420 protein-coding genes, 7 tRNA genes and 8 pseudogenes (2 of these 435 cut by a window edge) are annotated in these 458193 nt (G+C 72.7%); 181 read left to right on the forward strand and 254 right to left on the reverse strand.

The annotated features are described in order from the left end of the window. From O7602_RS21225 to truB, 5 genes are all read right to left on the reverse strand, one after another. Window positions 1-146, reverse strand: partial view of a pitrilysin family protein gene (locus O7602_RS21225; RefSeq protein ID WP_281584375.1) — the 5' end (the start) only. 1180 nt of this gene lie to the left of the window's left edge; 146 of the gene's 1326 nt are visible here — the first part of the coding sequence; the start codon lies at window positions 144-146; the stop codon falls past the left edge of the window. A 120-nt stretch (window positions 147-266) separates the two neighbouring features. Further along, window positions 267-2615 (reverse strand): polyribonucleotide nucleotidyltransferase, encoded by a 2349-nt coding sequence (locus tag O7602_RS21230; RefSeq protein ID WP_281584376.1) that lies wholly within the window; start codon window positions 2613-2615, stop codon window positions 267-269. A 217-nt stretch (window positions 2616-2832) separates the two neighbouring features. After that, on the reverse strand, window positions 2833-3102 hold the full coding sequence (gene rpsO, locus O7602_RS21235; protein WP_281584377.1) for a 30S ribosomal protein S15: 270 nt from the start codon (window positions 3100-3102) through the stop codon (window positions 2833-2835). 173 nt (window positions 3103-3275) lie between these two features. After that, the gene (locus O7602_RS21240; RefSeq protein WP_281584378.1) at window positions 3276-4202 is read right to left on the reverse strand and encodes a bifunctional riboflavin kinase/FAD synthetase; all 927 of its coding nucleotides are present in this window, start codon (window positions 4200-4202) and stop codon (window positions 3276-3278) included. A gap of 57 nt (window positions 4203-4259) precedes the next feature. Next, window positions 4260-5144, reverse strand: a complete 885-nt coding sequence (gene truB, locus O7602_RS21245) for a tRNA pseudouridine(55) synthase TruB (RefSeq protein ID WP_281584379.1) — start codon at window positions 5142-5144, stop codon at window positions 4260-4262. Window positions 5145-5254: 110 nt separating this feature from the next. Between truB and O7602_RS21250 the strand changes: the two genes are divergently transcribed. Both O7602_RS21250 and O7602_RS21255 read left to right on the forward strand, forming a co-directional pair. Next, the gene (locus tag O7602_RS21250; protein WP_281584380.1) at window positions 5255-5569 is read left to right on the forward strand and encodes a hypothetical protein; all 315 of its coding nucleotides are present in this window, start codon (window positions 5255-5257) and stop codon (window positions 5567-5569) included. 40 nt (window positions 5570-5609) lie between these two features. After that, the gene (locus O7602_RS21255) at window positions 5610-6545 is read left to right on the forward strand and encodes a hypothetical protein (RefSeq protein WP_281584381.1); all 936 of its coding nucleotides are present in this window, start codon (window positions 5610-5612) and stop codon (window positions 6543-6545) included. A 4-nt stretch (window positions 6546-6549) separates the two neighbouring features. Here the strand turns inward: O7602_RS21255 and O7602_RS21260 are convergent, their stop codons facing one another. The 14 genes and pseudogenes from O7602_RS21260 to rimP all read right to left on the reverse strand — a co-directional run bounded on the left by O7602_RS21260 (window position 6550) and on the right by rimP (window position 19799). Then, window positions 6550-7872: an MATE family efflux transporter gene (locus O7602_RS21260; RefSeq protein ID WP_281584382.1), complete on the reverse strand. Its 1323-nt coding sequence runs from the start codon at window positions 7870-7872 to the stop codon at window positions 6550-6552. A gap of 146 nt (window positions 7873-8018) precedes the next feature. Next, window positions 8019-8543 carry an adenylate kinase gene (locus tag O7602_RS21265; RefSeq protein ID WP_281584383.1) on the reverse strand — a complete coding sequence of 175 codons (525 nt, stop codon included), beginning with the start codon at window positions 8541-8543 and terminating at the stop codon, window positions 8019-8021. Window positions 8544-9232: 689 nt separating this feature from the next. After that, window positions 9233-9442 carry a DUF6186 family protein gene (locus O7602_RS21270; RefSeq protein ID WP_281590445.1) on the reverse strand — a complete coding sequence of 70 codons (210 nt, stop codon included), beginning with the start codon at window positions 9440-9442 and terminating at the stop codon, window positions 9233-9235. Then, the gene (locus O7602_RS21275; protein ID WP_281584384.1) at window positions 9442-9849 is read right to left on the reverse strand and encodes a hypothetical protein; all 408 of its coding nucleotides are present in this window, start codon (window positions 9847-9849) and stop codon (window positions 9442-9444) included. Before O7602_RS21275 ends, O7602_RS21270 begins: the two co-directional genes overlap by 1 nt. A gap of 116 nt (window positions 9850-9965) precedes the next feature. Further along, window positions 9966-10529: a hypothetical protein gene (locus O7602_RS21280; protein WP_281584385.1), complete on the reverse strand. Its 564-nt coding sequence runs from the start codon at window positions 10527-10529 to the stop codon at window positions 9966-9968. 817 nt (window positions 10530-11346) lie between these two features. Further along, window positions 11347-12396 carry a bifunctional oligoribonuclease/PAP phosphatase NrnA gene (locus tag O7602_RS21285; RefSeq protein ID WP_281584386.1) on the reverse strand — a complete coding sequence of 350 codons (1050 nt, stop codon included), beginning with the start codon at window positions 12394-12396 and terminating at the stop codon, window positions 11347-11349. Window positions 12397-12527: 131 nt separating this feature from the next. Then, window positions 12528-13022, reverse strand: coding sequence for a 30S ribosome-binding factor RbfA (rbfA, locus tag O7602_RS21290; RefSeq protein ID WP_281584387.1), 495 nt, complete (start codon window positions 13020-13022; stop codon window positions 12528-12530). A 174-nt stretch (window positions 13023-13196) separates the two neighbouring features. Further along, window positions 13197-13490 carry a DUF503 domain-containing protein gene (locus tag O7602_RS21295; RefSeq protein ID WP_281584388.1) on the reverse strand — a complete coding sequence of 98 codons (294 nt, stop codon included), beginning with the start codon at window positions 13488-13490 and terminating at the stop codon, window positions 13197-13199. A 41-nt stretch (window positions 13491-13531) separates the two neighbouring features. After that, window positions 13532-14575, reverse strand: a complete 1044-nt coding sequence (locus tag O7602_RS21300; RefSeq protein WP_281584389.1) for an SAM-dependent methyltransferase — start codon at window positions 14573-14575, stop codon at window positions 13532-13534. Window positions 14576-14658: 83 nt separating this feature from the next. Further along, a complete protein-coding gene (gene infB, locus O7602_RS21305; RefSeq protein ID WP_348651338.1) occupies window positions 14659-16920 on the reverse strand; it encodes a translation initiation factor IF-2 in 2262 nt (753 codons plus the stop codon). Beyond that, a pseudogene (locus O7602_RS31030) lies at window positions 16897-17652 on the reverse strand (translation initiation factor IF-2 N-terminal domain-containing protein); the annotation flags it as partial. The pseudogene O7602_RS31030 and the gene infB, both read right to left, overlap by 24 nt. Window positions 17653-17745: 93 nt before the next feature. Then, window positions 17746-18081, reverse strand: a complete 336-nt coding sequence (locus O7602_RS21310) for a YlxR family protein (RefSeq protein WP_281584391.1) — start codon at window positions 18079-18081, stop codon at window positions 17746-17748. Window positions 18082-18096: 15 nt separating this feature from the next. Then, entirely contained in the window at window positions 18097-19140 is a 1044-nt protein-coding gene (nusA, locus tag O7602_RS21315; RefSeq protein WP_281584392.1) for a transcription termination factor NusA, read from the reverse strand. Beyond that, on the reverse strand, window positions 19137-19799 hold the full coding sequence (rimP, locus tag O7602_RS21320; protein WP_281584393.1) for a ribosome maturation factor RimP: 663 nt from the start codon (window positions 19797-19799) through the stop codon (window positions 19137-19139). Before rimP ends, nusA begins: the two co-directional genes overlap by 4 nt. A gap of 264 nt (window positions 19800-20063) precedes the next feature. Between rimP and O7602_RS21325 the strand changes: the two genes are divergently transcribed. The 6 genes from O7602_RS21325 to O7602_RS21350 all read left to right on the forward strand — a co-directional run bounded on the left by O7602_RS21325 (window position 20064) and on the right by O7602_RS21350 (window position 25770). After that, on the forward strand, window positions 20064-20576 hold the full coding sequence (locus tag O7602_RS21325) for a hypothetical protein (protein ID WP_281590446.1): 513 nt from the start codon (window positions 20064-20066) through the stop codon (window positions 20574-20576). Window positions 20577-20743: 167 nt separating this feature from the next. Further along, the gene (locus O7602_RS21330; protein WP_281590448.1) at window positions 20744-21172 is read left to right on the forward strand and encodes a ferritin-like domain-containing protein; all 429 of its coding nucleotides are present in this window, start codon (window positions 20744-20746) and stop codon (window positions 21170-21172) included. Window positions 21173-21241: 69 nt separating this feature from the next. Then, entirely contained in the window at window positions 21242-21823 is a 582-nt protein-coding gene (locus tag O7602_RS21335) for a PadR family transcriptional regulator (protein WP_281584394.1), read from the forward strand. A gap of 22 nt (window positions 21824-21845) precedes the next feature. Further along, a complete protein-coding gene (locus O7602_RS21340; protein ID WP_281584395.1) occupies window positions 21846-22568 on the forward strand; it encodes an ABC transporter ATP-binding protein in 723 nt (240 codons plus the stop codon). Continuing rightward, window positions 22565-25246 carry an ABC transporter permease gene (locus tag O7602_RS21345; protein WP_281584396.1) on the forward strand — a complete coding sequence of 894 codons (2682 nt, stop codon included), beginning with the start codon at window positions 22565-22567 and terminating at the stop codon, window positions 25244-25246. The genes O7602_RS21340 and O7602_RS21345 overlap by 4 nt, the downstream gene beginning before the upstream one ends. A 56-nt stretch (window positions 25247-25302) precedes the next feature. Beyond that, on the forward strand, window positions 25303-25770 hold the full coding sequence (locus O7602_RS21350) for a nitroreductase family deazaflavin-dependent oxidoreductase (RefSeq protein WP_281584397.1): 468 nt from the start codon (window positions 25303-25305) through the stop codon (window positions 25768-25770). Between the two features lie 97 nt (window positions 25771-25867). Here O7602_RS21350 and O7602_RS21355 read toward each other — a convergent pair whose 3' ends face one another. Both O7602_RS21355 and map read right to left on the reverse strand, forming a co-directional pair. After that, window positions 25868-26584, reverse strand: coding sequence for a VIT1/CCC1 transporter family protein (locus O7602_RS21355; protein ID WP_281584398.1), 717 nt, complete (start codon window positions 26582-26584; stop codon window positions 25868-25870). Then, complete coding sequence (map, locus tag O7602_RS21360; protein ID WP_281584399.1) at window positions 26581-27438, reverse strand: type I methionyl aminopeptidase; 858 nt, start codon at window positions 27436-27438, stop codon at window positions 26581-26583. The genes O7602_RS21355 and map overlap by 4 nt, the downstream gene beginning before the upstream one ends. A gap of 95 nt (window positions 27439-27533) precedes the next feature. On the opposite strand from map, the gene O7602_RS21365 reads away from it, so the two are divergent. From O7602_RS21365 to O7602_RS21375, 3 genes are all read left to right on the forward strand, one after another. Continuing rightward, on the forward strand, window positions 27534-27848 hold the full coding sequence (locus O7602_RS21365) for an STAS domain-containing protein (protein WP_281584400.1): 315 nt from the start codon (window positions 27534-27536) through the stop codon (window positions 27846-27848). 82 nt (window positions 27849-27930) lie between these two features. Next, window positions 27931-28323, forward strand: a complete 393-nt coding sequence (locus tag O7602_RS21370) for a type II toxin-antitoxin system RelE/ParE family toxin (RefSeq protein ID WP_281584401.1) — start codon at window positions 27931-27933, stop codon at window positions 28321-28323. Next, window positions 28323-28637, forward strand: a complete 315-nt coding sequence (locus tag O7602_RS21375) for a helix-turn-helix transcriptional regulator (protein ID WP_281584402.1) — start codon at window positions 28323-28325, stop codon at window positions 28635-28637. Before O7602_RS21370 ends, O7602_RS21375 begins: the two co-directional genes overlap by 1 nt. 32 nt (window positions 28638-28669) lie before the next feature. Here the strand turns inward: O7602_RS21375 and O7602_RS21380 are convergent, their stop codons facing one another. From O7602_RS21380 to O7602_RS21395, 4 genes are all read right to left on the reverse strand, one after another. Further along, a complete protein-coding gene (locus tag O7602_RS21380; protein ID WP_281584403.1) occupies window positions 28670-32326 on the reverse strand; it encodes a SpoIIE family protein phosphatase in 3657 nt (1218 codons plus the stop codon). A gap of 216 nt (window positions 32327-32542) precedes the next feature. After that, a complete protein-coding gene (locus O7602_RS21385) occupies window positions 32543-33310 on the reverse strand; it encodes a 3-oxoacyl-ACP reductase (RefSeq protein WP_281584404.1) in 768 nt (255 codons plus the stop codon). Window positions 33311-33315: 5 nt separating this feature from the next. Continuing rightward, window positions 33316-34671 (reverse strand): aldehyde dehydrogenase family protein, encoded by a 1356-nt coding sequence (locus O7602_RS21390; RefSeq protein WP_281584405.1) that lies wholly within the window; start codon window positions 34669-34671, stop codon window positions 33316-33318. Between the two features lie 31 nt (window positions 34672-34702). Further along, the gene (locus tag O7602_RS21395; RefSeq protein ID WP_281584406.1) at window positions 34703-36067 is read right to left on the reverse strand and encodes a glutamine synthetase family protein; all 1365 of its coding nucleotides are present in this window, start codon (window positions 36065-36067) and stop codon (window positions 34703-34705) included. A gap of 87 nt (window positions 36068-36154) precedes the next feature. Here O7602_RS21395 and O7602_RS21400 point away from each other — a divergent pair, with 87 nt between their 5' ends. After that, a complete protein-coding gene (locus O7602_RS21400; protein ID WP_281584407.1) occupies window positions 36155-37333 on the forward strand; it encodes a PQQ-dependent sugar dehydrogenase in 1179 nt (392 codons plus the stop codon). A 33-nt stretch (window positions 37334-37366) separates the two neighbouring features. Here the strand turns inward: O7602_RS21400 and O7602_RS21405 are convergent, their stop codons facing one another. Further along, window positions 37367-37621, reverse strand: a complete 255-nt coding sequence (locus tag O7602_RS21405) for a flavin reductase (protein WP_281584408.1) — start codon at window positions 37619-37621, stop codon at window positions 37367-37369. Between O7602_RS21405 and O7602_RS31035 the strand changes: the two genes are divergently transcribed. Genes O7602_RS31035 through O7602_RS21415 form a run of 3 tightly spaced genes read left to right on the forward strand, consistent with a single transcriptional unit; the run spans window position 37608 to window position 38385 of the window. Beyond that, on the forward strand, window positions 37608-37910 hold the full coding sequence (locus tag O7602_RS31035) for a DUF5753 domain-containing protein (RefSeq protein ID WP_348651292.1): 303 nt from the start codon (window positions 37608-37610) through the stop codon (window positions 37908-37910). The genes O7602_RS21405 and O7602_RS31035 overlap by 14 nt on opposite strands. 20 nt (window positions 37911-37930) lie before the next feature. Continuing rightward, entirely contained in the window at window positions 37931-38200 is a 270-nt protein-coding gene (locus O7602_RS31040) for a Scr1 family TA system antitoxin-like transcriptional regulator (protein ID WP_348651293.1), read from the forward strand. Further along, window positions 38191-38385, forward strand: a complete 195-nt coding sequence (locus O7602_RS21415; RefSeq protein ID WP_281584409.1) for a DUF397 domain-containing protein — start codon at window positions 38191-38193, stop codon at window positions 38383-38385. Before O7602_RS31040 ends, O7602_RS21415 begins: the two co-directional genes overlap by 10 nt. Window positions 38386-38784: 399 nt before the next feature. On the opposite strand, the gene O7602_RS21420 is transcribed toward O7602_RS21415, so the two are convergent. The 6 genes from O7602_RS21420 to pcaF form a co-directional block, all read right to left on the reverse strand. Next, window positions 38785-39888, reverse strand: a complete 1104-nt coding sequence (locus O7602_RS21420; protein WP_281583749.1) for an IS30 family transposase — start codon at window positions 39886-39888, stop codon at window positions 38785-38787. Between the two features lie 104 nt (window positions 39889-39992). Next, a complete protein-coding gene (locus O7602_RS21425; RefSeq protein WP_281584410.1) occupies window positions 39993-41555 on the reverse strand; it encodes an amino acid permease in 1563 nt (520 codons plus the stop codon). A gap of 379 nt (window positions 41556-41934) precedes the next feature. After that, on the reverse strand, window positions 41935-42435 hold the full coding sequence (locus tag O7602_RS21430; RefSeq protein WP_281584411.1) for a DUF456 domain-containing protein: 501 nt from the start codon (window positions 42433-42435) through the stop codon (window positions 41935-41937). A gap of 91 nt (window positions 42436-42526) precedes the next feature. After that, a complete protein-coding gene (locus O7602_RS21435; protein ID WP_281584412.1) occupies window positions 42527-44677 on the reverse strand; it encodes an EAL domain-containing protein in 2151 nt (716 codons plus the stop codon). 6 nt (window positions 44678-44683) lie between these two features. Further along, on the reverse strand, window positions 44684-45502 hold the full coding sequence (locus O7602_RS21440) for an SAM-dependent methyltransferase (protein WP_281584413.1): 819 nt from the start codon (window positions 45500-45502) through the stop codon (window positions 44684-44686). A gap of 114 nt (window positions 45503-45616) precedes the next feature. Further along, window positions 45617-46822 (reverse strand): 3-oxoadipyl-CoA thiolase, encoded by a 1206-nt coding sequence (gene pcaF / locus O7602_RS21445; RefSeq protein WP_281584414.1) that lies wholly within the window; start codon window positions 46820-46822, stop codon window positions 45617-45619. A gap of 144 nt (window positions 46823-46966) precedes the next feature. Here pcaF and O7602_RS21450 point away from each other — a divergent pair, with 144 nt between their 5' ends. From O7602_RS21450 to O7602_RS21465, 4 genes are all read left to right on the forward strand, one after another. Then, entirely contained in the window at window positions 46967-47932 is a 966-nt protein-coding gene (locus O7602_RS21450) for a glutathione S-transferase C-terminal domain-containing protein (RefSeq protein WP_281584415.1), read from the forward strand. Next, a complete protein-coding gene (locus O7602_RS21455; RefSeq protein WP_281584416.1) occupies window positions 47925-48557 on the forward strand; it encodes a DUF998 domain-containing protein in 633 nt (210 codons plus the stop codon). The genes O7602_RS21450 and O7602_RS21455 overlap by 8 nt, the downstream gene beginning before the upstream one ends. A 259-nt stretch (window positions 48558-48816) precedes the next feature. Next, window positions 48817-50097 (forward strand): dicarboxylate/amino acid:cation symporter, encoded by a 1281-nt coding sequence (locus O7602_RS21460; RefSeq protein WP_281590450.1) that lies wholly within the window; start codon window positions 48817-48819, stop codon window positions 50095-50097. A gap of 13 nt (window positions 50098-50110) precedes the next feature. After that, the gene (locus tag O7602_RS21465) at window positions 50111-51178 is read left to right on the forward strand and encodes an NADH:flavin oxidoreductase/NADH oxidase (protein WP_281584417.1); all 1068 of its coding nucleotides are present in this window, start codon (window positions 50111-50113) and stop codon (window positions 51176-51178) included. 98 nt (window positions 51179-51276) lie between these two features. Here O7602_RS21465 and O7602_RS21470 read toward each other — a convergent pair whose 3' ends face one another. Beyond that, the gene (locus tag O7602_RS21470; RefSeq protein WP_281584418.1) at window positions 51277-54768 is read right to left on the reverse strand and encodes an ABC transporter ATP-binding protein; all 3492 of its coding nucleotides are present in this window, start codon (window positions 54766-54768) and stop codon (window positions 51277-51279) included. Window positions 54769-54903: 135 nt separating this feature from the next. After that, complete coding sequence (locus O7602_RS21475; RefSeq protein ID WP_281584419.1) at window positions 54904-55743, reverse strand: DUF4081 domain-containing GNAT family N-acetyltransferase; 840 nt, start codon at window positions 55741-55743, stop codon at window positions 54904-54906. Between the two features lie 138 nt (window positions 55744-55881). Here O7602_RS21475 and O7602_RS21480 point away from each other — a divergent pair, with 138 nt between their 5' ends. Continuing rightward, window positions 55882-56466, forward strand: a complete 585-nt coding sequence (locus tag O7602_RS21480; RefSeq protein ID WP_281584420.1) for a PadR family transcriptional regulator — start codon at window positions 55882-55884, stop codon at window positions 56464-56466. A 59-nt stretch (window positions 56467-56525) separates the two neighbouring features. On the opposite strand, the gene ispG is transcribed toward O7602_RS21480, so the two are convergent. From ispG to O7602_RS21520, 8 genes and pseudogenes are all read right to left on the reverse strand, one after another. Further along, window positions 56526-57698 (reverse strand): flavodoxin-dependent (E)-4-hydroxy-3-methylbut-2-enyl-diphosphate synthase, encoded by a 1173-nt coding sequence (gene ispG / locus O7602_RS21485; protein WP_281584421.1) that lies wholly within the window; start codon window positions 57696-57698, stop codon window positions 56526-56528. 9 nt (window positions 57699-57707) lie between these two features. Then, window positions 57708-58955, reverse strand: a complete 1248-nt coding sequence (locus O7602_RS21490) for a site-2 protease family protein (RefSeq protein ID WP_281584422.1) — start codon at window positions 58953-58955, stop codon at window positions 57708-57710. Continuing rightward, window positions 58952-60166 (reverse strand): 1-deoxy-D-xylulose-5-phosphate reductoisomerase, encoded by a 1215-nt coding sequence (dxr, locus tag O7602_RS21495; RefSeq protein ID WP_281584423.1) that lies wholly within the window; start codon window positions 60164-60166, stop codon window positions 58952-58954. The genes O7602_RS21490 and dxr overlap by 4 nt, the downstream gene beginning before the upstream one ends. A 156-nt stretch (window positions 60167-60322) precedes the next feature. After that, entirely contained in the window at window positions 60323-60955 is a 633-nt protein-coding gene (locus O7602_RS21500; protein ID WP_281584424.1) for a Uma2 family endonuclease, read from the reverse strand. Between the two features lie 116 nt (window positions 60956-61071). Continuing rightward, window positions 61072-61251: pseudogene (locus O7602_RS21505) on the reverse strand (DUF397 domain-containing protein); the annotation flags it as partial. After that, a complete protein-coding gene (locus tag O7602_RS21510; RefSeq protein ID WP_281584425.1) occupies window positions 61242-61634 on the reverse strand; it encodes a DUF5753 domain-containing protein in 393 nt (130 codons plus the stop codon). The pseudogene O7602_RS21505 and the gene O7602_RS21510, both read right to left, overlap by 10 nt. 148 nt (window positions 61635-61782) lie before the next feature. Next, a complete protein-coding gene (locus tag O7602_RS21515) occupies window positions 61783-63018 on the reverse strand; it encodes a PP2C family protein-serine/threonine phosphatase (RefSeq protein ID WP_281584426.1) in 1236 nt (411 codons plus the stop codon). Between the two features lie 51 nt (window positions 63019-63069). Continuing rightward, window positions 63070-63615, reverse strand: coding sequence for a GNAT family N-acetyltransferase (locus O7602_RS21520; RefSeq protein ID WP_281584427.1), 546 nt, complete (start codon window positions 63613-63615; stop codon window positions 63070-63072). Between the two features lie 51 nt (window positions 63616-63666). Here O7602_RS21520 and O7602_RS21525 point away from each other — a divergent pair, with 51 nt between their 5' ends. Then, window positions 63667-64509 carry a YhjD/YihY/BrkB family envelope integrity protein gene (locus O7602_RS21525; protein WP_281584428.1) on the forward strand — a complete coding sequence of 281 codons (843 nt, stop codon included), beginning with the start codon at window positions 63667-63669 and terminating at the stop codon, window positions 64507-64509. 7 nt (window positions 64510-64516) lie between these two features. Here the strand turns inward: O7602_RS21525 and O7602_RS21530 are convergent, their stop codons facing one another. Together O7602_RS21530 and O7602_RS21535 are read right to left on the reverse strand one after the other, a co-directional pair. Continuing rightward, complete coding sequence (locus tag O7602_RS21530) at window positions 64517-65683, reverse strand: alkaline phosphatase PhoX (protein ID WP_281584429.1); 1167 nt, start codon at window positions 65681-65683, stop codon at window positions 64517-64519. Window positions 65684-65777: 94 nt separating this feature from the next. Next, window positions 65778-66194 carry a 50S ribosomal protein L7/L12 gene (locus O7602_RS21535; protein WP_281584430.1) on the reverse strand — a complete coding sequence of 139 codons (417 nt, stop codon included), beginning with the start codon at window positions 66192-66194 and terminating at the stop codon, window positions 65778-65780. Between the two features lie 68 nt (window positions 66195-66262). Between O7602_RS21535 and O7602_RS21540 the strand changes: the two genes are divergently transcribed. Continuing rightward, entirely contained in the window at window positions 66263-67858 is a 1596-nt protein-coding gene (locus O7602_RS21540; protein WP_281584431.1) for an NAD(P)/FAD-dependent oxidoreductase, read from the forward strand. A gap of 53 nt (window positions 67859-67911) precedes the next feature. On the opposite strand, the gene O7602_RS21545 is transcribed toward O7602_RS21540, so the two are convergent. After that, window positions 67912-68547 (reverse strand): TMEM175 family protein, encoded by a 636-nt coding sequence (locus O7602_RS21545; RefSeq protein ID WP_281590453.1) that lies wholly within the window; start codon window positions 68545-68547, stop codon window positions 67912-67914. A gap of 108 nt (window positions 68548-68655) precedes the next feature. After that, window positions 68656-70236 carry a Rieske 2Fe-2S domain-containing protein gene (locus O7602_RS21550; protein ID WP_281584432.1) on the reverse strand — a complete coding sequence of 527 codons (1581 nt, stop codon included), beginning with the start codon at window positions 70234-70236 and terminating at the stop codon, window positions 68656-68658. A gap of 192 nt (window positions 70237-70428) precedes the next feature. On the opposite strand from O7602_RS21550, the gene O7602_RS21555 reads away from it, so the two are divergent. Continuing rightward, complete coding sequence (locus tag O7602_RS21555; protein WP_281584433.1) at window positions 70429-70653, forward strand: DUF2631 domain-containing protein; 225 nt, start codon at window positions 70429-70431, stop codon at window positions 70651-70653. A gap of 70 nt (window positions 70654-70723) precedes the next feature. Here O7602_RS21555 and O7602_RS21560 read toward each other — a convergent pair whose 3' ends face one another. The 8 genes from O7602_RS21560 to O7602_RS21595 all read right to left on the reverse strand — a co-directional run bounded on the left by O7602_RS21560 (window position 70724) and on the right by O7602_RS21595 (window position 79508). Next, a complete protein-coding gene (locus O7602_RS21560; protein WP_281584434.1) occupies window positions 70724-71914 on the reverse strand; it encodes a DivIVA domain-containing protein in 1191 nt (396 codons plus the stop codon). 22 nt (window positions 71915-71936) lie between these two features. Beyond that, window positions 71937-73082, reverse strand: coding sequence for a 23S rRNA (adenine(2503)-C(2))-methyltransferase RlmN (rlmN, locus tag O7602_RS21565; protein WP_281584435.1), 1146 nt, complete (start codon window positions 73080-73082; stop codon window positions 71937-71939). Between the two features lie 104 nt (window positions 73083-73186). Next, entirely contained in the window at window positions 73187-74473 is a 1287-nt protein-coding gene (locus tag O7602_RS21570) for a phosphatidate cytidylyltransferase (RefSeq protein ID WP_281584436.1), read from the reverse strand. A 259-nt stretch (window positions 74474-74732) separates the two neighbouring features. Further along, a complete protein-coding gene (gene frr / locus O7602_RS21575; protein ID WP_281584437.1) occupies window positions 74733-75290 on the reverse strand; it encodes a ribosome recycling factor in 558 nt (185 codons plus the stop codon). Between the two features lie 85 nt (window positions 75291-75375). Beyond that, entirely contained in the window at window positions 75376-76143 is a 768-nt protein-coding gene (gene pyrH, locus O7602_RS21580) for a UMP kinase (protein ID WP_036345766.1), read from the reverse strand. A gap of 156 nt (window positions 76144-76299) precedes the next feature. Then, the gene (tsf, locus tag O7602_RS21585) at window positions 76300-77127 is read right to left on the reverse strand and encodes a translation elongation factor Ts (protein WP_281584438.1); all 828 of its coding nucleotides are present in this window, start codon (window positions 77125-77127) and stop codon (window positions 76300-76302) included. 131 nt (window positions 77128-77258) lie between these two features. Then, window positions 77259-78176: a 30S ribosomal protein S2 gene (rpsB, locus tag O7602_RS21590; protein WP_281584439.1), complete on the reverse strand. Its 918-nt coding sequence runs from the start codon at window positions 78174-78176 to the stop codon at window positions 77259-77261. A gap of 327 nt (window positions 78177-78503) precedes the next feature. Beyond that, on the reverse strand, window positions 78504-79508 hold the full coding sequence (locus O7602_RS21595; protein ID WP_281584440.1) for a hypothetical protein: 1005 nt from the start codon (window positions 79506-79508) through the stop codon (window positions 78504-78506). Window positions 79509-79736: 228 nt separating this feature from the next. Between O7602_RS21595 and O7602_RS21600 the strand changes: the two genes are divergently transcribed. From O7602_RS21600 to O7602_RS21610, 3 genes are read left to right on the forward strand one after another with little or no spacing between them, the layout of a single operon-like run. Continuing rightward, entirely contained in the window at window positions 79737-80096 is a 360-nt protein-coding gene (locus tag O7602_RS21600) for a YraN family protein (protein ID WP_281584441.1), read from the forward strand. Window position 80097: 1 nt separating this feature from the next. After that, window positions 80098-81618 (forward strand): YifB family Mg chelatase-like AAA ATPase, encoded by a 1521-nt coding sequence (locus O7602_RS21605; protein ID WP_281584442.1) that lies wholly within the window; start codon window positions 80098-80100, stop codon window positions 81616-81618. Next, on the forward strand, window positions 81615-82892 hold the full coding sequence (locus O7602_RS21610) for a DNA-processing protein DprA (RefSeq protein ID WP_281584443.1): 1278 nt from the start codon (window positions 81615-81617) through the stop codon (window positions 82890-82892). Before O7602_RS21605 ends, O7602_RS21610 begins: the two co-directional genes overlap by 4 nt. A gap of 14 nt (window positions 82893-82906) precedes the next feature. Here O7602_RS21610 and O7602_RS21615 read toward each other — a convergent pair whose 3' ends face one another. Beyond that, window positions 82907-83248, reverse strand: coding sequence for a hypothetical protein (locus O7602_RS21615; RefSeq protein WP_281584444.1), 342 nt, complete (start codon window positions 83246-83248; stop codon window positions 82907-82909). Window positions 83249-83813: 565 nt separating this feature from the next. Here O7602_RS21615 and O7602_RS21620 point away from each other — a divergent pair. Together O7602_RS21620 and O7602_RS21625 are read left to right on the forward strand one after the other, a co-directional pair. After that, entirely contained in the window at window positions 83814-84830 is a 1017-nt protein-coding gene (locus tag O7602_RS21620; RefSeq protein WP_281584445.1) for a tyrosine recombinase XerC, read from the forward strand. A 44-nt stretch (window positions 84831-84874) separates the two neighbouring features. Continuing rightward, complete coding sequence (locus O7602_RS21625; protein WP_281584446.1) at window positions 84875-86056, forward strand: aminotransferase class V-fold PLP-dependent enzyme; 1182 nt, start codon at window positions 84875-84877, stop codon at window positions 86054-86056. A gap of 18 nt (window positions 86057-86074) precedes the next feature. Here the strand turns inward: O7602_RS21625 and O7602_RS21630 are convergent, their stop codons facing one another. Further along, a complete protein-coding gene (locus tag O7602_RS21630; RefSeq protein ID WP_281584447.1) occupies window positions 86075-86809 on the reverse strand; it encodes a peptidoglycan DD-metalloendopeptidase family protein in 735 nt (244 codons plus the stop codon). Window positions 86810-86941: 132 nt separating this feature from the next. Between O7602_RS21630 and O7602_RS21635 the strand changes: the two genes are divergently transcribed. Then, a complete protein-coding gene (locus O7602_RS21635; RefSeq protein WP_281584448.1) occupies window positions 86942-87592 on the forward strand; it encodes a class I SAM-dependent methyltransferase in 651 nt (216 codons plus the stop codon). Continuing rightward, window positions 87589-88695, forward strand: a complete 1107-nt coding sequence (locus tag O7602_RS21640; protein WP_281584449.1) for a sulfite oxidase — start codon at window positions 87589-87591, stop codon at window positions 88693-88695. Before O7602_RS21635 ends, O7602_RS21640 begins: the two co-directional genes overlap by 4 nt. Window positions 88696-88754: 59 nt before the next feature. Here the strand turns inward: O7602_RS21640 and O7602_RS21645 are convergent, their stop codons facing one another. From O7602_RS21645 to proS, 12 genes are all read right to left on the reverse strand, one after another. Next, a complete protein-coding gene (locus O7602_RS21645) occupies window positions 88755-89078 on the reverse strand; it encodes a DUF2469 domain-containing protein (RefSeq protein ID WP_007075222.1) in 324 nt (107 codons plus the stop codon). After that, the gene (locus tag O7602_RS21650; protein WP_281584450.1) at window positions 89075-89923 is read right to left on the reverse strand and encodes a ribonuclease HII; all 849 of its coding nucleotides are present in this window, start codon (window positions 89921-89923) and stop codon (window positions 89075-89077) included. The genes O7602_RS21645 and O7602_RS21650 overlap by 4 nt, the downstream gene beginning before the upstream one ends. Continuing rightward, window positions 89917-90384 (reverse strand): NUDIX domain-containing protein, encoded by a 468-nt coding sequence (locus O7602_RS21655; protein ID WP_281584451.1) that lies wholly within the window; start codon window positions 90382-90384, stop codon window positions 89917-89919. The genes O7602_RS21650 and O7602_RS21655 overlap by 7 nt, the downstream gene beginning before the upstream one ends. 37 nt (window positions 90385-90421) lie before the next feature. Next, window positions 90422-91054 (reverse strand): signal peptidase I, encoded by a 633-nt coding sequence (lepB, locus tag O7602_RS21660; protein ID WP_281584452.1) that lies wholly within the window; start codon window positions 91052-91054, stop codon window positions 90422-90424. Further along, on the reverse strand, window positions 91051-91932 hold the full coding sequence (gene lepB / locus O7602_RS21665) for a signal peptidase I (protein ID WP_281584453.1): 882 nt from the start codon (window positions 91930-91932) through the stop codon (window positions 91051-91053). The genes lepB (O7602_RS21660) and lepB (O7602_RS21665) overlap by 4 nt, the downstream gene beginning before the upstream one ends. A 171-nt stretch (window positions 91933-92103) precedes the next feature. Then, window positions 92104-92463 (reverse strand): 50S ribosomal protein L19, encoded by a 360-nt coding sequence (gene rplS / locus O7602_RS21670; protein WP_091064199.1) that lies wholly within the window; start codon window positions 92461-92463, stop codon window positions 92104-92106. A gap of 143 nt (window positions 92464-92606) precedes the next feature. Then, the gene (trmD, locus tag O7602_RS21675; RefSeq protein ID WP_281584454.1) at window positions 92607-93395 is read right to left on the reverse strand and encodes a tRNA (guanosine(37)-N1)-methyltransferase TrmD; all 789 of its coding nucleotides are present in this window, start codon (window positions 93393-93395) and stop codon (window positions 92607-92609) included. Window positions 93396-93408: 13 nt separating this feature from the next. Further along, entirely contained in the window at window positions 93409-93948 is a 540-nt protein-coding gene (gene rimM / locus O7602_RS21680) for a ribosome maturation factor RimM (protein ID WP_281584455.1), read from the reverse strand. After that, window positions 93948-94208: an RNA-binding protein gene (locus O7602_RS21685; RefSeq protein ID WP_176308690.1), complete on the reverse strand. Its 261-nt coding sequence runs from the start codon at window positions 94206-94208 to the stop codon at window positions 93948-93950. Before O7602_RS21685 ends, rimM begins: the two co-directional genes overlap by 1 nt. After that, the gene (gene rpsP / locus O7602_RS21690; RefSeq protein ID WP_281584456.1) at window positions 94183-94659 is read right to left on the reverse strand and encodes a 30S ribosomal protein S16; all 477 of its coding nucleotides are present in this window, start codon (window positions 94657-94659) and stop codon (window positions 94183-94185) included. The genes O7602_RS21685 and rpsP overlap by 26 nt, the downstream gene beginning before the upstream one ends. A 242-nt stretch (window positions 94660-94901) precedes the next feature. Then, complete coding sequence (locus O7602_RS21695) at window positions 94902-95549, reverse strand: DUF402 domain-containing protein (protein ID WP_281584457.1); 648 nt, start codon at window positions 95547-95549, stop codon at window positions 94902-94904. A 75-nt stretch (window positions 95550-95624) separates the two neighbouring features. Then, the gene (gene proS, locus O7602_RS21700) at window positions 95625-97031 is read right to left on the reverse strand and encodes a proline--tRNA ligase (protein WP_281584458.1); all 1407 of its coding nucleotides are present in this window, start codon (window positions 97029-97031) and stop codon (window positions 95625-95627) included. A 91-nt stretch (window positions 97032-97122) separates the two neighbouring features. On the opposite strand from proS, the gene O7602_RS21705 reads away from it, so the two are divergent. Further along, window positions 97123-97698, forward strand: coding sequence for a TetR family transcriptional regulator (locus O7602_RS21705; protein WP_281584459.1), 576 nt, complete (start codon window positions 97123-97125; stop codon window positions 97696-97698). A gap of 6 nt (window positions 97699-97704) precedes the next feature. Here O7602_RS21705 and O7602_RS21710 read toward each other — a convergent pair whose 3' ends face one another. From O7602_RS21710 to ftsY, 10 genes are all read right to left on the reverse strand, one after another. Then, the gene (locus O7602_RS21710; protein ID WP_281584460.1) at window positions 97705-98784 is read right to left on the reverse strand and encodes an amidohydrolase family protein; all 1080 of its coding nucleotides are present in this window, start codon (window positions 98782-98784) and stop codon (window positions 97705-97707) included. Window positions 98785-98802: 18 nt separating this feature from the next. After that, on the reverse strand, window positions 98803-99384 hold the full coding sequence (locus O7602_RS21715) for a Uma2 family endonuclease (protein WP_281584461.1): 582 nt from the start codon (window positions 99382-99384) through the stop codon (window positions 98803-98805). Between the two features lie 70 nt (window positions 99385-99454). Further along, window positions 99455-101008 carry a signal recognition particle protein gene (gene ffh / locus O7602_RS21720; protein ID WP_281584462.1) on the reverse strand — a complete coding sequence of 518 codons (1554 nt, stop codon included), beginning with the start codon at window positions 101006-101008 and terminating at the stop codon, window positions 99455-99457. A 108-nt stretch (window positions 101009-101116) separates the two neighbouring features. Next, a complete protein-coding gene (locus O7602_RS21725) occupies window positions 101117-101773 on the reverse strand; it encodes a response regulator transcription factor (RefSeq protein ID WP_281584463.1) in 657 nt (218 codons plus the stop codon). Next, window positions 101770-102903: a sensor histidine kinase gene (locus tag O7602_RS21730; RefSeq protein ID WP_281584464.1), complete on the reverse strand. Its 1134-nt coding sequence runs from the start codon at window positions 102901-102903 to the stop codon at window positions 101770-101772. The genes O7602_RS21725 and O7602_RS21730 overlap by 4 nt, the downstream gene beginning before the upstream one ends. Window positions 102904-103091: 188 nt before the next feature. Beyond that, complete coding sequence (locus O7602_RS21735) at window positions 103092-105467, reverse strand: [protein-PII] uridylyltransferase (RefSeq protein ID WP_281584465.1); 2376 nt, start codon at window positions 105465-105467, stop codon at window positions 103092-103094. Between the two features lie 26 nt (window positions 105468-105493). Then, on the reverse strand, window positions 105494-105832 hold the full coding sequence (locus O7602_RS21740; RefSeq protein ID WP_174537509.1) for a P-II family nitrogen regulator: 339 nt from the start codon (window positions 105830-105832) through the stop codon (window positions 105494-105496). 25 nt (window positions 105833-105857) lie between these two features. After that, window positions 105858-107156, reverse strand: coding sequence for an ammonium transporter (locus O7602_RS21745; RefSeq protein ID WP_281590457.1), 1299 nt, complete (start codon window positions 107154-107156; stop codon window positions 105858-105860). Between the two features lie 226 nt (window positions 107157-107382). Next, a complete protein-coding gene (locus O7602_RS21750; protein WP_281584466.1) occupies window positions 107383-108246 on the reverse strand; it encodes an aminoglycoside phosphotransferase family protein in 864 nt (287 codons plus the stop codon). An 8-nt stretch (window positions 108247-108254) separates the two neighbouring features. Continuing rightward, window positions 108255-109436, reverse strand: coding sequence for a signal recognition particle-docking protein FtsY (gene ftsY, locus O7602_RS21755; protein ID WP_281584467.1), 1182 nt, complete (start codon window positions 109434-109436; stop codon window positions 108255-108257). Between the two features lie 148 nt (window positions 109437-109584). Here ftsY and O7602_RS21760 point away from each other — a divergent pair, with 148 nt between their 5' ends. The 8 genes from O7602_RS21760 to O7602_RS21795 all read left to right on the forward strand — a co-directional run bounded on the left by O7602_RS21760 (window position 109585) and on the right by O7602_RS21795 (window position 119011). Further along, window positions 109585-111297 (forward strand): alkaline phosphatase D family protein, encoded by a 1713-nt coding sequence (locus O7602_RS21760; protein WP_281584468.1) that lies wholly within the window; start codon window positions 109585-109587, stop codon window positions 111295-111297. Between the two features lie 13 nt (window positions 111298-111310). Then, window positions 111311-111736: a MarR family transcriptional regulator gene (locus tag O7602_RS21765; protein ID WP_281584469.1), complete on the forward strand. Its 426-nt coding sequence runs from the start codon at window positions 111311-111313 to the stop codon at window positions 111734-111736. A 113-nt stretch (window positions 111737-111849) separates the two neighbouring features. Further along, window positions 111850-113469 (forward strand): MDR family MFS transporter, encoded by a 1620-nt coding sequence (locus tag O7602_RS21770; RefSeq protein ID WP_281584470.1) that lies wholly within the window; start codon window positions 111850-111852, stop codon window positions 113467-113469. Window positions 113470-113473: 4 nt separating this feature from the next. Continuing rightward, a complete protein-coding gene (locus O7602_RS21775) occupies window positions 113474-113962 on the forward strand; it encodes a universal stress protein (RefSeq protein ID WP_281584471.1) in 489 nt (162 codons plus the stop codon). Between the two features lie 68 nt (window positions 113963-114030). Continuing rightward, window positions 114031-114561, forward strand: a complete 531-nt coding sequence (locus O7602_RS21780) for a DinB family protein (RefSeq protein ID WP_281584472.1) — start codon at window positions 114031-114033, stop codon at window positions 114559-114561. 120 nt (window positions 114562-114681) lie between these two features. After that, window positions 114682-115065, forward strand: a complete 384-nt coding sequence (locus O7602_RS21785; RefSeq protein ID WP_281584473.1) for a hypothetical protein — start codon at window positions 114682-114684, stop codon at window positions 115063-115065. Beyond that, a complete protein-coding gene (locus O7602_RS21790) occupies window positions 115062-117620 on the forward strand; it encodes a caspase family protein (RefSeq protein WP_281584474.1) in 2559 nt (852 codons plus the stop codon). The genes O7602_RS21785 and O7602_RS21790 overlap by 4 nt, the downstream gene beginning before the upstream one ends. Then, window positions 117620-119011 (forward strand): extracellular solute-binding protein, encoded by a 1392-nt coding sequence (locus O7602_RS21795; protein ID WP_281584475.1) that lies wholly within the window; start codon window positions 117620-117622, stop codon window positions 119009-119011. Before O7602_RS21790 ends, O7602_RS21795 begins: the two co-directional genes overlap by 1 nt. 15 nt (window positions 119012-119026) lie before the next feature. Here O7602_RS21795 and O7602_RS21800 read toward each other — a convergent pair whose 3' ends face one another. From O7602_RS21800 to O7602_RS21810, 3 genes are all read right to left on the reverse strand, one after another. Beyond that, complete coding sequence (locus O7602_RS21800; protein ID WP_281584476.1) at window positions 119027-119647, reverse strand: HAD-IA family hydrolase; 621 nt, start codon at window positions 119645-119647, stop codon at window positions 119027-119029. Beyond that, window positions 119644-123243 carry a chromosome segregation protein SMC gene (gene smc, locus O7602_RS21805; RefSeq protein WP_281584477.1) on the reverse strand — a complete coding sequence of 1200 codons (3600 nt, stop codon included), beginning with the start codon at window positions 123241-123243 and terminating at the stop codon, window positions 119644-119646. Before smc ends, O7602_RS21800 begins: the two co-directional genes overlap by 4 nt. Before the next feature lie 300 nt (window positions 123244-123543). Further along, window positions 123544-123738, reverse strand: a complete 195-nt coding sequence (locus O7602_RS21810) for a hypothetical protein (protein ID WP_107156252.1) — start codon at window positions 123736-123738, stop codon at window positions 123544-123546. A gap of 359 nt (window positions 123739-124097) precedes the next feature. Here O7602_RS21810 and O7602_RS21815 point away from each other — a divergent pair, with 359 nt between their 5' ends. Then, entirely contained in the window at window positions 124098-125441 is a 1344-nt protein-coding gene (locus tag O7602_RS21815) for a CAP domain-containing protein (protein WP_281584478.1), read from the forward strand. A gap of 78 nt (window positions 125442-125519) precedes the next feature. Continuing rightward, window positions 125520-126392 carry an endo alpha-1,4 polygalactosaminidase gene (locus O7602_RS21820; RefSeq protein ID WP_281584479.1) on the forward strand — a complete coding sequence of 291 codons (873 nt, stop codon included), beginning with the start codon at window positions 125520-125522 and terminating at the stop codon, window positions 126390-126392. A 43-nt stretch (window positions 126393-126435) separates the two neighbouring features. Here O7602_RS21820 and O7602_RS21825 read toward each other — a convergent pair whose 3' ends face one another. The 9 genes from O7602_RS21825 to rsmD all read right to left on the reverse strand — a co-directional run bounded on the left by O7602_RS21825 (window position 126436) and on the right by rsmD (window position 134234). Beyond that, the gene (locus O7602_RS21825) at window positions 126436-128661 is read right to left on the reverse strand and encodes an MMPL family transporter (protein WP_281584480.1); all 2226 of its coding nucleotides are present in this window, start codon (window positions 128659-128661) and stop codon (window positions 126436-126438) included. A 235-nt stretch (window positions 128662-128896) separates the two neighbouring features. After that, complete coding sequence (gene mutM / locus O7602_RS21830) at window positions 128897-129754, reverse strand: bifunctional DNA-formamidopyrimidine glycosylase/DNA-(apurinic or apyrimidinic site) lyase (RefSeq protein ID WP_281584481.1); 858 nt, start codon at window positions 129752-129754, stop codon at window positions 128897-128899. After that, window positions 129747-130595: a ribonuclease III gene (rnc, locus tag O7602_RS21835; protein WP_281584482.1), complete on the reverse strand. Its 849-nt coding sequence runs from the start codon at window positions 130593-130595 to the stop codon at window positions 129747-129749. The genes mutM and rnc overlap by 8 nt, the downstream gene beginning before the upstream one ends. Beyond that, window positions 130592-131587 (reverse strand): phosphate acyltransferase PlsX, encoded by a 996-nt coding sequence (locus tag O7602_RS21840; protein ID WP_281584483.1) that lies wholly within the window; start codon window positions 131585-131587, stop codon window positions 130592-130594. The genes rnc and O7602_RS21840 overlap by 4 nt, the downstream gene beginning before the upstream one ends. 96 nt (window positions 131588-131683) lie before the next feature. Further along, window positions 131684-131857, reverse strand: coding sequence for a 50S ribosomal protein L32 (gene rpmF, locus O7602_RS21845; protein ID WP_089156974.1), 174 nt, complete (start codon window positions 131855-131857; stop codon window positions 131684-131686). 5 nt (window positions 131858-131862) lie between these two features. Next, complete coding sequence (locus tag O7602_RS21850; protein ID WP_281584484.1) at window positions 131863-132426, reverse strand: YceD family protein; 564 nt, start codon at window positions 132424-132426, stop codon at window positions 131863-131865. A gap of 127 nt (window positions 132427-132553) precedes the next feature. Next, entirely contained in the window at window positions 132554-133051 is a 498-nt protein-coding gene (locus O7602_RS21855) for a hypothetical protein (RefSeq protein WP_281584485.1), read from the reverse strand. A gap of 146 nt (window positions 133052-133197) precedes the next feature. Further along, the gene (gene coaD, locus O7602_RS21860; protein WP_281584486.1) at window positions 133198-133674 is read right to left on the reverse strand and encodes a pantetheine-phosphate adenylyltransferase; all 477 of its coding nucleotides are present in this window, start codon (window positions 133672-133674) and stop codon (window positions 133198-133200) included. Beyond that, the gene (gene rsmD, locus O7602_RS21865) at window positions 133671-134234 is read right to left on the reverse strand and encodes a 16S rRNA (guanine(966)-N(2))-methyltransferase RsmD (RefSeq protein ID WP_281584487.1); all 564 of its coding nucleotides are present in this window, start codon (window positions 134232-134234) and stop codon (window positions 133671-133673) included. The genes coaD and rsmD overlap by 4 nt, the downstream gene beginning before the upstream one ends. Window positions 134235-134483: 249 nt before the next feature. Here rsmD and O7602_RS21870 point away from each other — a divergent pair, with 249 nt between their 5' ends. Next, window positions 134484-135419, forward strand: coding sequence for a cell wall anchor protein (locus O7602_RS21870; RefSeq protein WP_281584488.1), 936 nt, complete (start codon window positions 134484-134486; stop codon window positions 135417-135419). Window positions 135420-135563: 144 nt separating this feature from the next. On the opposite strand, the gene recG is transcribed toward O7602_RS21870, so the two are convergent. Both recG and O7602_RS21880 read right to left on the reverse strand, forming a co-directional pair. Next, window positions 135564-137765, reverse strand: a complete 2202-nt coding sequence (gene recG / locus O7602_RS21875; RefSeq protein WP_281584489.1) for an ATP-dependent DNA helicase RecG — start codon at window positions 137763-137765, stop codon at window positions 135564-135566. Next, window positions 137762-139360 (reverse strand): DAK2 domain-containing protein, encoded by a 1599-nt coding sequence (locus O7602_RS21880; protein WP_281584490.1) that lies wholly within the window; start codon window positions 139358-139360, stop codon window positions 137762-137764. Before O7602_RS21880 ends, recG begins: the two co-directional genes overlap by 4 nt. Window positions 139361-139514: 154 nt before the next feature. Here O7602_RS21880 and rpmB point away from each other — a divergent pair, with 154 nt between their 5' ends. Next, window positions 139515-139706 (forward strand): 50S ribosomal protein L28, encoded by a 192-nt coding sequence (gene rpmB, locus O7602_RS21885; protein ID WP_106316350.1) that lies wholly within the window; start codon window positions 139515-139517, stop codon window positions 139704-139706. 210 nt (window positions 139707-139916) lie between these two features. Beyond that, window positions 139917-141173 carry an ATP-grasp domain-containing protein gene (locus tag O7602_RS21890; RefSeq protein WP_281584491.1) on the forward strand — a complete coding sequence of 419 codons (1257 nt, stop codon included), beginning with the start codon at window positions 139917-139919 and terminating at the stop codon, window positions 141171-141173. Window positions 141174-141207: 34 nt separating this feature from the next. Here the strand turns inward: O7602_RS21890 and O7602_RS21895 are convergent, their stop codons facing one another. Together O7602_RS21895 and O7602_RS21900 are read right to left on the reverse strand one after the other, a co-directional pair. Then, window positions 141208-141675, reverse strand: a complete 468-nt coding sequence (locus O7602_RS21895) for a GNAT family N-acetyltransferase (protein WP_281584492.1) — start codon at window positions 141673-141675, stop codon at window positions 141208-141210. Window positions 141676-141846: 171 nt separating this feature from the next. Next, window positions 141847-142794 carry a thiamine-phosphate kinase gene (locus O7602_RS21900; protein ID WP_281584493.1) on the reverse strand — a complete coding sequence of 316 codons (948 nt, stop codon included), beginning with the start codon at window positions 142792-142794 and terminating at the stop codon, window positions 141847-141849. Between the two features lie 166 nt (window positions 142795-142960). Here O7602_RS21900 and O7602_RS21905 point away from each other — a divergent pair, with 166 nt between their 5' ends. Both O7602_RS21905 and O7602_RS21910 read left to right on the forward strand, forming a co-directional pair. Then, entirely contained in the window at window positions 142961-143194 is a 234-nt protein-coding gene (locus O7602_RS21905) for an Lrp/AsnC ligand binding domain-containing protein (protein WP_013284547.1), read from the forward strand. Next, a complete protein-coding gene (locus tag O7602_RS21910; RefSeq protein WP_281584494.1) occupies window positions 143195-143830 on the forward strand; it encodes a DUF3515 family protein in 636 nt (211 codons plus the stop codon). A gap of 15 nt (window positions 143831-143845) precedes the next feature. Here O7602_RS21910 and O7602_RS21915 read toward each other — a convergent pair whose 3' ends face one another. Further along, a complete protein-coding gene (locus O7602_RS21915) occupies window positions 143846-144949 on the reverse strand; it encodes a D-alanine--D-alanine ligase family protein (RefSeq protein ID WP_281584495.1) in 1104 nt (367 codons plus the stop codon). Between the two features lie 254 nt (window positions 144950-145203). Next, on the reverse strand, window positions 145204-145434 hold the full coding sequence (locus O7602_RS21920; protein ID WP_281584496.1) for a hypothetical protein: 231 nt from the start codon (window positions 145432-145434) through the stop codon (window positions 145204-145206). A 277-nt stretch (window positions 145435-145711) separates the two neighbouring features. Between O7602_RS21920 and O7602_RS21925 the strand changes: the two genes are divergently transcribed. Further along, a complete protein-coding gene (locus O7602_RS21925) occupies window positions 145712-146557 on the forward strand; it encodes a helix-turn-helix transcriptional regulator (RefSeq protein ID WP_281584497.1) in 846 nt (281 codons plus the stop codon). 4 nt (window positions 146558-146561) lie between these two features. Next, window positions 146562-146765 carry a DUF397 domain-containing protein gene (locus O7602_RS21930; protein ID WP_281584498.1) on the forward strand — a complete coding sequence of 68 codons (204 nt, stop codon included), beginning with the start codon at window positions 146562-146564 and terminating at the stop codon, window positions 146763-146765. Between the two features lie 95 nt (window positions 146766-146860). Here O7602_RS21930 and O7602_RS21935 read toward each other — a convergent pair whose 3' ends face one another. From O7602_RS21935 to O7602_RS21955, 5 genes are all read right to left on the reverse strand, one after another. Beyond that, the gene (locus O7602_RS21935; RefSeq protein WP_281584499.1) at window positions 146861-147895 is read right to left on the reverse strand and encodes an ROK family protein; all 1035 of its coding nucleotides are present in this window, start codon (window positions 147893-147895) and stop codon (window positions 146861-146863) included. 67 nt (window positions 147896-147962) lie between these two features. Beyond that, window positions 147963-148754 (reverse strand): putative protein N(5)-glutamine methyltransferase, encoded by a 792-nt coding sequence (locus O7602_RS21940; RefSeq protein ID WP_281584500.1) that lies wholly within the window; start codon window positions 148752-148754, stop codon window positions 147963-147965. A gap of 172 nt (window positions 148755-148926) precedes the next feature. Continuing rightward, entirely contained in the window at window positions 148927-150045 is a 1119-nt protein-coding gene (locus O7602_RS21945; RefSeq protein ID WP_281584501.1) for a cystathionine gamma-lyase, read from the reverse strand. Continuing rightward, a complete protein-coding gene (locus O7602_RS21950; RefSeq protein ID WP_281584502.1) occupies window positions 150042-151049 on the reverse strand; it encodes an NAD(P)H-dependent glycerol-3-phosphate dehydrogenase in 1008 nt (335 codons plus the stop codon). Before O7602_RS21950 ends, O7602_RS21945 begins: the two co-directional genes overlap by 4 nt. Beyond that, window positions 151046-151771 (reverse strand): lysophospholipid acyltransferase family protein, encoded by a 726-nt coding sequence (locus tag O7602_RS21955; RefSeq protein ID WP_281584503.1) that lies wholly within the window; start codon window positions 151769-151771, stop codon window positions 151046-151048. Before O7602_RS21955 ends, O7602_RS21950 begins: the two co-directional genes overlap by 4 nt. 96 nt (window positions 151772-151867) lie before the next feature. On the opposite strand from O7602_RS21955, the pseudogene cofC reads away from it, so the two are divergent. The 4 genes and pseudogenes from cofC to O7602_RS21975 all read left to right on the forward strand — a co-directional run. Further along, window positions 151868-152476 (forward strand): annotated as a pseudogene (gene cofC / locus O7602_RS21960) (2-phospho-L-lactate guanylyltransferase); the annotation flags it as partial. 39 nt (window positions 152477-152515) lie between these two features. Further along, on the forward strand, window positions 152516-152713 hold the full coding sequence (locus O7602_RS21965) for a cold-shock protein (protein WP_281590460.1): 198 nt from the start codon (window positions 152516-152518) through the stop codon (window positions 152711-152713). 54 nt (window positions 152714-152767) lie between these two features. Further along, a complete protein-coding gene (locus O7602_RS21970) occupies window positions 152768-155062 on the forward strand; it encodes an RNA degradosome polyphosphate kinase (RefSeq protein WP_281584504.1) in 2295 nt (764 codons plus the stop codon). A 27-nt stretch (window positions 155063-155089) separates the two neighbouring features. Further along, window positions 155090-155971 carry an NUDIX hydrolase gene (locus tag O7602_RS21975; protein ID WP_281584505.1) on the forward strand — a complete coding sequence of 294 codons (882 nt, stop codon included), beginning with the start codon at window positions 155090-155092 and terminating at the stop codon, window positions 155969-155971. 75 nt (window positions 155972-156046) lie between these two features. On the opposite strand, the gene O7602_RS21980 is transcribed toward O7602_RS21975, so the two are convergent. From O7602_RS21980 to leuC, 4 genes are all read right to left on the reverse strand, one after another. Then, complete coding sequence (locus O7602_RS21980) at window positions 156047-157969, reverse strand: endonuclease/exonuclease/phosphatase family protein (RefSeq protein ID WP_281584506.1); 1923 nt, start codon at window positions 157967-157969, stop codon at window positions 156047-156049. A 133-nt stretch (window positions 157970-158102) separates the two neighbouring features. Then, window positions 158103-158747 carry an HU family DNA-binding protein gene (locus tag O7602_RS21985; protein WP_348651339.1) on the reverse strand — a complete coding sequence of 215 codons (645 nt, stop codon included), beginning with the start codon at window positions 158745-158747 and terminating at the stop codon, window positions 158103-158105. Between the two features lie 159 nt (window positions 158748-158906). Beyond that, complete coding sequence (gene leuD / locus O7602_RS21990; protein ID WP_281584507.1) at window positions 158907-159494, reverse strand: 3-isopropylmalate dehydratase small subunit; 588 nt, start codon at window positions 159492-159494, stop codon at window positions 158907-158909. Between the two features lie 13 nt (window positions 159495-159507). Further along, a complete protein-coding gene (leuC, locus tag O7602_RS21995) occupies window positions 159508-160950 on the reverse strand; it encodes a 3-isopropylmalate dehydratase large subunit (protein ID WP_281584508.1) in 1443 nt (480 codons plus the stop codon). 49 nt (window positions 160951-160999) lie between these two features. On the opposite strand from leuC, the gene O7602_RS22000 reads away from it, so the two are divergent. Then, complete coding sequence (locus tag O7602_RS22000; protein ID WP_281584509.1) at window positions 161000-161686, forward strand: IclR family transcriptional regulator; 687 nt, start codon at window positions 161000-161002, stop codon at window positions 161684-161686. 186 nt (window positions 161687-161872) lie between these two features. Here O7602_RS22000 and O7602_RS22005 read toward each other — a convergent pair. The 4 genes from O7602_RS22005 to O7602_RS22020 form a co-directional block, all read right to left on the reverse strand. Continuing rightward, window positions 161873-161945: transfer RNA gene (locus O7602_RS22005), tRNA-Glu, on the reverse strand. Between the two features lie 148 nt (window positions 161946-162093). Further along, window positions 162094-162166: transfer RNA gene (locus O7602_RS22010), tRNA-Glu, on the reverse strand. A 74-nt stretch (window positions 162167-162240) separates the two neighbouring features. Beyond that, a tRNA-Gln gene (locus O7602_RS22015) sits at window positions 162241-162312 on the reverse strand. Window positions 162313-162420: 108 nt separating this feature from the next. Further along, window positions 162421-163224 carry a fumarylacetoacetate hydrolase family protein gene (locus tag O7602_RS22020; RefSeq protein ID WP_281584510.1) on the reverse strand — a complete coding sequence of 268 codons (804 nt, stop codon included), beginning with the start codon at window positions 163222-163224 and terminating at the stop codon, window positions 162421-162423. Between the two features lie 212 nt (window positions 163225-163436). Here O7602_RS22020 and O7602_RS22025 point away from each other — a divergent pair, with 212 nt between their 5' ends. Together O7602_RS22025 and O7602_RS22030 are read left to right on the forward strand one after the other, a co-directional pair. Beyond that, the gene (locus tag O7602_RS22025; RefSeq protein ID WP_348651294.1) at window positions 163437-164888 is read left to right on the forward strand and encodes a hypothetical protein; all 1452 of its coding nucleotides are present in this window, start codon (window positions 163437-163439) and stop codon (window positions 164886-164888) included. A 34-nt stretch (window positions 164889-164922) separates the two neighbouring features. Beyond that, window positions 164923-165801 (forward strand): 3-methyladenine DNA glycosylase, encoded by an 879-nt coding sequence (locus O7602_RS22030; RefSeq protein ID WP_281584512.1) that lies wholly within the window; start codon window positions 164923-164925, stop codon window positions 165799-165801. 73 nt (window positions 165802-165874) lie between these two features. On the opposite strand, the gene O7602_RS22035 is transcribed toward O7602_RS22030, so the two are convergent. The 8 genes from O7602_RS22035 to O7602_RS22070 form a co-directional block, all read right to left on the reverse strand. Then, a complete protein-coding gene (locus tag O7602_RS22035; protein ID WP_281584513.1) occupies window positions 165875-167032 on the reverse strand; it encodes a cellulose binding domain-containing protein in 1158 nt (385 codons plus the stop codon). Between the two features lie 141 nt (window positions 167033-167173). After that, window positions 167174-167599 (reverse strand): alternative ribosome rescue aminoacyl-tRNA hydrolase ArfB, encoded by a 426-nt coding sequence (gene arfB, locus O7602_RS22040; protein WP_281584514.1) that lies wholly within the window; start codon window positions 167597-167599, stop codon window positions 167174-167176. A 9-nt stretch (window positions 167600-167608) separates the two neighbouring features. Next, complete coding sequence (locus O7602_RS22045) at window positions 167609-167899, reverse strand: hypothetical protein (RefSeq protein ID WP_281584515.1); 291 nt, start codon at window positions 167897-167899, stop codon at window positions 167609-167611. An 88-nt stretch (window positions 167900-167987) separates the two neighbouring features. Next, a complete protein-coding gene (locus O7602_RS22050; RefSeq protein ID WP_281584516.1) occupies window positions 167988-168848 on the reverse strand; it encodes a trypsin-like peptidase domain-containing protein in 861 nt (286 codons plus the stop codon). A 45-nt stretch (window positions 168849-168893) separates the two neighbouring features. Beyond that, window positions 168894-169853 (reverse strand): VWA domain-containing protein, encoded by a 960-nt coding sequence (locus tag O7602_RS22055; RefSeq protein WP_281584517.1) that lies wholly within the window; start codon window positions 169851-169853, stop codon window positions 168894-168896. Then, window positions 169850-171001: a DUF58 domain-containing protein gene (locus O7602_RS22060; RefSeq protein ID WP_281584518.1), complete on the reverse strand. Its 1152-nt coding sequence runs from the start codon at window positions 170999-171001 to the stop codon at window positions 169850-169852. The genes O7602_RS22055 and O7602_RS22060 overlap by 4 nt, the downstream gene beginning before the upstream one ends. After that, entirely contained in the window at window positions 170998-172047 is a 1050-nt protein-coding gene (locus tag O7602_RS22065; protein ID WP_281584519.1) for a MoxR family ATPase, read from the reverse strand. The genes O7602_RS22060 and O7602_RS22065 overlap by 4 nt, the downstream gene beginning before the upstream one ends. Window positions 172048-172239: 192 nt before the next feature. Next, entirely contained in the window at window positions 172240-172761 is a 522-nt protein-coding gene (locus O7602_RS22070; RefSeq protein ID WP_281584520.1) for a hypothetical protein, read from the reverse strand. Between the two features lie 336 nt (window positions 172762-173097). Between O7602_RS22070 and O7602_RS22075 the strand changes: the two genes are divergently transcribed. After that, window positions 173098-174033 (forward strand): endonuclease/exonuclease/phosphatase family protein, encoded by a 936-nt coding sequence (locus O7602_RS22075; RefSeq protein ID WP_281590464.1) that lies wholly within the window; start codon window positions 173098-173100, stop codon window positions 174031-174033. 12 nt (window positions 174034-174045) lie between these two features. Here the strand turns inward: O7602_RS22075 and cimA are convergent, their stop codons facing one another. Next, window positions 174046-175662, reverse strand: coding sequence for a citramalate synthase (gene cimA, locus O7602_RS22080; RefSeq protein ID WP_281584521.1), 1617 nt, complete (start codon window positions 175660-175662; stop codon window positions 174046-174048). A gap of 278 nt (window positions 175663-175940) precedes the next feature. Here cimA and O7602_RS22085 point away from each other — a divergent pair, with 278 nt between their 5' ends. Beyond that, complete coding sequence (locus O7602_RS22085) at window positions 175941-176405, forward strand: PRC-barrel domain containing protein (RefSeq protein ID WP_281584522.1); 465 nt, start codon at window positions 175941-175943, stop codon at window positions 176403-176405. Window positions 176406-176469: 64 nt separating this feature from the next. Beyond that, window positions 176470-177201 (forward strand): tyrosine-protein phosphatase, encoded by a 732-nt coding sequence (locus tag O7602_RS22090; protein ID WP_281584523.1) that lies wholly within the window; start codon window positions 176470-176472, stop codon window positions 177199-177201. A gap of 49 nt (window positions 177202-177250) precedes the next feature. Here O7602_RS22090 and O7602_RS22095 read toward each other — a convergent pair whose 3' ends face one another. Next, a complete protein-coding gene (locus tag O7602_RS22095; RefSeq protein ID WP_281584524.1) occupies window positions 177251-178348 on the reverse strand; it encodes a branched-chain amino acid aminotransferase in 1098 nt (365 codons plus the stop codon). 191 nt (window positions 178349-178539) lie between these two features. Further along, complete coding sequence (locus tag O7602_RS22100; RefSeq protein ID WP_281584525.1) at window positions 178540-179571, reverse strand: 3-isopropylmalate dehydrogenase; 1032 nt, start codon at window positions 179569-179571, stop codon at window positions 178540-178542. A gap of 218 nt (window positions 179572-179789) precedes the next feature. Between O7602_RS22100 and O7602_RS22105 the strand changes: the two genes are divergently transcribed. Next, window positions 179790-180662 carry an FAD:protein FMN transferase gene (locus tag O7602_RS22105; protein WP_281584526.1) on the forward strand — a complete coding sequence of 291 codons (873 nt, stop codon included), beginning with the start codon at window positions 179790-179792 and terminating at the stop codon, window positions 180660-180662. A gap of 335 nt (window positions 180663-180997) precedes the next feature. Next, window positions 180998-181354, forward strand: coding sequence for a hypothetical protein (locus tag O7602_RS22110; protein ID WP_281584527.1), 357 nt, complete (start codon window positions 180998-181000; stop codon window positions 181352-181354). A gap of 61 nt (window positions 181355-181415) precedes the next feature. On the opposite strand, the gene serA is transcribed toward O7602_RS22110, so the two are convergent. The 5 genes from serA to O7602_RS22135 form a co-directional block, all read right to left on the reverse strand. Further along, window positions 181416-183014 (reverse strand): phosphoglycerate dehydrogenase, encoded by a 1599-nt coding sequence (gene serA, locus O7602_RS22115; protein ID WP_281584528.1) that lies wholly within the window; start codon window positions 183012-183014, stop codon window positions 181416-181418. Between the two features lie 276 nt (window positions 183015-183290). Beyond that, window positions 183291-184304 carry a ketol-acid reductoisomerase gene (gene ilvC, locus O7602_RS22120; RefSeq protein WP_281584529.1) on the reverse strand — a complete coding sequence of 338 codons (1014 nt, stop codon included), beginning with the start codon at window positions 184302-184304 and terminating at the stop codon, window positions 183291-183293. A 58-nt stretch (window positions 184305-184362) separates the two neighbouring features. Next, a complete protein-coding gene (gene ilvN, locus O7602_RS22125; RefSeq protein WP_281584530.1) occupies window positions 184363-184878 on the reverse strand; it encodes an acetolactate synthase small subunit in 516 nt (171 codons plus the stop codon). After that, the gene (locus O7602_RS22130; protein WP_281584531.1) at window positions 184878-186800 is read right to left on the reverse strand and encodes an acetolactate synthase large subunit; all 1923 of its coding nucleotides are present in this window, start codon (window positions 186798-186800) and stop codon (window positions 184878-184880) included. Before O7602_RS22130 ends, ilvN begins: the two co-directional genes overlap by 1 nt. 179 nt (window positions 186801-186979) lie before the next feature. After that, window positions 186980-189415 (reverse strand): bifunctional diguanylate cyclase/phosphodiesterase, encoded by a 2436-nt coding sequence (locus O7602_RS22135; protein ID WP_281584532.1) that lies wholly within the window; start codon window positions 189413-189415, stop codon window positions 186980-186982. A 111-nt stretch (window positions 189416-189526) separates the two neighbouring features. Here O7602_RS22135 and ilvD point away from each other — a divergent pair, with 111 nt between their 5' ends. Continuing rightward, on the forward strand, window positions 189527-191374 hold the full coding sequence (ilvD, locus tag O7602_RS22140) for a dihydroxy-acid dehydratase (protein WP_281584533.1): 1848 nt from the start codon (window positions 189527-189529) through the stop codon (window positions 191372-191374). Between the two features lie 94 nt (window positions 191375-191468). Beyond that, complete coding sequence (locus O7602_RS22145) at window positions 191469-192182, forward strand: hypothetical protein (protein ID WP_281584534.1); 714 nt, start codon at window positions 191469-191471, stop codon at window positions 192180-192182. 21 nt (window positions 192183-192203) lie between these two features. On the opposite strand, the gene O7602_RS22150 is transcribed toward O7602_RS22145, so the two are convergent. The 3 genes and pseudogenes from O7602_RS22150 to O7602_RS22160 all read right to left on the reverse strand — a co-directional run bounded on the left by O7602_RS22150 (window position 192204) and on the right by O7602_RS22160 (window position 195632). Then, window positions 192204-193949, reverse strand: a complete 1746-nt coding sequence (locus O7602_RS22150) for a hypothetical protein (RefSeq protein WP_281584535.1) — start codon at window positions 193947-193949, stop codon at window positions 192204-192206. Next, window positions 193946-194185: pseudogene (locus O7602_RS22155) on the reverse strand (hypothetical protein); the annotation flags it as partial. The pseudogene O7602_RS22155 and the gene O7602_RS22150, both read right to left, overlap by 4 nt. 286 nt (window positions 194186-194471) lie before the next feature. Continuing rightward, window positions 194472-195632: an ISAs1 family transposase gene (locus O7602_RS22160; RefSeq protein ID WP_281584537.1), complete on the reverse strand. Its 1161-nt coding sequence runs from the start codon at window positions 195630-195632 to the stop codon at window positions 194472-194474. A gap of 175 nt (window positions 195633-195807) precedes the next feature. Between O7602_RS22160 and O7602_RS22165 the strand changes: the two genes are divergently transcribed. From O7602_RS22165 to O7602_RS22175, 3 genes are all read left to right on the forward strand, one after another. Continuing rightward, window positions 195808-196611: a helix-turn-helix transcriptional regulator gene (locus O7602_RS22165; RefSeq protein ID WP_281584538.1), complete on the forward strand. Its 804-nt coding sequence runs from the start codon at window positions 195808-195810 to the stop codon at window positions 196609-196611. Next, window positions 196604-196798, forward strand: a complete 195-nt coding sequence (locus tag O7602_RS22170; RefSeq protein ID WP_281584539.1) for a DUF397 domain-containing protein — start codon at window positions 196604-196606, stop codon at window positions 196796-196798. Before O7602_RS22165 ends, O7602_RS22170 begins: the two co-directional genes overlap by 8 nt. Before the next feature lie 360 nt (window positions 196799-197158). Further along, a complete protein-coding gene (locus O7602_RS22175) occupies window positions 197159-198541 on the forward strand; it encodes a stress response protein (RefSeq protein ID WP_281584540.1) in 1383 nt (460 codons plus the stop codon). Window positions 198542-198586: 45 nt separating this feature from the next. On the opposite strand, the gene O7602_RS22180 is transcribed toward O7602_RS22175, so the two are convergent. Then, on the reverse strand, window positions 198587-199300 hold the full coding sequence (locus O7602_RS22180) for a trypsin-like serine protease (RefSeq protein ID WP_281584541.1): 714 nt from the start codon (window positions 199298-199300) through the stop codon (window positions 198587-198589). A 282-nt stretch (window positions 199301-199582) separates the two neighbouring features. Here O7602_RS22180 and O7602_RS22185 point away from each other — a divergent pair, with 282 nt between their 5' ends. Continuing rightward, window positions 199583-200467, forward strand: a complete 885-nt coding sequence (locus O7602_RS22185; RefSeq protein ID WP_281584542.1) for an inositol monophosphatase family protein — start codon at window positions 199583-199585, stop codon at window positions 200465-200467. Beyond that, window positions 200413-201696: a hypothetical protein gene (locus tag O7602_RS22190; RefSeq protein WP_281584543.1), complete on the forward strand. Its 1284-nt coding sequence runs from the start codon at window positions 200413-200415 to the stop codon at window positions 201694-201696. Before O7602_RS22185 ends, O7602_RS22190 begins: the two co-directional genes overlap by 55 nt. Before the next feature lie 57 nt (window positions 201697-201753). On the opposite strand, the gene O7602_RS22195 is transcribed toward O7602_RS22190, so the two are convergent. From O7602_RS22195 to O7602_RS22210, 4 genes are all read right to left on the reverse strand, one after another. Further along, window positions 201754-204198, reverse strand: a complete 2445-nt coding sequence (locus O7602_RS22195; protein ID WP_281584544.1) for a glycoside hydrolase family 2 protein — start codon at window positions 204196-204198, stop codon at window positions 201754-201756. After that, window positions 204195-205055 carry a carbohydrate ABC transporter permease gene (locus O7602_RS22200; protein ID WP_281584545.1) on the reverse strand — a complete coding sequence of 287 codons (861 nt, stop codon included), beginning with the start codon at window positions 205053-205055 and terminating at the stop codon, window positions 204195-204197. The genes O7602_RS22195 and O7602_RS22200 overlap by 4 nt, the downstream gene beginning before the upstream one ends. After that, the gene (locus O7602_RS22205) at window positions 205052-206059 is read right to left on the reverse strand and encodes a sugar ABC transporter permease (RefSeq protein ID WP_281584546.1); all 1008 of its coding nucleotides are present in this window, start codon (window positions 206057-206059) and stop codon (window positions 205052-205054) included. Before O7602_RS22205 ends, O7602_RS22200 begins: the two co-directional genes overlap by 4 nt. A gap of 78 nt (window positions 206060-206137) precedes the next feature. After that, entirely contained in the window at window positions 206138-207421 is a 1284-nt protein-coding gene (locus O7602_RS22210) for an extracellular solute-binding protein (RefSeq protein ID WP_281584547.1), read from the reverse strand. Between the two features lie 257 nt (window positions 207422-207678). On the opposite strand from O7602_RS22210, the gene O7602_RS22215 reads away from it, so the two are divergent. Then, window positions 207679-208698 carry a LacI family DNA-binding transcriptional regulator gene (locus tag O7602_RS22215; protein WP_281584548.1) on the forward strand — a complete coding sequence of 340 codons (1020 nt, stop codon included), beginning with the start codon at window positions 207679-207681 and terminating at the stop codon, window positions 208696-208698. A 71-nt stretch (window positions 208699-208769) separates the two neighbouring features. On the opposite strand, the gene O7602_RS22220 is transcribed toward O7602_RS22215, so the two are convergent. Then, window positions 208770-211043 carry a GGDEF domain-containing phosphodiesterase gene (locus O7602_RS22220; protein WP_281590466.1) on the reverse strand — a complete coding sequence of 758 codons (2274 nt, stop codon included), beginning with the start codon at window positions 211041-211043 and terminating at the stop codon, window positions 208770-208772. A 235-nt stretch (window positions 211044-211278) separates the two neighbouring features. Between O7602_RS22220 and O7602_RS22225 the strand changes: the two genes are divergently transcribed. Further along, entirely contained in the window at window positions 211279-211665 is a 387-nt protein-coding gene (locus O7602_RS22225) for a PH domain-containing protein (RefSeq protein ID WP_281584549.1), read from the forward strand. Here O7602_RS22225 and O7602_RS22230 read toward each other — a convergent pair. Continuing rightward, entirely contained in the window at window positions 211659-212585 is a 927-nt protein-coding gene (locus O7602_RS22230) for a 2-hydroxyacid dehydrogenase (RefSeq protein ID WP_281584550.1), read from the reverse strand. The genes O7602_RS22225 and O7602_RS22230 overlap by 7 nt on opposite strands. 143 nt (window positions 212586-212728) lie before the next feature. Between O7602_RS22230 and O7602_RS22235 the strand changes: the two genes are divergently transcribed. From O7602_RS22235 to O7602_RS22245, 3 genes are all read left to right on the forward strand, one after another. Continuing rightward, window positions 212729-214534, forward strand: a complete 1806-nt coding sequence (locus O7602_RS22235; protein ID WP_281584551.1) for a SpoIIE family protein phosphatase — start codon at window positions 212729-212731, stop codon at window positions 214532-214534. Between the two features lie 102 nt (window positions 214535-214636). After that, window positions 214637-215812, forward strand: a complete 1176-nt coding sequence (locus O7602_RS22240; protein WP_281584552.1) for a PQQ-dependent sugar dehydrogenase — start codon at window positions 214637-214639, stop codon at window positions 215810-215812. Between the two features lie 53 nt (window positions 215813-215865). Next, window positions 215866-217491 carry a metallophosphoesterase gene (locus O7602_RS22245; protein ID WP_281584553.1) on the forward strand — a complete coding sequence of 542 codons (1626 nt, stop codon included), beginning with the start codon at window positions 215866-215868 and terminating at the stop codon, window positions 217489-217491. A 557-nt stretch (window positions 217492-218048) separates the two neighbouring features. Here O7602_RS22245 and O7602_RS22250 read toward each other — a convergent pair. The 6 genes from O7602_RS22250 to ligA all read right to left on the reverse strand — a co-directional run bounded on the left by O7602_RS22250 (window position 218049) and on the right by ligA (window position 228877). Beyond that, window positions 218049-220397 (reverse strand): pyruvate dehydrogenase, encoded by a 2349-nt coding sequence (locus O7602_RS22250; protein WP_281584554.1) that lies wholly within the window; start codon window positions 220395-220397, stop codon window positions 218049-218051. Between the two features lie 105 nt (window positions 220398-220502). Then, the gene (gene gatB / locus O7602_RS22255) at window positions 220503-221999 is read right to left on the reverse strand and encodes an Asp-tRNA(Asn)/Glu-tRNA(Gln) amidotransferase subunit GatB (RefSeq protein WP_281584555.1); all 1497 of its coding nucleotides are present in this window, start codon (window positions 221997-221999) and stop codon (window positions 220503-220505) included. 11 nt (window positions 222000-222010) lie between these two features. Continuing rightward, window positions 222011-223486, reverse strand: a complete 1476-nt coding sequence (gene gatA, locus O7602_RS22260; RefSeq protein WP_281584556.1) for an Asp-tRNA(Asn)/Glu-tRNA(Gln) amidotransferase subunit GatA — start codon at window positions 223484-223486, stop codon at window positions 222011-222013. Beyond that, window positions 223483-223788, reverse strand: coding sequence for an Asp-tRNA(Asn)/Glu-tRNA(Gln) amidotransferase subunit GatC (gatC, locus tag O7602_RS22265; protein ID WP_091063838.1), 306 nt, complete (start codon window positions 223786-223788; stop codon window positions 223483-223485). Before gatC ends, gatA begins: the two co-directional genes overlap by 4 nt. Window positions 223789-223895: 107 nt before the next feature. Continuing rightward, window positions 223896-226601 carry an EAL domain-containing protein gene (locus tag O7602_RS22270; protein WP_281584557.1) on the reverse strand — a complete coding sequence of 902 codons (2706 nt, stop codon included), beginning with the start codon at window positions 226599-226601 and terminating at the stop codon, window positions 223896-223898. 140 nt (window positions 226602-226741) lie between these two features. After that, window positions 226742-228877 (reverse strand): NAD-dependent DNA ligase LigA, encoded by a 2136-nt coding sequence (ligA, locus tag O7602_RS22275; RefSeq protein ID WP_281584558.1) that lies wholly within the window; start codon window positions 228875-228877, stop codon window positions 226742-226744. A gap of 210 nt (window positions 228878-229087) precedes the next feature. On the opposite strand from ligA, the gene O7602_RS22280 reads away from it, so the two are divergent. Next, window positions 229088-229666 (forward strand): type II toxin-antitoxin system PemK/MazF family toxin, encoded by a 579-nt coding sequence (locus tag O7602_RS22280; protein ID WP_281584559.1) that lies wholly within the window; start codon window positions 229088-229090, stop codon window positions 229664-229666. Window positions 229667-229696: 30 nt separating this feature from the next. On the opposite strand, the gene O7602_RS22285 is transcribed toward O7602_RS22280, so the two are convergent. From O7602_RS22285 to O7602_RS22315, 7 genes are all read right to left on the reverse strand, one after another. After that, window positions 229697-230707: an ADP-ribosylglycohydrolase family protein gene (locus O7602_RS22285; RefSeq protein WP_281590468.1), complete on the reverse strand. Its 1011-nt coding sequence runs from the start codon at window positions 230705-230707 to the stop codon at window positions 229697-229699. 29 nt (window positions 230708-230736) lie between these two features. After that, window positions 230737-231105: a VOC family protein gene (locus tag O7602_RS22290; RefSeq protein WP_281584560.1), complete on the reverse strand. Its 369-nt coding sequence runs from the start codon at window positions 231103-231105 to the stop codon at window positions 230737-230739. A gap of 38 nt (window positions 231106-231143) precedes the next feature. Further along, window positions 231144-232148: a methionine synthase gene (locus O7602_RS22295; RefSeq protein ID WP_281584561.1), complete on the reverse strand. Its 1005-nt coding sequence runs from the start codon at window positions 232146-232148 to the stop codon at window positions 231144-231146. 542 nt (window positions 232149-232690) lie between these two features. Beyond that, on the reverse strand, window positions 232691-233767 hold the full coding sequence (gene mnmA, locus O7602_RS22300; protein ID WP_281584562.1) for a tRNA 2-thiouridine(34) synthase MnmA: 1077 nt from the start codon (window positions 233765-233767) through the stop codon (window positions 232691-232693). A 37-nt stretch (window positions 233768-233804) separates the two neighbouring features. Beyond that, window positions 233805-234980 carry a cysteine desulfurase family protein gene (locus O7602_RS22305; RefSeq protein ID WP_281584563.1) on the reverse strand — a complete coding sequence of 392 codons (1176 nt, stop codon included), beginning with the start codon at window positions 234978-234980 and terminating at the stop codon, window positions 233805-233807. Between the two features lie 86 nt (window positions 234981-235066). Next, entirely contained in the window at window positions 235067-235738 is a 672-nt protein-coding gene (locus O7602_RS22310) for a class F sortase (protein WP_281584564.1), read from the reverse strand. After that, entirely contained in the window at window positions 235735-236565 is an 831-nt protein-coding gene (locus O7602_RS22315; RefSeq protein ID WP_281584565.1) for a DUF4397 domain-containing protein, read from the reverse strand. Before O7602_RS22315 ends, O7602_RS22310 begins: the two co-directional genes overlap by 4 nt. A gap of 240 nt (window positions 236566-236805) precedes the next feature. On the opposite strand from O7602_RS22315, the gene O7602_RS22320 reads away from it, so the two are divergent. Further along, on the forward strand, window positions 236806-237411 hold the full coding sequence (locus O7602_RS22320) for a sigma-70 family RNA polymerase sigma factor (RefSeq protein WP_281584566.1): 606 nt from the start codon (window positions 236806-236808) through the stop codon (window positions 237409-237411). After that, window positions 237365-238123, forward strand: a complete 759-nt coding sequence (locus O7602_RS22325) for an anti-sigma factor (protein ID WP_281584567.1) — start codon at window positions 237365-237367, stop codon at window positions 238121-238123. Before O7602_RS22320 ends, O7602_RS22325 begins: the two co-directional genes overlap by 47 nt. A gap of 104 nt (window positions 238124-238227) precedes the next feature. Here O7602_RS22325 and O7602_RS22330 read toward each other — a convergent pair whose 3' ends face one another. The 4 genes from O7602_RS22330 to O7602_RS22345 form a co-directional block, all read right to left on the reverse strand. After that, window positions 238228-239187: an electron transfer flavoprotein subunit alpha/FixB family protein gene (locus O7602_RS22330; RefSeq protein WP_281584568.1), complete on the reverse strand. Its 960-nt coding sequence runs from the start codon at window positions 239185-239187 to the stop codon at window positions 238228-238230. A gap of 11 nt (window positions 239188-239198) precedes the next feature. Further along, entirely contained in the window at window positions 239199-239978 is a 780-nt protein-coding gene (locus O7602_RS22335) for an electron transfer flavoprotein subunit beta/FixA family protein (RefSeq protein ID WP_281584569.1), read from the reverse strand. 189 nt (window positions 239979-240167) lie between these two features. Further along, window positions 240168-240572 (reverse strand): hypothetical protein, encoded by a 405-nt coding sequence (locus O7602_RS22340; protein ID WP_281584570.1) that lies wholly within the window; start codon window positions 240570-240572, stop codon window positions 240168-240170. Between the two features lie 2 nt (window positions 240573-240574). After that, window positions 240575-241372, reverse strand: a complete 798-nt coding sequence (locus tag O7602_RS22345; protein ID WP_281584571.1) for a GNAT family N-acetyltransferase — start codon at window positions 241370-241372, stop codon at window positions 240575-240577. A 41-nt stretch (window positions 241373-241413) separates the two neighbouring features. Between O7602_RS22345 and O7602_RS22350 the strand changes: the two genes are divergently transcribed. From O7602_RS22350 to O7602_RS22360, 3 genes are read left to right on the forward strand one after another with little or no spacing between them, the layout of a single operon-like run. Continuing rightward, window positions 241414-241809, forward strand: a complete 396-nt coding sequence (locus O7602_RS22350) for a DUF202 domain-containing protein (RefSeq protein WP_281584572.1) — start codon at window positions 241414-241416, stop codon at window positions 241807-241809. After that, a complete protein-coding gene (locus O7602_RS22355; RefSeq protein WP_281584573.1) occupies window positions 241806-242108 on the forward strand; it encodes a DUF202 domain-containing protein in 303 nt (100 codons plus the stop codon). The genes O7602_RS22350 and O7602_RS22355 overlap by 4 nt, the downstream gene beginning before the upstream one ends. 26 nt (window positions 242109-242134) lie before the next feature. Then, a complete protein-coding gene (locus O7602_RS22360; RefSeq protein ID WP_281584574.1) occupies window positions 242135-242527 on the forward strand; it encodes a PLD nuclease N-terminal domain-containing protein in 393 nt (130 codons plus the stop codon). A gap of 52 nt (window positions 242528-242579) precedes the next feature. Here the strand turns inward: O7602_RS22360 and O7602_RS22365 are convergent, their stop codons facing one another. Continuing rightward, window positions 242580-244202 carry an acetolactate synthase gene (locus tag O7602_RS22365; protein ID WP_281584575.1) on the reverse strand — a complete coding sequence of 541 codons (1623 nt, stop codon included), beginning with the start codon at window positions 244200-244202 and terminating at the stop codon, window positions 242580-242582. Window positions 244203-244274: 72 nt separating this feature from the next. Further along, window positions 244275-245048 (reverse strand): enoyl-CoA hydratase-related protein, encoded by a 774-nt coding sequence (locus O7602_RS22370; protein WP_281584576.1) that lies wholly within the window; start codon window positions 245046-245048, stop codon window positions 244275-244277. A gap of 96 nt (window positions 245049-245144) precedes the next feature. Here O7602_RS22370 and O7602_RS22375 point away from each other — a divergent pair, with 96 nt between their 5' ends. Then, window positions 245145-245663 (forward strand): DUF6232 family protein, encoded by a 519-nt coding sequence (locus tag O7602_RS22375; RefSeq protein WP_281584577.1) that lies wholly within the window; start codon window positions 245145-245147, stop codon window positions 245661-245663. Here O7602_RS22375 and O7602_RS22380 read toward each other — a convergent pair. Beyond that, entirely contained in the window at window positions 245609-246013 is a 405-nt protein-coding gene (locus tag O7602_RS22380) for a nuclear transport factor 2 family protein (protein WP_281584578.1), read from the reverse strand. The genes O7602_RS22375 and O7602_RS22380 overlap by 55 nt on opposite strands. A 241-nt stretch (window positions 246014-246254) precedes the next feature. Between O7602_RS22380 and O7602_RS22385 the strand changes: the two genes are divergently transcribed. The 3 genes from O7602_RS22385 to O7602_RS22395 are packed head-to-tail and all read left to right on the forward strand — an operon-like array spanning window position 246255 to window position 247921. Then, window positions 246255-246737 (forward strand): DUF6232 family protein, encoded by a 483-nt coding sequence (locus O7602_RS22385; protein ID WP_281584579.1) that lies wholly within the window; start codon window positions 246255-246257, stop codon window positions 246735-246737. Then, window positions 246734-247105, forward strand: a complete 372-nt coding sequence (locus tag O7602_RS22390; protein ID WP_281584580.1) for a hypothetical protein — start codon at window positions 246734-246736, stop codon at window positions 247103-247105. The genes O7602_RS22385 and O7602_RS22390 overlap by 4 nt, the downstream gene beginning before the upstream one ends. A gap of 57 nt (window positions 247106-247162) precedes the next feature. Further along, entirely contained in the window at window positions 247163-247921 is a 759-nt protein-coding gene (locus tag O7602_RS22395) for a hypothetical protein (RefSeq protein ID WP_281584581.1), read from the forward strand. 99 nt (window positions 247922-248020) lie between these two features. Here the strand turns inward: O7602_RS22395 and O7602_RS22400 are convergent, their stop codons facing one another. Together O7602_RS22400 and O7602_RS22405 are read right to left on the reverse strand one after the other, a co-directional pair. Next, the gene (locus O7602_RS22400; protein WP_281584582.1) at window positions 248021-248917 is read right to left on the reverse strand and encodes a ribokinase; all 897 of its coding nucleotides are present in this window, start codon (window positions 248915-248917) and stop codon (window positions 248021-248023) included. Between the two features lie 7 nt (window positions 248918-248924). After that, window positions 248925-249869 carry an ABC transporter ATP-binding protein gene (locus O7602_RS22405; protein WP_281584583.1) on the reverse strand — a complete coding sequence of 315 codons (945 nt, stop codon included), beginning with the start codon at window positions 249867-249869 and terminating at the stop codon, window positions 248925-248927. Between the two features lie 27 nt (window positions 249870-249896). Between O7602_RS22405 and O7602_RS22410 the strand changes: the two genes are divergently transcribed. Next, a complete protein-coding gene (locus tag O7602_RS22410; protein WP_281584584.1) occupies window positions 249897-250901 on the forward strand; it encodes an ATP-binding cassette domain-containing protein in 1005 nt (334 codons plus the stop codon). Beyond that, entirely contained in the window at window positions 250898-251908 is a 1011-nt protein-coding gene (locus O7602_RS22415; protein ID WP_281584585.1) for an ABC transporter permease subunit, read from the forward strand. Before O7602_RS22410 ends, O7602_RS22415 begins: the two co-directional genes overlap by 4 nt. A gap of 52 nt (window positions 251909-251960) precedes the next feature. On the opposite strand, the gene O7602_RS22420 is transcribed toward O7602_RS22415, so the two are convergent. Then, on the reverse strand, window positions 251961-253166 hold the full coding sequence (locus tag O7602_RS22420; protein WP_281584586.1) for an ROK family transcriptional regulator: 1206 nt from the start codon (window positions 253164-253166) through the stop codon (window positions 251961-251963). Between the two features lie 123 nt (window positions 253167-253289). Here O7602_RS22420 and O7602_RS22425 point away from each other — a divergent pair, with 123 nt between their 5' ends. Then, window positions 253290-254744, forward strand: a complete 1455-nt coding sequence (locus O7602_RS22425) for a glycoside hydrolase family 3 N-terminal domain-containing protein (RefSeq protein ID WP_281584587.1) — start codon at window positions 253290-253292, stop codon at window positions 254742-254744. A 185-nt stretch (window positions 254745-254929) separates the two neighbouring features. Here the strand turns inward: O7602_RS22425 and O7602_RS22430 are convergent, their stop codons facing one another. Continuing rightward, complete coding sequence (locus O7602_RS22430; protein WP_281584588.1) at window positions 254930-255595, reverse strand: GNAT family N-acetyltransferase; 666 nt, start codon at window positions 255593-255595, stop codon at window positions 254930-254932. A 118-nt stretch (window positions 255596-255713) separates the two neighbouring features. Here O7602_RS22430 and O7602_RS22435 point away from each other — a divergent pair, with 118 nt between their 5' ends. From O7602_RS22435 to O7602_RS22455, 5 genes are all read left to right on the forward strand, one after another. Continuing rightward, window positions 255714-256409 carry a response regulator transcription factor gene (locus O7602_RS22435; RefSeq protein ID WP_281584589.1) on the forward strand — a complete coding sequence of 232 codons (696 nt, stop codon included), beginning with the start codon at window positions 255714-255716 and terminating at the stop codon, window positions 256407-256409. Next, entirely contained in the window at window positions 256402-257424 is a 1023-nt protein-coding gene (locus tag O7602_RS22440) for a HAMP domain-containing sensor histidine kinase (RefSeq protein ID WP_281584590.1), read from the forward strand. The genes O7602_RS22435 and O7602_RS22440 overlap by 8 nt, the downstream gene beginning before the upstream one ends. Before the next feature lie 84 nt (window positions 257425-257508). Then, window positions 257509-257694 carry a DNA repair protein gene (locus tag O7602_RS22445; protein ID WP_281584591.1) on the forward strand — a complete coding sequence of 62 codons (186 nt, stop codon included), beginning with the start codon at window positions 257509-257511 and terminating at the stop codon, window positions 257692-257694. An 18-nt stretch (window positions 257695-257712) separates the two neighbouring features. Beyond that, window positions 257713-257916: a hypothetical protein gene (locus tag O7602_RS22450; RefSeq protein WP_281584592.1), complete on the forward strand. Its 204-nt coding sequence runs from the start codon at window positions 257713-257715 to the stop codon at window positions 257914-257916. Between the two features lie 110 nt (window positions 257917-258026). Then, the gene (locus O7602_RS22455; RefSeq protein WP_281584593.1) at window positions 258027-258545 is read left to right on the forward strand and encodes a hypothetical protein; all 519 of its coding nucleotides are present in this window, start codon (window positions 258027-258029) and stop codon (window positions 258543-258545) included. A 48-nt stretch (window positions 258546-258593) separates the two neighbouring features. Here O7602_RS22455 and O7602_RS22460 read toward each other — a convergent pair whose 3' ends face one another. The 4 genes from O7602_RS22460 to O7602_RS22475 all read right to left on the reverse strand — a co-directional run bounded on the left by O7602_RS22460 (window position 258594) and on the right by O7602_RS22475 (window position 263863). Continuing rightward, the gene (locus O7602_RS22460; RefSeq protein ID WP_281584594.1) at window positions 258594-259331 is read right to left on the reverse strand and encodes a Clp protease N-terminal domain-containing protein; all 738 of its coding nucleotides are present in this window, start codon (window positions 259329-259331) and stop codon (window positions 258594-258596) included. 9 nt (window positions 259332-259340) lie between these two features. Next, window positions 259341-259934, reverse strand: a complete 594-nt coding sequence (locus tag O7602_RS22465) for a hypothetical protein (protein WP_281584595.1) — start codon at window positions 259932-259934, stop codon at window positions 259341-259343. 87 nt (window positions 259935-260021) lie between these two features. Beyond that, window positions 260022-262382, reverse strand: a complete 2361-nt coding sequence (locus tag O7602_RS22470; protein WP_281584596.1) for a ricin-type beta-trefoil lectin domain protein — start codon at window positions 262380-262382, stop codon at window positions 260022-260024. Window positions 262383-262507: 125 nt separating this feature from the next. After that, complete coding sequence (locus O7602_RS22475; RefSeq protein ID WP_281584597.1) at window positions 262508-263863, reverse strand: ricin-type beta-trefoil lectin domain protein; 1356 nt, start codon at window positions 263861-263863, stop codon at window positions 262508-262510. A gap of 405 nt (window positions 263864-264268) precedes the next feature. On the opposite strand from O7602_RS22475, the gene O7602_RS22480 reads away from it, so the two are divergent. Then, a complete protein-coding gene (locus O7602_RS22480; RefSeq protein WP_281584598.1) occupies window positions 264269-265954 on the forward strand; it encodes a cation:proton antiporter in 1686 nt (561 codons plus the stop codon). On the opposite strand, the gene O7602_RS22485 is transcribed toward O7602_RS22480, so the two are convergent. After that, window positions 265918-266523, reverse strand: a complete 606-nt coding sequence (locus O7602_RS22485) for a TetR/AcrR family transcriptional regulator (protein WP_281584599.1) — start codon at window positions 266521-266523, stop codon at window positions 265918-265920. The genes O7602_RS22480 and O7602_RS22485 overlap by 37 nt on opposite strands. Before the next feature lie 60 nt (window positions 266524-266583). Here O7602_RS22485 and O7602_RS22490 point away from each other — a divergent pair, with 60 nt between their 5' ends. The 4 genes from O7602_RS22490 to O7602_RS22505 all read left to right on the forward strand — a co-directional run bounded on the left by O7602_RS22490 (window position 266584) and on the right by O7602_RS22505 (window position 268815). Beyond that, a complete protein-coding gene (locus tag O7602_RS22490; RefSeq protein ID WP_281584600.1) occupies window positions 266584-267324 on the forward strand; it encodes an SDR family oxidoreductase in 741 nt (246 codons plus the stop codon). A gap of 96 nt (window positions 267325-267420) precedes the next feature. Further along, window positions 267421-267780 (forward strand): metalloregulator ArsR/SmtB family transcription factor, encoded by a 360-nt coding sequence (locus O7602_RS22495; RefSeq protein WP_281584601.1) that lies wholly within the window; start codon window positions 267421-267423, stop codon window positions 267778-267780. Beyond that, the gene (locus O7602_RS22500; RefSeq protein ID WP_281584602.1) at window positions 267777-268259 is read left to right on the forward strand and encodes an SRPBCC family protein; all 483 of its coding nucleotides are present in this window, start codon (window positions 267777-267779) and stop codon (window positions 268257-268259) included. The genes O7602_RS22495 and O7602_RS22500 overlap by 4 nt, the downstream gene beginning before the upstream one ends. Next, the gene (locus O7602_RS22505) at window positions 268246-268815 is read left to right on the forward strand and encodes a TIGR03086 family metal-binding protein (RefSeq protein ID WP_281584603.1); all 570 of its coding nucleotides are present in this window, start codon (window positions 268246-268248) and stop codon (window positions 268813-268815) included. Before O7602_RS22500 ends, O7602_RS22505 begins: the two co-directional genes overlap by 14 nt. An 82-nt stretch (window positions 268816-268897) precedes the next feature. Here the strand turns inward: O7602_RS22505 and O7602_RS22510 are convergent, their stop codons facing one another. Together O7602_RS22510 and O7602_RS22515 are read right to left on the reverse strand one after the other, a co-directional pair. After that, the gene (locus O7602_RS22510) at window positions 268898-269401 is read right to left on the reverse strand and encodes a hypothetical protein (protein WP_281584604.1); all 504 of its coding nucleotides are present in this window, start codon (window positions 269399-269401) and stop codon (window positions 268898-268900) included. 44 nt (window positions 269402-269445) lie between these two features. Next, window positions 269446-270546: an XRE family transcriptional regulator gene (locus tag O7602_RS22515; RefSeq protein ID WP_281584605.1), complete on the reverse strand. Its 1101-nt coding sequence runs from the start codon at window positions 270544-270546 to the stop codon at window positions 269446-269448. A 1350-nt stretch (window positions 270547-271896) separates the two neighbouring features. Between O7602_RS22515 and O7602_RS22520 the strand changes: the two genes are divergently transcribed. Beyond that, a complete protein-coding gene (locus O7602_RS22520; RefSeq protein ID WP_281584606.1) occupies window positions 271897-272394 on the forward strand; it encodes an NUDIX hydrolase in 498 nt (165 codons plus the stop codon). Between the two features lie 179 nt (window positions 272395-272573). Here O7602_RS22520 and murA read toward each other — a convergent pair. The 7 genes and pseudogenes from murA to amcA all read right to left on the reverse strand — a co-directional run bounded on the left by murA (window position 272574) and on the right by amcA (window position 277571). After that, window positions 272574-273845: pseudogene (murA, locus tag O7602_RS22525) on the reverse strand (UDP-N-acetylglucosamine 1-carboxyvinyltransferase). Window positions 273846-273917: 72 nt separating this feature from the next. Beyond that, window positions 273918-274535, reverse strand: a complete 618-nt coding sequence (locus tag O7602_RS22530) for an acyltransferase (protein ID WP_281584607.1) — start codon at window positions 274533-274535, stop codon at window positions 273918-273920. Continuing rightward, the gene (locus O7602_RS22535; RefSeq protein WP_281584608.1) at window positions 274532-274783 is read right to left on the reverse strand and encodes an acyl carrier protein; all 252 of its coding nucleotides are present in this window, start codon (window positions 274781-274783) and stop codon (window positions 274532-274534) included. The genes O7602_RS22530 and O7602_RS22535 overlap by 4 nt, the downstream gene beginning before the upstream one ends. Continuing rightward, entirely contained in the window at window positions 274780-276192 is a 1413-nt protein-coding gene (locus tag O7602_RS22540; protein ID WP_281584609.1) for an FAD-dependent oxidoreductase, read from the reverse strand. The genes O7602_RS22535 and O7602_RS22540 overlap by 4 nt, the downstream gene beginning before the upstream one ends. Window position 276193: 1 nt before the next feature. Then, the gene (locus O7602_RS22545) at window positions 276194-277057 is read right to left on the reverse strand and encodes a methyltransferase domain-containing protein (protein ID WP_281584610.1); all 864 of its coding nucleotides are present in this window, start codon (window positions 277055-277057) and stop codon (window positions 276194-276196) included. Next, window positions 277054-277404 (reverse strand): hypothetical protein, encoded by a 351-nt coding sequence (locus O7602_RS22550; RefSeq protein WP_281584611.1) that lies wholly within the window; start codon window positions 277402-277404, stop codon window positions 277054-277056. The genes O7602_RS22545 and O7602_RS22550 overlap by 4 nt, the downstream gene beginning before the upstream one ends. Beyond that, window positions 277401-277571 (reverse strand): multiple cyclophane-containing RiPP AmcA, encoded by a 171-nt coding sequence (amcA, locus tag O7602_RS31045; RefSeq protein ID WP_348651295.1) that lies wholly within the window; start codon window positions 277569-277571, stop codon window positions 277401-277403. Before amcA ends, O7602_RS22550 begins: the two co-directional genes overlap by 4 nt. Window positions 277572-277944: 373 nt before the next feature. Between amcA and O7602_RS22555 the strand changes: the two genes are divergently transcribed. After that, entirely contained in the window at window positions 277945-279171 is a 1227-nt protein-coding gene (locus O7602_RS22555; protein WP_348651340.1) for a helix-turn-helix transcriptional regulator, read from the forward strand. A 6-nt stretch (window positions 279172-279177) separates the two neighbouring features. Here O7602_RS22555 and O7602_RS22560 read toward each other — a convergent pair whose 3' ends face one another. The 4 genes from O7602_RS22560 to O7602_RS22575 form a co-directional block, all read right to left on the reverse strand. Next, the gene (locus O7602_RS22560) at window positions 279178-279852 is read right to left on the reverse strand and encodes a YdcF family protein (RefSeq protein WP_281584613.1); all 675 of its coding nucleotides are present in this window, start codon (window positions 279850-279852) and stop codon (window positions 279178-279180) included. Between the two features lie 22 nt (window positions 279853-279874). Further along, window positions 279875-280081 (reverse strand): hypothetical protein, encoded by a 207-nt coding sequence (locus O7602_RS22565; RefSeq protein ID WP_281584614.1) that lies wholly within the window; start codon window positions 280079-280081, stop codon window positions 279875-279877. 256 nt (window positions 280082-280337) lie between these two features. Next, window positions 280338-280413, reverse strand: a tRNA-Lys gene (locus O7602_RS22570). A gap of 62 nt (window positions 280414-280475) precedes the next feature. Beyond that, complete coding sequence (locus tag O7602_RS22575) at window positions 280476-283541, reverse strand: VWD domain-containing protein (protein WP_281584615.1); 3066 nt, start codon at window positions 283539-283541, stop codon at window positions 280476-280478. A 547-nt stretch (window positions 283542-284088) separates the two neighbouring features. On the opposite strand from O7602_RS22575, the gene O7602_RS22580 reads away from it, so the two are divergent. The 3 genes from O7602_RS22580 (at window position 284089) to O7602_RS22590 (ending at window position 288580) form a co-directional block, all read left to right on the forward strand. Further along, window positions 284089-285171 carry a polysaccharide deacetylase family protein gene (locus tag O7602_RS22580; RefSeq protein WP_281584616.1) on the forward strand — a complete coding sequence of 361 codons (1083 nt, stop codon included), beginning with the start codon at window positions 284089-284091 and terminating at the stop codon, window positions 285169-285171. Window positions 285172-285205: 34 nt separating this feature from the next. Next, entirely contained in the window at window positions 285206-286756 is a 1551-nt protein-coding gene (locus O7602_RS22585; protein ID WP_281584617.1) for a cellulose binding domain-containing protein, read from the forward strand. A gap of 108 nt (window positions 286757-286864) precedes the next feature. Then, window positions 286865-288580 carry a cellulose binding domain-containing protein gene (locus O7602_RS22590; RefSeq protein WP_281584618.1) on the forward strand — a complete coding sequence of 572 codons (1716 nt, stop codon included), beginning with the start codon at window positions 286865-286867 and terminating at the stop codon, window positions 288578-288580. A 112-nt stretch (window positions 288581-288692) separates the two neighbouring features. On the opposite strand, the gene O7602_RS22595 is transcribed toward O7602_RS22590, so the two are convergent. The 4 genes from O7602_RS22595 to O7602_RS22610 all read right to left on the reverse strand — a co-directional run bounded on the left by O7602_RS22595 (window position 288693) and on the right by O7602_RS22610 (window position 292491). Next, entirely contained in the window at window positions 288693-290348 is a 1656-nt protein-coding gene (locus O7602_RS22595) for a glycoside hydrolase family 44 protein (protein WP_281584619.1), read from the reverse strand. Between the two features lie 112 nt (window positions 290349-290460). Continuing rightward, window positions 290461-290613, reverse strand: coding sequence for a hypothetical protein (locus O7602_RS22600; protein ID WP_281590643.1), 153 nt, complete (start codon window positions 290611-290613; stop codon window positions 290461-290463). Window positions 290614-290720: 107 nt separating this feature from the next. Then, entirely contained in the window at window positions 290721-292325 is a 1605-nt protein-coding gene (locus O7602_RS22605) for a DUF885 domain-containing protein (protein WP_281584620.1), read from the reverse strand. Between the two features lie 90 nt (window positions 292326-292415). After that, window positions 292416-292491: transfer RNA gene (locus O7602_RS22610), tRNA-Lys, on the reverse strand. 187 nt (window positions 292492-292678) lie between these two features. Here O7602_RS22610 and O7602_RS22615 point away from each other — a divergent pair. After that, window positions 292679-293953 (forward strand): Ig-like domain-containing protein, encoded by a 1275-nt coding sequence (locus tag O7602_RS22615; RefSeq protein ID WP_281584621.1) that lies wholly within the window; start codon window positions 292679-292681, stop codon window positions 293951-293953. A 188-nt stretch (window positions 293954-294141) separates the two neighbouring features. Beyond that, a complete protein-coding gene (locus O7602_RS22620) occupies window positions 294142-295413 on the forward strand; it encodes an Ig-like domain-containing protein (RefSeq protein WP_281584622.1) in 1272 nt (423 codons plus the stop codon). Between the two features lie 58 nt (window positions 295414-295471). On the opposite strand, the gene O7602_RS22625 is transcribed toward O7602_RS22620, so the two are convergent. Together O7602_RS22625 and orn are read right to left on the reverse strand one after the other, a co-directional pair. After that, window positions 295472-295547, reverse strand: a tRNA-His gene (locus tag O7602_RS22625). 91 nt (window positions 295548-295638) lie between these two features. Beyond that, a complete protein-coding gene (gene orn, locus O7602_RS22630; protein WP_245716419.1) occupies window positions 295639-296196 on the reverse strand; it encodes an oligoribonuclease in 558 nt (185 codons plus the stop codon). 106 nt (window positions 296197-296302) lie between these two features. Between orn and O7602_RS22635 the strand changes: the two genes are divergently transcribed. Further along, complete coding sequence (locus O7602_RS22635; protein ID WP_281584623.1) at window positions 296303-297574, forward strand: glycosyltransferase family 87 protein; 1272 nt, start codon at window positions 296303-296305, stop codon at window positions 297572-297574. A gap of 134 nt (window positions 297575-297708) precedes the next feature. On the opposite strand, the pseudogene O7602_RS22640 reads toward O7602_RS22635, so the two are convergent. The 3 genes and pseudogenes from O7602_RS22640 to O7602_RS22650 form a co-directional block, all read right to left on the reverse strand. Next, window positions 297709-298053, reverse strand: a pseudogene (locus O7602_RS22640) (hypothetical protein); the annotation flags it as partial. 145 nt (window positions 298054-298198) lie between these two features. Then, the gene (locus O7602_RS22645; protein WP_281584624.1) at window positions 298199-298930 is read right to left on the reverse strand and encodes a YcnI family protein; all 732 of its coding nucleotides are present in this window, start codon (window positions 298928-298930) and stop codon (window positions 298199-298201) included. 16 nt (window positions 298931-298946) lie between these two features. Next, window positions 298947-300623, reverse strand: a complete 1677-nt coding sequence (locus O7602_RS22650) for a copper resistance protein CopC (RefSeq protein WP_281584625.1) — start codon at window positions 300621-300623, stop codon at window positions 298947-298949. 212 nt (window positions 300624-300835) lie between these two features. On the opposite strand from O7602_RS22650, the gene O7602_RS22655 reads away from it, so the two are divergent. From O7602_RS22655 to O7602_RS22670, 4 genes are read left to right on the forward strand one after another with little or no spacing between them, the layout of a single operon-like run. Further along, window positions 300836-301423 (forward strand): sigma-70 family RNA polymerase sigma factor, encoded by a 588-nt coding sequence (locus O7602_RS22655; RefSeq protein ID WP_281584626.1) that lies wholly within the window; start codon window positions 300836-300838, stop codon window positions 301421-301423. A gap of 30 nt (window positions 301424-301453) precedes the next feature. Then, window positions 301454-301981, forward strand: coding sequence for a MauE/DoxX family redox-associated membrane protein (locus tag O7602_RS22660; protein ID WP_281584627.1), 528 nt, complete (start codon window positions 301454-301456; stop codon window positions 301979-301981). Next, the gene (locus tag O7602_RS22665; protein ID WP_281584628.1) at window positions 301968-302684 is read left to right on the forward strand and encodes a thioredoxin domain-containing protein; all 717 of its coding nucleotides are present in this window, start codon (window positions 301968-301970) and stop codon (window positions 302682-302684) included. Before O7602_RS22660 ends, O7602_RS22665 begins: the two co-directional genes overlap by 14 nt. Then, complete coding sequence (locus tag O7602_RS22670; RefSeq protein WP_281584629.1) at window positions 302681-303787, forward strand: hypothetical protein; 1107 nt, start codon at window positions 302681-302683, stop codon at window positions 303785-303787. The genes O7602_RS22665 and O7602_RS22670 overlap by 4 nt, the downstream gene beginning before the upstream one ends. Here the strand turns inward: O7602_RS22670 and O7602_RS22675 are convergent. From O7602_RS22675 to O7602_RS22690, 4 genes are read right to left on the reverse strand one after another with little or no spacing between them, the layout of a single operon-like run. Beyond that, entirely contained in the window at window positions 303760-304521 is a 762-nt protein-coding gene (locus O7602_RS22675; protein WP_281584630.1) for an ABC transporter ATP-binding protein, read from the reverse strand. The two genes, O7602_RS22670 and O7602_RS22675, sit on opposite strands and share 28 nt — an antisense overlap. Next, window positions 304518-305288, reverse strand: coding sequence for a cobalt ECF transporter T component CbiQ (gene cbiQ / locus O7602_RS22680; protein WP_281584631.1), 771 nt, complete (start codon window positions 305286-305288; stop codon window positions 304518-304520). The genes O7602_RS22675 and cbiQ overlap by 4 nt, the downstream gene beginning before the upstream one ends. Before the next feature lie 15 nt (window positions 305289-305303). Continuing rightward, entirely contained in the window at window positions 305304-305774 is a 471-nt protein-coding gene (locus O7602_RS22685; RefSeq protein ID WP_281584632.1) for a PDGLE domain-containing protein, read from the reverse strand. Next, window positions 305771-306493, reverse strand: a complete 723-nt coding sequence (locus tag O7602_RS22690) for an energy-coupling factor ABC transporter permease (RefSeq protein WP_281584633.1) — start codon at window positions 306491-306493, stop codon at window positions 305771-305773. Before O7602_RS22690 ends, O7602_RS22685 begins: the two co-directional genes overlap by 4 nt. 124 nt (window positions 306494-306617) lie before the next feature. Here O7602_RS22690 and bcp point away from each other — a divergent pair, with 124 nt between their 5' ends. The 4 genes from bcp (at window position 306618) to O7602_RS22710 (ending at window position 308355) form a co-directional block, all read left to right on the forward strand. Continuing rightward, window positions 306618-307088, forward strand: coding sequence for a thioredoxin-dependent thiol peroxidase (gene bcp, locus O7602_RS22695; protein WP_281584634.1), 471 nt, complete (start codon window positions 306618-306620; stop codon window positions 307086-307088). Window positions 307089-307119: 31 nt separating this feature from the next. After that, a complete protein-coding gene (locus O7602_RS22700; RefSeq protein ID WP_281584635.1) occupies window positions 307120-307647 on the forward strand; it encodes an HNH endonuclease in 528 nt (175 codons plus the stop codon). A gap of 13 nt (window positions 307648-307660) precedes the next feature. Next, window positions 307661-307747 (forward strand) — tRNA-Leu (locus O7602_RS22705). 65 nt (window positions 307748-307812) lie between these two features. Beyond that, window positions 307813-308355, forward strand: coding sequence for a GNAT family N-acetyltransferase (locus O7602_RS22710; RefSeq protein ID WP_281584636.1), 543 nt, complete (start codon window positions 307813-307815; stop codon window positions 308353-308355). A gap of 203 nt (window positions 308356-308558) precedes the next feature. Here the strand turns inward: O7602_RS22710 and O7602_RS22715 are convergent, their stop codons facing one another. Further along, window positions 308559-309548 carry an expansin EXLX1 family cellulose-binding protein gene (locus tag O7602_RS22715; protein WP_281584637.1) on the reverse strand — a complete coding sequence of 330 codons (990 nt, stop codon included), beginning with the start codon at window positions 309546-309548 and terminating at the stop codon, window positions 308559-308561. A gap of 126 nt (window positions 309549-309674) precedes the next feature. Here O7602_RS22715 and O7602_RS22720 point away from each other — a divergent pair, with 126 nt between their 5' ends. Beyond that, window positions 309675-310742 carry an LCP family protein gene (locus O7602_RS22720; RefSeq protein WP_281584638.1) on the forward strand — a complete coding sequence of 356 codons (1068 nt, stop codon included), beginning with the start codon at window positions 309675-309677 and terminating at the stop codon, window positions 310740-310742. Between the two features lie 25 nt (window positions 310743-310767). Continuing rightward, window positions 310768-312213 carry a sugar transferase gene (locus O7602_RS22725; protein ID WP_281584639.1) on the forward strand — a complete coding sequence of 482 codons (1446 nt, stop codon included), beginning with the start codon at window positions 310768-310770 and terminating at the stop codon, window positions 312211-312213. Here the strand turns inward: O7602_RS22725 and rfbD are convergent. Beyond that, on the reverse strand, window positions 312182-313027 hold the full coding sequence (gene rfbD, locus O7602_RS22730) for a dTDP-4-dehydrorhamnose reductase (protein ID WP_281590471.1): 846 nt from the start codon (window positions 313025-313027) through the stop codon (window positions 312182-312184). The genes O7602_RS22725 and rfbD overlap by 32 nt on opposite strands. 65 nt (window positions 313028-313092) lie before the next feature. Between rfbD and rfbA the strand changes: the two genes are divergently transcribed. Continuing rightward, window positions 313093-313980: a glucose-1-phosphate thymidylyltransferase RfbA gene (rfbA, locus tag O7602_RS22735; protein WP_281584640.1), complete on the forward strand. Its 888-nt coding sequence runs from the start codon at window positions 313093-313095 to the stop codon at window positions 313978-313980. Further along, complete coding sequence (locus O7602_RS22740) at window positions 313977-314585, forward strand: dTDP-4-dehydrorhamnose 3,5-epimerase family protein (RefSeq protein WP_281584641.1); 609 nt, start codon at window positions 313977-313979, stop codon at window positions 314583-314585. Before rfbA ends, O7602_RS22740 begins: the two co-directional genes overlap by 4 nt. On the opposite strand, the gene O7602_RS22745 is transcribed toward O7602_RS22740, so the two are convergent. Next, a complete protein-coding gene (locus tag O7602_RS22745; protein WP_281584642.1) occupies window positions 314531-315301 on the reverse strand; it encodes a lipopolysaccharide biosynthesis protein in 771 nt (256 codons plus the stop codon). The two genes, O7602_RS22740 and O7602_RS22745, sit on opposite strands and share 55 nt — an antisense overlap. A gap of 108 nt (window positions 315302-315409) precedes the next feature. Between O7602_RS22745 and O7602_RS22750 the strand changes: the two genes are divergently transcribed. From O7602_RS22750 to O7602_RS22780, 7 genes are read left to right on the forward strand one after another with little or no spacing between them, the layout of a single operon-like run. Next, complete coding sequence (locus O7602_RS22750; protein ID WP_281584643.1) at window positions 315410-316597, forward strand: hypothetical protein; 1188 nt, start codon at window positions 315410-315412, stop codon at window positions 316595-316597. Between the two features lie 2 nt (window positions 316598-316599). After that, on the forward strand, window positions 316600-317448 hold the full coding sequence (locus O7602_RS22755) for a glycosyltransferase family 2 protein (protein WP_281584644.1): 849 nt from the start codon (window positions 316600-316602) through the stop codon (window positions 317446-317448). Further along, on the forward strand, window positions 317445-318539 hold the full coding sequence (locus tag O7602_RS22760; RefSeq protein ID WP_281584645.1) for a glycosyltransferase family 4 protein: 1095 nt from the start codon (window positions 317445-317447) through the stop codon (window positions 318537-318539). The genes O7602_RS22755 and O7602_RS22760 overlap by 4 nt, the downstream gene beginning before the upstream one ends. Then, window positions 318526-319884, forward strand: coding sequence for a hypothetical protein (locus tag O7602_RS22765; RefSeq protein WP_281584646.1), 1359 nt, complete (start codon window positions 318526-318528; stop codon window positions 319882-319884). The genes O7602_RS22760 and O7602_RS22765 overlap by 14 nt, the downstream gene beginning before the upstream one ends. Then, on the forward strand, window positions 319881-320810 hold the full coding sequence (locus O7602_RS22770) for a glycosyltransferase (RefSeq protein WP_281584647.1): 930 nt from the start codon (window positions 319881-319883) through the stop codon (window positions 320808-320810). Before O7602_RS22765 ends, O7602_RS22770 begins: the two co-directional genes overlap by 4 nt. Continuing rightward, on the forward strand, window positions 320807-321640 hold the full coding sequence (locus tag O7602_RS22775) for a glycosyltransferase (protein ID WP_281584648.1): 834 nt from the start codon (window positions 320807-320809) through the stop codon (window positions 321638-321640). The genes O7602_RS22770 and O7602_RS22775 overlap by 4 nt, the downstream gene beginning before the upstream one ends. Window positions 321641-321670: 30 nt before the next feature. After that, window positions 321671-323362, forward strand: coding sequence for a hypothetical protein (locus O7602_RS22780; RefSeq protein ID WP_281584649.1), 1692 nt, complete (start codon window positions 321671-321673; stop codon window positions 323360-323362). Between the two features lie 32 nt (window positions 323363-323394). Here the strand turns inward: O7602_RS22780 and O7602_RS22785 are convergent, their stop codons facing one another. The 4 genes from O7602_RS22785 to O7602_RS22800 all read right to left on the reverse strand — a co-directional run bounded on the left by O7602_RS22785 (window position 323395) and on the right by O7602_RS22800 (window position 330015). Then, on the reverse strand, window positions 323395-324576 hold the full coding sequence (locus tag O7602_RS22785; protein ID WP_281584650.1) for a hypothetical protein: 1182 nt from the start codon (window positions 324574-324576) through the stop codon (window positions 323395-323397). Between the two features lie 72 nt (window positions 324577-324648). Next, window positions 324649-325125: a hypothetical protein gene (locus O7602_RS22790; protein WP_281584651.1), complete on the reverse strand. Its 477-nt coding sequence runs from the start codon at window positions 325123-325125 to the stop codon at window positions 324649-324651. A 29-nt stretch (window positions 325126-325154) separates the two neighbouring features. Next, complete coding sequence (locus O7602_RS22795; protein WP_281584652.1) at window positions 325155-329330, reverse strand: polymorphic toxin-type HINT domain-containing protein; 4176 nt, start codon at window positions 329328-329330, stop codon at window positions 325155-325157. A 190-nt stretch (window positions 329331-329520) separates the two neighbouring features. Continuing rightward, complete coding sequence (locus O7602_RS22800; protein WP_281584653.1) at window positions 329521-330015, reverse strand: hypothetical protein; 495 nt, start codon at window positions 330013-330015, stop codon at window positions 329521-329523. Window positions 330016-330626: 611 nt separating this feature from the next. On the opposite strand from O7602_RS22800, the gene O7602_RS22805 reads away from it, so the two are divergent. Genes O7602_RS22805 through hutH form a run of 6 tightly spaced genes read left to right on the forward strand, consistent with a single transcriptional unit; the run spans window position 330627 to window position 338440 of the window. Then, entirely contained in the window at window positions 330627-331475 is an 849-nt protein-coding gene (locus O7602_RS22805) for a MurR/RpiR family transcriptional regulator (protein ID WP_281584654.1), read from the forward strand. 12 nt (window positions 331476-331487) lie between these two features. Beyond that, window positions 331488-333167 (forward strand): urocanate hydratase, encoded by a 1680-nt coding sequence (gene hutU / locus O7602_RS22810; RefSeq protein WP_281584655.1) that lies wholly within the window; start codon window positions 331488-331490, stop codon window positions 333165-333167. A gap of 11 nt (window positions 333168-333178) precedes the next feature. Beyond that, window positions 333179-334399 (forward strand): allantoate amidohydrolase, encoded by a 1221-nt coding sequence (locus O7602_RS22815; RefSeq protein WP_281584656.1) that lies wholly within the window; start codon window positions 333179-333181, stop codon window positions 334397-334399. After that, window positions 334396-335742, forward strand: a complete 1347-nt coding sequence (locus O7602_RS22820) for a formimidoylglutamate deiminase (protein WP_281590473.1) — start codon at window positions 334396-334398, stop codon at window positions 335740-335742. Before O7602_RS22815 ends, O7602_RS22820 begins: the two co-directional genes overlap by 4 nt. Then, the gene (gene hutI, locus O7602_RS22825) at window positions 335742-336905 is read left to right on the forward strand and encodes an imidazolonepropionase (protein ID WP_281590475.1); all 1164 of its coding nucleotides are present in this window, start codon (window positions 335742-335744) and stop codon (window positions 336903-336905) included. The genes O7602_RS22820 and hutI overlap by 1 nt, the downstream gene beginning before the upstream one ends. Beyond that, window positions 336902-338440 carry a histidine ammonia-lyase gene (gene hutH, locus O7602_RS22830; protein WP_281584657.1) on the forward strand — a complete coding sequence of 513 codons (1539 nt, stop codon included), beginning with the start codon at window positions 336902-336904 and terminating at the stop codon, window positions 338438-338440. Before hutI ends, hutH begins: the two co-directional genes overlap by 4 nt. Window positions 338441-338556: 116 nt before the next feature. Here the strand turns inward: hutH and rdgB are convergent, their stop codons facing one another. The 9 genes from rdgB to O7602_RS22875 form a co-directional block, all read right to left on the reverse strand. Next, window positions 338557-339180, reverse strand: a complete 624-nt coding sequence (gene rdgB, locus O7602_RS22835; RefSeq protein WP_281584658.1) for an RdgB/HAM1 family non-canonical purine NTP pyrophosphatase — start codon at window positions 339178-339180, stop codon at window positions 338557-338559. Continuing rightward, window positions 339177-339905 (reverse strand): ribonuclease PH, encoded by a 729-nt coding sequence (gene rph / locus O7602_RS22840; protein WP_281584659.1) that lies wholly within the window; start codon window positions 339903-339905, stop codon window positions 339177-339179. The genes rdgB and rph overlap by 4 nt, the downstream gene beginning before the upstream one ends. A 66-nt stretch (window positions 339906-339971) precedes the next feature. After that, window positions 339972-340718, reverse strand: coding sequence for an MBL fold metallo-hydrolase (locus O7602_RS22845; protein WP_281584660.1), 747 nt, complete (start codon window positions 340716-340718; stop codon window positions 339972-339974). Between the two features lie 227 nt (window positions 340719-340945). Next, window positions 340946-341911 carry a pyridoxal-phosphate dependent enzyme gene (locus O7602_RS22850; protein ID WP_281584661.1) on the reverse strand — a complete coding sequence of 322 codons (966 nt, stop codon included), beginning with the start codon at window positions 341909-341911 and terminating at the stop codon, window positions 340946-340948. Between the two features lie 12 nt (window positions 341912-341923). Beyond that, a complete protein-coding gene (locus O7602_RS22855; RefSeq protein ID WP_281584662.1) occupies window positions 341924-342298 on the reverse strand; it encodes a MoaD/ThiS family protein in 375 nt (124 codons plus the stop codon). 68 nt (window positions 342299-342366) lie between these two features. Beyond that, window positions 342367-342855, reverse strand: coding sequence for a M67 family metallopeptidase (locus O7602_RS22860; protein WP_281584663.1), 489 nt, complete (start codon window positions 342853-342855; stop codon window positions 342367-342369). Between the two features lie 55 nt (window positions 342856-342910). Continuing rightward, entirely contained in the window at window positions 342911-343414 is a 504-nt protein-coding gene (locus O7602_RS22865; protein WP_281584664.1) for a DUF2017 domain-containing protein, read from the reverse strand. Continuing rightward, complete coding sequence (gene clpS / locus O7602_RS22870) at window positions 343411-343701, reverse strand: ATP-dependent Clp protease adapter ClpS (RefSeq protein ID WP_281584665.1); 291 nt, start codon at window positions 343699-343701, stop codon at window positions 343411-343413. Before clpS ends, O7602_RS22865 begins: the two co-directional genes overlap by 4 nt. Window positions 343702-343816: 115 nt before the next feature. After that, window positions 343817-345367: a hypothetical protein gene (locus tag O7602_RS22875; protein WP_281584666.1), complete on the reverse strand. Its 1551-nt coding sequence runs from the start codon at window positions 345365-345367 to the stop codon at window positions 343817-343819. A 193-nt stretch (window positions 345368-345560) separates the two neighbouring features. On the opposite strand from O7602_RS22875, the gene O7602_RS22880 reads away from it, so the two are divergent. The 5 genes from O7602_RS22880 to O7602_RS22900 all read left to right on the forward strand — a co-directional run bounded on the left by O7602_RS22880 (window position 345561) and on the right by O7602_RS22900 (window position 352302). Further along, window positions 345561-348233 carry a LuxR family transcriptional regulator gene (locus O7602_RS22880; protein ID WP_281584667.1) on the forward strand — a complete coding sequence of 891 codons (2673 nt, stop codon included), beginning with the start codon at window positions 345561-345563 and terminating at the stop codon, window positions 348231-348233. A gap of 16 nt (window positions 348234-348249) precedes the next feature. After that, complete coding sequence (locus O7602_RS22885; RefSeq protein WP_281584668.1) at window positions 348250-349536, forward strand: nicotinate phosphoribosyltransferase; 1287 nt, start codon at window positions 348250-348252, stop codon at window positions 349534-349536. Window positions 349537-349551: 15 nt separating this feature from the next. Continuing rightward, a complete protein-coding gene (locus O7602_RS22890; protein WP_281584669.1) occupies window positions 349552-350133 on the forward strand; it encodes an isochorismatase family protein in 582 nt (193 codons plus the stop codon). Between the two features lie 68 nt (window positions 350134-350201). Continuing rightward, window positions 350202-351410, forward strand: a complete 1209-nt coding sequence (locus O7602_RS22895) for an MFS transporter (protein WP_281590477.1) — start codon at window positions 350202-350204, stop codon at window positions 351408-351410. Window positions 351411-351540: 130 nt separating this feature from the next. Next, window positions 351541-352302: an alpha/beta hydrolase gene (locus tag O7602_RS22900; RefSeq protein WP_281584670.1), complete on the forward strand. Its 762-nt coding sequence runs from the start codon at window positions 351541-351543 to the stop codon at window positions 352300-352302. Window positions 352303-352637: 335 nt separating this feature from the next. On the opposite strand, the gene ctaD is transcribed toward O7602_RS22900, so the two are convergent. Together ctaD and O7602_RS22910 are read right to left on the reverse strand one after the other, a co-directional pair. Beyond that, window positions 352638-354395 carry a cytochrome c oxidase subunit I gene (gene ctaD, locus O7602_RS22905; RefSeq protein ID WP_281584671.1) on the reverse strand — a complete coding sequence of 586 codons (1758 nt, stop codon included), beginning with the start codon at window positions 354393-354395 and terminating at the stop codon, window positions 352638-352640. Window positions 354396-354523: 128 nt separating this feature from the next. Next, a complete protein-coding gene (locus O7602_RS22910; RefSeq protein WP_281584672.1) occupies window positions 354524-355630 on the reverse strand; it encodes an FAD-dependent monooxygenase in 1107 nt (368 codons plus the stop codon). 246 nt (window positions 355631-355876) lie between these two features. Here O7602_RS22910 and O7602_RS22915 point away from each other — a divergent pair, with 246 nt between their 5' ends. Continuing rightward, window positions 355877-357007 (forward strand): cellulose binding domain-containing protein, encoded by a 1131-nt coding sequence (locus O7602_RS22915; RefSeq protein WP_281584673.1) that lies wholly within the window; start codon window positions 355877-355879, stop codon window positions 357005-357007. Between the two features lie 56 nt (window positions 357008-357063). Here O7602_RS22915 and O7602_RS22920 read toward each other — a convergent pair whose 3' ends face one another. Next, the gene (locus O7602_RS22920) at window positions 357064-357846 is read right to left on the reverse strand and encodes an aldo/keto reductase (protein ID WP_281584674.1); all 783 of its coding nucleotides are present in this window, start codon (window positions 357844-357846) and stop codon (window positions 357064-357066) included. A gap of 70 nt (window positions 357847-357916) precedes the next feature. Between O7602_RS22920 and O7602_RS22925 the strand changes: the two genes are divergently transcribed. Further along, entirely contained in the window at window positions 357917-358951 is a 1035-nt protein-coding gene (locus O7602_RS22925) for a DNA polymerase ligase N-terminal domain-containing protein (protein ID WP_281584675.1), read from the forward strand. Window positions 358952-358959: 8 nt separating this feature from the next. Then, the gene (locus O7602_RS22930; protein ID WP_281584676.1) at window positions 358960-360153 is read left to right on the forward strand and encodes a threonine synthase; all 1194 of its coding nucleotides are present in this window, start codon (window positions 358960-358962) and stop codon (window positions 360151-360153) included. A 30-nt stretch (window positions 360154-360183) separates the two neighbouring features. Here O7602_RS22930 and O7602_RS22935 read toward each other — a convergent pair whose 3' ends face one another. The 3 genes from O7602_RS22935 to O7602_RS22945 all read right to left on the reverse strand — a co-directional run bounded on the left by O7602_RS22935 (window position 360184) and on the right by O7602_RS22945 (window position 361861). After that, window positions 360184-360576, reverse strand: a complete 393-nt coding sequence (locus tag O7602_RS22935; RefSeq protein ID WP_281584677.1) for a cupin domain-containing protein — start codon at window positions 360574-360576, stop codon at window positions 360184-360186. 247 nt (window positions 360577-360823) lie between these two features. Continuing rightward, a complete protein-coding gene (locus O7602_RS22940; RefSeq protein ID WP_281584678.1) occupies window positions 360824-361228 on the reverse strand; it encodes a hypothetical protein in 405 nt (134 codons plus the stop codon). Between the two features lie 165 nt (window positions 361229-361393). Beyond that, entirely contained in the window at window positions 361394-361861 is a 468-nt protein-coding gene (locus O7602_RS22945; RefSeq protein ID WP_281584679.1) for a septum formation initiator, read from the reverse strand. 103 nt (window positions 361862-361964) lie between these two features. On the opposite strand from O7602_RS22945, the gene O7602_RS22950 reads away from it, so the two are divergent. The 3 genes from O7602_RS22950 (at window position 361965) to O7602_RS22960 (ending at window position 365237) form a co-directional block, all read left to right on the forward strand. After that, window positions 361965-362657, forward strand: coding sequence for a response regulator transcription factor (locus O7602_RS22950; protein WP_281584680.1), 693 nt, complete (start codon window positions 361965-361967; stop codon window positions 362655-362657). Then, window positions 362654-363931: a HAMP domain-containing sensor histidine kinase gene (locus O7602_RS22955; protein ID WP_281584681.1), complete on the forward strand. Its 1278-nt coding sequence runs from the start codon at window positions 362654-362656 to the stop codon at window positions 363929-363931. Before O7602_RS22950 ends, O7602_RS22955 begins: the two co-directional genes overlap by 4 nt. 622 nt (window positions 363932-364553) lie before the next feature. Beyond that, window positions 364554-365237, forward strand: a complete 684-nt coding sequence (locus tag O7602_RS22960; RefSeq protein ID WP_281584682.1) for a PepSY domain-containing protein — start codon at window positions 364554-364556, stop codon at window positions 365235-365237. A gap of 69 nt (window positions 365238-365306) precedes the next feature. Here O7602_RS22960 and O7602_RS22965 read toward each other — a convergent pair whose 3' ends face one another. Beyond that, window positions 365307-366671, reverse strand: a complete 1365-nt coding sequence (locus O7602_RS22965; RefSeq protein ID WP_281584683.1) for a cellulose binding domain-containing protein — start codon at window positions 366669-366671, stop codon at window positions 365307-365309. A 182-nt stretch (window positions 366672-366853) separates the two neighbouring features. Here O7602_RS22965 and O7602_RS22970 point away from each other — a divergent pair, with 182 nt between their 5' ends. Beyond that, window positions 366854-367954, forward strand: a complete 1101-nt coding sequence (locus O7602_RS22970) for a hypothetical protein (protein WP_281584684.1) — start codon at window positions 366854-366856, stop codon at window positions 367952-367954. Window position 367955: 1 nt separating this feature from the next. On the opposite strand, the gene O7602_RS22975 is transcribed toward O7602_RS22970, so the two are convergent. After that, window positions 367956-368237 (reverse strand): iron-sulfur cluster biosynthesis family protein, encoded by a 282-nt coding sequence (locus O7602_RS22975; protein ID WP_281584685.1) that lies wholly within the window; start codon window positions 368235-368237, stop codon window positions 367956-367958. A gap of 241 nt (window positions 368238-368478) precedes the next feature. On the opposite strand from O7602_RS22975, the gene O7602_RS22980 reads away from it, so the two are divergent. Beyond that, entirely contained in the window at window positions 368479-369195 is a 717-nt protein-coding gene (locus O7602_RS22980; RefSeq protein WP_281584686.1) for an aquaporin, read from the forward strand. Between the two features lie 17 nt (window positions 369196-369212). On the opposite strand, the gene O7602_RS22985 is transcribed toward O7602_RS22980, so the two are convergent. The 4 genes from O7602_RS22985 to O7602_RS23000 form a co-directional block, all read right to left on the reverse strand. Next, window positions 369213-369524, reverse strand: coding sequence for a hypothetical protein (locus O7602_RS22985; protein WP_281584687.1), 312 nt, complete (start codon window positions 369522-369524; stop codon window positions 369213-369215). Between the two features lie 106 nt (window positions 369525-369630). After that, window positions 369631-370506, reverse strand: a complete 876-nt coding sequence (locus tag O7602_RS22990) for a hypothetical protein (RefSeq protein ID WP_281584688.1) — start codon at window positions 370504-370506, stop codon at window positions 369631-369633. Window positions 370507-370649: 143 nt separating this feature from the next. After that, complete coding sequence (locus O7602_RS22995; protein WP_281584689.1) at window positions 370650-372176, reverse strand: hypothetical protein; 1527 nt, start codon at window positions 372174-372176, stop codon at window positions 370650-370652. Between the two features lie 303 nt (window positions 372177-372479). Next, window positions 372480-373073, reverse strand: coding sequence for a pentapeptide repeat-containing protein (locus tag O7602_RS23000; protein WP_281584690.1), 594 nt, complete (start codon window positions 373071-373073; stop codon window positions 372480-372482). Between the two features lie 65 nt (window positions 373074-373138). Here O7602_RS23000 and O7602_RS23005 point away from each other — a divergent pair, with 65 nt between their 5' ends. Both O7602_RS23005 and O7602_RS23010 read left to right on the forward strand, forming a co-directional pair. Then, a complete protein-coding gene (locus O7602_RS23005; RefSeq protein ID WP_281584691.1) occupies window positions 373139-374371 on the forward strand; it encodes a serine hydrolase domain-containing protein in 1233 nt (410 codons plus the stop codon). Window positions 374372-374434: 63 nt separating this feature from the next. Beyond that, window positions 374435-375076 carry an NAD(P)H-binding protein gene (locus O7602_RS23010; protein ID WP_281584692.1) on the forward strand — a complete coding sequence of 214 codons (642 nt, stop codon included), beginning with the start codon at window positions 374435-374437 and terminating at the stop codon, window positions 375074-375076. Here the strand turns inward: O7602_RS23010 and O7602_RS23015 are convergent, their stop codons facing one another. Both O7602_RS23015 and O7602_RS23020 read right to left on the reverse strand, forming a co-directional pair. Next, on the reverse strand, window positions 375077-375541 hold the full coding sequence (locus O7602_RS23015; protein ID WP_281584693.1) for a PPOX class F420-dependent oxidoreductase: 465 nt from the start codon (window positions 375539-375541) through the stop codon (window positions 375077-375079). A 31-nt stretch (window positions 375542-375572) separates the two neighbouring features. Beyond that, on the reverse strand, window positions 375573-376214 hold the full coding sequence (locus O7602_RS23020) for a hypothetical protein (RefSeq protein ID WP_281584694.1): 642 nt from the start codon (window positions 376212-376214) through the stop codon (window positions 375573-375575). Between the two features lie 170 nt (window positions 376215-376384). On the opposite strand from O7602_RS23020, the gene O7602_RS23025 reads away from it, so the two are divergent. Next, window positions 376385-377161: a D-Ala-D-Ala carboxypeptidase family metallohydrolase gene (locus O7602_RS23025; protein ID WP_281584695.1), complete on the forward strand. Its 777-nt coding sequence runs from the start codon at window positions 376385-376387 to the stop codon at window positions 377159-377161. Between the two features lie 73 nt (window positions 377162-377234). Here O7602_RS23025 and O7602_RS23030 read toward each other — a convergent pair whose 3' ends face one another. The 3 genes from O7602_RS23030 to O7602_RS23040 all read right to left on the reverse strand — a co-directional run bounded on the left by O7602_RS23030 (window position 377235) and on the right by O7602_RS23040 (window position 380114). Next, window positions 377235-377858 (reverse strand): hypothetical protein, encoded by a 624-nt coding sequence (locus O7602_RS23030; RefSeq protein ID WP_281584696.1) that lies wholly within the window; start codon window positions 377856-377858, stop codon window positions 377235-377237. A 352-nt stretch (window positions 377859-378210) separates the two neighbouring features. Next, complete coding sequence (locus O7602_RS23035; RefSeq protein WP_281584697.1) at window positions 378211-378879, reverse strand: response regulator transcription factor; 669 nt, start codon at window positions 378877-378879, stop codon at window positions 378211-378213. Next, window positions 378876-380114: a histidine kinase gene (locus O7602_RS23040; RefSeq protein WP_281584698.1), complete on the reverse strand. Its 1239-nt coding sequence runs from the start codon at window positions 380112-380114 to the stop codon at window positions 378876-378878. The genes O7602_RS23035 and O7602_RS23040 overlap by 4 nt, the downstream gene beginning before the upstream one ends. 133 nt (window positions 380115-380247) lie before the next feature. On the opposite strand from O7602_RS23040, the gene O7602_RS23045 reads away from it, so the two are divergent. Next, window positions 380248-381147 carry an ATP-binding cassette domain-containing protein gene (locus tag O7602_RS23045; protein ID WP_281584699.1) on the forward strand — a complete coding sequence of 300 codons (900 nt, stop codon included), beginning with the start codon at window positions 380248-380250 and terminating at the stop codon, window positions 381145-381147. Continuing rightward, complete coding sequence (locus O7602_RS23050) at window positions 381144-381938, forward strand: ABC transporter permease (RefSeq protein ID WP_281584700.1); 795 nt, start codon at window positions 381144-381146, stop codon at window positions 381936-381938. Before O7602_RS23045 ends, O7602_RS23050 begins: the two co-directional genes overlap by 4 nt. Before the next feature lie 13 nt (window positions 381939-381951). On the opposite strand, the gene O7602_RS23055 is transcribed toward O7602_RS23050, so the two are convergent. Next, window positions 381952-383412, reverse strand: coding sequence for a serine hydrolase domain-containing protein (locus O7602_RS23055; RefSeq protein WP_281584701.1), 1461 nt, complete (start codon window positions 383410-383412; stop codon window positions 381952-381954). A gap of 32 nt (window positions 383413-383444) precedes the next feature. Then, window positions 383445-383957: a helix-turn-helix domain-containing protein gene (locus O7602_RS23060; RefSeq protein WP_281584702.1), complete on the reverse strand. Its 513-nt coding sequence runs from the start codon at window positions 383955-383957 to the stop codon at window positions 383445-383447. 193 nt (window positions 383958-384150) lie between these two features. Between O7602_RS23060 and O7602_RS23065 the strand changes: the two genes are divergently transcribed. From O7602_RS23065 to O7602_RS23080, 4 genes are read left to right on the forward strand one after another with little or no spacing between them, the layout of a single operon-like run. Further along, on the forward strand, window positions 384151-385029 hold the full coding sequence (locus O7602_RS23065; RefSeq protein ID WP_281584703.1) for a CDP-alcohol phosphatidyltransferase family protein: 879 nt from the start codon (window positions 384151-384153) through the stop codon (window positions 385027-385029). Then, entirely contained in the window at window positions 385026-386747 is a 1722-nt protein-coding gene (locus O7602_RS23070; protein WP_281584704.1) for a sulfatase, read from the forward strand. The genes O7602_RS23065 and O7602_RS23070 overlap by 4 nt, the downstream gene beginning before the upstream one ends. Before the next feature lie 7 nt (window positions 386748-386754). Then, complete coding sequence (locus O7602_RS23075) at window positions 386755-387516, forward strand: FkbM family methyltransferase (protein WP_281584705.1); 762 nt, start codon at window positions 386755-386757, stop codon at window positions 387514-387516. A gap of 15 nt (window positions 387517-387531) precedes the next feature. Next, on the forward strand, window positions 387532-388071 hold the full coding sequence (locus O7602_RS23080; RefSeq protein ID WP_281584706.1) for a DUF1697 domain-containing protein: 540 nt from the start codon (window positions 387532-387534) through the stop codon (window positions 388069-388071). Between the two features lie 7 nt (window positions 388072-388078). Here the strand turns inward: O7602_RS23080 and O7602_RS23085 are convergent, their stop codons facing one another. Continuing rightward, entirely contained in the window at window positions 388079-389074 is a 996-nt protein-coding gene (locus O7602_RS23085; RefSeq protein WP_281584707.1) for an MBL fold metallo-hydrolase, read from the reverse strand. 154 nt (window positions 389075-389228) lie between these two features. Continuing rightward, window positions 389229-390107 carry a serine hydrolase gene (locus O7602_RS23090; protein WP_281584708.1) on the reverse strand — a complete coding sequence of 293 codons (879 nt, stop codon included), beginning with the start codon at window positions 390105-390107 and terminating at the stop codon, window positions 389229-389231. A 38-nt stretch (window positions 390108-390145) separates the two neighbouring features. Here O7602_RS23090 and O7602_RS23095 point away from each other — a divergent pair, with 38 nt between their 5' ends. The 5 genes from O7602_RS23095 (at window position 390146) to O7602_RS23115 (ending at window position 395526) form a co-directional block, all read left to right on the forward strand. Further along, window positions 390146-391123, forward strand: a complete 978-nt coding sequence (locus tag O7602_RS23095) for a LysR substrate-binding domain-containing protein (RefSeq protein WP_281584709.1) — start codon at window positions 390146-390148, stop codon at window positions 391121-391123. Between the two features lie 39 nt (window positions 391124-391162). Beyond that, window positions 391163-392326, forward strand: a complete 1164-nt coding sequence (locus tag O7602_RS23100) for an endonuclease (protein WP_281584710.1) — start codon at window positions 391163-391165, stop codon at window positions 392324-392326. A gap of 119 nt (window positions 392327-392445) precedes the next feature. Next, window positions 392446-393297, forward strand: coding sequence for an aldo/keto reductase (locus tag O7602_RS23105; protein ID WP_281590478.1), 852 nt, complete (start codon window positions 392446-392448; stop codon window positions 393295-393297). Window positions 393298-393512: 215 nt separating this feature from the next. Further along, entirely contained in the window at window positions 393513-394484 is a 972-nt protein-coding gene (locus O7602_RS23110; protein WP_281590480.1) for a DUF5937 family protein, read from the forward strand. Window positions 394485-394542: 58 nt separating this feature from the next. Next, window positions 394543-395526, forward strand: a complete 984-nt coding sequence (locus tag O7602_RS23115; RefSeq protein ID WP_281584711.1) for an aldo/keto reductase — start codon at window positions 394543-394545, stop codon at window positions 395524-395526. Window positions 395527-395615: 89 nt separating this feature from the next. Here the strand turns inward: O7602_RS23115 and O7602_RS31050 are convergent. Beyond that, window positions 395616-395693, reverse strand: a pseudogene (locus tag O7602_RS31050) (hypothetical protein); the annotation flags it as partial. A gap of 193 nt (window positions 395694-395886) precedes the next feature. Between O7602_RS31050 and O7602_RS23120 the strand changes: the two are divergent. Genes O7602_RS23120 through O7602_RS23130 form a run of 3 tightly spaced genes read left to right on the forward strand, consistent with a single transcriptional unit; the run spans window position 395887 to window position 398334 of the window. Next, on the forward strand, window positions 395887-396441 hold the full coding sequence (locus O7602_RS23120) for an NAD(P)H-dependent oxidoreductase (protein WP_281584712.1): 555 nt from the start codon (window positions 395887-395889) through the stop codon (window positions 396439-396441). A gap of 28 nt (window positions 396442-396469) precedes the next feature. Further along, window positions 396470-397483, forward strand: coding sequence for an ATP-binding cassette domain-containing protein (locus tag O7602_RS23125; protein ID WP_281584713.1), 1014 nt, complete (start codon window positions 396470-396472; stop codon window positions 397481-397483). Beyond that, window positions 397480-398334 (forward strand): ABC transporter permease, encoded by an 855-nt coding sequence (locus O7602_RS23130; RefSeq protein WP_281584714.1) that lies wholly within the window; start codon window positions 397480-397482, stop codon window positions 398332-398334. The genes O7602_RS23125 and O7602_RS23130 overlap by 4 nt, the downstream gene beginning before the upstream one ends. A gap of 289 nt (window positions 398335-398623) precedes the next feature. Here O7602_RS23130 and O7602_RS23135 read toward each other — a convergent pair whose 3' ends face one another. The 6 genes from O7602_RS23135 to O7602_RS23160 form a co-directional block, all read right to left on the reverse strand. Then, a complete protein-coding gene (locus O7602_RS23135) occupies window positions 398624-401953 on the reverse strand; it encodes an AAA family ATPase (protein WP_281584715.1) in 3330 nt (1109 codons plus the stop codon). Window positions 401954-402013: 60 nt separating this feature from the next. Beyond that, window positions 402014-402217: a hypothetical protein gene (locus O7602_RS23140; RefSeq protein ID WP_281584716.1), complete on the reverse strand. Its 204-nt coding sequence runs from the start codon at window positions 402215-402217 to the stop codon at window positions 402014-402016. 51 nt (window positions 402218-402268) lie between these two features. Continuing rightward, window positions 402269-402679, reverse strand: coding sequence for a hypothetical protein (locus tag O7602_RS23145; protein ID WP_281584717.1), 411 nt, complete (start codon window positions 402677-402679; stop codon window positions 402269-402271). Then, window positions 402676-402936 (reverse strand): hypothetical protein, encoded by a 261-nt coding sequence (locus O7602_RS23150; protein WP_281584718.1) that lies wholly within the window; start codon window positions 402934-402936, stop codon window positions 402676-402678. The genes O7602_RS23145 and O7602_RS23150 overlap by 4 nt, the downstream gene beginning before the upstream one ends. A gap of 14 nt (window positions 402937-402950) precedes the next feature. Beyond that, complete coding sequence (locus O7602_RS23155; protein ID WP_281584719.1) at window positions 402951-403664, reverse strand: hypothetical protein; 714 nt, start codon at window positions 403662-403664, stop codon at window positions 402951-402953. Between the two features lie 219 nt (window positions 403665-403883). Beyond that, complete coding sequence (locus O7602_RS23160) at window positions 403884-404723, reverse strand: helix-turn-helix transcriptional regulator (protein WP_281584720.1); 840 nt, start codon at window positions 404721-404723, stop codon at window positions 403884-403886. Window positions 404724-404822: 99 nt separating this feature from the next. Here O7602_RS23160 and O7602_RS23165 point away from each other — a divergent pair, with 99 nt between their 5' ends. Both O7602_RS23165 and O7602_RS23170 read left to right on the forward strand, forming a co-directional pair. Then, complete coding sequence (locus tag O7602_RS23165; RefSeq protein WP_281584721.1) at window positions 404823-405590, forward strand: SDR family NAD(P)-dependent oxidoreductase; 768 nt, start codon at window positions 404823-404825, stop codon at window positions 405588-405590. 135 nt (window positions 405591-405725) lie between these two features. After that, a complete protein-coding gene (locus O7602_RS23170) occupies window positions 405726-406292 on the forward strand; it encodes a snapalysin family zinc-dependent metalloprotease (protein WP_281584722.1) in 567 nt (188 codons plus the stop codon). Between the two features lie 27 nt (window positions 406293-406319). Here the strand turns inward: O7602_RS23170 and O7602_RS23175 are convergent, their stop codons facing one another. From O7602_RS23175 to O7602_RS23195, 5 genes are all read right to left on the reverse strand, one after another. Then, entirely contained in the window at window positions 406320-407273 is a 954-nt protein-coding gene (locus tag O7602_RS23175) for a hypothetical protein (protein ID WP_281584723.1), read from the reverse strand. Further along, window positions 407270-408616 carry a hypothetical protein gene (locus O7602_RS23180; RefSeq protein WP_281584724.1) on the reverse strand — a complete coding sequence of 449 codons (1347 nt, stop codon included), beginning with the start codon at window positions 408614-408616 and terminating at the stop codon, window positions 407270-407272. The genes O7602_RS23175 and O7602_RS23180 overlap by 4 nt, the downstream gene beginning before the upstream one ends. Further along, window positions 408613-408921, reverse strand: a complete 309-nt coding sequence (locus O7602_RS23185; RefSeq protein ID WP_281584725.1) for a DUF6403 family protein — start codon at window positions 408919-408921, stop codon at window positions 408613-408615. The genes O7602_RS23180 and O7602_RS23185 overlap by 4 nt, the downstream gene beginning before the upstream one ends. 56 nt (window positions 408922-408977) lie before the next feature. Beyond that, on the reverse strand, window positions 408978-409184 hold the full coding sequence (locus O7602_RS23190; RefSeq protein ID WP_281584726.1) for a hypothetical protein: 207 nt from the start codon (window positions 409182-409184) through the stop codon (window positions 408978-408980). Window positions 409185-409288: 104 nt separating this feature from the next. Next, window positions 409289-410551 (reverse strand): AAA family ATPase, encoded by a 1263-nt coding sequence (locus O7602_RS23195; protein ID WP_281584727.1) that lies wholly within the window; start codon window positions 410549-410551, stop codon window positions 409289-409291. A 91-nt stretch (window positions 410552-410642) separates the two neighbouring features. On the opposite strand from O7602_RS23195, the gene O7602_RS23200 reads away from it, so the two are divergent. From O7602_RS23200 to dbpB (O7602_RS23235), 8 genes are all read left to right on the forward strand, one after another. Next, window positions 410643-411170 (forward strand): flavoprotein, encoded by a 528-nt coding sequence (locus O7602_RS23200; RefSeq protein ID WP_281584728.1) that lies wholly within the window; start codon window positions 410643-410645, stop codon window positions 411168-411170. 159 nt (window positions 411171-411329) lie between these two features. After that, window positions 411330-412031, forward strand: a complete 702-nt coding sequence (queC, locus tag O7602_RS23205; protein WP_281584729.1) for a 7-cyano-7-deazaguanine synthase QueC — start codon at window positions 411330-411332, stop codon at window positions 412029-412031. Next, window positions 412028-412675, forward strand: a complete 648-nt coding sequence (gene queE, locus O7602_RS23210) for a 7-carboxy-7-deazaguanine synthase (RefSeq protein WP_281584730.1) — start codon at window positions 412028-412030, stop codon at window positions 412673-412675. Before queC ends, queE begins: the two co-directional genes overlap by 4 nt. After that, the gene (gene queD / locus O7602_RS23215) at window positions 412675-413034 is read left to right on the forward strand and encodes a 6-carboxytetrahydropterin synthase QueD (protein ID WP_281584731.1); all 360 of its coding nucleotides are present in this window, start codon (window positions 412675-412677) and stop codon (window positions 413032-413034) included. The genes queE and queD overlap by 1 nt, the downstream gene beginning before the upstream one ends. Beyond that, complete coding sequence (locus O7602_RS23220; RefSeq protein WP_281584732.1) at window positions 413031-414035, forward strand: hypothetical protein; 1005 nt, start codon at window positions 413031-413033, stop codon at window positions 414033-414035. The genes queD and O7602_RS23220 overlap by 4 nt, the downstream gene beginning before the upstream one ends. Then, window positions 414035-415177, forward strand: a complete 1143-nt coding sequence (gene dbpB / locus O7602_RS23225) for a DGQHR domain-containing protein DpdB (protein ID WP_281584733.1) — start codon at window positions 414035-414037, stop codon at window positions 415175-415177. Before O7602_RS23220 ends, dbpB (O7602_RS23225) begins: the two co-directional genes overlap by 1 nt. Then, window positions 415174-416415, forward strand: coding sequence for a tRNA-guanine transglycosylase DpdA (gene dpdA / locus O7602_RS23230; protein WP_281584734.1), 1242 nt, complete (start codon window positions 415174-415176; stop codon window positions 416413-416415). The genes dbpB (O7602_RS23225) and dpdA overlap by 4 nt, the downstream gene beginning before the upstream one ends. Next, window positions 416399-417598 (forward strand): DGQHR domain-containing protein DpdB, encoded by a 1200-nt coding sequence (dbpB, locus tag O7602_RS23235; RefSeq protein WP_281584735.1) that lies wholly within the window; start codon window positions 416399-416401, stop codon window positions 417596-417598. Before dpdA ends, dbpB (O7602_RS23235) begins: the two co-directional genes overlap by 17 nt. 110 nt (window positions 417599-417708) lie before the next feature. Here dbpB (O7602_RS23235) and dpdD read toward each other — a convergent pair whose 3' ends face one another. From dpdD to dpdE, 8 genes are read right to left on the reverse strand one after another with little or no spacing between them, the layout of a single operon-like run. Further along, window positions 417709-419736 (reverse strand): protein DpdD, encoded by a 2028-nt coding sequence (gene dpdD / locus O7602_RS23240; protein WP_281584736.1) that lies wholly within the window; start codon window positions 419734-419736, stop codon window positions 417709-417711. A 7-nt stretch (window positions 419737-419743) separates the two neighbouring features. Beyond that, window positions 419744-420262 (reverse strand): phospholipase D-like domain-containing protein DpdK, encoded by a 519-nt coding sequence (gene dpdK / locus O7602_RS23245; RefSeq protein WP_281584737.1) that lies wholly within the window; start codon window positions 420260-420262, stop codon window positions 419744-419746. After that, complete coding sequence (dpdJ, locus tag O7602_RS23250) at window positions 420259-424680, reverse strand: protein DpdJ (protein ID WP_281584738.1); 4422 nt, start codon at window positions 424678-424680, stop codon at window positions 420259-420261. The genes dpdK and dpdJ overlap by 4 nt, the downstream gene beginning before the upstream one ends. Then, window positions 424677-425348 (reverse strand): hypothetical protein, encoded by a 672-nt coding sequence (locus tag O7602_RS23255; RefSeq protein ID WP_281584739.1) that lies wholly within the window; start codon window positions 425346-425348, stop codon window positions 424677-424679. The genes dpdJ and O7602_RS23255 overlap by 4 nt, the downstream gene beginning before the upstream one ends. After that, window positions 425341-428457 (reverse strand): protein DpdH, encoded by a 3117-nt coding sequence (dpdH, locus tag O7602_RS23260; protein ID WP_281584740.1) that lies wholly within the window; start codon window positions 428455-428457, stop codon window positions 425341-425343. The genes O7602_RS23255 and dpdH overlap by 8 nt, the downstream gene beginning before the upstream one ends. Further along, a complete protein-coding gene (gene dpdG / locus O7602_RS23265; RefSeq protein WP_281584741.1) occupies window positions 428450-429352 on the reverse strand; it encodes a protein DpdG in 903 nt (300 codons plus the stop codon). Before dpdG ends, dpdH begins: the two co-directional genes overlap by 8 nt. Then, a complete protein-coding gene (dpdF, locus tag O7602_RS23270) occupies window positions 429346-431970 on the reverse strand; it encodes a protein DpdF (protein ID WP_281584742.1) in 2625 nt (874 codons plus the stop codon). Before dpdF ends, dpdG begins: the two co-directional genes overlap by 7 nt. Continuing rightward, on the reverse strand, window positions 431882-435472 hold the full coding sequence (gene dpdE, locus O7602_RS23275; protein WP_348651296.1) for a protein DpdE: 3591 nt from the start codon (window positions 435470-435472) through the stop codon (window positions 431882-431884). The genes dpdF and dpdE overlap by 89 nt, the downstream gene beginning before the upstream one ends. A gap of 512 nt (window positions 435473-435984) precedes the next feature. Here dpdE and O7602_RS23285 point away from each other — a divergent pair. Together O7602_RS23285 and O7602_RS23290 are read left to right on the forward strand one after the other, a co-directional pair. Beyond that, complete coding sequence (locus O7602_RS23285; protein ID WP_281583622.1) at window positions 435985-436827, forward strand: IS5 family transposase; 843 nt, start codon at window positions 435985-435987, stop codon at window positions 436825-436827. Further along, a complete protein-coding gene (locus tag O7602_RS23290; RefSeq protein ID WP_281583623.1) occupies window positions 436824-437243 on the forward strand; it encodes a hypothetical protein in 420 nt (139 codons plus the stop codon). Before O7602_RS23285 ends, O7602_RS23290 begins: the two co-directional genes overlap by 4 nt. A 65-nt stretch (window positions 437244-437308) precedes the next feature. Here O7602_RS23290 and O7602_RS23295 read toward each other — a convergent pair. Both O7602_RS23295 and O7602_RS23300 read right to left on the reverse strand, forming a co-directional pair. Beyond that, window positions 437309-438112, reverse strand: a pseudogene (locus tag O7602_RS23295) (IS5 family transposase); the annotation flags it as partial. 351 nt (window positions 438113-438463) lie between these two features. After that, window positions 438464-439399: an S-4TM family putative pore-forming effector gene (locus O7602_RS23300; protein WP_281584744.1), complete on the reverse strand. Its 936-nt coding sequence runs from the start codon at window positions 439397-439399 to the stop codon at window positions 438464-438466. Between the two features lie 151 nt (window positions 439400-439550). On the opposite strand from O7602_RS23300, the gene O7602_RS23305 reads away from it, so the two are divergent. Beyond that, a complete protein-coding gene (locus tag O7602_RS23305; protein ID WP_281584745.1) occupies window positions 439551-441758 on the forward strand; it encodes a hypothetical protein in 2208 nt (735 codons plus the stop codon). On the opposite strand, the gene O7602_RS23310 is transcribed toward O7602_RS23305, so the two are convergent. Both O7602_RS23310 and O7602_RS23315 read right to left on the reverse strand, forming a co-directional pair. After that, on the reverse strand, window positions 441742-442236 hold the full coding sequence (locus tag O7602_RS23310) for a hypothetical protein (RefSeq protein ID WP_281584746.1): 495 nt from the start codon (window positions 442234-442236) through the stop codon (window positions 441742-441744). The two genes, O7602_RS23305 and O7602_RS23310, sit on opposite strands and share 17 nt — an antisense overlap. Before the next feature lie 202 nt (window positions 442237-442438). Beyond that, a complete protein-coding gene (locus tag O7602_RS23315; RefSeq protein ID WP_281584747.1) occupies window positions 442439-443485 on the reverse strand; it encodes an FAD-binding oxidoreductase in 1047 nt (348 codons plus the stop codon). 424 nt (window positions 443486-443909) lie between these two features. On the opposite strand from O7602_RS23315, the gene O7602_RS23320 reads away from it, so the two are divergent. After that, on the forward strand, window positions 443910-444662 hold the full coding sequence (locus O7602_RS23320) for a helix-turn-helix transcriptional regulator (RefSeq protein ID WP_281584748.1): 753 nt from the start codon (window positions 443910-443912) through the stop codon (window positions 444660-444662). Here the strand turns inward: O7602_RS23320 and O7602_RS23325 are convergent. Next, window positions 444589-445200 (reverse strand): hypothetical protein, encoded by a 612-nt coding sequence (locus tag O7602_RS23325; RefSeq protein WP_281584749.1) that lies wholly within the window; start codon window positions 445198-445200, stop codon window positions 444589-444591. The genes O7602_RS23320 and O7602_RS23325 overlap by 74 nt on opposite strands. Before the next feature lie 29 nt (window positions 445201-445229). On the opposite strand from O7602_RS23325, the gene O7602_RS23330 reads away from it, so the two are divergent. From O7602_RS23330 to tmk, 8 genes are all read left to right on the forward strand, one after another. Beyond that, window positions 445230-446129 carry an aminoglycoside phosphotransferase family protein gene (locus tag O7602_RS23330; protein ID WP_281584750.1) on the forward strand — a complete coding sequence of 300 codons (900 nt, stop codon included), beginning with the start codon at window positions 445230-445232 and terminating at the stop codon, window positions 446127-446129. Between the two features lie 253 nt (window positions 446130-446382). Further along, window positions 446383-447225, forward strand: a complete 843-nt coding sequence (locus O7602_RS23335; RefSeq protein ID WP_281583622.1) for an IS5 family transposase — start codon at window positions 446383-446385, stop codon at window positions 447223-447225. Beyond that, complete coding sequence (locus tag O7602_RS23340; protein ID WP_281583623.1) at window positions 447222-447641, forward strand: hypothetical protein; 420 nt, start codon at window positions 447222-447224, stop codon at window positions 447639-447641. Before O7602_RS23335 ends, O7602_RS23340 begins: the two co-directional genes overlap by 4 nt. A gap of 263 nt (window positions 447642-447904) precedes the next feature. Beyond that, window positions 447905-448717 carry a hypothetical protein gene (locus O7602_RS23345; protein WP_281584751.1) on the forward strand — a complete coding sequence of 271 codons (813 nt, stop codon included), beginning with the start codon at window positions 447905-447907 and terminating at the stop codon, window positions 448715-448717. A gap of 146 nt (window positions 448718-448863) precedes the next feature. Next, entirely contained in the window at window positions 448864-451938 is a 3075-nt protein-coding gene (locus O7602_RS23350) for a DEAD/DEAH box helicase (RefSeq protein WP_281584752.1), read from the forward strand. A gap of 145 nt (window positions 451939-452083) precedes the next feature. After that, window positions 452084-452827, forward strand: a complete 744-nt coding sequence (locus O7602_RS23355) for a hypothetical protein (RefSeq protein WP_281584753.1) — start codon at window positions 452084-452086, stop codon at window positions 452825-452827. Beyond that, complete coding sequence (locus O7602_RS23360; RefSeq protein ID WP_281584754.1) at window positions 452760-454274, forward strand: radical SAM protein; 1515 nt, start codon at window positions 452760-452762, stop codon at window positions 454272-454274. Before O7602_RS23355 ends, O7602_RS23360 begins: the two co-directional genes overlap by 68 nt. Continuing rightward, window positions 454271-454930, forward strand: coding sequence for a dTMP kinase (tmk, locus tag O7602_RS23365; protein ID WP_281584755.1), 660 nt, complete (start codon window positions 454271-454273; stop codon window positions 454928-454930). Before O7602_RS23360 ends, tmk begins: the two co-directional genes overlap by 4 nt. Here tmk and O7602_RS23370 read toward each other — a convergent pair. Next, a complete protein-coding gene (locus tag O7602_RS23370; protein ID WP_281584756.1) occupies window positions 454888-455445 on the reverse strand; it encodes a CYTH domain-containing protein in 558 nt (185 codons plus the stop codon). The two genes, tmk and O7602_RS23370, sit on opposite strands and share 43 nt — an antisense overlap. A gap of 261 nt (window positions 455446-455706) precedes the next feature. Between O7602_RS23370 and O7602_RS23375 the strand changes: the two genes are divergently transcribed. Next, window positions 455707-456534, forward strand: coding sequence for an LLM class flavin-dependent oxidoreductase (locus O7602_RS23375; protein ID WP_281584757.1), 828 nt, complete (start codon window positions 455707-455709; stop codon window positions 456532-456534). Between the two features lie 52 nt (window positions 456535-456586). On the opposite strand, the gene O7602_RS23380 is transcribed toward O7602_RS23375, so the two are convergent. After that, window positions 456587-458193: the 3' portion of an MMPL family transporter gene (locus O7602_RS23380; RefSeq protein ID WP_281584758.1), read on the reverse strand. Its footprint extends 574 nt past the window's final position; the window shows 1607 of its 2181 coding nt (coding positions 575-2181); its start codon lies beyond the right edge, outside the window; the stop codon is at window positions 456587-456589.

Consider the following 458193-nt stretch of genomic DNA (forward strand, 5'->3'; position numbering starts at 1 on the left):
ATGCCGAACGAGACGCTGCGCATCGCTGGGATCGCCTCGGTGAGCACCCGCAGGCCGCTGGGGAGCACGGTGCGGCGGACGGTGCCGCCGAGCGGGTCGTCGCTGAGGGTGCGGGTGACCGCCCGTGCCGGGGAGGACGAACTCACGACTTACCTGCTCTCCGTGCCGCGAAGGGGTGGATGACGAACGGCTCCAGCCCGCCGAGCGCGGCCTGGAGCCGTGTGCCGGCCCGGGCGACGGGTACGTCGCCCGGGCCGGTCGGTCGATCAGCTGTGCCGGGTCCGGCGACGCGGGCGGTCGCCGCCCTCGCCACCCTCCGGGCGGCGCTCGCCACCGCGGTCACCGCCGCGGTCGCCCCGGTCACGCGGACCACGGTCGCCACCGCGACCGGCCGGACGCTCGCCGCCGGCGGCCTCACCGGCGGCCGGCGCCTCGGCGCCCTCCGGGCGGACCTTGTCCAGGTAGATCTTGCCGCGCGCGTCGACGTCGGCGATCTCGACCTCGACCTTGTCGCCGACGTTGAGGAAGTCCTCGACCTTGTCGACCCGCTTGCCGTCGCCCACCTTGGAGATGTGCAGCAGGCCGTCGCGGCCCGGGAGCAGCGAGATGAAGGCGCCGAACGCGGCGGTCTTCACCACGGTGCCGAGGAACCGGTCGCCGACCTTCGGCAGCGTCGGGTTGGCGATGCCGTTGATCCGCTCGACCGCGGCCTGCGCGGACGGGCCGTTCGTCGCGCCGACGTAGATGGTGCCGTCGTCCTCGATGGAGATCTCGGCGCCGGTCTCGTCCTGGATCGCGTTGATGGTCTGACCCTTCGGGCCGATCACCATGCCGATCTTGTCGACCGGGATCTTGACGGTGGTCACCCGCGGCGCGTAGTCGCTCATCGCGGCCGGGGCCTCGATCGCCGACTGCATCACGTCGAGGATGGTCTGCCGGGCCTCGTGCGCCTGCTGGAGCGCGGCGGCAAGCACGTCCGACGGGATGCCGTCCAGCTTGGTGTCGAGCTGGAGCGCGGTGACGAACTCCCGGGTGCCGGCGACCTTGAAGTCCATGTCACCGAACGCGTCCTCGGCGCCGAGGATGTCGGTGAGCGTGACGTATTGCGTCTTGCCGTCGACCTCGTCGGAGATGAGGCCCATGGCGATGCCGGCGACCGGCGCCTTCAGCGGCACGCCGGCCGAGAGCAGGCCCAGCGTCGAGGCGCAGACCGAACCCATCGAGGTGGAGCCGTTGGAGCCGAGCGCCTCGGAGACCTGCCGGATGGCGTACGGGAACTCCTCGCGCGACGGCAGCACCGGGATCAGCGCCCGCTCGGCGAGCGCGCCGTGGCCGATCTCGCGCCGCTTCGGCGAGCCGACCCGGCCGGTCTCACCGGTGGAGTACGGCGGGAAGTTGTAGTTGTGCATGTAGCGCTTGCGGTTCTCCGGGGACAGCGTGTCCACCATCTGCTCCATGCGCAGCATGTTCAGCGTGGTGACGCCCAGGATCTGGGTCTCGCCGCGCTCGAACAGCGCCGAGCCGTGCACCCGCGGCAGCACGCCGACCTCGGCGGTCAGCGGACGGATGTCGCGCGGGCCGCGGCCGTCGATACGGACCTGCTCGCGCAGCACCCGGTTGCGCACCTCGGACTTGGTGAGCGAACGGAACGCGGCGGACAGCTCCTTCTCGCGGCCCTCGAAGCGGCCGGTCAGCTCCTCGGCGACCTTGGCCTTGATCCGGTCCAGGGCCTCCTCGCGGTCGGCCTTGCCGGCGATCTTGAGCGCCTCGGTGACGTCGGCGCGGGCCACGTCGGCCACCGCGTCGTACGCGTCGTCGGAGTAGTCCAGGAAGATCGGGAACTCGGCGACCGGCTTGGCGGCCACCTCGGCCAGCTCGCTCTGCGCCCGGCACAGCTCGCGGATGGCCGGCTTGGCGGCCTCCAGGCCGCTGGCCACGATCTCCTCGGTCGGCGCGGTGGCGCCGCCGGAGATCAGGGTCACCGCGTTCGGGGTGGCCTCGGCCTCGACCATCATGATCGCGACCTCGCCGTCGGCCAGGGTGCGGCCGGCCACGACCATGTCGAAGGTGGCCCGGGCCAGCTCTTCCAGGGTCGGGAAGGCGACCCACTGGCCGTCCACGTGCGCGACCCGGGTCGCCCCGATCGGGCCGGAGAACGGCAGGCCGGAGAGCTTGGTCGACATCGAGGCGGCGTTGATGGCCACCACGTCGTACGGGTGCAGCGGGTCGAGCGCGAGGATGGTCTCGACGACCTGGACCTCGTTGCGCAGGCCCTTGACGAACGACGGGCGCAGCGGCCGGTCGATCAGCCGGCAGGTGAGGATGGCGTCCTCGCTGGGCCGGCCCTCGCGGCGGAAGAACGAGCCGGGGATCCGGCCCGCGGCGTACATCCGCTCCTCGACGTCGACGGTCAGCGGGAAGAAGTCGAACGACTCGCGTGGCTGCTTCCCGGCCGTGGTGGCGGAGAGGACGACCGTCTCGCCGAGCTGGGCGACGACGGAGCCGGCGGCCTGCCGGGCCAGCCGGCCGGTGGAGAAGGTGATCTCACGGGTGCCGAAGGACCCGTTGTCGATCACGGCGGTGCGGGATTCGGTGCCGAGGTTGGTCTCGGTCATGTGCTGTGGTGCTCCTTCGCGTCGTCGGCCGACGACACGGGAACTGCTCAGGCGGCCGGTCTTCGATCGAAGCGCCCGGGGGCCGGCTCGTCTGCCGGGGTTCCCGGGGGCCACTACCGGAGACCGGTGCTGACCGGCTCCCTCTCGGGTCGTCGCGGCCGGGTTTCTCGGTGGTACCGGAACGGGGGAGCAGCCGAGCGGCCACTCCCCCGTCAGGTCATCGACGCAGGCCGAGCCGCTCGATGAGCGACCGGTAGCGGTTGATGTCCTTCTTCTGGACGTAGTTGAGCAGCCGCCGGCGCCGGCCGACCAGCAGCAGCAGCCCACGGCGGCTGTGGTGGTCGTGCTTGTGCACCTTCAGGTGCTCGGTGAGCTCGGCGATCCGCTTGGTCAGGACCGCGACCTGCACCTCCGGCGAACCGGTGTCGCCGTCGGCGGTCGCGTACTCCTGGCGGATCTTGGCTTTGGCTTCCTGGTCGAGCGCCATGTTCTCCCTGTTTCGTGGGTGGTTCGATGAGGTCCGTCGGAGCGGTCGTGGTGACCGGTGCGACGGACCGGTTCCTCGCACCCGCGGCGTCGTGCAGGCACGCGAGGCCCCCGTCGGTCAGCCGACGTCACCCGTCAGCCTACCAGCCCCGGCCCGGGGCGGCCGGCGCGCGGTCAGGACACCGCCCGGCGGGTACGCTCCACGTCCTCGGCGATCTGGGCGACAAGCGGCTCGATCGCATCGTACGTCAGTTGCCCACGCAGGTGTGCCACGAAGTCCAGGGCCAGCCGCTCGCCGTACAGGTCACCGGTGAAGTCCAGCGCGTACGCCTCGACCCGGCGCTCCCGCCCGGAGAACGTCGGGTTCGTGCCGATCGACACCGCCGCGGCGAGGGGGTCGCCGCCCCGGCGCACCAGCCGGGCCGCGTACACGCCGTCGGCGGGCACCGCCGCGTACCTGTGGGTCAACAGGTTGGCGGTGGGGTAACCCAGCTCACGCCCGCGCTGGTCGCCGCGGACCACCACGCCCTCGACCCGGTGCGGTCGGCCGAGCGCCGCCGCCGCCGCCCGCACGTCACCCGCGTCGACGCAGGACCGGATGTACGTGGACGAGAAGACGGTGCCCGCCTCGGCGACCAGCGGGGCGCCCTCCACGCCGAAGCCGAACGTGCGGCCCAGGCGCTCCAGCAGCGCCACGTCACCGGCCGCCCGGTGCCCGAACCGGAAGTTGTCGCCGACCACCACGAGCGCGGCGTGCAGGTGCTCGACCAGGATGTCGTGCACGAACGCCTCGGCCGGCAGCCGAGAGAACTCGGCGGTGAACGGCACCACGCAGAGCACGTCCACGCCGAGCGCCTCGATCAGCTCCGCCTTGCGGGCCGGCTCGGTGAGCACCGCCGGGTGCGAGCCGGGGCGTACCACCTCGGCCGGGTGCGGGTCGAACGTCACCACCACCGACCGGACGCCCAACTCCCGGGCGCGGGCCACGGCGTGGCCGATGGTGGCCTGGTGCCCCTGGTGCACCCCGTCGAAGACGCCGATGGTGACCACCGAGCGCCCCCAACCGCCGGGCGTCGCCTCGTACCCCCGCCACCGCTGCATGCCGCTCCTCCCCTGTCCGCCCGCCCGGTCCCGGCCGGGGCCCTGCCGCCCGCGCCGTCAGGCCGGGGCCAGGACGATCTCCGCGCGGGCCCGCCCGTCCCGCTCGCTGACGATAGCGATCAGCCCGCCCGCCGGCCCGAATACCGCGTACGGCCCGGCGATGCCGGCCGGGTCCAGCGGCCCACCGTGGGAGAGCGTGCGCGCCTCCTCGACGGTGGCGTCCCGACGCGGGAAGAACCGCTGCGCGGCGGCGTCGAGCGGCAGGTTCACCAGCTCCGGCGCGCGCTCCTCCAACTGCGCCAGGGTGGCCGCCTCGGCCAGGTCGAAGCCGCCGACGGCGGTGCGGCGCAGCGCGGTGAGGTGGCCGCCGACCCCGAGCGCCAGGCCCGCGTCCCGGGCGACGGCCCGGATGTACGTCCCGGACGAGCAGGTCACGTCCACGTCCACGTCCACCACGTCCGGTGTGTCCCGGCGGATCGCCCGCACGTCCAGCTTGGCGATGGTGACCCGGCGGGCGGGCAACTCGACGCTCTCCCCGTCCCGGACCCGCTTGTACGCCCGCTCGCCGTTGATCTTGATGGCGCTGACCGCGCTGGGCACCTGGTCGATCTCGCCGGTGAGCGCCGCCAGCGCGGCGCGTACCGCGTCGTCGGTGACCATGCCGGCCGGCGTGCTCGCGACCACGTCACCCTCGGCGTCGTCGGTGACCGTGGCCTGCCCCAGCCGGATCGTCGCCGCGTAGCTCTTGCCGGCGCCGATCACGTAGGTGAGCAGCCGGGTCGCCCGACCCACCCCGATCACCAGCACGCCGGTGGCCATCGGGTCCAGCGTGCCGCCGTGCCCCACCCGGCGGGTCCGGGCCAGCCGCCGGATGCGGGCCACCACGTCGTGCGACGTCATGCCGCCGGGCTTGTCGACCACGATCAGACCGTCTGCGCTCACGACCGCCAAGCCTGCCAGACGGCGACGATCAGCCCGGCCGGGGGATACCGTCCCGCTCACCCGAGGTGCCAAGATCGACCGCCCTCGTCGCGCCTGACCGGAAAGTCCCGATGACCTCGTCGCCGAATCCCACCCCTCCCGCCGAGCCGCACCGCGCCCGGGTGGACCTGCCCGACTGGATGCGCAACCCGGAGCCGGCCCGCCGTACGCCCGGTCGCCGCCTTTCCGACCTCGTCGACGGCGTACCGGCGCTGGCCGCCGTCCGGCAACGGTTCTGGGCATGGCAGGGCCGGTCGCGGTTCAGCGAACGACACCCGGCGGCCTCGGCAATCCTGTCCTTCGTGTTCGTCGCGGTGACCGCCACGCTGCTGGTCGGCGGCGCGTCATACCTCTTCTGGCGGATCACGCACCCCGGGGTGCGATGATCATGCCCTCCCCCGACCCGTCAGCCACCAGGACCGCCAGATGAACGAGCACGGGACCACGCCGGCCGAGCCGGACCCGCACCTGGTCGCCACCCGCGGCGACGGGGTACGACTGCCGAGTTGGATGACCGGCGAGGACGCGGCCACCCCGCTGACCCGCGGTGAGCGGTTCCGGCTGCGGTGGCGACGACAGCGCGGCAAGCGCCACGTCGCGCTCGTGGCGGTGCTCGCGCTGGCACTGATCGGCGGGACGGTCGTCCTCGGTCGCGTCACCGTCGACCGGATCCGGGCCGGCACGGCCGCCACGTCGTCCTCCCTCAGCCCGTCGCCGCCGCCGATCAGCCAGGTCGGCGAACCACGCGACCTGTTCGCCGGGACCGTCGGCGCGGACTTCGCGGTGGGCGAGGCCGGGATCGTCCTGCCCCGGGCGACCGCGCAGGGACCGTTCACCGCCCGCGAGGTCGGCGCCGCCCTGTCCCGGGTCCGCGCGGCGCTCGTGCAGGCCCGGCTCGACCTCAGCATGATCGTGGGCGACCCGGAGCCGTTCCTCGCGCTGCTGGCGCCGGCAACCCGGGACCGACTCCGCCCGGACTTCGACGGTGCGGCCTTCCTCAACTACGCCACGCGGTCCGACTCGCGCCAACACCCGGAGGAGACCCGAGTCCGGGGCGACATGCGCTACCGGGCCACCACCGCCGAGGACGGCACCCCCGTCCTGGAGATCACCACCGAATACGTCTGGATGTACGCGTACGACGTGGCCCGAACCGCGCCGGGTCGGGCCGGCCTGGCCACGATCCGGGACCGGGTGGTCTGGTTCGTCCCCCGGCCGGACGGACTGCCGGCGGCCCGGCGCGGCCTCTGGCTCGTCTCGGCGGAAGCCGCCACGAACAACGTCGACTGCGCCCGACTGGCCGAGGGGTTCTTCGTGGTCCAGTCGTGGGTCGGCGGGTCGGGCTCGTTCCAGCCCTGCTGAGGCGTCAGCGCACCGCGCCGACCACCGCCCACCCGCCGGAACGCAGCCGCAGCAGCAGGGCGACCAGCCGGAGCACCACGAACAGCGTCAGCCCGGCCCAGATCCCGCCCAGCCCGAGGTCGAGGCCGTAGGCCAGCCAGATCGCCGGCAGGAACCCGCCGAACGCCGCCACGATGGTCAGGTTGCGCAGGTAGCGCACGTCACCGGCGCCGATCAGCACCCCGTCGAGGGCGAACACCACGCCGCCGATCGGCTGGAGCGCCGCGAGCCAGGGCCACGCCACCATGGCCTGCTCGCGTACCTGCGGATCGGAGCTGAACCAACCCGGCACCAGGCCGACGCCGGCGGCGATCAGCACCGCGAACGCCACGCCGCACAGCCCGCCGAGCACCGCGACGCGGCGGGCGAGGAAGCGCGCGCCGGGCGCGTCACCCGCGCCGAGCGCGGCCCCGACCAGCGACTGCGCGGCGATCGCGAGGGCGTCCAGCACCAGCGTGGTGAAGAACCAGAGTTGTACGGCGATCTGGTGCGCGCCGACCGCGGCGGCGCCGAACCGGGCCGCGACGGCGGTCGCGGACAGGAAGCTCGCCTGGAACGCCACGCCCCGGACCAGCAGGTCGCGGCCGAGCACCAACTGCTGGACGATCACCCGGGGCTGGGGCCGCAGCGAGACCCGCTCGCGCACCAGCGCCGCCGCGAAGAGGCAGCCGGAGAGCGTCTGCGCGACCGCGTTCGCCACCGCCGAGCCGACCAGGCCCAGCCCGGCCGGATAGACCAGCAGCGGGCAGAGCAGCGCGGAGAGCAGGTTGGGGGCGAGCACGAACAGCAGCGGCCGGCGGGTGTCCTGGATCCCCCGCAACCACCCGTTGCCGGCGGCGGCGAGCAGCAGGCCGGGCGCGCCGAGCACCGCGATCCGCAGCCATCCGGCGGCGGCGTCGGCCACCTCGCCGGAGCCGCCGACGAGGGTACGCGCCAGCGCGCCCCCGCCGATCGCCATGGCGACCGCCACCAGCACGCCGGCGGTCAGCGCCAGCCAGGACGCCTGAACGCCCTCGGCAACCGCGGCGGCCCGGTCCCCCGCACCGAACCGGCGGGCGGACCGTCCCGTGGTGCCGTACGCGACGACCGCGCCGATCCAGGCGATCAACGTCATGACCGTGCCGCCGATCGCGAGCGCGGCGAGCGGCACCCGACCGAGGTGGCCGACCACCGCGGTGTCGACGAGCACGTAGACCGGCTCGGCGGCCAGCACCACCAGGGCGGGCAGTGCGAGCGCGGCGATCCGCCGGGGCGAGGCGGCGGTGGCGGGGGCGGTGGTCGTGCTCATCGCCGCCGATCCTGGCACGACTTCGGTAAGGCACGCAAGCCTCATGGCTGCTTACTCACATGCTCGGTACTGCTTGCTCAGGTCGCTCGGTGCTGCTTGCTCAGGTCACTCGGTGCTGCTTGCTCAGGTCACTCGGTGCTGCTTGCTCAGGTCACTCGGTGCTGCTTGCTCAGGTCACTCAGGAAGCGCGCGACGTCGTGCCGGCCGCGCAGGCGGTGGAACGGCAGGGCGGGGGCGCACTCGGCGACTGCCGCCAGCACCCGGGGACGGGAGTCGCGCGGGTAGCGCCAGATGTACCGCAGAAAGTCGAGATCGACCCGCTCCCGGCAGCCGTCGGGAAGATCGGGCCGGGGCGCGGCACGGCGGGCCCAGCGGCGGCGCAGCACCCGGGTCAGGCATCGCCACCGGGGCGGGTCGCAGAGCACCAGCAGGTCGGCACGGGGCAGCCGGAGATCGAGGGTGCTGGCATAGTTGCCGTCCATCACCCAGGCCGGACGGGCGGCCAGCGCGGCCACCTCGGCGCGGAAGTCGGCAGGTTGCGGCGCGGTCCAGCCGGGCCGCCAGTAGTGCCGGTCGAGATAAATCAGGGGAAGGTCGAGCCGCCGGGCCAGCGCAGCGGCGAGCGTGCTCTTGCCGGCACCGGAGCTTCCGACGACCAGGATGCGGCGCACCGGACGACGGTAACGTCGTCGCCCCTCGTCGGACGGCCGACCCGACGGCGGCGCTGCACCGACGGCGGCGCTGCACCGACGGTGGCGCTGCGGACGTCGCCGCTCGGCCGGAGGTGATCTCGGCCCTTCGCCTACGACGATCCGGTTGCTGCTCAGCCTTGGCGTGGGCTCCGGTGACCCGTGCGGCGGTGACGTCGGCACGTGGTCGGGCGACGCGGTGCGGCGCCGGGACCAGCCGGCGTCACCGCCGGACGGCCTGCGTCACTGACGAGTGTCCATCGACGTCTGCAGCGCACGGCGCATCTGCTCGCGCGCCTCGTCGGTGGTGGTCTCGGTCTGCGGCTTGCGCTTGCTGGGCATGTGAGTGTCCTTCCAGGGTGCGGACCGCCGAGGCACGGCGGCCCTACGGGCGCCCGACGTTCCGGCTCGTCGCGACAACCGTCGCGCCACGACCGGGAGTCGTCGGCCTGCTGAGCGCCCGGCAGCGGTCCGGGATCACCGGAGCGGCTCGCCTGGCAGCGTGAGCCCGGGTCGGTCTGACCCTGGAGGGAGGGGACGCCGGGTGTGGCACCACCGCCCGTGACCAGCGCCGCGAAGCGCCGGCCTCTCACCCAAATTAACGTTCACTTTCCAGATACTGCCCACTGTTCCCGCGATGCGGACAGGACAAACCGTCGCCCGGAGACGTCTCAGCGGGCCAGGAAGTGCCAGCCCAGCCACCACCAGAAGCCGAACAGACCGATCCGGCCCACCGGCACCGGGCCCACCTCGTATCGCATGACGAAGGCGCAGACGTCGGCCAGGGACGGGATCCGGGAATCCTCCCGGCGCGCGGCCCACTCGACGACCGCGAACAGCAGCAGCGCGGTCAGGAACCCCCCGATGGCAAGCGCGCGCATCATCGGCGGACCAGTCCCCAGAACGCGGCCAGCCAGGTGAACCAGGCCGCCGAGCGGACCAGATGGTCCTCCAGCAGCGGGTCGGCGAGCCGGGAGAACGTCGGAAAGTCATCGCCCACGGACAGCACGAAGGTCGCTCCCTCGAAGACCCCGAAGACGGTGACCGGCAGCAGCCACCACAGCGCCGCCGACGGCAGCCGGCGCGGTGCCGGCCGCCGGGGCACCCGGTTGTTCAGGCCGACCCAGATCAGCCCTCCGCCGGTGCCGAGAATGTAGAGGTTCGCCGCGGTCGAGAACGACGGCAGCTGACCACCGACCAGAGAGAGGCAGATCAACACCGGTACGGAGACGACGGGGCGATCCCAGACCCGGGGTGCCTCGACAGTGAGCTCGCGGGAGTGATCCATCACCCGATTGTCCCCACCGTGACGTAAGGCGGGAAGACCGGCACGCCTCGTGATTGCCCCGAAACGCCGAAGGCCGGCACCTCCGTTGGTCGGAGGTGCCGGCCTTCGTGTGTGTGTCAGCTGTTCCAGTGCTTGGTGACGAGGTCGGTGGCCTGGTTCTCCCACTGGGCGTAGGCGTCGGGGTAGGCGCTCACCTGGACGGTCTGGGCGGCCTCGGTCAGGGGCATGTCCTGCCAGCCGTCGACCTGCTTCAAGCCCTTGAGGAAGGCCAGGGTGGAGTATTCGGGGTCGGTGATCTGTTCCGGGCTGCCCCAACCGCTCGACGGGCGTTGCTGGAACAGGCCGAGGGAGTCGTGGTCGTTGGTGTCGCCGAGGTGGCCCAGGTTCTCCAGCTTGGATTCCTGGAGGCTGGTGGCGATGGAGATGACCGCCGCCCGCTCGGGCAGGCCCGCCTTCTTCGTCGCGGCGATGATCGCCTTGACGTTGGCGGTCTGCTCGCCGTTGAGCGTGATCGTCGACTGCTTGCCCTCGGCCTGCGCCACGGCCGCGGCGGCGGCGGGCTTGGCGGCGGTGGTGTGGGTGGGGGTGTCGGCGTGAGCGGCGATCGGGCCGGCGAACACACCACCGGTGAACGCCAGACCAGCGACACCGAGGACGCTCTTGCGCAGGATCGTGTTCATCAGGGGGCTCCATTCCGGGGGTCGACACCACGCGCCGAAGGGGGGTGGTCGGCGCGCGGGCGAGCACCGTCAGGCGCTCAAAGTTTTCGGGGGGATCCGGCGTGGTCCGCGGGGCAGGGGCCGCACCGCGGGGGCCGGGAGGATGTGTAACGACCGGCTGCCCACCGTCATTCCCGGGGGCGGGGTCGGCCGCGCGGTGAACGGGTGCGCTGGCCTTCCTCGGTCGTTCACCGGGTTACAACGCCCCCACCCCGGCGACGATTCCGCCGTCAGAGTGCCACCCACCACCCCCGAACCGGACACCCCACCCACCCGGCCGCACACGGCGACCGGATTCCCGCACGCCCCTCAACACCCCCAGGCCCACCACGGCAACGCCACGGGTGCCTCAACGCGCCCGAGACGGCCACAACGTTCCACCCGCGCTCCGCCCCGGGCCACGACTGGAACGCCATGGGTGCCTCAACGTGCCCGAGAGGGCCATAGCGTTCCACCCGCGCGCCGTTCAGGCGACGACTGGAACGCTATGGACGTCTCAGCACGCCCGAGACGGCCATATCGTTCCACCCACGCGCCGCCCGGGCCACGACTGGAGCGCCACGGGTACATCAGCGCGTCGAAGATGGCCAAGTGCGTCAACGCGCCGCAGACATGCTTGACGCTCCCCCGCGCTCCACCTCAGTCCAGGACTGGGACATGTGTACATCAACGCACCGCAGACAGCCGTGACGTCCACGCGCGGCCACCGAGATCAACTCGGAACGATCGGAGATCTTGGTACAAAAGCGTCCCCAGAGGGCCAATTCGTACCAAGATCTCAGGAGTTCGAGGGGAGGACGTTCAGAGGGAGGGCGTCGCGGATGCTCGCGACCACCTCGTCGAGCGGACCACGCCCGGTGAAGCCGGCGGCGAACCGGTGCCCGCCGCCGCCCAGCCCGACCGCGACGCGGCTGACGTCCACCGCGCCCTTGCTGCGCAGCGAGACCGCCCACTCGGCCTCCCCGGACTGCTTGACCACACAACTCACGTCCGCTTCGGCGGTGCAGCGGACCGAGTCGATGAGCGCTTCCAGCACGTACGCCGGTTGGTCGTGGCGGGTGAGGTCGGCGCGGGTGGCGTACGTCCAGACCAGGCCGTGCCCGGCGGCGGCTGCCGGTTCGAGCGTGGCCCGGCCGAGCACCTCGCCGAAGAGCCGGACCGCGCCGAACGGGCGGGTGTCGAAGACGCGGCGGGAGATGTCTCCCGGCCGGATGCCGGTGGCCAGCAGGCGCGCGGCCATCTCGTGCACGGCCGGGGTGGTCGCCTCGAACCGGAACGAGCCGGTGTCGGTGGTCAGCGCGACGTAGAGGCCGGTCGCCATCGCCGCGTCGAGCGTCACCCCGAGGCGGTCCAGCAGTCCCAGCGCGACCACCGAGGTGGCCGCGGCGTGCGGATCCACCAGGTTGATGCCGCCGAAGCCGGCGTTCGAGGCGTGGTGGTCCAGCACCAGCGACGTGCCGGCCGTGGCGAGCCGGTCGGCCAGGTCACCCAGCCGGGACTCGCTCGCCGCGTCGAAACAGACCACCAGGTCCGGTTCCGGGTACGCGTCGTCCGGCGGCACCAGCAGCTCGACGCCGGGCAGCCAGCGGAACGGCTCCGGTACGCCCGGCGGGCCGGGGAAGGTCGCCTGGAGGTGGCGGACCCCGAGTCGGCTCAGGCCGAGCGCGAAGCCGAGCATGCTGCCGAGCGCGTCCCCGTCCGGGTTGACGTGGCAGATCAGCAGCACCCGCGCGTCGGCGGGCAGCCCGCGTACCGCCGCTACGGCCGCCGCCCACTCGGCGTCGGTGGGACCGCCGCCAACCGCGGCACCCCCGGCCGCCGTCGACACGCCACCGCCTGCCGCGCCAACACCGCCTGCGCCAACGCCGGCCGTCGACACGGCACCGCCGGCCGCGCCACCGGCCACCGTTGACACGCCGGCCACGGTGGCGACCGGTGCGCCGTCACCGGTGGGCGCGGTCACCGTCGATCGCCGCCGCGCTCGTCGTCCGTCGACGACTGCGACGACTCGTCCGTCGACTCGTCGACGTCGGCGTCCTCCTCCACCCGGTACGGCTGGGCGTCGCCCGCGTACGCGGCCTTGGCGGCGAGCCGCTGCACCTCGGCGTCGGCCGAGCGGGCGGCCGTGAGCAGGTCGTCGATGTGCTTGACCTGGTTCTGCACGTCGTCGAGGACGAACGTCAGGGTCGGCGAGTGCCGCAGCCCGAGCGCCTTGCCGACGGTGCTGCGCAGCATGCCCTTGGCGCTCTCCAGCGCGGCGGCGGTGCTCGCCTGGGCCGCCGCGTCGCCGAGCACGGTGTAGAAGACGGTGGCGTCGCGCAGGTCGGCGGTGATCCGGGCGTCGGTAATCGTGATCATGCCGAGCCGGGGGTCCTTGATCTGGCTCCGCACCACCGACGCGACGAGTTCACGGACGCGCTCCGCGTGCCGGCGTACCTTGGCCGGATCCGACATGTCCCACCTCCACGATCACTGTTCCCACCACCCGGCGCGACTGACGCCGCGGTCGGGAAGCCGCCGGCCGGGAGGACGACGCCGGGCCCGACCGCCCAACGTCCGAGAACATTACCCGCGCCCCGCCGGGCACCGCGCGGCACCGCCGGGGTGCCGCGCGACGCGCCGACGCCGTCAGTCGTCCGCGCCGTGCAGGCGACGGCGTACCGACAGCAGTTCGGTCTCCGGGCGGGCGGCGACCAGCCGCTCGCAGGAGTCGAGCACCTCGCGGACGTGGGCCGGTTCGGCGGCCACCACCGCCACCCCGATCTCGGCCCGGCCGTGCAGGTCGAGCGCGCCGACCTCGGCGGCGGAGACCTCGAACTTGCGCAGCGCGGCGACGATCGGCCGGACGTAGGACCGCTTGGCCTTCAGGGACCGGGAGTCACTCGGGAGCAACAGGTCGAACAGCGCGGTTCCGGTATACACGGCGAGTAACGGTACGCGGCTGGCGGACCCGCGGCACGCGATTAAGGCGCGACCGCGACCAGCACGTCCCGCTCGATGGCCTGGTCGACCCGGTGGGACAGGTCACGCCATCCGGGCCCGTCGACCACGCGCAGGCCGGCAGCGGTGAGCGCCGCCTCCGCCTCCGCCCGCGGCGTGACGTGGGTGTTCCAGGACAACCCCAACGCGCCGCCCGGCCGCAGCAGCTCCCGCCACACCGGTACGGCGGCGGTCAGCAGGTCCAGCGGGCTGCGGGACAGGCCCTGGTCGCTGCGGCTGCCGTGGGCCACCCCGTACGGCGCGTCGGTGACGATCACGTCGGCGCAGCGGGGGCGGAGCACCTCGCGGGCCCGGGTGGTGTCGGTGTGCAGAACGGTGACCCGCTGGGTGACGCCGGCCCGGTGCTCGTCGCGGGAGGGTGCGAGCACCGCTTCGAAACGGCGGGCGACCAGCTTGCGGTCCCGGCGTACCGGCACCGTCTCCGTGGTGTGCTTGAGGCGCTTGCGACGCAGCCAGGTACGCAGGAACGCCGCGTACGCGTCCACGTCCTTGCCGTCGCGCTCGATGCCGATGCCGTGGTGGCCGTACATGAGCGCCTGGTTGAGGGTGGTGCCCCGGCCGCAGAGCGGGTCCAGCACCACGAGTTGCCCGTCGAGCATCCGCGGCGCGGCGGCCGAGGCGAGCAGCGTGACGTTGAGCAGCAGCCGGGTGAACTGCTCGTTGGTCTTGCCGGCGTACTTGGGGATGGTGACGAGGTCCGAGTCGTACCGGGCCAGCGGGTGCAGCGGCACCGGCCGGAGCAGGTCGTCGCCGACCCGCTCGAAGAGCGCGTACGCCGCCGACAGGTTCGCCAGGTGGGCCAGGTCCCGGGCGCCGAGGCCGGGCTCGGGCGCGGTGAACGTCAGGTACTCCACCCCGACGATCCGGGTGACCTCGGCGTCGGCCGGCGTCACGTCGAGCACGCCCGAACCGGCGAACACGGCCAGTTCGGCGCGGGCCAACCGGGCCGCCGCGTCGGCGTAGACGCGGTTGGCGGAGGGGGCGAGGAGCAGCGCGTACCCGATCACGCGGAAATTGTCGCAGCCTGCGGAAACGGCGACGGCCGGGACCCGAAGGCCCCGGCCGTCGACCGGTCGTGCACACCGCTCGCTCAGGCGCGCGGCTTCTCACGCATCTCGAAGGTTTCGATGACGTCGCCGACCTGGACGTTGTTGTAACCGCCGAGCGTCAGACCGCACTCGAAGCCCTCGCGGACCTCGGTCGCGTCGTCCTTGAACCGCTTCAGGGAGCTGATCGTGAGGTTGTCCGCCACGACCGCCCCGTCCCGCAGCAGCCGCGCCTTGGCGTTGCGGCGGATGAGGCCGGACCGGACGATACAGCCGGAGATGTTGCCGATCTTGGACGAGCGGAAGACGTCGCGGATCTCCGCGGTGCCCAGCTCGACCTCCTCGTACTCCGGCTTGAGCAGACCCTTGAGCGCGGCGTCGATCTCCTCGATGGCCTGGTAGATGACCGTGTAGTACCGGATCTCCACGCCCTCGCGGTCGGCGATCTCGCGGACCTTGTTGGCGGCCCGCACGTTGAAGCCGATGATCGTGACCGCCTCGGACGAGGCGCTCGCGAGCATGACGTCGCTCTCGGTGATCGCACCCACGCCCCGGTGGATGATCCGAAGCTGGACCTCCTCCGGGATGTCGAGGTTGAACAGCGCGTCCTCGAGCGCCTCCACGGAACCGGAGACGTCGCCCTTGAGCACCAGGTTGAGCGAGGTCTTCTCGCCCTCCTTGAGCTGCTCCATGAGCGTCTCGAGGGTGGCCCGGCCACGGGAGTTGGCGAACGACGCCGCCCGCCGCCGTGCCTGCCGCTGCTCGGCGATCTGCCGCACGGTGCGGTCGTCCTCGGCGGCCAGGAAGGTGTCACCCGCACCCGGCACCGTGGTCAGACCGAGCACCATGACCGGACGTGCCGGCCCGGCCGTGTCGACCGGCTTGCCGTTCTCGTCCAGCATCGCCCGGACCCGGCCGTGCGCCCCACCGGCGACGATGGAGTCACCGGCCCGGAGCGTGCCCTTCTGCACCAGCACGGTCGCCACCGCGCCACGGCCCTTGTCCAGGTGCGCCTCGATGGCCACACCCTGCGCCGGCCCGTCGATCGGAGCGGTCAGCTCCAGCGACGCGTCGGCGGTCAGCAGGACGGCTTCGAGAAGCTCGTCGATGCCGATGCCGGGCTTCGCCGCCACGTTGACGAACATGGTGTCGCCGCCGTACTCCTCGGCGACCAGGCCGTACTCGGTCAACTGCTGGCGGACCTTGTCCGGGTTCGCGTCCGGCTTGTCGACCTTGTTGACCGCGACCACGATCGGCACGTCCGCCGCCTTGGCGTGGTTGAGCGCCTCGATGGTCTGCGGCATCACGCCGTCGTCCGCCGCCACCACCAGGATCACGATGTCCGTCACCTGGGCACCACGGGCACGCATGGCGGTGAACGCCTCGTGACCCGGGGTGTCGATGAAGGTCACCGCGCGGTCCTCGCCCTCGTGCGGGACGTGGACCTGGTAGGCGCCGATGTGCTGGGTGATGCCACCCGCCTCGCCGGCCACGACGTTCGCCTTGCGGATCGCGTCGAGCAGCTTGGTCTTACCGTGGTCGACGTGACCCATGACGGTCACCACCGGCGCACGGCTGACCAGGCGGTCCGCCGCGACCTCGGCGTCGAGGTCGATGTTGAACTGCGCGAGCAGCTCGCGGTCCTCGTCCTCCGGGCTGACGATCTGCACGTCGAAGCCGAGGTGCTCACCCAGCAGCAGCAGGGTCTCGTCGGAGCACGACTGGGTCGCGGTCACCATCTCGCCCAGGTTGAACATCTCCTGGACCAGCGAACCCGGGTTGGCGTTGATCTTGTCGGCGAAGTCCGACAGCGAGGCGCCACGGGACAGCCGGACGACCTGACCCTGACCGCGGGGAGCACCCGAGGACATGGTCGGGGCCGACAGGTTGTCGAACTCCTGTCTGCGCTGCTTCTTGGACTTGCGGCCACGGGTCGGCCGGCCACCCGGACGCCCGAAGGCACCCGCCGCGCCGCCGCCTCGGCCACGACCACCGCCACCGGGACGGCCACCGCCGCCACCCGGACGGAAACCACCGCCGGGAGCGCCGCCACCGCCACCGGGACCGCCACGGTAACCACCGCCGCCACCGCCGCCGGGACCGCCGCGGTAGCCACCGCCGCCGCCACCACCGCCGGGACCGCCGCGGTAACCACCGCCGCCGCCACCGGGACGACCGGCGCCGCCACCGGGACCACCACGACCGCCACCGGGGCCGCCGGGGCGACCCGTGGTCGGGCGCTGGCTCGGCATGGACGCCGGGCTGGGCCGCGGCGGCATGGAGGCGGGGCTGGGCCGCGGCGGCATGCCGGCCGGGCTGGGACGGGGACCGCCCCCACCGGCGGCCGGAGGCCGCTGCTGCCCACCCTGGATGCCGAACGGGTTGTTGCCGGCGCCACGGGCCGGCGGACGACCGCCGGGTCGGGCGCCCGGACCCTGGCCCTGGCCGGGACCGCTGGGCCGCGCGGCCGGGGAACCCGGACGCGGGGGCATGGCGTTCGGGCCGGGACGCGGGCCGGGACGGGGACCGCCCTCGGCCGGAGGCTCCCGGCGAACGGTCTCGCGCTGCTGCTGGCGGGCGGCCTGGGCGGCCTTGACCGCGGCCTCCTGCTCAGCCTTCAGCGCGGCGGCACGCGCTTCCGCCGCCGCCACTTCGATGTCGTGCGCGCTCGCCGGCTTGGCGACCGGGGTCGCCGGCTGCGGCGGGCCGGGGACCGGGCCCTTGGGCTTCGGTCCAGGGGTCGGCGCGGCCGGTCGCCGGGGCGGCATCGGTCGGGCCGAGACCCGGGGTGCGCCCGGGGTCGGGGTGGGCGTCGGGGTCGGTGCCGGGCCGCTGGGGGCGGCTGTCGGCGGGGCGGCGGGCGCCGGCGAACCGGCGGACGCCACGAACGCGCTCCGCAGCCGTCGGGCGACAGGCGCCTCGACGGTGCTGGACGCGGACTTCACGAACTCGCCCATCTCCTTGAGCTTGGCGAGAACGGTCTTGCTTTCGACCCCGAGCTCCTTGGCAAGCTCGTGTACGCGGGCCTTTCCTGCCACTGCACTCCTCACTCCGAGGTCGTGCGGGCAGCACCCGCAGCGACCTCACTCGTGCACTTGAAGCCTGGTCATTTCTGCGACTTCATCGTGTGCTCATGTCGGTCGTCCTACCTTGCTAGCGACCCTCGACCGGTCGGGTTGACCGGTCGTCGGGGGTTGCGCGTCGACGTGCTCGGCAAGCGCGCCGTGGTCGGGGACCCCGGCGACGCGCAGCGCCCGCCCGAAGGCTCGGCGCCGCACCGCCTGCGCGAAGCAGGCCGGATGGGGGTGCATGTTCGCTCCCCGACCCGGCAGTCTGCGGGTCGGATCGGGCCGGAGACTGGTCTGACCAGCCTCTTCACCGACCGCGACGACCCGCAACAACTCGCTGGCCGGCGCTCGTTTCCGGCAGCCCACACAGGTGCGCTCCGGCAGCGCGCGTCGTGCCACTGAGAAAGTCTACCCCTAGCTGCTCGAGATCGCGCCGCCCGGCTCCGGCACGTGATCAGCTCCGCCCCGTCCGCCGGTGCCCGCCTGCTCCGCGTCGGAGCGGATGTCGATCCGCCAACCGGTCAACCGGGCCGCGAGGCGGGCGTTCTGCCCTTCCCGGCCGATCGCGAGCGAGAGCTGGAAATCCGGGACGGTTACCCGGGCGGCGCGGCTCGCCAGGTCGACCACCTCGACCCGCAGCGCCTTGGCCGGCGAGAGCGCGTTGCCGACGAAGGTGGCCGGGTCGTCCGACCAGTCGATGATGTCGATCTTCTCGCCGTGCAGCTCGCTCATCACCGCGCGCACCCGCTGCCCCATCGGGCCGATGCAGGCGCCCTTGGCGTTCACACCGGACGCGGTGGACCGCACCGCGATCTTGGTGCGGTGACCTGCCTCACGGGCGATCGCGCCGATCTCCACCGTGCCGTCGGCGATCTCCGGCACCTCCAGCGCGAAGAGCTTCTTCACCAGCGCCGGGTGCGACCGGGACAGCGTGATCTGCGGGCCACGCATGCCCTTGGCGACGTGCACGACCACGCAGCGGATCCGCTCGCCGTGCTCGTAGCGCTCGCCGGGGACCTGCTCGGACTGGGGCAGGACACCCTCCAGCTTGCCCAGGTCGACGCTGACGATGCCCTTCTCCCGACGGGTCTCGTGCGCCTGCACCACACCGGTGACCAGGTCGCCGTCCCGGCCGACGTACTCGCCGAAGTGCACCTCGTCGGTGGCCTCCCGCAGCCGCTGGAGGATCACCTGCTTGGCGGTCATGGCGGCGATCCGGCCGAAGTCGTGCGGCGTGTCGTCCCACTCCCGGGTCACCGAGCCGTCGTCGTCCAGCTCCTGGGCGTAGACCGAGGCGGCTCCGCTCTTGCGGTCGATCTCCACCCGGGCGTGCGACTCGGCACCGTCGGTGTGCCGGTAGGCGGTCAGCAACGCGGTCTCGATCGCCGCGAGGATCGTGTCGAACGGGATCTCCCGCTCGCGCTCCAGGGCGCGCAGCGCCGCGAGGTCGATGTTCACCTCTCCTCGTCCTCCAGATCTTCGTCGTCGTCGGTGTCGTCGTCGGTGTCGTCACCGAGATCGGCGTCGGCCAGATCGTCCAGGCGGGAGAACTCCACCTGGACCCGGCCGGGCCCGAGCTCGGGGTAGGGGTGGGTGGCGGGGCCGGCGTCGGTCTCCAGCACCACCCGCTCGTCGTCGGCGGCCGTGACCCGGCCGGTGAGCTGCCGGTCCCCGGCGTCGCCGCGCGCGGTCACCTTGACCAGCCGGCCGACGTTGCGCCGCCAGTGCCGGGGCAGGGTGAGCGGACGGTCCACGCCGGGCGAGCTGACCTCGAGTTGGTACTCACCGGCGACGATGTCCCCGCCGCTCTCCTCGGCCGCGTCAAGCGCCGCGGAGACCGCCCGGGACACGTCCGCGACGGCGTCCAGCCGGATCCCGCCGTCCGCGTCCACGATCACCCGGACCACGTGCCGGCGCCCGGCCCGGGAGACGGAGAGGTCCTCCAGGTCGTAGCCGGCGGCGCTGACCACTGGCTCGATCACCTCGCGCAGGCGGGCCCGGCGAGCGGCGAGGTCGCCGCGCGGTGCGCCGCCGCGGTCCGCGCCGCGTGCGCCCTCGGACCGGCGGGGCCGCCCGGCGGGGCCCGACGGCCGGGTGGCACGGCCACGCTGCGTCATCTCGGCGCACCTCTCTGCTGTTACCCCGGCCCGTCGGACCGGGTTGTCCCGGGCCGGCCGCGGCGGTCGACCCGCCATGCCGGCACGCCACCGGGGCGTTCGCGCCCGGTGGCTGCGCAGAGCGTAACGCTTGGGCGCGGCGGCGGACCGGGCGGCGCACCGAGGACCCTGCCCCACACGGCGGCGGCGATGGTGTTGACTTGTCCGGTGGGGATCGGCAGAACACCATCCAACCAGGGCAGAGCCGGGCATTCCCGGCGCGCTCTGCTGCGCGCCGGTGGGCTCGTGGCGCTGGGCGGCGCGACCGCGCCGCTGACCGGTTGTGATCTTTTCGACCGGGACGACGAGCCGTCGCCGCCGGACGCGCTGGAGCCGCTGGTGGCCGAGGCGCTCGCGCTGGAGGCGCGACACCGGGCCGCCGCCACCGCCACCCCGGCGTTGGCCGAGCGGCTCACCCCAATCGCCGACGCGCACCTGGCGCACGCGCAGGAGTTGCGCCGGGTGATCGGGCGGCCGGCGCCGTCCGGCCCGCCGTCGACCGCCCCGTCGACCGCCCCGTCGGGCACGCCGTCGGCCACCCCGCCCGGCCCGCCGCTGGCCACCCCGCCCGGCCCGCCGGGCAGCGAGCCCGACGCCGTGCTCGCCGAGCTGCGCCGGGCCGAACAGCAGGGCCGGACGAACGCCGCCAAGGCGTGTGCTGGCGCGCCGCCCGAGCGGGCCGCGCTGCTCGGCTCGATAGCCGCGGCGCGGGCCACCCACGTCGAGGTGCTGGCATGAGCGAACGCACCGAGCGAAGCGAGGGCCGTGAGCGCATGCCCAACCGATACAGCATGAGCGAACGCACCGAGCGAAGCGAGGGCCGTGAGCGCATGCCCAACCGGCACAGCATGAGCGAACGCACCGAGCGAAGCGAGGGCCGTGACCGCATGCCCAGCTCGTACCGCATGAACCCGGCCCAGGCCCTCGCCGACGCGCTCGCCGCCGAATACGCGGCGATCTGGGCGTACGGGGTGATCGGCGTGCACCTGACCGGCGCGGCCCGCACGGCTGCCCGCGCCGCCGAGGCGGCCCACCGGTCCCGCCGGGACGCGCTGCTCCTGCAACTCGCCGAGGGGCCCGGGCAGGTGCCCGCGGATCAGGCCGGCTACGCGCTGCCCTATCCGGTGACCGACCGGACGACGGCGCTGCGGCTGGCGGTGGAGCTTGAGGAGCGGACCGCCGGCCACTGGCGGGCCGCGCTGCCGCACACGACGGGTGCCGACCGGAACACGGCGCTCGCCGCGCTCACCGACTGCGCGCTGCGGGCGACCCGTTGGCGGCGTACGGCCGGGGTGAACCCGGTCACCGTCCCGTTCCCGGGCCGGCCGGCCTGAGCGCGCTCCCGGTCACCGGGCGCAGCCCCTCGGTTGCGGCCCGCATACCAGGTATGCATACTCCAGGTCATGTCCATCCGCCACGGCCTGCTCGCCCTGCTCGAACGCGGCCAGATGTACGGCTATCAGCTGCGCGCCGCGTTCGAGGAGTCGACCGGGTCGACCTGGCCGCTCAACATCGGGCAGGTTTACACGACGCTGGCCCGGCTGGAACGCGACGGCCTGGTCCGCCCGCTGCCGGAGAACGAGAGCGGGCAGCGGCCGTACGAGATCACCGACGCCGGGCGGGCGGACCTGGCGCTCTGGTTCGCGACCCCGATCAGCCGCGCCGACCGGCCCCGGGACGAGCTGTCGATCAAGCTGGCACTGGCCCTGACCACGCCCGGGGTGGACGTCCGGGCGGTGGTGCAGACGCAGCGCGCCGCCACCATGCGCGCGCTCCAGGAGTTCACCCGCTTGAAGTACGCGAGCGACAAGCCGGAGGATCTGCCCTGGCGGTTGGTGCTGGACGCGATGATCTTCCAGGCTGAGGCCGAGGTGCGCTGGCTCGACCACTGCGAGACCAGCCTGGTCCGCCACCGTCCGACGCCGGGCCGACCGGTCCCCCACCCCGAGGCGGTGGACCGGGCCGGTGACGAGGCCCGCCGGTGACACGAACGGGAGGCCGACGGAGATGAGCGGGGTGCTGGAACTACGCCAGGTGCACCGCATGCACGGCGCCGGCGAGGCCGCGGTGCACGCGCTGCGTGGCGTGAGCCTCACCGTGACGGCCGGCGAGCTGGTGGCGGTGATGGGGCCCTCCGGTTCCGGCAAGTCGACGCTGCTGGCCCTGGCCGGCGGGCTGGACCGGCCGACCGGCGGCGAGGTGCTGGTCGAGGGTGAGGCGTTGGGCGGGCTGCCGGCCCGCGAGCTGGCCCGGTTGCGCCGCCGCCGCATCGGCTACGTCTTCCAGGACCTCAACCTGCTCGGCAGCCTGACCGCCGTGGAGAACGTGGCGCTGCCCCTGGAGTTGGACGGCGCCGGGGTGCGGGCGGCCCGCCGGCTTGCGCTCGCCGCGTTGCGTGAGGTGGACGTCGCCGGCCAGGCCGACCGTTTCCCCGACCAGATGTCCGGCGGCCAGCAGCAGCGGGTGGCGATCGCCCGGGCCCTGGTCGGCGAGCGCCGGCTGGTCCTCGCCGACGAGCCGACCGGTGCGCTCGACTCGCAGGCCGGCGAGGCGGTGCTGCACCTGCTGCGCCGCCGGGTGGACGACGGGGCCGCCGGGGTGCTTGTCACCCACGAGGCCCGGCACGCCGGCTGGGCGGACCGGGTGGTCTTCCTGCGCGACGGCGTGCTTGTCGACTCGACCGCCCCGCTGATCGGCATCGAGCACCTGCTCAGCGGCAGCGACCGGTGATCTCGGGCCGGCTCGCCGAGGCCCGCGGGTCGTGGCGTACCGCGCTGCGGATCGCCCGCCGGGAGGCCCGCCGGTCCCGGCGGCGCACCCTGCTGGTGCTGGTGATGATCGCGCTGCCGGTGCTCGGGCTCAGCTTCGCCGCCGTGAGCTACGACATGGCCGACCTGACCCGGGCGGAGCGGCTCGACCGCCGGCTCGGCGCGGCCGACGCGGAGCTGCAATGGACCAACCTGACCCCGGTGACGCAGGACGCGTGGGGCGAGAACTCCTGGCCGACCGAGGGCGACCCGACGCCCCGGACCCGCCCGGTCGCCGCCGACGAACTGCGGGCGCTTCTGCCCGCCGGCAGTCACGTCACCCGGATCCGGTGGTGGATGCCGTTCGAGACCCGGATCGGCCGCCGGACGGTGTCGATGGAGGCGCGCGCCCTCGACCTGACCGACCGGCTCGCCCGGCCGCTGGCCACGGTGCGCGAGGGTCGGGTGCCGGTCCGCCCGGACGAGATCGCGGTCAGTCCGGCCGCGCTACGTCGACTGGACACCCGCCTCGGGGCGCCGGTCCGCACCACCGACGGCACGCCGTACCGGGTGGTCGGGGTGCTTGAATTTCCGGACTACCTGGGCGAGGTGGTGACGTTCGCCGGCGTCGCGCCGGACAGTCCGTCCACCTACGACAGTTGGCTTGTGGACGTGCCGGGAACGGTGGATGCGGCGCTCGCCGACCGCCTGAACGCGCAGGGCATCCAGGTGTCCGCCCGGCACCCGCTGCCCGGCCGGCAGGGTGTCGCCGACGGCATGACGATGCCGGGCGTCGAGGAGACCGGGGTCTCGGTGCTGGTCGGCGGGTTGGGCCTGCTGGAGGTGGTGCTGCTTGTCGGCCCGGCCTTCGCGGTCGGCGTCCGCCGCCGGCGGCGGGACCTCGCGCTCGTCGCGGTGGCCGGCGGGGACGCCGCCCACCTGCGCCGGATCGTGCTCGCCGACGGGGTGGTGCTCGGCGCGGGCGGGGCCGTGCTCGGGCTGCTGCTCGGCGTCGGGACCGCGTTCGCCGGCCGGCCGCTCGTCGAGCAGTACCTGCTGCACCAGCGCCTCGGCGCGTACCGCGTCTTTCCCGCCGCGCTGGCCGCGATCGCCGCGGTCGCGGTGCTGGCGGGGGTGTTGGCCGCGCTCGCGCCGGCCTGGACCGCGGCCCGGCAGGACGTGGTGGCCGGCCTGGCCGGCCGGCGCGAGGCGACCCCGCCGCGCCCCCGCTGGCTGTTGCTCGGGGCGCTGCTCACCGTCGCCGGCACCGCCCTGGCCGCGTTCGCCGCCACCCTGTCCTCGCCGACCGGGGTGCTGGCCGGCGTCGTCCTCGGCGAGTTGGGCCTGGTCTTCTGCACTCCGACCCTTGTCGGGATGCTCGCCCGGGCCGGCCGCCTGCTGCCGCTGACGCCCCGGCTCGCGCTGCGCGACGCCAGCCGCAACCGGTCGTCGGCCGCGCCGGCCATCTCAGCCGTGATGGCGGCGGTCGCCGGCAGCGTCGCGCTCGGCGTCTACCTGGCCAGCGACGACGCCCGGGACCGGGCGCTCTGGCAACCCGGCCTGCCGCCGGGACACGTGCTGCTCCAGCTCAACGACCGCGAGGCCGGCCCGCCGCCACCGGCGGCCGGCACGGTCACCGAACGGGTCCGTGCGGTGCTGCCGGACGCCACCGTGACGGCCATCGCCACACCCGAGTGCGCCCGGCCGGCGGGAGTCGACGACTACTGCGTCGCGCTGGCGGTTCGCCCGCCCGCGGAGCGCTGCCCGTACGGGCCGTTCGAGTCCGGGCCGTCCTCGGCCCGCGACGATCCACGCTGTGTCCGACCGGACCGGGAGCCGAACGACGTCTTCGTGCCGGTCCTGGTGGACGACGGCGCCGCGCTGCCCGCGCTCACCGACGCCCCGGCCGACGAGGTGGCGGCGGCGCGCCGGACGCTGGCCGCGGGCGGCGTCGTGGTCACCGACCCGCGGCAGGTGGAGAACGGACGGGTCCGGGTGGAGGTGAACCACGACGCCGGCACCCCGACGACGGCCCGCCTGCTGCCCGGGTACGCGCTGCGCGGCGGCCTCCCGGTGGACCGGCTGGTGCTCTCCCCCGCCGCCGCGGAGGCGCTCGGCCTGGTCGCCGTGCCGGTCGGGTATCTGGTGGACACCACCGGCCCACCCACCGACGGGCAACGCGAGCGCCTGACCGACGAGCTGTCCGACCTCGCGCCGATGTTCCTGCAGGTGTCGACCGCCGACCCGCCGTCCAACAAGCGTTCGCTGCTGCTCCTGCTGGCCGGCGCCTCCGGGGTGATCACGCTGGGGGCCGCCGCGGTCGCCACCGGCCTGGCCGCCGCCGAGGGCCGCCGGGACCTGTCCACGCTCGCGGCGGTCGGCGCCGATCCCCGGGTACGCCGGTTGCTGTCGCTCTGCCAGGCCGGCGTGATCGCGGTGCTCGGCTCGGCGCTCGGCATCCTGGCCGGGCTCGGCTCGGCAGTCGTGATCCTGGCCGCGATCAACAGACGGTACGCGGACTCCTGGCCGGTGCAGCCCCCGTACCCGGTGACGGTGCCCGGTCTCACCATGGCCGTGCTGGTGCTGGTGCCGCTGATGGCGATGCTCGGCGCGGCCCTGATCACCCGCTCCCGCCTGCCCGTCGAGCGCCGCCTCGACTGACAGGCCGACCGGATTCCGGGGGTGACGGGGCCCGGCGGGAGCGGCACACTGGGCGGGTGTCCGCTCTGGTATCCCTCACCCGCCGCCTCGGTCACCAGCAGTGGTTCGCCACCACCATGCGCGTGCTCGTCCCCGCCGACCGGCTGATCGGCCGGATGACGAAGGGTCGGGTGGTCGCGTTCGGCCTGGTGCCCACGCTGGTGCTCACTTCCACCGGCCGCCGCTCCGGCAAGCCCCGCAGCAATCCCCTGCTCTACGTCCCCGACGGCGACGCCTACGTGGTGATCGGCTCGAACTGGGGGCAGCGGCACCACCCGTCGTGGACGTTCAACCTGCTGGCCCAGCCGGCCGCCGAGGTGGACGTCAGGGGGCGCCGGATCCCGGTGCGCGCCGAGCAGGTCGTCGGCGCGGACCGCGACCGCCTGTTCGACCGCCTGGTGCAGGAGTGGCCGGCCTACCGCACGTACGTCCAACGGGCCGCCGGCCGTGAGATCAAGGTCTTCCGCCTGACCCCGACCCCCTGATCCCGCCCAAGATCCGCGCAGATTCACGGAAAGCGTGGTCATTCCGCGTCCCGTACGCACTCTTTCCGTGAATCAGCGGGCGAGGGGGTGGGGGCGGTCAGCTCAGGGTGCCGCCTACGCCGATCAGGGCGCCGATCAGGTATGTCGCGCCGGCGGCCAGCGCGCCGAGCAGCAACTGCCGCAGGCCGCTCGTCAACCAGGACCGGTAGGTGAAGCGGGCCACGACCGCCCCGGCGACGAAGAGTCCCACCCCGCCGACGCCGAGCGCCAGCCACAGGCTGGTGAAGCCGAGCAGGTAGGACATCAGTGGCACCAGGGCGCCGATCGAGAAGCAGACGAACGACGAGATCGCCGCCGCCCAGGGGCTGGGCTGGTCGTCCGGGTCGACGCCCAACTCCTCCCGGACGTGGACGCGCAGCGCCTCCTCCGGGTTGCGCCGGACCGCCTCGGCGACCTGGGTGGCCAGGTCGCGGGGCAGGCCGCGGGCGACCCAGGCGTCGGCCAGCTCGCGGGCCTCCGCCTCCGGGTGCCGTTCCAGCTCGCGCCGCTCCTTGGCGACCTCGGCGGCGACCTGCTCGTTTGCCGAGCGGACGCTCGTGTACTCGCCCAGGCCCATCGAGATGGCGCCGGCCACCAGGCCGGCCGTGCCGGTCAGCACGATGCTGTGCGGGGACACCCCGCCGCCGCCGACGCCGGCGATCAGGGCGATGTTGGTGACCAGCCCGTCCATCGCGCCGAAGACCGCCGGCCGCAGCCAGCCGCCGGACACGTCCGCGTGGTGCGCTTCGCGCAGCGCCGCCGGGGTCTCGGTCACGGCAGGGTCAGGATCTCGTAGCCACCGTCGGTCACGACGATGGTGTGCTCGAACTGCGCCGTCCACTTCCGGTCCTTGGTGACCACGGTCCAGCCGTCGTCCCACATGTCGTACTGGTGGGTGCCGATGGTGATCATCGGCTCGATGGTGAACGTCATGCCGGGTTCCATCACGTCGGTGGGGCGCGGGCTGTCGTAGTGCGGCACGTAGAGGCCGCTGTGGAACGCCTCCCCGATGCCGTGGCCGGTGAAGTCGCGGACCACGCCGTAGCCGAACCGCTTGGCGTACGACTCGATCACCCGGCCGATGACGTTGATCTGCCGGCCGGGGGCGACCGCCTTGATGCCGCGCATCATCGCCGTGTGGGTCCGCTCGACGAGCAACCGCGCCTCCTCGCCCACCTCGCCCACGCAGAAGGTGGCGTCCGTGTCGCCGTGCACCCCGTCGAGGTACGCGGTGACATCGACGTTGATGATGTCGCCGTCGCGCAGCTCGGTCGAGTCCGGGATGCCGTGGCAGATCACCTCGTTGACGCTGGTGCAGCAGGACTTGGGGAAGCCCCGGTAGCCGAGCGTCGACGGGTAGGCGCCGTGGTCGCAGAGGAACTCGTGCACCACCCGGTCGATCTCGTCGGTGGTCACCCCCGGTTTGCAGTGCTCGCCGGCGAGCTGGGTGGCCCGGGCCGCGAGCCGGCCGGCCACCCGCATCTTCTCGATCGTCTCCGGGGTCTGCACGTGCGAGCCACGCCACTCCTGCGGGCGCTTCTTGCCCACGTACTCCGGGCGCGGAATGTGGGCGGGGACCGCCCGCCACGGGGAGAGCGTGCCTGGGGTCAGCGGCGCACGGACGGTCATGCCGCAAGCCTATCGCCGGACCCCGCGGTGACCCCCGCCACGGCCCTCCCGGGCAGGTTGTTGCCGGGGCGCAAGCACTGTGCCATTGTTGCTGCGTGGATCAAGGGGGCGCACCGCCCGTCTTCTCGGTGACGGCGGAGGGCGACGGGGACCGGCTTCGCGTCCTGGTGACCGGCGAGGTCGACATGGCGACCGCCGACACCATGTTCCAGACCGCGCTGCGCGAGCCCGCCAACCAGCTCACGCTCGACCTGCGGGCAGTCACGTTCTTCGACTCGGCCGCCATCCACGCGGTGGTCCGGCTCTCCCAGCGGTTCCCGGCCGCGCTCACCGTGCTGCCGTCCCGGCAGGTCCGACGGGTGCTGGAGATCTCCGGCCTGGGCGAGCAGGGCTGGCTCGCCGACAGCTAGCCGGTAGGAATCGGGCTCAGACGCCGAGGCCGGCTGCGGTTCGCATGCCACCCAAAGGTATAGGCCGAGCTATAGTTGGCCTATGCCTCACGGCCCCGCCCGTCGTTGGGCGATCAGAACCACAGGCGACGTGCGCGACTGGTTGCGTTCGCTTCGTCAGACCGATCCGGCGACCTACCGGTCGGTCAACGTAGCGATCGACATGCTCGCGGAGACCGGTCCGGGCCTGGGGCGTCCGTTGGTGGACACGCTCAGGGGGTCGAGCATCGGAAATCTCAAGGAGCTGCGACCGAGATCTGGGCGGGACGTCGCCATTCGGGTTCTGTTCGTCTTTGATCCCTGGTCGCAGGCGGTGCTGTTGGTGGCTGGCAACAAGGCTGGCGACTGGTCTCGATGGTACGAGGAAGCGATCCCGGTCGCCGAGGTCGCGTACGAGGGCTGGCTCGCCTTTGAGAGGAAGCGGAGGGAGGGCTGATGAGCGACTTCCATGATTGGGACGACATCCGTGCCGAGTTGCACGACGGGGACGACGACGCGCTCGATGTGGAGCGCGCCCGCACCGAGGCGTGGGTCAGCGCGTTCCACCTGGCCGAGGAGCGTAAGCGTCTCGGGCTCACCCAGCGGGAGGTTGCCGCATTGATGGGGGTCACGCCCGGCCGGGTCAGCCAGATCGAGAACGGCGACTTGGAGGCCAACGAGGTTGCGACCCTGGGCCGGTACGCGCGAGCGCTGGGCGCCCGCATGCGGATCATCTTTGACTACGGCAGCGATCTACGTCAGATCGCCTGATCCTTCCCGTTCGCGTGGGGACACGTCGTGGACTACCCGTCCGTCAACCGGCGGCGCAGGGTCAACTCGGTGCCGTCGGAAGTGCGGGTCACGCTCATCTCCCCGAGCGCCTGGATCAGCGCCAGCCCACGGCCGCGGAACGCCGACCCGCTCGACTCCCGCCACCGGCCGCTGTCCCGGACCGTGGCGGTCACCACGCGGTCGGCGATGGTGACCTCGACGTCGATGACCGGATCGACCGGGTCGACCGGATGCTCGATCGCGTTCGCCGCGGCCTCGGAGACCGCCACCGTGAGGTCGAACAGGTCGGTCTCGCCGACCTCGTGGGCGACGAGGAAGTCCTCCAACCGCTTGCGCAGCACGCTGAGCCGGGTCGGGTCGGCCGGCAGCCGCAACGCGAAGCGGTTCAGCTCGGCCGCCTCCAGCGCGAGCACCGCCACGTCGTCGTGCCGGGGCCGCCCGGCGACCCGTTCCACCACCGCGTCCACCAGGTCGGCGACGTGCGCGCCGCGTGCGGTCGCGTCGACCCGCAACTGGTCGAGCCCGACGTCGATGCCACCCTCCCGGTCCTCGATCAGGCCGTCGGTGTAGAGCAGCAGCCGGCCGCCGGGGGCGAGTTCACCGTCGACGGTCGGGTAGGTGACGCCGGGGATCGCCCCGATCGGCGGCCCGAGGGCCCGATCGTGCAGGAAGGCCACGTCCTCTCCTCGGATCAGCAGGGGCGACGGATGACCCGCGCTGGCGTACCGGAGCTCGCCGGTGCGTGGGCAGAAACGGAGGCAGACCACGGTGGCGAAGGAGCCGCCGCCGGTGGAGTGGACCAGCCGGTTGAGCCGGGTCAGCGCCTCCCCCGGGTCGTAGCCCTCCAGGACGTACGCCCGCAGCGCGTTGCGGAGCTGCCCCATCGCGGCGGCGGCCCGCACGCCCTTGCCGACCACGTCGCCGATGACAAGCACCAGGTCGTCCTCGGGGGTGCCCATCACGTCGTACCAGTCGCCGCCGACCTCGACCTCGGCGCTGCCGGGCAGGTAGCGGCTGGCCACCACCGCGCCGGGCAACTGCGGCAGGGTACGCGGCAGCAGGCTGTGCTGGAGCGTGGTGGCGATCCGGTGCTCGGCCTCGTAGAGCTGGGCGTTCTCCAGCCGTACCCCGACCAGCCGGGCCAGCTCGGTGAGCGCCGTGCCCTCGGCGCCGCCGCCCTCGCGACGCCACACCCGCAACTCGCCGAGCCGCTCACCGGTGGTGCCGGTGAGCGGCAGCACCACGGACGGCTCGGCGGGCAGGTCCTCGCCGGTGTCCTCCTCGTGCCGGGCGCCGGTGGCGACGACGAGCACCCGGCCCGCCTCGGCCAGGCCGAGCGCGTGCCGCGCGGCCACCCGCACCACCTCGGCGGTGGACCGGGCGGTGTTGACCGCCACCGCGGCGTCGGCGAGTGACCGCAGCCGGCGGACGATCTGCCCGCGGAGCTGGCCCAGTTCCACGTTGGCCCGGACCCGGGCGATCAGTTCCTGGCTGGAGAACGGCTTGGTGAGGTAGTCGTCCGCGCCGGCCGAGAGACCGGCGACCTCCTCCGCGGCGCCGGCCCGGGCGGAGAGCAGCACGATCGGCACGCCCCGGGTGAGCGGGTTGGCGCGCAGCGCGGCGACCAGCCCGAAGCCGTCCATCCGGGGCATCATCACGTCGGTCAGCACCAGGTCGAACGAGGTGTCCACGGCCAGCCGCAGCGCCTCCACGCCGTCCGGCACGGCCACCACCTGGTACGCCGGGGAGAGCAGCCGGCTGACGTGCTCGCGCAGGTCGGGGTTGTCGTCGGCGACCAGGATCCGGCCGGCGCCCCCGGACGTGCCGGACGGCGCGGGCAGCCCGGTGGGCCGGGCCACCTCGTCGGTCCAGAGCGCCGTCTCGGCGACGTGGAGCCGGGCCTGCTCCGGCTCGCCCAGCGGCGCCGTGGCGAGCGCGGACACCCGTTCGGCGGGCAGGTGCGCGTAGCCGAACGGCACCGTCACGGTGAACGTGGTGCCGCCCTCGACGACGCTGCGCGCGGTCACCGTGCCGCCGTGCATCTCGACCAGCTCCCGCACCAGCGCGAGCCCGATCCCGGTGCCCTCGTAGGTGCGGGAACGGGCGCCTGCGACCCGGTGGAACCGTTCGAAGACCTGCGGCAGTTCCTCCGGCGCGATGCCGACCCCGGTGTCGGTCACCTCCAGCACGGCGGCCCCGTCGGCGGCGCGTACCCGGACCCGGATCTCGCCGTCGAAGGTGAACTTCACCGCGTTCGACACCAGGTTGAGGACGATCTTCTCCCACATGTCCCGGTCGACGTAGACCGGCGCGGGCAGCGGCGGGCAGTCGACCACCAGGCGCAGCCCGGCCCGGTCGGTGGCCGAACGGAACGTGCTCGCCAGCCGCGCGGTGTAGTCGGCCAGGTCGGTGGGCTGGTAGCGGGCGGCCAGCCGGCCGGACTCCAGCCGGGAGAAGTCGAGCACGGTGTTGACCAGCTTGAGCAGGCGCAGCCCGTTACGGTGCATGACGGTCAGCCGCTCGATGTAGCGGTCGGGCAGCTCGCGGTCGGCGAGAATGTCCTCGATCGGCCCGAGGACAAGCGTGAGCGGGGTGCGGAACTCGTGGCTGACGTTGGCGAAGAAGTTGGTCTTGGCGCGGTCCAGCGCGGCCAGCTCGGCGGCGCGGGCGCGTTCCTGGTCGTACGCCCGCTGCTTGCCCACGGCGCGGGAGACCTGCGCGGCGACCAGGTCGACGAAGTCCCGGTAGTCGTCGCCGAACGGCAACCGGCGGGACACCCCGAGCAGGAGCGCGCCGGCCGGCTCGTGGGTGGCGGTCAGCGGCAGCAGCAGCGCCTGGTCGGCGGCGTCCGGCGGCACCGCGCCGGGCAGGTCGGCGGTGGCGATCCAGCGCGGCGCGGTCAGCGGCTCGCCGGCGGGCGGGCCGGGCCAGCCGGCGACCACGGCCGGGTCGACGCCGGAGCAGCCGGCCAGCGCCGGGGCGCCGTCGGCGTCGACGAGCCACATCGCGCTGAACGGCACGTCGGCGCGGTGCGCGTCGAGCACCCGGGCCACCGCCCGGCCCAGTTCGAGCGTGCTCGGCACGTCGCCCAGCTCGTTGCCCAGCTCGGCCAGGGTCCGCAGCCGGCGCTCGCCGAGCACCCGGCCGGTGGTCTCGTTGACGAAGCAGAAGATCCCGTTGACGGTGCCGTCGGCCTCGCGGATCGGGTCGTACGAGACGTCGAAGTAGACGTCCTCCAGGAAGCCGTGGCGGTTGAGCACGAACGGGTGGTTCTCGCCGCGGTAGGGCACGCCGGAGCCGCGTACGCCGTCCAGCAGCGGGCCGAGGACGTCCCAGGTCTCCGGCCAGTGCAGCCGGGCGGACTGCCCGATGACGGCCGGGTGCTTCGCACCGATGGTGGGCCGGTAGGCGTCGTTGTAGAAGGCCAGGTGCTCCTCGCCCCAGAACACCACCATCTGGGCGCGGGACGCCAGCATGGTGCTCAACGCGTGGCAGAGCGCGGCGGGCCAGTTGTCAGGAGTGCCGAGGCGGGTGGCGGACCAGTCGAAACCGCGCAGCAGCCCGCCCATCTCGCCGCCGGCGGCGAACGCGGCGGTCAGCAACGGTGGGAGTGCCTCGCCGGCCACCGGGGATGAACCGAAATCCCCGCCCCCCTGGGCCGAGCCCATGCAGCCTCCCGCTCCGGCCAAGTTCACGACGGCCGGCGCGTCCACGCCGACCGTCCCCGCCTACTACCCCGACGGAGGAGCAACGTAACGCACACGAGCCGACGGGCGCTGGTTACCTCCGGCTCATCCTGTCGTAACCGGCGGGCAGGGGCGAGCCGGGCCGGGCCGCAGGTCGGCCGACTGTGACATGGCCGACATCACGGCCCGGCCGCCGGCTCACAGCGGCGTCACGTACGCGCCGGTGATGCCGCCGTCGACGACGAACTGCGCGGCGGTCATGAACGAGGCGTCGTCGCTCGCGAGGAACGCCACCGCGGCGGCGATCTCGGTCGGGTCGCCGAACCGGCCCATCGGCACGTGCACCAGCCGGCGGGCGGCCCGCTCCGGGTCCTCGGCGAACAGCTCCAGCAGCAGCGGGGTGGCGACCGGGCCGGGGCAGAGCGCGTTGACCCGGATGCCTTCGCGGGCGAACTGCACGCCCAGCTCCCGGGTCATCGCCAGCACCCCGCCCTTGCTCGCCGTGTACGCGATCTGCGACGTGGCCGCGCCCATCAGCGCCACGAACGACGCGGTGTTGATGATCGAGCCCTTGCCCTGCCGCCGCATGTGCGGGATGACGTGCTTGCAGCACAGGTAGACGCTCGTGGTGTTGACCCGCAGCACCCGCTCCCAGGCGTCCAGCCCGGTCTCCAGGATCGAGTCGTCGTCCGGCGGGGAGATGCCGGCGTTGTGGAACGACACGTCCACCCGGCCGTGCCGGTCCACCACGCCGTCGAAGAGGTCACGGACCGCCGTCTCGTCGGCCACGTCGGCGGCGACGAACTCCCCGCCCACCTCCTGCGCCGCCCGGGTGCCGGCGTCGGCGTCGATGTCCACGCAGACCACCCGCGCCCCCTCGGCGGCGAAGCGCCGCACGGTGGCCAGCCCGATGCCGCTGCCCGCGCCGGTCACCACGGCCACCCGGTCCTGAAGCCGTCCCTGCACTGTGATCACTCCTCGGTGCCGATGAACACGTTCTTGACGTCGGTGAAGGCGTGCAGCGCGTCCGGACCCAACTCCCGGCCGAGGCCGGAGCGTTTCATCCCGCCGAACGGGGTCCAGTAGCGCACCGAGGAGTGCGAGTTGACGCTGAGGTTGCCCGCCTCGACCGCCCGTGCCACCCGGACCGCCCGGCCCACGTCCCGGGTCCAGATCGAGCCGGAGAGCCCGTACTCGGTGTCGTTCGCCAGCCGGATCGCGTCCGCCTCGTCGTCGAACGGGAGCACCGAGACGACCGGGCCGAAGATCTCCTCCCGCCAGTGCCGGTCCGCCGGCGATTCGGCGAGCAGCACCGTCGGGGCGTACCAGAAGCCGGGGCCGTCGGGCCGGGAGCCGGTGTACGCGACGGGCGCGCCGTCGACGTACCCGGCGACCCGGTCCCGGTGCGCTGCGGAGATCAGCGGGCCCATCTCGGCGGTCTCCCGGGCCGGGTCCTCCACCCGGAACGCCCGCACCGCCGGTTCGAGCAGTTCCAGGAAGCGGTCGTACACCTGGCGCTGGACCAGGATCCGGGAGCGGGCGCAGCAGTCCTGGCCGGCGTTGTCGAAGACCGCGGACGGCGCGCTGGCCGCCGCCTTTTCCAGGTCGGCGTCGGCGAAGACGACGTTCGCCGACTTGCCGCCCAACTCCAGCGTCACCCGTTTCACCTGCCCGGCGGCGCCGGCCATGATCCGGGTGCCGACCTCGGTGGAGCCGGTGAAGCAGATCTTGCGGACCGCCGGGTGGGTGACGAACCGCTCGCCGACCACGCTGCCCGGCCCGGGCAGCACGGTGAACACGCCCTCCGGCAGCCCGGCGTCCCGGGCCAGCTCGGCCAGGCGCAGCGCGGTGAGCGGGGTCAGCTCGGCCGGTTTGAGCACCACCGTGTTGCCGGCGGCGAGCGCCGGGGCGAGACCCCAGCCGGCGATCGGCATCGGGAAGTTCCACGGCACGATCACGCCGACCACGCCAAGCGGCTCGTGGAACGTGACGTCGAGCCCGCCGGGCACCGGGATCTGGTGCCCGGTCAGCCGCTCCGGCGCGCCCGCGTAGTAGTCGAGCACGTCCCGGACGTTGCCGGCCTCCCAGCGCGCGTTGCCGATGGTGTGGCCGGCGTTGCGCACCTCAAGCAGCGCCAGCTCCTCCCGGTGCGCGTCCACCTCGGCCGCGAACCGCCGCAGCAGGCGGGCCCGGTCGCCCGGCGCCACCGCCCGCCACCGCTCGAACGCGGCTGCGGCCCGCCCGATCGCCGCGTCCACGTCCGCCACCGACGCGGACGGCACCTCCCCCAGCGACTCCCCGCTGACCGGCGAGATCACCTCACCCACGCGCTTCCCCTCCCACCGCCGGTTGGACAGCTCAGAGCCGCTCGAAGCCCCGGACCAACTCCCAGTCGGTGACCGCGGCGTCGAAGGCGGACAGCTCGACCTTCGCGTTGTTGGCGTAGTGCGCCACCACCTCGTCCCCGAACGCCTCCGGGGCGACCGTCGAGCCCTGCCACAGGTCGAGCGCGTCGCGCAGGGTCGCCGGAACGCGCTCGGCGGCCGGGTCGTCGTACGCGTTGCCGGTGCACTCGTCCGGCAGCTCCAACTCGTGTTCGATGCCGTGCACCGCGCCGGCCACCAGCGCGGCGATGGCCAGGTACGGGTTGACGTCCGCGCCGGGCACCCGGTTCTCCACCCGCATCCCCTGCCCGTGCCCGACCAGCCGCAGCGCGCAGGTGCGGTTGTCGGTGCCCCAGCGCAGCGCGGTCGGCGCGAACGAGCCCGGCTGGTAGCGCTTGTAGGAGTTGATGTTCGGCGCGAACATCAGGCTGAACTCGCGCATCGTGGCGAGCAACCCGGCCAGCACCCGCTGCCCGGTCACGCTCAGGTGCGCCGGCCCGTCGCCGAGCATCGCCGACTCCCCCGCGGCGTCCCGCAGCGAGAAGTGGATGTGGCAGGAGTTGCCCTCCCGCGCGTTCGGCTTCGCCATGAACGTGATCGCCATGCCCTCCTGGGCGGCGATCTCCTTCGCCCCGTTCTTGTAGATCACGTGGTGGTCGGCGCAGGCCACCGCCTCGTCGTAGCGGAAGGCGATCTCGTGCTGGCCGAGGTTGCACTCGCCCTTCGCGCTCTCCGGCGTCAACCCGGCGCCGGCCATCTCGGTGCGGATGCGGCGCAGCAGCGGCTCCACCCGGGCGGTGCCGAGCAGCGAGTAGTCGACGTTGTACTGGTTGGCCGGCGTCAGGTCGCGGTAGCCGCGCCGCCACGCCTCCTCGTACGAGTCGCGGTAGAGCACGAACTCCAGCTCGGTGCCGGCGTACGCGGTCAGCCCGTGCGCGGCCAGCCGGTCGAGCTGCCGGCGCAGGATCTGCCGGGGCGAGGCGACCACCGGGCTGGAGCCGTCCAGCCACTCCAGGTCGGCCAGCACCATCGCGGAGCCCGGCTGCCACGGCGTCCGGCGCAGCGTGTCCAGGTCGGGGCGCATGGCGAAGTCACCGTAGCCGCGTTCCCAGCTCGACATCGCGTACCCGTCCACGGTGTTCATGTCCACGTCCACGGCGAGCAGGTAGTTGCAGCCCTCGCTGCCGTTGGCCACCACCTGGTCGAGGAAGAACGGCGCGTGGATCCGTTTGCCCTGGAGGCGGCCCTGCATGTCGGTGAGGGCGAGCACCACCGTGTCGATCTCGCCCTCGGCGACGGCGACCCGCAACTGCTCCAGCGAGAACGGCGTTCTACTCATCAGGGGCCTCCATGACCAAGGTCTACTGGCAAACCGGATCACCGTCAATGCCCCGGTGGGACCGGGGGTGAAACTCCAGGAGGACACATGCGTGGTCGGATCGTCGCGGCCGTCGTCGCCGTCCTCGCGCTCGGGCTGGGCGCCACCGACGCCCGCGCCGACCGGCAGCCCACCGCCGCCCCGGACCACCCGGCCGCCGCGCCGCAACCGCAGCCGGACCTGGTCGACCTGCGCCCGGCCGGCTTCGCCCGGCACACCGCCCGACCGCCGACGGTCGGCTACGACCTGACCGACCCGCAGGTGGTCGCCACCGGGCTGGAGGTGCCGTGGGGGCTGGACTTCCTGCCCGACGGCAGCGCCCTGGTCGCCCAGCGGGACCGGGGCACCATCCTGCGGGTACGCCCCGGGCGCCCGGCCCGGCAGGTGGCCCGCCTCGCCGACGTGGTCGCCGGCGGCGAGGCGGGCCTGCTCGGGCTCGCGGTCTCCCCCACCTACCGCCGCGACGCGCTGGTGTACGCCGCCTACACGACCGCCACCGACATCCGTGTCGTCCGGTTCCGGCTGGCCGCGACGCCCGTCCCGCAGGTGCTGCTCAGCGGCATCCCCCGGGCCACCTTCCACGACGGCGGGCGGATCGCGTTCGGCCCCGACGGGCTGCTCTACGTCGGCGTCGGCGACGCCGGGGTGAGCGCCCGCGCGCAGGACCTGACCAGCCGCAACGGCAAGATCCTGCGGATCCGGCCGGACGGCGGGACGCCCGCCGACAACCCGTTCCCCGGCTCCCCGGTCTACAGCTACGGCCACCGCAACGTGCAGGGCCTCGCCTGGGACCGGCACGGCCGGCTGTTCGCCACCGAGTTCGGGCAGAACACCTGGGACGAGGTGAACCGGATCGTGCCCGGCGGCAACTACGGCTGGCCGATCGTCGAGGGCGTCGCCGGCGACCCACGCTTCCGCGACCCGGTCGTCGTGTGGACGCCCGCGCAGGCGTCACCGAGCGGCGCCGCGTTCGCCCGGGGCACGCTCTACGTGGCCGCGCTGCGCGGCACCCGGCTCTGGACGGTGCCGGTGGACGCCACCGGCGCGGTCGGCGTACCGGTGGCGGAGCTGGTCGGGACGTACGGCCGCCTGCGTACCGTCGAGGTCGCCCCGGACGGCGCGCTCTGGGTGACCACGAGCAACCGCGAGCCGCGCGGCGTCCCGCCGGCGGCCGACGACGACCGCATCCTCCGCTTCCCGCTCACCCACCGCCAGCCCCCACCCTGACCCCTGGGGTACGCGGAACGACGCCGGCCGGCGTCAGCCACGCGCCCGCGCCCAGGCCAGGAAGCGGTGGTGCAGATCCGGCACGTGGCCCGGATTCAGCCGGGCGAGGTGTTCCGCCGCCTCGGCCATCAGGGTGCCCAGGTGGAGCAGCAGCGCCGTGCGGTCGTCCCGGTACTCGACGAGCAGCGCCAGCCGCGCCGGCTGGCAGGGCCACTCCGCGGCGCAGTTGCGGCACCGCCACAGCGACGAGGTACTGAACTCCGGTGGACTCCTGGTGGCCCTGCTCAAGATGGCCGAACGGGACGGTCTGCCGTCATGGCTCAGGCCGTGGCTGGAAGCCGAGCGCAACGCGCGACAGTTGCGGTGCTTCCATCCGACGCTCATCCCGGCGCTGTTGCAAACGGAGAACTACGCCCGAGCGGTGATCCGTTGCGACGATCTGCTGAGCGAAGCCGAGGTGGAGCGCCGAGTGACGGCCCGGATGGATCGACAGGACGTCCTGCGGCAGGAGAATCCGCCCCAACTCGTGGTCGTGTTCGACGAAGGAGTGCTGCACCGAGCTTCCGGGGCCTGCTGACGCAGCAGATCGAGCACCTGGTGGCGTGCGCGGAGCGGCCCCACGTCAGCATCCACGTGCTCCCACTGCACGTCGGTCTGCACATCGGGTTGTCCGGTCCGTTCACCCTGGCCCGAGGCGGGGAGGGCGGCTGGGTCGCCAGCATGGAGTGTCAGCTCACCACGAGCGTGATCGACGGCGATGCAGAGGTGGCTACTCTTCTGTCGAGGTGGGAGATGATCCGGAGCGAAGCGTTGTCCCGCCGGCAGTCGCTCGAACTCCTGAAAGAGGTAGTCACGTCATGGACCTGAGCGACGCGACCTGGCGTAAGGCGACCCGCAGCGGCAACACCGACTGCGTGGAGGTCGCCGACAATCTGCCGGGCGTGGTGCTGGTGCGTGACTCCAAGGATCGCGAGGCCGGCACCCTCCACGTCTCCCCAGCCTCGTGGCGCGCGTTCGTCGGCGTGGCCGGGCACCTGGGCCCCGCCACCTGACCCACTGACCCGCTGGTCGCCGGCCCACTGGCCCACTGGCCCACTGGCCCACTGATCCACACCATTTCGCCGAAGTGGCGTCCGCCGCCACACGGGTGGAACACCACGGGTGTCTCAGGCCCGTTTCACACCCATAACGTTCCACCCACCGCCGCGCAGCCCACCGACTGGAACGCCAAAGTGTCTCAACCCCGCTCCGCCACCATGACCTACCACCGCTCCGGCGGATCGGGCGTGTGATCAAGGAGTTTGCGTCATCGCGGAATTCGAATGTCGACGCAAACTCCTTGATCACGCCCGGGAGGGCACCCCCGAGGACCGCCCAAGGGCCGGGCTGGGGCGTGATCATGAAGTTAGCGTCCCTTTGAAGATGGCGGGGTCAAGGGGTGAGTGCAATCGTTAGGGTGCGATGAGTTGTGCGAGGCGTTGGGCTGGTGTGTTCCAGTTCAGGGTTTCGCGGGGTCGGGTGTTGAGTTCGTGGGCGATGTCGTCGAGCCCGTTCTGGTCGATGGTGCGGAAGTCGTAGCTGCTTTTGGGGAAGTACTGGCGGAGGAGGCCGTTGGTGTTCTCGTTGGTGCCGCGTTGCCAGGGGCTGTGGGGGTCGCAGAAGTAGACCGGGCAGCCGGTGGCGATGGTGAAGTGCGGGTGGGTGGCCATTTCGGTGCCCTGGTCCCAGGTCAGGGAGCGGCGTAGGTGCGCGGGCATGCGGGTGGCCAGGTCGGTGAGGACGCCGATGACGGCTTCGCTGTCGCGGCCCTGGGGCAGGGCGCCGAGCATCACGTAGCGGGTGGCTCGTTCCACCAGGGTCACGATCGCTGAGGCGCCGGCCTTGCCGATGACCAGGTCACCTTCCCAGTGCCCGGGCACTGCCCGGTCGGTGGCCTCGGCCGGCCGGTTGCTGATGTGCAGGTCCCCGATCCAGGGCCGCCGGCTGCGGGCGGCGCCCGCGGCACGCGACTGCCGGCGCCGCTGGGTGCGTCCCGACCGTAGCGCCACCTGCCGGGTCAACTCGGCTCGCAGGCCGCCCCGCGACTGCACGTAGATCGCCTGGTAGATCGTCTCGTGGGACACCTGCAACTCCGGCCGGTCGGCGAACGTGGCCCGCAACCACGCGGCGATCTGTTTCGGAGACCACCTCCGGGCCAGTTTCCCCGCCACCACCCGCCGCAGCCGCGTACCCACCGCAAGCTTGCCCTGCTGCGGCCGACGCCTGGCCGCGTCAGCCCGCCGCTGCGCCCACTGCGCCTGATACCCCCACCGATACGGGCGACGAGCCCGCCCAGGCGGCAACGACCGCCCGAGCGGATTCTTCGTCCCGTGCCGCGCACTGTGGTGACGCGCCACCTCCCGCGACACCGTGCACACCGGCACCCCGAGCAGCCCCGCGATCTGCGAGATCGTCCTCCCCGAACCCCACAGATGCTCCAACACCTGCCGATGCCCGAACGTCAACACACCCGGCCTCGCCACCAGCACCTCCAGCCCAACCAAGATCAGTTGCACTGAAGCTTAGAAACTGCCGATCCACAACCGCCGTCAACTTCATGATCGACGCGGAGGACCTAGCGCGGAGGACCTAACGCGGAGGACCTAACGCGGAGGACCGGTCAGGAGGGTGGGGTGGGGGTCTGCTCCTCGACCGTGCGGCGGGGGCCGGTGAACCACTTGCGGGCCGAGGCGTACCACCAGATCGCCACGCCGAGCAGCACGCCGCCGATCGCCAGCGGCGCATAGTTGACCGCCGTCCAACTGAAGTCGGCGTTGCCGGGCACGCCGGCCGGGACGATCGGCAGCACGAAGTAGACCGCGATGATCGCGATCTCCACCACCGCGATCCAGCCGAGCAGCCGGTAGCGGCGGCCGAGCGTCCACGGGCCCGGGACGAACCGGTCGCCCATCCGCAGCCGCAGGAAGATCGGGATGATGAAGGACAGGTAGAGCCCGATCACCGCCACCGACACCACCGCGTAGAACGCGACCGGGATGCCACCGCGCTGGTAGAGCGCGGGCAGCGTGAGCAGCAGCCCGGCCAGCGTGGCGCCGATGATGGCGTTGACCGGCGTACCGTTGCGGTTGACCTTGGACCAGAGTCGCCAGCCGGGCACCGCCCGGTCCCGACTGAACGCGTACGCCATCCGCGACATCGAGGTCACGCAGCTCATCCCGCAGAAGAACTGCCCGATGGTGGAGATGATGATGACCGTCTTGAAGAAGAACGGGGTCAGCGCCGTGGAGAAGATCGCCCCGGAGAAGCCGCCGGCCTCGTTGATCGCGTCCACGTCGGTGGCGGCGAAGAGGAACGCGAGCAGCAGGATCCAGCCGCCCACGGCGGAATAGAAGATCGACCGCCACAGCCCCTGCGCGGCGGCCTTGGACGCGCCCCGGGTCTCCTCGGAGACGTGCGCGCAGGCGTCGAAGCCGGTGATCGTGTACTGCGTCAGCAGGAAGCCCAGCGGCAGCACGTAGAACCAGAACGTCAGCCCGCCGGTGTCACCGTCGCCGAAGCCGGAGTTGTTGAACCGCTCGGTGAACACGAAACGGAAACTCTGGTGGTCGTCCGGGACCAGGACCAGGATCAGCACCACCACGGCCGCGCCGGCCACGTGCCACCAGACCGAGACGTTCTGGAGTACGTCGATGACGTGGTGCCCGTAGATGTTGATCAGGCCGTGCAGGGCGAGGATCACCACGAACAGCCCGAACGTCTGGTGCCCGGTGCCGGCCCAGCCGTCGAAGAGCGCCGACAACGTCAGGTTGAGGAACGTGGCGCAGCCGTAGTCGACCGACGCGGTCACCGCGACCAACCCGATCAGGTTGAGCCACCCGGTGAACCAGCCGTGCACCGGCCGCCCCATCGTCGCCGCCCACCAGTAGATCCCGCCGGCGGTCGGGTAGGCGGACACCAACTCGGCCAGGCAGAACCCGATGATCAGGATGAACATCGAGATCAGCGGCCAGCCCCAGGACACGGCGACCGGGCCGCCGTTGTTCCACGCCTGGCCGAACGTGGTGAAGCAGCCGGCCAGGATCGAGATGATGGAGAACGAGATGGCGAAGTTGGAGAAGCCGCTCCACTTGCGGCGCAGCTCCTGCCGGTAGCCGAGTTCGGCGAGTCGTCGGGCGTCGTCGTCCATCGGCTGTTCGGCGGTCGGCGCGGGCGTCGTGGCCACTGCACACCTCCTCGAGGGTGGGTCCCCGTACGAGTGCTCGCAGTTTGCGCCCAGCCGATCAAGACGGTCAATACCGCCCGGGTTAAATGCGTTGTCGGGCCGGGCGGTCGGGGGCATCCTTGGAGGCGTGACCAGGCCCGACCCGACGGGCCGGCACCGGGCGCTCGGCAACGCCCGGTCCGCGGCGACGCGCGGCGTCCACCTCTCTCTCACTGATGTACGGCGTTCCGCCGTACCCCCGGACGCCCGCGTCGCCGCACCCTCAGGCCGGGCCGGCCCGCCGGCACCCACCCGAGCGCCGGCACCGCAGCCGTGCCGAGCGCGAGCGCCGGCCGGTCTGTGGCCTCCCCACCGGGGGGAGCCGGGCGCGCGGGGTGCCTCAGGCGAACAGCAGCCCCGCCACCCAGAGCGCGGCGACGACCACGCCGGCCATGAACTCGACGAGCATGGACAGCCCGGCCGCCTTGAGCGCCTGCACGGTCGCCGGCCAGGCCAGCCGGTTGCTGCCCAGTCGCAGCAGCTCCGCGCCCCAGATCCCGGCGACGAAGCCGATCGGCAGCCCGATCACCGGGATGACGAAGAAGCCGATCACGCCGAGCAGCGCGCCGGCCAGCAGCGACCGGGTGGGCACGCCGGTCCGTTTGAGGTTTCGGCCCGGCCAGAGGTACTTGACCACGGTGCCACCGGCGGCGACCACGGTGGCGGCGGCGAGCACCGCCCAGCGGCCCGGACCGGCGTCGCCGAACAACGCCCAGACCAGTACCCCGCCCCAGCACAGCGGCAGCGCGGGCAGGCCGGGCACCACCACTCCGGCCAGCCCGGCCAGGATCGCCAGCGCGGCGACCAGTGACACCACCGCCTGCGAATCGCTCAAACTCACGTGTTCTCTCTTTCCCCTGGGGGGTGCTGCGCAACCGAGGTGTTAAGCGGGGGCCCCTCCTATACCGGAGGCGTTAAGCGGGGGCCCCTCCTTAACCCGCAAGGCGGGTGCGGATGTCGTCGGCGAGCATCGGGGCGCCGAACAGGAGGCCCTGGCCGGTGTCGCAGCGCAACGCCCGCAGCCGCTCCGCCTGCGCCTCGGTCTCCACCGCCTCGGCCGTCACCGACAACTCCAGCGCGTGCGCCAACCGGACCAGCGCGTCGACGATCCGCTCGTCGCGGTGGTCGGCGACCGCGTCCGCGCCGTCGTCCCGAATCCCCTCGACGAACGGGCCGGCCAGCTTCACACAGTGGATCGGCAGTCGGCGCAGGTACGCCAGGTTCGAGTAGCCGGTGCCGAAGTCGTCGATGGCCAGCCGCAGCCCGAGGTCGGCGAGTTGGTGCAGGGCGCGCAGCGGCTCGCCCGCGCTGCCCATCACCGCGCTCTCGGTCAACTCCAACTGGAGCAGCTCGGCCGGGAGCCCGGTGTGCTGCAACGCCTCGGCCACCGTCTCCACGATGGCCGGGTCGTCGGCCTGTCGGGCGGCCAGGTTGACGCTCACCACGGGTGTGGTGTCCGGATAGGACCGCCGCCACGACTCGGTGTCCCGGCACGCCTGGCGCAGCACCCAGGCGCCCAGCCGGACGATCAGGCCGGTCTCCTCGGCCAGCCCGATGAACCGGTCCGGCCCGAGCAGCCCCAGCTCCGGGTGCTGCCAGCGGACCAACGCCTCCACCGCCACCATGGTGCCGTCGAGCAACGACACGATCGGCTGGTAGTGCAGCACGAACTCGCCCCGGTCCAGGGCGGCCGGCAGGTTGGCGGCCAACGCGGACCGGGCGATGTCGGCGGCGCTACGCTCCGGGTCGTACACCGCCCACCGGCCCCGGCCCTCCGCCTTGGCCCAGTAGAGGGTGGTGTCGGCGGCCTTCATCAGCTCGCCGGCGTTGGTCTCCGCCGCCGGGCAGTCCACGATGCCGATGCTTGCCGAGACGGCGAGCTGCTGGTCGGCGACCTGCACCGGGGCGGAGACCGCGGCCAAAGCCAGCTCGGCCACCTCCACCGCGTCGTCGAGGCCGCCGCCGGAGTCGACGAGGATGACGAACTCGTCGCCGCCCATCCGGGCGACCAGGTGACCGCGCCCGGACACGCAGTCCCGCAACCGCCGGGCGACCACCTGGAGCAGCCGGTCGCCCAGGTCGTGGCCGAGGCTGTCGTTGACCGCCTTGAACCCGTCCAGGTCGATGAAGCAGAGCCCGACGCGCTGTTCCGGCCCGGCCGCGTCGAAGACGTCGCCGAGCTTCTCGAAGAACAGCGTCCGGTTGGGCAGGCCGGTGAGCGGGTCGTGCAGCGCCTGGAAACGCAGCCGCTGCTGGAGCTCGTACCGCTCGGTGATGTCCTCGATCATGGCGACGGTGAACCGGGGGCGGCCGTCGTCGTACCGGATCAGCGAGACGGCCAGGTCGGTCCAGACCACGCTGCCGTCCTTGCGGTAGTAGCGCTTCTCCACCCGGGCGCTGTCCCGCTTGCCCTCGATCAGCTCCTGGTAGAGCTCCCACATGCCGGCCGCGTCGTCGGCGTAGGCGAGCGCGGACACGTTCATCCGCCGCATCTCCGCGACGGTGTAGCCGAGCATGTCCGCGAAGGCCTGGTTGACCTCGATGATCTGCCCGTCCACGCCGGCGATGCCGATGCCGATGGCGGCGCCGGTGAAGACCGCCCGGAAGCGCGCCTCGCTGTCCCGCAGCGCCTGCTCGACGGTGTCCCGGGCCTGCCAGGCCGAACGGGCGATCCGCTCCTGCTGGCTGAACACCCGGTCGCGCAGCGCCCGGGCGAACCCGGCGGCGAACGCGCCCTGCAACGCCGCGATCCGCTCCCGCAGCTCGGGCACGTCCTCCCGGGCCGGCAGCGCCCAGGGCAGCAGCCGGTCACCGAGTGCCTGCACCGACCAGTCGAGCACGCCGGGCTCGGTGAGGTGCGCCTCCACCAGGGCACGCCCCACCTCCTGGGCCGGTCGGGCGGAGAAGGTGGGTGCGAGCAGCGCGCCGGCCAAGCGCTCGGTGAGCGACACCAGCAGGCGCTCGGTCTCGGCCGCGCTCATCGGCACGAAGCCGATCCGCCGCACCGCCCGGGCCCACTCGGCGGCGTACGCGGCGGCGCCGGGCCGGCTGAAGTCACCCCCGTCAGGCTCCGGGGCGCGCACGTCGGCTCACCCGGCGGCGCGGTCGTGCCGGGCGACGCCGCCGAACGCCCCGAACCGCTCCGGGTGCTCGTCGACGTCGGACGGCGAGTCGGGCCGCCACAGCGGCATGTGCACCACCCCCGGTTCGAGGATCGTCCAGTCGCCGAAGAAGCCGGTGACCTCGGCCCGCGAACGCAGGGTGATCTCGGTGGCGGTCCGCGCCGACAGCCGCTGCGCGTCGAGCATCTCCTGCGGCTGGTCCTCGAAGGTGGAGTGGGAGATGACCAGGTAGCTGCCCTCGGCGGCGACGGACCGCAGGGTGGCCAGGACATCCGCCGGCCGGTCGGCGTCCGGGACGAAGTGCACCACCCCGGCGAGCAGGATGCCCACCGGCCGGTCGAAGTCGATCAATCCGCTGGCCCGCGCCTGGTCCAGGATCAGCTTCGGCTCGCGCAGGTCGGCCAGGATCGCGGTGGCCCGCTCGTTGCCGGCCAGCAACTCGCGGCTGTGCGCCACCGCCACCGGGTCGATGTCGACGTAGACGATCCGGGCCTGCGGGTTCGCGGCCTGGGCGACCTCGTGCACGTTGCCGACGGTGGGGATGCCCGAGCCGATGTCGAGGAACTGGTCGATGCCGGCGTCGAGCAGCACCCGGACGGCCCGGCGCAGGAACTCCCGCCCGGCGCGCATGGTGGCCGCCAGGTTCGGGGTCATCGACGCGATCTGCTCGGCCAACTGCCGGTCGATCTCGAAGTTGTGCGCACCGCCGAGGAAGTAGTCGTAGACCCGGGCGGCGCTCGGCCGGGTCAGGTCGATCTCGGCGGGAAGTCCGTCCGGCGTCTGCATCGCTCGGTCCCCCAGGTCGTCGCCGCCGTGAGGCGGATCATGTGGTCCAGCCCACTCTATGCGCGCCGGACCGGGTACGGGAGATCCACTTGCGGCGATGTCACAGGCCGACCGTCAGGCGGCCGACTCCAGCAGCAGCGAGATGCCCTGTCCCACGCCGACGCACATGGTCGCGAGCGCCCGTCGCCCGCCCCGGCGGCGCAGCTCAAGCGCGGCGGTCAACGCCAGCCGGGCGCCGCTGGCGCCGAGCGGGTGGCCCAGCGCGATCGCCCCGCCGTTCGGGTTGACGTGCTCGGCGTCCTCCGGCAGGCCCAGCTCCCGCAGCACCGCCACGGACTGCGCGGCGAACGCCTCGTTCAGCTCGACCACGTCGACGTCGGCGAGCGTGAGGTCGTGCCGGTCGAGCAGCTTCCGGGTCGCCGGCACCGGCCCGATCCCCATGATCCGTGGCGGTACGCCCACTGCCGCCGCGCCGCGTACCCGGGCCAGCGGGGTGAGGCCGTAGCGGTCGACGGCGGCCCCGGAGGCGACCAGGAGCGCGACCGCGCCGTCGTTGACCCCGGAAGAGTTGCCGGCGGTCACCGTCCCGCCGTCGCGGAACGGGGTGGGCAGCGCGGCCAGCTTCGCGAGCGTCGTCTCCCGGGGATGCTCGTCGACCTCGACGAGCTTCGTCTCCCGCTTGCCGGCCGGCACGGTGACGCCGACGATCTCCTCGGCCAGCCGGCCGTCGGCCTGCGCCTTCGCGGTCCGCTGCTGCGAGCGGTACGCGTAGCCGTCCTGCGCCGCCCGGTCCACGCCGAACTCGGCGGCCACGTTCTCCGCCGTCTCCGGCATCGAGTCGATGCCCCAACCGCGCTTCATCAGCGGGTTCACCAGCCGCCAGCCGATCGTGGTGTCGTAGACCTCGGCGGTGCGGGCGAACGCCGTGGTCGCCTTCGGCATGACGAACGGCGCGCGGCTCATGCTCTCCACGCCGCCGGCCACCACCAGGTCGGCGTCGCCGGCCACGATCGCGCGGGCGGCGGAGGCGAGCGCGTCCAGGCCGGACCCGCAGAGCCGGTTGACGGTGCTGCCCGGCACCTCCTCCGGCAGCCCGCCCAGCAGGGCCGCCATCCGGGCCACGTTGCGGTTGTCCTCGCCGGCCTGGTTGGCGCAGCCGAGGATCACGTCGTCGGTGCGGGCCCAGTCGACCGACGGGTGTCGCGTCACCAGCTCGCGGACGACGTGCGCGGCCAGGTCGTCGGGGCGGACCCCGGCGAGGGCGCCGGCGTACCTGCCGAACGGGGTGCGGACTCCGGCAACGAGGTAGGCCACGGTCATCGCGGGCACGTCCTTCGGGGGTGGGAAGGGGTCGGTCGGCGGTCGCCCACCGGGTCACGCCGGGCGCCACGGCGCCAGGATATCCGCGCCCGGAGCGGCCAGGGGCGTCAGGATATCCGCGCCCGGAGCGGATAGGTTGGCGGCATGGTCGGGGCCCAGTTCAGCGCAGAGACAAGCGGCGGCGGTTCGTTCGTCCGCCAGCCCAACCGCTTCACCGGGCGGGTCACCCCGCACTCCACCTCGCCGGCGGGCGGCGGGCCGGACGAGCAGGGCCGCTGGCCGTTGGAGGCGGGCCGCTACCGGCTGATCTGGTGCCGGGCCTGCCCGTGGGCGCACCGGGCGCGGATCGTGCGCGGCCTGCTCGGCCTGGACGAGGTGATCTCGCTGGGCACGGTGGACCCGATCCGGGACGAGCGGGGCTGGCGGTTCGCGCTCGACCCGGACGGCTTCGACCCGGTGCTGGGCGTCGGCTTCCTCTCCGAGGCGTACCTGGCCACCGACCCGGACTACACCGGCCGGGTGACCGTGCCGGCGCTCGTCGACACGCTCACCGGGCGGGTGGTCACCAACGACTACCCGCAGCTCACGCTCGACCTCTCCACCGAGTGGCGGCGGTTCCACGCCCCGGACGCGCCGGACCTCTACCCGGTGGCGCTGCGCCCGGAGATGGACGCGCTGATGGCGGAGATCCACACCGACGTCAACAACGGCGTCTACCGGTGCGGCTTCGCCACCTCCCAGGAGGCGTACGACGAGGCGTACACCGCGCTCTTCGCCCGGCTGGACGCGTTGTCGGAGCGCCTCGCCGGGCGGCGCTACCTGATGGGGGACACGATCACCGAGGCGGACGTGCGCCTGTTCACCACGCTTGTCCGCTTCGACGTGGCCTACCACGGCCACTTCAAGTGCAACCGGCAGAAGCTGACCGAGATGCCGGTGCTCTGGGCGTACGCCCGGGACCTGTTCCAGACCCCGGGCTTCGGCGAGACGGTGGACTTCGACCACATCAAGCGGCACTACTACGCCACCCACGACATGATCAACCCGACCCGGATCGTGCCGCTCGGTCCGGACCTGGCCGGTTGGACCACGCCGCACGGGCGTGACTGACCGGGCCGCGCGCCGGGCCGCCGCCCTCGGCGCGGCCGGCTGCGTGGTCGCCGGGGCGCTCGCGGTGACGGTCGCCGTCGTCGCCGGTCCGGGTCCGGGCCCGACCGGGTACGTCAGCGAGGCCGGGGTCACCGATAGCGGGTACGCCGGGGCGTACCGGATCGGGATCTTCACGCTGGCGGCGGCGCTGCTGCTGCTCGCCGGGGCGCTGCCCCCGGCGGCGCGCACGGCGTCCGTGCTGCTCGGCGCCGGCGCGGTCGCCACGGCGCTCTCCGGCACGGTGACGTGCAGCGCCGGCTGCCCGCTACCACCGTTCGAGGCCGCCACGGTGGCCGACCTGGTGCACGGCGGGGCGAGCATCGCGGCGACCGCCGCCGTGGTGTTCGCGATGCTGGCGCTGGTGTGCCGCCCCGCGGTGGGCGTGGCGCTGCGGCGGGTCGCCGCGATCGGCGCGGCGCTGGCGTTGCCGCTGTCCGGCGCGGTCGGGCTGGCCATGCTGCTCGTCGGCCGGGGCGCGCTCGTGGGTGTGCTGGAGCGCGTGCTGCTCACCGCAACCGCCGCGTGGGCGCTGGCCACCGCCGTGGTGCTGGTAAGGCGGGGGCCCCGCTTAACGCCTGGGCGATAGGCGGGGGCCCCGCTTAACAGACGGGTGTTAAAAGGGGCCCCCGCCTTACCAGCGGGGTGTAAGGGGTGTCACGGGGAACGGTCCTTCCGGTGTGGGGGCGGCGGGAGTAGCGTGTGCCGGCGATGACCAATGTCTGGTGCCTCACCGAGCGCCTGTACGTCGACCTTCGACGGCAGGCAAGTGGCGTCTGTCCGGCATAGCTCCGCCCCGACGCCCACTTCCCTCTCCAGACCTTGGACCCGTCCTCATGGCTTCCGCCCTGCGCAAATTTCCCTTCTCCGTGCAGATTCTGCTCGGCCTCGTACTCGGCGTGGCGCTCGGTTTCCTCGCCCGCGCCAACGACCTCGCCTGGCTGACCAGCACCCTCGACACCGTCGGCGGCCTCTTCGTCCAGCTCCTGAAGCTGGCTGTGCCGCCGCTTGTCTTCACCGCCATCGTGGTGAGCGTGGTCAGCCTGCGTGGCGTGGCCAACGCCGCCCGGCTGGCGCTCAAGACGCTGCTCTGGTTCGGCATCACCGCGCTGACCGCGGTGACCATCGGCATCGGCCTCGGCCTGCTCACCGACCCCGGTCGCGGCGTCAACCTGGACCCGGCCGGCGCCAACGCGCCGAAGACCACCGGCTCCTGGATCGACTTCCTCACCGGCATCGTGCCCACCAACCCGATCGGCGCGTTCGTCGAGGGCAACGTCCTGCAGATCGTCTTCCTCGCCCTCGTCGTGGGCGCCGCCGCGCTGCTCGTCGGCGAGCCCGCCGAACCGTTCGTGCAGCTCAACCGCGCGGTACTGACGATCGTGCAGAAGGCGCTGTGGTGGGTGATCCGGCTCGCCCCGATCGGCACCCTGGGCCTGATCGGCAACGCCGTCGCCTCGTACGGCTGGGATCTGCTGGCCCCGCTCGCCAAGTTCACCACCGCCGTCTACGTGGGCTGCGCCCTGGTGATGTTCGTGGTCTACCCGGTGCTGCTGGTGGCCGCCGGCCGGCTCAACCCGCTGCGTTTCTTCGCCGGCGCCTGGCCCGCCATCGAGCTGGCGTTCGTGTCCCGCTCCTCGGTCGGCACCATGCCGGTGACCCAGCGTTCGGTCGAGCGCCTCGGCGTCCCCCGGGAGTACGCCTCCTTCGCGGTGCCGTTCGGCGCCACCACGAAGATGGACGGCTGCGCCGCGATCTACCCGGCGCTCGCCGCGATCTTCGTGGCGCAGGTGTTCGGCGTGCACCTGGGGGTGACCGACTACCTGCTGATCGCGTTCGTCTCCGTGGTCGGCTCGGCCGCCACCGCCGGCCTGACCGGCGCGATCGTGATGCTCACGCTGACCCTGAGCACGCTGGGCCTGCCGCTGGCCGGCGCCGGCCTGCTGCTGGCGATCGACCCGATCCTGGACATGATGCGTACCGCCACGAACGTGACCGGACAGGCCGTGGTGCCGACCATCGTGGCCGCCCGGGAGGGCACACTCGACCGGGCCGCGTACGACTCGGCCGGCAAGCGCGACCTGATCGAACCGGTCGAGCACGAGCGGCTCGCCCCCGTACCCGCCTGACAGTGAGGATCCGATGAGCGCCCTGTTCACCCCGCTCGCCCTGCGCGGCGTCACCCTGCCCAACCGGATCGCGCTGGCACCGATGTGCCAGTACAGTGCCGGGCCCGACGGGCTGCCCACCGACTGGCACCGCGTACACCTCGGCTCCCGGGCCGTGGGCGGGGCCGGGCTGGTGCTCAGCGAGGCGACCGCGGTGGTGCCCGAGGGGCGGATCAGCCCGCAGGACGTCGGGCTCTGGTCCGGCGCGCACGTCGACGCCTGGCGGCCGGTCACCGCGTTCGTCGCCGGTCAGGGCGCGGTCCCGGCCGTGCAGCTCGCGCACGCCGGGTTCAAGGCGTCGACGTACCGGCCGTGGGCGGAGCGGCGCGGTGGCGTGCCGGACGCCGACGGCGGGTGGACACCTGTCGGCCCGGGCGGCGACCCGTTCGTGCCCGACTACCGCACCCCGGTCGCGCTCGACGAGGCCGGCATCGCCGCGGTGGTGGACGCGTTCGCCACCGCCGCCGCGCGGGCGCTCGACGCCGGCTTCGCCGCGGTGGAGATCCACGCGGCACACGGCTACCTGCTGCACGAGTTCCTGTCCCAGCTCACCAACCGACGCGCGGACGGTTACGGCGGGGACCGGGCCGGCCGGATGCGGCTCACCCTGGAGGTGGCCCGGGCGGTCCGCGCCGCGGTCGGCGAGGCGGTGCCGGTGCTGACCCGGATCTCCGCGACCGACTGGACGGACGGCGGCTGGACGGTGGAGGACAGCGTGGTGCTCGCCGGTGAGTTGGCGGCGGCCGGCGTGGACCTGGTCGACGCCTCCTCCGGCGGCGCGGCTGCCCGGGCGACCATCCCGGTCGGCCCCGGCTACCAGGTGCCGTTGGCCGCCCGGATCCGCCGCGACGCGGGCGTGCCGACCGGCGCGGTGGGCCTGATCGTGGAGCCCGAGCAGGCCGAGCAGATCGTCGCCGGCGGCGAGGCGGACCTGGTGCTGCTGGGCCGCGAGCTGCTCCGCGACCCGTACTGGCCGCGCCGCGCCGCCGCGAAGCTCGGCGCCACCCCCGCCTGGCCCGACCCGTACGCCCGGGCGTTCTGACCCGCCCCGCCCGGCGCTTCGGGGATCATGAAGTTGGCGGCCTGCGCCGCCCGTTTTGTCTCCGCCAACTTCATGATCACGGAGACGCCGAGTGGATGTCAGCCGGCCAGGTGGTTCCAGCGCGGCTCCAGGTCGGACCAGGTGCCCTGGTCGGCGACCACGCCGTCGACGAGCACCACCACGTGGTCCGCGCGGACCAGCGCGGCCCGCTTCGCGGTCGAGCCCACCACCGTCACCCCGTGCTCGCGCAGCGCCGACCACAACGCCAGCTCCGTGGTGACGTCCAGCGCCGAGGACACGTCGTCGGCGACGAGCAGTTCGGTACGCGGGGCGAGCGCCCGGGCCAGCGCCAGCCGCTGGAGCTGGCCACCGGAGAGCCGGGTGCCCTTGTGCCCGATGAGCAGCCCCAGCCCGCCCCCGGCGGCGGCCAGGTCGTGGTCGAGCTGGGCGGTGGTGACCGCGCCGGCGGCGTCCACCGGGTGGCCGAGCGCGATGTTCTCCGCCACCGTGCCGGAGAGCACCCGGGGTAGCTGGCCGACGTAGCCGACCTGGTTCGGGCGCAGGAACATCTCCGGCTCGGTGACCGGCTCGCCGTTCCACCGCAGCGCGCCGACGTGGTGCACGATGCCGGCGAGCGCGCGCAGCAGCGACGACTTGCCGGCGCCGACCGGCCCGACCACGAGCACCAGCTGCCCGCGCTCGACCACCAGGTCGACGTCGCGGACGGCGAGCGTGCCGTCGGAGTGCAGCGCGCCGAAGCCGGCCAGTTCCAGCCGGCGCAGTGGGTGCCGGGGCGGCGGCTCGGGCGCCGGGGCGGTGCCGGCGGCCAGGTCGAGCCCGGGCACCGGCGCCGAGTAGGTGCTCATCCCGGTCATCGACACGGTCCGCCGGGTCCACACCCGCGCCGACGGGTACTGCGAGACGAGCGCCGCGGTGGTCCACGCGAACCAGCGGGCCGCGCCGAGGGTGGAGACCGCGACCAGGGTGGCGCCGGCGGAGAGCCCGCCGGTCAGGTAGAGCGCCCACGCCCCGATCGGCAGCAGTCCGCTCGCGATCGACGGGGTGGACCGGGCCCACACCTGCATGGCGATCTCCCGCCGCTGCCGCTCGCTGCGCACCACGTCCAGCCCGTGCAGGTGGTCCAGCACCGGACGGGTGGCGCCGGCCAGCTTCACGGTGCGGGCGGCGGAGAGCGCCGAGACCAGCGCGGTGGCGAACGCGGCGCGCGCCTTCACCGTGCCGGCGGCGGTGCGCTCCAGGCGGGGCCCGAACAGCGTCGCCGCGAGGCCGGAGACCACCATCGTGCCGACGAAGAACAACGCCGGTACGAAGCTGCCCGTCACGAGCGTCATGGTGAGCACGATGGCGAGCGAGATGAACTGGTCCATCAGGTTGTCGGCGAGTTGCACCACGCGGTCGGTGTCGCCGCCCTGCGCCACCACCTCGGCCGGGGTGTGCCCGCTGACCCGGCGCGCGCCGGTCTGCCCGTGCACCAGGCGGGCGCTGATCCGCAGCATCTGCCGGATCCACCAGTGCGGGAACCACACGTTCGTCAGATAGGGCAGCGGGAGCACCACGAGCAGCGCGGCGGCGATGCCCAGCGCCGGCAGCCACGGGTCGCCCCCGCCGACCAGGTCGGCCCAGAGCCAGGGCAGCACCGCCCCGTCCAGCCCGAGCAGCGTCATCACGACGAACAGGGCGACCGCCGCCAGGCCGTACCGGGGATCGTTGAAGCCCAGCCGGAGGATCTCCCGCATGGTCCGGGCGGGCGGCGTGGGTGGTCCCGGCGGCGGTTCGGCGCGCGGCACCGCGACGCGGCGCGGCGCGGCAGCCGGCTCGACCGGCTCGACCGGCTCGTCGGCCCAGCCGGGCGCGTCGAGCAGTTCCACGCCGCCGCTCCGCGCGCCGGTCCCCGCGTACGCCCCGGCGTGGCTGGTGGCGAGCAGTTCGGCGAAGTGGGTGGACTCGCGCAGCGGGCCGGCCTCCCGCACCGCGCCGTCGGCCATCACCACCACCTCGTCGCAGCGGCGCACCGAGGAGAGCCGGTGCGCGATGACGATGCCGATCCGGTCGGTGAGCAGCCGCTCGGTGGCGCGCCGGACCCGGTTCTCGGTGACCGGGTCGAGCCGCGCGGTGGCCTCGTCGAGGATCACCACGTGCGGGTCCCGGACCAGGATCCGGGCGAACGCGACAAGTTGCTCCTGCCCGGCGGAGAGCGTGTGGCCGCCGTCGCCGAGCCGGGTGTGCACGCCGTCGGGCAGCTCGGCGATCCACCGGGCGAGACCCAGCTCGGCCAACGCCCGCTCGGCCGCGTCGAGCAGCTCCGGGTCGAACAGCGCGACGTTCTCGGCGAGCGTGCCGGCGAGGATCTCGGTGCGCTGCGGCACCACGGCGATCCACCGGCGCAGCTCCTCGACGTCCAGGTCGACGAGGTCCGTGTCGCCCAGGAAGACGGTGCGGGGCGGCACGTCCACCGCCCGGGTGAGCACCTTCGCGAGCGTCGACTTGCCCGACCCGGTGCGCCCGACGAGCGCGTAGGAACGGCCACGGGCGAAGTGGAGTCGCACGTCGCGCAGCGCCGGGCCGCGTTCGTCCCCGGTGGCCGGGTAGCGGAAGGTGAGCCCGCGCACGGTCAGGTCGCCGGCGGCGGGGGCGACCCCGCCGACCGGTTCCTGCCGCGCGCCGGCGAGCAGTTGCACCCGGGCCCACGCGCCGAACGCCTGTTGCAGGTGCGGCACCCAGCGGGCGATGTGCTCGACGGTCGCGCCGAACGCGATCGCGAGCAACCAGACGGCGGTCAGCCGGGCGGCGTCCACCCGGCCGGTCGCCAGCGCCCACGCGCCGGCCAGGACCACGCCGGCGATGCCGACCCGGACGCCGCCGCTGGCGAGCGCGGTGACCCGGCCGGAGAGCCGGAACACCCGGTCCCCGCGGGCGATCACCGCCGCCGCCCGGCGGGCGTAGAGACGCAGCACGTACGGCCGGGCGAGGCTGGTACGCACGTCGTCCTGGCCGTGCACCGCCTCCTCCATCACGGCCGCGAGGTCGGACCAGGCTTCCTCCTCGGCCATCCGGGCCGGGGCGATCCGGGCGGTGGGCCGGCGTAGCACGGCCGCGAGCAGCGTGGTGAGCAGCACCATCCCGACGCCGGCCGGCCACCAGACGACGAGCGCGCTGACCGTCGCGAGCACACAGACGGCGATGCCCTGCGCCAGCCGTACGCCGGTGTTCCGCATCTCGGCGGCGACCTGATAGACGTCGTTGTCGATCCGGTCGAGCAGCTCGCCCACCGGGGTGGTCTCCAGGGCGGGCAGGTCCTGGCCGAGCGCGACCCGGCAGAGCCGGCGGCGTACGTCGGCGGACCAGTCGGCGGTCAGCCGGGCCATGATCAGCCCGATCAGCAGGTCGGTGACGACGGCGGCGACGAGCGCCACGGCGAGCACGACGAACCAGCCGGACGAGCGGTGCACGAGCACCGGCCCGGCCAGCGCGGAGGCGGCGGCCTGGCCACCGGCGCCCACCACGATCAGCAGCAGGACGGCCGCCATCCGCCGGGGTGCGGTGGTCCAGAGGTCACGGAGCAGGCGCATGTAACAGTCCTCCGGACTCGGATCGGTGGGGGCGGTGCCTCCAGCCTCACCGTCCGGCCGCGCCGGCTCAACCGAATTACCCGCCGACGGGCCCGGGGCGAACGCGAGCAGCACCGGCCCGGCCGGTTCGACGCCTCAGAACAGCACGGTGGCGAGCGTGCCGACCGGGCGGAAGCCGCAGCGCTCGTAGACCCGGCGGGCGGGCAGGTTGAAGTCGTTGACGTAGAGGCTGACCGTGGGCGCGACCCGGGCCAGCGCGTCGGTGACCACCGCGGCCATGGCCGCCGCCGCGAGGCCCCGGCCCCGCCACTCGGGCGCCACCCAGACGCCCTGCACCTGGGCGGTGCGCCGGGTCACCACGGCCAGCTCCGCCTTGAAGACCACCCGGCCGTCGACGAACCGCGCGTAGGCCCGGCCGGCGCGCACCAGCTCGGTCACCCGCCGCCGGTAGCCGCGACCGCCGTCGTCGGCCAGCGGCGAGACCCCGACCTCCTCGGTGTACATCGCCACCGCCGCCGGGAAGAGCCGGTCGACCTCACTGCCACGGACCCGACGCACCTGCGGGTCGGGCGCCACCGGCGGCGGGGCGTCCGTGGCCAGCAGCGGCTGGTTCGGGCGTACGTCCCGAGCCGGCCCCCAGTGATCGGAGAGGCGGTCCCAGAGCCCGAGCACCGCGTCGGCGCGGCCCACGATCGAGGAACAGAGCCGCTCCTCGGCGCTCAACTGTTCGGCGAACGCGGCCACCGCCGACTCCGAGGCGAGCACCGGGGTCAGGTTGCCGCCCAGCCAGCAGATCGACTCCAGGTGGCGTCGGGCGCCGTAGCCGAGGATCCGCGCCTCGGCCCGCCACCAGGCCAGGCCGCGCGCCGCCACCCGCTCGGCGACCTGCGCGCCGGCGTACGGGTCGAGGTCGAGCAGCCGCTCGACCGAGCGGCGCTCGGACTCCCCCAGTTGGCGTACCGGCATCGTGAGCACGGTTACCAGCCTGCCAGACGCACCCGGTGGCGCGGGGGCCGACCGGACACCCGGACGATTCGGCCCGCCGTCTTGTCGCCGATGCGTTGCCGATATATCGTTGATGCATCAGCGACACTCCAACAGAAGGAGAGCCCGATGGGTTTCCACCGACGGATGCACGCCATGCACGACGAGATGCGCCGCCACGGCGGTTTCGGCTTCCCGCCCGTACCCCCGCCGCCGCCGTTCCCGCCCGGTCCGCACGGGCACGGACGTGGCCGGGGTGGTCGCGGGCGCGGCCGGCGACCGAACGTCCGCGGCGCGGTGCTGGCCCTGCTCACCGAGCGGGCGATGCACGGCTACGAAATGATCCAGGAGATCGACTCCCGCACCGGCGGGGCCTGGCGGCCCAGCCCCGGCTCGATCTACCCCACCCTGCAACTGCTGGAGGACGAGGGCGTCATCGCGACCGCCCCCGACTCCGACGGCGGGCGCAAGCGGTTCGCCCTCACCGACCAGGGGCAGGCCGAGGCGGCCGAGGCGGCGCAGGCCCCGCCCTGGGGCGAGTTCGCCGAGCAGACGGTCAACAGTTGGCACGACATCCGGGACGCCGGGGCGCAGGCGATGAACGCGCTACGGCAGGTGATGACGACCGGCACCGACGACCAGCGCGCCCGCGCCGCCCAGGTGCTCGACGAGACCCGGCGCAAGCTCTACGCCATCCTCGCCGAATCCGAGTGACCCCGGCGGGTACGGGAAAGGGCGGCCCCCAGCCGGGGGCCGCCCTTCCCACGTCGGACTCAGTGCACGGTGACCGTGGCGCCGGGCACCAGGTCGCGCAGCTCCTCGGGGATCTCGGCACCCATCTCGTCGGCGATCCGCAGCGCCTCCTCGATGAGCGTCTCCACGATCTGCCCCTCGGGCACGGTCTTGACGACCTGGCCCTTGACGAAGATCTGGCCCTTGCCGTTGCCGGACGCGACACCCAGGTCGGCCTCGCGGGCCTCGCCCGGACCGTTCACCACGCAGCCCATGACCGCGACGCGCAACGGCACCGGCAGCCCCTCCAGGCCGGCGGTGACCTCCTCGGCCAGCTTGTAGACGTCGACCTGGGCCCGCCCGCAGGACGGGCAGGAGACGATCTCCAGGCCGCGCTCGCGCAGGCCCAGCGACTCCAGGATCGCGTTGCCGACCTTGATCTCCTCCACCGGCGGGGCGGAGAGCGAGACGCGGATCGTGTCGCCGATCCCCTCGGCGAGCAGCGCGCCGAACGCCACCGCCGACTTGATGGTGCCCTGGAACGCCGGGCCAGCCTCGGTGACGCCCAGGTGCAGCGGGTAGTCGCACTGCTCGGCGAGCTGCCGGTAGGCGCGGATCATCACCACCGGGTCGTTGTGCTTGACCGAGATCTTGATGTCCCGGAAGCCGTGCTCCTCGAACAGCGAGCACTCCCAGAGCGCCGACTCGACGAGCGCCTCGGCGGTGGCCCGGCCGTACTTGGCCAGGAGGCGCTTGTCCAGCGAGCCGGCGTTCACGCCGATCCGGATCGGCACGCCCGCGTCGCCGGCCGCCCGGGCGATCTCCCGGACCTTGTCGTCGAACTGCCGGATGTTGCCCGGGTTGACCCGCACCGCGGCGCAGCCGGCGTCGATCGCGGCGAAGACGTACTTGGGCTGGAAGTGGATGTCGGCGATCACCGGGATCTGTGACTTCTTCGCGATCGCGGGCAGCGCCTCGACGTCGTCCTGCGACGGCACGGCGACCCGGACGATCTGGCAGCCGGACGCGGTCAGCTCGGCGATCTGCTGAAGCGTGGCGTTGACGTCGGCGGTGAGGGTGGTGGTCATGGACTGCACCGAGACCGGTGCGCCGCCACCGACCGGCACCGAGCCGACCATGATCTGGCGGCTGGCCCGGCGCGGGGCCAGCGGCGGCGGCGGTACGGGGGGCATACCGAGACTGACAGCGGTCACTTCAGGCACTCACCTTGAGAAGAGCGTGATCGGGTTGACCACGTCCGCGGTGACGGTGAGCAGCGTGAACACGCCACCGACCAGAATCACCGCGTACGTGAGGGGCATGAGCTTGAGATAGTCGACGCGGCCCGGGTCGGTGCGGCCGATCCGGGCGTACAGCCAGGACCGGACGCGCTCGAACCAGGCGATGGCGATGTGACCGCCGTCCAGCGGGAGCAGCGGCAGCAGGTTGAACACGCCGATGAAGAAGTTCAGCGACACGAAGAGCATGAAGAACACCAGCCAGGCGTTGTTCTCCACGGCCTCGCCGCCGAGCCGGCTGGCGCCGACCACGCTGATCGGGGTGTCCATGTCCCGCTCGCCGCCGGTGATCGCGTTCCACAGCGCCGGCACCTTCTGCGGGATGCGCTGCATGGCGTGCGCCGTCTGCACCGCCATGTTGCCGGTGAAGTCGGCGGTGGCGCCGAACGCGGCGACCGGGCCGTATTCGACCCGGGTCGGGGTGCTGGGCTGGAGGAGCACGCCGAGCGCGGAGACCGCCGAGGCCGTGCCCTTCGGGTCGTCGAGCGGCGCGCGCTGCACCGAGGCCAGGTCGACGGTGGCGGTGCCCTGGGTGCCGTCGCGCAGGTAGGTGACGGTGGCCGTGCCGGGCGTGGTGGCGCGGACCACGTCGAGCATGTCGCCCCAGGTCGAGATCGGGCGGCCGTTGACCGAGGTGACCCGGTCGCCGTCGGCGAGCTGGGCCTTGCTGGCCGGGCTGGCCGGGTCGCCGGCCTGGCAGGCGCGGTTGACGTTTTCCACCACCACGCAGGGGGCGAGCGCGATCACCGCCGGTTCGGCCCGGAGCTGCTCCTCGTTGGTGGGGAACTTCGGGTTGGGCAGGCCGGCGGTCACCGCGATGAACCAGAGCGCGATGAGCGCGATGGCGAAGTGCATCGCGGAACCGGCGGACATCACGATCGTCCGCTTCCACACCGGGTAGCGCCACATGGCGCGCTTCTCGTCCCCCGGCTCGACGTCGTCGTCCTGCGGGGTCATACCGACGATCTTGCAGAAACCGCCGAGCGGGATGCCCTTGACGCCGTACTCCGTCTCGCCCCGCCGGAACGACCACAGCGTGGGGCCGAAGCCGACGAAGTAGCGGGTGACCTTCATCCCGAACGCCTTGGCGGTCACCATGTGACCCGCCTCGTGCAGGCTCACCGAGATGAGGATCGCCAGGGCGAACAGCACCACCCCGAGCAGATAGCTCATCGAGCTCCTTCCACCGACCCGACGATGATCTCCTGGGCGTGCGCCCGTGCCCACGACTCGGCGGTGAGCACGTCCTCGACGGTACCTGGTTCGTCGAAGTCGGGAGCGTCCTCCAGCACCCGCCGGAGGGTGTCGACGATGCCGAGGAACGGCAGCCGACCGGCGACGAACGCGGCCACGCACTCCTCGTTCGCCGCGTTGTAGATCGCCGGGCGGCAGCGCCCCGCCGCGCCGGCGGCCTTCGCCAGCGCCACCGCCGGGAAGGCGGTGTCGTCGAGCGGGGCGAACTCCCAGGTGTGCGCCGTGGTCCAGTCGACCGCGCCGGCCGCGTCGGGCACCCGGTCCGGCCAGCCGATACCGAGCGCGATGGGCAGCCGCATGTCCGGCGGGCTGGCCTGGGCGATGGTGGATCCGTCGACGAACTCGACCATCGAGTGGATCACCGACTGCGGATGGACGGTCACCTCGATGTCGGCGTACGGCACGTCGAACAGCTCGTGCGCCTCGATCACCTCAAGCGCCTTGTTGACCATCGTGGCGGAGTTGATGGTGACGACCGGGCCCATGTTCCAGGTCGGGTGCGCCAGCGCCTGTTCCGGTGTGACCTCGGTCAACTCCTCGCGCCGCCGGCCCCGGAAGGGGCCGCCGCTGGCGGTGACGATCAGCCGGCGGACCTCCGGTCGGCTGCCGGCGCGCAGGCACTGCGCCAGCGCCGAGTGCTCAGAATCAACAGGAACGATCTGCCCCGGTCGCGTCATCGCGGCCTTGACCAGCGGGCCGCCGGCCACCAGCGACTCCTTGTTGGCAAGCGCGAGGGTACGACCGGCGCGCAGCGCGGCGAGCGTCGGCGGCAGGCCCCGCGAGCCGACCACGCCGTTGAGCACCACGTCGCACGGCCACTGCGCCAGCTCGGTCATGGCGTCCGGCCCGGCCACGATCCTGGGCAGTTTGAAGTCGCCGGTGGCCCAGCCCCGCCGGCTCGCCTCGGCGTAGAACGCGAGCTGGAGGTCCTGCGCGGCGGAGGCCCGGGCCACCCCGACCGCGCCCACACCCAGCTCCAGCGCCTGCGCGGCGAGCAGCTCCACGTTGCCGCCGCCGGCGCCGAGCGCGACCACCCGGAACCGGTCCGGGTTGCGCCTGACGATGTCGATGGCCTGGGTGCCGATGGAGCCGGTCGAGCCGAGCAGCACGAGGTCTCGGGGAGTGGTCACGCGCCCATTGTTCCCCAGCGCGTCAGCCGACCCGCCCCGACCCTTGATCGACTCCACTTCGCCGAGGTGGCGCACTCCGAGCGCCTCCGACCCCGCCACCTCGCCGAACCGGTGTGAATCATGGTCACCCGGACCGCTCGGGCGCTTCCCGACGCCTCACCGCGCTTGGTCCGATGCCTCCTCACCCAGGAGATCGCCGGGATCGACCGTGAACTCGAACGGTTGCCGCATCACGAAGGCAGTGCCCGCCGCCGCGGCGGCCAGCGGTCGGTAATCGCCGTCAACGAGTTCGAACAGAGCGATTGTGGGCACGCGGTTCCGCAGGTCGACCCGGAGGAAGTACGGCACGCCGACGGCGGCATACTCCCGCGGCCGGTCGATCACGTCCTTACGCCGGTTACCCGGTGAAACGATCTCACCGAGCAGAACCGCGTGGCGGATGTCCATCGTCGTTCGTCCACCCCCGGGCACGTTGAGGATGACGATATCGGGAATGAAGAGATCCTTGCCCGACACGACGTTGCTCTCCAGATAGAGCCAGAGCTTGGCACGTCGGGCGGCCTGTTTCAGCAGGTAGGCCAAATCCAGTTCGGCGTCCTGGTGGTCATAGCCGGCATGTGGTGTCACGATCACGCTTCCGCTCAGGACCTCGACCTTCGGGCCGTTGGTCTCCGGTAGGAGATCGAGAGCGAGCTGCGCGGTCCACGGCTCGTCGTGCCAGCGGAGCACGTCGAACGACGGCTCGGCGGGCTGCGGTGCCGGCTCGGGCGCGAATGCGGCCTGGGCCATCGGGCTCACCCCCTCGGCAGGTAATCGTGCTATCGCCCACCCTAGCGGCGCTGCCCCGCTTCGCCCGGCTCGCACACGTTGTCCGTCGCGGCCAACCCCATGCCCACCCGGAGGGCGGGGAAGCGGCGGAGGAAGGCCGTCCAGGCGGCCGGGTGGAACCTGAGCAGCGGGCCGTGGCGGTCGGTGCTGTCCCGCACGCCCACGACGTGCGGCAGGTTGGTGGCCACCTCGACGCAGGTGGAGCCGCCGTTGTCGCTGCGGGTGGAGGTGCGCCAGAGCGCGCCGGTCAGGTCCATGACTTCGCCAACTCCCGGATCAGCTTCCGGGAGGCCCGCCGGGGCAACGCCTCCCCCCGCAGGCTCTCCCATCTGCGGCGAAGATTATCCACGTCGTCCGGCCGGTCGGTGACGTGCGCCCGAAGCGCATTGTCCAGGTGGGCCACCTCGCCGCCGTCCGGCGTGCGGGCCAAGATGAACGGACCGGCCAGGCCGGCATGCATGCCGGCGTCGGCGGGAACGACGTGCACGGTGACGTTCGGCTGCTCGGTCACCCGCAGCAGGTGCTCGAACTGCTCCACCATCACCGCCGGCTCCCCCACCGCCCGCCGCAGCACCGCCTCGTCGACCACCGCCACCACCTCCGGCGGCGACTCCCGGCCCAGCACCGCCTGCCGTTCCATCCGGGAGGTGAGCCGCTGCTACGCCGGGAGTACGCGCACGACCGCGCAGGCCTGGCGATCTATCTCTGCGTGCTGATGCACGACGCGATCGCCGACGCCCTGGGGCTGAGGTCGGGCGAGATCGACCAAGCCGAGTATTTCGCCCGGTTCATCGGCTGGACCCGACCGTGGCCGACGTGAGGCGCTCCAGGTGCCGCAACGGCAGGTGCGGCGGCTGCCACTCCAGGAACAGGGCGGTGGCGTCGTCTTCGAGCTCGTCCCGCTGGTGGGTGAGGACGGCGCGGACCAGCCGACGCATCGTCTCCGGGCTGGGCAGCTGGTCGTTGAGGGCACGCTCGACGAAGTCGACGAGCCGGTCCAGCCCGAACCGCTCCCCGTCGGCGCCGCGCGCGTCGGTGATGCCGTCGGTGTAAGCGAGGACCCGGTCGCCCGGGTGCAGCGCCTCCTCGTGCACCCGCGGACGGCGGTGCGCCGACAGGTTGCCCAGGCCGAGCGGCAGCGCGGTCGGACCCGGCAGCACCCGGACGGCCTTGCCGTCGCGCAGCAGCATGGCACCCGGGTGGCCGGCGTTGATGATCCGGAGCCTGCCGGTACGCCGGTCGAGCTCGCCGAGCAGCGCGGTCGCGAACGTGTGTGGGTGTTCGGCGCGCACCCACCTGTCGATGCTGACCGCCGTGTCGACCAGGTCGAGGCCGGTACGCCTGGCGTTGCGGTACGCGCTGACCACGAGCGAGGCCAACGCGCTCGCCTTGATGCCGTGCCCGCAGGTGTCGAAGAGCGCGACGCTCAGCACGTCACCGTTGAGCGCGTAGTCGAAGACGTCCCCGCCGACGTCGTAGCACGGTTCGAGGATGGCGGTGATCACCAGGTCGTCGGTCGCGAAGGTCAGCGGCGGCAGCAGTCCCCACACGACCTCGGCGGCGACCTGCATCGGGAGGCGGCGGCGGATCCGTTCCACGATGTCGCCGTAGTGCTGGCGGTTCACCAGGATCTGGGCGACGTTCACCGCCACCTCCCAGGACGGCCGGTCCAGCGCCGGGTCGCCGGCGCGCGGCGACACGATCTCCAGCACGCCCAGCCGTTCGCACCCGAGCAGCAGGGGCACCCAGAGCCGGTCCGGGTGGTCGGGAGCGCGCTGCACGCGAAGACTTGTGTACGCGCGACCGGCCAGGGTCGTCTCGATCGACAGCTCGCTCCGGGGCGATCCGGCGTCGGGCAGGGGCACGAGGGCGGACTGCGGGTAGTCGGCCAGGTAGATCACGATCTCGGTGGCGCCGACGGCTGGCGCGGCCTGGCTCACCAGGAACGACAGCTCGTCCGGCCCGCCCCGGGGCGCGTGGAGCTGCAGCCAACGCGCCACGTCGCCGCCGTCGACCACACCCACCTCCCCCTGTCCCCACCACCGTAGGGACGCCGACGGCAAACCGCCAACGGGCTAGACGGGGCGGTTCAGGACGAACGTCTCCAGCTCGGCCCCGCCGTACCAGTCGGTGCGCACGCCGACGTGGGTCATCCCGAGCCGCCGGGCCACCGCCACCGACGGCTCGTTGCCGGCCATCACCACCGCGTGGACCCGGGCCGTTCCGGCGGCGAACTCCCGCGCCAGCACCGCCCGGGCCGCCTCGGTGGCGTAGCCGTGGCCCTGGGCGTCGGGGTGCAGGTGCCAGCCGACCTCCAGGTCGTCGGTCGGGGTGACGCCGTCGCGACCGGGCAACGGCTTGAGCAGGACGCTGCCGGCCGCGCCGCCCGCCGCGCGCGGCTCGATCGCCCACAGCCCCCACCGACCGTCGTACGGGGCGTTGCGCTCCCGCCACGAGCGCACCCGCTCCACCGCCTGGCCCGGGTCGGTCAGCAACCCCCGGCCGCCGCCCAGCCAGCGCATCACCTCCTCGCGGGAGTAGATGTCGTAGACCACGGCGAGGTCGTCGGGTGACTCGGTCCAGTCCCGGACCACGAGCCGCGCGGTCGAGGCGATCATCATGACGCCGGATCGTAATGCGTGGCCGGTCACCGCACGGGGAACGAGGGGGCGATGGGCGACGGGTGGCAACGGGCGAAACGGATCACCTCGGCGGCGTTCCGGCCGGTCCGGGGCCGGGACCTGTCGCTGCACGCCGCCGCGATCACGTTCTACGGGGCGATCGCGGTGGTGCCGGTGGCGCTGCTCGCGATCTGGCTCACCGGGCTGCTCGCCGGCGCCGACCGGGTACGCCGGCTGACCTCGTACGCCATCGAGACGCTGCCCACCGAGATCGGCGCGCACCGGGCGGTGGCCGCGCTCGTCGAAGCCGGGTTGGGGCTGACCCCGCTGCTGGCCCTGGCGTCGCTGCTGCCGGCCTCCCTCTACGGCGAGGGGCTGCGCCGGGCGTTCGTCTCGGTGGCCGAGCCGCGCGGCGAGTCCGGCGCGCTCGTCGGCTGGCGCGGCCGGCTGCTGCTGCTGCCGCTGCTCGCGCCCGCCCCCGCGCTGCTGCTGTCGATCCTGATGGCGCTGCCGCTGACCACCCGGCTGGTGCGCCAGGGCGGTTGGATCGGCGCGCTCGGCGTGGTGCTGTCGTTCCTGGCGGTGTGGCTGGTGCTCACGCCGGTGCTGGTGTGGGTGTTCCGGGTGGTCGGCCCGGCCTCCCCGGACTGGCTCGCCACGCTGGGCATGGGCTCGTTCACCGCCGCGAACCTCTCCGGCTTCCTGCACGGCTTCGTGCTGTTCGCCTCGCTGCCGCTGAACCTGGGCGTGCCGTTCGGCGGGTTCGACGAGATCGGCGCCGGGGTGGCGGTGCTGCTCTGGCTCTACCTGTTCCACGTGATCGTGCTGGCCGGATATTCGGCCACGCTGGCGTTGGGCCGGTGGCGGGCCGCCCACCTGGCGGCCCGCCCCTGACCGAGGGTCAGCGCCGGAACGGGCCGCGCACCTCGTAGGTGATGCCGCCGCTGCCGGCCTTGGCCCCGCTGGTGCCGCGCTGCGAGGAGAAGTAGAGCCGGCTGCCGTCGGGCGAGAACGCCGGCCCGGTGATCTCCGAGCTCGCCTGCCCGAGGAGCCGGGCGAACGGCGTCACCACACCGGCCGGCGTGATCATGTTGATCTCCATGTCGCCGCCGTCCTCCGCCACGTACAGGTCGCCGCCCGCGCTGCCGGTGATGTTGTCCACCCCGGTCAGCGGCGCCGCGCCGGTCTCCACCAGCGAGTCGTCGTACGCCAGATCCAGTCGCTGCGCCACCGCGTCGTACGCCCACACCCGGTTGTCGCCCTTGGTGGTGAACCAGCAGGTGTCGTCCGCGTACCAGCAGCCCTCCCCGCCGTCGAACGACTGCGCGTCGCGCACCTGGCGGCGCGTCGGCACCGGGAAGCCGTCCCGGTCCGGCACGTCCTGCCAGGTGACCGGCCCGGTCACCTGGCCGTCCCGGGCGCAGAGCACCTGGAGCCGACCGGTGCGCAGGTCGCCCCACCTGTCCGGGAGGTAGCGGTAGAAGCAGCCGTCCGGCTCGTCCTCGGTCAGGTAGACCACCTGCCGGCCCGGGTCGCAGGCCGCCGCCTCGTGCTTGAACCGCCCCATCCGGGTCCGCTCCTCACCGGACCGGCCGCCGCCCGGCCACGTCTCGAAGACCCGGCCCAACGGCACCTCCTCGCAGGAGAGCCACGTCCCCCACGGGGTGGCCCCGCCCGCGCAGTTGCTGTTGGTGTCGCTGAGGATCCGGTACGCGGCGGCGACCGACCCGTCGGCCGCGAACCGCAGCGCCGAAGCGCCGCCGACAAGCGGGACCTCCGAGTTGGAGACGTAGATCCAGCCGTCGCCGGCCGGGAAACACGCGCCGCCGTCCGGCGCCGGGTGCCAGACGTACGAGGTGCCGGGGACGCGCTGGCCGGACCGGGCGACCACCCGACCGGTGAAGCCGGCGGGCACCTGGAGGCCGTTGGCGTCGGCGGCCAGCAGGTCGCCGTAGGGGCCGGGGCCGGGTTGGGCGGGGGTGGCCGGGGCCGCCGCGGCCCAGAGACTGCCGGCGAAGGCGGTGCCGCCGGCCACGGTGACGGCGCGCAGGACGGTACGACGATCCATCGGTTGACCTCCCGGGGTGGCGGTTGGCTCTGCGCCGACCGTAGCGCCGCGTCGGCATCGACCGCTGCCTCTGCCCGGTGAACGCGGGGTGACGTCAGAGCCGGTCCACGTACCGCTTCGCCTCGGCCAGCGACCAGCTCGTGTGCTCGCGTACCAGCTTGACGGCGTGGATCTTCTTCCCGGCGCGGACGAGCCGGGTCGCCTCGGCGCGCACCTCACCGTCCGGGTCGGCCGGACCGGCGGGCACGACCGGCAGCGTGCCGCCCGCCCGCAGCGCGTCGACCGCCTGCTTCGCCTCCAGCAGCGGCAGCCCGGTCTGCTGGCGGAGCAGCTTGACCGCCTCCACCGTCCGTCCCTCGCGGGCCAGCCGGAGCACCTCGGCCTGCCCGCCGCCGGTGGCCGGATCCGGGGCGACCAGGTCCCGGGGACGGCCGGTGGCACGCCGGAACACGAACACGAGCAGGAGCACGGCGAGCACGGCCAGGAGCGCGAACTGGACACCCTCGGGCATGCGCGCCACGGTAGCGTCCCGCCGCGAACCCTCCCGCCGGGGTCGGCCCGGCAGTAGGCTCCGGTCCCATGAACGACGGGAGTGAGCTGCCGTCCCGCGCCGACGTCGTGGTGGTCGGCTCCGGGCACAACGGTCTGGTCTCGGCCGTCCTGCTGGCCCGCGCCGGCCTCGACGTGCTGGTGCTGGAGGCCGCCGGGGTGATCGGCGGGGCCACCCGCACCGAGAACCCGTTCCCGCTGGTGCCCGGGCTGCGCCACTCCACCGGGTCGTACCTGCTCGGGCTGATGCCGCCGGAACTGCTCGCCACGCTCGACGTGACCATTCCGGTGCTCCGGCGCGACCCGCACTACTTCCTGCCCACGCCCGGCGGGCCCGGCTCGCCGTACCTCCTCTTCGGCCGCGACACCGCCGCCACCCGGCGGCAGCTCACCGACATGTTCTCGGCGGCGGACGTGGCCGCCGACGACGCGCTCCAGGCCGAACTGGCCCAGCTCCGCGACGACCTGGGGCCGGCCTGGCTGGCCGAGCCGCTGCCGGTCGAGGAGACCGCCGAACGCTACGTCCGGCCGGCGCTGCGGCAGGTCTTCGTCGACCTGGTCCGTGGCTCGGTCGCCGACTACCTGGCCCGCTTCGACTTCCGCTCCGAGCTGCTGGTCAGCATGTACGCGGTGACCGACGGCCTGTCCGGGCTCAACGCCGGGCCGGACGACCCGGGCACCGGGCACAACTTCCTGGTGCACAACATGTGCCGGCTACCGGGCGCGGGCGGCACCTGGATGATCGCCGAGGGCGGCATGGGCACGGTGTCGCGTACCTTCGCCGACGCCGCCCGGGCCGCCGGCGCCCGCATCGTCACCGGCGCCCCGGTCACCGCGATCACGCTCGACGGCGGCGCCGCCTCCGGCGTGGTGCTCGCCGACGGCCGGGAGGTGGCGACGCCCGTGGTGCTCGGGGCGTGCGACCCGTACCGGCTGATGGGGCTGCTGCCCGACGGCGCGCTCCCGGCGGAGTTGGGCGCGCGGATGGCGGCGGTCCGCCGGCCCGGCACCACGCTCAAGCTCAACCTGGCGCTCACCGGGCTGCCGCGCTTCTCCTGCCTGCCGGCCGACGCGCCCAGCCCGTTCGGCTCCACCATCCACCTGCTCCCCGGCTCCGACTCGCTGGTCGGCGGTGGCGGCGCGTCGCCGATGGCGGCGCTGCGCGGGATGTGGGCCGACGTGCGGGCCGGGCGGCTGCCGGACGAGCCGACCATCGAGTGGTACCTGCACACCACCGTCGACCCGTCGCTGCGAGACGACGCCGGGCACCACTCGTCGGCGCTGTTCGTCCAGTCGGTCCCCTACGAGCTGGCCGGCACGACCTGGGACGCGGCGCTGCCCGGCTACGTCGAGAAGCTGGTCGCGATCTGCGAGCGGTACGCGCCGGGCGCCGGCGACCTGATCGCGGACGCGGTGCCGCTGCCCCCGCCCGGCATCGAGGCCCACTTCGGCATCACCGGCGGGCACATCCACCACGTCGACAACACGGCGTCGTTCACCGACCGGATGCCGTACGCCACAGGCGTTCCCGGCGTCTACGCCGGCAGCGCCGGCTGCCACCCGGCCGGCAGCGTGATCGGCGCCGCCGGCCACAACGCCGCCCGCCGCATCCTCGCCGACATGTAAGGCGGGGGCCCCGCTTAACGCCTGCGGTATAGGCGGGGCCCCCGCTTAACACCTCACGGCGAGGCGGCCTCCTGGCCGGCGCGCGGGAGGTCACCCGGACCCCGGATCACGTAGAGGCCGACGAGCAGCAGGTACGCCAGCAGGCTGAGGATCGGGTCGACGAACACCACCGCGAACGCCACCAGGTAGAGCAGCGGGCCGAGCCGGAACCGGCGGGCCACCGCCCGGGCCAGCCGCGGGTCGAGATCCGGGTGCAGGAGCCCCCGCCTGCGCGCCCACCACCAGCTCAGGTTGAAGAAGAACGCCTCACCGAGCACCGTGCCGACGTAGAGCGCGGCGGTCAACCGCTGTTCGCCGGCCGTGCCGCGCAGGTAGTCCGCCAGCAGGTTCGCGGTGAACGGGATGGCCGCCACGAACATCAACAACAGCAGATTGAACACCAGCAGCATCTGGTCCACCCGGCAGACGTAACGCCACATGTTGTGGTGGGTCAACCAGACCTGACCGACCACCGCAAACGTGATCACGTACGCCAGGTAGGCCCGCCACTCGTGCCCGAGCGCGGCCGGCAGCCCCTTGTCGTCCGGGGCGTCCGGACCGAACTGGAGCAGCTCGACCGCCATCAGCGTGAGCACGATGGCGATCACCGCGTCACTGAACGCCTCCACCCGGGAGGCGTCCCGCGCCATCTCGCTCCCGCGCCCGAACCGGTACTCCGGCTCCCTGTCCGCCCCCGTCACGCCGCCCCCTCACCAGGAGATCGTCGCGCGTCGGGGACGGACGGCGGGGCGAAAGCGTCAGATGATCGCGTCCCCGGCCGGCGCCGGGGTCTCCGCGTCGGCCCGGTGGGCGCGGACCTTGTGCCCGACGCTGGTCAGGCAACGGCCGCTGGGCAGGTCGAACTTCCAGCCGTGCAACTGGCAGGTGAGCTGGTCGCCGTCGACGATGCCGAACCGGCTCAGGTCCGCCTTCAGGTGCGGGCAGCGCCGCTGCACCACCCAGCCGTCGAGCGTGATGTCCTCGGCGTCGACCGCCCGCTCGTGCTCGTCGTACCAGCCCTCGGCGTACTGGAGACGCTCCTCGGAGAGGCACTTGAAGAAGGCGTAGACGAACTCGTTGTACTGGCCGATCCGGGCCGCGGAGAACCGGCAGGACAGGAAGAGCGAGTTGACCCAGTCCACCTCGCCGATGTGCAGCAGGTGCTCGACAAGCGCCCGCTCGGTGCGGAAGCGGTAGCGGACCTTCTCGTCCGCGTACGGCCGGACCTCCTGGCCGGGGAAGTCCACCACGATCGACTCGACGTCGTCCCCGTCGTAGCCCACCAGGTCGAAGCGGACCGGACCGCCGACACCCTTGGCCAGGTAGATCGACTCGTCGAGCAGCGGCTCGATCCGCCGCTTCATCTCGCCCAGCACGTCGATCTCGGGGTGCCGCCAGGACGCCTTCTCCGCCTCGATGACCTGACGCTTGCGTGCCCGCATCTCCTCCAGGTGGGCGACCTTGTTCGCGAAGAACTCCTCGACCGGCTGCGGGTGGGTGGTGGTGGCGCCGGACGCGGTGACCTCCGCGACGCTGCCGGGCAGCAGCACGATGCCGTTGGTGCCGCCGACCTTCGCGTACTCGGCCAGGAAGACCGACTGGTCGGGGAAGATGTTGCCCTCGTCGCCGAAGATGTCGTTGAACTGCCACAGCTCGTCGTCGAGGAAGCACGGCGGGCCGGCGATCGGGAAGACGTTGTCGGCCTTCAGGTCGTCGATGTAGCGCCAGGTGCGGTCGAACTGCCGGTCCCGCTTCTGCTTGCCGAACGCGGTCTTCGCCGACTGCGGCAGCTCATAGACCATCGGATACCAGATCGCGCCGGAGAACTGGAGCATATGCGCGTGCACATGGCCCAACTCGGCGAAGGCGGTCAGGTCGGTGGGGCGGGCGTCGTTCTGGTTGAGCAGCCGGACACCGTCGTACTCGACCCAGAGCGACGAGTCGCCGATCGGGCCGTCGGTCGGGCTGGTCAACGCCTGGATCATGATCTTCAGCCCGCCGGGCAGCTCCACGACCTGCTCGTTCGGGGCCTTGAGGAACTTCGTGAAGCCCAACGCCCGCAGCTCGTCCTCCATCTCGGAGGTGGGGAACTCGGGCAGCAGCACGGTGGCGTCCTTGGAGATCACGTCGCGCAGGTGCTTGGCGTCGAAGTGGTCCCGGTGCAGGTGCGACACGTACAGGTAGTCGACCTGGCCCAGCGTCGCCCAGTCGAGCTGCGAGTTGTCCGGGAAGGGGAACCACGAGGCGAAGTAGGCGGGGTTGACCCACGGGTCGCACAGGATGCTGCCCGCGGGCGTGTCGATCCGCATGCTGGCGTGGCCCGTACCGGTCACTCGCACCGTAGTCCCCCTCGAAAAAGGCATCAGGCGTACGCCACGACGCTACCGGAGACAGTGTGGTCGCCGTTCCGCGACGCCCGTAGCGGTCGCCCTCGCGGGTCATCCGTGTCCCGTCCGGCCGGACCCTGCGCCGGGCCGATCACGGGGCGTGCCAGACTAACCGGAGATCCGATCGCGAGGGAAGGACCGACAGTGGCAGGAGACGAGCCGGTAACCGCGCCAGATCAGCACAGGCCCGGGCACCGCAGGTCCGGGCGGATCGGCGCGGTGGTGTCGGCGGTGGCCCTGGTGTTGATGGCGCTCTGCGGCACCGAGGAAGGCCGGGTGGAGGACATCTGGCTATTCGGGATCGCCGCGCTGCTGCTCGCCATCGTCATCGGCGACGCGGTGCTGCGCCGCAACGGCCTGCGGTCCTGACACCCGCCGCCGGCGGTACGCGGAAGGGCCCGTCCCCCGGGGGGCGGGCCCTTCGCCGTCGGCACCGGGCTCAACGACCCAGCAGGATGTCCTGTACGTCCTTGAGCGCGGCGTCGACCTCCGCCTCGAAGTAGCCGCCGGGCACCAGCCCGAACCGCAGCGTGTCGAGGTCCTTCGGGTTCACCGGCATCGCGTTGCGCCCCTGCATGCCGCCGAGCAGCGTCTCGAAGAACCGGTCGACCTGGTCCGGGTCGTACCCGCTGCCGAACCGGCGGACCTGGAAGCTGCGCCGGATCTGGTCGACCCGGTAGAGGTCGCTGCCGGGCGGGCCGGCCATCGGCGGACCCACCATCGGCGGGCCGGCGGCCGGCGGACCGACAAGCGGCGGACCCGTCATCGAGGGGCCACCGCCGTAGCCGGAGTCCGGCGGGCCGTAGCCCGGATCCGGCGGGCCGTAGCCCTGCTGCGGCAGCGCCGGCGGACCGGCCGGGCCGCGTCCGCGCAGCTCACGCAGGTCACGCTCGGGCATCCGGATCTCCGCGGTCATGTCGGCGCGACCGTGTCGGCCCGCTTCGAAGCCGTCGAACCTGTCACTCGGGCCGCCGTACGCACCCTGGCCGGGCTCCGGGCCGTACCCTCCCGGGCCCTGGTCCGGCGGACCGTAGCCACCGTGGCCGGGGTCCTGGCCGTACCCGCTCGGGCCGGGCGGCAGGCCACGCGGCGGCGGGCCGCCGTGGCCCATCGGCGCGCCCGGCGGCGGACCCATCGGACCCGGACCGGCCGGGCCACGCGGCGCGTCGTAGCCGCCGCGCGGGTTGTCGTAGCCACCGGCGAACGCGCCGGTCGGCTCGTCGTAGCGGTTGCCGTAGCGGTCGGCGGGCGGACCGGCCTGCGCCGGCATCTGCCGCGGCGGCATCGGCGGCTGCGACACCGGGGACAGGCCACGATCGTCGCGCATCGGCGGGCCGAGCCGGTCGGCCATCCGGGGATCGACGCCCCGCCCGCCGGGAGCGCCAGCGCGTTCCTCCAGCTCGGCGAGCTGCCGCTCGACCCGGTCGAGGTGCAGGTCGACCTGCCACTCGTCGTAGCCGTTGAACCGGACCCGGAAGACGACGTCGTGGACCTCCTGGGAGGCGACGGGCGCGCCCACCGGCTGGCCGTCGAGGGTCGCCTCGACCCGGTCCAGGAAGGCGTCCACCTCGTCGACCTTGTATCCCCGGCGGAGTGCCTTACGCCGGAAACGCTGACCCTGACTCGCCACTATGTCTCCTGGTCTCGTACCGCTACGCGGTTGCCGCGCGTGGGTCGCTGTCCATGTCCTCGGCGGCGGCGAGCTGCCCACACGCTCCGTCGATCTCGCGACCTCGGGTGTCCCGCACCGTGGTGGACACCCCGGCGTCGCGCAACCGCCGGACGAACTCCCGCTCGACCGGCTTCGGGCTGGCGTCCCAGCGGCTGCCCGGAGTCGGGTTGAGCGGGATCAGGTTCACGTGGGCCAACTTGCCGGCCAGCAGCCGCCCGAGCAGATCGGCCCTCCACGGCTGGTCGTTCACGTCCTTGATCATCGCGTACTCGATGGACACGCGACGCCCCGTCGTGGCCGCGTAGCCCCACGCCGCGTCCAGCACCTCGGACACCTTCCAGCGCTGGTTGACCGGGACGAGTTCGTCGCGCAGCCCATCATCGGGGGCGTGCAGCGACAACGCAAGGGTCACCGAGAGGTCTTCGCTGGCCAGTCGGCGGATGGCCGGGACCAGCCCGACCGTGGAAACGGTGATGTGCCGCTGGGACAGGCCGAGGCCCTCCGGCGCCGGCGACACCAGCCGGCGGATCGCCGCCACCACCCGCGAGTAGTTGGCAAGCGGCTCGCCCATGCCCATGAACACCACGTGCGACAGCCGCGGCGGCGAACCGGCGACCGCGCCGGAGGCGGCCACCCCGGCCAGGTAGACCGCCTGGTCGACGATCTCCGCGGTGGAGAGGTTGCGGGTCAGCCCGGCCTGGCCGGTGGCGCAGAACGGGCAGGCCATCCCGCAGCCGGCCTGGCTGGAGATGCAGACGGTGACCCGGTCCGGGTAGCCCATCAGCACGCTCTCCACGAGCGAGCCGTCGTGCAGCCGCCAGAGCGCCTTGCGGGTCGCGCCGTCGTCGCAGGCCTGCTCGCGCACCGGCGTGAGCAGGGTGGGCAGCAGCGTGCCGGCCAGCCGTTCCCGGGTCGCCGCCGGCAGGTCGGTCATCCGCTCCGGGTCGCGGACCAGCCGGCCGAAGTAGTGGTTCGAGACCTGCTTGGCGCGGAACGCGGGCTCGCCCAGCTCGGTGACGAGCGCCTGCCGGCCCGACAGGTCCAGGTCGGCGAGGTGGCGGGGAGGCATCGTGGGCCGGCGGCCACGGGCGTCGGGGTCTACGGAGATCAGCGGGAGGCTCGTCATGACGGGTCCAGTCTGACACGCGCCGCGCCGCACGCACCCGTCCGTGGGTCCCGAATCGTGACCGACCGGCCATTCCGCCCGGGGGCGCCGAGGTGATCCATCCCTCAACCCACCACCGGCACGAAGACCGCGAGCAGCAGGTACGCCGTCGGCACCGCGAACAGGATCGAGTCGAGCCGATCCATCAAGCCGCCGTGACCCGGCAGCAGGTTGCTCATGTCCTTGACGCCCAGATCCCGCTTGATCATCGACTCGCCGAGGTCGCCGAGCACCGCCGCGCAGGAGATCGCCACCCCGAACAGCGCGCCCCACCACGGCGCCACCTCGAACAGCAGCCACAACAGCAATGCGCTGCCCGCCGCGGCGGCGGTCACCGAGCCGGCGAAGCCCTCCCAGGACTTCTTCGGGCTGATCCTCGGGGCCATCGGATGCTTACCGAAGGCCACCCCGGCGGCGTACCCGCCGGTGTCGGAGAGCACCACTGCCACAAGCGTGACGAGCACCCGCAGGTGACCGTCGTCGGGCGCGGCGGCGAGCAGGGCGGCGAAGCCGGCGAGAAAGGGCACGTAGACGGTGATCAGCGTGGCCGCGGTCAGGTCACGCTGGTAGTTGCCGGGCCCGTCGCCCAGCCGCCAGATCATCGTGCCCAGCACGGTGACCAGCAGCCCGAGACAGAGCGCGTCCGGGCCGGCGAACCAGGCCAGCCCGATCATGATCACCCCGCCGGCCACGAGCGGCACCAGCGGCGGATGGGCGCCGCTGCGCCGCACCGCCCGGGCCATCTCCCAGATGCCGATGGCCACGGCGGCGACGAGCACGGCGAGGAACCCCGGCAGGAAGAAGAAGAGCGGCACCACGATCGCCGCGCCGAGACCCACCCCGACGCCGATCGCCGCCGGCAGGTTGCGCCCCGCCTTCGACGCCCGGGGCGCGGCCGTCGGGGGACGCTCCGCGCTCGCCCGCCGACGGCCCTTCGACCGGCGACCGGCCGGCGGCTCGGGCGTGGGCTCGTCGCGTACCACCGGAAGGTGCTCGGTCGGCTCGTCCCGCACCGGGGCGATCTGCGCGGTCGGATACTCGTCGTCGGGCCGCGGGCCGGGACCGCCGGGCCCCGGCCCGACCGGCCGACCACGCTCCGCGGCCGGAGGTCCGTCGTACGGCCGCGGCCCGTCGCGGCGCGGCGAACCGTTCGGGTACGGCGGGGCGTACGCCTCCCGGTCGACGGGCGGCGCGAACGCGTCCGGGCCAGCGGGCGGGGCGTACCCGTCCGGGCCGGGCGCGGGACGCCGCCACGGGCCGGGCTCCAGGTCGGTCTCCGGCCAGGGCAGAGCGGGGGCCGGGCGGTCCCAGCCTCGCGGCTCGGCGCTGCCGTAGGGGTCGGGGTGGGACATCACGCACCGGCAGAGGGTACGAAAGCCACCACATGACGCAAGACCAAGACCATCCCCTACCGGCGTGAGACTTCCTGTTTGACCGACCGACGGCCGGGCGATTCCCGCCGTTCACCCCGTAGTGGTCGGGTATCGTGCCGAGCCTACTGCACCCGGAACGCGCCGAGGGTCGACGCCGTCCGGGCACGACGACGGCACCGGGCCGCCGCCCGGGTCGCGGACGGCGGCGACGCGGTGCCGTGACGGGTACGCGGGCCGCTCAGACCTCGAGCAGCTCGCTCTCCTTGTGCTTGACCATCTCGTCCACGGTGGCGACGAAGCGCTGGGTCAGGTCGTCCAGGTCCTTCTCCGCGCGCCGGCCCTCGTCCTCGCCGACCTCGCCGTCCTTGACCAGGCGGTCCAGCTCTTCCTTGCCCTTGCGACGGATGTTGCGGACGGCGACCTTGGCCTCCTCGCCCTTCTGCCGGGCGATCTTGATCATGTCCCGCCGCCGCTCCTCGGTCATCTGCGGCAGCACGATGCGCAACTGGGTGCCCTCGTTGTTCGGGTTGACCCCGAGGTCCGAGTCGCGGATCGCCTTCTCCATCGCGGCCAACTGCGAGTTGTCGTACGGCTTGATGATCACCATGCGCGGCTCGGGCACCGCGATGGACGCCATCTGCGGCAGCGGGGTCGGGCTGCCGTAGTAGTCGATGGCGATCCGGGAGAACATGGCGGCGTTGGCGCGACCGGTGCGGATCCCGCCGAATTCCTCCCTGGCGTGCTCGATGGCACGCTCCATCTTCTCCTCCGCCTCGAGGAGGGTGTCGTCGATCACCGGTCTCCTCGCCTCCTTCTGTCGCTCGTCGTTGGGCTGTGCTGTGGGGCTGTGGCAGAGGACCGCTGCCGGTCCGGCGGACCGCTCAGGCGGTGATCAGCGTGCCGATCTTCTCACCGCCGACGGCCCGGACGATGGTGTCGTCGCCCTGGGCGCCGAAGACCAGCATCGGCAGGCCGTTCTCCATGCAGAGGCTGAACGCGGCGGCGTCGGCCACCCGCAGGTTACGGCGCAGCACCTCGGAGAAGGTGATCGAGTCGAGCTTGCTCGCCGTCGGGTCGATCCGTGGGTCGGCGGTGTAGACCGCGTCCACGCCGTTCTTGCTCATCAGCACCACGTCCGCGCGGATCTCCAGCGCGCGCTGGGCGGCCACCGTGTCGGTGGAGAAGTAGGGCATCCCGGCGCCGGCGCCGAAGATCACCACGCGGCCCTTCTCCAGGTGCCGGATCGCGCGCAACGGGATGTACGGCTCGGCGACCTGGGCCATGGTGATCGCGCTCTGCACCCGGGTCTCGATGCCCTCCTTCTCCAGGAAGTCCTGGAGCGCGAGGCAGTTCATCACGGTGCCCAGCATGCCCATGTAGTCGGCGCGGGCCCGGTCCATGCCCCGCTTCTGCAACTCGGCGCCACGGAAGAAGTTGCCGCCACCGACCACCACGGAGACCTGTACCCCACGGCGGACCACGGTGGCGATCTGCCGGGCGATGCCCTGCACGACGTCCGGGTCGACGCCGATCGCGCCGCCGCCGAAGACCTCACCGGAAAGCTTCAGCACCACCCGACGGGACCGACCGGGCGGCGGGGCGGTCGGGTCATCCGCCGCCAGGCTCCGGTCACTCACAACCTGCGTCATCCGCCCCGCCCCTTCTCCCCGCGCATCGCGCGGGCATCGCGTACCTGCCCTTGCCGACCCTATGCGACGAGGAGGCCGCGGTGCCTGTCGCGTACACCGGCGGCCTCCTCGTCGACGTTCTCCGTGCGCCCGGGCTCACCGGCCGGGCGCGGCGGCTCAGGCCTGACCGACCTCGAACCGCACGAAGCGGGTCACCTCGATGCCGGCCTCGGCCAGCACCTGCTTGACGGTCTTCTTGTTGTCGGCCACGGCCGCCTGCTCCAGCAGGACGAAGTCCTTGAAGAAGGCGTTGACCCGACCCTCGACGATCTTCGGCAGCGCCGCCGCGGGCTTGTTCTCCTCGCGGGCGGTCTGCTCGGCGATGCGCCGCTCGGACTCGACCGTCTCGGCGGGCACCTCGTCGCGGGTGAGGTACTTCGGCCGCATGGCGGCGATCTGCATGGCCACGCCGCGCGCGTCGGCGTCGGCCGCCTCGTCGGTCTTTCCGGCGTACTGCACCAGCACGCCGACCGCCGGGGGCAGGTCCTGGCTCTTGCGGTGCAGGTAGACCGCGGTGGTGCCGTCGAGCTTGGCGAAGCGGTTGAGCACCAGCTTCTCGCCGATCTTGGCGGACTGCTCCTGGATCAGGTCGGCCACGCTCTTGCCGTCGAGGGTGCTGGCGAGCAGCTCCTCGGCGTTGGCGGCGCCGCTGGTCACGCCGTGCTCGACGAGCTGCTGGGCCAGCGAGATGAAGGCGTCGTTCTTGGCGACGAAGTCGGTCTCGCAGTTGAGCTCGAGGAGCGCCTGGCCGGAGTGGGCGACGAGACCGTTGGCGGCGGTGCGGCCGGCCCGCTTGCCGACGTCCTTGGCGCCCTTGACGCGCAGGATCTCGACGGCCTTGTCGAAGTCGCCCTCGGCCTCGGTCAGCGCCTTCTTGGAGTCCATCATGCCGGCGCCGGTGAGGTCGCGGAGCTTCTTGACGTCCGCGGCGGTGAAGTTGGACATGACTCTCTCTTCGGTGTCTGTGACTACTGCGGTGGGTTGGTCAAGCTGCCGGTTACCCGGAACCGGGCCGGTGTGCCCCGGTGTGTCCGCCGTGTCCCGCCGCCCTGCGACGGCGGGACACGGCGCTGCGATCACTCGGCGGCGGCGGTCGCCGGCTGCTCGTCGGCCTTCTTCGGCTCCTCGGCGGCGGCCGGCTGCTCGGCAGCGGCGGGCTGCGCGGCGGCGGTCGGCTGCGCGGCGGCGGGCTGCTCGTCGGCCTTCTTCGGCTCCTCCAGCAGCTCGCGCTCCCACTCGGCCAGCGGCTCGTCGGCGCCGACCTGACCCGCCTCGGGCTTCTCGTCGCCGCCCCGGCCACGGCCGGAGCGGGCGATCAGACCGTCGGCCACGGCCGCGGCGACGACCTTGGTCAGCAACTCGGCCGACCGGATGGCGTCGTCGTTGCCCGGGATCGGGAAGTCGACCTCGTCCGGGTCGCAGTTGGTGTCGAGCACCGCGATCACTGGGATGCCCAGCTTGCGGGCCTCGTCGACGGCGATGTGCTCCTTCTTGGTGTCGACGATCCAGACCGCGGCCGGGAGCTTCTGCATGTCCCGCAGGCCACCCAGGGTGCGGGTCAGCTTGATCTTCTCGCGGGAGAGCTGGAGGGTCTCCTTCTTGGTGTAACCGGCGGCGGTGCCGCTCAGGTCACCGAGGGCCTCAAGCTCCTTCATCCGCTGGAGCCGCTTGTACACGGTCTGGAAGTTGGTCAGCATGCCACCGAGCCAGCGGTGGTTGACGTACGGCTGGCCGACCCGGGTCGCCTGCTCGGCGATGGCCTCCTGGGCCTGCTTCTTGGTGCCGACGAACAGGATGCTGCCGCCGCCCGCGACGGTGGAGCGGATGAACTCGTACGCCTTCTCGATGTAGTCGAGGGTCTGGCGCAGGTCGATGATGTAGATACCGTTGCGCTCGGTGAAGATGAAACGCTTCATCTTCGGGTTCCAGCGCCGGGTCTGGTGCCCGAAGTGCACACCGCTCTCCAGCAGCTGACGCATGGTCACGACGGCCATGGTGGCTAACTCCTACTGTGTCCCTGGTTGTCCGTCCAGCCGGCGGCCGGACGCCTGGCGCCCGGTCGTCGGCCAGGGTGGGCCCGGGTGAAGAACCGGGACCAGGGAGGCCGCCGCCCCACGGGAAGACCGTGGAGAGGGCGCGCGAGGTCGACCGCGCGAGGCGGTCGCCAGTTGTCGAGTGTACGCGCTCTCCCCGCACCCCGGCCCCGGGGTGCGGAGCCCGCCGGGCGGGCTTGATCCACTCCAGCTCGGCGAGGTGGCGGCATCACGGCGGCCCGGATACCACCACCTCGGCGTACCGGCGTGGATCTTGGGGCGGCGCGGTCAGCGCGCGGCGAGCGCGGCAGCGACGAAGAGCACCAGACCGACGGTCAGGTACGCGGTCGGCGGGCGGAGCCAGCCGCGGCTGCCGTCGGCGAGCGCCAGCCCACCGGTACGCAGGCCGTACAGCCCGGCGCCGAAGATCGGCAGCCCGACCACCAGGAACGTGCCCACCACGACGTGCGACGTCGACACCGGGTCCCCGACCAGCCCGTGCAGCAACACCCGCACCGCCGGCACCTCCAGCACCAGCACCAGGACCGCCAGCAGCACGGCCAGCGCCGGACGCCGGGTCCGGTAGACGCCGTCACCGGGCGGCGGGGTGTCCGTCCGGGGCACCACCGCCGGCATCGGGCCGGTCGGCATCTCCAGCGGATTCACCGGCGCGGCCGGATCCGCCGCAGCGGTCGGACGCTCCCCCACCCGCAACGCGGTGGCCGCGCCGGGATCCGTCCGGCCGCCGACCGAGATCTGCGTCCCGCCCGTCGTGGTGGGCTCCGCCGACCGGCCGGTGTCCACGATCGGATAGCCGCCCAGCGGGCCGGGACGGGCCGGATCGGTGTTGCCGGCCAGCCCGTCCGCGCCGCGCGCCCCGAGCCCGTACGGGTCGGCGCCCCCGCCACGGGCGGCCTGGATCGGGTCGGCCAGCGGGTTCGTCGCCCCGCGCGACGCCGTGCCGAGCGCGTCCACGCCGCTGCGGGACAGCGGATCCTCACCGCCGGTCGAGCCGGCCGCCTCCCGGGCCGCCCGGCGACCCGCGCGGCCGGGCAGTTCACCGGAGACCTCCGGGTCGTCCGGGCGCTGCGACCGCCAACCGCTGGTGTCGTCGACGAGCGGATCGGCAGCGGAGTACCCCCCGTAGCGGCTCTCGCCGGTGCGCTGCTCCGGGGTGCGGTAGTCGTCGTCGCGGTAGCGCGGCTCCCCCGCGGCGCGCCAGTCCGACTCGTACCCGCGGTCGCTCCACCGCGGTTCCTGCTGGTCCTCGGGGTAGCTGCGTCGTCCGTCCACGACCGGCACGGTATGCGACCGCCACCAGCCGCGCCATTCGGGCTGGCCGAGGCGTCGCCGCAGCTCATCCCCGCTGCGACCGGTCGCCATGCCACCACGGGGAGTGACCGCGCGGCTTACCTAGCAGAAGTGGCGGGAGATCGTGAGCCCGTCCACAAGCCACCCTCGTCCACAGGCCGGCGGCACGATGCACCCGCCCGGGTGCCCGCCGGTCGCATCCTGGCCGGCATGACGAACCGGAACCAGGCCGTCGGCGCCTACGGCGAGCGGTGCGCGCTGCGACACCTGATCGAGACCGGCCTGCGCCCGGTCGCCCGCAACTGGCGCTGCCCCGACGGAGAGATCGACATCATCGCCTGGGAGGGCGAGGTGCTCGCCATCTGCGAGGTCAAGACCCGCCGCACCGAGCAGTTCGGCTCCCCCGCCGAGGCCGTGGTCCGGGCCAAGGCCCGCCGGCTGCGCGGCCTGGCCGCCCGCTGGCTCGCCGAGACCGGCACCACCGCCGACGAGGTCCGCTTCGACGTGCTCTCCGTACGGCTGCCGGCCGCCGGCCACGCCCGGGTCGAGCACCTCCGGGGCGCGTTCTGACATGGGCTACGCCAAGGTGCTCAGCGTCGGCCTGGCCGGCGTGGCCGGGCACGTGGTCGAGGTCGAGGCCGACCTCGCCCCGGGCCTGCCCGCCGTGCTCATCTCCGGCCTGCCCGACACCGCGCTGCACGAGGCCCGCGACCGGGTCCGCGCCGCCATCGTCAACTCCGGCCAGAAATGGCCCAACCGCCGGATCACCCTCAACCTGCTCCCCGCCACCCTGCCCAAGTACGGTTCCGCGTTCGACCTGGCCCTCGCCGTGGCGGTTCTCGCCGGCTCCGGCGAGTTGCCGCCGGTCGCCCTCGACGCCACGGTCATCCTCGGCGAACTCGGCCTCGACGGCGCGGTCCGTCCGGTCCGCGGCACCCTGCCGATGGTCGCCGCCGCCGCCCGGGCCGGATACCCGCGCGTCGTGGTGCCCGCCGGCAACGCCGCCGAGGCCGCCGTCATCCCCGGCGTACGGGTGCACGCGGTCGACACCCTGCACCGGCTCGTCGCCCACGTCCGCGACGGCACCCCCCTGCTGACCCCGCCCGAGCCGGCCCCGGTCGCCGTCCCGCCCGGTCCCGACCTCCTCGACGTCGCCGGGCAGCCGCTCGGGCGACGAGCCATCGAGATCGCCGCCGCCGGCGGTCACCACCTCGCCCTGCTCGGCCCGCCCGGCGCCGGCAAGACGATGCTCGCCGAGCGGTTGCCGTCGATCCTGCCGGAGCTGGACGACGAGGCGGCCCTGGAAGTGACCGCGTTGCACTCGATCGCCGGGCTGCTGCCACCCGGGGGTGGGCTGCTGCGCCGCCCTCCGTTCCAGGCGCCGCACCACACCGCCACCGTGCCGGCGCTTGTCGGCGGCGGCTCCGGGCTGGCCCGGCCCGGCGCGGTGTCGCTGGCCCACCGGGGCGTGCTCTTCCTCGACGAAGCCCCCGAATACCGCAAGGGCGCGCTGGAGGCGTTGCGCCAGCCGTTGGAGAGCGGAGTGGTCCGCGTCGCCCGCACCCGGGGCGCGACGGAATACCCGGCCCGTACGCAACTGGTGCTGGCGGCCAACCCCTGTCCCTGCGCGAAGCCGTCCGGGGACACCGACTGCGAGTGCACCCCGCTGGCCAGGCGACGCTACCTGGGGCGGCTGTCCGGTCCGCTGCTCGACCGGGTCGACGTGCAGGTCCGACTGCCACCCGTACGCGCGGCGGAGCTGCTGCGGACGGACGCGCCGCACGAGTCGTCGGCCGCCGTGGCCGCCCGGGTGGTCGAGGCCCGCCGCGCCGCGGCCGACCGCTGGACGCCCACCGGGCACCGGGTGAACGCCGACGTCCCCGGCCCCCACCTGCGCCGCCCGCCGTGGCACCTGCCGGCGCGGGTCACCCGGGAGCTGCGCCGCCGCCTGGACACCGGCTCGTTGTCGGCGCGCGGATACGACCGGGTCCTCCGGGTCTCGTGGACCATCGCCGACCTCGACGGGCGGGACCGACCGGACGAGCACGACATCGCCGAGGCCATCCAATTGAGGACGGGAGAGGGCACATGAACGAGGGCGACGACCGCAGACTGGCCCGGATCGCGTTGACCTGGCTCGCCGAGCCGGGCACCCGCTCGGTGCACGACCTGGTCAAGCGGCACGGCCCGGTGGCCGCGCTCGACCTGCTGCTGTCCGGTGACGCGCCGGACCGGCTGCTCCGGGCGGCCGTGGCGGTCCGGACGGCGGCCGGCGACGCCCACGCGGTCGCGGCGGAGGCGCTGGCGCGCGCCGAACGGATCGGGGCGCGGTTGGTCACCCCGGAGGACGACGAGTGGCCGACGCGGGTCGCCGACCTCCGCAAGCTGCGGCTGCCCGAGGCCACCCGTCGGGTCGATGTGGAGACCGACCCGCCGCTCTGTCTCTGGGTACGCGGCGGCTGGCCGCTCGGCGAGACGCTGGAGCGTTCGGTGGCCGTGGTCGGCGCCCGGGCGGCCACCCCCTACGGCTCGCACGTCGCCACGGAGCTGGGTTACGGGCTCGCGGATCGGGAGTGGACGGTGGTGTCCGGCGGGGCGTTCGGCATCGACTCGGCGGCGCACCGCGGGGCGTTGACCGCCGGCGGGCGTACCGTCGCCGTGCTCGCCTGCGGGCTGGACCGCCCGTACCCGATGGGCAACGCCGCGCTGTTCGACCGGATCGCCGAGACCGGCCTGCTGGTGAGCGAATGGATGCCGGGCGCGGAGCCGCTACGTCCACGGTTCCTCATCCGCAACCGGGTCATCGCCGCGGCGACCCTGGGCACGGTGCTTGTCGAGGCTGCCGCCCGCAGCGGCGCCACCCAGACCCTCAACCGGGCGCTCGGTCTCGAGCGTCCGGCGATGGTGGTGCCGGGGCCGGTCACCTCCGCCCTGTCGGTGGGCGGGCACCAGGTGCTCCGCGAGAAACCCGAAACCCGGCTGGTCGCCAACGTGGCGCACGTCCTGGAGGAGGTGGGCCGGATCGGGTACGACCTGGCACCGCTCGCGCGGGCCCCGCAACGGCCCCGGGACCAGCTCGACGATGACGCCGCCCAGGTGCTGGAGGCGATGCCCCGCCGTCGGACGATCGATCTGGAGCACATCGCGGCGCGGGCCGGGGTGGACCTGCGCACCGCGATGCGCAAGCTGTCCATGCTGGAGGAGTTGGCCCTGGTGGTACGCCGCGACGACGGCTACGCGCTGGCGCCGACCGACGACGCCCACGGCGCTCGCCGGCCGTCCGACGCGCGGCACGACACGACCCCGCCGACCGACGCCTCGGCACCGCCGATCGACAACCGGCGTGACGCCGGGGCCGACCGGTGAGCGCACCGGTGGGGTCAGTCGCCTTCGAACCGCAGCTCGACGTCGCGGCCCTCCAGGCACCGGTGCGCGAGCCGGGCCAGCCGGCGGATCTGGTCGACCTCGCGCGGCGCCCGGGCCGCCTCCAGCAGGCAGCGCAGCTCGGTGAGCAGGTGCGGCACCTGCCCGGCGTCCACGGTCAGCTCACCAAGCGGCTCGACGCGGTCCAGCAGCGGCGTACGCCCGCCGCCCCGGACCCGCGTGAGCAGGTCGAGCAGCACGTCCTGCCGGTCCGCCACGACCTCGATCGACACGTACGACGGCCCTCGGCGGCCCGCCCCGGCCCGCACCCGCCGGTAGAGGACGGCATCCACTCCCACGCCCGGTCCCTCCTCGCACCGGCGTCACCGTCGCGGCGACGCCCTGCCCGGCCAAGCCAGCCCGATCTGACCGGCACCGACCGCTTCGCCACACGAGTTTCCCCTGTCCAGAGCCCTCGGGCCACCCCTCGTTCGGCGTGGGTGGTTGTCTTCCGGATTGGGGTGCGTTTGTTGTCGCCCAGGCAGCAACAAACGCACCCAGACGGCTAAATTCGACGGCGGTCGGCTGACGCTGGCGACCGACGGCGGTGGCCAGCGACGGCGGCGGCCAGCGACGGCGGCGGCCAGCGACGGCGGTGGGCAGTGACGGCGGCCGGCGGCGGGCAGGGGGCGGTCGCGGGGCACCGCGATCGAGCCGCCGGATTTTGCCGGCGACACCGCGACTCGCGTGCGACACCATCTGGCCGCCCGGTGCCGAGGGCGGGGCCATCGCGCTGTTTGACGAGCGTGGGCCGGTCGTCCCGGGGCGGGGGCGGGCTCCGCCCGTAGTCTGGACCGGTGTTCGACCACAGCACCCGACTCCGTCGGCGCGACCACACGCGCCGGGTACGGGCGGAGACCCCAGATGGGTGAGCGGCGGCGTGGCACGCAGGTCGCGCACCAGGAGTTGCCGACGCCGATGCGCGAGGCGGTGGACGACTTCGCCGACCACCTGTCCCGGGTGCGCAACCGCTCGGCGCACACCGTCCGGGCGTACGTCACGGACCTCGTCTCCCTGCTGGACCACGCGGTGCGGATGGGCTGCACGGAGCTGGCCGGGTTGGATCTCGCGGTGCTGCGTAGCTGGCTGGCCAAGCAGCGGACCATGGGGACCGCCCGGACGACCCTGGCCCGGCGCGCCGCCGCCGCCCGCACCTTCAGTGCCTGGGCGCACCGGGCCGGGCTCCTTCCGGCCGACGTCGCCGCGCCGCTGGCCAGCCCTCGGGCGCGCCGGGAACTGCCCACCGTCCTACGCGCCGACCAGGCCGCCGCGCTGATGGACGCCCCGGCGCTCGGCGCCGCCGCCCGGACGCCCGACCTCGCCACCACGGCGCGCGCCGACACGACAACGGACGCCGACACGACGACTGACGTAGCCGCGGTCCTGTTACGGGATCGGCTGCTGCTCGAACTGCTCTACGGCACCGGGGTCCGGATCAGCGAGGCGTGCGGCCTGAATGTCGCGGACGTCGACCAGGGTCGCCGGGTGGTACGCGTGCTGGGCAAGGGCGGGCGGGAGCGCGCGGTGCCGTACGGGGTGCCGGCGCAGCGGGCGCTGGACGTGTGGCTGGGCGCGGGCCGGCCCGCTCTGGTGACGCCGGGCTCGGGCGGCGCGTTGCTGCTCGGCACCCGGGGTGGACGGCTCAACCCGACCACCGCGCGGCGGATCGTGGCCGGCTGGGCCGACGCGGCCGGGGTGCCGCGGGTGACCCCGCACGGGCTGCGCCACTCGGCCGCCACCCACCTGCTCGAAGGCGGCGCGGACCTGCGCGCCGTGCAGGAGCTGCTCGGGCACTCGTCGCTTGCGAGCACCCAGATCTACACGCACGTCTCGGTCGAGCGGCTGCGGGCGGCCTACCGGCAGGCGCATCCGCGGGCCTGACCGAAGCGGCGAGGCGATGATCCACGGCGGGCTAGGATCGACGGATGACGGTGCCGCAGCCGCCCGAGCCGATTCCCGGGGCTCGGCTGCTCTTCTCCCTCGATCCGTCCGTCAGCCATCTCAACCACGGCTCGTTCGGCGCCGTGCCGATCGCCGTGCAGCGCGCCCAGCAGCGCCTGCGCGACGAGATGGAGGCCAATCCGCTGCGGTTCTTCAGCGCGGGCCTGGTCGACCGGATCACCCACGCCCGGCGGCACCTGGCCACCTTCCTCGGCGCCGACCCGGACGGCACCGCCCTGATCGGCAACGTCACCGCCGGCGCGGCCGTGGTGTTGCAGTCGCTCGCGCTGCGGTCTGGTGACGAGGTGCTGACCACCGACCACGGGTACGGTGCGGTCGCCCTGTCGGTGGCGCGGGAGTGCGAACGGACCGGGGCGGTGTCCCGGACCCTGCCGGTGCCGCTGACCGCCACCGACGAGGAGGTCATCGAGATCGTCCGGGCGGGGTTGCGCCCCGGGCGGACCCGGCTGCTGATCGTCGACCAGCTCACCTCGCCGACCGCCCGGCTGTTTCCGGCGGCGGCGCTCGCCGCGGTGGCACGGGAGCGGGGCGTGCCGGTGCTTGTGGACGCGGCGCACGCGCCCGGCATGTTGCCGGCCACGGTGGCGTCGGTCGGCGCCGACTTCTGGGTCGGCAACCTGCACAAGTGGGCGTACGCGCCGCGCGGCACCGCCGCGCTCGTGGTGGCGGAGCCGTGGCGGGAACGGATCCAGCCGCTCGTCGTCTCGTGGGAGCAGGGCAGCGGGTTCCCCACTCGGGTGGAGTGGCAGGCCACCCTCGACTACACCGGTTGGCTGGCCGCCCCGGTCGGCCTGTTCACGCTGCGTAGCCTCGGTGTGGACCGGGTCCGGGCGCACAACGCGGCGCTTGCCGCGTACGGGCAGCGGGTCGTCGGGGACGCGCTGGGGGTGGCGCCGGAGCGGCTGCTCGCGCCCGGCGGACCGGCGGTCGCCATGCGGCTCGTGCCGTTGCCGCCGGGCATCGCGACGACGCTGGACGCCGCCCGGGCGTTGCGGGCCGAGATCGCGGCCCGACTCGGCGCGGAGGTGTCGGTCGCCGGTTGGAACGGGCGCGGCTATCTGCGGCTGTGCGGCCAGGTCTACAACACCGCCGAGGAGTACGACCGGCTGGCGGTGCGCCTGCCCGCGTTGCTCGCCCGACGCTGAGCGGCCCGGGGTGCCGGTTCAGGGACCGGCCGGTCCCAGTGGGAGCAGGCGGATCCGACCCAGCCCGAGCAGGCTGAGCGGGTCCAGGTAGTCGTCGCCGCGCCGCAGCCCCCAGTGCAGGCATGCCACGGCGGGGCAGCCGGGGTGCCTGGTGAGCAGCTCGCCGATCGGGGTGCCGGCGTCGACCCGGTCACCGGCAGCGAGCCGGGGTCGGACCGGTTCGTAGGTGGTCCGCAGCCCGTCGCCGTGCCCGACGGTGACCACCGGCCGTCCGGCCACCGGGCCGGCGAAGAGGACCGTCCCGGCGCCCGCGGCGCGCACCTCGGCGCCGGGCTCGGCCACCAGGTCGACACCTCGATGCCCGGGCAGCCACGGCTCCGGTGGTGGGTCGAACCGCCGGGCCGGTCGGGGCGTGCCGGGCAGCGGCCACCGGAACCGCGTCCCGCTTCCCGCCTCGGACGGCTGGGCCGCATCCGGCACCGGGCGGCCCACCGACGGCGACGACGCCAAGGCCGGCACCGACCCTACGGCCGACGACGACGCCACGGCCCGCGGCGACAGTGCAGGCAGCGACGACGCGGACGGCGGCCACGTTACGGACGGCGGCGACGTTACGGGCAGCAGCGACGACGCGGGCAGCGCGGGCGCCGGACCCGCGGACAGCACCGAACCGGCCGGGGGCGAGACGGCTTCGGCGGGCACGCCCGGCACGAGGAGCAGGAGCAGCAGGGCCGGCCCGGTCGGGAACGTCATGCCGCGCACTCTGCCCGCCAGGCCCGACGCGAGGCGACCGGCCGGGATCGACGCTGTGGACAGACACCGGGTTGTGGACGGCCCCCGAAATCGGGGCGGATCTGCTACGGCCGGTCCGCCTATGCTGGCCGCGTGACGAAGGACTGGCTCGCCTGGCACCGCGACTACGACCAGCCCGACTCCGCGTTGTCCCGGCGGCTCGACGAGGTGCGGCAGCGGATCGTCGAGGCGCTTGACGCGGCGCCGCCCGGCCCGCTGCGCGCGGTCAGCCTCTGCGCCGGGCAGGGCCGCGACCTGATCCCGGTGCTCGCCGCCCATCCGCGCGGCGGCGACGTGACCGCCCGGCTGGTCGAGCTGGATCCGCGCAACACCGAGCTGGCCCGCCGGGCGGTCGCGGAGGCGGGGCTGACCGGCGTGGAGGTGGTGACCGGCGACGCGGCGGTGACCGACGGGTACGCCGACCTGGCGCCGGCGGATCTGGTGCTGGTCTGCGGCGTGTTCGGCAACATCGACGACGACGACATCCGCTCGACGGTGCGGCACTGCGCGTCGCTCTGCGCCACCGGTGGCACGGTGCTGTGGACCCGGCACCGGCGGGCGCCGGACCTGGTGCCCGCCATCTGCGCCTGGTTCGCCGAGGAGGGCTTCGTCCCGGTGGCGGTGAGCAGCCCGGCCGACGGCGTGGGCGTCGGCGCGCACCGGTTCACCGGCACGCCCCGACCGCTGGCGCCGGGCGCGCGGATGTTCGAGTTCGTGGGCTACGACGAGTTGGAGCGGCGATGACCACCGTGGACGATGTCAGCCGGCCCGGCCGGGTCGCCGGGCCGGACGAGGCGATCAGCGCCGAGGAGCTTCAGCTCGCCGCGCGCAACCACGGCATCCCGCTGGAGGCGTTGCGCTACGACGTGACCCCGGCGGGTCTGCACTACCTGCTCATCCACTACGACATCCCGGACGTCGACGACGGCGCGTACACGCTCACCGTGTCCGGGGCGGTGGAGCGCCCGGTCCGGCTGGATCTGGCGGCGCTGCGGGCGCGTCCCCGGGTCACCCACCAGGTCACGCTTGAGTGCGCCGGCAACGGACGGGCGTTGCTGCACCCGCGCCCGGTCAGCCAGCCCTGGCTGGTGGAGGCGGTGGGTAACGCCGAGTGGACGGGCACCCCGCTGGCCCCGCTGCTGCGGGACGCCGGCCTGTCCGCGGACGCGGTGGACGTGGTCTTCACCGGCACCGACCACGGGGTGGAGCGCGGCGTCGAGCAGGACTACCAGCGGGCGTTGCCGGTGGCCGACGCGCTGCGCGCGGAGGTGCTGCTGGCGTACGAGATGAACGGCGCTCCGCTGCTGCCGCAGCACGGCGCCCCGCTGCGGCTGATCGTGCCGGGCTGGTACGGCATGGCGCATGTCAAGTGGCTGCGCGACATCCGGGTGACGACCGCGCCGTTCGAGGGTTACCAGAACGCGGTGGCCTACCGGCTGCGGGCCGACGCCGACGACCCGGGCGTGCCGGTGACCCGGATCGAGCCGCGCGCGCTTGTGCGTCCGCCCGGCTTTCCCGACTTCATGTCCCGCACCCGGGTGGTGCGGGCGGGCCGGTGCACGGTGGACGGTCGGGCCTGGTCGGGGCACGGGCCGGTGACGTCGGTGCAGGTGACGTTCGACGGCGGCGACACGTGGGTGGCGGCGTGCCTGGACGAGCCCACCGGTGGTGGGTGGGCGTGGCGCCGGTGGTCGGTGGACTGGGCGGCGACGCCGGGGCGCCATGTGCTGGGGGCCCGGGCGACGGACGCCTCGGGGCGGACGCAGCCGGTGGAGCAGCCGTGGAACCGGGGCGGGTTCGCGAACAACCTGGTGCAGCGCGTCACGGTGGTGGTGCCGGCGGACTGAGCCGCGCTCAGCCGCCGCGGCCGGCAGCCCTGCTCGACCGCCGAAACCGGCAGCCGTGCTCAGCCGCCGAAGCCGGAATCTGCGGGAAGCGAGATGTCGGGCTTTTCGAGTTCTTCCACATTGACGTCTTTGAACGTCATTACTCGGACGTTCTTGACGAACCGGGCAGGACGGTACATGTCCCACACCCAGGCGTCATGCATCTCGACCTCGAAGTAGACCTCGCCGTCGGAGTTGCGGACGTGCAGGTCCACCTGGTTGGCCAGGTAGAAACGGCGCTCGGTCTCCACCACGTAGGAGAACTGGCGGACAATGTCGCGGTACTCCCGGTAGAGCTGCAGCTCCATCTCGGTCTCGTACTTCTCGAGATCTTCCGCGCTCATCGCACTCCGCCTTCCATGACCACATCTTCCCCCACCGACACCGGAGGTCGCGGCTGCTCGCCCAACGCCACGCCGACGGTACCCCCTGACGGGCCGGAGTGCTCCATCGGCTCGTCCGGACGCTCGGCGGACGCCCCGGCCGCCGCCGCGCCGGGCTCCGGTGAGGCCGGTCGACGGGCGCGGGGAGGCCGCCCATCCCGCCCGGAGACGGCCGCCACGTTCACGTACGAGAAGCGGTGTTCCCGGCACGGCCCCAGCTCGCGCAGCGCGGCGCTGTGCTCGGCGGTGATGTAGCCCTTGTGCTCGGCGAAGCCGTAGCCGGGGAACCGCCCGTCCAGGTCCACCATGATCCGGTCCCGGGTGACCTTGGCGAGCACGCTCGCCGCCGCGACGCAGGCGGCCACCCGGTCGCCCTTCCAGACCGCCAGCCCCGGCACGTCGAGCCCGTCGACGCCGAAACCGTCGGTCAACACGTAGTCCGGGCGGGTGGCAAGCGAGGCGAGCGCCCGGCGCATCGCGGCGAGGTTGCACACGTGCAGCCCGCGGGCGTCGACCTCCTCGGCCGGAATGATCACCACGGCGTACGCCAGGGCCCGCGCCACCACCTCCTGGTAGACCCGTTCCCGGGCCGCCGGGGTGAGCAGCTTCGAGTCGGCCAGCTCGTCGATCTCACCGCGTCGCCCCTCGGGCAGCACCGCGGCGGCGGCCACCAACGGCCCCGCGCACGCTCCCCGGCCGGCCTCGTCGGCGCCCGCCACGTGCCGGAAGCCCCGTCGTTGCAGGGCCCGCTCCAACGCGTAGAGCCCGCCGTCGCGGCGCACCACCGTGCGCGGCGGGGTCAGCATCCGTCACTCCCGGCCAGCACGCGACCGAGCCGGTCGGGCAGGTCGGTCGGGTAGTAACGCTCGGCGGTGGCGGCCAATTCGGCCACCGCCCACCAGCGGTGCCCGTGCACGCTGGCCCGCTCGATCTCGTCGAAGCCTGCGGTGTCGACCTCCCACCCGGGCACCCGGACGAGGTAGAACTCCTGCTCCTGGCGGTACCACACGCCGTCGAACGGGAAATCGATCGTCTCGGACCAGACCGGCGCGCCCAGTTCGGCCGGGGCCAGTCGCAGGCCGGTCTCCTCGGCCAGCTCACGCGCCGCGCCTTCGGCCGGGGACTCCCCCGGGTGGAGCCCGCCGCCGGGGGTGAACCGGTAGCGGTGCCCCGGTCGGCCCGGATCGCTGCCGTCGAACAGCAGCACCCGCTCGGACGCGTCGACGAGCAGCACCCGGGCGGCGCGACGTGGGGTGTGGACGGTCACCGCACCAGCCTGCCAGACGCCGGGGACCGCTGCCGACTCAGGGATTGGGGATCCCGTCGAACTGCTCGGGCACGGTGAGCCAGGTGGCCCGGTCGAACGGCCAGAAGATGGTGAAGGCCCGCCCGACGACCTCACCCTCCGGGATGGTCGCCTCGGTGATGTCCTCGCCGGACTGCTGCCAGTGCTCCAGCGAGTCGCCGGACGCCTCCCGGTGGTCGCCCATCACCCACAGCCGACCCTCCGGCACCGTGATGTCGAAGTCCTGGTCGGCCACCTTGTTTCCGGGGTAGACGAACGGTTCGTCGATCGGCTTGCCGTTGATGATCAGCCGTTCCTGCCCACCGGCGCGGTCGCAGCAGACCACGTGGTCGCCGCCGATACCGATCACCCGCTTGATGAAGTCCTCGCCGTCGGGGTTGCCGCTCCACTCGGTGGGCGCCTTGAAGACGATCACCTCGCCGCGGTGCGGCGAACGGAAGTCGTAGACCAACTTGTTGACCAGCACCCGATCGTCGATCTTGAGGGTGTTCTCCATGGACGGCGACGGGATGAAGAAGGTCTGCAGCACGAAGGCGCGAACCAGCACTGCGACCAGGATCGCCACACCGAGGAGGATGGGCAGCTCCTTCCAGAAGGAGCTGCGCGGCTTTTCGGTCTGCTCGTCAATCACGGGAGGAGCCTACGTCCCCGGGTACGGCGCAGTCGCCCCGAACCCGCGAGAACGGTGAGCGTGGCCGTGACCGGAATGATCAGCACGACTCCGCCCACCGGGTCGGGGTCGGCCGGGGCCGGACGGTCCGCCGCGGCCTCCGGGCGGGGCAGGCCCGCGAAGGTCTCCGGTACGGGAAGACTGGTCCACCGCTGCGACGGCCACACGATCATGAAGGCCCGGCCGATGACGTTGTCGATCGGCACCGGACCCTGACACCGGGCGTCCTGCGACACCAGCCGATGGTCGCCCATCACGAAGATCTGCCCCGGCGGCACCACCACCTCGGTGAACTGCCGGGAGCGGCACTCCTTCGGGTTGGGCGGAAGGTCGACCGGGGAGTCCTCGGAGACGTACGCCTGCTCCTCCAGCGGCACGCCGTTGACCACGACCCGGCCGTCGTCGCAGCACCAGACCTTGTCGCCGGGCACTCCGATGACGCGCTTGATGAAGTCCTTCTCGCCGGGGCGGCTGACGCCGATCAGATCACCGAGGGTGCGCCCGATCCTGCCGGTGAGGTTCGTCGGCGGGGCCGGCGCCTCCTGAGCGACCCAGCGGTCGGTGCCCCGGAACACCACGACCTCGCCCCGGATCGGGTCACGCATGTCGTAGACGACCTTGTTGACCAACACGCGGTCGCCGATGAGCAGCGTGTTCTCCATCGACCCGGAGGGAATGAAGAACGCCTGGAGCAGGAACGTGCGGATCAGCACCGCCAGGCAGAACGCCACGATCAGCAGCAGCGGCAACTCCTGCCAGAGCGGCATCTGCCGGCGGGAGCGCCGGGGCCGCCGGCGCCAGGGATCGACGGTGCCGTCCTCGTCAAGCATCTGCACCATGCCACTCTCCGGTCCGCGGAAACGACACTACCGCCCGGGAGTCTCCTCGCGGAGACCCCACGGGCGGCAGTGGACCGCTTCGCGCCGTCCGGCTGCGCCCGTACCGACCAGGGTAATGCGATCCGGTCGATACGACATCCGCGCAGCTCGGGCGGCGTGGCGAACGCTGGGTCAGTTCGCCGGCTGCTTCTCCCGCAGCTCCTTGATCTTGGCCTTCTTGCCACGCAGCTCGCGCAGGTAGTAGAGCTTGGCGCGCCGCACGTCACCACGGGTCACGATCTCGATGCGGTCGATGCCGGGGCTGTTCAGCGGGTAGGTCCGCTCCACGCCGACGCCGAAGCTGATCTTGCGGACCGAGAAGGTCTCGCGCAGGCCGTCGCCCTGGCGACGGATCACGACGCCCTGGAAGATCTGGACCCGGGACCGGCTGCCCTCGACGACCCGCGCGTGCACCTTGACGGTGTCACCGGCGCGGAAGTCGGGCAGGTCGGCGCGCTTCGACTGGGCGTCAAGGGCGTCCAGGATGTTCATCGCGGTGTCCTCGTGAGGCTCACGGCGCATCGTCAGTCGATGCGCGAACGGGTGATTCTGACCCCCAGGTGGTGGCCGGTGACACCGGCCCCGGTCGAGGGTCCTCGCAGCCGCCCACGGCGTGGACGGATGCGGCGACCCCTCTACTCTGCCACACGCTCCGGAGGCACCGGAAACCCACCCCGGTCCAGGGCCGCCCGGTCCCGCCCGTCCAGGCTCTCCGACGGCAGCGCATCGACCATGTCGGGGCGCCGGGCCGCCGTACGCCGCAGCGCCTCGTCGCGCCGCCAGCGGGCGATCCGGGCATGGTCGCCGGAGCGGAGCACCTCGGGCACGTCGAGCCCGCGCCAGGTCGCCGGCTTGGTGTAGAGCGGGGCCTCCAGCAACCCGTGCGCGTGCGACTCCTCGTCCAGCGAGCCGGCATTGCCGAGCACCCCGGGCAGCAGCCGGGTGACCGCCTCCAGGATGACAAGCACGGCCACCTCGCCGCCGAAGAGCACGTAGTCCCCGAGCGAGACCTCGGTCACCCGCATCCGGGTCGCCGCGTGGTCGAGCACCCGCTGGTCGATGCCCTCGTACCGGCCGCAGGCGAAGAGCAGGTGCGACTCCGCCGCCAACTCGTACGCCATGGCCTGGGTGAACGGGACACCGGCCGGCGACGGCACGAGCAGCCGGGGCAGCGTGTGCCCGTCCGGACTCAGCTCGTCGGGGGCCAGCGCGTCGAGCGCCTCACCCCACGGCTCCGGCCGCATGACCATGCCCGGACCACCCCCGTAGGGCGTGTCGTCGACCGTGCGGTGCACGTCGTGGGTCCAGCTCCGCAGATCGTGTACGGCCAGCCGCAGCGTGCCGTTGGCGCGGGCCTTGCCGACGAGCGACAGGTCGAACGGGGCGAAGTAGTCCGGGAAGATCGACACGATGTCGACGCGCATGCGGTTGCTCCAGCTACAGGTCGAGCAGACCGCCGGGCGGGTCGACGACGACGCGACCGCCGGCGAGATCCACCTCGGGCACGATCGCCTTGACGAACGGGATGAGCGCGGTGCGCCCCTCGGGACGCCGCACCACAAGCAGGTCGGAGGCGGGTGCGTGGTCGATGCGGTCCACCTCGCCGAGCCGCTCACCGTCCGGGGTGACCACCGCGAGCCCGACCAGTTGGTGGTCGTGGAACTCCTCCGGGTCCTCCGGCGCGTCGACGTCGGCGCTGTCCACGCCGACAAGCGTGTTGCGCAGCGCCTCGGCCACGTCCCGGCCCGCCACGCCGGCGAACGCGACGAGCAGGCGGCCCTGGTGCCAGCGCGCCGACTCCACGGTCAGCTCCGGCGGCACCCGCCAGGCGCCCGGCTCGGCCGGAACCGCCCCCGGCTCGGTGACCAGCACCGAACCGGGGGCGAAGCGGGCTTCGGGCTCATCGGTCCGCACCTCCACGGTGACCTCACCGCGGATGCCGTGCGGCTTACCGATCCGACCGACGACGAGAAGCATCAGTACGAGTCGACGATGTCGACGCGTACCCCACGCCCACCGATGGAGCCGATCACCTGGCGCAGCGCCTTGGCGGTCCGGCCGGACCGCCCGATCACCGTGCCGAGATCCTCCGGGTGCACGCGGACCTCGAGCCGCTTGCCCCGACGGGAATCGACCATCCGCACCCGGACGTCGTCCGGGTGGTCGACGATGCCCTTGACCAGGTGCTCCAGGGCGGGACGCAGCGGCATGTCAGGCCTGCTCACCGGACTCGGCACCGGTCTGCTCCGCGGCCTTCGGCGCCTCGGTCTTCGGCGCCTCGGCCTCCGCCTTCGGGGCCTCCGCCTTGGCGGCCTTCTTGGCCGGCTTGGCCGGGGTCTCCGCCACACCGGCGGCGGCCTTCGCCTCGGCCTCGTACGCCGCCTTGCGGTCGGCCCGCTCCGCGGCGACCTTCAGCGGCGGCGGCGCCGGCAGGCCCTTGAACTTCTGCCAGTCACCGGTCAGCTCCAGCAGGCGCTGCACGGCCTCGCTCGGCTGAGCGCCGACGGACAGCCAGTACTGGACCCGCTCCGACCTGACCTCGATCACCGAAGGGTCCTCCTTCGGCTGGTACACACCGACGAACTCGATCGCGCGACCGTCACGCTTGGTGCGCGAGTCGGCGACGACGATGCGGTACTGCGGGTTGCGGATCTTGCCCATCCGCAGGAGCCGGATCTTTACGGCCACAGTTGTTTCGCTCCTGTTGCGATCTCACCGGCCCGTACGGGCGGTGTGGCGGGTGAGCGCCGACCGGCACAGTGGGGTTTGGGCCGGAGACTGCTCGGTGAACTGGCGACGCGCCCGGGTTAGAGGGCGCCGGACGCGCGCCGGATACCAGCGGACCATTCTGCCAGATCCGCGCCGGAACGCTCACACCGGACCCGGCGCGTACGCCCCGGGCGGGCCGGACGGTGACGAAGGACACGTGTTCAGCGCACCGGCGGGCGGTCCCAGCCGGGCGGCATGTCGTCCGGAATGTTCCAGTCCGCCGGTGGCGTGAAGTCACGCCACGTCCCGTCGAACGGGAACGCGCCCGCCTCGGCGAGCCGGATCACCCGCTCCCCCTCGGCGCGTACCGCCTTCTCGTCGGTCACCCAGTAGTGCTCCGGGAAGCCGAGCCGCTCGGCGAACTCGTCCTCGTCCTTCCACTCCCAGGTCAGGTCCGGGTGCACCACCACGTCGAGGTCCTGGTCCACGATGTCGACGCCGGCCACCGCGCCGTCGTCCCAGCGGACACCGGGCTCCTCCAGGTTGACGTACCAGTTCTGGAACCGGCCCCGCTCGTCGGTGAACCACCACACCGAGTGGGCGGCGCCCGTGGGCAGGAACTTCAGCACCGACGGCCCGTTCCACGTGTCGCGCTTCAGCGCGTACGACGAGGTGATCCACTCGGTGAACGGCACCGCCCGCATGCCCAGCCCGGCGGCGGTCACCTCGTACGCCACCGGCGCGTTCCGCGCCACCCAGAGCAGCAGCCCGCGATCGTCGTCGGAGACCACGCGGGCCGCCCGGACCCACCCGATCCGCCCATGCCGCACGTTGCGGTGCAGGACCAGCCGGCCGGGTTCGAAGCGCACGCTCACCATCCCTCACTTGTTAAGCGGGGGCCCCGCCTCTACCTCAGGCGTTAACCGGGGGCCCCGCCTTGCATCTCAGTAGGCGCGGGCGAGGATGGCCACGAGGTCGGGCTCGTCCTCGGTGTCCGGCACCGAGCCGTCGGCGCGCAGCAGGCAACGGACCGTCACGCCCTGCGCGTTCGCCTCGGCCTCACCTGGCACACCGACCGCCGACCAGGGCACCATCGCCCAGCCGGTGGCGGTCGCCTCGATCGCCTCGGCAAGCGTCGACACCTCGACGGTGCGGGACCGGCGGAAGTCGAGCGCCTGGTCGTGCAACGCCCGCTGGTCGGCGTCGAGCGCGGCAAGCACCGCGCCGACCACGTCGGCCACCGGCGTGGGGGCCTTCGAGCCGTCCGTACGCCGGACCACCACCGCGTTGCCGGCGGCCAGATCGCGGGGGCCGATCTCGACGCGTACCGGGTAGCCGCGCAGCTCGGCGTCGACGGCGCGGCGGCCGAACGCGGTGTCGGTCCGGTCGTCCAGCGCGACCCGGACACCCGCGTCGCGCAGCGCGTCGCGGACCTTGGCCGCCGCCTCACCCACGCCGTCCCCGTCCTTCACGATCATGACGTACGCCTGGACCGGCGCCAGCTTCGGCGGCACCCGCAGCCCGTTGTCGTCGCCGTGGCACATGATCAGCCCGCCCAGCATCCGGGTCGACGTGCCCCACGAGGTGGTCCAGGCGTGCTCCCGGCCACCCTCGGCCGAGGAGTAGCTGATGTCGAACGCCTTGGCGAAGTTCTGGCCCAGCTCGTGACTGGTGCCCAGCTGGAGCGCCTTGCCGTCGCCCATCATGCCCTCGCACGTGTACGTGGCGGTGGCGCCGGCGAAACGCTCCCGGGCGGTCTTCAGCCCCACCACGACCGGGATGCCGAGCACGTTGACCATCAGGTCCTCGTACGCCTCGTGCAGGATCCGCCGCGCGTACGCGCGCGCGTCGTCCCGGGTGGCGTGCGCGGTGTGCCCCTCCTGCCAGAGGAACTCGCTGGTACGCAGGAAGATCCGCGGGCGCAGCTCCCAGCGGACCACGTTCGCCCACTGGTTGAGCAGCAGCGGCAGGTCCCGGTACGAGTCGACCCACTTGGCCATGAACTCGCCGATCACCGTCTCGCTCGTGGGGCGGACCACCACCGGCTCGGCGAGCTGCTTGCCACCACCGTGGGTGACCACGGCCAGCTCCGGCGAGAAGCCCTCGACGTGCTCGGCCTCCCGCTTGAGGTAGCTCTCCGGGATGAACAGCGGGAAGTACGCGTTCTCCGCGCCGGCCGCCTTGATCCGGGCGTCCATCTCGGCCTGCATCCGCTCCCAGATGGCGTAGCCGGCCGGTCGGATGACCATGGTGCCCCGAACCGGGCCGTTGTCGGCCAGCTTCGCCTTGGCGATCAGGTCCTGGTACCAGCGGGGAAAGTCCTCCGCACGGGGAGTGAGCACGCGTGCCATGACCGCACATCCTATGCGCCGCGCGCGCCGCCGCTGCGCCGGGGAGCCGACCCCCGCCGTGTCGCGCCGGCGGCCGTAGACTTCGACGGCGATGGGTGAGGCACGGGACGCGATCGTCGAGGCCGCCCGGGCACAGGCCGTGGCCGGTGGCTGGGACGGCGTCCGGATGGGCGCGGTGGCCGAGACGGCCGGGGTGAGCCGGCAGACGGTCTACAACGAGTTCGGCACCAAGGCGGGCCTGGCCGAGGCGCTCGCCCGGCACGAGGTGGACCGGTTCGTCGGCGAGGTCCGGGCCGCGCTCGACGAGCACGGCGCCGACGTCCGTGCCGCCGCGTACGCGGCGATCGGCCGCACGCTCGCCTCGGCCGCCGACAATCCGCTGATCAAGGCGATCCTGACCAGCGCGCGGGGCGGTTCGGACGAGCTGCTGCCCTATCTGACCACCCGGTCCGAGTTGGTGCTCGCCGAGTCGACCGGGGCGCTGCTGGAGTGGGCGGGTCGGCACCTGCCGGAGGCCGACCCGGCGGCCCTGGCGTTCGCCGCGGACAGCATCGTCCGACTGGTGGTGAGCCACATCGTGCTGCCGTCAGCCCCGGTAGACGACACCGCCGCCCACCTGGCCGACCTGGCCGTGCACCTCTTCCTCGCTGCCACCGCGGCACGCTGAGGCCGGTCAGCGGATCACCTGGCCGCGCAGGATGATGCGGGTGGGTGCGGTGATCACGCGCAGGTCGCGGCGTGGGTCCTCGGGATAGACCACCAGGTCGGCGAGGCCGCCCTCGACCAGGCCGGGAAAGCCGAGCCACTCCCGGGCCCGCCAGGAGGCGGCGGCCAGCACGTCCTCAGCGGACATCCCGGCCCGCTCGTGCAGCAGCAGCATCTCCTGGGCCGCGAGCCCGTGGTCGATGCCGCCGCCCGCGTCGGTGCCGACGTAGATCGGCACGCCCGCCTCGTGGGCGGCGCGCACCACGTCGGGGAAGCGGTCCCGCAGGGCGATCATGTGGTCGGCGTACCCGGGGAACTTGTCCCGGGCCTGGTCCGCGATGTGGCCGAAGGTCCGGATGTTGATCATGGTGGGGACCAGCGCGGTGCCCTGCCGGGCCATCAGGTCGATCAGGTCGAGGCTCAGGCCGGTGCCGTGCTCCACCGAGTCCACCCCGGCCCGGACCATCGTCGCCACCGCCGACTCGGAGAACGTGTGCACCGCGGCGCGCACCCCGGCGGCGTGCGCGGCGGCGACCGCCGCGGTCATGGTGTCGGCGTCCCAGGCCGGCGCGAGGTCGCCCACCCCCCGGTCGATCCAGTCGCCGACCAGCTTGACCCAGCCGTTGCCGGCGGCGGCCTGCGCCGCCACGGTCGCGGCCACCTCGGCCGCGCCGACCTCCACGCCGATGTCGCGCAGGTAGCGCTTGGGCGGCGCGACGTGCCGGCCGGCGCGGGCCAGTCGCGGCAGTCCCGGCTCGTCCTCCAACTCGGGGTACGGGTACGGCGAGCCGGCGTCCCGGATGGCCAGCACGCCGGCGTCCCGGTCGATCCGGGCCAGCTCCCGGGCCTGGTCGAGCGAGGTGATCGGGGCGCCGCCACGGGCGATGCCGATGTGGCAGTGCGCGTCGGTCAGGCCGGGCAGCACGAACCCGCCGTCGGCCACCGTCTCGGCCCCCGGCACCGGGTCGAAGGTGACCCGGTCGCCGACCAGCCAGGCGTCCCGGACCTCGTCGTCGGGAAGGAACACACCGCGCACATGCAGAGCCATGTGCACAGTCCTACCCGATCACTCGTCCGCGCCGGCCAGCAGGTCGTTGCGGCGCGCGGTCAGGGCCGGCAGGTCGACGGAGACCTTCCACGGCCGCTCGGTGACGAACAGGTCCTCGGTGTGGGTCACCTGCTCGTACTCGCGGGCGACGCCGCCGAGCGTGTATTCGGTGAGCGCGATCCGCTCCTGCTGCGGGTCCACCACCCAGTAGGAGGCGACCCCGGCGCGGGCGTAGACCTTCGCCTTGTCGTAGAGGTCGCGGAAGTGCGACGTCGGGGAGACGACCTCCACCGCGAGCAGCGTGTCCTCGATCGGGACCGGTGAGCGGCCGGCGTGCTTGCGCCGGATCACCACCACGTCCGGCCGCGGCTCGTTGCGGCGGTCGACCCGCATGGACAGGTCGATGGTCACCAGAAACTCCGGCGGGCAGTTGACCTCGAGCGCGAGCAGGAGACGGACACACAGGTCCTGGTGCAGGGCAGTGGGGGACGGCACGATCAACCTTCCGTTGATCAGTTCGTACGGAAGGTCCTTCGGCAGGTCGCCGAGGTCGTCGACCGTCCACTCGTGCCGCTCCGGCAGGATCGGGGCCGCGGTCATTGACATCTCCTTCCAGGGGGACGACATCACCCTACGAAATTTTGACGTCGCCCACCGTCACCGACACGCGTCAGCGCGGGCCCTTGTCGCCGCCCTTGCCGAGCTTGTTGAAGTCGATCTTCGGCAGCTTGAAGCCCGGGGGCAGGCCCTGGCCGCCGGCCAGGTCGCCCGGGTCCAGGCCCGGCGGGAGCTGCGGCATGCCGCCGGGGAAGCCGCCCGCCGCGCCCGCCCCGGTACGCGGCCGGTTGCCGCCCTTCGTGCCCTTGCGCTTGTTCTTCGGCGACTTGGTCGCCTTGCGCCGGCCGCCGCCGGGCAGGCCCATCATGCCGCCCATCTGCTTCATCATCTTCTGCGCGTCGGCGAAACGGTTGAGCAGTTGATTGACGTCCATCACGGTGACGCCGGAACCGTTGGCGATGCGGGCCCGCCGCGACCCGTTGATGATTTTGGGGTTGGTGCGCTCGGTCGGGGTCATCGACCTGATGATCGCGGTGACCCGGTCGAAGTGCTTGTCGTCAAGCTCGGCGATCTGGTCCTTCATCTGCCCCATGCCGGGCATCATGGCCAGCACGTTGGCGATCGGGCCCATCCGCCGGACCGCGATGAGCTGATCGAGGAAGTCCTCAAGCGTGAAGGTCTCCCCGCCCATCAGCTTGGCGGTCATCTTCTCCTTCTGATCGGAGTCGAAGGCCGCCTCGGCCTGCTCGATCAGCGTGAGGACGTCGCCCATGCCGAGGATCCGGCTGGCCATCCGGTCGGGGTGGAAGACGTCGAAGTCCTCAAGCTTCTCGCCCGTGGACGCGAACAGGATCGGCTGGCCGGTGACCTCACGGACCGACAGCGCGGCGCCACCGCGGGCGTCACCGTCGAGCTTGGAGAGGACCACGCCGGTGATGCCGACGCCGTCGCGGAACGCCTCGGCGGTGCGGACCGCGTCCTGGCCGACCATCGCGTCGATGACGAAGATGACCTCGTCGGGCTGGACCGCGTCGCGGATGTTCGCGGCCTGCTGCATCATCTCGGCGTCGATGCCGAGCCGGCCGGCGGTGTCCACGATGACGATGTCGCGGGCGGCCCGGCGGGCGTGCTCGATCGAGTCGCGGGCGACCTGCACCGGGTCGCCGACGCCGTTGCCGGGCGCCGGGGCGTACACCTCGACCCCGGCCCGGCCACCGAGCACCTGGAGCTGCCCGACGGCGTTGGGACGCTGGAGGTCGGCGGCGACAAGCAGCGGCTGGTGCCCCTGCCCCTTGAGGAAGCGGGCCAGCTTGCCGGCGAGGGTCGTCTTGCCGGAACCCTGGAGGCCGGCCAGCATGATCACCGTTGGCGGGTTCTTGGCGAACTGGAGCCGCCGGCCCTCGCCACCGAGGACGTTGATCAGCTCCTCGTTGACGATCTTGACGATCTGCTGGGCCGGGTTGAGCGCCTGGGAGACCTCGGACCCGCGGGCCCGCTCCTTCACCGCCGCGATGAAGCCCTTGACCACCGGCAGGGCGACGTCGGCCTCCAGCAGCGCCATCCGGATCTCGCGCGCGGTGGCGTCGATGTCGGCGTCGGTGAGCCGGCCCTTGCCACGGAGCTTGGTGAAGATCCCGGACAGGCGGTCACTCAAGGTGTCAAACACGCGAACATCCCGTTTGTCGTCATCGGCGGGCACAGCGGCCGGGCCGGCTGTCCAGCCCACCGTTAGGGTAGCCCGCCGCCTCCCGCCCCGCTCCGACCCGGCCGGCTGTCAGGAGCCGACCAGCCCCGACTGGTACGCGAAGACCACCAGCTGGGCCCGGTCCCGCGCGCCCAGCTTGACCATGGCCCGGCTGACGTGGGTACGCGCGGTCGCCGGACTGACCACCAGCCGGTCGGCGATCTCGGCGTTGCTCAGCCCCTCCCCGACCAGCGCCACCACCTCCCGTTCCCGGTCGGTGAGCGCGCCGAGCCGGGGATGCGGGCGCGGCACCCGGGCCGGCCGGGTGGCGAACTCCCGGACCACCCGGCGGGTCACCGACGGGGACAGCAGCGCCTCCCCCTCGGCGACCAGGCGGATCGCCCGCAACAGCTCGACCGGGCGGGTGTCCTTGGTGAGGAAGCCGCTCGCCCCGTGCCGGAGCGCGTCGAAGACGTACTCGTCCAGCTCGAACGTGGTCAGCACCACCACCCGGGTGCCGGCCAGCGCCGGGTCGCCGACGATGCGGCGGGTGGCCTCGATGCCGTCCACGCCGGGCATCCGCACGTCCATCAGGACCACGTCCGGGCGTTCCCGGCGGGCCGCCGCCACGGCGGCCAGCCCGTCGGCGGCCTCCCCGACGACGGTCAGGTCGTCCTCGCTGTCCACGAGCGCCCGCAGCCCGATCCGGACCAGGTCCTGGTCGTCGGCGAGCAGCACCCGGATCATGTGGCCTCCCCCGTGGGCAGCGTGGCGTACACCCGGAAGCCGGCGGGCGGGGCCGGCCCAGCGGTGAACGTACCGCCGAGCGCGGTGACCCGCTCGCGCATGCCGGCAAGCCCGGAGCCGGTGGGCCGGTCCGGGCGGGCAACCGGGCCGCGACCGGTGTCGGTGACCTCCACGGTCAGCTCGCCCGGCGCGTACCCGACGCGGACCGTGGCGGTGGCCGGCCCGGCGTGCCGCAGCACGTTGGTCAGCGCCTCCTGCGCCACCCGGTACGCGGCCAGGTCCACCGCCACCGGCAGCGGGCGCGGCGCCCCGGTCGTCTCGACGGTGACCGGCACCCCGGCGCCGGCCAGCCGCTCGCGCAACTGCGGGAGCTGGCCCAGGCCCGGCACCGGCGCGCGCTCGTCGGCGGGCTCCTCGCGGCGGACCACGGTCAGCGTGACCCGCAGCTCGTCCAACGCCTCCTTGCTGGTCCGGCTGATCGCGGTGAGCGCCACCTCGGCCTGCTCGGGCCGGCGGGCCAGCAGGTGCAGCGCCACCTCGGCCTGAAGGTGGATCGCGGCGAGCCCGTGACCCACCACGTCGTGCACCTCCCGGGCCACCCGCAGCCGCTCCGCGTCGGCCAGCCGCCGGGCCTCGTCGGTCCGGCTCCGGGCGGCGGCCTCCCGACTCAGCCGCACGGTGACCCCGACCGCGAACGGCACCACCACCCAGGCGGCCACCGGCATGAGACCGACCGGGCCGGGCGGACGCACACCGACGAGGACGTACGCCAGCAGCGCCGCCAGCACGACCGCGCCGGCCACCGCCGCGACCCGCACCGGCCGGTGCGCGGCCACCGTGTAGACCGCGACGAGGAACGCCAGCAGGATCGGACCGTACGGCTGGCCGAGCATCAGGTACGCGGTGGTCACGGCGGCGACCACGGCCAGGGTGGGCAGCGGCCACCGCCGGCGCACCGTCACCGCGAGCGCCGCCACCACGACCGGCGGGTAGGCAGCGGGACCGGCGTGCACGCCCTGGTTCTCCCCGGCCGGCGCGGTGCCGGCCAGCCCGATCGCCAGCAGGGCCAGGCCGAGCAGTCCGTCGAGGAGCCACCGCTGCCGGTCACCGCGCCCGCGATCCACGTCCACGCCCCCGTCCCGGCCCGACCGTCCCGCCGCGTCCACCCTGGCAGGTTCACGCCCGAGGATCCCGCCGCCGGGCCGCCGGCGCGTCGGCCCGGCGGCGGTTCCCGGGGTACGTCAGCGGGCGTACCGCATGCCGTGGATGTTAAGCGGGGGCCCCGCCTCTACCGGAGGCGTTAAGCGGGGGCCCCGCCTTACACGGCGGCGAGGACGGCGGCCTCGACGCGGGCGCGTTGCTCGTCGGGGGGCCAGCCGCCGATGAGGTAGAACGCGTCGACGACGTCCCCGCCCAGGGTGGAGATCCGGGCGGCGCGCACCTGGGCGCCGGCCTCGTCGAGCGCGCACGCGACCCGGTACAGCAGGCCGGCCGCGTCGGCGGCGCGCAACTCCAGCAGCACCGCGTCGGTGGCCGCCTCGCGGTGCCAGACGACGCGGGGCGCGGCGCCCCGGCTCCGGGCCGCGAGCGCCCGGCCGCGCAGCCGCTGGATGACCGAGACGTCGCCGGCGACCGCGCGGCGCAGGTCGGCGCTGAGCGCGATCGGGTCCGGGGCCAGCCCGTAGCGCGGCTGCACCCGGCACTCGACCAGGGCCCGCCCGTCCACCGTGGCGGCATCCGCGGAGATCACCTCCAGCCGGTGCAGCGCCAGGCAACCGGCCACCGTGGCGAGCAGGCCACGCCGGTCGGCGGCGGCCACCGACACCCGGTCCTCCCCCAGGTGTACGACCGGCAGCGGCCCGGCGACGAGCGCCGGGTCGGGGGCCGGCGGGGCGGGCACCACGCCGGTGTCGAGCGTGGTGCGCACCCGGGACACCAGCTCGGCGACCAGCCGGCCCTTCCAACCCGACCAGGCGGCCGGGCCGGTGGCGGCGGCGTCCGCCCGGACCAGGGCGTGCAGCAGTTCCAGGGTGGTGGTGTCGCCGACCCGTTCGGCGACACCGGCGATCGTCTTCGGATCGGACAGGTCCCGCCGGGTGGCCACGTCGGGCAGCAGCAGGTGCAGCCGGACCAGCGCGCCGATCAGCGCCACCTCGGCCGGCGGCAGCCCGATCCGGGCGGCCACCGCCTCGGCCAGCGGGGCCCCGACGGTCGAGTGGTCCCCGGGCAGTCCCTTGCCGATGTCGTGCAGGAACGCGCCGAGCAGCAGCAGGTCCGGTCGCTCCACGTCCCGGGTGTGCCGGCTCGCCTCGTACGCGGTCTGCACCAGGTGCCGGTCCAGGGTGAACCGGTGCACCGGGTTGTGCTGGGGCAGGCTGCGCAGTCGGGTCCACTCGGGCAGCCAGCCGTCGATCAGCCCGTACCTGTCGCAGGTCTCCCAAGCCGGCACCAGACCGGGACCGGCGCCGAGCAGGGTGATCAGCGCGGCCCGGGCGGCCGGCGGCCAGGGCGCGGGCAGCGGCGGACAGTAGGCGGCCAGCCACTCGCAGGTGGCGCGCGCGATGGGCAGTCGGGTGGTGGCCGCCGCGGCGGCGACCCGCAGGGACAGGCTCGGGTCGGGTCGGGCCCCGATCGCGGTCCGGGCGAGCACCAGCTCGCCGTCCTGCTCGACGACGTCGCGGGCGACCGGGCGACGCAGCGGCCGGCCGGGGGCGGCGCGGTGCCGGCCGGAGCGGATCCGGTCGGCGGCCCGCCAGGCGTCGTCGAGGGCGTGGCGGACCGTACGCGCGTCCCCGGCCACCAGTCGCAGCAGCGCGTCCCCCTCGGCCGGCGGGGCGGCGTCGCCGGGGCCGGCCCCGTTGCTGCCCGGCCCGGCGTCGGGCACGGCGGCGTCGGCCACGGCGCCGTCGGCCACGGCGCCGTTGGGCACGGCGAGCGGGGGTTGTCGCAGCCCGAGCAGGGCGGCCACGCCGTCGCGTTCCTGGGCGACCAGGCGGTCGACCCGGCGGCCGACCTGCTGGTGCAGGGCGTCGCGGGTGTCCAGCAGGCGCCGGTGCGCGGCGTGGACGGCCGGCCGGAGCGCGTCCGTGACGCCGGCGGTGGCGATGGCCCGCAGGATGCCGACGTCGCGCAGCCCGCCGGCGGCCTCCTTGAGGTCGCCCTCCAGCAGGAAGGCCAGTTCGCCGTGGGCCTCCCAGCGGGCCGTGGTGATCTCGCGGAGCCCGGGTAGCTGGCGGATCGCGGTGCGCCGCCAGTGGTCGGTGGCGGTGCGGGCGAGTTGGTCGGTCAGGGCCGGGTCGCCGGCCACGTGCCGCGCGTCGAGCAGGCCCAGCGCGACCTTCACGTCGTCCTGGGCCACCGACAGCGCCTCGGCGACGGTCCGCACCGAGTGGTCGAGCCGCAGCCCGGCGTCCCAGATCGGATACCAGAGCGCGGCGGCCAACTCGTCGATGCCGGGCACTCCGGCGTGCAGCAGCACCAGGTCGAGGTCGCCGTAGGGGGCGCACTCGCGGCGGCCCAGCCCGCCCACCGCGACGAGCGCCACACCGGCCCGGCCCGGGAAGATCCGACGCAGCCAGGCGTCGAGCGCGTCGGCCCGGGCGGACCGGGCCGCCTGACCGACGCCTCCGGGGACGCCGACGACCTCGTTGACCGCGGACACGCCGCCCCCACCGGGGCCGGTTGCCGTGGTCAACGAGGTCACGTCGGCGGGTTCCGTGCTCAGAGGGCGTCGAGCCCGCGCTCGCCGGTGCGTACCCGGACGACCTCCTCGACGCCCGTCACCCAGACCTTGCCGTCGCCGATCTTGCCGGTCCGGGCGGCGCCGACGATCGCGTCGACAATCTTGTCCACGTCGATCTCATCGGTGAGCACCTCGACCCGGATCTTGGGCAGGAACTCCACCGTGTACTCGGCACCCCGATAGACCTCGGTGTGCCCCTTCTGCCGGCCGTAGCCCTGAACCTCGCTGACGGTCAGCCCGGCCACGCCGAGCGCGTGCAGGGCCTCCTTCACCGCGTCCAGCTGGTACGGCTTGATGACCGCGGTCACCAGCTTCATGTCCAACCCCTCCATCCCTGGAACGTTAACCGGCGACCTTCTCGCTGACCGGCGCGGACTCGTCCGCCTCGTCGGCGGACTCCGAGGTCGGCCTGGTGCCGCCGAGCCCGGCCATGGCGAACGCGCCACCGGCGCTGCTGCCCGTGGTGGGCGACAGGTCGTAGCCGCTCTCCGCGTGCTCCGCGACGTCGATGCCCTCCACCTCGGCCTCGGCGGAGACCCGGAAGCCGATCGTCTTGTCGATCACGAAGCCGAGGGCGTACGCGATCACGAAGGAGTAGACGGTCACGATCAGCGCGCCCAGGAACTGCTTGCCGAGCAGCGAGGCGTTGCCGCCGACGAGCAGGCCGTCGGAGGTCACCAGCTCGCTCACCGAGGCGGTGCCGAACAGGCCGATCCAGAGACAGCCGATCCAGCCACCGACGAAGTGCACGCCGACCACGTCGAGCGAGTCGTCGTAGCCGAGCCGGTACTTCAGCCCGACCGCGACGGCGCAGACCGCGCCGGCCACCAGACCCAGCAGCACCGAGGCGGCGGGGGTGATGAACGCACAGGCCGGGGTGATCGCGACCAGACCGGCGACCGCGCCGGACGAGGCGCCCACCAGGGTCGGCTTACGGTCCCGCAGCCACTCCACCACGATCCAGCCGAGGAGCGCGCCGGCGGTGGCGACCTGGGTGTTGACGAAGGCCAACGCGGTGACCCCGTCGGCGGTCAACTCCGAGCCGGCGTTGAAGCCGAACCAGCCGAACCAGAGCAGACCGGCGCCGAGGGCGACCATCGGGACGTTGTGCGGCTTCATGCTCTCCCGTGGCCAGCCGACCCGCCGGCCGAGCACGAGCACCAGCGCCAGCGCGGCGGCGCCCGCGTTGATGTGCACCGCGGTCCCACCGGCGAAGTCCAGCGCGCCGATGTCGCCGCCGATCAGCCCACCGCCCCAGACCATGTGGGCGACCGGGAAGTAGACCAGGGTGGCCCAGCCGAAGGCGAACAGCAGCCAGCCGGCGAACTTCGCCCGGTCGGACAGCGCCCCGCTGATCAGGGCCACGGTGATGACGGCGAACATCATCTGGAAGGTGATGAAGACGTAGAGCGGGATACCGGTCTCGCCCCACATGTCGCTCTCGCCGACGAACGTCTTGGTGCCCAGGTATTGGCCCAGGTCACCCCAGAACTTGCCGCCCTCGCCGAAGGCGACGGTGAAACCGTAGAACAACCACAGGATGCTGATGAGCCCGATGGACGAGAAGCTCATCATCATCATGTTCAGAACGCCCTTGGACCGGTTCAGGCCGCCGTAGAACAGCGCGAGACCGGGGGTCATGAGCAGCACGAGCGCAGTTGAAACAAGCAGCCAGGCAGTGTTCCCGGTATCGATCTCCACGCTGCCTCCTCTCGGTGTCGTATTCCTCCCTCCGACTGAGTCCTGGCAGCATCGCCCGTCAGCCGGTTGCGCGGAAGCTTGGTCGGCCGCTGTTTCCGGCACCGACACCGCTCGATTTCCGACACGTGACGGGTTGTTTCCGGCGTGTGAAGAACGTGGATCTTGCTCAGCGCAGCGCGTGCTCGAGGTGGTGACGTTCGTAGTCGAGCAGGCGCAGGTCCCGGATCGGCCGGCGGAGGTGGCCCTTGTGCACGATCCGGACGAACGCCGGCTCACCCGCGGCGGCCATCCGCCGGATGCCCTCGACGTGGTCGACGATGCGCTTGCGGATGGTGCGGATGAGCCGGTGCCGGTCCCGCGGGATCAACCCGTACGCGTCGGCGAACAGGCGCAGCCGGCGCGGCCGGTCGGGGTGTTTCCAACCGAGCGTGATCGAGTCCCGGTCCGAGAAGATCGGCACCCAGGTCCACGCCGCGTACGCCACGTCGTAGATCCGGGCGCCGGGCGAGGCGAGGTCGAAGTCGATCAGCCCGAGCGTGCCGTCGGGCCGCCAGATCACGTTGTGCGGCGCGGCGTCGTGGTGGCAGATGACCTCGGTGTCCGGCGGGGGCGGCCCGAACGAGCGCCAGACCGCGCCGGGCGGCGGCGTGAAACCGTACTGGGCGTCGTGGAACATCCGCAGCATGGTGGCCACGGTGACCAGGGCTTCGTCGGTCACCCAGTGCGGGGCCAACGGGTATTCCCCGCACTCCCCTTCCAGGTAGGACAGGACCTCCCGGTTGCGCTCGTCCATGCCGAGCGCGCGCGGGGCGCCGGTGAAGCCGACGTATTCCAGGTGGCGCAGCAGGGCGTGCACCGAGGGCGTCCACGGGCCGGCGTTGCGCCGGACCGTGTCGCCCACCCGCACCACGGTGCTGACGTTCCCGCCGTGCAGCGGGATCTCCTGCGAAGTCACGTACGGTCTCCCGAGGCGCGGCGCCGGGTGGTCGGGGTCGCGCCACCCCGCGTAGGCGCGATCGTCGTTCGTCACGGGAGAGGCTACGCGTCCCGGCCGAGCGGCTCGGTGCCGAGCAGCGCGTCGACGAACTGCGCCGGGTCGAACGGGGCCAGGTCGTCCTTCCCCTCCCCGAGGCCGACCAGCTTCACCGGGATGCCGAGCTTGCGCTGCACGGCGATCACGATGCCGCCCTTGGCCGTCCCGTCGAGCTTGGTCAACACCACGCCGGTGACGTTGACCGCCTCGGTGAAGACCCGCGCCTGCTCCAGCCCGTTCTGGCCGGTGGTGGCGTCGAGGATCAGCAGCGTCTCGTCGATCGGGCCGTGCTTCTCCACCACCCGCTTGACCTTGCCCAGCTCGTCCATCAGGCCGACCTTGTTCTGGAGCCGGCCGGCGGTGTCGATGAGCACGGTGTCGACGCCGGTGTCGATGCCGCGCCGGACCGCGTCGAACGCGACGCTTGCCGGGTCGGCGGCCTCCGGCCCGCGGACCGTCTCCGCGCCCACCCGGCCGCCCCACGTCTCCAGTTGGTCGGCGGCGGCGGCCCGGAACGTGTCGGCCGCGCCGAGCAGCACGCTCCGGCCGTCCGCGACCAGCACCCGGGCGATCTTGCCGCAGGTGGTGGTCTTGCCGGCGCCGTTGACGCCGACCACGAGCACCACGGCCGGGACGCCGTCGGTCGGGGTGGTCCGCAGCGACCGGTCCAGGCTCGGGTCGAGCGCGTTGACCAGCTCGGTGGCGAGCAGCGTCCGCAGCTCGTCGCCGGTGCGGGTGCCGAGCACCCGGGTCCGCTCGCGCAGCCGGTCGACGATCTCCCGGGTGGAGTCGATGCCGACGTCGGCGGTGATCAGGCTGTCCTCGATCTCCTCCCAGGTGTCCTCGTCGAGCCGGTCCCGGCTGAGCAGGCCGAGCAGGCCCTTGCCGAAGGCGTTCTGGGAGCGGGACAGCCGGGAGCGCAGCCGGACCAGGCGGCCGGCGGTGGGCTCGGGCACCTCCAGCGGGGGCGCCTCGACCGGCGGCGCCTCGACCACCACGCCGGTGCTCAGGTCCGCCTCCGGGGCCTCCACCGGCGGGCCGGCCAGATCCTCCTCGGTGCGGGTGTCGACCTCCGTGCGCGGCAGCGGCGGCTGCGGGCGCCGGCGCAGCCGGGGCACCACGAGGCTCAGGCCGCCGATGATGAGCACGCCGAGCAGGGCGAGAGCGACGAGGAGGTATTCCTTCATGCCCGAAATCCTGTCAGATGCCGGCGACGGCGTCCCACTCACCGCCTCGGCACGCGAACAACCTGCGGGTACGCTCGCTGCTGGACGGCGCGCCGCAACCGCCGGCCGGGTAGGAAGTGACCGAAACGATCTTGTCGGAGGTAGCCTCGTGCCCGGTTCCCGCCTGCTCATCGGCCCGCTGCTGCGTCGGGTCGTCGACACGCGGGCGACGATCTGGGTGGAGACGAGCGCGCCCGCGGTGGTCACCGTCCGCACGGCCGACGGCGCGGGCGGCAGCGCGCCCACCTTCTCCGCGTACGACCACCACTACGCGCTCGTGGTGGTGACCGGGCTCACCCCGGACGCCGCCACCCGGTACGAGGTGCTGATCGACGACGAGGTGGCCTGGCCACTGCCGGACAGCGACTTCCCGCCCAGCGTGATCCGCACCCGCGCGGCCGACGACGCCGACCAGCCGGTGAGCCTGGTCTTCGGCTCCTGCCGGGAGACCACCCAGCACTCCACCGCGCGCAAGCTGCCGCCGGACGCGCTCGACGCGTACGCCCGGCGGGTGATGGCCGCGCCCGAGGAGGTCGCGCTGCCCGACCTGCTGGTGCTGCTCGGCGACCAGGTCTACGCCGACGAGACCTCGCCGACGGTGCGCAAGCTGCTCAAGCGGCGCCGCCGGCGGCCGAAGGACGCCCCGGCGACCCAGGTGGTGAGCTTCGACGAATACACGAAGCTCTACCTGGAGTCCTGGCGCGACCCGGAGATCCGCTGGCTGCTCTCCACCGTGCCGAGCGTGATGATCTTCGACGACCACGAGGTCATCGACGACTGGAACACCTCACAGTCGTGGCGGGCGGACATGCGCGAGCAGCCGTGGTGGGCCGAGCGGATCCGCAGCGGCCTCGCCTCCTACTGGGTCTACCAGCACCTGGGCAACCTGAGCCCGGACGAGATCGCCGCCGACCCGGTGTACGCGAAGGTGACGGCCGCCGAGGACGCCACCGGCGTGCTGCACGAGTTCGGTGAGCGGGTGGACACCGAGGCCGACCTGGCGCACGACACCGAGCGCTGGCGGGCCGTGCAGTACCAGTGGAGCTACGCGCTGGACCTGGGGCGGACCCGCCTGGTCATGCTGGACAACCGGTCCAGCCGGGTGCTGCTGCCGGGCCACCGGGCGATGCTGCCGCCGGGCGAGTGGTCCTGGTTCCTGGACCAGGCGCACGGCGCCTACGACCACCTGGTGGTGGGCACCTCGTTGCCGTGGCTGCTGCCGCCGGGCATCCACCACGTGGAGGCGTGGAACGAGCGCCTGGCCGACTCCGACCGGCCCTGGGTGGCTCGGCTGGCCGAGCGGATGCGCCGCGCCTGGGACCTGGAGCACTGGGCGGCGTTCACCCGTTCCTTCGACGCGCTCGGCGACGTGTTCGCCCGGCTGGGCAGCGGCGGCGCGGCGCGCACCGGCGCCCGGGTGGGCGCCGGGCCGGCGTACCCGCGCCCGGCGTCGATCAGCGTGCTCTCCGGCGACGTGCACCACTCGTACGTGGCCCGGGCCCGGTTCGCCGACCGGGGCGTCCGCACGCCCGTGCACCAGCTCACCTGCTCGCCGATCCACAACCAGGTGCCGGCCGCGATGCGTCCGCTGATGACGCTCGGCTGGAACCCGGGTCCGGCCGGCGCGACGCGGGCGCTGGCCCGGTCGGCCGGGGTACGCCGGCCGCTGGTGCGGTGGCGGAAGCTGGCCGGTCCCTACTTCGGCAACGCGGTGGCCACGCTCACCCACCGGGGCCGGTCGGCCGCCGTGGTGATCGAGGGCACCACCAGCGGGGGCGAGCTGCGGCCGGTGGCGCGCCAGCGGCTCACCGACGGGGAATGACTATCCTCTGAGCGTGGACGAGCCGCTGCGCGCCGTGGAAGACGAACTGACCGCGCTGTTGCGTCGCGGCCGGGCGCTGTCCTGGGAGATCGCCCGCGAGGTCCACCCGAACCTGGAGCCGAACGCGTACGGGCTGCTGCTGTGGCTGCGCCGCTCCGGGCAGATCCGCCTCACCGACCTGGCGGTGAAGCTGGGCATCGGCAAGGGCACGCTGAGCCGGCAGATCGGCGGCCTGGAGGCGCTGGGCCTGGTCCGGCGCGACCCGGACCCGACCGACCGGCGGGCCGCCCAGCTCAGCCTCACCGAGGAGGGCACCCGGCGGTTCGACGGGGCGCGGGCGGCCCGGCTGGGCCAGATCCGGCGTTCGCTCGAAGACTGGCCGAAACAGGACGTGGCGGACTTCGCCCGGCTGATGCACCGGTTCAACGAGACGTTCTGACCTGCGCCGCCGGGGAATAGGACGCGCACCACTCGCGGTTGTTGCTTTGGGCAACCAAACCATACGGTTGCCCAAGGCAACGCTCCACCTTCCCCCTTCGGAGGCACTCCACGATGACCCAGGCGACCGCGCCCACCCGGGCGACCGCCGTCGACATGTCCCACCGGCAGATCCTGGAGGCGCTCTCCGGCCTGCTGCTGGGCATGTTCGTCGCGATCCTCTCCTCCACGGTCGTCTCGAACGCGCTGCCGCGGATCATCACCGACCTGCACGGCACCCAGTCCGCGTACACCTGGGTCGTCACCTCGACCCTGCTGGCGACCACCGCGACCACCCCGATCTGGGGCAAGCTCGCGGACCTGACCAGCAAGAAGATCCTGGTCCAGCTCGCCCTGGTGGTCTTCGTGCTGGGCTCGGTGCTGGCCGGGCAGGCCCAGACGACGGGCGAGCTGATCGCCTGCCGGGTGGTGCAGGGCGTCGGCGCGGGCGGCCTCACCGCCCTCGCCCAGGTGATCATGGCGACGATGATCGTTCCGCGCGAGCGCGGCCGGTACAGCGGCTACCTCGGCGCGGTGATGGCCGTCGGCACCATCGGCGGCCCGCTGATCGGCGGCGTGATCGTGGACACCGACTGGCTCGGCTGGCGCTGGTGCTTCTACGTCGGCGTGCCGTTCGCCGTGCTCGCCCTGATCGTGCTCCAGCGGACGCTGCACCTGCCCGTGGTCAAGCGCAAGGTGACCATCGACTGGTGGGGCGCCACCCTGATCACCGCCGCCGTCTCGGTGCTGCTCATCTGGATCACCCTGGCCGGCGACAAGTACGACTGGATCTCCTGGACCAGCGCGGCCATGGTGACCGGCGCGATCCTGCTCGGGGCGCTCGCCGTCCGGGTCGAGCAGCGGGCCACCGAGCCGATGATCCCGCCGCGGCTGTTCCGCAACCGCACCATCACACTCGCCGTGCTCGCCAGCATCGCGGTCGGCGTCGGCATGTTCGGCGCCTCCGTCTTCCTCGGGCAGTACTTCCAGATCAGCCGCGGCGAGAGCCCGACCATGGCCGGCCTGATGACGCTGCCGATGATCGGCGGCCTGCTCGTCGCCTCCACCGTGGTCGGCCGCATCATCACCAGCACCGGCCGGTGGAAGCGTTGGCTGGTGACCGGCTCGACGCTGCTCACCGCCGGCTTCGCGCTGATGGGCAGCATGCGCCAGGACACCCCGTACTGGCGGCTCGCGATCTTCATGGCGCTCATCGGCCTCGGCCTCGGCATGACCATGCAGAACCTGGTGCTGGCCGTGCAGAACACCGTCGGCACGCACGAGCTCGGCGCGGCCAGCTCGGTCGTGGCCTTCTTCCGCAGCCTCGGCGGCGCGGTCGGCGTGAGCGCGCTCGGCGCGCTGCTCGGCCACCGGGTGACCGGCTACCTGGCCGACGGACTGAGCCGGCTGGGCGTACCGGCGGCCGGCTCGGGTGGCGGCGGCGCGCTGCCGGACGTGCACGCGCTGCCCGCGCCGATCCGCGCCGTGGTGGAGTCCGCGTACGGGCACGGCGCCGGTGACATCTTCCTGGCCGCCGCCCCGTTCGGGCTGCTCGCCCTGATCGCCGTGGTGCTGATCCGGGAGGTGCCGCTGCGCCGCACCAACCGCGACCCGGTCTCCGCCGAGGTCGAGCGGGAGTCGACAGTCGCCGCCGGCAACGACGCGGTGGTGATCCGGACCGGACGGCGGGACTGAGACGATGGACGCGCCGGAGCGTGAGCGGTACGGCCCGCAGGCCCGGCCGTTGCCGTTCGAGCGGGGCACCGACGGGCCCCGGGTGGTGCTCGTCGGCGTGGACGGCACCCGCACCTCGCTGCGGGCCGCCGCCTACGCCGCCGGGCTGGCCCGCCGGCAGGGCTCCGGACTGGTGGTGGTGTTCGTCAGCTCGCCGCCCCCGTACAGCGGGATCATGTCCGGCGTGGTGGCCGGCGCGGTGCAGCAGACCCACGACGAGCTGGCCGACGAGCTGCGGGCCGAGTGCCGGCGCGGGGCCGAGGAGCTGGACCTGCCGGTGACGTTCCTGTGCCGGCGCGGCGACGCGTACGCCGAGCTGTGCCGGGCCGCCGACGAGCACCGGGCCGACCTGGTGGTGGTCGGCTCCTCCGAGCAGGCCGGTCACAAGCTGGTCGGCTCGGTCGCCACCCGCCTGGTCCGCACCGGCCGCTGGCCGGTCGTCGTCGTCCCCTGAGGGTGTAAGGAGGGGGCCCCGGTTAACGCATAGCGTTGTACCGGGGCCCCCGCTTAACATCCGGCACCATGACCTGGACCGCACCCGACGTTGACCGCCGCCACGAACCCTTCATCGCCGACGAGCGCGCCATGCTGCAAGGGTGGCTGGACACCCACCGCGACACGCTGCGGCACAAGTGTGCCGGGCTGACCGCCGAGCAACTGCGCACCCGCAGCGTGGAGCCGTCCGGGCTGACCCTGCTCGGGCTGGTGCGGCACATGGCCGACGTGGAGCGCTGGTGGTTCCGCGTCCGCGCGGCCGGCCAGGAGCTGCCCGACATGTACGACTACGACAAGGACCCGGACGCCGACCTCAACGACATCGCCGACGCCGACCCGGCCCAGGCGTTCGCCACCCTGGTCGAGGAGATCGAGGCGGCCGACCGGGCAGTGGCCGACCTTCCGCTTGAGCACACGTTCCCGCACACCCGGCGCGACGGAGGCACCCGTGAGATCAGCCTGCGCTGGGTCTACGTGCACATGATCGAGGAGTACGCCCGGCACAACGGCCACGCCGACCTGATCCGGGAACGCATCGACGGCGTCACCGGCTCCTGATCCGCCCCACCTGACCCGCCGGCGGCCGGGGTGTGACCACGGACCGCCAGGTCGGCGCGTACCCACCACTGTGCACGCAAGGTCACCGCCGGTTGGCGGGCGGCTGATAATCTTCGATTAATGGACACAGTGGTGAGTCGGTTCGTCACCTTCGACGACGACAACGACTCGACCGAGGAAGCCACCCGCCGCCTGCACCGGGAGTTGCACCAGCTCGACGGCGTCAGTTCGGTCCACCCGGCGACGTCGACCGCGGTCGCGCCGGACGGCGCCCGGGGCGGCGAACTCGTCGAGCTGGGCACGCTGCTCGCCGCCCTGACCGCCCAGGCGGACCTCGTCGTCGAAGTGCTCCGTGTCGTCGGGGACTGGCAGCGGCGGCGCGGTCGCGGCCGGGTCGAGGTGCGCATCGGCGACAACGAGCTGGTCCTGGAGAACGCCACCCCCGACGAGCAGCGCCGGCTGATCGCGGCGTTCATCGACCGGGTGTTCCCACCGGAACGATGAGACGCGCGCTGATCATCGCGAACGAGGCGTACACGGATCCTCACTTCGCTTCCCTCCCCGGCGCCGTGGCGGACGCGGACTCCCTCCGCGAGGTGCTGGAGAACGCGGCCATCGGCGCCTTCGACGACGTTCGCGTGTCACGTAACCGCACCGTCCACGACATCGGCCGGGCCGTCGCCGTCTTCTTCCACAAAGCCAAGCCCGACGACCTGCTGCTCCTGCACGTCTCGGCGCACGGGCTGAAGGACGCCCGCGGTGACCTGTTCTTCGCCGCACGCGACTCGGAACACGACAGCCACCTGATCCGGGCGACCGCGTTGTCGGCCGCCGACATCCGGCACCAGATGGCGGACAGCCGGGCGAAGCAGATCGTCGTGCTGCTCGACTGCTGCTACAGCGGCGCCTTCGCCCACGACGCACGCGCCCGGGGCGCACGCGCCACCGACCTGACCGTGCCGTTTCAGGCGCGCGGCCACGTGGTGATCACTGCCTGCGCGGGCACCGAGCTCAGCTTCGAGCGGGACGGGCAGGGCGTGTTCACCCGGGCGGTGGTCGAGGGGCTGCGCACCGGCCGGGCCGACCGCAACGGCGACGGGGTCATCGACACCGACGAACTGCACCAGTACGTCACCGACCGGGTCGCTGAGGCGCGCACCCGGCAGCGGCCCACGCTCTCGGTCTACCGGAAGGAGGGGGTGATCCGGGTGGCGTGGGCGGGTCGGGTGCCGCCGCCCCCACCGCCGGGCCGCCGACCCGGGCTGCTCGCACGCCTGGCCGCCGTGGTGACGGGCCGCCGCGGCTCGCTGCCACGCCGGCTCGTGGTGCCGGCCCTCGCGCTCTGGGCGCTCCTCTGCGGCGCCGTCGGCCACGCCGGCCCGGTCGGGGCCGCCGAAGCCGGCTGCTTCCAACCGCCGATGGTACGGGTGGCCACCTCGGCCACGAGCCTCGATTCCTACCGTGAGGTGGCGGACGCGTTCGAGCAGTGGTCGGCACGGCAGCACCGGGGCTGCCCGCTGGCCCGGCTCTACCTCTATCCCGCGGCGGCCGACGACGTGCGGGCCGGCGTCGGCGCCAACTGGACCCCGCCCGGCCAGCCGGGTCACTCCTACCTTGAGGACGTCGGGCCGCACCCGGACCTGTGGCTGCCGGAATCGAAGAACGACGTGGACCGGCTGGGTCAGGTCGATGCGAACCTGATCGAGGACACCGACGAGATCGCCGCGTCGCCGGTGGTGCTCGGCGTACCGCAGGCTCAGGTCGCTGCCGGTGGCGCCGTCGACGGCGATCGCCGGATGGGTAGAACCTGGTCGGAGCTGTTCCACCGCTTCGCCGGTGGCAGCGGCGTGGTACGCGGAGATCCGGCCGTGTCGGCACCCGCCCGCCTGGCCACCCACGCGCTCTACGGCGGTGAGCGGAAGCTGGCGTCCCCGTCGGCGGCCCGGCAGGACGTCGAACTGTGGGTGGACCGGGCGCTGGACTCCGGCGCGTACCCGATCGGTGACGACCTGGCCGTGCTCTGCCGGCAGCGAATCCGGGCGGTGGCCGCCCCGGTCGCCACCGCGGGGGTCGACGCACCGGCCGTGATCCTCACCGAGCAGGATCTGGTGCGCTACAACCAGGGCCGGCCGTTGGGCGCCGGTTGCCCGGCCCAGCAGACGCCGCCGGCGCCCGAACGGTTGCAGGCGTTCTATCCGTCCGACTCACACGTGCTCTTCCGCACGGTCACCCGGCTCCACTGGCCGGACGCGGTGCAGAGCCCCGCCGTCCGGGCCGGGGCGTCGAGCTTCGCCCGGTGGCTGTCCGACGAGGAGGAGGGCCAACAGGCGCTGCTCCGGGTCGGCCTGCGTCCGCTGGGCGTGTCCGCCAACACGCCCCTGGACCGCACCCACGGCGCGATGTTCGACTGGCCCTTCGGCAAGGTTCGGGACCTGAGCGAGCTCAACGCCGGCGAGCAGGACCGGGTGCGGGAGGTCTACCGGCGCGCGCACCGGCCGGGGCGAGTGCTTGTCGCGCTGGACGCGTCCGGCTCGATGCGCGAGCCGAGCGAGGACCGACGCCGCAGCCGGTTCCGGGTGGCCGTGGACGGGGTCGAACGGTCGCTGGAGCGGGTCGGCGAACGGGACGAGTTCGGCCTCCTGACCTTCTCCACCGTGGCCGCCAACGCCCGGCAGATCGTGCCGATCGGTCCGAAGAAGGCTGCGGGCGCCGGCAGCCTGGGTGCCGAGGTCGCGCGGATCCGGCCCGCCGGCGACACCCCGCTGCACCGGGCCATCCAGCAGGGTGCGGCCCAACTCCGGGACGGCGGCGGCGAGGCGTTGCGCGCGCTCGTGGTGGTCACCGACGGCAGGGACACCAGCGGACAGCGAGCGCCCACCCTGGCGGAACTCTCCGGCGTGCGGCTCTACGTCCTCGCGGTGGCGGACGCGACCTGCGCCCGCTCGCCGCTCGACCGCCTCGCGCAGGGCACCGGCGGGGACTGCTACGACACCCGGACCGACCGCCTCGACGCGACGCTTGACGGGTTGTTCATCGCGCTGTGGAAGGGAGTGGACTGATGCCACGGACGCCGAGCACCGGCTCGACGCCACGGAACGACCGGCGACGCTGGTGGTGGGCGTTCGGGCTCGGGTTGATGAGCGGCGCGCTGGTGGCCGCGCTGACGTCCGTCCTGGTCTGGCGGGTCGCCGGGCCCAGGAGCCCGGAGCCGGGTGACCTGCTGATCCTCACCGGTCGAGACGACAGCGAGGGCCAGCAGCGGCAGTTCCTCATCGACCTCTGGAACACGGCGAACCCCGGCAACCAGGCCAAGATGATCTCCCTGTCCGAGACGGCGGACGCCCAGTACGCCGAGATGGTCAACCGTGGCGAGAAGAACGGGAAGGACGACGGCACGGAAATCGACGTGTTCAATCTCGACGTCACCTGGACCGCGGCGTTCGCCGAGAAGGACCTCCTGCGCCCGATCGACGAGGGCGGGCTGGCCGACCGGCCGGACGAGGTGTTCCTCAAGCAGCCGCTGCGCACCTGCCGCTACCGGGACCGGCTGTGGGCGTTGCCGTTCAACACCGACGCCGGGCTGCTCTACTACCGCAAGGACCTCGGGCTGAAACCCCCGTTCGACTGGCCGGAGATCGAGGCCGAGTCGGCCCGGCTGCTCCCGAGGACGCCCGGGCTCACCGCCGGCTACGCCGGCCAGCTCGGCGACTACGAGGGGTTGACCGTCAACGCGTTGGAGGCCCTCTGGGCGCACGGCGGCGACCTGCGCGTCGACGACCAGGGGAACGCCTCGATCGACCCCAAGCGGCTGGCCGCCGCGCTGAAGCCGCTCACCCCGTCCGACGCCGGGCCGTCCGTGGCGTTCGGCGAGGAGCGCGGGCAGCAGACCGAGGAACAGAGCCGGCAGACGTTCGCGGACGGGCATGTCGCGTTCATGCGCAACTGGCCGGTCGCGTACCGCAGGTTGACAGGTGACGACGCGACGTCGGGACCGTCGCCGGCCGCCTCGAAGGACACGACGGCGATGACGGAGGCGGCGAAGAAGGTCGGCGTCGCGGCCCTGCCCGGGCCGAGCGTGCTGGGTGGCCAGAACCTGGCGATCGCCCGGCAGACCGGACAGCCCCGGGCGGCCCAGTTGCTGATCGAATATCTCACCGGGGAGCAGAGCCAGCGGACGCTCTTCGAGAAGGGCGGCTTCGCCGCGACCCGGGCCGTCGTCTACGAGGACGTGGACATCCAGAACGAGTACCCGTACCTTCCGCTGTTGCTGGAAGCGATCAAGACCGCCCGGCTCCGGCCGGTCTCGCCGCAGTACGTCAACTTCAGCCGGGTGCTGCGCGGCTATGTCGGAACGGTGCTCGACGGGAAAGGCAGCCTCCCGGACGACCTGGCCCAACGACTCACCGACGCCCTGCACGGCAAAACGCCGCCCAGCCCCGCCCCGGACTGAGGCGCGGCCACCGGCTCAGTACGCCAGCGCGGCCCGCAGATAGCGCAGGTCGGCCGGCCCGCTCCACCGGTGTGCGGAGAGGCCGGCGACGCGGGCGCCGGCCACCGCGCGGTCCTCGTCGTCGACGAAGAGCACCCGGGCCGGCGGGGTGTCGAGCGCCGCGCAGGCGACCTGGAAGTATTCCTTCGCCGGCTTGTGCACGCCGACGGCGGAGGAGTTGACCACCACGTCCAGCTCGTCGGTCAGGCCCAGCCCGGCCAGGTCGGCGTCGAGCAGGTCGGTGGCGTTGGTGCCCAGCCCGACCCGGATGCCGGCGGCCCGCGCCTCACGGACGAACGCGAGCACGTCCGGGTCGACCTCGCCGCGGTAGCGCTGCCACTGGTCGACCGCGGCGCGGGCCCGGGCCGGGTCGCCGACCGACGGGGTCAGCGCGTCGGCCACGCTCGCCATCCACGCGGCGTGGCTCATCTGCCCGACGAGCACCGGCTGGAGCAGCCCCCAGGACATCGCGATCTCACCGAGGACGCCCTCGGTCAACCCGTACTCCCGCTCGACGCCGGCGGCCACCGCCGGGTCCCAGCGGCGCAGCACGCCGTCGAAGTCCACCAGGAGCGCCGTGGCGCGTTCCCGACTCACTCGTCTGTCTCCTGCCCGTCGTCCTCGGCCCGGTTGAGCCGCTGGCTGATCACCTGCGTGACGCCGCTGCGCATGGTCACGCCGTAGAGCGCGTCGGCGATCTCCATGGTCCGCTTCTGGTGCGTGATCACGATCAGCTGGCTCTTCTCCCGCAACTGTGCCAGCAGGGTGATCAGGCGGCCCAGGTTCACGTCGTCGAGCGCCGCCTCCACCTCGTCCATGATGTAGAACGGGCTGGGCCGGGCGCGGAAGATCGCCACCAGCATGGCCACCGCGGTCAGCGACCGCTCGCCGCCGGAGAGCAGCGAGAGCCGCTTGATCTTCTTGCCCGGCGGCCGGGCCTCGACCTCGACGCCTGTGGTGAGCAGGTCCTCCGGTTCGGTGAGCACGAGCCGGCCCTCCCCGCCGGGAAAGAGCACGGTGAAGACCTGCTCGAACTCCCGCGCCGTGTCCTCGAACGCGCTGGCGAAGACCTCCAGGATCCGCTCGTCCACGTCCTTGACCACGGTGAGCAGGTCCCGCCGGGTGGCCTTCAGGTCTTCCAACTGCTCGGAGAGGAACTTGAAGCGCTCCTCAAGCGCGGCGAACTCCTCGAGCGCGAGCGGGTTCACCTTGCCGAGCAGGGCCAGCTCCCGCTCCGCCTTGGCGGCCCGCTTCTCCTGCACCGGCCGTTCGTAGCGGACCGGCTCGGGCACCGGACGGCCGTCGGACTCGGCGAGCGCGACGTCCGCGTCGGTGGGCGGGACGAGCTGGTCCGGGCCGTACTCGGCGACGAGCGTGGCCACGTCCAGGCCGAAGTCCTCGGCGGCCTTGGCCTCCAACTGCTCGATGCGCAGCCGCTGCTCGGCGCGGGCCACCTCGTCCCGGTGGACCTGGCTGGTGAGCCGTTCCAGCTCGGCGGCGAGTCGCTTGGCCGCGCCGCGTACCTCGGACAGCTCGGCCTCGCGGGCGGCGCGCTCGCGGGCCACCGCGTCGCGGTGCTCCTCGGCCCGGGCGATCGAGACGGTGAGCCGGGTGAGCGCCTCCCGGGCGCCGCCGACCACGGCGCGCGCGATCTGGGCGCCGCGGGTGCGGGCCGCGCGCCGGGCCGCCGCGCGTTCCCGCGCGGCCCGCTCCGCGGTCGCCTGCCGGGCCAGCGAGTCGGCCCGGCCGGCGATCGACGCCACCCGTTCCTCGGCGGTACGCACCGCGAGCCGGACCTCCATCTCGTTCTGCCGGGCCGGCGGCACCATGGCGGCGAGCTGGTCGCGTTCCTCGGTGGACGGTTCGGCGTCGATCGGGGTGACCTCGGCCAGCCGCAGCCGTTCCTCCAACTCGGCGAGCGCCTCCAGGTCACGGGCCCGGGCCGCCTCGGCGCGGGCCCGGGACTCGCCGAGCCGGTCGGTCTCCGCCCGGGCCGACCGGGCCGCCGCGCCCAGTTCGGCGAGGCGGCGGGCGGCGGCGTTGCGGTGGCTCTCGGCCTCCCGCTTGGCGGCGGCGGCGTGCTGCACCGCCTCCTTGGCACTCGTCACCTCGGCCCGTGCCTCGGCCAGTTGCTCGCGCAGCTCGGCGGCGGCGTGCTCGGCGGTGGCCCGGTTGGTCCGGGCCTCCTCGACCGCGGCCTGCACCTCGATGAAGCTGGGCGCCCTGGTCGATCCGCCGGCCGCCGCGTACGCACCGACCACGTCACCGTCCGGGGTGACGGCGCGCAGTTCCGGGTTCACGGCGACCAGCTCGGCCGCGGCGGCGAGATCGTCGACGAGCGCCACGTCGCGCAGCGCGCGGTGCACGGCGGGACGGATATCGGCGGCGCACTCCACCAGGTCCGGCGCCCACCGGGCGCTCTCCGGCAGCTTCGGTCGCAGCGCGTCGGCGGAACCGTCCATGCCCGGCCCGGCGGGGCTGCCGACAAGCAGCCCGGCCCGCCCGGCATCGGTGATCTTGAGCAGTCGCATCGCCTCGACCGCCTCGTCCACGCCGGTGACCGCCACCGCGTCGGCGAGCCCGCCCAACGCGGCGGCGAGTGCCGCCTCGTCGCCGGGGGCGACGGTGAGCAGACCGGCGAGGCTGCCGAGCAGGCCGGGCACCTGGTCGGCGCGGGACAGCAGCGCGCCCGCGCCGTCCTTGCGGCGCAGGCCCATGGCGAGCGCCTCCTCGCGGGCCTTCCAGGTGGCGGCGTCCTTCTCGGCGGCGCGCTCGCCGTCGGTCAGGCTGCGTACCGCCGCCTGGGCCTGCTCGTGCACGGCCACCGCCTCGGCGTGCCGGGCGTCCAGGTCGGCGTTGTCCCGGTCGGCCTCGGTGGACTGCTCGGCCACCGCGTCCAGGTCGGCCTGCGCCTTGTCGGCGCGACCGAGTGCGTCGGTGTGCGCGGCGGCGAGCCGTTCGATCTCCTCGCCCGCGCTCGTGGTGCGGGCCCGGGCGGAGTTGACCTGGCCGGTCAGCCGGGCCAGCCCTTCGCGCCGGTCGGCGATGGCCTTGGCGGCCGTCACCAGCTCCCGCTCCGCGGCGGCGAGCTGCCGTTCCAGCTCCTGCCGGTGCTCGACCGCCTCGGCGAGCCGGACCTGGTCCTCGGTGAGCGCGGCGCGCAGTTCCTCCTCCTGCTCGCGGACCCGCCGCGACTCCGCCTCCAACTGCTCGGGGTCACGGCCGGGGCGTTCGTCGTCGCCGGTGGCGCTGAGGTGGCGCAGCCGCTCGCGGGCGAGCTGCTCGATGGAGCGGAACCGTTCCTGCAACGCGGAGAGGCGGTACCAGGTGTCCTGCGCCGCCGCGAGCAGCGGCGCGTCCTCGGCCAGGGCCGCCTCCAACTCGCCGAGGCGACCCTGGTCCTCGCCGTGCTCACCTTCGATCTGCTCGCGCCGGTCGCGCAGCGCGGTCTCGTCGGCGATCTCCTTGTCCAACGTGGTCCGCAGCGTGTGCAGGTCGTCGGCGAGCAGCCGGAGCCGGGCGTCGCGCAGGTTGGCCTGGATGGCGGCGGCGCGCCGGGCCACCTCGGCCTGCCGGCCCAGCGGCTTGAGCTGGCGGCGCAGCTCGGCGGTCAGGTCGGTGAGGCGATTGAGGTTGACCTGCATCGCGTCGAGTTTCCGCAGCGCCTTCTCCTTGCGCTTGCGGTGCTTCAGGACGCCCGCCGCCTCCTCGATGAACGACCGCCGGTCCTCCGGCTTGGCGTGCAGCATGCCGTCGAGCCGGCCCTGCCCGACGATGATGTGCATCTCCCGGCCGATGCCCGAGTCGGAGAGCAGCTCTTGGATGTCGAGCAGGCGGCAGGAGTCGCCGTTGATCTCGTACTCGCTCTCGCCGGAGCGGAACATCCGGCGGGTGATGGAGACCTCGGTGTACTCGATCGGCAGCGCGCCGTCGGTGTTGTCGATGGTGAGGGTGACCTCGGCCCGGCCCAGCGGCGCCCGCCCGGCGGTGCCGGCGAAGATGACGTCCTCCATCTTGCCGCCGCGCAGCGCCTTGGCGCCCTGCTCGCCGAGCACCCAGGCGATGGCGTCGACGACGTTCGACTTGCCGGAGCCGTTCGGGCCCACCACGCAGGTGATCCCGGGCTCCAGCTTCAGCGTCGTGGCGGAGGCGAAGGACTTGAAGCCCTTGACCGTCAGGCTCTTGAGATGCACCTTCTCGATCCTCGTCCGGTGGCCGCCGTACCGTCGCCGGCTGCGCGGACCTGGTGAACCCGCAGACTAACCCGGGACCGGGACCCCGGCGGCACGCGACCCACCCGGCCTGCGTCGCGCACCGCCGCCGTCGCTTGCCGAAATCGCAAGATCACAATTCCGGGCGCAATTCCCGGGGCCGCCGACAAGATCGATAATTGCGGTCGGCGGCAGAACGGGTACGCACATGGCTGCGCGCCGGCACTGAAGTGTCGGCGCGCTTTTCGGTGTGGTGCGATTCAGTTTTCCGGCGACCGGAACTCAGGTCAGCGCGGGCTCGGCGAGACGGAGGAGGTCGTCGGCCTCCGCCGCTGCCGCCGCGAGCCGATCGTTCTCGGCGCGCAGACGCGTGATCTCGAACTCCAGTGCCTGAACCCTGGCACGCAGTCGGGTGACCTCGTCGAGCAGACGCCGGTCGGACGCTGCACCTACGTGGCCGTAGAGGGCCTTCGCCATGCTGAACTCCTCGATATGCGCTGCCGGAAAGGCCGGCCAACGCGCGCCCATGATGTTCGCGGCTGCCATTCCCGGGATATCAGGGCGTGGCTGGGCGCGACTGGCGACACCTACATATTGAGCCGAACCCCCCTCGTTCGTCAAGTTGACGCAGGCCGTAGATCATCTCCACGTCGGCCGGGCCACTCGTCGGGGGGCTGCCACAAGGGCACGGACACGCTCTGTCCGGACGCCTTCACTGTACGCCCGGGATTACCCGATCACCTCACCCTTCCGTCTGCTTCGCCTTAACTCTTTCTTAGCCACGTTGCCGCAGCTTCGACCGCGCCCGTAGCGTCACCCGGGCTTACCACCGACCCGTGGAGGGGACAGGCGTGTACCGCTGGACCGACCCGATCGACCCGGACGACGCCTCCCGGCGCCCCGAGCCGTCCCCGACCGACAACGGTCCGGCGTGGCCCACCGGCCGGCCCGAGCCGCAGTCGTCGTACCTCTTCGGGGACGAGCCGGCCCACCCGCCCGCTCCCCGGCCCGGCCGGTACGGCGACACCGGCGGACACGGCGACACCGGTCGGTACGCCGACACCGGCGGGTACGGCTACGGCCCGGCGCCCGACGCCCGCCCGACCGAAGCGTGGCCGGACCACGACCGGACCGCCGCGTGGCCGGGACACGGCCACCCGCAGTCGGGGTACGACGCCGCGCAGACCGGATACGACGCCGCGCAGCCGGGGTACGACGCCGCGCAGGCCGGATACGGCCACGCCCAGCCCGGATACGGCGCCGGGCAACCGGCGTACGGCCACCCGGCGCCGTTCGAGCCGGTCGGCGCCGGGCAGCCGGGGCGGGACCGCTGGAACGGCGAGGAGCAGCCGACCGGCGGCTGGGACCGGCCCGAGGCAGCCTGGCAGCCGGCGACCGACGTCCCCGTCGACGACAGCCGGCACCGCCAGAAGCGGAGGCTGTCCCGTCCGCTCGTGATCGGCGGGGCCGCCGCCGTGGCGACCCTCGCGGTGAGCCTGGGAGTGGGTGCCGTGCTGCTGCCCGGTGGCGACGGTCCGGCCGAACGCACCGCCGCCGACGCGCCGCTGGCCGTCGCCCCGGACGGACCGGAGCAGACCGGGAGCGCGCCCCCCGCCGACGCGCTCGTCCCCGAATCGGCCAGCCCGTCGGCCGTGCCGACCACCGTCAAGCCGAAGCCGAGCCCGACGAAGAAGATCGCGCCGAAGCCGAGCCGGACCACCGCCCCGTCGCGGCAGCGCGAGCGGGACAGCACGCCGAGCAGCACCGCCGCGCGGACCACCTCCTCCTCGGGCGGGCTCAGCGCCGAGCTTCAGCAGGTCGTCGACCTGGTGAACCAGGAGCGGGCCAAGGCCGGATGCAAGGCGCTGAGCGTCGACACCAAGCTGACGCTCGCCGCCCAGCGGCACAGCCAGGACCAGGCCGACCACAAGAAGATGACGCACGACGGCAGCGACGGCAGCAACGTCGGCCAGCGGCTCGACCGGGTCGGTTACGCCTGGCGGGCGTACGGCGAGAACGTCGCCTGGAACCAGCAGAGCCCGGCCTCGGTGATGGACGCCTGGATGAACTCCGAGGGGCACCGGGCCAACATCCTGAACTGCGGTTTCACCCAGATCGGGGTGGGCGTGGCGCGCAGCAACGGGCCGTACTGGACGCAGGACTTCGGCACGCCCCGCTGACCGGCGCGTCGTGACCGGGCCGGCGCTCGTTGACCGGTCGGGGGCGGCGTCGGGCCGCCCGCGTCCGGGGAGCGGTCGATGCGGATCCGGCCGGCGTACGCCGTGCCGCGTTCCCGGCCGGCCCGCGTCCGCCGACGCGGGCCGCGCCGGGGCGTGGCGCTGGCGTTGACCGCGCTGCTCGTCGCCCCGATGCCCGCCTGCGGAAAGCAGGTCACCGTGCCGCCCGGTGCGCCCACCTCTTGGCCGACCGCGTTGTCGACCCGCTGGAAGTGGCAGTGGCAGCTCACCGGTCCGGTGGACGTCGCGGTCGACGCCGACGTCTTCCTGCTCGATCCGGTCCGGACCACCTCCGCAGAGACCGCCTCGCTCCGCGCCCGCGGCCGTCGGCTGGTCTGTCTCGTCCGGGCCGGCACGTCCGCGACCGGCGACCCCGATGCCGCCCGTTTCCCGGCCGCGGTGCGCGGCGCGGCGGTGCCGGGCCGACCGGGGAGCCGGTGGCTCGACGTCCGGCGCTGGGACTTGCTGGCGCCGGTGCTTGCCGACCGGTTCCGGCTCTGCCGGGGCAAGGGCTTCGGCGCGGCGGCGTTGTCCGACGTGGACGGCTATCGGTACCGCTCCGGCTTCCCGCTGGGCTTCGACGAGCAACTGTTGTTCAACCGCCGGCTGGCCGGGCTGGCCCGGCAGTTCGACCTCTCCCCCGGCCTGGTCGACGACGTGGCGCAGGTGGCCGCGCTGGCTCCCGACTTCGACTTCGGGGTCAACCAGGAGTGCGTACGCCGCCGCGTGTGCGCGAAGCTGCTGCCGTTCGCCGACGCCCACAAGCCGGTCTTCCACGTCGAGTACGCGGGCGAGCCGGCCGCGTTCTGCGTCACCACGGTCGGCTACGGCTTCGCCTCGATCCGCAAGGACCGGCGGCTGGACGCCTGGCGGGAACCCTGCCCGCTGCCGTGAGGCCGGGTGGGGGCCGGACCGCCGACGGCCCGGCCCCCCACGGTCAGGGGACGGCGACCAGCTCCGGCGCCGGGGCGGGGGGCGGCTCGGGCGGCGGGGTGGTCGAGCGGCGGCGCAGGAAGCGCGGCGCCCACCAGTTCGCGTCGCCGAGCAGGGTCATCACCGAGGGCAGCACCACCGCCCGGATGATCGTGGCGTCCAGCAGGATCGCCGCCGCCAGGCCGATGCCGAGCTGCTTGAAGTCGATCATGCTGAGCGTGGCGAAGATCGAGAAGACCCCGACCATCACGATGGCCGCGCTCGTGACCACGCCGGCCGAGGACGTGATGCCGTACGCCACCGCGTCCCGGTTGGGCACGCCCCGGTCGACCGCCTCGCGGATCCGGCTGACCACGAAGACGTGGTAGTCCATGGAGAGCCCGAACAGCACCACGAACAGGAACAGCGGCAGCCAGGCGACGATCGCGTCCATCGAGGTGAACCCGAGCAGCCCCTCCGCCCAGTGGCTCTGGAACACCAGCACCAGCAGCCCGTACGCGGCGCCGGCGGAGAGCAGGTTCAGCAGGATCGAGGTGAGCGCCACCACCACCGACCGGAACGTCCACGCCATCACCAGGAACGTCAACGCCAGCACGAACGCCGCGACCACCGGCAGCTTCGCCCAGATGTGGTCGGCGTAGTCCTCGCTGGCGGCCACCCCGCCGCCGACCGCGTACTCCACGCCCGGGATGCTCCCGAGCGCGGCCGGGACCAGGTCGTCGCGCAGTTCGTGCAGGGACCGGGACGCCTCGTCCGAGCGGCTGGCGTACGGGGTGGCCATCTCCAGCACCGACACCCGCCGGTCGTCCGACACCTGGATCTCCGGGCCGTCCCCCTCGGCCGGCGCGAAGAGCGGGTCGGCGGCGGCCCGGCCGGCCAGGCCGGTGAGCGCGGCCCGCACCCGGTCGGCCTGGTCGGCGGGGGCCCGCACGGCCACCGTGTGGCTGGTGCCACCGTTGCTCGGGAAGGCCGCGGCGAGCCGGTCGTACGCCTGCATGGCCGCCGTGGTGCGCGGCACGTCCTCGGTGCCGGGGAACTTGAGCTTCATGCCGAGCGCGGGCGCGGCCAGGGCGAGCAGCAGCCCGACCGAGATCACCAGGGTGGCCACCGGAGCGCGCAGCGCGGGCCGGAGCACGGCCGGCCAGAACCGGGGGCGGGCGGGCTGCCCGGGCCGGCCGCCGCGCGCGGCGGTGAGCCGCCACAGCAACGGCACCCGGGGCCGGTCGACCCAGCGGCCCAGCTTCGCCAGCAACGCCGGCAGTACGGTCAGCGAGCCGATCACCGCCACCGCGACCACCAGGATCGAGCCGACGGCGAGCGACGAGAAGATCGCGTCCTGGGCGAGCAGCAGACCGCCCATCGAGATGATCACGGCGGTGCCGGAGACCACCACGGCGTGCCCGGAGGTCTCCGCCGCGATCTCCACCGCATCCAGGCCGGACCGGCCCTTGGCCCGTTCCTCACGCTCACGCCGCACGTAGAACAGCGAGTAGTCCACGCCGACCGCCATGCCGATCAGCAGGATGACGCTTGCCGTGGTGTCGGTGGCCGGCACCAGGTGTGAGGCGAGCGTGGAGAGGCCCATCGCGGCGGCCACCGAGGAGAGCGCGAGGAGCACCGGCACGCCGGCGGCGATCAGCGCCCCGAACGCGATGATCAGGATCGCGAGCGTCACCGGCAGGCTGAGCAGCTCGGCCCGCTTGAAGTCGTTGCCGAGGGTCTCGTCGAGCGCCTTGTCGATGGACGGGCCTCCGACCTCCTCCACCCGCAGCTCGGGGTGGGCCTGCTGCACCGTCGCGGTGGCGTCCCGCAGCGGCTGCACCCGGTCCGCGGCGGTCTCCGGGTCGCCGGACATGGTGATCGGCAGCAACAGCGCGGTCCCGTCCCGCGACGACACCGGCGTACCCACCGAGGCCACGCCCTCGACCTGCCGCAACCGATCCGCCGCGTCCTGCGCGACGGCCTTCGCGGCGGCCGGGTCGAGCGTCCCCGACCGGGCGGTGATCAGCACGTTCTCGGTGGCCTGGTGGTGGAAGTCGCCACTGTCGACGATCAGCTCGGCCCGCCCGAACTCACCGATCGCCTGGTCCGCGTTGCTGGCCTCCCTCAGCCCGGCGGCGCTGCCGCCGACGAAGCACACCGCGACGAACACCACCCACAGCGCGATGGCCCGCCAGGGATGCTCCGCACTCCACCGCGCCAACCGCACGGTCACCGGTCGCCTGCCCATATCCGGGGTCCCCCTTCAGCCGTCGGCCCCGTGCCGACGCTGGAGACGCTAGGCATCCGGCGGGGGCCGGACATCGGGGAACGGCCCCGGCTCGTCCCCGATAGGGCTGGCCCTACCGGGCGGCCGGAACCGGCCGCACCGATCACCGGAAAAAGGGCGATTCAGGGTACGTTCCGGCGCGCCGCCGGGGACCGGACGGCGCAGCACACCGGCGCAACCCCGAGGCGGCTCGGGGTCATCCCCGGAGGGCGCCCCGGGGACGCGGCTGGCAGCGCGGGCAACTGTAGGAGGAACGGTTCATGAACGCCTCGCGCCGGATCGGGGCGCCGCAGCGCGGGCAGGGCTCCCCCTCCCGGCCGTACGCGTTGAGCGACCGGTCGAAGTAGCCGCTCTCGCCGTTGACGTTGACGTACAGCTCGTCGAAGCTGGTGCCGCCCTGCTTGATCGCCTCGCCGAGCACGTCCCGCACGTGGCCGAGCAGGCGCAGCGCCGCCGGGCGGGTCAACCCGTCGGCCGGCCGTACGCCGTGCAGCTTCGCCCGCCACAGCGCCTCGTCGGCGTAGATGTTGCCCACCCCGGAGATCAACGTCTGGTCGAGCAGCGCACGTTTGATCTCGGTGCGCTTGCGGCGCAGCGCGGCCACGAACGCCTCGTCGTAGAACTCCGGGTCCATCGGGTCCCGGGCGATGTGCGCGATCTCGACCGGCAGATCCGCCCCGCCCGCGGAGACCGACAGCCCGCCGAACGTGCGCTGGTCCACGAAACGCAGCTCCGGCCCGTCGTCGGCGAACCGGAACCGGACCCGCAGATGCAGCTCGTCGGCCGCGCCGACCGGTTGGAGCAGCAGCTGGCCGGACATGCCCAGGTGGCCGATCACCGCATCCCCGCTGTCCAGCGGCAGCCACAGGTACTTGCCCCGGCGGCGTACGTCCGTGATCGTCCGACCGGCGAGCACGTCGGCGAAGTGCGCGCCGCCCGGCGCGTGCCGGCGTACCGCCCGGGGGTGGCGCACCTCGACGGCGGTGATCCGCCGGTCGACGACCCACTGGGCCAGTCCCTGCCGGACGGTCTCCACCTCGGGCAGCTCAGGCACGGCCGGCGCCCGCCTCCGCGTCCTCCGGAGCCGCCGCGTCCGGAGCGGTCACGTCCGGAGCGGTCACGTCCGGAGCGGTCGCCGCCGGATCCTCCGGCGCGGTCCCGGCCTCGGCCCGCGCGGCGGCCTCCGCCTGCTCGGTGAGCATCCGCCACGCCGACTCGGCGGCCCGCTGCTCGGCCTCCTTCTTGCTGCGCCCCTCCGCGCCGCCATAGCGGTTACCGGCCACCACGACCCAGGCGGTGAACGTCTTGAGGTGGTCCGGCCCGGTGCCCTCGATCCGGTATTCCGGCACGCCCAGCCCCAGCGCGGCGGTCAACTCCTGGAGGCTGGTCTTCCAGTCCAGCGCCGCGCCCCGGCCCGCCGACTCCGCCATCAGCGGGTCGAAGAGCCGGTGGATCACGATGGCGGCGGTGTCCAGGCCGTACTGGAGGTAGATGGCACCGAGCAGCGCCTCCAGCGTGTCGGCGAGGATGCTCGCCTTGTCCCGCCCGCCGGTGGCCTCCTCGCCCTTGCCCAGCAGCAGGTACGCGCCGAGCCCGTCCGGGCCCAGGCCGCGCGCCACGTCCGCGAGCGCGCGCATGTTGACCACGCTGGCCCGCAGCTTCGCCAACTGTCCCTCGGGCAGGTCCGGGTGGTTGTGGAAGAGCGCGGTGGTGATCACCACGCCGAGGACCGAGTCGCCCAGGAACTCCAGCCGCTCGTTCGTGGGCAGGCCCCCGTTCTCGTACGCGTACGAACGGTGGGTGAGCGCGCGCTCCAGCAGCTCCGGGTCGAGCGACACCCCGAACGCCGTCTCCAGGTGGCCGACGGGAGCACGCCGCCGCTTCTCGTTGGTCATGGTGCTACCTCGGTGTCGTTGCGGTCAGGTGCGGGATCGTGCGGGATCTCGGCGAGCAGCGCGCGGACGGTGCCGGCGGCGTCGCGACGCCAGAGGTGGGCGGCGAGCGCGATACCCGAGGCGACGTCCTCCGGGCCGGCCGCGCCGTGGCACACCACCACGGTGCCGGCCACCCCGAGCAGGGCCGCCGCGCGCGGCACACCGCCGTTCGCCGGGGGCCCGCCGGCCATCGCGTACGCGCCCTCGATCGCCTTCAACAGGACGTTTCCGGTGAACCCGTCGGTCACCACCACGTCGGCGCGGGCGCCCAGGGAGATGTCGTACCCCTCGACCAGGCCGACATAGCGTCCCCCGCAGGGCAGCGGCACGGCGGCCAGCGCGGGGTCGGCGGCACGGCGCAACCGGTCGCCCTTGCCCGCCTCGTGGCCGACGGAGAGCAGCCCCACCCGGGGCGCGGTGACGGCGTGCGCCACGGCCGCGTAGGCGGCGCCGAGGACGGCGTGCCGGGCCAGCGTGGCGGGGCCGGGTTCGAGCGTGCCACCGACGTCCAGCAGCACCACCGGGCCCGCGACGGCGGGCAGCGTGGCGACGAGAGCGGGTCGGCGTATCCCGGGCCAGCGACCGAGGCCGAGCGCGGCGGCGGTGACGGTGGCGCCGGTCGAGCCGGCGGAGACCACGGCGTCGGCGAGCCCGTCGTGGACCGCCTGCACCGCCGTGCGTACCGTGCTCTCGCCGCGTGCGGCGGTCGGGTCGTCGGCCATGCCGACGGCGGCCCGCACCGGGCGGACCGTGACCCGGGCGCGTTGCGCCGAGTCGAGCACGCCGATCAGCCCGTCGGCGACCTCGGTCGGGCCGACGAGCAGCAGGCGCAGGTCAGGGTCGGTGCGCACCGCCCGCAGAGCGCCGTCAACCACGACGGCGGGAGCATCGTCCCCGCCGAGGAGGTCGACGGCGATCCGCGCGGTGCCCGGCTCCGACGGCCCGCCGGTCACGGAACGACCGGCGGCGGAGGGAGCCGGGGCACCGGGCTTCAGCCGTGGTGCGCGCGCCACCCGAGAAGTGGTCGGGGGCGTCACTCGGCGTCCAGGTCAGACCTCGAGGACCTGGCGGCCGTTGTACGTGCCGCAGACGGAGCAGGCGGCGTGCGGCAGCTTCGGCGACTTGCACTGCGGGCAGGCAACGGTCGCCACCACCGAGGCCTTCCAGTTCGCCCGGCGGGCGCGGGTGTTGCTGCGCGACATCTTGCGCTTGGGGACGGCCACGGTTCCTACTCCTCTGTACGGGTCAGTTGCGACAGGCCCGCCCAACGCGGGTCGATCTGCTGGTGACTGTGGTCGGCGGGCAGATCGTCCCAGTGCACCCCACACTCGGGGCACAGTCCTGGGCAGTCCTGCCGGCAGAGCGGGTTGGTCGGCAGCGCGAGCACCACCGCGTCCCGCACCGCCGGCTCCAGGTCGATCAGATCGCCCTGCATCCGGCCCACCTCGTCCTCGTCGGTCGTCTCGTCCGTGGTGCTGTCCTCGTACGCGTACAGCTCCTGGACGTTCACGGCCACCGAGTCGTCGATCTCGCGCAGGCAACGGCCGCACTCGCCCTTGACGGGACCGGTGACGGTCCCGGAGACGAGCACGCCCTCGGACACCGACTGCAACCTCAGGTCGAGGTCGAGGTCCGCGCCCTCCGGCACGCCGATCAACTCCACGCCGAGGTCCGCCGGTGCCGTCACGACCCGCCGGAGCTCACGCAACGCGCCAGGGCGACGCGGCAGGTCCCTCGTGTCGAGGACCAGCGGCGCCCTGGGGTCGAGTTGGCGAGGCGAATGTTTGGGCATAGTCAGACTCCGGCCGGTGAGAGGCCGACAAAAAAGGTTACCTGGGAGACGGGCGGACCGTCGAACCGGGGGCACACCCGCCCTGCTCCGGCGGCAGCCGGCTGTCGGCGACCGGCCCGCGCGCCGCTCAGAAGGGTAGCGGGCGGTCGGCCTCGTCCCCACCGAAGGTGCCGATCTCGCGCAGCGCGTGCATCTTGTCGCGGCCACGCTCTATCGAGGCCAACGCCCGGGTGAGGAACTGCTCGAAATTGGCGAGCGCGGTGTCGACGTAGTCGTCGACCTCCTCGCGGAGGCGCTGTGCCTCGGCCCGCGCCTCGCCGATGATCCGGGCACCCTCGTGCTCGGCCGAGACGGTGATCTCGTTCACCGACACCAGCCGGGCGTGTTCCGCCTCACCCTCGCTGATGATCCGGTCGGCCTCGCGTTTGCCGGCCTCCATGATCTTGTCCCGCTCCTCCAGCAACGCGGCGGCCCGGCGCAGGTCGGCGGGGAGCTCGGCGCGCATCTCGTCGAGCGCGGCGATCATCTCGCCACGGTCGACCATGCAGTTGTTGCGCGACATCGGGACGGAGCGGGCCTGCTCCACCATGGCGATCAGTTCGTCGATGCGATCGAGCGGGTCCACCGGTACCTCACTCCTGTCCTCGTCGGCCGCCCTCCATGATGCGGCCTGCGCCCGGTTTCGGCGCTGCACACATCATGTCGCGCGCCGACCACTCCCGTCCCACCCGCCCCCGGCCGGCGCGTCGCCGCCCTTCGCGCGCTCGCGGGTCAGGGGCGCAGCCGGGCCACGAGTTGCTCACGGACCAGGTCCGGCACGTGGGCGGAGATGTCGCCGCCCCACTTGGCCACGTCCTTGACCAGGCTGGAGGAGAGGAACGAGTAGAGCGGGTTGGTCGGCATGAAGAGCGTCTCCACCCCGGCCAGGCCGACGTTCATCTGGGCCATCTGCAACTCGTAGTCGAAGTCGCTGACCGCACGCAGGCCCTTGATCAGCACGCTCGCCTGCTGGTCGCGGCAGAAGTCGACGAGCAGGCCGCGGAACGACTCCACCCGGACGTTGTCGTACGAGGCGGTCACCTCGCGGAGCATCTTGATCCGCTCCTCGACGGTGAACAACCCCTGCTTCGACTGGTTGACCAGCACTCCGACGATCACCTCGTCGAACAGCCGGCTGGCCCGGCCGACGATGTCGAGGTGACCGTTGGTTACCGGGTCGAACGAGCCCGGGCAGACCGCGCGTCTCATGATCGGCGACCGTACCAAAGGGTGGTCTCGCCGTAGCGGCGACTGCGCTCCGGAGTGATGCCCTCCACCCAGCCGACCGGGCCGGTGCGCCGGGACCGTTCCACGATCACGAGCGCGTCCGGCGCGAGCCAGCCGCCGTCGACGAGCGCGGCGAGAACCGCGGTGAGCTCCGCGTCCGGCGCCGCGTACGGCGGATCGGCGAAGACCACGTCGTACGCCCCACCGTCCGGCCCGGCCGCGAGCACCCCGGCCACCTTGCCGGTGACCAGGCGGGCGGCCGGAGCGGCCCGCAGCGCGGCGATGTTCTCCCGGATCACCCGGGCGGCCCGGGCGTCCGACTCGACCAGCAGCACGTGCGCCGCGCCCCGGGACAGCGCCTCCAGACCGACCGCGCCGGAGCCGGCGTACAGGTCGGCGAAGCGCGCCCCGTCCAGGTCTAGATCGGCCTGTACGGCGCTGAACAGCGCCTCCCGCACCCGATCCGAGGTCGGCCGGGTGCCGGCGCCGGGCGGCGCGGCGATCCGCCGCCCGCCGAGCGTGCCGGCCACGATCCGGGTCACCGGTGGTTCCTGCGCATCCCCCGACGCTACGCGACGCCGGGAACGGGCGGGTCGACCACCCGGAGCAACGAACTGTGACCCGGCGTACATCAATGATCTCAGATTTATAACGGACCCTTTACGACCCGTCGATCGCGGTAACGCCCGCCGTGTCGATCTCGCTAGGGTCTGCCCCGGTTGCCGTGCGGACGCGCGATTTCGGCCCGTCCGCCGCCACCCCCTCCCATCCTCCCCTCCTCAGGAGAAGACGTGAACCGTCTCCACCTTCGGCGTGCCGCCGCCCTCACCGCCGGCGCGCTGATCGGCCTCGCGGGTGTGGCCACCGTCGCCGCCCCGGCCGCGGCCCACCACCCCGAGCCGTCCGGCAGCTACTGCGCCACCAAGGACGGCAAGGTCACCGTCACCTGGTCGGTGATCAGCAGCGAGCGCGACATCTCCGGCAAGATCACCAAGCTCGAGTCCACCGTGCCCGGCGAGATCACCGGCGACCTGGCCGTGGGCGCGGAGCTGAAGAAGCAGGGCGACGGGCCCCTGACCGGCACCCAGACCCACACCTTCGCCGGCGCCATCCCCGAGCTGAAGCTGACCGTGGGCGCGCACTGGGACCGGGGCCGCCAGTCCCACGACGGTGAGCGCACCGTCGTGGCCCGGCCCAGCCGCAAGTGCGAGGTGGTGGAGAGCCCGTCGCCGTCGCCGTCGGCGGCCTCGCCGTCGCCCAGCGTGTCGCCGTCACCGGAGTCGCCCGAGCCCACCCCGACGCCGTCCGCCTCCGTGCCGCCGAGCCCGTCCACCCCGGCCGAGCCGGCGGAGCCGATCTTCAAGCTGGACCAGGACTGCGACTCGATGACCTTCATCGTGGAGAACCCGGCGGAGGGGGCGCCCTTCACCGCCACGCTCACCACCGAGAAGGGCGTCACCAAGAAGCTCGTCTCCGAGCCGGGCAAGACCGCCTCGGTCGAGTTCGACGCCCACAAGGGCCTCAAGGTCACCGTGCGGTACGACGTGGCCGAGGACGCCGAGACCATCCCGTACACCCAGCCGGAGGACTGCTCCGGCCAGGGTGGCGGCCTGCCCGTGACCGGCCCGGCCGCGGGCGCCATCGCCGGTGGCGCCACGCTGCTGCTGGCCGCCGGCGCCGTGCTGTACGTGGTGGCCCGCCGCCGCCGGATCAGCTTCACCGCCTGATCCACCGGTTCCGCCCGCGGGGGCGCGTCGACCACCCGGTCGGCGCGCCCCCGCCGCTTGATCCACGCCAGTACGCCGAGGTGGCGGGATCACACCACGCGGGATACCCCCACCTCGCCGAGCTGGTGTGGATCAGGCTGGCAGTCAGCCCTTCTCCAGGTATTCGGCGCGCTCGGAGTCGACGAGCGCGGCGACCGACGCCGCCAACGCCGGGTGCCGGGCCAGCTCCGGGTCCTCCCCGACCAGGGTGATCGCCTCGGCCCGGGCGTCCCGGATCAGGTCGGTGTCCCGTCGCAGCGACAGCAGCCGCAGGTGCGAGCGCCGGCCGGACTGGGTCGCGCCCAGCACGTCCCCCTCGCGACGCTGCTCCAGGTCGAGCTCCGCCAGCTTGAACCCGTCGGTGGTGGAGGCCACCGCGTCCAGCCGCTCCCGGGCCGACGAACCCTCGGCCGCCTCGGTGACGAGCAGGCAGAGGCCGGCAGCCGAACCACGGCCCACCCGCCCACGCAACTGGTGCAGCTGGGACACGCCGAACCGGTCCGCGTCCAGCACGATCATCACGGTCGCGTTCGGCACGTTGACACCCACCTCGACCACCGTGGTCGCGACAAGCACGTCCAGGTCGCCGGCGGCGTACGCGCGCATCACCGCGTCCTTCTCGTCGGCCGGCAGCCGACCGTGCAGCACCCCGATCCGCAGCCCGTGCAGCGGCCCCTCGGCGAGCAGCGGCGCCACCTCGGTCACCGCCAGCGGCGGGCGTCGACCGTTGTCGTCCTCCCGCGGCGGCTCCTCGTCGGAGACCGGACCCTCACCGATCCGGGGACACACCACGTACGCCTGGTGGCCCTTGGCGACCTCCTCGCGCAACCGGCGCCAGGCCCGGTCGAGGAAGGCCGGCTTCTCGGCGGCCGGAACCACGTGCGAGGCGATCGGCGAACGGCCCTGCGGCAACTGGGACAGGGTGGACGTCTCCAGGTCGCCGTAGACGGTCATGGCGACCGTACGCGGGATCGGGGTGGCGGTCATCACCAGCACGTGCGGCGGCTGGTCGGCCTTGGCGCGCAGCGCGTCCCGCTGCTCCACGCCGAACCGGTGCTGCTCGTCCACCACCACCAGGCCCAGGTCGGCGAAGTCGACCCCCTCGTAGAGCAGGGCGTGCGTGCCGAGCACGATGCCGGCCCGGCCCTCCGCCACCTCGGCCAGGGCCCGCCGCCGGGCCGCCGCGCCGAGCGAACCGGTGACCAGCTCCACCCGGGTGGCGTCGTCGGCGGCGCCCAGCTCACCGGCCCGGCCGAGCGGGCCGAGCAGGTCGAGGATGCCCCGGTGGTGCTGGGCGGCGAGCACCTCGGTCGGGGCGAGCAGCGCGGCCTGACCGCCCGCGTCGACCACCTGGAGCATGGCGCGCAACGCCACCACCGTCTTGCCGGAACCCACCTCGCCCTGCAACAACCGGTGCATCGGGTGCGCGGTGGCCAGGTCGGCGGCGATCTCCCGCCCGACCGTCTGCTGGCCGGAGGTCAACTCGTACGGCAGCCGCGCGTCGAACGCGTCGAGCAGGCCGCCCGCCCTCGCCGGCCGGGACCGCGCCGGCCACGCCGCCGCCCGGTGCTTACGCTGCACCAGGGTGAGCTGCACGGCGAACGCCTCGTCCCACTTGAGCCGGCGGCGGGCCCGGTAGAGCGCCTCCTTGCTGGACGGCCGGTGAATCTCCCGCAACGCGACGTCGATGCCGGCCAGGTTGCGGGTGGCCCGCACGGTGGCCGGCAACGGGTCGTCCGGCGGGGTGAACGTGTCGAGCACCACCCGTACGCAGCGGGCGATCACCCACGTCGGCACCGCGGCGGCGGCCGGGTAGACCGGGATCAGCGCGCCGGCGAACTCCTCGACCTCCTCGTTGGCCGCCGCCTCGCCGTCGCCACCCTCACCGAGCAGGACGTATTCCGGGCCGTTGAGCTGCCGCTTGCCCCGGAACTCGGTCACCTTGCCGGCGAACAGCCCCCACCGGCCCGGACGCAGCTCCCGCTCCCGCCACGCCTGGTTGCCGAAGAAGGTGCAGGTGAGCATGCCGCCGGAGCCGTCGCCGACGGTGACCTCCAGCAGGTTGCCGCGCCGCTGGCGCATCGGGCGGACCGCGGTGCGCTGCACCTGCGCCAGCACGGTGACCTGCTCCCCCACGTCAAGCGAGCGGATGTCGGTGTGCTCACCGCGCTCGTCGTAGCGGCGCGGGAAGTGGTAGATCAGGTCGCCGGCGGTGTGCAGGTCGAGGTGGGCGGCGAGCGCCTTGGCGGTCTTCTCCCCGACCAGCTTCTTCAACGGCGTGTCCACCGTGGCCGGTTCGCTCGTCATTCGACCCCCAGCAGGAGCGGATAGTGCGGCTGGCCGCCCTCGTACGCCTGCACCTCCACGAACGGCCAGGAGCGCTCGACATGGGCGCGGACGCGGTCGGCCAGCCCGGCCGGGGCGTCCGCCCCGCAGAGCAGCGTGACCAGCTCGCCGCCGCCGCCGAGCATCCGGTCGACCACCGCGGTGCAGGTGTCGGTCAGATCCTGCCCGATCAGGTGCACCTCGCCCTCCACCAGGGCCAGCACGTCGCCCGGCCGGCACGGGCCGGCGACGGTGAGCGCCTCCCGGGCGGCGTGGCAGACCTCGGCGTAACGGCAGGCGCCGGCGGCCTCCGCCATCGCGATCACGTCGTCCTCGAAGCGTCGCTCCGGGTCGCGCACCGCCAGCGCCGCGAGGGCCTGCACCGGGGAACGGGTGGGCACCACGCTGACCTTCACGCCGAGGCCGTGTGCCTCCTTCGCCGCCGCGCTCGCCACCGACTGCGTGTTCGGGTCGTTGGGCAGCACCACCACCCGGGCCGCGCCGGTGGCGCGGATCGCGTCGAGCAGCTCGCCGGTGGACGGGTTGGCCGGCACCACCACGGCGCCCTCGGCGGCGAACAACCCGGCGATGCCCGCGCCGGTCGCCACCACCACGGCGGCCCGGCCGTCGGGCCGCACCACCGCCGGCGCCGGGGCGGTCCGGTCGGCGAAGCGGGTCACGCCGATCCGGTGCGGCCGGCCGGCGACCACGCCCGCCTCGACGGCGGCGCCGACGTCGTTGACGTGCACGTGCACGTTCCAGGTGCCGGAGCCGTCGCCGACGACCACCAGGGAGTCACCGAGCGCGGACAATTCGGCGCGCAGCCGCGCCACCGCCTCGTCGGTGGCGTCGAGCAGGTATTGCACCTCGTAGGCGTACCCCTCGGAGCCGGTCTCCCGCGCGGCCGTCCCGGGCCGGCGGAGCGGGGGCGGCGCGGGCGCCGGGCTCTCCCCGGTGACCGTCTCGACAAGCGCGTCGAGCAGCAGGCAGAGCCCGCGCCCGCCGGCGTCGACCACGCCGGCGCGGGCCAGCTCGGGCAGTTGCTCCGGGGTGCGGGCCAGCGCCCGGGCCGCCGCGACGGCCGCCGCGCGGGCCACCGCGGGCAGGTCGTCGCTCTGCGCCCGCTGGGCCGCGTCGGCCGCCGCGGCGACCACGCTGAGCAGTGTGCCCTCGACCGGCCGGGCGACCGCGGCGTAGGCGGCGGTGGTGGCGGCGGCCAACGCCCCGGCGAGCTGGCGGCCCCGGACCGCGGGCGCGGGTGCCAGCGCGTCGGCGAGGCCGCGAAGGATCTGCGAGAGGATCACCCCGGAGTTGCCCCGCGCGCCGAGCAGCGCGCCCTGGGCCATCAGCCGCAGCGCGTGCCCGTGCGGGGTGTGCCCGCCGTCGGGGAGCGTCTCCAGGTCCATGGCGAGGGCCTGCTGGGCCGAGGTGAGCGTGAGCACCAGGTTGGTGCCGGTGTCGCCGTCCGGCACCGGGTAGACGTTGAGGTCGTCGATCTCGCCCTGGTGCCGCTGGAGGGCGGCCAGCCCGCTCGTGCACCAGCGGCGCACCGCGGCGGCGTCGAGGGTGTCCAGCACGTCGGGAAGCCTACTGGCGCGCACCGACACGCGCCCGGTCCGGCGCGCTCGGGGGCGGGTTGGCCGGGGCCACCCGGCATCGGGTAACCTGGCCAGGTTGTCCGTGCAGCGCCTGCCGGCGACCTCATGAACGTATCAATCCCAGGAGTATCCCGTGGCTAGCGTGTGCGACGTCTGTGGCAAGGGGCCGGGCTTCGGCCACAACGTGCCCTGGTCCAAGAAGAAGACCAACCGCCGCTGGAACCCGAACATCCAGTCGGTGCGCACCCCGGCCGGTGGCGGCACCACCAAGAAGCTTCAGGTCTGCACCTCGTGCATCAAGGCCGGCAAGGTCGTCCGCGCCTGACCCGGCGCGCGGGTCACGATCACGACCCGCCCCCCGTGACATCGCCAGAAGCCGCCCGGGTGACCCCGGGCGGCTTCTGGCTGTCGTCCCGCGCCGTCCGACCCGCGACGACGGCTGACCAACCGTACGGCGACCCGCTGGTCCGGGCCGGTTAGGGTGCTGCTGCGCCGGCCGCCCGGTTCTGGCGCGAGCCGTGGGGAGGAACGACCGGTGGACCTCGATCTGGGTCGCGAGCAACTGGTGGTGGTCGGCGCGTCGCTCGGTTCGCTGCGGTGGTTCGACGAGGAACTGCCGGCCGGCAGCGTGGTGCTGGTCGAGGAACCGGACGTGATCCGCCGCCGCGACCTGGCCCGGTTCGCCGAAGACCTGCCCCTGGTCGGCCGGTTGGTGGCGGTGGAATACCAGACCGGCCTGGACGTCGACGCCCTGCTCGCCCGGGAGCCCGGCCTGGCCGGCGCCCGGCTGGTCCTGCCCGGCCTGGAGTACGCGGTGGGCGCCACCGCCCGGCTGGCCGACCGGCTCGGCCTACCCGGCGCCGGGGTGGCCGCCGCGGACGTCTTCTCCGACAAGCACCGGATGCGGCTGCTGGCCGACGAGATCGGCCTGGCGAACCCCGCCTACGAGCTGGTCGACGACCCGGCGCGGGCGGCCCGGTTCGCCCACGCGCACGACGGCCGGTGCGTACTCAAGCCCACCCGCCGCTCGGGCAGCCTCGGCGTGCAGCTGATCACCGACCCGGGCGAGTTGCCGGACCGCTGGGCGGCGAGCGCCGACCCGCCGGCGCCCACCGAGGCCACCGACCGGGGGCTGCCCACCGGCGTGCTTGTCGAGGAACTGCTTGTCGGCTCCGAACACAGCGTCGAGCTGCTGGTCGCCGACGGGGACGTGCTCTTCGCCAACGTGACCGACAAGCGGATCGCCGGCGGCCGGCACCCGGTGGAGACCGGCCACACCGTGCCGTCCGCGCTACCCCCGTCCGACCACGACGCGCTGCGGGCGGCGGCGACCCGCCTCGCCACGGCGGCCGGCTTCCGCAGCGGCATGCTGCACAGCGAGTGGATCCTGGTCGACGGCGTGCCCACGCTCGTCGAGTGCGCCGCCCGGATGCCCGGCGACATGATCACCGCGCTCATCTCGATCGCCTACGAGCGGGACGTCATCGAGGCGTACCTGCGGGTGCTGCGCGGCGAGCGGCCGGCGCTGCCGACCCGGCCGACCGGCGCGGCGGCGATCGAGTTCCTCGTCGCCCCACCCGGCCGGGTGACCGCGGTGGACGGCCGGCGCGACGCGCTGCGGGTGCCGGGCGTGCTCGACGTGCGGGTCGACACGAAAGTCGGGCAGACCGTCCCCGAGATGCGCTCCTCGGCGCACCGCAGCGGGCACCTGATGGCCTGGGGCGCGACGCCGGACGAGGCGGCGGTCGCCGCCCGCCGGGCCGCCGGAGAGATTCGCATCACCGTCGGCTGACGCCGGTCGCGGGCCGTCAGCCGGTCGCGGGCCCTCAGAGGGTACGGCCGAACGACAGGCAACCCGGCTCGTCCTGGTAGAAACCGAAGTTCGGGATCCGCTCGTAGCCGGACGAGGTGTACATGGCGATCGCCTCGGGCTGCCGGTCGCCGCACTCCAGCACGATCCGCTTGCGGCCGGAGTCGCGGGCGGACCGCTCGACCGCCGCGAGCACCGACCGGGCCACCCCCCGGCCCCGGGCGGCGGGCGCGGTGTACATCCGCTTCAGCTCGGCCGTCTCCCCGTCCGCGCCGTGGCTGCGCCAGCCGCCGCAGCCCACCGGCCGCCCGTCGACGTAGGCGACGAGGAAGGCGCCCACCGGCGCGACGAACTCCGCCGGCTCGACGGGCGTGTCGTCGCCGCTGCCACCGTACCGCTCACCCAGGTCCGCAAGCGCCGCCCGGATCAACGCCTGCGACTCGGGCGCGTCGAAGGGTCGCTCCCGGATCTCGATCTCACTCACGTTGCCAGGCTACGACCGGTTCCGGCACCCGTCCGGCCCCGGCCGCCGAGGTCGGACGCAGATCACTACGCTCGTTCCGCTCTGCGGCCGAGCCGGTCATTCCGCTCTGCGGCCGAGCCGGTCATTCCGCTCTGCGGCCGAGCCGGTCATTCCGCTCTGCGGCCGAGCTGGTCATTCCGCTCTGCGGAAGTGCTCCCAGCCGCGCGGGCCGTCGTACCCGGCGCCGTCGACGGTGACGCCGACGCCTGCGCCCACCCGCCCGACCGGGCGCCAGCCCGCCGGCAACGCCGTACCCACCGGGAACGTCGCGGCCAGGGCGTGGTCGTCGCCACCGCCCAGGATCCAGGAGTACGGGTCGACGCCGAGCGCCTGCGCCGCGTCGCGCATCTGCCGGGGCACCTCGAACGCGTCCCGGCTCAGGTCGATCGCGACCCCGCTGGCCGCCGCCACGTGCCCGAGGTCGGCGAGCAGCCCGTCCGACACGTCGATCATGGCGGTGGCGCCGGCGTCGGCGGCGGCCGGCCCGGCGGCGTACGGCACCTCCGGGCGGCGGAACGCCTCGACCAGCAGCCGGGGCGTGCGGAAGCCCCGGGACAGCACCGTGTAGCCGGCCGCCGCCCAGCCGGTACGCCCGGCGAGCGCCACCACGTCGCCCGGCCGCGCCCCGGAACGGACCACCGGTGGACGGCCGGCCAGGTCCCCGAGAGCGGTCACCGCGATGGTGAGCGTCGGGCTCGCCGACATGTCCCCGCCGACCACGCTCGCGCCGACCAGACCCGCCTCCGCGCCCAGCCCGTCGGCCAGTTCCTCGGCCCACGCCGGGTCCAGCTCGGCCGGCATGCAGAGCGCCACCAGCAGCGCGGTCGGGGTGGCGCCCATGGCGGCGATGTCGGCGAGGTTGGCCGCCGCCGCCCGATGCCCCACGTCCCGCGCGCCCGACCAGTCCCGCCGGAAGTGCCGGCCCTCCACCAACACGTCGGTGGAGGCGACCACCCGCCGGTCCGGTGCCGCCACCAGCGCGGCGTCGTCCCCGGGGCCGAGCAGGCAGCTCTCCCCGTACGACAACCGGGCGGTGACCCGGTCGATCAGCCCGAACTCTCCGACACCCGCGACTGTCATGCCGTCCCTCGTCCCGCTCCGTCATCCCGCACGACCCACCCCTGTCCCCGCACCGACGTGTGCCCGCTCACCGCGCTCACCAGGCGACCGATAGGGATCACGCCCGCTCGGTACGGTAGTTTCACCCTTCGGGCCGCCCCAGGCGGCGACGGACGGAGGTCGAGTCGTGGTACAGGCGTACATCCTCATCCAGACCGAGGTCGGTCGGGCCCGTGACGTGGCCGGTCTGATCGCGGACCTGGCCGGCGTGGTGCGGGTCGACGCCGTCACCGGGCCCTACGACGTGGTCGTGCTCACCGAGGCGAACACGGTCGACGAGCTGGGCAAACTCATCGTCAGCAAGGTGCAGATGGTGCCCGGCATCACCCGCACCCTCACGTGTTCGGTGGTGCGGCTGTAAGTGGAAGAGACGGAAACCAACCCGCGCCGGGACCACGGCACCCGCCGCGCCGCGCTCTGGGCCACCCTGGTGGCGGTGCCGGTGACCGTGGCGGTGGCCGGCTTCACGTTCGCCAAGCTCGCCCCGGAGTCCCCGGACGCCGCGTCGAGCGCGTCGGCCAGCCCCCGGGTGCAGTCGAGCGCGCCCGTCGAGATGCCCGCCCCGGCGCTGGCCCAACGCCCGGCCGTCCTCTGCCGCGCGCTGGTGTCGCAGTTGCCCGACACCGTGCGTGAGCTGGGGCAGCGCCCGGTGACTGCGGGCCCGGAGCAGAACGCGGCGTACGGCGACCCGGCGCTCACCGTGGCCTGCGGTGGCACCGCGCCGGTCAAGCCCTGCCCGTCGCCCACGGCCGGCGGCGACCTGCCCGCCGGTTGCTTCCCGGACACCGACGAGGTGTGGACCGTCAACAAGGTCTGCTGGCACCCGGTGCAGGAGGCCGACGCCACGGTGCTGACCGCCGTCGATCGGGAGACCCCGGTCCAGGTGCGGGTGCCGAAGACCTACGATCAGCCGTTGCAGTGGGTGGCCCCGATCTCCGACGCGATCGTCAGCGCGGTGCCCTCGGCGAAGACGGCCCCCTCGGGCTGCTCCGCCTGACGCCCGCGCCGGCCGTCAGCGGCCGGCGCGGCGGTGCAGGGCGGTCCGGATGAGGCGGTTGACGAGCTTCGGGTATTCCAGCCCGCTCGCCGCCCACATGCGCGGGAACATCGACGTCGGAGTGAAGCCCGGCATCGTGTTGATCTCGTTGAGAAAGACCTCCAGCTCCGGGGTGACGAAGAAGTCGACCCGGGCCAGGCCGGAGCAGTCGAGCGCGGTGAAGGCCCGGGCGGCGTAGTCGCGCACCTGCCGGGTCACCGCCTCGGGCAGGTCCGCCGGGACGTCGTACTCGGTCACCTCGTCGGCGAAGATGTACTTGGCCTCGAAGTCGTACCAGTCGCGGTCGCCGATCATCCGCACCTCGGCGAGCACCGAGGACTCGGGCGCGCCGCCGGCCTCGCCCTCCAGCACGCCGCACTCGATCTCGCGGCCCACCACGGCGCCCTCGACGAGCACCTTGCTGTCGATCTCCCGGGCGGTGGCGAGCGCGGCGTCGAGGTGCGCCCAGTCGTCGACCTTGGTGATGCCGAACGAGGAGCCGGCCCGGGACGGTTTGACGAAGACCGGCAGCCCGAGACGCGCCTTGTCCTCCTCGCTCAGCGACATCCCGGCGCGCAGCACCGCGTACGGGCCGACCGGGATGCCCTCGGCGGCGCAGAGCTTCTTGGTGAACTCCTTGTCCATGGCCGCCGCCGATGCGAACACGTTCGCCCCGACGTAGGGGATGTCCGCCATCTCCAGCATGCCCTGGATCGTGCCGTCCTCGCCGTACGCGCCGTGCAGCACCGGGAAGACCACGTCCACGTCGCCCAGGGCCACCGGGCCCTGGGCCGGGTCGAGCACCATCAGGCCGCCGACGGCCGGGTCGGCGCGCAGCACGAGTTCGGCGCCGGAGCCGGCGGTGATCTCGGGCAGGCTGCGGTCGGCGATGGCGAGCCGGGCCGGGTCGCCGTCGGCGAGCACCCACTGGCCCTTCCGGGTGATGCCGACCGGGACGACCTCGAACTCGTCCGGGTCGAGGGCGGCCAGCACGCTGCCGGCGCTGACGCAGGAGATGCCGTGCTCGGGGCTGCGGCCGCCGAAGACGATCGCCACACGGGTCTTGCCTGGGGTGGTCATGGTCACCTCATCGGTCGCGGCTGCGGCTGGCCGTGCTCGCCGGTGGCGCTCACCCGGTTGACCTTACTGTGCGTCGTCGAAGCCGGTGGCCGATACCCGGCGAGACGCGGCGGCACGTGGCAAACGGTCAAGAGCCCTTATACGGGGAGTAACGGTGCGAACCAGCGCGGGCGGCCGGTGGCGGGACCTGCCACCGGCCGCCCGGCTCTCCCCGACCCTGTCGCCGCGTTTTCCAGGGTCGGGCCCGGTGTGGTTCAGATGGACGGGTACCGGGGCCGGCGACCGACCGCGATGACCTTGACCCGTTGCCGGCCGGCCCGCACCATGCCCAGCGCCATGAACGCGCCGGCGATCCGGTCGGCCGCCTCCCGGCTGCTCGCGCCCACGACCTGCCGGCGGCGCTCCGGACTGTTGCGTTCGTCGCGCGCGTGACCGTTCGTCGGACGCACGTCGGTGAGGACCACGAGGAACCGGGTCGGTGTCATGTCCGGCCACCTCCGTCCCCCGAGCGGCGGGCCGTCACCGTCATCGCGAATCCCTTCCCGTCTCGGCGGACCGGTACGGGCACGCGACGATCGGGTCGTGGGGGAGTAAAACCCGATCGTCGCGCGCCCCATCCCCTCCGGTCGCTCACCACCACCGTCGCCACGACAACCGGTGGTGAGGACGCCATCACAGATTGACAGTTGGACAGCCGTGAATGCAACTCTCATCGGCTTTCTCTCATGCCCGTTTTCCCATCGGATGTGCGACCATCGATGCATGGCGCCGAAGACCGCCCGGGCCCGACGGCTCGGCATCCTCCTGCGGACCCACCGTGAGACCGCCGGCCTCACCCTGGAAACCGCAGCCAACGAGATCAACAGCACCCGGAGCACGCTGTCCCGCTACGAGAACGCACAGACACTGGTCAGCCCGGCCACCGTGCGCGCGTTACTCACCTGCTACGGCGTGGAGCCCGACGAGATCGCCGCGGCCGTGCAACTGGCCAAGGACGCCCGCCAGCCCGGCTGGTGGGTCTCCTACTCGTACCTGCTGGACCGGCGCACCATCGACTTCATCGCACTGGAAGCCGAGGCCACCGGCATCGCGAACTTCGAGCCGTCGGTGGTGCCGGGCCTGCTGCAGACCGCCGACTACATCCGCGGGGTGATGCGCGGCGGCCCCCACACGCTCAGCGACGAGCAGGTGGAACAACGCGTCCAGCTACGGCTGGACCGCCAGCAGCGGATCTCCGGCGAGGACCCACCGATCCTCGACGCCATCATCGACGAGGGCGCGTTGCTGCGCCCGGTCGGCAGCCACCAGGTGATGGCCGACCAGCTCCACCACCTGCTGAAGATGACCGAGCTGCCGAACATCACCGTCCAGGTGATCCCGCTGGCCGCCGGGTACCACCGGGGCACCCGGGGATCGCTGCACATCCTGGAGTTCGCCGACCCCGAGGACCCGATCATCGCCTCGGTGGAGACCGTCGCCGGGCAGATGATCCTCGACCGGCCGGGCGACCTGCGTACCTGCACCAAGATCATGGAGCACCTGCGGACCGTGGCGCTGAGCCCGGCGGCCAGTCGGGACCAGCTCCTCCGTCTGCTGAACGAGAGGTGACCGCATGAACGACACCAACCGCCCTCACCCCCCGGCGCCGGCCGGCTGGCGCAAGAGCAGCCACAGCGGCGACGAGGGCGCCTGCGTCGAGATGGCGCCGTGGCCCGGATCGGTCGCGGTTCGCGACTCCAAGGACCCGGCCGGCCCGGTGCTGGTGTTCCCACCAACCGCCTGGACCGCCTTCACCGCCGCGCCCCCACGCCCCTGACCGCGCCGGCCGACGCGCTCGGCGGGCACGGCGCGCTCGACGCGCTCGACGCGCTCGGCGCGTGTTAAGCGGGGCCCCCGCCTCTACCAAAGGCGTTAAGCGGGGGCCCCGCCTTTCATCCGGTCGAGGGCGGCGATGGCGACGCCACGGGCGCCGGCCATGTCGCGGTCGGGGACCAGGGCGAAGGTGGCGAGCGCGCGCTGCTCGTCGCGGAGCACGGTGTGCTCCGCGACGGTGGCGAGGAACCAGTCGCGGAACTCCGGCGCCGCCTCCACCACGCCCCCGCCGACGAAGTACGCGTGCGGGTCGGTGAAGTTGGCCGCGATGGTGAACAACCGCCCCAGCGCCCGGGCCTGCTGGCCGAACACCTGGCGGGCCAGCGGGTCGCCCCGCTCGCCGTGGTCGCGCAGCAGCTTCGCGGCCCGTGCGGGGTCCTCCGCGGCCAGCGGATGGTCGGGATACCGGGCCAGCCAGTAGGACAACAGGTTGCGCCGGATGGCGGTGAGCGAGGCGACGCTCTCCGCGTCACCGGCGAAGCCGCAGGCACAGACCGGCACCGGCTGCCCCGGTTCGAGCAGCCCGTCCAGCGGGATGTGCACGTGCCCGAACTCCCCCGCCATGCCGGCCGCGCCGCCGACCACCCGACCGCTCTCCACCACGCCCCCACCCAGGCCGGTGCCGACGATCGCGGACACCGACGAGCGTGCCTTCGCGTCCGCGCCGAAGTGCACGTGGTGGGCGTAGAGGGCGGCGGCGTTGCCGTCGTTGGCGTACACCACCGGCAGGCCGAGCCGCCGCTCCAACGCGCCGCGCACGTCGTAGCCCCGCCAGGCCGGCTGGGCGAAGTTCGTCGACCCGCGCGAGGAGATCACCCCGGTGGCGCTCGCCGGGCCGGGCGTGTCCAGGCCGACCGCGCGCACCAGCTCCCGGGGCACCCCGGTGTGTGCGAGCACGCCGTCGAACGCCCGCGCGAGGGCCTCGATCGCCGCCTCCGGGCCGGCGCCGACCTCGCTCGGGATCTCCAGCAGCCCGTCCACCAGGAACCGGCCGTCGACCGTCAGCACGGTGGCGTTGTTGCTCGTGCCGCCGTTGTCCAGCCCCACCACCACCGGCACCTCTGCGCTGCCCACCGCCGCCACCTCCCCGCCGAGCCTGACCTGAGGTTAGTTCCCGGCGGGTCCACCCGCCACGCGGAGATCAGCCGGGACGGCGCGCGGTCACGGCGGTGGCCTCCCGCTCCTCGTCGCGCACCACTGTCGGATCGAGCCCGGCGACGCGGAGCACCGCGCAGAGCGTCGGGGCCTGCTCGACGCTCACCTCGACCGCCAGGTGCCCGCCCGGGGCCAGCCACTCGGCCGCGCCGGCGGCCACCCGACGCAGCACCGCCAGCCCGTCCGCGCCGCCGTCGAGCGCCACCGGGGCCTCGTGCAGCCGCGCCTCGGCCGGCAGCGTCGCCACCGCGCCGCTCGGCACGTACGGGGCGTTCGCCACCACCAGGTCCAGCCGGCCCCGCCGGTCGGCGGGCACCGCGTCGAACAGGTCGCCCTGGTAGACCGGCACGCCCAGCGGGTCGAGGTTGCGCCGGGCGCAGGCCACCGCCACCGGGTCGATGTCGGCGGCGGCCAGCCAGCGGGGCGCCAGCCGCTCGTGCAGCACCAGCGCGGCGGCGCCGGAGCCGCAGCACAGGTCGAGCACCGCCGGCGCCGGCCCGGCGACCGCCACCGCCGCGTCGACGAGCAGCGCGGTACGCCCGCGCGGGACGAAGACGCCGGGGTGGACGACGACCCGCCGCCCGCAGAACTCGGCCCACCCGAGCAGGTGCTCCAACGGCAGGCCGGCGACGCGGCGGTCGACGAGGAAGGTCAGTGCCCGCGCCGAGTCGGCGGCGGCGATCAGCAGGTCCGCCTCGTCCTCGGCGAAGACGCAACCGGCGGCGCGCAGCCGGCGGACGAGGGCGGGACGGTCGGGAGTGAACACGGTGGATGCCATGGCAAGCCTTTCGGGGAACGCTCGACGGCGCCCCCGGCGTCGCCTCAGCCCCGGGGCGACACGGACTCGGAGGGAGCGCCGGTCCTCTGCTTGTGGATCGGACTCACCTCCTCGCGTCGGGGCCGCACGGGCCGTGGCTGCCCGTCACGATAGCGGAGCGCGCGGCCCGGCGTCAGCCCGTGGCGGCGTCGAGCGCCGCGGCCACGTCGGCGACCAGGTCGACGCTGTCCTCGATGCCGCAGGAGAGCCGCACGAAACCGGGCGGGGTGTCGTCGCCCCACTGGGCCCGCCGGTCGGCCGTGGTGTGCAGCCCGCCGAAGGAGGTGGCGGCGGCCACCAGGCGGGACGCGTCGAGGAAGCGGGCCACCCGGTCGGCGTCGCCCAGGTCGAAGGAGAGCACGCCGGGCATCCGCCGCATCTGCGCCGACGCCACCGGGTACGCCGGGTCCGCCGGCCGCCCCGGCCAGCGCAGGCCGGTGACGTCCGGTCGGCCGGCGAGCAACCCGGCCAGGGCCTCGGCGTTGGCGCTCTGCCGGGCCAGCCGCAGGTCGACGGTGGCCAGCGACCGGTGGGCCAGCCAGCAGTCGAACGCGCCGGGCACCCCGCCGGTGGTGGTCCGCCAGGCGGTCACCGCGTCGCGCAGCGCGACCTCGCGCGTCGCCACGTAGCCGAGCAGCAGGTCGGAGTGGCCGGTGAGCGCCTTCGTGCCGGACGCGACCACCACGTCCGCGCCGAGGTCCAGCGGACGCTGGCCGAGCGGCGTCGCGGTGGTGTTGTCGACCGCCAGCAGCGCGCCCGCGGCGTGTGCCGCGGTGGCCAGCGCCGGCACGTCGGCGACGTCGAGCCCGGGGTTCGCCGGCGTCTCCAGCAACACCAGCCGGACGCCGTCGAACGACGGGTACGGCCCGGCGGTCGGCACGAAGCCGACGCGCACCCCGACGCGCTCCAGCGTGTCGGTGGCGAACGCCCGCACCGGGAAGTAGCCGTCGGCGGGGAGCAACACGGTGTCACCGGGGCGCAGCACGGTCAGCAGCAGCCCGGTGATGGCCGCCTGGCCGCTGGCGAAGACCCGGCAGTCGCCGCCCTCCAACTCGCCGATCGCCGCCTCCAGGAGCCGGCGGGTCGGGTTGTCCGGCCGCCCGTACCCGTCGGGGGCCGCCGCCGGCCCGCGCCACGGGTCCAGGTGGTAGGGCGCGGCGAAGACCGGGCCGGGCAGGAACGGCCGGCCGGGCGCGGGCTCGGGCAGCCCGGCGTGCACGCTGCGGGTGCCGTCTCCCCAGTCGGCACTCACTCGTACGACTCCGGCTTGGCGGTGCGGCTCATCAGCGCGTCCACGGCCAGGCGCGGGTCCATCCCCTCGTGGCAGATCCGCTCGATCTGCTCGGTGATCGGCATCTCCACCCCGTGCGCCCGGGCCAGGTCCCGGATGGCCAGGCAGCTCTTCACGCCCTCGGCGGTCTGCCTGGTGGCCGCCTGAGCCTGCTCCAGCGTCTCGCCCCGGCCCAGGTGCTCGCCGAAGGTGCGGTTGCGGGCCAGCGGCGAGGAGCAGGAGGCGACCAGGTCGCCCATGCCGGCCAGCCCGGCGAAGGTGATCGGGTCGGCGCCGAGCGCCACGCCCAGGCGGGCGGTCTCGGCCAGGCCGCGGGTCATCAGCATGGCCCGGGTGTTGTCGCCGAAGCCCATCGCGGTGGCGATGCCGTACGACAGCGCGATCACGTTCTTCACCGCCCCGCCCAGCTCGCAGCCGATCACGTCGTCGTTGGTGTACGGGCGGAGGTAGGGCGTCCGGATCGACGCCTGGACCAGCGCCGTACGCCGGCTGTCGGTGCCGGCGACCACGGTGGCGGCCGGCTGCTCGGCGGCGATCTCCGGGGCCAGGTTCGGTCCGGAGACGACGACCACGCGGTCGGCCGGCACCCCGGCCGTCTCCACGATCACCTGACTCATCCGCTTGGTGGTGCCCAGCTCGATGCCCTTCATCAGGGACACGAGCGTGGCGTCGGGCGCCAGGTGGGGCGTCCACTCGGCGAGGTTGCCGCGCAGCGTCTGCGACGGCACCGAGAGCACCACCACCTCGGCGCCCTCGATCGCCTCGGCGGCGTCGCCGGTGGCGGTGACCCGCTCGGGCAGGCGCACGTCCGGCAGGTACTCCGGGTTGTGCCGCCCGGTCCGGATCGCCTCCGCCACCGCGGCGCGGCGGGCCAGCACGGTCACGTCCCGCCCGGCGTCGGCGAGGATCTTGGCGAACGCGGTCCCCCAGGACCCCGCGCCGAGCACCGCGACGTGCCCGCTCATTCGGCGACCTCCGGCGTGCCGGTGCGGGCCGGCCGCTGCCAGAGCGGCGGTGGTGTGCCGCCGCGGATCTCCGCGACCAGATCCCGGATCCGCAGCATGATGGTGTCCGTCATCTCCTCCAGGATCGCCCGGGTCGGCGTGGCGCCGGCCCACCGGCCCAGGTCGACAGGCGGCCCGGCGACCACCGTCACCGGGGTACGCGGGCGCAGCCCGATCCGGGCCGTGCGGGGGTCGAACATCCGCTCCGGTCCGACCATGGCCACCGGGATCACCGGGGCGCCGGTGGCCAGCGCCAGCCGGGCCGCGCCGGTCTTGCCCTTCATCGGCCACAGGTCCGGCTCCCGGGTGGTGGTGCCCTCCGGGTAGATCACCACGGCGCCTCCCTCGTCCAGCGCGGCGATCAGCTTGTCCAGCGACTTGACCGCCTCGACGCTGCCCCGCTCGACCGGGATCTGCTTGCACCGGTGCAGGATCCAGCCGACCACCGGCACCCGGAACACGCTTGCCTTGCCGAGGAACTGCGGCCAGCGCCCGGCGTCGTGGATGAAGTGCGCGGAGACCAGCGGGTCGGCGTGCGAGATGTGGTTGGGCACGATGATGATGCCGCCGTCGCGCCGCAGGTGCTCCATGCCCCGCCAGGTGCGCCGGGTCCAGACGGTCAACACCGGCTTCACCAGCACCACGGCGAACCGTTGCCAGAATCCCAGCCTCCGCGGTGCCACCCTGCCTCCTCGTTCCGCCCCACGCGCCCCGGGAGAGAATCATGCCTGCTCGCCCCCGGTCCGGCCAGTGCGGGTGCCACCGCCCCCGCTGGCAGGATGGTCACCGTGCCTGAGCCGAGCTGGACCGTGGTGATGCCGGTGAAGCGCCTCGGGGCGGCGAAGAGCCGCCTGCGGGGCGCGCTGCCCGGCGTACCCCATGAGGAACTGGCGCTGGCCCTAGCGGCCGACACGGTCGGCGCGGCGCTCGCGTGTCCGGTGGTCGGTCGGGTGCTCGTGGTCACCGACGACCCGCGGGTGACCGCGGCGGTGACCGCGGCGGGCGCCCGGGTCGCGACTGACCCGGCGGCCGGGCTCAACGCGGCCTTCCGGCACGGCGCGGAGGTGGCCGGGCCGCGCGCCGCGGTGGCCGGCGTCACCGCGGACCTGCCCGCGCTGCGCCCGGCCGAGCTGGCCGCGGCGCTGCGCGCGGCCGAGGGGGTACGCGGGTTCGCGGCCGACGCCCCGGGCGACGGCACCGTGTTGCTGGCCGCGCCGGCCGGGGTGCCGCTGGCGCCCCGGTTCGGGCCCGGATCGGCTGCCGCGCACGCGGCGAGCGGGGCGCTGCCGCTGGTCGGCGACTGGCCCAGCCTGCGCCGGGACGTGGACACCGCGGCCGACCTGGCCACCGCCGTCGGGCTCGGGGTGGGTCCGCGCACGGGCGCGCTGCTGGCCCGGCGTGACGTCCCGGTCCGGTACGGTGCTGGCATGCAGGGCACGGTGGCCACCTTCGACGCGTCGACCCGCAGCGGGGTGCTGCTGCTCGACGACGGGACCGAGCTGGCCTTCCCGGCCCGCGCCTTCGACGCCTCCGGGCTGCGCCTGCTGCGGCTCGGGCAGCGGGTGCGGGTGGAGCGGGACGCCGCCGGCGAGATCATCCGGGTGACCCTGCCGACAATGGCCTGACCGACCTGGCCGGAGTTCATTTTCTGTTCACCCTCGTCAGGGAATCATGAAGAGGTGAGCACCCCTCGCGAGCCCGCCGACCCACCGCCGCCCCTCCTCGACCCCGACGCGCCCCGCAACGGCCGCCCGACGCGCGGCCCGGACGGGCGATTCCGGCCCACCCGCCCGCCCGAGGAACGCCTCGACGCCGACCCGGACGCCGCCGGCGCCAGCGGGCTGGACGATCCCCTCGACCCGGTCGAGGGGCCCGGCCCGGTCGCCGGCCCGGACGACGAACCACCGCCCGCGGAGCCACTGCCGGAGGACCGCTTCCTCAACCGGGAGCTGTCCTGGCTCGACTTCAACGCGCGGGTGCTGGCGCTCGCCGAGGACCTCCGGACGCCGCTGCTGGAGCGGGCCAAGTTCCTGGCCATCTTCGCCGGCAACCTGGACGAGTTCTACATGGTCCGGGTGGCCGGGCTGAAGCGACGGCTCTCCGCCGGCCTGCCGGTGCGCGGCGGCGACCGGCTGCCGCTGCGCACCCAGCTCGAACTGATCACCGAGAAGGCGGCCGACCTGGTCACCCGGCACGCCGCCTGCTTCGTCGACGACGTGCTGCCCAAGCTCGCCGAGGAAGACGTGCGCATCCTGCGCTGGAGCGACCTGGACGACGCCGAGCGGGAGCGGCTGCGCACCTGGTTCCGGGAGCACATCTTCCCGGTGCTCACCCCGCTCGCGGTCGACCCGGCGCACCCCTTCCCTTACATCTCCGGCCGGTCGCTGAACCTGGCCGTCTCGGTACGCGACCCGGACGGCGGCTCGGAGTTGTTCGCCCGGGTCAAGGTGCCGAACAACGTGCCCCGGTTCGTCCGGGTCGCCCGGGACCGGCCCGGCGTCCGGTTCCTGCCCGTGGAGGACCTCATCTCGGTCCACCTCGGCCAACTCTTCTCCGGCATGCAGGTGGTCGAGTGCCACCTGTTCCGGGTCACCCGCAACGCCGAGGTGGAGGTCGACGAGGACCGCGACGAGGACCTGCTCCAGGCCCTCGAACGGGAGCTGGCCCGGCGCCGGTTCGGCCCGCCGGTGCGGCTGGAGGTGGCCGCCTCCATCTCCGACCACATGCTTGAGCTGCTCGTCCGCGAGCTGGACGTGGACGACCAGGACGTGCTGCGGGTCCGCGGCCTGCTCGACCTCTCCGCGCTCTGGCAGGTGTACGGCGAGGCCGACCGCCCCGACCTGAAGGACCGGCCGTTCGTGCCGGCCACCCACCCCCGCCTCACCGAGGGCGAGGTGCCACGCAGCGTCTTCGCCACCCTGCGCGACGGCGACGTGCTCGTGCACCACCCCTACCACTCGTTCGCGACGAGCGTGCAACGCTTCGTCGAGCAGGCCGCGGGCGACCCGAACGTGCTCGCCATCAAGCAGACGCTCTACCGCACCAGCGGCGACTCCCCGATCGTGGACGCGCTCGTCGACGCCGCCGCCGCCGGCAAGCAGGTGGTGGTGCTCGTCGAGTTGAAGGCACGCTTCGACGAGGTCGCCAACATCGGATGGGCGCGCACACTGGAGCGGGCCGGCTGCCACGTGGTCTACGGCCTGGTGGGTCTGAAGACGCACTGCAAGACCGCGCTCGTGGTGCGGCAGGAGGGCAACCAGATCCGGCGCTACTGCCACATCGGCACCGGCAACTACCACCCGAAGACGGCCCGGCTCTACGAGGACTTCGGGATGCTCACCGCCGACCCGGAGATCGGGGCCGACCTGACCGACCTGTTCAACGTGCTCACCGGCTACAGCCGGCAGACCGCCTTCCGGCGACTGCTGGTCGCGCCGCAGGGCATCCGCAGCGGCCTGATCGAACGGATCGACCGGGAGATCGAACACGTCCGGCTGGGCATGCCGGGTCTGGTGCAGTTCAAGGTGAACGCGCTCGTCGACGAGGAGATCACCGACGCGCTCTACCGGGCGTCCCGGGCCGGGGTGCACGTGGACCTGCTGATCCGGGGCATGTGCACGCTCCGTCCGGGCGTGCCGGGGCTGTCGGAGAACATCCGGGTCCGTTCCATCCTCGGACGGTTCCTGGAACACTCGCGCATCTTCCGATTCGGCAACAGCGGCGACGCGGAGTTCTGGATGGGCTCGGCCGACCTGATGCACCGCAACCTGGACCGCCGGGTGGAGGCGCTGGTGCAGGTGAGCGACCCGGTGGCCCGGGCCGAACTGGACCACGTGCTCACCGCCGCGTTCGACCCGGAGGTGGACGCGTTCGAACTGGCCCCGGACGGCACCTGGCGCCGACGTACCGGCGACGAGCCGCTCACCCACCTCCAGGACCTGCTGCTGCGCCGCGTCGGCGGCCGGGCGGACTGAGCGGGTCGGGCGGCATACGGTGATCCGATGAGCGATGACGAGCCGGTGCGGATCCGGGCGGCGGGCGGGGTCGTCTGGCGCCCGGGTCCCACCGGCGTCGAGATCTGCCTGGTGCACCGGCCCCGGTACGGCGACTGGTCGCTGCCGAAGGGCAAGTTGGACGCCGGCGAGCACCCGCTTGTGGCCGCCGTGCGGGAGGTGGCCGAGGAGACCGACGTCCGGGCGGTGCCGCAGGTGCGGCTGCCCACGGTCCGCTACCGCAGCGAGGGCCGCGCCAAGGCGGTCGACTGGTGGTCGATGCGGGCCGTCGGCAGCGGTGGCTTCCAGCCCGACACCGAGGTGGACGAGGTGGCCTGGTTCCCGGTCGACGCCGCGGCCCGCCGGGTCAGCTACCCGCACGACGCCGAGGTGATCGGCGCGTTCGCGGCGCTGCCGCCGGTCACCGCGACGGTGCTGCTGGTCCGGCACGCGCACGCCGGCAGGCGGGGCACCTGGTCCGGTCCGGACGACGGCCGGCCGCTCGATGCCGAGGGCTGGGCGCAGGCCCGGGCCCTGGTCCCGCTGGTGGCCCTGGTCCGCCCGGCGCGCCTGCTCTCCGCGTCGGCCCGCCGGTGCGTGCAGACGCTGGATCCGGCGGCGGCCCGGCTGGACCTGCCGATCGAGGTCTGCGGCGACCTGGACGAGCCGAAGCCGGGCCAGCAGGCCGCGGAGTGCGCGCTTGCCGCCGCCGCGCGGCTGGCCGCGTTGGCCGACGCCGCCGAGTCGGTGGCGGTGTGCAGCCAGGGCAAGGTGATTCCGGGCGCGCTGGAACGGCTCACCGGCCGCGCCGACGACTTCACCACCGCCAAGGGCGGCGGCTGGCTGCTCGCGTTCACCGGCGACCGCCTCCTCACCCCCGACCGGTTGTAAGGCGGGGGCCCCGCTTAACGCATTCGGTATAGGCGGGGCCCCCGCTTAACCCCGCCGGTTAAGCGGGGCCCCCGCCTAACGCGCAGGCGGGCCGGGCAGCGCCACCGTGACCCGGACCGGGAGGTGGTCGCTGGCCTCGGTGCGCGGGGCGCCCGCCTCGCCGGTCGTCAGGCCCGGCGAGACGAAGACGTGGTCGATCTGGGTGCGCGGCTCGTCCGCCGGGCTGGTCCACAGCGGCCGGGCCGCGGCCAGCGCGTCCGCCAGGCCGGCGCGGGTGAACTCGGCGAACGCCGCATCGTCCGGCTCGGTGTTCAGGTCGCCGCCGAGCACCAGCGGCCGGCCGGCCGCGTACCCGCGGGCGAACGCGGCCACCTCCCGGGCCTGCTCCACCGGGTCCCGACCGGGTGGCGGTTGCAGGTGGGTGGCGACCACGGCCAGCTCGCGACCGCCGAGGTCGAGCGTGACGCCGAGGGCCTGCGCGCCGGTCGGTGCGCCGTGCCCGGCCAGCGCGCGGCTCCGGGCGGAGCGCGCCGGAAAGCGGCTGAGCACCGCGTCGCCCCAGAGCGGGTCGGCGGCGGGCGCGAAGACGTACGGCATCCGCAGCAGGGCCGCCAACAGCGCCAGCGTGTCGTGGCCGCCGTTGAGCCACCAGCCCCGGTCGACCTCGCTGAGCAGCACCACGTCCGCCCCGCGCAGCACCCGGGCCACCGCGTCGAGGTCCAACCGGCCGTCCAGGCCGAAACCCATCCGGATGTTGTACGCGGCCACCCGGATCACGGCCGGTGGGCTCACCGGTCGCGGCGCGGGTGGCGGCGGGCGATGGAACAGCGGCCCGAACGCGGTCAGCAGCACCAGCGCGAAGGTGCTCCACCGCCGGGCCGGCTCGGACAGCGCCACCGGCGACCAGGGCGGCCCGGCCAGCGCCACCAGAACGACGAGGACCGCCGTGACGATCGGTACCCACCCGTTGGGGTACCCCAGGTCGTAGGCGGCGTAGTAGACCACCGTGGCCACCGCGAAGACCACCATCCCGACGGCCGCCGCGCGACCGCGCCGCTGCGCCGCCCGCGCTCCCGTGACCTGGTCGCCGGCCCCGGCCGCGTCGGTGAGCGCCAGGCAGCCCCCGAGTCCGGCGGCGGTGAGCAGGTACGCCGGCACGAGCCGCCCGGCCGCGAACAGCACCGCCCCGGCGAACACGGCGACCGGCCAGAGCACCCGCGCCAGCCGGGCAGGTGGCCGGTACAGGGCGGCCAGCAGGAACAGCGCGACTGCGAACGCGCCGAGCGGCGCGGCGCCGCCAGGCGCGTGGGACAGGCCGGGAAAGCCGGACGAGCCGGTGCCCGAGGCGGCGGCCCATACCGCCGGGGCGAGCGCGATCTGGTTGGCCAGCAACAGCGCCGGACCGCACAGCAACCACGCCCGACGCCCGTCCGTCGACGGCGGCGGTGCCGGGTCGGACCCGGACGACGCCGATGTCCCGGGCCGTTGCCACGACCCCAGCGCGGTGGCGGCCAGGAACGACAGCACCAGCAGGCAGCTCAGGGTCCAGCCGCTCGTCCCGCCGCGCCAGATCAGATCCTCGGTGCCGAGCAGGGCGTGCCCGGTTGCCTGTCCGGCCAGGCCGAGCGCCAGCCCGGGAACCGGCCGGTCCACAAGCGCCGCGGTGGCGGCGAGCCAGACCAGGCCGGCGAGCAGCCCGACACACGCGAGCCAGAGCTGCGCCGCGCCGCCCGGTCCGGCGGTCAGCGCCAGCCGGGCGGCGGCGAGCACGCCGGCCGCGGCGAGGCCGACCGGGCGGGCGCCGAGCCGGCGTACGAGGGTGGGCGCGGCCAGGGCGAGCACGAACCAGCCGAGCGCGAAGGCGCCCAACATCTCGGCGGGAGTTTCGGCGGCCCGGCCGAAGAGGGTGATGACCGACGGGAGCCAGACCCGCAGCACGTCCAGCAGAACCGCGACGCCCAGGGCGAGCGTGAGGGTGGAGAGGTGACGGTGCCGCACGGGCGCCTCTTCTCGTGACCGGCGGGGGTTTCGGCACGGCGATTCTGCGGGCCGGTGCGGCGGCCGGTCAACGCGTACCCACGCACGAGGGCGCCCACCGCGAACGGTGGGCGCCCTCGGGTGGGCCGTCCGGTCAGCGTCGGCTGGCGGCCTTCTTGGCCGGCGCCTTCTTCGCCGCCGTGGTCTTCTTGGCGGTTGCGGACTTCGCCGCGGTCGTCTTCTTGGCCGCGGTCGTCTTCTTCGCCGCGGTCGTCTTCTTCGCCGCGGTCGTCTTCTTGGCCGTGGCGGACTTCGCCGCGGTCGTCTTCTTCGCCGCCGCGGCCGTCTTGGTCGCGGCGGTCTTCTTGGCCGGCGCGGCCTTCTTGCTCGCGGTGGTCTTGGTGGCCTTCGCCGCCGTGGTCTTCTTGGCGGCCCCGGTGGTCTTCGCCGCCGTGGTCTTCTTCGCCGCCGTGGTCTTGGCGGCTCCGGTGGTCTTCTTCGCGGCGCTGGTGTCCTTCGGAACCTTGCCGCTGGCCACCATCTCCTTGAAGCCCGCACCCGCCCGGAAGGTCGGGACGGAGGTCTTCTTGACCTTCACCGCCTCGCCGGTCCGCGGGTTGCGAGCTGTTCGGGCCCCCCGAACGCGCTTCTCGAACGCTCCGAAACCGGTGATCGCCACCTTCTCGCCCTTGGTGACCGCCGCCTGGACCTCAGCGAGAACCGCGTCGAGCGCGGCCGTCGCCGTTTTCCGGTCCCCCAGGCGAACGGCGAGCGCCTCGATGAGCTCGGCCTTGTTCACGACTTCCTCCCGATTGTGCAACTGACTCGACGCGAGCCATTCTGCGCGCACCGTATGCCCTGTGCTGCCTGGACACAAACATTCGGTGGAAAAAACCCCTTGTGTCGCAACGGATTCGCCCCCACCGGCGGGCCGGTGGGGGCGAAATGGGGTCCGCGGTCAGGCGATCGAGGGCAGGAACGCCGGTCGGGTGGCCTCGTACGCGCCGATCTCCGCCTCGTGGCGGAGGGTGAGTCCAATGTCGTCCAAGCCCTCCATCAGACGCCACCGGCTGTGGTCGTCGAGCGGGAAGGTCCAGGTGGCGTCACCGGCGTGGACCTCGCGGGCGGTGAGGTCGACCGTGATGGGAGTGGTCGGTTCGGACTCCACCAGATCCCACAATTCCTCGACAGCTTTCAATTCCAGCTCCACCGGAAGGAGACCTTCCTTCAGGGCGTTGCCCCGGAAGATGTCACCGAAGCGGGGCGAGATCACCGCCCGGAAGCCCCAGTCCCGCAGCGCCCAGACGGCGTGCTCGCGGGACGAGCCGGTGCCGAACTCGGGACCGGCGACGAGAATCGACGCTCCCGAATAGGCGGGGTTGTTGAGCACGAATGACGGGTCCTCCCGCCACGCGTTGAAGAGCCCGTCGGCGAAACCCGTCCGGGTCACCCGCTTGAGGTACACCGCAGGGATGATCTGATCGGTGTCCACGTTGGACCGGCGCAGTGGCACGGCGGTGCCGGTGTGTGCGGTGAACTTGTCCATCTCGGCTGCCCTTCTACAGGTCGGCGGGGGCGGCCAGCCGGCCGACCACGGCGGTGGCGGCGGCGACCGGCGGGGACACCAGATGGGTACGCCCGCCCCGGCCCTGGCGGCCCTCGAAGTTTCGGTTGGAGGTCGAGGCCGAGCGCTCACCCGGCTTCAGCGTGTCGGGGTTCATGCCGAGGCACATCGAGCAGCCGGCGAACCGCCACTCGGCGCCCGCGTCGGTGAACACCTGGTCCAGCCCTTCGATCTCGGCCGCCTCCCGGACCGCGGCGGAGCCGGGGACCACGAGCATGCGTACGCCGTCGGCGACCCGGCGACCGCGCAGCACGTCGGCGGCGGCCCGCAGGTCCTCCAGCCGCCCGTTGGTGCAGGAGCCGACGAAGACCACGTCCACGGCGAGGTCACGCAGCGGCGTGCCCGGGGTGAGGTCCATGTATTCCAGCGCCCGGCGGGCGGCGACCCGCTCCGGCTCGGTGAGGAACTCCTCCGGGTCCGGCACGGTCGCGCCCAGCGGCACGCCCTGACCGGGGTTGGTGCCCCAGGTGACGAACGGGGTGATCCGACTCGCGTCCAGCGTGACCTCGGTGTCGAACGTCGCCCCCTCGTCGGTGGGCAGCGTCCGCCAGTGTTCGAGCGCCGCGTCCCAGTCGGCGCCCTGGGGCGCGTTGGGCCGCCCCTTCAGGTACGCGAACGTGGTCTCGTCCGGCGCGATCATGCCGGCCTTGGCGCCCCACTCGATGGACATGTTGGCGATCGTCATCCGCCCCTCCATGGAGAGGTCGCGGATCGCCTCACCCCGGTACTCGACGATGTGGCCGCGCCCGCCGCCGGTGCCCACCTGCGCGATCAGCGCGAGCACCAGGTCCTTGGCGGTGACGCCGGGCGCCAGCTCGCCGACGACGTTGACCGCCATGGTCTTCGGCCGGGCCTGCGGCAGCGTCTGGGTGGCGAGCACGTGCTCGACCTCGCTGGTGCCGATGCCGAACGCGAGCGCGCCGAACGCGCCGTGGGTGGCGGTGTGCGAGTCGCCGCAGACGATCGTCATGCCCGGCTGGGTGAGACCGAGCTGCGGGCCGATGACGTGCACGATTCCCTGGTTCTCGTCGCCCAGCGGGTGCAGCCGTACGCCGAACTCGGCGCAGTTGCGGCGCAGCGTCTCGATCTGGGTGCGGGAGGTGGGGTCCGCGATCGTGAGCAGGTCGCCGCGTCGGGCGCGGAACGCCGGGTCGTCGTACCCGGTCGGGGTGTTGTGGTCCTCGGTCGCGATCGTCAGGTCGGTCCGGCGGACGCCGCGGCCGGCCAGGCGCAGGCCGTCGAACGCCTGCGGGCTGGTGACCTCGTGCAGCAGGTGCAGGTCGATGAAGAGCAGGTCCGGCTCGCCGTCGGCGGCGCGGACCACGTGTGCGTCCCAGACCTTCTCGGCCAGGGTCCTCGGTTGAGTGACTCCCACCATCTGGACATCCTAAATTCTGGGAGGTAAATTTCGGCTTGTGGGACACAGTATGAGCGGTGTCGGCGTTCTCGACAAGGCGGTGGTCATCCTGGCCGCCTGTGTCGACGGCGCCAGCCTGGCCGAACTCGTTGAACGCACCAAGCTGCCCCGAGCCACCGCACACCGGTTGGCGCAGGCGCTGGAGATCCACCGGATGCTTGTCCGGGACACGCAGGGCCGATGGCGCCCGGGCCCACGCCTGGGCGAGCTGGCCAACGCGGCGCCGGACGTGCTGCTCACCGCGGCCGAGCCCCTGCTCTCCGCGCTGCGCGACGCCACCGGGGAGAGCGCCCAGCTCTACCTGCGCCGCGCCGACGAGCGCATCTGCGTGGCCGCCGCCGAGCGTGCCAGCGGCCTGCGGGACACCGTGCCCGTCGGCTCGGTGCTGCCGATGACGGCGGGTTCGGCGGCGCAGATCCTGCTCGCCTGGGAGCCACCGGAGGCGGTCATGCCGCTGCTCCCCCGGTCCAAGTTCACCGGCCGCACCCTCGCCGAGGTGCGCCGGCGCGGCTGGGCCCAGAGCGTGGCCGAGCGGGAGGCCGGTGTGGCGAGCGTCTCGGCCCCGATCCGGGACCGGACGGGCCGGGTGATCGCCGCGGTCAGCATCTCGGGCCCGATCGAGCGCCTCGGCCGCCGCCCCGGCGAACGCCACGCCATGGCCGTGGTCCGAGCCGGCCAACGCCTCTCCGGCCTCTGACCCGCCCACACCCCGCCCCACCCCCGCCTTCTCCCGCGTTGATCATGTAGTTGGCGGCAGTCAGGGAGATCAAAAATGCCGCCAACTTCATGATCAACACGGCGGGGGGCGGGGCCCGGGGGGGGGTGGGGAGAGCGGGGGAGGCGGACGGCCCGCCTCGCGGAGCGAGACGGGCCGTCCGATACGTAGCCCCGACCGGATTCGAACCGGCGCTACCGCCTTGAGAGGGCGGCGTCCTGGGCCACTAGACGACGGGGCCAGGCACTTTTCCTGCTTCACCAACCCTCGCGGGCGGTGCGGCAGTAGTCTAGCGGCACCAGGTTCAGCGCCGCCGTGGGGGGTCACCCCCGGCACCACGGACAAACAGAACAGCCCGCCCCGGAAAACGGGACGGGCTGACGGTGCTGTAGCCCCGACCGGATTCGAACCGGCGCTACCGCCTTGAGAGGGCGGCGTCCTGGGCCACTAGACGACGGGGCCAGAACTTTCGTGCACTCCGGCAGCGGCAACTGCCAGAATCCAGCGGCCGGGATCCTCACGAACCCGCGGCTGCGCTGGGGTACCAGGACTCGAACCTAGACTAACTGAACCAGAATCAGTCGGGCTGCCAATTACCCCATACCCCATTGGCCCCTTGCGGCGCCGGGAGTGAACTTTACCCTTCCCGTGCCGACAGGCCAAATCCAACCTCCCGAACCGCACCTGAGCTGCGAAAACGGGGCCATCGGACCGGATCAGGCGACCGGAACCACCGGGTTGCTGAGCTCCCCGATCCCCTCGATCCGCACCGTCACCGTATCCCCCTCGGTGAGCGGGCTAACCCCCGCCGGCGTGCCGGTGAGGACCACGTCGCCGGGAAGCAGCGTCATCACGTGAGAGATGTACGACACCAGGCCGGGCACGTCGAAGACCATGTCCTTGGTGCGGCCGAGCTGGCGTACCTCCATCTCCTCCGGGTTGCGACCCACCTCGCAGCGCACCTCCAGGTCACGGACGTCCAACCCGGTGGTGATCCACGGCCCGATCGGGCAGAACGAGTCGAAGCCCTTGGCCCGGGTCCACTGCCCGTCCGAGCGCTGGAGATCCCGCGCGGTCACGTCGTTGGCGCAGGTGTAACCGAAGATGGCCCGCTCGGCGGCGGCCCGGTCGGCGCGGCGCGCGCCGGGAGCGCCGATCACCACGGCGAGCTCCGCCTCGTGCTCGACCTGCTTCGAGAAGATCGGCAACCGGATCGCGTCCCGCGGGCCGATCACCGACGTGGACGGCTTGAGGAAGAGCAGCGGCTCCTTCGGCACCTCGCTGCCGTGCTCGGCGGCGTGCTCGGCATAGTTGCGGCCGACACACACCACCTTGCTGGGCAGGATCGGCGAGAGCAGCCGTACGTCGGAGAGCGCCCAGCGGGCGCCGGAGAACTGGATCTGCCCGAACGGGTGGCCCTCGATCTCGGCGATGGTCAGGCCCTGCGGCCCGGCCTCCATCTCGCCCTCGACGACCCCGAACGACATTCCCTTGGCATGAGCGAAACGAGCGATACGCACCCGGCCAATCTATCCCCGCCCGGCGGGCCGGCCGTCGGACACCGGCGGGTGACGCCCGGCACGATCGGAAAAGGGCGCGAGGGTACGCCGGATCCCGCCGGCCCGGGCGGGAATGGCGGCTTCGTACCCGCCCGGCAGGCCCCGGCCCATAGCTTCGGGACCGGAGGTTCGTTGGTATGCCTGCATCGAGACGACACCACAGGACCCTGGCAGTGCTGGTGAACTGCCTCGGCGTCATCGCCGCCGTGCCGGCGCTGACCCCGGCGGCGCTCCGGGCGACCGCCGCGCCCGTCCCGTCGGCTCCACCACCGGCCGTGGTGGCCGCACCCGCCCGGCCCGCCGCGGCGGCCACCCCGATCCCGACCGGCGTGCCGGCGGTGCCCCCGGCGGTGCCGACCACCGGCCCGGCGCCGGTGCAACCGTCGATGCCGCCGGTGAGCGTGGCCGTCGGCGCGGCCGGCACCCCGGCGCCGGGTTACCGGATCGAGGTCCGCAACGCCGGTACGGGCATGGTCGAGACGATGGTCCGGCAGGAGATGCCGGGCGGCGCCCGGGCAACCACGGTTACCGGCGGCGGGCGGGCCACCGGCACGGGCGGGGTGAGCGGCGGCGGCGCGATCGTCTGGCGACTGCGGCTGCCGGCGCGGAGCACCACCACGCTGCACACCGCGCTGGCGGTGACCGGTCCGGACACCGCGGTCACGGCTCCCGCCTGCGTCTACGGCACCGACGGCACCCGCCCGTACGACTGCGCCACGGCGACCTGGGTGGGCGCGGCCACGGCACCGACCGCGCCACAAGCGGCGGCCCCGGCCTGGCGCCGCCCGCCGGTGCTGCTGGCCGCGCTCACCGCGTTGCTGGTGCTGGCCGGCGGGGCGATCTGGTGGGCGGTCCGGCGACGCCGGCAGCGCACCGGCCCGGCGACGGCCACCGCCGCCACGTCCGGCGCAGGCCCGACCGGCGCAGGCCCGACCGGCGCAGGCCCGACCGGCGCAGGCCCGACCGGCGCAGGCCCGACCGGCGCAGGCCCGACCGGCCCGACCGGCGCGGTCGGTGCCCGGGGCGGTCCGGCCGACCGGGGCACCGTCTACCCGCGCCCGGCGCTTCCCACGCCCGCGTCCCGCCGCCGTCGGCCGCCGGTCTGGGTGGCGGTGGGCCTGGCGGCGGCGGTGCTGGCCGGCGTGGTGGGCGCGGCGGCGTGGAGCGCCACGCAGCGGGTCTCGGCGATGGACACCACCAAACAGCCGACGAGCGGCGCGTGGGTGGGCAGCAGCGTCACCGGGACGATGGGCGTGTCGCTGCGGGAGACCGCGTTCGAGTTCACCGTCTACCGGATGAGCTGCGGCACGGGTGTCGTGCCGACCGCTCCGGGCGGTGGGCGGCCCTGCCTGGCCACGGTGGGCGTGCGCAACGTCACGTCCGAGCAGCAGACGTGGCACGGGCAGTTGCAGCGCGCGTACCTGCCGAGCGGCAACTGGGTGGCCGCCGACGAGGACGCCACCCGGGTCGCGAACCTGGGCCGGGACGTGTTCGCCCAACCGGTGGCCGCCGGCCGGCGGGTGCTGCTGCCGCTCGTGTTCACCGTGCCCGGGACGCAACCGCCGAAGCAGTTGGAGCTGCGTAGCGGCGTGTTCTCCGCCGGTGTGCGGGTGGACGTGGACTGATCGGGGGCCGGGCGGCGGTGCGTACCCTGGGTTCGTGACCGCCGCCCTCGCCCCCGCCGTGCTCGACGCGGCCGACTGGCGGGCCCGCCGGCGCGACCACGAGCGGCGGGCGGACGCCTGGCTGGCGCCGCACCTGGCCCGCCGCCGCACCGGCGGACGGCACCCGGTGGAGGACTTCCTCTTCACCTACTACTCGCACCGCCCGGCCCAGCTCCGCCGCTGGCATCCGGGCGCGGGCGTGACGCTGCGCGACGCCGACCCGGCGGAGTTCGGCCCGGACTACACCGCCGGCGCCGCCGGGCTCACCCTCGACACCGATCGGGTACGCGCACGTCGCGCCGAGTCGATCGGCTGGATCCGTACGCTGCTGGCCGCCACCGCCGGCCGGCCGGCGCAGTTCGGCTGCTTCGGCATGCACGAGTGGGCGATGGTCTACCGGCAGAACCAGGAGCAGGTGCGGCACAACGCCTGGCCGCTGCGGCTGGGTCCGGAGGCGACCGCGGCGGTGGTCGAGGAGCGGGGCGTCCGGTGCAGCCACTTCGACGCGTTCCGCTTCTTCACCGCGCCGGCCCGGCCGCTCAACGTGCTCCAGCCGACCCGGGAGCGCCAGCACGAGTTGGAGCAGCCGGGCTGTCTGCACGCCAATATGGACCTCTACAAGTGGTCGTACAAGCTCTCCCCGCTGGTGCCGTCGGAGCTGGTGGCGGACGCGTTCGCGCTGGCCCGGGAGATCCGGACCCTGGACATGCGGGCGAGCCCCTACGATCTGGCCGACCTGGGCCACCCGCCGGTGCGGGTGGAGACGCCGGAGGGCCGGGCCGAGTACGCCACCGCCCAGCGCGGGTTCGCCGAGCGGGCCGCCGTGTTGCGGGCCCGCCTGCTGGCCGCGCTGGACCGGTCCGATCAGACCTGACGCCCGTCCGGCCGGACGCGCCGAGACCGAGCCGGCCGACCCCGCCGAGGCGGAGCCGGCCGGACGCGCGCGGTCAGCCGAGGGTGCAGACCGGCGTCGGCGGCGGGTTGGGGACCGCGCCGGTGGCCAGGAAGCCGAACGTCGCCTCGGCGCCCGGGGCGAGCGCGCCGTTGTAGCTCGCGCTGCGGGCGACCACCGCCGCCCCGGCCTGCGCCACCTGGGCGTTCCATGCCTGGTTGAGCTGCTGGTCGCCGGGGAACGAAAAGCGGACCACCCAGGACGGGATCGCCACCCCGCCGGTGTTGCGGACGGTCACCTCGGCCTGGAAGCCGCCCGGCCACTGCCCCACGGTGCGCCAGGTGGCCGTGCAGCCGCCCATGGTGCGGGTCGGGGACGGGTAGTCGGTCGGGTGCGGTGGGCCGGTCGGGCTCCAGGTCGGTGACGGGGTGAGCGTGGGCGACGGGCTGTCGGTCGGGTTCGGCGGACCGGTGGGCGTCGGGCTCGGCCGGCGCAGCGCGGCGGTCAGCGCCGGATACCACCTGTCGGACATCTTCTGGTCACCGGCGGCGTTGGGGTGCACCCCGTCGTACGTGTCGGTGGCGGTGCTGAAGCCGGTCCACTGGTCCACCACCACGATCGGCGAGGCGGCGGTGGTCTTCCCCGCCGCCCAGCCGTCGATGGCGGCGTTGAGCGCGACGGTCCGCTGCCCGCACTCGGCGCAGCTCGCCGGGTTCATCGGGATGATCTTTGCGACCAGCACGGTGGTGGCCGGGTTGGCGGCCCGCATCTGGTCCACCAACTTCGAGTACGCGGCCAGGATCGTGCTCGGCGCGATGTTGCTCCACACGTCGTTGGTGCCGAGGTGCATCAGCACCACGTCCGGGTGGGTGGCGGCGAGCCAGCCGGGCAGCAGGTTCTGGTTGGCGATGTTCGTCGCCAGGTAGCCGCCGTGGCCCTCGTTGTCGCCGTCGTAGGGCGTGCCGCAGCCCTGCGGGCCGAGCGTGCCGACGAAGTCGACGTCGGTGTAGCCGGTGGACTGGAGGCGGTTCCAGAGCACGGCGCGCCAGCAGCCGGGCGATCCGGTGATGGAGTCGCCGAGCGGCATGACACGGATCGGGGCGACGGCCGCGGCGGCCGGCACGGTGGCAGAGGTGAGGGCGAGGCCGAGGCCGAGGACGGGCAGCAGCGCGGCGAGCGCGGTCAGCGCGGCGCGCAGGCGGTTTCGGGACATGCGGTGGGGACTCCTGTCACGTGACGGATCAACGGTGACGGCCCTGACGCTCCCGTACGCATTGAAGCGCTTCGACGCCCGCGACTCAACCCTCCGGGCGGCCCCGATGTCGGGTCCACTCGGGCGCGAGGATCGACACGGTCAGTCGCCGTCCACCCGGCGGTCACGCTTGCGCTGGGACTGGCGCTTCTTCTCAGCGAGGCGGCGCTCCTTGGCGCCCCGGGACGGTCGGGTCGGCCGGCGTGCCTTCGGCGGCGGGGCGACCGCCTCGCGCAGCAGCGCGGCCATCCGCTCCCGGGCCGCCTCCCGGTTGGCCAGTTGCGCGCGGTGCTCGCTCGCGGCCACCGTCAGCACGCCGTCGACGAGCCGGCCGGCGAGCCGGCCCAGGGCCCGTTCCCGCAGCGCCTCCGGCACGCTCGGCGAGCCGGCCAGGTCGAAGCTCAGCTCCACCCGCGAGTCGGTGGTGTTGACGCCCTGCCCGCCCGGCCCGGAGGACCGGGAGAACCGCTCCCGCAGCTCGGCGGCCGGCACCACGAGCCGGTCGGTCACCCGCAGTCCGTCGTCCACGCCCCGAGGCTAGCGTCCCGGACGGTGACTCGTGGTGGCGGTCGGGGTGGGACTGGCCCGTTCCTCGCCGGAGCCGGACGCCGCGTACGCGGCGGCGCCGACCAGCAGCAGGGCGATCACGGCGGCCTTGACGGCCACGCCCCGGATCGCGGCCCACGCGTTGCGCCGCGCGCCCGGCACGCTGGTCCGGACCGTCTGATAGTCCTTCCAGCCACGCTTGGCGCGGGCGTACGACGCGCCGACTCCGGCGCCGATGACCAGGCCCACCAGCAGGAGGGCCGCGATGACAGCTTGCTCCACCTCCGCCAGTATCCATACTCAGCGTAATATTTCCATGGTCCGATGCTCCCAGGCCGGATATCCGACAGTTCCGGCTTGTCGGCGCAGGTCAGCCGCCCCGGCCGATGATGGTGTCGGCGGTGTGCTGCACCTGGTCGATCGGGATGGCGAAGCCGATGCCGATCGAGCCGGTCCCGTCGATGGTGGCGATGGCGGTGTTCACCCCGACCACCTCACCGCGCGCGTTCACCAGCGGCCCGCCGGAGTTGCCCGGGTTGATGGGGGCGTCGGTCTGCACCGCGGTGTGCCTGCCGTTGCCGATCCGGACCTGCCGGTTGAGCGCGCTGACGATGCCGGCGGTGACCGTGCCGGAGAGCCCCAGCGGGGAACCGACCGCGAGCACCGGCTCACCCACCCGGGTCGCGTTCGCCTTGGCCAGCGGCAGCGGTGGCAGCCCGGCCGACGCGGGCACCTTGAGCACCGCCAGGTCACTGTCCGGCGCCCGGCCCACCACCTCGGCGGTGAACCGCCGCCCGTCCGAGGTCTCCACCGTGACCGGGCCGGAGCCGCCCCGGGCCAGGATGTGGTCGTTGGTGACGATGTGCTGCTCGTTGTCGATGGCGAAGCCGGAACCGGACGCCCCCGCGCCGGACCGTCCCCCGACCGTCACCGAGACCACCCCCGGCACCGTCTTTCCGGCGGCGGTGACCAGCTCGGCCGGCACCGGCGCGGCGGCCGCCGCCGACGGGCCCGGCGCGCCCCGGTCGGCCGCCCAGGTGCCGGCCGCCGCGCCGGAGACGGTGGAGAGCGCCACCACCGCCGCCACGCTGAGCAACCGGCCGCGCCAGCTCGGTCGTCCCGCCGGCCCGCCCGATCCGGGTACGTCGGACCAGCCGCGCCCGTCCGGGCCCAGCTCGGGCGAGACGAACCACGGGCCGCGCGGCTCGCCGAGTCCGGTCTGCACTGCCATGCCTGGCTCCTCAGTTGTCGTGGGTCGTCCGCCCCGGGTGTGCGGTCAGGGCAGTCGGGAGAACCACCGCAGCGATCCGGCGGCGGCGCCCATGGCCAGGACCAGCCCGAAGCCGATGAAGCGGGCTGAGATGTCCTGCCGTTGCGTGCGGTAGCCGACCGAGGTGCCGATGTCCTCGTAGACGTCCTTCAGCTCGCGGCTCGTCGACGCCTCGTGGAAGCCGCCGCCGGTCGCCTCCGCGACCGCCTTGAGCGTCTGCCCGTCCACCGGCACCTGGATCGCCCGGCCACCCCGGTCCACCGATCCGCCGGGCGTGCCGAACGAGATGGTGTGCACCGGGACCTTCGCCGCCACCGCCTGGTCGGCTGCCTCCATCGGGTCCGCCCCGGAGGTGTTCGCGCCGTCCGACAGGATGATGATCCGGGCCGGCGGCGGATTCTTCGCGGCCGAGGCGTCCAGGCTCTTCACCGCGCCCAGCGAGGTGCTGATCGCCTCGCCGATGGCGGTGCCCTGCACGCCGGTGATCCCCTCGGCGAGCCGCTCGATCCCCTCGTGCAGGGCCTCGCGGTCGGTGCTCGGCGGCACCAGCACCGCGGCGCTGCCGGCGAACGCCACCAGGCCCACGTTGAACTCGTCCGGCAACCCGTCGACGAACTTCCGGCCGGCTTCCTTGGCGGCGGTCAGCCGGTCCGGGTCCACGTCGCTCGCGAGCATCGAGGTGGAGACGTCCACCGCGACCATCACGGTGGCCCGTTCCCGGGGCACCCGCACCTCCGCTTCGGGCCGGGCGAATCCGACCACGAGCAGCGCCAGCATGGCCAGGAAGAGTCCCGCCGGGACGTGCCGCCGCCACGCCGGCCGGCGCGGCGCCACCCGGTCCAGCAGGCGCAGGTTGGTGAAGCGGACCGCGTACCGGCTCTGCCGGCGCTGGAGCACCAGGTAGCCGGCGACGAGCGCGGCGACCGCGAGCAGCAGCCAGAGGCGGGCGGGCGACTGCCAGCTCACGCGGCACCTCCACGGGCGGCGGCCGGCACGGTGGCCAGCCGGCGCTGCTCGTGCACGTGCCGGACGACGTCCGCGCACCAGTCCCGGTCGGTGCGCAGCGCCAGGTGGGTCGCGCCGGCCCGCCGCAGGGTACGGCGCACCTGGTCGCGCTGGGCGGCGGCGGCCCGCGCGTACCGCTCGCGCAGCGCCGGGTCACCGGTCCACACCTCGCGGTGGCGCCCGCTCTCCGGGTCGACCAGGGTGATCAGCCCCACGTCGGGCAGCTCCAGCTCGCGCGGGTCGGTCACCTCCACGGCGAGCACCTGGTGCCGCGCTCCCAGCCGGCGCAACGCGACCGCCCAGGGCGGCGCCGCGTCCGGGTCGTCGGGCAGCTCGTCGAGGAAGTCGGAGACGACCACCACCAGCCCCCGCCGGGTGGCCACCCGCTGGAGCCCGGCCAGGCCGTCGGCCAGGCCCGGGGCCGCGGTCCCGCCACGGTCGCCGGCCCGGCCCGTTGCGCCCGGCTCCGGCCGATCGCCGGTACGCGGGGCGCCGAGCAACGCACGGAGCAGGCCGAGCAGATGGGTACGCCCGCTGCGGGCCGGGAACCGGCGCAGCCCGTCCGGGGTGAGCACCTGGGCGCCGAGCCGGTTGCCCACTCCGGCGGTGAGGAAGCCGACGCAGGCCACCGCCGCCACCGCCAGTTCCCGCTTGTCCAGGGTGGACGTGCCGTACTCCATGCTCGGGCTGGCGTCGACGAGCAGCCAGGTGGTCAGCTCCCGGTCGGCGTCGACCTCCCGCACGTGCGGGACCGTGGTCCGGGCGGTGACCGCCCAGTCCATCCGGCGTACCTCGTCCTCGCCGGGGCGGTATTCGCGGCTGCCCGCCGCCTCGCTGCCGGGCCCGGGCAGCAGGCCCCGGTAGCGGCCGTGCAGCAGGCCGTCGAGCCGCCGGGTCACCGTCAGCTCCAACCGGCGCAGCCGCTCGTCGGGGGCGAGGTCGGCGAGCCGCGGATCGGCGCCGCCGAGGTCGTCGCGGCGGGCGCCGGCCGAACTGGGGACGGCTCCGGCGTACGCGGCCGGATCGGGCCGGGTGGACGCGACCGAGCCGGGCCGGGCGGGCCCGACCGGATCGGGCCGGGCGGGCGTGGGGACGGCCCGGCGGGTCATGCCGCCGCCAGGTCCGGCGTCGACGCCGCAGGCCCGGTCACCAGCCGGGGCGGGGGCACGGCCTCGACCAGGCGGCGCACCACCTCCTCGCCGGAGACGCCGTCGGCCACCGCGTCGAAGGAGAGCACCAGCCGATGGGCCAGCACGTCCACCGCCAGTTCCCGGATGTCCTCCGGCAGCACGTAGTCCCGTCCGCGGATCAGCGCCTGCGCGCGGGCGGCGGCCACCAGGCCGAGCGTGGCCCGGGGACTGGCCCCGTACGCCAGCAGCGGCGCGACGTCGGGCAGGCCGAAGCGTCTCGGGTCGCGGGTGGCGAGGATGAGGCGGACCACGTACTCGGCGAGCGCGTGGTGGACGAAGACGTCGGCGGCGCGGCGTTGGAGTTCGCGCAGCCGGGCCGGGTCGAGCACCGGCCGCGCGGTGGGGCGCTCGGCGCTCATCCGGTAGAGGATGGCCAGTTCGTCGGCGTCGCTCGGGTAGTCGACCACGACCTTCATCAGGAACCGGTCGCGTTGCGCCTCGGGCAGCTGGTAGACGCCCTCCGACTCGATCGGGTTCTGGGTGGCCAGCACCAGGAACGGGTCGGGCACGGGCCAGCTCCGCCCGGCGATGGAGACCTGCCGTTCGGCCATCGCCTCCAGCAGCGCCGACTGCACCTTGGCCGGGGCCCGGTTGATCTCGTCGGCGAGCACCAGGTTCGCCATGATCGGCCCCAGCTCCACGTCGAACGCCTCGGTGGACGCCCGGTAGATCCGGGTGCCGACGATGTCCGACGGGACCAGGTCGGGGGTGAACTGGATCCGGGAGAACGTGCCGCCGACGACTGTGGCGAGCGTCTGCGCGGCAAGCGTCTTGGCCACCCCCGGTACGCCCTCCAGCAGACAGTGGCCGTCGGCGATCAGGGCGGTGAGCAGGCGGTCGACGAGTCGATCCTGCCCGACGATCACGCGTTTGACCTCGAAGAGGGTCTGGTCCAGCTCGACGCCGCTCGCGTCCGCATCGACCGGGCTGGGCACGCTGGCCAGGGTGTCCGAGATGTCCGTCACGGTGCTTGCTTCCCGTGCCGGACCGGGAACAAACGTCGGATTATCGGCCCCACTGCCACCCGGGGCAGGCCGGACCGGGAGAAGTTCCCCGACCGGGCGGCAACGACGCGAACCGGGGAGGCGCGGGCCGGACCGGGACGGAACACGACACCGACCCCCACCGTGGCGGGGGTCGGTGCGCGGCGGAGCGGATCAGCTCGTGACCACGATGTGGAAGCCTCGCGGCGAGGGCGAACCCCCGGAGGTGCGGGTCTGCACGAAGACCGCGTTCGGGGTCAGCAGGCGCGGCGCCACGGAGATCTCACCGGCGGGCGGGACGTTCGCCGAGTCGTTGGTGCCGATCGTCGCCACGTACGCCTTGTGGCTCACGTCGTAGTCGAGCAGCACCTGGTACTGCCCCGGCCACACGCCCGGCCCGAGCGGGAACCGGAACGAGGACACCACGTTGCCGGAGTGCTGCAACAGCGTCCCGGTGGACGACACCACCGCCCAGGCGACCTGGCCGGAGGCCGGCGGCGCCAGGGTGGCCCGCATGGCGGTCCGGGCAGCCTGCTTCTCGGCGGCGCTGACCGTCGGCTGCTGCCCGGCCGCCCGGGCCGCCTGGCCCGCCCTCGACTCGGGCTGGGCGGCGACCGCGATCCCGCCGCCGGCCACGGTAAGGGCCAGCGCAGCAAGCGCCACCACCGTCGCCTTGCGTTTGAAGAATGTAGCCATGACAGATCCCCCTCGGTTGACCGTGGCGATACGGCGGATGCGCGAAATTGCGGATCATCGGGTATCCGAATTCCGGTCGCACCGCTGCTGAGCTGGTATTACACGGCAAGTTGAGATGGCTCAACCAGGTGGAACCTAACACCGGAAAATGGGGCGGTCAATAGTGGATATCGCGTGTCCAGCACCCGTAAAAAACTCGACATAAATTGCGAGTGAGTAGCGCTCGACCATTCACGAAATTGGTTCACGGGCATCGCCCGCGGGCCCTTCGTCGGTAGCCTCACCGTCGTGTTCACGCGTGATGATTCCCCGCGCCGGGGTGGCCGGTGGGCGACGGTGGCCTGCTGGTCGACGGTCGTGCCGGTGGCCGCCTGGGCGGTGCTGCGGCTGGCCGGGCTGGAGCGTGGCCCGCTGGTGCTGACGACCGCGTTCACGCCGTACGTCGCCGCCGTGGCGCCGGTCGCGGCGGTGCTGGCGCTCGCGCTGCGACGCCGCGCGCCCGCGGTGGTCGCGGCGCTTGCCGCGCTGGCGCTCGTCGGCGTGGTGGCGCCGCGGGCGGTCGCCGACGACCGGCCGCCGGCCGACGGCCCGACGCTGCGGCTGCTCACCGCGAACCTGCGGCTGGGCTCGGCCGACCCGGCGGCGCTCGTGGCGCTGGTCCGCGCGCAGCGGGTGGACGTGCTCACCGTGCAGGAACTCACCCCGCAGCTCGCCGCTGACCTGGACCGGCTCGGCCTGGCCACCCTGCTGCCGCACCGGTCGTTGAGCCCGGAGGTGGGCTCCACCGGCTCCGGCCTGTACGCCCGCCATCCGCTGCGTGACCCCGGTCACCGGCGTCACCGGCGATGGTTCCTCACCCAGGCGTACGCGACCGTGACGGTGCCGGGAGCGCCGCCCCTGCGGGTGGAGTCGGCGCACCCGGGCGCGCCGTACACCCTGGACGCGGTGCCGAAGTGGTGGACCGACCAGCGCGCCCAGCCGCCGGCCACCCCGACCGCCGGGCTCAGCGTGCTGGCCGGCGACTTCAACGCCACGCTCGACCACGCCACGATGCGCCGTCTGATCGCGACCGGCTACACCGACGCCGCCGACGCGGTCGGGGCCGGGCTCGCCGGCACCTGGGGCCCGTACGGCGGGGATCCGATCCCGCCGGTCACCATCGACCACGTGCTCGTCGACAGGCGCATCGCGGTCCTTGCCGTCGGCACCCGGCCGGTGCCCGGCAGCGACCACCGGGCGCTGCTGGCCGAGCTGCGCCTGCCGGCGGCGTGAGGGCGACGGGTGTTAAGCGGGGCCCCTTCCTCTACCGGAGGCGTTAAGCGGGGCCCCCGCCTTACTGAGGCCGTAGGTGAGCGCGTCGACGAGCGCGTGCCAGCTCGCCTCCACCACGTTGGGGTGCACGCCGACCGTGGTCCAGTCCCGGCCGACGCCGGCGGTCTCCACAAGCACCCGGGTCACCGCGCCGGTGCCGTGGCTGCCCTCCAGGATGCGCACCTTGTAGTCGGCCAGCTCGAACTCGCGCAGCTCCGGGTAGTGCCGGGACAGCCCGACCCGCAGCGCCTCGTCGAGCGCGTTGACCGGGCCGTTGCCCTCGGCGGTGGCGATCACCCGCTCGCCGCGTACCCGGATCTTGACGGTCGCCTCGGAGACCACCGCGCCGTCCTCGCGGTGCTCGACAAGCACCCGGTACGACTCCAGCGCGAACGGCCGGGCCGGCGCGGCGTCCGGCAGCTCCGAGCGGACCAGCAGCTCGAACGAGGCGTCGGCGGCCTCGAACGACCAGCCGCCGGCCTCCAGCTCCTTGACCCGCCCGGTGACCCGGGACAGGGCGTCCGGATGGGCGGCCAGGTCCAGCCCGAGCTCGCGACTCTTGAGCTCGATGCTGGCCCGGCCGGCCATCTCGGTCACCAGGATCCGCATGTCGTTGCCCACCACCGACGGGTCCACGTGGTTGTAGAGCAACGGGTCGACCTTGATCGCGCTGGCGTGCAGCCCCGCCTTGTGGGCGAAGGCGGCGGCCCCGACGTAGGCCTGGTGGGTGTCGGGGGCGATGTTGGCGATCTCGGCGATGGCGTGCGAGACCCGCACCATCTGTTCCAGGCAGCCCTCCGGTAGGACGGGCATGCCGAGCTTGAGCTGGAGGTTCGCGACGATCGCGAAGATGTCGGCGTTGCCGGGGCGCTCGCCGTACCCGTTCGCGGTGCCCTGCACGTGCCGCACGCCGGCCTCGACCGCGGCGATGGTGTTGGCCACCGCGCAGGCGGTGTCGTTCTGGGCGTGCATGCCGAGCCGCTCCGGCGCGACCCCGGTCCGCCCGACCAGGTCGGCGATCACGGCGGTGACCTGGGAGGGCAGCATGCCGCCGTTGGTGTCGCAGAGCACGAACCGCTCGGCGCCGGCAGCCAGCGCGGCCTCCGCCACGGCGGCGGTGTAGCCCGGGTCGTGCCGGAAGCCGTCGAAGGTGTGCTCGCCGTCGACGAAGACGCGCCGTCCCTGCGACACCAGGTAGGCCACGGTGTCCCGCACCATCGCGAGGTTCTCCTCGGCGGTGGTGCGCAGCGCCCGCTCGACGTGCCGCAGGTCCGCCTTGGCGACGAGCGCCACCGCCGGGGTCTGCGCGTCGAGCAGCCCACGCACCTGCGGGTCGTCCTCGACCGCCAGGCCGGCCTTGCGGGTGGCGCCGAACGCGACCAGGATCGCGTGCCGCAGCTTCAGCTCGGTGCGCGCCCGGTGGAAGAACTCGGTGTCCTTGGGCACCGCGCCCGGCCAACCGCCCTCGATGAAGCCGACCCCGAGGTCGTCGAGCAGGCGGGCCACCGCCAGCTTGTCGACCACCGAGTAGCTGAGCCCTTCGCGCTGGGCGCCGTCGCGCAGCGTCGTGTCGTACACCTGGAAGGTCATCGGAGTCCTCTTCTCGTGCCTGGGGAGAGCAACAAAAAGACCCCCCGCGAATGCGGGAGGTCGGCGCGCTCGGCGAGGGGAAAGGCCGGCGCGCTAGCTGCTAATGATCAGGACGGAGCTGGTCACGATCGGTACTCTGCCACCTCCGCCGGGTTTTGGGAGTCGTAATCCACATTCCGGGACGCCACCTCCGGGTTGGCGCCCGGGCCGGATGGGTAACCCCGGTCGGAGGACAGCGTCACAGGGACGGCCACCGCCGTCGGGACGGGAGTGGGCAGATGGAGAGACTGGACCCGCACGCCACGCACGCCGGCACCGAACCGGTCGTCGACGACGGTCGCGGCGCGGTCGCCGGCGGCGCGCCGGGCGGCGCGTTCGACCCGTGGCGCTACCGGGACGAAGCCGGGGTGGCAAGCGCGGACCTGACCGGTTACAAGGTCGAGGCCACCGACGGCGGCATCGGCAAGATCGACCGCGCCAGCCACGACGTCGACGACAGCTACCTGGTCGTCGACACCGGCCCATGGATCTTCGGCCGGAAGGTCATGCTGCCGGCCGGCACCGTGAGCCACGTCGACCACGACGAGCGGAAGGTCTTCGTCGACCGGGACAAGGACCAGATCAAGGCCGCCCCGGAGTACGACGAGGCCGACCACGCCGACCCGACCTACCGGGACAAGCTCGGCGGCTACTACGGCGAGAACCACTCCGCGCTGCCACCGGACGGCCCGCCCCGGACCTGATCCGGCACCGGCCCCGGCCGGCGGCGGCACACCGATGCCGCCGCCGGCCGTTACCGTGTCAGGGATGGAGGCACCGGAGAATCCCTTCCCCGCGTTGTTCAACTTCCGCGACGTCGGCGGCTACCGCACCCGTGACGGGCGCACCGTCCGGCGCCGTCGGCTCTACCGTTCCGACTCCCTGCACCGCATCGACTCCAGCGACCGGGCGGCGTTCACCGCGCTCGGCATCCGTACGGTCATCGACCTGCGCCGCCCCACCGAGGTCGAGCGCGACGGCCGGGTGCCGGCCTACGACGGGCTCACCTACCGGCACATCCACCCCGAGCACGAGGACTGGGCCGCCCGGCGCTACGAGTCCTCCGGCGTCAGCCTGGCCCGCTACCTCGCCGACCGGTACGCCGACCTGGCCCGCACCGGCACCGCGGGGCTGGCCGAGGCGGTCGGCCTGATCGCCGACAGCGCCAACGCCCCGGTGGTGGTGCACTGCGTCGCCGGCAAGGACCGCACCGGCATCGTCTGCGCGCTCACGCTCGCCGTGCTCGGCGTGCCGGACGCCGACATCGTCGCCGACTACGCGCTGAGCACCGCGGCGTCCGAGCGGTTCGGCGCCTGGGTGCGGGCCACCCTGCCGGACGCGGAGGAGCCACCACCGCCGTTCCTGGCCTCCCCCGCCGAGGCGATGGAGCTGTTCCTCGCCGAGCTGCGCGCCAGCCACGGCTCGGTGGAGGGCTACCTGGCCCACGCCGGCGTCACCGACGAGCAGCTCCGGGCCCTCCCGACCCACCTGCTGGAGTGACCGTCAGGCCGGCGTCGCCCGGGGGCGGCGCCGGCCACGGATGCGGCCGTCAGAGCACCCGGGTGACCCAGCCGTGACGGTCCTCGGCGCGGCCACGCTGGATGTCGACGAGCTGCTGCCGCAACGCCATCGTGATGCGGCCCGGCTCGCCGCCGCCGACGAGGAACTCGCCGTCCGGGAAGCGCACGCCACCGATCGGGGTGATGACCGCGGCGGTGCCGCAGGCGAAGACCTCACGCAGCCGCCCGCTCGCCGCGTCCGCCTGCCAGTCGGCGAAGGAGACGGGCCGTTCGTGCACCGCGTGCCCGGCCTCGGCGGCCAGGGTCAGGACGGCGTCGCGGGTGATGCCCGGCAGGATCGTGCCGCCCAGCGGCGGCGTGACCAGGCTGCCGTCGTCGTAGACGAAGAAGACGTTCATGCCGCCCAGTTCGTCGACGTACCGCTGCTCCACCGCGTCCAGGAAGACCACCTGGTCGCACCCGGCCTCGATCGCCTCGGCCTGGGCCGCCAGCGAGGCGGCGTAGTTGCCGCCGCACTTGGCCGCGCCGGTGCCGCCGGGCGCCGCCCGGGTGTAGTCCGGCGAGACCCAGACCGTCACCGGCTTCACCCCGCCGGCGAAGTAGGCCCCGGCCGGCGACGCGATGACGCAGTAGAGGTATTCGTTGGCCGGGCGCACCCCGAGGAAGACCTCGCTGGCGAACATGAACGGCCGCAGGTAGAGGCTGGCGTCTTCGTCCTCCGGGATCCACTCCTGGTCGATCTCGACCAGCCGGCGCAGCGACTCCACGAACGTCGCGGGCGGTAGCTCCGGCATGGCCAGCCGCCGGGCGGACGCGACGAAGCGGGCCGCGTTGGCCTCCGGGCGGAACATGGTGACCGCCCCGTCGCCGGTCCGGTACGCCTTCAGGCCCTCGAAGATCTCCTGCGCATAGTGCAGCACCGCGGCGGCCGGGTCCATCGGGATCGGCGCGCGCGCCTCGACCCGGGCGTCGTACCAGCCCTTGCCCTCGGCGTAGCGGGCGGTGACCATGTGGTCGGTGAACACCCGGCCGAAACCGGGGTTCGCCAGCAGGGCGGCCCGGTCGGCGGCGGATACCGAAGCGGAATTCGGACGGATCTCGAAATCGAGCTTGTCACCACCGCTCATCGCGCTGACCTCCCTGCGGGTCCCACGGCGCGCGGGATCGCACGCCGACGTCACTGGTGCCAGAAACTTACCCCGAACGGTCGTTCAGCGGATAGCTCCGCCCCCGCACATCGACGATGCCAATTGGAAGGAGCTGGCCCCGGAGACGGGTCTGGCGGCCCGGATCCGGGCCGCCAGGAGGATCGGCCCGGTCAGGCTACGGCGTGACCGGCGAGCCGGTCGCCGACCTCCTCGGTGCGCAGTGGCGCCCCGGGAGTGCGCCCGGCAAGCTCGGCGGCGACCGCCGCGGTGACCCGCGCGGCGGCGTCGGCGTGCCCGAGCTGGTCGAGCAGCAGCGCGGCGGAGAGCACGGCGGCCACCGGGTCGGCGACGCCCTTGCCGGCGATGTCCGGCGCGGAGCCGTGCACCGGCTCGAACATCGACGGGTAACGCCCCTCCGGGTTGATGCAGCCGCTGGCGGCCAGCCCGATGCCGCCGGTCACCGCCGCCGCGATGTCGGTGAGGATGTCACCGAAGAGGTTGTCGGTCACCACCACGTCGTAGCGGGACGGGTTGGTGACCAGGAACATCGCCGCGGCGTCGACGTGCTGGTATTCGGTGGTCACGTCCGGGTGCTCGGCGGCCACCGCGGCGAACGCGCGGGACCACAGCGAGCCGGCGTGGGTGAGCACGTTGGTCTTGTGCACGAGCGTCACCTTGCGCCGCTCCCGGCGGCCGGCGCGCGCGAACGCGTCCCGGATCACCCGCTCGACGCCGTGCCGGGTGTTCAGGCTCTCCTCGGTGGCCACCTCCGCCGGGGTGTCCCGGTGCAGGCTGCCGCCGGCGCCCGCGTACAGCCCCTCGGTGCCCTCGCGGACCACCACGAGGTCGACCTCGCCGGGCTTGACGGCGGCCAGCGGGCCGGTCACGCCGGGCCAGAGCCGGGACGGGCGGAGGTTGACGTACTGGTCGAAGGCGAAGCGGAGCTTGAGCAGCAGACCGCGCTCCAGCACGCCCGGCGGCACGGTCGGGTCGCCGACCGCGCCGAGCAGGATGGCGTCGTGGCCGGCCAGCTCGTCGAGGACGGTGTCCGGCAGCACCTCGCCGGTGCGGTGCCAGCGCGCCGCGCCCAGGTCGTACTCGGTGGCCTCGATGCCGGGGAGCACCGCGTCGAGGACCTTGCGGGCCTGCCCGACCACCTCGGGACCGATGCCGTCACCGGCCACCACCGCGATGCGTGCCACCTGGCGCTCCTCACCTCGTCGTTCTGCGCAACGGTACGTCGCTGTCCCGCCTCCCGGTACGAATCGTCCAACATCCGGGACATGCGATGCACAGCATGCTCCCAGCCGGCATTCATGACGCGGTCATCTCCACTGCTTAGGGTCAGGTCACCGGGTCGACGGGCGCCCGGGACCGGCATCGCCGCGACGTGGCGGCGGCCAGCGAGGGGGCGGGTGTCATGCGGATCGACCAGCGGCGGGCACACTGGGCGGACGAGCAACCCCGGGCCCGCTGGGTCGACCAGTCCGCGTTCCGCCAGCCCCGGCCCGACCTACGCCTCGGCGCCCGCAGCCACCGGGTGGAGCGCGACGGCGCCGCCCCCTACGACCGGATCAGCGTCCGCCACACCGTCAGCACCTCCACCGCGGAATACACGTTGCTGCTCAACGCGCCCGACTGGTTCGGCCACCGGGGCGTCGGCGAGGCGCTCCGGGACGCCGTGGCCGAACTGCGCGCCATCGACCTCACCTACGGCCCCAACCAGCCGGACAGTCTGGTGTCCCGGCTGCGCCGCGACGAGATCAGCCCCGACTCGTACCCGCCGCTGGCCGACCTGGTAGACCGCTGCGCCGCGATGCGGGCGGCCACCGACGGGTGGTTCGACGCCTGGGCGGTGCCGGGCGGCTTCGACCCCGGCGGCCTGCTCGGCGGCTGGGCGGTGGAGCGGGCCGCGGCCCGGTTGCGCGCCGCCGGCATCCACGACTACGCCGTGCTCACCGGCGCCGACCTGACCGTACGCGGCCACGCCGCACACGGCGGCCCGTGGCGGGTCGCGGTGCACCACCCGACCGACGCGCGCCGGGCGCCGCTGGTGCTGGAGATGACCGCCGGCGCGGTCGGCACCTCCGGCGTCACCGGTCGGCGCGGGCACGTCGTCGACCCGCACACCGGCGAACCGACCGACCGGCTGGTGGCCGCCACCGTGGTCGGCCCCGACCTGGCGGTCGCCGACGCCTACGCCACCGCCCTCTACGCCGCCGGCCCGGCCGGGCTGGCCTGGTTCCGCGACGGTTCGGACTACCGGGCGCTCTTCGCGCACCACCGCCGCTGACCCGTCGCCGAACGCCCCGCGCTCGCATCCGGGACGTCGGCCGCGATCGGCCCCCGCGGTCTCGGCAACGACCGTGGGGGCCGGTCAGCGACGAATGCGCGTGGCTCGCGCAATCGAGGGGTGCGGGCCGACCGGCCGCACGCCCGACCGCGCCACCCGAAGACGGGCCGGAAAAACGACTCAGCCATGCACCGCACCGGTACGGTAGCGAATCGACGCAACTCGACGCAAGAGTCTCCACACCGGACCCCCGGTGTCGTGTCGACAATCAGCAGGTGAATCCCCGGGGCGGGGCAGAAGTGACGTGCGCGGCCCGGGATGGCACGCTGTCCGCCGTGAGTTTCGATCTGAGCGTGTGGGCCCTGCCGGACGGGGCGACACCGGAACAGGTACGGGCGGCGGTGCGGCAGTGCCGCGACGGGTGGCACAGCGAGCAGCACCCCGACCCGCGGGTGGTCGGCTTCTACCGGGCCATCACGGCGCGCTACCCCGACCGTCCGGCCCGCCCGGACACCCCGTGGGAGGTGGCGCCGCTGCACGCGACGGCCGACCACGTCGAGATGAACCTGCACCCGACGTGCCCGGACCAGGTCCTGCTGGACATCGAGCGGCTGGCCGGCGAGCACGACCTGATGCTCTTCGACGCACAGGACGGCTCGGTCTACCCGCCACCGGCCCGCGTCCGTTCCTGACCCTCCGGAAGGGACGAAGGGCCCGGCCGCACCGGCCGGGCCCCGATCAGTCCTGTTCGGACTACTCGTCGCGCAGGTCCGCCGCGCTGGCCGCGACCGCGCCGATCGAGTCGGCCGCGGAGGTGAGCAGGTCCGCGCCGAGCGCCTGGTCGACGGTCAGCGTCATCAGCGTCTCACCGCCGGCCTCCCGCCGGGCCACCTGCATCGCGGCGATGTTGACGCCGGCCTCGCCGAGCAGCGTGCCGACCGTGCCGACCACACCGGGCCGGTCGACGTAACGCAGGAAGACCAGGATGCCCTCCGCGCCGATCTCCACGTCGAAACCGTCCACCTCGGTCAGCTTCAGCACGTCGCGGGCGCCGGAGTGGGTCACCGTGCCGGAAACCCCGACGGTACGGCCGTCCGGCAGCGCGCCGCGCACGGTCACCAGGTTCGGGTGGTCGGCGGTCTCGGCCGGCGTGGCGAGCGTGACCTCGACGCCCCGCTCGGCAGCCAGGTGCGGCGCGTTGACGTAGGTGACCTGCTCCTCCACCACGGAGCTGAACAATCCCTTGGTGGCGGCGAGCTTGAGCACCGACACGTCGTGGGTGGCGATCTCGCCGCGCACCTCGACGGTGACGCTCGCGGCCACCCCGCCGGCCAGGGCGGTGAAGGCCCGGCCCAGCTTCTCCGCAAGCGGCAGCAGCGGCCGGACGTCCTCGGCGACGACGCCACCGGCCTGCACGTTCACCGCGTCCGGCACGAACTCGCCCTGCAACGCGAGCTTGACGCTCTTCGCCACCGCCAGGCCGGCCTTGTCCTGCGCCTCGTTCGTGGAGGCGCCCAGGTGCGGGGTGGCCACCACGTTGTCGAACCCGAACAGCGGCGAGGAGGTGCAGGGCTCCTTGGCGTACACGTCGATGCCGGCGCCGGCGACCCGGCCCTCGGCGATCGCGTCCGCGAGCGCCTGCTCGTCGACCAGCCCACCCCGGGCGGCGTTGACGATCCGGACGCCCGGCTTGACGATCGCCAGCTCCTTCTCGCCGATCAGGCCCACCGTCTCCGGCGTCTTCGGCAGGTGGATCGAGATGAAGTCGCTCTCCCGCAGCAGCTCCTCCAGACCGACCAGGCGCACCCCGAGCTGCGCGGCCCGGGCCGGCTGGATGTACGGGTCGTACGCGATCAGCCGGGTGCCGAACGCGGCGATGCGGGACGCGAACAGCACGCCGATGCGGCCCAGGCCGACCACGCCGACGGTCTTGCCCTGAAGCTCCACGCCGGTGTACTTCGACCGCTTCCACTCGCCGGCCTTCAGCGCGGCGCTGGCGCTCGCGGTGTTGCGGGCCACCGCGAGCAGCAGCGCGACGGCCTGCTCGGCGGCGGAGACGATGTTGGAGGTGGGCGCGTTCACCACCATGACGCCCCGGGCGGTGGCGGCGGGCACCTCGACGTTGTCCAGGCCGACGCCGGCCCGGGCCACCACCTTCAGCCGAGGCGCCGCGGCGACCGCCTCGGCGTCGATCTGGGTGGCGCTGCGTACGATCACCGCGTCCGCCTCGGCGAGGGCGGAGAGCAGGGCCGGGCGGTCGGTGCCGTCCACGTGGCGCACGTCGAAGTCGTGCGCGAGCACCTCGATGGCGGCGGGGGCGAGTTCTTCGGCGATCAGTACGACAGGATTCATCGGTCCTCGTAGACGCTCGGAGTCGGTTGGCCCGGGGCGTCGGGACGCCGCGCTGCGCCCTGCGCCGATCCGTGCCATGGCCGTCGGGTGCCGCGCGAGGGCACCACACCAAGGATGGTAGGGCGCGGCCCGCCCTCCGGGTCCCGGACCGTGGGGTGAGTGCCCTCACACAGCCCCGTCGCACGCCCGACATCCGCCGTTAACGTGCGCACGCGGCGGCCCGCGGCCCGACGCCGGGGAGAGCGTCGGGTCGCGGGCCGCGCGGTGGGTGTCGGGTCAGGCGGTCTCGGTGAGCGGACGGTCCACCCAGCTCATCATGGCGCGCAGCTTCTGCCCGGTCTCCTCGATCGGGTGCGCCGCGCCCTCGGCCCGCCACTTGGCGAAGTTGGGCCGGCCGGCCTCGTCCTCGGCCACCCACTCGCGGGCGAACTCGCCGGACTGGATCTCGCCGAGGATCTTGCGCATCTCCTCCTTGACCCGGGCGTCGACGACGCGGGGGCCACGGGACAGGTCGCCGTACTCGGCGGTGTCGGAGATGCTGTAGCGCATCCGGGCGATGCCGCCCTCGTACATGAGGTCGACGATGAGCTTCAGCTCGTGCAGGCACTCGAAGTAGGCCACCTCGGGCGCGTAGCCGGCCTCGGTGAGCACCTCGAAGCCGGTCTGCACGAGCGCCGCCGCGCCGCCGCAGAGCACCGCCTGCTCGCCGAAGAGGTCGGTCTCGGTCTCCTCGGTGAACGTGGTGCGGATCGCGCCGGCCCGGGTGCCGCCGATCGCCTTGGCGTACGCCAGGGCCAGGCCGAACGCGTTGCCGCTGGCGTCCTGCTCGACGGCGACCAGGCAGGGCACGCCCTTGCCGTCGACGTACTGGCGGCGGACCAGGTGACCCGGGCCCTTCGGGGCGACCATCGCCACGTCCACCTCGGCCGGCGGCTTGATCAGGCCGTACCGGATGTTGAAGCCGTGGCCGAAGAAGATCGCCTTGCCGGGCGCCAGGTTCGGCGCGATGGCCTCGGTGTAGAGGCCACGCTGGGCGGTGTCCGGCGCCAGAATCATGATCACGTCGGCCTCGGCCGCCGCCTCGGCCGGGGTGAGCACCCGCAGGCCCTGCTCCTCCGCCTTCGGCCGGCTCTTCGAGCCGGCGGGCAGGCCGATCACCACGTCGACGCCGGAGTCGCGGAGCGACAGCGCGTGCGCGTGGCCCTGGCTGCCGTACCCGATCACGGCGACCTTGCGGCCCTGGATCAGGCCCAGGTCGGCGTCGTCGTCGTAGTAAACCTCAACGCTCATTGACTTCCCTTTCCTACGGCGGTGCCCGTCGGCCCGTCGAAAAACTGGTGGGTACGGATCAGGCGGCGCGCAGCGCCGGGCCGGCGGTGATGGCGCGGGAGCCACGCCCGATGGCCACCGTGCCCGACTGGACCATCTCCTTGATGCCGAACGGCTCCAGGTCACGCAGCAGCGCGTCGAGCTTGTCCGGTGTGCCGGTGGCCTCGACGGTGAGTGTGTCCGGCGCGACGTCGACCACCCGGGCGCGGAACAGGCTCACCGTCTCCAGCACCTGGGCGCGGGCGCTGCGGTCCGCGCGGACCTTGACCAGCAGCAGCTCCCGGGCCACCGACACCTGCGGGTCCAGCTCCACGATCTTGAGCACGTTGACCAGCTTGTTGAGCTGCTTGGTCACCTGCTCCAGCGGCGAGGACTCGGCGTTGACCACGATGGTGATCCGGGAGACGTCGGGGTGCTCGGTCTCGCCCACGGCGAGGCTGTCGATGTTGAACCCGCGCCGGGAGAACAACCCGGAGACCCGGGCCAGGACACCCGGCTTGTTCTCCACCAGCACGGAGAGCGTGTGCAAGGTCATTAGATATCGTCCTCGTCGAAGGCCGGGCGGACACCCCGGGCGAACATGATCTCGTCGTTGCTGGTGCCGGCGGCCACCATCGGCCACACCATCGCGTCCTTGCCGACCACGAAGTCGATGACCACGGGCGCGTCGTTGATCGCCATGGCCGCCTCGATGGTCTTGTCCACGTCGGCGGCGTTCTCGCAGCGCAGCCCCACGCAGCCGAGCGCCTCGGCGAGCTTGACGAAATCGGGGATGCGGTGCTTGTGCGTGCCCAGCTCGGTGTTGGAGTAGCGCTCCCCGTAGAACAGGGTCTGCCACTGCCGGACCATGCCCAGGTTGCCGTTGTTGATCACGGCGACCTTGATCGGGATGCCCTCCAGCGCGCAGGTGGCCAACTCCTGGTTGGTCATCTGGAAGCAGCCGTCACCGTCGACCGCCCACACCGTGGTGTCCGGCCGGCCCACCTTGGCGCCCATCGCCGCCGGCACGGCGTAGCCCATCGTGCCCAGGCCACCGGAGTTGAGCCAGGTGTTCGGCTTCTCGTACGAGATGAACTGGCTGGCCCACATCTGGTGCTGCCCGACGCCGGCGACGTAGACCGCGTCCGGGCCGGCGATCTCGCCCAGCCGCTTGATCACGTACTGCGGGGAGAGCGTGCCGTCGGCCGGCTCCTCGAAGCCGAGCGGGTAACGCTCGCGCAGGTCGTCGAGTTGGGTCCACCAGTCGGCCAGGTCGACCGCGGGGTGGGCGGCCCGCTCGGCGACGACCGCCGCGATCAACTCGTCGATCACGTGCCGCGCGTCGCCCACGATCGGCACGTCGGCGTGCCGGTTCTTGCCGATCTCGGCCGGATCGATGTCGGCGTGCACCACTGTCGCGTCCGGCGCGAACGAGTCCAGCTTGCCGGTCACCCGGTCGTCGAAGCGGGCGCCGAGCGCCACGATCAGGTCGGCCTTCTGGAGGCCGTAGACCGCGGCGACGGTGCCGTGCATGCCGGGCATGCCCAGGTGCTGGCGGTGCGAGTCGGGGAACGCGCCGAGCGCCATCAGCGTGGTCACCACCGGGATCCCGGTCAGCTCGGCCAGCCGGCGCAGCCCCTCGGTGGCCCCGGCCTTGAGCACGCCGCCGCCGACGTACAGCACCGGGCGACGGGCCGCGGCCATCAGCCGGGCCGCCTCCCGGATCTGCTTGCCGTGCGGGTGCAGGGTGGGCCGGTAACCGGGCAGGTCGAGCGTGGGCGGCCAGGAGAAGGTGGCCTCCGCCTGGAGGACGTCCTTGGGGATGTCGACGAGCACCGGGCCGGGCCGGCCGGTCGAGGCCAGGTGGAACGCCTCGGCCAGCACCCGGGGGACCTCGTCGGCGGTCTGCACCAGGAAGTTGTGCTTGGTGATCGGCAGCGTGATGCCCTGGATGTCGGCCTCCTGGAAGGCGTCCGTGCCGATCGACGGCCGGGCCACCTGACCGGTGATCGCCACCATCGGCACCGAGTCCATGTAGGCGTCGGCGATCGGGGTGACCAGGTTCGTCGCGCCCGGGCCGGAGGTGGCGATGCACACGCCGACCCGGCCGGTGGCCTGCGCGTAGCCGGTGGCCGCGTGCCCCGCGCCCTGCTCGTGGCGGACCAGGATGTGCCGCACCGTGGAGTCGTAGAGCGGGTCGTACGCCGGCAGGATCGCGCCACCGGGGATGCCGAAGACCACGTCGACGCCGAGCGCCTCCAGCGACCGCACGAGCGAGCCGGCGCCGGAGACCTGCGCGGTGGCGGGCTGCCGGACGGGCGCGGCGGCGGTGTCCGCGCCGGCCGGGACGGCCCGGTTTCCGGCCGGGGCGGCGCCCGGGCGGGGGGCGGGAGCGTGTTCGGGGTCGCCGGCCGCGCCGGCGCCCGGGCGGGCTCGTCGGGCGGAGTGGGCGAGGGTCTCTGGCGTGGGTCTCGTCATGGCGGTTCAGGCCTTCGGCTGTGAGTGGGTGACGCGGTTGTCAGGATGGGACGCGGGCGTCCCGGCGATGGTCCGACGGCAACAAAAAAGCCCACGTGCAGATGCACGGGGCCAGCGCACTCTCAGTGGGAGAGTGCGCTCAGGTAAGTACTCGCAGCGACCGGTTCGACGACATGTGGCTAAGCCTGACGCATCTCACGCGATGAGTCAACTGATCCCACATTCTGGTTTGCCGAGGTGGGTGCCTCAGCCGCCGGCGCCCCCTCCGCACCCGGCGCCACCTGCGGCGACGCCTCCATCTGCGGGCGCGGAGCGGGCGGATTGTTCCGCAGCCTGGGCAGCAGCGGCGACGGGGCGCGCACCGGTGGGGGCGACGGCGGCGGCCGGACCGCGGCGGGCCGGTTGCCGGGCGCGGTGGCCGCCTCCAGCATCGCCTCCAGGTGCTCGGCCGGCACCCCCCAGCCGAAGAGCGCGCCCTGACCGAACCGGCAGCCGGCGGCCACCACCGCGGCCAGCTCCGCCGGGTTCGTCACCCCCTCGGCGATCACCTCCAGGCCGAGCTGGTGACCGAGGCGCATGACGATGTCGACCATCGGGGCGAAGGCCGGCCCCTCGCGACCGACCGGCCGGACCGGCTCGTGCTCGGCGACCAGGCTGTGGTCGATCTTCAGGATGTCGATCGGCAGCCGCCGCAGCTGCCCGAGCGAGGAGTAGCCGGCGCCGAAGTCGTCGAGCGCGATCCGTACGCCGGTCAGCCGCAACGCGGTGAGCCGCCGGATCAGCTCGTCCAAGTCGGTGGCGACCGCGTGCTCGGTGACCTCCAGCACCAGCCGCTGCGGCGGTACGTGATGCACGCGCAGCGCGTCGGCGACCTGGACCACGTATTCCGGGGCGTGCAGCTCGCGCGGCGAGACGTTCACCGACACCCACACGTCGTGCCCGTCGGCCAGCCAGCGGGAGAGCTGATAGCAGGCCTGGTGCAACACCCAGGCGCCGAGCTTGGCGATCATCCCGCACTCCTCGGCGAGCGGGATGAACTCGTCCGGCCGAACGTTGCCCAGCTCCGGGTGGTGCCAGCGGAGCAGCGCCTCGGCACCGACCGGCCGGACCGAGGGCAGCGAGGCCACCGGCTGGAAGACCAGCCGCAGCTCGTTCCGCTCGATCGCGCCACGCAGCTCGTGCTCCAACCGGGTGCGCCGGCTGAGCAACTGGTCGTACGTCGCGTCGTACCGCTCGATCCGGTTCTTGCCGCGCTGCTTCGCGTAGCGCAGTGCCAGGTCCGCGTTGCGCAGCAGCAGCTCGACGTCGTGGTCACCGGGGCTGCCGGCCACCCCGATGCTGACCGAGAGGAAGACCGGCCCGTCCGCCTGCTCGTACGGTCGGCCGAGCACCCCGAGCAGCCGCTCGGCCACCGGCCCCGGCTCGGCCGAGCCGTGCATCAGCACCGCGAACTCGTCGCCGCCGAGCCGGGCGGCCAGGTCACCCGGGCGCAGGTTGCCGCGCAGCCGCCGGCCCACCTCGGCCAGCACCGCGTCACCCACGTCGTGCCCGCGCATGTCGTTGACGTTCTTGAAGCCGTCCAGGTCGAGCCCGAGCAGCACGCACGGCACGCCGGTCTCGGCGCACCGGTGCAGGGCACGCAGCAGCCCGCGCCGGTTGGCCAGGCCGGTGAGCGGGTCGGTGTGCGCCAGCTCACGGAAGTGCGCCTCCCGCTCGGCCAGCCGGACGGCGTAGCCGCGGACGTCGTTGAGGGCCAGATACTGCCGGGCCACGAGCGCGAACCCCTCGGCGCTGCCCGCCACGATGCCGAACCCGTCGAACCGGCCGCCCTGGGTGAGGTGGTACATCGCGGAGGCGGCCATGGCGAACATCGGCACGAAGGCGTACTCGCCGTCGCGACGGATCAGGTCGACGTCGAACCGCGTCGCATCGGCGTGGCGCCCGGCGACGGCGACCGCCAGCAGACCGGCGGCGGCCACCGCGGCGCCGGCCGCCAGCATGCCCGGGCCGCCCTGGCAGAGCCCGGCCGACACGCCCAGTCCGCCGAGGGTCACCGCGATCGCCCCCGCGCCGAGCAGGGCCAGCCAGCCGCGCGGCGGGGCCGCCCGGAGCACCAGGATCACCGTCAGCCCGACGGTGAGCGCCGCGCTGACGGTGGCCAGCAGGATGGGCAGGCAGGCGACCGGCGCCGCCGCGCCGAGCAGTCGGGTCGGCGCGCTGACGGCCACCCAACCGACGAACCAGAGCGCGGTGGCCATGATCACGCCGTCGAGCAGCAGTCGGGCGGTGGCGGCCCGGGTCGCCGCCGCGCCGGGCAGCCGGAGCAGGGCGGCCCCGAGGCCGAGCCCGGCCAGCGTGGTCGAGACCGACACAAGCGTCGCCCAGCCCGTACGCTGCCCCTGCCGGTGCGCCCAGTGGTCGCCGGCGGCGAGCAGGCCGCCGAGGCCGAGGAGCAGGCCGAGCAGGGCGGCCGCACCGGCGACGGCGAGCAGCAGGTGGGCCTGCCGGCGGGGGCAGCCGCGGCGTCGGGCCGACACGGCGAGCATCGCGACGGCGCCGGCCGCGGCGAGAGCGCTCAACGACGCGACGGTGACCATCCCCGGGGACGACTGCACACGTGCAACTGTGCCGGATTCGCGCCTCCCGTGGGGCACCGGGTGTGCAACTGTTGGGACACGGGACGCGCGGGTGGGAACGGGCGGCCCGGCGGTGTCAGACTGGTACCCATGCCTGAGCTGCGGTCGAGGACATCCACCCATGGTCGGACGATGGCCGGCGCCCGGGCCCTCTGGCGGGCCACCGGGATGACCGACGACGACTTCGGCAAGCCGATCGTCGCCATCGCGAACAGTTTCACCCAGTTCGTACCCGGTCATGTCCATCTCAAGGACCTCGGCGGCCTGGTCGCCGACGCGGTGGCCGACGCCGGCGGCGTGGGTCGGGAGTTCAACACGATCGCCGTCGACGACGGCATCGCCATGGGCCACGGCGGCATGCTCTACTCGCTGCCCAGCCGGGAGCTGATCGCCGACGCGGTGGAATACATGGTCAACGCGCACTGCGCGGACGCCCTGGTCTGCATCTCCAACTGCGACAAGATCACCCCGGGGATGCTGCTCGCCGCGCTGCGGCTGAACATCCCGACCGTCTTCGTCTCCGGCGGCCCGATGGAGGCCGGCAAGACGGTGGCCGTCGAGGGCGTCGTCCACTCCAAGATCGACCTGATCGACGCCATGATCGCCTCCTCCAACGAGGCGGTCACCGACGACCAGCTCGGCGAGATCGAACGCTCGGCCTGCCCGACCTGCGGCTCCTGCTCCGGCATGTTCACCGCCAACTCGATGAACTGCCTGACCGAGGCGATCGGCCTGGCGCTGCCCGGCAACGGGTCGACGCTCGCCACCCACGCCGCGCGCCGGTCGCTCTTCGTCGAGGCCGGCCGCACCGCCGTCGAGATCGCCAAGCGCTGGTACGACCAGGACGACGCCTCCGTGCTGCCCCGCTCGATCGCCGGGCGACCGGCGTTCGAGAACGCGGTCGCGCTCGACGTCGCCATGGGCGGCTCGACGAACACCGTGCTGCACCTGCTCGCCGCCGCCCGCGAGGCGGAGCTGGACTTCGACGTGGCCGACATCGACGCCATCTCCCGGCGGGTGCCGTGCCTGGCCAAGGTCGCCCCCAACTCGCCCGACTACCACATGGAGGACGTGCACCGGGCCGGCGGCATCCCGGCCATCCTCGGCGAGATGGACCGCGCCGGCCTGCTCCACCGCGACGTGCGCGCCGTGCACTCCCCCAACCTCCAGCAGTGGCTTGCCGACTGGGACGTCCGGGGCGGCTCGGCCACCCCCGAGGCGGTCGAGCTGTTCCACGCCGCGCCCGGCGGGGTGCGCACCACCGAGCCGTTCTCCACCACCAACCGCTGGTCGTCGCTTGATACCGACGCCGCCGGCGGCTGCATCCGGGACCGCGAACACGCCTACAGCGCCGACGGCGGGCTGGCCATCCTGCACGGCAACCTGGCGCCGGACGGCTGCGTGGTGAAGACCGCCGGCGTGCCCGAGGAATGCCTGACCTTCCGCGGGCCGGCGAAGGTCTTCGAGTCGCAGGACGACGCGGTGACCGCCATCCTGGCCAAGGAGATCGTCGCCGGGGACGTCGTGGTGATCCGTTACGAGGGCCCCAAGGGCGGCCCCGGCATGCAGGAGATGCTCTACCCCACCTCGTTCCTCAAGGGTCGCGGGTTGGGGCGGTCCTGCGCACTGCTCACCGACGGCCGGTTCTCCGGCGGCACCTCCGGCCTGTCCATCGGACACGCCTCCCCCGAGGCCGCCTCCGGCGGGCTGATCGCCCTCGTGTGCGACGGCGACGAGATCGTCATCGACATCCCGGCCCGCTCCATCGAGCTGAACGTGCCCGCCGACGAGTTGGAGGCGCGCCGGGTCGCCGAGGAGAAGCGCGACCGCCCCTACACCCCCACGGACCGGCAGCGCCCGGTGTCGGCCGCGCTGCGCGCGTACGCCTCGATGGCCACCTCAGCCAGCGACGGCGCCTACCGCCGCGTCCCGGAGTAGGTGTAAGGAGGGGCCCCCGCTTAACGCCTGCGGTATAGGCGGGGGCCCCGCTTAACACCCGCCGCCGGTAGGGTCCGGCGACGTGGAGACGACGGTGAGTTACGCACGACTGATCCGACCGGCGATCGACCGGGTCTACGTGGGCGCCCGGTGGGCGGCCCGCCCCCGGATGGAGGCGTTCTACGCCGAGCGCGGCTGCGACCTCGGCGCTGAGAACAGCTTCTTCTCCGGGGTACTGGCCCGGCCGATGCCGGCCGAGGCGCTCGCCGACGGCCTGGTCTACACCTCCGGCAGCATGGAAAAAGAGCTGAAGCAGGGCATCTTCGTCCGCGACGACGAGGGCGCCTGGCACCTGACCGAGCTGGGCCGGGAGTTGACGCTGTTCGCGCAGCGGGCCACCGGCGAGGCCGCCGAGGAGCTGTGGGGGGCGCTGCTGCCCGGCGTACTGCCCGGCCTGACCATCGTGCCGCGGCTCGCGGACCTGGTCGGCCGGGTGCTGGCGCACGGTCAGGCCACCGGCGGGCCGGCGTTCCGGGCCATGTCCCCGCCGTACGAGCCGGCGGGCGCCTCCCCCGCGCTGCTGCTGGTGACGCGGCTGGGCTCGCTGCGGCACCATCGTGCCGACGCGCACCGGGCCGCGTGGCGGGCCGCCGACCTGACCGCCGACGAGATCCGCGCGCTGCCCGACGGGCCGGTGCGCGCGGCGGTCGAGGCCGACACCGACCGCCGCGACGAGCCGGCGTACGCGGTACTCACCGACGCCGAGCGGTGGGAGTTGCTGGCCGGCCTGGCCGCCCTGCCCAACTGAGTTGCGCCCTGCCCAACTGAGTTAATAGGGGCCCCCGCCTATACCGAATGCGTTAAGCGGGGCCCCCTCCTTACCACCGTCGTGGCGGTGCACGGTGTGGCCGGCGCGGGTGAGGCGCAGGGTCACCGCCCGGCCGGCGTGCTGGGCGGCGAGCCGGAGCAACGCGGACACCGGGTCGGCGGCCGGCTCGCACGCCGGCCAGCCGGGCACCGGCAGCGACTCGTCCGGGTCGGGCGGCACCATCTCGCCCAGGTCGTCGGCCAGGTGGGTGAGGCAGTCGTCGAGCGCCGAGGCAAGGCTGGGCCGGGTGGGCAGGTCGTCCGGGTGCACCGGGGCGTCACGTGGTCGCACCTCCACCGACCACCACCGGCCGTCCGGGCGCAGCGGGTCCCCGGCGTGCTGCCGCAGGTCGAGCACCCCGACGTGCAACGCCAGGTCCAGGCCACGCACAAGCCGGATAACGTCAACCAGGGGCGGCACCTCCGGACGGGCGGCCGTGACGACGAGCCGGCCGACCCCGATCCGGCGCACGTACTCACCCACCGGGTCGGCCCCGACCCACGGCAGGCTAACGTATCCGTCGCGCAGGTCGCGGTCGATCATGTGACCGCCGTCCGCCTCCGCCAGGTCCTCCGGACGTACGCCGAAGACACGCGCCCACTCCCCGAGCCGGTAGCGCTCGGGTAGCCGCACCACCGGCCGGCCGTCCGGCGTGGTGGCCACCGGGCGGGCGACCTCCAGGGCGCCACTTCGCCAGGTCAGGTGCACCACCCGGTGCCGCAAGTCGGTGACGGTGACGAGCACCGCCGGGCGGCTCCGACCGCGGGCCGACCCGCCGAGCGGGGACGGGACGCCCGACGCCCCGACTCCCGACCGGCCGAGGCGGGACGGGTCGGGCGGCTCGGTGACCCGGCGCAGAGGCGTCCGGTCGCGCGCCGTCGATCGGCCGGGTGGGCCGGCGTACCGCAGGCCGCTGTGCCACCAACCACCGTCCCGCCACACCGCCTGGGCGCCGGGCCGCCCATCGGTCAGCTCGGCGACGACGCGGCGCGCGACCTCGCCGACCGGCCCGGGTGACGCCGGGATCGCCGGTGTCACCGCCGAGCCGGAGCGTCGGGGCCCGGGTTCGAGCAGCCCGGCCGGCGCGGTGAGCCCTCGATCGGTGAGGCCGGCCAGGGCCGCCCGCGCGTCGGTGCGGAGCAGCGCGGCCGTCAGGTCGGCGCTGCCCTCCACCGGCCCGGTGCGGACGGGTGAGCCAGGTGCCTCGTAGCGGACCGTCCACACGTGACGGTCGCCCTGCCGGCGGACGGTCACCACGAGGTCGAGCAGGAGCAGGTCGGCCAGGTGGCAGAGCTGGGCGAGCCGGACTCCGGGGTCCACCGGGCACGGGGCGGTGGACCCACCCACCCAGAGCCGCCACGGCCGGCGGGCCGCGTCGGCGAGGGCCACCGCCGCCAGGGCGTACCGGTCCGTGGCAGGCAGTTCGGGCCGCCAGGCCGCCGGCAGGCGTACCCGCAGCGGCTCGGGATCGAGCACGACGGCGACGGCGGACGCGAGATCGCGTACCCGAGGAGTCAGGTCGACCACCGCGTCGCCGGCCGCATTCGCGCGGGGGTCGAGGTCGGCGGGCGTCACCAGGTGGGAGGCGACCGCGCCGGTATCCCGGTTGGCGACGGTGAGCAGGAGCTGTGCGCGGCGGCGACCCCGCCGGCGGCAGCGCGGGCAGCCCACGCCTCCGCACGCCGGGCAGACGACCACGTCGCTCACCGCGGCGGCCTCGGCGCGCAGGGCCCGTCGTGGTCGACCCGACGGGCGCACCGCCGGCGGTCGGGCAGCGGCAGGTCGCAGAAGACCCGATGGCGTACGCCCTGCGCGTCCTCGAAGCTGACGGTGACCTCACCGGCGTCCACCTCGGACAGGAAGCTCACCGAGCGGGCCAGCGTGCCGGCGAAGTGCCGGGCGGCGGACAGGTCGGCAGCGGTGAAGGGCAGGTGCGCCACGAAACGCTCACCCATGGGATTCCCAGAATAGGTACACGAGAACACCACTCCCATTTCCGATTTTCGCTAGGACAGAGCTTTCGCGCTGGTCATCCTCTGGCGTTATTGGCATTGGCGCAACGCTCTGCGGCCCCGATTCTTGACTTATTTCTGCATAACGGATATGCATTCCGGAGCGGGTATTCCGGGTGTTGCAAAATGGGACGGAGGCGCGGGCGTTGGCCGAGGACATGGGTTCCACGGTGCCGCGACGACAGCTCGGCCGGGCGCCAGGGCTCCGGCAAAGTCGTCAGGTGATGCCGAGTAGTGCCAGTGGTCGGGTGCTGTCGCGGGCGTGGTGTCGGTTGGCGGCGGCGATGTTGGTGACGCCGGTCAGGCGTAGGGCGCCGATGGCGGCGTTGCGGAGGGCGGCCATGACTTCGGGTCCGGTGCCGGTGCGGATCTGGGAGCGGTCTTCGTCGTAGGTGACGTCGCGGATCCAGTGGACCTTGTTCTCGATTGACCAGTGCCCGCGGGTCCACGCTGCCAGTTGTGTTGGTTTCGCCTGGTGGACGCGGAGGTCGGTGATGGCGTAGACGGTTTCGGTGGTGAAGCGTTTCGGCTGGTCCAGGCGGCGTCTGCGGCGGCGGATCTGGATGGCTTGGGCGGCGTGTGGGAGGTCGATGCCGGTGGAGACGCTCAGGATCTTGCAGCTGCGGATCTCGCGGCGGCCGTGTCCGCGGTCGGTGTCGCGGGTGGCGTCCGGGACTGCCCGCCAGGGCAGTGCGGTGAGCTGGGCGTGCAGGTGGGGTTGGTTGCCTTTGACGGTCAGGATCCAGTGGGCGCCGCGTTCGGCGAGGTAGGTGACGTGCTCGCGTTGGCAGTGCAGGGCATCGGCGGTGATCACGGTGTCGCGGAGGTCGGCGAGTTGGTCGAGCAGCGGCGCGAAGCGGGTGATCTCGTTGGTCTTGCCGTCGACGTCGATGCTGGCAAGGACCACACCGGTGCTCTGGTCGCAGGCGGTCATCACATGCCGGGCCGGGGTGTTGGGGGTGCGGGAGCCGCGCAGGGCCTTGCCGTCGACGGCGATCGCCTGTGGGGTCGTCGCGGTGCTGCGGTCGGCGAGCCAGACGCCGATTGCCGTGGTCAGTAGCTGGGGGTCCATGGCCTGCAACAGCCGGCGGATCATCGCCTCCGATGGGCGCCGGTCGGCCGTCATGCCCAGGGCGAGAGCCGTCTCGGCCGGCACGTCGGCGATCCACTCAGCGATCGCGGCGTACGAGCGGTAGCCAGCGACCACGGCGCACACCGCTGCGGTGACCACGACGGTCAGCCGGTGCCGGACACCTCGCCGGGCCCGTGGATCAGGTAGACCAGCGAGCGCTTCGGGAAGCCCACCAGCGGTTTCCGGCACGGTCAGAGCCGGTGCATGGGACAAGGACGAGATCAGCGATGATGGCAGCGCGGGCATGACTCACTTCGGGGATCAGCATGGCGTAGGAACCTTGATGATCTTCCGAACAGGTCATGCCCGTCTTGCTGCCACCAACAGCGGCGCTTCTACTCCAAGCCCCACAAGTCAGACACCGTCACGACTTTGCCGGGGCCCTGGCCGGGCGCTGCGGCAGTTGCGCACCGAGGCCGGGGTGACGCTCGACGCGGCGGCCGAGGCGCTGGAGTGCAGCCGGCAGAAGGTGTGGCGGATCGAGAGCGGCCTCGGGTCGGCGCGTGGGGTGGATGTGCGGGCGATGTGCCAGCTCTACGACGCGAACGCGGAACTGACCGGCGCACTCGCCGCCCTGGCCAGCGAGACGAAGGCGAAAGGTTGGTGGCACGCCTACGGCGACGCCATCCCGGACTGGTTCGAGCTGTACGTGAGCCTGGAACAGTCCGCCAACCGGATACGACGGTACGACGAGGCGCTTGTCCCGGGCCTGTTGCAGACTCGCGCATACGCTTTCTCGGTATACCAGCACCGCAGCGAGGTAACTGAGGAAGAGCGGGAACGGCTCGTAGAGGTCAGGTTGCAGCGGCAGACCCTCCTTACCAGGCGGCTACCGCCCGCGCCGAAGATGGATGTCGTGGTTTCCGAGGCTGCGCTGCTCCGCGTGGTCGGCGACCGGGAGACGATGGCTGAACAACTCCGCCACCTGCTCACAGTCAGCGAACGGCCCAACGTCCGCATCAGGGTTCTGCCGCTCTCTGCGGGCCTGCATCGGGGCGTCGAGGCAGGCACGTTCGTCATGCTGGAATTTCCGCCCGGGACTCGGGCCACGCCTGAACCACCAGTGATCTACAGCGAGTCATGGACCGGCGCGCTATATCTGGACCGTCCGGAAGAGTTCGCCGCCTACGAGAACATCTGGGCGGGGCTCGGTCAGCTCGTCCTCGATGAAGGACAATCGAGGCAACTGATCAACAAGATCATCGGGGAGGTCCACCATGGCTGATCTGACCGGAGCCCAGTGGCGCAAGAGCACACGCAGCGGCAGCAACGGCGGCGACTGTGTCGAGGTCGCCGACAACCTGCCCGGCGTGGTCGCCGTACGCGACAGCAAGAACCCGGCAGGGCCGGTCCTCACCTTCACCCCCGCCGCCTGGACCACCTTCACCGCCCAGACCAGACGCACCCGCTGACACCCAGCCGGTCAGTGGAACGCCATGGGTCTCTCCGGCCCCGTTCGACACCCACACCGTTCCACTCACCGCGCTCAGCCCGGCTGAGTGGAACGCTATGGGCGTGTGTCAGCGCCCGTTTGACGCCCATGGCGTTCCACTCACGGCGCGGGAAGCGCAGTCAACTAACGGACGGAAGCGCCCGTAAGGGCCGAACCGTGGACACGGACCGCTCCATCCGGCAGTCCGAGCCGGCCCGGGCGGATCGTCCGGCACCCGACCGGTCAACTCTTTCCGTGCGTACGCGCCAACGGTCACGCCGCTTTCCGGGCCGGCCCGCGAGTAACTTCTCGTACCACCGCCTTCACGAGGAGTCATCGCATGTCCGAGGAGACCTGGCTCGCCGCCCGCCTGATCCCCACCTCCGGTATCAACGGCGCGGAGGAGCAGGAACGCCGGGCGACCTCCGCACTGTTGGCGGTGATGAGCGCGGTCCGGGAGTTCGGGCGGATCCTGACCCAGTCCCTCGGCGCACCGGCCGGCACGGTGCAGACGTTCATCGAGGTGCCGTTCAAACTCGGCAACCAGCAGCTCTTCCCGGACGGCCTCGTCCGCGTCACGCGGGGTCAGCGGCAGTGGACCGCGCTGGTCGAGGTGAAGACCGGCAGCAACGCGCTGAAGTCGGAGCAACTGGAGGCGTACCTGGACATCGCCCGGGAGCAGGGCTTCGACGCCCTCATCACGATCTCCAACGAGATCGCCCCCGTTCCGGGCCAGCATCCGACCACTATCGACCGCCGGAAGCTGCGCAAGGTCGCGCTCTTCCACCTGCCCTGGACGGAGATCCTGACCCAGGCGGTGATCCAGAAGGAGTACCGCGGCGTCGCCGACCCGGACCAGGCATGGGTCCTGGGTGAGCTGATCCGATACCTGGAGCACCCCCGTTCGGGTGCGCTGGAGTTCAGCGACATGGGGCCGGCCTGGGTCCCCGTACGCGATGGGGTGTCGGCGGGAACGCTGCGGGCCGGCGACGGCGGCGCGGCGGAGGTGGCCGGCCGATTCGACGCCCTGATCCGCTACGCCTGCCTGCGCCTCGGCCGGCAGTTGGGCACCGACGTCACGCCCGCGCTGAGCCGCCGTGACCTCGCCGATCCGGCGGTACGCACCCAGTCGCTCGTCAACCAACTCGTCACCACGGGCACGCTGACCGGCAGCATCCGGATTCCGGGCGCGGTCGGCCACCTTCACGTCACCGCCGATCTGCGGGCCGGGCAGATCGTCTGCCACGTCGACGTGGACGCTCCCCGCACCGGCCGACCGACCACGAGGGTGAACTGGCTCATCCGCCAACTGAAGGACGCGCCGGAGACGGTACGGATCGAGGCGTTCGTCATGCACGCCCGGGGCGGTGGCGCCACGGATCTCCTGCGGCAGGTCCGCGCCGAGCCCACCACGCTGGTCACCGATCCCGCCCGTGAGCTGCGGGCATTCCGGGTTGCGCAGAGCACGGCGGCGGGAACCAAGCGGGGCAGCGGGCGGGGTGCCTTCATCGATTCGATGTTGCACGCGATCGACGACTTCTACGAGCAGATCATCCAGAACCTGAAGCCGTGGATGCCCGCACCGCCACGCCTTCGCACGCCGGACGACGTCACGCCCGTGCAGCCGGTCGCCGCCAGCCTCGTCTCCACCGCCATCTCATCCCAGGACAGCCCGGAACTCGACACCTCGTCGGGGGCGGGTGACAACCAACCGAGGCCGTGACCCCGCCGCGCCTCCCGCCCGAACGGGCGCGGGAGGCGCGGGTGGTCAGCCCACTCCCGGGATGCCCGTCAAACCCTCGATCCACCCGGCGACCACCGACGTCTGGATGGCATAGCCGTAGGAATAGTCCGGCGCGTACGAGTAGTAGATCCCATAGACGCGGTCGCCCGCCCAAACGCCCGCGCCCGAGTCTCCCTTCACCGGAATGCCGTCGATGGGAATCAGCCGCATGTGGTCCACGGCGGACCCGTCCACCGACAGGGAACAGACCCGGAGCGACGGAGTTGGCGCCGACGAGGGCACGGATGGTTGATCCTGACCCCAGCCCCGCACCGCGACGGTGATGCCGGTCTTCAGGAGCGAGTTGGCGTTGTACTTCGCGATGAGGTTCACGTTGCGCACGGACCACCGCAGATGCAGCACCGCGACGTCGTACTTGTCGTTGGGCGCCCAGCCGATGACCGGGACCCCCTCGCCGTACTTCGGCCTGCGGTCACCGGTCCAGATCTGGAACCTGTCGGGGTCTTCGCCGTCGAAGCAGTGCTTGGCGGTGAGCACCCAACGCTGACCGATAAGCGTTCCGGTGCACTTGTATCTCGCTCCGGAGTCGGCCCAGATGTTGACCTGGCCGCGGAGCACCCCGCTGGTGGTGCCACCGAATATGGCAGACGCCGGGGTCGAGCCGGCGAACACCAGCGCGACCGCGAGGCCGGCCGCCGCAACGGCTACGACACCTGAACGGATCAAGCGCTCGATCATGAACAAGGTTCTCCCGTCCAGCCATTGGTATTGATCAGGTGACCATAATCAATTCCGCGCACAATCGGCAGAAGCACTGGATGACAATGCGGTTTCGCGGTGATGACGGAGTCAGGGCTGGTTGGCGCCAGCGCCGGTTCTCGTCGGTCACACCACCGTGTCGACGTCCTCTCGAAGCCCTCCGTGGCGAGCGCGGTCGAGCCTTTCCGCAGACGGGAGAAGTGGTGGGAGGATGGGGCCTCCGTTGGCAGGCTTGTCCCACCGGGGCGGGTAGGAGTGTCGATGAAATTTGAGCAGCTGTGGTCCGGGCTGGCGACGGACCTCCTAAGCACCCTTGCTGCCTACCGGTCCCGGGTCACGGAAATCGACGTGCGGGAGAAGGCCGACCAGACTCTGCTCACGGAGGCCGACCTCGTAGTCGAGCGGATGATCCTCGCCAAGATCCGCGCCCTGGATCCTGCGGCCCGCGTGCTTGCCGAGGAATCAGGTAGTGGTAGTTGGCGGCCCGCCGTCGACGAGGAACCCGATCGGATCTGGATCATCGATCCGATCGATGGCACGGCGGAGTTCGTCCGGCCGCAGAGCACCGAGTTCTGCTCCGTCGTCTGCCTGCTGGAGCGGCGGGAGCCGGTGGCCGCGCTCATCGTCGCCCCCGAACTCGGCACCGGTCGCGCGCCGGTGATCGTGCACGCGTCCCGAGCCGACAACACGATCCTGGTCAACGGTCGACCCGCCACGCTCAACAACAGTCCGGAGCCCGCACTTGTCGCATCCCTGACACGCAGTTCGACGTCCGAGGCACCGCGTCACGAGTCGGCCATGATCAAGGCCGGATATCGGCTGAAGACCCGCACCACGTCACAGACGCTCGACATGCTTCGGACAGCGCTGGATCTCACCGACCTCGTCGAGGGCTCACCGCGCTTCGACCTCTTCCACCGCGGGCGGCAGAAGGTCTGGGACGGCTTGGCGGGCTTGTGCCTGGGTGAGATCGTCGGTCTAATGTCTACGGACATCGATGGAAACAAGCGTCTACCGGTGTCCATCGAGACGCTCGCTCAGCCAGAACCGACTTTCGCCAGCACCGTCATGGGTCGCCCGGAGGCAGTCAAGTGGTTCGTGGAGGTAGCGCGGAACTCCCGCACCGAAACACCGAAGTCCTCGTAGACGTCACATCGATCATCGGTGCCGATGACTTCGTCTCCGCCCAGAACCGCCACGGGCAACCCGGCGATCCGTTCGCGCGACAGGCGTTCGTCGAGCTGATCCAGTCATTGATCTTCATGAAACGGGTGTGGGTCGCCCATCCGGTGCTCGCGCAACCCACCGCTGCGGATTTCGGCACCAAGCCTCTCCTGCTCCGGGCGTTGGCAGAGGCCGAGCTGCTCCATCCGCTGCAACTGGACGCCGATGAGAGCCAAGCCGCCCGGACCGCCGAGGAGTCCGCTCTTCAGGATCTGCAGAGCTGGCAGGGAAGCCGGGCGCTCGGGCAGTTCATCGAGCAGGCACTCGCCTGTGACGATGCCATGCCCGGCACCCGTAACTCGCTGTCGAGGCGCATCCACGGGTGGTCCACGTTCCAGGCCGCACACGTCCGCGTCGCCGGCCATCACGCCGATCGGATCGCGACCTCCGACGGTGTGGAGGATGATCCTTTCGGTGAGTGGGCGAGGGCGGCTTCGATCGTCCTACGGGGGCCACTACGGTCGATGGCCCCGCCTGGGGAGGAGGTCTACGTCGCGGCCACCCTTGCCCGCGGGCTCAAGTATCGGTCGAGGGCGGATGCCACCGGCCTTTCCTACCAGGCACACCCCCTCCGAAGAGATTTCCTCCTCACCTTCGATTTGTCCCGCGAGGGCGCGGCCGAGGGAGTCGTACTCGACGTCATCAAGGCTATTCGCGGCATCCACCAGTCGCTCGCCACTGCCGCGAGTGAGAGCGACACTCATCAGGTGCGGCTGCTCGAGCTGGAACTACCGCTTCTCGGTGGCCGGCTCTGGCATGCCTCGGAGACCGGCAGGCTGGGCGACAACGCGTGGGTCGACCTGGTCGTCAGCCGCATCGGCGAATATCGGCAGAAGGCGGCTGATCTGCGAGCGGCCGTCGCCAGGTGCGTCACCGACGAGGACTATCTACGCCTGGCACGGGACATCGACGAGGCGAAGAAGCAACTGCTCGAACGCCTCGGGTTTCGCAAGATCGTGTTGTCGGCGGTAGAGCAGGAACTCGTCAACGGCGTGGCGTCCGTGGCCGAGTCGGTGCCGGGCATACCAAAGGTCTCGGGAATGTGGATCGGCGCCCGGGTGATCGGCAAACAGATGGCTGCCACCGGCACGCCGGTACAGCGCTTCCTGTACAAGGAGTTCTACCGGGCGTGGAAGCGGGCCGGACGCTGACGCGACGGTTAATAGGGGCCCCCGCCTATACCGAATGCGTTAAGCGGGGGCCCCGCCTTACATGTTCACGCAGCGCAGCACCGGGCGGTGGGTGAGCGCCGCCGCGTCCAGCGGCGCGAGCGCGCGCACCGTGAAGGCGGTGCTCTCGCCCGGCAGCAACGTCACAAGCGCCCGGTCGACCTGCGCGGACGGGTCCAGCCGGTCGGGGAACAGCGTCAGGTCGCGCAACGCCGTGCGGGCGGTCACCACGATCCGCTGGCCGCCGTCGACCGGCTCGACGCTCGCGTCCCACTCGGCCGCCGGCCAGTCGATGTCGCGGTCCTCGGCGAAGAACCACAGCGCGCGCTCCGCGGTGTCGCCGGCCTCCGCGACCAGCAGCTCACGCCGACCTTCGTCCGGCCGCGCCAGCTCCGCCGGCAAGGTCAACACCACCGAGGAGTACGCCGGGACGTCGAGGTCGACCGAGGTCTTCGCCCTCGGCTCCCCGGTGACGGTGACCCGGGTGACAGTGGCCGGCGCGGTCCACGCCCGCGCGGTGTCGTTCACCGCGACCAGCGCCAGCCCGCCGTCGCGCGGTTGCACGGTGAGCAGCCGGTCGGCGTAGGCGCGGCGCAGCGCGTACCACAGGGGTTTGCGTCGGCCGTCGCCGTCGACGGCGGCCCAGGAGGTGACCGGCCAGCAGTCGTTGAGCTGCCACACGATGGTGCCCATGCAGACGGGTCGGTGCGAGCGGAAGTGTTCGACGCCGAGTTGGATGGCGCGGGCCTGGTTGAGCTGGGTGAAGTAGTGCCAGTCGTCGAAGTCGGCGGGCGGCGGCAGGTGGGCGTCGAGGCCGCGCTGGAGCTTGCGGTCCCCGTCGGCGGCCTTCTGGTGGTGGGCCATGCCGGGTGAGTCGTGCGCGAGGGGTTCGTCGGAGATGGCCCGGCGCAGCGTCGCGTACGCGGGTGGCCCCTGGTAGCCGAACTCGGCGACGAAGCGCGGCACGTACTCGCGGTATCTGGTGTAGTCGTCGTCGTTCCAGACGGTCCAGATGTGCATGGTGCCGTGCGCCGGGTCGTTGGGGTGGATGTCGTCGCGACCGGACCAGGGGCTGCCCGGCCAGTAGGGCACGGTCGGGTCCAGCTCGCCGACGATCGCGGGCAGCAGCTCCAGGTAGTAGCCCCGTCCCCAGGTGCGGCCGGCGAGCGGTTCCTGCCAGTCCCAGTCGTGCCAGCCCCAGATGTTCTCGTTGTTGCCGGTCCAGAGCACCAGCGACGGATGCCCGGCGAGCCGGGACACCTGCTGCCGGGCCTCCGCCTCGACCTCGGTGCGGAACGGCTCCTCCTCCGGGTACGCCGCGCAGGCGAAGAGGAAGTCCTGCTGCACCAGCAGCCCGAGCGTGTCGGCCAGTTCGTAGAAGTCGTCCGACTCGTAGCGCCCGCCGCCCCAGATCCGCAGCAGGTTGACGTTGGCGTCGACCGCCTGGCCGAACCGCTGCGCCAGGCGGTCCCGGGTGACCCGGTTTCCGAAGGCGTCGTCGGGGATCCAGTTGACGCCCTTGACGAAGACCGGCACGTCGTTGACGACGAGCGTGAACGGGGTGCCGTGGTCGTCGGGCGTGGTGTCGAGGCGGATCGAACGGAAACCGATCCGGCGGGACGCGGCGTCCAGGTGCCGCCCGTCGGCGGCGTGCAGGGTCACGTCCAGGTCGTGCAGGGGCTGGTCGCCGTACCCGACCGGCCACCACAGCGCGGGGTCCGGCACGGTGAGGGTGAGCGCGGCGGCCCGCTCCCCCGCCGGCACGGTGACCTCGGCGGTGACGCCGGCGACGGCGGCGCGGACGGTGAGCGGCTCGTCGGCGGCCCGCTCGACCTCGACGTGCAGCTCGACCCGGCCGGTGCCGTCGACCACCGTGACGAGCGGCCGGACCGACGCGAGCCGGGCGGTGGACCAGGCGTGCAGGCCGATGTCCTGCCAGATGCCGGCGGTGACCACCGTCGGTCCCCAGTCCCAGCCGAAGTTGCAGGCGGTCTTGCGGATGAAGTGGAACGGCTCCGGGTACGCGTTGGGCCGGTCGCCGAGCCGGTCCCGATGCGCCTCGGCGTAGCGGTAGGGCGAGTCGAAGCGTACGGCCAGGGTGTTGTCACCGGGGCGCAGCAGCGACCGGACGTCGAAGCGGTAGCCGCGGTGCTGGTTCTCGGTGCGGCCGACCTCGACGTCGTTGAGCGTGACCGTGGCGACCGTGTCCAGGCCGGCGCAGACCAGGTCCACCCGGTCCGCGCTGTCGCCGGGTTGCCAGGCGAACGTGGTCCGGTAGACCCAGTCGGTGCGCCCGATCCAGGTGAGCCGGTTCTCGTTGTCGTCGAGGTACGGGTCGGGGATGAGGCCGGCGGCCAGCAGGTCGGTGTGCACGCATCCGGGGACTGTCGCCGGCACCGCCGTCCCGGCGATCTCCGGTGGCACCGCCGGGCCGGATTCGGCCCGCAGCGTCCAGCCCTCGTGCAGCAGCGTGGAACGGCTCACGACTTCACCGCGCCTTCCATGATTCCGCGGACGATCTGGCGTCCACCGATGAACAGCATGAGCAGCAGGGGCGCGGTGGCGATGAGCGCGCCGGCCAGCACCCGCCGGTAGATGACGTAGTTGCCGCTGGCCAGGTCGGAGATGGCCACCATCGAGGTCGGGAAGTCGGTGCCGTTCAGCGTGATCAGCGGCCACTGGAAGTCGTTCCAGGTGGCCACGAACGTGAGCAGGCCGAGTACGGCGAGGGCCGGGCGGATCGCGGGCAGCACGATGGTGGCGTACACCCGCATGGTCGTGGCGCCGTCGACCCGGGCCGCCTCGACCAGCTCGTCCGGGACGGTGTTCACGATGAACTGCCGCATGTAGAACACGCCGAACGCGGTGACGAGGCCGGGGGCGATGACCGCGAGCAGCGTGCCGTTCCAGCCGAGCTTGCCCATCACGATGTAGAGCGCGACGATGCCGAGCTGGTTGGGCACGGTGAGCGTGAGCACCACGAAGACCATCAGCGCGCTGCTGCCCTTGAAGCGCAGCTTGGCGAACGCGAACCCGGCCAGTGAACAGAAGAACAGCACCGAGGCGGTCACCACCGTCGACACGATGACGCTGTTGACGAGCGACGCGGCGAAGTAGACGTCCTGGAGGGAGAAGACCTCGTCGACGTTGGTCAGGAACCTGTCGCCCGGGACGATCGCCGGGGGGAGCTTCGCCAGCGCCTCGTCGTTGCTCGTGGCGATGACGAACATCCAGTAGAGCGGGAACGCGGCGAACAGCATGCTGACCGCGAGCAGCAGGTAGGTCCAGAGGCCGGCCGGGGTGTCCTGCGGCGCCCGGGCCACCACACGTCGTGTCGTCACCGACGACCTCCCGAGAGTCGGTTCGTCAGCAGGTAGTTGAGGCCGGCGACGATCAGGACGATCAGGAACAGGGCCCAGGACATGGCCGCGGCGTAGCCGAGGTTGAGGTCCTTCCAGCCGACCTTGTAGATGAGCTGGGCGATGGTCTGCCACTCACCGTTCGGCCCGCCGGTGGCGGCCTGGGCGTTCGGGTCGAAGAGCATCGGCTCGGTGAACAGCTGCAACCCGCCGATGGTGGAGAGGATCACGGTGAACAGGACGATCGGCTGGATCATCGGGACGGTGATCCGCCAGAGCTGCTTCCACTGGTTGGCGCCGTCGATGGCGGCGGCCTCGTAGACGTCGCGCGGGATGGACTGCATGGCGGCCAGGTAGAGCAGCGCGTTGTAGCCGATCCACTTCCAGTTGACCATGGTGGCGATGGCGATCCAGGCGTGCAGCTTGTCGGCCCGCCAGTCGATCGGGTCGTCCGCGCCGCCGATGCCGAGCAGGCCGAGGACCCAGTTGGCCATGCCGAAGTCGCGGGAGAAGAAGACGCTGAAGACCATGCTGGAGGCCACGATCGGCGTCACGTACGGCAGCAGCACGCCGACCCGCCACCACGTCTGCGCCCGCAGTTTCCGGTTGAGCAGCGAGGCGACAAGCAGCGCGAGCAGCAGCTGCGGCACGGTGGAGAGCAGGAAGATGCCGAACGTGTTGTAGAGCGCGTTCCAGAAGTCCTCGTCGGCCATGAGCCGGCTGAAGTTCTCGGCGCCCGCCCAGTAGGGCAACGTCGGGTCGTCCAGGCGGTAGTTGCGCAGCGAGACCACCGCGTTGAACAGCAGCGGGAAGAGCCCGAACACGAGGAAGAGCAGGAAGAACGGCGCGATCATGAGGTACGGCATGTAGCGCATGTCGAAGCGGTACAGCCGGTTGCGCCAGGTCAACCGCCGGTCGCCGGCCCCATCGCGTTCTCGCGCGGGTCGGCGGCTCGGCGGCGCGGGCGCGGCAGGGGTGCTGGACATCGGTTCACTCCAGAGCCGAGGCGGGTGGGCGGGCGGCGCCGGAGCGGGTCAGGTCCCCGCTCCGGCGCCGGTGGGGCGTCAGGACTTGGCCGCCTTCTCGGCTTCCTTGACCGCCTCGTTCCAGGCGGCGTCCGACTTCAGCGACTTGTTCTCCACCCGCCGGATGACGTTCTCCACCGCGACCCGGGTGGGGCCGTTCTTCTTGCCCAGGTACTGCGGGGTGAGGCCCTGCGCCATCTTCGGGAAGATCTGACCGACCGGGGCGTCGTTGAAGAACGGGTTCTTGAAGTCGGCGATGGCCGGGTCGGTGTAGAGCGCCGGCTGCGACGGGAGGTTGCCGACCTTCTTGAAGATCTCGATCTGCTGCTCCGGCGCGACCAGCCACTCCAGCAGCTTGTACGCCTCGTCGACGTGCTTACCCTGCTTGGGGATGGTGAGGAACGAGCCGCCCCAGTTGCCGCCGCCACCGGGCACCGCGGCGATGTCCCACTTGCCCTCGGTGCCGGGCGCGGTGTCCTTGATGTGGCCGAGCATCCACGCCGGGCAGGCCAGCACGGCGAACGCGCCGCTGGTGAAGCCCTTGTCCCAGTCGGCCTGGAAGCTGACCAGGTTGGCCGAGAGGCCGGCGTCGACCGCCTTGACCGTGTAGTCGAAGGCGACCTTCGGGCCGCCGTCCATCTGGAGCTGCTCCTGGTCGTTGTAGAAGCCGACCTGCTGCTGCCCGAGGACCGGGTTGAACAGGTTGGTGCCGGCGTCGAGGAACTTCTTCTTGGTCTTGCCGGTGTACTGCTGGCCGACCTCGATGAACTTGTCCCAGGTGGGCCAGAGCGCGGAGACCTGGTCGCGATCGGTGGGCAGGCCGGCGGCGGAGAACAGGTCGGTGCGGTAGCACATGGCCAGGCCACCCACGTCGGTGCCGAGGCCGATCTGCGTCTTGCCGTCGGCGGACAGCGACTGCTTCCACTTCCAGGGCAGGTACTTGCTCTCGTACGACCCGGCGCCCTTGTCGAGCAGGTTGACGAACTTGTCGGACTGGCTGCGGAACTGGACCATGAAGCCCTCGTCGATCGCCGCGATGTCCGGCGCGCCGTTGCCGGCGACGAGCTTCTTCTGCAGGTCCTCGTGCTGGGCGTTGTACTCGCCCGAGTTGAGCTGGATCTTGACGTTCTTGTGCTCGGCCTCGTACTTGGTCTTGAGGTCCTGGAGGCCGAAGTCGCCCCAGAAATTGATCTTCAAGGTGACCTGACCGTCGGCCGCGTCCGAGCCGCCGGTGGTGCTCCTGCCGCTGCATGCGGCGACCATGACCAGGCTGAGGGCACCGACGGCGGCCGTGCGCGCCCAGTGCGTCCAGGACCGTTTCATGCCATCCTCCGCGCCAAATGGGAACGCTCCCGATATCGAGAGACGTTGACTGAACCGGATAAGTGACGCCACCGTACGGTCCGCCCCTGGCAGTGTCAACGGCCGGTTAACAGCACTGAACCGCACCCAGTACCGAACTGTGTGGTTCAGTCCCGCGGCCTGGAGGGGCGCACCGGTGCAGTAGCGTCACACCCGCCGGCCACCCCGGCGGTCGAGAAGCGCCCGCGAGGGCCGGACAACAGGGGAGGAACGCTTCGGTGAAGCGGCCGACCATCGCCGACGTCGCCCGGCGCGCCGGAGTCTCCAAGGGCGCGGTGTCGTACGCGCTGAACGGGCAACCCGGCGTCTCCGAGGCGACCCGGCAGCGCATCCTGGCGATCGCCGCCGAGATCGGGTTCAGCCCGAGCAGCGCCGCCCGGGCGCTCTCCGGCGCCACCGCCAAGGCGGTCGGGCTGGCGCTGTGCCGGCCCGCCCGGATACTCGGCATCGAGCCGTTCTTCATGGAGCTGATCAGCGGCGTCGAGGCCGAACTGTCGGCCCGCTCGTACGCGCTGACCCTCCAGGTGGTCGCCGACCAGGACGCCGAGATCGCGGTCTATCGCAGGTGGTGGGCCGAGCGCCGGGTGGACGGCGTCTTCGTCTGCGACCTGCGTACCGACGACCGGCGGGTGCCCGCGCTGGAGGAGCTGCAACTGCCCGCCGTGGTCATCGGCGGCCCCGGACACACCGGCGGCCTGGCAAGCGTCTGGTCCGACGACGCGGCGGCCCTGGTCGAGACGGTGGAATACCTGGTCGCGCTCGGGCACCGGCGGATCGCCCGGGTCGGCGGGCTGCCGACGTTGCTGCACACCGAAATCCGCACCGACGCGTTCACCGACGTGTGCGCCCGGCTCGGGCTGGACGAGGCGAGCACCGTCTGGTCCGACTACACGGGCGAGGAGGGCGCGCGGGCCACCCGCCGGCTGCTCAGCTCCGCCAACCGCCCGACCGCGGTGATCTACGACAACGACGTGATGGCCATTGCCGGGCTCTCCGTGGCCCAGGAGATGGGCCTGGCCGTCCCCGGCGACCTGTCCATCGTGGCCTGGGACGACTCGCCGCTCTGCCGGCTCGTCCACCCGCCGCTGACCGCGCTCGGCCGGGACATCCCGGCGTACGGCGCGCACGCCGCCCGGCAACTCCTCGCCGTGATCGCCGGCGGGGAGGTGAGAGGCGCGCAGGACGAGACCGCCCACCTCACACCGCGCGGCAGCACCGCACCACCCCGCACCCACTGAACCGGTTCAGCGAACCGTCCTCGCCGCAACGTTCACCGCACTGCTTCACCGCGCCGCCGCACCGCGACGCCTCACCGCGACGGCGACGGGAACTCCTCGAACCACGCCTCGACCCGCTCCGCCGTCGCCGGCCGGGCCAGCGCGAAGCCCTGGCCGTACCGGCAGCCGGCCCGCCGCGCGCCGGCCACCTGGCCGTCCGACTCCAGCCCCTCGACCACCAACTCCACGCCGAGCCGGCTCCCCAGGTTCGCCACCACGTCGATCAGCGGACGCTGCCCGTCGGCGCCCGGCGCGACCAGGTGCGGGCCGACCTTGAGCAGGTCGATCGGCAGCCGGCGGAGCTGGGCGAGCGAGGCGTGCTCGGCACGGAAGTCGTCGAGCGCGGTGCGGACGCCGAGCGACCGCAGACCGGCGAGCCGAGCCACCACGGTGGGCAGCTCCGGCCCGACCGCCGGCTCGGCCACCTCCACCACCAGCCGCTCCGGCGGCACGTCGTATGCCGCGAGCGCGGTCGCCGTCCGCGCCACGAAGTCCGTCGCGGCCAGCTCCCGCGGCGTGACGTTGACCGCCATCCACAGCTCCCGGCCCCCCTCCGACCAGGAGGCGAGCTGCCGGCAGGCCCGGTCCACCACCCACCAGCCGACCTCGCCGAGCAGGTCGAGGTCGGCCGCCACCGGCAACAGCTCCGCCGGCAGCACGGTGCCCAACGCCGGGCTACGCCACCGCAGCAGCGCCTCGGTGCCCACCGGCAGCCGGTCGGCGAGCGCCACCACCGGCTGGTAGACCAGGTCCAGCTCACCCCGGGCCACCGCGCCGGGCAGCTCCCGCTCCAGGTCCAGCCGGCGGACCAGCTGCTCCTCCAGGTAGGCGTCGTACCACTCGACCCGGTCCCGGCCGAGCTGCACCGCGCGCCGCCGGGCCAGGTCGGCCTGGCGCAGCACGTCCTCCGGATCGCCGCCGGTGGTCTCCGCCAGCCCGATGCTGGCCCGCACGTGGACCATGATGCCGCCCGGACCGGGGTACGGCTCGGCGAGCGCGGCCAACAACCGGTGCCCGAGCGCGTACGCCGGCACCGGCCCGAGGTCGGTGAGCACGGCGAACCCGGCGTCGCCGACGCGGGCGACCAGGTCGTGGGCGCCGCAGCCGGCGCGGAGCCGCCGGCCCACCTCGGCCAGGACCGGCCCGGCCGGCGCCAGGTCGTCGTGCAGGTCCACCAGGAGCAGCGCGCCGCCGCTGCGCAGGGGCAACGCCCGCACCAGCTCGGCCCGGGTCAACGGCGCCGGCTCACCGGCGTCGCCGCCTCCGCCGACGAGGCGCCGCAGCCACTCCTCGCTGGCGGCGAGCCGCTCCACCCGGTGCCGCTGGTCGGCCGCGGCCAGCAGCTCACTGACCATGATCGGCGGAATGATCGACAACCCCAGGGCCATGGCCGCCGGGGTGAACTCCCCGACCGTACCCAGATGCACGCCGGCGGCCAGGGCGGCGATGCCGGCCGGCGCGGTGAGCCGGGGCCACGCGGCCGGCGCGGCGCCGCGGTGCGGTCGCTCCCCGGCCGAGGTACGCCGCGCGCCGGCGGCGGTGAGCAGCGCGCCGGCCAGCACCGGCGGCGCGACGGCCGACAGGGCGCGGTCCGGCGCGTCGTACGCCAGCAGCACCACGAGCAGCGCCAACCCGCCGAGCGTGAGCCCGGCCCCGGCGTGGCAGCGCGCGGCTCCCGGCCGCCGCCGGCGTTCGGCGAGCGCGGCCGTCACCAGCACGGCGAGCGTCGCTGCCCCGCCCACGCTGGCGACCAGCCCGGCCGGCGGCACCGGCCCGGCGGGAAGGAGCACCCAGCCGGCGAAGGCCAGGCTGACGCCGAGAGCGAGCGCGTCGACCGCCCGACGCAGCCGCTCGCGACAGGCGAGCCGGGAACGGCCGGGCAGGCGGAACAGGGCCGTGGCGTAGAGCGGCGTGGCGAGGCCCAACCCGACGAGCGCGACCGGCAGCCGGTGCGCCCGATCGCTCAGCGGCAGCACCGCGACCGTGAGGCCGGCGACCAGGACGGCGGCGTCGAGGATCGCGGCGACCCGCCGGGACAGCGCCACCCGGCGCGCCCGCCGCCCGGTCGCCGAGCCGCCCGCCCAGCCCACCGCGCGCTCGTGGCGCGTGGCTGCCGGCGTGGGTGGGACGCCGGCGAGCCAGGCGAGCCGGACACAGGCGAGGGCGGAGCCACCGGCGACGGCGAGCGCCGCGGCGGCCGGGCCGGGCACGAGCCCGGCGATGCCTGCCAGCAGGAATAACGCGCCGCTGAGTGAGGCGGCGAAATCGGGCAGGAGGGGCCACCGGCGGGGACCGGTGGGAGGCATGACGAGCACGGCGGTCGCCTTCGTGAGGGGGCACGGGGCGGTGCGGTTGCGGTGCGACGTGCGGGTTGCCCGGGTGGGCAAGCTGCATCGGCGGGGACCGATGCGGCCATGCCTAGAAACGATTCCGGACGCGACGGGTGACGCGACACCACTAGTGACCTCCATCACACGCCAACGTGACCGGCGTGCGGCGGCCGGGCGGGAGAGTCGGCTGGGCGGGTGGGATCATCGGAGGGTGAGCCGCGCCGACACCGTCCACTTCCGCCACAACCAGGCCATCCTGGTGGCCGCGATCGTCGCCTTCATCGGCGCGCTGCCGCTGGCCACCGCCCGCTGGTGGCTGCTCTGGGTGCTGCTCGTCCCGCTCGTGATCGGAATCTGGGTGTGGCGGGCCGGCACCGATGCCGACGCCCGGGAGCTGCGACTGCGTGCCCTCGTCGGGCAACGACGGGTGCCCTGGGACCGGGTGACCGAGCTGGGCGGCGGTCCCCGCGGCCGGGCGATCGCCCGACTTGACGACGGTCAGGCACTGGTGCTGCCCGCGGTGCGCACCACCGACCTGCCCCGCCTGATCGCCGCCACCGGCCAGGCGCTACCCCACGACGACAGCGCCGGTCAGTAGCCGTCGGTCACCCGGTTCGCCAGCTCCTCCCCCGCCGCGAAGCGGCGCAACTGCGCCCCCACCAGCCGGTACGCACGCGGCAACAAGCCCCGCACCGACCCGGCTACGTGCGGGGTGAGCAGCACGTTCGGCAGCTCCCAGAGGGGGTGGTCGGCGGGCAGCGGCTCCGGGTCGGTGACGTCCAGCGCGGCCCGCAGCCGTCCCGATGCCAGCTCGGCGAGCAGTGCCGGCGTGCGGGCCACCGGCCCCCGTGCGGCGTTCACCAGCAGCGCGCCGTCCGGCATCGCGGCAAGGAAGCGCTCGTCGACCAGGCCCCGGGTCTGCTCGGTCAGCGGCACCAGCAGCACCACCACGTCCGCCGTGGGAAGCAGGGTGGGCAGCTCGGCCACCCCGTGCACCTGCTCGTCCGGGCGCGGCGTGCGGGCGACCAGGGTGAAGCTCACCTCGAACGGGGCGAGCCGGGCGCGCACCGCCGCGCCGATCGAGCCGGCGCCGACGATCAGCACCCGCTTGCCGGCGAGCTCGTCGGTCGGGGCCACCTCGTCGTACGCCCATTCCCGGCGGGCCTGGGCACGGGCCAGCGGCGCGAACCCGCGCAGCGCGGACAGGATCGCGGTGACCACCCACTCCGCGGTGGCCGAGTCGTGCACGCCCCTCGCGTCGCAGAGCGTCACCCCCGCCGGGACCCGCCCCACCCACGCGTCCGCGCCGGCGGAGAGAAGCTGCACCACCTCGACGTCCGGCAGCTCGGACAGGAACGCTCCGGCGTCCGCGCCGGACAGGAAGGGGGGCACCCAGAACCGCACGTCCGCCGGCGGGGACGGGAGCCGGGCCGGATCCGCGAGCACTTCCACGGTGACGTCGGGTGGCAGCTCACCGAGCAGTCGGTGGCCCTCGGGGTGCGGGATCCATACCTTCACGATCGTCGACGATATCCGTACCCGCAGGTCGGCGCCGTTCGGGCAGTGACGAACGCCCCGCCGCGGGTCGGACACACGTGCGACAGGGTTTAATCGGGGGCGGGACGCCGGCCGGCGTCGCGACGGCGCAGGGCAGGGGGGCGATGAGCCAGGACGACCCGGAGCGGAGGGCGGCGCCGATTCCCGCGCTCACCGACCCCGCCCGGCTTCGGTCCCTCGACGAGACCCGCCTCGACGCGGAGCCCGATGAGGCGTTCGACCGATTTGCCCGGCTGGTCGGCGACCTGCTCGACGTCCCGGTCGCGCTGGTGTCCCTGGTCGACGCGGACCGCCAGTTCTTCCCCGGCGAGACCGGGTTGTCGCAGCCCTGGGCGGCTCGCCGGGAGACTCCGCTCAGTCACTCGTTCTGCCAGCACGTCGTCGACACCGAGGCCCCGATGGTGCTGCCCGACGCCCGCCTCTACCCCCGGGTCCGGCAGAACCTCGCCATCGAGGATCTGGGCGTGGTGGCGTACGCGGGAATGCCGCTCACCGACCTGGACGGGCGGGTGCTGGGCTCGCTCTGCGCGATCGACAGCAAGCCCCGGGCCTGGACGAAGGAGCAGCTGCGGACGCTCGCCGACCTGGCCGCCGCCTGCTCCTCGGAGCTGCGGCTGCGGATCGCGGTCCGCGGCGCCGAGCAGGCCCGCCGCCGCGCCGAGGAGGCGCACGACCGGCTCGCCATGCTGGCCGGGATGAGCGAGATGCTCGGCGGCACGCTCGACCTGGGCACCGCGGTCGACCGTCTCGCGCACGCCATGGTTCCGCTGCTCGCCGACTGGTGCCTGATCACGCTTGTCGATCCAGCGGGGCGGCCTCGCGGCGTCTCCGGCGCGCACCGCGACCCCGGGCGCGAGGCCGACCTGAACCTGTTCGCCCAGTTGTTGACCACCGGGCTCGGTCCGGAGTCGCTGATCCGGTCGGTGGTGCGCACCGGCCGGCCGGTGATGCGCGACACCGCCGGCCTCGACGACGTGGCGCGCGGCACCACCCATCCGGAGCTGGTGCCGCTCGCCGACCGGCTCGGCATCGGCTCCCACCTGACGGTGCCGATCACCGCCGTCGGCGACCGGGTGATCGGCACCGTCACGCTCGTCAACCGGCCGGGCCGGCGCGGCTTCGACCCGAGCGACCTCCGGACCGCGCAGGACATCGGGGTACGGGCCGGGCAGGCGGTCGGCAACAGCCGGCTCTACGGCGAGCAGCGGCACGTCGCGGAGGTGCTCCAGCACAGCATGCTGCCGGTGCTGCCGACAGTGCCGGGGATCGAGCTGGCCGCCCGGTACCTGCCGGCGGCGGACCGGGTCGAGGTCGGCGGCGACTGGTACGACGCCTTCGTCCAGCCCGACGGCGAGCTGGTCGCCGCGATCGGCGACGTCGCCGGCCACGACATCGAGGCCGCCGCCACCATGGGCCAGCTGCGCAACCTGGTCCGCGGCAACGCGTACGGGCGGGACGATCCGGTCGAGGATCTGGTGGCCAACCTCGACCGGGCCATCGGCGGGCTGCGGGTGCCCACGGTCGCCACCGCCGTGCTGGCCCGGGTTCGCCCGGCCGACGACGGGCTGCGGGTCCGCTGGTGCAACGCCGGGCACCCGCCGCCGCTGCTGATCCGGGCCGACGGCACGGTGTCGGCGGCGGAGGGTCGGGGCCCCCTGCTCGGCCTGGCCCGACCGCCCCGGCGTACCGGGCGGACGGTGACCCTCGCGCCGGGCGACACGCTGCTGCTGCACACCGACGGGCTGATCGAACGCCGGGACCAGCCGATCGACGAGGGGCAGGCGGAACTTGTCGAGCGGCTCGCCGCCGACGGACCGCAGGTCCCGCTGGCCGCTCTCTGCGACCGCCTCCTCGCCGCCGCGGACCGACGCGAGGACGACGTCGCCGTGCTCGCCCTGCGGGCCGGCTGACCGCCGAACAGCCGACCGCGCGGCGCCGTCGAGAGGCGCCCGGATGACGTACCGGCCTCCGGCACCGCCGGTCCGTCGGCGCGTCCGGCTACGCTGGGTCGGGTGAGCCCGCGTCTGACGTACCCTCGCTTCCTCCGCCCCCGGACGGCGCTGGCGGCGTCCGGCGCGGCGCTGCTGCTGGCCGTTGCCGGCTGCTCCCTCGGCGAGCCCGAGCCGGACCCGGCCGGCGAGCCGCCCAACCTGCCGACGCCGTCGGGCGCGGCCAGTTCCGGCGGGGCCAACCAGCAGGTCGTGGCGACGGTGCTGGCGAAAGGGCTGGCGGTGCCGTGGGCGATCGCGTTCCTGCCCGACGGCGCGGCGCTCGTCACCGAGCGCGACAGCGGGCGGATCCTCCAGGTCGGCCCGGAGTCCGGGCCGGACGGGCTCGCCGTGCGGCCGGTGCAGACGGTGCCCGGGGTGGCCGCCGGCGGTGAGGGCGGTCTGCTCGGCATCGCCGTGTCCCCCGGATACGCCCGGGACCGCACGGTGTTCGTCTACTACACGGCCGAGGACGACAACCGGATCGCCAAGCTGCAACTCGGCCAGGCGCCGACGCCGATCCTCACCGGCATCCCCAAGGCCGGCAACCACGACGGCGGCGGGTTGGGTTTCGGCCCGGACGGTTTCCTCTACGCGAGCACCGGGGACGCCGGGCGCACCGAGAACGCCCAGGACCCGAAGAGCCTCGGCGGCAAGATCCTGCGGATCACCCCGGCCGGGAAGCCGGCCCCGGGCAACCCGACCGCCGGTTCCCCGGTGTGGTCGTCGGGGCACCGCAACGTGCAGGGTTTCGCCTGGATGCCGGACAAGCGGATGTACGCCGTGGAGTTCGGCCAGAACACCTGGGACGAGATCAACCAGATCAACAAGGGCGGCAACTACGGCTGGCCGCAGGTCGAGGGACGCGGCGAGGACGCGCGCTACGTGAACCCGATCGTGCAGTGGCGCACCGGTGACGCCTCCTGCTCCGGCCTGGCCGCGGTGGAGCGGTTGCTTGTCACCGCCTGCCTGCGCGGTCAGCGGCTGTGGCTGGTCGAGCTGGCCGACAACGGGACCGTCCTCGGCCAGCCGCGTGAGCTGCTCACCGGCCGGTACGGTCGGCTGCGTGCCGCGACCGCGGCGCCGGACGGTTCGATCTGGGTCAGCACCTCGAACCGGGACGGCCGGGGCAAGCCGGCGGCCGATGACGACCGGCTCCTGCGCCTGGTCTTCGCCGACGGCGGCGCGGGCCGGAGCTGATCCACTTCCGGCAGGTTTGCCAAGATCACCCAACGGGCAGGCAGAATCTCAGCATGGACGGCCAGGAGAACGAAGAGCAGCGTGCCGGAGACCCGAAGTCCCCGGCCACCGGGCGTGCCCGCCGCTTCCCGGCGTGGCGGCCCGGCCCCCGCCTGCGCCGGGTGGGCGTGGTGCTGGCCGTGCTCGCGGTCACGCTCGGCGGCATCGTGGTCGGCACGTACGCCGGTGGCCACGTCGGCACCGACATCGGCCCGTTCCGGGCCGAACTGACGCTCAGCCCGTCCCTGAACGGCGGGACCACCGTCGACATCCCGCCGCTGGGCGCGCTGCTGCTGGACAGCCACACCGGGCCGGCGTACCTGACCGTCAAGGTGGGCTCACTGGACCAGGGGCGCACCGAGGCGCTGCTCGGCGATCCCGCGAGCATCAGCCGGGCCAGCCAGTCGGCGGTGGAGGACGTCCGCGCCGGGGTCATGCGGCTCGGCCTGAAGACGCTCGCCTCGACCGTGCTGGCCACCCTGCTCCTGGCCGGGCTGGTCTTCCGCGACGTCCGGCGCACCGCCTGGGCCGGCGGGCTGGCGCTCGCCGTCACCGCCGGCAGCCTCGGCCTCGCCGCCGCCACCGTGCGCCCGCAGGCGATCGAGGAGCCGCGGTACGAGGGGCTGCTCGTCAACGCGCCGGCGATCGTCGGTGACGCCCGCCGGATCGCCGACGACTACACCAAGTACGCCGAGCAGCTCCAACATCTGGTCGGCAACGTCAGCAAGCTCTACACCACCGTCTCCTCGCTGCCGGTGGTGCAGCCGTCCCCCGGCACCACGCGGGTGCTGCACGTCTCCGACATGCACCTCAACCCCACCGGCTGGCAGCTCATCCGCACCGTGGTCGAGCAGTTCGGCATCGACGTGGTGATCGACACCGGCGACATGACCGACTGGGGCAGTGAGCCCGAGGCGTCCTTCGTCGGCTCGGTCGGCCTGCTCAAGAAGCCGTACGTGTTCATCCGGGGCAACCACGACTCGCCACGCACCGCCGCGGCGGTGGCCCAGCAGCCGAACGCGATCGTGCTGGACAACTCCGTGACGACGGTCGGCGGTCTGACCATCGCCGGCATCGGGGACCCCCGGTTCACCCCGGACAAGGAGACCTCACCGGCCGGCAGCGGCCTCACCGCGGCGGTCGCCGACCAGGTCATCGGCGCCGGTGAGCAGCTCGCCGCCACGGTCGAGAAGTCACCCCGGAAGGTGGACATCGCGCTCGTGCACGACCCGGCGTCGGCCGGGCCGCTCTCCGGCATCACGCCGCTGGTGCTCTCCGGGCACAAGCACGCCCGGCAGGTGTCGAAGCTGCCGCAGGTGCCGGGGGAGCAACCGACGACGCTGATGGTGGAGGGCTCGACCGGCGGTGCCGGGCTGCGCGGGCTGGAGGGCGAGAAGCCCACCCCGCTGACCATGACGGTGCTCTACTTCGACGAGCAGAAGCTGCTCCAGGCGTACGACGAGATCACCGTGGGCGGCACCGGGCAGTCGCAGGTCAACCTGGAACGGCACGTGATCCGGGACCCGGCGAAGGGCGACGAGGTGCCGGTCACCCCGACGCCCACCCGAGGTGCGCCGGAGTCGCCGTCGTCGTCCCCGTCGACGACCGCGACGAGCCCGACCCCCACCACCACCGGCTGACCCCCACACACCATCACCCTGAGTAACATACGCGTTCGAGCGGAGGAGGGCTCGTCCGCGCCTTTGCTCTGCACCCATCCACGCAGCAGGCACCCAGCGTCACCAAATCGGCCCGACACCGTAAATGGCTAATCTTCTATAGAGCCAGCTCAGCGCGGTGATGCGGATTTGGCTGCAGAGCAAAGGCACCGAAGACCCTTCGTCCGCCCGAGGCAGTGTCCTTACTCTCAGTAATCACACGTCAAGGTTGCGCTGCGTAATCTGCGCCGCGCGGCCCCGGCGGACCACCCGGCGCCCGGCAGCCGCCCCCGCTGAGGCCGCTCGCGTACCAGGACTCCGGCGTCGACCCGGCCCAGCTCCCGAATCGGCCGGGTCGGTTTCACCCTTGATCGACTCCACTTCGGCGAGATGGCGGTATCTCGGCCCCGCAACCCCGCCACTTCGGCGAAATGGAGTCGATCAAGGGCGCGTTCTCGCTTTCCGGAACTGGCCGCACGGTGCTCTGCGCTCCGACGACCGCCCGCAGCCGGACCGCCCCAATGCCGGACCGGGCCGGATCAGCGCAGCGCCAAGGCCGCCAGGGCGGCGTTGACGATGCTGCCGGGCAGCAGGTCGTGCAGCTCGTACAGCTCGCGCACGCTGCCGGACTGACCGAACTCGTCCACCCCGAGCGGCACCGCCGGAGCGCCGACCGCCGAGCCGAGCCAGGCCATCGCGTGCGAGGCCGCGTCGTGCACGGTGACCACCGGCACCCGGTCGGCGAACGCCGACCGCAGCGCGCCGGGCACGCTCGGCACGGTCGCGGTCCGCACGCCCTGACGCAGGGTCCGCTGCCACGCCCGGTAGAGCCGGTCCAGGCTGGTCACGTCCACCACGTGCGCCGCGACGCCCTCCTCCGCCAGCTCCGCGGCGGCGGCCAGGACCTCGGGCAGCACCGCGCCGGACGCGGCGAGCTGCACCACCGGGGCGTCCGCCAGATCGGGGTACGCCTGGTGCGCGTCGACCAGCCGGTAAGCGCCGGCCACCACCTGCCGGCGCAGCACCGCGTCGCCGAGCCGGGCCCGGGCCGCCTCGAACGGCGCCTGGTCGACCGGCCGGGTGCTGAGCCGGAAGTAGTACGCCCCGTCCTCGGCCGGCGCGGCGGTGGCGGCCGGCGCGCCGCCGCCGGCGATCTGACCGAGCGCGTCGCAGAGCAGCCAGTCGAGGCTGCCGGCGTACGCGGGCTCCAGGAACGTCACCCCGGGCAGTTCCAGGCCGACGGAGGCGGTGATGGTGGACTGGTGCGCGCCGCCCTCCGGCGCGAGGGTGATGCCGGACGGGGTGCCGGCCACCACGAACCGGGAGCCCGAGTAGGTGCCGTAGAGGAACGCGTCCAGCCCGCGCAGCACGAACGGGTCGTAGACCGTGCCGACCGGCAGCAGCGGCTGGCCGGACAGGTCCCACGACAGGCCGAGCTGACCGAGCAGCAGGAACAGGTTCATCTCGGAGATGCCCAGCTCGATGTGCTGCCCGGCGGGGCTCTCCGTCCAGCGCAGCATCCGGTCGGAGGTCCACGACCGCTGCTCGGTGGGGGCGAACACGCCCGTCTTGTTGATGAACCCGGCCAGGTTGGTCGACGTCGCCACGTCCGGCGCGGTGGTCACCAGGTAGGGCGCGACCTGCGGGTCCCGGGCCAGGTCGACGAGCACCCGGCCGAAGACCTCCTGCGTGGAGACCGGCTTGTTGACGCGTACCCTCGTGGTTTCCGGAACGGTGACGCCCAACGCCCGCTCGCGCGGCGGGCGGGACAGCGCCTCCCGGCGCTCGCCGGCCCGGATGCCCGCCGCCGACGCGGGGTCGAAGCGGTCCCACTCGGTCTCCGGGGTCAGGCCGTGCGCGGCGCGCAGCGCGTCCACCTGTTCGGTGCTGAGCAGCGCCGAGTGGTTGCGCGGGTTCCCGGCGATCGGCAGGCCCCAGCCCTTCACCGTGTACGCGAAGACCACGCTGGGCCGGTCGGTGACCGCGTCGCACTGGGCGTAGGCGTCGAGCATCGCCTGCGCGTCGTGCCCGCCCAGGTCGGTGACGAGCGGGCCCAGCTCGTCGTCGCCGATGTCGGCGACGAACGCGGCCACCCCGGCCGGCGCGCCGTCCAGGAACTGCGTGCGCAGCTCCGGACCGGCCAGCCCGAACAGCGACTGGTACTGCTCGTTGGGCATCAGGTCGATCCAGTCGCGCAGCGCCGCGCCGCCCGGCCGGGTGTACGCCTCGGCGAGCCGGCGGCCGTACTTGACCTCCACGACGTGCCAGCCGGCCGCCTCGAACTGGCCGCGCCACTGGTTGATCCGCACCCCGGGCACGACCCGGTCCAGCGACTGCCGGTTGAAGTCGACGAGCCACATCACGTTGCCCAGCCCGGTGGTGGCCGGGTCGGCGACCGCCTCCCAGATGTTGCCCTCGTCCAGCTCGGCGTCGCCGATCAGCGCGACGAACCGGGAGTGCGGACGCGCGCCGAAGTGCGCGTCGACGTAGCGGCGGGTGACGGCGGCGAACAGCGGCGCGGCGGCGCCCAGGCCGACCGAGCCGGTGGAGAAGTCCACCTCGTCGGGGTCCTTGGTGCGTGACGGGTACGACTGGAGGCCGCCGCGGGCGCGCAGCTTCGGCAGGTAGGACCGGTCGAGGTTGCCGAGCAGATACTGGATGGCGTGGAACACCGGGGAGGCATGCGGCTTCACCGCGACCCGGTCCTCGGCGTCCAGGTGCTGGAACCAGAGCGCGGTCATCGCGGTGACCAGCGACGCGCTCGACGCCTGGTGGCCGCCGACCTTCACCCCGTCGCCGGTGTCCCGGTCGTGGTTGGCCGCGTCGACGATGCGGGTGGCGAGCCAGAGCACCCGGCGCTGGATCTCGTCGAGGACGTGCTCGTTCACGGTGACTCCATCCGGGCGTCGCCGTTGACGCCCTGTTGGGGTGGGGGTAAGGCGGGGCCCCCGCTTAACGCATTCTGCATAGGCGGGGGCCCCTTTTAACACTTGTCAGGCAGCGCCGAGGCGCTCCAGGATCAGCTCGCGGACGGTCTTCGCGTCGGCCTGGCCACGGGTGGTCTTCATGACCGCGCCGACGAGCGCGCCGGCCGCCGCGACCTTGCCGCTGCGGATCTTGTCGGCGATCTCGGGGTTGGCGGCGATCGCCTCGTCCACGGCGGCGGTGAGCGCGCCCGTGTCCGAGACCACCTCCAGGTTGCGGTTCGTCATGATCTCGGTCGGCGAACCCTCGCCGGCCACCACGCCCTCCAGCACGGCACGGGCCAGCTTGTCGTTGAGCTTGCCGGCGTCGACAAGCCCCTGAAGCTCCGCCACCTGCGCCGGGGTGGCGCCCACGTCGGCCAGCTCCACGCCCGTTTCGTTGGCGCGGCGGGACAGCTCGCCCAGCCACCACTTCCGGGCCGCCGCCGGGGTGGTCCCGGCAGCCACGGTCGCCTCGATCAGCTCGACCGCACCGGCGTTGACCACCGACTCCATGTCCAGGTCGGACAGGCCCCACTCCTGCTGGATCCGCTTGCGGCGCAGCCGCGGCAGCTCCGGCAGGGCGGCCTTCAGCTCGGCCACCCACGCGGTGTCCGGCGCCAGCGGCACCAGGTCCGGCTCCGGGAAGTAGCGGTAGTCGGTGGCGGTCTCCTTGGACCGGCCCGAGGTGGTGTCGCCGGTGTCCTCGTGGAAGTGCCGGGTCTCCTGGACGATCCGGCCACCCGCGTCCAGCACCGACGCCTGACGCAGCATCTCCGACCGGACCGCCCGCTCCACCGAGCGCAGCGAGTTGACGTTCTTGGTCTCGGTGCGCGTGCCCCACTCCTCGCCCGGCAGGTTCAGCGAGGTGTTGACGTCGCAGCGCAGCGAGCCCTCCTCCATCCGGACGTCCGAGACACCGAGCGAGCGGACCACGTCGCGCAGCTCCGCCACGTACGCCCGGGCGATCTCCGGGGCAAGCGCGCCGGTGCCGGGGATCGGCTTGGTGACGATCTCCACCAGGGGGATGCCGGCCCGGTTGTAGTCGACGAGCGACTCGGTGGCGCCGTGGATCCGGCCGGTCGCGCCGCCGACGTGCAGCGTCTTGCCGGTGTCCTCCTCCAGGTGCACCCGCTCGATGCCGATCCGCACCAGCTCGCCGTTGACCTCGACGTCCAGGTAACCGTCGAAGCACAGCGGCTCGTCGTACTGGCTGATCTGGAAGTTCTTCGGCATGTCCGGGTAGAAGTAGTTCTTCCGGGCGAACCGGCACCACTCGGCGATCGAACAGTTCAGCGCCAGCCCGATCCGGATGGTCGCCTCGATGGCCGCCTTGTTGGCCACCGGCAGCGAGCCGGGCAGGCCCAGGCAGACCGGGCAGACCCGGGTGTTCGGCTCGCCACCGAAGTCGGTCGGGCAGCCGCACCACATCTTGGTGTTCGTGCCCAGCTCGACGTGGGTCTCCAGGCCGATCACCGGTTCGTAGCGCGCGACGACCTCGTCGTACGCGGGCAGTGTCGTCGTCATCTGCTCCTGCCTCACAGTGCCGGTGGGGTGAACGTGCCGACCGTCGACTCCAGCGCGGCGGCGACCCGGTACATCCGGTCGTCGGCCATGGTCGGAGCCATGATCTGCAGGCCGACCGGGAGCCCGTCCGACAGCCCGCACGGCACCGAGATGGCCGGGCCGCCGTACAGGTTCGTCGGGATGGTGAACAGGTCGGCCAGGTACATCTGGTAGGGATCCGAGGTGCGCGCGCCGATCGGGAACGCCACGAACGGGGTGGTCGGCGAGATCAGCGCGTCCACCTGCTCGAACGCGGCGGTGAAGTCGCGGGTGATGAGCGTGCGCACCTTCTGCGCCTGACCGTAGTAGGCGTCGTAGTAGCCCGAGGAGAGGGCGTACGTGCCGATCATGATGCGGCGCTTCACCTCGGGCCCGAAGCCGGCCTCGCGAGTCAGCGACATGACCTCCTCCAGCGACCGGTTGCCGTCGTCGCCGACCCGCAGGCCGAACCGGACGCCGTCGAACCGGGCCAGGTTGGAGGAACACTCGCTCGGCGCGATCAGGTAGTAGGCCGGCAGCGCGTACGAGAAGTGCGGGCAGGACACCTCGACGATCTCGGCGCCCAGCTTGGCCAGGGCCTCCACGGACTCCCGGAACGCGGCCATCACGCCCGGCTCGGCGCCCTCGCCGGTGAACTCGGTGACCACGCCGAGCTTGACGCCGGTCAGGTCGCCGCCCGCGCCCAGCTTCGCCGCGCCCACCACGTCCGGCACCGGGGCCGGGATCGAGGTGGAGTCGCGCGGGTCGTGGCCGGCGATCACCTGGTGCAGCAGCGCGGCGTCGAGCACGGTACGCGCGCACGGGCCGGGCGTGTCGAGCGACGAGGAGAACGCGACGAGCCCGTACCGAGAAGTGCCGCCGTAGGTGGGCTTGGCGCCGACGGTGCCGGTGACCGCGCCGGGCTGGCGGATCGAGCCGCCGGTGTCCGAGCCGATCGACAGCGGCGCCTCGTACGCGGCGAGCGCCGCGGCGCTGCCACCGCCGGAGCCGCCCGGGATCCGGTCGAGGTCCCACGGGTTGTGGGTCGGCCCGTACGCCGAGTATTCGGTGGAGGAGCCCATGGCGAACTCGTCCATGTTGGTCTTGCCGAGCATCACCGTGCCGGCGGCGCGCAGCCGCTCGACGATCGTCGAGTCGTACGGCGGGCGCCAGCCCTCCAGGATCTTCGACCCGACCGTGGTCGGCACGCCCCTGGTGGTGAGCACGTCCTTGACGGCGACCGGCACGCCTGCGAGTGGGCCCAACTCCTCGCCCGCGGCCCGGCGCTCGTCCACGGCCCGCGCGGCGGCGAGCGCGCCCTCGGTGTCGACGTGCAGGAACGCGTGCACCCGGTCGTCGACGGCGCCGATCCGGTCGAGGTGGGCGCGGGTGACGTCGACCGCGGAGGTCTCCCCGTTCGCCACCAGGCCGGCGATCTCGACGGCGGTCATCTTCGTCAGGTCGGTCATGACGCCACATCCTCGTCCAGGATCCGCGGGACGCGGAACCGCTGCTCCTCGGCGTCGGGCGCACCCGACAGCGCCTCCTGCGGGGTCAGGCTCGGCGTCACCACGTCCTCGCGGAGCACGTTGGTCAGCGGCACCGAGTGGGACGTCGGCGGGATGTCCGCCGCGGCGACCTCGCCGACCTGCGCGACCGACTGGAGGATCACGTCGAGCTGGCCGGCGAAGGTGTCCAGCTCCTCCTCGGTGACGGCGAGCCGCGACAGTCGCGCGAGGTGCGCGACCTCCTCGCGGGAGATGGCGGCCATCGGGTGCCCCCTTCGTGGCTGTCTGAGAGACGTCTGCGGTGTGCCGGCCGCGCGTACGACGGTGAACGATAACGCGTGGTGACCGGAGCGAGTCTATTGTCCCGCCGTCACGTCGACGCCTTCGACTCCCCCTCCGCCTCCGGCCCGCCCTGGCCCTCGCCCTCCACCGGCGCCGGGTGGATCGGGCGGTACCGCGACAGCCAGGTGATCAGCTCCTCCGCCGGCATCGGCCGGGCGTGGAACCAACCCTGCGCCACGTCGCAGCCGGCGGCGTGCAGCAGCCGCCAGGTGCGCTCGTCCTCCACCCCCTCGGCGACCACCCGCAGCCCGAGCGCGCCGGCCAGCTCGATCATCGAGCGGACGATCGCCGCGTCGTCCGGGTCGTCGGCCATCCCCAACACGAACGACCGGTCCACCTTCACCTCGGACAGCGGGAGTCGACGCAGGTGCTGCAACGACGAGTAGCCGGTGCCGAAGTCGTCGAGCGCGATACCGACCCCGATCCGGTGCAACTGGGTGATGCTCGCGAGCACCCGCCGGGGGTCGGCCATCAGCGCGCCCTCGGTGATCTCCACCTGGAGCCGTTCCGGCGGCAACCCGTACCGGGCGAGCCGGTCGGCGATCTGGTCGGCGATCTCGCCGGTGTGCAGGTCCCGGACGCTGACGTTGAGCGCGGCGCGCAGTGGGAGCCCGGCCGCGAACCACTTGGCGAGCTGCTCCACCACGTCGTCCACCACTCGGCGGGTGAGCAGCCGCATGACCGCGCTCTGCTCGGCGACCTGGATCAACTCCCCCGGATCGACCATCCCCCGGCGCGGGTGCCGCCAGCGCAGCAGCGCCTCGACGCCGACCACCTCGCCGGTCGCGATGGCGATCTGCGGCTGGTAGTACATGGTGATCTCGCCCGGGTCCTCCATCTCGCGCACCTGCGCGCGATCCCCTGTCACACCGCCGACGCCGCCTGTCGCACCGGCGACGGGGAACGCTCGGGCGGCGGGCGCGGCGTGCGCGCCCGGCGCGCCCGCCGCGTCCACGGCCGGCGCGGCGTCCACGGCCGGCGCGGCGTCCACGGCCGGCGCGGCCACCAGGGCGGATGCGGCGTCGGGGACCGGCGCCGCCACCGGGGCCGGCTCGCTGCCGGGCCGTACCGGGCCGGTGGGAACGCCGGTACGCGCGGACCGGCGCCGGATCGGGTCGGCGCCGGTGAGGATCCGATCGATCAGTTCGTCGTCGGTCCGCGCCTCGACCCGGGCCCGCCGCCACCGCAACCGCCACCGGGCCGGAGCGTCGGCGGGTCGCACCCCGTCCCGACCGTGATCGCGAACCGGCGGGCCCTCGCGAACCGGCCGCCCGTCGTGGACCGCCCGCCCGTCATGGACCGCCCGCCCGTCGTGGACCGCCCGCCCGTCGTGGACCGCCCGCCCGTCGTGGGCCGGCCGGGCGGTGGGCAGGTCCGGCGTCAGCGCGGCGCCGTCACCTCCGCGGACGCCCACCGGCTCGCCGGGCGACGGGGACTCCAGCACCCGGCGCAGGTCGGCCAGGAGGCTCAGTCGTTCGGCCGAGTTGTGGTCGGACTCCGGGGCGTACACCGCGACGGTGTCGTTGCGCTGCTTGGCGTCGTACATGGCGACGTCGGCGTGCCGCATCAGGGTGGCGAAGTCCTCGCCGTGCTCGGGGAAGAGCGCGACGCCTATCGACCCGCCCACGTCGAGCGGCAGCCCGTCCAGCGGCACCGGCTCGGCGAGCGCGGCAACCACCAGGTCGGCCCGCTCCCGCGCCGCCCCGACGCCGGCCAACCGGGGTACGACGATGGCGAACTCGTCGCCGCCGAGCCGCGCCACCAGCTCGCCGTCGTCGACGACGTCGATCAGCCGGGCGCTCACCTCGACCAGCAGCCGGTCACCGACCGCGTGCCCGAGCGCGTCGTTGACGTTCTTGAACCGGTCGAGGTCGAGCAGCAGCAGGGCCAGGTGGGCGTCCGGCTCACCCCGGGCGGCCCGCTCGGCGTGCAGGTGCACCTGCTCGGCCACCTCGGTCAGCAGCGCCTTGCGATTCGGCAGCCCGGTCAGCGGGTCGAGGTCGGCGAGCTGTTCCCGTTCGTCGGAGAGCCGGGCCATCCGGTAGACCGCGAAGAGCGGCACCAACACCAGCGGGATCAGCGCCGCGCTGGTCGCGGCGGCGGCCACCAGCACCGGCGCGAGCAGCAGCAGCGAACCGGTGGAGAGCAGCTCGTAGGCCAGTCCGAGCCGGACCGCGGGCCACCACCGGTGCCCGAACCGCAGCCGGATGGCGGTGTTGACCAGGCCGTAGTTGACCAGGAACCAGGCCACCGTGGCGCCGCCCACCGCCGCCACGTCGGTCCAGTGCAGCCGACCGCCGCCGAACAGCTCGCCCGGGCCGAACCGGGTGACCGCGTACGCGGCGGCGAGCGCGCACGCGTACTGGGCGGCGTTGAAGGCGGTGCGCCAGGCGGCGTAGCCGAGCCGCCAACCGGAGACGGCCACGGCCACGGCCTGCACCGCCACCGCCGGGCCGAGCCCCCAGCCGAGCAGGATGGCGAAGGTGAAGCAGGTGGAGGGGAACACCGCCGAGGTCTGCCGCCGGCCGGGCGGGACGAACGGACGGGCGTCGCAGGCCACGGCGAGCGCCGCCATGGTCCAGAACGCGACCGGCAGCTCGGTCAGCCGACCCGGAAGCCCGGCCAGCGGCCCGATCGAGACGAGCAGGGCGAACAGGCCGACCGCGCCGACGAAGCCGAAGAACGGCCCGCTCCGCCCCGGCGGGACGGAGTTGCGCGGGTCGCCGGTCGCCATCGCACCTCCCGGGAACGGTCCCGGCGCGCGTCGTCACGCGCCGTACGCCAATGAAACGCCCTCCGACCGGCTTTGCCCGGCGCGACAGTCACGAATAGGTGGCAGTCGTAATTAAGTTGGTATCCGGCTGCGGGCGCTGGTCACCCCTCCACGCGGGCCACCGCCCGGGCCGCCTCCGGGCCGGACTCCAGCAGCACCCGGAACCCGTCCTCGTCGAGGATCGGCAGCTTCAGCGTGGCCGCCTTGTCGGCCTTCGAGCCCGGGTTGTCGCCGACCACCACGAAGCCGGTCTTCTTGGAGACCGACCCGGTCACCTTCCCGCCCCGGCTCTGGATCTCCTCCGCGGCCTGGTCGCGGCTGAACCCGGCAAGCGTGCCGGTGACCACCACGGTGACCCCGTCGAGCGGTCGCGGCCCCTCCTCGCCCGCCTCCTCGGCCATCCGTACGCCCGCCTCGGCCCACTTGCGCACCACGTCGCGGTGCCAGTCGACGGCGAACCACTCCTTGATGCTCGCGGCGATCGTCGGGCCGACGCCGTCCACCGAGGACAACTCCTCCTCCGCGGCCTCCTCGATCGCGGTGACCGAACGGAAGTGCCGGGCCAACGCCTGGGCCGCGGTCGGTCCGACGTGCCGGATGGAGAGCGCCACCAGCACCCGCCACAGCTCGCGTTCCCTGGCCACGGCGAGGTTGTCGAGCAGCTTGGTGGCGTTGCTGCCGAGCGTGCCGTCCTTGTTGACGAAGAACGGCGACTGGCTCAACCGCTCGGCGTCGAGACCGAACAGGTCGCCCTCGTCGGCGATGATCCCGGCGTCGAGCAGCGCGGCGGCGCCCTTGTAGCCGAGCACCTCGATGTCGAAGGCGCCGCGGCCGGCCAGGTGGAAGACCCGTTCCCGCAGCTGCGCCGGGCAACTGCGGGAGTTGGGGCAGCGGATGTCGACGTCGCTCTCCTTGGCCGGCGCGAGCGGCGTGCCGCAGGCCGGGCAGGTGGTCGGCATCACGAACGGTCGGGCGTCGGCCGGACGCAGCTCGACCACCGGGCCGAGAACCTCGGGGATGACGTCGCCGGCCTTGCGCAGCACCACCGTGTCACCGATGAGCACACCCTTGCGCTCGACCTCGCGGGCGTTGTGCAGGGTGGCCAGCGCGACCGTGGAACCGGCCACCCGGACCGGCTCCAGGACGGCGAACGGGGTGACCCGGCCGGTGCGCCCCACATTGACGTCGATGTCGAGCAGCTTGGTGTTGACCTCTTCGGGCGGGTACTTGAAGGCGATCGCCCAGCGTGGCGCGCGGCTGGTCGAGCCGAGGCGGCCCTGGATGGAGACCGGATCGACCTTGACCACCACGCCGTCGATCTCGTGCTCGACGTCGTGCCGGTGCTCGGCGTAGTAGGCGATGTATTCGGCCACGCCGGCCAGGTCGTCCACCACCTTCCAGCGGTCGCTTGTCGGCAGCCCCCACGCGCGGAGCGCGGCGTACGCCTCGGACTGCGCGGCCGGGCGATAGCCCTCGCGGGCCCCGATGCCGTGCACGACCAGACGCAGCGGCCGGGAGGCGGTGACCCGAGGGTCCTTCTGACGGAGGCTGCCGGCGGCGGCGTTGCGCGGATTCGCGAACGGCGCCTTGCCCTGCTCGACCAGGCTCGCGTTGAGGTCGGCGAACGCGGCCACCGGGAAGTAGATCTCGCCGCGCACCTCGAGCATCTCCGGCACCTCGGGGACGTCGTCGGCCGGGGTCAGCCGCGCCGGCACCCCCTCGATGCTGCGCACGTTCGCCGTGACGTCCTCGCCGGTGCGCCCGTCGCCACGGGTGGCCGCCCGCACCAGCCGGCCCTTCTCGTAGGTGAGGTTGATGGCCAGCCCGTCGACCTTCAGCTCACAGAGATAGGGCACCGGGCCGCCGGCGTCCCGCTCGACCCGCTCGGCCCAGGCGGCCAGCTCCTCGTCGGCGAACGCGTTGTCGAGCGAGAGCATCCGTTGGGCGTGGGTGACCGGGGTGAAGTCGGTGGAGAACGTGCCGCCGACCCGCTGCGTGGGCGAGTCGGGGGTACGCAACGCCGGGTATTCCGCCTCCAGCGCCTCCAGCTCGCGCAACTGCCGGTCGAACTCCGCGTCGGTGATCGTCGGCGCGTCCAGGACGTAGTAGCGGTATTGGTGCTCGGTCAGCTCCTGACTGAGCGTGGCGTGTCGCTCCCGGGCCTCCGGGGTCGGCTCGGCCCCGGCCGCCGCCTGTTGGGCGGCGTCGACCGTCAGGGGAACCGCTTCTTCGGACACGCTGCCGTCTTCGGACACCGCTGTCGACCTCCCGTGCTCGCGCTACCCGAGAACCGTAGCGGTCGGGGGTGACAACCGTCCGGCCACCGGCTCTGATCAGGCGACCGGCGTCTCGACGGCGTGCGACGCGCCGGCCGAGCCGGCGGGCGCCGGACGTGCGACGATCGCGGCGGCGGCGCTGGGCCGAAGCGGACGAGAGGCGGGGTACGGATGCGCGACGGGCTGATCTGGGCGCTTGTCATCGTGGCCTGCGTGGCCGCGGGCTGGCTGTGGAGCGAGTGGCGTCGTCGGTCCGCCGACCGGCCCGCCCGGACGGGTCGGCGCGGGCGGCCCGGTGACCGGCGACCGGGCGCCGGTGGCGGCAGCCGGCCCGGGAGGACGCCCCGCGGTGGCCGTGCCGGCGGCGGGAGCGGCAGTGGCCGGACCGGCGCGCCACCGCGACCACGCGACGCCGGGCGGCCGGGCCGGGACGTCCCGCGTCCCGGGGAGATCTGGTGGGCCGACGTGCCCTACGCCGACGGCACCGGCTCGAAGGTGCGCCCCTGCCTGGTGCTGCGGGTCGACGGTCGGGACGCCGAGGTCCTGAAGATCACCAGTCAGGACAAGTCGGACCGGGACGACCACGTGTCCATTCCGACCCGGGGCTGGGACGCCGACGCCGAGCACGACAGCTGGTTGGACGTCAGCGAGCCGATCCCGGTGCCGTTGACCGCCTTCGCCGACCGGGCCGGTGACTGCGACGCCGACGTGTGGCGTGGCGTCCGCCGGCTTCCCCATCTCACCGCGTGACGGCATCCCACCGCGTGCCGGGGACGCCGCTCAGTCGAGCGCGGCGGCGAGCGCGGTGAGCTGGTCGGCGTACTCGATCCGGCCCGCCCAGCCGGCCGGCCAGGCCGCCATGCCGTGCGCCGCCCCGACGAACGCGCCGGCCAGCGCCGCGACGGAGTCCGAGTCGCCGGCGGTGGTGGCGCCCCGGGCCAGCGCGCCGACCGGGTCGTCCGGATGCCACAGCACGCAGAGCAACGCGGTGACGAGCGCTTCCTCCGCGACCCAACCCTCGCCGGTGAGCCGGCACGGGTCGCCACCGTCGTCGGGGCAGGCCAGCGCCGCCTCCAGCCGGCCGAGCACCCGCAGGCAGTCGTCCCAGCCCCGGGCGATGAACTCGGCTGCCGTGGTGCCGCCGGGACGCTGCCACAGGTCATCGAGCCAGTCGCCCCGATAGACCGTGCGCTGCGCGCGGGCCCGCGCGGTGAGCAGGCCGGGCAGCTCCGGCAGCGCCGCGCCGTCGCGCAGCAGCCGGATCGCGTACGCGGTCAGCTCGCTGGCCGCCAGCCCGGTCGGGTGCCCGTGGGTGAGGCCGGCCTGGAGCTGGGCCAGCCCGGCCAGCGTGTCCAGGTCGACGTCGAGCAGCCCGACCGGGGTGACCCGCATGTTCGCGCCGCAGCCCTTCGACCCGGCGACCGTGGCCTCCTGCCAGCGGACCCCCCGACTCAGCTCGGCGCAGGCGCGCAGGCAGGTCATGCCCGGCGCGCGATTGTTCTCCGGGCTGGCCGCCCAGTCGACGAAGCGCTGCCGCAGCAGCGGCTCCACCGCCTCCGGCGTGTACGCGGGCGCGTCGTGCAGCGCCCACGCCACTGCCAGCGCCATCTGGGTGTCGTCGGTAACGAGCGCCGGATCACCCACCAGCTCGCGGGGGCCGGCCGGGCCGTAGCGCCGGACGATCTCGCTGACGGTGAGGAACTCGGTCGGCTTGCCCAGAGCGTCACCGTAGGCGAGGCCGAAGAGCGAGCCGGCGGCACGGCGTTCGGTGGATGAGGTCACGGCGGTGATCATGCACCGGCCGGGCGAACCTCGCGCGTTCAGTCCCAGCAGAGGCAGAACGGGTGACCGGCCGGATCGGCGTAGACCCGGAAGCCCTCCTCCCCACCGGGCAGCCGCCGCGCGCCGAGGGCCAGCGCCGCCTTTTCGGCTGCCTCGATGTCGTCCACCGTCACGTCCAGATGGAACTGCTGCGGTCGCTCCGGGTCGGGCCACTCCGGGGCACGCAAACCGGGTGCCTTCTGGAAGGCCAGCCGCGGCTGGTGCCCCGGCGGGCCGCCGAGCACCACCCATTCGTCGCCCTCGGAGCTCTCCTCGATCAGCGGCAGGCCGAGCAGCTCCGCGTAGAAACCCGCCAACGCGCGCGGGTCGGGACAGTCGATCACGGTGGAACGCAGTCGTCCGATCATGCCCGTCATCCTGCCCCCGGGGTACGACAGGAAAAACGTCACTCCTCGGCGAGCCGCCGGCCGGCGTCGCGGCAGGCGGCCAGCACCGCACGGGCGTACGCCGGGGTGGCGCCGGCCAGGCCGCACGCGGGCGTGACCACCACCTGCCCGGCCAACCGGCGGCGGGGAAAACCGAGCCGGTCCCAGACGCGGCGGACCCGATCCGCGACCTCGGCCGAGGTCGGTGCCCGACCGGACGCGGGCGGCAGCGTCGGCGCGGCGCCGGCCAGCAGCCCGAACCCGGCGTCGATCGCCTCGCCGAGCGGGTCCAGATCGGTGACGAGCGACAGGTCGAGGGCGACGCCGATCGCGCCGGCGGATCGGATCAGCTCCAGCGGCACGTCCGGCGCGCAGCAGTGCACGAGCGTGGAAACGCCGGCCGCGTCGAACACGCCGCGCAGCAGCGTCCGGGCCGTCTCCGCCTCCACCGGACGGTGGGTGCCGAAGCCGCTCTCGGTGGGCACCCGACCGGCCAGCACCGCCGGCAGGGACGGCTCGTCGAGCTGGAGCAGCACCGAGGCGCGGGGCAGCCGCCGGGCCACCGCCGCCACATGCCCCCGCAGTCCCTCACCGAGCGAGCCGGCGAGGTCCCGCACCGCGCCGGGGTCGCGCAGCACCCGACCACCGAGCGGCAGCTCCAGCGCGGCGGCCAGGGTGAACGGGCCGGCGGCCTGGATCTTGACCGGACCGGCGTACGCCTCGGCCTGCTCGGCGAGCTGGTCCAGGTCGCGTTCCATCAGGTCACGGGCGCGGCGCAGGTCCCGGCCGGGGCGCGGGGCGATCCGCCAGCGGGCCGCGTACAGCTCGACCGGGAGTTCGACGAGCAGGCCGCCGGCGCGGCCGACGAGGTCCGCCCCCGGCCCCCGGGCGGGCAGCTCCGGCAGGTGCGGCAGGTCGGGCAGCTCGCCGAGCACGATCCGCTGTGCCTCGGCGATGTCGGTGCCGGGCAGCGAACCGATTCCGGTCGCCGCCCCGGCCGGCCAGGGCCACTGCTGATCAGTCACCGCCGAAGCCTATCCACCGTGCCGTCCGCAGCGGTCGGCGCGGCGGTCAGCGGGCCGGAGGCACGGCACGGCGGCGCATCGTCAGGGGTGGGTGACGGATAGGCGCGTGATGCCTCATCAAGTGCCTACAAACTTGATGGCGTAAATGACTCGTCGTGATCAACCCAGGTCCGGGCAGGCGCTCGCCGTGGGAGTCCGATCGCCGTTCGTCGCGGTGACCCATCCACGTCATCAAGTTTCTAGGCGCCTGAAAGCGAGTCCCTCCGCCCGTGCCGCCACACCGGAAATTCGCACCCGGAAGATCGGCGCGGGTCCCGGTCCGGCAGCCGATACGCCGGCCGGAGCCACCTCCGGCCGGGCCCGCCCACCGGCGAGGCACCCACCAGCGGGACGCCATCCGGCGAGGGCCCGCTTTTCGGCAGTGCGCCCTCTGGCGGGAGCGTGGCCAGGGGTCCGTTCAGCGAGCGGCCGGTCCGGCCAGGGGCGCTGAGCATGGGACACCGTTCGCTGACGAGGCCGCTGGCGGACCGCCGCGCCCGTCGTCAGGCAGCGGCGATGGTGGCGGAGCCGAGGACCACGTCGCCGGCCGGGTCCGGCCGGTAGGCCACGATCGCCTGACCGGCGGCGACGCCGCGGAGCGGGCGGCGCAGCGCGGCGTGCAGCCCGTCGGCGTCCACCGAGACGGCGGCCGGCACCACGTCGCCATGCGCCCGCAACTGCACCTCGCACTCGATCGGCCCGTCGGGACGCGGCCCGCCGGTCCATACCGGACGGGTGGCCCGTACCGAGGAGACCTCCAGCGCCTCGGCCGGGCCGACCGTCACGGTGTTTGTCGTCGGCGTGATGGAGAGCACGTAGCGGGGCCGGCCGTCCGGCGCGGGGCGGTCCAGGCGCAGCCCGCGTCGCTGGCCGACGGTGTACTGGTAGGCGCCGCTGTGGTTGCCCACGACCGCGCCGGTGAGCGCGTCCACCACCTCGCCCGGGGCCTCGCCGAGCCGCTCGGCCAGGAAGCCGCGGGTGTCGCCGTCGGCGATGAAGCAGATGTCGTGCGAGTCCGGCTTGTCGGCCACGGCGAGGCCGCGCCGGGCGGCCTCCGCGCGCACCTCGGCCTTGGTCGAGTCGCCGAGCGGGAAGATCGACCGGTCGAGCTGCGCGCGGGTCAGCACCGCGAGGACGTACGACTGGTCCTTGGCCTCGTCGACGCTGCGCCGCAGCAGGCCGTCCGGGCCGAGCCGGGCGTGGTGACCGGTCACCACGGCGTCGAAACCCAGGGCTACGGCCCGGTCCAGCACCGCGGCGAACTTGATCTTCTCGTTGCAGCGCAGGCACGGGTTCGGGGTACGCCCGGCGGCGTACTCGGCGACGAAGTCGTCCACCACGTCGTCGTGGAACCGGTCGGCCATGTCCCACACGTAGAACGGGATGCCGAGCACGTCGGCGGCGCGCCGGGCGTCCCGGGAGTCCTCAAGCGTGCAGCAGCCCCGGGCGCCGGTGCGGTAGGTCTGCGGGTTGCGGGCCAGCGCCAGGTGCACCCCGGTCACGTCGTGCCCGGCCTCCACCGCACGTGCCGCCGCCACGGCCGAGTCCACCCCGCCCGACATCGCCGCCAGAACTCTCACCGGCCCACTCCCCTCGTCCTCACCGAGGGTATCCGGGTCAGCGGGGCGTGCGGAGGGCGGCCGCGCGGCGGGCCCGCTCCACGGCAGCCGGCAGCGCGGCGATGAGCGCGTCGACGTCCGCGCCGGTGCTCGTGTGCCCGAGCGTGAAGCGCAGCGACGAGCGGGCCCGGTCGTCGTCCGCGCCCATCGCCAACAGCACGTGCGACGGCTGGGCCACGCCGGCCGAGCAGGCCGACCCGGTCGAGCAGGCGATGCCCTGGGCGTCGAGGAGCAGCAGCAGCGCGTCCCCCTCGCAGCCGGGGAAGGAGAAGTGCGCGTTACCCGGGAGCCGGTCCGTCGGATCACCGTTGAAGATCACCTCGGGCACCGCCCGTCGGACCCGCTCGACCAGCTCGTCGCGGAGCGCGGCGATCCGGGCCGCGTACTCCTGCTGGCCCTTGACCGCGGTCTCGACGGCGACCGCGAACGCGACGATGCCGGCGGTGTCGAGCGTCCCGGAGCGGACGTCGCGCTCCTGGCCGCCGCCGTGCAGCAGCGGGGTGGCGGCGACGTCGCGGGCCAGCAGCAGCGCGCCCACGCCGGTCGGGCCGCCCAGCTTGTGCCCGGTCACGGTGAGCGCGGCGACCCCGCTCGCGGCGAAGTCGACGGGCACCTGACCGACCGCCTGGATCGCGTCGGTGTGGAACGGCACCCCGTGCTCGGCGGCGACCGCGGCCAGCTCGGCCACCGGCTGGACGGTACCGACCTCGTTGTTGGCCCACATCGCGGTGACAACCGCCACCCGGTCGCCGTGCGCGGCCAGCTCGGCGCGGAGCCGCTCCGGGTCGAGCCGACCGGCCGCGTCCACCGGCAGCCAGCCGACCTCCGCGCCCTCGCGCCCGACCAGCCAGTCCACCGAGTCCAGCACCGCGTGGTGCTCGACCGCGCTGGAGACCACCCGGATCCGCTCGGCCCGGGCGTCGCGACGGGCCCAGAAGATGCCCTTGACGGCGAGGTTGTCGCTCTCCGTGCCGCCACCCGTGAAGATCACCTCGGAGGGACGGGCGCCGAGCGCGGCGGCCACCCGCTCACGGGACTCCTCCACCCGTCGCCGGGCCCGGCGACCCGCCGCGTGCAGCGACGACGCGTTGCCCACCTCGCGGGCGGTGGCGACGTACGCCTCGAGTGCCTCGTCGAGCATCGGGGTCGTCGCCGCGTGATCCAGGTATGCCATCACCTGTCAGCCTAACGGCCGGCGCGCGGGCGGCCGGTGGCCGGACCGCCCGTCCCGCGCCGGGGTGGGACGGGCGGTCCGCCGCCTCATGCGGGAACGGCGGTGACCACGATGTTGTCGCGGTAGTGCCGGGTCTTCGGATCGAACGGCCCGCCGCAGGTGATCAACGTCAGGCGCGGGCTGCCGTCCCGGGCGAAGTAACGGTCCAGTGGGATCTTCGTCTTCGTGTACTCCTCCCGGGCCACCACCCGGTAGCGGCGGTCCCGGCCGTCCGAGCCGGTGGCGGTCAGGATGTCCCCCCGGTCCAGCTCGCGGAGCCGGAAGAACGCCCCCTTGCCCTGCTCGGCGCTGTCCACGTGCCCGGCGATCACCACCGAGCCGGCGTCCGCCTCCAGGCCCGGGCCGTGGCGGTACCAGCCGACCTGGTCCACGCTCGGCGGCACCTCGAACTCGTCGGTGCGCTCGTTGATGCCGACCGGGTCGACCGTGGCGGTGACCCCGATCGGCGGAATGCGCAGCCGTACCGGTGGCACGGCCTTCCCGCCCGCCGGCAACGTGCCCGCGTTCACCGGCACCGACGCGCCCCCCGTCGTGGTCGCCGTCGGCGTCGGGGCGGGCGTGCCGCTGGCGAGCGCCGCCGCCTCGTCGGCGCCGACGTCGTCGGCGGGCTGCGACCCGCAGGCCACCAGGGTCGCCACGGTGAGCGCGGCGGCGCCGGCGGCCATCGCCGCCAGCGCCCCGCGGTTGCGCACCGTCACCGGCGACCGGCCCGGGCGGTGGCCACCCGCGCCCCGCCGCCGACCAGGAGCAGTACGCCGGCGCCGGCAAGCACGTACCACCAGGTGTCCACGCCGGTGCCGGCCTGACCGCCGGTGCCGCTCGGGACGCCGCCCGGGGCCGAGTGCAGCCCGCTGATGGTCTGCGCGACCAGGTCCAGGTTCTTGTCGTCGGCGGAGCCGATCGCGTAGACGATGGTGGCGGTGCCCTCCTTGAGGTTCAGGTCGGCCGGGCCGATCGCGACGGTGTCGGTGCCGGCGAGCACCACGTCCGCCTCGACGGTGCCGGCGGTGACGTCGGCCTTGGCCTCCTTCGGGTTGGTCAGGCCCTCGAAGACCGGCTTGCCGCCGGCCCGCACGTCGACCGCCGGGGCGGCGGCGGTGTGCCGGACGATCAGCCGGGCCTTGCCGGCACCCACCTTGGACACGTCGTTGACGAACGGGGTGATCTGCGGCTTGCCGTCGGCGCTCAGGTGGGCGGCGAGGCTGATGTTCGCCCCACCCGGCACCGCGGCGTCGTCGACAGTGAGGATCGCCTTGTCGATCGCCTCGCCGGGCTTGGTCAGGGCGATGTCGTACTCCCCCTCGGGCAGGGTGAGCGGGCCGGCGACGTCGCCGGGCTTGAAGTTGTCGAGCGTCTTCTCGCCGTTGACGTAGACGTCGACCGGGGTGCCCGGGATGCCGTGGACCACGGAGACCTTGGACGAGGCGGCGTAGGCCGGGCTCATGGTGGCGGCCCCGACGCCGGCGAAGGTCAGGGCGGCCACCGCGCCGCCCGCGGCGACCCGACGGAACATGGCGAGCTGCATTTGTCTTCCTCCAGGTGGTTGATACTGATTCGTCAGGCCTGGTGTGCAAACGGGTTACGCCGGCCCGGACGCCACCGGATGCGCTCGCGATTTGTTTTCTTTTTCCGCCGTACGACGCATCCGTCCGGGTCCTCGGCGACGAAGGGGAGGTGACGAGGGTCGTGCCTGTCACACCGGCGGAGTGGAGCGAGGGCGGTGAGAGCTACAGTGCGGCATGCCCCACGAAAGGCGAGCCGCCCGATGACGGCGGGGAGGCAGGGCCCCGAGCCGCCGGGCGAGGACGATCTCGCGACGCGGTTCCGCGACGGCGACGAGGCCGCCCTGCGGGAGGCGTACGACAGGTACGGCCGAGCGGTGCTGCACCTGGCCACCACGACGCTCGCGAACCGGAGCGACGCCGAGGACGTGACCCAGGCGACGTTCGTGGCCGCCTGGCTCGGCCGGGCGACGTTCGATCCGGCCAAGGGTTCACTTGTCGGCTGGCTGCTCGGCATCGGGCGGCGCAAGGTGGTCGACCGGATCCGCGCCGCAGCCCGGGAGAACCGGGTGGTCGAGACGGTGAAGCAGTTGCCCGAGCCGGTGAACACCGGCCCCGACCCCGACACGGTGGTCGACCGGCTGGTGGTCGCCGACGAGTTGGCCCGGCTCCCCGACGAGCAGCGTCGGATGCTGGAGCTGGCGTTCTACGACGACCTGACCCACCAGCAGATCGCGACCGTGACCGGAGTGCCGCTCGGCACGGTCAAGAGCCATATCCGGCGTGGCATGCAGAGCCTGAAGCGCAGATGGGAGGTGGACGGTGCAGCACCTGGACCACGACCGGCTGGTCTTTCTGGCGCTCGGTGAGAGCGAGGCGGTGGACGGTGAGGCCACCCATCTCGGCGCCTGCGGGCACTGCCGGGGCGAGCTGGACACGCTCCGGCACGTCGCCGGCCTCGGCGCCGGCACCCAGGGTCTGGCCGACCTGCCCGACCCGCCGGCGCACCTCTGGGCGGACATCGTCGCGGAGGTCCGGGCCGCCGAGGAGTTGCCCGCGCTGAGCGATCGGCGTGCACCGCGCTCTGGCGACCCGGACGGGCCGGCGGCCACCACCACCCGTCCGCGCCGAGGTCGGTGGCCCCGGTGGGCGACCACCGCGGTCACCGCCACCGCCGCCGCGGTGATCGGGATTGCGGGCACCGCCTTGGTGCTCGGCACCGACACGGATGAGCCGGCGCCGCAGCCGACGGTGCTCGCGAGCGCGCCGCTTTCCGCGTTCGGCGCGACGCCGAAGGACGCCGCCGGCGACGCCCGGGTGCTCGGTGACAACCGGTTGCATCTGCATGTCGCGAATCTCCCCACCGTTCCGGGGTACTACGAGGTCTGGCTGATCGATCCGAAGACGATGGAGATGCTTTCGGTGGGTACGCTGAGCAACGGTTCGGGGGACGCGCTGCTGCCGATCCCCTCGAACGTGGACCTGCGCACCTACTCGGTGGTCGACATCAGCGCCGAGCAGTACGACAACAACGCCCGCCACTCCGGCGACAGTTTGCTGAGGGGCACCCTGACGGGCTGATCGGCGGGCCGGCTCAGCTCCCCGGCCCGCCGATCAGCTCCCCACGTGGGAGAAGGCCGCCGCCCGGTGACCCGGGCGGCGGCCTTCGTTTCGTGACCGGAGGGTCACTTACGCTTGCGGATCTCCTCGGCGGCCTGCGGGACGACCTTGAACAGGTCACCGACCACGCCGTAGTCGGCCAGCTCGAAGATCGGCGCCTCACCGTCCTTGTTCACCGCGACGATGGTCTTCGAGGTCTGCATGCCGGCCCGGTGCTGGATCGCGCCGGAGATGCCCAGGGCGACGTAGAGCTGCGGAGACACGGTCTTGCCGGTCTGGCCGACCTGGAACTGGTGCGGGTAGAAGCCGGAGTCGACCGCCGCGCGGGACGCGCCGACCGCGCCGCCGAGCAGGTCGGCCATCTCCTCGACCAGCTTGAAGTTGTCCGCGTTGCCGACGCCGCGACCGCCGGATACGACGATCGACGCCTCGGTCAACTCGGGGCGGGAGCCCTTCTGCTCGGCGACCCGCTCGACGACCGTGGCCAGCTTGTCCGCGTCGGTGACCGACACGGTGAGCTGCTCGACGGCCGGGGTGGCCGCGGCCGGGGTCGGGTTGAGCGAGTTCGGCCGGACGGTGACCAGCGGCAGACCCTTGGTGACCTTGGACTTGACGATGGTGGAACCGGCGAACGCGACCTGGGTGGCGGTGCCGTCCGCGTCGAGGGCGACCACGTCGGTCAGGATGCCGTTGTCCAACTTGACCGCCAGACGGGCGGCGATCTCCTTGCCCTCCTGCGAGGAGGCGAGCAGCACGGCGGCCGGCTGCACCCGCTTGACCAACTCGGCGACCACGGTGGCCTTCGGGGCCACCAGGAAGCCGTCGATCTCCTCGCCCTCGGCGGCGTAGATCTTCTCCGCGCCGTACTCGCCCAGCTTGGCGCTCAGCGCCTCGGCGGCGCCGGCCCCGCCGAGCACGACCGCGCTCGGGGCGCCCAGCTCGCGGGCGAGGGTGAGCATCTCCAGGGTGACCTTCTTGACGCCGAACTCCCGGGTGGCTTCGACGACGACGAGAACCTCAGACATGTCCAGACCTCTCACACGAACTTCTCGGTGGCGAGGAACTCGACCAGCTTGACGCCGCCCTCGCCCTCGTCGGTGATCTTCTCGCCGCCGGAGCGCGGCGGACGCTTGGTGTGCTCCAGCACCGCGCTCGTGGCGCCGTCGAGGCCCACCTCGGTCGGGGCCACGCCCAGGTCGCCGAGGGAGAGCGACTGCACCGGCTTCTTCTTCGCGGCCATGATGCCCTTGAAGGAGGGGTAGCGCGGCTCGTTGATGGTGTCCCAGACCGAGACCACGGCCGGCGTCGAGGCGGTGACCACCTCGTAGCCCTCCTCGGTCTGCCGTTCGGCGGTCAGGGTGGACCCGTCGACGGTGAGCTTGCGCGCGCCGGTCAGCGCGGCCACACCCAGCCGCTCGGCGATCATGTGCGGCATGACCTGCACCCGACCGTCGGTGGACTCGGCGCCGCAGATGACCAGGTCGGCGTTGAGCTGCCCGAGGGCGGCGGCGAGCACCTTCGAGGTGGCCACCGCGCAGGAGCCGTGCAGCGCGTCGTCGACGACGTGGACGGCCTTGTCCGGCCCCATGGACAGCGCCTTGCGGATCGACTCGGTCGCCCGGTCCGGACCCATGGTCAGGATGGTGACCTCACCGCCGTGCGCTTCCTTGATCTTCAACGCCTCTTCGATGGCGTACTCGTCCATCTCGTTGATGACGTTGTTCGCCGAGCCGCGGTCGACGGTGTTGTCGTCAGGACGCAGGTTGCGGTCCGCGCCCGAGTCGGGCACCTGCTTGACGAGTACGACGATGTTCATCGCGCTTCGACGACCCTCCTGTTTAGGTGTAGCGATCACTCGCCCGGTCACGGGCGCAGCCTCCCGCGTTACTTAACGATCGGTCAACCACGGGCTGCTGTGCGGTTGCCCACGGGCCGATGTTACCCGCAAGTAGGTTCGCCTCGCCGGACCCTCGGAGTGACGCGACTCACCGTAACCCGGCCGCCGTCACGCCGCTTCGGCCAGGGCCGTCCGGATCTTGTCGATCGCCGCCGCCTCGGCCGGTTCGACCCCCCGGTGCGCCTGCGCCACCCGGCCCGCCGCCGCCAGCACCACCGACCGGTACGCCTCGACGTCCCCCGGCGACTTGGCCCGCAGGATCTCCACCGCCCGGCCCAGCGCGGGCAGGACCACCGCCTCGATCTCCAGCTCGGAGTCGCGGGGCAACTGCGGCAGCGGGCCGGTGGTGAGCGCCTCCTTGACCACGCCGCTCACGTCGGCGAGCGCGCCGGACGCGGCGATGCTCTCCCGCACCATGCCCAGCACCCCCGGCACCGCGTTGGAGACCAGGAAGACCGCCCCGAACGCACCGGTCTTGAGGGTGAGCTGCTCGTCCGCCGTCAACCGGTCCATGATCACGGAGTGTAGACGTACGGCGTGGTGGTGGTGACCGCAACGAGACCGAGCCGCTCCAGGATGGGCCGGCTCTCCGGTGAGCAGTCCACCTGCACCAGCGTCCGGCCGCGCTGCTGCGCCAGCCGCGCCCGGTAGGCCACGAGCGCCCGGTAGATGCCCTTCTTCCGCCACCGCGGCAGCGTCGAGCCGCCCCAGAGGCTGACGAAACCGGTGTCCCCCTCGTAGCGGACCCAGCCGGCGCTGACCACCGTCTCCCCCGCCTCCGCCACCACGACCGTGATCGACTGCGGATCGGCCTCGATCTCCCGGGCCAGGCCGGTCACCAGGTGACTACGGTCCTCGTGCCACACCTCCTCCTCCATGGCGGCGATCCGCTCCAGGTCGGCCCGGCCGGTGACCTCACGCAGGCGTACCCCCTCGGGGAGCACCGGGACGGCGGCGGCCAGCGGTGCCACCGGGCCGACCACGACGGTCTCCTCGTCCTCCGGGACGAAGCCGGCGGCGCGCAACCGGTCGCCCAAGTCGGCCGGCTCGTCGTGGCCGGCGAGCTTCCACTCGACCGCCTCGCCCCGGGCCCGGAAGAATTCGACCTGCCGGGCGATGAGCGCGTCCACCTCGGCGCCGGCCAGCCCGTCGAGCGTCCGGTAGGTGAGGAAGCCCCGCTGGTCCAGGCCGAGGACGCGGAACAGCGGGCCGTCCCGCTCGATGGTCACCCCGGCGGGCACCGGGTTCGGCAGCTCCGGGCGGATCCGGCTGTCGTACGTTTCACGCAGCACGCGCGCGTCAAGATCGGTCACCCGTCCAGGCTAGGCCGGGGGCAAAGCGGATAATCGGCGTCGTGTGGGAGTCGATCAGGCGCTGGTTCGACCCGCGGGAGCTGCGCTCGGTCGGCACCCCGCCGGACTACCGCTTCTCGCTGGCGAACGAACGGACGTTCCTGGCCTGGCTGCGTACCGGGCTGGCGCTTGTCGCGGGCGGGTTGGCCGCCGCGCAGTTCCTGCCCCCGTTGCCCCTGGCCCACCTGCGCGAGGCGCTCGCCGTCGGGCTGCTGCTGCTCGGCGCGACCGTGTCGATCCGGGCGGTGGACCACTGGGCCCGCACCGAACGCGCCATCCGGCTCGGCGAGGAGCTGCCGGCGTCCCGCTTCCCGGCCGTGTTGGCGCTGATCGTCGCGGTCGGCGCGCTGCTGCTGGTCGCGGCCGTCCTGCTGCGCGGACCGGGCGGCACGACGTGACCGCCGGTGGCCCCGGCCTCCAGCCGGAACGCACCCGGCTGGCCTGGCGGCGCACCCTGCTCACCCTGACCGCGGTGCTGCTGCTCCAGCTCCGGCCGGCGTTCACCGGCCGCGTCGTCGACGCGGTGCTGGCCGGGGCCGCGGTCGTGATCTGGCTGGCCGTGCTGGCGGCCGACTGGTGGCGGGCCACCGGGTCCGGCCCGCGTCGTCTCGCGCGCCTGTCGATGCCGCTGACCGCGCTCGGCGCGGTCGGGCTGGCCCTGCTCGGCGTGGCGCACGTGCTCGGCAGGGTGCACTGACCACTTCCGGTGCGCCATCATGGGGCATGGCCCGCCTCTACGTACTGCTCTTCCTGGCCCAGGTCGTGCTCGCCGCCGGCGCGCTGATCAGCTGCCTCTCCGCCGAGGACGGGCAGGTCAAGGCGCTGCCCCGGTTGGTCTGGGTGTTTGTCATCCTCTTCTTCCCGATCGTCGGCTCGATCGCCTGGTTCGTGGCCGGCCGCGAGCGCCCGACCGGGCCGGCCGGCTCCGCGTCCGGTGGGTCCGCCGCACCGGCCCGCCGCCCGCTCGCGCCGGACGACGACCCGGACTTCCTCGCCTCGCTCGACAAGCGCTCCCGCGACGACGACCAGGAGCGCCTCCGGCGCTGGGAGGAGGACCTGCGCCGCCGTGAGGAGGAGCTGCGCCGCCCGGACGACCGGGACCGCCCCGAGGTCTGAGCGCCGCGAAGCCGCCGCCGGTCACCCGGTCGGCGGCCCGGCGGCGTCGCGGTCAGGCCAGGTTCGACGAGCGGGGGTACGCGTCGGCCGGGTCGGTCAGCACGTTGACCAGATAGGGCACGCCCGAGTCGAAGGCGCGGCCCAGCGCCGGCCCGAGATCGGCGGCCTTCTCCACCGTCTCGCCCGCGCCGCCGAGCGCCTCGACCACCCTGTCGTAGCGCAGCCCGGGCTGAAGGTCGGCGGCGACGTCGTAGCCGTACATGGCGCGCATCGGGTGCTTCTCCAGCCCCCAGATGCCGTTGTTGCCGACCACGATCACCACCGGCAGCTTCTGCCGGGCCAGCGACTCCACGTCCATCAGCGAGAACCCGGCCGCGCCGTCGCCCATCAGCACGCAGATCTGCCGGTCCGGGTGGCTGACCCGGGCGCCCATCGCGTAGCCCATGCCGGTGCCGAGGCAGCCGTACGGGCCGGGGTCGAGCCAGGTGCCGGGCTGGGCGGGCTCCAGGTACTTTCCGGCGTACGAGACGAAGTCGCCGCCGTCGCCGATGGTGACGGCGTCCGGGGCGAGCACCTTGCGCAGCTCGCCGTAAATCCGGGCCGGCCGGATCGGGTCGGTCTCGGCGCCCATCTCCTCGGCGTCGCGGGCCTTCGCCGCGTCCTCGGCGGTGCGCAGCTCGGCGATCCAGTCGGCGTGGTCGACCCGGTCGCCGGGGTGCTCGGCGAACGCGCCGAGGATCAGTCTCAGGTCGCCGGCGGGCGCGGCGGCCGGCTGTACGTGCCCGGCGCGCTGGCTGGGCGCGTCCACCACGTGCACGACCTTGGCGTCGCCGAAGTCGCCGAAGGAGAGCCGGAAGTCGAGCGGCGTGCCGATCACCACGACCACGTCGGCGCCCTTCAGCGCGACCCGGCGGGCCTTGGCGAAGGCGAGCGGGTGCGTCGGGGGCAGCGCGCCCCGGCCCATCCCGTTGGTGAACACCGGCACCCGCAGTGCCTCGGCGGCGGCGCGCAGGGCCTCGACGGCGTCACCGGCGTACACGTCGGAGCCGGCGATGATCACCGGCCGGGACGCGCCGGCGATCAGGGCGGCGGCCTTCGCGACCTCGTCCGGGTCGGGCTCGATCGGTGCCGGCGGGGCGACCGCCGGCAGGTCGGCGTCGCCGACGGAGAAGACCGCTTCGAGGGGGAAGTCCAGGAAGACCGGGCCGCGGTGCGGGGTGAGCGCGGTGGTGAGCGCCGCGGAGACCGCCCGTGGGATGTCGTCGGCGCTGAACACCGTCTCGGCGTGCTTGGTGACCGGGGCGACGAGCGGGAGGTGGTCCATCTCCTGGAGGCTGCCGGCGCCCCAGCGGAACTGCGGGGCCCGCCCGCCCAGCACCAGCACCGGCGAGGCGTTGAAGAACGCGCTGGTCAGCCCGGAGACGCCGTTGGTGACGCCGGGGCCGGCGGTGAGCACGGCCAGGCCGGGGCGGCGCTGGAGCTTGGCCACCGCCTCGGCGGCGAAGACGGCGGTCTGCTCGTGCCGCACGTCGTAGAGCGGAAAACCGGCGGAGTGCGCGGCGTCGTAGAGCGGGAAGACGTGCCCGCCGGAGAGCGTGAACATCTCCCGTACGCCGTGCGCCCGCAGCGCCGCGAGCGCCAGCACGCCGCCGTGCCCCTCGACCCGTTCCGTCATGCCACTCCCCTTCGTCGCGCGACCGGAGTCACACGCTACTGGCCGGTAGGCCAGATGTGAACAGCCCTCGCGTCAGCGGCCGGTGAAGTCGGGCTTGCGCTTCGCCACGAACGCGGCCATGCCCTCCCGCCGGTCGTCGGTGGCGAACAGCGCCGCGAAGAGCTGGCTCTCCCAGGCCAGGCCGGAGGTGAGATCCATGTCCAGACCACCGTCGACCGCCGCCTTCGCCGCCCGCAGCGCCTGCACCGGCCCGGTCAGGAACGGCTGCACGTACGCGAGCGCGGCGTCGTAGACCTCGGCGGCCGGCACCACCCGGTCGGCCAGGCCGATGCGCAGCGCCTCCTCGGCGTCGACCATCCGCCCGGTCATCACCAGGTCCTTGGCGCGGGCCGGGCCGACCAGCCGGGCCAGCCGCTGCGTGCCGCCGGCGCCCGGGATGATGCCCAGCTTGATCTCCGGCTGGCCGAGCTTGGCGTCGGTGGCCACGATCCGCCAGTCGCAGGCGAGCGCCAGCTCGCACCCGCCGCCGAGCGCGTACCCGGTGATCGCGGCGACGACCGGCTTGGGAATCCGGGCGATCGCGCCCAACGCGCTGGACAGGTCGGCGGCCCGCTCCGCCATGTCCACGTAGGACATGTCGGCCATCTCCTTGATGTCCGCGCCGGCCGCGAAGACCTTCTCGCCGCCGTACACGATGACCGCGCGGACCCCGGCGTCGGCGGTGGCCGCCGTCGCGGCGGCGCGCAACTCCTCCTGCACCTGGGTGTTGAGCGCGTTCATCGGCGGCCGATCCAGCCGGATCGTGCCGACGCCGTCCTTCACTTCCAGCCTGACGAACTCGCCCACGGTGCCCTCACTTCCTCGTCGAAGTCGCGTGCCAACCTTACGACCCGCGTCGTTGGGGTAGATATCGCGGTGGGAGAGCCGACCCGGGGAGTACGCATGATCACTTACTACGACGACCGGTCGGTCCGGGTCACCTCCACCGCGCTGCGGGTCGACGACCGCAGCTACCCGCTGGCCGAGCTGACCACGGTGTGGCACCGGCGGGGTGACCGCTCCTGGCGGGTGCTCGCCGGCCGGGGCGCGATCGGCGCGGCGCTGGCCGGGCCGCTGGTGGCCGCCGTGCTGGGCGTCGCGCTCGCCGTCTGGCTGCACCGGTCGCTCACCGTCACCATCGCCGTCGTCGGCGCCTCCGTGCTGGTCGGCCTCGCAGTCGGGCCCCTCGCCGACGTGCTCTTCGAACACCTGGACCGCTCGTACGTGCGGGGCAGCCGGGAGATGGAGATGTGGGCGACCTGGCAGGGCCGTCAGGTGCGGCTGCTGCACACCCGCGACGCGCTGCGCTTCGGCCAGATCTACCGGGCGGTGCAGCGGGCCATGGAGCGCGTGCCCGCCGCTCCCGCTCAAAACGTGATCGGCTCGTCCGGCAGCAGACCGAGCCCGCGCAGCAGGCCGTAGGTGTCCTGCTCGCCCCAGAACTGCACGATCCGGCCGCCGGCAAGCCGGTACATCTTGCAGGCGCTCTGCACCGTGGTCGCCCCGGTCGCGTCCCGTCGGTAGGTCTGCGCCAGCGAGACCACCACCCGGTCCTCGGCCGCGAAGATCTCCACGATCTCCTGGTCGAGCACGGTCAGGCCGGGCGAGGAGACGGCGGCCTCGGGGTAGCGACGGCCGCGTACCGCCGTGCCGGAGCCGTAGATCTCCACGTCCTCGTCGACCACCTCGGCCAATTCGGTGAGATCCTTCGTGACGAAGGTACGCAGGTAGCGCCGGACCACCTCGACGTTGCGCGCCTCCTGATCGGTCATACCCCTCACGCTAGCGATTCGCGCTTCCGTCAGTCGCGGGCCACCGGTCGGAGATGCCCGCGCGCTCCCTGTCGAGCTGATGCCACGAGCGACTCACCGCCCCTACCGATCCTCTTGATCCACTCCACTTCGCCGAGGTGGCGTGAACGAACGCGCTTCGATGCCGCCACTTCGCCGGAATGGAGTCGATCAGGTGGAACACGCAGCGGCACGGGTGGCGCGCGGGTGGTTAGGCTGATTCATGACCCTCTATTACCGGGACGACGCGGTACAGGTCACCTCGCAGTCCATCCACGCCGGCGGACAGGTCGTCCCGCTCGCCGACGTCACGTACGTCTGGCACGCCCGGGGACGGACCACGGCGGCGGTCCGGGGCCGGGTGCTGGGCCGGGGCGTGCTGGTCCTGCTGCTGTCGCTGCCGCCGCTTGTGGCGCTCGTCTGCGTGCTCTCGCTGGCCTGGGCGGCGCAGGACCGGGGCAACTGGAAGCTGGCCCTGATCATCCTGGCCGCGTTCGTGGTGGTCGGGCTGGCGCTCACCCCGTTCCTGGAGGTGCCGCTCGGGTGGCTGGACCGGTCCTACGAGCGCGGCAACCGGGTGCACGAGCTGTGGGTGCAGGTACACGGGCGGGAGACGATGCTGGTCCGCACGCCCGACGCGCTACGGTTCGGGCAGATCTACCGGGCCGTGCAACGCGCCGTCGAACAGCAGGGGGACCGTCGATGACCCACCGCCGAGGCGAGGCCGTCGCGCTCGCCGGGCTACTCGCCACCGCGGGCGTCACCCACGTCATCCGTCCCGGCTTCTACGACCCGATCGTGCCGCGCGCCCTGCCCGGGCCAGCCCGCTTCTGGACGTACGCCTCCGGCGTCGCCGAGCTGGCCGTGGCGGCGGCGGTGGCGCACCCGGCGACCCGACGACGTGGCGGCCTGGCCGCGGCGGCGTTGTTCGTCGCGGTGCTGCCGGCCAACGCGCAGATGGCCTGGGACTGGCGTCGGCGTCGACCGGTGAAACGGGCGATCGCCTACGGGCGGGTGCCGATGCAGGCGCCGCTGATCTGGTGGGCGCTGCGGGTGGCCCGGCCCGCGCGCTGACCCTGGCCGGGCCGCGCCGCCGGGCACGGGTGGCCGGCGCGACGCACACTTGTCGGCATGGCGATCCCACTTCCCCGGCCCGGCGCCGTCGTCGGCCTCACCCGTTCCGCGCTGGACCAGGCCCTCGGTTCGGCCGCCGCGTTCGCCGCCGTGCCCGCCCGCGCCTTCGCCGTGCTCGACGAGGTGGAGGCGCTGGTCCGGCGGATCGACGGGGTGGTCGACCGGATCGAGGGCACGCTCGACCGCACCGACCGGGTGCTCACCGACGCGGAGACCGCGGTGCGCGAGGTGGGCGTGATCAGCGCCGCCGCCACCACCGCGATCGACACCGCGACCGAGGTGGCCGCCGCGGCGGCGGTCGTGGTGGGCGAGGCGGAGCGGGTCTCCGCAGCCGCGGCCACGGTGGTCGGCGAGGCCGATCGGGTGGCGCGGGCGGCGGCCGGCGTGGTGGCCGAGGCGGACACGGTGGCGACCCGGGCCGCGGGCACGGTGGCCACCGCCGACGCGGCGGCCGGCACCGCGAGCGAGCTGCTGGCGGCGTACGAGGCGACGCTGCGCCGGGCCGCGCCGATGGCGGCCCGCTTCGTCGAGCAGCTCAGCCCGGAGGAGGTGACCGCGGCGATCCGCCTCGTCGACGAGTTGCCGAAGTTGAAGGAGCACCTGACCTCGGACGTGCTGCCGATCCTGGCCACCCTGGACCGGGTGGGCCCGGACCTGCACGACCTGCTGGACGTCACCCGTGATCTCAAGCTCGCGGTGGCGGGCATCCCCGGCCTCGGCATGCTGCGCCGCCGCGGCGAACGCGCCGAGGGTTAAGGCGGGGGCCCCGCTTAACGCATTCGGTAGAGGCGGGGCCCCCGCTTAACCAGCGGCGTTAAGCGGGGCCCCCGCCTAACACCCGGGCGAACAGCGCGCTCAACGCCTGCCGAACAGCGCGTCGATCTCGGCGCGGTGCGGGAGTGCCACGGACGCGCCGAGCTTGCGGACGCAGGCCGCCCCGGCCGCCGCCGCCCAGCGCACCGCCTCGGCCAGGTCCCGGCCCTCGCCCCAGGCCACGGCGAGCGCGGCGGTGAAGGCATCCCCGGCCGCGGTGGAGTCGACCACGTCCACCGGCACCGCCGGCACGTGCTCCGCCGCCCGGTCGCGGTCGACGTACCAGGCGCCGTCGCCGCCGAGCGTGAGCACCGCGCGGGGCACCAGGTCGAGCAGCGCCGCCGGCTCGTCCCGGCCGCGACCGGTGAGCGCCTGCGCCTCCGGCTCGTTGACCACCAGCAGGTCGGTCGCGGCCAGCAGTTCCGCCGGCAGCGGCCGGGCCGGCGCCGCGTTGAGCACCACCCGGGTGCCGGCGGACCGGGCCGCCAGCGCCGCCTCGGTCACCGTCTCGACCGGCACCTCAAGCTGCGCGACGAGCACATCCGCCTCGCGTACGGCGGCCAGCTCGTCCTCGGTGAGCCCGAGGAACGCCTCGTTCGCGCCGGGGGTGACCAGGATCGCGTTCTCCCCCGCGCCGCCCACCATGACCAGGGCGACGCCGGACGGGCCGTACGCCACCCGGAGGTGCTCGGTGTCGACGCCGGCCGCGGTGATCCGGGCGCGGAGGGTGACACCGAACGAGTCCGAGCCGATCGCGCCGAGGAAGACGCAGGACGCGCCGGCGCGTACCGCGGCGACCGCCTGGTTGGCGCCCTTGCCGCCGGGCAGCATGACGAAGTCGCTGCCGAGCACCGTCTCGCCCGGCCGGGGCAGCGCGGCGGCGGCGCCCACCAGGTCCATGTTGGCGCTGCCGACGACGGCGATCCGGGTCTGCGGCATGACGCGGTCAGCCCGCCCGCGCGGTCCAGCGTTCGCCGGCCCGCGAGACGACGAGCGGCAGGCCGAACGTCTTCGACAGGTTGTCGGCGGTGAGCACGTCGGCGAGCAGGCCCTGCGCCACCACCCCGCCCTCGCGCAGCAGCAGCGCGTGGGTGAAGCCCGGCGGGATCTCCTCGACGTGGTGGGTGACGAGCACGATGGCCGGCGCGTCCGGGTCGTACGCCAGCTCGGCGAGCCGGGCGACCAGGTCCTCCCGACCGCCCAGGTCGAGCCCGGCGGCGGGTTCGTCGAGGAGCAGCAGCTCCGGGTCGGTCATCAGGGCGCGGGCGATCTGCACCCGTTTGCGCTCGCCCTCGGAAAGCGTGCCGTACGCCCGATCGGCGAGGTGGCCGACCCCGAACTGGCTCAGCAGCGCGGCGGCCCGCACCTCGTCGGTGCGGTCGTAGCTCTCGCGGAAGCGGCCGACCACCGCCCAGGCGGCGGTCACCACCACGTCGGTGACGCGCTCGTCGGTGGGGATCCGCTCGGCGAGGGTGGCGGTGGAGAGCCCGATCCGGGTACGCAGCTCGTTGACGTCGGTGCGGCCGATGCGCTCGCCGAGCACGTGCGCGACGCCGTCGCTCGGGTACAGCCGGCCGGCGGCCAGGTTGAGCAGGGTGCTCTTGCCGGCGCCGTTCGGGCCGAGCAGCACCCACCGTTCGTCCAGTTCGACCCGCCAGTCGACGTCGCGCACCAGCGCGGTGCCGGAGCGCCTGACGCCGACCCCGTCCAGGCTGACCACCAGATCCGCGTCCACGGTCGAGGGGGCGGGGGCCCCGGCGGCGCCGGGGATCAGGTCACCAGTCACCGCCCCATCCAACCACGCACCGGCCCGTCGCCCCCCACGGGCGGCGGCGCCGCCATAGGGTGGGGCGCCGTGTCGTTGGTCACCGCCGGAGGAAGGACGACTCATGCCCGACCCCTGCCGGGAGCAAGGCGGATGAGCGCGGTCATCGAGATCGCCGGTCTTCGCAAGACGTTCCAGACCCTGCGCCACGGTCGGCGGGTCGCCGTCGACGACTTCCACATGCTTGTCGAGGCCGGCCAGGTGCACGGGTTCCTGGGGCCGAACGGCTCCGGCAAGACGACCACGTTGCGTGCCCTGCTCGGGCTGGTCCGGCCGGACCACGGCTGGATGCACGTGCTGGGCGTCCGGTCGCCCGAGCAGCTGCCCGAGGTGGCCGGGCGGGTCGGCGCGATCGTGGAGAGCCCGCAGTTCTTCGGCAACTTCACCGGGCACCGGACGCTGCGGTTGCTGGCCCTGGCCGGCGGCGTGCCCACCAGCCGGGTGGACGAGGTGCTGGAGCGGGTCGGCCTGCGGGACCGGGGCGGGGAGCGGGTGAAGGGCTACTCGCTGGGCATGAAGCAGCGCCTGGCGGTCGCCTCGGCCCTGCTCAAGCGCCCGGAGCTGCTGATCCTGGACGAGCCGGCGAACGGGCTGGACCCGGCCGGCATCCGGGAGATGCGCGACCTGACCCGCTCGCTCGCCGAGGCCGGGGTGACCGTGCTGCTGTCCAGCCACATCCTCGCCGAGATCCAGCTCATCTGTGACCACGTGACGATCGTCAGCCGCGGGCGGCGGGTGGCGTACGGGCCGGTGCACGAGGTGCTGGCCGGCTTCGACGAGCACCAGTGGCAGGTGCGGGTGGCCGACCTCGACCAGGCCGCGGAGCTGCTGGGCCGGGCCGGGCTGTCGGTGACCGGCAACCCCGACCACCTGGTGGTGACCGGCGTGGTCGACCCCGAGGTGATCAGCCGCACGCTTGGTGAGCAGGGGCTGTGGGTGCGCGAGCTGGTGCCGCTGCGGCCCGATCTGGAGAGCGTCTTCCTGGAGCTGACCGGCGACCACGAGCACGTGGCGGTGCCGCGGCAGGTGGACGGCGCCCCGGCGTACGACGGTGTGATCGACCTGGACGTCCGGGACAGCCGGGAGGTGGACGCGTGAACCTGGTCCGTGCCGAGTTGGAGCGGCTCGTCGCCCGGCGCTTCGTGCAGCTCATGGTGGTGTTGCTGGCCGCCGCGTTCGCGGTGACGGTGGTGACCACGCTCGGCGGGTCGCACCGGCCGACGCCGGTGGAGCTGGGCCGGGCCAACGCGCAGGCCGCCGAGGAGGTGCGCCGGCTGGAGATGACGTTCGACCGCTGTCTGCGGATCAAGGCGGGCACGGTCGCCCCGGACGAGAACGACTACCTGCCGCGGGACTGCGCCCAGATCGACCCGGCCCAGTCCGACCGGTTGCCGACCGCGTCCGACTATCTCAGCGGCGTCTTCGTCTTCAGCAAGGAGGCCGAGCCGCTGCTCTACTTCCTGATCGCGTTCCTGGCGCTGTTCGGGTTCCTGGTCGGCGCGTCCTACATCGGGGCGGACCTGAACTCGGGCGGGGTGGTCAACCTGCTGTTGTGGCGGCCACGCCGCCGGACCGTGCTCGCCACGAAGCTCGGCACGCTGCTGGGCGGCGTGCTGGGGCTGTCCGTGCTGGCGTCGGTGGCCTACCTCGGGGCGTTCTGGCTGATCGGCCAGGCGTCCGGGCTGACCGGCCGGATGGGCGGCGAGTTCTGGGCGTCGCTCGGCGCGGTCTGGGCGCGCGGCATGGTGCTGGTGCTGCTGGCCGCGGCGCTCGGGTTCGCCATGGCCACGCTGGGTCGGCACACCTCGGCGGCGCTCGGCACGGTCGCGGCGTACGTGGTGGTGTGGGAGCTGGGCGCGCGACTGGTGTTCCAGATCCTCCAGGTCGGCCGCCCGGACCGGTTCATGCTCTCCAGCTATCTGGGCGCGTGGCTCGCCGGTGAGGCGCGGTTCTGGGACGGCAACGCGTGCCGCCCCGGGATCTCCGGCTTCTGCGACGGCTCGTACACGCTCGGCTGGCCGTCGGGTCTGGTGGTCCTGCTCGGTCTGACGGCCGCGCTGGTGGCCGCCGCGTTCGCGGTGTTCCGCCGCCGCGACCTGATCTGAGCGCGCCGACCCGCGCCACCGCCGGAGCGGCGGGGCGTCGGAGCGGCGGCGGTCAGCCGACCGTCGAGCCGAACACCTCGTCGCGGACCGCATCGAGCGCGGTACGCAACGCGCCGCGCAGGATCGGCTCCTCGGTCAGGCCCGTGGTCACCACCCGGGGCCGGACCAGCGTGATCGCGGCGACCTCGCGCTGCACCCGCTCGGCCAGCGCGGCCCCGCCCGCCCGACCGACCGCGCCGGCGAGCACCACGAGCGGCGGGTCGAGCACCACGCAGGTGCTGGCCACGCCGAGGGCCAGCCGGCGGGCCAACTCGTCGAGCACCGGCCCGCCGTCGGCGCCGGCGGCGATGGCGGCCCGCACGGCCTCGGCGGCCCGGGCCGCCGCGACGCCCTGCTCGGCCGCGTCGGCCGTGGCGAAGCCGTGCTCGGCGGCCACCGCGCGCACCGCGTCGGCGCCGGCGAGCTGCTGGAACGCCGGTTTGGCGCGCCGGGACACGTCGCGCGGGATGGGCACGCCGGGCACCGGCAGGTAGCCGATCTCGCCGGCCGCGCCGCTGCTGCCGTGGTGCAACCGGCCGCCCAGCATGATCGCCAGGCCGACGCCGGCGTCCACCCAGACCAGCACGAAGTCGGCGGTGCCCTGGGCCGCGCCCGACTGCGCCTCGGCCACCGCGGCCAGGTTCACGTCGTTCTCGAACAGCACCGGGGTGGCCAGGTCCTCGCGGAGCGCGGCGAGCAGGCCGCTGTGCCAGCGTGGCAGGTTGAACGCGAACGTGATGTCGCCGGTCTGCGGGTCGACCAGGCCGGGGGTGCCGAGCACGACGCGCCGGACCGCGGACAGCTCCGCGCCGGCGCTGCTGGCCGCCTGCACGACGGCGTTGTGCACCACGCCGACCGGGTCGTCGGTGTCCTTCGTGGACTGCTCCACCCGCCCGGCGACCACGCCGGTGATGTCCGCGCAGGCGGCCACCACCCGCTCCGCGCCGACGTCCACCCCGACGACGTACGCGCTGCCCGGACGCACCGCGTAGAGCTGGGCGTTCGGGCCCCGCCCGCCGGCCTGCTCGCCGACCCGGGCGACCAGACCCCGCTCCTCCAGCCGCTCGACGAGCTGGGACGCGGTGACCTTGGACAGCCCGGTCAGCTCGCCGATCCGGGCCCGGGTCAGCGGCCCGCGCTCGAGCAGCAACTCCAGCGCCGCGCGGTCGTTGAGCGCCCGCAACAGTCGGGGGGTGCCGGGCAGCCGGGTCGCACTCATGCCAACGTCCTCAATTTTCCGTAAGGTTCCGCACCAGGAAACGCCTGCCGAAGGGTGCCCGTTAGCGTATCGGCCACCGAGGTTCGACCGAGGTCGGACGATCCGGCAGGGAAAGGGGCACAAGTGGGGCTGGATCCAGGACTGCGCCGGCTGGCGCTCGGCACGTTGCTTGCCGCGTACCCCGGTCCGGTCCCGCCGGGCTGGGCGGTCGACCTGCTCGGCGACGGGCTCGCCGGGCACACCCTGTTCGGCACGAACGTCCACGATCCGGCCCAGCTGGCGGCGTCCACGGCGGCGCTGCGGGCCGGCCGCCCGGACGTGATCGTGGCGATCGACGAGGAGGGCGGGGACGTCACCCGGCTGGCGCATGCCACCGGCAGCCCGTACCCGGGCAACGCCGCGCTCGGCGCGGTCGACGACCCGGACCTCACCCGGGCGGTGTACGCGGCGATCGGCGCGGAACTGGCGGCGCTCGGCGTCACCCTCGACCTGGCGCCCACCGTCGACGTGAACACCGCCGACGAGAACCCGGTGATCGGCACCCGCTCGTTCGGCGCGGACCCGGGGCGGGTGGCGGTCCACTCGGCCGCCGCGGTCACCGGCCTCCAGTCGACGGGCGTGGCCGCCTGCGCCAAGCACTTCCCCGGGCACGGCGCCACGGTCGCCGACTCGCACCACGAGCTGCCCACCGTCGACGTGTCGCCGGCCGTGCTGCGGCAGCGGGACCTGCCGCCGTTCGCCGCGGTGGTCGACGCCGGCGTCCGGGCGGTGATGACCGCGCACATCCGGGTGCCGGCGTTGACCGGCGACGGTCCGGCCACGTTCAGCCGCGCGGTCCTGCACGACCTGCTGCGCGTCGAGTTCGGCTTCACCGGCGCGGTGGTCACCGACGCGCTGGAGATGCAGGGCGCGGCGCTGGCCGCCGGCGGGGTGGGCCCGGCGGCGGTACGCGCGTTGGCCGCCGGCGCCGACCTGCTCTGCATCGGCGCCCGGGTCGACGCCGACCTGGTGGAGTTGGTCGCCGCCGAGATCGTCGCCGCGATCGGTGCCGGCCGGCTCGATCGCGCCCGGGTGGAGGAGGCCGCCGGCCGGACCGCCACGCTTGCCGCGTGGACCGGACCGGCCGGCGTACCGGCTCCGGTGGTCGACGGCCTCGGCTACGCCGCCGCGCTGCGGGCGGTCCGCGTCGAGGGCGACCTTCCCGGGCCGGGCATCCCGCTCGTGGTGCAGGTGCACGCCCCGTCGACGGTCGCCGAGGGGCGGGTGCCGTGGGGGTTGGGCCCGCACCTGGCGCCCGGGGTCGAGCAGGCTCGCGTGGTGGCCGGCGAGACCGATCCGGCGCAGGTGCGCCGGCTCGCCGGGGCGCGACCGGTGGTGCTTGTCGGGCGGCACCTGCACCGGCTGCCCGGGGCGCGTGAGCTGGTCGAGGCGCTGGCCGCCGTGCATCCGGTGACGGTGGTGGAGATGGGTTGGCCGGGCGGGTGGCGGCCGGCCGGGGCGCGGGCCTTCGTCGCCACCTTCGGCGCCAGCCACGCCAACGGTCGCGCGGCGGCGCAGGTGCTCGGCCTCACCGACTGATCCGTACGCTGCGTCACGACCGCACCATTCGAAGTATCCGCAGGTCAGTCTAGAAAACGACAGCCCCATCCCCCTTGCTCCGCCCCCGGTCATGCACTTAGCGTTACCAGCGTTGGGGCCTGGAGGGAGCAGGCAGCGGACCGTGGATCCGGCCCGGGATCCACGGTCCGCGCCCGCGCCGCCGGTCAGTGCGGGGAGACGCCGAACGAGGTCCAGCCCCGGTCCGGGAATCCGGCCGCCTCGGCCACCCGGGCGGAGGCGTGGTTGCCGGCGTTGTGCACGTAGGTGGGGATCCGCCCCTCGTCCAGCACCCGCCGGGCCGCCTGCGCGACAAGCCGCCGGGCCAGTCCTCGTCCCCGCGCCGCCGGGACCGTGCCCACCGCCAACTCGTGCCCGTACGCGTCGTGCCGCTTGATCCCCACACCGGCGAGGTAGGCGCCGTCGGCGTCCCGGACCACGAGCACGTCGGCGTCGAACAGGTGCAGCCAGGGCGGGGCGCCGGGCACCGTCGGCGGCAGCCACTCCCCCACGTCCGGAAGCGGGGCCGGGCGGGTGCACCAGCGGAAGACACCGCAGTGCCAGGTGAGTTCCGGCGTGCCGACCGTCGCCGGCAGCGCGGGCAGCCACTCCCCGAGGGGCCGCCCGCGGACCAGCGCCCGGACCGCCTCGACACGCTGCGGGGGCACCGAGAGGACGGTGCTGTCACCCGCGGTCACGCCGACCGCCGGGCGCGGCCGACCGTCCCAGGCCGGGCGGGCGCGGCGGTAGGACCGGACCACGTGCAACCCCGGACCCGCCGGCCACTGCCCCAACCGGGTCGCCAGGTGCAGGGAGAGCCGCCGGTCGAGCACATGATCATCGTACGCCGATCCGACCGGCCCGGACCGCTCTCGGCCGTAAGAACCTGGCAATGGATCGCCGTCCCGCCCGTGGCTACGCTGGCCTCCCGGCACGGGTGGGAGGTGCGGTGTGGCGCAGCGGGTGCTGGTGGTCGACGACGACCGGACGGTCGCCGACGTGGTCTGCCGCTACCTGGAGCACGCCGGCTACGAGGTCGAGCACGTCGGCGACGGGGCCGCCGCCCTGGCCAGCGTGGCCCGCCACCCGCCGCACCTGGTGGTGCTGGACCTGATGCTGCCCGTGCTCGACGGGTTGGAGGTGTGTCGGCGGCTGCGGGAGCGGCCGGACGGCGTACCCATCGTGATGCTCACCGCGCGCGGCGACGAGGCCGACCGGGTCCTCGGCCTGCAACTGGGCGCGGACGACTACCTGAGCAAGCCGTTCTCCCCGCGGGAGCTGGTGCTGCGGGTCCGCTCGGTGCTGCGCCGGGCCGGCGGCGAGCCGGCCGGCGCCGCGCCGGAGCTGCTCGTCGACGGCGGCCTGGAGGTGGAGACCGGCCCCCGGGTGGCTCGCCTGCACGGCCGTGAGCTGACCCTGACGTTGCGCGAGTTCGACCTGCTGGCGCACCTGATGCGGCATCCGGCGCGGGCGCTGCGCCGGGCCGAGTTGCTGGAACGGGTCTGGGGCTGGAGCTTCGGCGACCAGTCGACGGTGACCGTGCACGTGCGCCGGCTGCGGGAGAAGATCGAGACCGATCCGGCCCGGCCGCGCCGCATCGTCACCGTCTGGGGCGTCGGCTACCGGTACGAGCCGGCCGATGCGTGACCTCCTGCTGATCTTCGGCGTGGCGCTGGCCGCCGCGCTCGCGGTCGGGATGGCCGGCGCGGTGGCGCTGCGGCTGCTGCGCGGCCGGTCGATCACCGTGCACATCTCGGTGCTGCTGGTGATGACCGTCGCCGCGGTGGCCGCCGGGGTGGCGGGCGTCGCCCAGGCGATGTTCCTCTCCCCGCACGACCTCCAGGTGGTGCTGATCACGGTCTCCGCCGCAGCCGTGGTGACCCTGGCGGTGGGCTGGTCGTTCGGCCGCCGGCTGGCCGCCGCCGCCGTCTGGGCCGACCAGGCGCGTGCCCGGGAGCGGCAGATCGAGAAGGGCCGCCGGGACCTGGTCGCCTGGGTCTCGCACGACCTGCGCACCCCGCTCGCCGGGCTGCGGGCGATGGCCGAGGCGCTTGAGGACGGGGTGGTCCACCACCCGGTGACGGTGGCCGAGTACCACCGCCGGATCCGGGTGGAGACCGACCGGATGACGAGGCTCGTCGACGACCTGTTCGAGCTGTCCCGGATCAACGCCGGCGCGCTGCGGCTGACGCTGTCCACGGTGGCGCTCGGCGATGTGGTCTCCGACGCGCTGGCCGGCGCGGCGCCGCTGGCCGCCGCCCGCCGGATCCGGCTGGTCGCGCCCGAGGCGGGCTGGCCGTCGGTGCTCGCCAGCGAGCGGGAACTGGCCCGGGTGGTGGGCAACCTGCTGCTCAACGCGATCCGGTACACCCCGGTGGACGGGACGGTGCGGGTGGACGCCGGGCGGGAGGTGGACACCGCCTGGCTGGCCGTGGCGGACACCTGCGGTGGCATCCCGGAGGACGACCTGCCGCGGGTCTTCGACGTGGCGTTCCGGGGCGAGCCGGCCCGCACGCCGGCGGCGGTCGAGCCGGGTGGCTCGGGCGGGCTCGGGCTGGCGATCGTGCGCGGGCTGGTTGAGGCGCACGGCGGGCGGGTAGAGGTGCGGAACGTCAGCGACGGATGCCGGTTCGTGGTCCGCCTGCCGATCGCCGCGATCTGACCCACCACCGGGGAACCGAACACATCGATCCTCCGTCATATTCATTTCCATACATGGACAAGTTTCTCTGGGACGGTAGTGGTCATGCCTCAGAAGCCGAATGACCGATTCCAGCAGGACCCGGAGCGGAGCTGGCCGGCCGCCGCCTCCGCCGGCCGCTTCCCGGTCCAGGCGCAGTACCGCGAGGCCCGCCATCGACGACTCTCCTGGGCCGAGCTGAACGCGCAGCCCGCCGAGACGTCCGCCTGGCGCGGCCTCACCACCGGATGACACAGATATCGTTTCGCCATGACAGGCGCCTCCAATGCCTCTGACGACGAGCCGCACAGGTCCACCGACCACCGGCGGGCCGAAGAAATCCTTGCGGCTTTCGACCATGTCGAGATGGACTTCACCGGGTCCGACGAGGCTTGGCGATACGGCGGCGGACGTGATCTGAGCCGGCTCACCCAGGCGGCAGAGGCGGCCAACGACGTGAGAGGCAGCCTGTGACGACACGCGGAGGGCGACACACGCCGGTGGCGGGCGTACGGGGCCTTCGCACAGGTGTGCGGTAGCGTCTTGTGGTCCGATTCCGGTCTACCACAGGAGAAGCTCCGCGCATGGGCAAGAAGACGATCCACGTCTCCGACTTCACCGGCCAGGCGCTGTCCCCCGACGACGAGGTGGTCCGGGTCGTCGTGCTGGAGCACCCGGACCTGGTCGCCGGGCCCGTGCAGCTGGACGCCACCCCGGTCGAGGTGGAGAGCATCGACGACGCGGCGCTGGACGTCGCCGTGGTGGAGATCCACGACCGGCACGGCTTCGGTGAGCCGCGCCGGGTGGTGCTGACCGCGAGCGAGTTCGACGCGATGGCCACCGACGTGCCGATGGCGCAGCTGCTGCGTACCGCCGAGCGGGTCAAACCGCCGAAGGCCCGCCGCACCGCCGAGAAGATCGACTACGGCACGATCGAGCACGCCGGCCGACCGCACCGCGGCCGGGTCACCGAGGAGGAGGCCCGGCTGGTCCGGGACCGCCTCGACGAGGTCAACAAGCGTCTGGCCGACGCCGGCATCCGGCAGGTCGACCCGGCCGACCCGGAGCACGCCGCCCGCTACGGCTTCCCGACCGCCGGCTGACACGCGGGTGCCGGGCACGCGCCCCCGTGACGTGTGCCCGGCCCGGTCTCAGGCCCGCTTGCGGTTCAGCTCGGCCAGCGCGCCCTCCACCGCGGACTCCAGCGCCTCCTTGGTCAGGCCGAGTCCGCCGAGCACGCCGTCGCCGGCCTCGTCCTCCAGCAGGGCGAGCAGGATGTGCTCCGTACCGATGTAGTTGTGGCCCATCCGCAGCGCCTCCCGGAACGTCAGCTCCAGGACCTTCTTGGCCCGCGCGTCGTAGGGGATCAGCTCCGGGACCGCCTCGGCCTTCGCCGGCAACGTCGCGGTGACGGCCTCCCGCAGCCTCTCCAGCGGTACGCCCTTGGCCACGATCAACGCCGCCGCCAGCCCGTCCGGCTCAGCGAGCAGCCCCAGCGCGATGTGCCCGGGGGTGATCTCGGCGTTGCCGGCCGCCCGCGCCTCCTCCTGCGAGGCCACCACCACGTTGCGGGCGCGCGGGGTGAACCGCCCGAACCCGGCGTTCGGGTCGAGCGCGGCGGCGGTCTCCGCCTTGGCGGCGGAGCGCTTCTGGGCGGCCTGCTTGCTGACCCCCATGCTGCGGCCGATCTCCGTCCACGAGGCGCCGGAGCGACGGGCCTGGTCGACGAAGTGGCCGATCAGGTGGTCGGCGATGTCGCCCAGGTGGTCCGCGACGAGGACCGCGTCGGCGAGCTGGTCGAGCGCGTCCGTGCGCCCCTTCTTGATGCCCTCGATCAACTCGTCGAGGCGCACCGGTTGGCTCATCTTGAGCGGCTCAATCTCAGTCATGCGTCAACCTTAGGTTGACGATATCTCTTCGTCAACCCCAGGTTGACGACCGGGCCCGGGCTCCGGCGGTAGACCCACGTCGGCCGGGTAGCGGTCGAACCGACGTAGGCCCAGCTTGCGCACCGCTACCGGCCACGGCGTCTCGGTCGCCAGCACCGCGAGATGCTCGAAGTTGGACAGGTACGACTCACCGCGCGCCGCGCGCTCGGCGAGGATGTACGGCTCCAGCACGGCCCACGCCTCCCGCGCGCGGAATCCGCCCGTGCCGAGCAGCAGGGCCGGCTCGACCACCTGGAAGGCAAGCATCTGGCCCAACCCGTTGTAGTAGAGCGCGATCCGGTTCACGTGCTTGCGGGCGTCGGCGGGCAGCTCACTCACCGGCATACCGGGAGGACAGGCGGTCCTCAGCTCGGTGAGCAGATACTGCTGGCTGTCCAGGAACGCGTCACTCATCCGGTCGCGGGTGAGCAACTCGATCGCGACCAGGGTGTGGTTCGCGCCCTGCGACAGCCGCAACTGCCGGAGCGCGAAGAACGCCGACACACCGACGGTGATCACCGAGACTGCGGCCACGACCGCGTTGGTCACGATCGCCACATCCATGGCCATCATCGTAGGAAGGACGCGCCAGCCCGGCCGCCGATGCGGGCGGCCGGGCTGGCGACGGTACGGGCTACGACGCGCGGCGGGTCAGCCGCGTACCCACTGCTGGTTGCTGCCGCCGTTGCAGGTCCAGAGCTGGACCGCGGTGCCGTTGGCGGTGGCCGCGCCGTTGACGTCCAGGCAGAGCCCCGAGCCGACGCCGACGATGGTGCCGTCGGCGTTGAGCCGCCACTGCTGGTTGCTGCCGCCGTTGCAGCTCATGATCCGCGCGCGGCTGCCGGACGCGGTGCCCGGCACGTCGAGGCACTTGTTGCCGTAGACGGTGAGCTGGTTGTTCGTGCCGGCCGTCCACTGCTGGTTGGGTCCGCCGTTGCAGTCCCAGATCTGCACGACCGCGCCGTCGGCCTGGCTGACGCCGTTGACGTCGAGGCAGCGGTTGGCGCTCGCGCTGCGCACCTCTCCGGTCGGGCTGCTGGAGCCGTCGCCCGGCGTGATCGAGAGGTTGTCGAACTGGGCGGTGACACCCTGCCCGGTGCCGTACCCGATCTGGCCGGCGACCCAGGTGGCGTCCGACACCGTGCCGACGGTGGTGCCGTCGACGGCCGCGGTGAGGGTGCTGCCGTTGACCTTCAACGAGAGGTTGTGCCAGCGTCCGGTGCCGAGCGCCGACGTGTTGCCGCTGGCGAGCGTGCGCCAGTTGCCGCTGGTGTTGTTGCTCCGGATGGACCAGGCGCCACCGTCGGTGACCCGGAAGTAGTAGCCGTTCAGGTTCTGCGGCCCCTGGTGGTTGTAGGTGTTGCCGCGCCCGATCAACTGGACGTAGCCGGACTTCTCCAGCAGCACGTCCGAGGAGACGGTGTAGTTGCGCCAGGTCAGGTCACCGAGCAGGGTGAACGGCTCGGCCTTGCCGGAGGTCCAGTAGATCGGCGCCTGGTCGGACATCTGGCGGACGCACTGCCCGGTCCGGCCGCCACCGCACCCGGCGATCTCGAACGAACCCTGCTGGTCCATCAGGTACTTGGCCTCGCGGCCGGTGGCGTAGCTGTCGAAGTCGTCGCTGTACGGCAGCTTCAGGTTGCCCTGGGCCGGGCTGACCGCCGTGCCCTTACCCTGCCCGGTGGTGGTGGTGATGCTGTAGACGTAGCCGGGTTGGACGGTGAGCGAGAAGCGACCGCCGTTCGGCGTGATGTCGCTGCCCCGGACGAAGTGGTCGGCGCTGTTGTTCGACCTGACGTTCGTCGCCCAGACGCGCACGGTGCCGGTGGACAGCCCGCCGGTGACGGTGAAGTCGAGCTGCTGGGCCGAGCCGGCGTCCTGCGTCTCGATGATGGTGCTGTAGTCGCTGTTGTTGGTCGACTTCAGCGACACGTAGCTGCCGTTGTTGCGGTTGCCGCCGATGTAACCGCTCGACGAGTCGAGGTAGCGCCAGCCGGCCGCGGTGAACTGGGTGGTGTGCGCCATCACCCAGGTGCTCTTGCCGATCGAGTAGTTGCCGGACCACGGCTGCTGGGCCACCGCCACGCCGGTGGTCGCCCAGGGGATGTTGGGGGTGATGGCGGCGATCGCCGGCCAGTTGATGTAGCCGGTCATCTTGCCGTCGATGTAGCCGCGGTTGATGCCCCGGGCGAGGGCCGGCGCGCCGGCGTTGTAGTCGTCGGAGCCGTTCTCGCTGGCCCACAACGGCTTGCCGGTCGAGATCGCGTTGGCGGAACTGGGGCAGCTGCTCTGGGCGCCTCGATAGCCGCAGACGTAGTGGCTGCCGAAGACCTGCACCGCGGCAGCGAACGCCGGGTCACGCAGGGAGTCGTCGGCGGCGCCCCACCCCCAGTCGTCCGAGGCGACGATCTTCACGTTGCCGTAGCCGCGTGAGTTGAGCGTGGACCGCAGGTTCTTGTACCAGGTGGTGTTGTAGCCCTTCTCGTTCCACCCGCCCAGGTAGTTGATGGTCAGCCCGTGCGTCGCCGCGCAGTCCAGCCAGCCCACCAGGTAGTTGATCGAGTCGGTGGACCAGAAGTTGCCGTTGCCGATCCAGCCCGGGGCGCCCCAGGCCAGGCCGGCCAGCGCGATGTTGGGGTTGCGTGCCCGGGCCTGCTCCATCAGCCACCACTCGTAGCCCCGGTTGCAGTTCACGCTGCCCCGGGTGTGCTCGTGGCTGGGTTCCGCGCCGGAGGTGGAGTTGGTGTCGCCACCGATCTCCGCCTTGAGCAGTTGCATCGCCGCGCCGTAGCCCGGCTTGAACAGGTAGTCGAGGATGTCGCTGCGCTGCGGCTCCGGGTAGTCGATGAGAAGTCTGCTGTTTCCGCCTCCGCCGCTCACCGCGCCGACCCCGTCGAACGCGCGTCCGCCGGATCCGCCGTTGATGGTGATGGCGGTCGCCGCCTGGGCCGGGGAGGCGGACGCGGTCAGTACGGCACTCGCTGCCAGGACCGATGCTGCCACAGCCGACATCACCGCCCGCCACGACCGTCGTGGACGACTTACTGTACCGAACATCGATCCGCCTCCCGATCACAGTCAATCGATTTACATCGATATCCAAGACATCACATGTTAACGTTCACACAACATGCCCGTCAACGGACCCACCGCTGGCTGGCCGCGCCGGTGCAGTCCTGGATCTGGGTTCGCGTGCCATTGGCCGTACCGTTGCCGGCCACGTCCAGGCACCGTCCCGAACCGACCCCGGTGATCGTGCCGTCGGCGTTGAGCCGCCACTTCTGGTTGGACTGCCCGTTGCAGTCCCAGATGATCACCGGGCTGCCGTTGGCGGTGGCGGCGCCGCTGACGTCGAGACACTTGCCGCCGAAGACCCGCAACTCCTGCGCCGAGGTCGCGGTCCAGCTCTGGTTGCTCTGGCCGTGGCAGTCCCAGATGATCGCCGCGGCGCCGTTGGTCTGCGAGGCACCGTTGACGTCCAGGCACCGGCCGGCGGAAACGTTGCGAACGGCCGAGGTGCCACCCGGCGGCGGGGTGGTCGGGCTCGCGGTCGGCGTGGGCGTCGGCCCGCTACCGTCGAACTGGGTGAAGAACCGCCACACCTCGGTCTTGGTCCAGGTCCGGACGCCGCTGTCGCCGCCGCCGTCGACCGGGCCGGGCGTGTGACCGCCGTCGAACGCGGCCCAGACCACCGGGTAACCGGCGCGGCAGCCGGAGTAGGTGGTGGTGACGTGGGTCAGACTGCCCGCCCTCGGCTCGGGCGGGTTCTGCGCGACGCACCCGTTGGCGCGCACGAACGTGTCCCGCAGGGACCGCCCGGCGGAAATGTTGAGCACCGGGTCGCCGATGCCGTGGATCCCCATGTACGCGATCGGCTGCGTGCCGCCGGAGCACCCGCTGAGCTGCCCGCCGGAATAGACCGCGACGGCGCGGAAGACGTTGGCCCGAGAACACGCCAGGTTGTAGCTCATGCCGCCGCCGTAGCTGAAGCCGAGCGCGAACCGCTGCGTCGTGTCCACGCACAGGTCCGCCTCGATCAGCCTGATCATGTCGTCGACGAAGACGGTGTCCTGACCGCCGGGGTTGGCCCAGCCGTTGTTGTTGCCCTGGGGCGCGACGAAGATGGTGCTGTTGTTCGCCTGCTGCCGCAGTCCGTAGTAGGACCACGCCTCCCGGTCCGCGCCGCCGGAGTCGACGTCGTTCGCGGTGCCGCCGTTCCAGTGGAACCCGAAGATCAGCCGGTAGGCGTGGTTCCGGTCGTAGTTGTCGGGGATCCGGAGGATGAAGCTGCGGTTCTGACCGCTGCTCTGGATCGACCGCTGGCCGCTCGTCAGCGTGGGCGCCTTCCCGCACCCGGCGGTCGCCGCGTCCGCGCCGACCGTCGCGGCCGACGCGGTTCCGCCCGCCCCGCCGGCCACTGTCGCCCCGGCCACCGCCGCGACCAGGATCGCGACGGCCGCGACGGGCCCGAAGATGGATCTGCGTAATGCCATGTTGCGGCTCCTTCGCCATCGGGGAAAGGACCGGCTCGGGTACGGGGAGCTGCGACACGCACCACTCCTGGGTGCGTACGCCGGACCCGGCACGGTCGACTCAGTTGCCCGGACTCCGCCGTTGGCCCGCCTGCCCGGGCAGGACCAGCCGGCCGTCGTGGCGTCGGCGGGGACCGCCTCCGCGGCACGCGATCCGAACCGACCGCCGCCCCGCTGGAACGCCCGCAGCACGACGTCGAACCGATTCGGCCGAACCCTAGGACGGGCAGTGAAATATGTCAATGCCATGTCCGGCAGGTTGCGGCCCGCCTCCGCCACACCCCGACCGCCGCCGAGCGGTCCAGGTGATCACGCAGGTAGGCTCGTCCTGCCGCAGCCCGCGCCGCTCCAAGGGGAAGCCACCAGGTGAGCACCCACTCGACCTTGTTGTTCGTGCTCGCCGCCGTCGCGGTGATCGTCGCCGTCCGGTGGGTGGCGGGCCGGACCGGCCTGCCGGCGGCGGCGCTCCTGCCACTCATCGGCATCGCGTACGCGCTGCTCCCCGGCCCCAACATCGGCCTCGATCCCGACCTCGTGCTCATGGTCGTGCTGCCGCCGTTGCTCTACAGCGCCGCGCTCGACTCCTCGCTGCTGGACATCCGCCGGAACCTCCGCATCGTGGTCAGCCTCTCCGTGGTGCTTGTGCTCCTCACCGGCCTGGTCGTCGGCGTCGGGTTCCACCTGTTCGTCGCCGGGGCGACGCTGGCCGCCGGGGTCGCGGTCGGCGCCGCCGTCGCCCCGCCCGACCCGGTGGCCGCCCTGGCCGTGGGTCGCCGGGTCAACCTGCCGCCGAAGATGGTCACGATCATCCAGGGCGAGGGGCTGCTGAACGACGCCACCGCCCTGACGATGCTCAGCGTCGCGGTGGCCGCCGCCGTGGGCGGGCAGTTCTCCTTCCACGCCGCCGTCGGGCAGTTCGTGCTGGCCGCAGCCGGCGGGGTCGCGGTCGGGGCGGCCGTCGCCTGGGCGAAGCGGCTGGCGCGACCGCTCACCGCCGATCCGCTGCTGTCGAACGCGATCTCGCTCGCGACACCGTTCGTGGCCTATCTGCTGGGCGAGGAACTGGGCGTCTCCGGAGTGCTCGCCGTGGTGGTCGCCGGGCTGATCGTCGGCCACCAGACGCCCCAGTTCGGGTCCGGGGCCGCCCGGCTCCAGACCAACGCGGTGTGGCGGCTCGTCGACTTCCTCCTCGAAGGCTTCGTCTTCCTGCTGATCGGCCAGCAGCTACCCGAGGTCGTTCGGGGCCTGCGTCACTACGACACGTCGACGATCCTCACCGCCGTCGCGGTGTCGGTCGGCGTGGTGCTGCTCCTGCGTCCCACCTGGCTGGCGCTGACCCAGTCGCTCCCCCGGTCGCTGCACACCCGGCTGGGTGGCGTGTCCGAGCAGGACGACACCGACGACACCGGCGAGCCCGGAAGCGCCCGGCAGGTCGCCCGCGCCGACCGCAACGAACGGCGGCTGACCTCCCGCGAGGTGGTGGCGCTGAGCTGGTCGGGCACGCGCGGCGTCATCAGCCTGGCCGCGATCTTCACGCTGCCCCTCACCACCGACGACGGCTCGCCCTTCCCCGACCGTGACCTCCTGCTGTTCTGCACCTTCATGGTGGTGCTCGTGACGCTTGTCGGGCAGGGCATGACGTTCGCGCCGCTCGTGCGGATGCTCGGCCTGCGCGCCAACGCCGCCGACCAGGCCCGGGTACGCAACGAGGCCCGCTCGGCGGCGGTCGAGGCCGCCCTGGCCCGCCTCGACGAGGTGGCCGCCGACGAGCCGGACAGCGTGGTAGCGGTCAACACCATCCGTACCCAGCTGCTGGCCCGACTGGCGCGCTACCGCGGCCGGCTCGACCTGCTCCAGCAGAGTGGATCGGCCGAGATGCCCACGTCCCACGAGTACGAGACGGCGCTGCGGGTCCGCCGGACGACGATCGACGCCCAGCGCGAGGAGTTGGTGCGCTGGCGGGACTCCGGCCGACTGCCGGACGAGGAGCTGCGCGTGTTGGAACGCGAACTCGATCACGAGGAGCTGTTGCTCCCGAAGCGGCGCGGCTGACCCGTTCCGGGTGCCCGGAGCCCGTCGACCAGGATGGCGAGCAGCCGTGACCCGCGGGCGTCGAGTTCGGCGTCGTCCAGGCGCGACAGCCAGCTGATGAGCACGATGACGTCGGGGGCCTCGGCGTCGGCGCGGATGGTCCCGGCCGTGCGGCCGGCGGCGAGCAGCAGCTCGACCGCGTCGCCGATCGGCCCGAGGCTGTGCGCGGCCAGATCGCGCCACGTGGCCGCCTCCACGGCGGCGAACACGTCGCGCTTGACCCGGGCATAGGCGGCCACCCGGTCGAACCAGGCCGCGAGCGCGTCGAGCGGCGGGTGTCGCGCCAGCAGCCGCGGGGCGGCGGCGACCAGCTCGTCGACCTCCTGCCGGTAGACCTCGACCAACAGGTCCTCACGGGTCGGGAAGTGTCGGTACAGCGTGCCCTGCCCGATGCCGCACGCCTTGGCGACCGCGTTGAGCTTCAGCTCGCCGGGCTCGCGCACCAACTCCCGGGCCGCCGTCACGATGCGGCCCCGGTTGAGCTGCGCGTCGGCCCGTCGCGGAACGCCGCTCCGAGCGGAAGCGGACACGTGTCCGCTAGGCTTGTCGGGGTAACCGGACATGTGTCCACCCTAACCGAGGAGAACGCCATGACCATTCCCGGCAAGGTCGTCGCCATCACCGGCGCCAGCAGCGGCATCGGCGAGGCGACCGCTCGTCACCTCGCCGCGCTCGGCGCGACGGTCGTGCTGGGCGCCCGCCGCACCGAGCGGCTGGACCGCCTGGTCGACGAGATCACCGCCGCCGGCGGCACCGCCGCCGCGGTCCGCGTCGACGTCACCGAACCCGACGACCTCGCGTCGCTCGTCGACACCGCCGTCGCGGGGTACGGCCGTCTCGACGTCCTGGTCGGCAACGCCGGAATCGCCCGACTCGGCCCGGTGGCCGACCTCGACGTCGCGGGCTGGTCCGAGATGATCGACGTGAACGTCAGGGGCGTCCTGCACGGCATCGCCGCTGCCCTGCCGACGTTCCGCCGGCAGGGCAGCGGACACCTGGTCACCGTCGTGTCGACCTCCGGGCTCAAGATCACACCCACCCAGGCGGTGTACGCCGGGACGAAGAACGCGGTCCGCACCCTGCTCGAGGCGCTGCGGCAGGAGAGCACCGACGGCGTCCTCCGCACCACGTCGATCTCCCCCGGTTACGTGCGTACCGAGCTGATCGACAACGCCGCGGCCGACCCGGTGGCGCGCGAGCAGGCCCGGCAACACATGGCCGACCTCGGCATCGACCCGACGGCGGTCGCCCGGGCGATCGCCTTCGCGATCGACCAACCGGACGACGTCGAGATCGGCGACCTGACCATCCGGCCCACCCGCCAGGGATAACCCGATCGCCTGCTGTTTCAACCAATCGGTTTACACGATGGGTGAACGGGTGTAGGTTCGTTTCAACCAGACGGTTTCAAGACTGGGGAGGCGCCGATGCAGGCGGACACGCTGTCGCGGGTCTTCGCGGCACTTGCCGACCCGACCAGGCGCGACATCGTGGCACGACTCACCGCGGGCGACGCGACAGCGAACCAGCTCGCCGAGCCGTACCCGATGACACTCCAGGCGGTCTACAAGCACCTCAGGGTGCTGGAGGAGGCCGGGGTGGTGAGCCGACCGGCGGGGCCGCAGCCCCGGTCGGTGCGGCTGGAAGCGGAGGTCTTCGACCTGATGGACAAGTGGATCGAGCGCTACCGCCGCCAGGCCGAGGAGCGCTACCGCCGGCTGGACGCCGTGCTGGCGGAGATGGACCAGGACCAGACCGACCAGACCGAGAGGGGAAGCGCGGCATGAGCGCCATCGCCGGAACCACCATCGAGGCCGACCCGAAGGTGCCGATCATCCGGATGTCCCGGGAGTTCACGGCCACGCCGGAGCAGCTGTTCCGCGCACACACCGATCCACTGCTGTTCGCGCGCTGGGTCGGCCCCGACGGGATGGACACCACCATCGAGGAGTGGGACGCCCGCTCCGGCGGCGCCTGGCGCTACGTGTCCACCCGCGACGGGCAGCGGTACGCGTTCCGCGGCTGCTTCCACGACGTACGCCCGGACCGGATCGTCCAGACGTTCACCTTCGAGGGACAACCCGACGGCGTGGCGCTGGAGACGCTGTGGTTCGAGCCCCTCGACGACGGGCGCACACTCCTGCGCGCGCAGTCCCTCGTGGACAGCTTCGAGGCCCGCGACGCCTGGCTCGCCAGCGGCATGGAGGTCGGGGTCGACGAGGGCTACGCCAAGATCGACGGGATGCTCGCCGATGGCACTCTCTGACCGGCCCGCCGAGCGACACCGACAGATCAGCCACGGCTTCACCGACCGGGTCCGGGGCACCCGGTCGTGGGACGCGCCCGCGCCGGTCGCCGGCTGGACCGCCCGCGACGTGGTACGCCACCTGGTCGAATGGCTGCCGCCGTTCCTGGCCGCCGGCGCCGGCATCCAACTCCCCGCCGGGCCGTCGGTCGACGACGATCCGGTCGGCGCGTGGCAGACCCACACCGACGCCGTGCAGTCCCTGCTCAACGACCCGGCCACGGCCGACCGCCGCCTGTCGAACCCGCACCTCGGCGAACTGCCGCTGGACCGTGCGATCGACCAGTTCTACACCACCGACGTGTTCATGCACACCTGGGACCTGGCCCGCGCCACCGGCCAGGACGACCGCCTCGACCAGGACTTCTGTGCGCAACTGCTCGCCGGGATGGAGCCGATGGAGGAGATCATCCGCTCGTCCGGGCAATATGGCCCGCGCGTGCCGGTGAAGGAGGACAGCGACCCGCAGACCAGGCTGCTGGGCTTCATCGGCCGCGACCCGGAGTGGACCCCCTGATCCTCTCCGTCCCCCGCAATTCCTCGATCACGAAGGCGGTGCTACGCCTGGATCACGGACCACCGGGTCCTCCGACGGCCGCTCACAACAGGCGGTGCCGGCGGGTGTAGGCCGGGAACTCCGCGCCCGAACAGGGCAGGCGAGCATTCGTCGCCCGCAGGGCGTCGATCAGGTTGCCCGCGCCGGTCTCCGTCTGCTTGCCGCTCCGGCAAGCAGCAGCGAGAAGCCAGATCGTGCCATGGACCTCTGCGCCGAAAGAACGGGCAACCTTGCTGGCCTGCCGATCATCCGTGATCGCGATACCTCTCCGCAGCTCAGCGGCGGCCAGAACAGAAGCTTCGCCGAGGTTACGCTCCCCGACGCCAAGTCTTCTGGCCCAGGCGGCGAAGCACCTGACCTCATCAAGCGTGTCCAACTGCGCCCGTTTCAGCCAGTCCACCTCGCAGGCGGCCAGCAGTTCCGGTCGAATCGCGGCTCCGGCCCGCAGTTCCTCCGTGACCACCTGCGTCGTCCAGCAGTCGGCGTCGACGAGCAGGTCTTGTAGAACGTCCAGCCGGTCAGCAAGAGTGAAGTGGGACAGCAGCATCGTGTCGAGTACGAGGACCGACCCCGGCGGCATCGAATGATGACTCACGGAGCCGTCTCCAGGTCATCCTCCTCGGGCAAATCCGCATCGGTCAGCTCGCCGTACATCAACTCGATCGCCCTGGCTCTCGTGATCCTGCTGGCCCGCCATGCCTCGATGACCGCCTGCGCATAGCCCGGCGGCACCCGCACCGAAGCCAGGTCCGGCTGGGGTGCCCACCCCAGGGCCTCCATGAACTCCGCCCGCGTGGGCCGAGGGAAGCTCCACGCCTGACGTGTCGGGGCGTCGATCACCCCGGCCCGCTCAGCCTGCCGTAGAGCCAGCACCCAGGAGGTGCGGTATCGAGCGGCGTAGGAGATCAGCCACTCCCGACTCGCCCGCCCTCCGTTCACGACCCCGGTCATCGCATCGACCGGTAGCAGCAATTCCGCGGCGAATGCGTCGATCACCCCTTCGCGCTCCGCGCGGGAGGTACTGACTCCCAGGTCACTGGAGTATTCGTCGCCGACGACCAGGTGGCCCAGCTCATGTGCGGCGGTAGCTCGGCGACGGCCAGGGTCACCCTCTGTGCTCACCACCGCGACAGCCAGATCTCCCTCGACGAGGGACGCACCATCGCCCGGCAGGTCTGTCACCAGCACCCACTGCCCTGCGCGCTCACAAAGATCTATCACGCTCCCGACCGGCTCGTTCCCGAGATCGGTCTGCTGTCGCAACCATCGGGCCGCTTGTCTCGCGTCATCCTCGGATGCCACCGTGCCCCGGTATCTCAGCAGCGGCGCTGACCGCAGAGTGCCGAGTTCGACGAGTTGCTGCACATTCCGCAGCCACTCGACCAAGGCGATTTCCAGACGCTCGGAGGACCGCGCGGCCACCGTATCGGTCTCTTCGGTCAGCATCGCGGCCCGACGGGACAGCACCGCCGGCCGCGGCTCGATCAGGTACTCCATCGACACTCTGAGCGCACGGGACAGACGCGCCAGTTCGACCCCGTCGAGGCGTCTGTTTCCTGCCTCAACCTTGGCCAACATGGTTCGGTCGAGCCCCACGCCGTCAGCGAGGTCCTGCTGGGACATGCCTACTGACAGACGCGCCTGCCGCACCTGCTCGCCTATACGGCGCCAATCCTGCTGCTCCCCGGCCATGGTGCGATAATCGCACAAGCCGAGCCCGGAGTGGACCCACACAGGGTATGAGTTCACGATCAAGGGCAGCAGGCCACCGGCGCCAAAATGCACGAAAGGCCCCGTCCCGGCGTCAACCACCAGGACAGGGCCTTGCTCGTTGGTGCGCCGCCAGGGACTCGAACCCCGAAACCGCGGATTAAGAGCATGATCTTGGTCGAGTCACCGGTCCAACCAGGTCGCCTGAATCCATCTGTTCGCGGCCAGCGGACTAACCGGCCGAGCCGGCGTCCCAGTCAGTCCACCCAGCAACGGGCCCGTCCACGGCGCCCGAGCACCCGTCGAGCACCCTGGAGACATCTCGGCCGCCCGAGGAATGCCGCTGGGCCGGATTCCATGCCGATCGACGCCTCCCGTTGGGCGGCCGGATACCTGCCTTGGATGACGGGGGGCGGCTCAAGCCCCGGAGTTCGGCGTTCAACCCATTGATCAGTCCACGCGGCATCGATCCGGAAGCTGGCACGCCGGGCAAACACCGGACACGGGCGGCATCCCATCGGGCACAGCCGCGAGGGGGTCCCGCATGGCATCCGACGGAGTGACGAGCACTTCGACGGGTCCCGCGAAGACCGTGACAGCGCCGGTCGTGTCGTCGTGGCGGACCGCCGCGGTGGCAGTCTCGGCGTGGAGGGTCACGGTCACACGTACCGCCGCCGCTCGGGCCGTGATGACCGGACCGGCCGCCGTCGCTACCGCTACCGGGCGGCCCGGGCTGGGGCCGGGAGCGGGTGATGTCCAGCTACCTTCTGGTCTCGGTTTCTCCGGACTTACTTCAGGGTCTTGGGCGTGTCCCTGAATGATGAAGAACCCCAGGTCGGCGTTGGTCGTCTTGCCCAGGAATTCCTGCAACGCCGTGCGGTATGGCTCAAATGGCCACCGATGCTTCCCACGTTCGAGCCTGCCGATGTAGCGGGCGTCCACGGCGCTGCGGCATCCCGTGTGAGCGTGGGCATAGGCGTTGACCGCGTCGGCCAACTCCTGCCGGGACATCGGCCGCCCCGACCCCGACGGAGACCGCAACGCCAGCCGCGCTGCGCGAAGCAAGTGGTTAGGCCCCGGTTGATAGGCCACGAAGTTCTCTCCCGGTTCAATTCGTCTGCCGCCTAGATGGCATCCCGCAGGAGGTGGTACGCGGTGACGCGGACGAGGGCCTCTCGGGTGGTGCGGCAGTAGCGGGTCTCGCGGGGTGGTGAAGGTGCGGTGCTCGAAGTAGCGGTTGCCGGCAGAGGCGGGCAGCCGACGGACCGGGCGCCACCGGTCTTCCTTCGATAAGGGGCTATGCGCCAAGGGCGAGCCCGTAGGGTCGATCGCGTGGCCGAGACGCAGACCGAACCTGACATCTCCTACATCGCCAGCGTGACGCGGGTCCGTGCGGCGGCCGGCGTGATCCTCCGCGACCAAGCCGGTCGGGTGCTGGTGGTCCACCCGACGTACAAAGACGTATGGGAAGTTCCCGGCGGAACGGTGGAGCCGGACGAGTCTCCGGCGGACGCCTGCACGCGCGAGATCCGGGAAGAGTTGGGCCTCTCGGTGCCTGTAGGAGCGCTGCTGTGCGTCGACTGGGTGCCGGCGAGGCCGCCATGGGACGGCGGGCTCATGTTCGTGTTCGACGGCGGGGTGGTGACAGCGGACCAGATTGCAACGATGCGGCTGTGTCCGGAGGAGCTCGACCGATTCGAGTTCGTCGAGCCGGAGCGCTTGGGCGAGGTGCTGATCCCTAGATTGGCTCGGCGGGTTGTCGCGGCGCTCGCCGCGATCGGGCGTGGCGGTGTCTACCTTGAGGATGGAGTCGCGACCTCAAATAGATAGTCGGGCTGAGCGTGTGGACGACGCGGTGTGCGTAGCAGGTCAGGCGTGGCGGAGCTATCGGTTGCCGACGAGGTCAGGATGGCCTCGACGGCGTCGATGGTCGCGGTGGCCTGCCGCACGACCTCTCCGCCGAGGACGGCATCACGGAGGACTTCGTGCTCGCTCAGCAAGCCCTGTCGTCAGAACTCCTCGCGGGTGATGTCGGCGCCGAGGGCGGTGAACCGGCTGGTCAGGTCCGCGTGGCCTCGGTCGATCACGGTGCCGTTGCCGATGACGGTTTCGCCGTCGGCGACAAGTCCTGCCAGTACGAGCCCGATGCCGGTCCGCAGGTCTCGGGCGATGACCTCGGCACCGCGCAGTGGCTTGCCACCGCGTACCACGGCCTTCTCGCCGTCGACGGTGAGGTCCGCGCCGAGCTTGGTCAGCTCACCAGCGAGGGCGTATCGGGCGTCGTGGATGCGCTCACGGAACTAGCTTGTTCCGGGCGTTTGGGTGGCGAGGGCCATCAGCGGGGGCTGCAGATCGGTGGCGAACCCGGGGTGGGTGTCGGTGATGACGTTGATGGGGTGCAGTTGACCGGGTCGGGTGACGTTGGTGACTGCCCCGGCGGTGCCGAGTTCGATGCCCATCTGGTGGAGCTTGTGCGCGGCGACTCCGAAGTGATCCAGCACGGTGCCACCGACGAGGTTGATCGCGCCACCGGTGATGGCAGCCGCGATGGCCAGCACGCCGGCGTCCATGCGGTCCGGCATGATCGTGTATTCGACCGCGTTGAGTTCGCCGACCCCGTTGACGACGATGCGGCCGGTTCCCGCGCCGCTGATCTGGGCGCCCATGGCCGTGAGCATCGCGACTACGTCGAGGACTTCGGGTTCCAGCGCGGCGTTCTCGATGACAGTCCGGCCGGGCGTCAGGGCCGCGGCCATGATGAGGGTCTCGGTGCCGGTGTGCGAGGGCGTGTCGAGGTAAAGGTCGGCGCCGCGCAGGTTGCCGGCCTTAATGCTGATTGTGGTGCCGTGTTCCTCGATGTGCCCGCCGAGGCGGGCGAGTCCTCGGTAGTGGAAGTCAAGCCCTCGGGTGCCGAGGGCGCAGCCGCCGGCACCCTCGAAGATCACCTCGCCTCGGCGGTGCAGCACCGGGGCGAGGAACAACACGCTGCCCCGGAACAGGCGGGTGAGATCGGCTGGCAGCCGTGAGCTGGTGATCTCGGTGGCGTCGATGACGAGCAGTCGATCGCTCGGGTGGTACTCGACCTGAGCGCCGAGAAGTCGGGCGAGGTCGACGGCGAGCTGGACGTCGGTGATCGCGGGGACGTTGCGCAGCACCGTCTGACCACGTCGGGCGAGCAACGCGGCACCGATCATGGGAAGGGCCGCGTTCTTGGCCCCCTGAACGACGACGGTGCCGTTGAGAGGCCCGGCGGGGCGGACACGATAGCGAACTTCGGTCATGTGACGTTCCTTCAGCAGAGGTTTGGGGTGGTTGAGCAAGCGCGTGCGGGACAGTCGCCGGGTGGTCGGCGGTCACGTAGCCAGGGACAAGCCGGTCGGTCCTCGGCGGTACTGCTGTCCGCAGGTGGGGCAGATGAGGTTGTCGTCGAGGCGGTGGCCGCATCTGCAGGCCCAGCCGAGTTGCCGGGCTGGATTGCCCATGACGAGTCCGTGGTCCGGCACATCGTGTCCTACGACGGAGCCGATGCCGACCATGGCGTACTGGCCGATGGTGACGCCTGGGGCGATGACCGCGTTGGCGCCGATGGTGGCGCCGTAGCGGATCGTCACCGGTTCCCGCCGCCAGTCGTCGCGGCCTTTCAGGTTGCCGGCGGGGTTGATGGCTCGGGGTGCCGGGTCCTCCAGCAGGTAGACGCCGGGGGCGAGCATCGCACCGTCTTCGATGGTGGCTCCGAACACCCCGCATCCGTCCTGGATCTTGACCCGGTTGCCGATGACCGCTGCCGAGGCCACATGAACGCCCTTGCCGAGTACGCAGTCCTCGCCGATCCGGACGTCCCCGTCGACCTGCGCGTGGTGCCAGATCCTGGTTCGTGCGCCGACGTGAGCTGCGTCGGCGACCTCGGCTGACTCGACGATGAAGGGCGCGTCCGACGTGCGCTCGGCTGTCGGTGCTGGCGTCTTGGTCATGCCGAACGCTCCGCAGGTCTCAGCAGCCGTTCCAGGTCGTCCAGGGTCCGGACGCTGATCAGCTCGTCGTCGGATAGGGGACGACCGGTTCGTCCCTCCAGCAGCACCGCGAGCGTGAGCCGGTCGAGCGAGTCCAGACCGAGTTCGGACAGCCGCGTAGAGGCGGTAATGGTGTTGATGGGCCAGCCGCTGATCTCTGCGAGGACCTGTTGGGCCACGGTCTGTTGACCCAGAGCGTGCATGCTCATCGGATCCGCCCGGCGGCGTCGAGCAGCAGCGGCAGGCACTCGGCCATGGGCGCACGCTGCCAGAGTCTGCGGACGGCGACCGCCCTGGTCGAGGTGCCGGCGGCGAGTTCGTGCAACGCCGCCTCGATGAACCGCTCCAGCATCTCGTGTGTGCCCGGCGGGAGGTTGCCACCCGGTTGACACAACATGTCCACCAGGCCGCGGGCCGCGCCGCCGATGAGGTCGTCGAGTGCCGGTAGATGCATCGCACGCCGAGGGCTGTAGGGATGGGCGGAGGTCGAACCGGGAGCGGTGATCCCATCGGCGATGATGGCAGCGGCGTGCGGGGCCAGCAGCACCCCGCACCGATAGGTGCCGGTCGCGAGGTGGACCATCGGGTGTCCGGTGCGGCCGAACAGCGGCAGATGATCGAGAGTGACCGGCCAGTGCCCGACCCGGACCTCTACCAGCCCGGCCTCGCAAATGGTGGTGTTGAGTTCGGCGCTCGCATCGTGGATCAAGGTGGCGATCTCGTCCAGGGTGGCGGGCTGGCCATAGTCGGGCTCGGTGGAGAGCCGGTTCGTCGCGCCCAGGTAGATGGTGCCGTCGCCGCGCGGGACCATGTGGCTGCCGCAGGCAAAGCCCCGGTTCGGGGTTCGCACGGCAGCGGGCAACGAGAACGGGACGCGGGCAAGCAGCGACACGCCTCGCCCGGACCGCAGCGGAGGGGCGTCGACCTGCTCGGAAAGCGCAGGGGCGAGCAGACCCGTCGTCCCGGCACCGGCAGCGAGGACCAGATGAGCGGCCAGGACATTGCTGCCGTCAGCCCCGGCGACGATAAGATGCTCGCCGCGCTCCTTGACGGTGGTGACGGTGGTGTTGAGCCACCGGCAGCGGGGACTGGCCTTCAGCACCGTGGCCAGCGCCTCGACCAGGAGCACCGGGTCTACGCTCGCCTCGTCCGGCAGCCATAGTGCTTCGTGTGCTCGCACCTGCGGTGCCAGCCCCGGAACGGCGGTCGGCGACGCGAACTCGGCGCGGCACCCGTGGCCCTCGGCGGCCTTCGCGATGGCCCGGAGGTTCGCGGCGTCATCCGGCCCGTAGCCGTTGCCGATCACCCAAACGCCCGGGACAAGCCTTACCGTCTGCTTGCTGGCCGTACCGACGCGGTCCAGCCAGGCTTCGTACCCGGTCCGGGCGGCCAACCGTTCGCCAACTTCGACGCTGACACACTCGGGATCGTGGCTTGCCTCGACCTCGCTGAAGACGGTGAGCATCGCGCCGGCGGCCCGGGACGCCTGCCCTGCGTGGTCGCCGGTCCGAGGTCCGACCACGGTGACGTCCAGGTCCCGGCTGAGCAACTCGAACGCGGTGGCGAGCCCGAGCAGGCCGGAGCCGGCCACCGCGACGTCTGTCACGAACTGGTTCATGTCACTCACCTGTTCCATCCAGGGGATCGATGCGGGTGGCGGCGAGGGTGTGCACCTCGAACCGGAGACCACGGAACGCTGCCCGTTCGGCCGCCCGGAGTGGGTACAGCCGCGACAGCAGCACGTCGCGGTGGGTCGCGTAGCGACGCATGGGGATGTCCAGTTCGCAGACCTGCACGGTGCGGCAGTCGTATCCGTTGCGCCGCAGCGTCTGACGGGTGCGGGGGATGTCGGTCAGGGACGAATGCGTGAGCAGCAGCGTCCCGCCCGGGGCGAGCAGCTCGTCGAGGCGGGCGAGTAGGACGTTGTACAACGCCCGTCCGTCGCTGCCGCCGACCAAGGCTGTCTCGATGCCGTCGTCAGCGGCGTAGACCGTATCGTGCGGGAAGTGCGGCGGGTTGCAGACCACCAGGTCCCACGGTTCGGCGACTGCCAAGTTGGCGAGGTCCCCGACGATCGTGGTCACCTGGTCCGGCTGGATGCCGTTGCGGACCGCGTTGTCGCGGGTCACGTCCGCGCATGCCGGGTTGACGTCCAGCGCGGTCACATGTGCCGCGCCCGCCAAGGCTAGCGCCACCGTGTGCAGGCCGGAACCGCACCCGATGTCCAAGGCGCGGGCGCCCGCCACGGGCAGGTCAGGGTCGGTGTTAAGCGCGCTCAGTAGCGTGAGCCCCACGTCGGTCGGAAAGAGGACCGGCCCGTCGTCCGGCGTCTCGATCCGGGCCCGCTGGCCTCGCACCTCGACCTCCGCCGACAGCACGCCGCTGCGGGCCGGCGTCACCTGGCACAGCGTGTTCGCCGCGCCTGCCGGGATTCTCAACCGGAGCGTCTGCGGCGGCGCATTGATGACGTCAGTGCTGGTCATGAAGGTTCCTCCTCATCGGGAGAAGTCCTGGTGGCGACCCGGTAGGAGCGAACGTGCCGGGCGGGCCAGCCGAGGAATCGGTCAAAGACATCGGCGATGCCGCCGGTGTCGCTGGGATGGAGCTGGTGCAGATCGTCGATCGCGTCATGCAGGCACCCGGCCAGGTAGAGAAACAGGCTCAGCGGGCTGTCCTGGTACTCCGCCAGAAGGGCGAGCTTCGCCGCGCCACAGGGCCACCGTTGGCCGCATCGCCGGCACAACCACAGCGGACGTAACGGCAGATGTTCCTGCCCGGACGGCGCCGCGCGATCCGTTCGGACGCGCCGCTGATCCCGGTCGCCGGTCATCGCCGACCACCGTCCCGGACCTGCCGCTCGAACAGCTGACGCCAGGCATGCGTCAACAACGGCGGGTCAGCCGGCCGCGTGATTGTCCGTTGCCAGGAACCCTCCGTGATGAGCATCTGCCGCCAGGACAGGTCAGCCTTCGCGTGACGCGAGACGTAAATCGTCATGCCGGCCTCCCCCAGCAGCAGCCAGATGAGCGGTGGGCTCGCCGGAACAAGGACGAGCCCACCGCCGCACCTCGGCGGGCGGGAGCAGACCGCCGTTCACCCGCCCGCGCAGCCCCGATGGCGGTACGCAGGTGGGGAAGACACAGGGACGGAAGGATCCGGGGTGGTCCGACTCGGCCGCCCACGCCGTGCTTCGGTGCGCCGATCATCGATCCCTCCATCCACAGCGCTCGGTCAGAACCCCCGACACCGACATCGACACACGCAGGTGATCTGAGGCGAACTGAACGTAGCGGCGGCCTGGCCGAGAAACCGGGAAAATCCGTACCGGGTCCGGCGGTCATCGAAGGGCAAGGTGGACGGTGTGCGAGGAATGACAGACGACATGACGATCGGCCAGCGCGTCGCCTTCTACCGGCGGCGGCGCGGACTCTCCCAAGAGGTGCTGGCCGGCCTGGTCGGAAAGACACAGGAATGGCTGCGCAAGGTCGAGACGAACCGGGCCGACCTGGACCGCCTCTCGGTCATCCGCGCGATCGCCAAAGCCCTCGACGTGTCCCTCGGGGACCTGATCGGCGCACCGAGCCTGTTCGAGTGGTCCGACGACTCAGGTCGCGAAACCATCCCCGCGTTACGCGCCGCGCTCCACGACTACCGGCATCTCGCGCCCACGCTGGCCAGTCCGGCCGCCGTCGAGGCCCCCGCCCTGCGTGAGATCGAGAACGACGTCGCCGAGATCTGGACCGCCTACCAGCACTCGCGGTACGGCACCCTCGCCCGCCGGCTCCCCTACCTCATCCACGACTGCCTCACCGCCACCGAGGCGTACGACGGCGACGATGGCGAGCGCGCACACGCGATGACCGCCTACGCACACCAGCTCGCCGCGCTGTTCCTCACCAAGCTCGGCGAAGGCGATCTCGCCTGGACCGCAGCCAGCCGAGGACTTACCGCCGCCAACAGCAGTCAGGACCACGTCGTCATCGGCTCACTCAGCCGTTCCGCCGCGCACTCCCTGGTCTCGATCGGCGAATTCGCGCAGGCCCGTGGCCTCGCCGCCACCGCGGCGCAGTTCCTCGAACCACGGCTGACCAGGCCCACAGCGCAACTGTTGTCGGTCTACGGCAGTCTGCACCTGGTCTGCGCGCTCGCCGCTGCCCGGGACGACGACCGCGCATCCGCGGGCACTCATATTGCCGAGGCCGACGCCGCAGCCAGCCGGCTCGGCGCCGACGGCAATCACGTGTGGACCGCCTTCGGGCCCACCAACGTGTCGATCCACAAGACAACCGTGGCGATGGAACTCGGCGACGTGCAACGCGCCATCGCCATCGGCACGCCCCTCGATACCGGTTCGATGCCCATCGAGCGGCAGGTCCGCCACGCCATCGAGACCGCGCGAGCGCTAGCCCGCTGGAACCGCATCGACGACGCCCTCGGCGCACTCTTGGAAGCCGAGGTAATCGGCCCGGACCAGGTGCGCTACCACCGGCTGTCCCGCGACCTCGTCCGGGACATCCTCACCCGCCCCCGACCGCCCCGACTCGCCGTGGAACTCAGCGAGCGGATGGGCGTCCGGTCGGGACGACCCCGCTGGTAGCCGTGGTCAGATCAGCCGGCTCGTGTAGCCGGCCGCCACCAGGCGCTCGAAGGCAGCCCGTACCTCGTCCGGCATTTCCTGCGGGATCGCGAAACCGCGCTCGGCATATACCTCGATCCGCTGCGTGTCCCCGACCAGCATGTCCACCACTCGCCGCGGGTCACCGATGCTGCGCACGTAGTCGTCTAGTTCCAACGGATTCGACGCGCACACCACGTCGACCTCCGGCCACATCAGCTTGCAGGTCGCGTACGCCCGGCGCTGCTGGTACGGCCGCGACATGATCAGCACCGACCGGACCGTGATCTGCCACTCGGCGAGGAGGGCACGCGAGAACTCCAGGTTCTCGGCGGTGTTCGTCGCCCGTGGCTCCACGAGAATCGACTCCGCCGGCACGCCCTGCTCGACCGCGTACTCGCGGTAGTGCACCGCCTCGCCGCGCGGGAACCGCTCCACCGTCGTCGGCGCGTTCGCGCCGGTGAACACGATCCACGGGAACAGGCCCTGGTGGAACAGCCGCGTCGCGATCACCGCGACACCCAGGTCATGGCTGCCCAGCCCGATCCCCACGTCACACGGACGCAACTCGTGGTGCATGTCGTGGTAGCGCCACAGCGTCTCCACGTCTGCCCGAATCTCGCCGGGGATCGACTCCGCCGGCGCTGCCGTATGCCGGTGCATCAGCGCCTACCGGGCAGGACCGTCACCGGGTCCCCTCGTCGGGCCTTCCGAGGGCCGCCAGGCCCGCCCTCGCCACCTCCAGCGGAACGACCGCGGCTACCGGCTCGTCCCGCTCGCTCAGGTAGACGACCTGGCCCTCCCGCACACTCCGCAGAAGTTCCGGCAGCACCGCCGACACCGCGAGGTCGTCAGGGGTGGCATAGGTGCGGTCCGCGCTCGGTTCCCTCATGCCCTCAGCGTAGGGGCGACCAGGCAGTAGGACGAAGCCGACTCCACGCGAACGCCCGGTCCCACCCGCATCTTCGAACCATGATCAGCGCCGATCCAACCGGAACCACGTTCGGTTAGGCCGCCATGGGCATCACGTCTACCGTGGCCGAAACGGTCCAACGGCTCCCGAGCACCCACCGAGCGACCACCCACCAAAGACGTACGCGAAAAGGGCCCAAATCCGGTGTGAACCACCAGGTCGGGGCCTTGCTCGTTGGTGCGCCGCCAGGGACTCGAACCCCGAACCCGCGGATTAAGAGTCCGCTGCTCTGCCAGTTGAGCTAGCGGCGCTCATCGGCAACGGGACGAGACGTTAGCAGTCCCCGCGCCGGCCCACGACGGCAGGGGCGGCCTCATCGCACCACGAGCGTGACCTGGCCGGTCGCGGTCCCGGACGGGTCGACGAGCAGCGCGTACTCTCCGGTCGCCGGCAGCACTGTCGGCACGATGTCGCCGGTGCCGTTGATCACGCAGCCGGTGGCGATCGTGCTGCCGTCGGGGGCGCGCAGCGCCAGCACGCCGCACTGGTCGGGCAGCGTCGCGGCGGTCGCGGTCACCGCCACCGACGTGCCGGCGGCGGCGGTGAACCGGTAGCTGCTGACCGCGCCGGGCCGGTCGATGTCGGCGACCACCGGCGGCCCGCCGACCGTGAGGGGACCGTCCCGGTCCCGGCCGGTGACCAGACGCAGCGTGACGGTGCCGGTGCCGCGTTCCACCGGGTCGACGAGCACGGTGTACGTGCCGTCGGCGGGCAGGAGCGTACCGTCGACCTCGCCGACGCCGTTGACCACGCAGCCACTGTTCAGCAACTGTCCGTCCGCGTCCCGCAGTTCCAGTGGGGAGCACTGGTCGGTGAGCGTGCTGGCGGTCACCTCGACGAAGACCCGGTCCCCCTGGTGGCCGGTGAACCGGTAGCGCGCCCGGGCGCCTGGTTGCTCGATCGTCGCGGTCGTCGTCGGGCCGTTCGGCGCGAGGGTGCCCTCGCTGTCCCGGGCCACGTAGACGCGGACGGCGGCGCGACCGGTGTCACCGGGGGCGGCGGCGACACGCAGCGCGTATGTGCCGGTGGCGGTGAGGTCGACGCGGTCGACGTAGCCGGCGCCCCTGATGTTGCAGCCGCTCGCGATGTCCCGGCCGCCCGGGTCGACGAGCAGGTACGGCGAGCAGCGGTCGCCGATGCCGGGCGCGGTGACGTCGACGAAGACGGCGTCACCGGCGCGGCCGGCGAAGGTCAGCGGGTCACCGCCGGGGGTCAGGCTGGCGGTGGCGACAGGTACGGCGGTGATCGGCGTGCCGGCCGGCGGGGCGACCCGTTCGGTGGTGGCGCCGGCCACGGCGAATTCGGGACGCCCGCTGACGGCGACGTCGAAGACGCACTCGGCGAGCGGGCCGGGCGCGGTGACGCCGGCCCACCGGCACATCCGCTCCGCCGTGGCGCGCCGGGCCGGATCGAGGTCGGCGGCGGTCACCTCCCGCTCGGGGAAGCTCCGGTCGGTGAACGTGCCGGTGTTCTCCCCGTCGGCGTAGGGGAACAGCGAGCGGTCCGCGGTGATCCGCCAACTGTCCGCGTACGCCGGGTAGAGCCGGGCGAAGGGCACGGGCTGGGTGAGGGGCGGTCCGGCGGCGGGCGCGATGTCGTCGGCCGGGTCGCCGTCGAAGTCGCCGAGCAGGCCGCGTACCTTCCCGGCCCGGCCGTCGGCGAGGTGGACCAGCACCCGGTAGCCGTAGCGGCCGATCTGGTCCACCGCCGCCGCGGACCCGTCCGGCCACGTCACGTCGTACCCGTCGTCGGGTCCGGTGTCGGAGGGGCGGCGGGTGAGGCTGCCGCCGCCGGCCAGGTCGGTGCGGTCCGGCGGCGCGGCCAGCGGCGTCCCGTCGACGTGTACGCGGGTGGCGCCGCCGGTGAGGGTGAGCGCGACGCGGTGGGCGCCGAGCCGGAACGCCACCGCGGAGTTGACCGAGGCGGTGCGGGTGCCGGCCATCGGCGCCTGCCGGACCTGCACCTCAAGCGGGTCGCCGCCGGTGGACGCGACGAGCGTGAACTCGCCGACGGCCTGGAAGTCGTAGGCGACCCGGTCGAAGGTGACCAGGTGTGGGTCGCCGTTGCTGCCACCGCAGTCGGCTCCGTTCTCGCAGAGCTTCACCGGCCCCTTCGGCGGCGGCGTCTTCTTCGCCGGCTTCTTGCACTCGTCGAGGCTCTTCGGCAGCGTCTTTTCCTTGTACTGCTTGCGCGGCGACAGGCCCTTCGCGGCCCGGTAGCGGTTCTCCGCGAGCGTCGCCTTCACCTCCGCCGTGGGGATCCCGGTGCTCCCGCACTCGCCCGCCGGGACCGCGTCGCGGGAGATGTCGTCGGCGTGGTTCAGCTCGTGGTAGAGCGCGGCGCACGGGTCCCGGGCCACCCCGTCGTCGTACGGGTCGGTGGAGGTCGGGTTCCAGGTGACCGTGGACGAGCCCTTGCCGTCGGCGCTGTCCGGGGTCTCGAACGCGCCCGAGCCGCCCGGGGTGGGGATGATCCGCACCTTCGGGCTCTTCCTGTCCTTCAGCCGGGGCAGCACGCCGGACGGGTCCCCGCCCGGCTCGGCGAATCCTTTCAGGCAGCCGTCGACCGCGGCCTGAAAGTCGACGCCCTTGATCGGCACGCCCCCGGTCGGGTCGACCGTGTAGTCGGCCCGGGCCGGCCGGGATCCGCCGCCGACAAGCGCGCCGGCGGCGACCAGCAGCAGGGCCACGGCGGCGGCGGTCGGCCGCCGCCGGCGCGTCCACAGCACGACCACGAGCGCGGCCAGGAGCAGCAGCAGCGCCCCGGCGGCGGGCCAGAGCCAGCGGCGACCGGACGCACCGCGGTCGCTGACGGTGAACGTGGCGGTCCGCAGCTCCGTGGCGCCCGGGCAGAGGTTCGCGACGCCGGTGACCGGCAGGGTCACGTAGCCGGCCGTGACCTCGTACCGTCCGGAGGCGCCGACCGGCCAGAGCGAGTCCAGGCCGCCGCCGTCTCCGGTGGCGGCCACCGAACGGAGCACGACGTCGCCGGGCGCGTCGCCGTCGTGCAGCCGGACGCCGGTCAGTGCCACGGTCGCGGTCGCGCCGGGTCCGACGGTGGCCAGGCCCGCGGTGGCGACGGCGGCGATCCCGTCGTCGTGGAAGCTGCGGGCGAGCACCGGCGTGAGGTCGCGCCCGTCCCGGCGTACCCCGGTGATCTGGGCGGTGCCGACGGCGCTGGTGGGCAGCGCGCACGCCGACCCGGTGGAGTTGGTGACGGTGAGGTCCAGGCGGACCTGGTCGCCGGCGCGGTAGTCCGCCTGGGCCGGTCGCAGGGCCAGGCCGAGGCCGCCGTCGTCGGCGGCGGCGCTCGCCGTCCCGAACGCCAGGGCCGCCAGCGGTACGGCGAGCCCGGTCGCGAATCGCACCGTCCACGTCATGGTGGGGACTGTAGGGGCGCGGGGCCGCCGATCCCGGTGCTCTGTCGGGGACCGGTCCGTCCGGCGGCTGCTGGCGGGGGTGCTGGCGAGCGCGACCGAGCGGGCCGGTGCGGAGCCGGCGGGACGGGCCGTCGGTGGAGGCGTTCCTCGCGCCGGGCGTGCCGGCCGGTTGACCTTCCGTCGCCGCGAGCGGAGCACGGTCCGCGCTGACGCGACTCATTGACGATCACCGAATCGTGTAGGCATAATCGCATCGGAGCCGGGCTGGCCCACAGGCCGTACGACATGGTGCGTTCAGAGCCGACGAGAGCTGCCGGCCGGCGCATCGTGTCCACCGACACGACATCGCTGCCAGCGCGTCGCCGAGGTCGCCCGCCGCCCTTTCCACCGGCGCGCCTCGACGGGACACGGCGCGGACCGACTCCGGGCAACTCGATCCGCACGGCGCCGAGCAGCACCTCGACCGCCAGCGGAGACGACACCGATGAGATCCTTCCCACCCGGACGAACGACTGCCGCGACCGACTCGACCAGCCCGACCCGACCCGTGCGACGAACGGCGGCCGCGGTCGCCACCACCGCCGCGCTCCTGACCGCGGTGGCGTCCGGCCTGGCCGTCACCGCCGCGCCCTCGATGGCCGCCGCGTGCACCGGCTACGTGGCGCTGACCTTCGACGACGGGCCCACCCCCGGCAACACCACCACGCTGATCAACACCCTCAAGGCCGCCGGGGTACGGGCGACCTTCTTCAACGTCGGCCAGAACGCGCAGGGTAACCAGGCGCTGGTCCGGGCCCAGCGGGACGCCGGGATGTGGATCGGCAACCACAGCTGGACGCACCCCCACATGACCCAGCTCAGCCAGGCGCAGATGACCTCGGAGATCTCCCAGACCCAGCAGGTGATCCAGCAGGCCACCGGCACGGCGCCCAAGCTGTTCCGGCCGCCGTACCTGGAGTCGAACGGGACGCTGCGGGCGGTCGAGGCCCAGTTCGGGCTGACCGAGATCAACGCCGATGTGGACTCCCAGGACTGGAACAACGCCAGCACCGACCAGATCGTGCAGAACGCCCGGCGGCTCCAGGCCGGCCAGTCCATCCTCATGCACGACTGGCCGGCCAACACCATCGCGGCCATCCCGCGCATCGTCAGCGACCTCGCCGGCCGTGGCCTGTGCGCCGGCATGATCTCACCGGCCACCGGACGAGCGGTCGCCCCGGACGGCGGCACGCCCACCACCGCACCCCCCACCACGGCACCGCCCACCACCGCACCCCCGACCACCGCGCCGCCCACCACCGCACCGCCCACCACCCCGCCGCCGGACCCCTCGGGACCCTGCACCGCCACCTACCGGCTCGTCAGCAGTTGGACCGGCGGTTTCCAGGGCGAGGTGACCGTGAGCAGCACGACGGCCATCACCGGCTGGACGGTCCGGATGACCCTGGCCGGCGGGCAGAGCATCAACAACGTGTGGAACGGCGTGGCCACCGGCGCCAGCGGCTCGGTAAGCGTGCGCAACGCCCCCTACAACGGCACCCTCAACGCCGGCGGGTCGACGAGCTTCGGCTTCCTCGGCAACGGCAACAGCTCACCGGCGCCGAGCGACATCACCTGCGCCGGCGCGTAACGCCACCGCCGTCCCATCGTCCGGAGGACCACAGATGCCACGCACCCGTACCCGACTGCGGTTGGCGGTGGCGGTGTGCACCACCGCCGCCGTCGCCGCGACCGGCGCACTCACCACCGCCGTCTCCGCGCAGGCCGCCGCCGGCTGTCGGGTCACCTACACGGTGACCAGTCAGTGGCCCGGAGGCTTCGGCGCGAACGTCGACGTCACCAACCTCGGCGATCCGCTCACCGGTTGGCGGTTGACGTGGTCGTTCACCGCCGGGCAGGTGGTCGGGCAGTCGTGGAACGGCACGGTGACCCAGTCCGGCGGCCGGGTCACCGTCACCAACGCCGGTTGGAACGGCAACCTCGGCACCGGGGCCGGCACGCAGTTCGGCTTCAGCGGCTCGTGGAACAACACGTCGAACCCGGTGCCGACGGACTTCGCGCTCAACGGCGTCACGTGCACTGGACGCCCGACCCCCACCACTTCGTTCACCAGCACCCCACCCACCAGCGCTCCGCCCACCAGCGCTCCGCCCACCAGCTCTCCGCCCACCACCGCCCCGCCGCCGGCCTCCGGCGCGCTGGCGCAGACGAGCACCGTCGGGCGGGTCAGGGCGGCCGGAACCAGCGTCCAGTACACCTGGCCCGGCATCTACTTCGAGGGACGGTTCCGCGGCACCGGCGTCGGGATCGTCCTCAACGACAGCCAGAACGACTACGCCGTGCAGATCGACGGCACGACCGTCGCCACCCTGGTCACCCCCGGGCAGACCACCTACTGGGTCCGGAACCTCGCCGACGCCGACCACACCGTACGACTTGTCAAACGGACGGAGAGCCCGTGGGCCGCGGGCGAGTTCGGCGGTCTCGTCGCCGCCCCCGGCGGCGCGATCCTGGCCAAGCCGGCCGCCCGCAGCCGACAGATCGAGTTCATCGGTGACTCGTGGACCGCCGGCTACGGCAACATGTCGACGACCCGCGACTGCTCCGCCAACGGCGGGGTCACCCGAAACTCCAACGCCGACCTCACCTTCGGCGCCCTCACCGCGCAGAGCCTGAACGCCGACTACCAGCTCATCGCCTGGTCCGGCCTGGGCATGGTGCGCAACTACAACGGCGGAGGCACGGACAACTTCCGCACCCACTACGAGACCGACCTGCAGGCGCTCTGGAACAGCACGACGTGGCAGAACCCGGGCACCTGGAAGCCGCAACTTGTCGTCGTCGGCCTGGGCATCAACGACTTCTCCACCGCCCTCAACGCCGGTGAGCGGTGGACCACCCTCGACCAGCTCGCCGCCGACTTCCGCACCGCGTACCTGGGCTTCCTGGACAAACTGCGGGCCCGGTACGGCCCCGACACGTACATCGTGCTCACCTACCCGGACCTGTCCAACACGCCGCTCGCCTCCTCGATCCAGCAGATCGTCCGGGCCCGCGCCGACCAGGGCGACGCCCGGGTCCGCTCGCTCTACTACGACGACAACGCCCTGGGCCTGGACAAGCTGGGCTGCGACTGGCACCCCTCCCGGCGCGACGACCAGCTCCTCGCCGGGGCGCTCACCCGGTTCATCGGCACCCTGCCGCTGACCTGGTAGCTCGGCACACGCCGAGACCACCACCGACACCGAGGTCGGGCCCGACCACCTCGGGCCGGCTCGGCCCGAGCCAGCCCGTACCACCACCAACAGCCAGGAGGACGAGACATGACGCACGATCAGAAGCAGCCGGTGAGCGGTGAGCGGAGGCTGCTGCGCCGCCGAACCGTCCTGGCGACGATGGGCGCCGTGCCGGTCGCGGCGGTCGCGGCGGTCGTGGGGGCCACGGAAGCCTCGGCGGCGGCGGCGAACATCAATCCGTCGGCAACGCGGCAGACGATCCGAGGCTTCGGCGCGATGGCCCACGCGGCCTGGATCGGCGACCTGACGGCCGCCCAACGGGACACGGCGTTCGGCGTCGGCGAGGGCCGTCTGGGCTTCTCCATGTTGCGTATTCCGGTCGGCGAGAACCAGTCGGACTGGAGCCGTGACCTGGCGACGGCGAAGCGGGCGGTGGAACTCGGCGCGACGGTCTTCGCGTCGCCGTGGAATCCCCCCGCCAGCATGATCGAGACCTTCACCCGCGGCAGCCAGACCAACGCGAAGCGCCTCCGGTACAGCTCGTACGCCGCCTACGCCCAACACCTGAACGACTTCACCGCGTACATGCGCAACAACGGGGTGAACCTGTACAGCATCTCGGTGCAGAACGAGCCCGACTACGCGTACGACTGGACGTGGTGGACATCCGCCGAGATGGTGCGGTTCCTGCGGGAGAACGCCGGCTCGATCAGCACCAGGGTCATGGCGCCCGAGTCCTTCCAGTACGTCAAGTCCATGTCGGACCCGATTCTCAACGACTCCGCGGCGCTCGCCAACGTGGACATCATCGGGGCGCACCTCTACGGCACCTCGTACTCGAACTTCCCCTATCCCCTCTTCAAGCAGAAGGGCGCGGGCAAGGACCTCTGGATGACCGAGGTCTACTACCCCAACAGCAACGCGAACTCGGGGGACGCCTGGCCGGAGGCGCTCGACGTGGGCGAGCACATCCACCATGCCATGGTGGACGCCGAGTTCCAGGCATACGTCTGGTGGTACCTCCGGCGCAGCTACGGCCCGATGCGGGAGGACGGTCAGATCAGCAAGCGCGGTGCGATGATGACGCACTTCGCCAGGTTCGTCCGCCCCGGGTACGTGCGGATCGACGCGACGGCGAACCCGACGTCGAACGTCTTCGTCTCGGCGTACCGGAATGACAACACCGTCGTCATCGTCGCCGTCAACAAGAACACCTCGTCGGTGAGCCAGCAGTTCACCCTGTCGAACACCAACGCGTCCGGCAGTGTCTCGAACTGGCTGACCGACGGGAGCCGGAACGTCGCGCCCCAGAGCGCGCTCACCATGTCCAACGGCTCCCTCACCGTCACGCTCCCCGCGCGGAGCGTGATGACGTTCGTGACCAGCATCAGCGGCGGCACCTCGTCGCCCAGCCCGACAGTCACCCCCACCGCATCGCCCACGCCCACCACCTCGCCCACCACCTCGCCCACCCCCGGTGGCGGCACCGGACCCCGCGTCGCCTACACGATGAACACCTGGAACTCCGGCTTCACGAGCAGTATCAGCATCACCAACACCGGCACCTCGACGATCAACGGCTGGACGCTGGTCTTCACCCTGCCCTCCGGCCAGGCCATCACCTCGGGCTGGAACGCCACCTACTCGCCCTCCAGCGGGCAGGTGAGCGCCCGCAACGTCAGCTACAACGGCACGATCGCGCCCGGGGCCACCGTCGACATCGGTTTCCAGGGCACGCACACCGGCAACACCGCCGAGCCGACCGCGTTCACCCTCAACGGCATCCCCTGCACGGTGGCCTGACGGGCGGCAACCCCGGCTCCGGCCGGAGGTTAGGAAGGGCCCCCTCCTATCGCTTCATGTATAGGAGGGGGCCCTTCCTAACCGTTCTGTTACGCGTGCAGCGGTGAGACGCTCAGCGGTGGCGCTGGGGCAGGACGAGCAGCGTCACGGAGTTCGCCGGGTACGTCGCGCGGACGCCGCCGCGGGTCACCCGCAGGTCCTCGCCGCGGACGATCGAGGTGAGGTCGGCCGGACCGTAGGTGAACCGCTGGGCCTTACCACTGCCGTGGAGTCCGGCCAGCGCCAGCCGTGACGTCAGGTCCTCGCCCGTCTTGTTGACCACCATGACGGTGAGTGCCTTGTCGGACGAGCGTTGCGCGGCGTACACCGCGAGCTTCCCCTGGTCGCTGCTGACCGCCGACACGCTCACGTTCCCGAACCTGCTGCCGGCGCCGTCGTAGTTCCGGTACATCCGGAACGCGTACGCGCCGGGGTCGGTCGGTTTCGGCTCGCCCCAGATGGTGGCCAGGTCCAGACCCTCGCGCCCGAAGATGCCGAGCACGTCGGCCTGCGCGAGCGCGCCGTTGATGTCGTCGAGCGCGCCCCAGTTGTATTCGGTGATGGCGACCTTCGTGCCGGGGTAGTACTGCGCCACCCACGCCTTCATCTGGCGAATGAACTGCAACGGCGGCGCGTTCACCCCGCCGGCGCCGATCCACGACTCGTCCTGGTACGTCGGATCCCACAGCGACCTGGTGGAACGCAGCCGCAGCGCGTTGGAATCCGGGTCCTTACCCCCGCTGATCTGCGGATAGTAGTGCTGATCGAAGTAGTCGAGGAAGCGCTTCCCGCCGTGGGCGTCGCTGAACTCCCTCATGTTCTTCAGATACCACTGGGACAGGTTGAGCCCGCCGTGCGCCGCCGCGTCCGCGCCCGGCGCGCACCCGTCCACGCCGGACGCCACCCACTCGCAGTAGCCCCAACCGGACGGGCCGAGCACCTTCGCGCGCGGGTCGGCGGCCTTGATGGCCGCGGCGGTCGCCGTGCCCTTGCCGCCCAGCTCGTCGTAGCTCACCGGATCGGGATGCACGTCGCGGTGGGTGGAGTTCCACAGCACCGGCTCGTTGTCGAGTTCGTAGATCGACACGCCGCCACGTGCCGCCGGGCCGAACTGGTCCACGAGATGCGACACCATCTCCCCGGCGAACGACGCGTCCGCCGGGATCGAGGTGTCCGAGGGGACCGCGCCGACCAGGTTCGCGTCGGCGTGCCGGCCGTTGCCGCAGTTGGGGTCCCACTGGTCGAACGAGTCCTGCTCGGGAAAGCGGGTGGCCGGGAAGCCGCAGGCGAACGGGTGCGACGAGGGCGAGTCCTTCGCCACCCAGCCGATCAACGGCACGGTGACCACCTGCTTCGTCCGGCTGTCGCGGTTGCGCTGGACGAACGCCTCGACCGTGTTGTCCGGCCCGGCCACGATGTTCTCGAAATACCAGTCGCTGCCGGTGTTGTAGGTGTGATTCTTGAAGTTGTAGCGGCTGCTCGAATTGCCGCCCCAGCGGGCCACGGGCGTGCCGAGTTCGGCGACGAGCGCGGGATCACCGCCGTTCATGCCGTAGATGTCGGGGCTGATCGCGTGCCGGGCGGCGGAAACGTCCACCGCCAGGGTGAGGCCGGTGTCGGCCGCCGCCGGACCGGCGACGGCCTGGGTGGTCAACAACCCCGCCACCAGACTTCCGGCCACACCGATCACCGTGGTCGGACGTGGTTTGCGCCGTCGTTGCGTACCCATCAGAAACTCCCGCCGTCGATCGACCCAGGACGGGCCGAACCCGCATATACATTACTGCTCGTCAATATTTAGTCAACTCAGTGGCATTGAAGGGAATGACTGCCCTCATCGATCATTCGCGGAGAGTTGGGCGGGCCCAGCCGAGGAAGCGGTCGAAGACATGGCCGGCGCCGCCGTGCCGGAGCCGGTGCAGATCGTCGACCGCGTCGTGCAGGCAGCCGGCCAGGTAGATGAGAACCCTCACCGTGCCCCGACCGGGGATCACGCTCGGATGCGAGCGTTGACGGTCAGATCAAAGGGTGCGCGGCCTCGGCTGGACCGCGTCCGCCCCGGGCGGCCTGGCATATCCGGACCGCCGAGTCACCAGCCCGCTCACGCGGCGGCCAACCCCAGGGCCAACTGTTCCAGCCCTCGCGAGCCGACCTCCAACGCCCGACGGTGGAAGGCCCGCCGGTCGCCGGGGAACGAGGATCGGCCCGCCAACCACACCCGCTCACCGACCTTGTACGTCAGCGCCTGCCCTGGCCGGCCCAGATAACGCGCGAGTTCTCCCGACGCGTACGGCCCCTGATGGCATCTGTCCCGCAGCAGTCGTAGCGCCGCCTCCGGCGTCCACCGTGCGCCGTCGCCGGACGGCATCGGCAGCCGCAGGTGCAGGCCGACGTCGAGCACCACCCGGGCCGCCCGCAGCAACTGCATGAGGAGGTGCCCGAGGCGGGCGCCCGGCTGTTCGTAGTAGCCGATCTCGTCCATGAACCGTTCGGCGTACAGTGCCCAGCCCTCCCGGCAGCCGGAGAGCCCACCGAGCAGGTTCAGCTCCGGCCCGAGCCCGCCCTGGTACGCCTCGTGGCCCATCTGGAGGTGATGACCGGGCACCCCCTCGTGATAGGCGGTGCTGTAGGCAGACCAGGTGGGAAAACTCTCCCGGCCCTCGGGCAGGAACCACCAGACCCGACCGGGGCGCGTCAGGTCACGCGACGGCCCGGTGTAGGAGGTGCCGGCCGACCCGGTGACCCGGGACTCGATACGCCGCAACGGCGCGGGGATGTCGAAGTGCACGCCGTCCAACTGCTCGGTGGTGGCCTCCAACAGCTCCTGCAACCACGCGCCGAACGCGGCCCGACCGGGCAACACACCCACTGCGTCGGGCCGGTCGAGTCGCTCGATCACCTCGGGCACGCTCCCGCCGAGAACCTTCGCCTCGGCGACCAGCTCCGCCTCGATCCTGGTGAACTCGTCCCAACCCCACTCGTGCAGCTCGCGGAGATCCGGTTCGTCGGCGAGGAACGTCCGCACCCAGAGGGCGTACCGCTCCGGCCCGAACGCCTCGTCGTCGCGCGCCCGCGCCCCCAGGTCCGCGGTCAGCGTCGCGCCCAGTTTCCGGTACGCGTCCCGCGCGCCCTTCGCGGCTGCCCGCAACGACGCCCGTTGGGTGCCCCCGCCGTACCGCTCCACCAGCGCGGCGTCCTCGTCCGTCCAGGCGCGACAGCGCTGCGCCACGAGTTCCACCTGACGCCGGGTCGGCAGGTGGCCGCGCTCGGCGGCGAGCAGGAGACTGCCCGCGTACCCCTCCAGGGTCGCGGGGATGGCGGCGAGACGGGCGCCCACCCGCGCCCAGCCCTCCTCGTAGGCCGCGCCATCGACGTCCCGTCCGGGCACCCCGGCCTCGACGGCCTGGCGGATGAGCGAGAGCGGGCCGGTGGCTGCCACGTGCAACTCGCGCAGGTCTTCCCCGGCATCGTGGAAATCGACACGGGCACGCAGCCGTTCGGCGAGATGAGCACGCAACGGACTGCGCCCGGGAATGCTTTCCAATTCGCGCAGGGCGGAGACCGCAAGGTCGGCGCGGGCCTGATGCCCGTCGGGGCTGTAGTCGGTGAGCCCATCGACGTCCTGCTCGCCGACCTCGACCACGGCCACGCACGGGTCGAGGCGGGCCAGGTCGCGCAGCAGCCGACCGGCGAATTCCTCGATCACGAAGCGATGCTACGCCTGGCCGGACCCGACCAGGGGGTACGCGAAAAAGGCCCCGGCGGGCACGGAGGTGCCGATCGGGGCCTTGCTCGTTGGTGCGCCGCCAGGGACTCGAACCCCGAACCCGCGGATTAAGAGTCCGCTGCTCTGCCAGTTGAGCTAGCGGCGCTCGCTGACAACGGGAAGAACCTTAGCATGCCCGCTGAACGGGGTTCCAATCCGATACCGGGCTCACCCCTTCGGTCGAGCTTAACCGGCAAAAAGACACAAAATACCCTCACATGGCGGTCCGGGGAGCGGCTTTGGAGCGTCGATGGGGCACGATGTCCGCCAGGCACGCTACGACAGGGGTGGGCATGGGTAGGTTCGCGCGGGCCGGGGCGATGGTGGGTGCCCTGGCTCTCACGGCGACGCTGACACTGACCGGGTGCGGCGGCGACGAGGAGAAGCCGGCGTTCGTGCCCGGCCAGCAGCAGGTCGGTGACGTCTCGTCCACCGCGCCGGATCCGAGCGCCTCGCCGAGCACGTCCGACTCCGCGCCGGCGCTGGCGCTCTCGGTGAGTCCGGCCGACGGGGCGACCGGCCGGCCGGCCAGCACCGAGATCAGCGCCAAGATCCCGGGCGGCGGCACGGTGTCGAAGGTCGTGCTCACCACCGCCGACGGCAAGGCCGTCAAGGGGCGGATGCGACGCGACGGCTCCAGCTGGGTGCCGTCCGCCCCGCTGAAGTACGCGACGAAGTACACCGCCACGGTCACCGGCACCGATCCCGGCGGCGCGACCCACCAGGACACCAGCACGTTCACCACGATGGCCAAGCCCAAGTCGATGATCGGCTCCGGGCTCTACCTGTTCAGCGGCAAGACGTACGGGGTGGCCATGCCCGTGGTCGCCGAGTTCTCCCCCGGCATCCCGAAGAAGGACCGGGCCGCGGTGCAGAAGCGGATGTTCGTGCAGACCGACCCGCCGCAGCCCGGCGCCTGGCACTGGCTCGGCAACGGCACGCAGGCCTACTACCGCGCCCCGGAATACTGGAAGACGGGCACCACGCTGACGGTCCGGCTGGCGCTGGCCGGGATCCCGCTGAGCAACGGCCGCTACGGCAATCTGGACCGCAGCGCCACCGCGAAGATCGGTCGCGCGTTCGAGATGACGGTGGACAACGCGACCAAGCGGATGACCGTCAAGGAGAACGGCGCGGTGATCCGCACGCTGCCGGTGAGCCTGGGCAAGAAGAGCACCCCCTCCTCCAGCGGCACGATGGTGGTGATGGAGAAGAAGGAGTCCACCGTCTTCGACACCCGCGACGAGCCGGACCCGAACAACCAGTACGTCACGAAGATCGACTTCGCCCAGCGGATCACCTGGGGCGGCGAGTACATCCACGCGGCGCCCTGGTCCGAGGGCGTGCAGGGGCGCCGGAACGTCTCGCACGGCTGCGTCAACGTGTCGATGGCCGAGGGCCGCTGGCTGTTCGGGCGGACGATGGTCGGCGACCCGATCACGGTCAAGGGCACCGAGCGGCGGCTGGCGCCGGGCAACGGCTGGACGGCGTGGAGCATGACCTGGAAGGAGTTCGTCGCCGGCAGCGCCCTGCCGGTGCCGGAGGGCGGTCAGGGCTCGCCGTTCTGATGCGGCGTAACGTGGTCTGACGCGCTGCCTCGGGCAGCGGTCGGGACACGTCCCCGCAACGAAGCGCCGGACGACAACAGAATCGTTACATCGTCGTCGGGGTGTTCCGCTTCACTCCCGGCAACGGGCGGCCGGTCCGGCGCGTCTGACCAGACGATGGGGATCGGCAACACACTTGTGAGGAAGACATGCGAGCTGGCCAGGACGAACTGATCCGGGACGGGAGCGCCCGTCGCGGCGGGCGCCGCGCACTCGCCGCCGCGGTGCTCGTCGCCGCCATGGCGCTGACCTCCGCCTGCACCGGCGGCGGCGACAAGTCGTCGAGCTGGCAGGGCGGTGGCGACGGTGGTGAGAAGGCCCCGAAGGCGGCGGCCACCATCAGCGAGCCGGCCGCCGACGCCAAGGACGTGCCGGCCACCACCGCGATCACGTTCACCACCACGGAGGCGCAGCAGACCGCCGTCGAGCTGAAGGACGCCGCCGGCAAGGCGGTCGAGGGCGAGATGACCGCGGACGGGAAGAGCTGGCAGCCGACCGCCGCCCTGGCCTACGCCGAGACCTACACGGCGACCGTGACCGCCACCGGCGACGACGGCAAGCCGGCCACCGCAACCAGCACGTTCACCACCATGGCGAAGCCGTCCAAGCAGGTCCGGGTGAGCAGCTTCCTCGGCGACAACCAGGTCGTCGGCGTGGGCATGCCGCTGATCGTCAAGTTCGGTCGGGCCATCCCGGAGGACTACCGCGACGACCTCCAGCGCCGGATGACGGTGACCGCGAAGCCGGCCCAGGAGGGCATCTGGCACTGGATCAGCCCGACCGAGGTGCACTACCGGCCGAAGACCTTCTGGAAGGCCAACAGCACCGTCTCCTACACGGTGCGGGCGGGTGGGCTGCCGCTCGGCGACGGCTGGTACGGCCGCTCCGACCTGACCGTCGACATCAAGATCGGCCCGTCGTTCGTGATGACCGTGGACAACGCGACCAAGCGGATGACCGTCACCAAGGACGGCAAGAAGGTCAAGACGATCCTGGTGAGCCTCGGCAAGAAGAGCACCCCGTCGTCGAGCGGCACCATGGTGGTGATCGAGAAGCTGCGGCACACGGTCTTCGACACGATGGAGGAGCTGGGCCCGGAGGAGGGCTACCGCACCGAGATCGACTACGCCCAGCGGCTCACCTGGGGCGGCGAGTTCATCCACGCGGCTCCCTGGTCGGAGGGCGTGCAGGGCAAGACGAACGTGTCGCACGGCTGCGTCAACGTCTCGATGAAGGACGGCAACTGGCTGTTCAGCAACACCCGGCTGGGTGACCCGATCACGGTCAAGGGCACCGAGCGCAAGCTGAAGAACGGCAACGGCTGGACGGACTGGAACATGTCCTGGGATGCGTACGTGAAGGGCAGCGCCCTGCCGTACGAGCCGGCGGACGCGACGCCGAGCGCCGAGCCGACCGCCTGACGTCCCCTACCAGTCCCCTACGACGAAGCCCCCTCCGGTCGGAGGGGGCTTCGTTCTCTGGGGTGACTGATGGGAATTGAACCCACGACAACCGGGACCACAACCCGGTGCTCTGCCAACTGAGCTACAGCCACCATGCTCGCCGCTCCGGTCGACCCGGGCGGTGCGCGGACCAATAATAGCCATATCCCGGCCGGGCCCGTCCACCGGGTTCCGGGCCGGGGGTCAGAGCTGCGCGGCGATCCCCTTGGCGGTCTCCACGTCCGGCCCGGGCAGCGGCACGAACAGGGTCCGGCGGTAGTACTCCAACTCCCGGATGCTCTCCCGGATGTCGGCGAGCGCCCGGTGAGCCAGGCCCTTCTGCGGCTGGCCGAAGTACACCCGCGGGTACCACCGCCGGCACAGCTCCTTGATGGAGGAGACGTCGATCATCCGGTAGTGCAGGTGGGCGTCGAGCCGGGTCATGTCGCGGGCCAGGAAACCCCGGTCGGTGGCGATCGAGTTGCCGCACAGCGGCGCGGTGCGCGGATCCTTCACGTGGCTGGTGACATAGTCGAGCACCATGTCCTCGGCCTCGGCCAGGGTGACCGTGGAGCGGCGCACCTCCTCGGTCAGGCCCGACTTGGCGTGCATGGTGCGCACGATCTCCGGCATGCCGTCGAGCGCCGCGTCGTCGGCGTGGATCACCACGTCCACGCCGTCCCCGAGCACGTTCAGGTCGGGGTCGGTGACGAGCGCGGCGACCTCGATCAGGGCGTCCCGGCGCAGGTCCAGCCCGGTCATCTCACAATCGATCCAGACGAGAAGATCAGCCACCGGAACAGACTACGCGCCGCCGACCCGCCCGCGCCTCGGCCCGGTGGACCGGGTGGACCGCTAGGGTTTCCCCGTGCCAGCCGAATCCGTCGCCCCACCCGCCGTCAGCCAGGACGACGCGGGCGGTCGTACGGCCCGGCGGGTGGTCACGGTGCTGGCGCTCGCCGCGTTGCTGCCGGCGCTCTATCTGCCCGCGCTGCGACACGACTACTACGACCTGAAGATCTACATGCGGGCGATGGACTGGTGGGCGGCCGGTCACCCGCTCTACGACTACGTCCAGCCGGACCGGGTGCAGGGCGCGCTCTACTTCACCTATCCGCCGTTCGCGGCGCTGTTGCTGGCGCCGTTCGCGCACCTGCGGCTGGGGGTCGCCATCGCCGCCTTCGTGCTGCCGACGCTTGCCGGCGTGGTGGTGACCACCCGTTGGCTGGTGCTGCCGGTGCTGCGGCGGCACGGCCTGCCGGTCGGGTTCGGGCTGACGGTCGCGGTGCTGCTGGTGCTGGCGGTGGAGAGCACCCGGGAGACGATCACGCTCGGGCAGATCAACATGCTGCTGGTGGTGCTGATCCTGGCGGACCTGCTGTTCGCCGTACCGCAGGGGCGTCGCTGGGCCGGGGTGGGCGTGGGGTTGGCGGCGGCGCTCAAGCTCTTCCCGGGGATTTTTGTGCTCTATCTGCTGGCGACCCGGCGCTGGCGGGCGGCGGTGGTGGCGACGGTGACCGCGGCGGCGGCCACGCTGCTGGCGGCGGCGGTCGCGCCGGGCGACTCGTGGCGGTTCTGGACCCACGAGCTGTGGGCCACCGACCGGGTGGGCCGCACCGACTACACCGGCAACCAGTCGCTGTTCGGCCTGCTCAGCCGCATCACCGCGCCGGCGGAGCCGGGCCGGTTGCCGTGGCTGCTGCTGGTGTTGCTCGTCGCCGGGTTCGGCCTGTGGCGGGCGGCACGCGCGGCGCAGGCCGGGGACGCGCTTGCCGGCCTGACCCTGACCGGCCTGGTGGGTGGGCTGATCTCGCCGATCACCTGGACGCACCACCTGTACTGGTTCATCCCGGCGGTGGTGGTGCTCGTGGACGCGGCGCTTGACGCCGGCCGGGGAACGAGACGGCGTCGTGGCCTGTTCGCGCTGGCCGTGGGCACGGGCGTGGTGATCGTGTACGGGGTGGTGACGTTCCAGGACTGGGGCACCGGGACGGTGCACACCGATGATCCGGTCGACTTCGTCGTCCGCAACGCGTACGTGCTGTTGAGTCTGCTGTTGCTGGTCGTGCTGCCGGCCCGCCGACGCGCTGAGAAGGTCGTTGACCGTACAGACCTCGTGAAAGATGACGTTCGAGGGTAATATTGCCCCAACTACACCGAATCCCCCGGTGACGGTGGCCCTCCGCGTCGGCAGCGCGGAGGGCCCGCCGTTTCCGGGGTTGCGCCGACGACGGCCAGGTGCCGTTCCCGCGCGGACCGGGGACCCGGCTGCCGGCCCAGCTCGGGCAGCGAGGTGATCCCGAGCCGTCCGGCCAGCACCGGCACCTGCTCCGGCTCGACCACGAAGACCACCTCACGCGGCCGGTGCGGGCGCAGCAGCAGGGCCACGGCGAGGACCGTCAACAGCGTCCCGCCGGCCAGCAGCGCCCACACCACACCGGAGAACCAGCCGCCCCGCAGCTCGCCGCGCAGCGCCAGTTCCAGCCCGCCGACACGGGCGGCGAAGCCGTCGGCCGGATCGGCGTGCCGGGCGACGTGCCGGAGCCCGACGCCCGCCAGAAGTGCCGGAATTCCCGCGGCCAGCAGCAGCGCGCCGGCGATCGTGCGCACGAAACGCATTCGTGTCGTCCCTCTCGGTAGCCGAACCACCCGGCCGACCTTACCGAGGCCGATCGCCTGATCGCCGGACATCCACCGCACCCGGCCCACCGAACGCGACCGGCCCGACGGAAGGGATCCGCCGGGCCGGTCGCGAGGGTCGCGCTCAGGACTTCGCGGCCGACTCCCGCCGGGTACGGGCGAACGCCAGACCGCCGAGGACCAGGCCGGCCAGACCGGCGACCAGACCGGCCACCCCGAACGCGGTGCCCGCACCGGAGTCGCCGTCGTCGTCATCGTCGTCATCGGCGGCGGCAGCGGTGGCCGGCGCGCTCGCGCCCGCCGACGCGGGCGCCGCCGCGGCGAGCGCGAGCACCGGAGCCGGGTTCTCCGGCTCCTCCGCGCCCGGCGCGGGCTCCTCGATCCACCGCGAGACATTGCCGTCGGAGTAGGTCTGGAGCACCTTGAACACCATGGTGTCGACCTGCGGCAGCGGCCCCATCGACACCGGGAACTCCTGGAACTCGCCCGGCTTCACCCCGCCGTTGGCCGCCGCCGTGTAGGTGAGCTTGGAGACCGCCTCGGTGAGCTGGCTGCCGTGCACCTCGACCGGCGGGTCGACCTTGCGCTTCTCCACCGCCACCGTCCAGCCCGGCACCGGCATGGTGGAGACCGAGCCCACCGGGGCGTTGTCCGGCAGGGTCACCTCGACCTTGACGGTCGACGCCGTGTCACTCTCGTTCGGCACCCGGAAGGCGAACCGGCCGTAGCCGCCCTGCGTACCCTCCTTGGGGTTGATCGTGACATGCGCGGAGGCCGGCCCGGCCAGGCCGAGCACGGCCGCGGCGGCGGCGAGAGTCAGCGCGGCGGCGGTCGCGGGGCGCCGGAGACGGATCATCAGATGGGACCTTCCGTTACTTGATCGGCACGGTGGCGGTCACCGTGGCCTGGTCGATGTCGGACGTGCGGACGGTGAAGCGGAGCTGCCAGTCACCCCGGGCCGGCAGGCTGATCTCGCCGGTGGCGTGGTTGTCGCTCAGCGGCAGCAGCGGCACCGTGATCGGTTCGATCCCCGCCGACGGCAACGCGGCGGTGACCTTCCACTCCTGCACCGGCTGCGGCCGGTTGTCGGTGGTGTAGGCGTAGAGGTGAATCGAGTTGTTGCCGGTCTCGGCCGGGTCCACCTCCACCTGGAGCGAATAGAGCGGGCTGCTCAGCGTGGTGGAGAAGTAGCCGGCCGGCGCGCCCGCCACATCGGCGGACGCGGTGCGCGCCGGGGTGGTCTGCACGAGCGTGGCCGACACCCCCAGCACCACCGCGGTGATCACCAGCTCGGCCACCACGGCGCGTCGCATCGCACCCGGCCGGCCGGCGGCGACCCGCCGCCGCACCAGCGCCCGGGAGTACGCGGCCACGCCGATCACCAGCGCGAACAGCACGATCTTGGCGAGCAGCAGCCGCCCGTACGTGGTGTCGACGAGCGCCTTCGGGCTGGCCACCTCGATCAGGCCCTGCACGGTGCCGGCGAGCAGCAGCGCGGCCACCGCCAGCGCGGCCCAGCGGGACCAGATCGGCAGGATCGCGCCCAGCTCCCGCTCGTCGGCCCGGGGCAGCAGGAAGGCCGCCAACATCACCAGGCCGCCGAGCCACACCGCCATGCCGCCCAGGTGGATGGCGTCCACCACCACGGAGACCGCGGGCGCCGGCGAGGCGGCCGGGTGGCCGGCGAGCGGCCAGGTGAACAGCGTCGCCCCGCCCAGGACGGCCAGGATGATCCCGTCGGTGCGGCCGACCGGCCCGGCGAACAGCGGGCGGAGCAGGAACGCCGCCGCGGCGAGCAGACCCAGCCGGACCAGGTGGGTGGTGCCGTAGGCGCTGCCGAGCACGTCGCCGAGGCCGGCGGAGGTGACGTCGAACAGCCCACCGCCGTTGGTGTAGGGCACCTGGAGCAACAGCTCGGCGACGGTGGCGACCGCCAACACGCCGAGCCCGGCCCAGGCCAGCCGCGCCGGCCCGCGCCGGGACAACCGGCGCGGCCAGAGCGCGGCCAGCACCAGGGCCGGACCGAACAGCAGCAGCAACCCGACGTAGCCGACGTACTTCGCCACCTTGACCGCGTTCTCGACCACCGGGTTGGCCCGGTTGTCCGAGCCGGTGTCGGTCGGCGGCTCCGACGGCGCCCCGACCGAGTAGGTGAACGCGCCGGACACCGGGTGGCTGTCAGCCGAGATCACCCGGTAGCTCACGAGGTAGGTGCCGCGCCCGCCGGACGGGTCCACCGGAATGGTGACCTCCGCGCCCTGGAACGTCGGCTCGCCCCGGTCGGCCCGGGAACCGTCCGGGGCGATCACCCGCACCTTGTCGGGCACCTTGCGGACGCTCTCGCTGAAGGTGATCACCACCTGGGCGGGCGCCTCGGGCACCACGGCGGACGCGGCCGGACTGCTGCTCACCAGCACCGCGTGGGCGCTGGCCGGGCCGGCCGGGACGAGCAGCAGGGTGGTCAGGAGGAGCAGCAGCCCGGCGACGGTCCCGGAGCGGGCGGCGAGCACCCCGGGCGGGCGGCGTACGGCAGCAGTCATGACCGCCATGGTTCCCGAACGGTGCCGTTTCCGGCGAGCCGACCTCCGCCGGAAATTGCGGATGCCCGATCGGCGCGGCGCCGCGCGCCACGCCGAACCTGGTCGGAGGTCATACGGGGGTGGTCGGCCGGCGGGCGGAAAAAGTTCCCGGCGTGTGCCGGAACACGGAATGGGCCGAAGGACCCTGTGTCACACAGGTACGCCGCGTAACCTCGTCTGTCGTGATCCCCGCCCCGCGCGACACCGCCACCGACCGCCCCCGCGCGGGGTCCGCGGCTGCGCGGGAGGCGGCCACCACCTGGGCGTTGGCCGCCCGGGACGGCGACCCGGACGCCCAGGCCGCCTTCGTCCGGGCCACCCAGGCCGAGGTCTGGCGCTTCGCCGCCGCCCTGGTCGACCCGGACACTGCCGACGACCTGACCCAGGAGACCTACCTGCGGGCGTTCCGGGCGCTGCCCGGCTTCGAGGGCCGCTCCACCGCCCGCACCTGGCTGCTCGGCATCGCCCGCCGGGCCTGCGCGGACCACCTGCGTACGGTGGTGCGCCGCCGCCGGCTCGACGAGCGGCTCGCCGCCCAGGCCGCCACCGACCGGCCACACCCGGACCCGGCGGGGCAGCTCGGCGCCACCGACCTGGTCCGCCGGCTGCCCGCCGAACGACGCTCCGCGTTCGTGCTCACCCAACTGCTCGGCCTGTCCTACGCCGAGGCGGCCGACGTGGAGGGGGTGCCGGTGGGCACCATCCGCTCCCGGGTCGCCCGGGCCCGCGACGAACTCGTCGACGCCGTCGGCGACACGCTCGCCGGATAGCGGGAACCATCCGTGGCGCTCGGACGACGAATGACTGTGACCCCCTCCACCACCCGGGCCGGGCGCTGGCCGGCCCTGCGCCCCTGGCTGGGCTTCGCGGCCCGCCTCGGGCTGGCCGCCGTCTGGCTGGTCGCCGGCGCCACGAAGGTCGGTGACCTGGCCGCCTCCGGCCGGGCCGTGAACGCCTACCAGGTGATGCCGTACGACGTGGCCACGGTGATCGGGGCGGCGCTGCCGTTCGTGGAGCTGGCCCTGGGCCTGCTCCTGCTCGCCGGGCTGGCCACCCGGGTCAGCGCCGGCGTCTCCGCGGTGCTGCTCGTGGTCTTCGTCACCGGCATCGCCTCCGCCTGGGCCCGCGGCCTGGCCATCGACTGCGGGTGCTTCGGCAGCGGCGGTCAACTCGGCGCCGGCCAGGCGCCGAGCTACCTCCCGGAGATCCTCCGGGACCTGGGGTTCCTGGCACTGGCCGGGTTCCTGCTGATCTGGCCCCGCACCCCGTTCTCGGTGGACGGTTGGCTGGCGGGCGAAACCGTGGAGGACGACGATGAGCAGCCGTAAGGGACGCCGGGACGCCGCTCGGGTGGTGCGCGAGCAGATCGCCCGGGAGAAGCGGCGCAAGCGGACGCTCTGGACCACGATCGCCGCGGTGCTTGTGCTCGTCATCGCCGGCGGCATCGGCTGGGCCGTCTACTCCGCCCAGAAGTCGGACGACTTCACCGCCCCGCCCGGCGCCAACGACGCCGGCACCGGCATCGTCGAGGGCAGCGGCCCGGTCACCATCGACCTGTACGAGGACTACCAGTGCCCGGTCTGCAAGCAGTTCCAGCAGGTCAACGGTGAGACGATCAACCAGCTCGTCAGCGAGGGCAAGGCGAAGGTGGTGTTCCACCCGGTCGCCTTCCTGAACCGCTTCTCCACCACCGAATACTCCACCCGCTCGTCGGCCGCCTCCGGCTGCGCCGCCGAGGGCGGCAAGTTCCGCGAGTTCACCGACCAGCTCTTCGCCCGGCAGCCGGCGGAGGGCAGCGCCGGGCTCAGCAACGACGAGCTGATCGACATCGGCGCGGGCGTCGGGCTGAACCGGGACGACTTCGGCTCCTGTGTGCGGGACGGCACCTACACGTCGTGGACCGGGCACGTCACCGACGAGGCGAGCAGGTCCGGCGTGACCGGCACCCCGACCATCAAGGTCAACGGCACCGAGGTCCAGGACAAGAGCCCGGACGGGATCAAGGCGGCCGTGGCGGCGGCCGGTAAGTGATCCGGGCACCGCTGCGCCGGGCCGGGCTGGTCGCCGCCGCCGCGGCCACCGCCCTGCTGGCGCTCGCCGCGCCGGCCGCCGCGCACGGTGCGGACGCCCCCGACGGCACCGACTACCGGGCCGCGGTCACCGGCGTCGCCCCGCACCGGGCCGGGCTCACCGCCCGGATGGTGGAGGCCGGCGCGCGGCTGGAACTGACCAACCGCACCGGCGCCGACGTCACCGTGCTCGGCTACTCCGGCGAGCCCTACCTGCGGATCGGCCCCGGCGGGGTGTACGAGAACAGCCACTCCCCCGCCACCTGGCTGAACCGCACCATCGCCGGGGACACCACACTGCCGGCCGAGGCCGACCCGGCCGCCGCGCCGGCCTGGCGACGGATCGACGACGGGCCGACCTACCGCTGGCACGACCAGCGCACGCTCTGGCGCGGCGACGGGCCGCCCGCCGCCGTCGCCGCCGACCCCGGCCGCGAGCAGCGGGTCCGCGACTGGACGGTGCCGCTGCGCGTCGGCGACACCCCGACCGAGGTACGCGGCACGCTGGACTGGGTGCCGCCGCCCGACCCGTACCCGTGGTGGGTCGCCGTCACCCTCGGTTTCCTGGTGCTCGGCGCGGCCGGGGTGGTGCCCGGCGGCACGGCCGCCGGGGTCCGCGCGTTGCGCGCGGTGGGCGGACTGCTCGCCGTGGGCGGCGCGGCTGCCGTGGCGCTCACCGTCGCCCGGGCGCTCGACAGCGGCGCCCCCGGCACCGGCGGCGTGCTCACCGACCTGGTCACCGGCCAGGTGTGGACGCTGCTCACCGGCCTCGGCGCGCTCGCCGCCGGCGGGTACGCGCTGGCCCGCCGGCCGGCCGCCGACTTCGCGCTGGCGCTCGCCGGCGCGTGCCTGGCCCTGTTCGCCGGGATCGCGAACCTCGCCGTGCTGTCCCGGTCGGTGCCCCCGGCAGCCGGCCCACCGGCCCTGGTCCGCGTGCTCGTCGCCGTGGCCCTGGCCACCGGCGCCGGCGCGCTGGCCGCCGGCCTGCTCCGCCTGCGCACCGCCGCCCGGGCCGCGCGCGCGACCCGGCCCTTCGCTCAGGCCGGCCGGGGCGCGAAGCCGTAGGGCAGCTCCAGGCGGTGCGCGGCCAGCACCGCCTCGTCGGCGAGCAGCTCGGCGGTGGGCGCGTCGGCGACGATCCGGCCGCCGTCCAGGATCACCGCGCGGGGGCACAGCTCCGCCGCGTACGGCAGGTCGTGGGTGACCATCAGCAGCGTCACCGGCAGCGCGCGCAGCACCTCCGCCAACTCCCGCCGGGCGGCCGGGTCGAGATTCGACGACGGCTCGTCGAGCACCAGGATCTCCGGCCGCATGGCCAGCACGGTCGCCACCGCCACCCGGCGCCGCTGCCCGAACGACAGGTGGTGCGGCGCCCGGTCCCGGTGCTCGGCCATCCCCACCGCGGCGAGCGCCTCGTCGACCCGGGCGGACAGCTCCGCCCCCCGCAGCCCCAGGTTGGCCGGGCCGAACGCGACGTCCTCCGCCACCGTGGGCAGGAAGAGCTGGTCGTCCGGGTCCTGGAAGACGATGCCGACCCGGCGGCGCACCTCGGCGAGCGTGCCCCGGTCGGGGGTCACCGTCAGGCCGCCGACCTCGATCGTGCCCTCGGTCGGCGTGAGGATGCCGTTGAGGTGCAGCACCAGTGTGGTCTTGCCGGCGCCGTTCGGCCCGAGCAGCGCCACCCGGTCGCCGCGCGGCACGGTCAGGTCCACGCCGTGCAGGGCGAGGTGACCGTCCGGGTACGCGTACCTGACGCCACGGACGTCCAGGGAGGGCGGCTGCTGCACGTACCCGATCATTGCAGGACGAGCGCGGCGGCGGCGATGGAGGCCGCGATCACCGGGACCGTCGCGGCGACCGCCCACTGCCCGGCGGTGGCCGCGCCCGCCCCCTGCCACACCGCCGGCATCCGGCCGGTGTAGCCCCGGGAGACCATCGCCAGGTAGACCCGCTCGCCGCGCTCGAACGCGCGCAGGAACAGCGCGCCGACGCCGGCCGCGAAGCCGCGCAGTTGCCAGAGGAAACGCGGGTCGTCGCCCCGGGACACCCGGGCCACCCGCATCCGCCGGGCCTCCCCGACCAGCACCTCCAGGTAGCGCAGCATGAACGTGGCGATCTGGGTGAGGATCTGCGGGCACCGCAGCCGGTCCAGGCCGAGGATCAGGTCACGGGTCGTCGTGGTCGCCGCCAGCAGGAGCGACGCGAGTACGCCGAGCGTGCCCTTGGCCAGGATGTTGAACGCGCCGTGCAACCCGTCGACGGAGAGGCTCAGCCCGGCCACCTCGACCCGCTCCCCGGCACCGAGGACCGGCAGCGCGAACGCGAACAGCACGAACGGCAGCTCGATCAACGCCCGGCCGAGCAGCCAGCGCGGGCCGACCCGGGCCAGCGCGGCCACGGCGACGACGAGCAGCGCGTAACCGCCGAACGCCCAGTGGGCCTCCCGCGGGGTGGCGACCACCGCCACGGTGAACAGCACCATGGCGGTGATCTTCACCTCCGGCGGGAGGCGGTGCACCGGCGAGCCGGACTCGCGGTAGAGCACGTGCCCGTGCCCGGCGCCCATTCGTCGGCCCCCGGCTCAGCGGTCGCCGGTGGACCGGGACGCGCTCGTCCCGGCCGCCGAACCGGCCGCGGCGTCCACCGGGCCGGTCCCGCCGTCGCCCGCCGGGCCGGTCCCGGTGGCGCCCGCCGGGCCGGTCCCGGTGGCGCTCGCGGGGGCGCGGCGGCGGGCCAGCCAGAACAGGCCGCCGCCGAGCGCGAACGTGAGCAGCACGCCGAGCACCCCGGACAGGCCGGTGGAGAGGAAGTCGTTGCCGATCCCGCGTACGCCGTAGTCGGCCAGCGGGCTGTCCGCCAGCTCGTGGTCCCGGGCCTGCTGGGCCGGGCAACTCCCGCCGGTGATCTCGTCGTCGGCGTTCACCGTGCAGCCCTTGAGCAGGGACGAGTCCAACCCGTCCGGGTGCGACGAGGCGTAGTTGCTGACCACGCCGGCCAGCACCAGGGCGACAAGCAGGCCACCGAGGAGGAACGGCCAGGAACGCTTGCTCATCGGGCACCTCCGGCGACCGGTACGGCGGACACCGGCGCGGCCGGCTTCTTCAGGGCGCGCAGCGCGTACACCAGGTCGGGGCGGACCTTCGCGACGGTGACCACGGTGGTCGCGGTGATCAGGCCCTCGCCGATGCCGATCAGCAGGTGGGCGACGGCCATGGTGCCGGCCAGCCCGCCGAGGTTGCTGCCGAGGTCGGTGGTGCCGCCCAGCCAGTATTCGAGCACGAAGCCCTGGGATGCGACCACGACGCTGACGAGCGCGGAGACGAACGCGGTGACCGCCAGGCCGGCGGGGGTCCGGGGCAGCACCCGCAGCAGCAGCGCGATCAGCAGGTAGGCGGCGGCGGTGCCGAGGATCGCCATGTTGGTGATGTTCAGGCCGAGCATCGCGACCCCACCGTCGCCGAAGACCAGGGCCTGCACCACGAGCACCACGGCCACGCAGAGCGCGCCCACCCAGGGCCCCACCAGCAGCGCCGCGAGCGCGCCACCGAGCAGGTGACCACTGACCCCGGCGGTGAAGATCGGGAAGTTGAGCATCTGCACCGCGAAGATGAACGCGGCCACCAGGCCGGCCATCGGCGCGAGCCGGTCGTCGAGGTCGGCCCGGCCACGCAGCACGCAGAACGTGAGCGCGGCGAGCGCGAGGGCCGCGAAGATCGCGGCCACGGGACCGTCGATGATCCCGTTGGAGATGTGCATCGCCAGGGTTTCCACGGAGGCGAGCCTATTTCCCGTCGGGTGTTGTTGCCAATACCTTGCAACAAGGCATGGGAATGATCACCGTCGGCCGCGCGTCGCCGCCGGCCACCGCCGGAGGCGCGGCGGTATCGTCACCGCCATGACCGACCGTCTCAGCCCCGGCGACGCCGCCCCCGAGTTCACCCTCCCCACCGACGACGGCGGGACACTCTCCCTGGCCGACCTGCGCGGCCGTAAGGTCATCCTGTACGCGTACCCGGCCGCCATGACGCCCGGCTGCACGAAGCAGGCATGCGACTTCCGGGACTCGCTCGCCTCGCTCCAGGCCGCCGGCTACGAGGTGGTGGGCATCTCGCCGGACAAGCCCGCGAAGCTGGCGAAGTTCCGCGACCGGGACGCGATCACGTTCCCGCTCGTCGCCGACGAGGACCGGGCGGTGCTGACCGCGTACGGCGCGTACGGCGAGAAGCAGTCGTACGGCCGCACCGTCACCGGCGTGATCCGCTCCACGTTCGTGATCGACCCCGACGGCAAGATCGAGCGGGCGCTCTACAACGTCAAGGCCACCGGCCACGTCGCCAAGCTGCGCCGCGACCTCGGGCTCGACTGATCCTGTCGGGGGCTGCCGTTACCGTCGGCACGTGGTGCGTTACAAATACTCACCCGAACTGCTGGCCGCGACCGCCGCGCGGGCGCGCAACGTCACCGAGGTCATGCGGCTGCTCGGGGTGCGGGTCAGCGGCGGGTCGCACGCGCACATCAGCCGGCAGCTCAAACGCTTCGGCATCGACATGTCGCACTTCACGAGGCAGGCGCACAACAAGGGGCAGCCGAGCCCGCGGCGCACCACCTCGTCGCAACTGCTGCTGCGACTTCCTGCCGGCTCGCGGCGCACTCCCGGCACCCGGTTGAAGCGAGCGCTGGGTGACATCGGCGTGCCGCAGGAGTGCGAGGAGTGCCGCTGCGGCCCGATCTGGTTCGGCCGGCCGCTGACCCTGCACGTCGACCACATCAACGGGGACTTCCTCGACAACCGGCCGCCCAACCTGCGGATCCTCTGCCCGAACTGCCACAGCCAGACCGACACGTTCGCCGGCCGCAACAAGGGCGACGGCCGCACCGACACCACGGCGGACCAGACTGCGCACTCTCCCGACCCGACGCCTTAGACTCAGCAGGCCGGCGGGAGTGGCGTAACAGGCAGCCGCGATAGGTTTAGATCCTATTGTCCGAAAGGACGTGGGGGTTCGACTCCCCTCTCCCGCACCAACCGCTATGTCAGGCGCATCACGAACGCAGGCCACCACCGGGGCGCTGCCCGCAGGATGGCGGGCGTGGACCTGCGCTTCGTACTCGACCCCGACCTCACCACCGAGCTGCGCGAACAGCTCGTCGCCCTCTGGGTGGACGCGACGAACGCCGGCGGCGCGGTCGGCTTCGTCGCGCCGGTGACCGCGGCCGAGGTGCGCCCGGTCGCCGCGTCGACCCTCGCCGAGGTCGCCGACGGGCCGGACCGGCTGCTCGCCGGCTTCGAGGGTGACCAGCTCGTCGCCGTCCTCGTCATCGTCGACAACCGGTTCCACCTGAAGTCGCACTGGCGGGTGCTCAAGCGCGTCATGGTGCGCCCCGACACCCAGGGGCGCGGCCACGGCGCGGCGCTGATGCGCGAGGCCGAGCGAGTCGCCCGGGCGATGGGCGTGGCGGCGCTGCACGTGACCGTCCGCGACGGCCTCGGCCTGGACCGTTTCTACCGCCGCCTCGGCTACCGCGAGGTGGGCCGCCTTCCCGCCGCCCTCCGCCTCTCCTCCACCGACTCCCGCGACGAGATCCTCATGTGGCTGGACCTCCCGATGCCGGCCGAACCCTCCGACGGCTGATCAGAATCCGAACGGTCGGTAGGATGGCTGGCATGGAGTCCGTTTCTCTCACGGAAGCCACGACCCGAGCGACCGCCGTCCTTATCCGGTGATGTTTCCCCGCCGGGCCCCGAGTTCTCCACGAAGATCGACACCAGTTCGGCGAAGTGGTGGCATCCTTGCCGGCCGGATACCGCCACTTCGCCGAGCTGGCGTCCGGGCGGTCAGCCGCATGCGGTGGGGACGGTGGACGGGGTGATCGGGGCGGCGGCGTCCAGGGGTGCGGCGGTCTCCGCCGGGGTGGGATGGGACGGGGACGGGGACGTTGAAGCGCTGGGGCGCGGGCGGGGTGACGGGGAGCGGGAGGGCTTCGCCGAGCGGGTCGTGGTCGCCGCGCCCGCGCCGTACATCCGGGTGGCGCTGCGCTGCACCTGGCCGGGGCGCATCCGGATGCCGGTGGCGGTCGCGCGGTGGCCGTACACGTCGGTGACCCGGATCGAGTACGGGCCGGGGCCGGCGCCCGACGGGATCAGCCAGTAGTTGTAGTCCTGGCGGTCGGCCGCGCGCCACGAGCCGTTCTGGCGGACCTCGACCGAGCGCAGCGGGTTGCCGTGGTCGCCGACCAGGACGGCGAACCACCACTGCGACGAGCCTTCCTTGAGGCGGAAGGTGAGCGGGCCGGGTAGCGACGGGTTCACCACGGCCCGGTAGCTGACCTTCACCACACCCTGCACCGGGTCGGCGATCCGGGCGAACGCCTCGGCGGAGAGGTCGAGGTGGCCGGCGGCGCACTCCGGGCACTGGTCCATGACGAGCACCCGGACGCTGCCGCGGGGGCCGGTGACGTCGAGGAAGCCGCCGCAGGAGGCGCCGGCCGCGTACTCGCTCGGGCCGAGCGCGACGTACAGCCGGTTGGCCGGCGCGGCGGGCCGGGAGCAGTTGCCGCCAGCGCCCTTCGAGTCGTAGAAGGTGGCCTTGCCGGTGTGCGTGGCGCCGCCGACGGGTGGGGCGGCGAGCGGGACGGCGGCCCGGGGTGGGGCGGCGCAGGCGGGGGCGGCGCCGCCGCGTACCGCGAGGGTGACCGCGACCACGGCGGCGAGCGTGGCCAGGCCGGCGGCGACGAGCCGGCGGCGGGTCCGGGGCGGGATCCGGTGGCCGGCCGGGGTCCCGTCGCTGGCGGGGGTCGGTGGGTGGGGTGCGCTGCCGTCGGTCACGCCAGCCGATGCTGCCGGACCGCCCGGCCGCCGGACAAGCTGGCTAAGCGAAAGCTAAGACCGGCGGGCGCGCGCGACGGCGACGAGGGTCCCCGCGCGGGAACGCGAATCAGTAGCATCCTCGGCATGTCCGATCGCCACCCGTTCGCCGATCCCGACGCTCCGGCGCAGACCTCCGATGTGGAGGGCGACGGGCCGGTGGAGGAGCCGGCGCCGCGGCGCCGCCGGGGCCGGCGGATCGTCCTGATCGCGCTGCTCGTGGTGGCGCTGCTGGCCGGCGGCGGCGCGCTGGCCGGCGGTCTCTACTACCGGTCGGTCAACAGTTCGATCGACCGGGTGGACGCGTTCATCGGTGTCCCCGAGGAGTCCCGGCCGCAGGTCGAGGTCAAAGGCGCGATGAACATCATGATCCTGGGCAGCGACTCCCGCGATCCGGAGAGCACCGGCGGTTCGCGCAGCGACACCATCATCCTGGCCCACCTGCCGAAGGACCGCGCGAGCGCCCAGCTCATCTCGATCCCCCGGGACACCTGGACCGCCGTGCCGCGGTCGAAGGAGGGTCGCGGTGGCCGCGACGCGAAGATCAACGCCGCGTACGCCTGGGGCGGGGTGCCGTTGATGGTGCAGACCGTGGAGAAGTTCAGCGGCGTCCGGGTGGACAACGTGGCGATGGTCGACTTCGCCGGCTTCAAGGAGATCATCGATGCGCTCGGCGGCGTCGACGTCGACGTGGAGAAGGGCTTCACCACGAAGTACTCGCTGATCGGCACGCGCACGTTCGAGCCGGGCCGGCAGCGGATGGACGGGGCCGCCGCGCTCGACTACGCGCGGGAGCGGCACGCCTTCGCCGACGGCGACTTCGCCCGCATCCGGCACCAGCAGCAGGTGATCAAGGCGATCCTGGACCGGGCGGCGTCCGGCGGCGTGTTGACAAACCCGGCCAAACTCAACTCGTTCGTGCGGGCCACGTCCAGTTCGGTCGCGGTCGACAAGTCGCTGTCGCTCGTGGACCTGGCGATGGAGATGCGCGGGCTGCGCGGCGGCAACCTGACGTTCTTCACCTGCCCGGTGAAGGGCACCGGCCGGGTCGGCAGCGAGAGTGTGGTGTTCCCGGATCCGACCCGCGCCCGGACGCTGTTCCAGGCGGTCCGCCGCGACTCCGTCCCCGACATCCTCGCGGCCAGCGGGAAGTAGGGGGCGTCCCGGGGGAGGTTCGACCATGGCACGCCTACCGGCGTTCGAGCATCCGGCCGCGTCGTCGACGGGCGCCGCGGCGGTGACCGGCAGCATGGACACGACCACGGTGCTGCCGTACGCGGGGTCCCGGGCCTCGACGCGTACCCGCCGGTTGCGGGCCTGGATGGTGACGGCCCCGATCGACGTCGTGGCGCTGCTCGCCCCGCTGCTGCTGGCCCAGACCTACTGGCGGGGGACGCTCGTCAACGCCGCGCTCACGGTGGGGTTCTTCGCCACCGGCGGGCTCTACCGGCCGCGCCGGCACATCAGCATCCTGGACGAGTTGCCAAGCCTCGGCGGCCGGCTGCTGGCCTCCGGCGCGGTGGTGGCCATCATCGCGGCGCTGCGACACGACTCGGTGCTCTACGTCAGCGGCTTCATGCGGGGTGTCGCGCTCTCCGCCGGCCTGGTGGTCGTGGGGCGGGCGGTGAACACCCGGATCGTCCTGCTGGCCCGCCGGCGTCGCTGGGTGGAGCACAACGCGATAGTGGTCGGCGGCGGGCCGATCGGCGGCGAGCTGGCCCGGCTGCTGCGGCGCTACCCGCAGTACGGATTGCGTTTCGTGGGCGCGGTGGACGTCCCGTCCCGGCAGAAACCCGGGTCGCTGCCGCTGATCGGCACGCTCGCCGACGTGGAGAAGCTCGTCACGGTGGTGGAGTGCGAGGTGCTCGTCATCGCCGACCCGGACTGCTCCGAGTCGGAGCTGATGGAGGCGCTGCTCCGGCCGGCCAGCTCGCGGTGTGACCTGTGGGCGGTGCCGCGCCTGTGGGGGTCCCGGTCGCAGGGCGGCCACCCGGACCACATCGGGGCCATCCCGATCGTGAAGATCGGTGACACCACGCTGGGCGGGCCACGGTGGATGGTCAAGCGCGCGTCCGACGTGGTCTTCGCCGTGGTGGCGCTCGTCCTGCTGAGCCCGTTGCTGCTGCTCTGCGCGGTCGCCACGTTCCTCGACGGCGGTCGGGGGATCTTCTTCCGGCAGGAGCGGATCGGCCGCTACGGCCGGCCGTTCCGGGTGGTCAAGTTCCGTACGATGCGGCCGGCCGACGAGCACGAGTCGCAGACCACCTGGTCGATCGCGCACGACCGGCGGATCGGCCCGATCGGGCGGTTCATGCGTCGCGCCTCGCTCGACGAGCTGCCCCAGTTGTGGAACATCCTGCGCGGTGAGATGAGCGTGGTGGGGCCGCGGCCGGAGCGCCCGTACTTCGTGGAGAAGTTCTCCGTGGCCTACCCCGCCTACGCGATGCGGCACCGGGTGCCGGTGGGGTTGACCGGCCTCGCGCAGGTCAGCGGCTTGCGGGGGGACACGCCGATCTCGGACCGGGCGCGGTTCGACAACTACTACGTGGAGAACTGGTCGCTCTGGCTCGACATCAAGATCGTGTTGCGGACGGTCACCGAGGTGTTCCGGGGCGCCGGCCGCTGAGCGCCTCGGTCAGGTCGGTGCGCCAGTCTCCGGCCGGTGGCAGCTTCGCGGCGGCCCACCGGCCGTGGGCCAGCACGCTGTACCGGGGGCGCGGGGCCGGGCGCGGGAAACGGTCGCTCGTGGTCGGGCGGACCCGGTCCGGGTCGAGGCCCCGGAGGGTGAACACCGCACGCGCCAGGCCGTACCAGGTCGTCTCGCCGGCCGCGGTGCTGTGGTAGACGCCCGGGGCGGCGTCGCCGGCGAGCGCCGCGTCGGCGAGCGCGACGAGCCGCTCGGCGAGCCGGTACGACCAGGTGGGCTGCCCGCGTTGGTCGTCGACCACGTCGATCCGGTCGCGTTCGTCGGCCAGCCGCAGCACGGTGGTGACGAAGTTGCGGCCGTGGGCGCCGTACAACCAGGCGGTACGCACCACGTAGCCGGCCTCGGGCAGCAGCCGGGTCACCGCCCGCTCCCCGGCGAGCTTGCTCCGCCCGTACGCGTTGACCGGGCCGGTCGGCGCGTCCTCGGGGTACGGCCCGGTGGCGTCACCGCCGAACACGTAGTCGGTGGAGACGTGCACGAGTCGGGCGGCGGTCGCGGCGCAGGCGCGGGCCAGGTGCGCGACCGCGTCCCCGTTGACCGCGGTGGCGTCCCGCTCGCGGGTCTCGGCACCGTCCACATCGGTCCAGGCGGCGGCGTTGACCACCACGTCGTGCCCGGCGACGGCGTCCCGCACCGCCCGGGCGTCGGTGACGTCGAGGTCGGCGCGGGTGGCGGCGGTGACGGACCGGTCCGGCCGGGCGCGCAGCACCGTCACCAGGTCCCGCCCGAGCATCCCACCGGCGCCGGTGACGAGGATCCTCACGGGTGTGAGAGCTTACGCGACGGTAGTCTCCGCGAGTGCGTGGAATCCTTCTCGCCGGCGGCACCGGGTCGCGTCTCTGGCCGATCACCCGGGCCGTTTCCAAGCAACTCATGCCGGTGTTCGACAAGCCGATGGTCTACTACCCGCTGTCCACACTGGTGATGGCCGGGGTGCGGGAGATCCTGATCGTCACGACGCCCGAGGACCGCACGCAGTTCGAGCGGCTGCTCGGTGACGGCAGCCAGTGGGGGCTGCGCCTGGCGTACGCCGAGCAGGCCCGCCCGGAGGGCATCGCGCAGGCGTTGCTGCTCGGCGCGGACTTCATCGGTGGCGAGTCGGTCGCGCTGATCCTCGGCGACAACATCTTCCACGGCGTCGGGCTCGGCTCCCAGCTCGCGCGGCACGGCGACCCGGCCGGCGCGCGGGTGTTCGCCTACCCGGTCGCGAACCCGGCGGACTACGGCGTGGTCGAGTTCGACGCGGCCGGTCGGGTGCTGTCGATCGAGGAGAAGCCGGACCGTCCCCGGTCCCGGTACGCGGTGCCCGGCCTCTACTTCTACGACCACCGGGTGGTGGAGATCGCCCGCAAGCTCACCCCCAGCGCCCGCGGTGAGTTGGAGATCACGGCGGTGAACGAGACCTACCGGGAGTGGGGCGAGCTGACCGTCACCGTGCTCGACCGGGGCACCGCGTGGCTGGACACCGGCACGTTCACCTCGATGATGCAGGCCGCCGAGTTCGTCCGGGTGATCGAGGAGCGCCAGGGCATGAAGATCGGCTGTGTCGAGGAGGTCGTCTGGCGGTCCGGGTTGATCGACGACGAGCGGTTGCGGAGCCTGGCGCTTCCACTGGCCCGCAGCGGTTACGGCAGCTACCTGCTGGGCCTGCTGGCCGAGCCGCCGGCGCCTCGGAGCGGGTCGTGAGGATCCGGCCGCTCGGCATCGAGGGGGCCTGGGAGGTCACCCCGGTGCGGCACGGCGACCCGCGCGGGTTGTTCGTCGAGTGGTACCGCTTCGACCGGCTCGCCGAGGCGGTCGGACACCCGCTGCGGCTGGCGCAGGGCAACCTCTCGGTGTCCGCGCGCGGCGTGGTGCGCGGCGTCCACTTCGCCGACGTCCCGCCCGGCCAGGCGAAGTACGTGACCTGTGTCCGGGGGGCCGTGCTCGACGTGGTGGTGGACGTCCGGGTCGGCTCACCGACCTACGGCCGGTGGGAGACGGTACGCCTGGACGACGTCGACCGGCGGGCCGTCTACCTGGCCGAGGGGCTGGGGCACGGCTTCTGCGCCCTGACCGACGACGCCACGCTCAGCTATCTCTGCTCCACCACCTACCGCCCGGCGGGCGAGCACACCGTGCACCCGCTCGACGCCGACCTCGCCATCGACTGGCCGGCGGCGACGCCGCTGCTCTCCGCGCGGGACGCGGCGGCGCCCAGCCTGGCGCAGGCCCGCGCGGCGGGCCTGCTGCCGGACTACGACGCCTGCCGTTCCTTCACCGCCGGACGGGACACCCGCCCGTCGTCCTGAGCCGGGTCGTCCGGGGCAGGGCCGCCGTCCGGGGCAGGGCCGACCGGCCGGCGCCGCACGGCCGCCCGCGCCGCCGTCCACACGGCACGGGCGTCGGCGCCGATCGGCGTACCGGCGCGGCCGTTCGCCCGGGCCAGGGCCAGGGCGAGGCCGATCGCGAGTCCGCCGAGCGCGCCACCGGCGGCGTACGGCGGCCACCACACCCGCTCCGGCCGACGCGGCGCGACAGCGGGCGTCACCACCGCCACGTGGGCCTTGAGCCCCAGCCCGGCCGGCGGCAGGTCGCGTCGGGCGATCCGTTGCAGCTCGGCGGCGAGCGCGTTGGCGATCGCCGCCGCGGTGTCGGCCCGCCGGTCCGTCACGGCCACCTCGACGGTCAGGGTGTCCACGGTGGACCAGGCGACGACGCGGTCGGTCAGGTCGTCCGGCGGGTACGGCAGCCGCAGCGCGTCGATCACCGGGCGGGTCAGCCGCGGCGTGTTCATCATGGTGGCGTACGTCTTCACCCGCCGCTGCATGAGCTGGTCGGCCACCTCCTCGGACGGCGGGGGTTGCGGCGCGGCGGACCCGTCGGCCGCGAACGTGACGAGCAGCCGGGTCTGCGCCCGGTAGACGGGTTCGCGACGCCCGGCGAGCACGCCCGCGCCGACGCCACCGAGCAACGCCAGCGCCACCACGATCGGCCACGAACGCCGGAGCACGCGGGCGAGGTCCATGAGGCGGCAGACTACCGGGCGGACGGTCGCCGGCCGACGGCCGATTGCGGCGGGCCGCGCCGGTCGGGTAGAACAGGCCGGCGACATCGCATCCCGGGGGAGGACGACGTGGTACGACGCTACGTCTCCCCCGAGCGTCTCTATCTGGCCTCCCTCGGCCTGACCGGGCTCGCCGCGCTGGTCTCGGTGACCCTGCCGGCGGCCCAGCGGGGGGAGCTGGCCGCGAACATGGTGAGCGCCACGGTGGGCGCCGCGCTCGGCGGTCTGTCCGTCGACACGTTCCTGCTGTCCCGCCCGGCCGGCTGGATCATGTCCCGGGGTCGACTGTGGATCGTCGGCATCGTCGCCGGGTCGCTCGGGCTCACCGCGCTGGCGGCGGCGCTGCTGACCACGCTGGCCGGGCTGGGCAGCCACCCGGTCGGTGTGACGGCCGGGTGCGCGCTCACCGTCTTCAACACGGCGGGCGCGCTGGGGCTGCGGCTGCGCCGGTTCTGGTTCGTCTACGCCGTGCGGGCCGCCGGCGGGGCCGTGCTGGTCGCCGGGTACGCGCTGCTCTGGTCGGGTCGCCGGCTCGACGGCGGGGACTGGAGCGAGCTGTGGCTGGGCGTGCAGCTCGCCACCGCGACCGTGCTCGCGGTGGCGGTGCTGGTCTGGGCGCGGCGGTCCGGTCCGGTTCCGACGGCGAGCGCCGGGCGCGGCGACTACCGCGCCGACCTGCTCGCCGTGGGCCGTCTGCACGTCGGGGTGTGTGCGCAGATGCTGACGTACCGGCTGAGTCAGGTCCTGGTGGCCCGGTTCGCCGGCGCGGGCCCGCTCGGTGTCTTCGCGCTGGCCGTGGCGGCGCTGGAGTTCGCGCAGTCCGGGGCCGTGGTGCGGGCGCAGCGGATCCTGGCCGAGCGGGACCCGGACGCCATCGGCGACCACGGCCGCGAGGTGGTCAGGGGCGCGACGCCGATCGCCGTGCTGGCCGTGGCCGGCCTGGCGGTGCTCGGCGTGCTCTCCCCCGACTACCGGCACGCCTGGGTCTTCGGGCTGCTCCTGCTGCCCGGGACGCTGGCGCTGTCGGCCGGCAAGACGTGGAGCGCCGCGCTGCTCAAGCGCGCCGGCGAGCGGGCCACCACCGCCGTGGCCCTGGTCACCATGTCGGTGTCGGTCGTGCTGTACGTTCTGCTCATCCCGTGGGCCGGCGCGTTCGGCGCCGCGGTCGCCGCCTCGGTCGCCTACGTCGTGTACGCGCTCCGGACCCGGGCGCGCCTGCGCCGGGCCACGCCCCTCCTCGTCACTCGGATGGCCTAGCGGTGGACGTCTCAGTCGTGGTGTTGACCTGGGAAGACTTCGAGCGCACCCGGGCCTGTGTCAGGTCCCTGCCGGCCGAAGCGGAAACGGTGGTGGTGGACAACGGCAGCGCCGCCGGCATCGCCGACGCGCTGCGGGCCATGTGCGCCGGGACCGGCGCCACCTACATCCGCTCGGAGACGAACCTCGGCTACGCCCGGGGCATGAACCTCGGCGTCCGGCACAGCACCCGCTCGCGGGTGGTGCTGTCCAACAACGACATCGAGGTACGCCCCGGCGCGGTCGAGCGGCTGGCCGCGGAACTCGACGACCCGACGGTGGGTGCCGCGTTCCCGAAGGTGCTCGACGTGGACGGCGTGGACCGAACCGCCGCCGGCCGGTTCCTGACGGTTCGCGCCGGCGTGGCGCACGCCACCGGGCTCAGCCTCGTCGCCCCGAGGCTGCGGATCGTCGCGCCGCCGGAGCGGGGGGACTGGCTCTCCGGGCCGTTCGTGGCGATCCGGCGGGAGACGCTGGAGCGGATCGGCGGCGTCGACGAGTCGTCCTTCTTCTACTCGGAGGACCTGCGACTGTGCTGGGCGGTCCGCCGGCTGGGGCTGCGCCTGGCGTACCTGCCGGACGCCGTGGTCAGGCACGAGGACGACGCCAGCGCCAAGCGCCGGTGGCCGGCGGAGGAGATCGCCCGCCGGCAGACCCGGGAGTTCATCCGGGCCAGCCGCGAGCTGGCCGGGTGGCGGGGCACCGTCGCCTGTTCCGCGTACACCCTCGGGGTGCTGGCGCGGGCCGCGGTGGGCGGCGGCGCCCGCCGGGCGGTCGCCCGGGGCGCGCTGGAAGGCATGGCCGCCCGATGAGGGTGCTGTTCGTCTGCACCACAGGCGGGTCCGGCCGGCGGCAGCTCGGCGGTGCCGAGCGTTTCCTGACCGAGATGCTGCCGGCGCTCGCCGACCGGGGCGTGGACGTGGTCGCCGCCACCGGCGACGACGAGGTGGCGGCGGCGCTGCGGACCGCGGGCGTGCGGTGGCTGCCGCTCGCCGCCGCCGGGCGGGTCGACCTCGGCTACGCGCGGCGGATCCGGGCGCTCGTCGACGAACTGCGGCCGGACGTGGTCAGCGCGCACCTGCTCTCCGCCGCCATGCACGCCCGCGCCGGACTGGGCGTGCGCGGCCGGCGCACGCCGCTCGTGGTGACGCTGCACAACAGCCTCTGGCAGTATCGCGACGCGGCGGGGTCGCTGCGGGCGAAGGCGGCCGTGCAGGCGAACATCGCCACGGACCTGATGTTGCGCCGGCTCCGGCCGCACGCGACGGTCGCGGTTTCCGCCTTCGAGGCCCGGGAGCTGCGGGTACGCGGACGGGTGCGGGACGTGCGGGTGATCACGAACCCGCTGCCGGCGATCTGGCCGGAGGCGACCGACCGGCCCGGGCCCGCGCCGGACGAGCCGGTCCGGGTCGGCTTCCTCGGCCGGCTGGAACGGGAAAAGGGCGCGGACCTGCTGCCGGCCGTCGCGGCGGCGCTGCCGGACGTCGAGTTCCTGGTCGCCGGCGCCGGCGACCTGCCGCTCGCCGCCCGGCCGAACCTGCACCTGATCGGGCGGGTGGACGCGGCGCCCTTCCTGCACCGGATCCACTGCCTGCTGGTGCCGTCCCGGGTGGAGGCGTTCGGGCGCAGCGCGCTGGAGGCGATGTCGCTCGGCGTACCGGTGGTGCACTCCGGGGTGGGTGGCCTGGCCGAGGTCACCGCGGCCGGCGACGGCGTGCTCGCGTACCGGGCGGAGCCGACCCCGGCGGCGATGGCCGCCGCGGTGCGCACGGCCACCGGGCCGCAGGCGTGGGACGAGCGTCGCCGCGAGCTGGCCCGGGAGTACGCGACCCGGCACTCCTTCGCCGGCTGCGTGGACGACTGGCTCGACCTCTACCGGACGGTTTCCCGTGCCGCCGGCTGAACGTCGACTCTGGTCGGTCGCGCTCCCGTTCGCGCTCGGCGTGGCCCTGCTGCTGGCGACCTGGGACGCGGGGGCGGCGGTCACGCTCGCGTTCGCCGTCGGCGCGTCGGTTGCCGCCCGCGCCCGGATGTGGGCGCTCGCCGCGTGCGCCACCGTGTGGACCGCCGCGCTGCTCGCCGTGCGGGTGCTGCCCGGCCCGTACGACTCGTGGGCGGGTCGCGGGGTGCTGCCGGTGCTCGCCGGTTACGTGACCGTCTTCCTGCTGGCGTGGGCGGCCGGGCGGCGGCTGGTCGAGCGGCGGGACGGCGGACGGCCGCCGCCGGACCTGCCCCGGCCGAAACCGTCTCGCCCGGAGCTGTCCTGGCCGTCCGAGCGGCGCCTGCGGGCGTACCTGTTCGTGCTGCTCGGCGTGGCGGTGGTGACCGCGGCGGTCCGCTTCCGCGGCACCCTGCCGCCGCTGCTCGCCGACAACCCGGACGCCGCCCGGCAGGTGCTCCGCGAGCAGTCCAACCTGGTCGTCGGCCTGCTGTCCGAGGCGTGGACGCTCGGCATGGCCGTCTCGCTGCTGCGCGCGCTGTCCGGACGCCGGCCGGCGCTGCCGCTCTACTACGCGCTGACCGCGGTGTTCACCGTCGGCGCGGCGCTCGGCGCGAGCAAGAACTCGGTGCTCGTCGGCATCGCGCCGGCGCTGATCACCGCGCTGTCGGTGCGGCGTACCCGGGGTCGGGCCGCGGCGTTCCTGGCCGCGCGGACGCCCGTGGTGCTGCTGATCGGCGCGGCGGCGCTCGGCGCGGCGGTGTTCCTCGGCGGGCAGCGCACCATGGCCGGCACCGGCACGTTCGAGACCGAGTTCCGCGCCCGCTACGGCAGCAACGCGCTGACCAGCAGCGCCGGGTCGCTCGACCTGTCGCTGAGTTCCTCCACCGAGACGTTCGGGCGGGTCTGGTCGCAGCGGGCGCACCTGGAGCCCCGGCACGGCACCTACTCGCTGACGTTCCTCGGCTCTCGGGTCGAGCCGATCGTCGGCAAGGCCGACCTGTACGGCTTGACCGCCCAGCTCAGCCAGCCGTACCTGATGAACACCGCCACCTTCGTGGCCATCCCGCTGCTCGACTGGGGTCCGCTCGGCGCGGCGGTCTTCCTGGCCGTGCTCGGCCTGGCGGTCGGCGGGACCGAACGGTGGTTCGAGTTCTCCGCCGCGCCGGCCGGGCAACTGGCCCGGGCGTTCGTCGTCTACTTCGCGCTGTTCGGCGTCTACGAGCTGTACCCCCTGATCTATCCGACCTGGTTGAGCCTGGTGCCCGGCCTGGTGATCCTGCACCGGCTGGGGAGGACCACGACGTGACCGGGACGCCGTTCGACGGGCTGACGGTGGTGACCGTGCTCTACCGGTCCGCCGGCATGCTCGCCGAGACGCTGCCCACCTGGGTACGCGCCGCGGGCGACCTGCCGGTCCGGTTCGTCTTCGCCGACCACCAGCCGGCCGACGGGTGCGCCGACGTCGTCGCCGGTCACCTGCCCGCCGGCCGGTACGCCTACCTGCCCGACGGGTCGAACCCGGGCTTCGCGGCCGGCTGCAACCGCGCCGTGGCGACCGTCGACACGTCCCACGTGCTGCTGCTCAACCCGGACGTGTGGCTGCCCGACGACGCGCTGGCCCGGATCTGCGCCGCCGTCGCCGCGCACCCGGACGGCCCGATCGCGGTGGGCCTGGCCATGCACGGCGGCGAGTACGTGGGCATCGACCTGAACCCGCTGTCGCTCTTCATCGACCGGCCAGCCACGGTCGGCCGGGCCCCGCTCGGCCCGTCCGGCGGGGCGGCGGTGTTCCCGACCGCGCTGTTCCGCCGGTTCGACGGCTTCTGGGAGCACCTGTTCGCCTGGGGCGAGGACGCCGACCTGGCGTTCCGGCTCTACGCCGCCGGCCTGCGCACGCGCGGGCTGGACCTGGTGCTGCCGCACGCCGGTGGGCACAGCGTGTCCGGCGACCACGGGCTGTCCGGGTTCCGGGCGTACCTGCTGGCCCGTAACCGGCTGCTGGTGGCGGCGCGCACGTTCACCGGGCCGCTGCTGCTCGTCGCGCTGCCGGTCCTCGCGCTGGCGCACGTCGCGCTTGCCGCCCGGCGGATCCGGCAGGGCCTGCTGCGGCCGTTCCTGCGCGGCGTCGGGCGCGGGCTGGTCGAGGCGCCGGCCGCCCGCCGGCAGTGGACCGGCAGCCGGTTCGGCTTCGCGTCGCTGCGCGGCTTTCTCACCGCCCGGGAGGCCCGATGACGCACCAGTGGACCGTGGTGACTGTCGCCCACAACTCGGCCGGGACGCTGCGCCGCTGCTGGCGCGACCGGAAGCCGTACGAGTGGCTGGTGGTCGACAACGCCTCCGCGGACGACTCCGCCGCGGTCGCCGCCGAGCTGGGCGCACGGGTCATCCGGCTGCCGGCGAACGTCGGCTTCGCCCGCGCGAACAACGTGGCACTGCGCGAGGCCACCGGCCGCTACGTCCTGTTCGCCAACCCGGACCTGGAGGTACGCGCCGACGACCTGCCCGTGCTGGCCGGGCACCTGGACGTCCACGGCGGTCTGGTCGCGCCGCAACTGCTCGGCACCGACGGCACACCGCAGGCCAACGGGCGCGGATTCCCGTACGCCACCGCCAAGCTCGGCAACCGGAACGTCTGGCCGCTGTCCCGGCTGCACGCCTCGTACCGGCAGGTGGTCGCGCCGGGTGAGACGCGCTACGTCGCCTGGGTGATGGGCGCGGCGGTCGCCGGCCGGACCGCCGACGTCGCCGCGCTGGGCGGGTGGAACGAGCGGTTCTTCCTCTACTACGAGGACCACGAGCTGGGCCTGCGCGCCTGGCGGCGGGGCCTGGCGGTCGCGGTGCGCGGCGACGTGCGGTGGACACACCACTGGGCCCGCGCGACCAACTCGGTGCGCTGGTCCCGGGCGCACAACCTGGAACTGCGCTCCGCCCGCACCTTCTTCGGCATGTTCCCCGAGTTCCTGGTCGGACTTCCGCGGCCGGAGCGCCGGCACCGGGAGGCCGCCCGGCTGGTCGGGTCGCCGGTGCCCGACGGTGCCGGTCCGGTCACGCGGGGGACCTGAACGCGAACGGTGTTTTGGTAGCGTCTCGCCGTGTCCGTGACGCGCCCCCCGGCGGCGGTCCTCCCCGCGGCGTACTCCCCCGCGTCGCCGCTGCCCGTGCCGAACCGGGCGCGTCCGGTGGCCCGCCTGGTGCGCGGGTGGGCCCGGCTGGGCCGGTCCCCCTACTGGCCGATCGCCGGCCTGCTCGTGGTGCTCGGCGCCGGGCTGCGGATCCGGCAGTGGGCGTACGCGCGCAGCCTCTGGAGCGACGAGCTGTATGTGGCGCACAACCTGCGCGAACGCGGCTACCTGGAGCTGTTGCGGCCGTTGGCGTTCAGCCAGTCCGCGCCGCCGGGCTGGCTGTGGCTGGAACGGCTCGCACTCGACAGCCTCGGCGACGGCGAGCGGGCGCTTCGCCTCGTACCGCTGCTGTTCGGGCTGGCGTTGCTGCCGCTCGTGGCCTGGCTCGGCCGGCGGCTCCTGCCACCGTTGGCCGCCCTGGCGGCGCTGCTGCTGGTCGCGGTCGCCCCGTTCCTCATCGGCTACTCGAACGAGCTGAAGCAGTACAGCGCCGAGGCGTTCTGCGTCACGCTGCTCGTCGGGCTGGCCCTGCTGCTGTGCCGGGGCGCCCCGACCTGGGCCGGCGCGGCCCTGTTCTGGTCCGTGGCGCTTGTCGCGGCGCTCTTCAGCACGCTGTCCATCCCGGTCGCCGGCACGCTCGGCGCGCTGCTCGCCGCGCGGGCGCTCACCCGCGCCGGCCGCACCTGGGCGTCCCGGTGGCGGGAGCTGGGACGGTTCGTCGCGCCCGCGCCGGCCTGGGCGGTGGTGGCGCTCGTGGTGTACGTCCTGCTCCTGGCCCCGGGGCTGGACGACGCGCAGCTCGCCGCCTACTGGCACGGCAAGTCGATCTATCCGGCGCGTCCGCTGACCGACCTGCCGGCCACCGTGGACTGGTTCACCGCGACCTACCGGAGCCTGGCCACCGTGCCGTTCGTGGCCTGGTCGGCGTGGGTGGTCGTACCGCTGCTGGTCCTCGGCGCGGCGGTCGGTCGCCGCCGGCTCTCCGGCGTGGCGGTGCTGGTCCTGCTCGTGCCGCTGGCGGCCGGGCTGGCCGGGGCGGCCGGGGCGGTCTACCCGTTCAACGGCCGGTTGGCGCTCTACGCGGTGCCGGCGTGCCTGATGCTGGCCAGCCTGGCCGTCGCGCCGCCGGTGGCCCGGCCCGGCCTGCCCGGCCGGATCCGGTGGGCGGTCGGAGCGCTGCTCCTGCTCGCATTGGCGGTCCCGCAGCTCGCCACCGACGTGGTGGCCACGGTGCACCCGGCGCGGGCCTTCGCCCAGGGCGGCGGTGCCAACGCCGCCGACTACCGCACCGCGCTACGCCATCTGGACGCCCAGCGGCGCCCCGGTGACCTGGTGCTCGCCACCTCCGTCTCCTGGAACGCCCTGGCCTGGTACGGCCCACCGGCGGACGCCTACGTGGTCGCGGCCGGTCCCGGCGGCTGCCCGAACCGGACGGTGTCGACGCTGCTGGCCGGGCGGTCCCGGATCTGGCTCTTCCAGGCCACCGACTGGGCGGACGGGGCGAACCGGGACGTCATCGTCCGGCTCGGTGGCGGTGGTGTGGCGGTCACCGAGCGGCAGTTCAGCGGGGCGCGCGTGGTCCGCTTCGACCTGGCGGCGGGCGTCAGCAAGGGCAGCGACGTCTGCCTGGTGCCGCCGCCGCACGGCGCCCGGCCGCGTTAGCGGTGCCGGTCCCGTCAGCCGTGCCGGTGCCGTCAGCTGTGGCGGCGCCAGAGGTCGCGTAGGGCGTCCCAGTTGCCACCGAGCCCGGCCCCGCACGGCGTCTCCATGTAGATCGCGGCAACGCTGTCGTCCCGGCCCCACCAGACGCCGCAGACCGGACGCCCGTCCTGGCCGTTTCCGGCGTACTCGACGTAGCTGCCGGGGGCGTTGCTGGTGCCGCCGGTGACCTGCGCGGCCTCCCGCATCCCGGGCGCGAGCGCCCGACCGATGATGCCCATCTGCTGGCGGAAAGCCCGGGCGGCCTCCTTCTTCTCGGCCGACTCGTACGCCGCGAAGTGCAGCGACACGCCCAGATAGCGGCAGAAGACGTGCTGCTTCTCGCCGGCGGCGAGCGCCGGGCCGCTCTTCTCCGTGTTGATCGCGCAGCCGCCCATGTCGTCGAGCCAGGGCTCGGCGAGCGGCATCAGGCCGGCGTCGAACTTCGCCTTGTTCAACGAATACTGCGTGGCCTCGTAGAGCGCCGGGGAGGTGCTGGCCGAAGGGGTGGCCGGCTCGCCGTCACCGGCGAGCGCGCGGCCGGCGAGCAGCCCGGCGCCGCCGGCAAGCACCGCGGCCATGACCACGCCGCCGATCCACAGGCCGGTCCGGTTGCGCGGCGGACGCGGCACCGGGGTGATCCGCGGGCCGCCGGTCGCCACGAGCGGATCGGGGGCGGTGGCCGGGGCGGGGGCGGCCGGCACCGGCATGCCGGGCGACACCGGCACGCCTGACGACGGCGCGCCGGAAACCGGCTGCGTGGGGGCCATGGCCCACGGCTGTGGGCTCCACGGCAGCTGCGGCGGGGAGGAGACCGGCTGCGGCGGCGCCGAGACCGGCGGTGGCGGCGGGAGAATGTCGGCGGTGGCGGTGCGCTGGTAGTCCATGCCGAGCGACTGGAACAGCCGGTCGGCGGCGGTCGTGGCCTCCGACGGGTACGCCACCCAGGGCTGGTCGGCGGTGAAGTCGGCGTTGACGTAGCGGTGGCCGCCGGGCGTCTGGGCCAGCACGTTCGCGGCGTTGGTGAACGCCTCCCGCCAGCGCTGGTCGCCGGCCGCGGCGCCGTCGAGCGTCGCCACGGTCACCGGCCGGTCCTGCCCGTCGAGTGCCGCCCAGCCCCGGCCGACCTGGCACTCCCCGAGCACCTCGGTGAACCTGTACGGACCTTCCGGCTGCATCCCCACTCCTCCGCTCGCCCGCCGTGCGGATACTACCGAGAGGACGCTCGCCGGCTGGTCCGCCCACGCTGCTCATCCGCGCGGCGGCAGCCCGAGCGTTTCCGGGAATGTCGCCACCTGGTAAAGGTCGCGGACGTGCGCCTCCGCCGCCCGTAACGCCTCCGCGAGCGTCAGGCCCTCGGACGCTCGGCGGTGGAGGGTGTGCGAGCCGGCGGCGAAGGTCCCCATCGGCTGGTCGAGGTGGGCCTCGATGACCGATGTGACATGGCACGCGGACGGGGTGAAGCCGAGGGTGAGACGGATGGAGATCTCGTTGCTCAGGAAGGGGTGCAGCGAGATCGGCATCCGGATCGTCTTGCGGATGTCCGCCTGCTGCACCCCGTCCTGCTCGGTGCTGAGGATCAGGTGGGGGTAGAGACCACTGTCCGGCCCGAAGTCGTAGTCGAGCGTGACGCCGGTCGCGAAGTCGCCCAACTCCCGGTCGCACCGGCCGAGCGACGCCACGACGTCGCTTGCGACCGCCTCGGGTGCCGCGTCCCACTCGCGCACGGAGCTCAGACCCCCACCGTGTCCTCTGCTTAGTACGCCTTGATGGTCTTCACCACCCAGGCGCCCTTGTGTCCCTGGTAGCCCTTGTCGATCCGCTTGAGGACCAGCGTGACCGTGTACGCGTCCTTGGGTGTGGTCTCACCCTTCTTCGCGACCCGGCCCACAGGGTAACTGAACCGCTTGGTGTATTCGATCTCCGCGCCGGACTGCGACTTCGCCGCCCACTTGTTGATCTTGTCGATGTTGTCGGCGACAACCGCGTCCACGGTCTGCTGGTAGGTGTCGCCGTTGAGGGTGGACGCCACACCCTTGGCCTTCGGGTCCGTGTCGGCACGCGTCGTGATCTCGGCGTCGGTCTTCCCCACGTGGTCCTTCGGGTGTGCGCCCGCGACCCCGTGATCGAGATCGATCTTGCCGCAGTTGTGGGCGAGCACCGAGACGTTGCCGGCGAAGACGTAGTAGGTGTGCAGGTCCGCGACGTTGAGGTTGTAGACGGTGGTCCGCTCGGTGCGGGTCTCGACCTTGTCGACCTCGACGTGGCGCCCGTCCGCGGTGAGCAGCGACTGCCCCTGCCTCAGCTCGCCGGCCTTGACCCAGGCGTTGGCGTCGGTGGTCCAGAACGGGTGGTTCCAGGTGGCCGTGAGCGTCTCGGTCGCGGTGCCCCGGTCGCCGTCGGTGTCGATGGTGACCTTCGCCAGCACCTTGGTGCCCGAGCCCTTGATGGTCTCGATCACCCGGCCGGTCGCCGAGACGCCGACGAGCGCGTTCGCCGAGCGGACCTCGTCGCCGACGCGCAGCCGCTCGATGGCCTTACGACTGCCGTCGGCGAGCAGCACCTTCGTGCCCGGCGTGAAACTGTTCGGCACGTTGTCGCACTTCTTGGCGAGTTCGTCGAACACCCGCCACGCGTCGCGGAACTTGTCCCCGAGCCGACCCATGTTGATCCCGGCCGGCACCCAACCGGCGATCGGGATCGCACTGAGACCGGAGAGCACACCGCCCACCCAGTCACCCCGGGCGAAGGAGATGCCGGCGTCCACCCCGTCGCACGCCTCGCCGTACGCCGGCACCAGGCCGCACACCGCGAGAACGAGCTGCACGACGTCGAGGATCAGGTCCGGGTTGTCCTTGACGAACTCCTTGATGTCGTCGACCATCTCGCAGCCGGGCCCGGTGTTCAGCCCGGCGGTGGTGCACTTGCCCGGCCGGACGAGCGCGTCGGCGAAGTCGACGTAGACCTTCGCGCACTCCGCGGTGAGCTGGGACGGCTGCACCATGCAGCTCCAGGTCCGGTGCTGCTCCAGCGCCGTACCGTTGCCGTCCCAGGCGCTGCCCGGCGCGGTGTTCCGCTGGGCGGCCTCCCACTCCTTCAGCTTGGTGTTGTAGATCTGCTCCGCTTCCCGGGCCGCCTGGTTCGCGGCGGCGGCGTCGGCGCCGGCCTGCTTCGCCGCCTGCCGGGCGTCCCGGGCGGCCTGCGCGGCCCCCGCGGCGTCCTGGCGGGCCCGCTTCGCCGCCGCACCGGCCGTGGCGGCGGACTGGGCGGCCTGGTTGGCGCTGGCCTGGGCGGAGTTCGCGGCGTTACGCGCCGTGGTGGCGGACTGGGCCGCCTGGTCCGCGGAGTTCTTCGCCGCGACCGCCGAGGTGTTCGCGTCGTTCGCGTACTCCGCGGCCTTGTCCGCCGACGCCTTCGCCTGGTCGGCGTACGTCTTCGCCTCCGCCGCCTTACCCGCCGCCACCGCCGCGACCCGATTCGCCTCGGCCGCGTCCGACACCGCCGACTGGGCGTACCGCTGCGCCTCCGCGATCAACGTCTGCACCGCCGCCACGTGCGCGATCTGCTCCTGATCCCGCTGCGCGGCCTGGTAGCGGCCAGCCGTCAGGAAATACGAGATGTACGACGGCGGCCCCGCCAGAGCCACCTGCCCGGCCGCCTTCACCTGCGGCCCACCGGCATCCATCGTCCGGTAGACCTCAAGCCGCTCATCCGAGGTACGGGCCGAATACTGCCCCGAACGCAGGAACTCGTGCCGCTCCGCGGCCGTCCCCGCCAACGCCCGCTCCGCCGCCGCCGTCACCGTCGGCCCGGACGTCTCCAGAATCTTGTAGATCGCCAACCGATCGGCCGTCGACTTACCCGCATAGTTCCGCGTCCGCAGGAACGCCTGCACCGCCGCGTCGTCACCGGCCAACGCCGCCTGCGCCGCCGTCTTCTCGTTCCCGTCCGGCAACGTGTCGACCAGGTGCCACACCCGCGCCCGATCATCCTGACCCACCGCGACCCGACGACCGTCGGTCAACCACGACCGCAGCTCCACCTCACCACCGGTCAACGCCTCCGACGCCGACGCCTTGGTGTGCTCGCCACCGCTGGTCAACAGGTTGATCGCGGCGCGCCGGCCCCGGTCGAGCATGACCGCGGTGGTGGCACCCGACGCGGTCGCCTCGCTGAGCAGCTGACGGGTGGCCGGGTCGACCCGGTCCTCCTCCGCGGTGTCCCACAGCAACTTGCGGTTCCACGCCACCACGTCACCCACCGCGGCGTTCTTCGCCTGCTCGAACGCCTGCGCGTCCTGCGCCGCCAACACACCCTGCTCGGTGGACTCCGCCAACCGCGCGTCATCCTCCTCACGCGCCAGCCGCTCCAACTCGACAGCCTTGTTCGCCGCCTCCACCGCCGTGTTCGCCGCCTGCACCGCAGCCGCCGCATGCTTCGCCGACTCCGCCGCCGCCTTCGCCGCGTCACCCGCCGCCGCAGCCGCCGCCTCCGCCGCATCCGCCGCCGCCTCCGCATGCGCCGCCGCCCGCCGCGCGAACTCGAACGCCTCATCCGACGCCTTCGCCGCCGCCACCGCCAACGCGTACGCCCGATCCGCCGCCCGCGACGCCGCCGCCGCCTGCGCCTGCGCCCGCGCCGCCGCATCCCGCGCCCGCTTCGCCTGCGCCTCGGAGACGCCGGCCTGCGCGCCCGCCTTCCGCGCTTCCGCCGCCGCCGCGTCCGCGTTGGCGCTCGCGCCCTTCGCCGCGGTGCTCGCCGACTTCGCCTGGGCCAGCGCACGGTCCCGCTGGGCCCGCACCTGATCCAGCTCGCGCGCCTTGCGGGCCGCGTCCCGGGCCTGCTGGGCGGCCTGCCGAGCCGCCGCGGCCTTGCCCGCGTCCGTCCGGGCGTCCGCCGCGGCCCGCTGCGCACGCGCGGCGGCCTGCGCGGTCAGGGAGGCGGCGGTGGTCGCCTTCCGGGCGGCGTCGGACGCCACCCGCGCCGCCCGCATGGCGGCGTTCGAGGCGCTCACCGCGTCCCGAGCGGCGTCGGCGGCACCGTCCGCCGCGTCGGCGGCCCGACCGGCGGCGGCCGACGCCTTGGCCGCGGCCCCGCCCGCCGCGGCGGTCTCGTCCGCCGCGATCTTGGCCTGCTTCTTGGCCTCCTCGGCCGCGTTCGCCGCCCGGTTCGATGCCTCCGTCGCGGCGAGCGACTCCCGGGCGGTGGTCTCGCTGGCCTGCTTCGCCTGCTCGGTCAGGCTGCGGATGGAAGCCAGTTCCTTGTCCCGCGCGCGAGCGACGAACTGGCCGGCGGTGATGAACTCCCGCAGGTCGTCGGCCGAGCCCTGGAGGGCCTGGGCGGCTGCCGTGTCGAGCACCGGACCGGAGTTGTTGGCCCCGCCGGTGAGCATCTGAGTCGCCGCCAGCCGGTCGTCCGCGACCGCCGCCGCGTCCCGCCCCTCGGCGAGGAACTCGGTGAGCTGCTCCGGGGTGCCGTCGAGCGCCTTCTGCGCGGCGGCCCGCATGGTCGGCCCGCCGGATTCGAGCAGGCGGTAGGCCCGTACCCGCTCGTCCGCGGCCCACGGCGCGCGCCAGCCCCCGTCGACGTACGCCTGGACGTCCGCCGGCGATCCGGCCAGGGCCTGGAGTGCGCCGGCCCGCATCGCCGGACCGTCCATCGAGGCGAGCGACTCCGCCGCGGCACGCGCGTCGGCGGCCCACGCCTCGTCCACCCCGCCCTCGAGAAACGTACGTATCGCGGCATCGTCGGCCAGCAGCATCTCGGCGGCGGCGCGCTTGACCGAGGGGGTGCCCTCGGTCACGTAGGTGACGAGCACCTCCCGGGCCACCGCCGGGTCCCACGGATATTCCTCGTCCTCGGCGCTCGCCGGCGCCGCCTGAATGAACGATCCGACAAGCACCGCCGTCGTCGCGACGGCGACGCGTCGCACCCATCCGGGTGACAGTCGATGATTTTTGAAAAGCGCAGCCCGCATTGACTGTGCAGTCACAGCAACCCCCGTGGAAGCGAGACAAGACAGCCGGAATGCTATCGATCAGCAGCAGTGTCCACAAGGCCCGGTCGGACGCAATGATGGGCCGCCACCAATTGGCGACGGCCCATCATTTTGTATCGCCCGGTCAGTTCACCCGAAGCTCGACCAGGATGGCCTGCGGCAGGTTACCGCCCTCGCCCGGGTCGATCGGCACCGGCCGGTTCGGCGGGATGGTGAACTTCTTGTCGCCGTCCGGCAGTTTCGCCGTCGCCTCGACGGTCTCGTTGCCGGCCCGGATCCCGAAGGTCCCCGGGATCTCCAGGGTGAGATAGCCGGATGCGCCCAGCACCTTGAAGCAGTGGTAGAACCCGGAGACGTCGGGGATCTGCTCCACCTGGATCTCACCCACGGCGCACGGCTGGTCGTCGTCGATCGGCCGGGTCGCCGTCCACATGATGTGGCCGTCGCCCCTGAACAGCTTGATCCCGTGGTCCGCCAGGATCTTGTCGGCGCCCGGGTAGTTGAAGTCCTCCTCAAGGGAGGGCGGGGTGTCCGCCGCCGCCGACATGGTTGCCGGAACAATCACCGCGGCACCGCCGGCGGCCACCGTCGCCGCCACAGCCCATCGCGCGATTTTCATTTACCACTCCAATCAGGTTTGGCGCAGGAAGAACACCCACGGGTGACTTTCACATGCGCTCAGGCATTCAGGAAAAACCGTCGAGAGAACCGTCACCGACCTCTTGACGTTCTCTCGAAAAGACCCGTGCGACGAGGAAAGGTGGCCGCATTTCGACACCCTCGGTGCGGTGCCGGCCCCGGCCTGCCGCCGCTTACGCGGCCCGTCCCCCGGCGAGCGCTCGCGCCACGGCGGGGCGGTTGCCCGCCCCGATGCGCTCATCGGACGCCCACATGGCCTGCCGGCCATCGGTGCGGAATGCCTCAACCTGATCGGAAGACCCGGCGACCGCCTGGGCGAGAGGCCGTTGATCTGCCTGCCGCGCCTCGGAGAGTCGCCCGCCCTGGGTGGGACTCGATCTGACGTGGACAGCATGCATCGACCGTGTAGTCACGGCAACCCCCGTGGAAGCGAGACAAGACAGGTGCACGCTATAGACCCCTGTCACCCTGCACAAGCGGTCAAAGGGTGCTCACTCCCCGTCCGGTCCGGGCGCGCCGCTCCCAGCAGGGAAAACAGTTCCGAAGCGACCGGCCTTGCCAGGTGAAAGTTTTCATGCATAGAGTCGTGCCGTGAATGAAAGCGGTGCCTCCAGCGCCGATCGCCTGCTCGACCTCTTCCACGGCGTCCGGCTCACCCCGACCCAGCGGCGCATCGCGCACTGCCTGGTGCGGCACGCGGGCGCGGCGGCCTACCTGTCCGCGGCCGAGGTGGCCGAGCTGGCAGGCGTCAGCCAACCGTCGGTGACCCGGTTCGCCATGGCGCTCGGGCACGACGGCTACCCCGCGCTGCGCCGCCGGCTGCGGGAGCTGAACGCGCCAGGCGCCGCCCAGCCGGCCGCCGCCGGGAACGCGCTGCAACGGGCGGTGCACGCCGAGATGGACAACCTCGACCGGCTCGCCGCCCAGCTCGCCGACGCCGACCGGGTCGCCGAGGTGGGCAAGCTCCTCGCGGCCAGCCGCCCGCTGCCGGTGCTCGGGTTGCGCGCCGCCGCGCCGCTTGCCGCATACTTCGCGTACTTCGCCGCCAAGGTGCACCCGGACGTGCGGGTCCTCGACGACGGGGGCAGCCTGCTCGCCGACCGCCTCGACCAGGCCGTCGCGGCCGGCGCCACCGCGCTGCTCGCGTTCGTGCTGCCCCGCTACCCCCGGGAGACGCTCGACGCGCTGCGCGAGGCCCGCGACGCCGGGCTGACGGTGGTGGCGATCACCGACTCCCCGGTCAGCCCGGCCACCGACCACGCCGAGGTGGTGCTGCCCGCCGCCGTCGGCACCGACCTCGTCTTCGACCTGCACACCGCCCCGATGACCCTGGCCATGGTGGTGCTCCAGGCGATCTGCGACGCCGCGCCGGCCGAGGCTCAGGTCCGGCTCGAGGCGTTCGAGTCGTCCGCCGCCCGCCGCCAGTTGTTCCTCGGCTGAGAGGAGTACGAGATGCACCAGCCCGTCCGCGCCGCCCGCGGCACCGTACGCACCGCGAAGGGGTGGCCGCAGGAGGCCGCCCTGCGGATGCTGATGAACAACCTCGACCCGGAGGTGGCCGAGCGCCCGGAGGACCTGGTGGTCTACGGCGGCACCGGGAAGGCGGCCCGGGACTGGCCGTCCTACCACGCGCTGGTGCGGACGCTCACCGAGCTGCGCGACGACGAGACGATGCTCGTGCAGTCCGGCCGGCCGGTCGGGGTGATGCGGACCCACGAGTGGGCGCCGCGGGTGCTGCTTGCCAACTCCAACCTGGTCGGCGACTGGGCCACCTGGCCGGAGTTCCGCCGGCTCGAGTCGCTGGGCCTGACCATGTACGGGCAGATGACCGCCGGCTCCTGGATCTACATCGGCACCCAGGGCATCCTCCAGGGCACCTACGAGACGTTCGCCGCGGTCGCCGAAAAGCTCGCCGGCGCCCACGGCGACGGGCAGCAATCCAGCGGCGGCACGCTGGCCGGCACCCTCACCCTCACCGCCGGGTGCGGCGGGATGGGCGGGGCGCAGCCCCTGGCGGTCACCATGAACGGCGGCGTCTGCCTGATCGTGGACGTGGATCGCTCCCGGCTGGAGCGGCGGGCGCACGACCGCTACCTGGACGAGATCGCTGACTCGCTCGACGACGCGGTCGCCCGCGCGCTGGCCGCGAAGCGGGACCGGCGGGCGCTCAGCGTGGGCGTGGTCGGCAACGCGGCCACCGTCTTCCCCGAGCTGCTGGCGCGCGGCGTCGAGATCGACATCGTGACCGACCAGACCAGCGCGCACGACCCGCTGTCGTACCTGCCGGAGGGGGTGGAACTCGCGGACGCGCGGGACTACGCGGCGGCCAAGCCGGCCGAGTTCACCGACCGGGCGCGGGCGTCGATGGCGAAGCACGTGGCGGCGATGGTCGGTTTCCTCGACGCGGGCGCGGAGGTCTTCGACTACGGCAACTCGATCCGCGGCGAGGCGAAGCTCGGCGGGTACGAGCGGGCGTTCGACTTCCCCGGCTTCGTGCCGGCGTACATCCGGCCGCTGTTCTGCGCGGGCAAGGGGCCGTTCCGCTGGGCGGCGCTCTCCGGCGACCCGCGCGACATCGCCGCCACCGACCGGGCGATCCTCGACCTGTTCCCGGAGAACGAGTCACTCGCGCGGTGGATGCGGATGGCCGGCGAGCGGGTCGCGTTCCAGGGCCTGCCGGCGCGGATCTGCTGGCTCGGCTACGGCGAGCGGGACAAGGCTGGGGTGCGGTTCAACGAGATGGTCGCCTCGGGCGAGTTGAGCGCGCCGGTGGTGATCGGCCGGGACCACCTGGACTGCGGCAGCGTGGCCAGCCCCTACCGGGAGACCGAGGCGATGGCCGACGGCTCCGACGCGATCGCCGACTGGCCGCTGCTCAACGCGCTCGTCAACACCGCCAGCGGGGCGTCCTGGGTGTCCATCCACCACGGCGGCGGCGTGGGCATCGGCCGGTCCATCCACGCCGGTCAGGTCTGCGTGGCCGACGGATCCGCGCTGGCCGGGCAGAAGATCGAGCGGGTGCTCACCAACGACCCGGCGATGGGCGTGATCCGGCACGTCGACGCCGGCTACGACGACGCCCGCGAGGTCGCGGCGCGCACCGGCGTGCACGTCCCCATGGCCGAGGCGTGAGGAGGGGCCCCTTGTTAACGCATTCTGCATGGGAAGGGCCCCCGCCTAACCGGTTCCGGGAGCTGTGGGACGAGATCGCCCCGATCGGGCGGGACGGCGGCAGCGGCGGCTACCTGCGGTACGCGCTCAGCGAGCCGGAACGCGCCCTGCGGGGCTGGTTCCGGGAGCAGGCGGACCGGCGCGGCATGCCGGTCAGCGAGGACGGCAACGGCAACCTGTTCGCCTGGTGGGGCGACCCGGCGGCCGGCGACGCGGTGCTCACCGGCAGCCACTTCGACTCGGTGCCGCACGGCGGGGCGTACGACGGGCCGCTCGGCATCGTCAGCGCGTTCCTCGCCGTGGACGAGCTGCGGGCCGCCCTGGTCACCCCGGACCGGCCGATCGTGGTGGCCGCCTTCGTGGAGGAGGAGGGCGCGCGGTTCGGCGTACCCTGCCTGGGGTCGAGGCTGCTCACCGGCGAGATCGACACCGAGCGCGCGGCCGGGTTGCGCGACCAGGCCGGGGTGAGCTTCGCCGAGGCGTTGGGCGAGCGGCCGGCGGGCGCCGACCCGGTCCTGCTCGGCCGCTTCGCGGCCGTCGTGGAGCTGCACGTCGAGCAGGGCCGCGCGCTCGTCGACGCGGACGCGCCGGTCGCAGTGGCGTCCGCGATCTGGCCGCACGGCAGGTGGCGGTTCGACGTCACCGGCGAGGGCGACCACGCCGGTACGACCCGGATGGCCGACCGCCGCGACCCGATGCTCACCTTCGCGTTCACCGTGCTCGCGGCGAACAAGGAGGCCCGGCTGCGCGACGCGCACGCCACCGTGGGCCGGGTGTCGGTGGAGCCGAACGCGACGAACGCGATCCCGTCCCGGGTCACCGGTTGGCTGGACGCGCGGGCCGCCGAGGCGGAGACGCTGTACGGTCTGGTCGAGGCGGTACGCGCCAAGGCCACCGAGCGGGCCCGCCGGGACGGCACGGCGCTCACCTGCACGCCGGAGTCGACGACCCCGCTCGTCGCGTTCGACGGCGGGCTGGCGCGGCGGCTGGCGACGCTGCTCGACGCGCCGGTGCTGCCGACCGGTGCCGGACACGACGCCGGGGTGCTTGCGGCGCACCTGCCGACCGCGATGCTGTTCGTGCGCAACCCGACCGGGGTGTCGCACTCCCCGGCCGAGTCCGCCACCGACGCCGACTGCGCGGCCGGGGTGGCCGCCCTGGCCCGGGTGCTTGAGGAGCTGGCATGCCGCTGACCCGCTGGCTGGCCGAGTACGCCTGGCTGCCCGACCACGCCGAGCCGACAGCGGACGTGCTGATCGAGGCGACGGACGGGCGGCTCACCGCGGTCACGCCGCTGACCGGCGGCGGTCCGCCGGCCGCCGGGGTGGCGGTGGACGCGACCCGGCTGCCCGGGCTGACGCTGCCCGGCCTGGCCAACGCCCACTCGCACGCGTTCCACCGGGCGCTGCGCGGGCGCACCCACGCCGGTCGGGGCGACTTCTGGTCCTGGCGGGACCTGATGTACGCGGTGGCCGCCCGCCTCGACCCGGACTCCTACCTGGCGCTGGCCCGGGCCGCGTACGCGGAGATGGCGCTCGCCGGGATCACCTGCGTGGGCGAGTTCCACTACCTGCACCACGGCCCCGGCGGCACCCCGTACGACGACCCGAACGCGATGTCCGCCGCGCTGGTGGAGGCCGCCGCGCACGCCGGGATCCGGCTCACCCTGCTGGACGCCGCCTACCTGACCGGGAGCGTGGACGGCGCGGAACTGGTCGGGCCGCAGCGCCGGTTCGGCGACGGCGACGCGCTGCGCTGGGCGGAGCGGGTCGACGCGTTCCGCCCGGCCGACGGGCACGTCCGGCGCGGCGCGGCGATCCACTCGGTGCGCGCGGTGCCGGCCGGGCAGCTCGCCACCGTCGCCGGCTGGGCCGACCGGCACGGGCTGCCGCTGCACGTGCACCTCTCCGAGCAGCCGGCCGAGAACGACGCCTGTCGGGCCGTGCACGGCCGCACCCCGACCCGCCTGCTCGCCGACCACGGCGTGCTGGGCCGGCACACCACCGCCGTACACGCCACCCACCCGACCGCCGCCGACGTCACGCTGCTCGGCGACAGCGGCACCGGCGTCTGCCTCTGCCCCACCACCGAGCGGGACCTGGCCGACGGGATCGGACCGGCCCGGCGGATCGCCGAGGCGGGCAGCCCGATCAGCCTGGGCAGCGACAGCCACGCCGTGGTCGACCTGTTCGAGGAGGCCCGCGCGGTGGAGCTGGACGAGCGGCTGCGCACCCGGAAGCGGGGGCACTTCGGCGCCGCCGAACTGCTCGCCGCCGCGACCGTCACCGGCCACGCCGCGCTCGGCTGGGGCGACGCCGGCCGGCTCGCCGTCGGCGACCGGGCGGACCTGGTGACGGTACGCCTGGACAGCGCCCGCACCGCCGGGGTGCCACCGGTGGGCGTGTTCTTCGCGGCCACCGCCGCCGACGTGACGCAGGTGGTGGTGGACGGCCGGACCGTGGTGGCCGACGGCCGGCACCTGACCGTGGACGTCCCCACCGAGTTGCGGGACGCGATCGCGGCGGTGCTCTCATGATCGGCAGCCTGCTGGTGGACAACATCGGCGAGCTGGTCACCAACGACGGCCGCAACGGCGACCCGCTGGGGGTCCGGCGCGACGCCGCCGTGCTGATCGAGGACGGGCAGGTGGCCTGGGTCGGTCCGGCCCGCTACGCGCCCGCCGCCGACCGGCGGCTCGACGCGGGCGGCGCGGCCGTGCTGCCCGGCTTCGTGGACAGCCACGCCCACCTGGTCTTCGCCGGGGACCGGGCGGCCGAGTTCGCCGCCCGGATGGCCGGCGCGCCCTACACCGGCGGCGGCATCCGCACCACCGTGGGCGCCACCCGCGCCGCCTCCGACGACGACCTGCGTGCCGCGGTGGGCCGGCTGCGCGCGGAGATGCTGCGGCAGGGCACCACCACCGTCGAGATCAAGAGCGGGTACGGGCTGACCGTCGCCGACGAGGCCCGCTCGCTGCGGATCGCCGGCGAGTTCACCGACGACACCACGTTCCTCGGCGCGCACGTGGTCCCCGCCGAGTACGCCGACCGCCCGGACGACTACGTGGGCCTGGTGTGCGGGCCGATGCTGGCCGCCGCCGCGCCGTACGCCCGCTGGATCGACGTGTTCTGCGAGCGGGGCGCGTTCGACGCCGACCACGCCCGGGCGATCCTCGCCTGCGGGCAGGCCGCCGGGTTGGGCGTCCGGCTGCACGCCAACCAGCTCGGACCCGGACCGGGTGTGCGGCTCGGAGTGGAACTCGACGCGGCGAGCGTGGACCACTGCACCCACCTGTCCGACGCCGACGTGGACGCGCTCGCCGGCGCGGAGACGGTCGCCACGCTGCTGCCCGGAGCCGAGTTCTCCACCAGGTCGCCCTACCCGGACGCCCGCCGGCTGCTCGACGCGGGCGTGACCGTGGCGCTGGCGACCGACTGCAACCCCGGCTCGTCGTACACCTCGTCGATGCCGTTCTGCGTCGCGCTCGCCGTACGCGAGATGCGGATGACCCCGGCGGAGGCGGTGTGGGCCGCGACCGCCGGCGGGGCGGCGGCGCTGCGCCGCACCGACGTCGGCCGGCTGACCCCCGGGTCCCGGGCCGACCTGGTCGTCCTCGACGCGCCGACCCACCTGCACCTGGCCTACCGGCCGGGGGTGCCACTGATCCGCCAGGTTCTGCACAACGGAGTGCCGCGATGACCACCGTCACCATCCTGCCCACCGGGGTCACCCCGGCCGACGTGCTCGCGGTCGCCCGCGGCGCCGCGACGGTCGGGCTCGACCCCGCCGCCGTCGAGGCCATGGCCACCAGTCGGTCCATCGTGGACGGCATCGAGGCCGCCGGCCGCCCGGTGTACGGCGTCTCCACCGGCTTCGGGGCGCTCGCCAACACGTTCGTCGCGCCCGAACGGCGGGCCGAGTTGCAGCACGCGCTGATCCGCTCGCACGCGGCCGGGGTTGGCGCGCCGATGCCCCGCGAGGTGGTGCGGGCCATGATGCTGCTGCGGGTACGCTCGCTCGCCCTCGGCCGCTCCGGCGTCCGCCCGCTCGTCGCCGAGGCCCTGGTCGACCTGCTCAACCACGAGATCACCCCGTGGGTGCCGGAGCACGGCTCGCTCGGCGCGTCGGGTGACCTGGCGCCGCTGGCGCACTGCGCGCTGGCGCTGCTCGGCGAGGGCTGGGTGCTCGGCCCGGCCGGGGAACGGCTCGACGCGGCCGGGGCGCTGCGCCGGGCCGGGCTGACCCCGATCGAGCTGGCCGCCAAGGAGGGGCTGGCACTGATCAACGGCACCGACGGCATGCTCGGCATGCTGCTGCTGGCCGTGGCGGACGCCCGGCACCTGTTCGCCATGGCCGACGTCACCGCCGCGCTCGCCATCGAGGCGATGCTCGGCTCGGAGCGGCCGTTCCGGCCCGAGCTGCACGCCATCCGCCCGCACCCCGGCCAGGCCGCCTCGGCCGCGAACATCCACCGGCTGTTGCAGGGTTCGGCGGTGATGGACTCACACCGCGACGACCTGGCGCACGCGGTGCAGGACGCGTACTCGATGCGCTGCGCGCCGCAGGTGGCCGGCGCGGCCCGGGACACGCTCGACTTCGTCGAGGTGGTGGCCGGCCGGGAGCTGCGGTCGGTGGTGGACAACCCGGTGGTGCTGCCGGACGGGCGGGTCGAGTCGACGGGCAACTTCCACGGCGCGCCGCTCGGCTTCGCCGCCGACTACCTGGCCATCGCCGCCGCCGAGGTGGGCGCGATCGCCGAACGCCGGGTGGACCGGCTGCTCGACGTGGCCCGCAACCGGGACCTGCCCGCGTTCCTCTCCCCCGACGCCGGGGTGAACTCCGGGCTGATGATCGCCCAGTACACGGCGGCCGGCATCGTCGCGGAGAACCGCCGGCTGGCCGCGCCCGCCTCGGTGGACTCGCTGCCCACGAGCGGCATGCAGGAGGACCACGTCTCGATGGGCTGGGCGGCCACCAGGAAGCTGCGTACCGTGCTGGACAACCTGACCAGCCTGCTCGCGGTGGAGCTGCTGGCGGCGGTACGCGGACTCCAGCTCCGCGCGCCGCTGGAGCCGTCCCCGGCCGGCCGGGCCGCGCTTGACGCGCTCGGCGACACGATCGGCGCCCCGGGGCCGGACGTGTTCCTCGCCCCGCTGATGGAGGCGGCCCGGGCCGTGATCGCCACCCCCACCCTGCGCACCGCAATCGAGCACCACCTCGGCCCCCTCCGCTGAGCCTCCCGCGCTGGACCCCGCGCAGATTCACGGAAAGCGTGGCTATCCACGCGCGAATAGCCACGCTTTCCGTGAATCAGGGCCGGGCGGGCGCGGCGGGCGGGCGCGGCGGGTGGTTAAGGGGTGGGTGGGAGCACCTTGGCGATCAGCTTGGCCAGCTCGCGCAGGGCCTTGCCGCGGTGGCTCACCGCGTCCTTCTCCTCGGGGGTCAGTTCGGCGTTCGTGCGGGTCTGCCCGTCGCCCAGGAAGATCGGGTCGTAGCCGAAGCCGCCCTCGCCGCGCGGCGCGCGCAGCAGCCGCCCGGGCTGCCGGCCGTCGACCAGGTGTTCCTTGCCACCCGGCAGCACCAACGCGACGGTGCACACGAACGCGGCGCCGCGATGCTCGTCCGGCACGTCGCCCACCTGGTCCAGCAGGAGCTGGAGGTTGGCGCGGTCGTCGCCGTGCCGGCCGGACCAGCGGGCGCTGAACACGCCGGGCATGCCGTTCAGCGCGTCCACCGCGATGCCGGAGTCGTCGGCGATCGTCGGCAGGCCGGTGCGCCGGCAGCCCTCCCGCGCCTTGATCAGCGCGTTCTCGCCGAACGTGAGACCGGTCTCCGGCAGCTCCGGATATTCCTCGACGTCGTCGAGGCCGAGCAGGGCGACCCGGTGGGCGCCGAGCGCGCCGTCCAGGATCCGCTGCAACTCGACGAGCTTCTTACGGTTGCGGGTGGCCAGGAGCACCTTGGTGTCGGTCACAGGTTGAGCGCCTTCCGCTGCGCGTCGGCCAGTTCCGAGCAGCCCGCCACGCCCAGGTCGAGCAGGGCGTCGAGCTGGTCGCGGGCGAAGACGCCGGCCTCGCCCGTCCCCTGCACCTCGACGAAGTCACCGGTGCCGGTGCAGACCACGTTCATGTCCACCTCGGCGGTCACGTCCTCGGCGTAGCAGAGGTCGAGCATCGGCTCGCCGCCGATCACGCCGACGCTCACCGCGCCCACCGAGCGGTGCATCACCTTCTCCACCCGGCCGGTGAGCGACTTGCGTTCGGCCAGCCAGGTGACCGCGTCGTACAGGGCGACGTACGCGCCGGTGATGGCCGCGGTGCGGGTGCCGCCGTCGGCCTGGAGCACGTCGCAGTCGAGCACGACCGAGTTCTCGCCGAGCGCCTTGAGGTCGACGCAGGCGCGCAGGCTGCGACCGATCAGCCGGGAGATCTCGTGCGTCCGGCCGCCGATCTTGCCCCGGACGCTCTCCCGGTCCGAGCGGGTGTTGGTGGCCCGGGGCAGCATCGCGTACTCGGCGGTCACCCAGCCGAGCCCGGAACCCTTGCGCCAGCGGGGCACGCCCTCGGTGACGCTCGCCGTGCAGAGCACCCGGGTCGCGCCGAACTCGACGAGCACCGAACCCTCCGGGTGGGTGCTCCAGCCGCGGGTCAGGGTCACCGGTCGGAGTTGGTCGGGCCGCCGCCCGTCAGGTCGCGCCATGCCTGCACCCTATGCGGTACGCCGATCGCACCGCCTGCCGGTGCCCGCCGGCCCGCGACCGCGTCGTCAGACGTCGTAGCCGGCGCCGGCCCGGACCACCTCGATCGGCCCGGCGTACGCCCCGGCCGCCGACTCCACGGTGTGCGACTCGCTGCCCCAGGCGGGGACGAGATGGGTGAGCAGCAGCCGGCCCACTCCCGCCTTGGTGGCCGCCTCGCCGGCCTCGCGGCCGGTCAGGTGCAGGTCGGGCGGGTTGTCCATCCCGTCGAGGTAGCTGGCCTCGCAGAGGAAGGCGTCGGCGCCCTGGGCCAGGCGCAGCAGCGCCTCACAGGGCGCGGTGTCCGACGAGTAGCAGAACACCCGGCCGTCGTGCTCCAGCCGCACCCCGTACGTCTCGATGGGGTGGTTCATCCGGTCGACGGTCGCGGTGAACGGGCCGATCGGGAACGTGCCGGGCTGGAGGCCGTAGAACTGGTAGACGTCGTCGACCGTGGCGTCCTCCTGCCCGTACGCGGTGGCCAGCCGGTCCGGCGCGCCGGAGGGCGCGTACATCGGCAGCGGCGGGTAGGGGCCGTCCGGGGCGTACCGGCGCACCACCACGTACGACACGGCGTCAAGCATGTGATCGCAGTGCAGGTGGGTGAGGAGCACGGCGTCGGGCGAGTGCAACCCGACGTAACGCTGGAGCGTGGAGAGCGACCCCGGACCGAAGTCGATCAGGAGGCGGAATCCCTCCGCTTCGAGCAGGTAGGCCGAGCAGGGTGATTCGGGGCCCGGAAAGCTGCCGGCACAGCCGAGGACGGTCAGTCGCATCCGGTTGCCTCGATCTCACGGTGGGTAGTCGACGCGTCGGCAGCCGCCCCGCCGTTGATCACCATCGACGCGCTCGCCACGCTGCGCAGCCTACGCGGCAGCCCGGTCGGGCAAGAATCATCTACCGGAAGTTGTCATCAACGTGACACCCATACACGTCCGGATCCGGGACAACACGGCGATCCGGCCGGAGGGGGCGTCCCCACCGGCCGGACCACCGCGGGCCGTCAGGCCCAGAGTTGACCGTCGAGCGCGTCCTCGGCGTCCGCGAGCGTGCCGCCGTACGCGCCGGTGGACAGGTATTTCCAGCCGCCGTCGCAGACCACGAACGCCACGTCGGCACGGCGGCCGTCACGGACCGCCTCGTGCGCCACGGCCAGCGCGGCGTGCAGGATCGCGCCGGTGGAGAAGCCGGCGAAGATCCCCTCCACCTCGACGAGCTGCCGGGTGCGCAGCACGGCGTCCCGGGTGCCCACCGAGAAGCGCCGGGAGAGCACCCCGGCGTCGTACAGCTCGGGCACGTAGCCCTCGTCGATGTTGCGCAGGCCGTAGACCAGCTCGCCGTACCGCGGCTCGGCCGCCACGATCTGGATGTCGTCGACCTTCTCCCGCAGGAAGCGACCGGTGCCCATCAGCGTGCCGGTGGTGCCCAGCCCGGCCACGAAGTGGGTGATGCCCGGCAGGTCGTGCAGCAGCTCCGGCCCGGTCGTCTCGTAGTGCGCGCGGGCGTTCGCCTCGTTGCCGTACTGATAGAGCATCACCCAGTCCGGGTGCTCGGCGGCGATCTGCTTCGCGGTGGCGACGGCCTGGTTCGAGCCGCCGGCGGCCGGCGAGAAGATGATCTCCGCGCCGTACATCCGGAGCAGTTGCACCCGCTCGGTGGAGACGTTCTCCGGCATCACGCAGACCAACCGGTAGCCGCGCAGCTTCGCCACCATGGCCAACGAGATGCCGGTGTTGCCGCTCGTCGGCTCCAGGATGGTGTCACCGGGACGCAGCCGGCCGGCCTCCTCGGCCGCGCGGACCATGAACATCGCCGCGCGGTCCTTGATGCTCCCGGTCGGGTTCCGATCCTCCAGCTTCGCCCAGAGCCGCACCGGCGGCGCGCCGTCGGGCACCGTCGGGGAGAGCCGGGGCAGGCCGACGAGCGGCGTGCCCCCGCAGGCGTCGAGCAGGCTGTCGTACCGCGCCATGGCGGGCCTCCCCTAGCGGGTTACGGTGGCGCGCGCCGAGACCGCGTGCGACGCGATCGCCGCTGCCGCGGCGCTGTGCGAGGCGATCGCCGCTGCCGCGGCGAAGCCGAACGCGCCACCCGCCACGGCGGGCAGGATGGTCACGCTGTCGCCGTCGTTCAGCTTGGCGTCGAGCGCGCCGAGGAAGCGGACGTCCTCGTCGTTGACGTAGACGTTGACGAACCGGTGCAGCGCGCCGGCCTCGGTGACCAGACGTCCGCGCAGGCCGGCGTGCCGGGAGTCCAGGTCGGTGAGCAGGTCGGCGAGCGTGTCGCCGGTGCCCTCGACGACCTTCGCGCCGCCGGTGTAGCTGCGCAGGATGGTGGGGATGCGAACCTCGATGGCCATGGTGTCTCGTACTCCTCGTTCAGGGTCGTGCCGGGTGACGGAAAGGGAAGGGCGTGCCGGTGCTGGGGTCAGCGGCCGGAACACTCGTAGTCGACCGTCGCCGGGCTCTGCCCGAACATGTAGGACTGGACGGCGTTCGGGTCCACAGCGGCGTCCACGATCTCGACCGGCTCCTCGGTGACCACGCCGTCGACGATCCGGAAGGAACGGATCTCCTCGGCGTCGGGCTCACGGGTCGAGACGAGCAGGTAGTGCGCGCCCGGCTCGCCGGCGAAGGAGACGTCCGTGCGGGACGGGTATGCCTCCGTCGCGGTGTGCGAGTGGTAGATCACGACCGGCTCCTCGTCGCGGTCGTCCATCTCGCGCCACACCCGCAGGTGCTCCATCGAGTCGAACTCGTAGAAGGTCATGGAACGGGCGGCGTTGTCCATCGGGATGTGCCGGGTCGGGGTGTCGCTGCCGACGGGACCGGCGACCACGCCGCACGCCTCGTCCGGATGGTCCCGACGCGCGTGCGCCACGATCGCGTCGATGATCGACCGGTCGATGCTCAGCACGCCGACCAGCCTAGCGCCTGGCGCTGGCGAGCGGCGAGGTGGCGACCGTCACCACTCAGTCGATGAGCGCGTTGAGCAGGGACTCCTGGAGATATCCGAGATAGGCGTAGACCGACAGTTGGAACACCCGGGACGAAGCCGGGTCGGTGGCGACCGCGTCGTCGAGCTCCTCACCCAGGTCGGTGCCGTCCTTGATCTCCAGCCGCACGCCCATCGCCAGCCGGGCGTCGTTGAGCGCCCGCAGCCACGCCTCCGCCGCCTCCGCGTCCAGCCGCACCTCACCGCCGTCGTCGCCGTCGGGGAGCGCGGCGAGGATCGCGCCGGCCTGGTCGATCTTCGCGGTCTTGAGGTCACCCTCGGTGTAGCGGCGGAACTCGGCGGTGCCGGCGTCGTCGTCCGGGTAGACCTCGGGGAAGAGCCGGCCGACCACCGGGTCGCCGTGGTCGAACCCGTCGGTGAGCAGGCCGACCACCTCGGAGGCGACCTTGCGCAGCACCCGCACCTCGTCGACGGCGAAACTGGCCACGTAGCGGTCGCCCCGGCGACGGAACATGCTCATGATCTCTCCACCGTCGCCCACAGTCCGTACGCGTGCAGTTGCGCCGCGTCGTGCTCCATCCGCTCCCGGGCCCCGCTGGAGACCACCGCCTTGCCCTTGTGGTGCACGTCCAGCATGAGCCGCTCCGCCTTCTCCCGGCTGTATCCGAAGAGCTTCTGGAACACCCAGGTCACGTACGTCATCAGGTTGACCGGATCGTCCCAGACGATCGTCACCCATGGCCGGTCGGAGACCGGCACCTCGTCGGTGTCCGGCGTCTCGACCGGCGCAACCTGTGGAGCCGCCATGCCCCCCATCGTGCCACCGGATCCGGGGATCCGATGAACCGGAACGGCGCGGCGGCCGGGATCGCCCGCCGGGACCGCGGACACGGGGTCGGGACCGGCGACGACGGCCCCCGGCTCAGGCGAGCAGGATGCCGTGGTCGACAGCATCGGCGAGCACCGCGCCAAGCGAGAGCCGGATCACCTCGAAGCGGCGGGACACCTCGCGGGACACGTCGAGTTCGACCTCCCGCAGGGCGCGCTGCGCCCAGGACCGGGCGACGTTCGGGTCGTCGTTGCCGGGTGCCCGCCAGTGCTGCCAGCAGCCGCCGTTGAGCGCCACGCCGATCGGCGGGAGCACCTCGTCGCGCTCCGCGCCGGGCAGGCCGGCAAGGGCGTCCAGGGCCCCGGCGCCGGACAGCGCGGCGACCCCGGCCGTGCTGGTGACCAGGAGTACCCGGTCCAGCTCCCGACCGTCCGGGTGGTCGGCCAGGCCCCCGCGCACGGCGTGGGTGATCCGGCGGCGTACGCCCTCGGCGAGCGGACCGCCGAAGGTGCGGGCGGCGGCGTCGTCGAGGATGCTCCGGACCGCCTCGTCGCACTGCGCGGTGGCGAGCATCGACAACGCCTCCAGCTCACGGTCGAGCAACTGCGGCAGCCCGGCGCAACCGACCCCGAAGACGATCTCCTGCACCACCCGCAGGTGGATGTTCGCCAGCTCCAGCGCGAGGTGCTGGCGGATCCGCTGGGCGCAGGAGCGGGTTTGGCGGTCCAGCCGGTCGCCCAGATCGGCCGGGTCGACGCCGGCCAGCACCGGCACCCGGCCGTGCGTGCCGGGCGGCTCCGGCGGGCGGGCGGCGGCCCGGCGCAGCCCCTCGTCCACGGCCCAGCCGACAAGCGCCCGGCGCAGGTGCGGCAGCCCCGCCGGGCGGGCCGGGAACCACTGGGCCGCCGCGAGCGCCGGCACCGCGGCCAGCAGCGCCGCGCGGTGGGCCGCGATGGAGACCACCACCGGGTCGAGCCGGCCGGCGGAACCGAGCCGGACGGACGGCACGGACACCCCCGTACCCACCGCCGTCCCGCCGTCCGGCGCCGCCACCCCGCCGCTGACCCCGGGGGTGACGGCGAAGAACACCGTGACCCGGGCGTGCGCCACCTCGGCCAGCAGGTGCAGCTCGCCGGCGCTGAACGTCTGGTCGGCGGAGATCACGAAGAGCAACGCCCCGGCCCGGCCCACGGCGTCCCGCAGCACCCGGCCACCGGCCACGCCGAGGGCGGTGGTGTCCGGCGCGTCGAGCACCGCGAAGTGCCGCAGCAGCACCTCGGGCAGGCTGAGCTCGACCCGGCGCGGCGGCCGGGCCAGCGCGGGGCCGGCGGCGAGCGGGTCGGGGCTGTAGGCGTGCGGCTGGCGGTAGCCCGGCACGTACGCCGCCCGGGTGGCGACCGAAGCGTAATTGACAAGCAGGTGGCTGCCGCTCGGCACGACCAGGGTCCCGGCCGGCGTGCCGAGCAGACCGGCGATCAGCTCACGCCGGCCCGCGCCGGCCGGGCCGGCCACGACGACGGCGAGCGGCTCGCCCGGCCCAGGTTCGGTCAGGCCGAACCGGATGGGCAGCGGGACGCACCGCGGTGGGTCGGCGCGCCCGCCCGGATCGGGCACGTCGACCGCAGGGAGCGGACCCGGCTTCATCAGGCGGCCTCCCGGTGAGGCGACCGGGCCGGACCCGGTCGCGGGGATTTTCCCTGGCAGGGATGTCCGAAGCGTACGGGTGTCGCGCATCCGACACCGAACACATCTGCTACTCACGAATAACGGGCGAATTACTCAACTTCGCTGCGTGACCATCCGCGCACGACCGGATCATCATCGATATGCTGCGTCGATGAGCAGGTGGAAGTTCGTCGGCCGAACGGATGAACTCCACCGTCTGTTGTCGGCGATCGGCGGCCCGGACGGCCGAGGGCTGCTGTTCAGCGGCGACGCGGGGGTCGGCAAGAGTCGCCTGCTGCGGGAGGGGGTGGCCGCGCTCTCCCCCGAGCGGTACGCGATCTGGTCGGTCGCCGCCAGCGCCACCACGGCCGCCCTGCCCTTCGGCGGGCTGGTCCAGATGCTCCCCGCCGCCCAGCCGCAGGGCCTCTCCCCCGCCGGGATCCTGCGCTGGGGTGTGGACCTGCTCCAGGAGCAGGCCGCCGGCCGCCCGATCGTGCTGGCCATCGACGACGCGCACCTGCTCGACCCGCCCTCGGCGGCGCTCGTACACCTGATCGCCCGCGCGGAGAACGCCCGGGTGATCGGGACGCTGCGCAACGGCGAGCAGATCCCGCTGCCGATCCGCGCCCTGTGGACCGACGACCTGGCCGACCTGGTCGAGTTGGGTCCGCTCGACCGTGGCGAGACCACCGGGCTGCTCGCCGCGATCCTCGGTGGCCCGGTCGACGCCGGCTCCTCCGACCGGCTGTTCCGGCTCTCCGCCGGCAACCCGCTGCTGCTGCGCGAGCTGGTGCTGGCCGCCGACCACGAGCTCCGGCGCACGTACGGGATCTGGAAGTGGACCGGCCGGCTGGAGCTGGCGCCCAGCCTCACCGACCTGATCGACGCCCGGATCGGCCAGCTCACCCCCGGGGTCCGGGCGGTGGTGGAGCTGGTCGCCTTCGGCGAGCCGCTGGGGCTGCACCTGCTGGAGCAGGCGGTCGAGCCGACCGACGTGGAGGTGGCCGAGGAGCGCGGGCTCATCGCCATGGTCCGCGACGACAGGCGCCTCGACGTCCGCCTGGCCCACCCGCTCTACGGCGAGGTGATGCGCCGGCACTGCCCGGTCAGCCGCACCCGCCGGCTCCAGGCCACCCTGGCCGGGTTGCTGGAACAGGTCGGCAAGCGCCGTCGGGACGACCTGCTCCGGGTCGCGGTGTGGCGGCTCGACTCGGGTACGGCGCAGAACGTGGAGCTGCTGCTGGACGCGGCCGTGCAGGCGTTCGGCCGGTACGACGTGCCGCTTGCCACCCGGCTGGCCCGGGCCGCGCTGGAGGCCGGCGGCGGCACGGACGCGGCGGAGCTGCTCGCCACCATCCTGATGTTCGGTGACCGGCCGGAGGAGGCGCTCCGGGTGCTCGACCAGGTCGCCGGGGAGATCCGCGACGACCGGCGGCGCAGCCGTTGGTTGACCGTCCGGGGCATGGTCAGCTACTGGGGGCTCAACCGCGAGTCCACGGTGGAGGAGATCGCCGCCCGCGGCGCGGAGCTGACCGACCCCGCGGACCGGGCCCGGGTGCGCGCCTTCGAGGCCATCATGCGGTTGCACCGGATGGACATCGACGTCGCGGTGCGGCTGGCCCAGGAGGTGCTGGACCGCCCGGCCGCCCCGATGGCCGCCCGGGAACTCGCCCGCTGCACCCTCGCCCACCTCCAGGCCGCCCAGGGGCGATACCACCGCAGCGCGACCGCGATCGCCCGGGTGCAGGCCGAGGCGGCGTGCTGGCGGTCCGACATGCCCTACCTCCAGCTCGCCATGGAGCTGGCCCGGGGCACCCGGCTGGCGCTCTCCGGCGACCTGGCCGGCATCGACGCGATCGTCACCGACGAGTTCGCCGACCTGGCCGGCGCCGGCGACTTCCGGCTCGGCACCGGCTACCTGGCCATCCTCCAGGCGTACGCGGCGCGACTGCGCGGGCGCGGCGGAGACGCGCTCAAGACCAGCCTGGGCGCCTGCGCGGTGCTCGCCACCAGCCGGGTGTACGCCGGGCTGGCGCACGCCGAACGCGCCCAGGCCGCGGCGTTGTGCGGGGACGCGGAGCACGCGACCGAGGCGATGGCCGAGGCGGACCGGACGCACGCGCCCGGGATGGCCGTCCTCTACCCGTGGCTGGAACAGGCCCGGGGCGCGACGCAGGCGGCGGCCGGCGACCTGCCCGGCGCCACCAAGCACCTCTGCGCGCTTGCCGACCGGCTGCGCGAGGACGGCCTCTCCGGCCACGAGCTGCTCGTCCTGCTCGACCTGGTCCGGTTCGACCAGGCCGCCGCGCCGGTGGGGCCGACCTGCACCGACGGCGGCCGGCGCACGGTGGCGCAGCGCCTGGCCGAGCTTTCCGAGCAGGTCGACGGCGTGTTGCCGCCGCTTGTCGCCAGATACGGCCGGGCCGCGTCCCACGGCTCCCCGGACGACCTGCTCGCGGTGGCCGACGGCTTCGCCGACCGCGAGCTGGTCGTCTGGGCGGCCGAGGCGACCGCGATGGCGTTGCACCGGATGCGGGACGCCCGCGCCGGCGAGCCCGGGCCGGTCCGGGAACGCCTCGCCGACCTGCTGCGCCGCTGCGACGAGATCTCCACGCCGGCGCTGCGGCTGCTCCGCCCCGCGCTCAGCGACCGCGAGTGGGAGATCGCCCACCTCGCCGCCGCGGGGCTGACCAGCCGCGCCATCGCCGCCCGGCTCTATCTCTCCACCCGCACCGTGGAGAACCACCTGCAGCGCGTCTACAGCAAGCTCGGCGTCGCCCGACGCGGCGAGCTGCGGGCCGCGCTGCGCTCGATGCCGGGGCACGAGGGCACGGATCCGGCCTGAACTCTAGGCTGGGGTGGTGAGCACCCTTCGCCCCGCGCTGTTGACCGACCAGTACGAGCTGACCATGGTCAGCGCCGCGCTCTCCGACGGCACCGCCGACCGGCGCTGCGTCTTCGAGGTGTTCAGCCGGCGGCTCCCGGCCGGCCGCCGCTACGGAGTGGTCGCCGGCACCGGCCGGCTGATCGAGATGATCCGCGACTTCCGGTTCGACCCGGCCGAGATCGACTACCTCCGCCGCACCGGGGTGGTCGACGAGCGGGCCGCACAGTGGCTCGCCGACTACCGCTTCACCGGCGACGTCGACGGCTACGCCGAGGGCGAGCTGTTCTTCCCCGGCTCGCCGATCCTCACCGTGTCGGGCACGTTCGCCGAGTGCGTGGTGCTGGAGACGCTCGTGCTGTCGGTGCTCAACCACGACTGCGCGATCGCCGCGGCGGCGGCCCGGATGGTCACCGCCGCCCGGGGCCGCGCGCTCATCGAGATGGGGTCCCGCCGGGCGCACGAGGAGGCCGCGGTGGCCGCCGCGCGGTCGGCTTACCTCGCCGGGTTCCGGTTCACCTCCAACCTGGCCGCCGGGGAGCGCTACGGCATCCCGACCGCGGGCACCGCCGCGCACGCGTTCACCCTGCTGCACGACGACGAACGGGCGGCGTTCGCGTCCCAGGTAGCCACGCTGGGCAAGGACACCACGCTGCTCGTCGACACGTACGACATCGCCCAGGGCATCCGTAACGCGATCGCGGTGGCAGGTCCGGAGCTGCGGGCGGTCCGGATCGACTCCGGTGACCTCGCGGTGATCGCCCAGCAGTCCCGCGAGCTGCTCGACTCGCTCGGCGCCACCGAAACCAAGATCATCGTCTCGGGTGACCTGGACGAGTACGCGATCGCCGCACTCGCCGCCGAGCCGGTCGACATGTACGGCGCCGGCACCGCGGTGGTGACCGGCTCCGGCGCGCCCACCGCCGGGCTGGTCTACAAGCTGGTCGAGGTGGAGGGGCGGCCGGTGGTCAAGCGCTCCGAGCACAAGGCCACCATCGGCGGCCGGAAGGTGGCCGTCCGCCGGCACAAGCCGACCGGCACCGCCACCGAGGAGGTCGTCGTCCCGCAGGGGGTGCCCGACCGGCAGCCCAACGACCGGCTGCTCCAACACTCGTACGTGGTGTCCGGCGAACCGGTGCCGCTGCCCACCCTGGACGAGTCCCGGGAGCACCTGCGGCAGTGCCTGATCTCCATCCCGTGGGAGGGGCTCAAGCTCTCCGGCGGCGACCCCGCCGTGCCGCTGACCGTCGTACCCGCGACCTGAGGAAGGATCGACCAGATGGCTAACGCCCTGATCATCGTGGACGTGCAGAACGACTTCTGCGAGGGCGGCTCCCTCGCGGTCGGCGGCGGGGCCGGGGTGGCCGGCGACATCTCCCGGCTGCTCGCCGCCGACCCGGGCCGGTGGGACCACGTGGTCGCGACGAAGGACTACCACATCGACCCGGGCGCGCACTTCGGCGACCCGCCGGACTTCGTCGACTCGTGGCCCCGGCACTGCGTGGTCGGCACGTCCGGCTCCGAGTTCCACCCCGAGCTGGAGACCGGCCGGGTGGAGGCGGTCTTCCACAAGGGCGAGCACGCGGCGGCGTACTCGGGCTTCGAGGGGCACGCGCCCGACGGCGAGGGCCTGGCCGACTGGCTGCGCCGCCACGACGTGGACCGGGTCGACGTGGTCGGCATCGCCACCGACCACTGCGTCCGCGCGACCGCGCTGGACGCCGCGCGGGAGGGTTTCCGCACCACCGTGCTGCTGGACCTGACCGCCGCCGTCGCGCCGGAGACGCTCGACGTGGCGCTGCGCGCGCTCGACGGCGCCGGGGTGACCATGGTGGGTGAGCCTGTGATCAGGACCGCTTGACCGGGTAATCACTTGCCACTGTCGTACCCGACGCCCAGGATGGCGCGGGAGGTACGGCCGTCGTGAACATGAAGCCCTACCGGGAGGCGCTCGCCCTGCCCGGCCTGCGGTCGCTGCTGCTGGTGTCGGTGCTGGCCCGCATCCCGCTGACCGCGGTCGGGGTGACGCTCACCTTCTACGTGGTGCTCGACCTGGGGCGGGGCTACGGCGCCGCCGGCCTGGTCGGCGCCGCCGCGACCGTCGGCGCCGCGCTCGGCGCCCCGCTGCTGGGCCGGCTGGTCGACCGCCGGGGGCTGCGGCCGGTGCTGCTGCTCACCACGGTCGCCGAGGCCGTGTTCTGGGCTGCCGCACCCACCCTGTCCTACCCGGTGCTGCTGCCCACCGCGTTCCTGGCCGGGCTGCTCGCCCTGCCGGTCTTCTCGTTGGTCCGCCAGTCGATCGCCGCGCTGGTCCCGGTGGAGCAACGCCGTCCGGCGTACGCGCTGGACTCCATGTCGGTGGAGCTGTCGTTCATGGTCGGCCCGGCCCTCGCGGTGGCCCTGGCCACCGCCGTCACACCGCGCCTCACGCTCTGGGCGGTGGGTGCCGGGATCGTCGCCTCCGGCGTCTGCTTCTGGCTGCTGGATCCGCCGACCCGGGCGGCCGACGAGCCGGCCGGGCCGCAACGCCCGGTGCCCCGCCGGGAGTGGCTCACCCCGCGCCTGCTCGCCGTGCTGGCGGTCAGCCTGGCCGCCACCCTGGTGCTGGGCGGCACCGACGTGGCCGTGGTGGCGGTGCTCCGCGCCGGCGGTGAGGTCGGCTGGACCGGCGCGGTGCTGGCCGCCTGGGCGGTCGCCTCCCTGGTCGGCGGCTTCGCCTACGGCGCGGTCAGTCGCTCGTTCCCGCCGCTGGCGCTGATGGCGGCGCTCAGCCTCACCACGATCCCGGTGGGCCTGGGCGGGTCGCACTGGTGGCTGCTCTGCCTCGCGCTGATCCCGACCGGTGCGCTCTGCGCACCCACCATCGCCTCCACCGCGGACGCGGTGAGCCGGCTGGTCCCGGCCGGCGTCCGGGGCATGGCCATGGGTCTGCACGGTTCCGCCGTCACCGTCGGCATCGCCCTGGGCGCGCCGCTCGCCGGCGCGGTGATCGACGCGTCCGCGCCGGCCTGGGGCTTCGCGGTGACCGGCGCGATTGGCGTCCTGGTGGCCCTGGCGGTCCTGCCGGTCGAGCTGCGCCACCGCCGCGCCCGGTCCGCGGCGACCTCCGAACCCGACCTGGCGTCCGTCACCCCCTGAGCCGCTCCACCGACCGGCAGCATCCGCTGGTCACAGGTTCGACACGGTGTGCGGGGGTGGGGCCACGCTGGGTGGGGAGTGCGGGTGACGATGGGAGCGTTCCCAAGACGCCCCTTCGGGAGGACTCGCCGTGCAGCGCATCGTGTCCCGCCTGGTCGCACTCGCCCTGGTCACGGCGTCGGCCGCCTGCGCCGAGGCCACACCGGCACCCGAGCCGACCGGGCTCGGCGTCGGCGTCGGCTGTCCCGCGTTGGCCGGCAGCGGCAGACAGGTGGTGTTCGGCGACGAGATCCAGGCCGAGCTGGGCGGTGTCCTCCTCGGCTCCGGCCCCACCGGCGTGGTGCTGGCGCACATGGCCGCGGGTGACGTGTGCCAGTGGCTGCCGTACGGGCGGGAGTTGGCCGACCGGGGCTACCGGGTGCTCGCCTTCGACTTCGCCGGTTCCGAGGGCTCGCGGGCGCACGGGGTGTCGCTGGCCCAGCAGGTCACCGCGGCAGCCGACGCGCTGCGGGCGGACGGTGCCAGCCGGGTCGTGTTGGCGGGCGGGTCGATGGGCGGCAGCGCGGTGCTGGCCGCCGCGCCGACCCTCGACCCCACGCCGGTCGCCGTCGTCGCGCTCTCCCCGCCCGCCGGCTACGGCGACGCCGACGCCCTCGCGGCCGTCCCGAAGATCACCTCGCCGGTCTTCTACGGGGTCGGGGAGTTGGAGACGAGCTTCGCGGAGTCGACCCGACGGCTCTACGACGCCACTCCGCCCACCACCGTCCGGCAACTCGTGCTGGCGCCCACCGCCGCGCACGGGGTGAACCTGGTCGTCCCGGAGGCGGGCGGCGACGTCGACCTACGCGACCGCCTGGCCCAGTTCCTCACCACCCACGCCCCACCTTCCTGACCGCGCGCGGTTGCCGCCGGGAAGTCGGGCGGGTACGGGTCGGCCACTTCTTCGATCTTGGACTTATGGTGCCAGGATATGCCGGTTTCGGGGTGGTATCGGAAGTGCCCCAAGTCCAAGATCTGCGACCGCCCGAGGTCCGACCGGAAACAGACGCCGCTGCTGCACCATGATCGACTCCACTTCGGCGAGGTGGCGGTATCCCCCACCGCTCGACCCCACCACCTCGGCGGAACGGGTTCGATCAAGCACTACCTCCCGCGGGGGAGAACGCGACGGGCGCCGCGACCCGGAAGGGGTGCGGCGCCCGTCGCGTCGTTCGGGGCGGAGCGGTGTCAGCGCTGGTCGCGGTTGCCCGCGGTGTCCTCCTGGTAGCTGGCGCCACCATTGACCTCGCTGCTCAGCGGCTTGGCACCACCCTCGGGCGGGCCGGCCACGCTGTGCCCGGCGGCCAGCTCGGGGAACTTCAGGTCGAAGGCCGGCCGCTCGGAGCGGATCCGCGGCATCCGGTCGAAGTTGCGCAGCGGCGGCGGGCAGCTCGTGGCCCACTCGAGCGAGTTGCCGTGGCCCCAGGGGTCGTCGACCTCGACCACCGGGCCGGTCTTGTACGACTTCCAGCAGTTCCAGATGAACGGCAGGGTCGAGATGCCGGTGATGAACGCGCCGATGGTGGAGACCATGTTCAGCGTGGTGAAGCCGTCGTCGGCCTGGTAGTCGGCGTAGCGGCGGGGCATGCCCTCGGCGCCGAGCCAGTGCTGCACCAGGAACGTGGTGTGGAAGCCGATCATGGTCAGCCAGAAGTGGACCTTGCCGAGCCGCTCGTCGAGCATCCGGCCGGTCATCTTCGGGAACCAGAAGTAGATGCCGGCGAAGACGGCGAACACGATGGTGCCGAACAGCACGTAGTGGAAGTGCGCCACCACGAAGTAGGAGTCGTGCAGGTGGAAGTCGATCGGCGGGCTGGCCAGCAGCACCCCGGTCAGGCCACCGAAGAGGAAGGTCACCAGGAAGCCGATGGCGAACAGCATCGGCGTCTCGAAGGTGATCTGGCCCCGCCACATGGTGCCGATCCAGTTGAAGAACTTCATGCCGGTGGGCACGGCGATCAGGTAGCTCAGGAAGCTGAAGAACGGCAGCAGCACCTGGCCGGTGGCGAACATGTGGTGCGCCCAGACGCTCATCGACAGCGCGGCGATGGCGACGGTGGCGGCGACCAGGCCCTTGTAGCCGAAGATCGGCTTGCGGGAGAAGACCGGGATGATCTCGGTGATGATGCCGAAGAACGGCAGCGCGACGATGTAGACCTCGGGGTGCCCGAAGAACCAGAACAGGTGCTGCCACAGCATCGGCCCACCGGTGGCCGGGTCGTACACGTGCGCGCCGATGATCCGGTCCGCGGCGAGCGCGAACAGCGCGGCGGCCAGCAGCGGGAAGACCAGGATCGCCAGCAGGCTGGTGACGAGCATGTTCCAGGTGAAGATCGGCATCCGGAACATGGTCATGCCGGGGGCGCGCAGGGTCAGGATCGTGGTGATCAGGTTGACCGCGCCGAGGATGGTGCCCAGACCGGAGATGGCCAGGCCGACCACCCACATGTTGGCGCCGACGCCGGGCGAGTGCTCGGCGGTGCTCAGCGGCGTGTAGGCCGTCCAACCGAAGTCGGCCGCGCCACCGGGGCTGACGAAGCCGGCCACGGCCAGCGTGCCACCGAAGAGGTAGAGCCAGTAGGCGAACGCGTTGAGCCGGGGGAACGACACGTCGGGCGCGCCGATCTGGAGCGGCACCACGTAGTTCGCGAAGGCGAACACGATGGGCGTCGCGAAGAACAGCAGCATGATCGTGCCGTGCATGGTGAAGAGCTGGTTGTACTGCTCGGGCGACAGGAACTGCAGCCCCGGCCGCGCCAACTCGGCACGCATGATCAGGGCCATCAGGCCACCGATCATGAAGAACGCGAACGCGGTGACCATGTACATGATCCCGATCTGCTTCGCGTCCGTGGTGCGCAGCAGCCGCGCGATGGCCGACCCCTTGACCGGCTCGCGGACCGGCCAGGGCCGGGTCACGACCGGCTTGGGTGCGACGGTGGTCACGAGTGGCCTCCGGTTCTGGGTTGTCCCGCTCGGCGCGCTGGTCATCGGCGCAGCCGTCATCCGCAAGGAGGATAGTCCCCGGTAGGTGACCCCGCCGTCGGGGGTGGGCGGCTACGATCTCCGGTCTCTTACAGCGGGCCGGTGAGGAGCCGGTAGTGCTCCCCGAAGATCCGCCCGCCGCGTCCGCGCAGCAACGGGTCGCGCAGCGCCGGCGGCACGTCGCGGGTGCGGTTGCGGTCCCGGGTCCGGTCCCGCACCCAGCGGGTACGCGGCCGACGGCGACTCTCGTACGCGATCAGCGCGGCCTCGACGCTGCCGGCCGCCTTGAGCGACTCGGCGAGCACGACGGCGTCCTCCAACGCCATCGCCGCCCCCTGCGAGAGGGTAGGCGCGGTGGCGTGAGCGGCGTCACCGACGAGCAGCACCCGTCCATGGAACCAGCGCCCCAGCTCGACCTCCTCGGTGCGCTCCGCGTGCACCGTCTCCAGCGCGGCGAGCACCTCGGGCACCGGCCCGCCGTAGCCGTCGAACAGCTCGTGCATCCGGGCCCGCGGGTCTGCCGGCACCGTGGCGCCGGCCTCGTCGGCATAGCAGTAGAGCCGGCCGGCGCCGAGCGGCACCGTCAGGAAGCCGGCCCGCTGGCCGAGCAGCGCGGTCCAGTCGGCGACCGGTGGGCCGCCGCATACCACGGCGCGGTAGATCACCTGCCCGGCGGGACGGGGTGGCCCGCCGAGGGCGGCCAGGGCGCGCACCGTGGAGCGCGGCCCGTCGGCGCCGACGACCAGGTCGTACTCCCCGCCGGTGCCGTCGGTGAAGCCGACCGCGACGCCGCCGGGCAGCGGTTCGACGGTGCTCACCTCGGCGCCGTGCCGGACGGCCCCGCCGGCGCCGGTGAGCAGCACCCGGTGCAGTTCGGCGCGGGGCAGGGCCCGGCATTCGCCCACCCCGGCCCAGAGCGCGTCGAGGTCCACCTCGCACAGCGGCGCCCCGTCGGCGTCGAGGAAGCGCTGCCGGTGGATCACCTGCCCGAGCGGTCGCAGCGGACCGTCCAGGTCGAGCCGGCGCATCGCGCGGGCCGCGTTGCCGGGAAGGTAGAGACCGGTGTCGACGCGTTCGGTGGGGGGCAGCCGCTCGGTGACGTCCGGTCGGAACCCCGCCAGGCGCAGCGCCCGGGCCACGGCGAGGCCCGCGATGCCGGCGCCGACGACGAGGATGCGCAGGGGAGAACCACCCATCGTGGGGTACGCCTCCGGAGGGGGGTCGGAACGCGTCGGAGGCAAGACACTACTCGCCGCAACCGGGCGGCGGAAGTGCCGGTCGGCCCTGGTTCGCCCGCCCGTTCGTGTCGCGTAAAACGCTCATCTTAACCGGTTCATTTGCGGCAGAGTTTCAAACATGTAAATCTATGCTGGTCCATGGGAGCGCTCCCGCACGTATCCCACCGACCGACCGGCGCCCCTCGCGCCGACCCAAGGAGCATCATGCAGCGTCCACTCAGGGCCCTCGCCGCGGCCGGTCTTCTGGTCGCCGGCACCGTCGTCGCCGTCGCCCTCGGCGGCAGCGCCTCCGCCGACACCCAGATCTGCGAGCAGTACGGCTCGACCACGGTCGGCGGCCGGTACGTGGTCCAGAACAACCGCTGGGGCACCAGCGCCCAGCAGTGCATCAACGTCACCTCGTCCGGCTTCTCCATCACCCGGGCGGACGGCTCCGCGCCGACCAACGGAGCGCCGGTCTCCTACCCGTCGATCTTCTTCGGCTGCCACTACACCAACTGCTCCCCCGGCACGAACCTGCCGGCCCAGGTCAAGAACATCAGCAGCGCGCCGAGCAGCATCAGCTTCAACTACGTCGGCGGCGCGACCTACGACGCCGCGTACGACATCTGGCTCGACCCGTCGCCCAAGAAGGACGGCGTGAACCAGATGGAGATCATGATCTGGCTCAACCGGCAGGGCTCGATCCAGCCCATCGGCTCCCCCGTCGGCAACACCAACATCGCCGGCCGGAACTGGGAGGTCTGGCGGGGCAGCAACGGCTCCAACAACGTCATCTCGTACGTGTCGTCGTCCGCCGTCTCCAGCTACAGCTTCGACGCGATGGCGTTCATCAACGACACCCGCAACCGGGGCGCGATCACCAACGACTGGTACCTGACCAGCGTCCAGGCCGGCTTCGAGCCGTGGCAGGGCGGCGTCGGGCTGGCGGTCACCTCGTTCTCGCAGAGCGTCAACCTCGGTGGCAACAACCCGCCGCCCACCAACGGGCCGACCACGCCGCCGCCGTCGGGCAACGCCGCCTGCACCGTGACCTACAAGGCCAACACGTGGAACAGCGGCTTCACCGCCGACGTGACGGTCAAGAACACCGGCAACAGCACCATCAACGGCTGGACGATGAATTACAACCTGCCCTCCGGGCAGACGATCACCAGCTCGTGGAACGCCACCGTGACGCAGAGCGGCTCGGCGGTGACCGCGCGGAACCTCAACTACAACGGCACGCTGTCCCCCGGCGCGTCGACCAGCTTCGGCTACCAGGGGAACCTGAACGGCAGCTACTCGTCGCCGAGCAGCTTCACCCTCAACGGCACCACCTGCGCCCGGGGCTGACACCGGGACGTGCGGGGCGCGGTCCGTGCGGACCGCGCCCCGCACCATGTGCCGGCTCAGCCGGCGAGGGCGTCGATGTCGCGCATCTCCTCGGCGGTCAGCGAGAACCCGAACACGTCGGCGTTGGCCCGGATCCGCTCCGGCGTGACCGACTTCGGGATGACCACGATCTCGTGGTCGATGTGCCAGCGCAGCACCACCTGGGCCGGCGAGACGTCGTGCGCCTGGGCGATGCGCACCAGCACCGGGTCGGACAGGTCGCTCGTCGCGAGCGGGCTGTAGCCCTCAAGCGTCACCCCCCGGTCCCGGTGGGCGACGTGCGTCCCCCTGTCGTACTGCGACGGGCTCCAGCGGATCTGGTTGACCGCGGGCGTCTCCTCGGTGGCCTGGATCAGCTCGTCGAGCTGCGCGATCGAGTAGTTGCTCACCCCGACGGCGCGGGCCAGGTTCTCGTCGCGGGCGGCGAGCATCTCCCGCCACAGCGGGATGCTGTCCCCCGGCGCCGACGGCGGCCAGTGCACCAGCCACAGGTCGACATACTCGACACCCAGCGCGGCGAGGCTCGACTCGATGGTCTCCCGCTCCCGGCCCACCCGGTCCGGCGGCAGCTTCGTGGTGATGAAGAGGTCCTCCCGGCGCAGCCCGCTCTCCGCGACCGCGCGCCCGACCTCCTTCTCGTTGCCGTACATCGTGGCGGTGTCCAGGTGCCGGTAACCGGCGTCCAGCGCGGCGAGCACGGCCTGGTAACCGTCCTCGCCGGTGGCCCGCCAGGTGCCGAAACCGAGCAGCGGGATCCGGACGTCGCCCGGGAGCGGGAGGGTGGGTTGGTCGAGGTCCATGCCGACCGTTCTACCCGTGATCGTCGCCGGCATTCCGGCGGGCGGGCCGGGTCTGACGGAGAATGCGGGGATGGCGGACCGGCTGGCGGACTACCGGCGCAAGCGGGACGCCGCGCGTACCCCGGAACCGGTGCCCGAACGGGCCCCGGCCCGGAAGCGGGCCGCGCGGCGCGCCCCCCGCTTCGTCATCCAGCAGCACCACGCCCGCAGCCTGCACTGGGACCTGCGGCTGGAGCACGACGGCGTGCTGGCCTCCTGGGCGGTGCCGCGCGGCCTGCCCCGCGACCCGGGCCGTAACCACCTCGCCGTCCACACCGAGGACCACCCGATGGAATACCTGACGTTCCACGGCGAGATCCCCGCCGGGGAGTACGGCGGCGGGCGGATGACGGTGCACGACACCGGCACCTACCGCGCGGAGAAGTGGCGTGACGACGAGGTGGTCGTGGTGCTGGACGGGCGGCGCACGAAGGGCCGGTACGTCCTGTTCGCCACCGGCGGCCGGGGCCGGGACTGGATGGTCCGGCGCACCGACCCGGCGCCGGCGGGCTGGACACCGATGCCCGAGCTGGTCCGCCCGATGCGACCCGCCGAGGGCCGGCGGCTGCCGCGCGACGCCGACGCCTGGGGGTACGAGCCGCGCTGGGCGGGCGTGCGGGCGATGGCGTACGTCTCCGGCGGCCGACTGCGGCTGCTCGACGGCGACGACGCGGAGATCACCGGGGCGTACCCCTGGTTGCGGGCCATGGCCGAGGAGCTGGCGCCCACCGAGGTGGTGCTCGACGGCGTGCTGGTGCGCATCGACCCGGCCGGGCGGGTCAAGCCGCCCAGCAAGCGGGACGGCCAGTTCCTCGCCGTCGACCTGCTCTGGCTGGAGGGCGTGACCAGCCTGGACGTGCCGTACGCGCAGCGCCGCGAGCTGCTCGACTCGCTGGCGCTCGCCGGCCCGCACTGGCAGACTCCGCCGTGGTTCCCGGGAGTCGGCGCGGACGCCCTGCGGGCCGCCCGTGAGCAGAAGCTCCCGGGAGTGGTGGCGAAGCGCCTCGACTCCCCCTACGAGCCGGGCCGGCGCAGCCGGCACTGGCTGAGCATCGACGCGAGCTGAGGACCATCGTGCACCTGACGCACCTGGAGTGCCCGCGCTGCGGCCTGGAACACCCCGCCGACAAGTTGCAGAACCTGTGCGGGTGCGGCTCCCCGCTGCTGGCCCGCTACGACCTGGCCACGGTCGCCGCCACGGTGGCCCCGGAGCAGTTCGGGCTCCGCCCGGCCGACCTGTGGCGCTACCGGGAGCTGCTGCCGGTGGCGGATCCCCGGTTCGTCACCACGCTCGGCGAGGGCTGGACGCCGCTGTGGCACGCCCCGGCGTACGGCCACGAGATCGGGGTCGACGAGCTGATCGTCAAGGACGAGGGGCTGATGCCGACCGGGTCGTTCAAGGCCCGGGGCGCGGCGGTCGGCGTGAGCCGGGCCCGGGAGCTGGGCGTCGAGCGGATCGCCATGCCGACCAACGGCAACGCCGGGGCGGCCTGGGCGACGTACGCGGCCCGGGCCGGCATCGGCGCGACCATCGCCATGCCGTTGGCCGCGCCCACCATCTGCCGGCAGGAGTGCGTCGCCGCCGGGGCCGACCTGCGGCTGGTCGACGGCCTGATCAACGACGCCGGCCGGGAGATCGCCGGGCTGATCGCCGGGTCGAACGGACGGATCTTCGACGCCGGCACACTACGCGAGCCGTACCGGCTCGAAGGCAAGAAGACCATGGGGTACGAGATCGTCGAGCAGCTCGGCTGGCAGGTGCCCGACGTCATCATCTATCCGACCGGTGGCGGTGTCGGGCTGATCGGCATCCACAAGGCGCTGCACGAGCTGCGCGAGCTGGGTTGGGTCTCCGACCGGCTGCCCCGGCTGGTGGCGGTGCAGTCCACCGGCTGCGCGCCGATCGTGCGCGCGTTCGCGGCCGGCGAGGCGCGGGCCACCCCGTGGGCGGACGCGAAGACCGTCGCGTTCGGCATCACCGTGCCCGCTCCGCTCGGCGACGAGCTGGTCCTGAGCGCGCTCCGGGACAGCGCCGGCACCGCGATCGCGGTGGACGACGCGGAGATCCTCACCGACCTGCGCGACTTCGCCGCCCGGGAGGGGCTGCTGCTGTGTCCGGAGGGCGCGGCCTGCCTGACCGCCGCCCGGCACCTGCGCGCCGGCGGCTGGATCCGCCCCGGCGAGCGCGTCGTCGTCCTCAACACCGGCGCCGGGTGTAAGGAGGGGCCCCTTCTTAACACTTTCGGTAGAGGAGGGGCCCCTTCTTAACACGAGAAAACACGAGCGCGCACGAGCGCGTCAGGACGTCGGCGGCTCGTCCTTGCCCGCTTCCTCGGCGGCGTCCGCCTCCTCCTTCGTCCGGTGCACCGCGCCGTCGGCGTGCTCCGGCGGCCCGTACACGGTGTAGAGCACCAGCGGGTTCGGCCCGGTGTTGACGAAGTTGTGCTTCGTGCCGGACGGCACGACCACCAGGTCGCCGGCGACGACCTCCTGCTTCTCCCCGGCCACCCGCGCCTCGCCGGTGCCGCTGACGAAGGTGAGGATCTGGTCGATGCCCTCGTGCACCTCCTCGCCGATCTCGCCGCCCGGCGGGATGGTCATGATGACCAGCTGCGTGTGCTCCCCGGTCCAGAGCACGCGGCGGAAGTCGGGACTCTTCTCGGCGACGGTCGCGATCGTGAAATGCTCCATGGCCCGGTCATACCCCGTTCGCGTGCCCGCCACGCCGGGAGTGACGGATGGCGGAATTCCCCACGCCGGCCAGGTTTGGATCCGCTCCGGACGGGCAACTGCCGTCGACAAGACCGGCGCGGGTTGGGCCGGTCGAGCCAGGTCCCCGCTGACGTACCGCCGTACGGCTGCGACGGTGGGAGACGGCCAGAGCGCGGCGACGCTACGACCTGACGGTCGTGCGGCGCCGTGCGCTCGTTGTGCCGGGTCAGGCGAGCACGGCCAGGTGGAACGGGCGGTCCGCGTGCCCGCTGGCCGCGTGCGTCTCGACGAAGACCGCGTTGGCGATGCCGGCCCGGGGCGCCACCGTGAGCACACCCTGCTGGGCGAGCCCGCCGCCGGTGGCCGGACCCACCGTGCCGACGTACGCCGCCCGGGCGACGTCCTGGTCGAAGGCGACCTGGTACATCCCGGCGGCGAGCCGGGTGGCCGACGTGGCGCCGAGGCCGCGGACCAGCGTGCCGTTCGCGTCGACCACGGCGAACAGGACGCGGGCGGTCGCCGGCAGTCCGGCCGCCCCGTTCGAGTTGATCTCGGTGTCGACCCGTGCGACCTCCGGCACGCTCGGGGTGGGCTGGCCGGTCGCTCCCCTCCTCGATCTGGGGCTGGACATCGTGGTCCCCTCTCCCACCGGACGCCGGCGGAAGGCGTCCGTGGTGCGCCAGGCGATCAGCGCCGATCACTCTCCTGCTTCCGAAGCTATGCCGGCGCACCACCCACCAACCACTGACAGCACTGTCCGATCAAGGACAGTCAACGGCTGTGAGCTGCGAAAACGTCAGTCGTCCGAGTCTCGGGTCGGCACCTGGCCGCGGCACCGCAGCCGAAGCTCGTACTCCTGACCGCCGCCCACGAAGCGCACCTCGACGTGATCGTCCGGCCCCGCCTCGGCGTCCTTCGTCCGATATCCGGGCGCCGGGGACCAGGTCACCACGCGGACCCCGCCGGGCACGCACTCGGCGAGCACACTGCCGCCGGGCGTCACGAAGTCCCGCCGCGCGCCGGTCGCGGCCGGCGCGCCCGACCGCGGGCCGGCCGTCGTCGCCGCCGGGTTCGCACCGGTCGGGCTCGGCACACCCGGATCGGGTACGGCGAGCGCCCGCGCCACGTCCCGCTCGGTGCGTACCCCACCGGCCGTACCGGTGATGCCCGCGCCCACCAGGTCGACGGCGGCCAACCCGACGAGCGTGGCGGCGACGGTGGTGGCCAACCAGCCCGTGACGGCGAGGAGGGTACGGCGGTCCATGCCCCGAGTGTGCCCCGCGACCGGGTTGGGCGGGTCTCCGGGCGAGGCTAAGGTCCGGTTAAGGAGCCTCGGCGGCGTCCCCGGCGAGGGCTACTCTGCCTGCGTGGCGCGCCTGCTGCTCATCGAGGACGACCTGACCATCCGCACCCCGCTGCTGCGCGCCCTACGCGAGTTCGGGCACGCCGTCGCGGCGGCGTCGACCGCCCTGGACGGGCTGCGCGACGCCCTCGACGACCGGCCCGACCTGGTCGTGCTCGACCTCGGCCTGCCCGATCTGGACGGCGGCGAGTTGCTGCGGATGTTGCGCGCGGTAAGCGCGGTGCCGGTCGTGGTGGCGACCGCCCGCGACGACGAGGTCGAGATCGTCCGCCTGCTCGACGCGGGCGCCGACGACTACCTGGTGAAGCCGTTCACCGCCGCCCAACTGGACGCGCGGGTCCGCGCGGTGCTGCGACGCGCCGCGAGTGGCGGCGCGACCGAGACCGCGCTCGTGGTCGGCGGGCTGCGGATCGACAGGCGCGCACGCCAGGTCACGCTCGACGGCGCGCCGGTGGAGCTGACCCCCCGCGAGTTCGACCTGTTGCATCATCTGGCCGGCCGGCCCGGGCAGGTCGTCACCAAACGGGAGTTGCTCACCGAGGTCTGGCGGATCCCGTACGGCGGCGCCGACAAGACCGTCGACGTACACCTGTCCTGGTTGCGCCGCAAGCTCGGCGAGAGCGCCCAGGCGCCGCGCTACCTGCACACGGTGCGCGGCGTCGGGGTGCGGCTGGACGTGCCGGGGCGCGACGGGTGAGGGGCCGGTTGACCCTCCTGGTCGCGGCCGTCGGGGTGCTCGTCATGATCGCGTTCCTGGTGCCGCTCGCGGTGCTGGTGCGTACCGTCGCCGCGGACCGCGCGACCGCCCGGGCCACCGCCGACGTGCAGCGCCTGGTCGCGGTCGTCGGCACGGCCGCACCGGAGACCGTCGGGCTGACCGTGGACCAGCTCGCCACCGACACCGGCCGTGAGGTGAGCGTCTACCTCGCCGACGGAACCGTGCTCGGCGCGCGGGCGCCGCGCACCCCGGCGGTCGCGCTGGCCGCCCGGGGGCAGAGCCTGACCGTCGAGTCCGACGCCGGGCGGGAGGTGGTCGTCGCGGTGCAGGGTCGCCCGGAGGGGACCGGCGTCATTCGTACCGTCGTCCCCCCGGCCGAGCTGACCGCCGGCGTGACCCGCGCCTGGCTGGTCCTGGCGCTGCTCGGCGCGTTGCTCGTGCTTGTCGGCCTCGTGGTCGCCGACCGGCTGGCCGGCACCCTGGTCCGGCCGATCTCGGCGCTGTCCGCCGTCTCCCACCGGCTCGCGAACGCCGAACTCGACGCCCGCGTCGAACCGGCCGGGCCGGCCGAGCTGCGGGAGGTCGCCGGCGCGTTGAACCACCTCGCCGAACGGATCCAGGTGCTGCTGCGCGAGGAACGCGAGCAGGTGGCCGACCTGTCGCACCGCTTGCGTACCCCGTTGACAGCGTTGCGGCTGGAGGCCGAGTCGTTGCGGGACCGCGACGACGCCGCCCGCCTGACCGCCGCGGTCGACGGCCTGGAACGGGCCGTGACCGGCGTGATCCGGCAGGCCCGGTGGCGCAGCACGGCGGTGGCCGGGGGCAGCTGCGACGCGGCGGCCGTGGTCGGCGAACGGGTGACGTTCTGGTCGGTGCTCGCGGAGGACACCGGCCGGGTCGTGACGCTCGACCTCGCTCCCGGCCCGCTGCCGGTGCGGCTGGGCGGTGACGAGCTGGCCGCCGCCGTGGACGCGCTGCTGGGCAACGTGTTCGCCCACACGCCCGACGGCACCCCGTTCACGGTGCGGCTCGCGGCGGAGGATGACGAGGCGGCGCTGACCGTGGCCGACCGCGGCCCGGGGCTGCCGCCCGGCCCGGTGCGGCGGGGGGCCAGCCGGGCCGGGTCGACCGGGCTCGGCCTGGACATCGCCGAGCGGGCCGCCCGTGCGGGCGGCGGCCGGCTGGAGCTGTCGACGAACGCGGGCGGCGGGGCCCGGGTGGTGCTCCGGCTGGACGTCGCGCGTCCGCACTGACCGTCCCGCCGTGTCGCGCTGCGGCTGACTCGTTCCCGCTCCCCCGCCTCTTGAACTCAAGCTCTCCCTAGGCGCCGCTAACTTCATGATCACGCAGGTTGGGGGCGGGGGCGGTTATCGAGTGACGGAGCGCGTCGTGCTTCCGGGATCGGTGAGATCTTGGTGCGGAATGGCCCTTCTAGGGGCGTTTTCATACCAAGTCACCTGGTCTCTTCGGGACGCCGCGCAGGCGTGAAAACGGGCAACCGGCCGCACGGTGGTCTGCTCTCCGGCCGGGTCTCGTGCGCGCAAGGGCGGCCGGCGGTCGTTTCGGCCATGATCAACACCAGTTCGGTGAAGTGGTGGCATCGCCGGTGGTCGGATACCCCCACTTCACCGAACTGGCGTCCGGCCGACCGACGTCTCCCGAGCACCGCGGGCATCAAGACGGCCAAACGGGTGCAAGCTGGGTCAGTTTACCGGTCAGATCTCCAGCGGTCGGGGAGTGGATGATCGACCTCGCGAAGGGGTGTCCTCCGGTCCGCCGCCGGCAGCCCTTAACCCCGCCTTGTCTTTCGGCTAGCGCGACGCTCACCGCCCGGCGCGCATCGTCGACGGCAGGAATCGAGGAAAGGTGGTGACCATGCGACGCACTTCCCTGGTGCTCGCGGCGGCCGGTGGGGTCGCCGTGCTGGCGGTGACCGGCGTGGCGCTCGGCGTGACCGCGGCGGACCGGTCGAGCGGGCGTTCCACACCGGCCGCCGTGACGGTGGCGGACGACCCGGCCCGGGTCGGTGACGACGATTCGGCCGGAACGGCGCCCGGCGACGACAACCCGGCTCGGTCGGCGAACGGGGCCGAGGACGATCCGGCCCGGTCGACGAACGGAGGCGACGACAATCCGGCCCGTGCGGCGACGGCCGACGACGGGTCGGCCCCGGCCGCCACGAGCGGTGAGGACAACCCGGCCCGGCAGGGCCGGGACGACGACGGCACGGGCACCGCCCCGGCGGCCGGCCGCGCGGTGAGCCGGCAGCGGGCCGCCGAGGTGGCGCTGGCCCGTACCGGCGGCGGCCGGGTCACCGAGATCGAGGCGGAGACCGAGCACGGCCGTCCGGCGTGGAGCGTGAAGGTCGTCCGGGACGGATGGCGGCACGAGGTCAAGGTCGACCGGGGCACCGGCGCGGTCCTGGCGGCCGAGCGGCTACGGCCCGACGCCGACGACCGGGGCGGACGCGACGACCACAGCGGACGCGACGACCGGGGCACGGACGACCGGAGCGACGACCACGGCCACGATCACGGCGACGATCGCGACGACGACTGACGTGACGATCGGGGGCCGGAGGGCCGGGGGCCGGGCGCGGAGCGATCTCCGTACCCGGCCCTGCCGTTCTCACCGCAGCGTGCACCGCAGCTCGGACGGCGCCTGGTTGTCGCCGGAGGCGACCAGGCCCCAACTGGTGGAACCGCCGGCCGGTAGGGCGCCGTTCCAGGCCGCGTTCGTGGCGGTCACCCGCGCGCCGGTCTGGGTCGCGGCGGCGTTCCACGCGTTCACCAACCGCTGCCCGCCGGCGAAGACGACCTCACTGCTCCATCCGGTGGCGGCGGACGTGCCGGTGTTGCGCACGGTCACCTCGGCCTGGAAACCGCCCGCCCACGCGCCGGTGACCGTCCAGGTCGCCGCGCACCCCGTACCGGACGGGGGCGTGCCGGTGGGCGTCGGGCTCGGCGAAACCGTCGGGCTGGGCGAGATGGTCGGGCTCGGCGACACGGTCGGGCTGGGCGACACGGTCGGGCTGGGCGACGCGGTCGGCGACCCCGTCGAGCCGTCCGACGTGGTGTAGGCGACCGGCGTGTACGCGGCCGAGCAGGTGCCGCCGCACGAGGACGGCAGCGAGAACCGGTACACCCGGCCGCCGTTGATCAGCGCGCCGGTGACGTCCCGCACCCGGATCTGGAAGTCGGTGCCGTCCGCGCCGAGCACGTACGCCTGACCCATGTCGCTGTTCATGGTGGCGGCCCGCCACACGCCGCCGGACAGGTACTCCACCCCGTGGATGCCGTTGGCCAGGTGGGAGACCGCGATGGCCGGCCAGTAGCGTTGCGCGCCACGCAGGAACGCGATCCGGATGTCGCCGGAGTAGCCGGGCGCCGGCACGAACGACCAGGAGACCCGGCGGTTGTTCCAGTGGTTCGGATAGAGGTCACCGACCGGGACGCCGTCGCGGGCGAAGCGGTTCAGGGCGCCGGTGGACAGGTCCAGGTGGTTGCGGTCGTCCCGGCACCAGGCGTTGCCGTCGCCGCAGGAGTCGGCAACCACCATGGTCAGGGTCGCCCCGTTGTAGCCGTCGGCGACCCAGGATCCGTTGCGGCAGAACGGTTGCCCCGGCGCGCCGTCGTTGGTGCCGGTGCAGCGGTCGCCGATGGTCACCTGGACGAACCGGCCGCAGTTGAGTCCGTTGTTCCACAGCCCGATCCGGTCCGCCTGCGCCGGCGGCAGCGGCCGGACCGGATAGGACGTGTAGTCGCCGGGCATGTCATAGACGTTGAGCGCGACGAAGTCCGGCGCGTCCAGTTCGGACTGCGGCAGGCCGCAGCCGCCGTACGGGGAGCCGAGTCCGTCGAAGTGGGTGGCGTTGCCGGTCACCGGCGCGGGTGGGTCGTCGACCGCGAGCGCGGGCAGTTGACCGGCGACGAGCAACGCGGTCGCGGCGGCGGCCAGGGCCGCGGCGGACCGGAGGCGGGACTGCGGGGTCATGGGTTGGCCTTCCAGGCGGGCCGACCCGTGGCACGGGTCGGCTCAGGAGTGGTGGTTGCCCGTCCTGCCCGGCCGTGCCCGCCCAACCATGCCACCACCGCGACACTCGACGTGTCAATGTCATCCACGCCGTCCGCGCGAGCGGCTGGTGACGCAGAGCAATCGAACCGCTACATTGAAGTATGGTCCTCGCACCCGAAGGCCGACCGCCGGACCCGGTCTACCGTCCCGTGCTGTCCGGCCGGCGGGGTGAGTTGGAAGCTCTGACCCACCTCGACGACACCGTCGCCGCGCTGCTCGCACCGGTCGTCGACGTCCTCGCGAACGATCCGGGCACGGTCGACGCACTCGGGCGGCTGCCCGCCGGGGTCGTGCCCGCGGTGGACGTGTCGGCGCTGCCGGACGCCCCGGAACACGATCCGGTGCGCTGGGGCGTACCCGTGGTGCCGGTGATCGGCCTCGCGGAGAGTGACCGGCGGCTGGCGGCCCACGGGGCGGCGGCCCGGGCCTGGGCGGGGCGGGCGGTGATCCGGCTGCGCACCGGCCCGGACCGGGTCGGCCCGGATGCCGCCACCACGGCCGTGGAGCGGGTGTGGCGGTCGACCGGGTTGGTGCCGGAGCAGTGTGACCTGCTGCTGGACGCGGGTGACGTGTGCTGCCTGGCCGACGTCCGGATTGCCGAGCCACGGGTGCGGCGCGCGGCCCAGTGGGCCCGCCGGCACGCCTGGCGTTCGGTGACCGTGGCGGCGGGCGGGATGCCGCCGGCGCTGTCCCGACTCCCGACCGACGAGCCGGTTCGCCTGGACCGCTACGACTGGCTGCTCTGGCAGCGCCTGGCCGATCTGCGGCTGGGGTACGGCGACTACGGCGTGGGTTGCGCGGCGCGCGGCGCGGACGCCCCGGGCGACCGGCTGCCGACGCTGCGCTGGACGGCGGGCGGGGCGTGGTGGATCTACCGTTGGTGCCGGCGGGGCGGGCGGGGCGACGAGCGCTTCGCCGACCTGTGCCGCACGCTCGTGGCCGCGCCGCACTGGCCGGCGGCCGGCGCCGGCTTCTCCTGGGGCGACCACGAGGTCCTGCGCCGGGCCCGGCGCGGTGCCGGGGCGGGTTCGGAGTCCTCCTGGATCGCCTGGAGCACGTCGCACCACCTGGCGTACGTGCTGGCCGCGCTGGCCCGGACCGACCGGGAGCCGAGCGGCTCCTGGCGGGCCGACCAGGACATCCTGGAGCGGGGGCGTGCCGGCCGGCCGCAGCGCGGCGGGGAGTCCCGCCGCGCCGGCTGAGTCAGTCCTGCTCGGTGAAACCGAACTGGACGACGCCCTCGTCGTCGACGACCGCGTCGACGGAGGTGTCGTTGAGCAGCTCGGCGGCGTCGGAGTCCAGGAAGATCCGCGCCCCCTCGGTGTCCACCACCTGGTCGCCCTGCACGGGCTGCGGCACCAACTCGATGGAGAGCGAGCCGGCGTCGGTGTCGGCGGCGATACGCAGCCCACCCGCGTCGGCCAGGTCCTGCTGGGCGGCGAGGTCACGGATCACCAGAACGGCGTTGTCGGTCATGGTCAGCATGGCGGAACTCCTCGTGGCTGGTGAGAATTCGCGGGCGACTCGGCCCACGCGGTCGGCTCGCGACCGGCAGAAGCGGACGAAACGTCGTTCGCCGCACGGAAGCGGGGCGGTCGGACCGGCCCCTCACCACCCACGGTGCCCCCTGCCGGTGGATCCGTCAAATAGAGCGACGTGATCGGCCGCGGCCGACGTGAACTGGCGTTTTCCCACCGGCCGGCCGGCCGGTCCATAAGCTCGGGCCATGGACGACCCACGCAGGTACGCCGCCGAGTTCATCGGCTCGCTGCTGCTGATCTTCTTCGGCGTGGGCAGCGCCGTCTTCGCCCGGGTCCAGGGTGGTGTGGTGGTCGTGGCCCTGGCCTTCGGCTTCACCATGCTGGCGCTCGTCTACGCGATGGGACCGCTCTCCGGCAGCCACATCAACCCGGCGGTGACGCTCGGCGTGCTGCTCTCCGGGAAGATCTCCCCGCTGGGCGCGGTGGCGTACTGGATCGCGCAGTTCGCCGGCGCGACGGTGGCCGCGTTCGTGATCTGGGCCCTCACCCGATGGGGTGACGTGGTCGACCAGACCGGCGCGCTCGGCACCAACGGGTACGGCGCGCACATCAACCTGGGTGGCGCCGCCGTGCTGGAGACGGTGCTGACGTTCCTGTTCGTCCTAGTGGTGCTGGTGGTGACCGGTCGCGGCGAACACGCCGCGTTCGCCGGGGTGCCGATCGGTCTCGCCCTGGCCGCCGCACACCTGGTCGGGCTCACCCTGGACGGCACCTCGGTCAACCCGGCGCGGTCGTTCGGCCCGGCCCTGTTCCAGGGCGGCAGCGCGCTGCGCCAGCTCTGGGTGTTCATCGTCTTCCCGCTGCTCGGTGGCGCGCTTGCCGCCCTGGTCGCGCCGCTGGTCCTGCGCCCGGGGGCGGGCGGGCGTGGCGCGGCGGAACGGGTGGTCACTCCACGCCCCTGAGACCGGCGGACCGACGCTCAGGCGCCGGGGCGGTAGGGGTGCGGCTCGGCGGTGGGGTCGCCGCGCTCGACCAGCGCGTCGATCTCGGCGGGCGGCAGCCCGCGCAGTGCGAGCACCCGCCGCCCCCAGCGGTGCAGCCGGCACGGGTACGGGCTGGCGTCGTTGCGGCAGATCGTCCCGCCGGACCAGGTCCGGGGCGCGTGCACCACCACCGCCCGCACCGCGAACTGGACGTCCTCGACCGTCACGTAGGGCGGCAGCGGAATCTCCCGCAACACGCCGCCGTCGGCGGGAGGGCGGGCGGGGGCGACGGGCGCGAGGCGGCTCATCGGTCAAGCCTCCACAAAGGATGGTGGGACGGGACATCGGAAAGGTACGCCGCCCGGCCCGGCCCACGACGGACAAACTGTCCCGGCGCGACGGCCCCGTGTGCGGTCAGCGCAGCGCCACGGCCTGGAGACTGACGTTGCCACACTGCCCGAGCGACTCCTCCACGGTCCAGCTCACCAGCAGCTTCGCGCCGCGTGGCGCCCGGAACCGGAGGGTGAAGTCGGCGGTGAGCGCGGTGTGCGGGTCCTCCATCCGGATCGTGCTCACCGGGCCACCGGTCACCCGCACGTCGAGCCGGCCGCGTGCCATCCAGAGCCCCGCGTAGAGGTGCACGGTGCGCGGTTGGCCGTTACCGGCCACCGTCAGCCGGAAGCTGCTGCCCCGGTCGCAGGCGTAGACCCCGGACATGGTGCCGCTGTCCGAGGCCACCGGGACGCCGTCCCGCCAGGCGTACTCCTCCGGGTTGTTGCGGTAGCTCACCCGTTTGCCCCGGCCGCCCTCGTCCCGGATCTCGCCGGAGCCGCCCTTCTTGCGGACCGTCCGGTCGGCGCCGAGCAGTCCCCACTGGACCCAGTCGACGGCGCCCACAGCGGTGAGGTCGACCAGGGCAGGCACCTCGGCGCGGCTGACCTCGACGGTCGGTGGGGCCACCGTGGACGGAGGCGCGGTGGACGGTGACGGGCTCGGCGACGGCGTCCGCTGCCGCGGTCGCAGGCCGGGGGTGGCGACCGCGGCGTCGCCCTCGCTCGGCAGCCCGACCCGGCCGGTCGGCGCCACCGGCAGCATCGCGTTCTCCTCGCGCGGCGAGTCGTGCCGCTCGGTGCCGAGGTAGGCCACGAGCGCCGCCAGGCAGAGGAACGCGGCCAGGCCCTCCAGCATCAGCCGCCGCCGGCGCCGCAGCCGGCGCAACGCGGACCGGGTACGCGGGCGGCCCTCTCGGTGCGAGCCGGGGCCGGTTCGCGAACGGTCCTCCTCGCCCACCACACCCTCCGCTTCGTGTCCCGCGGCGACGCCGGAAGCGGCGGAGCGCGACGGGCTTCACGCTGTCACCGGCCGGCCGTTTGCGCCATATGTGAACCGACGGGCGTTTCCAGTTCGTTACCAAGAGGTAGCTGAGCCGGCGGTCAGCTTACCGTGATCGCTTCCAACGACACCCCGTCGTTCTGCCCGCCGGTCACCGAGAGCGCCCGCCAACTGATCAGCAGCCGCTCGCCGCGCGGTGCCCGGAAGTGGACGACGTACTGGTAGAACTGGTCGCCCCGGGCGAGCGCCACCTCCCGGACCGCCGGGTCGCCACCGCCGGAAAGCGAGACGTCGAGCCGCGCCCCGGCCGAGAAGACGCCGACGAACAGGCGTACGGTCCGCAGGTCTCCGCTGCCGGCCACGGCGAGCGTGAACCTCTTCCCGGCGCCGCGTTGGAAGACGCCCGCCCGGGTGCCCTCCTGCCGTGCCACCGGGGTCCCGTCGGTCCAACTGAGACCCGACACCCCCGCGTTGTGTTCCAGCCGCTCGCCGCCCGGGTCCTCGATCTCGCCGGTGCCGCGCTGCTTGCGCTGGACGCTGTCCGCGCCGCTGCCACCCCAGTGCCGCCAGTCCCGCGTGCCGAGCAGGGTGAGCGACACCGACGGCGGCACCGACTGCTGGTCCAGGTTGAGCAGCGGCCCGCCGGGCAGGGCCGGGTCGCCGGTGACCGGCACGACGGTGGGGGGCGCCGCCGTCGGCGGCTGCGTCGAGACCGTCGGCGCCGCGACCGGCGCGGTGCTCCGACGATGCTCCGGCGCCGGTGACCGGGCGGAGTAGGCAAGCGCCACCACCGAGACGGTGAGCGCGGCGGTGGCCAGGAGGACCCGCCGGCGCCGCCGCCGGACCCGGGCCGCGCCGACGCGGGTGGACGCGGTCCCGGACGCCGGCCGGGCCGCGGGCCGGCGACCGCGCGGCAGGCGGCTGGATGCCGCGCGCAGCCGGGTCGCGAGCGGGCCGGTCAGGCCGACGAGCCGTGTCCGGAGGCTCTCCGGGGCGGTGTGCCGGCCGGGTGTCGCCGGTCGCCCGCCGCCGTCCTTGAACGGGTAACCGCCGGCCGGCCGGGGCCGCGCCGGGGCCTCCCGCGAGACGGCCCGACCGGATCCCGGCGTCCGCCGGCCGGGTGCCGGACCGACCACGTCGAGCCCGATCGGAGCCGGCCCGACCAGCGGAGCGTGCCCGGAACCAGGGCCGCTCAGCCCGGACCCGGGGCCGCCGCTCAGCCCGGACCCGGGGCCGCCGCTCAGCCCGGACCCGGGGCCGCCACTCAGCCCGGACCCGGGGCCGCCACTCAGCCCGGGCCCGGGGTCGCCACTCAGCCCGGGCCCGGGGTCGCCACTCAGCCCGCGCCCGGGGTCGCTCGACGCGGCACCGCCGGCCGCCGGGCCGACGAGCGGAGGTCCGATCGGAGAAGGGCCGACGAGCGGGGGTTCGACAAGCGCAGGACCGACGGGCGGAGAGCGGGTCGGCTCGGGTTCGGTCGGCTCGGGTTCGGTCGCGGCGAGGTCCGGATCTCCGGGCAGGCGACGCGGGCCGGCGGGCGGCGGCGGCGTGGCGGGCGGCTCGACCGGCACGTCGGGCAGCCAGCCACCCACCCGGATCCCGGCCTGCGTGATCTCGTCCTCAGCCACCGCCCCTCCCTCGGCTGCCGGAGCCGGCGGCCGTCAACGCGGTCCACCGCAGGGCAGGATGACACACGCCTCGATCTTCGAGAAGTCGTCGGCGCGGGCCAATTTTCCCGACGGCCGGCACCTGCCGCGCGTCGGTCCGGCGAAAACCCTCGCCCCCTCGCCGAGGCGGCGGGCTGCGGACGGCGGACGGCGGGCGGCGGGCGGCGGGCGGCGGGCGGCGGGCGGCGGGCGGCGGGCGCCGAGGCAAGCCGGTGAGGCGACGAGGCGGCAAGCCGGTGAGGCGACGCCGCTGTCCCGGCGAACTCAGCCGACCTGGAAGCCGAGTGCGTGGGCCAGCGCCACGGCCTGCTCGACGTCGACCCGCGCCCCGGCGCGCTCGACAGTGGTCGGGTCGAGCCCGGACAAATCGCTGCCGCGCAGGTCGGCGCGGGTCAGCTTGGCGCCGCGCAGTTGGGCGCCGGACAGGTCGACCCCGGTGAGCACCGCGCCGGTCAGGTCGGCGCCGGACAGGTCGACCTCACGCATCCGCACGTCGGTGATCCGCGCCCCGCGCAGGTCGGCTCCGGGCAGGGCGACGAAGGACCAGTCGCCCCGGTCGACCCGCAGCGGGCGCATGTCGCACCTGTCGAAGCTGCTGCCGACCAGCTTGCAGCCGGTGAACTCGGCCTCGAACAGGTTGCACCGGGTGAACGTGCAGCGGGTGAACGCCGAGTCGGTGTGCCGGGAGGCGTTGAACGCCACGGTGCCGAAGACGCACTCGGTGAAGACGGCGCCTCGGGTGGCCGCCTCGGTGAGGTCGACGTCGAAGAACTCGCACCGCACGAAGTGCCTGTCGACCAACTCTTCGGCGTACCAGTCCTGCTGGCGGTAGGTGGCGTCCTCGACCGGCTCCGGCATGCCGTCGACCCTAGTGCCGGCGGCCGACACTTCCGACCAGGCGTACCGGCGGGTAGGTTCGCTGCGTGAGCGTCGCAGTGAGCACCGATCCCGGCCGTGTCGGCTTCGATCCCGCCCGGTTGGCGCGGATCGACGAGCACTTCGCCCGCTACGTCGACGACGGCCGGCTCGCCGGCTGGCAGATCGTGGTCACCCGCCGCGGCGAGGTCGCCCACTCCACGGCGTACGGGCTGCGCGACCGGGAGGCCGGCACGCCGGTCGAGGCGGACACGCTGTGGCGGATCTACTCGATGACCAAGCCGATCACCTCGGTCGCCGCGATGATGCTCTGGGAGGAGGGCCGGTTCGAGCTGACCGACCCGATCAGCCGCTGGCTGCCGGAGTTCGCCGACGTCCGGGTCTACGACAAGGGTTCGGTGCTCAAGCCGTACACCGTGCCGGCGACCGAGCCGGTGCGGATCTGGCACCTGCTCACCCACACCGCCGGCCTGACGTACGGCTTCGCCCAGGTCTCGGTGGTCGACGGCCTCTACCGGGCGGCCGGTTTCGACCTGGGCGTGCCGGCGGGGGCGGACCTCGCCGCGGCGTCCGCCGGCCTGGCCCGGCTGCCGCTGCTCTTCCAGCCCGGCACGAGCTGGAACTACGGCGTCTCCACCGACGTGCTCGGCCGCCTGGTCGAGGTGGTGTCCGGCCAGTCGCTCGACGCCTTCTTCTCCGAGCGGATCCTCCGTCCGCTCGGGATGACCGACACCAGGTGGTGGGTGGACGCGGCGGACGCCAAGCGGCTGGCCGCGCTCTACACCCCGCACCCGGCGACCGGCCAGGCGGTACGCGCCGACCAGATCGGCCGGGCCGCGCTGGCGGAGCCGGGCTGGCACTCCGGCGGCGGCGGGCTGGTGTCCACGGCCGCCGACTACCACCGTTTCACCCAGTTCCTGCTGCGCGGCGGCGAGCTGGACGGGGTCCGCCTGCTCGGCCCGCGCACGCTGAGCTTCATGACCCGCAACCACCTGCCCGGCAACCGGGACCTCGCCTCGTTCTCGCCGGACGGCTTCGCCGAGACCGTCCTCGACGGGATCGGTTTCGGGCTGGGCTTCGCCGTGGTGCTGGACCCGGTCCCGGCGCGGGTGCCGAGCAGCGTCGGCCAGTACTACTGGGGCGGCATGGCCAGCACCGCGTTCTGGGTGGACCCGGTGGAGGAGGTCACCGCGCTGCTCTTCACCCAGCTCATGCCGTCGAGCGTCTATCCGCTGCGCAGCCAGTTGCGCCAGCTCGTCTATTCGGCGCTCGTCGACTGACCGCCCCCGGCCGGTTCGGCGGAACGGCACCCGGGCGGCGGTCCGCTGCCTAGCCTGTGAGACATGAGCGACATCGTCGTGTTCGGCGCGGGTGGGACGGCGGGCTCCCGGATCGCCGCCGAGGCCGTCGAGCGGGGGCACCGGGTCACCGCGGCGGTCCGCCGGCCGGAGGCGGTCGGCTACCTGCCGCCGGGCGTCCGCACGGTGACCGGCGACGCGACCTCGGCGCGGAGCGTACGCGAGCTGGCCGAGGGCGCGGACGTGCTGGTGGTGGCGATCGGCGGCGGTGAGCGCGAGTTGTGGCGCGACGCCGCCCGGACGCTCGTCGACACGCTGCGCGACCTGCCCGACCCGCCCCGGGTGATCCACGTCGGCGGTGGCGCGACGCTGCTCACTCCGGCGGGCACCCGCTATCTGGACGAACCGGACTTCCCGGCCGACTACCGCGACTCGGCCGAGGGTCAGGCCGACGCCCTGGAGTTCTACCGCTCCAGCGCCGACGGGGTGACCTGGACGTACGTCTCACCGCCACCGCTGGAGTTCCACCCCGGCGAGCGGACCGGGCACTACCGCACCGGCACCGACCACCCGGTGACCGACGCGCAGGGCCGCTCGGTGCTCACCTACGAGGACCTGGCCGTGGCGGTCGTCGACGAGATCGAGAGCCCGAGGTTCGGCAACGCGCGGTTCACCGCCGCGTACTGATCAGTCGGCCAGCCGGGCCGGGAACCCACCGGTGGCGATCGGACCCCAGGACTCGATCGTCACCCGGATCAGCGACTTGCCCTGCGCGACCATGGCGGCCCGGTATTCGTCCCAGTCCGGGTGCTCGCCGGAGATGCTGCGGAAGTAGTCGACCAGCGGCTCCACCGCCGCCGGCAGGTCGAGCACCTCGGCCACGCCGTCGACCTGCACCCACGGGCCGTCCCAGTCGTCGGAGAGCACGCACGCCGAGACGCGCGGGTCGCGGCGGATGTTCGTCACCTTGGCCCGCTCCGGGTAGGTGGAGATGACGAGCCGTCCCTCCGCGTCGACGCCGCAGGAGACCGGCGAGGACTGGGGGCGGCCGTCGGCGCGGGTGGTCATGAGCACGACGCGGTGCCGGGGGCGGAGGAACTCGGTCAGGGCGTCCCGGTCGACCCGGGTGTTGCGGGCGATGCTGCGTGGCATCCCACGGTTCTACCAGGCCGGCGGGCGAATCTCAGCGCGGACGGGCGGCGGCCCGGCGCGGGGAGACCTGCTCGGGCACGCGCGGGCGGGCGGTGGGCCGCCAGGCACGGCCGTTGGCATAGATCACCCGGAAACCGAGGTACGCGGCGAGCGGCGCCCAGTGCGCGGAGCCCATGCGCAGCTCGGCGGCGTTGTGCCGCTGCCCGTTGGCCAGCACGTCGAGCAGCACGGTCTCGAAGGCGGCCGACTCGACCCAGTCCACGTCGCGGGTGAAGCCACAGATCAACGCCGCGCCGGTGACGTCGAGGAAGCCGCGGAGCGTGGCGTCGGAGGCGCGCAGCACCGAGCAGCTGCCGAAGTAGAGACGCCGCCCCTCGCAGCGACCGGCCATCCGCTCGGCCACGTCGGACAGCTCGACCGAGTCCCAGTCGGTGAGGCAGAGCCGGCTCGGCTCGCCGTGCATGGCGAAGAAGCCGACCCGGTGGTCCGCGTACTGCTTCAGCAGCCAGCGGTCGAGGAAGTAGAACAGCTCGTCCCGGGTGGCGGCGTCCTTGTGGATGTAGCGGATCCGGCCCAGCCGTTCGAGCAGTTCGAGTGTGGGCAGGACGGACCCCCGCTCGTTGAGGTCGCGGTGCCACTGCCCCTCGACGCAGAACACGCCGCCACGTGCCAACGCCCACCTCCCCGCGCGAGGGTCGCCGCCCGGGTCGGTCCGGGCCCGGGAGCTGACGTTACCCGCCCCTCCCGCCCTCGCCGAATGAGAACAATTTCCGCTTATCGCCACGAAAGCGCTCACGGGGTGTCACGGTGAGGAGGAATCCACTTTCACACCGGGAGGCTCCTGTGCGCGTCAACACCCTGAAGCGGGCGGCCGTCGCGTTCGCGCTGGCCCTGCCCGGGGCCGCCGTCGCGACCGCCGTCGCCGCGCCGCCGGCCCACGCCGACGGCTGCTACACCTGGCCCCGCACCCTCACCCAGGGACGATCGGGCACCGACGTCCGCGAGCTCCAGATCCGGGTGGCCGGCTGGGCCGGGTACGGCGACATCGTCCACATCGACGGTCAGTACGGCCCGGAGACCGCCGCCGCGGTCAAGCGCTTCCAGGCCGCGTACGGGCTGCGGGTCGACGGCATCGCCGGCCCGCAGACGTACGCCAAGATCTACGCCCTGCAGGACGACGACTGCACGCCGAAGCACTTCAGCTACGCCGAGTTGGACAACGGCTGCGGCAAGGGCGGGTGGAGCGGTGGTCCGCTCTCGTCGTCGGCCACCCGGACGAACGCGCTGCGCACCATGTGGAAGCTGGAGGCGCTGCGCCGCAGCCTCGGCGACAAACCGCTCTACGTCACGAGCGGATTCCGCAGTGTCGCCTGCAACCGGCAGGTCGGCGGCGCCGCCGGCAGCCAGCACCTGTACGGCGACGCGGCCGACCTGACCTCACGCAGCCGGACGCTGTGCGAGGTCGCCCGGTCGGCCCGCGACCAGGGCTTCAGCGGCATCTTCGGACCCGGCTACCCGGACCACGGCGACCACGTGCACGTGGACTCGCGCCGGGAGAACAAGCAGGACGGGCTGGCCAACACCACCGACTGGTCGGCCGCCGACTGCGGCGTCAACTGACAAGGCGGGGCCCCCTATTAACGCCTTTTGTATAGGAGGGGGCCCCGCTTAACACCCCGGTCGAGCGGCGGGGTCAACTCGCCCGGGGCCAGCTCGGGCGAGTGGCGGGTGCCGGCCGGCCGGCGGCGGGACGCGGTCCGGGCCGTACCGGCGGCGCGGCGACTCGCGGGACGGGGCCGCGTGGCGCCTGGCCGGCGACCGGAACGGCGGTGCCCGGCCGGGCCGCCTGACCCACGCCCGGCCGGGCAGTCTGGGGCGAACCCGGTCGGGCCGCCTGCGCGGTGCCGGGTCGGGCAGCCTGGCCGGGGCCCGGTCGGGCCACCTGGCCGGCACCCGGTCGGGCCACCTGGCCGGCGCCGGGTCGGGCCGACGGGCCAGCGCCGGGTCGGGCCGACGGGCCGCTCAGCACGAACGGGAACGGCACGTGCACGAACGGGTTGCCGTGCCGGATCAGCGCGTCGATCTGACGCTCGTTGAGACCGTGTGTCTCCAGCACCCGACGCCCCCAACGGTGCAACCGGCACGGGAACGCCGCCCCGTCGTTGCGGCACTTCGGCCCCGCGGGCCATTCCTCGGCGGCGTGCACCACCACCGCCCGCACCGCGAGGCGGACGTCCTCGGGGGTCAACGACGCCGGTACCGGCACGTCGCCCAGGATCTGGTCGATGGGATCCCTCGACTGCTCACCAACTCGCACGGCAGGCCTCCCGCAGCTCGGCAGCGGTGCGGCGGACCGGCCGCACCACATCCTCGCCCACTGGTACGGCCGGACACCGGCGACAGTTCAATCGCGCCCCGCGTTGAGCAGTTCCTCGGGCCCGAGCACCATCACCGCGGACGAGGTCGGCCTCTGGGATCGTTCGTACCGGTCGCAGATCTTGGAAGCTCCCGGCCCCTCAAGGGGCACTTTCCTTCCAAGGTCTCCACCCGACCACGCCGATCATGAGGTTAGCGGTGACGAAACGGACAAACGGTGCCGCCAACTTCATGATCAACCCGGCAGCGGGGGTGGGACGGGGGTGCGGGCGGGGGTGCGGGTGGGGGTGGGGTCATAGCAGGTTGGCGTCCTGCACCAGCAGCGCCACCTGCACGCGGTTGTTCAGGTCGAGCTTGGCGAGCAGCCGGGAGACGTACGCCTTCACCGTCGCCACGCTCATGAACAGCTCGGCGGAGATCTCCGCGTTGGTCCGCCCACGGCCCAGCAGCAGTGCGACCTCCCGTTCCCGCTCGGACAACCCGTCCAGCAGCCGCATCGCCCGATCCCGTTTGGGATCCGGGCCCGGTGCCGGCGCGGCGCCGGTGACGTGCGCGATCAGCTTGCGGGTCACCGCCGGAGACAGCGTCGCCTCCCCCGCCGCGACCCGGCGCACCGCCGCCACGATCTCGGCCGGCGGGGTGTCCTTGAGCAGGAAACCGCTCGCCCCGGCCCGCAACGCCCGCAGCACCTGCTCGTCGGCGTCGAACGTGGTCAGCACCAGCACCTCGGGCGGGTCCGCCGCCGCCCGCAGCGCCTCGGTCGCGATCAGCCCGTCCACCCGGGGCATCCGGATGTCCATCAGCACCACGTCCGGGGCGTGCGCGGCGACCGCCGCGGGCACCTCCGAGCCGTCGGCGGCCTCGCCCACCACGACCAGGTCGGGAACGCCGCCGAGGATCATCGACAGCGCACCCCGGACCAGCGGATCGTCATCGACGATCAACACCCGCACCGGACTCATGAGGGGATCGTCCAGGGCAGCCAGGCGGTCAGCCGGAAGTTGCCGTCGGAGTCCCGTCCGTGGTCGAGCCGGCCGCCGGCCAGGGTGACCCGCTCGGCGACCCCGACCAGCCCGGTGCCGGTGCCGGGGATCGACGTGACCGGCCCGCCGACCGGCCACGGGTTGCTGATCTCGACCGCGAGCCCGTCGCCGGGAGCGCCGGACAGCCGGACCGTCACCACCGCGCCCGGCGCGTGCTTGCGGGCGTTGGTCAGCCCCTCCTGCACGATCCGGTACGCGCTGCGCCCGATCGCCACCGGCACCGCGTCCGGTTCGGTCACCTCGTCGACCACGCTGACGCGTACCCCGGCGTCACGACTTTCGGCGACCAGCGCGGGCACGTCGCCGAGCGTCGGCTGCGGCCGTTCCGGGGTGGCCTCGGCACGCACCTCGGTCCGCAGCACCCCGATCACCTCGCGCAGGTCCTGGAGGGCGGCGTGCGCGCTGGCGCGGATCACACCGGCCGCCCGGGCGACCTCCTCCGGGGGCGCGTCCGGGCGGAACTCCAGCGCCCCGGCGTGCAGGCTGAGCAGCGAGATCCGGTGGGCGAGCACGTCGTGCATCTCCCGGGCGATCCGGCCGCGTTCGAGCCGGCGGGCCTGGTCGAGCCGGAGCTGCTGCTCGGCCTCGGCCCGCTCGGCGCGGTCGCGCAGCGACACCACCAACTGGCGGCGGGCCCGGACGAACAGCGCCCAGGCCACCGCGACGCCGATGAACAGTGCGGTCCAGGCCACGGCAGCCCAGGGCGGCAGCGCCGGGGAGGGGCGTAGCGTCTCGTAGGGCAGCGCGGTGACCACGTTCCAGCCGACGAGCGCCAGCCCGATCGGCAGCGGCCGGTGCACCAGCACGGTGAACAGCACGACCAGCAGCACCACGCCGGCGGTGATCGAGAAGAGCGTCAGCGGCGCGGTGGCCACCGCCAGCCCCACCGGCCAGCGGCGGCGCAGCCAGAGCCCGCCGGTGGCCAGCAGGCCGGCGATCAGGTCCACCCCGATCAGCCAGTCCGGCCCGGCGTTCAACGCGAAGTCCGGGCTGCCGCTGACCGCGTCCTCGTGGGCGATGAGCACCCAGCCCAGCGAGATCAGGAACAGCAGCCCGTCGACGAACCAGTCCCGCGGGGTCCGGCGGGCGGACCGGGCGGGCACCAGGGAGCCCGGCAGGAGCCAGGGATGATCGGGTGCGACGGCGCTGCTCACCTGCCCAATGCTAGGGAGCCGACCGGACCGGCGCCCAGCTACCAAAGTCGACGCCTACGGTGAACCGAGGTCGGTACGGGCACCGACCGCCGGCCGCAGCGAACGGCCGGGCGGCCCCGGCAGGCTTCTCGGCATGATTGACGTCGACCACCTGACCAAACGGTACGGCCCGCACGTCGCCGTCGAGGACGTCACGTTCCGGTGCGAACCGGGCACCGTGACCGGTTTCCTCGGCCCGAACGGCGCCGGCAAGTCCACCACGATGCGCATGATCTGCGGAATGACGCCGCCCAGCTCGGGCGGGGCCACCGTGGCCGGCCGGCCCTACCGGCAGCTGCCGAACCCGGGGCGGGAGATCGGCGTGCTGCTCGACGCCTCGGCCCAGCACGCCGGGCGCACCGGCCGGGAGACGCTCACCCTGGCCGCCCGCACCATGGGCGTGGACCGGGAGCAGGTCGCGGCGAAACTCGACCTGGTCGGGTTGAACGGCACCGCCGCGCGGCGGCGGGTCGGCGCGTACTCCCTGGGCATGCGGCAGCGGCTCGGCCTGGCGGTGGCGCTGCTGGGCGACCCCCGGGTGCTGATCCTGGACGAGCCGGCCAACGGCCTCGACCCGGAGGGCATCTACTGGATGCGCGGCCTGCTGCGCGACTACGCCGACCGGGGCGGCACCGTGCTTCTCTCCTCGCACCTGTTGCGCGAGGTGGAGGCGGTGGCCGACCGGCTGGTGGTGATCGGCGGCGGCCAGGTGGTCGCCCAGGGCGGCAAGGACGAGCTGCTGGCCGGCGCCGGCACCCTGGTCCGCGCCCGGGACCAGCACGCCCTGCGCCTCACCCTGGACCGGGCCGCGCTGCCGGCCACCGCCGGCACCGACGGCGGCTTCGTCGTCCGCGCCGAGCCGGGAGCCGTCGGTCAGGCCGCGGCCGACGCCGGGCTGGTCCTCACCGAGCTGCGGCCCGCCGGCACCGGCGGGCTGGAGCAACTCTTCCTCACCCTCACCGCCGGCTCGTCGACCAAGGAGGCCGTCCGATGACCACCGCCACCACCACCGCTCCCCCCGCCGCCCAGGCGCGGCACGAGCCGGCCGCCGCCGGCCCCTCGCTGGCCCGGCTGACCGAGGTGGAGCTGCGCAAGCTCGCCGACACCCGGGCCGGACGCTGGCTGCTGATCACGATCGGGCTGATCGCGGTCGCCATCGTGGTGGTGCAGCTCTTCGTCACCGACGCGCCGGAACAGACGTTCGCCGCGTTCTTCGAGCCGTCGCTGCTGCCGGTCGGGCTGCTCCTGCCGGTGCTGGGCATCCTCTCGATCACCGGCGAGTGGTCCCAGCGCACCGCGCTGACCACGTTCGCGCTGGTGCCACGCCGGGAGCGGGTGATCGTCGCCAAGCTCGCCGCGGTGGTGCTGGCCGCGCTCGGCTCGGTGCTGGTCAGCCTCGCCGTCGCCGTCGCCGGCACGCTCGCCGCCAAGGCCACCGGTGGGGCCGGCGCCTGGACGTTCGACTGGCAGATGCTGCCGTACGCGGCGGTGTTCCAGGTGGCGAACGTGCTGCTGGGCGCCGGGTTCGGTCTGCTGCTGTTGAGCACGCCGCTGGCGATCGTCACCTACCTGCTGCTGCCGACCGTGTGGAGCGTGCTGGCCGCGATGATCGAGGGGCTGCGGGAGCCGGCCCGCTGGCTGGACACCACCTCCACGATGGAGCCGCTGCTGGGGTCGGACGTGACGGCCGGGCAGTGGGGCCGGCTCGGGGTCTCGTTGGCGGTCTGGGTGCTCCTGCCGCTGGTCGCCGGGCTGATCCGTACCCTCCGCCGCGAGGTGTCCTGACCCGTGGCGGTCCTCAGGTGACGATCACCGCGGCCAGGGTGGCGAAGGCGGCGGAGAGCGCCACGCCGGTCCACCGTCGCCACGGCGGCGCCCCGGCGACGGCCGGCAATCCGCGCCAGCGACGGACCGCGAGCGCCGCGGCGACCCCGGTCAGCGCCGCTCCCAGCGGCCAGAGCCAGCCGGGCACGATCGACCAGTCGCCGAGCCGGTGGCCGAGGGCGAGGTAGAGCACCGCCCAGACAGCGGCGGAGAGCAGGGTGAGCCGGTCCGGCCCGCGTCGGGCGGTGCTCCACAGCGACAGGCCGCCGAGGAAGGTGAACGCCAGCGCCAGGATCGCGCCGATCCAGCGGGGCAGACCTGTCGACTCGCTCGCCGCGTCACCGCGGACACCGAGCAGCCGCAGGCCGAGCGCGTCGACGTCGCGGGCAGTGTTGGCGAGCACCACGATCCCCCGGCCGGCGGTGCGGTCGTATCCGACGTACGCCCGGAAGCCGCCGGTGCCGCCGTTGTGCCAGACGATCTCCCGGTCGCCGTACCGGCTGGTGAACCAGCCGTAGCCGATCCGGCGCCCGCCCTCGTCGGCGAAGCGGGGGGTGGCGGCGTCGGCCCCGGGCGCGGTGCCGGCGAGCATCGCGGCGGTGAGCCGGGCCAGGTCCTCGGCGGTGGACCAGACGCCGACGCCGGCCGGGGCGTAGCCCGCGCCCAGCCACTCCGCGGTGGGTCGGCCACCGGTGGTGGCGCCCTCGGCGCGGCCGGCGGGCAGCTGGCCCCGGTCGGTGGCGACGACGGTGGCGGTCATGCCCAGTGGGCCGAGCACGTCGCGCCGGACCAGCTCCGGGTAGCCGACGCCGGCCTGCGCGGCAAGTCCCTGGCCGAGCAGCGACGGGCCGAGATTGGAGTACGAGACCGTGCCGCGCTCGCCGTCCCGCTCGGTGCCGGCGGCGTCGGCCACGACCCGGTCCACGTCGTCACCGGCGTACGCGTTGCCGGCGGTGACCGACGCCCACCAGTTCCGGGCCAGCGCGGCCGGGCCGGTCGGCAGCCGGGGCAGCCCGGAACGGTGGCTGGCCAGCTCGGCGAGGGTGGCCTCGCCGGCCGGGCCGGTCACCTCGGGCAGGACGGTGCGGAGTGGGTCGTCGGGGCGGACCGCGCCGGCCGCCACCCGGCGGGCCAGGAGCATGCCGGTGAGCGGCTTGCCGACCGAGCCGATCTCGAACGGGGTGCCCGGCTCGACGGCCGGCCCACCGGGCGCCCGGTCGCCGAGGCCGGCGACGCGGACCCGACCGCTCTCGATCGAGGCCACCGCGAGACCGCGCCAACCCCGCGGGTCGTCGACGGCGGCGCGGACGGTCGCGGCCAGGTCGGCGTCGCCGGTCTGTCGCGGGCCGAGTTCCGGGGCGCGGGGCATCAGGCCGGTGGCGACGGCCGCCGCGACGAGGCCGGCGACGGCGGTGAGGACGGTCGGGGTACGCATGGTGCTGCCTTCCGTCGGGGGTGGGTGGGCGGTCAGCGGCGGGCGGCGGTGAGGATGGCAAGCAGCGGCACCACCCGCTCGGCTGGGATGTCGTAGTGTCCGCGGGCCCCGCTGCGCAGCCAGCCGGCGGCGGCGAGCTGCCGCAGGTGGTGGTGGAGTTGCCCGGTGGTGCCGAGGCCGTCGAGGTCGGCCAGCTCGGCGGTGCCGTGCCGACCGCCAAGGATCTCGCGCAGCAGCCGCAGCCGGACCGGGTGGGCCAGCGCGGTGAGCGTGCCGGCCAGCGCCGGCCAGTCGCCGTCGAGCAGGTCGTCGACGCCGGCGCCGTACTGCCAGTCGTAGTGCCGGTCGGCGGTGCGCACGGTGCCGGTGTAGAGCACCGCGCCGGCGCTGTCGGTCGGGAGCCGCCGCTTGAGCCCGTCGAGCGCCCAGAACACTTCCGCCGGGTCGGCCTCGCCGGCCGCCGGGTCCGGCGCCGTCGCCCGGCCGGCGACCAGCCGGGCCACCTGGGCTTCGAGGGCCGCCAACCGTTCCTCCACGCTCGCCATGACCCAAAGCTACGCTAGTACGTAGGTACGTGCAAACGAAGGAAGCCGCATCCCGCGGGGGATCGTGGCTTTTCGGCATCAGACCGAACCGTTCGGGCATGTTCTTCGTACAGACCAGTGGGTCGTGGGCGCGCAACTCGGAGGCACAGTGTCAGTGGTTCGGACTGATCCATTCGCGGGGACGATCCTCCAGGTGGGCGTCCTGGCGGGTCTCGCCGGCACCGTCGGCCTGGGCCGGGCGGGCTGGGCCGCCGGCCTCGTCTACGGGATGGTGCTGCTCGCCGTGCTCGACCGTGGCCGGCGCCGCTCGGGCGCGGACCGGCTCGGACCCGCCGACTGGGTGACGCTGGGCCGGGCGACGCTGGCCGGCGGCGTGACCGCGCTCGTGGTCGACTCGTTCAGCCGACCGATCGCGGTTCCGGTGCTGGTCGGGCTCACCGCGGTCGCGCTCTCCCTCGACTGGGTCGACGGGCAGGTGGCCCGGCGCACCGGCACGGTGAGTGCGCTCGGCGCCCGGTTCGACATGGAGGTCGACTCCTTCCTCGTCCTGGTGCTCTGCGCGTACGTGACCGGCCAGGTGGGACCGTGGGTGCTGGTGATCGGCGCGATGCGGTACGCCTTCGTCGCGGCCGGCTGGGCGCTGCCCTGGCTGCACGGTTCGTTGCCGCCCCGCTACTGGCGCAAGACCGTCGCCGCGACCCAGGGCATCGCGCTGGCCGTGGTGGCGGCCGGGGTGCTGCCGGCGCCGCTGGCCGTCGCGGTGCTCGCCGGCGCGCTCGCGCTGCTCGTCGAGTCGTTCGGCCGCGACGTGTTCTGGCTGTGGCGGCACCGCGCCGGGACTGCTCACCCGGCGGTCGCCCGGCTGGAGGTCGCGCGCCCGGAGATCGCCCGCCCGGAGGTCGTGCGCCCGGAGGTCGTGCGCCCGGCGGCGGCCCGCCCGGCAGCCGCCCGTCCGGAGGTCGTGCGCCCGGCGGCGATGCGCGCTCCCGTGTCGGCGGCTCGCCGGTCCGGCTGGGAGCCCGACGCCCCCGTGCTCGTCGGCCGCGCCGAGGTCGGCGGGCGACGCTCGTGACCGGCGACGCCCCGACCACGCCCGAGCCGAACCACCCGACCGGCGACGCTCCGACCACGCCCGACGCCGCCACGACCGACGCCGCCGCGAGCCAGGCCGCCGACGTGGGGGGCCGGCGCCGCCGGATCCGATCCGTGGCGGCCACCACGCTGGCCGCCGGGCTCGTGCTTGTCGCGCTCGTCGCGCCGACCGACGTCAACGACCTCACCCCCGCCGCGTTCCTGCGCATCCCGGTGGAGGGGCTGGTCGCGGTCGCCCTGCTCCTGGTGCTGCCGCCGAGACCGCGCCGGATCGTGGCCACGGTGCTCGGCGTGCTGCTCGGCCTGGTCCTCGTCCTGAAGATCACCGATCTGGGCTTCTCCACCGTCCTGGACCGCCCCTTCGACCTGATCTCCGACTGGGCCTTCCTCGCCGCCGGCGCGGAGTTCCTGTCCGAGTCGTACGGGTCGGCCGCCGAGGTGGGCGCCGTGGCGGTGGCCGTGGTCGCGGTCCTCGCCGTACCGGTGCTGGTGACGCTCTCGGTGCGGCGGCTCGCCCGGGTGGTGGCCGGCCATCGGGCGGTGAGCGCCCGCGCCGCCGCCGCGCTCGCCGCCGCATGGGTCGCCTGCGCCGTGCTCGGCGCGCAGATCGTGCCGGGGCTGCCGGTCGCCGCCGACACCGTCGCGACCGGCGTCTATGACCGCGGCCGGCAGGTGAACGCCGGCCTGCACGACCAGGAGCGGCTGCGTACCAAACTCGCCGGCGACCCGTTCCGGAACACCCCCGGCGACCAGTTGCTGACCGGGTTGCGCGGCAAGGACGTCCTGGTCGCGTTCGTGGAGAGCTACGGCCGGGTGGCGGTGGAGGACCCGGAGCTGGCCCCTCAGGTGGACGCCGCGCTGGACGAGGGGACCCGCCGGCTCGGCGCGGCCGGCTACGGCAGCCGCAGCGCGTTCCTCACCTCGTCCACCACGGGCGGGGGCAGTTGGCTGGCCCACGCCACGCTGATGACCGGCATCCGGGCCGACAACCAGCTCCGCTACACCAACCTGGTACACAGCGACCACCTGACGCTCAACGGCGCGTTCAAGCGCGCCGGGTGGCGCACCTCGCTCGTCATGCCGGCCCTCACCCGGGCCTGGCCGGAGGCCGACTTCTTCGCCGCCGACCAGGTCTACGGCGCAGACGACCTCGGCTACCGGGGGCCGACGTTCAGCTTCTCCTCGCCGCCGGACCAGTTCACGCTCGAGGCGTTCCAGCGTGCCGAGCGGACGCCCGGGCACGCCCCGGTGATGGCCGAGATCCCGCTGCTCTCCAGTCACATCCCGTGGACGCCGGTGCCGAAGCTCGTCGACTGGGACTCCCTCGGCGACGGGTCGGTCTTCCAGGGCACCAACCACGCCGACCGCGCGGACGAGGGCACCCGCAGGGCGTACCGGAATTCGATCGTCTACTCACTGCGTACCCTGGTCTCCTACGTGGAGCGGTACGGCGACGACGACCTGGTGCTGGTCTTCCTCGGCGACCACCAGCCGGCCCGGGCGATCACCGGCGAGGGTGCCGGCAAGGACGTGCCGATCACCATCGTGGCGAAGGATCCGGCCGTGCTCGACCAGATCTCCGGCTGGCGCTGGCAGGACGGCCTCAACCCCGGCCCGGACGCCCCGGTGTGGCCGATGGAGGCGTTCCGCGACCGGTTCCTGCGGGCCTTCGGACCGCAGTCCAGGACTCACAGTTAGGAACGCCGTGACGGTGCTCGCACGGGCCTGGGGGATCACCAGGTCCCTGGCCATCTACCACGGTCAGCCGGCCAAACACCGGCGCGCCCGGGCCCTCTACGGCCGGTTCCTCTCCCCCGGCGACCTCGGCTTCGACATCGGCGCCCACGTCGGCGGGCGGGTACGCACCTGGCGGCGGCTGGGCGCGCGGGTGGTCGCGGTCGAGCCGCAGCCGGACTGCCTGCGGGTGCTGCGCCTGGCCTTCGGGCGGGACGCCCGGGTCGTGATCGAACCGACCGCGGTCGGCGCCCGGCCCGGGCAGGCCCGGCTGGAGCTGTCGTCGGCGACGCCGACGGTGTCCACCATGTCGTCGTCCTGGATCGACTCGGTCACCGCCGATCCGAGCTTCGCCGGGGTGCGGTGGGACCGGTCGGTCGAGGTGCCGGTGGTGACGCTCGACGACCTGATCGCCCGGCACGGCGTACCGGCGTTCTGCAAGGTCGACGTGGAGGGCTTCGAGGTCGACGTGCTGGCCGGGCTGAGCCGGCCGGTGCGCGGGCTCTCCTTCGAGTACCTGCCACCGGCGCACGACGCCGCGCTCACCGCGCTCGATCTGGTGGAGCGGCTGGGCGCGCGGGCGGGCGGCTACCGCTACAACTACTCGCCGGTGGAGACGATGCGCTTCGCCGCCGACGAGTGGCTGGACGCCGCCGGCCTGGTGCGGCTGCTGGAGACGTACCGGCCGGCCGGCCGCTCCGGCGACGTCTACGCCCGGTTGGCGTCGGCCTGATCTAGGCTGGCGGCCATGGCTCGCTACGCCGCCCTGCTGCGGGGCGTCAACGTCGGCAGCACCCGGCTGGCGATGGCGGACCTGCGCCGCGTCGTCACCGACCTCGGGCACACCGACGTCAAGACCTACCTCCAGAGCGGCAACGTGGTCTTCACGAGCCCGCCGGCCCGCGCCGAGACCCTGGCCGAGGGCATCGCGAAGCGGCTCGCCGACGAGTTGGGCCTGCGGGTGCCGGTCCTGGTCCGCGACGGCGGGGAGCTGGCCGCCGTGGTCGCTGCCAGCCCGTACGCCGGGCGTCAGGACGACCCGACCCGGGTGCTCGTGGCGTTCCTGTCCGCCGCGCCCGAGCCGGCGCGGGTCGGCGAGCTGGCGGTGCCGGCCGGCGAGGACCTGGAGTACGCGGTGACCGGCCGGGAGGTGCACCTGCACTACCCGGCCGGCAACTACGGGCGGACGAAGTTCACCACCGCGTACCTGGAGAAGAGGTTGGGCGTGGTGGCGACGGCGCGCAACTGGAAGTCGGTGCTTGCCCTGCGCGACCTGACCGCCGACTGAGCGCGGCTCAGAACCGGTATGCGGTGTGGTATTCGGGTACCAGCACGCGGCTGCGCGGTGAGACCCGGCGCACCTCGGCGATCAGGGCGTCGAGGCGGGCGCGGTCGGTGGCGGCGACAGTCGGCGGGTTGACCAGCTCGGTCTCGAAGTTGTCCCAGTGCACCGGCACCACGGTCTTCGGGTGGTCGAGCGCGGCCATCAGCCGGGGCACGTAGTCGGCGACGGACGTGGTGGCGGCGGAGGCGATCATCGCGACGTCCGGCGCGAGCCCGGTCAGCTTGCGTTCGTCGAGGTCGCTGGCGCCCATGAAGAACACGGCCGGCCCGCCGTCGACCCGGATCTGGTAGGCGAGCGTGTCCCCCTCCGGCAGGTCGGAGATCGTCTGCGGAAGGGGCGGCTGGCTGACCCGGACGCCGGGGAAGGCCATCGACCAGGTGGGGTTGCGGCTGTGCAGCGAGCCGACCACCTCGACCGTGTAGCCGTCGAAGTCGAGCACCTCGCCGCCCTTGACCGGGGCGAGCTGCCCGGACGGCACCCCGTACGCCAGCCCCAGGTGGTAGGCGGTGAGCGTGCCGAAGACCCGGGCGCCGGTGCGGGTGGCGATGTGCGGCACGTCGTTGAAGTGGTCCCAGTGGGTGTGGGTGACCAGGATGTTCTCGGCCCGGTCGGCGAGCCGGTCGACCACGTCGGCGGCCACGGTCAGCCGGGTGTTCGGGCGGAAGCCGCTGCCGAACAGGCCGGTGTCGTAGCGGCTCAGGTACGGGTCGACGAGCACGGTCCGGTTGCCGATGTCGATCCGCCAGCCGGCCGTACCCCACCAGCGGAAGCTCACCGCGCCGGGGCGGGGTCGGCCGGCGGGCCCGGTGGCGGGGGCGGTCGTGGTGGTGGCGGCCCGGGCCGGGGCGCCGGCGACGAGGCCGGCGGTGGTGACGGCGGCGGCGCCGACGGCGGTGTCGCGCAGGAGGCGGCGGCGGGCGTAGCCGGGCTTGTGGTTCTCGGGCATGGATCGTCCTCCCCGTTCGGGATCGGTGGTGCGGTAGGCCCACCCCACCACCCGACCGCCGCCGCCGTCCAAGATCAAGCGGCGCAAGGATCGATATCTGGTGCGATATCACCGCAGCTCAGAGGCGGTTGAACCGGGACCGCCCGGCCAGCAATCAGCGCAGCGACTCGACCGCCGCGAGGGCGGTCTCCCCCATCGCCAGGTCCGCGTCGATGCGGCGGGTGCTCAGCCGCTCGGTGCGCGCCAGCACCGCGATCGCATACCGGCGGCCGTCGGGATACTCCGCGACGCCGGCCTCCAGGTGCAGGCCGGGCAGGGTGCCCGTCTTGCCGGCGACCCGGACCCCGGGCGGGAACCCGGCCGCGAGCCGGGTCCAGAAGAGCTGCCGGGCCATCAGCTCCCGCACCATCGCGCAGGCGGCGGGCGGGCCGGCCTCGTCCCGCCACACCAGCCCGAGCAGCCGGGTCAACTCCCGGGCGGTGCTGGACGAGGTGTGCTCCGGGTCGAAGACCCGCATGGTCCGGACCCGCGCCGGCGGCAGGGTGGGGAAGATCCGCGCGAAGTCCGCCTCGGTACGCGCGCCCACGTCGGCGAGCATCGTCTCGACCAGTTGCCGGGGGCCACCGACGATCCGGGTACGCGGCAGGTCCAGCTCCGCGGCGAGCATCGGCAGCACGTCCGGGCCGACCCGACGCAGCAGCAGGTCGGCGGCCGTGTTGTCGCTCACCGACATGGCGAAGTACGCGAGGTCACGCAGGGAGACCTCGACGTCGTCGGCGCATCCGGCCACCCCCCAACCGCCGAGCCGGTCGGCGGCGGTGACGAGCACCCGCTCGGTCGGGTCGAGCTGGCCGGCGGCGACCTGCCGGGCGAACTCCAGCACCAGCAGGATCTTGAAGACGGACGCGATGACGATCCGCTCGTCGGCCCGCAGCGCCACCTCGCGCGCCGGGTCGTCCACGTCGGCGACGTGCAGGCAGCCGCTCAACCCGGCCCGCTCGAAGATCTCCCCGACCCGCTCCGCCGCATCCACCCCGACACGGTAACCAGCGCGGAGCTAGGGTGGCGCGGGTGGACCTGCTGCGACACCTGCGGCACTTCGTGGTGGTCGCCCGCGAGCTGCACTTCGGCCGCGCCGCCGAGACGCTCGGCATGGCGCAACCGCCGCTGAGCCAGTCGATCCGGCGGCTGGAGCAGGAGTTGGGCGCCACCCTGTTCGACAGGTCGCAACGGCAGGTCCGCCTCACCACCGCCGGGCAGTTGCTGCTCGGCGAGGCCGACGACCTGCTCGCCGGCGAACGTCGGCTGCGCCACCTCGCCGACCAGGTGCGCCGGGGCACGCTCGGGGTGCTGCGCGCCGGCGTACCCCCGGAGACCCCGGCCGTGACGTTGCGTGCGCTGCTCGACGGGCTGGCCGCCCGCGCGCCCGGGCTCGACCTGGACCTGCACGAGCTGGCGAGCGCCGAGCAGCGGCGGATGCTGGCGGAGGGGCGGCTCGACGTCGGCCTGCTGCACCATCCGGTCCAGGAGGCCGGGCTGCGGTTCGGCGAGCCGGTGGACGTGCCGGTCGGCGCATTGCTACCCCGGGTGTCGCCGCTGGTCCGGGCCCGCGAGGTGGCGCTGGCCGACCTGGCCGGGCTGGATCTGGTCACCGCGCCGCCGGCGACCGCGCCCGGCTGGCACGAGCACCTGCTGTCCGTGTGCCGGCAGCACGGCTTCGTCCCGCCCCGGGTGCGCCCGGCGCGCAACCCGGAGTTCCTGTTCGGGCTGCTCCTGGCCGGCGGTGCGGTGGCCGTCGAGCCGGCGGCGCTGGCGCGCCGGGAGCCGCGTATCGCCTGGCGACCGCTCACCGGCACGCCGCTGGTCCGGCGGATATCCGCGGCCTGGCCGAGCCGGGCGGCGCACCCGGCGGCGCCGATGTTCGGTCGACTCGCCGCCGAGGTGCTCGCCGCGCCGGAGACGCCGGTCGGGCCGGCTCTCATCGCGCCGGCGGCCCGCCCGTGGCCGGTGCTGTTCGACGCCGGTCGGGACGGAGAGTTGTCGCTCTGATCTCCCGGAGTTCACCCGACACCCACTATATTGCCGATCATGAATATCAGGAGCATCACCCGCTCGCGACCCGGGCGGCTGATCACGGCGGTCGTGCTGACCGTCACCGTCACCACCCCACTCGTGGTGACCAACGCGGCGTCGGCGGCGGCCACCCTGACCGTGGCGCAGGCGCTCGCCGCCCAGGACGGCCGCACCGCCACCGTCACCGGCTGGGTCATCGGCCAACCCACCGCCACGACCACGGTGATCACGTCCGGCTACACCGCGGACACCGCGATCGCGATCGCCGACCAGGCCGGCGAGACCAGCACCGGCCGGATGCTGTACGTGCAGGTCACGGCCGCCTGGCGGAGCAACTTCGGGCTGCTGACCAACCCGTCCCTGCGGGGCCGGCAGGTGACCGCCACCGGCACCCTGACCGCCTACTTCAGTCACGGCGGCCTGAAGAACCCCTCCACGATGAGCCTGGGCGGCGGCGCCACGCCGAGCCCGACCCCGAGCGGCACCACCTCGCCGAGCGCCTACTACGCGGCAGCCGCCGGCAAGACCGGGCCCGCGCTGCGCACCGCCCTGCACAGCATCATCAGGACGCAGACCCGGCTCACCTACGACCAGGTGTGGGAGGCGCTCAAGGACACCGACCAGGACCCGGCGAACCCGGCAAACGTCATCCTGCTCTACAGCGGACGCTCGCAGAGCAAGAACGCGAACGGTGGCGGCGCTGACGACTGGAACCGGGAACACGTCTGGGCCAAGTCGCACGGTGACTTCGGCACCGCCACCGGGCCCGGCACCGACGTGCACCACCTGCGACCGGAGGACGTGTCGGTCAACTCGGCGCGCGGCAACAAGGACTTCGACACCGGCGGCAGCGCGGTCGCCCAGGCGCCCGGCTGCTACACCGACGCCGACTCGTTCGAGCCGCGCGACGCGGTGAAGGGCGACGTCGCCCGGATGATCCTCTACATGGCGATCCGGTACGAGGGCGACGACGGCTGGCCGGACCTGGAGCCGAACGACTCGGTGGCCAACGGCAGCACGCCCCGGCTCGGGCGGCTGACGAAACTGCTGGCCTGGCACGACCAGGACCCGCCGGACGCCTTCGAACAGCGCCGCAACCAGCGCATCTACGAGCGCTGGCAGGGCAACCGCAATCCGTTCGTCGACCACCCGGAGTGGGCGCGGGCGATCTGGGGGTGACGGACGTCTCAGACGTGAGGATGCCCCCCGATCGGGTAGGTACAACGGGTGGCACGGCCCGGGAGCCGCCACGTGGAAGCGCTTCCGGGCCCCCCGAACGATCGGAGATGAGACACGACATGGGCATCAGCGTTCCGGACATCTCGCTCAACGACGGCAACTCCATCCCGCAGCTCGGCTTCGGGGTGTTCCAGATCGACCCCAAGGACACCGCCCGGGCGGTCGGCACGGCGCTGGAGATCGGCTACCGGCACATCGACACCGCGCAGATGTACGGCAACGAGGCCGAGGTGGGGCAGGCGGTGCGCGCCTCCGGGCTGGACCGGGGCGACGTCTTCGTCACCAGCAAGCTCAACAACGGTTTCCACCGCCCGGACGACGCCCGGAAGGCGTTCGAGCAGTCGCTGCGCGAGATGAAGTTCGACTACCTCGACCTGTTCCTGATCCACTGGCCGCTGCCGACGCTCTACGACGGCGACTACGTCTCCACCTGGAAGGTGTTCGAGGAGTTTCAGCGCGACGGCAGGGTGAGGTCGATCGGCGTGTCCAACTTCCAGGTGGCGCACCTGGAGCGGCTGGCCGCCGAGGCGGACGTGGTGCCGGCGGTCAACCAGGTCGAGGCGCACCCCTACTTCGGCAACGAGGAGGTGCGGTCGTACGACCTGTCGCACAACATCCTCACCGAGGCGTGGTCGCCGATCGCGCAGGGCAAGGTGCTCGACGATCCGACCGTGGTCGACCTCGCCGAGCAGGTCGGTCGAACCCCGGCCCAGGTGGTGCTGCGGTGGCACGTGCAGCGCGGCGACATCGTCTTTCCGAAGTCGACCACCCCGAAGCGGATCGAGGAGAACACCGGCATCTTCGACTTCACGCTCGACGACGCCGCGATGGAGCGGCTCACCGCGCTGGACAAGGGCGAAGCCGGTCGGCAGGGCCCGAACCCGGACACGTTCGACTACGTGCCGAGCTGAGCAGTGCCGGAGGAGGGGCCGACGCGGCCCCTCCTCCGCGCCCCGCGGCGGGCCGGCCCCCGTCAGATCCGACCCGCCGAGTCCCGGTCCTCCTCGAACGACCGGCCGGCGTGCGCCCTGCCATTGCAGCCGACACCTCCATCGAGGGGTACTGATTCGATCCTGCTCGAACGGCGCCCCCGCGCCGGCCGGCTCCCCGGTACGCTGCGAGCGTGATGGTCGCGCGGTTGGACGGCCTCAGCCTGTCCCGGCTCCGGCTGGCCGCCTCGCCGGTCGCCGAGGCGACGCACTGGATGCGGGTCGCCCTGACCCGGTCCGGGCACCCGGTCCACGGCGACCCGGGCCCGGTCGCCCGCGCCGCGCTGCGCCACCCGGACACGGCGCTGGTGGCGCAGTTGCTCACCCCGGTCGGCCAGCCCGGCTACATGCCGGATCTGCTCACTCCGAAACCGGAGTCGGGCCCCTCGGCGACCGTCCTGGAAAGACAGTTCGCGGCGATCGCGGCCACTCCGGCCGAGCAGGTGTCCGCGCAGGTCGCGGCCCGGTACGGCCGCCGTCCGGTGCCGCCGACGGTGCGGGCCGCGGTGGCCGACGGCGCACTCGCCACGCGGGTGGCGGCGGGCCTGCGCCGGTTCTGGCAGGAGGCCCTGGCCGAGCGGTGGCCGCAGGTGCGCACGCTGCTGGACGCCGAGTTGGCCGAGCGGGCCACCCGGATGGCCGCCGGCGGAGTCGGTAGCCTGCTCGACGACCTGCATCCGACGATCCACTGGACGGCCGGGACGCTGACGGTCGAGAGCCGGTTCCGCACCGAGACGACGCTGTCCGACACCGAGGTCGTGGTAACCCCCTCGGTGTTGGCCTGGCCGCAGGTCACCGTGCAGCTCTGCGACGCCCGGGACGCCGTGCTGACCTACCCGGCTGCCGGTCCGCCGCCGTCCGGCCGCCGGGGACGCCTCGGCGACCTGGTCGGTGTGAGCCGGGCCGACATCCTCGCCGACCTGGACGTGCCGCGCTCCACGGGTGAGCTGAGCCGGCGGCACCACCTGGCGCCGGCCACCGTCTCCTACCACCTGGGCGTGCTGCTCCGCTCCGGCCTCGTGCGCCGCCGGCGGGACCGGCACCTGGTGCTCTACCAGCGCTCGACCTCCGGCGACTCTCTGGTCGACCGGCCGTTGGTCGGGGTTTGACTTCGCGCGCGCTCGAAGGGGCAGGGTGGCGGAAACGCTCCGACGGGGAGGAACTTCCATGCGTTACCGCACCATCGGCACCGACCCGGCCACCCGCCGCCAGGTGAGCGTGCTCAGTCTCGGCGCGATGCTGTTCGGCACCGCTACCGACGAGGCCACCTCGTACGCCATCCTCGACCGCTACGTCGCCGCCGGCGGCACGTTCGTCGACACCTCCGACAACTACGCCTTCTGGCACAACGGCGGGCAGGGCGGGGAGAGCGAGGAACTGCTCGGCCGTTGGCGGCGCAGCCGTGGGATCGGCGACGAGATCGTGTTCGCCACCAAGCTCGGCGCCCGTCCGCTCGCCCCCGGCACCAGCTACCTGGACAACCCGGAGGGGCTGTCGGCGAAGGTGATCCGCGAGTCCGCCGAGCGCAGCCGGGAACGGCTCGGCGTCGACCGGATCGACCTGCTCTACGCGCACATCGAGGACCGGACCGTCCCGCTGCGGGAGACCGTCGAGGGTTTCGCCGGGTTGGTCGCCGAGGGCACGGTCGGGCTGCTCGGCGCGAGCAACCACCGCGCCTGGCGGGTCGAACGGGCCCGGGCCCTCGCCGCCGCGTCCGGCCTGCCCGGATACGAGGTGCTGCAACATCACCGCAGCTACCTGCCGCCGCGGGTGGACCTGCCGAGCGACCTCGACCCGGACGGCGACGTCGGCTGGGTCGGCCCCGACCTGGCCAGCTATCTGCGGGCCGAGCCGCAACTCACCCTGGTCGCGTACTCACCGCTGCTCAAGGGCGCGTACGCGAAGCCGGAGCGGCTCAGCGAGGCGTACGCGCTACCAGGCACCCCGGCCCGGTTGGCGGCGCTGCGCGCGGTGGCCGCCGAGACCGGCGCCACGGTCAACCAGGTCGTGCTGGCCTGGCTGATGGGCGGCGAGTTGCCGGCGATCCCGCTCGTCGGCTTCTCCTCGGTGGCCCAACTGGACGAGGCCCTGGGCGCGGTGGACCTGGAACTGACCGCCGAGCAGCGCACCCGGCTGGACGGGGCGCACTGACCGGTCAGCGCGTCAGATCGGTCCTTACGGCAGACCGCGTTCGACGCCGGGTTGTCCACCGACGGGTAGGCGTGCGCGTGGCGGCGATCGCCAACCGCCGAGGCGGCCTCGACCACCGCGCGCACCGCGGCGGTGGCCAACCCTCGACCCTGGTGCCCGGGGAGCACCGCCGGTGTGCGCCCGCACCTCGGGGCTGTTCAGCGCCCGCAGCAGCGCCAGGTCGTCGGCGCTCCATCGGACGATGCGTACCTCGCTCATGCCGCCGATCGAACCAGCCACCCCTGACCGAAGGCCCGCCAGATCGCATCTGGCGGGCCTTCTGGCGCCTCGTGGGTGAGGCCGGCAACCAGGGAGGGCGGCATGACAGCGTTGCGGCTCGCCGTGATCATCGGCAGCACCCGGGAGGGGCGGGTCGGCGACCGGATCGGTCGCTGGTTCGTCGCCGAGGCCCGCCGCCGCGTCGGGCTGGCCGTGCACGAGCTGGACCTGGCCGGGTACGCCTTCCCGGCCGCACTGCCCGCCGCGCGCACGCCGGCGATGCGGGAGTTCGCCGGGGAGGTGGCGCGGGCGGAGGCGTTCGTCGTGGTCACCCCGGAGTACAACCACAGCTTCCCGGCCTCGTTGAAACAGGCGATCGACGTCGCGTACGACGAGTGGCAGGCCAAGCCGGTCGGCTTCGTGTCGTACGGCTGCCGGTCCGTCGGCGTGCACGCGGTCGACCAGCTCCGGACGGTCTTCACCGCGCTGCACGCGATGACCGTGCGGGACACCGTCGGCCTCGACCTGCTCGACGGCGAGCCCACCGGGCACGCCGAGGAACGGCTCCGGCAGGACGTCCGGCTGCTCCTCGACGAGCTGAGCTGGTGGGGGCTGGCGTTGCGCGAGGGTCGCGCGGCACGCCCGTACGCCTGCTGAGAACCACCCACGGAGAGAGGTATAGATCATGAGTAACCGGAACACCGGCCTGGCCGTCGAGGCCGACGGCCTGGTCCGGTCGTTCGGCTCGACCCGGGCGCTCGACGGGCTGGACCTGCGGGTCCCCGCCGGCACCGTGTACGGGATGCTCGGGCCCAACGGCGCCGGCAAGACCACCGCGGTGCGCGTGCTGGCGACGCTGCTGCGCCCCGACGGCGGCACGGCCCGGGTCTTCGGCCACGACGTCGTCGCCGAGGCCGACGCGGTCCGCGCCCGGATGAGCCTGACCGGCCAGTACGCCTCGCTCGACGAGGACCTGACCGGCGCGGAGAACCTGGTCCTGTTGGGCCGGCTGCTCGGGCTGAGCCGTCCGGCCGCACGGGCGCGGGCCGAGGCGTTGCTCGCCGCGTTCGGGCTGACCGAGGCGGCGGGCCGGCAGGTGAAGAAGTATTCCGGCGGGATGCGGCGGCGGATCGACATCGCGGCGAGCATCCTGAACACGCCGGACCTGCTGTTCCTCGACGAGCCGACCACCGGGCTGGACCCGCGCAGCCGCAACCAGGTGTGGGAGATCGTCCGGGCGGTGGTCGCACACGGCACCACCGTGCTGCTGACCACGCAGTACCTGGACGAGGCCGACCAGCTCGCCGGCCGGATCGCGGTGGTCGACCACGGCCGGGTGATCGCGGAGGGCACCCCGGGCGAGTTGAAGTCGTCGGTCGGCTCCGGCACCGTCCACGTGCGGCTGCGGGACGCCGGGCAGCGGTCCCGGGCCGAGCAGGTGCTGCGGACGGTGTTGAACGTGCCGGTGCAGCTCGCGGCCGACCCGGTGGCGCTCACCGCCCGGGTCGGCGAGGACGGCACCGACCTGGAGGCCGGCGAGCAGGCTTCCCGCGCGCTGGGCGAGCTGGCCCGGGCCGGGATCGTGGTGGACGACTTCTCCCTCGGCCAGCCGAGCCTGGACGAGGTGTTCCTGGCCCTGACCGACCACCCGGCCGTCGAGGCGGACGAGCGGGACGACGAGCTGGAGGCAGCCCGATGAGCGACACCGTGACCACCACCGGGCCGGCGCCCTCCGTCTACGTGCCCTCCACCGAGGCGCTGGCCACCGTGCTCGCGCCCGCCGAACGACCGGCCCGGCCGAGCGCGCTCGCCGCGTCGCTGACGTTCGGTTGGCGGGCCGTACTGAAGATCAAGCACGTGCCGGAGCAGCTGTTCGACGTGACCGCGTTCCCGATCATCATGGTGCTGATGTTCACGTACCTGTTCGGCGGCGCGCTCGCCGACAACCCGCGGGCGTACCTCCAGTTCTTCCTGCCCGGCATCATGGTCACGAGCGTCGTGATGATCACCATGTACACCGGGGTGGGGTTGAACAACGACATCGAGAAGGGCGTCTTCGACCGCATCCGTACCCTGCCGGTGTGGCGGCCGGCGGCGCTCGTCGGCATGATCTTCGGCGACGTGCTGCGCTACATCCTGGCCGCCGTCGTCATCCTCGGGGTGGGGCTGGTGCTCGGGTTCCGTCCCGACGGCGGCCTGCTCGGGGTGCTGGCCGGGATCGGCCTGTTGGTGATCTTCTCGTTCGCGTTCTCCTGGGTGTGGACGTTCTTCGGCCTGGTGCTGCGCAGCGAGAAGTCGGTGATGGGGGTCAGCATGATGGTGCTGTTCCCGCTGACGTTCCTGAGCAACGTGTTCGTCGAGCCGGCCACCATGCCGGGCTGGTTGCAGGCGTTCGTCAAGGTCAATCCGATCACCCATCTGGTCGCCTCGGTCCGGGCCGTGATGGCCGGCTCCACGGACGCCACGAACACGATGTGGCTCCTGCTGTGGAGTGCCGGTTTCGTGGTGGTGTTCGGCACGCTTACCATGCGCCGCTACAACCGCCGCTGACCTATTTACGGTGGCGGGGTCCGCCGGGCGCGGACCCCGCCACCTCGGCGTAACGCCGCGGAGGCGGGGCGACCAGGGTTTGTTGTCCGGCCAGATCTTCAGTCGTCCAAGCGGCAGGAACATGCTCCCGACAGGCGGGAACCCGCGCTTGATCGACCCCATTTCGCCGAGGTGGCGGGGTCGAGCGGGCTTGGTTACCGCCACCTCGCCGAGATGGTGTCGATCAAGACGCCGGCCACCCCTTCGCTGCGGGCACGGGCGGGCGCGGTGCGTGGGTGGGGGTTGGCGGTCAGAGTTGCCAGGGGACCGGCTCGGCCGGCAGGTAGCGGCAGGTGCCACCGGTGGTAACCGACTCGCGCAGGTGGGCGGCGAGCGCCGGGTGCCGCTGCTCGATCCGCCGCAGCGTGTCCCGGATCCGGCCGGTCACCGCCTTACGCGCCCGTTCGGCCTGGTCGCCCAGTCGACGGGTGCGCCCGGCCAGCCCGGCGGCGGCACGCAGCTCGTCGAGCAGGGCCGCGCGTTCGGCGTCCAGGGCCGCCAGCCGCCGCGTGTCGTCGCGCGCCGCAGCCCGGTCGATCTCGTCGTCGAGCCGCCGCAGGTGCTGCCGGTAGCGCGCCTTCGCCTCGTCGTCGAGCACCGGGTCGGCGCCGAGCCGGCGGGCGGCGACCAACTCCACGCCGGCCGCAGGGTCGAGCAGCTCGACCGCGGGCACGTCCACACCCGGTCGACTCAGCAGCAGCCGCAGGTCATGCAGGCCCTTCGCGTCGGGGAGGTGCACCACCGCGCCCGCGTAGGCGAGCCGCCACACCGACCCGTCGAGGCAGAACTCCGGCCCACCCGCACCCGCCTGCCCACCCGTCCCGTCGTGGACCTGGTGCCCGGCCGCAGCCAGCCGGTCCTGCGTCGTCGCCGCAACCAGCCGCTCCACCGGCGCCGCGGCCAGCCGCTCCACCCGAACCACGCCCGGCGCGGACGCCTCGACCAGCCGCTCCACCACCTGGGCCATGCCCGGCGCGGACGCCTCGACCAGTCGCTCGACGACCTGGGCCATGCCCAGCGCCCGCGCCTGCGCCACCGTCTCGGCCCGCAGCCGGGCCGCCTCCACCGTGTCGCCCGGCCCGCCCCGCCCAATCAACGCCCGGACCAGACCGGCCCGGCTCAGCACCGACCAGGGCCGGGCGCCGAGCCGGTCGGCGGCGTCCCGGGCCGCCGCGTAGCCGGCGACCGCGTCGTCCCACCGCCGTTCCGCCGCGTCCACGGTGGCCAGCCAGAGGTCGACCGGGCCGCCGATGTCGCAGCCGAACAACGCCACCAGCCACCGCCCGCGGTGCGGCGCCAGGGCCGTCCGCGCCTCGGCGCATCGGCGGGGGTCGCCGTCCACCGCCGCCGCCTGGGCCCGCAACCGAAGCCACAGCGTCGACACCGGGCGGGGGTACGCGGTCCCGGCGGCCTCGATCCCGCCGATGATCCGGCGTACGGTCGCCGCGTCGCCACGTTCGGCGGCGGTGATCCCCCGGAGCAACTCCACCTGCGGGTGGTTGGCCGGGCCGGGCCGGTCGAGCAGAGCCTCAGCCTCGGCGAGCCGCCCCCGCAGCACCAGCAGCGACCAGCGCAGGTGGTGTGCCATGAAGGCGTGTTCGGAGTGCTCCCACTCGCCGTAGCCGTCCAGCTCGGCATAGCTTGCCTCGGCGGCGGCGAAGTCACCCTGGAACGCGGCGATGATGCCGCTGTCGACGGCCGCCGCCATCCGCTGCCGGGCCACGTCGCCCGCGCGGCACCCGGTGACGAAGGCGCTCAACTCGTGCCGGTAGCCCGGATCGCCCAGCTCAAGCAGCGCCACCCAGCGCAGCGAGGTGGCCCACAGCTCGGTCTCCCGGTCGCCGCCGCGGCGGGCCACCTCCCGGATCTCCGCAGTGACCACCGCCCGCTCCGGCGCGGTGCCGAGCCCCCAGGTGGTGTCGTGGCGGGCCCACAGGCTGAAGGTGAGCGCCTCGTCGTCGCGGCCGTGCCGGGCCAGCGTCTCGGTGGCGGTGATCAGGTCGGTGACCAGGGCCGGCGTCGACCGCTCCGGGTCGGGCGGGCCGATCAACCCCGCGTACGCCTCCCGGACCAGCGCGTCGGCGTCGAGCCGGCGGCGGGTGGCCGCGTGCTGGCCGTGGACGGTGAGCGCCACCCGGGCCAGCAGGACCGGCTCGTCGAGCCCTCGGGCCAGCGTGGCGGCGTCGACGAGCAGCGGCTCGGCCTCCCCCGGTGTCCCGGAGTGATGCAGCAGCCCGGCCAGTTCCAGCAGCACCCGGACCCGCCGGACCGGCTCGTCGGTGACGTCGAGCGCCCGCCGGAAGTGCCGCACCGACTCCGCCACGGCGAGCCGGCCGCTCGCGTCCCGCGCGGCGGCCACCAGCAGGTCACCGGCGCGTGCCGGGTCCAGCTCCGCGCCGGCGAGCCAGGCGTGGCGGGCCAGGTCGGCCGGGATGAGCCGGCCCACGAGCGGGTCGGAGTCGACGGCCCGGACCACGGCGGCGTGCCGGGTGCGCCGTTCGTCCTCGGACAGCCCGTCGTAGAGCGTCTCCCGGACCAGGTCGTGCACGAAGGCGAACCGGCCGCCGCCTCGGGCCAGCACCAGCCGAGCGGCGGCGGCCCGGTCGAGCAGCCGGTCCACCTGCGCGGCCGGACCGGGTACGCAGGCGGCGAGCGTCTGCCGGTGGAACTCGCGGCCGAGCACGGCGGCCACGGTCAGCGTTTCGACCACCGGGGCGGGCAGTTGGTCGAGCCGGCGGCGCACCGCCTCCCGTACGCCGGGCGCGATGGTGTCGGCGAGACCACCTGTGTGCCAGAGCCGCGCGGTCTGCTCGACGAAGAACGGGTTGCCGCCGGTGCGTCGGTGCACCTCGTCGACGAGGCCCGCGCCGGGTTCCCGGCCGGCGGTGCGGCTGATCAGCGCGGCCACCTCGTCGCGGCGCAAACCGGCGAGCGTGACGGTGGTGGCCTTGGCGGTCAACGGCAGCAACAGTGGCCGCAGCGGGTGGTCGCCGGCTTCGACCTCGGCGTCGCGGTAGGTGCCGATCAGCAGCAGCCGCTCGAACCAGGTGTGCTGGGTGGCGAACTGGAGCAGCCGCAGCGACGCCGGGTCGGCCCAGTGCAGGTCATCGAGGACCACCACGACCGGTCGGTGCTGGGCGACGGTGACGAGCGCGCTTGTCACCGCGTCGTGCCGGACGAACTCGGCCCGCTCACCGTCCTCGGGCGGGCCGCCGCGGTCGACGATCGCGTCGTCCGCGGCGGTTCCGTGCTCGCCGAGCAGGGCCGCCAGCCCGGCCGCCGCGGCCTCCCGCGCGGCCGGCGGATCGTCGGTGGACCGGGCCAACCGGCGCAGCACCTGCAACCAGGGCCAGTAGTCGGGGGCGGTGTCGGAATCCCAGCACGCGGCGCCGAACACCAACGCCCCACGCCCGCGGGCCTCGCCGGCTGCGGCCGAGACCAGGGTGGTCTTGCCGATGCCCGGCTCGCCCGTGACCAGGACCAGGCCGCCGTGGCTGTCGATCACCCGGGTCACCTCGGCGCGCAGCAGCCCCGCCGGGTGTTCCCGGCCGATCATCTCCTCGCGCGACCGCGGCTCCATGGCCTCCCGACGCTAGCCGACGGGTCCGACACCCGAGGGCCGCCGACACCGCGGTGGGCGTCAGAGGCTGCCGCCTCCGGTGCTGCGCAGGTTGCTGCCGTCGGTCGGGTTGCGGTGGTCGTCGAGCCGGCGGCGCGCCTCGGCCGACGCCGCCAGGTCGCGGACCCGGCCGGCCGGGTCCGCCGCACTGCGTCGCAGTCGGCGCCAGATCGCCAGGGCTACCAGGACTACCACGACGACGAGAATGACGATGAGCCAGCGCATGACGTCCTCCATCCGTCCGTGACGGGAGTTGTGTCCAGTGTGAACGGCCGGTCAAGGGAGGCGGGCGTCGGTGACCACGTGCGAGCAGGCCGGGCAGGCCGCCGGCCCCTGCTCGGCGAACCACCGGCAGGTACGCCGGATCGCGCACCTCGGCAGCGTCTCCTCGGCGGGCGGCGCGGTCTCGGCGTACGAGGCGGCCATCCGGGCGCCCAGACCACAGTGCGAGCCGGTCCAGAAACCGCAGGACGAGGTGACGCAGGGGCCGGCGAGCCGCACCCGCGACTCGATCGGCCCGGCGGAGTCGTCGACACCGGCGAGCGCCACCTCGGCCGGCACCGCGGGCGTCACGTAGGCCACCCGGCCCGCCGGAGTGATCATGCCGAGGAACACGGTGGCGTTGGACGCCGGGGTGCTCGGGCACATCCGCTCCGGTGGGCCGGCGGGCGGGGCGACGTCGGTCACCGCTGGATCCAGAACCCGATGTCGTTGATCTTCTGGCCGAGATCCTGCGCGAGCACGCCGTCGAGCACCCAGAGCCCGTACCACTCGGGGCGCAGCTTCAGGTTGCCGTGGCCGAGGGTGAGCGGGTTGACGAGCTTGGCGTTTGCGGTACGCAGGGCGGCCAGGCCGGCCTTCTGGATCTCGCCGGCGATCAGGGTCTGCTGGTCTGCGGTCAGGTCGACGCCGTCGACCACGAAGCGGAACTCGTTGCGGGCCATCGTGTTACCTCCGGTCACTCGTACGATTCGGTGCCCAGCCCGCGACGCAGGCTGGTCCGGGTGAAGGCCGCCCAGCCGGCGTGCGAGGCGGCGTCGGCGGGCTGGCCGGCGCGGGCGAGGACCCGGCCGGCGTGCTCCGGCCAGCGCCCGGCGGTGGCCGCCGCGTCGCCCCAGAGCTCGCGGCAGGCGGCGACCGCGAAGGCGATCTGCTCCGACGCGCCGGTGAACCCGGCCGGGCCGTCGCCGACCCGGATCGTGCCGTCCGGCCGGACCCGCACGCTCGGGAAGTGGTGGTGCAGGCTGGCGAGCGTGGCCAGGTGCGCGGCGTCGCGCCGGGCGGCGGCGAACCCGGCGTACGTCTCGTCGTCGCGTCGGTAGCGGATCGCGTGCAGGACCAGCGCGTCGCCGGCCGGCTCGATCCGGGCGACCACCTGCGTGGGCGCGCTCCACGAGCGGGGGGAGTTCGCCGACCAGAACGCCAGCCACACGGCGAGCCGGGCGTGGAAGTCGGCCTGCACGCCGACCGCCGACGCGGAGCCGCCGGGTGAGTGCAGCACGGCGGCGGCGATCCGGTCCCGGGTGAGCAACGGCGTTCCGGTGCGGGCCGGAGCCGCCGCCGCGGTGCCGGTGGTGGAGGCGACGGTCAGGCCGGTCAGGGTGACCGCCGAGGCCGCCGCGGCGCCGGCGAGGAGTCGCCGGCGATCGAACGGGTGTCCGTTGTCGTTCATGGTCGGCCCTTCGTCGACGCCCAGTGGGTCGACGCTATCGACCGGAAAAGATCAGTTGAACACCAGGCGTGACGGGAGGTTGACAGCAAAATCGGGGATTCCCGGCGGCGTGAATAGCGTTCCTGTGCCCGGGTCGCGGCATGGGACGCCCCGGGGCGTGGCACGCACGGCCGGGTTACCGCACGCACGCCCGGGTCACCGCACGGGACGTCGCACCGCTCAGGCGGGGAAGCGTTCGTGCCCGAGCACGGCCAACAACCGGAGCTTCTCCGCGCCCTCGCTGCGCGGCGGCGCGGTCAGCACGAGCAGCGCCTGCGACTGGTCCTCGGTGAAGAGCACCTGGCAGTCCAGCTCGATCGGGCCGAGTTCCGGGTGGATGAGCGTCTTGTGGTCGGCGAAGCGCTGGGCCACCTCGTGCCGCTCCCACAGCTCGGCGAACTCCGCGCTGGCCGCGCGCAGCACCCGTACCAGTTCACCGGCGCGTGACCGCGGACCCATCGACCCGTACGCGGCGCGGAGGTTGGCGACCTGGGCGCGGCTCTGCCGGTCGTGGTCCTCGGCCGGGTAGCGCCGCCGCTCCCCCGGGTCGGTGAACCACCGGTAGATCCCGCTGCGGGCCGGCCCGGTGTGGCCGGAGTTGTCCCCGAGCAGCGCGGCGGCAAGCGGGTTCTGCACGAGCGTCTCACCCAGATTGGACAGGATCAGCGCCGGCGTGTCGGCCAGCCGGTCCAGCACCCGCAGCAGCGCCGGGGCGACGTGGGTGGCGGTGGCGACGGCTTCGGGCGGGCTGTGCCCGGCGACCCGGAACAGGTAGTCGCGCTCGTGGCCGGTCAGCCGCAGCGCCCGGGCCAGCCCGGCGAGCAGGTTCGGGCTCGGCTGTGGGCCGCGCCGCTGCTCCAGCCGGCTGTAGTAGTCGGTGGACATCACGGCGAGCGCGGCGACCTCCTCCCGCCGCAGCCCGGGCGCCCGCCGTCGGGCACCCTCCGGCAGCCCCACGTCGCCGGGGCGCAGCGCCTCTCGGCGGCGACGGAGAAAGTCGGCCAGGGCAACGCGGTCCATGGTCCGAGTATCCGCCGTCCGGCCGCGTCATCCAGGGATCCGCGATCCCTCGATCGCTGATCTCTGCACCGACCACGGCGGCTGGGCCATGCTGATCACATGGACATCTCCGGAAACACGATCTTCATCCCGGGCGCCACGAGCGGGATCGGCCTGGCCCTGGCGCTCGCCCTGCGCGACCGGGGCAACACGGTGATCGTCGGCGGCCGGCGTACCGAACTGCTCGACGAGATCGCCGCGGCCCACCCCGACCTGGACACGGTGCCGATCGACACCACCGACCCGGCGAGCATCGCCACGGCGGCGGAGGCGGTGCTGGCCCGGCACCCGGACCTCAACGTTCTGGTGGCGATGGCCGGCGTCATGCGGGTCGAGGACTGGCGCTCGCCCGAGACGTTCCTCGCCTCGGCCGAGGAGGTGGTGACCACGAACGTGCTCGGTCCGATCCGGCTGATCGGCGCGTTCGTCGAGCACCTGCGGCAACGCGGGGACGCCACCATCGTCACCGTCTCGTCCGGCCTGGGGTTCGTGCCGCTGCGGGTCACCCCGAGCTACAACGCTTCCAAGGCCGCGATCCACATGCTCAGCGAGTCGGTCCGGCTCCAGCTCGCCGAAACCGGCGTACGGGTGGTCGAGCTGGTGCCGCCGGCGGTGCGCACCGGGCTGCTGCCCGGCCAGGAGAGCAGCGAGTTCGCCATGCCACTGGACGAGTTCGTGACCGAGGTGGTGGCGCTGCTGGAGGCGCAGCCGGACGCCACCGAGATCCACGTCGAGCGGGTGAAGTTCCTCCGCCACGCGGAGGCGCGCGGCGACTACGACCAGGTCGTCGCCACCCTGAACGCGGCCGACCCGCACGCCGCCACCTGAGGTGTTAAGCGGGGCCCCCGCCTATACCGGAGACGTTAAGCGGGGGCCCCTCCTTGTAACACTTGATATCGACGGATCCCTATCTATAGGCTGTCGGCGTTCCCGCACACCCCCCATCCCCCAGGAGTGTGAACCATGCGTACGCCGAAGCTGTCCCGGATCCTCGCCACCCTCGCGGCCGTGACGCTGACGGCGCTGGGCGCGGTCGCCGTCAACCCGGCACCGGCCTCCGCCGCGGTCCGCAACGTCTGCTACAACACCAGCCAGGCTGGCCCGTTCGCCAGCTACGCGGTGCAGGCGGCATCGATCTGGAACAACTACACCAACAACATCAACATGGCCCAGTGCGGGTCGAACCTGATGATCTACTACACCTACGGCGGCGGGTCGTACGCCCAGCGCACCAGCCTGGGCAACGGCCGCGTGGTCATCGACTACTACCAGGCCCAGCAGTACTCCCCACTGCGCATCATGACGCACGAGATCGGCCACATCCTCGGCCTGCCGGACAACTACAACGGCAACTGCGCCATCCTGATGTCCGGCGGCAGCGCCGGCACCGGCTGCACCAACCCGTACCCCAGCTCCGCCGAGGCCGCCCGGGTCGACTCGCTGTTCGGCTTCGCGGCCCGCAGCGCGACGTCCGCCCAGGTCTTCAGCGACAGCTGGCCGGCCGCCACGGTGGTCGGCGCCGGTCGCTGACGACGCACCGGTGACGGGGTCGGCGGGTCACCGCCGGCCCCGTTCGCGTGTCTTCGCCACCGTCCGGCCGGTCCGCTGGCGCGGCGCTCGCGCGGCCGGTGGCTCGGCGGCGAGGTCGGCGGCCCGCCGGCTCAACGTCTCGACCCGCTCGCGCAGCCGGCCCACGGCGTCGCCGTCGGGCTCGGACACCTCGTCGAGCAGCCCGACGTAGTCGCCGGCCAGCCGCCGGTACGCCCGACCGCCCGGCCCGCCGGCCCGGTCGAGGTCGATGATCTGCTGGGCCAGGACGGCGGTGGCGGCACTCAGCGCGGCCCGCTCGTCGGCACGCGCGTCCCGCCCGGCCCGCCGCGCGTCGGCCAGCCGACCGGCTCGCCGGCCACCCAACCAGAGCACCGCCGCGCCGGCCACCACGCCACCGATCGCGCCGCCGGCCAGCAGGTAGCGGGGCAGCGACGGGCTGATGGTCCGCCCGCCGTCGGGCATCAGGCCCGTGCGGACCAGCCGGTCGTAGTTGAGCACGATCACCTTGAGCGCCTCGACCGGCCGGTCCACGAACGCGTCCGCCCCCTGGCTGATCACGGTCTCCGCCACCATCGAGCGGCCGATGTCACGCGGGCCGTCGCCGCCGACGCGGGAGCAGCCGTACGTGTCCCAGTCGTCGTCGTCGCGGCTCATCGCCAGCACCAGCGTGCCCCCGGTGGCGCGCTCGGTGTCGTCGCAGACCTCGCGCAGGTCGGCCCCCGGCGCCATCATCAGCACCACCAGCCGCCGGTTGCCGATGACCCGTTCGGCGGCGGCCCGGTCCACGTCGACGCCGGGCGCCGCGTAGACCGACGAGGCGCGCACCTGCCGGGCGACCGGCCCGTCGAAGAGGCCACCGGACCAGAGCGCCCAACCGGCCAGCACCAGGCAGGCGAGCACCGCCCGACCGAACGCGCTGCCGACCAGCCGGCCGAGCAGCCGGCGCGCGACCGCGGTCATGACAGCCTCCCCCGCAGGTAGACGTCCGGCCGGTAGCCGGGCATCCGCACGTCCCGGGCCACCTGGTCCAGTTCGGCCTCCGCGCCGGCGAGCAGCCCGCGTACGTGCTTGTCGGGCAGCCCGTCGTCGAACGCGGACCGGGCGGACCGCAGCCGGCCGACGCCCCGCACCAGCGCCGGGTCGGTACGCGCGTCGGTGAGCAGGGACAACTCCACGGCCAGCGCGGAGAGCCCGGCCAGTCGGGCCGGGGTGCCGCCCGGCCCGACATCGCCCGGTCGGCCCCGGCCGGCACCGCGCACGGTGCGGATCGACAGCACCACGAACCCGGCCACGCAGCCGGCGAAGAGCCACGGCAGCGCCGGCAGCGCCACCCGCAGCGGATCCAACGGCCGGTACGGCAGCGGCCTGTCGAACAGCCCCGCGTACCGCACGTCGGTGACCCGGGCCAGGTACGCGCCGAGCACATTGAGCTGCGGATAGTCGTATCGGCTGAGCCGGCCGGCGTACTGCGCGTAGAAACTCGCGCCGGCCACCTCGGCGAACTCCGCCGCGCCCGGGCCGTGGTATTCGATCCAGCCGCCGTACATCACCACGAGCGGCCGGTCCGGGGCGAGCCGGTGCAGCGCCGGCCCGTACGCGGGCAACGGCGCCCCGTACGGCTGGATCGGGAGCGCCACGAACCAGGCGTCGCCGGGGAAGGCTTCCTTCGCGGTCTTCTCCGGCAGCCGGGGCAGCGTCGCGCCGGGAGCGGCGTACCGGCCGGTGGCGCGCAGCGCGGCGGTCACCGGGGCCAACTCGGCGGCGGTGGGGTCCCGCCAGCGCAGGTCGTCGCGGTCCGGCGGGGTCGGCTGCTTGTGCAACGCGGCGAGCAGCGTGACTATCTGGCTGGTGACGTCGCCGGTGGCGAACTGTGACCGCCAGCTCGGCAGGTCGTCCGACGTGGCCAGGTAGAGACCGCCGCTGACCTCGGTGCCGACGATCCGGATCTCGGCGTTCTCCACGTCCTTCACCCGCCGGCGTTCCGCCTCGTCCAGCCCCGGCGGGGCGACCAGGATCCGGGTGTCGCCGACCGCCGCCCGGACCCGCGCCTCGTCCCAGCGCGCGACCGCGCCGGGCAGGCGGACCACCGGATCGGCGGCCACCATCGCGGTCATCTCCGCCACCGACGGCACGGTGGCGTCGCTCAACTCCCCGGCGGAACCCTCCGCGGGCAGCGAGGCGGTCGACGGCGACTGCCCGTAGCTGACCTCGACGCTCTGCCGCTGCGCCACCAGGAACACCACGAGCACGACCGCCGCGACGACGAGCAGCGACCAGCGCAGCACCTCCAGGCGTACCCTCACCGGCCGGCCCGCCACAGGTCGTCGGCGCGGCGGGCGTGCTCGGCCGCCTCCCGCGCCGCGTCCGCGCCGCCGCCACGCGCGGCGGCGAGCATCTCGGCGCGGGCCAGCAGCCGCTCCGCCTCGGGCACCGGCGCGGTCGCCGCGTCCCGGCTGACGGCGGCGTCGTCGATCGCCGCCCGCGCCGACGACCAGGCGACCCGCCGGCCCCGGTCCCGGGCCCGGCGCCGAGGCAGCAGCGTGGCGAGGAACCCGGCGGCCACCGCCACCACGGCCCCACCCAGCCAGGTCAGCACACTCGCGGTCATGATCCCTGTCTAACGCACCGCCGCCAGCCGCGCCCGTCGGGGTGCGACCCGCCGGCCTACGACGACGAGTAGCCCTCCTGGAAGCCCTCCATGAACCCCCCGGCGAACCCGGAGACCACGCACCCGGCACAGCACAGGATCACCAGCAGCGCCGGCACCGCGACCCAGAGGACCGTCGACCAGTTGATCCCGTCCTCCTCTGGCTGCGGCGGGTAGTACGCGGCATACGGCGGCTGCTGTTGGTACGGGTCGTAAGGATGCACCCGGCCATCCTGCCCACCGCCCGCCCCCGCCGGAAGATCCGAACGGACCGCCCGGCCGGCCCGCCCGTCGCTTCCGACCCGTGCGCGTACCCAGGTGTGCGTACTCAGGCCCGGTGCGCGTCCAGGTGGGTGAGCACCGTCTGGTTGGCCTCCCAGCCGTCCGGGAACTTCACCGGCACGTCCAGGTGCACCCGCTCGGTCGACGGGTAGGCGTCGAGCAGCTCACCGATGCCGGCCCGGGCCACCACCACGCAGGCGTGCCGGTGCCGGGACGCCAACACGCACAGCCGCCCCGACTCCAGGTGGAACGCGGTCGCGTCGCGCCGCCCGGAGAGCGGGTGCAGCACGATCGTCACGTCGTACTCCCGGCCCTGGAGGCGGTTGGCGGTGTCCACGGTGATGCCCGCGCCGGCCGCGCCCAGCCGGGACCGGATGGCCGCGACCTGGTCGCGGTGCGCGGCCCCGACGGCGATCCGGTCCGCGGTCACCGGCGCGCCGCCGGGCGCAGCCTCGCTGACCGCTACCGCGCCGCGCCGCAACACCCGCAACGCCAGCTCCGCGCAGGCCGCGGCGGCTTCCGCGTCGGTACGCACGGTGTGCCGGGCGGGCAGCTCGTGCAACGCCCAGCCGGTGGCGGCGGCCAGCTCGACCGAGGCGTCGTAGCCGTCACCCGGGCCGGTCTCGGTGAACGTCAACGCCCGGTCGGCCGGCCCGGTGCCGGCGCGGAACCCGGTGAACGGGTAGAACGCGGCGGAGACCACCGGGGCGGCGGAGGCGGGCAGCCGCCACGACACCGGCAGCCGGTGCACCGGCAACTCCGGGTTGTGCCGCAGCAGCGTGGCCACCGCCGACTGCATCGGATCCCAGGTCAGGCCGGTCCAGCGGGCGGTCTCGACGGTGGAGAACGGATCGAGCTGCCCCGGGTCGCCGACGAACAGCGCCCGCTCGAACCGCCCGGCCACGCGCAGCAGCGCGTCCGCGCGCATCTGGTACGCCTCGTCCACGATCGCCCACGGCCAGCTCCCCTCGGTGACCGTGGCCCACTTCGCCGCCGTACCGATGGTGACCGCCGGCCCGCCCAGGTCGGCGACCTTCGCCGCGACCCGGACCGCCGGGTGGTTCCGCACCCGCCCGGTGGGCTGGTAGTCGGTCGCGGAGAGCCGGCCGACGCGCAGCTCCGGCGCCTTCCGGCCGAGCCGGTCGATCAGGTCGTCCACCTGCTCGTTGGTCTGCGCCACGATCATCAGCGGCGCACCGGTGGCGGCGGTCTCCACGGCGGCGCGCACCACGAGGGTGCTCTTGCCGGCGCCGGGCGGCGAGTCGACCACCACCCCCCGGTGCGCACCCTCACGCACATCGCGCAGCACACTCTCCACCACGTGCAAGGCGGGGGCCCTTCTTAACGCATTCGGTATAGGCGGGGCCCCTTCTTAACACGCGCCGGGTAAGACTGCGGGCATGAGTGAAGCGCCGGTGCTCTACCTCATCGTCTGTGCCGCTCCCCCGGCCCAGCGGATCGGCGAACTCGCCGAGCTGCTGGCGGCCGACGGCTGGCGGGTCTGCCTGATCGCCACCCCGACCGCCGCGAGCTGGCTCGACCGCGACGCGCTCGCCGACCAGACCGGTCATCAGGTACGGGTCGAGTGGCGTCGCCCCGGCGACCCCGAGCCACACCCGCCGGCCGACGCCGCGGTGGTCGTGCCGGCCACCTTCAACACGCTCAACAAGTGGGCCGCGGGGGCGAGCGACACGTTGGCCCTGGGCATCCTCAACGAGCTGCTCGGCACCGGGCTGCCGGTCCACGTGTTTCCCCGGGTCAAGGCCGCGCTGGCCGCGCATCCCGCCTATGCGCCGAACCTGCGGTTGTTGCGGGAGGCGGGGGTGGTGGTGCACGACGGGGAGGTGCTGCGGGCGCCGGACGAGATGACGCCGAGCCGGTGGGCGGCGGTGGTCGACGCGCTGCGCGCGGCGCGACCGCCGATGTAACCGACGCGTCGTCGCCAAGCCAGCGGAACACGCCCTGCTCATCTTTTAACAACGCGCAGTACTCGGGTAACGTGACGCAACCTGTGAGCAGTAACTACGCATCACTGGCGGAGCAAGCTACCGCAGTTTCTCGACCATCGACGAAGCGAGGAGCCTCAGATGTCGGCAGCCAAGCCCCAAGCGGTAGTACTGCTAAGCGGCGGTCTGGACTCGGCCACAGCCCTTGCAGTGGCCGTCAAGGAGGGGTTCGAAGCCAACGCCCTCAGCTTCCGCTACGGCCAGCGGCACACTGTAGAACTCGAAGCCGCTGCCCGGGTCGCTAAGGCCCTGGCGGCGACGCGACATGTTGTTGCGGACATCGACCTTAGGGTGTTTGGTGGATCCGCCCTGACCGACGACGAACTTGCTGTGCCCCACCATGAGCGCGCCGAGGAGATTGGGAGCGAGATCCCCGTCACCTACGTGCCTGCTCGAAACACCATCTTTTTGTCGTTCGCGCTTGCTTGGGCAGAGACCTTGGGGGCGTCGGATGTCTTCATCGGTGTAAGCGCTCTTGACTACAGCGGCTACCCGGACTGCCGACCTGAGTACATCGCGGCATACGAGCGGATGGCCAACCTCGCCACCAAGGCAGGCGTCGAGGGCACGCAGCGCATGAAGATTCACACACCGCTCATCGACCTAACGAAGGCAGACACCATCCGGCTAGGTCTCAGCCTTGGCGTCGACTACTCGCTCACCCACAGTTGCTACGACCCGGTCGGAGGCCGCGCCTGTGGCACCTGCGACTCCTGCCTGCTCCGCACCCGAGGCTTCGCCGAACTCGGTATGTCAGACCCCGCCGTCGGCAGCACGGCATGAGATCCGCGTACCGCATTAAAGAGATCTTCTACACGCTGCAGGGCGAAGGTACTCATGCCGGGCGGCCCGCGGTTTTCTGCCGGTTCACAAGCTGCAACCTCTGGACAGGCCGCGAGACCGACCGTCATCGCGCCATCTGCCAGTTCTGCGACACAGACTTCGTAGGTACTGATGGGCCAGGAGGGGGCCACTTCCGGTCGGCTCAGGATCTGGCGGCAGCGGTGGCAAAGGCGTGGGCTGGTGCAGCCCACCCGAGGAGCAGACCATACGTTGTTTGCACTGGCGGAGAGCCGCTTCTGCAACTCGATGCTGCTGCTGTCGACGCTCTTCATGACGAAGGCTTCGAGGTGGCTATCGAGACGAACGGGACGCGGCGCGCACCCGCTGGCATCGATTGGATCTGCGTAAGCCCCAAGGCCGGCAGCGAGCTGGTCCTCACCGACGGTCATGATCTCAAGCTTGTCTACCCCCAGCCGGGGGCGGAGCCTGAACGATTCGAAGGTCTGAACTTCGCTAACTTTCTCCTTCAGCCGATGGACGGGCCCGACCAAGCGGCGAACACCCGGGCCGCCATCAGTTATTGCCTCGCCCATCCTCAATGGTCGTTGAGCCTGCAGACACACAAGTACATCGGGATTGCTTGATGGAAATCTTCCGTGAGTTCACCTTCGAAGCTGCTCATCGCTTGCCGCATGTGCCCGAGGGGCACAAGTGCGCTCGCCTCCATGGGCACTCCTATCGCGTTGAGGTACACGTGCGCGGCGAGGTCGGAGCGTCGTCCGGATGGGTGATGGACTTCGGCGACATCAAGACAGCATTTCGACCCCTCCTGGATCAACTGGACCACTACTACCTAAACGAGGTGCCGGGCCTCGAGAACCCGACCAGCGAAATGCTGGCGCAATGGATCTGGGCGAGACTTGTCGATCAATTGCCGCTGTCGGCCATCGTGGTCAGGGAGACCTGCACCTCGGGTGCGGTCTACCGGGGCGATGCCTCGTGACGGAGGCGACGGCCGACGAAAGTTCGCCGGGTGTCCCTGCAGACAGCAACAGCCCGTCGCAGGCGCCAGCCCGCGTTCATATCGTCGTCACCTGCGCGAACCGCAAGAACCTGGCAGTGCCTGCGGCGCTGCGGGTCAGGGCGCTGTCGAACTACGCCCCTAGGCAGAAGCTCGCAGAGTGGACCCGACGACTGTCCGAACCTAGCCAGCCTTCCATTGCCGCAACGTCGCTCTATGCTGGCGAGCACTGGGCCGTCGCACGTCAGCTGGTCAATCCGAGAAGCGTGGAGACGCAGCTCTGGATCTGCTCCGCGGGGTACGGGCTGGTCCCCGCCACCGCGCAGCTTCGCCCCTACGCCGCGACCTTCGCGTTGCGCGAAGCAGACTCGGTCGGACAAGGTTCGACCGAGAACCGCGACTGGTGGCGGGGACTAAGCGAGTGGGTTGGCCCGGAACCCGGTACGCCCCGATCGTTCTACCATCTAGCCCGAATGAATCCCGACGAAACGATCATCGCCGTCCTATCGGATACCTACCTTCGGGCGTGCAGTGATGATCTCCTGAGGGCGGCGGGGCGGCTACGGGACCCGCAACGGCTGACAATCGTTGGGCCGGCTCAGGCGGACCGCGACTTGGACGAACTGGTCGTCGGCGTGACCGCTCGCATGAGACCGGCAGTCGGCGGCAGTCTGCTCGCCCTTAACGTGCGCGTTGCGCAGCGCCTCCTGGGCCGAGTCACCGCGGAGCCTCGCACCCACCGCCGCTCGTACTTCCGGGCGTTGGCCCACGAACTGGCAGCCGTCGCGCCCCCGCAGCCGCCTCCGCCTCACCGTGAGCGCATGACCGACGACGAGGTTAAGGCCTTCATCCGGCCACTGGCGGAGGCCGGGCCAACCTCGGCGACGCGCCTGCTCAGACAACTACGGAACTCCGGCAAGTCATGTGAGCAGGCACGTTTTAAGCAACTGTTCGACGAGATCTCGCTGGAAGTGCATTGCTGATGGCGCCCTCACATGACTCGAAGAACATCGCACGCCGTGCGCTGCGAATCGCTCAGCCGGGCACTCCAGCGCTCTACCTCTTCGCACTGCAGGCGGAAGAGGTACTCCAAATCGCAGACATTTCCCGCGTCAGCCGAGACGACGCCGGGAAGTTGATCGGCTACCAACGCCCGCAGGTACGGAAGCACATACAAGAGATCGTCGAGTACCTCGACACCGAGGCTGCCGTCTTCCCCAACCCCATCATCTTGGCCCTGTCGTCCAGCGTCCGGTTTCAGTCGAGCAGAGGGCCGGGTGCCGCAGATGGACTCGCGACCTCCGGGCTACTTAGCATCCCCCTGCCGCAATCCGGCAAGCCGAAGCCCGCATGGATCGTCGACGGACAGCAGCGAGCCCTGGCGCTGTCCCGTACCCAACGGCAGCAGTTTCCGGTACCAGTGACGGCGTTCGTGGCGGACAGCGTCGGTTTCCAGCGCGACCAGTTCCTACGCATCAACAACACCCGCCCACTGCCACGCGGCCTGGTGACCGAACTCCTGCCGGAGGTCGACAGCCCGCTACCACCTCGACTCGCAATCCGGAAGGCACCCTCGGCACTGTGCGACGTACTGAATGCCGACAAGGCGTCGCCGTTCTGCGGGCTGATTAAGCGGGCGTCGACCAGTCGGCAGCAGGCACCGAACGCTGTCATCACAGACACCGTCGTTGTCGAGATGATCCAAGAGAGCCTCACCTCGCCGGCGGGCTGCCTCTTCCCCTACCGCGACGTCACCCGCAACGAGACAGACTTCGACGGGATCCTCCAGGCGCTCTGCACCTATTGGTCAGTAGTGCGTGACACGTTCCCCGAGGCATGGGGCAAGCCGCCCGCCAAGAGCCGCCTCATGCATGGGGCCGGCATACGAGCTATGGGACGGCTGATGGACCGCGTGCTGGGCACGGTTGATCCACGCCTCCCCGAAGCACCCGAGTTGATCAGCAAACACCTCGCCGTGATCGCGCCGCATTGCCAATGGACGGGAGGAAGGTGGGACGAACTCAACCTTCGCTGGAACGAGATTGAGCACGTGTCCCGCCATGTGCAGGAATTGTCCAATTACCTCATCCGCGTCTACCTGAACGAACGGGCGGGAATTCGATGAAGTTCTTCTTCCCCGACAGCCAGGACCAGGTAGACCCCACGTTCGACTTTCAAACCGAGGAACGCGACCCGTTCCGAGTGCGCCAACGCGATGACCTGTACGCCCACGAAGTGCTAAAGCCACCGCCGTTCAACGGCCTCTTGGTCTCCAAGGCAATCGTAGATGGGACTGCCGGCACCAGCACCGGCAAGTACACCCTGCCCCAGCGCCACAGGCTTTACCGGCAAGGGGCGCGTGAGTTCTTCCGCCTCGATAATGGCAGCGCGCCGTTAAAGATCATGGGTGACTGCGGAGCTTTCTCGTACGTTGGTGAGGATTATCCTCCCTACACTGTCGAAGAGGTCGTCAGCTTTTACGAGGGGTGCGGGTTCGACTACGGCATCTCCGTCGACCACGTCATCTTCCAGTACGAGCCGAAGGCCCTTCGCACCGACGAGGCAGCCAAGGAGTGGGTCCGACGGCAACAGATCACCCTCGATCTCGCCGCAGAATTCTGGCAACGTTGTTCAGCCAGCGACGTTCACTTCACGCCCCTTGGAGTGACTCAGGGTTGGAGCCCGGAGTCATATGCCGATGCAGTGGTGGAGCTGCAACGGATCGGGTACCGACGGATCGCGGTCGGGGGCATGGTGCCGCTGAAGACGAAGGAAATCCTCGCCTGCCTCCGCGCCATCGACGATGTACGCCTGCCCGACACCGAGTTGCATCTCCTGGGCATCAGCCGCGTCGGCGATATTCCAACGTTCGCTGACCACGGCGTGACGAGCTTCGATAGCACGTCGCCCTTCCGCCAGGCGTTCAAGGATGACCGGGACAACTACTACGCGCTCGACCGGACGTACGTGGCGCTTCGCGTCCCTCAGGTCGACGGGAACGCGAAGCTCAAGGCGCGGATTCGCTCCGGTGAGATCAGCCAGGGGCGGGCCATGCAGTTGGAGCGGGCCGCGCTGGCCCGCCTTCGCGAATTCGATAGGGGCGAGATCGCCATCGAGGCCGCCTTGGAGGCGTTGGACGCCTACAGCGCAGTGTGGGACGGTAAGGCAAACAGGAGCAGCCAGTACCGCGACACGCTCGAAAATCGGCCGTGGCAGGCATGCGACTGCTCGATCTGCAAGAAGGTCGGCATCGAGACAATCATCTTCCGTGGGGCGGAGCGCAATAAGCGCCGCGGCTTCCACAACCTACACGTATTCGGGCAGCGACTGCGCCGGCAGCTTGGAGATGACGATCGTGACTAAGCAGGCAGACAAGAGCGCCATGGCCGCGAACTCTGGGGACGTCCTACATCTTCCGGCTCTTGAGATCAGGCAGGGACCCAACCGCCGTCTGTACACGTTCGCGGTGGACGGCAAGCAAGTCCCGTCGTTCGCCGCCGTCTCGCGCGTCCGACGCGACAGTCAGCAGCAACTGCACGGCTACCAACGGCCTGAGGTCCTGGCACACGTGGCGGCGATCCGCCGCTACGTAGAGTCCGACGACAGCCCTCTACTGCCGAACGCAATCGTCGTGGCTTTCGACGACCGGGTTCGCTTCATCCCTGCGGACACCGCCAGCGACGGACCTGGCTACGTCCGGATGGGAACCCTCGTGGTACCCGTGAGTGAGGACTGGGAGGACGCCGACAAGCCTGGGTTCATCGTGGACGGCCAGCAGCGTTGCGCGGCCATCCGGGATGCGGAGGTCTCGGACTTCCCTATCTGCGTCACCGCCTTCATCACTGCCGACCAGGCCGACCACCGGTCGCAGTTCATCCTCGTCAACTCCACCAAGCCACTGCCCAAGGGCCTGATCCACGAGTTGCTCCCGGCCGCGTCTGGGCCGCTGCCGAACCAGCTACGGGTGCGGCAGCTCCCCGCGACGGTCCTTGAACGACTGAACTTCGAAGAGCGTTCGCCACTACGTCACATGATCCAGACGCCAACCAATCCCACGGGCGTCATCAAGGACAACTCCATGCTGCGCATGCTGGAGAACAGCATCTCGGATGGTGTTCTGTACCGGTTCCGGGGAAGCGACGGGTCGCTGCCGAACATTGGACTGATGGTGACCGTACTGAGCGACTTCTGGACGGCCGTGCGAGAGGTATTCGGTGAGGACGCCTGGGGCAAACCCCCTCGCAAGTCGCGTCTGATGCATGGCGCCGGGATCATCAGCATGGGCTACCTGATGGACGCCATCGCCGACACAAACGGCAGCGGCGAGGACGTGCCGGACGCTCAGGCATTCGCTGCCGGGCTGAAGACCGTCAAGGATTACTGTCGCTGGACCGAGGGCACGTGGGATCTGGGCGACGGAATTCCGCGCCGCTGGAACGATATTCAGAACACTCCGCGGGATATTCAGCGGATCACGGATTTCCTGGTGTCCACATATTATGCCAAGCAGGGAAAGCGACACGATCGGTCGAATCGTCTCTTTTAGCCTGCACTCCCGGAGGTATATCCCACCCCGCAGCCGGTGTCGATAATCTAAAGCCGTTTGGGCCCAGAGCGTCGGCACCTGCTGCCTCTTATGCCGGCTGCCACCACAAATCAAGATGAGACGGATGCCGCAATCGCTCCACTCTCGCTAAGCGCGGCAGTGACAGCACGCAGCAACGACGCAGATCCGGCACCCTCGGCCTCACGGATCCTGGCATCAGGACGCGCAGTCGACCGGATGAAGCCTGTGGCGGCGTGCGTGGCGCACCGGGTAGCCATGACGATGATGTCGGCCCGCTGGACCCACTGCTTCAACTGCCGGCTTCCAACGTGATCGTTACTGAGTTGCACGTTCAACGCCGGCGCGAATCTTTCTAGAACGCTGCTCGCACGTCGCAGTGCTCCTTCGTCCAGGGAGTACAGGAGGACCTGGCCCGCTGAGGTGGGCGTCGAATTGAGGCTGGGCGATTGGGTTGTCGGGGATGTCCAGACAAGCCCAAGATCGAATTCGTCGTTGATGAGGCGAGCCAGCGCAAGCTGGTCGGCCTCCAGCCTGCCACGCTGAAGGGCCAACGGCGCCAGGAGCAACTGAAAGAGCCGCAGGCGTGCTTCGTTGTCAGGGCTGGGAGCGCGAGCGACCACGTCACAGATGTCCAAGACGACCGAGGCCTGGCTAACGCTGATCCAGCGGTCGCTCTCTGCTCCAAGGTCGTCCAGCAGACTTCTGTACCCGGCCGCCGGCAGGCCACCACGCAGGGTGATCTCCAACAGAGCGACGATGCCGGCCATGTCATTGGACCGGAACCGATTATGGGTCAGCGCGTTGGTTAGGAATGCCTGTGCTGTGTGGCTGGCCGGCTGCCCGTAGCCATCGCTGTCGACGAAAGCTCCGACAATCATCCAGGCGCGTTCGGCGCCGTCGTTGTCGAGGCCGTCTAGCAGTTGGGCGAGGGCCGAATCGGAAGCGGCTGCGGGCGGCCAGGAGCGCCAAGCCTCCTCGGCGATCAGCGCACCAATATCCTGGGAGTTGGCGATGGCCCGCACCAGTTCGAGCCAGGATCCTACGCGAGCCGCACTGGGCCGTATGACGGGTGGCGTGTTGTCTTCCAGGCCCTCGGCGGGGGCCTCCTCGGTGGTCGTGGGGGAAAGAGGCGGGAGCGTAGCTGGGCGCTCGGCGACCGAGGCTGGATAACCGGCGGAATTTAGCAGGTCGGGCCAGGCCGCGCCGAGGCGCTGCCACGCGTCGCCTTCGTGTCGCAGCCGATCCCATAGTGCGCGATCGGCTGTGGCGGAGGCCGCGAGCGCGATCACAGCAAGTGCCTCGACACCGAAACCGGCCAGCGGGCCATCGGCGAGTGCTGGCACCACTTCACCGTGCAGGACCACTGCCTGCCGTGCCGCCTCGGTGTTACCGTCGGCCAGCGGGCCGGCGAGCGCCGTGGAGTGGATCGCATCCAGGATCGCCTCGCGGACCGGGGCCGGTGGACGGGTGGCGACCACGTCGCGCAGTGCAGGCAGGCGCAGCAGCTCGCCGTGGCTGCCCAGCCGGGCTAGTCGCTTGATCGCGAGATAGGTGAGGTTCATCCCGCTGAGGCCGGTGCCCTCGAGTCGGGCCAGCAGTTCGGCGGTGGCCCGGTGGTCGCCGGCGGCCATTGCCAGGTCGAACTCGGCCAGCAGTCGCCCCACTGGCACCGGCTCACTCCAGTAGGTGGCTGGCCGCTGTTTGATGGTCCGACGCATTCGGGCGAGTGCCGCCCACACGTCGCGGGAACTCTCCTGCGGATGCTCTAGGACGTACACCCGCCGGTGGCCGACGAATGCAGCCACCGCGTCGTCAACCAGATCGCCAGCCCGCAGAGCCTCGGGCCGGCTGACGAAGGCGGCGTGGCTAGGCACTACGAATGCGGTGAGCCACTCCCGCACCGCTGTTGCCTGGCGCCTGAGCCGGGGGATGACGTAGACGTACTTGCGCGGGTTCCCGGGTTCGTTGCGTGGCAGGATGTACGGCACGTCGGACTGGTCGGTCAGCAGGGCGAGGTAGTCGGCGAGGAACCCGGCGGCCGGCGAGCGGGGATCCCGCATCGGCCACGCCGCATTTCCGGGGCCGAAGAAGTGGTCCAGAAAGGTGTCGACGTCCATCACGGCCTCACCTGGCGGTGCCGAAGCGGCGAGTGAAGTCGATCCGGGCGGTGCTGGCGATCGCCGGATCGACCCGGTAGCTGACGATCTCGTCATTGACACTCATGCCGCGGTAGGTGAAGTTCATCGAGCCGGTCATCAACCAGTCGTCGCCGCAGAGCGTCTTCTCGTGCACGTCTTCGGCGCGCATCGCCTGTGCCCGTCCCGGCGCCGTCTGCCTGAGCAACCGGTCGACGAAAACGTCGTTGAACGGGTCGGGTCGCGTCACCACCGACAGTCGTCCACCGCCGTGGGTGATCGCTGCCAGTACGTCAGAGAAGGTGTAAATGCGGCTGGACGGGTCGGCGAACACGCTGTCGTAGGCGCCACCACGGTTGTCAATGATATCGACGTCGCCGACCCACGGCGATACGAGCCACAGGTGGCGGCTGGGCGTCATCAACTCGGCCAACAGCACAGTCGCCAGGACTCCGTCGATCCGAACCCCGGTACGCCCGCTGGTTCGGACCACCCGCTCCTCGCTCATTGAGCGAACTCCCGGATCTCGACCACGCACCGCACCTTTCCGGCCTCCCGATCGACGGCGCGGACTTCGCCGTACACCCGCAGCGCCCCGTGGTCCACTGCGATGATGACTACCGTACGCATGGCGGCGGTGAAGTCCGTTATCCGTTCGACCGGCGCGATCAACTGCACCGCCCCGCAGGCCGTGATCTCATCGATGTACCGTTCGCGCCACCGTGGCTCGGTGACGTTCACTCGGCTCAGGCGCTCGTCGTGGGCTGCCTGCACGAGCAGGCGGTCGGTCAGTGCGGGCGGCGCGTACGGCTGGTAGTGGACCAGGCGCTGCGACCGTGCCTCAGCGCCGCGTGGCCACAGTAGGCTGTACACCTGGTCGGCTCCGAAGCGGCGCGGGTCCAGACCGGCAATCCTGATGCTGCCCGTTCCGACCAGGTACGCGAAGACGGCCGCCTCCATCTCGAACCCGAGGCGATCCTGGGTGCTGTCCCAGGCGTGCATCAACTCGAACACCAGTCGGTCAGTTCCCGCGTCGGTGCCATGTCGCAGCAGTCGGGTGGACAGGGCTGCCACCGCCTGCTGGCGCGGATGCCCGTCGATGGCCGCCCAGGCTTGGCGTAGCGTGACGAGTGCCTGCTCGGCCTCCGCGGCGGAGGCCGGGTCGCGCAGCGTGGACACTGCCTGCGCGGCCGTGGACTGGGAGTCGGCCACCACGTGCCGCAACAGGTGAGTCAGTGTGTCGTGCAGGTATTCGTAATCGCTGGGCGCCAGCGCGCTGTCGACGAGCGCCCAGAACCGGCGAGGATCCTCCTGGTAATAGGGAACCAGTTGGGTGATGACGCCGAGACCGCCGATGGCTGTCTCACTCAGCCAAATCGTTGTGGGGCTGTCGGGGTTGTCCGGCGGCAGGACATCAACGATAAGGTCACCGTCCTGGGCATCCGGGCATGCCCGCTGCGCGGCGGCCAGGATCCCCGCCGCGACCGTGTCTCGATAGGCGCGCTGGGCCAGGTCGGCGGTCAGCGTAACGACGTCGTCGCACCACAGCAGTCGGCTGTGCCGGTCCACGGCGGCGATGACCGCAGGCCGGCGCGCCAGGTCGCTCAGGTCGTTGACCAGGCGGCTGGGGGTGGTGCTGCCGTCACTGCGGTAGATGGCGTTGAGCACCTGATCAATGTGGGCCGCCCACCGGCCGCCGGCCAGCGCCCGATGCGCCTGCTGCGCGTCGGTATCGCTGTCGCTGGTGAGCCGCAGCGCGTAGGCGGTGGTGTAGACCAGGGCCAGCCAGCGGCGCTGGAAGGCGTTGGCGTCGTCGTCCAGTTCCGGGTCTACGGCCAGGGCGGCCTTGAACACGATGGACCGCCACTGGGGTGAGCGCAGGTGCGCAGCGACCGCCTCGTCGCGGGGATCCAAAGGCGCCACAGTGAATCGAATCGCGTCGACGTCCAGGCTGAAGCCCAGCGCGGCCGGCTCACCGCGGTGCTGGTACCGCACCGTGCTGGTCACCGTTGTTGTCCGTCCGTTGCCTGTGACCGTGGTACAGGCAGCAGCGGTGGTCATCCGGCGGATCTGAACCGGATTACCGGCGGCGCCGGTGGCGAATCCCACCGACAGCACCCGGTCCTGCCAACGCGAGGGCCGGGGGATGGCGCCCTCGTAGAGGTGATCGGGGACGAACTGAGACGCCCAAACCGGAACACCCTGTGACTGGTCGCCCACCTCCGGCGGCGGTTCCGCCAAGGTAATCAGATGCGGACGCAGCACCCGTACCGCGGGCTTGCCCGCCGGCTCCCACCAGCCTTCGTCGTCGTACTGCGCGGTGAACGAGGAGATTTCCAGAACTCCCGCAGCCTGCGGGTCGGGCAGTGGCAACCAGGTGCGGTCGTGGGCGCTGCGGTACCCGTAGCGGCGACTCACCCGGCCCGGCACCGCCTCGCGTAGCGCCCGCTCGATTGGCATTGACTCGTCGTCGGCGTTGAACGGCAGGCGGAAGTGCACCTCGGGCACGTTGAGCGGATCGAACAGGGTGCGGGTTACGAATTCCGGCAGCAGGGATCCGGGCCGCGCTCCTGGCTCGGGCGCGTACGCGCGCCAGCGCGACTCTAGGCGTCGCAGGATCGTCGGAACGACGCTGAGCAGCAGCGAGCGTGGCGGTTCCCACAGTAGCGCGGTCACCTCGTCGGCGGAGATGTCCAATGCCCGCCGCAGCCAGCCAGCCAGGTCGGCCTGAACGTTCGCGTCCTCCAGCAGTACCTGCAACTGCTTGAGGACCGCCTCCGTACCAGGGTGCGCGTCCGGCGACTTGCGATCCGGCGCCCGCAGCAGGCGCCGGGAGTCACACTGAGTGCGCCGGCCGACCCAGTCCAGCATCGCCTGGGTTGCCTGGATTTTGAGCACGAATCGGTTGCCTACCGGCAATCGCCTGGGGGGCAATTCTGGGGCGAACAGTTGGTCGTAAGCCTGATAGGTAAGCCGGTCGCGCCCGAAGTCCGACAGCGTCACCACTGTCCAGGGCCGGGTAAGGCGCCGCCGACCGGCCCGGCCGCGCCGCTGTAGAAACGACGCGGCGTCACGCGGTGCCTTGTGCTGTATGACAAGTCCGACACGGTCGTCGTCCACGCCGACCTCCAGCGACGCGGTGGCCACCACTAGGTCGGCGTCCTGGTCCACTCCGCTATCCTGCGAGGAGGTGCGGGTGACCCGTAGGCCGTGGGTCAACGCCTGCGGGTCGAGATGCCGGCCGATGCGGTGCACCAACTCCCAAGACTGGCCGTCGATGTACTGGTCGTGGGTGGCGCCATTGGCCGAGCGGAGCCCGGCCAACACTTGGGGCCTCCGGCGTGGCCCCGCCGTCCGGCCCCCCTCGGCGTCGGTGAGGTCGTTGAACAGGCGGTTGGTCACGTCCAGGTCGTCAGTGAACACAAACCCCCGCGACCCGTACAGCAGTTCGGCCCCGCGCACGTCTAGGGTGCGGGCATGCAACATAGCCGCCTGGATCGTGGTCGACAGCGGACTGACCCGGGATACCGGATCTACCCGTAGCGCCATCGCATACTCCCGGCCCTCCTCCTCAAAGTCCGACGGGCGGGGAGTGAGGTAGTCGACCTCGTGGCGGTCGATGCCGGTGAGCTCACTGAAAAAGTCGGCGGCGTCGCGCAGCGTCGCGCTCAGGCCCACCACGGTGGCCTGGCGGCCCAAGCCGCTGCGCCACCGTCTAAGCAGCAACGCGACCTGGGCACCGTGCATCACGCCGTAGGTATGCGCCTCGTCCAACAGGACCAGCTTGGGTACCTTCCGGCCGGTCCAGCCCAGCAATGGAGCCTGACGCGGGTCAGTGCTGCTGATATTGAGCATCTCGGTGGTGGTGAACAACAGGTCCGGCGGGTCGCGGTGCAGGCCGTCCCGGGTGAGGACCAGGTGTACGATCACCGATTGGACGCAACGCTGATCGGTGCAGCGTAGGTGCTCCCGTGGCGGCACGGCCGTTCGGTCGGCTGCGGCCCACACGAGGTCGCCTCGGCAGGTCGGGCACTTGAGGTAAGGGCAAACGGCATCGCCGCCGTGTCGACGCCAGGCCCCATCATGACCGTGGCCCAGCCGCCGATCGTCGGCCTGGTACACGGTGTCACCGTAGAGGACGCCGATGCGCAGCGGCCGGCTACCGTATGCCCGCTGCGACTCGTTCACGGCGGCGACGTTGGCTACCGCCTCGCGGAGTTGGTCGCGCAGCAGTTCGTTGCGCGGGTAAAGCGCCAGGGTATGCACTCCGCTGCCGCCGGCGTGGGCGTGGTCGGCGATCGCCATCAGCGCCGGCAGGTAAAAGGCCAACGTCTTGCCGCTACCGGTGCCCGCGCCGACGATCGCCGCACGACCGACCCCGGCGGCGAGGTGGCGGCGGATCGCGGTGCTGGCCTCTACCTGGAACCGGGCCAGCTCACGCCCGGCGAGAAGCGCCCGCACTACCGCACTCTGACGCTCGTCCAGACCGTCCTCATCCGATGATGACAGCGTCGCCAGCACCGACTCGGCCGGGATGTCCCGCTTCGGGTATCGACGCCGGGCCACGTGCAGACGGTAATCAGCGACCAATTTCGGTGATTGGTCCCACCAGCGGCCAGTGCGGTTGGCGGCCGGGAACATCTGACGCAGCGTGGCTGTGAGCCGCACGGTCTCGGCCAACCTGGTCCGGTAACTACGTGGGGAGGATCGAGGAACTTCGAGTAACAGGCCGAGTCGCTCCAACTCCTCCAGCACCTCGTCGGCGAGCAGGTCAGGGGCATCGGGACCAAGCAGGCGCTCCTCAATTACGGCCAGCACCTCGTCGCGGGCGACAACGCCACTGGTCACTCCCCAGCTGAGCAGCGGCAGTTCCAAATCTTCCAGGTCGTCGAGGACCCCGGACAGGAACCGCCGGCTGTCGATCATGTGGCCCTCCGCCGGACCTCGACGGTGCCGGCGAGCTGCCGGTCGTACAGCAACTGCAGGTCGGTCGGTGTCAGTTTGTCCAGCGTTGTCCCGACCTGCAGACGGCGTAGCAGCTCGAGCACCTCGGGATCGGGATCAGGGGCGTTGTCGAGTTGTGCGCGCAGTTCGCGGTGACTGATTACGAACTGCTGAATAGCTGCCGCCCGGGGGTCGCCGCGGCGCAGCTTCTCCAGGTCGTTCAGGGCGTCCTCGGCGGCGACGGCCTCCCCGCCGGGGAGCATCACCAGCCGGTCCCGGCGCAGCTCTGCCAGGCGCTGCTCGCACCAGGTCCGCCATGTCTCCCGCAACGCCTGCCGCACCTGATTTTCCACCCGCTCCACCGTGCGGGCCGCGCCGTCGAGAGCCACCTTGGAGGGCAGCCCGTCGCCGGCGCGCTGACGGAACCGGTCTAGGCCGTCGTCGACGCTAGTCAGCGGAATGTCCGCGCCGTAGGCGTTCAAGCGACGCGCCGCCTGCAGCGTGGTGCGCAGTCCGTCCAGCTTGTCGCGCAGTCTGCTGATCCGGCTGCTCACGGCGACCGCGGTAGCCTCCTCCTGCTGGCCCAGGCCGATCCGGCGAGCCTCGGAGGCCAGCATCAGGGCCTTGTCCCGCACCGACTGGTTACTCATGGGATTCCTCTCCGGGGTGCGGATTCGCCACGATCTGCTCCCATTCGGTGCGGACCTGGCGCACCTGCTCGGCTAGGTCCTCTCCCAGCCCGCCGGTGCGCATGTGGGCCGCCTGCAGGCCGGCGGTCAGCCAGTCGTCGCCGGAGCGCAGGAACTCCATCAAGGCTCCCAGGTCGGCGCCGCGGTCGCGGCTGGCCGCGGTGATGCACGCTCTCCGCCACTGGGCATCCTCGGCCGACTCGACCCGCTCCAGGTCGCGGCGCAATTGCTCGACGATCCGCCAGTCGCGGGTCCTCATCACGGTCAGTTGCGCCGGGAAGGTCTGCCGCATTTCGCCACCGGGGAGCAGCCCAACCTTCGTAGCCTCCTGGAACGCCTGATCGACAGCGTCGAGCGTCTCACCGACGCTCACGCCGATCGGCAGCCACTCGGCGAGCTGGCGACGGTGCTCCTGCAGCATGGCCAACTGGCTCTTCACCAGCGTCTCGAAATGGCGCAACGAGGAGGCAGCGTCCTTGTACCAGGGCGCCGCGGCCGTGCCAGGCTCCCAGGCCCAGTGTGCGGCAGCCTTTCGCACCAGCGACAACGCCCGGCCGCTGTCGAGGATGCGGACGGCACCGGAGGAGCCCTGCGCAACTCCCAGCAGTTGCCGCAACTCTGCCACCAACGCGCGGCGGTGGATCCGATGTTTCTCATAGGCGTCGACCCAGCGGGCAGTGCGCAGTGCGGCGTCGGCCAGACTCCACGAAGCGCCGTCATCGAAGGCCACGGCCATCAATTCGGCGTCGCTCATGCCGGGCCATGCCCGCCCGGCCAGCGACGCGCCGACCAGCGACGCCGTCAGACCCGCCGTCAGGTGCTCATCATCCGCAGACCGTACCCGCTGCACCGCCCGGATGAGGTCGCCCTGGTACCGGTCAGCGAGCCGGGCCAGTCGCGGCAGTGCGGCGGCGTTGCCAGGGTCCTCCGCCCCTTGGTCCAAGGTGAGCAGATGGCGAAAGAACATAGCGTTGCGCGCGTTGCGTGTGAAGCGGATCGGCGCGCCTGCGTTCTGGGCCTCAGCCTCAGCATCCTGAATGGACACGACACTGGATTTGGCCGGCCAGGCCGCGCGCTTCGCGTCGGCACTCGGCTCGGCCATCAGCGGTGTGCTCCAGTCACACCGGTTGACTACCGCGGTACTGATGATGCGCCGGACGGCTGCTGCGGTGTTTTGGAGCAGCGGGCGGCGGCCTGCCTCCCACTCGGCGACGTCCTCAACCATAGTCCGCAGCGAGCGCGACCACTTGTCCCGTAGGTCGGCAGGCGCCTGTTGCGACACCTGCAATGTGGTGCGGCCCGGCGTGGCGGTACTGGACGCGTCGGTTGCGCGTCTGCCCGGCGGCGGGGTGGTGGGGGCAGTCGACGCGGTGGAAAGGGTGCTGATCGCGAACGCCTCGTGGATGCCGGGCTCCAGGTTGCGCAGCTCCGGTGGCGCATCGCCCCAGAACTCCAGCAGCAGCGCCCGCCGTTCGTTGTCGACCGGATCGAGGTCGGCGATGTTCACCTTCACCTCCGGCGACAGCGCCAACTCATCGCGGGCCAGCGGAAACTGCTCGCGAAATCGGGAGCTGGGGAACTGCCCGTTGGCCAGTGACTCGGCGTCCTCCAGTACCGGCCGGATGACCCGTCCGATGATCCGGCGTGGGTTGAAGGTCTCGTCCTCGCCGGCGGTGCTCTTGATGGCCCGACGGAGGGCCGGCCAGTTGAACGGGAACAGGCCGTACCCGCTCTCCGACGCGCCGAAAGCCTCGTGGCAGGAGGTGCGGAACCTGCATTCACCGCCGCCCACACCCCTGCGGGGGTCGTTTTCGCATGCGTTAGGCACCGGGGCGTTGTCGGCCACGCCAGCGGCCTCCAAGTTCTCCGCGCCGAGCCGGGCGGCGTTGAGGTATCGGCCGATGAAGTCCATCGTGTAATCCGGACCGTCGCTGTCGGGATCGAACGCGGCGTCGAGGTCGTAGACGTACGGGGTGGCCGCCTCAACCCGCGTCACGACTGTCTCGGCGAGGTTGCGGTAGTAGCCGGTGGTCACCGCCATCAGCGTGCGAACCGGGGCCAACACCTGCCGGCCGTCTCGCACGCCGGCCTCGATCAGCGCCTCCAGCAGGTCACGCTGCAGCCCCTGGATGACCGCGAAGTCCTCGATCAGCAGGACGATCTCCTTGCCCTGCTTGTGGTACTCCTCGCGGATGGTCAGCATGGCGTCCTGCAGTCGCCCGCCGAGCTTGAACACCTGCTGTACCGCGGTGGAGAGATTCTCGGTGATCAGGGCGGCGGCGGCCATCTGCAGCCGCGGCCGATCCATCATCAGCGCGAGCAACGACCGCACGTTGCTGGCGGCCGCGTCGATGTCGGCGATGTGCGGCAGGTCCTCCGGGGTGAACTGCGTTGGTCGGTCCGACTCGCCTTCACCCCGATCGTGTAGCAGGCTGGCCGCCAGGCGGGGAATCAGCGCACCGTCCTGGGTCAGGTAACTACCGACGTGGACGTCGCGCAGCACCATGGCCAGCCTCGTGGGGCCGACCAATGCTCGGCGACTCTTGTCGGTACCGGGGTCGGCCGCGGCGACCGCCTCGGCAAGGGCGAACAGCAGGTGCCGCTGGAGAGCCTGCTCATCCATGCCGCTGGCCAAGTCGTCGACCTGCCGGCGCAGTTGGGTCAGCTTTTCGCTGACGATGTCCTCGCGGTCGAGCAGGATCCGGACCAGGGCGCGCAGGCTGGTGCTGGCCTTGGGAACGTGGATCACTACGAGGTTGTCGGCAGACCGCCGTCTCGTGCGTTCGTACACCCAGCGCACCAGGTGCGACTTGCCGGTGCCGGACTGGCCGATGACGGGCATAAGCAGCACGCCATTGCCCAGGGGGCGGTTTAGGAAGTCGTCAAGGACGTCCTCCTCGGTGACCGCTATGCCACCCACATCGGCTCGTAGTTGCGGGTCGCGTCGGCTGATCCGCAACGGCACGTGGGTGGCCAGGAACACCGAGGTGGACGGGCTGACTGCTTCGGTGCTCAGCGTGGCGATCGCCGTAGAGGCCTTCCAGCAGACTCGTTCCCGCAGGTCAGCCATTGTCGTCGGCTCCAATCTCGACGTCGGTGAACCGGCCGACTCCACCGGCGGCGCGAGGGTCGCTGAATTGGACGCCGCCGATGGCGTCCGAGGGCGCGCTCAATATCAACCAGCCTTCTTCGCGGCCCCGTTGCAGCGCGAACGACAGCACGGCCGCCACGTCGAGCGGGCCTGGCTTGAGGCCCAGCGCCCGGCTGAACCGCCCACCGGGCAGCACAGGCAGCACCTCGAGCAGCCCATCGACAAACTCGCGTGCGCGCAAGTGCGTGCCCGACCGCCACTGCTCCCGCACCGTGCGCCGCACCGCCCGGGTGCAATCGGGCACGAGCGCCCGTGCCCCGCCCGCCTGCAGCAGCGGCGCGTCGGCGAAGCCCAGCGCGGGCGCCCAGTAGGTGAAGCCGTTCCACCGCTCTTTGTTCCGCAGCGGATTACCGAGGTCATCGGCCAGTGCCTTGTGCTGTTCGACGCCGAAGGTGTTCACCGTTACCCGGGTCAGCTGGCTGTCCAGGGTCAGGAACCAGCACAGTGAGCGCAGCAGATCCTTGCCCTGGGTCTGCGACGGGTCGGTGGCCAGTGTCTCGGTGCTGACTCGGGTGAGAACGCGCTGGCGCAGCAGGTCGTAGAAGGCTTCGAGGTCCTCGCCGTCGACCGCCTGCGCCTCGGCGGATAGCGCGAGAACATCCTCGGCCCGCTCGACCAGGCCGAACTCCTCGGCGGTGCGTGTGGCTCGCTCGAAGGTCCGCTGCTTGTCACCCTCAGGGACCAGGCTCGGAGGGCTGAGAATAGCCTCGGCGTCGGCCAGCCGCTGCCGCTTCCGGGGCTGGCCTGCGAGGTGGCGGACCAGGGCCCACAGCGGTCGCGGCAGCGACGATTCGACGTTGATCAGCGCTACCACGCGGAGTCCCTTACCAGGATGTCGAGTGAGATGGATCTATTCATGTACCGCAACGGCGTATCCGGCCGGTGCGGATCGGGCAGATCAGCCGGATGGACCAGGTAGGTCGGGTCGGGTCCGGTCAAGCGTTCGGCCAATGCCGCCGACAGCGGCGCCCGCGCGTCGTCCAGCAACCAGACCAGCGGGCCGTCGTAGGCGCCGAGCATGCTGTGGTCGCCGTCCACGATGATTGGGTGCGGCGCGGCCCGGCGCTGCGCCCGGCGTACCACCGCCGCGGCCAAGGCGGGTCCACCAACGACGACGTAGCCACGGCGAGCGAGCGCCTCGATCAGATCCGGTACCAGGTCGAGGAAGTGGGATCGCTGGGACCAGGCGATGCTCAGCAACGGGCTGCCGCCCCGGTACCCAGCCAGTGGATCGGGCGGGTGAGGCCAGCGGGCGCTGTCGGGCCATGGCTCGGAGCCGCGGCGGCGCAGGCCGCTCGAGTCGGCAGCCCGGGCGGTACGGCGGCAATAGGGGCAACTGCGGCAGAAGCGCGCAGTCGGCAGCACCCCGCCGTCCCAGGGCACCCGGTAGTGCTCGGCCAGTACGTCTGCGACGCAGCGGTCCCCTTTCAATAGAGCGGACAGTTGGCGCAGCGCGGCTCGCTGTTGCTCCTTTACCTGGTGCCGCTGGGCGCTGAACGTCTCCTCGAAGTAGGCGCGATCGTTGAGCCGGCCATCCAGTTCGGTGACCACCCGCAGCACCGGGTGGCTACCTGCCGGCGAAAAGTCGTCATTCTGGCCCCACCGCTGGGCAGGCGCTTCCTGGCGGATCAGGTGGGCCCGCTCCATCAGGTTGAGAAGTTTGACGTTCCACTGCATGTTTCGGGCGGACTCGTCGTGCAGGTGAGGGGGCAGCTGGATCAGATCGATCTCCAACCTGCTGTCCGGCAGCCACCGGGCTTTGTCTCGCATGGCTTGCCACCGCAGCCAGCCGCGGTCGTCACCTATGAGGATCATCCGATTAACCCGCTCGGCCAGGTTCAGATCGCCGGGAGCCGTCGCCAGGTACGCGACGCAGGGGCGGCCGTCTCGGCCTCCGCGCCCCACCTCCTGGTAGTAGCGGTCGATGGTCTCGGGTAGGCACGCGTGAACGACCGCGCGGACATTGGGCATGTCCACGCCCAGACCGAACGCCGAGGTGCCGACGACGACGTCGAACCGGGTCTCGGCCGGCGTGCCGGTGGCGTCCTCGCCGCGCCATCCCGCAAGCACCGCGCGTCGCTCCGCCTCGGTGGACTCACCAGTCAGCCGAGTGATCCGGCCGAAGCCGGCCCGGTCCAGTCGGTCGCACCAGAGTTCGGCGTCCTCCCGGGTGGTGGTGTAGAGGATCAGCGGTCGGGGCAAGGCGCCGACCGCCTCTAGCACCGCCGCATCACGCACGTTCCGATCGCCGAACTCGTCGACAAAATAGATCGGCTCCGGTCGGGTATGCGATGCCCAGACCACCTCCACGGGTCCCGGGCCGCCGAAGGTACTGGTCAGCGTCTGAACCTGTGTGGCGGTGAGTGTGGCGCTCATCGCGACGGTTACCACCTGCCGGCCAGACGGAGCGTGGTCCAGCCAGGAGCGACGTTTGGCGGAAATCGCCTGGAACTCTGGCCGGAAGTCGTTGCCCCACTGCTCGACGATGTGCGCCTCGTCGATGACCAGATGTGTCAGGTGCCCGGCTGCCGCAGCGGCGTCCAGCGCGCTATTCAGGCCGGTCATCAGCGCCTCGGGAGCGGCGATCACGACCCGCTGTTGGCCTGAGCGGATGTCCCGGCGAATCGCCTCCTTCGTCGCCTGGTCCTGGCCGCCAGTATAGGCGTACGTGCGCGCTGCCCCCGCAGCGTCACCGCACTCATGCAGGTGCTGGCGGAGGCGCCGCTCCATGTCCAGGGCGAGGACCACGGTCGGCACCACCATCACCGCCACGCCACCGTGTCGCGTCGCCAGTAACACGCTGGCCCACGCCACCTCGGTCTTACCCTGTCCCGTCGGCAGACAGGCGATGACGGTGGCGCCGGGCGGCGCCGTAGCTACAGTACGGGCGGCCTGTCGCTGCCCCTGAGAGGTGTAATGCGTAAACCGTGGCCCCAGCGCCTCAGTCCAGAAGGGGTCCGCCGGCACAGTCAGTGCACGGCCAGCAGCGCCGGCGTAAACCTGGCGCAGGTCAGTCATGCCGGTCTCATCACTGGGAGGAGCCCATGGCTCAGCGCTGATTCTCAGCCCGTCCCGGACGGCCATTGTCGCGCAGAGCGCCGACTCCCATTGTCGGGCATGCGGCAGCGCAGGATCCAGGGGTACCACCAGCGACAACTGGGCTCCGGTGCGGGCGTGGTGTTCCAGCAGCACCTGACGGGTCAGGGCGGTGACGTCCCGCCACCGGACGGCGCCGCGGGCGACCCCGGTCAACGCATCGCGTAGTCGCAGACACGTGCCAGCAGCGGGAATGTCGGCGTGGCCGCCTGGCCACGCCCGCCAAATCGACTGCGCGGTGGCCCAATCATCGAGGGGCACGGCCGGCTCCCCACAGGTCGCCGCCAGCGACACAAATCGCGGCCATAACCCGCAGCTTCGGCGTGTGCAAGCCATCGATGAGAAGGTCGCTCAGCACGACGTCGGTGAGGTAGCTTTCGGTGTCTGACAGCAGCCGGCCGGCGGCCTGCCGGGCCAGCGCCTGCGCCCGTTGGACAGCCAGTGTCCTCTTGCCTTCCTCGTAGGCTGCGGCAGTCCGGTCACGTACGCGGTCGCCCTGGGCGACTAGATGCCGGGCGGTGGCCTCGGCACGGCGAGCGGCGGTGGCGAAGCGGTCAGCACCGCCGAAACTGTCCAACAGCGGAATGATTCGATCAGAGTTGAGGTTGACGTCTCGCTGGTGCGGATACGGGGCGTTCAACCAGCGCAGCAGGGCCTCGTCGGTGACCTGCACACCCGCGGCGTCCAACCAGATGCGGTCCATGAAAGGCGGCAGCAGCAGGTCGGCCTGACGCCGGATGGCATGTCGGGCTTCCGCACCCGCCGCCGGGTGGCACAGCGCGGCGTCCAAGTCAGCTTCCGCCATGACGTCGAAACCAAAGTGAACTGATTCCTGCGACCGTCCCGGGCGCCAGAGCGCGGAGGCCTGTCCCCGATCGTCGATACCCACGACGGCGGCGAGCAGTTCGATGAGGGGGTTGCCGATGCGGAACAGTCGCACTCCGGGCTGGCGCATGCTGACGTTGCGGTTGAACGCCCCGGTCATGCTGTCGGCCGGCAAACGACTGCCTTCATGGGCCAGGATCAGCGGTGAGATGAGTGGTGGATTCCGGTGGTCGACTCCGATCGTGACTACCGGCCCGCTTTCTGGCTCGGCCGTCAGCCGCAGGCCGCCGCTGGCGCCGTGGACCAATGCGCGCAGGGCGCGTTCGTGCTGCGGCCAGCTTTGTTCCATCCGGTCGATCCGCTTAGCCAGGCGCACCCCCAGCGTGGCGTGATGGACGGACTCCAGCGCGTCCATCGCCTCAATTTCCCGGCGCTCGCGCACGAGCGCAGAAGTGATCTTATCGGCGAGTGCCGTCATTGCTGTCGGTCCCTCGCGCAGGGCCATCTCCCAGGCTTGGACCTGCAACTCGTCCAACATGTCTTGCAGGGCCGACAACGAACCGTCGAATGCGCCGAATGCCCGTGTCAGCAACTCACGCCAGGCCGCGACGAACGATTCGTCCGCGTTGCCGCCCGCCTCGCAGTACTGGGCGGCGGGCTCGCCGTTTGCGCCGAAGCAACCGGCGAACCGGTCCACCCGGCCCAGTCGCTGCTCCAGCCGATTAGGCGACCAAGGGAGCCGCAAGTGAACGACGACATCGGCGTCCTGCAGGTTGAGCCCGTCCTCGCCGCTGCCGTCAACAAGCAGGAGTGCCCCGCCAGCGCGCCAACGGTCCAGGTCACCGGCAACCTCGGCGGCAGTACGGGTGCGGCTATGCCGCAGTACCGTCCACCTGGTACGTCTAGCCAACACCGCCCCGAGGTTGTCGGCTAACTGGCCCGCGCCGCAGAATACAACCGGCCGTTGTCGGCCTTTGACTGCCTGGGCCAGGCCGTTGAGGCGCGGCGCGGCGCTGGCTGCGGCGTCGGCCAACTCGGTCAGGGTCTGACGTTCGAACGGTAGCGGCCGCGCTTGCCGCAACAATGCCCGCTCGGTCGCCGACAGGCCGGCTCGGTCGGCGGCGGCCGCCTCGCCGTCGAGCCGCCACCGAAGCGCGTCAGCAAGGTCGTCGGACAGTTCGTCGGCCCGGCTAGCGAGCACCGCCAACACCTGGCCATACTCGCGTGCGCGTTGGTCCTCATCATGGTCCAGCAGCCACTGGGCCACCCGCTGCTGCCAGCCCAGCAGTGCCTGATAGACGAGGTCCGCCCGCTGGCCGCCCAATGTCAGGCCGTCAGGGCGGCGACGACCGCTGACCTCAAACGGCAAGAGATCGTCGTCGGTCTTGCGCAGCACCTGCGTCCGACGGTGCCGAATCATCCGCCGGTGAAGCCGGTAGGTCTCGCTGATGTGTGCGCGCAGCACCTCCAGGGCGCCGGCCAGCCGCGGCCGGTCGGCCTCGTCGCGCAACTCGTCGTCCTCCGTGAGGAACTGGCGGACGCCTCCGGCGAGGCGAGCGAAGGTGGCATCGTCGGGGATCAGGTCCGCGATCTCCAACAGCACATCCGGCAACAGGATCTCGAGATCCGCGTTGAGCCCGTGGACGGCGTTAGCAAGTCGCCGCCGATCGGCGAAGCGCTGTCGGAACTGTTCGAGATCCGCCCACCGGTACAAGTGGGGGTCAAGCAGGTGCAGCAGGCTCAGATGCAACTCCGGGCGAGCGGTCGCTGGCGTCGCCGACAGCAGGATCAACCGGGGAACCGCATGGGCCAGGGTCGCCAGTTGCGGATACGGCTCGTCATCTGGGTTGCCGGCCCGGGTGAGGTTGTGCACTTCGTCGATGACGACCAAGTCGAATCGGTGATACTCGTTCCAACGATCCGGTGTTTCATGCTGGCCGATCCGGATCTCCGCCTGAGGGAAGTCCTCGGTGAAGAATTTGGTGCGCAGTTCGCTACTCCACTGCCGACGCAGGATGTCGGGGGCGAGAACAGCGATTCGGGCGGTCGGATGATCGATGAGGTGCTGCCGGATGACCAGCCCGGCCTCGATGGTCTTGCCGAGGCCCACCTCGTCAGCCAGCAAGTAGCGCTGCACGGGATCGGTGAGCACGGTAAGCGCCGCGTCGATCTGGTGCGGGTAGATTTCGATGGCGGAAGATACCAGCGCTGAGAAGTTCGCGGAGGCCGCGCGCTGGCTGACGAGGCTGTGCAGCATGGGTAGACGCGCTCGACGATAGTACGGGGATTCGTTCGCCCCTACGGCCAGCACTTCGATTGGAGAGCGGACGGGGCGGTGCCAGCGCACCCGTAAGTCGGCACCCGACACCCGAACGTCGAACTCGCTGTTGGGAAGTCGGATGGCGTAGTCGTCCGGCCCACCGGCAACCACTCGGCCGGCGCGCCACATGCCGGTCCCGACGTCCCGCCAGAACACCCGCGTCTCAGCAGGCAGGATGACCGGTCGACATTCACCGGCGGGTAGCGACCAGGTGGCGACTACGGGCTCGGCAATCGATTCGAATGCCTCAACCTCCACGGCGGCGCCAACTTGTGCTCTGACCCTGGCAATCCCAGGGATGCGCGGATGTTGCACAAACTGCCCAGGTGTCATGATCGGGTAGCGTGCCGACGGTATATGAGCGGAGGCATGTAAGGGCCTCTCAGTGTCACCAAGCATTAAGGACCTTCTGGACCGGCACGTGCGAGTTTGAGCGCAAACGGGGAAATCAAGACCGAGATCTGAGGTACCGCTGTCGTCATGGAGGGCGCCTCGGAAGATCGAGGCAGCAGCGCCGCGAGCGTGAGCTGACCCCGACGTGCCGAGGCGGCTAGTAGGCCCGACCCCCCACTTGCCGACACCCAGCGGCCCGTCGAACTTGCCTCGGTAGCTCCCGGAGCGCAAGTCTGCGAGGAAAGCGCTAACGACGAGTTCCACTTCGACTGCCGGTGACACTTCCAGCCCAGCGAACATCGACCTCACCTCCCCACAAGGCGTTCCTGGACCCTACCGGCGGGAGTCCTCCCAGCGGGACCCCCAGGCAGTCAGCCGATTGGCCTGCCTGAGCTGGCCTTCCTGCGTTGTCAATAACCTCCGCAGTTGATATCGCTACGCGACAAGTATCGCCGGACAGTCTGCCCGATCGGCAGGTCACTGCCCCTCGCTGTGCCCGGCGGTCCACGAGGGCATGCGGTGCGGGAGGCCACCGGGCCATGAAACTCGTTCCATCGGTAGATGTGATCTTGTCCAACATCCGACATGTGCTACTACTAGGCCGTGTTTGGTAAGGGTCATAGCCACTGGTTGATGGCGGCGATGGTGACGGTGGCCTCGTAGCGGACGGCGAGTTTGTCGTATCGGGTGGCCATGGCGCGGTGTTGTTTGAGAGGGTGGTTCGGTAGCTTTCGTCCATTGTGGGTTCGGCCCGGCATGTGAAGGTGAGCCGTGGTCGTAACCGGTGACGTGGTGGCCGCGTTGGGCTGATCATGGGTGAGCGTGCGGCGTATCCGAGTGACCTGACCGATGAGCAGTGGGCGGTGGTCGGGCCGTTCCTGCAGGCGTGGAAGGACCGGCACCCGTCGGTGTCGGGGCATCAGGGCCGTTACGAGTTGCGGGAGATCGTGAACGCGATCTTCTACCAGAACCGGACCGGGTGCCAGTGGGCGTACCTGCCGCACGACCTGCCGCCGAAGTCGGCCACCTACTACTACTTCGCCCTGTGGCGTGATGACGGCACCGACCAGGTGATTCACGATCTGCTGCGCTGCCAGGCACGGGAGAAGGCCGGCCGCCGGGAGGATCCGACCGCGGTGGTGCTGGACACTCAGTCGATTCGGGCGGCCAACCACGTCCCGGCCGCCACGACCGGCAAGGACGCCGCGAAGAAGGTGCCGGGCCGTAAGCGGGGCCTCGCGGTCGACGCCCTCGGGTTGATCATCGCGGTGGTGGTCACCGCCGCGTCGGTCACCGACAACGCGATCGGCGTGAAGCTGCTGGACAACGTCCTCGCGCACACGCCGACGGTGACCAAGGCATGGGTCGACGCCGGGTTCAAAGACGACGTGCAGATCCACGGCGCGGTCCGAGGTGTCGACGTGGAGCAGGTCCTGCGGTCCGACACGACCGCCGGGTTCGTGCCGATCAAGCGGCGGTGGGTGGTCGAGCAGACCAACGGCACGCTGATGCTGCACCGCCGCCTGGTCCGCGAGTACGAAAGCCGACCCGCCTCCGCGGTGTCCCACACCTGGTGGGCCTCGACAGCGAACCTCATCCGCCGGCTGACCGGCACCGCCACCACGTCCTGGCGCGACCCAGGCCACCAGCGGTGACCCAGCCGTCGCTGCTGACCCTGCTCACTGAACGCGAAACCGCCGCCGGCCTCGCCGTCGAACGGCTCCGCGCCCAGATCGCCTCCCTCGACGAGCAGCTCACCGCCGCCGAGACCGAGGTGGCCGAACTCGCCATCACCCGCAAGACGCTGCTGAGCCTGGGCGGCCCACTCGACGCGGTCGCACCTGCTGACCCGACCATCGCCAGCCCCGCCTACCAGCAGATCCTCGCCGTGTTCCACGCCGGGACCGCACCGATGCGCGCCAAGGACATCTGCAAAGCGCTGGGCGCCGGGACCACCGCGAAGGACACCGAGAATCTCCGCGCCAAGCTCAAACGCCTCGTCGCCCGCCAGATCCTCACCGAACCCGACGCCGGACTGTTCACCCTGGCTCCACCGACGACGTCCGCGTAACCCCACCAACCAGGGCCGCTAACGAACCACCAAGTCCGCATCGGACATAGCCTCCCGAACCACCCTCTGAGCAGGTTGATGCCGCATTCCACGGCGTGCCGCTGTCGGTAGGCCATCGGGTCGAAGGCGGGTGGCCGTCCGCCTTTGGAGCCTTTGGCCTTACGGTGGGCGTCCTGATCGGCCTTGCTCGGGATGCACGCCCTGATCCCGCGGGCGCGCAGGTGCCCGCGGTTGCCTTTGCTGGTGTACGCCTTGTCGGCCAGCACCAGGTCGGGACGGGTGCGGGGACGGCCACCACCGAGCCGCTTCACGCGGATCTTGCGCAGGACCGGGATGAACTGCGGGCTGTCCCCGCGCTGCCCGCCGGTGATCACCATTGCCAGGGGTTTGCGGCCCTGCTCGCAGGCCAGGTGGGTCTTGCTGGTCAGCCCGCCCCGGGATCGGCCGAGTCCGTGATCGGCGGGCTCGGTCTGCAGGCCACCGGGCGGCTCTTTCTGCAGGTGGCCGTCGCGGCGGGCGCCAGCGGCGTGCTGGTGGGCCCGGCTGACGGTCGAGTCGACGCTCAACGCCCAGTCGATTCTGCTCGCGGCGTCGGCGTGCGCCTGCAGCCCGGCCAGAATCATCGCCCAGGTGCCGTCGCGCTGCCAGCGGCGGAACCAGTCGTAGAGGGTCTGCCAGGGCGGGTACGCCTCGGGCACGTCCCGCCACGGCGTTCCGGTACGCACCCGCCACCGGATCCCGTCGATGATCTGTCGCTTGCTCCACTTGGGCGGTCGTCCCTTGCCCGACCTGGCAGGCAGGGCAGGCTCCAGCGCCGCCCACTGCGCGTCGGTCAGATTGTGCCGCCTCGTCGCCGCTACGCTGGGCACGAGGTCTCCGGTCGGTCTTCGGTTTGCTTGGTCGCTAACCGATCTACCGGAGACCTCAACCCTTATCGATCACGCCACGCCGAAGCCCGGGACAATCCCCTTACCAAACACGGCCTAGATCCCGGCTACATCGGGCAAAAGGCCCGCCGAGCCGCGCTCGTGACGGCGCCACGGCCTGCACAAGCCGCGCTCGGGAGTGTCCGGAGCGGACTTGCCCGCGTGGAATTCCCCAGCAGGCTGCTCTGAAGCACCAGCCACGTCAGCGGAATCAGAGGGCCTGCCAGTCGAAGCGGGGAACGCAATACCTCTTTCATACCCCCGGGGCTCATGTCCGCCATGGCCGTTCGAGCGTTATGAAGTGCTCACCCAGCGAGCCGCGCCGCCTGGGGCGGGTCGGTTCAGCAGGTGACCGAGGCCGGTCATGGTGGACTGGAAGTCGACCCGGTCGGCGGCGTGGAACCGGCGGAAGAAACAGTTCGGCACACGGGCCTGAGTGCAGCGGGTGCGAAAGAGCAGGTCCTGCACCTGCCGGGCCACCCCGAGCAGGTCGGCTGCGGCCGACGCGTCACGGACGGCGGAGGTGATCCGTTCGTTGACGACGGCGCTGGCCCGGTCACGTTCGACGGCGACGTCGCGCTGCCCCCGGTAGATCTCGACGCCAAGCAGCAGCGCGCCGAGCGACGGCACGAACCAGGCGAGCAGCAGGTGTGCCACGGTCAGGTCGGCCAGCACCCCGTAGACGACGCCGGTTGCCGCCCAGGCCGCCACGACGGCGAGCACGGTGTGGGCGTAGCGGCGGCGCAGCCGGGCACCCCAGCCGAGGCTCTGCTGCTGGCAGGCGAGCACGTCGTAGGGCGCGGGCAGGTCGGGGATCTCGTAGTAGTCACGTAGGTAGCGCTCGGTGCCCCGGAACGCGCGGTCGAGCCGGCTGATCTCGGGGGCGGTGACCCGTTCCCCGGCTGCCACCTCGTTCCACGGCAGGCCGAAGAGATCAACGTCGAACATCTCCTGGATGGTGGCGGCCCGTCGGAGCTGTCCACGTGACCAGGAGGCGAGCCCGAGCGCGTTGGTCACGGCCCACAGCGCGCCGAGCGCGGTGACGACTGTGGTCGACACGCCGGTGAAGGCGACTGTCGCGCCGGCGCCGGCGATTCCGGCGGAGGCCGACGTGCGCAGCCCGTCGAGGCGTTGGGCGCGGGAGTAACAGACCGACATGGCCCGGAGCATCGACATCATGCCCGGCTCGGTCTGACGTCGCCTGAGCAGGGAATCAGTCCGGTCCGTCACGTCACTCTCCCGACCCAGGTCACCCCTCGGCAGTCGTTACCCTACCGATGATAGTCATTTGTGCCAATGAACCAGTTAGCAGCCGCTTCGCGGGACTTAGTGTAGTTTGAGCCGACACTCAACCCTCATCTCAGAAGGCTCAACGACCACGATGGACGAAGGTCTCGACGTCGCGCCGACATCATTGCCGCAGGACCCGCGCGTGCGGGCGGCGCTACGGGAACTGGCGGCGGACGAAGGCGGCGTCGCCGCTGTGCTGCCGCACGCGGCGCCCCTGCGCGGCTACACCGACGCCTACCTGTTTCCGATCAGCCTGGCGAGGCCGACCGGCCAGGGACGCACCGGAGATCACAAGAAAATGGTCAAGGTGCACCCGGCGGACGCGGATGGTCCGCCGGAGTCGGACCGGCACGCCCTGGCGAAGCGGGAAGGCGGCGGCTTCGCCGAACGGCACATGGTCGGGCGGCACGTCGGATGGCATCCGGTCGGCGACGGTCGTCACCTCTCCTTCCAGGACGTCGCCAACGGCGGTGACCGGGCGACCCCGATGGACCGGATCGAGGACGACGATGTCCTCGTCGAGGCCCTCGGCAAGGTGGTCAGCGCCCTGCACCTGGACTGGAACCGTCCCGCGGGAGACCACGGACCGTCCACCGACGTCACCACCGTGCGGGCGTACGTCCGTCGGGAGTTGACGGCGGCGAAGGCGCTGGGGGCGGTCCGGTCGGCCGTGGACCGGCTCGGGTTCGGCGACCTGGACCGGGACTGGCTGGAGATCGACGGCGAGATGCTGCCGAATCCGTTGCGGCTGGCCGAGCCGGGCGGGCTCTTCGGCGACCTGTCCATCCGCTACCTCCGGGGTTTCGCCCACGGCGACCTGCATGGTGGCAACGTGCTGATCCCGGAGTCCGTCGACGGTGGGCTCCACCCGGGCCGGTTCGTCCTCGTCGACCTGGAGTCGTACGAGAGCCGCGCCTCGCTGACCCGCGACCCGGTCGTCCTGCTCCTGTCGCTGCTTCTTCCCGCGGTGGCGCCCCGGCGCGACCCGGACGGACAGTGGCCGTCCGGTCTGCCACGTAAGCAGGCGGACGCTCTCCTGCGATATCTGGTCCGGCCGGATCAGCGCACGCCGAGCCAACTGCCGGGGGCACTGGCCGATCTCGTACGGCTCACCTACGAGGCCGGGACGGCGTACGCCGAGCGGAGCTGCTGGCGAGCGGAGTGGCGCACGCAGTACCGGCTGTCGCTGGCCGTCCACGCACTCGTCGCCATCACGTACGACAACCTGGGGCCGGCGGGCCCGTCGTGGTGCCTGCGGCTGGCCGCGTCCGCGTTGGACGCCCACCGCGCGGAGCATCACCCGACGCTGACGCCGCCGGCCGCAAATGTCGACGCGCCCCGGCCGCCGGCCGCAGGTGTCGGCGCGCCCCGGCCGCCGGACGTGGCCTGGCCGCGGGTCGACGGGCCGGACTATCACCTGCCTCCGGGCCCGGGACACACGCCGGGTACGCGGGCACGGCACCGGGCCAGGATCGGTGGCAGGCGTCGGATCATGGTCTACGTCGCGCTGGTCGTGCTCGGCGGTTGCCTCGTGCCGTACGTGGCGGCGGAGGGCTCGTCGGACCGGAACGTCACCCCGCCGGCGCTCCCGTCCGTTCGGACCGAGACACCGCCGACGAGCCGTGGCGACGAGCGTGTCCCGCCGTCGTTCGCGCCGGTGAGCCCGGGCCGGTTCGCCTTCACCTGCCTGCGGGTGTGGTCCCCGGACGACCTGAGGCCCCATTCGGACGGGCTGGACCGGTTTCGGGAGGAGCGGCTCTGGTGGACCCGGGAGAGGACCGGCCGGCGTACCGTCCAGGTCGTCGACCACGGCCGTCGGTCACGGCCGAAGGTCTCCACGCTCGGCCGCGGCGAGCTGACCGGAGCGCCACCGGCGCCGTCGGAGCACCTGGCCAGGCTGCGTGCGCAGGTCGCCGAACTGTTGGAGCGGAAGCCGCCGGAGCTGCGCAACGCGGCCGGCACGCTGGAACTGGTCGCCGAGATGCACCAGTTCTGGCCCCTGTCCCGGGCGCAGCGGGAGGCGCTGCGGTGGCTGCTCGCCGAGACCGAGGGCATCATCGACGGTGGCAGCTACCCCGACCGGGCCGGCCGGGACGGGCACGCGCTCAGCGCCGACAACGGCGAGGGCCAGCGGGAGACGCTCCAGTTCGACGAGCGGACCGGCCGGTTGCTCAGCCACGAGAAGATCGACGCCGGCGACGAGACGCTCGCCTACTACCTGTTCGTGGACAGCCGGTGGACCGACACCATCGTCGACAGTCCGTGCGCCGACCCGAAGCCGGCTAACAGGGACGGTTGACGTAGTTGGCCCAGTCCCGGTCGGGCCCGGCGTCGGCGAGCACCCGGCTGCGGGCACTGACCGTGAACAACGCGGTCTGGTTGTAGAAGAACGTGACCGATCCGCTGGGAAGGTTGTAGTGCGCGGACGCCACCCGGAACTGCCACTGCCAGGTGGCGAGGTTCTGCCGGCCGCAGTCGGAGAGCTTGCCCCGGGGATAGCCGAAGTCCGGCCGGTCGTAGAAGCAGTACCAGCCCAGCGGGCAGTCGGCCGTCGCGTAGGTGCCCGCGGGTGCGCGCAGCGTGACCAGGAGCGCGCCGTCGCCGTAGCTGATCTCGTTGGCGCCGACCGGCACGCCGCCCGGGTGGGCCGCGAGGTAGTCGGTCATCTCGCGGTTCGCGGCGGCGACCCCCGGCGCGGGAAAGCCACCGAGGGGAGCGATCAGGACACCGCCGAGGACGGCGGCCAACACCATTCGGTACGCGGAAAGAAAAGCCATTCCACAACCCCCGCAGGAAATAGATGAATCCCTCTATCGAGCCAGAATAGGGAGGCGTCTTCCCTGATCACCAGCCCCGGGGTGGGTGCACCCTGTCGCCATGCCGATATGTGTCCCGCGCCCGCACAATCGGTGGAACTTCCAATCAGGACGCTTTCCTGGTGCAGTTGCGGAATGCATTTTCGTCGCTGCGGTCCGGCCCTCAGCGGCACCCGAGCGTGGGCAGGTGCAAACGGTCGGCGGGCACGCCGGCGATCGGCAACCAGCGCCGGGCGGCGGCGAGCATGGCCGGCGGCCCGCACACGTACACGTGCTGTTCGGGACGGTGGTGGTAGGCGGCCAGGTCGAGCGCGGTGCCCCGCTCCCCCGGCTCGGCCTCCGGGTCGGCGGAGAACGCCGGCACGATGGTCAGCCAGTCGTGGGCCTGTTGCAGCATGTCCAGCGCGATCGCGTCGTACAGGTCGGCGAACGTGCGCGAGCCGACGATCAGCGTGACCCGTCGGCGGTGCGCGGTGGCGGCGACCTGTTCCACCAGGGCGCGCAGCGGCGCCAACCCGGTGCCGCCGGCCACCAGCAGCACATCGTCGGCGCCGTCGACCAACTCCAGGCCGGAGTCGGTGGGCGGCCCGAGGTGGAGCAGCTCGCCGGGGCGTACCTCATGGACCAGACCGCCGGACACGGACCCGACGGCCAGCGCGCGGACGTGGAACTCGACGGTGCCGTTCGCACGCGGCGCGTTGGCCGGCGACAGCCACCGCCACCGCCCCGGCCGGCGCGGCGTGCACACCGGCACCGCCTGCCCGGCCCGGAACGGCAGGCGCCGCCACGGCCGTACCGTCAGCGCCGCGACGCCGTCGACGTCGCGGTCGTGGCCGATCACCTCGGCCGCCCACCAGGCCGGGCCGTCACCCACCCGCGCGGCGGTCCGCTCGACCAGCCGCCAGGCCCGCCGCCAGCGCACGCCGGGCGAGGCCAGCAACGCGGCGCCGATGGCCGCCGCGTGCCAGGACCGCAACCCAAAGCTGTGGTACGCGGACCCGAGCGCCCGCAGCAACGCCGAGCGCCCGGCGTGGTCGTCGCCGCCGTCGAGCAGCCGGAGCAGGGAGGCGTGCAGCAGCGGGACGTCCCGTTCCGGCAGCAGCCCCGGACAGCGCTCCTCCACCGCCGCCCGGAACCGGTCGGCCGACGGGTCGGTCTCCTGTGGCATCTCGGTGGTCGGGGTGCGTTCGTCGGCGGGTACGGCGGACATCGGTGGGCGCCTCCGGGTCGGGTGTCGTGGAGTGGCGCCGGGGCGGGCGGGGTCGGCGGGCCGCCACTGTCGGGGGACGCGGCACCACCGGAGCCCAGCACCCGCCCCGGGCCATGCGCCGACTGTCGACCTTGGTGGCCGGCGGTCGTATGTCCTCGTGATCGTCGACGGCATGCACGCTCGGTATGCGTACGCTTACGCTCGCGCTCGGCCTGTCTCGGTATGCGTGACATGCATAGCGGCACACCACGGAACGGTTTGAATGGTTAGGCTCGATTTCGGACACAGCCACCCGCGTGGAGCGAGGTTGCCGGTGACACACGCGAACTGTCCCCGCTGCGGCGGACGCCTGGCCCGCGACAACGACAGCGGCCGGTGCGCGCCCTGCCAGGCCGCCGAACGCGACCGACTCAGCGTGCCACCGGTGGTGCCGGAGTCGTTCTGGGAGCACGAGCCGGTGCGGATGGCGCTGGTCGGACGGCACCTGGGGCGAGTGATCCGGGCGTACCGGAATCACCCGTACCACGGACGGAGCCCGCTGCCGCAGAGCGTGGTGGCGGGGTGGTTGGGGATCACGCAGGCGCAGTTGAGCCGGATCGAGAACGGGCCGGCGCTTGTGCATCTCGACCGGCTAGCGCACTGGGCGACGCTGCTGGGAATCCCGCCCACCCGGCTCTGGTTCGCTACCGGCACGCACTCTCCGGCAGACACCATCGTCACTGCGAACTCCGCGGGGCCAGATGAGGGAAGGCGTGCGCTGTTGGCCGGCATCGCCGCTGTGGCGACGGGCGCCGGACTGGTCGGGGTAGTCGGAGATGTCAAGCCTCGCAGCATCGGCAGCGCGGATGTAGCGCGGCTGAACGCCGTACTGGACCTGTACCGATCGGTGGACCGCGAGAGCGGCGGCGGCTTGCTCTGTCGAGAGATCGCCCGGTTCGCCGAGTCGGTGTACCGCATGCTCGACTGGTCACATCCGGCAGGGCTGACGCCCCACCTGGTCGCGGCAGTCGCGGCGGCTCGCCACTTGGCCGGTTGGACCGCGCTCGACGCGGGCCGACACTCGGACGCCCAGCGGCACTTCGTCGCTGCAGAGCGGGCGGCAATCACCGTTGATGACGCCGCTGGCCGCGCTGATCCGCTACTCCCAGGCCAAGCAGTTGCAGCATCTTCGACATAATCGGGATGCCCTGGCGACTCTCCAACTGGCTCACGCCCAGCTTGGTCAGCGCGCCACGCCCGCCATGAGTGCGTTGCTCTGCGGAGCGGAAGCTGCGTCGGCTGCCGCGCTCGGGAACCATCAGGGCGCGTTGAAGATCCTCGGCCGGGCCAGCGACCATTTCGAGCGCATCGATGCCGAGCGGGAACCACCACAGATGGCGTATTACGATCGGGGTGAGCTTCTCGCCCAGTACGGTCGCGTGTACCGGGACATCGCTCGGCACGCTGGCACGCACGCTGACCAGGCTGTGCGGAGCGTGGAAGGCGCTATCGCCGCCCTCGGGCCGGCGAACGTCCGCAGCATCGTCCTCAACGAGGTCGGGCTGTGCAGCGCTCTTTTCCTCGCCGGTGAGCCTGAGCGGGCCGTCGACGTCGGTGCACGTGTAATCGAGCGGTCGGGCGTGCTGACGTCCCGCCGGGTGATCGACCGAGTCGTCAATCTGCGTCGTGACCTCAAACGGCACCGCCGGCTTCCTGCGGTCGCGGAGTTCGAGCATGCGCTCAAGGCGCGGGCTGCGGCGACGGTATGAGCGGCCGATTCTCCCAGGAGGTGATGACCCGGGCGATGCGCGAGATCGCAGCCGGTCTTGGCGTCCCGACCGAAGATGCCCAGCTCCTGCGCCTGACCAACAATGCCGTGTTCGCCCTGCCGCATGCCGGGATCGTCATCCGGGTCGCCCGCACACATCGCCTGCGAGAGCGGGTCACGAAGGTGGTCCGCCTCGCACGGTGGTTCGCCGATATAGATGCACCGACCATCCGCCTAGCACCCGAGGTCGTGCAACCCGTCGAGGTAGGTGGTCTTACCGCATCGGTGTGGACCTACGTCCCCGAAAATGCGTCGGCTCCGACGGTGGAAGACCTGGGTTCAACCTTGCGACGTTTTCACGCACTCGGCTCTCCGCCGTTCCCAGTCGCTGCCTGGGATCCGATTGGAGACGCCCGTCGACGCCTGGCTGATGCCGACGGACTGAGCACGAAGGACCATGACTATCTCCTGGCGTGGTGCGACCGCTTGGAGCCAGAGGTCGCCGCGCTCAGCCAGCGTTCGGAGCAAACGCTTATTCATGGCGACGCCCATGTCGGCAACCTGCTCCGGAAGCCATCTGGACGGGTCGTCTTCTGCGACTTCGACGCCACCTGCCTTGGACCGTGGCAGGTCGACCTGGCGGCGGTCGCAGTGGGCGCGGCGCGATTCGGGGCTTTCGAGGCGCGCGGCAGGCTCACTAACGCCTACGGCTACGACATCACCTCCGACCGGGACTGGACAGTCCTGCGGGAGGCGCGCGAGCTTAAGATGATCGCAGCCGCGGCCCCTCTTCTCGCTAGTTCAGCAGGGGTGGCGGCTGAGTTCGCCATCCGGTTACGCTCCGTAGAGCAAGTGGATTCCACTAGGCGCTGGACGCCGTTTGCCGATCTCCCGTAACTCGATATTCGAGGCGCATGCCGAACAAGCGACAAGTTGGAACGCTAGAGTTCGGCCGTTTACGATCACACCGAGTCCCGGACGGCAGCAAGACCACAGGTAGCGAGCCTCAGTGGCCAAGCGCCGAGGACGGGCTATGGGAGACGGATCTGAGAGGGTGGTTCGGTAGCTTTCGTCCATTGTGGGTTCGGCCCGGCATGTGAAGGTGAGCCGTGGTCGTAACCGGTGACGTGGTGGCCGCGTTGGGCTGATCATGGGTGAGCGTGCGGCGTATCCGAGTGACCTGACCGATGAGCAGTGGGCGGTGGTCGGGCCGTTCCTGCAGGCGTGGAAGGACCGGCACCCGTCGGTGTCGGGGCATCAGGGCCGTTACGAGTTGCGGGAGATCGTGAACGCGATCTTCTACCAGAACCGGACCGGGTGCCAGTGGGCGTACCTGCCGCACGACCTGCCGCCGAAGTCGGCCACCTACTACTACTTCGCCCTGTGGCGTGATGACGGCACCGACCAGGTGATTCACGATCTGCTGCGCTGCCAGGCACGGGAGAAGGCCGGCCGCCGGGAGGATCCGACCGCGGTGGTGCTGGACACTCAGTCGATTCGGGCGGCCAACCACGTCCCGGCCGCCACGACCGGCAAGGACGCCGCGAAGAAGGTGCCGGGCCGTAAGCGGGGCCTCGCGGTCGACGCCCTCGGGTTGATCATCGCGGTGGTGGTCACCGCCGCGTCGGTCACCGACAACGCGATCGGCGTGAAGCTGCTGGACAACGTCCTCGCGCACACGCCGACGGTGACCAAGGCATGGGTCGACGCCGGGTTCAAAGACGACGTGCAGATCCACGGCGCGGTCCGAGGTGTCGACGTGGAGCAGGTCCTGCGGTCCGACACGACCGCCGGGTTCGTGCCGATCAAGCGGCGGTGGGTGGTCGAGCAGACCAACGGCACGCTGATGCTGCACCGCCGCCTGGTCCGCGAGTACGAAAGCCGACCCGCCTCCGCGGTGTCCCACACCTGGTGGGCCTCGACAGCGAACCTCATCCGCCGGCTGACCGGCACCGCCACCACGTCCTGGCGCGACCCAGGCCACCAGCGGTGACCCAGCCGTCGCTGCTGACCCTGCTCACTGAACGCGAAACCGCCGCCGGCCTCGCCGTCGAACGGCTCCGCGCCCAGATCGCCTCCCTCGACGAGCAGCTCACCGCCGCCGAGACCGAGGTGGCCGAACTCGCCATCACCCGCAAGACGCTGCTGAGCCTGGGCGGCCCACTCGACGCGGTCGCACCTGCTGACCCGACCATCGCCAGCCCCGCCTACCAGCAGATCCTCGCCGTGTTCCACGCCGGGACCGCACCGATGCGCGCCAAGGACATCTGCAAAGCGCTGGGCGCCGGGACCACCGCGAAGGACACCGAGAATCTCCGCGCCAAGCTCAAACGCCTCGTCGCCCGCCAGATCCTCACCGAACCCGACGCCGGACTGTTCACCCTGGCTCCACCGACGACGTCCGCGTAACCCCACCAACCAGGGCCGCTAACGAACCACCAAGTCCGCATCGGACATAGCCTCCCGAACCACCCTCTGAGGACTACGACGCCAGCGGTGCGAACGCAGCGCGGCCGGAGCTTCTGGGCGGCCTACGGAGCTTCCTGACCGACTACCTCACGCCGCCGGCCCGGCCCGCGCAGTCCCTCGCGCAGCTACGACGGCCTGTTCGGCGCATCCACGATCTCTACCAGCGAGCGAGTTACTCGTCGGCCGCCCGTCTGCTGCCCGACGTGCTACGCCAGGCAACCGAACTGACCCACAGCCCCTCGGGGCCTCACCGCAGGGACGCCTTCCGCCTGCTCGCCGCCGGCTACCTCGCGGCAGCGAAGCTCGCCGCGAAGATCGGCGACGGAGAGACCGCCCTGCTCGCTGCGGATCGGGCCGCCACCGCCGCGAAGATCGGCGACGACCAGGCTCTCGTGGCGATCGCGGCGTACCAGGCCGCGTGCGGTCTCCTACGGATGCCGGGGCGAGCGGGGGAAGCTGCGGAGATCACGCGCAGAAGCATCGACCATCTCGCCGTCGGCAACCCGACGGCCAATCCCGACGTGCTCTCCGCCCACGGGGCGCTGCTCCTCCTCGCCGCCGTGATGGCCGCCGGGCAGGACAACACCAAGGAGTCCGCCCAATACCTGTCGCAGGCCGAGCGGCTGGCGGCCGACCTGGGCGCGGAACGGAACCGGCTGTGGACTGCCTTCGGCCCGACGAACGTCGCCATCCACTCCGTCTCCGCCGCTGTCCGGCCCCGGAAGGCCAACCACGCTCTGGAACTGGGGGCGCGCCTCGACACCTCACGGCTTCCGTCCGTCATCGTCGGGCGGCGGGCTCAGGTGCACATCGATCTGGCCGCAGCCGCGTTCATGTCGTCGACAGACAGGTCCACTGCGGTGCTGCATTTGTTGAAAGCCGAGCGGGTAGCCGCCGAGACGGTTCATGCGAACGTCCAGGCGCGGGCCATCCTGCTCGACCTCATGACCAGGGAAAGGCGAGCGGCAACCCCCGGGCTGCGACCCCTCGCACAGCGGGCCGGCCTGCTGACATAGCAGGTCAACCTCGCAGCTCTTGCGTGCGACCTGTCGGTCCATCGCCTGTCGATGATCTGACATCGGGTGGGCGAAGCGCCCGACATCTACCGGTTCCCCGCCTGTGGTGGCTTTCGCAGGGCCTGCCTCGCGGTTAGCTTGCCGTGGTGGGGGATCTTGAGCAAGGCATCTACGAGCACCTGATCACGCAGGAGCTGGCGAAGCGGATCCAGGGCGTTGACCGCTCGCTCGTCCAGGACGAGAAGCTCGACCCGGCCGACTCGCACGACGTACTCGCCCGCCACCTCGCCGCCCTCGCGCGACGTGCGCTACTCGCGGTCGGTGGCGGGGAGAGCAAGCTCGCCCGGCAGGTGGACCTGGCGAACCGCATCGCCGCGCACATCGCGCAGGCCGAGCCTCGTGCCGTCAGCACCGACGACCAGGTGGCCGACGCTCAACGCCTGCTGCACGCCATCGCCGCCCCACCCATCCCGCCGGCCGCGCCGGTCTTCCCGATCCGCCCCTCCACGCCGCTGTCCACCGGCGCGCTGCTCGTCAACGGCCGGCACCAACCGCGGATCGGGCACGAGGTCAGCCACGAGATGGCCTCGGCGGACGCGGTCGACCTGCTCTGCGCCTTCATCAAATGGCACGGGCTGCGCATCATCGAGCCGGCGATCACCGATCTCATCGCCCGGGGTGGCCGCGTCCGGGTCATCACCACCACGTACATGGGTGCCACCGACCAGCGGGCGCTCGACCGGCTCGCCGAGCTGGGCGCCGAGGTCAAGGTGTCCTACGAGACGCGGACCACCCGCCTGCACGCCAAGGCGTGGCTGTTCCGGCGCGACAACGGCACCACCACCGCGTACGTCGGCTCGTCCAACCTGTCGAAGGCCGCGCTCGTCGACGGCGTGGAGTGGAACGTACGCATCTCGAACCTGGAGCAGCCGCACGTCATCGACACCTTCGAGGCGACGTTCGCCGACTACTGGCACGACTCGGCGTTCGAGACGTACGACCCGGCGAGGGACGCCGAGCGGCTGCGCGTCGCGCTACGCGGGGAGCGCGCCGACAACGCACCAACCGAGATCGCGAACCTGGATGTCCGGCCGTTCCCGTACCAGCAGGAGGTCTTGAACGACCTCGACGCCGAGCGGGTGGTACACGGGCGCTGGCGGAACCTGGTGGTGATGGCGACCGGCACCGGCAAGACGGTGGTGGCGGCCCTGGACTATCGCCGGCTGCAACGGGCCGGGCACGTCGACTCGCTGCTCTTCGTCGCGCACCAGGAGCAGATCCTGCGGCAGAGCCGATCCGTGTTCCGTCAGGTCGTGGGTGACGGCAGCTTCGGCGACATGCTGGTCGGCGGCGAGCGGCCACGGCAGGCACGGCACATCTTCGCCTCGATCCAGTCGCTGCACCGGCAGGAGATCGACCCCGAGGCGTACGACATGGTGATCGTCGACGAGTTCCACCACGCCGAGGCACCCACGTACACGCGGCTGCTGGAGCGGCTTCGGCCGCGCGTACTCCTGGGATTGACGGCGACCCCCGACCGGAGCGACGGCGGCGACGTGCGCCGGTGGTTCGACGGTCGCGCGTCGGTGGAGTTGCACCTGTGGGAGGCGTTGGAGCGGCAGTTGTTGGCGCCGTTCCAATACTTCGGGCTGCACGACGAGGTGGATCTGACGCGGGTGCGATGGAAGCGCGGGCAGGGCTACGACAAGGCCGATCTCGACGGCGTCTACACCGGCAACCACGCCCGGGCGCGGCTCATCCTGCAAGCGGTCCACCGGATCGCCGACGTGGGACGGATGCGGGCGCTCGGCTTCTGCGTCAGCATCGGACACGCCGAGTTCATGGCCGACTGGTTCACCAGGCACGGCGTACCGGCGGCGGCGGTGACATCGACGCGCGATCGCGGCGAACGACACACGCTTATCGACCGGTTCCGTAAGCGTGAGCTGCGGGTGCTGTTCACGGTCGACCTGTTCAACGAGGGCGTCGACCTGCCGATGGTCGACACGATCCTGATGCTGCGGCCCACCGAGAGCGCCACGATCTTCCTTCAACAGCTCGGCCGCGGGCTGCGGCTGGACGACGACAAGCCGTGCCTGACCGTGCTCGACTTCATCGGCGGCCAGCACGCCAACTTCCGCTTCGACATGCGGTGGCGGGCGCTGGCCGGGGTGAGCCGGCGGGCCGTCGAGGCGGCCGTACGCGAGGACTTCCCGTCGCTGCCGAGCGGTTGCCACATCGAGCTGGACCGGGTAGCGAAGGAGATCGTGCTCGCCAACCTGAAGTCGGCGCTGCCGACCTCGAAGAACGCGCTGGCGGCGGAGCTACGGCAGCTCGGTGATGTGAGCCTGTCCGACTTCCTGCGGGAAACCGGCCTGGAGATCGAGGACGTGTACCGGTCGTCTGCTGTTGGCGGCTGGGCGGGCCTGCGACGCCTGGCCGGTCTCGATCCTGCACTTGGCGGCCCGGATGATCGTGACCTCGGTCGGGCTTTCGGTCGGATGCTGCATGTTGATGACGTCGATCGGCTGGACCTCGTCTGCCAGGTGGCGGCGGGTCGATCGCCCGCCGGCGGACGGCTGTTGGACATGCTGCACTTCAGCCTCTGGGGGCCGGCGGTGCCGTTGGCCGAGCGCGATGCGCGGCTCAAGCGGCTGTGGGCGGAGCCGGCGCGCTGCGCGGAGCTGCGGCAGGTCGCGGCTGTGCTGCGCGATCGGATTCATCGGGTTACCGAGCGGCCGGCTGCGGAGCGGGTGCCGCTGCGGGTGCACGCCCGCTACAGCCGGAACGAGGCGTGCGCTGCTTTCGGCATGGCGAACCCGGGTTCGCTGCGTGAGGGGGTGAAGTGGCTGCCGGACGAGAAAGCCGACCTCTTCTTCGTCACGCTGGTCAAGTCGGCGGAGCACTACTCCCCAACCACGATGTACGCGGACCGGGCCATCACCGAACGGCTGTTCCAGTGGGAGTCACAGAGCACCACGTCGGCGGGGTCGGCGACCGGGCGACGGTATGTCAACCACGTAGCGCAGGGATCGACGGTGCACCTGTTCGTGCGCGAGACCAGAATCGCCGATCGCGACCTTGGCGCGCCTCCGTACCTGTACGCCGGGCCGATGACGTACCAGGAGCACAGTGGCGACCGGCCGATGCGGATTCTCTGGGAGCTGGGGCATGCGCTGCCTGCTGACACGTACGCCGCCGCCCGGACAATCGCGGCGTAAACAGATGACAGGGGCCGGCGAGCCATTACCCCGGTCGTTGATCGAGCTGACACAATCGCCAAGTTGTCAGCCGGTAGGAGGCGGCGTGGGCTTCGACTCACTCATGACCGACCACCCGGGGTGGCGGTCCGTCTATGGTCGCCACGTGCGCCTCCTGACCGCGGACAACGAAACGTCTTGGCTGGTCGAGGCGCATGGGCAGGAACTGACCTGGACAACGCTCTCGGGAGATGACCCGACGCCGGCCACAGAGGTCTTCCGGCTTTCCTTATCGGCCCGGTCGCAGGCCACGGTCCTTGACGCCTCCTTGGCAGAGCTCGGTGACGTAGCTAGGCTCCGAAACCCGAGCCTCTGGGACGCACTGGCCACCGCCATCGTCCGTCAGGTCATTCGAGCTGGGCAGGCACGGAAGCTTTATCGCGAGTTCTGCGACCGCTTCGGACCCACCGTCGCACGATCCGATGAGACGGACATCCGCGCTTTCCCATCCCCGGAGCATGCGCTAACTCTGAGCGATGGTGATTTCACTGAGAGTGGGATGGCCTTCAAGCGCCGACCACTGCGGCACGCGGCTGAGGCATTCATGGCACGTGCCGAACAGTGGACGGGCCTTGCCCCATCGGTCCTGGTCAAGGAGCTTCAGACCATCCCCGGTGTTGGGCCGTGGAGCGCTGGCGCTGCCGTGGCCGACTGGAGCAACGACTGGACCCTCTATCCCTACGGCGACCTGGCCGTGCGCACCTGGGCCCGCCACGCCGACCCTGGCACCGCCTGGCCCGCTGACGACTCGACGTTCGCGGCACATTGGCGGCGGGTGACCGGTGACCAACTCGGCGCGTACACCCTCCTCACGCTCGCTTTCGGATGCCGGCAGGTCGGAGCAGTGTGAACAACCGATCCTCGGCAGCCGGTCGGGGGCCCCGCTCGATCTGCTCTTGGTAAACGCGCCGCTGCGAGACTACGCCTTGCGGCCACGGGTCAATGACTTCACGCTGCCGGTCCTGGGGATGGGATACATCGCCACGGCTGCAGCGGCTGATGGCTTCAACGTGGGGGTTCTCGACGGTGAGGCGTCGGGTCTCGGCATCGAGCAGATCATCGGAATCATCGACGAAGCGGCACCACGCTGGGCGGGCTTCAATCTCCTGGCGCCGACCTACGAATTGAGCGCCCGCATCGCCGCGGGGATCGATCCGGCCATCCACGTGATGGTGGGCGGTCACCAAGCCAAGGCCATGCCGCAGGCGGTCATCGGGGATGATCGGTTCCGCCAGCTTGAAGCGCTCGTCGTGGGTGAGGCGGAGAGCCGAGTCGTGGAGCTGCTGCACGACCGCGGCCACCGGTCGCGACTGCCCGGCGTCATGTGGCGCGACCCGATTCTCCGAACGCCGGTGACGGGCGGCATGCCCGGCTCGATGGGACACCTGGCGCCGGACATCAACGCGCTGCCCTTCGTCGACCGCCGATTCTTCGCCGCCGACCCCTACCAACCGGCGGGCGGTCCTCTGGAAGCGGCAATGGTGGGCGCTCGGGGATGCCCATACGACTGTTCCTTCTGCGGCGCGGCGGTCAGCGCGAATCCTGATGTGACCATTCGGACCCGGGACCCGATGAACATCGTCGCTGAGATGGACCAGTTGCATGCCAGCTTCGGGGTGACCGCCTTCCGGTTCGTCGACGACCTTTTCCTCGGCTACGAACGGTTCATCCGCCGCTGCATGGCGGCCTTCACCGAGGTCGACGTGGGCAGTCGGTACATCTGGGACGCGACCGGCCGGATCAACGTCCTGGCCCGCGCCGACGACGCGCTTGTCGAGACCTTGGCGGCTAACGGCTGCCGCGAGGTGGCTCTGGGCATCGAGTCCGGTAGCGAGCGGGTGCTGAACCACATCGGCAAGCGGATCAACCCGGACTTGACACGGCAGGTGGTACGCCGACTCACGAAGGCCGGCATCGGAGTCAAGGGCTACTTCATTCTCGGCTTGCCGACCGAGACCCGCGAGGAGTTGGACGCCACGGTTCGGCACGTCCACGAGTTGTGGGAAATCACCGATGACGCGCCGGGTCGGTTCCGGGCCAGCGTCTTCGAGTTCCGCCCATATCCGGGTACACCCGAGTGGAACCGGCTGCTCGCTACCGGCCGTTACGACCCGGAGCGGCTCCTGGACTACGCCGCGGTCGACCTCACCGACAACGGACTGGACGAAGCAATGCGGGAGCGGGATGAGTTCAACTTCTCGGTCAACCTCCAGTTCGGTGAGGTAGCGGTCGCATACGTTCGGCAAAAGCTGGTCGAGCTGGCTCGGGCTCAGCATGATCGGCTGGTGCGGTCGTGACCGGCCTGTTCGTCGTTGTCGACGGTCCGAGCGGAGTTGGGAAAACCACCATCGCTGCGCTGCTCGTCCGGCTCCTCGCCGATGAAGGTTGGCCGGTGCACCCAACGAAGGAACCGAGCAGTTCGGCGCTCGGCCACACCGCCCGTCACGGCACAGACGAGTACCACGGCCTGGCGCTCGCGTGCCTCGTCGCCGCCGATCGTTACCATCACCTGGAGACGGAAATCCGGCCAGCCCTCAGGGCCGGGAAGGTCGTCGTCTGCGACCGCTACCTGCCCACCTCGCTGGTGCTGCAACGACTCGACCGGGTCGAAATCGACTACATCTGGCTACTCAACCGCCATGCCGATCGCCCTGATCTGACCATCATCCTCACCGGTGACCCGACCCGGTCCCGGACTCGCGCGGCGGAGCGCGGAATTCACAGCCGCTTTCATCGGGGCGGACCGGAGGTGGGCCGGCAGGAACGTGACCTGTACGCGCAGGTGGCTACCGAGCTGAATGAGGCCGGCTTCCGGGTGCACGTGCACGACGTCGGAGAGCAACTCCCGGGCCAGATCGCCGCCGCGCTGCTCGGTGAGATAAGGCAAACCCACGCCGATGTGTCGGATGCTCAGACCGCGACCGCCGACGCTGACCTGATCAGTGAGTCGTAGCTTTCCGTGCTGCGTTCCAACTCAACACCGAGGGAGCGGGCGAACCGATCCAACTCCGCCTGCACCTGCCGCGCCGGCTGGCCGCTGCTGTCCATCACCTCGATCTCGAAGAAGGCTCCGAGCCCGTCCACCTCGTCCAGGCAGAGCACCATGTCGTCGAGCCGGGCGGTACGGCGGGTCTTCACGATCCGTACCGTCGGGTAAAAGCCCATGGCCAGGATCGCCGCGTGCATCTCGCGGCGGCCGAGCACCTCGGTCTCGTGTTCCTGGCAGGCGAGTTCGTTGTCGAGCGGCGTCTTGACGCAGAACAGATGCCGACCGTTCTGGGTACGCAGCCGGGCGAAGGCCCTGCCCTGCTTGCTCTGCCCGTAGCTCCAACCGTTTGCCGCATATGCCTGGTCGTCCTGGTGCGATGCCGCTGAAAGGTCGACTCCTCGGACGGCGAGCGCCCGGATCAGCGCGGCGGGCTCTGTGACCCGATACTTGACCTCGATCTCTCGGATGCCGTCGGTCATCCCGTCTCCCTGGCTGTGGGCCACCGCGTACCGGGCGTACTCAACCACAACGGCGATCTCGCCGGATGACGACACCCCGAACCGCCAATAAACGTGCGAAACCGCAGCACGTGACGACGGCCGAGCGCGCGGTAGCCTTTGCACCGGAACTCCAATTCCCGGCTCAAGAGATGTGTCGCAGTAAGGGCCGGGGACCCGCCCCCACGTGCGGGAGGAGAGGGCGACAGTCGTTGCACGCTGCCCATCTCCAGGAGCACAACCATGGACCTCGGCCTCGGCCTCCCCATCAGCGATCCGCGCCGCCTCACCGACTGGGCACGACGCGCCGAGTCGTGCGGGTTCGACACGCTCGCCCTGCTCGACCGGCTCGCCTACCACAATCCCGAACCGCTCGTCGCGCTGTCCGTGCTGGCCGGCGCCACGTCACGGATCCGGCTTCAGACGGAAGTGCTGCTCGGCCCGCTACGCGCCACCGCCATGCTGGCCAAGCAGGTCGCCACGCTGGACGTGATGTCCGGCGGTCGGTTCACGCTCGGCATCGGCCTCGGCGGTCGGGAGGACGATCACGCCGCCGCCGGCACGCCCCTCGCCGCTCGGGGCCGGCTGCTGGAGGCCCAGCTCACCGAGTTGCGCCGGATCTGGCGCGGCGAGACCTTCCGGGGCACGACCATCGGCCCGCGACCGGAGACGCCGGCCGGGCCACCAGTCCTCATCGGCGCGTTCGCGCCCGCGGCGCTGCGTCGGGTCGCCCGGCACGGTGACGGTTTCCTCTGCGCGGCACCGCTCGCGTGGGCCGGCAGGTTGGTACGCACGGTCCACGACGAGTGGGCCGTCGCCGGGCGCGGCGGCCGGCCCCGGCTCGTCTGTCAGGTGAACGTGGCACTCGGCGCGGCCTTCGCATCGGCCCGCTCGGCCGTCGCCGCCTACTACGGCCGCGACGACTGGGGCGTGCCGATCTCCGATCCGCGCAAACTGGCGGACACCGTTGCCGCGTACCGTGACTTCGGCGCCGACGAACTCGTCCTCTACTGCTACGCCGACGACCCGGCCCAGGTGGATACGCTCGCCGGCGTCCTCGGCCGCGCCTGAACCATGGGGGTGCCGCCCCGGCGAGAGCCGGCTCGCCGGGGCGGACCACCTGTCAGACCGGGGCTTGGCTGAGCGGTTCCGGCTCGGTGTGCCGGCCACCCCCACCGCCGCCACCGCCGCCGCCGTTACGCCGCTCGTCGCCGTGCCCCGGCCACCATGCCTTGTGTCCGATCAGTCCGGTCAGCGCCGGCACGAAGAACATCGACATGACGAACGCGGACAGCACGATCCCGATGGCCACCGCGAAGCCCATCTGCTGGAGGAACGAGATCGGCGCGAGCATCAGCACCCCGAACGTGCCGGCCAGGATCAGCCCGGCCGCGGCGACGGTCGGCCCGGCGTGTTCCACGCCGATGGCGGCGGCCTCGTGCGGTTCGTTGCCCTCCCGCGCTTCCTCGCGTAGTCGGGCGATCATCAGGATGTTGTAGTCCGTGCCGATCGCCACCACGAACAGGTAGAGGATGATCGGCAGCTGGAACGTGACGCCCGGGTTGCCCTGGAGCCCCTGGAACACGTAGACGGTCGCGCCGAGCGTGGCGGCGAAGTTGAGCAGCACCGCGATCACCAGGTAGACGGGTGCGACGAGGCTGCGCAGCAGCAGCCCGAGGATCAGCGCGATCAGGCCGGCAGCCACCGGCAGGATCACCGACAGGTCGCGGTTGTTCGCCGAGTTGATGTCGGCGAAGATCGCGGTCGGGCCGCCCACGAGTGCCTTCGTGCCCTGCGGCGCCTTGGCGTGCAGGTCGTCCCGCAGCTCGTCGCGGACCAGGCTGATCGCCTCGTTGGAGACCGGGTTCTCATCGAGCAGCAGGTTGATCCGAACGACGCTCGGGTCGGTGGTGCTGCGTTCCGCCGGCTGCACCCGGGCCACGCCCGGCGCGCTCGCCGACGCGGCGGCGAAGTCGTTCACCTGCTGGTCGGTGAGGGGGCTGCCGTTGCCGGTGGTCAGGTAGACCTCGGTGGGCGCGAGCGCGCCGGCCGCGAAGCCGCGCTGGAGGTCCTTGGCGGCCCGCGCCGACTCGGTGTCCTGCGGGAAGCCGGCGCTGAAGTCGTAGTCGGCCTTGTAGCCGAGCACCCCGGCGGCGAGCGCGACGAGCAGCACGCCGGAGGCCGCGGCCACCACGGCGGGCCGGCGGCCGACGAGGGTGCCGAGCCGCCGGGACAGGCTCGCCTTCGGCGTCCGCTGCCACGCCTTCGACGGCCAGAACACCCACCGGCCGAGCAGCGACACGATCGCCGGGATCAGGGTCAGCGAGGTGACGAGCATGACGGCGACGGCGATGGCGAGTGCCGGACCGAGCGAGCCGAAGAAGCCGAGCGAGGCGAGCAGCAGCACCAGGAACGCGACGATGACCGCGCCCGCGGCGGACGTGATGACCTCGCCGACCCGCTGCACCGTGACGATCATCGCGGTGCGCTTGTCGTCGCCGGCGCGCAGCCGTTCGCGGTAGCGGAACAGCAGGAACAGGATGTAGTCGGTGCCGATGCCGAACAGCACGATCAGCAGGATGGTCTGCAAGTCCTGGCTGACGTTGAGGTCGAACGCCTTGCCGGCGGCGGCGACCAGCCCGGTGGTCACGGACATCACCACGCCGATCACCACCACCGGAAGCAGCGCGGCGATCGGGCTACGGAAAATGATCAAGATCAGACCGATGA

This window comes from Micromonospora sp. WMMD1128, from assembly GCF_027497235.1.
Classification (GTDB): domain Bacteria; phylum Actinomycetota; class Actinomycetes; order Mycobacteriales; family Micromonosporaceae; genus Micromonospora.

Coding starts and splice junctions, on each gene's coding strand:
- O7602_RS21230 (WP_281584376.1), bottom strand. CDS start 2,615: ATGACCGAGACCAACCTCGGCACCGAATCCCGCACCGCCGTGATCGAC.
- rpsO (WP_281584377.1), bottom strand. CDS start 3,102: ATGGCGCTCGACCAGGAAGCCAAAGCCAAGATCCGCCAGGAGTACGCG.
- O7602_RS21240 (WP_281584378.1), bottom strand. CDS start 4,202: ATGCAGCGGTGGCGGGGGTACGAGGCGACGCCCGGCGGTTGGGGGCGC.
- O7602_RS21250 (WP_281584380.1), top strand. CDS start 5,255: ATGACCTCGTCGCCGAATCCCACCCCTCCCGCCGAGCCGCACCGCGCC.
- O7602_RS21255 (WP_281584381.1), top strand. CDS start 5,610: ATGAACGAGCACGGGACCACGCCGGCCGAGCCGGACCCGCACCTGGTC.
- O7602_RS21260 (WP_281584382.1), bottom strand. CDS start 7,872: ATGAGCACGACCACCGCCCCCGCCACCGCCGCCTCGCCCCGGCGGATC.
- O7602_RS21270 (WP_281590445.1), bottom strand. CDS start 9,442: ATGCGCGCGCTTGCCATCGGGGGGTTCCTGACCGCGCTGCTGCTGTTC.
- O7602_RS21275 (WP_281584384.1), bottom strand. CDS start 9,849: ATGGATCACTCCCGCGAGCTCACTGTCGAGGCACCCCGGGTCTGGGAT.
- O7602_RS21280 (WP_281584385.1), bottom strand. CDS start 10,529: ATGAACACGATCCTGCGCAAGAGCGTCCTCGGTGTCGCTGGTCTGGCG.
- rbfA (WP_281584387.1), bottom strand. CDS start 13,022: ATGTCGGATCCGGCCAAGGTACGCCGGCACGCGGAGCGCGTCCGTGAA.
- infB (WP_348651338.1), bottom strand. CDS start 16,920: ATGCCGCCGCGGCCCAGCCCCGCCTCCATGCCGCCGCGGCCCAGCCCG.
- rimP (WP_281584393.1), bottom strand. CDS start 19,799: ATGACGCAGCGTGGCCGTGCCACCCGGCCGTCGGGCCCCGCCGGGCGG.
- O7602_RS21330 (WP_281590448.1), top strand. CDS start 20,744: ATGAACCCGGCCCAGGCCCTCGCCGACGCGCTCGCCGCCGAATACGCG.
- O7602_RS21335 (WP_281584394.1), top strand. CDS start 21,242: ATGTCCATCCGCCACGGCCTGCTCGCCCTGCTCGAACGCGGCCAGATG.
- O7602_RS21340 (WP_281584395.1), top strand. CDS start 21,846: ATGAGCGGGGTGCTGGAACTACGCCAGGTGCACCGCATGCACGGCGCC.
- map (WP_281584399.1), bottom strand. CDS start 27,438: ATGACCGTCCGTGCGCCGCTGACCCCAGGCACGCTCTCCCCGTGGCGG.
- O7602_RS21370 (WP_281584401.1), top strand. CDS start 27,931: ATGCCTCACGGCCCCGCCCGTCGTTGGGCGATCAGAACCACAGGCGAC.
- O7602_RS21375 (WP_281584402.1), top strand. CDS start 28,323: ATGAGCGACTTCCATGATTGGGACGACATCCGTGCCGAGTTGCACGAC.
- O7602_RS21380 (WP_281584403.1), bottom strand. CDS start 32,326: ATGGGCTCGGCCCAGGGGGGCGGGGATTTCGGTTCATCCCCGGTGGCC.
- O7602_RS21395 (WP_281584406.1), bottom strand. CDS start 36,067: ATGAGTAGAACGCCGTTCTCGCTGGAGCAGTTGCGGGTCGCCGTCGCC.
- O7602_RS21400 (WP_281584407.1), top strand. CDS start 36,155: ATGCGTGGTCGGATCGTCGCGGCCGTCGTCGCCGTCCTCGCGCTCGGG.
- O7602_RS21415 (WP_281584409.1), top strand. CDS start 38,191: ATGGACCTGAGCGACGCGACCTGGCGTAAGGCGACCCGCAGCGGCAAC.
- O7602_RS21440 (WP_281584413.1), bottom strand. CDS start 45,502: ATGCAGACGCCGGACGGACTTCCCGCCGAGATCGACCTGACCCGGCCG.
- pcaF (WP_281584414.1), bottom strand. CDS start 46,822: ATGACCGTGGCCTACCTCGTTGCCGGAGTCCGCACCCCGTTCGGCAGG.
- O7602_RS21450 (WP_281584415.1), top strand. CDS start 46,967: ATGGTCGGGGCCCAGTTCAGCGCAGAGACAAGCGGCGGCGGTTCGTTC.
- O7602_RS21465 (WP_281584417.1), top strand. CDS start 50,111: ATGAGCGCCCTGTTCACCCCGCTCGCCCTGCGCGGCGTCACCCTGCCC.
- O7602_RS21470 (WP_281584418.1), bottom strand. CDS start 54,768: ATGCGCCTGCTCCGTGACCTCTGGACCACCGCACCCCGGCGGATGGCG.
- O7602_RS21480 (WP_281584420.1), top strand. CDS start 55,882: ATGGGTTTCCACCGACGGATGCACGCCATGCACGACGAGATGCGCCGC.
- O7602_RS21490 (WP_281584422.1), bottom strand. CDS start 58,955: ATGAGCTATCTGCTCGGGGTGGTGCTGTTCGCCCTGGCGATCCTCATC.
- O7602_RS21500 (WP_281584424.1), bottom strand. CDS start 60,955: ATGGCCCAGGCCGCATTCGCGCCCGAGCCGGCACCGCAGCCCGCCGAG.
- O7602_RS21510 (WP_281584425.1), bottom strand. CDS start 61,634: ATGGAACGGCAGGCGGTGCTGGGCCGGGAGTCGCCGCCGGAGGTGGTG.
- O7602_RS21520 (WP_281584427.1), bottom strand. CDS start 63,615: ATGATGATCGCCTCGACCGCGCGGCTCGTGGTCCGGGACTGGACCGAG.
- O7602_RS21525 (WP_281584428.1), top strand. CDS start 63,667: ATGGGCGACGGGTGGCAACGGGCGAAACGGATCACCTCGGCGGCGTTC.
- O7602_RS21530 (WP_281584429.1), bottom strand. CDS start 65,683: ATGGATCGTCGTACCGTCCTGCGCGCCGTCACCGTGGCCGGCGGCACC.
- O7602_RS21535 (WP_281584430.1), bottom strand. CDS start 66,194: ATGCCCGAGGGTGTCCAGTTCGCGCTCCTGGCCGTGCTCGCCGTGCTC.
- O7602_RS21540 (WP_281584431.1), top strand. CDS start 66,263: ATGAACGACGGGAGTGAGCTGCCGTCCCGCGCCGACGTCGTGGTGGTC.
- O7602_RS21545 (WP_281590453.1), bottom strand. CDS start 68,547: ATGGCGCGGGACGCCTCCCGGGTGGAGGCGTTCAGTGACGCGGTGATC.
- rlmN (WP_281584435.1), bottom strand. CDS start 73,082: ATGACGAGCCTCCCGCTGATCTCCGTAGACCCCGACGCCCGTGGCCGC.
- O7602_RS21570 (WP_281584436.1), bottom strand. CDS start 74,473: ATGTCCCACCCCGACCCCTACGGCAGCGCCGAGCCGCGAGGCTGGGAC.
- pyrH (WP_036345766.1), bottom strand. CDS start 76,143: ATGACGCAGGTTGTGAGTGACCGGAGCCTGGCGGCGGATGACCCGACC.
- tsf (WP_281584438.1), bottom strand. CDS start 77,127: ATGTCCAACTTCACCGCCGCGGACGTCAAGAAGCTCCGCGACCTCACC.
- rpsB (WP_281584439.1), bottom strand. CDS start 78,176: ATGGCCGTCGTGACCATGCGTCAGCTGCTGGAGAGCGGTGTGCACTTC.
- O7602_RS21600 (WP_281584441.1), top strand. CDS start 79,737: ATGACGAACCGGAACCAGGCCGTCGGCGCCTACGGCGAGCGGTGCGCG.
- O7602_RS21605 (WP_281584442.1), top strand. CDS start 80,098: ATGGGCTACGCCAAGGTGCTCAGCGTCGGCCTGGCCGGCGTGGCCGGG.
- O7602_RS21610 (WP_281584443.1), top strand. CDS start 81,615: ATGAACGAGGGCGACGACCGCAGACTGGCCCGGATCGCGTTGACCTGG.
- O7602_RS21620 (WP_281584445.1), top strand. CDS start 83,814: ATGGGTGAGCGGCGGCGTGGCACGCAGGTCGCGCACCAGGAGTTGCCG.
- O7602_RS21625 (WP_281584446.1), top strand. CDS start 84,875: ATGACGGTGCCGCAGCCGCCCGAGCCGATTCCCGGGGCTCGGCTGCTC.
- O7602_RS21630 (WP_281584447.1), bottom strand. CDS start 86,809: ATGACGTTCCCGACCGGGCCGGCCCTGCTGCTCCTGCTCCTCGTGCCG.
- O7602_RS21640 (WP_281584449.1), top strand. CDS start 87,589: ATGACCACCGTGGACGATGTCAGCCGGCCCGGCCGGGTCGCCGGGCCG.
- O7602_RS21645 (WP_007075222.1), bottom strand. CDS start 89,078: ATGAGCGCGGAAGATCTCGAGAAGTACGAGACCGAGATGGAGCTGCAG.
- O7602_RS21650 (WP_281584450.1), bottom strand. CDS start 89,923: ATGCTGACCCCGCCGCGCACGGTGGTGCGCCGCGACGGCGGGCTCTAC.
- lepB (WP_281584453.1), bottom strand. CDS start 91,932: ATGGTGCAGATGCTTGACGAGGACGGCACCGTCGATCCCTGGCGCCGG.
- rplS (WP_091064199.1), bottom strand. CDS start 92,463: ATGAACATCCTGGACGCCCTTGACGCCCAGTCGAAGCGCGCCGACCTG.
- trmD (WP_281584454.1), bottom strand. CDS start 93,395: ATGCGCGTCGACATCGTGTCGATCTTCCCGGACTACTTCGCCCCGTTC.
- rimM (WP_281584455.1), bottom strand. CDS start 93,948: ATGCTTCTCGTCGTCGGTCGGATCGGTAAGCCGCACGGCATCCGCGGT.
- proS (WP_281584458.1), bottom strand. CDS start 97,031: ATGGCACGCGTGCTCACTCCCCGTGCGGAGGACTTTCCCCGCTGGTAC.
- O7602_RS21705 (WP_281584459.1), top strand. CDS start 97,123: ATGGGTGAGGCACGGGACGCGATCGTCGAGGCCGCCCGGGCACAGGCC.
- O7602_RS21710 (WP_281584460.1), bottom strand. CDS start 98,784: ATGGCTCTGCATGTGCGCGGTGTGTTCCTTCCCGACGACGAGGTCCGG.
- O7602_RS21715 (WP_281584461.1), bottom strand. CDS start 99,384: ATGACCGCGGCCCCGATCCTGCCGGAGCGGCACGAGTGGACGGTCGAC.
- O7602_RS21725 (WP_281584463.1), bottom strand. CDS start 101,773: ATGATCCGGGTGCTGCTCGCCGACGACCAGGACCTGGTCCGGATCGGG.
- O7602_RS21740 (WP_174537509.1), bottom strand. CDS start 105,832: ATGAAGCTGGTGACCGCGGTCATCAAGCCGTACCAGCTGGACGCGGTG.
- O7602_RS21745 (WP_281590457.1), bottom strand. CDS start 107,156: ATGACCCCCGGTCTCGCGCTGTTCTACGGCGGCCTGAACCGGTCCAAG.
- ftsY (WP_281584467.1), bottom strand. CDS start 109,436: ATGAAGGAATACCTCCTCGTCGCTCTCGCCCTGCTCGGCGTGCTCATC.
- O7602_RS21770 (WP_281584470.1), top strand. CDS start 111,850: ATGACCCAGGCGACCGCGCCCACCCGGGCGACCGCCGTCGACATGTCC.
- O7602_RS21775 (WP_281584471.1), top strand. CDS start 113,474: ATGGACGCGCCGGAGCGTGAGCGGTACGGCCCGCAGGCCCGGCCGTTG.
- O7602_RS21780 (WP_281584472.1), top strand. CDS start 114,031: ATGACCTGGACCGCACCCGACGTTGACCGCCGCCACGAACCCTTCATC.
- O7602_RS21785 (WP_281584473.1), top strand. CDS start 114,682: ATGGACACAGTGGTGAGTCGGTTCGTCACCTTCGACGACGACAACGAC.
- O7602_RS21790 (WP_281584474.1), top strand. CDS start 115,062: ATGAGACGCGCGCTGATCATCGCGAACGAGGCGTACACGGATCCTCAC.
- O7602_RS21795 (WP_281584475.1), top strand. CDS start 117,620: ATGCCACGGACGCCGAGCACCGGCTCGACGCCACGGAACGACCGGCGA.
- O7602_RS21810 (WP_107156252.1), bottom strand. CDS start 123,738: ATGGCGAAGGCCCTCTACGGCCACGTAGGTGCAGCGTCCGACCGGCGT.
- O7602_RS21820 (WP_281584479.1), top strand. CDS start 125,520: ATGCGGATCCGGCCGGCGTACGCCGTGCCGCGTTCCCGGCCGGCCCGC.
- O7602_RS21825 (WP_281584480.1), bottom strand. CDS start 128,661: ATGGGCAGGCGACCGGTGACCGTGCGGTTGGCGCGGTGGAGTGCGGAG.
- rnc (WP_281584482.1), bottom strand. CDS start 130,595: ATGACCAACGAGAAGCGGCGGCGTGCTCCCGTCGGCCACCTGGAGACG.
- O7602_RS21850 (WP_281584484.1), bottom strand. CDS start 132,426: ATGCCCAAACATTCGCCTCGCCAACTCGACCCCAGGGCGCCGCTGGTC.
- coaD (WP_281584486.1), bottom strand. CDS start 133,674: ATGAGACGCGCGGTCTGCCCGGGCTCGTTCGACCCGGTAACCAACGGT.
- recG (WP_281584489.1), bottom strand. CDS start 137,765: ATGACGAGCGAACCGGCCACGGTGGACACGCCGTTGAAGAAGCTGGTC.
- O7602_RS21900 (WP_281584493.1), bottom strand. CDS start 142,794: ATGACAGTCGCGGGTGTCGGAGAGTTCGGGCTGATCGACCGGGTCACC.
- O7602_RS21915 (WP_281584495.1), bottom strand. CDS start 144,949: ATGACCACCCCAGGCAAGACCCGTGTGGCGATCGTCTTCGGCGGCCGC.
- O7602_RS21920 (WP_281584496.1), bottom strand. CDS start 145,434: ATGACACCGACCCGGTTCCTCGTGGTCCTCACCGACGTGCGTCCGACG.
- O7602_RS21925 (WP_281584497.1), top strand. CDS start 145,712: ATGGCGCCGAAGACCGCCCGGGCCCGACGGCTCGGCATCCTCCTGCGG.
- O7602_RS21930 (WP_281584498.1), top strand. CDS start 146,562: ATGAACGACACCAACCGCCCTCACCCCCCGGCGCCGGCCGGCTGGCGC.
- O7602_RS21940 (WP_281584500.1), bottom strand. CDS start 148,754: ATGGCATCCACCGTGTTCACTCCCGACCGTCCCGCCCTCGTCCGCCGG.
- O7602_RS21950 (WP_281584502.1), bottom strand. CDS start 151,049: ATGAGCGGGCACGTCGCGGTGCTCGGCGCGGGGTCCTGGGGGACCGCG.
- O7602_RS21965 (WP_281590460.1), top strand. CDS start 152,516: ATGCAGGGCACGGTGGCCACCTTCGACGCGTCGACCCGCAGCGGGGTG.
- O7602_RS21975 (WP_281584505.1), top strand. CDS start 155,090: ATGAGCGATGACGAGCCGGTGCGGATCCGGGCGGCGGGCGGGGTCGTC.
- leuD (WP_281584507.1), bottom strand. CDS start 159,494: ATGGACAAGTTCACCGCACACACCGGCACCGCCGTGCCACTGCGCCGG.
- leuC (WP_281584508.1), bottom strand. CDS start 160,950: ATGGTGGGAGTCACTCAACCGAGGACCCTGGCCGAGAAGGTCTGGGAC.
- O7602_RS22000 (WP_281584509.1), top strand. CDS start 161,000: ATGAGCGGTGTCGGCGTTCTCGACAAGGCGGTGGTCATCCTGGCCGCC.
- O7602_RS22035 (WP_281584513.1), bottom strand. CDS start 167,032: ATGTCCCGAAACCGCCTGCGCGCCGCGCTGACCGCGCTCGCCGCGCTG.
- O7602_RS22050 (WP_281584516.1), bottom strand. CDS start 168,848: ATGGCAGTGCAGACCGGACTCGGCGAGCCGCGCGGCCCGTGGTTCGTC.
- O7602_RS22060 (WP_281584518.1), bottom strand. CDS start 171,001: ATGACCCGCCGGGCCGTCCCCACGCCCGCCCGGCCCGATCCGGTCGGG.
- O7602_RS22070 (WP_281584520.1), bottom strand. CDS start 172,761: ATGGCTACATTCTTCAAACGCAAGGCGACGGTGGTGGCGCTTGCTGCG.
- cimA (WP_281584521.1), bottom strand. CDS start 175,662: ATGACCTTCCAGGTGTACGACACGACGCTGCGCGACGGCGCCCAGCGC.
- O7602_RS22085 (WP_281584522.1), top strand. CDS start 175,941: ATGGAGAGACTGGACCCGCACGCCACGCACGCCGGCACCGAACCGGTC.
- O7602_RS22090 (WP_281584523.1), top strand. CDS start 176,470: ATGGAGGCACCGGAGAATCCCTTCCCCGCGTTGTTCAACTTCCGCGAC.
- O7602_RS22095 (WP_281584524.1), bottom strand. CDS start 178,348: ATGAGCGGTGGTGACAAGCTCGATTTCGAGATCCGTCCGAATTCCGCT.
- O7602_RS22105 (WP_281584526.1), top strand. CDS start 179,790: ATGCGGATCGACCAGCGGCGGGCACACTGGGCGGACGAGCAACCCCGG.
- serA (WP_281584528.1), bottom strand. CDS start 183,014: ATGAATCCTGTCGTACTGATCGCCGAAGAACTCGCCCCCGCCGCCATC.
- ilvC (WP_281584529.1), bottom strand. CDS start 184,304: ATGAGCGTTGAGGTTTACTACGACGACGACGCCGACCTGGGCCTGATC.
- ilvN (WP_281584530.1), bottom strand. CDS start 184,878: ATGACCTTGCACACGCTCTCCGTGCTGGTGGAGAACAAGCCGGGTGTC.
- O7602_RS22130 (WP_281584531.1), bottom strand. CDS start 186,800: ATGACGAGACCCACGCCAGAGACCCTCGCCCACTCCGCCCGACGAGCC.
- ilvD (WP_281584533.1), top strand. CDS start 189,527: ATGCCTGAGCTGCGGTCGAGGACATCCACCCATGGTCGGACGATGGCC.
- O7602_RS22160 (WP_281584537.1), bottom strand. CDS start 195,632: ATGCCCGCGCTGCCATCATCGCTGATCTCGTCCTTGTCCCATGCACCG.
- O7602_RS22170 (WP_281584539.1), top strand. CDS start 196,604: ATGGCTGATCTGACCGGAGCCCAGTGGCGCAAGAGCACACGCAGCGGC.
- O7602_RS22175 (WP_281584540.1), top strand. CDS start 197,159: ATGTCCGAGGAGACCTGGCTCGCCGCCCGCCTGATCCCCACCTCCGGT.
- O7602_RS22180 (WP_281584541.1), bottom strand. CDS start 199,300: ATGATCGAGCGCTTGATCCGTTCAGGTGTCGTAGCCGTTGCGGCGGCC.
- O7602_RS22185 (WP_281584542.1), top strand. CDS start 199,583: ATGAAATTTGAGCAGCTGTGGTCCGGGCTGGCGACGGACCTCCTAAGC.
- O7602_RS22205 (WP_281584546.1), bottom strand. CDS start 206,059: ATGTCCAGCACCCCTGCCGCGCCCGCGCCGCCGAGCCGCCGACCCGCG.
- O7602_RS22210 (WP_281584547.1), bottom strand. CDS start 207,421: ATGAAACGGTCCTGGACGCACTGGGCGCGCACGGCCGCCGTCGGTGCC.
- O7602_RS22220 (WP_281590466.1), bottom strand. CDS start 211,043: ATGCCTCCCACCGGTCCCCGCCGGTGGCCCCTCCTGCCCGATTTCGCC.
- O7602_RS22235 (WP_281584551.1), top strand. CDS start 212,729: ATGAGCCAGGACGACCCGGAGCGGAGGGCGGCGCCGATTCCCGCGCTC.
- O7602_RS22245 (WP_281584553.1), top strand. CDS start 215,866: ATGGACGGCCAGGAGAACGAAGAGCAGCGTGCCGGAGACCCGAAGTCC.
- gatB (WP_281584555.1), bottom strand. CDS start 221,999: ATGACGACGACACTGCCCGCGTACGACGAGGTCGTCGCGCGCTACGAA.
- gatA (WP_281584556.1), bottom strand. CDS start 223,486: ATGACCGACCTGACGAAGATGACCGCCGTCGAGATCGCCGGCCTGGTG.
- gatC (WP_091063838.1), bottom strand. CDS start 223,788: ATGGCCGCCATCTCCCGCGAGGAGGTCGCGCACCTCGCGCGACTGTCG.
- O7602_RS22270 (WP_281584557.1), bottom strand. CDS start 226,601: ATGGCGACCGGCGACCCGCGCAACTCCGTCCCGCCGGGGCGGAGCGGG.
- O7602_RS22280 (WP_281584559.1), top strand. CDS start 229,088: ATGCGCGACGGGCTGATCTGGGCGCTTGTCATCGTGGCCTGCGTGGCC.
- O7602_RS22290 (WP_281584560.1), bottom strand. CDS start 231,105: ATGATCGGACGACTGCGTTCCACCGTGATCGACTGTCCCGACCCGCGC.
- O7602_RS22305 (WP_281584563.1), bottom strand. CDS start 234,980: ATGGCATACCTGGATCACGCGGCGACGACCCCGATGCTCGACGAGGCA.
- O7602_RS22315 (WP_281584565.1), bottom strand. CDS start 236,565: ATGCAGCTCGCCATGTTCCGTCGGGTCGCCGCGGGCGGCGCGGTGGCC.
- O7602_RS22320 (WP_281584566.1), top strand. CDS start 236,806: ATGACGGCGGGGAGGCAGGGCCCCGAGCCGCCGGGCGAGGACGATCTC.
- O7602_RS22330 (WP_281584568.1), bottom strand. CDS start 239,187: ATGTCTGAGGTTCTCGTCGTCGTCGAAGCCACCCGGGAGTTCGGCGTC.
- O7602_RS22335 (WP_281584569.1), bottom strand. CDS start 239,978: ATGAACATCGTCGTACTCGTCAAGCAGGTGCCCGACTCGGGCGCGGAC.
- O7602_RS22340 (WP_281584570.1), bottom strand. CDS start 240,572: ATGGACCGGTTGACGGCGGACGAGCAGCTCACCCTCAAGACCGGTGCG.
- O7602_RS22360 (WP_281584574.1), top strand. CDS start 242,135: ATGGCCCGCCTCTACGTACTGCTCTTCCTGGCCCAGGTCGTGCTCGCC.
- O7602_RS22365 (WP_281584575.1), bottom strand. CDS start 244,202: ATGACGGAACGGGTCGAGGGGCACGGCGGCGTGCTGGCGCTCGCGGCG.
- O7602_RS22375 (WP_281584577.1), top strand. CDS start 245,145: ATGATCACTTACTACGACGACCGGTCGGTCCGGGTCACCTCCACCGCG.
- O7602_RS22380 (WP_281584578.1), bottom strand. CDS start 246,013: ATGACCGATCAGGAGGCGCGCAACGTCGAGGTGGTCCGGCGCTACCTG.
- O7602_RS22385 (WP_281584579.1), top strand. CDS start 246,255: ATGACCCTCTATTACCGGGACGACGCGGTACAGGTCACCTCGCAGTCC.
- O7602_RS22390 (WP_281584580.1), top strand. CDS start 246,734: ATGACCCACCGCCGAGGCGAGGCCGTCGCGCTCGCCGGGCTACTCGCC.
- O7602_RS22395 (WP_281584581.1), top strand. CDS start 247,163: ATGGCGATCCCACTTCCCCGGCCCGGCGCCGTCGTCGGCCTCACCCGT.
- O7602_RS22400 (WP_281584582.1), bottom strand. CDS start 248,917: ATGCCGCAGACCCGGATCGCCGTCGTCGGCAGCGCCAACATGGACCTG.
- O7602_RS22405 (WP_281584583.1), bottom strand. CDS start 249,869: ATGAGTCGTCCTTCCTCCGGCGGTGACCAACGACACGGCGCCCCACCC.
- O7602_RS22410 (WP_281584584.1), top strand. CDS start 249,897: ATGAGCGCGGTCATCGAGATCGCCGGTCTTCGCAAGACGTTCCAGACC.
- O7602_RS22420 (WP_281584586.1), bottom strand. CDS start 253,166: ATGAGTGCGACCCGGCTGCCCGGCACCCCCCGACTGTTGCGGGCGCTC.
- O7602_RS22440 (WP_281584590.1), top strand. CDS start 256,402: ATGCGTGACCTCCTGCTGATCTTCGGCGTGGCGCTGGCCGCCGCGCTC.
- O7602_RS22445 (WP_281584591.1), top strand. CDS start 257,509: ATGCCTCAGAAGCCGAATGACCGATTCCAGCAGGACCCGGAGCGGAGC.
- O7602_RS22450 (WP_281584592.1), top strand. CDS start 257,713: ATGACAGGCGCCTCCAATGCCTCTGACGACGAGCCGCACAGGTCCACC.
- O7602_RS22455 (WP_281584593.1), top strand. CDS start 258,027: ATGGGCAAGAAGACGATCCACGTCTCCGACTTCACCGGCCAGGCGCTG.
- O7602_RS22460 (WP_281584594.1), bottom strand. CDS start 259,331: ATGACTGAGATTGAGCCGCTCAAGATGAGCCAACCGGTGCGCCTCGAC.
- O7602_RS22465 (WP_281584595.1), bottom strand. CDS start 259,934: ATGGATGTGGCGATCGTGACCAACGCGGTCGTGGCCGCAGTCTCGGTG.
- O7602_RS22470 (WP_281584596.1), bottom strand. CDS start 262,382: ATGTCGGCTGTGGCAGCATCGGTCCTGGCAGCGAGTGCCGTACTGACC.
- O7602_RS22475 (WP_281584597.1), bottom strand. CDS start 263,863: ATGGCATTACGCAGATCCATCTTCGGGCCCGTCGCGGCCGTCGCGATC.
- O7602_RS22490 (WP_281584600.1), top strand. CDS start 266,584: ATGACCATTCCCGGCAAGGTCGTCGCCATCACCGGCGCCAGCAGCGGC.
- O7602_RS22495 (WP_281584601.1), top strand. CDS start 267,421: ATGCAGGCGGACACGCTGTCGCGGGTCTTCGCGGCACTTGCCGACCCG.
- O7602_RS22500 (WP_281584602.1), top strand. CDS start 267,777: ATGAGCGCCATCGCCGGAACCACCATCGAGGCCGACCCGAAGGTGCCG.
- O7602_RS22505 (WP_281584603.1), top strand. CDS start 268,246: ATGGCACTCTCTGACCGGCCCGCCGAGCGACACCGACAGATCAGCCAC.
- O7602_RS22510 (WP_281584604.1), bottom strand. CDS start 269,401: ATGCTGCTGTCCCACTTCACTCTTGCTGACCGGCTGGACGTTCTACAA.
- O7602_RS22515 (WP_281584605.1), bottom strand. CDS start 270,546: ATGGCCGGGGAGCAGCAGGATTGGCGCCGTATAGGCGAGCAGGTGCGG.
- O7602_RS22530 (WP_281584607.1), bottom strand. CDS start 274,535: ATGACCAAGACGCCAGCACCGACAGCCGAGCGCACGTCGGACGCGCCC.
- O7602_RS22535 (WP_281584608.1), bottom strand. CDS start 274,783: ATGAGCATGCACGCTCTGGGTCAACAGACCGTGGCCCAACAGGTCCTC.
- O7602_RS22540 (WP_281584609.1), bottom strand. CDS start 276,192: ATGAACCAGTTCGTGACAGACGTCGCGGTGGCCGGCTCCGGCCTGCTC.
- O7602_RS22545 (WP_281584610.1), bottom strand. CDS start 277,057: ATGACCAGCACTGACGTCATCAATGCGCCGCCGCAGACGCTCCGGTTG.
- O7602_RS22550 (WP_281584611.1), bottom strand. CDS start 277,404: ATGACCGGCGACCGGGATCAGCGGCGCGTCCGAACGGATCGCGCGGCG.
- amcA (WP_348651295.1), bottom strand. CDS start 277,571: ATGACGATTTACGTCTCGCGTCACGCGAAGGCTGACCTGTCCTGGCGG.
- O7602_RS22555 (WP_348651340.1), top strand. CDS start 277,945: ATGACAGACGACATGACGATCGGCCAGCGCGTCGCCTTCTACCGGCGG.
- O7602_RS22560 (WP_281584613.1), bottom strand. CDS start 279,852: ATGCACCGGCATACGGCAGCGCCGGCGGAGTCGATCCCCGGCGAGATT.
- O7602_RS22565 (WP_281584614.1), bottom strand. CDS start 280,081: ATGAGGGAACCGAGCGCGGACCGCACCTATGCCACCCCTGACGACCTC.
- O7602_RS22575 (WP_281584615.1), bottom strand. CDS start 283,541: ATGACGTGGACGGTGCGATTCGCGACCGGGCTCGCCGTACCGCTGGCG.
- O7602_RS22585 (WP_281584617.1), top strand. CDS start 285,206: ATGCCACGCACCCGTACCCGACTGCGGTTGGCGGTGGCGGTGTGCACC.
- O7602_RS22590 (WP_281584618.1), top strand. CDS start 286,865: ATGACGCACGATCAGAAGCAGCCGGTGAGCGGTGAGCGGAGGCTGCTG.
- O7602_RS22595 (WP_281584619.1), bottom strand. CDS start 290,348: ATGGGTACGCAACGACGGCGCAAACCACGTCCGACCACGGTGATCGGT.
- O7602_RS22615 (WP_281584621.1), top strand. CDS start 292,679: ATGGGTAGGTTCGCGCGGGCCGGGGCGATGGTGGGTGCCCTGGCTCTC.
- O7602_RS22620 (WP_281584622.1), top strand. CDS start 294,142: ATGCGAGCTGGCCAGGACGAACTGATCCGGGACGGGAGCGCCCGTCGC.
- orn (WP_245716419.1), bottom strand. CDS start 296,196: ATGACCGGGCTGGACCTGCGCCGGGACGCCCTGATCGAGGTCGCCGCG.
- O7602_RS22645 (WP_281584624.1), bottom strand. CDS start 298,930: ATGATCCGTCTCCGGCGCCCCGCGACCGCCGCCGCGCTGACTCTCGCC.
- O7602_RS22650 (WP_281584625.1), bottom strand. CDS start 300,623: ATGGCGGTCATGACTGCTGCCGTACGCCGCCCGCCCGGGGTGCTCGCC.
- O7602_RS22660 (WP_281584627.1), top strand. CDS start 301,454: ATGACTGTGACCCCCTCCACCACCCGGGCCGGGCGCTGGCCGGCCCTG.
- O7602_RS22665 (WP_281584628.1), top strand. CDS start 301,968: ATGAGCAGCCGTAAGGGACGCCGGGACGCCGCTCGGGTGGTGCGCGAG.
- O7602_RS22675 (WP_281584630.1), bottom strand. CDS start 304,521: ATGATCGGGTACGTGCAGCAGCCGCCCTCCCTGGACGTCCGTGGCGTC.
- cbiQ (WP_281584631.1), bottom strand. CDS start 305,288: ATGGGCGCCGGGCACGGGCACGTGCTCTACCGCGAGTCCGGCTCGCCG.
- O7602_RS22685 (WP_281584632.1), bottom strand. CDS start 305,774: ATGAGCAAGCGTTCCTGGCCGTTCCTCCTCGGTGGCCTGCTTGTCGCC.
- bcp (WP_281584634.1), top strand. CDS start 306,618: ATGACCGACCGTCTCAGCCCCGGCGACGCCGCCCCCGAGTTCACCCTC.
- O7602_RS22720 (WP_281584638.1), top strand. CDS start 309,675: ATGTCCGATCGCCACCCGTTCGCCGATCCCGACGCTCCGGCGCAGACC.
- O7602_RS22725 (WP_281584639.1), top strand. CDS start 310,768: ATGGCACGCCTACCGGCGTTCGAGCATCCGGCCGCGTCGTCGACGGGC.
- rfbD (WP_281590471.1), bottom strand. CDS start 313,027: ATGCTCGGGCGGGACCTGGTGACGGTGCTGCGCGCCCGGCCGGACCGG.
- O7602_RS22745 (WP_281584642.1), bottom strand. CDS start 315,301: ATGGACCTCGCCCGCGTGCTCCGGCGTTCGTGGCCGATCGTGGTGGCG.
- O7602_RS22760 (WP_281584645.1), top strand. CDS start 317,445: ATGAGGGTGCTGTTCGTCTGCACCACAGGCGGGTCCGGCCGGCGGCAG.
- O7602_RS22775 (WP_281584648.1), top strand. CDS start 320,807: ATGACGCACCAGTGGACCGTGGTGACTGTCGCCCACAACTCGGCCGGG.
- O7602_RS22785 (WP_281584650.1), bottom strand. CDS start 324,576: ATGCAGCCGGAAGGTCCGTACAGGTTCACCGAGGTGCTCGGGGAGTGC.
- O7602_RS22800 (WP_281584653.1), bottom strand. CDS start 330,015: ATGAAAATCGCGCGATGGGCTGTGGCGGCGACGGTGGCCGCCGGCGGT.
- hutU (WP_281584655.1), top strand. CDS start 331,488: ATGCACCAGCCCGTCCGCGCCGCCCGCGGCACCGTACGCACCGCGAAG.
- hutH (WP_281584657.1), top strand. CDS start 336,902: ATGACCACCGTCACCATCCTGCCCACCGGGGTCACCCCGGCCGACGTG.
- rph (WP_281584659.1), bottom strand. CDS start 339,905: ATGGCGCGACCTGACGGGCGGCGGCCCGACCAACTCCGACCGGTGACC.
- O7602_RS22845 (WP_281584660.1), bottom strand. CDS start 340,718: ATGCGACTGACCGTCCTCGGCTGTGCCGGCAGCTTTCCGGGCCCCGAA.
- O7602_RS22850 (WP_281584661.1), bottom strand. CDS start 341,911: ATGGCGCGGTACGACAGCCTGCTCGACGCCTGCGGGGGCACGCCGCTC.
- O7602_RS22855 (WP_281584662.1), bottom strand. CDS start 342,298: ATGGCCATCGAGGTTCGCATCCCCACCATCCTGCGCAGCTACACCGGC.
- O7602_RS22865 (WP_281584664.1), bottom strand. CDS start 343,414: ATGAGCATGTTCCGTCGCCGGGGCGACCGCTACGTGGCCAGTTTCGCC.
- clpS (WP_281584665.1), bottom strand. CDS start 343,701: ATGGCGGCTCCACAGGTTGCGCCGGTCGAGACGCCGGACACCGACGAG.
- O7602_RS22875 (WP_281584666.1), bottom strand. CDS start 345,367: ATGAAGCCGGGTCCGCTCCCTGCGGTCGACGTGCCCGATCCGGGCGGG.
- O7602_RS22880 (WP_281584667.1), top strand. CDS start 345,561: ATGAGCAGGTGGAAGTTCGTCGGCCGAACGGATGAACTCCACCGTCTG.
- O7602_RS22890 (WP_281584669.1), top strand. CDS start 349,552: ATGGCTAACGCCCTGATCATCGTGGACGTGCAGAACGACTTCTGCGAG.
- O7602_RS22895 (WP_281590477.1), top strand. CDS start 350,202: ATGAAGCCCTACCGGGAGGCGCTCGCCCTGCCCGGCCTGCGGTCGCTG.
- O7602_RS22910 (WP_281584672.1), bottom strand. CDS start 355,630: ATGGGTGGTTCTCCCCTGCGCATCCTCGTCGTCGGCGCCGGCATCGCG.
- O7602_RS22915 (WP_281584673.1), top strand. CDS start 355,877: ATGCAGCGTCCACTCAGGGCCCTCGCCGCGGCCGGTCTTCTGGTCGCC.
- O7602_RS22920 (WP_281584674.1), bottom strand. CDS start 357,846: ATGGACCTCGACCAACCCACCCTCCCGCTCCCGGGCGACGTCCGGATC.
- O7602_RS22925 (WP_281584675.1), top strand. CDS start 357,917: ATGGCGGACCGGCTGGCGGACTACCGGCGCAAGCGGGACGCCGCGCGT.
- O7602_RS22935 (WP_281584677.1), bottom strand. CDS start 360,576: ATGGAGCATTTCACGATCGCGACCGTCGCCGAGAAGAGTCCCGACTTC.
- O7602_RS22940 (WP_281584678.1), bottom strand. CDS start 361,228: ATGTCCAGCCCCAGATCGAGGAGGGGAGCGACCGGCCAGCCCACCCCG.
- O7602_RS22945 (WP_281584679.1), bottom strand. CDS start 361,861: ATGGACCGCCGTACCCTCCTCGCCGTCACGGGCTGGTTGGCCACCACC.
- O7602_RS22960 (WP_281584682.1), top strand. CDS start 364,554: ATGCGACGCACTTCCCTGGTGCTCGCGGCGGCCGGTGGGGTCGCCGTG.
- O7602_RS22965 (WP_281584683.1), bottom strand. CDS start 366,671: ATGACCCCGCAGTCCCGCCTCCGGTCCGCCGCGGCCCTGGCCGCCGCC.
- O7602_RS22970 (WP_281584684.1), top strand. CDS start 366,854: ATGGTCCTCGCACCCGAAGGCCGACCGCCGGACCCGGTCTACCGTCCC.
- O7602_RS22975 (WP_281584685.1), bottom strand. CDS start 368,237: ATGCTGACCATGACCGACAACGCCGTTCTGGTGATCCGTGACCTCGCC.
- O7602_RS22980 (WP_281584686.1), top strand. CDS start 368,479: ATGGACGACCCACGCAGGTACGCCGCCGAGTTCATCGGCTCGCTGCTG.
- O7602_RS22985 (WP_281584687.1), bottom strand. CDS start 369,524: ATGAGCCGCCTCGCGCCCGTCGCCCCCGCCCGCCCTCCCGCCGACGGC.
- O7602_RS23000 (WP_281584690.1), bottom strand. CDS start 373,073: ATGCCGGAGCCGGTCGAGGACGCCACCTACCGCCAGCAGGACTGGTAC.
- O7602_RS23010 (WP_281584692.1), top strand. CDS start 374,435: ATGAGCGACATCGTCGTGTTCGGCGCGGGTGGGACGGCGGGCTCCCGG.
- O7602_RS23015 (WP_281584693.1), bottom strand. CDS start 375,541: ATGCCACGCAGCATCGCCCGCAACACCCGGGTCGACCGGGACGCCCTG.
- O7602_RS23035 (WP_281584697.1), bottom strand. CDS start 378,879: ATGAGTCCGGTGCGGGTGTTGATCGTCGATGACGATCCGCTGGTCCGG.
- O7602_RS23045 (WP_281584699.1), top strand. CDS start 380,248: ATGATTGACGTCGACCACCTGACCAAACGGTACGGCCCGCACGTCGCC.
- O7602_RS23050 (WP_281584700.1), top strand. CDS start 381,144: ATGACCACCGCCACCACCACCGCTCCCCCCGCCGCCCAGGCGCGGCAC.
- O7602_RS23055 (WP_281584701.1), bottom strand. CDS start 383,412: ATGCGTACCCCGACCGTCCTCACCGCCGTCGCCGGCCTCGTCGCGGCG.
- O7602_RS23060 (WP_281584702.1), bottom strand. CDS start 383,957: ATGGCGAGCGTGGAGGAACGGTTGGCGGCCCTCGAAGCCCAGGTGGCC.
- O7602_RS23080 (WP_281584706.1), top strand. CDS start 387,532: ATGGCTCGCTACGCCGCCCTGCTGCGGGGCGTCAACGTCGGCAGCACC.
- O7602_RS23085 (WP_281584707.1), bottom strand. CDS start 389,074: ATGCCCGAGAACCACAAGCCCGGCTACGCCCGCCGCCGCCTCCTGCGC.
- O7602_RS23100 (WP_281584710.1), top strand. CDS start 391,163: ATGAATATCAGGAGCATCACCCGCTCGCGACCCGGGCGGCTGATCACG.
- O7602_RS23105 (WP_281590478.1), top strand. CDS start 392,446: ATGGGCATCAGCGTTCCGGACATCTCGCTCAACGACGGCAACTCCATC.
- O7602_RS23110 (WP_281590480.1), top strand. CDS start 393,513: ATGGTCGCGCGGTTGGACGGCCTCAGCCTGTCCCGGCTCCGGCTGGCC.
- O7602_RS23115 (WP_281584711.1), top strand. CDS start 394,543: ATGCGTTACCGCACCATCGGCACCGACCCGGCCACCCGCCGCCAGGTG.
- O7602_RS23120 (WP_281584712.1), top strand. CDS start 395,887: ATGACAGCGTTGCGGCTCGCCGTGATCATCGGCAGCACCCGGGAGGGG.
- O7602_RS23125 (WP_281584713.1), top strand. CDS start 396,470: ATGAGTAACCGGAACACCGGCCTGGCCGTCGAGGCCGACGGCCTGGTC.
- O7602_RS23130 (WP_281584714.1), top strand. CDS start 397,480: ATGAGCGACACCGTGACCACCACCGGGCCGGCGCCCTCCGTCTACGTG.
- O7602_RS23135 (WP_281584715.1), bottom strand. CDS start 401,953: ATGGAGCCGCGGTCGCGCGAGGAGATGATCGGCCGGGAACACCCGGCG.
- O7602_RS23140 (WP_281584716.1), bottom strand. CDS start 402,217: ATGCGCTGGCTCATCGTCATTCTCGTCGTCGTGGTAGTCCTGGTAGCC.
- O7602_RS23150 (WP_281584718.1), bottom strand. CDS start 402,936: ATGGCCCGCAACGAGTTCCGCTTCGTGGTCGACGGCGTCGACCTGACC.
- O7602_RS23155 (WP_281584719.1), bottom strand. CDS start 403,664: ATGAACGACAACGGACACCCGTTCGATCGCCGGCGACTCCTCGCCGGC.
- O7602_RS23160 (WP_281584720.1), bottom strand. CDS start 404,723: ATGGACCGCGTTGCCCTGGCCGACTTTCTCCGTCGCCGCCGAGAGGCG.
- O7602_RS23165 (WP_281584721.1), top strand. CDS start 404,823: ATGGACATCTCCGGAAACACGATCTTCATCCCGGGCGCCACGAGCGGG.
- O7602_RS23170 (WP_281584722.1), top strand. CDS start 405,726: ATGCGTACGCCGAAGCTGTCCCGGATCCTCGCCACCCTCGCGGCCGTG.
- O7602_RS23175 (WP_281584723.1), bottom strand. CDS start 407,273: ATGACCGCGGTCGCGCGCCGGCTGCTCGGCCGGCTGGTCGGCAGCGCG.
- O7602_RS23185 (WP_281584725.1), bottom strand. CDS start 408,921: ATGACCGCGAGTGTGCTGACCTGGCTGGGTGGGGCCGTGGTGGCGGTG.
- O7602_RS23200 (WP_281584728.1), top strand. CDS start 410,643: ATGAGTGAAGCGCCGGTGCTCTACCTCATCGTCTGTGCCGCTCCCCCG.
- queC (WP_281584729.1), top strand. CDS start 411,330: ATGTCGGCAGCCAAGCCCCAAGCGGTAGTACTGCTAAGCGGCGGTCTG.
- queE (WP_281584730.1), top strand. CDS start 412,028: ATGAGATCCGCGTACCGCATTAAAGAGATCTTCTACACGCTGCAGGGC.
- queD (WP_281584731.1), top strand. CDS start 412,675: ATGGAAATCTTCCGTGAGTTCACCTTCGAAGCTGCTCATCGCTTGCCG.
- dbpB (WP_281584733.1), top strand. CDS start 414,035: ATGGCGCCCTCACATGACTCGAAGAACATCGCACGCCGTGCGCTGCGA.
- dpdA (WP_281584734.1), top strand. CDS start 415,174: ATGAAGTTCTTCTTCCCCGACAGCCAGGACCAGGTAGACCCCACGTTC.
- dbpB (WP_281584735.1), top strand. CDS start 416,399: ATGACGATCGTGACTAAGCAGGCAGACAAGAGCGCCATGGCCGCGAAC.
- dpdD (WP_281584736.1), bottom strand. CDS start 419,736: ATGGACGTCGACACCTTTCTGGACCACTTCTTCGGCCCCGGAAATGCG.
- dpdK (WP_281584737.1), bottom strand. CDS start 420,262: ATGAGCGAGGAGCGGGTGGTCCGAACCAGCGGGCGTACCGGGGTTCGG.
- dpdJ (WP_281584738.1), bottom strand. CDS start 424,680: ATGATCGACAGCCGGCGGTTCCTGTCCGGGGTCCTCGACGACCTGGAA.
- O7602_RS23255 (WP_281584739.1), bottom strand. CDS start 425,348: ATGAGTAACCAGTCGGTGCGGGACAAGGCCCTGATGCTGGCCTCCGAG.
- dpdH (WP_281584740.1), bottom strand. CDS start 428,457: ATGGCTGACCTGCGGGAACGAGTCTGCTGGAAGGCCTCTACGGCGATC.
- dpdF (WP_281584742.1), bottom strand. CDS start 431,970: ATGGCTTGCACACGCCGAAGCTGCGGGTTATGGCCGCGATTTGTGTCG.
- dpdE (WP_348651296.1), bottom strand. CDS start 435,472: ATGTTCGCTGGGCTGGAAGTGTCACCGGCAGTCGAAGTGGAACTCGTC.
- O7602_RS23285 (WP_281583622.1), top strand. CDS start 435,985: ATGGGTGAGCGTGCGGCGTATCCGAGTGACCTGACCGATGAGCAGTGG.
- O7602_RS23305 (WP_281584745.1), top strand. CDS start 439,551: ATGGACGAAGGTCTCGACGTCGCGCCGACATCATTGCCGCAGGACCCG.
- O7602_RS23310 (WP_281584746.1), bottom strand. CDS start 442,236: ATGGCTTTTCTTTCCGCGTACCGAATGGTGTTGGCCGCCGTCCTCGGC.
- O7602_RS23315 (WP_281584747.1), bottom strand. CDS start 443,485: ATGTCCGCCGTACCCGCCGACGAACGCACCCCGACCACCGAGATGCCA.
- O7602_RS23325 (WP_281584749.1), bottom strand. CDS start 445,200: ATGCTCGAACTCCGCGACCGCAGGAAGCCGGCGGTGCCGTTTGAGGTC.
- O7602_RS23330 (WP_281584750.1), top strand. CDS start 445,230: ATGAGCGGCCGATTCTCCCAGGAGGTGATGACCCGGGCGATGCGCGAG.
- O7602_RS23335 (WP_281583622.1), top strand. CDS start 446,383: ATGGGTGAGCGTGCGGCGTATCCGAGTGACCTGACCGATGAGCAGTGG.
- O7602_RS23370 (WP_281584756.1), bottom strand. CDS start 455,445: ATGACCGACGGCATCCGAGAGATCGAGGTCAAGTATCGGGTCACAGAG.
- O7602_RS23375 (WP_281584757.1), top strand. CDS start 455,707: ATGGACCTCGGCCTCGGCCTCCCCATCAGCGATCCGCGCCGCCTCACC.